Genomic DNA, 461,373 nt, shown 5'->3' on the forward strand with positions numbered 1-461,373 from the left:
AGGCGGGCATGACCACCGCCGTCGACCTCGGCGACATCACACGCGGCGAGGCGGGCTCCCTGGTCCTCACACCCACCGACGACTCCGTGCCGGTCGTCGCCGCGCTGCGCGTCGTACGGGGCAAGGGCGACAAGCAGGAGACGGCGTTCATCCCGGCCACGAGCCCGGTGGGCACGCGCGCGACGTCCGCCGACAACAGCGGAAAGGGCTCCACGCTGTCCCTCGTGGCACCCACCCGCACCGCGAAGGTGAAGGTCACCGCGTCCGCGGGCAGCGAGGGCGGCACGGCGGTGTCCAAGACGTACACGATCAAGGCCGGCACCACCCAGGACATCGACACCCCGGTCCCGGCCGGTCTGAAGGGCACGTACGCGCTGACGGTCGAGCCCCTGTCCGGCGGCCCGGTCTACGCGGCGCGCACCCTGTCGGCCACGGAGGACGGCGTCCCGGGCTTCACGGTCCAGACGCTGCCGGACGACCGGGGGACGGTGGCGGTACCGAAGGCGGACGAGGACCTGTCGGTCCTGCAGAAGTAACCGCCGCTGCGGTCTCGGCCCGTCCGGCGTTCGAGGACGAGGCCGTTCAGGCCGACAGCGGGGGTCTGGGGGCGGCAGCTCCCGCTCGCGCCCACGGCAGCGCCGGTTGCCCGGCGAACGTCGGAGTCAGTCCTCGCCGTACCGCGGATCCACCGTCTCCGGGGTCAGCCCCAGCAACTCGGCGACCTGCTCGACGACGACCTCGTGCACCAGGGCCGCCCGCTCGTCGCGCCCCTTCGTGCGGATCTCGACCGGCCGTCGATAGATGATCACCCGTCCCGGCCGCCCCTCCAGGGAGGGAATCGTGCCGCCCAGCGGAACCGACTCGTCGTTCCAGGTCTGCCCGGGGCTGTCCAGACGCGGCACCTCGAGGACGAGGAAATCGATGTCGGCGAGCTGCGGCCACCGCCGTTCCAGCCGCTCCACGGAGTCCTGCACCAGATCCGCGAACCCCTCGGATCGGCTCGCGGCGAGCGGCACCTGCGGCGGCGCGATCGGGCCGCGCATGCCCCGGCCGTGGCGATCACGACGGCGGGGCCCGGGGGCGGCGGCACGGGGCGGTACGGGGTTGTCCATCACTGGTGAAGCGTAGTCCCCGCCGGGACCGCACGCCGTGCCCCACGCGGCCCGGCGGACGTCCTCGGACCACCCTGGACGGCATGTCGCAGGATGACCATTCCGGCCAAGGTTGGGCTCGTTTCCGTATCTCTCCGAGACCGGCGATCTCGAGGCAATTGACGGTGTTTGTACGGAGTGTTGATCGGATGCGGGATCGCCCGACGCCCTGTGAACGCGCGTCCGTGCAGGTCAGCGTGGTGTGCCGGGAGAGGCGTGTGGGGCGTTTCACAGCACGACACGGTGGAGTGACCTGGGGGAGAGTCATCGCGGCCCGCTCAAGAGTGCGGTACCGTCCAACGTCGTGAGCCCTGTACGTCGCTGTTCGCGCACCGCTTGCGGCCGTCCCGCCGTCGCGACGCTGACGTACGTCTACGCCGACTCGACCGCGGTCCTCGGCCCGCTCGCCACCTACGCCGAACCCCACTGCTACGACCTGTGCGCCGAGCACTCCGAGCGCCTCACCGCCCCCCGCGGCTGGGAGGTCGTCCGGCTCCTCGACGGCTCCGCTCCGGCCCGCCCGAGCGGCGACGACCTGGAAGCGCTTGCCAACGCGGTGCGCGAGGCGGCCCGTCCCCAGGAGCGGGCGGCCGGCGGCGGTGCGCGCACGGCGGACCCGATGGAGGTCGCGCGGCGCGGCCACCTGCGGGTGCTGCGCTCGCCCGACAACTGACGGGAAACCAGCCCGCGTTCGTGTGCTTTCCGTGCACATTCCGTTCAGTGACGCGCGCCCATTGACGTGTCCTTGTCGCGGACACGACCATTCCGTAGACCGAAACGAGAAATCGCTTTCCGCATGACGGAATGACCGCCGGGACAACTGGATCGGATCGGCACCGGGGAGGCGCCCGTGTACGTCCAGGAACTGGAACCCGTCGCCGACTCGCTCGGCCTGTCCGCCCTTGTCGCAGCCCTGCCGCTGCTGATCGTCCTGATCCTGCTCGGCGGGGTGCGCATGAAGGCGTACCTCGCGGGCCTTGCCGGGCTTCTGGCGGCCGTTCTGGTCGCCTGGCTCGTCTACGGCATGCCGCTCGACCAGACGCTCTCCAGCGCCGCTCAGGGAGCGGTCTTCGGCGTCTTCCCCATCCTGTGGATCGTCGTCAACGCCCTGTGGGTGTACCGGATGACCGTCCGTACCCGGCACTTCGACATCCTGCGTCGCTCCTTCGGGCGGCTGTCCGACGACCCGCGCATCCAGGCGCTCGTGGTCGCGTTCTGCTTCGGCGCGCTCCTGGAAGCCCTTGCCGGATTCGGTGCGCCGGTCGCGATCTGCTCGGTCATGCTCGTCGCCCTCGGGTTCGACCCCGTGCGCGCCGCGGTCGTCGCGCTCGTCGCCAACACCGCACCGGTCGCCTTCGGGGCGATGGGCACTCCGGTTGTGACGCTCGCGCAGGTGACGGGGCTGCCGCTGGACTCCGTGGCCTCCGTGGTGGGGCGTCAAACTCCGTTGCTGGCACTGGTGGTGCCGCTCGTCCTGGTCTGGCTGGTGGACGGACGGCGCGGCCTGCGCGAGACCTGGGTGCCCGCCCTGGTGTGCGGAGTCGCCTTCGCCGTCGCCCAGTTCGCCGCCTCCAACTACGTCTCCGCACAACTCGCCGACATCGGCGCCTCCTTGGCGGGCGCGGGCGCCCTGGTCGCCGTACCGCACGCGCGTGTGCCCGCCACCGAGTCCGTACGCGCGTCCGTGCTGACCGGCGCGCGCAGCGAGGAGTTGGACGAGGAGGACCCGCGGCGCGAAGTCCTGCGCGCCTACGTCCCGTACGCACTGATCGTCGCGGTCTTCTCCGTGGGGCAGATCCCGGCGGTCAAGGACTGGCTGGCCGGGGCGACCCGGACGTACGACTGGCCGTTCCTGGACGTCGCGGGGCCGGACGGGAAGCCGGTCGGCGGCAATGTCTTCACCTGGCCGGTCGTGTCGACGGGCGGCACGCTCGTACTGCTCGCCGGGGTGTGCACGGCGGTGGTACTCGGCGTGCACGCGCGCGTGGCGGTCAAGGAGTGGATCGCGACCGTGCACGAGTTGAGGTTCGCGATCCTGACCGTGACATCCGTGCTGGCGCTCGCCTATGTCATGAACCTCTCTGGACAGGCGGGCACGATCGGCTACTTCGTGGCCGCGGCCGGCGCGGGCCTCGCGTTCCTGTCACCCGTCCTGGGCTGGTTCGGGGTGGCGGTCTCCGGCTCGGACACCTCGGCCAACGCCCTGTTCGGGGCCCTGCAGGTGACCGCTGCCCGCGAGTCCGGCCTGTCTCCCGAACTCCTGGCCGCCGCCAACAGTTCGGGCGGCGTCCTCGGCAAGATGATCTCGCCGCAGAACCTCACCATCGCGTGCGCGGCCGTGGGCCTCGCGGGCCGCGAGGGGGATCTGCTGCGCAAGGTGCTGCCGTGGAGCGTGGGCCTGCTGCTGGTGATGTGCCTGATCGTGGTGGGCCAGAGTTCGCCGGTGCTGGACTGGATGCTGCCCTGACTCTTCCCGGTCCCTCACCTCGCTCTGACCTGAGAGGTTACGGCTGGGAGTCCACTCGGCGTCCGCACAGCCGACGGCCATCCGGTACGGGTAGTTTGGGGCGACCGATAGGACTTCAGGAAGGTTGGCCGTGGCTGTTGATCTGTCGCAGCTCGTGAAGGCGTACGACGTACGCGGGGTGGTCCCGGACCAGTGGGACGAGCCGCTGGCCGAACTCTTCGGGGCGGCCTTCGTCCAGGTGACCGGGGCGGACGCGATCGTGACCGGCCACGACATGCGACCGTCGTCGCCCGGCCTGTCGCGTGCCTTCGCGCGCGGGGCGGCCGCGCAGGGCGTCGACGTGACCGAGATCGGCCTGTGCTCGACGGACCAGCTGTACTACGCGTCCGGCGCTTTCGGCCTCCCGGGCGCGATGTTCACGGCCTCGCACAACCCGGCGCAGTACAACGGCATCAAGATGTGCCGCGCGGGCGCGGCGCCGGTGGGCCAGGACACGGGCCTGGCGCAGATCCGCGAACTGGCCGAGCAGTGGACGGAGTCGGGCGCTCCGCAGCCGGCCGCCGAGGCGGGAACGATCACGCAGCGCGACACGTTGTCGGACTACGCGGCCCACCTCCGTTCCCTCGTAGACCTCACCTCCATCCGCCCCCTGAAGGTCGTGGTCGACGCGGGCAACGGCATGGGCGGACACACGGTCCCCACGGTCTTCGCGGGGCTGCCCCTGACCGTCGTCCCCATGTACTTCGAACTCGACGGCACGTTCCCGAACCACGAGGCCAACCCCCTCGACCCGGCGAACATCGTCGACCTGCAGCAGCGTGTCCGTGAGGAGGGTGCCGACCTCGGTATCGCCTTCGACGGCGACGCGGACCGCTGCTTCGTGGTCGACGAGCACGGCGACCCGGTCTCGCCGTCCGCGATCACGGCCCTGGTGGCAGCGCGCGAGCTGGCCAGGAACGGCGGCAAGGGCGTGATCATCCACAACCTGATCACGTCGTGGTCGGTACCGGAGGTGGTGCGGGAGCACGGCGGCACCCCGGCCCGTACCCGCGTCGGCCACTCCTTCATCAAGGCCGAGATGGCGAAGTCCGGCGCGATCTTCGGCGGTGAGCACTCGGCCCACTACTACTTCAAGGACTTCTGGAACGCCGACACGGGCATGCTGGCCGCCCTGCACGTCCTCGCGGCCCTCGGCGGCCAGGACGGCTCCCTCTCCACCCTCACCGCCGAGTACGACCGCTACGTCGGCTCCGGCGAGATCAACTCCACGGTCGCCGACCAGACCGACCGCCTGGCGGCCATCAAGTCGGCTTACGGCGCCCGCGAGGACGTAACCCTCGACGACCTCGACGGCCTCACCGTCTCCTCCACCGACTGGTGGTTCAACGTCCGCCCCTCCAACACGGAACCGCTGCTGCGGCTCAACGCGGAGGCGAGGGACGAGGCCACGATGACGAAGGTGCGGGACGAGGTCCTGGGGATCATCAGGGCCTGACGTAGGTACCTGGGGCGGAGCCCTGGGCGGGTGCAGGCGGAGCCCCTGGCGGGGTCGAAGGGGCAGCGCCGGCGGGGACGGGAAGGGCAGGGGCAGCGGGGGCGAAATACCTCCCACGGCCAACCCGGCCCAACCCCGGCACCCCGCCCCCCACGGCGGTACGCTGACCAGGCACATCCGCACAAGCACACGTCCAAGCAAAGCGCACGCGCACCCGCCCCGAAGGGACACACCCATGCCGCTCGAAGCCGGCCTCCTGGAGATCCTCGCCTGCCCGGCCTGCCACGCCCCGCTCAAGGAGCAGGAAGCCGAGCTGATCTGCACGGGCCAGGACTGCGGCCTGGCATACCCCGTCCGCGACGGCATCCCCGTGCTGCTCGTCGACGAGGCCCGCCGCCCCGCGTAACGCCGAGCCCCGCCACCCGCGCACGAAGCCCCGCGTGCGTACGAACCGGGGCGCGCACCCAAAGAACCCCGGCGATCGGAGGCTGCCGCCCATGCTCGACGAATCGCTGCTCGACACCCCCGAGGCTCTCTCGGAGGCCGACCGCCGCGGCCTGCTCCGCGGCGCCGCCGAGGCAGGCGCCCGCGTCCGCACGGCCGCGCGGCACGCCGCCGAGGCAGGTGTCAACGACCTCAAGCCCGACGGCCGCCCACGCGCCGTCCTCATCGCGGGCCCCGGCGCCGCCGCCACCTGCGCCGCCGACCTCCTCGGCACGCTCGCCGGCCCCGGCAGCCCCGTCATCCGACTCGCGCCCACCGGCGTCGCCCCCGCCGCGGGCGCCCTGCGCTGGGAGCTCCCGGGCTGGGCCGGCTCGGTCGATCTGCTCCTGATCACCACCCCCGACGGCACCGAACCGGGCCTGTCCCTGCTCGCCGACGCGGCGTACCGCCGAGGCTGCACGGTCGTCGCCGTCGCCCCCGCCCACACCCCGCTCACCGAGGCGGTGGAAGGCGCTCACGGTCTCTTCGTGCCGCTGGCGACAGCCCCGTACGAGCAGGACGACCAGGACGAGCAGCAACTCACCCCTTCCGCCCCCGGCGTTCTGTGGGCGCTACTCACGCCCCTTCTCGCCCTCCTCGACCGCACAGGCCTGCTCTCCGCCCCGCCGGAGGCCATCGAGAAGGTCGCCGACCGCCTCGACCACATCGCGGAACGCTGCGGGCCCGCCATCGCCACCTACAGCAACCCGGCCAAGACGCTCGCCGCCGAACTCGCCGACGCGCTGCCTGTCGTATGGACCGAGGGCGTCTCGGCAGGCCCCGCGGGCCGCCGTTTCGCGGCCTCCCTCGCCGAACTCGCCGGCCGCCCGGCGGTCGTGGCCGAACTCCCCGAGGCGCTCGCCGCACACAGCGCCCTGCTGGCCGGCCCGCTCGCCGCCAGCGCCGACCCGGACGACTTCTTCCGCGACCGCGTAGAGGAAGCGCCCGCCCTGCACGCGCGCGTGGTGTTGCTCCGCGACCGTCCGATCAGCGGCCTCACCGCTGCTCCCTCCGCCCGTGACCTGGCCCTCAGCCACGACACGCCGATCAGCGAACTGGAGCCGGAAGCCGGCGGCGAACTGGAGACCCTCGCCGAACTGATCGCCATCACGGATTTCGCCGCCGTTTACCTGGCGCTCGCCTCGGGGGCCTGACGTTGACCCGCGCACCCCGCGCCCACTGACCAGCGCCCGCCGAGCGGCGTACGTACGGAGACGAAGACACAGCATGGACCGCCTCGACAACACCATCCGCCCCTACGCCTGGGGTTCGACCACCGCGATCCCGCACCTGCTCGGCGTCGAACCGACCGGTGAACCGCAGGCGGAGATGTGGATGGGCGCCCATCCCGGCGCCCCGTCCCGCACGGAACGCGGCACGCTCGTCGAGGTCGTCGAGGCCGCTCCGGAGCGGGAGTTGGGCGCCGAGGCCGTCGCCAAGTTCGGCCCCCGGCTCCCCTTCCTCCTCAAGATTCTCGCCGCCGGCGCCCCCCTCTCCCTCCAGGTACACCCCAACCTCGCCCAGGCGAAGGAGGGTTACGAGGACGAGGAGCGCCGCGGCATCCCGGTCGACGCCCCGCACCGCAATTACAAGGACGCCAACCACAAGCCCGAACTGATCTGCGCGCTCACCGAGTTCGACGGCCTGTGCGGCTTCCGCGACCCGCTGCAGGCCGCCGACCTGCTCGACGGCCTGGGCATCGACTCCCTCAAGCCGTACGTCGACCTGCTGCACGCCCACCCCGAGGACGCCGCCCTGCGCGAGGTCCTCACGGCGATCCTCACCGCCGACCCCGACGAGATGCACCACACGGTCGCCGCGGCAGCGGCCGCCTGCATCCGCCTGGGCGGCGCGTACGCGCCCTACGCGGACATCGCCCACCACTACCCGGGCGACCCCGGCGTCATCGCCGCCATGCTCCTCAACTACGTCCGCCTCCAGCCCGGCGAGGCCCTCTTCCTCGGCGCCGGCATCCCGCACGCGTACCTGAACGGCCTCGGCGTCGAGATCATGGCCAACTCCGACAACGTCCTGCGCTGCGGCCTGACCCCCAAGCACGTCGACGTCCCCGAACTCCTGCGCATCGTCCACTTCGAGGCCGGCGACCCCGGCGTACTGCGCCCCGAGGCGTCCCCGGACGACGAGGAGGTCTACGAGACCCCGATCGACGAGTTCCGGCTGTCGCGGTACGTCCTGTCCGAGGGCGGCCTCGCCCACGACCTCACCCGCGCCACCCCGCAGATCCTGCTCTGCACGGCCGGTACCGTGCGGGCGGACGAACACGAACTGCGCCCCGGCCAGTCGGTCTTCGTCCCGGCGGGCGAGAAGGCCGAAGTCTCCGGGGCGGGCACGATCTTCCGGGCCACTGTGATCGTATGACCGGGGTTGTGGATACCTGACGCGTCGTTGCCGGGCGGGGCTGCAAGAATGGCCCACCGGCAAAGGACGGGCAAAGCCGCGACGAGGCCAGGGCCCCGGCGGCGTACGTATGAAGGCGAAGGGACAACGCGAACACATGAGCGCGTCAGGCGGCACCAAGGCGATCGTGGCGGCACTCGGCGCCAACCTCGCGATCGCGGCAGCGAAGTTCGTGGCGTTCGCGTTCAGCGGTTCGTCGTCGATGCTCGCCGAGGGCGTGCACTCACTGGCCGACTCCGGCAACCAGGCGCTGCTCCTGATCGGCGGCAAGAAGGCCCAGCGCGAGGCCACCCCGCAACACCCCTTCGGCTACGGCCGCGAGCGGTACATCTACGCCTTCCTCGTCTCGATCGTCCTCTTCTCGGTCGGCGGCATGTTCGCCATCTATGAGGGCTACGAGAAGATCCGTCACCCGCACGAGATCGAGCATTGGTACTGGCCGGTGGGCGTCCTCGTCTTCGCGATCATCGCCGAGAGCTTCTCCTTCCGCACGGCCATCAAGGAGTCGAACGAACTGCGCGGCAAGCTGTCCTGGTCGCAGTTCATCCGCCACGCCAAGGCACCCGAGCTGCCCGTCGTCCTCCTGGAGGACTTCGGCGCGCTGATCGGTCTCGTGCTCGCGCTCGGCGGTGTCGGCGTGGCGCTGCTCACCGGTGACGGCGTGTGGGACGGCATCGGCACGGTCTGCATCGGCGTCCTGCTCGTCCTGATCGCGCTCGTGCTCGCCGCCGAGACCAAGTCCCTGCTGCTCGGCGAGGCCGCCGGCGTCGACGACGTCAAGAAGATCGAGGCCGCCGTCGTCGACGGCGACACGGTCACCGGCATCATCCACATGCGCACGCTCCACCTCGGCCCGGAGGAACTGCTGGTCGCCGCCAAGATCGCCGTCCAGCACGACGACACGGCCGCCGAGGTCGCCTCCGCCATCAACGCCGCCGAGGCCCGCATCCGCGCCGCCGTCCCCATCGCCCGCGTCATCTACCTCGAGCCGGACATCTACAGCGAGACCGAGGCCGCCAAGGGCCCCGACCGCGAGGCCACACCCGGAGGCCCGACACCGCACCCCGCCGAGCACTGATCCTCTTCCTCCGTACGACGACGGGGCCCGCCGAACGTTCGGCGGGCCCCGTCGGCCGTCATCAGACCTGCACGGCCCACGGCGGCGGTACGACGGGCTGCTTCCGCCGCCGAACCGCCAGCGCGGCGATCCCCAGACCAAGACCGGTGAGCGCCGACAGAACCCCGACCAACGCGGCCACCCCGAGCAGCAACGGCACTGTGTGGTCGCCGCTCACCCGCCCCCGAACCGCGTCCACGGGCACCGTCCCGCCGTGGTCGTCGGCGAAGAACCGCGAGTCCCGCGAGTCCAGCCGGTGATCACCGAGCAGGAAAAGCCTGCCCTTGGGCACCTTCACGTCGTACGGCCGATGCATTCCGTCGGCGACGCCGTCCGACAGGTACGGCTCGGCAAGCGGCTTGCCGTTGACGATGAGCCGCTCGTGCTCACCTGCCCCCGTGCAGCACACGACGTGATCGCCTCCCACGCCGATGACACGCTGCATGACGGGGGCGTCGAACTGATACCGCTCAGGTGCCGTGTAGAGCACCACATCGCCCCGCCGCACCTCGGTGCCGTCGACCCGCTCGTACACCAGCTGCTGCCCGCGCCGATACGTCGGCGACATGCCGTCGCTCGACACCGTGCTCCCGTGATACCCCGTCCACAGGCTCACCACGGACACGATCGCCAACACCAGCCCCAGCGGCCCCAACACCCCTGCCCAGACCCCAAGTTTCCGAGCACTGCTCATCGCCACTCCCTCCCCACGCGGACCATCCGCCGGCGCAGAGGGTAACTGCCGTCTGTGAACCGTCTGTGCGGGCCCGCGCCCCGGTGCGAGGACGCGGGCCCTGAGTGGCTACGGCTGCCCGACCTCCCGCATCACTCCGAGGACCGCCGCCTCGTCCGGCGCCGCCAACAGCCGCTCCCGGAACCCGGCGTCCATCAACTTCCGCGACAGCAGCGCCAGAATCCGCAGGTGCTCATCGCCCGCGGCTGCCTCCGGTACGGCGATCATGAACACCAGTCGCGCCTTCGTACCGTCCATCGAGCCCCACTCGACGCCTTCGTCGGACCGGGCGAACCCGACGACCGGCGCGGTCACCGCGTCCGTCTTGGCATGCGGAATCGCGATCTCCTCACCGAGCCCGGTAGTGCCCTGCTCCTCGCGCCGCAGCGACGTCCGCACGAGTTCGTCCACGTCCGCCACCTTGCCGCTCCGCGCAAGCAGGCCCACCATCTCCCGGATGGCGGCCTCCTTCTCCTGCACGTCGAGCCGGACCCGGACGGTCTGCTCGGTGAGGTAGCCGGAGAGGACGTCCGTACCGGCGTCGCCGGGATCGGCCGGGGCGGCTTCAGGAACGGAGCCCGCACCACCCGAGCCCGAAGCAGGCGGCGTGGATCCACGCCCGGCCTGCGGCGGTACGGCAGCGGGCGCGCCCGAGCCCGACGACACACCCACACCCACCGAGACCAGCGCGGGCTCGGCACCGGCCACAGTCGCGCCGACCACCGGAGCACCGCGTCGCTTGCGCTCACTGATGTCGACCAGAGTCACCGTCGTCAGCGCGGTGACCGCCATGCCGATCGCCACCGCCACGAAGAACATCGGTACGCCGTCGACCGCACCCAGCACGGCCACGATCGGCCCACCGTGCGGCACCGCATCCTTCACTCCCGCGATCCCGGCGACCGCACCGGCCACCGCGCCGCCGAGCATGTTGGCCGGTATGACCTGCGCGGGCCGCGCAGCCGCGAACGGGATCGCGCCCTCCGAGATGCCGAAGCACCCCATGAACAGGGCCGCGAGACCGGTCTCCCGCTCCTGCTCGGTGTAGAGCCCCTTCCGTATCAGCGTGGCGAGGCCCTGCCCCAGCGGCATGACCGGGATCGCGGCGGCGCACATGCCCATGACCGCCTGGTTGCCGGTCGCGATGAGCCCCGCGCCGAACAGGAACGCCGTCTTGTTGACCGGCCCGCCCATGTCGAACGCGATCATGAGCCCCAGAATCGCGCCGAGCAGGATCGCACTCGTGCCCGTCATTCCGCTGAGCCAGCTGGTCAGATGCTCGAACACCCACGAGATCGGCTTCCCGATGACGTAGATGAAGAACATCCCGAGCACCGTCGTCGCCACGATCGGGATCACGATGATCGGCATGATCGGCTGCACGAACTTCGGGACCTTGACCTTCTTGATCCACAGCACCAGATACCCGGCGAGGAACCCGGTCACGATCGCCCCGATGAAGCCGGCGCCCGCCTTGGAGTCGTACAGCGACCCGGTGTTGGCGATCCAGCCACCGATCATGCCCGGCACGAGCGCGGGCCGGTCGCCGATGGCGTACGCGATGTACCCGGACAGAATCGGCACCATCAGCGTGAAGCCGATGACGCCGATGTTGTTCACGTCCATCCAGAAGGAGTCCTTCGGGATGACCAGACCACCGGAGGGGTCCGTGTGCCCGCCGAGCGAGAGCGACATCGCGATCAGCAGCCCGCCGACCACCACGAAGGGGATCATGTAACTGACCCCGTTCATCAGCGCCTTGTACGCCACGCTCCGCTCTCTGCCACCGCCCGCCGACGAGGCCGCCGCGGCGCTGCCGGGCTCATGCACGGGCGCCGACCGCACCTGCTCGATCAGCCGCTCGGGATGGCGAATGCCCTCGGCGACCCCGACCTTGAGAACCCGCTTGCCCGCGAAACGGCTCAGGTCCACGTCCTTGTCCGCGGCGACGATGATGCCGTCCGCGGAACTGACATCGTTGTCATCGAGGACGTTTTCGGCCCCGATGGATCCCTGTGTCTCCACCTTCATGTCGATGCCGCGGCTCTCGGCAGCCTGCGCGAGCTTCTCCGCAGCCATGTACGTGTGTGCAATGCCGGTCGGGCATGCGGTCACCGCGAGCAGCTTCACGCGCCTGCGCTCGCCATCGCCGCCGCCCGTGGGGGGAGGGCCGGCCGGACTGGTCACATCGATCTCCTAACGCCTTTGTCGCGCGAAGCGCCGTCCCGGACGCCCCGCGAGATCGATCAGAAGTTCCCGATCTCCTGGCATCCTGCAACACCGGGCGCTCGTCTCAAAGGTGCAAAAGTCCCTGTTCGTACCGGTCTGTTGACTCCTGTTCTCCCGTTTGTGCGTGTCCTGTTATCGCTCTCCCCGGCCTCGGGGCCTCTACCCGTCGCATGCCGTGATCGGCGCGATGTGTTCGGAGGTGGACTGGGGGTGGTCGCGTCGCCCGGTGTAGCTTGGAACCGAGCCAGACGTCGCTGCTGATGGCGGTCGGGCGGTCCCACCGCGGACCGACCGAGGGAGAGAGGGCCTCCGACGGACTGCGCTGCGCGTACGCGGGCATGCCTGTGTCCTCTTCGGGCACCCCTGTGTCCGCCGCCGCGCAGACCAGCCGTACCCACCTCGCCCCAACCCCGAGGAGCAGCCCGTTATGACGACTGTCGACAACGGACAGGACTTCAAGGTCGCCGACCTCTCCCTGGCCGCCTTCGGCCGCAAGGAGATCACCCTCGCCGAGCACGAGATGCCCGGCCTGATGTCGATCCGCCGCGAGTTCGCCGCCAGCCAGCCGCTGGCCGGCGCCCGCATCATGGGCTCGCTGCACATGACCGTGCAGACCGCCGTCCTGATCGAGACCCTGGTCGCCCTGGGCGCCGAGGTCCGCTGGGTGTCCTGCAACATCTTCTCCACCCAGGACCACGCGGCCGCCGCCATCGCCGTTGGCCCGAACGGCACGCCCGAGAACCCCAAGGGCATCCCGGTCTTCGCCTGGAAGGGCGAGACCCTGGAGGAGTACTGGTGGTGCACGGAGCAGGCGCTGACCTGGCCGAACACGCCCACCGGCGGCCCGAACATGATCCTGGACGACGGCGGCGACGCCACCATGCTCGTCCACAAGGGCGTCGAGTACGAGAAGGCCGGCAAGGTCCCCTCCCTCGACACCGCCGAGTCAGACGAGCACCGCGTCGTCCTCGAGGTCCTCACCCGCACCATTACCGATGGCTCGCAGAAGTGGACCCAGCTCGCCTCGGAGATCCGCGGCGTGACCGAGGAGACCACGACGGGCGTGCACCGTCTGTACGAGATGCACCGCGACGGCACCCTCCTGTTCCCGGCGATCAACGTGAACGACGCCGTCACCAAGTCGAAGTTCGACAACAAGTACGGCTGCCGCCACTCCCTGATCGACGGCATCAATCGCGCCACCGACGTCCTCATCGGCGGCAAGACCGCGGTCGTCTGCGGCTACGGCGACGTGGGCAAGGGCTGCGCGGAGTCCCTGCGCGGCCAGGGCGCCCGCGTGATCATCACCGAGATCGACCCGATCTGCGCGCTCCAGGCGGCGATGGACGGCTACCAGGTCACGACCCTCGACGAGGTCATCGACAAGGCCGACATCTTCGTCACCACGACCGGCAACAAGGACATCATCATGGCCGCGGACATGGCCAAGATGAAGCACCAGGCGATCGTCGGCAACATCGGCCACTTCGACAACGAGATCGACATGGCCGGCCTCGCGAAGATCCCGGGCATCGTCAAGGACGAGGTCAAGCCGCAGGTCCACACCTGGAAGTTCCCCGACGGCAAGGTGCTCATCGTGCTGTCGGAGGGCCGCCTGCTGAACCTGGGCAACGCCACCGGCCACCCGTCGTTCGTGATGTCCAACTCGTTCGCGGACCAGACCCTGGCCCAGATCGAGCTGTTCACCAAGCCTGACGAGTACCCGACCGACGTCTACGTGCTGCCCAAGCACCTCGACGAGAAGGTCGCCCGTCTCCACCTCGACTCCCTCGGCGTGAAGCTGACCACGCTCCGCCCCGAGCAGGCCGCGTACATCGGCGTCCAGGTCGAGGGCCCGTACAAGTCGGACCACTACCGCTACTGAGCGGCTCGGCACAGCCCATGGCGAGCGCGTCGGTGCGCTGACACGCTCACCAGGAGCAGTACCTCCGAGGCAGGCCCCCGCACCCCCGTGCCGGGGGCCTGCCCCTTTGGCCGCAGCGGCCGGACCAGCCCGTCAAGACCCAGGACACCCATGCCCCGCGGCCGTTATTCGCTCCACGATCCGCACGATCACACCCCCCTCGCAGAAGAGCACTTCCACTGCGCCCCCGGCCCCTCCGGCTGGCGCTACGTCTCCCAACTGACCACCCCCTCGGGCGACCAGCACGGCTCCGTCGACCTAGCCCTCGACGAACTCGGCCGCCCCATCCGCCTCGAACTGCACGCCGCGGGCTGGCAGATCCGCGGCGCCGCCCTCGACGGCGTCACCTGGGTCCGTACGGACCCGACCGGGGCTCATGCCACCGAAGGCAACGTCCGCGCCCACGCCTTCACCGGCACATCCCCCGCGTTCCTCATCGCCACCACCCGTCTCCTGCGCCTCACCCCTTCCGCCACAGCAACCCGCGTACGCCTCGTCGCCTTCACCGACCCCGTCCTTGCCCCGCGCACCGTGGACCAGTCCTGGGCTCTGGTGAACAGAGAAACACAAGCCACTGACAACGCCCCCCTGATCGTGGACGAGTACCAGGTCACAGCCCTGGACACGGGCGAACAGCACCTCGTGCACATCGCCGGCGACGTGGTGCTCGCGGCGCCCGGCATCGAGCTGGAAGACCTCGAATCGCCACCGTCCCCATCCGCCTGAGCGAGATATGCGTCGAAGCGGCGCCAGGGAAGCCACGGCTGCTGAAGGGGGCTACGCCGGCGGTACGAACCCGGTGGGCTCGGTGGTTCCGCTCGCCCCGGTGGCGGGACGGTCGGCCGACTGTGCATCCTGCGGCTCGGTCGGCGGGGCCCCGTACGCCGGAACTTCGTGCGTCGGCGCCTCGGCTTGACGCCCGACCGCAGGCGCCTGCTCGACATGAGCGGCCGGAGGCGGAGTAACCACAGGGGGAAACCCCGCCGGAGGAACGTAGGAGCCCGGCACGCCGGCCGGACGCGCGGCACCGACCGGCTGCCCGCCCACAGCCGGGCCCCCAGCTGCCGAACCGTTCGCGAAGGCCCGTCGCACCTCCCGAGCCTGCCGCTCCTGCACCACAGACGCGAGATACGCCGCCGACGGAACACCCTGCGGAACCGGCGTGCCCGTACGAGCCGCGAGGTCCGAGGCGAGCCGCTCCGCCATGGCCCAGCCGACCTGCGGGTCCAGCTGTTGCATCCGCGTCAGATACTGACGGATGGCGAGCCACAATCCGTCGGGAACCGCAGACAGATCAAGCTCCGAGAACCTCCCCGCCAGCCAGGGCGGTGGGGGAGGCAGGAAACCCGTCCGCGCAACAGGCACCCTTTCCCGTACGACGAGAGTCCCGGCGAACACGTCGCCGAGCCGCCGACCTCGAGCCGACACGAAGGACGCGATGCAGGCGACGACCCCGAACGTCATCAGGATCTCGACTACTCCGATCCCACCCCGAACCAGCGCATGCCGGAACCGGATCGGCCCCCCGTCGTCCCGCACCACCCGCAGTCCGCACGCCAACTTTCCGAGGGACCGCCCATGGCTGAGCGTCTCGACCGCGATCGGCCCGCCCACCAGCACCAGAACAAAGCTCGCGATCGACACCGCGACCTGCGCCGCCTCGTCCAGCGAAGCGGTGGAAGCGACCAGAATGATGGTCAGAACGATGTAGACGACCACGGCCACGGTCAGGTCGAGCAACACCGCAAGCGCCCTGCTGGGCAGCCTCGCAGGGCGCAACTCCAGCACCACCGCCTCGCCCGTCACCAGCTCACTCACGCCTGTCGTCCTTCCCCTGGCCTGCCCCTTGAAGGGCCAGTCTGCCAAGCTGAGGGCGCATCGCGCCGCAGTACGACAAGCTGACACCCCGACGAGCCGCCGACGAGCAGCCGAGGAGCAGGCAAACCGATGGACCTCGACGTCTTCGTCACCGCTCACCGAGCGGAATGGGACCGCCTCGACGCCCTCCTCAAACGCCAACGCCGCCTCAACGGAGCTGAGGCCGACGAACTCGTCGTGCTCTACCAGCGCACGGCCACTCATCTCTCTCTGATCCAGTCCAGTGCGCCCGACCCCCAGCTGACCGGACGCCTCAGCCAACTGGTGGCACGGGCGCGTGGTGCCGTGACAGGCAATCGACGCGCCTCCTGGCGAGACGTGACGCGCTTCCTGGCGCATGGGTTCCCTGCTGCGGTCTACAGATCGCGCCGCTGGTGGGTTCCCACCGCGCTCCTTTCCACTGCCGTCGCCATCCTCCTGGGATGGTGGATAGGTACTCATCCCGAGGTGCAGGCCACCATCGCGGCCCCCAGCGAGCTGCGCGAGCTCACCCGTCCCGGGGGCCAGTACGAGACGTACTACTCGAGCCACCCCGCGGCGTCCTTCGCCGCCCAGGTGTGGACGAACAATGCCTGGGCCGCCGCCCAGTGCCTGATCCTGGGCGTCTTCCTCGGTTTGCCCGTCCTCTGGATCCTCTTCCAGAACATGCTCAACCTCGGGGTCGGCTTCGGCCTGATGTCCTCGGCCGGCCGGCTTGACACCTTTCTAGGCCTGGTCCTCCCTCACGGCCTGCTCGAACTGACCGCTGTCTTCGTGGCCGCCGGCACCGGACTGCGCCTCGGCTGGACCCTCATAGACCCGGGCCCGCGTTCGCGACGCACAGCTCTCGCCGAAGAGGGCCGCGCCGCGGTGGGCATGGCGATCGGCCTCGCGCTCGTCCTCTTCATATCCGGCGCCATCGAAGGCTTCGTCACCCCGTCGGGCCTGCCGACCTGGGCCCGCATCGGCATCGGGGTCGCAGTAGAGCTCGCCTTCCTCGCATACGTCTTCGTCCTGGGCGGCAGAGCCGTCCGTGCCGGAGAGACGGGTGACGTTGAGGCGGCGGAGCGCAGCGCCACGGTGCCGACGGCCGCCTGATGTGCGTGCACGCCTGCTGAGCTGTTAGTCTCTCCTTCGCCCTACAGGAGCCGTTGACACGGACCAGTTAGGGAGGTAGATTCGAACAGTTGCCTGGAACTGGATCTAGTCCGGTCGGCAGCGGTGAGCATCTGTCTGCTTCTCGGAAACATCGATTTCGAAGAAGCCACTCGCGATGAATCGGAAATGAGCGGCCGGTCAGTCCGGCTCGAAACTTCTGATAAAGTCGGAGCCGCCGGAAAGGGAAACGCGAAAGCGGGAACCTGGAAAGCGCCGAGGAAATCGGATCGGGAAACGGTCTGATAGAGTCGGAAACGCAAGATCGAAGGGAAGCGCCCGGAGGAAAGCCCGAGAGGGTGAGTACAAAGGAAGCGTCCGTTCCTTGAGAACTCAACAGCGTGCCAAAAATCAACGCCAGATATGTTGATACCCCGTCTCCTGCCGGATATCCGGTGGGGGCGAGGTTCCTTTGAAACAAAACACAGCGAGGACGCTGTGAACGACCGCCTTATTCCGGTGGTTGTTCCGCTCTCGTGGTGTCGACCCGATTACGGGTAAACATTCACGGAGAGTTTGATCCTGGCTCAGGACGAACGCTGGCGGCGTGCTTAACACATGCAAGTCGAACGATGAACCACTTCGGTGGGGATTAGTGGCGAACGGGTGAGTAACACGTGGGCAATCTGCCCTTCACTCTGGGACAAGCCCTGGAAACGGGGTCTAATACCGGATAGCACTCCTGCTCGCATGGGTAGGGGTTGAAAGCTCCGGCGGTGAAGGATGAGCCCGCGGCCTATCAGCTTGTTGGTGAGGTAATGGCTCACCAAGGCGACGACGGGTAGCCGGCCTGAGAGGGCGACCGGCCACACTGGGACTGAGACACGGCCCAGACTCCTACGGGAGGCAGCAGTGGGGAATATTGCACAATGGGCGCAAGCCTGATGCAGCGACGCCGCGTGAGGGATGACGGCCTTCGGGTTGTAAACCTCTTTCAGCAGGGAAGAAGCGCAAGTGACGGTACCTGCAGAAGAAGCGCCGGCTAACTACGTGCCAGCAGCCGCGGTAATACGTAGGGCGCAAGCGTTGTCCGGAATTATTGGGCGTAAAGAGCTCGTAGGCGGCTTGTCACGTCGGGTGTGAAAGCCCGGGGCTTAACCCCGGGTCTGCATTCGATACGGGCTAGCTAGAGTGTGGTAGGGGAGATCGGAATTCCTGGTGTAGCGGTGAAATGCGCAGATATCAGGAGGAACACCGGTGGCGAAGGCGGATCTCTGGGCCATTACTGACGCTGAGGAGCGAAAGCGTGGGGAGCGAACAGGATTAGATACCCTGGTAGTCCACGCCGTAAACGGTGGGAACTAGGTGTTGGCGACATTCCACGTCGTCGGTGCCGCAGCTAACGCATTAAGTTCCCCGCCTGGGGAGTACGGCCGCAAGGCTAAAACTCAAAGGAATTGACGGGGGCCCGCACAAGCAGCGGAGCATGTGGCTTAATTCGACGCAACGCGAAGAACCTTACCAAGGCTTGACATACACCGGAAAGCATTAGAGATAGTGCCCCCCTTGTGGTCGGTGTACAGGTGGTGCATGGCTGTCGTCAGCTCGTGTCGTGAGATGTTGGGTTAAGTCCCGCAACGAGCGCAACCCTTGTTCTGTGTTGCCAGCATGCCCTTCGGGGTGATGGGGACTCACAGGAGACCGCCGGGGTCAACTCGGAGGAAGGTGGGGACGACGTCAAGTCATCATGCCCCTTATGTCTTGGGCTGCACACGTGCTACAATGGCCGGTACAATGAGCTGCGATACCGTGAGGTGGAGCGAATCTCAAAAAGCCGGTCTCAGTTCGGATTGGGGTCTGCAACTCGACCCCATGAAGTCGGAGTTGCTAGTAATCGCAGATCAGCATTGCTGCGGTGAATACGTTCCCGGGCCTTGTACACACCGCCCGTCACGTCACGAAAGTCGGTAACACCCGAAGCCGGTGGCCCAACCCCCTTGTGGGGAGGGAGCTGTCGAAGGTGGGACTGGCGATTGGGACGAAGTCGTAACAAGGTAGCCGTACCGGAAGGTGCGGCTGGATCACCTCCTTTCTAAGGAGCACTTCTTACCGATCCCCACGGGGTGAGGTCAGAGGCCAGTACATCGGCGTACGTCCGATGCTGGTTGCTCATGGGTGGAACGTTGATTATTCGGCCTGGGTCTCGGGTCGGAGGCTTGCAAGTACTGCTCTTCGGAGCGTGGAACGCATGATCTCCGGGCGGACACGGGCCGGGCACGCTGTTGGGTGTCTGAGGGTTCGGCCGGTTTTCGGCTGCCTTCAGTGCCGGCCCCAGTGAACTCGCCCGTGAGGGTGGGGTGATGGGTGGCTGGTCGTTGTTTGAGAACTGCACAGTGGACGCGAGCATCTGTGGCCAAGTTTTTAAGGGCGCACGGTGGATGCCTTGGCACCAGGAACCGATGAAGGACGTGGGAGGCCACGATAGGCCCCGGGGAGTCGTCAACCAGGCTTTGATCCGGGGGTGTCCGAATGGGGAAACCCGGCAGTCGTCATGGGCTGTCACCCTTGCCTGAACACATAGGGCAAGTGGAGGGAACGCGGGGAAGTGAAACATCTCAGTACCCGCAGGAAGAGAAAACAACCGTGATTCCGGGAGTAGTGGCGAGCGAAACCGGATGAGGCCAAACCGTATACGTGTGAGACCCGGCAGGGGTTGCGTGTGCGGGGTTGTGGGATCTCTCTTTTACGGTCTGCCGGCCGTGAGACGAGTCAGAAACCGTTGATGTAGGCGAAGGACATGCGAAAGGTCCGGCGTAGAGGGTAAGACCCCCGTAGTCGAAACGTCAACGGCTCGTTTGAGAGACACCCAAGTAGCACGGGGCCCGAGAAATCCCGTGTGAATCTGGCGGGACCACCCGCTAAGCCTAAATATTCCCTGGTGACCGATAGCGGATAGTACCGTGAGGGAATGGTGAAAAGTACCGCGGGAGCGGAGTGAAATAGTACCTGAAACCGTGTGCCTACAAGCCGTGGGAGCGTCGGGCAAGCATTTGTGCTTGCCTCGTGACTGCGTGCCTTTTGAAGAATGAGCCTGCGAGTTTGCGGTGTGTTGCGAGGTTAACCCGGGTGGGGTAGCCGTAGCGAAAGCGAGTCCGAATAGGGCGTTTTAGTAGCACGCTCAAGACCCGAAGCGGAGTGATCTAGCCATGGGCAGGTTGAAGCGGAGGTAAGACTTCGTGGAGGACCGAACCCACCAGGGTTGAAAACCTGGGGGATGACCTGTGGTTAGGGGTGAAAGGCCAATCAAACTCCGTGATAGCTGGTTCTCCCCGAAATGCATTTAGGTGCAGCGTCGTGTGTTTCTTGCCGGAGGTAGAGCACTGGATAGGCGATGGGCCCTACCGGGTTACTGACCTTAGCCAAACTCCGAATGCCGGTAAGTGAGAGCGCGGCAGTGAGACTGTGGGGGATAAGCTCCATGGTCGAGAGGGAAACAGCCCAGAGCATCGACTAAGGCCCCTAAGCGTACGCTAAGTGGGAAAGGATGTGGAGTCGCAGAGACAACCAGGAGGTTGGCTTAGAAGCAGCCACCCTTGAAAGAGTGCGTAATAGCTCACTGGTCTAGTGATTCCGCGCCGACAATGTAGCGGGGCTCAAGCGTACCGCCGAAGTCGTGTCATTCATACAATAGGGCCAACGCCTGTATGGATGGGTAGGGGAGCGTCGTGTGCCGGGTGAAGCCGCGCCGGAAGGCAGTGGTGGACGGTTCACGAGTGAGAATGCAGGCATGAGTAGCGATTCACACGTGAGAAACGTGTGCGCCGATTGACTAAGGGTTCCTGGGTCAAGCTGATCTGCCCAGGGTAAGTCGGGACCTAAGGCGAGGCCGACAGGCGTAGTCGATGGATAACCGGTTGATATTCCGGTACCCGCTGTGAAGCGTCAAACACCGAACCTATTGATGCTAAGGCCGTGAAGCCGTTCCGGACCCTTCGGGGAAAGGAAAGTGGTGGAGCCGCCGGACCAAGGTGGTAGTAGGTGAGTGATGGGGTGACGCAGGAAGGTAGTCCAGCCCGGGCGGTGGTTGTCCCGGGGTAAGGGTGTAGCCCGAGTGGTAGGCAAATCCGCCACTCATCAAGGGTGAGACCTGATGCCGAGCCGATTGTGGTGAAGTGGATGATCCTATGCTGTCGAGAAAAGCCTCTAGCGAGTTTTATGGCGGCCCGTACCCTAAACCGACTCAGGTGGTCAGGTAGAGAATACCGAGGCGTTCGGGTGAACTATGGTTAAGGAACTCGGCAAAATGCCCCCGTAACTTCGGGAGAAGGGGGGCCATCACCGGTGATTGGATTTTCTCCATGAGCTGGGGGTGGCCGCAGAGACCAGCGAGAAGCGACTGTTTACTAAAAACACAGGTCCGTGCGAAGCCGTAAGGCGATGTATACGGACTGACGCCTGCCCGGTGCTGGAACGTTAAGGGGACCGGTTAGTGCGCTTTCGGGCGTGCGAAGCTGAGAACTTAAGCGCCAGTAAACGGCGGTGGTAACTATAACCATCCTAAGGTAGCGAAATTCCTTGTCGGGTAAGTTCCGACCTGCACGAATGGCGTAACGACTTCTCGACTGTCTCAACCATAGGCCCGGTGAAATTGCACTACGAGTAAAGATGCTCGTTTCGCGCAGCAGGACGGAAAGACCCCGGGACCTTTACTACAGTTTGATATTGGTGTTCGGTTCGGCTTGTGTAGGATAGCTGGGAGACTTTGAACTCCGGACGCCAGTTCGGGGGGAGTCGTCGTTGAAATACCAGTCTGGTCGTGCTGGATGTCTAACCTGGGTCCGTGATCCGGATCAGGGACAGTGTCTGATGGGTAGTTTAACTGGGGCGGTTGCCTCCTAAAGAGTAACGGAGGCGCCCAAAGGTTCCCTCAGCCTGGTTGGCAATCAGGTGTTGAGTGTAAGTGCACAAGGGAGCTTGACTGTGAGACCGACGGGTCGAGCAGGGACGAAAGTCGGGACTAGTGATCCGGCGGTGGCTTGTGGAAGCGCCGTCGCTCAACGGATAAAAGGTACCCCGGGGATAACAGGCTGATCTTCCCCAAGAGTCCATATCGACGGGATGGTTTGGCACCTCGATGTCGGCTCGTCGCATCCTGGGGCTGGAGTCGGTCCCAAGGGTTGGGCTGTTCGCCCATTAAAGCGGTACGCGAGCTGGGTTTAGAACGTCGTGAGACAGTTCGGTCCCTATCCGCTGCGCGCGCAGGAATATTGAGAAGGGCTGTCCCTAGTACGAGAGGACCGGGACGGACGAACCTCTGGTGTGCCAGTTGTTCTGCCAAGGGCATGGCTGGTTGGCTACGTTCGGGAGGGATAACCGCTGAAAGCATCTAAGCGGGAAGCCTGCTTCGAGATGAGTATTCCCACCCACTTGATGGGGTAAGGCTCCCAGTAGACGACTGGGTTGATAGGCCAGATCTGGAAGGCGGGTAACCGCTGGAGGTGACTGGTACTAATAGGCCGAGGGCTTGTCCTCAGTTGCTCGCGTCCACTGTGTTGGTTCTGAAACCACGAACAGCCCCACGTTTCACAGAGCGTGGCGTGGCTGGACAGTTTCATAGTGTTTCGGTGGTTATAGCGTGAGGGAAACGCCCGGTTACATTCCGAACCCGGAAGCTAAGCCTTACAGCGCCGATGGTACTGCAGGGGGGACCCTGTGGGAGAGTAGGACGCCGCCGAACAATCATTGCAAAAACCCCCGGCCGGGGATACCGGTGCGGGGGTTTTCTGCGTTTCAGAGCCTTTGTTTAAGGGGCGCTTCAGAAAGCCGCCTCCCCATTTTTTTTACAGGCGCCCTGTTGTTTTCAGGGCCAGATACGCATCCGCCAGTGCCGGCGCCAGTTCGTCCGGAGTCTCGTCGACGACAGTGACCCCATGGCGGCGGAGTTGCTCCGCTGTGCGGTGGCGTTCGCTTTGGGCCTGGGCGGCTGCTGCAGCCTCGTAGACGGCCTCGGTGTTTCCACGAGCCGTCGCCATGCGGGCGATGTATGGGTCCGCTACCGATGCCACAAGAACCGTGTGGCGCTGTGTGAGTTGAGCGAGGACGGGAAGCAGGCCTTCTTCCACGGGGGCCGTGTCCAGGCTTGTGAGCAGCACGATGAGGGAACGGCGAGGGGCTGTGCGGAGTGCGGTCGCCGTCAGGCCTCGGGCGTCCAGTTCGACGAGTTCAGGTTCGAGTGTGGCCATCGCGTTGACCAGAGACGGGAGGACGTCGCGGGCCGTGCGGCCCTGAGCGAGGGCGCGTACCCGGCGGTCGTATGCGAGCAGGTCCACCCGGTCGCCGGCGCGTGAAGCGAGTGCTGCAAGGAGCAGGGCCGCGTCCATGGAGGCGTCGAGGCGCGGGGCGTCGCCCACGCGGCCTGCGGAGGTGCGGCCGGTGTCCAGGACAAGCAGGATGTGGCGGTCGCGTTCGGGACGCCACGTGCGTACGGCGACCGTGGACTGGCGGGCCGTTGCGCGCCAGTCGATGGAGCGGGTGTCGTCGCCGGGGACGTACTCGCGCAGGCTGTCGAACTCTGTCCCTTCGCCGCGGGTGAGCACACTTGTGCGGCCGTCCAGCTCGCGTAGGCGGGCGAGCTTCGAGGGGAGGTGCTTGCGGCTGGTGAAGGGGGGCAGGACGCGTACCGTCCAGGGGACCTTGTGGCTGCCTTGGCGGAAGAACAGACCGAGGGGGCCGTACGAGCGGATCGTGACGCGGTCCGACTGGCGGTCGCCGCGGCGGGTGGGGCGTAGGCGGGTGGTGGCGCGGCGACGTTCGCCGGCCGGCACGGTCAGTCGGTGACGGGATGCTGCTACGTCGGTTCCGGGCTGCCAGCTGCTGGGGGGCCAGGCATCGCGCAGGCGGGCCCGGAGGAGACGGCGGGACGGGTTCGTGACGGTGAGGGTCACGTCCGCGGCCTCGCCCAGGCGTACGGACGTGTCGCCGGAGCGGGTCAGGCCGAGACGTCGTACAGGCGCTGCGAGGGCGAAGTCGCAGGCGCAGGCAACGGCCAGGGGGGCGTTCACGGCGAGGATGCCCGTCCAGCTGGGGTCCCAGATGCCGACAGGGAGGGAGCCGAGGGCCGCGAGAAGCGCGGCGCGTCCGGTGAATGCCATCAGCGGGGGACGGGGACGTGGGCGAGGATCGCGTTGATGACGGAGTCGGCCGTGACGCCTTCCATCTCTGCCTCGGGGCGGAGTTGTACGCGGTGGCGGAGGGCGGGGAGGGCCAGGGCTTTGACGTCGTCGGGGATGACGTAGTCGCGGCCCGTGAGCCACGCCCACGCGCGTGAGGTGGCCAGGAGGGCCGTGGCGCCGCGTGGAGAGACGCCCAGGGTCAGGGACGGGGACTCGCGGGTGGCTCGGCAGATGTCCACCACGTAGGCGGTGATTTCCGCGGAGATCACCGTCTTGGCGACGGCTGCGCGGGCGGCCTCCAGGTCGGCCGGGCCGGCTACGGGGCGTACGCCGGCGGCGCGCAGGTCGCGCGGGTTGAAGCCCTCGGCGTGGCGGGTGAGGACGTCGATCTCGTCCTGGCGGGAGGGCAGAGGGATCGTCAGTTTGAGGAGGAAACGGTCCAGTTGGGCCTCGGGGAGGGGATACGTGCCCTCGTACTCGACCGGGTTCTGGGTCGCGGCGACCAGGAAGGGGTCGGGGAGTGGGCGCGGGGTGCCGTCGACCGTGACCTGGCGTTCCTCCATGGCTTCCAGGAGCGACGACTGGGTCTTCGGGGGCGTGCGGTTGATCTCGTCGGCGAGGAGCAGGTTGGTGAAGACCGGGCCGGGCTGGAAGGAGAACTCGGCGGTGCGAGCGTCGTAGACCAGGGAGCCGGTGATGTCGCTCGGCATCAGGTCGGGGGTGAACTGCACGCGCTTCGTGTCGAGTTCGAGTGCGGAGGCGAGGGCGCGGACGAGCAACGTTTTGGCGACCCCAGGGACTCCTTCTAGTAGGACGTGTCCGCGGCAGAGAAGGGCGACGACGAGGCCGGTCACGGCGGGGTCCTGGCCGACCACGGCTTTGGCGATCTCGGCGCGCAGGGCTTCCAGAGAGGCTCGGGCCTTGCCCGGGTCTCCGGTGTACCCGGCGTTGTCAGTGGTCGGGTCCATCATGGACGGCGTACCTCTCTTTCGAGGGCGTCGAGTTGGTCGGCGAGTGCGATGAGGGCCGCGTCGTCACTGGGCGGCGGACCGAAGAGGAGCGAGTGCAGGGTCTGTCCGGCGCTGTGGAGATAGGCGGACAGAGCGGGGAGCAGTGCCTCGGGCGTGTGCGCCTGGGCGACGGGGACGCCTACGAGGGGGGCGAGGCGGGTGCGGGTGGTGGAGCGAAGAGCGGCGGCCGCGCGGTCGCGGGCGTTCGCCTTGCGGTAGAGGCGGGCGCGGCCTTCGACGGTTTCGGAGGCGCGGATCGCCACGGGGAGTCTTTCCGGCACGAGGGGGCCGAGTCGGCGTGCCCGCCAGAGGGCGGCGAGGGCTGCCGCGATGAAGAGCTGCAGTGTGCCCCACAGCCAGCCGGAGGGGAGCAGGTCGAAGAGGCCCTTTTCTTTGCCTGTGTCGGCGACGGAGCTGTCGGAGAGCGAGGGGAGGTACCAGACCAGATGAGGGCGGGAGCCGAGGAGTTGGAGGGCGAGCGAGGCGTTGCCCTGCTTGTCGAGACGGTCGTTGAAGAGCATGTCAGGGGCGCCGAGGACGACGATGTCGCCGTCCCCGGAGGTTTCCGGAATGCGCAGGAGGGTGGCGAGGCGATTGCTGGGGTAGCACTTGTCGGCGCCGAGGTGTGTGGTGGTGTAGCGGATGCCGCCCGTGTCCGCGGTGCCCGCGCGGTGGGCGGCGGGCAGTCGGCAGTCGGGGGAGAGCGTCGAGTCGCCGCTGGTGGCGGGGTCCGCGGTGACGCCGGGTGCGAGCTTTTCGACGGACCAGCTGCCGGGGGCGACGAGGACGGTGCGCCCGCCCGAGCCGGCGATCGAGGAGTGCAACCGGGTCTGTTGACGGTGCGTCAACAGGTCGGGGACGGCGACCAGGAGAGTGGTGTCCGGGGCGGCCGCGGCGCGTGCCTCGTCCAGCGTGGTGACCACGCGCGTGGACACGCCACGGTCGGCGAGGAGTTCGGCGACCGCGCGGCTGCCGTAGGGGTCGACGGAGCGGGGGTCGAGTTCGCCGTGCCGGGTGTCGGAGCGGATCACGGCGATCGCGACGCCCGCTGCCAGGAGGAGCACGACGGCGAGCGCGATGCCTCGCGAGCGGGTCCACACCTGGCGTGCGGTGGGCGAGGCCGAGGTGATGGGGAGCGTGGCCTCGGTGGTCATCCGGCGGCTCCCTGGCGGGCGTTGTGGGCCGTGCTGGGGCTGCTGCTGCTCGCGAGCTGGGGCTTGGTGCGCTCGAGGTCGAGGTCGAGGTCGGCGATGCGGTGGGACGACTGCTCGCTCGCCCTTCGGCCGCCGTATGTCACGTCGTCGAAGTCCCGGGCGGCGGCGCGCAGCCGGTCCGTGTGGGAGGGCAGTGCGCGGCCCGCTTCTGCGGCTGCCTCGTCCGCGGTGCGGCCGGGGCGGGCATCGAGAAGTGCGCGCTCCTCGAGGGAGCGGACGATGGCGCGCATGCGTTCCTGGACGGCCTGGTTCCAGTGGCCCTGGGCGGCGTGTGCCTCGGCAGCAGCGCGATGTTCGGCGGCGCTGCGGGGACGGTCGTCGAACAGGGCGGCGGACGAGGTGGGTTCGCGGCGCGGCGTGCCCAGGCGCCACCACAGTGCGCCGAGCACCGCGAGGACAGCCACGATGACGACGACCAGGCCCAGCGTGCCCCCGGGTGTCGCGGCCGCGGCCGAGCCGAACAGCTTGTCGACCCAGTCCCAGAAGGCGTTCAGAGCGCGCTGGAACAGGCTGGGGTCGTTCTCGTGGTACATGCGCTTGGACAGTTCGCGACGGGCCGCCTCCCGCGCGGGATCCCGCGGAATTGTCACCGGTGGTTCGTCGCCGGAGCGCGCCAGCGACAACGTGGATGCGTCGCCGGCCCGCAGCAGCGTCCGTACGGCCGAATCGACGCCGCGCGACAGGACTGTCGGCACCGCTGTGAGAACTCCCCCCGCCGAGCTCACCGCATCAGCCCCCCGAGCCGGCGTCGGTGCCGTAGCCCTGGAGGCCTGCGGCGCGGGCCAGTTCGAGGTCGAGGGCTTCGCGGCGGATGCGCTGGTCGATGTAAAGGAGCACGGAGACGCCGGCATTGATCGGGAACGTGATCATGGAACCGATCACCGAGCCGACCCCGCTGATGATGAGGAAGGTCCAGCCGAGGTCGCCGCCCCCGCTGTTGAAGAAGCCGGTGATGCCGTCGCCGCTGAACGCTGCGGCGAGGAAGGTGAAGGGGATGACGACGATTGCCGAGACGATGTTCGCGATGATCCCGGCGAGCAGCTGGATGCCGAAGACCCGCCACCAGGAGCCGCGGACGAGCTTCACGGATCGGCTCATCGACTTCACGACGCCCTGCTTTTCCAGCATCAGCGCGGGCGAGGCCAGGGAGAAGCGGATCATCAGCCACAAGGCGACGACGCCGGCGCCGATACCGCCCAGGACGGCGAGCGCGACACCCGCGTCGGTGTTCCCGAAGGCGGCCACGAGGATGCCGGGCAGCACGCCCACGAGGATGATTCCGGCGGCGATGAGGGGCAGCAGGATGATCAGGCCGAACAGCTTCACGACCTGGGGGCGGGCGTCGCGCCAGGCCTCGCCGGTGGTCACGGGCCGACCGAGGACCGCACGGCTGGTCACGGTGGTGAGCAGGGCGGTTGCGGCGACCGTGGCGATCAGGGAGATCAGGAAGACGGCGCCGGAGCTGAGCATGACCTCGCCCAGGGCGTGGGTCAGTTCACTCGTAGTGGCGCTCGGGTCGTCGAGGGCCGCGGTGCTGGTGTCGTTCAGTACGAGGCCCTGAAGCAGGATGACGAGGATCTCCGTAACCACCGCGACGGTGAGGGAGATGCCCAGGACCGTGCGCCAGTAGGTGCGCATGGTGGAGACCGCACCGTCGAGGATCTCGCCCACGCCGAGCGGGCGGAGCGGGATGACGCCCGGCTTGGCGGCGGGCGGGGGGCCGCCCCAGCCGCCTCCCCATGCGGGGTATCCAGGAGTGCCGTGGGCTCCGTAGCCGCCGGGTCCCGGAGCGCCGTAGCCGCTGGGGCCGGGAGGAGGCTGGGTGCCCCAGCCGGGCCCGGGTGGCGGTGGTGGCGGAGCCGCCTGGCCGGGGCCTGCAGAGCCGGTGGGCGCGGACCAGTGGGCGGGTGGAGGCTGCTCCTGGGACCACTGCGAGCCGGAGCCTTGTGCGTCAGGGCTGCCCTGCGGGTCGGGACCGGGCTGGTCCGCAGGCTCCGTGGGACCGGACGCGCCGGGCTCCTGCCCGTCGGAGGGGGCAGATCCGGGCGAGGCCCAGCCCGGAGTGTCTTTCATCGTCGCTCCTTCACGGTGCCCGTCCGCGGTCGCGGCGGCAGGTTGGCAGCCATCGTGCCATGGGGTGGTCGCCGAGGTACCGGCCGCGGTATGGGCCGGACACCTTCAATTGTCTGCCGGACAAGGGGCAGACTGACGGCATGGCTGATCAGTACGCGCAATCCGGCGAAGACAGCAGGCCGACCGAGATACCGGCGATCCGCTGGGAGGAGCCACCCGAAGGCCCGGTACTGGTTCTTCTCGACCAGACGAGGCTGCCGGCCGAGGAGGTCGAGCTGGTCTGCACGGACGCGCCCGCGCTCGTGGAGGCGATCCGTTCGCTCGCCGTGCGCGGGGCACCGCTGCTCGGTATCGCGGGAGCGTACGGTGTCGCGCTCGCTGCCGCGCGCGGGTTCGACGTGGACGACGCCGCGGCCGCGCTGGCAGGAGCCCGGCCCACCGCCGTGAATCTCGCTGTCGGTGTGGGCAGGGCCCGGTCCGCGCACCGGGCCGAGTTCGCCAAGAGCGGTGATGCCGGGGAGGCCGCGGCGGCGGCGCTTGCCGCAGCGCGTCGGCTGCACCAGGAGGACGCCGAGGCCAGCGCCCGTATGGCCGAGCGTGGGCTGGCGCTGCTGGACGAGCTGATGCCCGGCGGCGGGAACCGGATCCTCACCCACTGCAACACCGGGGCGCTGGTGTCGGGCGGGGAGGGGACGGCGTTCGCGGTGGCGCTCGCGGCCCACCGGGTGGGGAGGCTGCGGCGGCTGTGGGTGGATGAAACGCGGCCGTTGCTGCAAGGTGCTCGGCTGACGGCTTACGAGGCGGCGCGAAACGGTATGGCGTACACCTTGCTCACGGACAACGCGGCGGGCTCGCTCTTCGCGGCCGGTGAGGTCGACGCGGTGCTGATCGGGGCGGACCGCATCGCGGCCGACGGGTCGGTCGCGAACAAGGTCGGAAGCTATCCGCTCGCCGTGCTCGCTCGGTACCACCATGTGCCGTTCATCGTGGTGGCACCGGTGACGACGGTGGACCTCGAGACCCCAGACGGAGCGTCCATCGAGGTCGAGCAGCGCCCGGGCCATGAGGTGACCGAAGTCACAGCACCCCAGGTGCCGGTGGCAGGAGCGGAAGCAGGGGGTGGGATTCCGGTGGCACCGCTGGGGACTCAGGCGTACAACCCGGCGTTCGACGTGACGCCGCCCGAGCTCGTGACCGCGATCGTCACGGAAGAGGGCGTCGTTTCGCCCGTGACGGCTGAGGCTCTTGCGGAGCTGTGTGCCAGGTCGCGCCGGGTAACGATCAGCTGAAGGGGAGGACGGCCCGATCGACTTGATCGACGACAACGCCTTCGCGCCGGCGGACTCCTTCGACCTCGACTGTGATCGGCGGAGTCGTTGAGCGAGGAACTGCTCTTCACGGCAGGTGCGTCTGAGGATCGTGACGACTTCTCGGACCTTGCTGCGGACTGCGGACCTCGACGACCTGGAGCAGATCACTGACCTGCACACTCAGGCGCGCACCGCGTACTACCAGGCCGGTGGACTGGCGGAGGAGGAGCTCACCTCCCCTGACGCACGCCTTCGCCGGCGGGAGATGTGGATGCGTGCCGTCCAGAACGACACCAAGACGGTGATGTGCGCTGTGCGAGAAGGCGAGGTGGTGGGCATCCTGGCGATGGGTCCGCCGCTGGAGGCCGACGTGGACGCCGGGACCGTCGGCCAGCTCTACCAGATCCATGTCCGACCTGGGCTTTGGGGCGAGGGAATCGGCAGCCGGATACACGCGGAATTCGTGCGGAACCTTCGCGATGCGTCCCTGACGGCCGGGGTGCTCGAAGCCTGGGAGAGCAACGGCCGGGCCCAGGCCTTTTACGCCCGGCACGGCTGGAAGCCCGACGGGCACCAGCGGCCCGGCCCAGGCGATGCGAACTACGTGCGGTTGCGCCTCGACCTGGGGTCCCTCGGCCCGTACACCCAACAGTCCGAGTAGTACCGAACCCTCCTGGGGCGGGCCGCCTGCCCCACGACCAGCGGCGTCGTCGGTGCGGTGTTGGCGCAGTCCGGCCAAGGCAGCTGGGCCGACCATGTGGTCAGGGTGCGCCTACGCTGGGTAGCTGACATCCGTTACTGACATCGACGTCGACGGACGAGGGCAGACAGTGACGGCCGAGTACGACTATCGTCACGGGCCAGTGACCCTGCTCACCAGCAGCTCTGCCACTGTTATGAGAATGGGATGATGTCGTTTATGAAGGGACGAGTCCTTGTCGTCGACGACGACACGGCACTTGCCGAGATGCTCGGCATCGTGCTGCGTGGTGAAGGTTTTGAACCGTCTTTCGTAGCCGACGGCGACAAGGCGCTGGCCGCATTCCGTGAGAGCAAACCCGACCTGGTGCTGCTCGACCTGATGCTGCCGGGGCGCGACGGTATCGAGGTGTGCCGCCTGATCAGGGCGGAGTCGGGCGTGCCGATCGTGATGCTCACGGCCAAGAGCGACACCGTCGACGTGGTGGTCGGGCTGGAGTCGGGTGCCGACGACTACATCGTGAAGCCGTTCAAGCCGAAGGAGCTGGTCGCCCGGATCCGGGCGCGGCTGCGGAGGTCGGAGGAGCCGGCGCCGGAACAGCTGGCCATAGGTGACCTCGTCATCGACGTGGCCGGTCACTCCGTGAAGCGGGACGGGCAGTCGATCGCGCTGACGCCGCTGGAGTTCGATCTGCTGGTCGCGCTGGCGCGCAAGCCGTGGCAGGTGTTCACGCGTGAGGTGCTGCTCGAGCAGGTGTGGGGTTACCGCCACGCCGCGGACACCCGTCTTGTGAACGTGCATGTGCAGCGGCTGCGCTCGAAGGTCGAGAAGGATCCGGAGCGTCCGGAGATCGTGGTGACCGTCCGCGGCGTCGGTTACAAGGCGGGGCCGAGCTGACATGTCCGGTGACAGTGCCGCTTCGGCGCCCGGGCCGGGCGGGGCCCGCGCTCAGCGGCCTGTCGGCCGGAAGACGGCGGGCTCCCGCTGGGGCCGCCTGCTGGAGGGTGGGCTGCTGCAGGGCGGAGTCCAGGGCAGCCCGGTCCTGCGCCTGTTCATGCGCTGGGTGCGTCGGCCGCTGCTGCCCGTCATGCGGCTGTGGCGGCGCAACATCCAGCTCAAGGTCGTCGTCACGACGCTGCTGATGTCGCTCGGTGTTGTGCTGCTGCTGGGCTTCGTGGTGATCGGGCAGGTGCGCAACGGCCTGCTGGACGCCAAGGTGAAGGCCTCGCAGAGTCAGGCCACCGGCGGGTTCGCGGTGGCCAAGCAGAAGGCCGACGAGGCGGCGGCCGGGACCGTTGACGACGGCACGGCGGCGGACGGACGGCAGTCGCAGAACCTCACCTCGTGGATGAGCGACCTCGTGGAGTCCCTGTCCAGCGGTGGCCAGGGCGCCTTCGACGTCGTGACGCTGCCTGCGGGCGACGACAACAGCGGCGGCGGGCGCGGGCCACGTGCCTCCGGCTACGTCGATCCGTCGGCCAGCGTGCCCGAGGACCTGCGCGCGCGGATCAACGACGACACGACGGCCGCCCAGAGCTACACCCGCATCATCTACAGCAACGACAACGAGTCCCAGCCCGCGCTGGTCATCGGCAAGCAGGTCAACGACCCCAACGGTGACCCCTACCAGCTGTACTACCTCTTCCCGCTCACGCAGGAGGAGAAGTCGCTGAGCCTGGTCAAGGGCACGCTGGCGACCGCGGGGCTCTTCGTCGTCGTACTCCTCGGGGCCATCGCCTGGCTGGTGGTGCGGCAGGTCGTGACGCCCGTGCGGATGGCGGCCGGGATCGCCGAGCGGCTGTCCGCCGGGCGGCTGCAGGAACGTATGAAGGTCACCGGTGAGGACGACATCGCGCGGCTCGGTGAGGCCTTCAACAAGATGGCGCAGAACCTGCAGTTGAAGATCCAGCAGTTGGAGGACCTGTCGCGGATGCAGCGGCGGTTCGTGTCGGACGTGTCGCACGAGCTGCGGACGCCGCTGACGACCGTACGGATGGCCGCGGACGTCATCCACGAGGCGCGCGAGGACTTCGATCCGGTGACGGCGCGGTCGGCGGAGCTGCTGGCCGATCAGCTGGACCGGTTCGAGTCGCTGCTCGCGGACCTGCTGGAGATCAGCCGGTTCGACGCGGGCGCGGCGGCGCTGGAGGCGGAGCCGATAGACCTCCGGGAGGTCGTGCGGCGGGTCGTCAGCGGGGCCGAGCCGCTCGCCGATCGCAAGGGCACGCACATACGCGTGGTGGGCGATCAGCAGCCCGTCGTCGCGGAGGCGGATGCCCGGCGCGTGGAGCGGGTGCTGCGCAACCTCGTCGTCAACGCCGTGGAGCACGGCGAGGGCCAGGACGTGGTCGTCAAACTCGCAGCGGCGGGCGGGGCGGTCGCCGTCGCGGTACGTGACTACGGCGTCGGGCTCAAGCCCGGCGAGGCCACCCGGGTGTTCAGCCGCTTCTGGCGGGCCGACCCGGCACGCGCGCGTACCACCGGTGGTACGGGCCTCGGACTGTCCATCGCCCTGGAGGACGCGCGGCTGCACGGCGGCTGGCTGCAGGCGTGGGGCGAGCCGGGCGGCGGCTCGCAGTTCCGGCTGACGCTGCCGCGGACCGCGGACGAGCCGCTGCGGGGCTCGCCGATACCGCTGGAACCCAAGGACTCGCGCCGCAACCGTGGACTCAATGACGCCGGGCTGCCGAGCGGGGGCGGGGACAAGACCGCCACCGTGCCCGTGCAGCCCGCCGGGGACCAGATACCGCAGATAGCTCCGAGGACGGCCGGTGCGGCCCCCACCGCCGACCCGACGGCGCTGCCCGGGAACGGCGCGCGTGTGGTGCCCCGGCCCACCTCGGGAGCGCGACGGCAGGACGAGAAGTCCGGCGAGGACGGGGCGCTGAGGGAGACCTCGAGCCAGCCGGACGCCGGGTCGGGGGACTCGAAGAAGCATGGGGAGGCATTCCGTGGGCGCTGACCGCGAGGGGAGCGCCGGGCGCGGACCGATGCGCGCGCTGGCGTACGCCGCCTGCGGCGTCGTACTGCTGGCGGGGTGCGCCTCGATGCCCGACAGCGGGGACCTGCGCGGAGTCGACTCCACGGCGCGGCAGGACACGCAGGTCCGGGTCTTCGCCATGCCACCCCAGGACAACGCCCAGCCCGCCGACATAGTCTCGGGTTTCCTCGAGGCGCTGACCAGCGACGATCCGAACTATTCGACGGCGCGCCAATACCTGACCAAGCAGGCGTCGCAGACGTGGAAGCCGGGGCTGTCCAGCACGGTCCTCGCGGACGGACCGGGCATCGACACCAACCACCTGGGCGGCCGGGAGGAGACCGACGACCTCTCGTACACGCTGACGGGCACGAGGGTCGCCAGGGTGGACGAGCAGCAGGCGTACTCGCCCGCAAGCGGGAGCTACGCCGCGCCGGTGCATCTCACACGTGACAAGAAGACCAAGCAGTGGCGCATCGACAGGCTGCCGCAGGGCGTCGTCATGGGTAAGTCGGACTTCCAGCGCAACTACATGTCCGTCAACAAGTACTACTTCGCCTCGAACGCCACTGCTGGGACGGCGTCGCAGCCCGCGGCCGTCGCGGACCCCGTGTATGTGCGCCGGCGCGTGGACCCCATGACGCAGATGGTCAACTCGCTGCTCAACGGGCCCACGAACTGGCTCGACCGTGTGGTGCGGACGAGTTTCCCCACCGGTACGGCGTTGGCGAAGGGCGTCACCACGCTGACGCCCGACGACCAGAACAACCTGACCGTCCCGCTGAACAAGAGCGCGGCCCGGGTCGGCGCGAACCAGTGCAGTGAGATGGCGGCCCAGCTCCTGTTCACGCTGCAGAACCTCACGCCGGCGGTGGACCAGGTCGAGCTGCGGTCCGGCAACGCGCGGCTGTGCACGCTCGCCGAGGGCCGGGTCGACAACGTCGCCGCGCGCGGCTCGGCGGAGCAGCCCACCTACCTGTACTTCATCGACAACAAGAGCCGGGTCGTACGGATGGCGACCGGCCTCGACAGCAGCAAGGCCGCTCCGGTGCCCGGGGCGCTGGGTGAGGGTGCCAAGGCGCTGCGGTCGGTGGCCGTGTCGCGCGACGAGGACTCCGCGGCCGCCGTCTCCGGGGACGGCAAGAACCTGTACGTCGGGTCGCTGGTGTCCGGCAGTTCGCTCGGGGACCCCGTACTGACCAGCAAGGGCAAGACGGAGCAGGATCGGCTGACGGCGCCCAGCTGGGACGCGTACGGCGATGTCTGGGTGGCCGACCGCGCTCCCGGCGACCCCCGGCTGCTCGTGCTGGAGCAGGGCAAGGGCGAGCCGATCGTGGTGAAGACCCCGGAGCTGGACGGCCGCATCCAGGAGGTCCGGGTGGCCGCCGACGGCGTGCGGATAGCGCTCGTGGTGGCGAAGGGCGACAAGTCGTCCCTGCTCATCGGGCGGATCGAGCGGCGGCAGGAGACCGCGGAGGACCGGCCGGCGCTCTCGGTGGCCGAACTGCGCTCCGCGACCCCGGAGTTGGAGGACGTCACGACCATGTCGTGGGCCGGGGACAGCCGGCTCGTGGTGGTCGGGCGCGAACAGGGCGGACTGCAGACCATGCGCTACGCCCAGGTCGACGGCTCCACGCCGGAGGGGCCGGCGCCCGCGGCCCTCAGCGGGATCAAGGAGATCACCGCCACCGAGTTCGACGGACTGCCCTTGGTGGCGTACTCGGAGGACGGGATCGTACGGCTGCCGTCCGGGGAGCAGTGGCAGAAGGTCACGGACGGAGAGGCACCGGTCTATCCCGGGTGAGGGGCGCGGTTTGCGCCCGGCACGAGTTGTCCACAAGGGAGTTTTCCACAGGGGTGGCCGGGCGGCTCGGGCGTTGGCACAGTGGTGGGCATGCGGGGGTGGTGGCAGGACTTCACCGACCTGGTGCTGCCGGCCGAGTGCGGAGGCTGCGGGAGGCTTCGCACGGTGCTCTGCCCGGAGTGCCGTGCCGCCCTGAGCGGGGCCGTACCGAGCCGGGTGCGACCGGTGCCGGAACCGCCCGGGCTGCCCGTGGTGCACGCGGCCGCCCGGTACGCCGACGAGGTTCGAGCCGTGCTGCTGGCCCACAAGGAACGCGGCGCGCTGGCCCTCATGGCACCGCTGGGCACGGCTCTGGCAGGAGCTGTGCGGGCGGGACTCGAAACGTCCGGCACCGCGGCCATGGGCGGCGACCGGCCCGTGCTGCTCGTGCCCGTTCCGTCCGCGCGTGCGGCGGTGCGTGCGCGGGGACACGATCCGGCGCGGCGGATCGCGCTTGCCGCGGCGGGTGAGCTGCGGCGGGCCGGGACCGCGGCCCGGGTGCTCGCCGTGCTGCGGCAGCGGCGTGCCGTGGCCGACCAGTCGGGGCTCAACTCCCGGCAGCGGCAGGACAATCTGGCGGGCGCGCTGGCACTGGCGCCCGGCGGTGACCGACTGCTTCGCGGCGGTTCGGTCGTGCTCGTCGACGACCTGATGACGACGGGCGCGTCCCTGACGGAGGCGGCGCGTGCCGTGCGGGCGGCGACGGCGAGGGAACAACGGACGCGCGCGTACGGGGGAATGGCAGAAGCGGCGATCGCGCACCGACGCAATCCGGGGCTGATTTCGTACGGCGGAGCAACTCCGGCCGTGTACGCGGCAACTGGTCGGGAAGGCAGGGAGGAACGGATCGCCGGATCCGCGGACGAAGGGACCGACAGTAGGCACGCGGTGCCAGGAATAGCGGGTGCGGGCGGCGCGGGTGACGTGATCTGCGCAGCCGTGGTCGCAGCGCCGCCAGATTCGTTCGAAATAAACCGGAACTGACTGCGAACTTGCATCGTTGCAGGTAATGAGAGGGTCAATTCACCTGAACGGAGGTACGCCGCGGTAGAGGGTGACGACATCCGTCCGGGCGAGATATGTTCGGTTGTGAGAGAAAGGCGCAGGCCATCCCTCTCATACGCGAATGCCGGGCTGCGGGTTTTTCACAATCATCCGCAGCGGTGGAGTGGAGATCTTGTCCGCGGGGGAGGAGGTGGAAGTCACCGAGTCCGAGGTTCCGGAGCTCGCCGGAGCCTGGTGCAAAAGGGAGATGCTCCGCCGCTGGAGCGGAGCGATCCGGGAACGGAGTTCTGCGTGGACATCGTCGTCAAGGGCCGCAAGACCGAGGTGCCCGAGCGGTTCCGCAAGCACGTGGCCGAGAAGCTGAAGCTGGAGAAGATCCAGAAGCTCGATGGCAAGGTGATCAGCCTCGACGTCGAGGTGTCCAAGGAGCCGAACCCCCGACAGGCCGACCGTTGTGACCGAGTGGAGATCACGCTCCGCTCCCGCGGTCCGGTGATCCGGGCGGAGGCAGCGGCCAGTGACCCGTACGCGGCACTCGACCTGGCGGCGGAGAAGCTGGACGCCCGGCTCCGCAAGCAGCACGACAAGCGGTTCTCTCGCCGTGGCGCGCGCAGGATCTCGGCCGCCGAGGTCCCCGACCACGTCCCCGGCGCGGCGACGCTCAACGGCAACGGCCACCCCGTCCACGAGGAAGAGCAGGACGGAGTGCCCACCAAGAAGATCGGCTCGCTGGAGGTCAAGGGCGAAGGTCCCCTGATCGTCCGCGAGAAGACCCACGTCGCCTCCCCGATGACGCTCGACCAGGCCCTCTACGAGATGGAACTGGTCGGACACGACTTCTACCTCTTCGTCGACTCCGAGACGAAGGAACCGAGTGTCGTCTACCGGCGGCACGCCTACGACTACGGCGTCATCCACCTCAGCACCGACCCGATGGTCACCCAGGCGCAGTCGCCCGCGCCGGGTGGCACGCTGGGTGGCTGACCCGCGCGGCTGACGGCTGAGCCGGTGCCCCTGGAGAGCGCCTGTGCGCCCCCAGGGGCACCGGTGTGCAACCCCTTTACACCCCGCTCTGTCACCGTGTTGTCGTCCGGGCATGGAATCATGGCGGCAATGGCCCAACCAGTGGGCCGTTGCCTTGGGTTGGCGATGGCACAGAACCACAGGCCACAGCCTTCAGGGGGAGGAACGATGGCGGACAGCTTCGGACCGATGCGTGACGAGGATGCCGACGGCGGCGTCGTCGGCATGGGCCCGGACGCAGGCACTCCACGCAAGGAACCGATCAGAGTCCTTGTCGTGGACGACCATGCCCTCTTCCGCCGTGGCCTGGAGATCGTGCTCGCGGCCGAGGAGGACATCCAGGTCGTCGGGGAGGCCGGGGACGGCGCGGAGGCCGTCGACAAGGCGGCCGACCTGCTGCCGGACATCGTCCTGATGGACGTGCGGATGCCCAAGCGGGGCGGGATCGAGGCCTGCACCTCCATCAAGGAGGTCGCTCCCAGCGCCAAGATCATCATGCTGACGATCAGCGACGAGGAGGCCGACCTCTACGACGCGATCAAGGCGGGTGCGACCGGTTATCTCCTCAAGGAGATCTCCACGGACGAGGTGGCCACCGCCATTCGCGCGGTGGCCGACGGGCAGTCGCAGATCAGCCCTTCCATGGCGTCGAAGCTGCTCACCGAGTTCAAGTCGATGATCCAGCGGACCGACGAGCGCCGGCTCGTCCCCGCGCCGCGGCTGACGGACCGCGAGCTGGAGGTCCTCAAACTCGTCGCCACGGGGATGAACAACCGGGACATCGCCAAGGAGTTGTTCATCTCCGAGAACACCGTGAAGAACCACGTGCGCAACATCCTGGAGAAGCTGCAACTGCACTCCAGGATGGAGGCCGTGGTGTACGCGATGCGGGAGAAGATCCTCGAGATCCGGTGAGGCTCAGCCGAGGGCGCGAGTGAGCTCCTTGGCCAGGGGCTCGCGCAGCTCGGGTGCGTCCACCCGCTCCACGCGTACGTCCGTGCAGTCCACCCAGCTCGCCGCCTCCGTCAGGGCCTGCGCCACCGCAGGGACCGCCTTGGGGCCGTCCAGAGTGACCTGCCTGGCCACCAGCGTGCGGCCCTCGCGGGCCGGGTCGACGCGGCCGACGAGGCGGCCGCCCGCGAGGACCGGCATCGCGAAGTAGCCGTACACCCGCTTCGGCTTGGGGACGTAGGCCTCCAGGCGGTGGGTGAAGCCGAAGATCCGCTCCGTGCGTGCCCTTTCCCAGATCAGGGAGTCGAAGGGGGACAGCAGTGTGGTGCGGTGGCGGCCGCGCGGCGGTGTCCCGAGAGCCGCCGGGTCGGCCCAGGCCGGCTTGCCCCAGCCCTCGACCGTGACCGGGACCAGGCCCGAGTCGGCGATCACCGCGTCGACCTGCTCGGCCTTGAGACGGTGGTAGTCGGCGATGTCCGCGCGCGTGCCGACGCCCAGGGACTGGCCCGCGAGGCGGACCAGACGGCGCAGGCACTCCGTGTCATCCAATTCGTCGTGCAGCAGGGTGTCCGGGATCGCGCGCTCGGCGAGGTCGTAGACGCGCTTCCAGCCGCGGCGCTCCACGCACACCACCTCGCCGTACATCAGCGCGCGCTCGACGGCGACCTTGGTGCCGGACCAGTCCCACCACTCGCTGGTGCGCTTCGCGCCGCCCAACTCCGTGGCCGTGAGGGGGCCTTCGGTGCGGAGTTGCTTGATGACCTGGTCGTAGGTGCCGTCCGGGAGGGCGTGGTTCCAGTGCGGGCGGCTTCGGTAGGCGCGACGGCGGAAGGCGAAGTGGGGCCATTCCTCGACGGGGAGGATGCACGCGGCGTGCGACCAGTACTCGAAGGCGTGCGGGACGGCGGACGCGTCCTTCCAGTAGGCGCTCTCCACAGTGTTGCGGCCGACCGCGCCGAGGCGGGCGTACGGGATGAGCTCGTGGGAGCGTGCCAGGACCGAGATCGTGTCCAGCTGGACCGCGCCGAGATGTCGGAGGACGCCGCGCACGCCGGCCCTGCGGTCGGGCGTGCCGACAAAGCCCTGGGCGCGCAGGGCGATACGGCGGGCGTCGTCTGCCGAGAGGTCGGTCGTGGGGCGCGGGGTCGTCATGGTCCGCACGATAGAGGGCGGGACTGACAATGCTCGGTGACCTGCGGATTCGTCACTGGGCGCCCGGAGTTGAGGCCGGTGCCGGCAGATACGGCGCCGTCGACGGCAGGCCCAGGTCCGACGGCAGCAGCGAACCCACCCAGCAGTCCCGGCGGACGCCCTGGTGGATGATCGCGGAGCGCAGGACTCCCTCGACGACGAAGCCGGCGCGTTCTGCCACCGCGCGGGAGGGTCTGTTGCCGACTTCCGCACGCCATTCCACGCGGTCGACCGACAGGTGGGTGAAGGCCCAGCGGGAGGCGGTGACGGCGGCCTCGGTGACATAGCCGTTGCCGCGGTGCTCCTTGGCGCCCCAGAAGCCGATCTCGGTCACACTCAGGGAGTGCATGGTGAGGCCGAGCATGCCCACCAACTCCTCCCCTTCGGGGAGGAAGAGACCGAAGGTGAGCATCGAGCCGCTCGCCCAGCCCTCGGGGACCAATTGCTGCGTGAAGCTCCGTGCGTGCTCGGGGAGATAGGGCGAGGGGATCGTGGTCCAGCGCTGGATGTCGGGGTCCTGGGCGGCCGTGTACACGGCGTCGGTGTGCTCGGGGCCCACCGTGTGCAGAAGAAGACGGGCGGTCGTGAGCGTCACGGGTTCCATCGGCCGATTCTCCTTGGACGGCTCGTGAGGACGCCATGTTTTTGGCCCTGTGTGAGCGGGTGATCACAATTCGCGCAATTCGTCGGCGGTGTGCGGCACCATCCGCGGGGCCCGGCCGTTGTCCCTTTTGAAGAAGATTTGAAGCGGTGCGAGAAGCCGCCTGCCGTCGTCGTCCCGGCAGGCTCCCGGCTGGGCGGGGTCCTCGCATACGATGGCCGTTGCTCAGTAAGTCAAGTGGAAACCGACCGTCCCAGGCCCGACCGGCAAGGAGACCAACCCCCGTGTCCGTCCTCTCGAAGATCATGCGTGCAGGCGAAGGCAAAATCCTGCGCAAGCTGCACCGCATCGCGGACCAGGTCAAGTCCATCGAAGAGGATTTTGTCGACCTCTCCGACGCCGAGCTGCGCGCCCTCACCGATGAGTACAAGCAGCGGTACGCCGAGGGCGAGAGCCTGGACGATCTGCTCCCCGAGGCGTTCGCCACCGTGCGCGAGGCCGCCAAGCGCGTCCTCGGACAGCGTCATTACGACGTGCAGATGATGGGTGGCGCAGCGCTTCACCTCGGCTATGTCGCCGAGATGAAGACCGGCGAGGGCAAGACCCTGGTGGGCACGCTGCCCGCGTATCTGAACGCCCTCTCCGGAGAAGGCGTTCACCTGATCACGGTCAACGACTACCTGGCCGAGCGCGACTCCGAGATGATGGGCCGCGTCCACAAGTTCCTTGGCCTGAGCGTCGGCTGCATCCTCGCCAACATGACGCCCGCCGAGCGCCGCCAGCAGTACGAGTGCGACATCACGTACGGCACGAACAACGAGTTCGGCTTCGACTACCTGCGCGACAACATGGCGTGGTCGAAGGACGAACTGGTGCAGCGCGGCCACAACTTCGCCATCGTCGACGAGGTCGACTCCATCCTCGTGGACGAGGCCCGTACGCCGCTGATCATCTCCGGTCCGGCCGACCAGGCCACCAAGTGGTACGGCGACTTCGCCAAGCTGGTCACGCGCCTGAAGAAGGGCGAGGCGGGCAACCCGCTCAAGGGCGAGGAGGAGACCGGCGACTACGACGTCGACGAGAAGAAGCGCACGGTCGCCATCCACGAGCCCGGTGTCGCCAAGGTCGAGGACTGGCTGGGCATCGACAACCTCTACGAGTCGGTCAACACGCCTCTGGTGGGCTACCTGAACAACGCCATCAAGGCGAAGGAGCTCTTCAAGAAGGACAAGGACTACGTCGTCATCGACGGCGAGGTCATGATCGTCGACGAGCACACCGGCCGTATCCTCGCGGGCCGCCGCTACAACGAGGGCATGCACCAGGCGATCGAGGCGAAGGAAGGGGTGGACATCAAGGACGAGAACCAGACGCTCGCCACGATCACCCTGCAGAACTTCTTCCGCCTCTACAGCAAGCTCTCCGGCATGACCGGTACGGCGATGACCGAGGCCGCCGAGTTCCACCAGATCTACAAGCTCGGCGTCGTCCCGATCCCGACCAACAGGCCCATGGTCCGCAAGGACCAGTCGGACCTGATCTACCGCACCGAGGTCGCCAAGTTCGACGCGGTGGTCGACGACATCGCGGAGAAGCACGAGAAGGGCCAGCCGATCCTCGTCGGTACGACGTCGGTCGAGAAGTCCGAGTACCTCTCGCAGCAGCTCTCCAAGCGCGGCATCCAGCACGAGGTGCTGAACGCGAAGCAGCACGACCGTGAGGCGCCGATCATCGCCCAGGCCGGCCGCAAAGGCGCCGTCACGGTCGCCACGAACATGGCCGGCCGTGGTACGGACATCAAGCTCGGCGGCAACCCCGACGACCTCGCCGAGGCGGAGCTGCGCCAGCGTGGCCTCGACCCCGAGGAGCACATCGAGGAGTGGGCCCAGTTCCTGCCCGCAGCCCTGGAGCGTGCCGAGCAGGCTGTGAAGGCCGAGTTCGAGGAGGTCAAGGACCTCGGCGGGCTCTACGTCCTGGGCACCGAGCGGCACGAGTCGCGGCGTATCGACAACCAGCTGCGCGGTCGTTCCGGCCGTCAGGGTGACCCCGGCGAGTCCCGCTTCTACCTCTCGCTCGGCGACGACCTGATGCGGCTCTTCAAGGCCCAGATGGTCGAGCGCGTGATGTCGATGGCGAACGTCCCGGACGACGTGCCGATCGAGAACAAGATGGTCACGCGCGCGATCGCGTCCGCCCAGTCGCAGGTCGAGCAGCAGAACTTCGAGACCCGTAAGAACGTCCTGAAGTACGACGAGGTCCTCAACCGCCAGCGCGAGGTCATCTACGGCGAGCGGCGCCGCGTCCTGGAGGGCGAGGACCTGCAGGAGCAGGTCGTGCACTTCATGGACGACACGATCGACGCGTATATCGCCGCGGAGACCGCCGAGGGCTTCGCGGAGGACTGGGACCTCGACCGGCTGTGGGGCGCCTTCAAGCAGCTCTACCCGGTGAAGGTCACCGTCGACGAGCTGGAGGAAGCGGCCGGCGACCGGGCCGGTCTGACGGCCGAGTTCATCTCCGAGTCCATCAAGGACGACATCCACGAGCAGTACGAGTCGCGCGAGACGCAGCTCGGCTCCGAGATCATGCGTGAGCTGGAGCGCCGGGTCGTGCTGTCGGTCCTCGACCGCAAGTGGCGCGAGCACCTCTACGAGATGGACTACCTCCAGGAGGGCATCGGCCTGCGCGCGATGGCGCAGAAGGACCCGCTGGTCGAGTACCAGCGCGAGGGCTTCGACATGTTCACCGCCATGATGGAGGGCATCAAGGAGGAGTCCGTCGGCTACCTGTTCAACCTGGAGGTCCAGGTCGAGCAGCAGGTCGAGGAGGTCCCGGTCGAGGCTGCCGAGCCGGTCGACATGGAGAAGCAGGACGTGGTGCCGGCGCAGGCGGGCGGCCGTCCGGAGATCCGCGCCAAGGGCCTGGACGCCCCGCAGCGCCGCAACCTCCACTTCTCCGCCCCGACCGTGGACGGCGAGGGCGGCACCATCGAGGGCGACTTCGTCGGCGACGAGGAGCCGGTGCGCTCCGAGGCCGACGGCCTCACGCGCGCGGAGCGGCGCAAGCAGTCCCGTGGGCGCCGCCGCAAGAAGTAGGCAGCGGGCGCCTGTGGCGCCGTAGCGGCTTGAAGGGCCGGGACACCTCGGGGTTGTCCCGGCCCTTCCGCGTACGGCGGTGCAGCGGCGGGCCGGGCTGTGTCAGGGGCCTTCTAGTCGTCGCCGGTGGGGCGCGGCGGGCGCGGGCCGCCGAGTTCCACCGCCGTGCAGCGCCAGCGGAGGTCCCGGCCCCGTTCCAGACGGAAGGCCATGGCCCGCAGCTGTTCGCCGGCGCCGATGCGGGCGAAGGCCTCGACGGCACCGGGACGGGCTTCGTAGTAGCCGATGTCGCGGACGACCGGGCGAGTGCCGCGGGTGCGCAGGGGGCTGCGTTCGGCGAGCCAGGCCAGTTCGTCGTAGGCCCGGCCCGCGGTGTGCCGCAGCATCGAGTGGACGGGGCGCTGGCCGCTCAGCACCGCGACCAGGAGGTCGGCGAAGACGTCGGTGGGGCGGGGCTGGGGAACCGGCAGGGTGTGGACCCCGGGGCAGGCAGGGATCCCGGCCGGGGCGGTTTCCCCTGGGGCGGGAACCGTGTTCGGCGGGGCGTGGGTGGTGGTGCGGGCGTGCGCCATGGTGGCGACACCCGCGCCGGGAGCCGTGGTGGTCATGCTGCCCGGGGCGCCTGTGCTGGTGAGGGCGCCGGTCGTGCTCCTGATCGGCGTGGCAGGAGTTGTCGGCGGGCGGCTGTCGGTGGGCCTGGTGCTGGAGGACAGGCCGCCGGCCCGCGAGCCGGGCGGGCGGCCGCCGCCCGGTGCCGTGCGGGTCGGGGTTCCGCCCGGGGTGCGGGGCGGGGCGCCGCCGGGGCGGCGGGAGTCGCGGCGGCCGGGAGGACGGGTGCCCGGCTGGTGCTGTGCCCTGGTCATGATCTTGTGCATGCGCGTCCCCGTTCGGTGGGCCCGGTTGATACCGGCCGGTAACTTGCTGTTGGGGATCTTGTACGCGGCGGGGGACGGCAGCAGCAAGGACCTGGGGGCCCGGGTCGGAGCAGCCGGATTCTTCACCTATCAGGGTGACGAAGGGGGTGCGGAAGCCCGGGATCACGGGGGTGGGCCGGGTGACTTCCGAGGCTGCGTGTGGACGCCTCCGGGCGTGTGGGCGGGGACTCGAAAGGGGACGCCCACACGTATCCTGAAGGCCGTCCGGGAGGCGCCTGAGCGCGCCCAGCCACCGACCACGAAAGCGGCCAGCCATGCGCGTCTACGTCCCCCTGACCCTCTCCGGTCTCGCCGAGGCGTTCAAGACGGGAGAGCTGGGGGCAGGGCCGCTCGCCGCGTACGCCGTCACGCCCGCCCTGCGCGAGTGGTACCTCTCCGACGACATCGAGGAGCTGGAGTACGCGGCCCTGAACCGCGCCGCAGTGGCCTCGCTGCGGCTGCTGGCCGCGGACCCCGGGGCGGTACGGCGCCGGGTCGTGGTCGCCGTCGACGTGCCCGACGGCACGGCGTCGTCCGACCCCGACCGGGGCCTCGACCCGGCCGCGCTCGGCGAGGTGCGGGTGACCGGGACCGTGGCGCTGGCCAAGGCGGCCGCCGTGCACGTCGACCTCGACGACGCGGAGGCGGACGTGGCCGCCGCGGCCGAGGCGCTCGAGGCGGCGGACCGCGGGGACGACGACGCGCAGTTCGTGGTGGACGGGGCCGAGGACCACGAGCTGCTGTGGTACGCCACGCAAGAGATCCCCAACCTGGTGGGGCGCGGCGACTGAGCCCTCCCCACGCCTGCCCGGTGCCTGCCTGACCTGCGGGGCTCTTGACTGTCAGTGGCGGCGGGTACCTTTTTTGGCATGGGGAAGAAGACAGGGGCGCACATCGTCTGGGACTGGAACGGGACGCTGTTCCACGACAACGACGCGATCATCGGCGCGACGAACGCGGCGTTCGCCGAGCTGGGCCTCGAGCCGATCACGATGGAGCAGTACCGGGCGCTGTACTGCGTGCCGGTGCCGAAGTTCTACGAGCGGCTCATGGGCCGGCTGCCGACGGACGCCGAGTGGGAGGTCATGGACGAGACCTTCCACCGGTACTACGCCGAGCACCGGGTCGGCTGCGGGCTGACCGAGGGGGCGCCGGAGCTGCTCTCCGACTGGCGCTCGGCGGGTCGCAGTCAGTCGATCCTGAGCATGTACGTGCACGATGAACTCGTCCCGCTGGTGCGGGGGTTCGGGATAGAGGCGCACTTCATACGCGTCGACGGGCGGACCGGGCCCTCGGGCGGCAGCAAGGCGGAGCACATGGTGCGCCACCTCGCGTCGCTGGCCGGTGTGGACCCGTCTCGTACGGTCGTGATCGGCGATGCCGCCGACGATGCGGTGGCCGCGCGGCACGTGGGGGCGGGGGCGGTGCTGTACACGGGCGGGTCGCACGGCCGGGCCAGCCTCGAAGAGGTAGGCGTGCCGGTGGTGGACTCGTTGGCGGAGGCCGTCGCGGAGGCGGAGCGGCTGGCGGCGTGAGCCTGCGGGGGCGCGGCGCTGGTGAAAACACCGTGCCCGGTTGGGCGTTCGCGCTTTCGTGACGTCAGGTCACCGGAGCCTTCGCGCGCAGCACCGTGAGGAACTCCCGCATCCACGCGGAGTGGTCCGGCCAGGCGCGGGACGAGACCAGGGTGCCGTCGACCACTGCCTCGGCGTCCTGGAAGTCGGCGCCGGCGGCCTGCATGTCCGGTTCCAGCGCTGGATAGGCGGTGACGCGGCGGCCGCGGAGGCTGTCGATCGCGGCGGTGAGCAGGGGGCCGTGGCAGATCTGGGCGACCGGCTTGTCCGCGTCGAAGAAGGACTTGAGGATCTTGCGGAGTTCGGGGTCGTTGCGGAGGTACTCGGGGGCGCGCCCGCCCGGGATGACGAGCGCGGCGTACTGACCGGGGTCGACCTCGGCGAACGCGAGGTCGGCGGGCCAGGTGTAGCCGGGCTTTTCGGTGTAGGTGTCGAAGCCGGGTTCGAAGTCGTGGACGACGAACTGCAGCTTCTTGCGGGCGGGGGCCGCGATGTGGACGTCGTAGCCCTCCTCGCGGAGGCGCTGGTAGGGGTACAGGACCTCGAGTGACTCTGCTGCGTCGCCGGTGACGATGAGGATTTTCGCGGTCATGTCGGGCGGCTCCCCTCGGGCGGGCATGCGCTGTCATGGGCAACCTGCCTCCTGGGGGTGGCCTTGCCAAGAGGTCCGGTCGTTTTCGAGCAAGGGGGATCAGATGAGGGACTCGTATCGCCGACCCGCACGACAGTGGGGTGTGTGCCCCTGTGCAGAGTGTCAAAGTTCGACCCCCGGTTTTGTACACATACGGCTCATGACGGGGCCCCCGTACTGAGCGATAGCCTTGTGGCGTGATCAGCGCGATAGCTCGCGGGGGCACTGTTGCCCCTGCCCCGCGCCCGGTGAGCACGGACTACCTCCGTGACCGGGCGGCGGTCGCTGGTCTTCGCGGGCGGGACGGGGTCGCACGGGCCCCCAGGACGCCGTACGCACCCCCGAAGCAGGCGCCGCAGAGAGCAGCGTCACATCCCCGGGGCGTGTCGAGAATGGCTGATAACCCCCCACTCATCTCACCTTGCGGCATAGCGTCGAAGCAGACCGGACACCCCGCGTCGCGGCGTTACGTCGGAAGGGAAGAGACCGAACTTCCTTCTACGTCACGCAACGGCGCGCGACAGGAGCCAGAGGACAATGCAGACCAAGCTGGACGAAGCCAAGGCCGAGCTGCTCGAGAGGGCCGCCCGGGTAGCTGAGAACAGCCCGGTCGGGGGGCACCTACCGACTGGGACGACGGATGAGAGCACTCCCGACCGGGACACCGTGCTCGCGTTCCTCCAGCGTTACTACCTGCACACCGCCCCGGAGGACCTGGGCGACCGCGATCCGGTCGACATCTTCGGAGCCGCACTCTCGCACTACCGGCTGGCCGAGAACCGCCCGCAGGGCACGGCCAACGTGCGGGTGCACACGCCCACCGTGGAGGAGAACGGGTGGACGTGCAGCCACTCCGTCGTCGAGGTCGTCACCGACGACATGCCCTTCCTCGTCGATTCCGTCACCAATGAGCTGACGCGGCAGGGGCGTGGCATCCACGTCGTCATCCACCCGCAGATCGTCGTCCGCAGGGACGTCACCGGCAAGCTCATCGAGGTGCTCAGCGCGCCGTCGGGCGGCGACCTGCCGCACGACGCGCACATCGAGTCCTGGATCCACGTCGAGATCGATCGTGAGACCGACCGCGGCGACCTCAAGCAGATCACCACCGACCTGCTGCGCGTCCTGTCCGACGTGCGTGAGACCGTCGAGGACTGGGACAAGATGCGGGACGCGGCGCTGCGCATGGCCGACGAACTGCCCAAGGAGCCCGTCGCAACCGACCTGCGCGCGCAGGACATCGAGGAGGCCCGCGAGCTGCTGCGCTGGCTGTCCGCCGATCACTTCACCTTCCTCGGCTACCGCGAGTACCGGCTGCGGGACGACGACTCGCTGGCCGCCGTGCCCGGCACCGGCCTCGGCATCCTGCGCTCCGACCCGCAGCACGCCGGGGAGGACAGCCACCCTGTGAGCCCCTCCTTCGAGCGACTGCCCGCCGACGCCCGCGCCAAGGCCCGCGAACACAAGCTTCTGGTCCTCACCAAGGCCAACAGCCGCGCCACCGTGCACCGGCCGTCGTACCTGGACTACATCGGCGTCAAGAAGTTCGACGCGGACGGCAACGTGGTCGGTGAGCGCCGTTTCCTCGGACTGTTCTCCTCCGCCGCGTACACCGAATCGGTGCGCCGGGTTCCGGTCATCCGCCGCAAGGTCGAGGAGGTCCTGGAGCGCGCCGGGTTCTCGCCCAACAGCCACGACGGGCGCGACCTGCTGCAGATCCTGGAGACCTACCCGCGCGACGAGCTCTTCCAGACCCCGGCGGACGAGCTCGAGTCCATCGCCACCTCCGTCCTGTATCTGCAGGAGCGCAGGCGGCTCAGGCTCTACCTCCGCCAGGACGAGTACGGGCGCTACTACTCCGCCCTCGTCTACCTCCCGCGCGACCGCTACACCACCGGTGTCCGCTTGCGGATCATCGACATCCTGAAGGAGGAACTCGACGGCATCAGCGTCGACTTCACCGCCTGGAACACCGAGTCGATCCTCTCCAGGCTGCACTTCGTGGTCCGCGTCCCGCAGGGCACCGAGCTGCCGCAGCTGTCCGACGCCGACAAGGAGCGCATCGAGGCGCGGCTGGTGGAGGCCGCCCGCTCCTGGGCCGACGGTTTCGCCGAGGCGCTGAACGCCGAGTGCGGCGAGGAGAAGGCCGCCGAGCTGCTGCGCAAGTACGCCGGCGCCTTCGCCGAGGGCTACAAGGCCGACCACACCCCGCGTGCCGCGGTCGCCGACCTCGTCCACCTCGAACAGCTCGACGCGGCACAGGCCGAGAGCGGCAAGGACTTCTCCCTCAGCCTGTACGAGCCCGTGGGCGCCGCTCCCGAGGAGCGCCGGTTCAAGATCTACCGCAAGGGCGAGGCCGTCTCCCTGTCCGCCGTGCTGCCGGCCCTCAGCCGGCTCGGCGTCGAGGTGACGGACGAGCGGCCGTACGAGCTGCGCTGCTCGGACCGCACCACCGCGTGGATCTACGACTTCGGCCTGCGCATGCCCAAGTCGCAGAACGGCGGCGGCGATTACCTCGGCGACGACGGACGCGAGCGCGTCCAGGATGCCTTCGCCGCCACCTGGACCGGCAAGGCCGAGAACGACGGCTTCAACGCGCTGGTGCTGAGCGCCGGGCTGAACTGGCGGCAGGCGACGGTGCTGCGCGCGTACGCCAAGTACCTGCGCCAGGCCGGTTCCACCTTCAGCCAGGACTACATGGAGGACACCCTCCGCAACAACGTCCACACCACCCGGCTGCTGGTCTCGCTGTTCGAGGCGCGGATGTCGCCGGACCGCCAGCGCGCGGGCCACGAGATCGTCGACGCCCTCCTCGAAGAGGTCGACGCGGCCCTCGACCAGGTGGCCTCCCTCGACGAGGACCGGATCCTGCGGTCCTTCCTGACCGTCATCAAGGCGACCCTCCGGACGAACTTCTTCCAGGAGGCGGCGGGCGGCAAGCCGCACGCGTACGTGTCCATGAAGTTCGACCCGCAGGCGATCCCCGACCTGCCGGCGCCGCGCCCGGCGTACGAGATCTGGGTGTACTCGCCGCAGGTGGAGGGCGTGCACCTGCGCTTCGGCAAGGTCGCGCGCGGCGGCCTTCGCTGGTCCGACCGCAAGGAGGACTTCCGGACCGAGATCCTCGGCCTGGTGAAGGCGCAGATGGTGAAGAACACCGTCATCGTGCCGGTCGGCGCCAAGGGCGGCTTCGTCGCCAAGCAGCTGCCGGACCCGAGCGTGGACCGCGACGCGTGGCTGGCCGAGGGCATCGCCAGCTACAAGACGTTCATCTCGGCGCTGCTCGACATCACCGACAACATGGTGGCCGGCGAGGTCGTGCCCCCGGCCGACGTCGTACGGCACGACGGGGACGACACCTACCTCGTCGTCGCGGCCGACAAGGGCACCGCGACCTTCTCCGACATCGCCAACGGCGTTGCGGAGACGTACAACTTCTGGCTCGGTGACGCCTTCGCCTCCGGCGGTTCCGCGGGCTACGACCACAAGGGCATGGGCATCACCGCCCGCGGCGCCTGGGAGTCCGTCAAGCGGCACTTCCGGGAGCTGGGCGTCGACACGCAGTCCGAGGACTTCACCTGCGTCGGCATCGGCGACATGTCCGGTGACGTGTTCGGCAACGGCATGCTGCTGTCCGAGCACATCCGCCTGGTGGCCGCCTTCGACCACCGGCACATCGTCATCGACCCGAACCCGGACGCGGAGACCTCGTACGCCGAGCGCCGCCGCATCTTCGAGCTGCCGCGCTCCAGCTGGGCCGACTACGACACCGACCTGCTCTCCGCGGGCGGCGGCGTCTTCCCCCGTACCGCCAAGGCCATCCCGGTCAACGCGCACATCCGTGAGGCCCTCGGCATCGAGGGCAAGGTCGCCAAGATGACCCCGGCCGACCTGATGAAGGCCATCCTGCAGGCGCCGGTGGACCTGCTGTGGAACGGCGGCATCGGTACGTATGTGAAGGCGTCCACCGAGACGCACGCGGACGTCGGCGACAAGGCCAACGACCCGATCCGCGTCGACGGCGCCGACCTGCGCGTCAAGGTCGTCGGCGAGGGCGGCAACCTGGGCCTGACCCAGCTCGGCCGGATCGAGTTCGCGCTGCACGGCGGCAAGATCAACACGGACGCGATCGACAACAGCGCGGGCGTGGACACCTCCGACCACGAGGTGAACATCAAGATCCTGCTCAACGGCCTGGTCACCGACGGCGACATGACCGTGAAGCAGCGCAACAAGCTGCTCGCCGCGATGACCGACGAGGTCGGCAGCCTGGTCCTGCGCAACAACTACGCGCAGAACACGGCGATCGCCAACGCGCTGGCCCAGTCCAAGGACATGCTCCACGCCCAGCAGCGCTACATGCGCCACCTGGTGCGTGAGGGCCACCTGGACCGGGCGCTGGAGTTCCTGCCCACCGACCGCCAGATCCGCGAGCGGCTGGCCCAGGGACAGGGTCTCACCAGCCCGGAGACGGCCGTCCTGCTGGCGTACACGAAGATCACGGTCGCCGACGAGCTGCTGCACACCTCGCTGCCGGACGACCCGTACCTGCGCGGTCTGCTGCACGCGTACTTCCCCGCGCAGCTGCGCGAGCAGTTCGCCGACCGCATCGACGGCCACCCGCTGCACCGCGAGATCACCACGACCGTCCTGGTCAACGACACGGTGAACACGGGCGGTACGACGTATCTGCACCGGCTGCGCGAGGAGACCGGTGCCTCGCTGGAGGAGATCGTGAGGGCGCAGACCGCGGCCCGCGCGATCTTCCGCTCGGCGCCGGTGTGGGACGGGGTGGAGGAGCTCGACAACCGTGTCGAGGCCGCCGTCCAGACCCGTATCCGCCTGCACTCGCGCCGCCTGGTCGAGCGCGGCACGCGCTGGCTGCTCAACAACCGGCCGCAGCCGCTGCAACTCGCCGAGACGGTCGACTTCTTCGGCGAGCGCGTCGAGCAGGTCTGGTCGCAGCTGACCAAGCTGCTGCGCGGCGCGGACCTCGAGTGGTGGCAGCAGATCTACGACGAGCTGACCGGCGGCGGCGTCCCGGACGAACTCGCCACGCGCGTGGCCGGGTTCTCCTCCGCCTTCCCGGCGCTCGACATCGTCTCGGTGGCCGACCGCATGGGCAAGGAGCCGATGGACGTCGCCGAGGTCTACTACGACCTCGCCGACCGACTGCACATCACCCAGCTCATGGACCGCATCATCGAGCTGCCGCGCGCGGACCGCTGGCAGTCCATGGCCCGCGCCTCCATCCGTGAGGACCTGTACGCGGCCCACTCGGCCGTGACCGCGGACGTCCTGGCGGTCGGCAACGGCACCTCGACTCCCGAGCAGCGCTTCAAGGCGTGGGAGGAGAAGAACGCGGCGATCCTGGGCCGGGCGCGCACGACGTTGGAGGAGATCCAGGGTTCGGAGACGTTCGACCTGGCCAACCTGTCGGTGGCGATGCGGACGATGCGGACGCTGCTGCGGACGCACTCGTAGGACAGAGCGAAGGGGTGCCCCCGAGCCAGTACGGCTCGGGGGCACCCCTTCGCGTTGCGCCGAGCCGGTCAGCTGGGCTGCGGCACCTTCGGGGCGGCGGCCTTCGCCTTGGGCTTGTCGCTCTTGTCGCCCGTGAAGTCCTCGTACTCCTTCAGGACGTCCTCCGTCGGCCCGTCCATGCGCAGGACGCCGCGCTCCAGCCACAGCACCCGGTCGCAGGTGTCGCGAATCGACTTGTTGTTGTGGCTGACCAGGAACACCGTGCCCGCGTGCTTGCGCAGCTCGCGGATGCGCTCCTCGGAACGCTTCTGGAAGGAGCGGTCGCCGGTGGCGAGGGCCTCGTCGATGAGCAGGACGTCGTGGTCCTTGGCGGCGGCGATGGAGAAGCGCAGCCGGGCGCCCATGCCGGAGGAGTACGTGCGCATGGGCAGCGTGATGAAGTCGCCCTTCTCGTTGATGCCGGAGAAGTCGACGATGTCCTGGTAGCGCTCCTTGATCTGCTCGCGGGACATGCCCATCGCGAGTCCGCCGAGGTAGACGTTGCGCTCGCCGGTCAGGTCACCCATCAGGGCCGCGTTGACGCCGAGGAGGGAGGGCTGGCCGTGGGTGAAGATACGGCCGTTCTCCACCGGCAGCAGGCCCGCGACCGCCTTGAGCAGGGTCGACTTGCCGGAACCGTTGGTGCCGATCAGGCCGACCGCCTCGCCCTTGTAGGCGACGAAGGAGACGTTCCTGACGGCGTGCACCGTGCGGACACCCGCCGCCTTCTCGGCCTTCTGACGGCGCAGCATGCGGTTGAGAGCGGCGGTCGCGGAGCCGCGTCCGGCGCCGGTGCCGTTGACCCGGTAGACGATGTCGACGCCGTCGACGACGACGGTGGGGATCGTGGAGTCGGGAGTCCGGTCGACGGTCTCGAGGGACTCGAGGGACTCGAGGGACTCGAGGGATTCGAAGGGCTCGGAAGTCCCGATGGTGTCGATGGTGTTCTCAGCCACGGCCATACGTCTCCTCAGCCTTCCAGAAGTAGATGAAGCCGCCGACGCCGGCGAGCAGCGCCCAGCCGGTGGCCGCCGCCCACACGTGCGGGGGCAGCTGGCTGGAGTGGAAGCTGTCGATCAGGGCGTAGCGCATGAGGTCGATGTAGACGGCGGCCGGATTGGTCTCCAGCGCGATGGTCACCGCGTGCGGCAGGTGGTCGCCCTTGGTCAGCTTGTCGATGCTCCACATCACGCCCGAGACGTACATCCAGGTGCGCAGCACGAACGGCATCAGCTGGGCGATGTCGGGGGTCTTGGCACCCATCCGCGCCATGATCATCGAGACGCCGACGTTGAACATGAACTGCAGCACCAGGGCCGGGATCGCCAGCACCCAGGAGACGGCGATGGGGACGCCGAAGCAGAGCAGGATGACGACCAGGGCGGCCATCGAGAACAGCAGTTGCTGCAACTGCTGGAGGGCGAACGAGATCGGCAGCGCGGCCCGCGGGAAGTGCAGCGCCCGGACCAGGCCGAGGTTGCCGGAGATCGCGCGGGTGCCCGCCATGATCGAGCTCTGCGTGAACGTCCAGATGAACACGCCCGTGACCAGGAACGGGATGTAGTCCGGCACGTGCTTCTTGGTGCCCAGCAGCACGCCGAAGATGAAGTAGTACACCGCCGCGTTCAGCAGCGGGGTCATGACCTGCCACACCTGGCCGAGCTTCGCCTGGCTGTACTGCGCGGTGAGCTTGGCCGTCGCGAACGCGGTGATGAAGTGACGCCGGGCCCACAGCTGGCGGACGTACTCCGGCAGGCTGGGGCGGGCACCGCTGACCGAGAGGCCGTGGCGGGCGGCGAGCGCCGCGAGATCGTCGTCGGCCGGGGCCGGCGTCGGGGGCGGTGTGTGGAGGACCTGGCTCACATCCGCTGCTTTCGCTCGGGGGGAGGGGGTGCTTGCGTCCGGCCGGTCGGTTGCCCGCCGTTTCCTTACGCTTCTCTTCACGTTCTCTTACGTCGGGACGGGACCGTATCGTTGCAACGTGAGCGTAGGCCGACTTGGCGTCGGAACGCAACCGTTTCGTCGTGACGTATTCCTCGGTGGCGGCGAGAGGACGACACCGTTTCGTCGCAACGCCTCCCGCGTCAGGACGCAACCGTTTCGTCGTAACGCCCTATGCTGGACGCATGACGACGAACGCCGACGAGCCCCAGACGCGTCCGCGCCGCCGAGCCCCCGCCGGGGCGGCCGTACTCCGGGAGGATGTGACGGAAGCCATCCGCGCTGCCGTCTTCGAAGAGCTCGCCGCCGTCGGCTACGCGCGGATGTCCATCGAGGGGATCGCGCGCCGCGCGGGCGTCGGCAAGACCGCGGTCTACCGCCGCTGGCGCTCCAAGCTGCACCTGGTCCTCGACGTGGTCTCGGCGCTCGCGGTGCAGGGGCTGCCGGCGCCCGACACGGGTTCCCTGGAAGGCGATCTGCGCCTGCTGTACGAGGTGACCTCCCGCGCCCTGCGGCACCCCGTGGCCTCGCAGATCATCCCGGACCTCCAGGCCGAGGCGGCCCGCAACCCCGAGATCGCCGACGCCATGCAGAAGGCCCTGCGGGAGGGGCAGGAGGGTGTGGCCAGCAAGATCATTACGGCGGCGGAGCAGCGCGGCGAGGTCCGCGCGGGGCTCGACGACGAGCTGGCCCTCGACCTCATCTCGGGCCCCCTGTACTGGCGTTCGGTGGTGATCCGCAGCCCGAAGCTGCCGAAGGGTTACCTGGCGGCGCTGGCGCGGGCCACCGCTCAGGCCCTCAAGGCGCTGTGAGTAAGCTGCGCTTCCCGGCCGCCGGTGGCCGACATGGAATCGCCGCGCGTGCGGTGACCGGAGTCGAGGCGGAACTGCCGTGAGAGTCGTGATCGCCGAGGACAACGCCCTGCTGCGCGAAGGGCTCGTCCTCCTGCTGACGTCCGCCGGACACGAGGTCGTGGCCGTCGCCGGCACCGGCCCCGAGGTCCTGCCGGCACTGCTGGAACACCGCCCGGACGCGGCCGTACTCGATGTGCGCATGCCGCCCGGCTTCCGCGACGAGGGCCTGCGCGCGGCGATCGAGGCGCGCGAGCGGATCCCCGGGCTTCCGGTGCTGGTGCTCTCGCAGTACGTCGAGGAGTCGTACGCCGCCGAACTGCTGGCCGGGGGTGCGAGCGGCCTCGGTTACCTGCTCAAGGACCGGGTCGGCCGGGTCGACGAGTTCCTCGACGCGCTGGAGCGGGTCGCCTCCGGAGGCACGGCTCTCGACCCCGAGGTCGTCACCGAACTCCTCACCCGCCGCAAGGACTCGCCCCTCGACTCGCTCACCCCGCGTGAGAGCGAGGTGCTGAAGCTGATGGCCGAGGGACACGACAACGCCACGATCGCCAGGACGCTGGTCGTCACGGAGCGCGCGGTGCACAAGCACATCGGCAACGTCTTCCTCAAACTGGGCCTGCCGCCGAGCGACAGCGGGCACCGCCGGGTGCTGGCCGTGCTGACGTATCTGAACAACCAGTAGCCGCAGGGCGCCCGTAGCCGTCATGCCATCAGCAGCCGCAGGTCAGCGGCTGTCCGGTGCGGCGCGCAGGGCGAGGAGTTCCGGTGCGAGCACCTTGATGCGGCCGCCCTCGGCGGGGCCGATCAGGCCGTCGCGGCGGAGTCGGGACAGGGCCCGGTTGACCGTGACGCGGGTGACGCCGAGGAGGTCGGCCAGTTCGCGCTGTCCGCCGCCCAGCGTCACGTGTCCGTCGGCGGCCGGCGCGTCCAGCAGCCAGGCCGCGAGCCGGGCCTCGCACGGCAGCGTCACCGCGTCCGTCAGCCGGTGCTGCTGCGCACGGGCCTGGGCGGCCAGGAGGCGCAGCACGTGCGCGCGTACGGCCGCCGAGTCGTCGAGCAGCGCCATGAAACGCGCCCGCGGTATCGCCCGTACCGTGCACGGGGCGAGTGCGGTGAACGTCGCCGTGTGGCCCGCGCGGTCGAGCAGCGCCACCTTGTCCAGCGCGCACGGCCCGTTCCACGCGCCGAAGCGGACCACGCGGCCGCCCGGCGTCGTGGCCGACGCCGCCGTACGGCCGTCCAGGAGGACGAGCAGGTGGTCGGCGGGGGCGCCCTGGGTGCGCAGCAGTTCCCCGGTGTCGTAGCGGCGCGGGACGGAGGCCTGCCAGAGGTGCCGCAGGTCGGTGTCCGGCAGCGTCGCGAAGAGCGGTACGTCGCGCAGCCGCCGCCAGTCCTCTCCGCTCTCCATGCCGCTGGCTCCTCCCCGGTCGCGGCCCGTCTGTATCGGCCGATACAGCGTTGGGCGGCGCTCCGAGCCTAGTCTCGCGGCGTCGTCCCACCCGGAGCCGTAGAAGGGACCCCTGTGCTCGTCGTCGAACTCGCCTTCACCCCCACCCCCGAACGCCTCGCCGCCCGCTCCGCCCACCGCGAGACCCTCGCCCGCCTGCACGCCGAGGGCGAGCTCGTCGCCGCGGGCCCCTGGGCCGACGACGCCGGCGCCCTCCTGGTGTTCGCGGTGGACCGCGGGCGGCTGGAGGAGATCCTGGACGCCGATCCGTACTACCGCGGTACGCCCGGGGTCGAGGTACGTGAGGTGCGCACGTGGACGCCGGTCGTGGGTGGGCTTCAGCCGTCCTGACCGTGCAACTTCCGGGCGAGTCCGGCCAGTTCGGAAGTGCGCAGCACCCGTCCGTCGAACCCGGGCAGCGGCACGTGCAGCGGGCCGGTCCACCGCTCGGGGATCGCGTCGACGCCGTACACGCCTCCCGCCAGCCCGCCGGTCACGGCCGCCACGGTGTCCGTGTCTCCGCCCAGGTTGATGGCGGCGCGTACGGCGGCTTCGTACGAGGACGTGGTGCGCAGGGCCCAGACGGCGGAGGCGAGGCAGGGCCAGACGGCCCCGTTGAACTCGGTGGCCCGGTCGGGATGCCAGTCCGGGGCGAGGACGGTGGCGTAGCGCTCGCGGTGGCCGGGATGGACCGTCGCGAGCGTGTCCGGGACGGCGGCGATCGGATCATCCCCGGTCAGTGCGACGCGCACCAGCTCGTGGAACACGGCGGTGCCTTCCCAGGCGGCGCGGTCCCCGTGGGTCAGGGCGGCGATGCGGCGGGCGGCCTCCATGGTGGCCTCCCGGCCGGCGCCCGCGAAGTACACGGCGGACGTCGCCGCCCGCATCAACGCCCCGTTCCCCGCTGCTCGTTGACTGATCTGGAAATGCAGGGACGCGGCCAGGTTCCATGGGTCGCCGCTGGTCAGTACCGCTTCCGTCTGGAGGCCGATGTCCTTCGGGTCGGCAGCCGCCCAGCGCTGGAATCGCGTGAAGACATCGGGGAGTTCGAGCCCGCCGTGCTCGACCAGCGACTCGCCGACCAGGACCGCCATCTGCGTGTCGTCCGTCGCCTCGCCGGGGTCCCAGCCGCCGCCCCCGCACATCTCGCCGCCCGCTCCCGGCTCGGGGAAGCGGGCGGAGAAGGCTCCTTCGGGGCCGAACTCGAAGGGGGCGCCCAGGGCGTCGCCCACGGCCGAGCCGATGACGGTGCCCAGGGCGCGGTCGGTGGCGCTGTGCATGCGCGCAGGCTAGTCGCGGGCCGCTTCCGGGTGGAGGCGGATCCAGCCCTCCCAGGCCGACGTGATCATGTCCTGGACGTCGTACTTGGCCTTCCAGTCCAGTTCGGCGGCCGCGCGGTCGGCGGAGGCGACGACGCGGGCCGGGTCGCCGGGGCGGCGCGGGGTGACCGTCGGGGGGCGGTCGTAACCGGTGATCGCGTTGATGAGGTCGATCATCTCGCGGACGGAGACGCCCTCCCCGCGGCCGATGTTGAGGGTGAGGTCGCGGCCGGGGGAGGACCGGAGCGCGCGGGCGGCGGCGACGTGCGCCTCGGCCAGATCCACCACGTGGATGTAGTCCCGCACGCAGGTGCCGTCGGGGGTCGCGTAGTCGTCGCCGAAGATGCGCGGAGGCGCGTTCTCGGTGAGCTTCTCGAAGACCATGGGGATCAGGTTGAAGACACCGGTGTCCGCGAGCCCGGGGGAGGCCGCGCCCGCCACGTTGAAGTAGCGGAGAGAGGCCGTGGAGAGACCGGTCGCCCGGCCCGTCGCCCGCACCAGCCATTCGCCCGCCAGCTTCGTCTCGCCGTACGGCGACATGGGCAGGCAGGGCGTCTCCTCCGTCACCAGGGTCTCGTCCGGCATGCCGTACACCGCGGCCGACGACGAGAACACGAAGGACGGGACGCCCGCCGCCGTCACGGCCTCCAGGAGCACGCGCAGGCCCTCGACGTTCTCCCGGTAGTAGTGCAGGGGCAGGTCCACCGACTCGCCCACCTGCTTCTTGGCCGCCAGGTGCACGACTCCGGTGACGTCGTGTTCCGCCAGGGCGCGCTCGACCCGTTCGCCGTCCAGAGTCGACCCCACCACCAGCGGCACCCCGTCCGGGACCCGCTCGGCGATGCCCGTCGAGAGGTCGTCGTACACCACGGTCCTCTCGCCGGCCTCGGTCATCGCCCGAACGACGTGTGCCCCGATGTAACCGGCGCCGCCGGTGATCAGCCAGGTCATGTGCGGCCGTCCCCTCGTCAGTTGGCCTGTGGTGTGCGGTGTGCGCGGAGGTCGGTATCAGTGAAGCAGGCGGGGGAGTCACACGGGGACGGCTGGTGTGGCTCCTCGTGCATCGGGGGACACGCGCGGCGCCTGTGGTCCCGTCCGGGGCGGGGCGGCGGTGGAGCGCCACAGGCGGGTGAGGGACAGTACGGCGGCCGCGGCGAGCAGCCCGTTGCGGGCGAGCATCAGACCGCAACCCGTCCAGGTGCAGGCCTTGACCTCGGCGTACAGCACCGGATAGGCGACGGAGCTGAGCACGGTCGCGGCCAGGATCAGCGCGGCCACCGGGCGTTGCACGGTGTGCCGGGAGGTCAGGCACGCGGCGGCCATGCCCAGCAGCCAGATCATGTACTGCGGGCTGATCACCCGGCTGGTGACGGTGAACAGCAGCACCGCGCTCAGCGCGGCGTCGTACGGCGTCGCGGGCGTCCAGCGCCGGGCCCGCAGCCGCCACAGGAGCAGCAGCCCGAAGGCGACCGCGGTGAGCGCGAGGGACGCGTGGGCGACGGTCCGGACGTGCGGTCCGGTGAACTCGAGCGCGCCGTACTGGTAGCGGACCGCCCCCGGCCACCCGGCGTGCGTCGCGAGGGCGAGCGCCGTGCCGCCGAGCGACTCGATCTGCACACCGCGCCCGCCCTGTTGGCGCAGGAAGGCGAAGGGGTTGGCGAACACCGCCGCGAGCAGCGTGAGCGACAGGGCGCCCGTGACCGCGGCCCAGACCCACGAGGAGCGAGTCGTACGGCCCCTGGGCGTGCCCAGCAGTACCAGCGCCGGCCACACCTTCACCAGGGCGCCGAGCGCAGCGAACGCCCCGTACGCGCGCGTGGAGCGCGACAACGTCAACAGGGAGATGACGGCGAGGGCCGTGACCTGCACGTCGTAGCGGGCGAGCGGGAGGTGCAGGAGGAGCGGGAGTCCGCCCACCCACACCGCGGCACCGAGGAGAGCGCGGCCGGGGCGGGTGCCCGCGTGCGCCAGCGCCAGCGTGATCGCCGCGTCGGAAGCGAGGGTGAGGGCCACGAACGCCTGAAAGTACGTCAGGCCCGGCAGCAGCGAGGGCGACAGCAGTACCGGGCCGGCGCCCGGCGGGTACTGCCACAGCGGGTCGTGCGCCGGGAAGGCGCCGTGCGCGAGGACGCCGTACCAGTGGTGGTAGAGGCGCCACACCTCCCGCGCGACCCCTCCCCGGCCGAGCAGGGGTACCGCGTTGTGGGCGAGCAGCCACAGCATCAGGGCTCGGCTTGCGAGCCAGGCGGCGGCGAGGGCGAGGAGGCGGTGTTTACCGGGGGCGGTCTTTACGGCGTTCGTCGCGGCGTTCATCCCGACGGATCGTAAGCCGGGCGAATGGTGTGTCAGCGCTGTAACACCGTCAATCATCGGTAAGAGCTTGCAAACCATACAAAATCAGCCGTGTGGAGTGCGAGGACGCAGAGCAGGCGAACCGTCGTTGGGTGCGTGCGGAGATCGTGGCTGTGGCGGTTCCCGTCGCCGTCATGCTCGCGATCGGGCTGTGGGGTCTCGACCGCGGCGGCATGTGGGGCGACGAGAGTGTCACGTTCCTGGTCGGGCGGCGGACGGTGCCCCAGATCTGGCAGCTGCTGCACGGGATGGACGCGGTGCACGGCCTGTACTACCTGTTCATGCACGCCGTCCTCGCCGTCCACCCCGGCGAGGTCGTGCTGCGCCTCCCCTCCGTGTGCGGTGCCGCGGCCGCGGCGGGCCTGGTCGCGGCTCTCGGCGTACGGCTGGCCCGGCCGCGGGTCGGGCTGTGGGCCGGCCTGCTCTACGCGGTCACGCCACTGACCGGCCACTACGCGCAGGAGGGGCGGTCGTACGCCATCGTCGCGGCGGGCGTGGCGGGGGCGACGCTGCTGTTGGTGCGGGCGGTGGAGGGGCGGCCGCGGCCGGGGTGGTGGTGGCGGTACGGGGGCGTGCTCGCCGTGACCTGTCTGCTGCACGAGCTCGTCGTCCTGGTGCTGTGCGCACATGCCGTGACCCTGCTGCTGGCGCGGGTGCCGAGGAGGGTGTGGCTCGACTGGGGGCGTGCCGCAGGACTGGTGGGGGTCGTTGTGCTGCCGCTGGTGTGGGTGTCGCAGCGGCAGTCGGGGCAGGTGGCGTGGCTGGTGGTGCCGGGGTGGGACAAGGCGGATCTGCTGGTGCGGGACTTCGCCGTCGGCCCGGAGGGGACGGTGTTCTGGGTGTCCGTCGCGCTGATGGTGGTGGGGCTCGCGGCGAAGCGGTTGGCGGCGGTCGCGCTCCCGCTGCTCGTGCTGCCGCCGGCGATCCTGATGGCCGTCTCGCAGTTCCGGCCGCTGTATCACGAGCGGTATGTGCTGTACGCATTGGCGGGGGCGCCGCTGCTGGTGGCCGCCGGATTCGACCGGGTGGCGGCGGCCCTGGTGCACCTGCGGCCGAGGGGCCGCCATCTACGCCACGGCCGCCTCGTGACGCTCACCGGCGTCCTGACCGTCGCCCTCGTCTTCGTCCAGTGCCTCCCGCTGTACCGGCAGGACCGCTCCCCGGCGCACCGTCCCGAGAACCTCGCCGCCGTCGCCGCCGTCGCCGCCCGCGACATCCGTCCCGGCGACCCGGTGCTGTACCTGCCGTCGACCTGGCGGCTCGCGGCGCTGACGTATCCGAAGGGGTTCCGGGAGGCCCGGGACGTCGCACTCAGCGAGTCGGGGCCCCGGTCGGGGACGCTGAGCGGCCTCGAGACCGCGCCGGGGGAGCTGCGGCACAAGCTGGCGGGCGTGGACCGCGTCTGGGTCGTCGCCGATTCGAAGGTGATGCGCTCGGGTCTGGCGCCGGGCGATCCGACCGACCGCCTCAAACTCGCGGTCGTGGAGGAGCAGTTCACCGGCCGGCAGAAGTACGTCAGCGGCCGCGTGACCCTCCGCCTCTACGTCCGCCGTTCGGTGCAGGCGGCGGTTCCGCCGCCCGCCGCGCGGCTCGGAGCGCCCCGCCCTACGCAGGCCGGCCCGGCGTCTCCGACACGGCAGCCGCATCCAGTGCCTCGGTGAGCTCGTCGAGCCGGGCCCGCAGGTCCCGGATCTCGTCCACGTCGAAGCCCGTCGCCGCGACGATCCGGCGCGGCACCTGAACCGCCCGCTCGCGCAGGGCGGCGCCCTCCTCGGTCAGCCGCACCTCCACCGAGCGCTCGTCGCGGGCGCTGCGCTCACGCCGTACCAGACCGGCCGTCTCCAGCCGCTTGAGCAGCGGGGACAGGGTGCCGGAGTCGAGCCGCAGGTGTTCGCCCAGCTTCTTGACCGGCAGGTCGCCGTGCTCCCACAGCAGCAGCATCACCAGGTACTGCGGATAGGTGAGCCCGAGGTCCTTGAGGACCACGCGGTAGACGCCGCCGAAGGCGCGTGAGGCGGCGTTCAGGGAGAAGCAGATCTGCTGGTCGAGCCGGAGCCAGTCCGTCGGGGGCGTGGTGGTCATGCCCCCAGGATACCTCTTGCGAGCCATTCAGTTGTGCACAACTGAATTGTGTGCTCTACTTGTGGTCGTGAGGCGGCCACGGAAGCCGCCGGAACGTGACTCGAGAGGGATGGTTTTCCATGGACGCGCTCTACACCGCTGTCGCCACCGCCACCCACGGCCGCGACGGTCGCGCCGTCTCCAACGACGGCAAGATCGACCTGCAGCTGGCCGCACCGGTGGAGCTGGGCGGCAACGGCCAGGGCACGAACCCGGAGCAGCTGTTCGCCGCCGGTTACGCCGCCTGTTTCGGCAGCGCCCTCGGCCTCGTCGGCCGTCAGGCGAAGGTCGACGTCACCGACGCCGCGGTGACCGCCGAGGTCGGCATAGGCAAGCAGGGCGAGGGCTTCGGGCTCAAGGTCACCCTCCGCGTCGAGCTGCCGGACACCGTGGACGAGGCGACCGGCCGCAAGCTGGTCGAGACCGCCCACCAGGTGTGCCCCTACTCCAACGCGACCCGCGGCAACATCGAGGTCGACCTCGTCATCGAGTAGTCCCCCCGGTCAATTCCCCCTGATCCATGGGGAAAAGCGAGGCGCGGACGCCGGTCACCCGGCGTCCGCGCCTCGCTTTTCTTGCCTCGGGGGAGCGCCCAAACGGCGGCGCGTCACTTCATCGAGTGAGCCCGTTCCGTGGCCGGAGCGGGCAGGACCGGGGGCGCCGCGGGCTCCGGCGTCTTCTCGCCCAGCATCACCGTCCGTACGACCCGCTCGGCGGCCCGCCCGTCGTCGAACTCGCCGAACCGCTCCCGGAAGGCGGCCCTGAGACCCGCCGACTCCTCGTCCTGCCAGGTCCCCGAGGTCAGCAGCCACGCCAACTCCCGGTAGGAGCGCGACACATGGCCCGGCGCCTCGGCCGTGATGTCGAAGTAGGCGCCCCGGCTCGCCGCGTACGCGCCCCAGTCGTCGGCGTGGATTACGATCGGCCGGTCCAGGTTGGCGTAGTCGAACATCAGGGCCGAGTAGTCGGTGACCAGCACGTCGGAGGCGAGCATCAGGTCCTCGACGTGCTGCTCGTCCGTGGCGTCCACCAGCACGCCGCGCGCGTGCAGGTCCGCGAGACCGAGCCCGCGCACCGTGCCGGTGGCCAGGGACGGGTGCAGGCGTACGACGAGGGTGTGGCCGGCGCCGAGATCGGCGGCGAACCGGGCCAGATCGATCCGGTCGACGTGCCCGCCCCGGCGGTACTCGCGACGGGTGGGCGCGTACAGCACCACGGTGTGGTCGGCGGGGATGCCGAGCCGGGCGCGGACGGCCGCCGCGTGCTCCGCCGAGGGGTCGACCAGCACGTCGTTGCGCGGACTGCCCGTCCGCAGCGAGGTGAAGTGACAGGGGTACGCCCGGTCCCACACCAGCTCCGAGTGCCGGTTGGCGACCAGGCTCAGGTCCCAGCGGTCGGCGCGGTGCAGCATCTTCGGCACGCTGAACCCGTGCCGGGCGCCGGGCTTGTCCAGCAGGTCGGTACCCATGTACTTGAGCGGGGTGCCCTGGTGGGTGTGGAGGTGGACGCTGCCGGGGCGTTTGACCAGGGAGCCGGGCCAGTTGACGTTGTTCACCCAGTACGTGGCCCGCGCCATGACCGCGTGGTAACGCGGCGAGCCCGGCGTCACATGGTCGATGCCGGGCGGCAGCGAGTCCACCGCGTCCTCGCGGACCACCCACACTCCACGGATGTGCGGCGCGAGTTCACGGGCCTTGGCGTGGATCGCGGCCGGGTCGCCGTGCACGCCCGCGTGGTGGGTCGCCGAGTAGACGGCGAGATGAGGATCGAGCGGCAGCCTCAACTGGGCGTAGTACCAGGTGCGTTGGGCCGCCTTCGACGCCCTGCCCACCGTGCGCCGCTTGCCCGCCCCGGCGATCCTGCGCAGACCGCGCGCTGCGCGCAGTGCCGCGTACGACGCGTAGGACGACGACGCCAGCAGCCGCATCTCGGTGCCGCGCTCGCCGTCCGGCGGGACGAAGCCCTCGGGGAGGTGGCGCTCGTGGAAGGCGCGCATCTCGCGGTAGAAGTCGGCGCGGTCCGCCGGGGTCACGCGGTCCTCGCGGGCGATGACGAACAGCATGTGGTCCAGGGCCCGTTCGAACAGCAGCGGGCGCGCCCAGGCGAGGTCGTCGCGCTCCTCCAGGAACGCGAACAGGCCCTCGTACTGCGGAAAGATCTCGAAGTGCCGGCGCCCCGGCGTCTTGGTGATCGCGCCCTGCCGGCGCTGCCGGTACTCGACGCCGATCCGGTTCAGACAGGCGACGCGGTCGGCCAGCACCATCGAGCGGTAGGTGACCGGCGCGTCCTCGTACAGACCGGGCGCGTACTGGAAACCGTGCTCCTGGAAGAAGTCCCTGCGGTACGCCTTGTTCCAGGCGACCAGGAACAGGTGGATGTACTCGGGGTGTTCGCGCAGGTCGAAGGTGTCAAGCCCGGCCCGGGCCAGCAGTTCGGACGCGTCGCTGCGGCCGCCCCGGCCCCACCAGTGGGTGCGTACGTGGTCGAAGACCAGGATGTCCGGGCCCTCGGCCGTCTTCAGCCGGTCGGCCACGGCGGCCAGCAGACCCGGCGTGTAGAAGTCGTCGCTGTCGAGGAAGAGGACGTAGTCGCCGCGCGCCTGTTCCAGGCCGGCGTTGCGGGCCCGGCCGAGGCCGACGTTCTCGGGCAGGTGCAGCACCCGCACCCGCTCGTCGCGCTCCGCGTACTCGTCGAGGATCGCACCGCAGCCGTCGGGCGAGCGGTCGTCGACGGCGATCACCTCGAAGTCGGGGTAGGACTGTCCGAGCACCGAGTCGATGCACTCGTGCAGGTAACCCTGCACCTTGAAGACGGGGACGATGATGCTGAAGCGGGGCACTGCTGACGTCAGCTCCTTACGAGGGTGGAGGCGGCGGGGGCCGGGACGCGCTCCGCGAGCGGGATCACGGGCGGGATCGACTCGGGCGGCTCACCCAGCAGCACCCGGCGTACGACGCGCTCGGCGGCGTGTCCGTCGTCGAACTGGCAGAAGCGCTCACGGAAGACGGCCCTGGCCGCGGTCGACTCCTCTCCCGCGTAGGAGCCGTCGCGGAAGACGCGGGCCAGTTCCCCGGCGGTCCGAGCCACCGGCCCCGGCGGGGTCTCCATCAGGTCGAAGTAGACGCCCCGGGTCTCCCGGTAGACGTCCCAGTCGTCCGCGTACACGACGACGGGCCGGTCCAGGTTGGCGTAGTCGAACATGATCGACGAGTAGTCGGTGATCAGCGCGTCGGCGGCCAGGCACACGTCCTCGGAGGAGCGGTGCGCGGTCACGTCGATGATCCGGCCGGTGCCGCGCGCGCGGCCCTGGTCGTAGAAGTAGTGGGCGCGCAGCAGCACCACCACGTCCTCGCCGGCCTCCTCGCAGAAGGCCTCCAGGTCCAGGCCCGTGTCGAAGCCGGTCCGGTAGTCGCGGTGGGTGGGCGCGTAGAGGACGGCCGTCTTGCCCTCGGGGATCCCCAACTCGCCCCGGACACGGGCCACATCGTCCGCGGTGGCCGTGTAGTACACGTCGTTGCGCGGATAGCCGTACTCGAGGGTCTCGTGCGCGGCGGGGAAGGCCCGCTCCCACATCTGGCTCGAGTGGCTGTTGGAGGTGAGGTTGTAGTCCCAGCGGTCGACGCGGGCCAGCAGCTTGGCGAAGCTGCCGGTCGCGGCCGCCACCACGGGGTACGTCGCCTGGTCGACGCCCATCTTCTTCAGCGGGGTGCCGTGCTGCGTCGACAGGTGGACGCTGCCGGGGCGCTTGACGACGGCGTCCGCGAAGTTGGCGTTGTTGACGAGGTACTTGGCGCGGGCCAGCACGTCCCAGTACTTCGCGCTGCCGATGACCGCGTATTCGATGTCCTCCGGCACGGTGTGCGCCTGGTCCGGCTCGACCAGGAACACCGAGCGCAGGTGCGGTGCCAGTTCGCGGGCCGTGGCGTGGATCGCGGCCGGGTTGCAGGCGTAGCCGCGGCCCCAATAGGCGCTGTACACCACGAGGTTGGGGTCCAGCGGGCGGCGCAGAGCGCGCGCGTACCGCAGACGCGTGCGCACCATGCGCGGGCGCGGCAGGCGTTCGGCCGCCTTCGCCGCCGACTGGTTGGCGCCGCGCAGGGCACTGAAGGCCGCGTACGCCCCGGTCGCCAGCAGCCGGTGCTGTACGCCGAGGCTGCCGCCCGGAGTCCGGTAACCGGCCGGGCGGTGACGGCGGTACAGCCTGCTCGCCAGCCGGAAGTAGGTGCGGCGCTTGGCGGGCAGCCGCCTGGGGTGGGCGGCGGTCTTCAGCACGGCCGCGAAGAGCTGCTCGAACAGGAGGCCCAACCGCTCGTCGGACAGGCCCTGTTCGGCGGCGCGGGTGAGCACCAGGTCGGTCTGGGCGAGGAGTTCGAGGTGGTGTTCCCCGGGGAGGCCGAGACGGCTGCCCTGCCTGCGCACCAGATGCCGTACGACGACCCGGTGCACTACCGCCACCTTCTCGGCCCGCAACGTGACCAGGCCGCCGAAGCCGACATCGGTGAAGTGGCCGTCGGGGAAGGTGAGTTGCTGCTCGACGAGGAAGGTCCTGCGGTAGGCCGCGCTCCACGCCGGGAGCTGCACACCCGTCAGCCGGGGCACCTCGGCGGGGGAGAAGGTGCCCGCCGGAGTCTTCGCCAGGAGCAGCGCCGCCGGATTGCTCGGTTCGCCCTCCCACCAGGGCACGCGCTCGTGCTCGACGTACAGGACGTCGACGTCGCCCGTCTCGGTGAGGCGTGCGTCCAGCGCCGCCAGCGCGCCGGGGACGAGGACGTCGTCGCAGTCGAGGAACAGCAGATACGCGCCGGTCGCCGCCCGCATCCCGCTGTTGCGCGCCCCGGACAGACCGCCCGACGGGGGTGAGTGCACCTGGGCCACCCGGGAGTCCCGCTCGGCGTACCCGGCGACGACGTCCGCCGCGGACGCGTCGGGGGCATCGCAGACGGGGATCAGCTCGAAGTCGCCGAAGGACTGGGCGAGCACGGAGTCCAGCGCCTGGGACAGCCGGCCTGTCACCCCATGGGACGGGACGATGATGCTGAAGCGGGGCATTCTGCTCTTTCTGTCGATGTTCTTGAGCGGGGCCAGGTGCGTCTCAGCCGGTGCGGCGGCGTCCCGGCCGCCCGGTGGGACGCCAGGTGGACGGCCGGCTCGGTGTGGGCCGCGACGGGCTGGAGGGCATGCGAACTCCCCGGAGTGAGAACGGCGTTCAGAGGATGTCGGTGACGGTCAGGGGGCCGGCGGGTTGGGGCACGGTGGCTTGCGGGGAGCGCGCGAGGGTCGCGGCCGCGGACGGCACGGGGTGGCGTTCGGCGAGGGGGATGACCGGCGGGAGGGTCGCCTCGCTCTCGCCGAGCACGACATGGCGTACGACCCTTTCGGCGGCGCGTCCGTCGTCGTACGGGCAGAAGCGCTCGCGGAAGGCGGTCCGCAGCTGGATGGAGCGGGAGCCGCGCCAGTGGCCGGTGGCGAAGATGTCGATCAGCTCGTCCTCGTTGCGGGCGACCGCGCCCGGCGGGAAGGAGCGCAGGTCGAAGTAGGTGCCGCGGGACGCCTCGAACGCGGCCCAGTCGTCGGTGTGGACGACGATCGGGCGGTCCAGGTTGGCGTAGTCGAACATCAGCGACGAGTAGTCCGTGACCAGGGCGTCCGAGGCGAGGCACAGGGACTCGACGCTCGGGTGGTCGCTGACGTCGATGACCCGGTTCGATCCGGCCGCCAGGGGGCCGCCGTAGGCGTGGTGGGCGCGGGCCAGGACGACATAGCGGGGGCCGAGGCGGCGCAGGACGCGTTCCAGGTCGAGGGCGGAGCGCTGGGTGCGGCGGTAGTCGCGGTGGGTGGGCGCGTACAGGATGGCGACGGTGTCGGCGGGGATGCCGAGGGACTCGCGCAGCCGGGCCACGTCCGCCGAAGTCGCCTTCTGGAAGACGTCGTTGCGGGGCTGGCCGTATTCGAGGGTCGTGTAGCCGCCCGGGTAGACGCGCTCCCAGGTCAGGGTGGTGTGGCGGTTGGCGGACAGGACGTAGTCCCACTGGTCGACGCCGTCGAGCAGCTCGTCGAAGTCCAGGTTCCGGGCGGCCGCGGGGCGTTCCTGGAGGTCGAGGCCCATGTGCTTGAGCGGGGTGCCGTGCTGCGTCTGGACGAGGACCTGACCGGGGCGCCTGACCAGACGGCGGTCGAAGTCGGTGTTGTGGACGAGGTACTTGGAGCGGGCGAGAGCCGTCCAGTACGCGGCCGTGTCGGGGCTCAGGCGGCGGGTGGACGCCGGGACCGTGTGGTGGTGCTCGGGGCGGGCGATCCACGCCGTGCGGATGTGCGGCGCGAGCGTGCGGAACGCCTCCTCCAGGGCGCCCGGGTTGCAGCCGTGGCCGCGACCGTCGTGCGCGGCGAAGACCGCGCGGTCGGCGCGCAGGGGCAGCCGGAGCTGGACGCGGTAGTGCAGGCGCAGGGCCGTCGCCCTGAGCGTGCGCAGGAGTTTGACGGTGAGCTTGACCGACCTGCGGTGAACGGCCGCCCCCGACTGCAGTGCGCGGTACGTGCGGTGCAGGCCCCAGCGGATCAGGGTGTGCCGCAGGCGTGAGCTCAGCGGGACCTGGACGCCGGGGACGCGGTAACGGCGGTAGTGGGCACGGGCCTTGCGCAGGAACTCGGCGCGGGAGCCGCGGGGAAGGCGGTCGCGGCGGGCGAAGACCTTCGTCAGGTGGTCGACCATGCGGCGGAACAACACCGGCCGCCAGCGGACGAGTTCGGGATGTGCGTCGACGAACGCGAAGACACGGTCGTACTGTTCGAAGACGTCGAAGTGCTTGCGGCTGGTGGTGCCGAGGATGTTGCCCTGGCGGCGCTGCCGGTAGTGGACGCACACCCGGTCGAGGGTCGAGATGGACTCCGCGGCCATCAGGACCGGGAACGTCCACGGGGTGTCCTCGTAGTAGCCGGGCGGGAAGGCGAAGCCCTCGCGCTCGACGAACTCCCGCCGGTACGCCTTGTTCCAGGCCACCATCAGCACGTGCAGCAGGCCCGGGCGGTCCTCCAGACGGAAGGGCGCCGGGCCCTGCTCGGTGAGCTGGACGGAGACCACGTTGCGGACGCTCTCGCCCGACCAGTACGTGCGCGCGTAGTCGTAGACGATGACGTCCGGCTCGCCCGTCTCCTTCAGCCGGTCCGCGATCGAGCGCAGGGCGTGCGGGGTGAGGGTGTCGTCACCGTCCAGGAAGACCACGTAGTCGCCGCTCGCCCGCTCCAGGCCGGCGTTGCGGGCGCCCCCCAGGCCCTGGTTCTCGGCCAGGTGCAGGGGGCGGACGCGGGGGTCGCGGGCGGCGAACTCGTCGATGACGGCGCCGCTTCCGTCCGGCGAACAGTCGTCGACCGCGATCAGTTCGAGATCGGGATACGACTGCGACAGCACCGATTCCAGGCATTCATGCAGGTACGCCTGAACCTTGTACGCGGGGACGATGACACTGAACCTGGGCAAAGGACATCCATGGGTCGGCGCGGACGAAGGGGCCTTGCCCGGGAACGGCCGATGGAGTGACTTGGTTACGTTGCCTACGGCATACGGGGGACCTCGGGTGAACGGAAGGGGGCGGGACCGTGACGTCCCGCCCCCTCAAACCGGTTGTTCCAAGGACTACTTGACCGCGCCCGCCATCACGCCGGACACGAACTGCCGCTGGAACGCGAAGAACACGGCCAGCGGGATCACCATCGAGATGAACGCGCCGGGTGCCAGCACGTCGATGTTGTTGCCGAACTGCCGTACCTGCTGCTGCAGAGCGACGGTCAGCGGCTGCGACTGGGCGTCCGAGAACACCAGCGCCACCAGCATGTCGTTCCACACCCACAGGAACTGGAAGATGCCGAGCGACGCGATCGCCGGCGCGCCCAGCGGCATGACGACGGTGAGGAACAGCCGGGTCTCACCGGCGCCGTCGAGCCGTGCCGCCTCCAGCAGTTCGCGGGGGATCTCGGCGAAGAAGTTCCGCAACAGGAAGATGGCGAACGGCAGTCCGAAGCCGACGTGGAAGAGGATCACGCCGATGATGTCGCCGAAGATGCCGATCTTGCCGAAGAGATCGGCGAGCGGAATCAGGGCGACCTGGACCGGTACGACGAGCAGCGCGACCACGACCAGGAACCACCAGTCGCGGCCCTTGAAGTCCATCCACGCGAAGGCGTATCCGGCCATCGCGCCGAGGAACACCACGAGCAGCGTGGCCGGGACCGTGATCCAGACCGTGTTGAACAGCGCGTGGGTGATCGCGTCCTGCTTCAGCAGCGACTCGTAGCTCTTGGCGGTCAGTTCGCTCGGCGCAGTGAACACCTTCCACCAGCCGGAGGTGGCGATGTCGGTCGGGTCGCGGAACGACGAGACCAGCAGGCCGAAGGTGGGCACCAGCCAGAACAGCGCGACGAGGATCAGGAAGACCCGCATCACCCCGCCGCCCGCACCGCTCGCGACGCGGGCGGCGAAGGAGCGCTTGGCGCGCACGGTCGTGTCGAGGGTGGTCACCGCTGACGCTCCTTCCTCAGCCGGCGGATGTTCACGAACATCACCGGCAGCACGAGCAGCAGCAGGAGGACGCCGATCGCGCTGCCGATGCCCTCGTTGCCGCCGCCGCCGAAGGACGACAGGAACAGTTGCAGGGCAAGGACGTTGGCGTCGTCCTGACTTGGCTGTGGGGCGATGATGTACACCAGGTCGAAGACCTTCATCACGTTGATCATCAGCGTGATGAGGACCACCATCAGGACCGGCGAGAGCAGCGGCACGGTGACCCTTCTGAACACCTGCCACTCGTTGGCGCCGTCGACCCGCGCCGCCTCCAGGAGGTTGCGGTCCACCCCCGCGAGGCCCGCCGCGATCAGCACCATCGCGAAGCCCGCCCACATCCACACGTACGAGCCGATGATCGCCGGCGTGACCAGCGTCGGGCCGAGCCAGTCGATGCCGTTGTACGGCGCGGAGAAGTTCGAGGCGGGGAGCCGCAGTTGGGCCCCGTCGGCCTTCTCCGGGAGGCTGAAGGTGCCGTCGGCGCCGCTCTTGGCGGAGGCGACCACCTTGCCGTCCTTCACCGCCTCCACCTTCACGCCCTTCAGCGCCTTCTCACCCGGGTCGACCTTGCCCTTCGTGCCTCCGCCGCCCAGCTTGAAGTCCAGCCAGACGGTGCCGGTGATGCCGGAACCGCTCGCCGTCTTCGCGTTCTCGGGGCTGCCGGGGAGCTTGTTGGGCGCGATGCCGACGAGGGGGAGCAGGGCAGGAATGCCCGCCTTCACGGTGCCGGTCGTGGTGAACGAGCCGCCGCCGGAGGGCTTGAGGTCGCTCGCCGTCGCGTTCGGGCGGGCATTGGGATAGACCGACGACGACACGAAGGTGTCGTGGATGGACTTGGCGACCGCGTTGGCGGCGCCCAACTCCGGATCCTGCTCGTACACCAGGCGGAAGATGATGCCCGCCGCGAGCATCGAGATCGCCATCGGCATGAAGACGATCAGCTTGAACGCCGTTCCCCAGCGCACCCGTTCGGTCAGGACCGCGAAGATCAGACCGAGCACGGTGACCACGGCGGGCGCCACCGCGACCCAGATCGCGGTGTTGCGTACGGCGGTCAGCGTGGCCTCGTTGCTGAAGATGTCGCCGTAGTTGTCCAGTCCGACGAAGCCCGAGCCGTCGGCGTCGTACAGGCTCCGCCAGATCGAGTACCCGATCGGGTAGACCACGAGCGCTCCCAGGAGCACGAACGCGGGCAGCAGGAACAGCACCGCCACCCACAGCCGTGTCCCCATGACGCTCTTGCGCGGTGAGACGGGGGGTGTCGGCAGTGCGCCGGCGCCCCCCGTCGCGTTCGCCACGGACGTCATGGCCGCCGTCAGCCGGCCGCGTAGGCCTTGGCCGCGTCGGCTTCCAGCTTCTGCTGGGTGCCGGCGACGTCCTTCGGGTTGCGCAGGAAGTCCTGCAGGTCCTTCCACTCACCGACGCCCGCCGTACCGCCGAAGGCGGCCGGTGCCTGGTCGGACATGTCGAACCGGAAGTTGTCACCGGCGTCGATCAGCGCCTTGGCGATCTGGCGGGTGATGGCGTCCTTGTACGCGGACTGGTCCATCTCCTTGTTGGGGGAGAGGATGCCGCCCTGCGCCGCCCAGATGTCGGCCGCGTCCGTCGAGGCCAGGAAGGTCAGCAGCGCCTGCGCGCCCTTGCCGTCCTTCAGCGCCACGGCCACGTCACCGCCGCTGACCACGGGCGACTCGCTGCCGACCGCCGGGAAGGGGAAGACCTTCGCGTCCGTGCCCATCTTCGCCTTGGTGTCGGCGTTGATGTTCGCGGCCACGAAGTCGCCCTCGAAGACCATCGCGGCAGGAGTGGCGCCGGAGAAGGTCTGGGTGACCGACTTCGGGAACTCCGTGTTCAGCGCGCCCTTGGTGCCGCCCGCGATCAGGTCGTTCTTGCCCCACAGCTGGGCCAGCGTGGTCAGGGCCTCCTTGACCGACGGGTCCGTCCACTTGATCTTGTGCGCGGCCAACTGGTCGTACTTCTCGGGGCCTGCCTGCGAGAGGTAGACGTTCTCGAACCAGTCGGTGAGTGTCCAGCCGTCCGCGCCGCCGATCGAGACGGCGGGCGAGCCGGCGTCCGACAGCGTCTGCGCGGTGGTGAGGAAGTCCTTCCACGTCTTGGGCGTCTGGGTGATGCCCGCCGCGTCGAAGGCCTTGGTGTTGTACCAGACCAGGGACTTGTTGGCGGCCTTGGCGTAGATGCCGTACTGCTTGCCCTTCCAGGCCCCGAGGTCGACCCAGCCCTTGCTGAAGTTCTTGTCCAACTGGGCCTTGGCGTCCGCGCCGAGGGGCTTGAGCCAGCCCTTGTCCGCGAACTGGTGCAGCACACCGACCTGGGGCAGGAACGCGACGTCCGGCGGCTTGCCGCCCTGGATCTTGGTACCGAGGAAGGTGGAGGTGTTGTTGCCCGTCGGCACGAAGTTGACCTTGGCGCCGGTGCGCTTCTTGAACTCGTCGAGGACCTTCAGGAAGTTCTCCTGCTCGGGTCCGGTCCAGACGGCGGCGACCTCGAGGGTCTGGCCGTTGAGCTTGGGGAGCGTGACGGTGCTGCCGCTCTCGCTCGCGTCCGAGCCGCCGCCGTTGTTGCTCTTGTTGTCGTCGCCGCCGCATCCCGAGAGTGCCAGCGCGAGCGCTGCCGCGAGGAGGGCGGCTGCGGGTTTGGCGGCCCTGCGTGTCCGGTTCTTGGTGCTCGTGCTGCGCATCACTGCCCCGTTCTTCGATCTTCGTCGAACGTCGAGCGCTGTCCCGTGCGATCTGGTCTACGCCCGTCGGAATGGGTCGGCAAGTGTGCGTCCTGTGTCAACCGGGGGATCGTGACCGCCTCGTGACCAGGCACCCGTCGTGGGTGTGACCGTCCCTGGGGGCTGTGCCCCCAGACCCCCCTTCGGCCTGAACGGCCTCGTCCTCAAACGCCGGACGGGCTGGGTTGAGGACAAAGGAGTGAGGGCAAAGGGGTGAGGGCTAAAGAAGGGACGGGACCTCCGTTGCCGAGACCTCCCGTGTCGCCCTTTCCAGCGCGCTGGCCAGCAGTGCCAAGTCCGTTGGGCCGTTGCCCAGTTCGCGTACGGGGCGGCGGGTCGGTGGGTCGCCCATGCGTTGCCAGTCCAGGGGGACGACCGTGGGGCGCTGGGTCGCCGTGCGGGGGATGCGGCCCGTGACGCGGCCGCCCTGGAAGGCGGTTGCCCGGCCGTCGGACCAGGTCATGCGGCCGCGGCCGGGTGCCGGTTCGTCAGGGCCCGCCGCCGGGGCGTCGAGTGTCACCCGCAGGGTGGCCCGCCGTGCGGGTTCCGTGTCCGCCGTACGGCCCCCGGGGGCGGTCGCGGCCACCAGGTGGACGCCGAGTCGCTCGCCCTCGCGGGCCACGGCCTCCAGTGCGCGCATGACGGATCCCGCGGCCGGGCGGCCCGGTGAGCCGAGTGCGGGGGAGACCAGCGCGTCCAGGTCGTCCACGACCACGACCAGCCGGGGCAACGGCGGCGCGGCCTCCGTCTGTCGGCGTGCCGCCCCGGGGCGCAGCCGCATCGTCGAGCTGGGCGGGGTGTCCAGGTCGCCGGTCGCGGTCGTTCCGGTCGCCCGCTGGGAGACGATGCGGCCCGACAGCTCCCGGCCCGTGTGCCACTCGGCGAACTGGCAGCGGCCCAGCAGCTCGGCCCGCCGCTTCAGCTCCGCGCTGAGGGACTGGGCGAACTCCCGCATGCGGACAGGGTCGTTGGCGGTGAGGTGGGTCGTCACGTGCGGGACGTCCGTACAGACCCGCAGGCCGTCGCCGTGTCCGCCGCCCGTGCCCGCGCCCACGCTGTCCCGGCCGTCCATCAGGACGATGCCGAGGCGGTCGGGGCGCTCGGCCGCGGCCAGCGAGGCGACCACGGCCCGCAGCAGTTCCGTACGTCCGCTGCCCGCCGGGCCCTCGATCAGCAGGTGCGGGCCGTCGGCGGCGAGGTCCGCGCAGACCGGGCCGCGCGGACCGGCGCCGAGCACGGCCCAGGCCCGCCCGCCGAGCGCCCGGGCGCTGTCCGCCGCGTCCGCCCAACGGGCCATCAGCGACGCAGGGGTGGCCCTCGCGAGCCCCAACTCGTCCAGCAGCCGCGCCGCTTGGGGCAGGGGCACGGAGACGCGTGCGTGCCGTTCGGTGCCTGAACCGTCCGTCCTGAGCGGCGCCAGTGCCCGCGCGAACCGCTCGGCCCAGGGGAGCGAGACGGCGTCCACGGCGGCCACGGTGCCGGGGCCTATGGGGCCCGCGTGCGGGGGCGGTGCGGTCGAGGTGGTCGTGGCGGTCGGTGGGGCGGTGGCCGGGGTTATGGGCGAGGGCAGGCGCATCGTGTGCGTCTCGGTCGGTGCGGCGGGTTCCCTGGGCCCGGTCGGTTCCGCCGTGTCCGGCGCTCGGCCCGCGGTCCCGCTCCCGGGTGTACCGGCGCGGGCGACCCGCATCAGCCGCAGCGCCGTCGCCACGTCGCCGCTCAGCAGCGCGACCGCGCCGCAGTCCCGGAACACCGGTGCCACCGCGCACGCCGCCTCGTACGTCTCCGTCACCGGTGAAGCCGGCGAGGCGGACACCGTCTCGGCGAGGCAGACGACATGGATTCCGGCCCGGGGGCCCTCCAGCGCCAGCCGCGCCACCGCACCGCGCACCGCGGCGCCTCCGGGGTCGCCGTCCACGACGACCACGGTGTACGGCCCGGCGAAGCCGTCCGCCTCCTCCGCGCGGTCGTCCTCACGGGCCCAGGAGGGCCGGTGGACGGCACCGCGGGACACGGCACCGCGGGACCGGGGCTCGCCGCCGTTCCGGATTTCCGCCTCCTGGTCCTCCAGGCGTCGGAGCAGTTCGTCGGTGCGGGCCGTGGCCTGCTCGCGGTCGTAGGCGAGGAGGAGACGGCAGTCCTGGCCGTGGCCCGGGCGCAGATGGGGGAGCCAGCCGAGCCAGGACCAGTCGGCGGTGCGCTCCTGAAGGGAGCGGGAGCGGTCCGCCGTGATCAGGACGATCTCCAGGGCCTCGGGCGAGTGCAGCGCGGCGAGCTGGGCCACCACCGCCCTCGCCAGCCCGGACAGACGGGCGCGGGGGCCGGCCAGTCCCAGTGCCCCGGCCTCGCGCAGATCCGCGGTCACCGGCACCGCGGGCAGCAGCCCGGAGCCGTCGGGTGCCGCCCGGTCCGCTGTGCCGAGCCGCACCGTGAGCGCCTCCGGGTGCCCCGGTCCGCGCTCCCACAGCCGCGGGCCCGGGCCGAGCGCCGTCAGCAGCAGTGCCGCCGGGTCGGGCCAGGCCTCCGGAAGCTGGGGGCCGGTGAGCGGCGCGGGCCCCGCCGTCGTATCGGCGGTGTCGTCCTCGTCGTACGCGTCGTGCTCCGGAGTGACCTGGTTGCCGCGGCCGCCGGCCAGTCGCCGTGCCCAGGCCGACAGGCCCCCGCGCCTGCGCAGGCCCGGCGGTACGTCCGTGCCCCGGAGGGGTGTTCCTTTGCGCCGGCCGGTTCCGGAGGCCTCCGCGCCCTCGTCGCCACGCGTGCGTGCGTGGGAGGGGTCGCTGTCGCTCGCCGTGCCATGAGCGGCAGGGGCCGTAGCGGCGGATGTGTCCCACGCGACCGCGCCGAAGTGCCCGGCGTGGGTTTCCCCGCTCCCTCCGAGCCGGTCCGTCCCCTCTGTGTTCCTGTCTGTCTGCCCGTCTGTCTTCCCTGTGTTCCTGTCCGTCTTCGTGCTTTCGATCCGCGGTGCCCGGCCCTGGAGCGGTACGACGGTCGGTTCGACGGAGCCGTGTCCCTGGGCGGCGGGGACGCCGCGGGAGGGTGTGGCCGTGTCGCCGTCGGCCACGCGCGCGTGCGGCGCTTGCGCCGCTGTCTCCCCGCCGGCGGGGGCCGGCGGGGCCGCGCCCCGCTGCCCACCGGCGACCTCGGTTCCGCGCTCGCTCCCGGAGGGAACCCGCACATGCCCTTCGCCGTCCGGAGTAGTCGGCACCCGGGCACCCGGCCCTCCGGCCGGAGCGACCCGCAGCGCCGACTCCCCGATGCGCAGCAGCCCGCCCGGCGCGAAGCGCACCCGGCGGGCGCTCACGCGGGTGCCGTCCAGCGTCGTGCCGTTCGTGGAGTCGAGGTCGGCGACCGAGACGTGGCCGTCGGCCGCGACCGTGACCGCGCAGTGGAGGCGGGAGACGTCCGGGTCGTCGAGCGGGACGTCGGCGTCGGCGGAGCGGCCGATGCGGATCTCGCCGCCGTGCAGGAGGTGGACGCCGCCCGCGTCGGGGCCCGCGATCACATGCAGCTGGGTCGGGGCGTCGTCCAGCTCCGGGTGGGGCTCGGGCTCGGCCGGGGCGCCCAGGGAGAGCACCGCGCCGTCGATCAGCGGGGGCTCGCCGAGGGTGCAGCGCCGGTCGTCCAGGCGCTCCGCGCCCGCGAACAGCACCACCGGGCCGCCGGACTCGCGGGTCCGCTCGGGCTGGCCGGCGCTCCCGTCGCCCGCGACCGCCGAGGCCAGTGCCGATGCCACCGCGGACAGGGCCGTGCCGGCGGGCGCCGTGACCAGCACGTCGCAGCTCGCGGTGCGGCCCCGCGCCCGGTCGGGCGGGCCCAGCGGGTCTACGACGGTCAGCCGGATCTGCATCGCCGTCAGCGGTCCCTTCTGCGCGGGCGCGGACATCCCCACCCCCACCACGAGCACATCGGCCAGTACTGCACGCATCCTCGCACCTGCCACTGACAACGTGCCCGCCGCTCCGGGGCAAGTGATCTTGATTGGTCGGCTCTGCCCGTAAAAGTGCCTGACAGATGACGTACCGGAGACCGCTTGAGATCGGTCACGTCTGCTTCGGGCAACCGGCCGACCGAGTCGAGCGTCTTTCCTTCGAACATGCACGGGGAGGCGTACGTAAGACGCTGGGACGGCGACAGGTGGGTGCCGCGCGCGGCGGCACTACAGTGGGTCGGAACGGTAAGCAAGCAGCAGGGAGCACATGACGTGCGGCCGGTAGGCAGCAAGTATCTGCTCGAGGAGCCGCTCGGACGCGGCGCCACGGGCACCGTCTGGCGGGCCCGCCAGCGAGAGACCGCGGGGGCCGAGGCCGCCGTGCCCGGTCAGCCCGGCGAGACCGTCGCGATCAAGGTTCTCAAGGAAGAGCTCGCGAGCGACGCCGACATCGTGATGCGGTTCCTCCGAGAGCGCTCGGTCCTGCTGCGCCTGACCCACCCGAACATCGTCCGGGTCCGCGACCTGGTGGTCGAGGGTGATCTGCTGGCGCTGGTCATGGACCTCGTCGAAGGCCCCGACCTGCACCGCTACCTGCGCGAGAACGGCCCCTTCAGCCCCGTCGGCGCCGCCCTGCTCACCGCCCAGATCGCCGACGCGCTCGCCGCCAGCCACGCCGACGGCGTCGTCCACCGCGACCTGAAGCCCGCCAACGTCCTGCTCAGGCAGAACGGCGGGCAGATGCACCCGATGCTCACCGACTTCGGCATCGCCCGCCTCGCCGACTCCCCGGGCCTCACACGGACGCACGAGTTCGTCGGCACGCCCGCGTACGTCGCGCCGGAGGGCGCCGAGGGTCGCCCGCAGACCTCCGCCGTCGACATCTACGGCGCCGGCATCCTGATGTACGAGCTGGTCACCGGCCGTCCCCCCTTCGGCGGCGGATCGGCCCTGGAAGTCCTGCACCAGCACCTGAGCGCCGAGCCCCGCCGCCCCTCGACCGTCCCCGACCCGCTGTGGACGGTCATCGAGCGCTGTCTGCGCAAGAACCCGGACGAGCGGCCCAGCGCCGAGAACCTCGCGCGCGGGCTGCGCGTCGTCGCCGAGGGCATCGGCGTGCACGCGAACCCCGCGCAGATCGCCGCCGCCGAGGCCGTCGGGGCGCTGCTGGTCCCCGACCCGGCACCCGCGGCAGTCCCCGGCTCGGCCGACCCCACGCAGGTGCTGCCCCAGGGCGCGGCTTCGTACGACCCGAACGCCGCGACCAGCTATCTGCCGCACACCGGCGGACCGGGCCCGGTGGGCGCCGCCGACCCCACCGCCGTACTCCCGAACACCGGGGCCGCCGACCCGACCGCCGTCATGCCGCCGGTGCCGCAGGGTCAGCCGGGGCAGCAGCCCGAGCAGCCGCACCCCTGGCAGAACCAGCTGCGCGCCGCCCGCGACCGCAACGAGCAGACACAGGTCCAGCAGTACCTCGACCCCAACCAGGACCCGCTGCGCCGCCGCCCCCAGCGGCAGGTCGCCCGCCCGCAGCAGCGGCCCCAGCAGCCCCAGCAGCAGAGGCCGCAGCAGCGCCCGCCGCAGGGTTACGGCTATCCGCAGCAGCAGCCGCAGCAGTACGCCCCGCCGCAGCACCAGCAGCCTCAGCGGTACGCGCCTCCGCAGCAGCCGCAGCAGCCCGCGCGTGAGCCCCGGCAGCCGCGGCAGCGCAGCGCGAACCGGATGAAGATCCCCGGTCTCGGCTGCCTGAAGGGCTGTCTGTTCACGATCGTCATCCTGTTCGTCGCGGGCTGGCTGGTCTGGGAGTTGAGCCCGCTCCAGGAGTGGATCGGCACGACCAAGAGCTACTGGCAGCAGCTGACCGCCATGTTCGACACCGTGACCGGCTGGATCGGGAAACTGAGCGACCTGGGCGGCGGCAGCGGCGGCAACTGAGCAGCGAGCTTGGTGATTTGTCGACACCTGGCGGGTGATTTCCGTCTCCGCAGTGAAGGTTGGCTCTTCTGGCGCGTAGTTTTGTCGGCTGGGGGTCCGGGGGTTGTCCCCCTGGATGGCGCAGCAGCGATCGACACGCCTCGGTAGGAGCAGTCTTGGCACGGAAGATCGGCAGCCGGTACACCGCGAACCAGATCCTGGGGCGGGGCAGCGCCGGCACGGTGTGGCTGGGTGAGGGACCCGAGGGTCCCGTCGCCGTCAAGCTGCTGCGCGAGGATCTCGCGTCCGACCAGGAACTCGTCGGACGCTTCGTGCAGGAGCGCACGGCGCTGCTCGGCCTGGACCATCCGCACGTCGTCTCTGTCCGCGACCTGGTGGTGGACGGCAACGACCTCGCGCTGGTCATGGACCTCGTCCGCGGCACCGATCTGCGCACCCGCCTCGACCGCGAGCGGCGACTCGCGCCCGCGGCGGCGGTGGCGATCGTGGCCGACGTCGCGGACGGCCTCGCGGCCGCGCACGCGGCGGGGGTCGTGCACCGGGACGTCAAGCCGGAGAACGTACTGCTGGACATGCAGGGGCCGCTCGGCCCGGGCGGTTCGCACCCGGCGCTGCTGACCGACTTCGGCGTCGCGAAGCTGATCGACTCCCCGCGCCGCACCCGTGCCACGAAGATCATCGGTACGCCGGACTACCTCGCCCCGGAGATCGTGGAGGGCCTGCCCCCGCGGGCGGCGGTGGACATCTACGCGCTCGCGACCGTCCTCTACGAACTGCTGGCGGGCTTCACGCCCTTCGGCGGCGGTCACCCCGGTGCCGTGCTGCGCCGGCACGTCACGGAGACCGTCGTCCCGCTGCCGGGGATTCCGGACGAACTGTGGCAGCTGCTCGTGCAGTGCCTGGCCAAGGCACCGGCCTCGCGCCTGCGGGCGTCGGAGCTGGGCGCCCGGCTGCGGGAACTGCTGCCGCTGGTCGCGGGGATGCCTCCGCTCGACGTGGACGAACCGGACACGGAGCCGGAGGAGGAATCGGAGGCGGCGCCCGGAGAGGCCGCGGCCCCGGCGCGCGAGCGGGTACGGCGGGGCGCGGTGCCGCTGGTACCGGGCGCGAAGCCGGCCGACTCCAACCGGGACACGCATACGTCGATGAGGGTGCCGGCGCCCGACGAGCTGGCCGGGGGTGCGCGCGGGACGGCCCGGGCGCCGCGGGCGGCGGGAGCGCCGCGGCCCGGGTCCGCCCGGCACCGGGCGGTGACGCGAAGACGGCGGTTGGTGCTGGGGGTGGCCGCGGCCCTGCTGGTGGCCGCGGCCGGCGTGGGCACGTGGCTGGCCACCTCGGGCGACGACGCCGGGGCGACCCCCCAGGACACGAAGAACTCGGCACCGGCTTCGCCGTGACGGGCCCCTTCGAGCGCCGGGTCGGCACTCTCGGCCCGTCCGGCGTTTGAGGACGAGGCCGTTCAGGCCGAAGCACCCGTCCCGAAGAAGCAGCCCCCAGGTCACGCCCACTGCGGCGCCGGGTGCCTCGCCGCCTTCCTCGGCGGCGGCAGCCACCCGGCGCTCCCCGCTTGGCGGAGCCGTTACGCTGGAGGCGTGGCAGTCGTCGATGTTTCCGAAGAGCTCAAGTCCCTCTCCTCGACCATGGAGTCGATCGAGGCCGTTCTGGACCTCGACAGGCTGAGGGCAGACATCGCCGTGCTCGAGGAGCAGGCGGCCGCGCCGTCCCTGTGGGACAACCCGGACGAGGCGCAGAAGATCACCAGCAAGCTGAGCCATCTGCAGGCCGAGGTCAGGAAGGCCGAGGCGCTGCGCGGCCGGATCGACGATCTCGCGGTGCTCTTCGAGATGGCCGAGGAGGAGGACGACCCGGACACCCGTGCCGAGGCCGAGTCCGAGCTCGCCGCCGTCAGGAAGGCGCTGGACGAGATGGAGGTCCGGACCCTGCTCAGCGGCGAGTACGACTCCCGCGAGGCGCTCGTCAACATCCGCGCCGAGGCGGGCGGCGTCGACGCCGCCGACTTCGCCGAGAAGCTGCAGCGGATGTACCTGCGCTGGGCGGAGCAGAAGGGCTACAAGACCGAGATCTACGAGACGTCGTACGCCGAAGAGGCCGGCATCAAGTCGACCACCTTCGCCGTGCAGGTGCCGTACGCCTACGGCACGCTCTCGGTCGAGCAGGGCACCCACCGGCTCGTGCGCATCTCGCCCTTCGACAACCAGGGGCGTCGCCAGACCTCCTTCGCGGGCGTCGAGGTGCTGCCCGTGGTCGAGCAGACCGACCACATCGAGATCGACGAGTCCGAGCTGCGCGTGGACGTGTACCGGTCGTCCGGGCCCGGCGGCCAGGGCGTCAACACCACCGACTCCGCGGTGCGCCTCACCCACCTCCCCACCGGCATCGTCGTCTCCTGCCAGAACGAGCGCTCGCAGATCCAGAACAAGGCGAGCGCGATGAACGTGCTCCAGGCCAAGCTGCTCGAACGGCGTCGCCAGGAGGAGCAGGCCGCGATGGACGCCCTCAAGGGCGACGGCGGCAACTCCTGGGGCAACCAGATGCGGTCGTACGTGCTGCACCCGTACCAGATGGTCAAGGACCTGCGCACCGAGTTCGAGGTCGGCAACCCGGAGGCCGTGTTCAACGGCGAGATCGACGGGTTCCTCGAGGCCGGAATTCGCTGGCGCAAGCAGCGGGAGAAGTAAGTTTGTCGACAAGGCAACTGTCGTCCTCCGGGCGGCAGTTGCCTTTTGTGTGCCCGCTTCCGCTTGCGATGTCTGGGTTTTACATCACACTCACACGCTTCAATGCCCGGCATTGAGCCCGTAGTTGGACATTGCGCTCGCAATGGGCTTGACGTTGCTTTGAAAAATGGGAAGGGTGAAGCGTGGCATGCGTATCTCTGGGGCGCATGTGAACCGGGGGGCTTTCACGTAGCTGTCCCCGTCGATCACGGCCTGCCCCTGAGCGCCGCCTCAATGACGATGAGCTACTGGGGGTAGCAACCACATGACGAAGAAGACGCGGATCCGGATCGCGCGGGTGGCCGCCTGTGCCGTGATCGCCGCGGGCGCCTCCCTGACCGCCGCCGGCGCCGCTTCCGCGCTGGACATCGGCGTGAGCGTGGACGACAGCGGTGTGGGCGTCAGCGTCAACACCGGCCTCGACGACCCCACGGACCCGCCCACCGGGCTGCCGACGGAGCCGACCGGGCTGCCGACGGACCCGCCGACCACCGAGGACCCCACCGACGAGCCGACCGAGCCCACGGAGGAGCCCACCGAGCCCACCGAGGAGCCGACGCAGCCGACCGAGGAGCCCACGACCGCGGCCCCGACCGACGGCAGCGGCAATGGCAGCACCGGCGGCAACAACAACACCGACCCCGACGGCGGTTCCGACAACTCCGCGCAGGAGGAGGGCTCTTCGGCCCTCACCGACACCGGCTCGTCCGACACCTCGGCCCAGGGCAGCGGTGCGCAGCTCGCCGAGACCGGCGCCGGGCAGACCACCTTCCTGCTGGTCGGTGCCGCCACGATGATCGCCGGCGGCATCGGCTTCCGCATGCTGCCGCGTCTGGTGAACGGCCGCGGCGGTGCGGCTGCCTGACGGTAGCCGTCCGTACACGGAACGTGTACGACGACGTACGACGAGGGGCCCGGAGCGTGCAACGCTCCGGGCCCCTCGGGCGTCTGTGTGCCCCTGTGCCGCGCGCTATGCGGTCTGGTGCGCCAGCAGCGCCACCGCTGCGATCAGCACCGCCAGCAGCGCGATCAGCGCCATGGGGTTGAGCCCCGCCAAGAAGTTCTCCTGTTGCAGCCGCTCGCGGTTCGCGCGGCACACGGGGCACCGGCCCTCGCTCACGGGCGCCGCGCAGTTCGCGCACACCAGCCGGTCGTACGTCATGCGCTCGCCCTCCTTGCGCCGGTTCCACGTAGACAACGTCCTCGGGGGCGAGAACGTTCCCCTACCTACTGTGCCAGGTTCCTCCGGAGGGTGCGCGGGGTCGCCCGCAGAGGGTGGGTGAGGCTCGTCTCTCGGTGCGGCCGCACCCCGATACGGCCCCGCGCCCCCTACGCCCGCCGACCTTCCCGGTACAAAAGGCGCAAGACCCACTCAACCTCTACCGTCGCCTGCGGTTGCACACCCGACTCGCGTATGGTCACGCACATCTACCCCCGGCGACCCGTGGTGCATCCGTGATCCGATTCGACAACGTCTCCAAGGTCTACCCCAAGCAGACCCGTCCTGCACTCAGGGATGTCTCCCTGGAAGTGGAGAAGGGCGAGTTCGTGTTCCTCGTGGGGTCCTCCGGCTCCGGAAAGTCCACCTTCCTGCGGCTGGTCCTCCGCGAGGAGCGGGCCAGTCACGGTCAGGTGCACGTCCTGGGCAAGGACCTCGCGCGCCTCTCCAACTGGAAGGTGCCGCACATGCGGCGCCAGTTGGGAACGGTGTTCCAGGACTTCCGGCTGCTGCCGAACAAGACGGTGGCGGAGAACGTCGCCTTCGCGCAGGAGGTCATCGGCAAGTCGAAGGGCGAGATCCGCAAGTCCGTGCCGCAGGTGCTCGACCTCGTCGGACTCGGCGGCAAGGAGGAGCGGATGCCGGGCGAGCTGTCCGGTGGTGAGCAGCAGCGTGTGGCCATCGCGCGCGCGTTCGTCAACCGGCCCAAGCTGCTCATCGCCGACGAGCCCACCGGCAACCTCGACCCGCAGACGTCCGTCGGCATCATGAAGCTGCTCGACCGGATCAACCGGACCGGAACGACCGTCGTGATGGCCACGCACGACCAGAACATCGTGGACCAGATGCGCAAGCGCGTCATCGAGCTGGAGAAGGGCCGCCTCGTCCGCGACCAGGCACGCGGCGTCTACGGCTACCAGCACTGACCGCGACCGTCCACGGAAAGGCCTGAAGAAGACGCCATGCGCGCCCAGTTCGTACTCTCCGAGATCGGTGTCGGTCTCCGCCGCAACCTGACCATGACCTTCGCGGTCATCGTGTCCGTCGCCCTGTCGCTCGCCCTGTTCGGTGGGTCGCTCCTCATGAGCGACCAGGTCAGCACCATGAAGGGCTACTGGTACGACAAGGTCAACGTCTCGATCTTCCTCTGCAACAAGAGCGACGCCGAGTCCGACCCCAACTGCGCCAAGGGCGCGGTGACCGACGACCAGAAGAAGGACATCCTCGCCGACCTGGACAAGATGACCTCGGTCGTCCAGAAGGTGAGCTACGAGTCGCAGGACGCGGCCTACAAGCACTACAAGCAGCAGTTCGGCGACTCCCCGCTGGCCAGCTCCCTCACGCCGGACCAGATGCAGGAGTCGTACCGGATCAAGCTCAAGGACCCGGAGAAGTACCAGGTCATCGCCACCGCCTTCGACGGGCGCGACGGGGTGCAGTCCGTGCAGGACCAGAAGGGGATCCTCGACAACCTCTTCGGGCTGCTGAACGGCATGAACTGGGCCGCCCGGGCCGTCATGGCGCTGATGCTCGTCGTGGCGCTGATGCTGATCGTCAACACCGTGCGGGTGTCCGCGTTCAGCCGGCGCCGGGAGACCGGGATCATGCGGCTGGTCGGCGCCTCCGGGTTCTACATCCAGGCGCCGTTCATCATGGAGGCGGCGGTCGCCGGGCTCATCGGCGGGACGGTCGCCTGCGGGTTCCTGGTGGTCGCCCGGTACTTCATCATCGACCACGGCCTGGACCTGTCCCACAAGCTGAATCTGATCAACTTCATCGGCTGGGACGCCGTTCTGACCAAGCTGCCGCTCATCCTCGCCACGAGTCTGCTGATGCCCGCGCTGGCCGGGTTCTTCGCGTTGCGCAAGTACCTGAAGGTGTGACGCATGCCAAGGGGGCCGTACGGTCAACCGGCCGTACGGCCCTTCGCGTTGTCCTAGACTCACCGGCATGTCAGGTCGTGACCTGTTCTGCCAGCCCCGCCGCATCCGCCGCGGGGCCGCCCTGACATTGGTCTTCGCGAGCGTGCTCGTGGCCGGCGCGGCGACCGGCTCCTTTCCCGAGGCCGACCGGAAGTCCGCGTCCGGCGCGGCCCGTTCGGCCGTTCCCGCCGGGCATCACGAGGAAGTGGCCAAGGCGGCCGAGGAGGCCATGGCCGACGGCAAGTCCCCCATGGAGGCCGCCGAGCGCGCCGTCAGCCGCAGCGGGGACCGCTGGGGCGCCGTCTACTCCCAGGGCGAGTACGAGGAGTTCGAGGAAGCCCTCGACGGTCAGTACACCGGGGTCGGCCTGTGGGCGCGACGCGAGCAGGACGGCCGTATCGAGGTGACCAAGGTGGCCTCCGGATCGCCCGCGGCCGCCGCCGGGATCCACCGGGGCGACCGGCTGCGCAGCATCGACGGCGAGAAGGTCGACGGGCAGCCCGTCACCGAGGTCGTCTCCCTGCTGCGCGGCGACGCCACCGACGCGCCCGCCGGTACGGCGGTGAAGCTCGGCCTCCAGCGAGGCACGCGCGCGTGGACCGAGACCCTGCGCCGGGCCCTGCTGTCCACGGACTCGGTCACCGTTCGAAAGCTCGCCGGCGGGGTCACCGTCATCAAGATCGCCGCGTTCACCAAGGGCACGGGCGACATCGTCCGCACCGCCGTACGGCAGGCACCCGTCGGCTCCGGGATCATCCTCGACCTGCGCGGCAACTCCGGCGGCCTGGTCACCGAGGCCGTGACCACCGCCTCCGCCTTCCTCGACGGCGGCCTCGTCGCCACGTACGACGTCAACGGCGAGCAGCAGGCGCTGCACGCCGATCCCGGCGGCGACACCACCAGACCCCTGGTCGCGCTCGTCGACGGCGGCACGATGAGCGCGGCCGAGCTGCTCACCGGCGCCCTGCAGGACCGCGGCCGCGCGGTCGTCGTGGGCTCCCGCACCTTCGGCAAGGGCTCGGTGCAGATGCCGAGCGAGCTGCCCGGTGGTTCCGTCGCCGAACTCACCGTCGGGCACTACCGCACCCCCTCCGGCCGCAGCGTCGACGGCCGGGGCATCACCCCCGACCTGGACGTCACCGCGCCGGGCCAGGCCGCCGTGGAGCGTGCCGAGACCGTGCTCGGCGGACTGGGCGACGCCGATTAAAGGCTGGCCCGGACACCCCTGCGTAGTGCGAAAATGGACAGCACTATGAGTAAGGGAATGTACGTACCGAAGGAAAACCAGCCCAAACAGGGCGGTGCGACGGTCGGCAAGGCCAGGGACGGCGAGAAGGGCGGCAAGCGCAAGATCGTCGCCCAGAACAAGAAGGCCCGGCACGACTACGCGATCATCGACACCTACGAGGCCGGGATCGTGCTCACCGGCACCGAGGTCAAGTCGCTGCGTGAGGGGCGGACCTCGCTGACCGACGGCTTCGTCCAGATCGACCAGGGCGAGGCGTGGCTGCACAACGCCCACATCCCGGAGTACCACCAGGGCACCTGGACCAACCACTCCGTGCGCCGCAAGCGCAAGCTGCTCCTGCACCGCGAGGAGATCGACAAGCTGGAGTCCAAGTCCCAGGAGACGGGTCACACGATCGTGCCCCTCGCCCTGTACTTCAGCAACGGCCGCGCGAAGGCCGAGATCGCCCTCGCCCGAGGCAAGAAGGAGTACGACAAGCGCCAGACGCTGCGGGAGAAGCAGGACCGGCGGGAGTCGGACCGGGCGATCGCGTCGGCGAAGCGGAAGCAGCGGGGCGCATAGCGGGCGCGTACCGAGCGGGAATACGGTGGCACGCGTGCGCGTTGGTCACGTACGATGGCACTGCACCTCACAGCGGGTGCGCAACCCTCTCCGGAGGGCCTCCTCGGAGGATTGAAAAAACAACATGGGGATGATCGGTTTCGACAGCGGCTGTTGAAACAGGGGAAGCGTGTCGAGGAAGCGGCAATGATCTCGTTAACCATATGTCGCAACCAATAATCGCCAATTCCAAGAGCGATTCCCGCGCCTTCGCCCTCGCTGCCTAATAAGCAGTGAGTGAAGGCCCTAACGGGTGTCAGCCCGGGAGTGTTCCCGACCCGGACCCTGGCATAATCTAGGGGACTAAACCATCGAGCCCGGTCACGGGGTTCGATGGGAAATCAAACAGTGACTGGGCCCGTCGGCGACTTGTTCGCGTGATCACCGGGGCCGAGAAAATCTCAGCGAACTGCACACGGAGAAGCCCTGATTCTGCACCGTTGGACGCGGGTTCGATTCCCGCCATCTCCACAATCTCCATGTTTGTCATGACGAGGGCCCGGTGGTCACAGACCACCGGGCCCTCGTTGTGTTTATGGGGTCCGGCGACATATCGGCGGCTGGTTCACGCTTCTACGGTCCCTCCCCATGACACAGACCAGAGCCGTACGTCACGTCACCGTCCTCGCGACTCTTCTGGTCGCGCTGATCGCTGCCTTCCTCACCCCGGGCAGAGCCGCTGCCGCCTCCCTTCAGGAGGTCACCGGGTTCGGGTCGAATCCCGGTGCGCTGCGGATGTTCCGGTACGTCCCCGACGGGCTGCCGTCCGGGCGGCCCGTCGTCGTCGCGCTGCACGGGTGCACACAGGACGCCGCCGGTTACGGGGCCGGGAGCGGGTGGATCCAGCTCGCCGACCGGTGGGGGTTCTCCGTGGTGCTGCCCCAGCAGTCGAGCGGCAACAACGCGTCGAACTGCTTCAACTGGTTCCAGAGCGGGGACATGGAGCGGGGCCAGGGCGAGGCCGCGAGCATCGCGCAGATGCTGGACCGGCAGCTCGCCGACGTCGGCGGGGACGCCTCGCGCGTGTACGTCACCGGGCTGTCCGCGGGCGGTGGCATGACCGCCGTGATGATGGCCGACTATCCGGAGAAATTCGCCGCGGGCGGCGTCGTCGCCGGGCTGCCGTACGGGTGTGCGCAGGCAGCCGGGTCGCCATGGGTGTGCATGTACGTCGGCGCCACGCAGACGGCGCAGCAGTGGGGCGACCGGGTGCGGGCGGCCCGGCCCGGGTACACCGGACCCTGGCCCACACTCACCGTCTTCCAGGGCACGGCCGACTACACCGTCAAGCCCGTCAACATGACCGACCTGATGAAGCAGTGGACCGATGTGCAGGGGGCCGACCAGACGGCGGACGTGAGTGACACCGTCGCCGGGTATCCGCACCAGGTCTTCCGGAACGCGAGCGGAAACGCCGTCGTCGAGACGTACAGCATCACGGGGATGGGGCACGGGCAGCCCGTCGACCCCGGCAGCGGCAGCGAACAGTGCGGGACCGCCGGGTCTTACATCCTCGACGTGAACCTGTGTGCCGCGTATCGGATGGGGCGCGCTTGGGGGCTGGGCTGACGGGCGCTCGGGCCGGCTGCCCCGGTGTCACAGGACGCCGGGGCAGGCGTGGTCGGCCCGGAGCTGGTTCCAGCTTGCTGTCGCCCGGGTCAAGTGGTCCGCGCAGTCGGCCAGTTGGGGGCGGTGGAAGCTGAGCGGCGTGGCGTCGCGGAGGGTGGCGCACAGGGCCGTCAGGTGGGTGAGGGCCGTGCCGAGCTGCGCGGCGGACGCGTCCAGCCAGTCCGCCAGTTGCTCGGGGTCCGCCGGTGGAGCCTCGCGGGTGAGACGGAGCAGTGCCGCGGTCGCGGTCTCGGCCTGTGTGGCTGCGGCTTCCATGACGGTCTCCCTGCGTCGCTCGGGAAGAAGGCCGCCCCGGATCCGTACGGGGGAATTTCCGGATCCGGGGCGGTGCTGGGGAGTCGGGCCTCCTGCTCGAAGGCGCCGGACCTACTTGAAGGCGTGGACGTTGCGCTGCGCCCACCTCGCGAAGGGGCCGGCCGGGCGGCCGAGGACCTTCTCGATGTCGGCGCTGACCCGCTGCTCGGCGGGGAGCGGCTCACCGAGGATGTCCAGCGTGCCGTCGATCACCGGCTCGGGCATGAACTGCGCCATGTGCTCGCGCGCCTGATCGCGGGTCAGCTCCACGAAGCCCACCTGCTCGCCGAGCGCCGCGGAGAGCGCCTCGGCCTGCTCGCGCGGGGTGACCGCGGCCGGGCCGGTCAGCTCGTACGTCTGTCCGAAGTGGCCCGCGTCGCGCAGCACCACGGCGGCGACCTCGGAGATGTCCGCCGGGTCCACGACCGGCAGCGCCACGTCGGCGAACGGGGCGATCACCGTGCGCTGTGTGCGGACGGACTCCATCCAGGCGTAGGCGTTGGAGGCGAAGCCGCCCGGGCGCAGGATCGTCCAGTCCAGGCCGGAGAAGCGGACGGCCTCCTCGAACTCCCGCAGCCGGCCGTGCGAAAGGGCGTTAGGGCGGGTGCCGTTGATCTGCGAGGAGAGCAGCACCACGCGCCGCACGCCGGCCTCCTTGGCCGCCGCCACTACGTCGACGGCGGGTGCGCCGCCGCCGAGCAGTTCGCCGGCCAGCAGGATGAACAGGGCGTCCGCGCCGTCCAGGGCCGGACCCAGGGTGGCGGGATCGGCGAGATCGGCGCGGACATGCCGAGCTCCCTCCGGGAGGTCGTGGGAGAGGGGATTGCGGGACACGGCCGTCACCTTCTCGCCCGCGGCGGCGAGCGCCTCGACGAGCGGGCGGCCGACATTTCCGGAGGCACCGGTAACAACGATCATGAGAACTCCCAAAGTCGTGAATAAAGGGTGGAGTTGGGCGATGTCCGAGACGTTAGCATCCTCGGTATAGTAGGTACCTAGAGGAAAGTGACTATGCTGCTGCGGCATCGCGCAGGGGCTCGTAGCGCGCCGTGAGGGTGCGGCCGAGGCGGGCCAGGTGCTCGCGCGCCAGGGGTGGACCCACCACCTCGACCCGGGCCCCCAGGCCCGCCAGCTGCGCGGCCAGTACCTCCACCGACGGTCCGGCGGCCTCGATCTCCCGCCGGCCGTCCGCCAGCAGCCGGCCGATGCTCAACCGCCCGCCGAACAGCCGCTGGAGCAACGGCAGGGCGTCCTGCTCCGCCCGCGCCGTCACCGTCGTGGCGAGCAGCCGGTCCTCGAGCCGGGTGACCAAAGTGCGCCAGGCGGCCGCCAGATCGAAGTCGGCGGGCCGCCGAACCGGCTCGTCGGTCGGCTCCGCCGAGATCACCCGGTCCAGCCGGAAGGAGCGCAGCCCGTCCGGGGTGCCGGCCACCAGGTACCAGTGGCCCGCCTTGAGGACCAGACCGAGCGGGTCCACGGTGCGTTCGCGGGGTACGCCGCCGGGGCGGGCGTAGCCGAGCCGGACCCGCACGCCGTCCAGCACCGCCCGCTCCAGGGCCGTATGGTGCACGCCGTCCGCCATCACGGCCGTACGCGACCAGTCCAGGTCGTCGACGATCCGTGCCCGGGCAGCCGCCTCGGCGTGCGGGCGCAGCGGTTCCGGTACGGCGCGCAGTAACTTCCGTAATGCGGACCGCAGTTCGGGGGAGGCCGCCGATGCGCCCGCCGCCAGGAACAGCGCCTGGACCTCCGGTGCGGAGAGTCCGGTCAGGTCCGTCCGTGCACCGCCGACCAGACGCCAGCCGCCGCCCCGGCCGCGCTGCGCGTACACCGGGACGCCGGAGGCGGTCAGGGCCTCCAGGTCGCGTCGGGCGGTGCGTTCGGAGACCTCCAGCTCGGCGGCGAGTTCCGCGGCGGTCACCCGGCCGCGCGCCTGGAGGAAGAGCAGGGCCGCCACCAGTCGGTCAGCTCGCATCAGTGATCAGCCTTTCGTGGAAAGTGGCCGGAGGGTGTCCTGTTTGGCCCGGAGACTCGAGGACATGACGAACCCCACGAACGCTCCGAACACCTCTGCCGCGCCGCCCCTCGCCGATCCCCGCAACGGACTGCTGAAGGCCGTCGGTCTGGCCGGTGACGTGCTCGCCGCGGTGCGGCCCGAGCACTACGACGGCACCACGCCGTGTCCGGACTACTCGGTGCGTCAACTGTCCAATCACCTTGTCTCCGTGGTCCGCAGGGTTGCCGTGATCGGCGCCGGCGGACAGTTCTTCAGCGTTCCGCACTTCGCCGAGGACGTCGCCGACGGCGCCTGGGCCGAGGCCTGGGCGGCCGGGGCCGACAAGCTCAGGTCCGTCTGGTCGGACCCGGCGATCCTGGGCCGGGAGATCGGCCTGCCCTGGGGGCCCGTCCCCGGCGCCGTCGCCGCGATCATCTACACCAACGAGTTCGTGCTGCACACCTGGGACCTGGCCAGCGCCACCGGCCAGAACCCCGAGTGGGACGAGGCCGTCCTGGCCGCTCCGCTGGCCGCCATGCACCGTGCCGTGCCCCGCGAACCGCGCGGCGGCCAGGTGCCGTTCGGCCCCGTGGTGGACGTCCCGGAGGACGCCCCCGCCATCGACCGCCTGGTCGGCTGGTACGGCCGTAAGCCCTGATCCCGTACGGCAGTTGACCCGCCAGGCCGCCGGACCCCGTTGTCCGGCGGCCTCGCGGGCTGTCAGGGGGTGCCTATGGACTGCGGGAAGCGGAAGAAGCGGTACGGGTCGTACTTGGACTTGATCCGGGTCAGCCGCGCGTAGTTCTCCGCGTAGTACGACTCCTTCCAGTCCTTCAGCGAGGGGTCCATCCAGTTCTGGTAGGTCTCGCCGTTCGACAGCGGGTCGACCGTCGCGAAGCCGTTGTCGGCCCAGGAGTTCGCCACCGACCTGGCCTCGTCGGTCACCTGGGCAGGGTCGTTGATCAGGACCCGGTAGTTCACCGAGAACAGCGCGTCACGGTGCACGTACGCGGTGGCGGTGCGCGACACGTCGTTCGCGGCGCCCCCGAAGAAGTGGAGGTCCAGGTAACGGGCCTGCCCCGCCCTGCGGTTGGCGTCGAACGCCGTCATCACGTCCGCCCAGCCGCTCGCCGCATACGGCTCACTGCCCATACGCGTGCGCTCCAGGCCGTAGGCCGGGCGGGACAGCGTGCCCTCGGGGGTCTTCTCGGAGCGCTGGCACTGGGCCTCGGTGAGAGTGGCGCAGCCGAAGATCATCATCATGAGCTGCTGGTACGTCATGACGCCGTCCTGGCGCTGCAGGGGAGCACCGGTCAGGGCGATCAACCGGGCGGCCTCACCGGCCAGTTCGGTGGGTGTGCCGCGGGAGGCGAGGAAGACGTTGGCCTGCGGCACCGAGCCGGGAGCGGCGTCGGGCTGCACCAGGTAGGCGCCGCCGCCGATGGTGTGCGGGGCGTCCACCAGCCACCGGGCGACGCCGTCGAGGACGTCGGCCATGCGGTCGTAGGGGAAGATCAGGTTGCTCATGGCCATCTGGTCGCCGCTGTGCGGGGTGACCGTGAAGCGGGTGACGATGCCGAAGTTGCCGCCACCGCCGCCGCGGATCGCCCAGAACAGGTCCGGGTACTGCTGCGCCGACGTGGTCACCACGCGGCCGTCGGCGAGCACCACCTCGGCGGAGGTCACCGCGTCGCAGGCCATGCCCGTCGGCCGGGTCAGGAAGCCGAAGCCGCCGCCCTGGAGGAAACCGCCGGCGCACACGGTCGGGCAGCCGCCCTCGCTGACCACCAGGTGGTGCGGGGCGAGCGCGTTGAGGATGTTGACGTTCTGCGCGCCCGGGCCGATGTCCACCGCCGAAGTGCTCTTCACCGCAACGGCGTTGAGCCGGGACACGTCGATGATCATGCCCGGGGTGGTGGACCAGCCGCCGTAGTTGTGGCCGCCGCTGCGGACCGCCGTACGGACGCCTTGGTCCTGGGCGAAGCGCACGCAGACCGAGACGTCCGCCGCGCTCGCGCAGTACGCGACCGCCTGCGGGTCGACGGCGTCGAACTGGCCCAGCTCCACCTGGCGGGCGACGGTGTAGTAGGGGTCGGTGGGCAGCACGAGCCGGCCCGAGAGCCTGGCCGCGAGCCGGCTCCACGGCGTCGTCGAGCCTTCGGCGGCGACCGGGGCCGCGGGCAGCAGGGAGAGTCCGGCGGCGGCCGAGCCGGCGCCGAGCAGGGTTCTACGACTGATCACACGGTGTCCCAGAGTCGATGCGGGTGGGGTGGAGAGAGGTCGGTGAGTGGGCCCGCACGGGGCCGGCGCGTGGGGGTGCACCGCGCCCCGTGCGGGCCGGTCGGAGTGGTCCGGCGGCGGTCAGGAGACCTTGCGGCCGCGTACGGCGGACTTGGCGACGCCCTTGAGCATCGAGCGGCCGAGGTCCCGCATCTCCTTGGGGCCGTTGGTGCTCGCCCACCACATGAACTTGACCATCGTGGGAGTGGTGGCCCGGTAGAAGCGGTGGTCCTCGCCGTCCTTCCAGCCGAAGGGCGTGTTGACCGACTCGCAGTCGTTGATGGCCTGGAAGACGAGGTCCGCCGCCTTGTCGCCGTCGATCTCGCCCTCCTCGTAGCGCACACAGGTCTCGTGGGTGACGTCGAGGAGGTGTTTGAAGGCGTGGCTGTCGGGCCACCACAGGCCCGGGTAGGGGGAGTTCTCCATCTCCCGGAAGTGGCGGTCGTCGCCGTCCAGGGTGAACTCCTGGCGGGCCTGGATCTGCCGCATGGTGGCGGGCGTGGTGAAGCAGGCCCACACCCGGAACACCGCGTTCCAGAGCCGGAAGTGGGAGAACGCGATGTACGAGCTGTCGACGATCATGTCGTTGTACTTGAGCAGCCCCTGCTCCAGGCGCTCGACGTACTCGAACCGCTTGGCGGAGAAGTCGTCGTCGCGCAGCGCCTCCAGGACGCGGTAGCACAGCGCGTCCACCACCTCGAAGGTGTTGGACAGACCGCGGGAGTACAGCGGGTCGACGAAGCCGGCCGCGTGCGACATCAGGCACCAGCGGTCACCGACCGTCTGCCGGGACGAGTACTGGATCCGGTCCGGCGTCGAGATCCACTCCCGCACCCGCTGCGCGCCCTCGAACTGGCGCTTCACGGCCGGGTACATGTCGAGGTAGTGGTTGAACTCCTCGTCCGGGGTCTTGTCCTTGGGCTGCGGATACAGCCGCTCGTCGAAGGTCAGGCCGACGCTGCACATCGGGTTCCTGGAGTCCTTGTGGTTGTCGAACGGGATGATCCAGAACCAGCCGCGCTCGATCAGATGGTGCAGGGTGCCGCCGTGGAACGGGGACTCGGCCGGGGGCCGCAGCGCCTCGGGGTAGTTGCACACGTCGTCGTACGGCTTGATGCCGACGTAGTGCGTGAACAGGGAGCGCGCGTGGTGCTTGATCCGCGAGGGCTTGTCACGGAGGTCGAACTTCTGGGCCAGCGGCGAGCGGAAGCCGCTGGCGTCGATGAGGTACTTGGCGCGGAAGACCTCGCCGCTGTGGCCGGTGACGGTCACGCCGTCGTCGTCGAAGTCCAGGTCGGTGGCGCGCCAGTTCTGCCGCAGGGTGCAGCCGTACTTGGCGGCGACGTTGAAGTAGTAGGTGTCGGTGTCCTGGCGGAACATGTGCGACGCCTCGGTCAGCATCTTCGGGATGACGAACATCGTCGCCTCGCGCGGATCCGGCTCCCGGTCGGGGACGTGCCGCACGAAACCGAAGCTCTGCTTCCTGCCGTGGTGGGCGCCGATGTGCTCGGTGACCGCCTTGATGTCGAGCAGGTGCTTGATCTCGGGGACGCCGTAGCGCACGGCGAGGATGTGCAGCCACTCCACGAGCTGCGGGTTCTGGGACTCACCGACGGCGAACCGCGGGTGCTGGCCGGCGTCGACGAGCACCACCTTGGCGCCCTGCCGGGCCAGGATCGCGCCGGTGATCGAGCCGCCGATCCCGGCGCCCAGAATGATGACGTCGCACTCGGTGTGCTCGCCGGCCTTCGGGGCCTGCTTCTGTGTGGCCTTCTCTGTGCCGGCCTTGGTGGGCATCTCTGTCTCGGCCTTCCCGGTCAACTCGGAACTCCTCTTCTGACGGTCCGTCGGCGCAGGTCGTCGGCGCCGGCCGGGTGTGCGGTCAGCTGTCTGCGGATACGCCGAACCAGCGCTGAAGGGCCGTGGTGAGACCGTCGGTCGAGCCGTCGGTGCCGATCCAGGCGATGTAGCCGTCGGGGCGCACCAGCAGGTCGGCGGCGGGGGCCGCGGGGTCGGGCCGGGAGGCGGCGACGACGTCGACGCGGTCGGCCCAGCCGGCGGCGGCCTCGGTGAGGGCGTCGCCCCCGCGCAGGTTCAGCAGGAGCGGGCGGCCGCGGTTGAGCAGTTCGTACGTGCTGGTCTTCTCGTCGCCGACCAGCAGCTCCTGGTCGGGCAACCGGCGGCCGAGCAGCGGGTGTTCGCCCTCGCCCATGTCGTAGGCGATGTCCAGGCCGGTGACGAGGCCGACGAGGTGGCGGCGGACCTCCTCGATGCCGACCAGCTCGCCGAAGAGCTCGCGCAGCGGCTGCATCTCGGGGCCGCCGAGATAGAGGGATCGCTGTACGAGGGTGTTGGCGACGATGCGCGCGCCGACGGGGTGGCGCTCGGACATGTAGGTGTCCAGGAGGCCCTCGGGCGCGTACCCCTTGAGCGAGGCGGCCAGTTTCCAGCCGAGGTTCACCACGTCGCCGACGCCGGCGCTGATGCCCTGGGCGCCGATGGGCAGATGGATGTGGGCGGCGTCGCCCGCGAGGAAGACCCGGCCCCGGCGGTACTCGGCGGCCTGGCGGCTGCCGTCCGTGAAGTAGCTGGTCCACAGCGGCTGGTGGCCGGTGATGTCCTCGCCGGTGACGCGCTGGAAGGCGGCGGCGACCTCGGGAAACGTGGGCGCTTCCTGGGTCGGGCGGACGCCGGCGCCGCGTTCGAAGACGACGACGCGGGTGGCCCGCGGGCCGAGCGGGAGCACCACGACCATGCCGGACTCGCCGACCTCGCCGGTCGGGCGGATGCGCAGCTGGTTGGTGGCGACGTCGGCCATGAGCATCTCGATGGTGGCGTTGGTGCCGGGGAAGTCGATGCCGGCCAGGCGGCGCACGGTGGAGCGGGCACCGTCACAGCCGACCAGGTAGGCGGCGCGCAGCGTTTCGACGCCGTCGGCGGCGGCGACCTCCACCGCGAGGCCCGAGTCGTCCTGGGTCATGCCGACGACCTCGTGCCCGCGGCGGATCTCGGCACCGAGACCGGTCGCCCACGCATGCAGAATGGCCTCGGTCCGCGACTGCGGAACACCGCGGACGCCGAAATTGCCGCCGTCGACGATGCGATAGTCAATGGGCAGTCCACCGAAATGCCCGAAGGGTATCGTCTCGAGTTGGCCGAATTCATCGAGAAGTCCGCGCTGGCCGAACTCCTCGATGGTACGGGCGGAAAAGCCGAGCGCCCGGGACTGCTGCATGGGCTCGGCCAGGCGGTCGAGTACGACCACCGACAGCCCAGCCAGGCGGAGTTCACCGGCGAGCATGAGTCCGGAGGGGCCGGCCCCGGCGACAATCACGTCGGCATGAAAGTTATCCATGTTTCCTCTCCCAGTGGATTTTCTCCAGTATTCCGGGGGAGTCCGGGAAGCTGAACGGCGGAAAGTACAGGTCTCTGACAAGTTTCGTCAGAGGTTCTGCAGCTGCGTCAGACAGCGGAAATACGCGAGGGTGCCGGAAGTCGACTTCCGGCACCCTCGGTCGGCCTCAGAGCAGGCCCAGCACCCGGTCGACCTCGATCTCGATCACGACCAGGCCCGGCGGCTCCGGCGGCGGCGTCCAGTACCGCTTGGCGTACTGGCGCACCCCCTCCTGGATCCGTAAGGGGTCGTCGCTGACGGTGGCGGTGCCCTCGAGGGTGATCCAGTGCGGCCCCACCGTCTGGCAGAGGGAGGCCCGGCTGCCGGGCGCGGCCAGCAGGTTCCTGGCCTTGCGCCGTGTCACCGCGGTCATGACCCGCGCCAGGCCCGCCGCACCGTCCCAGGTGAAGCGCACGGGCGTCACATGGGGAGAGCCGTCGGGGCGGAGCGTGGTGAAGGTGCACAGATGGTTCTCGGCGAGGAAGTCCTCGGCCGCGGGGGACAACCGGGGTGACGTCGGCATGGCGTGGTTCCGATCTGTGGCGGGGTTCCGATCTCAGGCGTGGGCGGGAGCGGCGGCCGGCTGGTCCGACGCCCTGGTGAAGGGCAGCAGGATCAGCGTGAGGAGCAGGCCGGCCGCGGCGAAGCAGGCGCCCGCGAGGAACGCGTCGTGGAAGACCTCGGTGCGCGCCTCGGTGACCCGCGCCGGCACCCCGTCCGCCCACTTGGTCAGCTGCTCGACCTGGCGGAAGGCGTAGGTGGCGGCCACGGCGAGGCCCAGGGCGCCGCCGACCTCCTGCGCGGTGTTGATGAGACCGGCGGACAGACCGGACTCGTCCTCCTGGGTGCCGGTGAACGCGGCGACCTGCACCGGGACGAACGAGAGACCGAGACCCAGACCGGAGAGCAGGAACGCGGGCAGCAGATCCACGGCGTAGGAGGCGTCGGACGGGGCCCGCCACAGCAGGAACATGCCGACGCTGGTCAGCGTCAGGCCGGTCATCAGCACCGGCTTCGCGGCGACCTTGGTCACCAGCTGGGAGGCGACGCCCGCGCCGACCGCGACGATCACCGCGAGCGGGACGTAGGCCAGACCGGTCTTCAGGGCCGACCAGCCGAGGACCTGCTGCATGAACAGGCTGGCGAAGAAGAACAGCGTGACGCAGGTGCCCAGGAGCAGGACGGCGACGACGTTGGAGGCCCGCAGCGACTTGCGCTTGAAGACGCCGAGCGGGATCAGCGGGGCCTCGGTGCGCCGCTCGATCAGCACGAACGCGACGAGGAGGACCGCCGAGAGGGCGAAGCCGCCGTAGACACGGCCCATCGGGACGTCCGAGTCGTCGACGGTCTGGCCGAGGGTGAAGATCAGCAGGACGAGACCGGCGGTCAGCGTCACGGCACCGGCTACGTCGAAGGAGCGGCTGCGCTCCGCCGCGCGGCTCTCGCCGACGATCTTCGGCGCGATCACCGCGCAGACCAGGCCGATCGGCACATTGACGAAGAAGATCCAGCGCCAGCCCGGACCGTCGGTGAGCACGCCGCCCAGGGTGACGCCGGCGACGGCGGCGATACCGCTGAGCGCGCCCCAGGCACCCAGCGCCTTGTTGCGCTCGGCGCCCTCCTCGAAGTTGTTGGCGAGCAGGGACAGCGCGGCGGTCGCGATGAACGCGGCGCCGAGGCCCTGGGCGCCGCGCGCCACGATCAGCATGGCCGCGCTCTGCCCGAGCCCGGCGAACAGCGAGGCGAGGGCGAAGAGGATCAGGCCGGTCTGCAGCATCCGGCGGCGCCCGAAGGCGTCGGCGAGCCGGCCGGCCAGCAGCAGGAAGCCGCCGAGCAGCATGCCGTACGTGGTGACGATGTACTGCAGGGACGTCTGGGAGATGTGCAGTTCGTCCTCGATGGTCGGCAGGGCCACGTTGACGATCGACACATCGAGGAAGGTCATGAAGCCGGCCAGGCAGAGGAACGCCAGGATGAGTCCGGGGCGGCGCGGCGGGGCCGAATCGTCGGTGACGGGGGGAAGGCGCAACGACTCATGGGTCGACATGTCGCTCCTTGTGGAGATGACGGACGGGTTCCATAGGGACGGGAGAGCCGGCGGAGAAAGCCGGACGGGACGGACATGGCGCGGAGCCGGGAGCGGTGGTCCGCTCACCGTCTTTCGGGAAGCTAGCATCCTGGGTAAAGTAGGTACCTAGAGGAAAGTGACTTCCCGGGAGGGACCGAATGGGCAGCACCGGAGCCATGGGCAGCACGGCCGCGCGAGGCGGGAAGGTCGATTCGGAACTGGCGTGCCCGGTCTCCCCGGTGGTCGACATCGTCTTCAGCCGCTGGACGACACCGATCCTGTGGACGCTGCACGCGCTCGGCCGGCAGCGCTTCGTCCAACTCCAGCGCAACATCCGCACCATCACGCCGAAGGTGCTCACCCAGCGGCTGCGTCAGATGGAGCGTGACGGGCTGGTCGTGCGCACGTACCACCCCGAGGTGCCGCCCCGGGTCGAGTACGAGATCAGCGAACTCGGCCGCAGTCTGGCGCCGATCTTCGCCCACCTCGCCGAGTGGTCCACGGAGAACCTCAAGAAGGTCGAGCGGGCCAGGCAGGAGTTCGACGAGGCGGACCCCCCGGCCTCCGTGCAGTGATGACGTGCGGCGCCCGCTAACCGCGGGCGGGCGCGGGGGCATCGGTGTCGAGGACGCGCATGGCGCCCTGGTAGAAGACCAGGGGGTCGGCCTTTGCGGTGGAGGTGCCCAGGCCGGTGACCTCGCCGAGCAGGATGGCGTGGTCGCCGCCGTCGTACTCGTCGGTGAGACGGCACTCCAGGAACGCCAACGCCTCGGTGAGGACCGGCAGTCCGCTCGCGGAGCGGTGGTGCGGGACCTCCGCCAGGCGTGCCGACTCACGGCCCGCGAACTTCCATGCGAGCCCTGCCTGACTGCGCGTCAGGAAGTTCACCACGAAGCCCCCGGACTTCTGGAGGGCGGGGCGCAGCCGGGACTGCCGGTGCAGACAGAACAGCACCAGCGGCGGGTCGAGCGAGACGGACGTGAAGGAGTTCACCGTGGTGGCGGCGCCGTCCTCGGGGCCGCCGGTGGTGATGACGGTGACGCCGGTGGCGAAGTTGCCGCACACCCTGCGCAGCGCATGGCCGTCGACCGGCGGCTGCTGCAGGTGTCGGCCGTGCTGTGACAACGGCTGGACGGGTATCACGTGAGCCCTCTCGTCAGGTGTGCGGCGCGGTCGCGTCCGCGACGGGTGGAGGAACCTTCCGGGTCGCGCCGGCCGTGAGGTGCTCGCGCCGGGACAGCAGCGGGGCCGCCATCGCCGTCGTCACGAGGGCCATGATCACCAGGATGGTGAACATCCGTCCGTCGAGCACGCCGAGGCTCACGGCGGCGTTGAGGATGATGAGTTCGGTCAGGCCACGGGTGTTCATCAGCACGCCCAGGTCCTTGGACTCGCGCCAGGACAGGCCGGACAGCCGCGCCGGGACGATCGCGCCCAGCAGCTTGCCCGCGCAGGCCACGCCGATGACCAGGGCAAGCCCCAGGCAGTCGGCCGCGGTCAGGGCGCCGAGGTCGACACCGAGACCGGTGACGATGAAGAACACCGGCAGCAGGATGAGGCTGACGTCGTCCAGCGGCCGGCGCAGGTGCGCCGCGAGCACCCGCCTGGGTTCGCGCGGCATGACGAAGCCGAACAGGAACGCGCCGAAGATCTGGTGGATGCCGATCCACGAGGTCAGCCACGACGACGCGAACACCCCCGCGCACAGCACCGCGAGCAGCAGGCTCCAGCGCTCCATGGCCGCCCACCGCCACACCAGCCGGGCCACCAGCGGCCGCACCACCAGGAACATCAGCGCGACATAGACCGCGCTGAGCGCCCCGATCCGGGCCAGGCCCGCGTAGTCGCCGTCCGAGCTGACCAGCGCCGAGACATACGCCAGCAGACACCAGGCCAGGACGTCGTCGATCGCGGCGCTGGCCAGCGACAGGGTGCCGACCCGGGTGTCCATCAGCCGGTTCTCCGTCAGGATCCTCGCCAGCACGGGGAACGCCGTCACGGACATCGCGGTGCCCATGAAGGTGGCGAACGCGGTGAACGAGATGTGGTGGCCGGCCACCGTGTCGTGGTGCGGATACAGGACGACCGCCGCGCCGACGCCCAGTCCGAAGGCGATCGCGATGGACGACAGCGAGACCCCCGCCGCCAGTCGCGCGTACGGCCGTATCAGGCGCCGCTCGAACTCCCAGCCGACCACGAACATGAAGAGGACCAGGCCGACTTGCGAGACGGCCGAGAGCAACGGACGTACGTCGACCGGAAACAGACGATCCGTCAGGTCACCGGGGAACAGGCCGAGGAAGCTCGGGCCGAGCGCGATGCCGGCCGTGATCTCGCCGATCACCTTGGGCTGGCCCAGCCTGCGGGCGAGCGACCCGAGCGCGGCACCGGCCAGCAGGATCACGCCGATGCCGAGCAGCATGGTCGCGATCTGCCGGTCCTGAACCCCGGCCGCCAGGGCTGTCATCGGGAGTCCCGCGGCCCGGGCGGGGTGCCCGTCGACCAGACCGGCCGGAACGACAGCTCCGTCAGACGCCAGCCGTGCTCGGTGTGCCGGGCCTCGCCGCGGACGAGGGTGCCGGAGACGAACAGCGGGTCGCCGGGCGCGTCCGGGTGGTGCACGTGGGTGGAGACGAGGTTGGCACGCAGCACCGCCCGCTGCTCGCCGGTGAGGTCCACCACCGCAGGGGAGTTGAGGTGCTGGGTGCGGGCGAAGGCGTCGAGTGCCTGCCGGTGCCAGGCGGCGAGTCCCTCGACGCCCGCGTGCCGGCTCATCGGGAACTCGACGCGGGCGTCCTCGTCGAACAGCGCGCGCGCCCAGGCGTCGTCGAGTTTGTCTTCGTCCAGGCCGATCAGATATCGGTCCAGCAAGGTGCTGATTTCGGCTGCAGCCGTGCCTGAATTCATTACCCGAGTATCCCGTGCGCGCCAATGGGCACCCAAGAGCACTTGTCGAAGACCTGACGTAGCTACCGAAGACCTGACGCTGGTGGAAAAGACCTGACAATCCGCGCGGAGTCCTGAACGCAGCGGCCTTCAGGGGACCTTGATGGCTTGTCATGCTGGTCGGGAAGCGCTGACCCAGTAATTCGAGTTCTGCTTCTTTCATCAACCGATCGACCGGAAGAGAAGAGATAATGCCGAAGATCGCAGCCGATGGTAAGAACCTGACCGTGCTCAACCTGTTCTCGACCGACTCCGCCGAGAAGCAGGACAGCCTGCTCGCCGCGATGCGCGAGATCGTCGACGCCGCGGCCTACGACGGCTGGATCTCCAGCACCGTGCACAGCGGGCAGACCAAGTTCGGCACCGCCAACTTCATCCAGTGGCGCTCCACCGAGGACCTCGAAGCCCGGTACGCCGGCGAGGAGTTCAAGCACCGCACGCTGCCGCTGTTCGGTGAGATCACCACCGCGATACGGCTGCTCCAGAACGAGGCGGTCTTCACCCAGCAGAAGCCGGGCGCCGGGCCGACCGAGATCGGGCCGGAGCGCGAGGACTACACGGTCATCGACCTGTACGGCGTCGCCGAGAAGCACCAGGACGACCTGGTCGAGGAGCTCGGTGCCTCCCAGGACTGGCTCCAGAAAGTCGCGGGGTACCGCAGCCACACGGTCCTGCGCGGTCTGCGCGGGCGTGGCATCGAGGGCAAGTGGGCCGTCGTCTACTCGCAGTGGGACAGCAAGGAGGCGTACGACGCGTTCCGCGAACTGCCGGGTGGACAGCGGTCGGCGGAGCGGCGCAGGACCGACGCCCGGGTGGACGCGCTGGCCATCTGGCGCGACTCCAACACCTACCGCGTGGTGCACACCCGGTCGGCGGGCGAGTGACCGTCCGGGCCGCGGGCCCCGGGCGCGTGGCGCCGCCGGGGCACGGCCCGGTGTGGGGTGCACATGCGCGTACTTGTGATCGATCCGGATGACGGAACCGCCGAGCCGCTGGTCTGCCGCCTGGTGCGCAACGGCCATCAGGTCCGGCGGGTCCGTACCGGGCGGGCGGCGCTCGAGGCGTGGGAGCAGGCCGAAGTCGTCCTGCTCGACCTGGAGTTGCCCGATCTCGACGGTCTTCAGGTGTGCGCCGAGATCCGGGCCCGGGGCGGCACGCCGCTGATCACCTTCACCAGCCGGGACACCGAACTGGACCGGGTGCTCAGCCTGCGGTCGGGAGCGGACGACTGCCTCGTGAAGCCGTACGGATTCCGGGAGTTGATCGCCCGGATGAACGCGGTGACGCGGCGCGTCGCCACGGGTGGCGGTCCGGCCGGCGTGTCCTGCGGGGCGCTGCGGCTGGACCCCGGAGCGCGGGAGGCCTGGGTCGGCGAACAGCCGCTGGACCTGACCCGCAAGGAGTTCGACATCCTGCTCCTGCTGGCCTCGGCACCGGAGACGGTGATCTCACGCCGGGACCTGATCGCCAGGGTCTGGGCGGACGAGTGGGCCATCTCCACCCGCACGGTGGACACACACGTCAGCGCCCTGCGCGCCAAGCTGGGCGAGGGGTGGATCACCACGGTCCGAGGCGTCGGCTACCGCCTGGAGGACGCCTCCGGGACCACCCCACCACTGGACCGTACGGGGCCCGGCGGGACGGCGGGCTGATCGTTCGGGGAGCGCGGCTTCGGTCGCTCCGGTGCGGGGAGTCGGCGTCGCCGGAGTGGTCCGGGCGGCAGGAGACCGGGATGCCGGTTTGCCGCTGCCGTGCGGGACCGGCCGGTCAGGCGGCGCTGCCATGCCCTTCCGGGGCAGCGCTCCTGTTCCCCTCCTCGGCGGTGACGCCGTCCCCCTCCAGGGCGGTGACGCCTTGCCTCTCCGGGACGGCGCCGCCTTCCGGGGCGGCGCCGGCCTCCCAGGTCGGGTCGGCCTCCGAAGCGACGTCCGCCTGCGAAGCGGTGTCGATCTCCGGGGCGGCGGGATCGGTCTCCGAGGCGGGGTCGGTCTCCGCCGCCGCCTCGTCCTCCTCGTCGATGGACGCGTCCTCCGCCTCCAGTGCCGCGTCGCGTGACGCGAGGAGGCGTTCGGCCCGGTCGGGGGCCAGGTCCAGCGTCGGGAGTATCTGCGGCATCGCGATGCTCGGGAGGAGGTGGCGGAACAAGACGATCACCCGGCGGGTCAAGTCCTTGCGCTCGCACAGTATTTGGGACGTCCACTGGATGCCGGTGAAGGACCCCGCGAGCAGCTCCGCCGTCTCCGCCGGGTCCACGTGCGGCAGCAACTCCCCACGCTCGCGCGCCTCGACGAGCAGTTCGGTCAGCCGGTCCGTCCAGGACTGGAACGGCCGCCCGTGGAACGGGTTGCCGCCCTCCGCCTTCTCGCCCCACTGGTCCATCGCCAGACCGACACTGGCCCGGGTCAGCGGATCGTGGTGCAGCTGGTGCGCGAACAGCAGGCCCTGGTCGGCGAGTTCCTGGAGCTTCGTGCGCTGCGCGGGCAGCGGGCCAAGCTCCAGCTGGGCCGCGATCACCCCGAGAGCCAGCTCCTCCTTCGAGGAGAAGTGGAAGTAGAGCGCCCCCTTGGTGACACCGGCCCGCGCGATGATCTCCGTGATGGTGGCCGTGCCGAAACCCCGCTCGTCGAACACCGCGGCGGCCGCCAGCAGGATCGACTTGCGGGTCTGGATTGCTCGTGCTTGACGTGCCATGGCGTCCGTGCCTGTTTCTATGTCAGAGCTTGGTCAGGTCCCCGCACAAAGAGAACCGGACTGTCAGTCTTTTGTCGAGGGGGGAGCGATCCCTCCATGTATCGACTCAGGGGGCAAACCATGGCTGATGGCGTGATATCCGTAGTCGACCGGTTCCTTGACTCTCCTACGGGTCTGGAGCCAGCACGGGAACGATCCGACTCCACCGCCGAAGCCGGTTCACCCCCCTTGAACTCCCCCCCATCAACGCAGGTGGAAGCCGTAACGCAGGCGCCCGTCGCGGCTTCGGGGGCCACCGTGGAAGGCCCGGACGGACAAGGCGGTTTGCTTCCCGGTCAGGCCGAGCGGGTCCACCACGAAAGCCCCACTGCACGGCCCGCATACCGGACCGACGCCCCGGTTTTGATCCCGGACGGCCGGGCCACCCCCGAGCTCTGCCACCGCCCGTATGCCGAGGACCGGTTCCCCGTCGACTGGCTGCGCCTCGCCGAGGGGTGCTTCCTCGTCACGGTGAACTGGCCCGCCGCACACCGCTTCTTCGCTCCGCTGCCCGACGGCCGTCAGGACCCGCTGCTCGTCGCCGAGACCACCCGGCAGGTGACGATGATGCTGGCCCACGCCGAGTTCGGGGTCCCGGTCGGCGACCAGTTCGTGATGAAGGAGCTCGGACACCGGGTCGAGACACCGGACTTCACCGTGGCGGGCGCCTCGGGCGCGATCGAGGTCGTGGTCGAGTGCTCCGACGTCCAGCTGCGCGCCGGGCGCCTCATCGGCATGCGGGTCGACCTGCGCTTCCAGCGCCTGGGCCGGCTGCTCGCCACCAGCATGGGCATCCTCGGCTGCGTCTCGGCCCGCGTCTACCGCAGGCTGCGGAGCGAGCGGATGGCCGCCATCGGACGTCCGCTGCCGCTGCTGCCCGCCGTCGCGCTGTACGAGACCGGCCGCGACGACCGCAGGGATGTCGTCCTCGCGCAGGCCAAGCACCGTCCCGGCTGGCGGCTCCGTCTGGACACCGGGAACCTCACGCTCTTCGCCCGCCCCAACGACCACGTCCCCGGCATGGTGCTCCTCGAAGCCGCACGGCAGGCCGCCACCGCGCTCACGCCCGGGCACGTCTTCCACCCCGCGTCGATGCGGATCCTCTTCCACAAGTACTGCGAACTGGCCGAACCCTGCTGGATCCTGGCCCGGCACGACGTGTGCGCGGAGCAGGGGGCCGTCGTCCGCGTGCAGGGGTTGCAGGGGCAGCGGGAGGAACCCGTCTTCACCGCGACGCTGGGCGGCGCCGCACGGACGAGCAGGTGAGCCGGCACATCCTGGTGACGGGCTCGGGCGGTTTCGTCGGCGGACATGTGGTCGCCGCGGCCGGCGTCGCGGGGGACGTCCGGCTGCGGCTGCTGGTCCGGGCACTCCCGTCGGCGACCCGCCCGCCGTCCAGCGGACCACCGCTCCCGGCAGGGGCGCCGGTCGCGTATGTACGGGGCGACCTCACCGATCCCGCCTCACTGCGCGGTGTCTGCGACGGCGTCGACGCGGTCGTCCACTGCGCCGCCAGGATCGGCGGCAACGCCCGACTGCTGCGGCGGGTCAACGACTTGGGCACGCTCGCCCTGGTCGAGGAGGCCCGGCGCGCCGGGGTCGAGCGGTTCGTGCACCTGAGCACGGCGGCGGTGCACGGCCGGGGCCCGTTTCGCGGAGTACGGCCCGGGCAGGCGCCGATCGCGCCGGTGTCGGACACCAGCCGCACGAGGGCGGCGGCCGAGCGCCATGTCCTCACAGCCGGCGGCACGGTTCTGCGCCCTCATCTGGTTTACGGGGCGGGGGACCGCTGGGTGGTTCCCGGCGTCCTGACGCTGCTGCGCGCGCTCGGGGCACGGCCGGCGGGGCGGCTCGGACGGCAGTCGATGATCGACGCCGGGACACTGGGGCACGTGCTGCTCTCGGCCGCGCTGGTACCGGCGGTCCGCGAGGGGCGTGTCCACTTCGTGAACCACCCGGATCCCGTACCGGGTGAGGACCTGCTCGCGGCGGTCGCCGAAACGTACGGTCTCCTTCCGGAGGCCGCTCCCGGCATCCCGGCCGAGGCCGCGCGCGCCCGGCTCCACGACCACCCGCTCGCCCGGCACCACCTCGAACTGCTCGCCGCGGACCACTGGTTCACCGACGACCGGGTCTGGACCGACCTCGGCTGCGACCCCGGTGCCGTGTTCGCCGAGCGCTTCCCCCGGTACGCCGACGCGTACCGGAACCCGCCGCCGGACCCGGAACCGGACCTGGATCCGGCACGGGGCCGGATCACGTCACCCCCGTCACCGCCGCCTCGGCGGTGACCTTCTCCTGCGGGACGTAGGGCAGATAACGGGAGGCGGCCACCGCGTACTCGACGAGGTCGCCGGTTCCGCCGGGGCTCAGACCGCAGAGCAGCTCAGGTGCGGCGAGCCCTGGCAGGAAGCCCTGCCAGAACCCCGTGAAGGCCAGCCGGGTCCGGTCTCCGTCGCCCCCCTTGATCAGTACGCCTATCCCGGTCGTGGCCGCGACGATCGCGCAGGTCAGCGCCTGCAGTTGGACCTGCGCCGCGAGTCGGCCCTCCTGCCGGGCGTGGTCCAGCAGGCGCTGGGCGCAGGCGTGCCACGTCTGGATGAACTGTTGCGGACCCCGGCGGGAGCGGTCGTTGTCCAGCCGCAGTCCGGCCCGCGACACCACGTCCCAGGACAGCAACTGACTCAGGGTGTGCGAGATGTCGACCAGGGCCTGCAGCGGCTCGGAGTTCCTCTCGTACGCGAGGCGCGCGGCGCGCCACAGGATGTCGCGTGCCTCGCTGACGACCTCCTGGGCCAGGTCCTCCTTGTTCGCGAAGTGGAAGTGCAGCGCGCCCGTGCTCATGTTGGCCCGCGCGCTGATGTCGGACAGTCTGGCCGAGGCGTAGTCCTCGCGGTCGAAGACCTCGGCCGCCGACTTCAGCATCAGCCGGCGGGTACGGATCGCCCTGTCCTGTTGTAGTCCCACTTGCCTGAATCCTTTCATCCCTCGGTCCAGGAAACGGACTTGACGGTTTGTTTGTGAGGTCCAGGCACCCGCCCGGCTGGAGTGTCGGTCCGGCTGGCGGCCCTCGTTTCTCTCGACACTCCGTCAGTACTGCCCAGAAGATCACATTTTCCCACGTCATGGCCAGGGGGAAGGTGAAACGGAAGCAGGGAATCAGCCAGCTGAAAACATCCCGGACGGTTTACCACTGCTACCGAGGATGTGCAACGCATCGGGGCGAGACCGTCCGGAGTCTCGATCTTGCAGGCCTGTATGTCCAGTTGTTGACGCCCAGAACAAACCGCGGTCGCCGTCAGGGGCCGTTCAGGCTTGATTCAGGGGCGAATTTCACCCATCCGTAAGATCCAAGATCAAGATCTTGATTACGCTTCGAGGCGGAATTGATCCTTCATCTCCGCTTAACTCTGGCAAAAGCCGCATCAGTTGTCGCAGAGAGTAAGTTTACTCAGGTTTTTTTTGACAAACCGAGAGGTAGGTTTTTAGGCTCGACGAGCCAAGGCGCTCGAGCGGGAACTACATGTTCAGGGGGAGAGCAGTGAGCCAACGCGCAACGAGCAGCACTCTGGAGTTCCGAAAGTCTGTCCCGTCGCAGATCCGCAAGCCTTCGACCAACTGGCGGGTCCTGGTCGTCGAGAACAACACCGGTGACATGGAGGATCTGGCCGCCGGACTGCGCCGGCGCGGCCACCAGGTCGAGGGGGTGGGCACGGGGAGTGCGGCCCTGCAGGCCTACCAGGTGTCGGACATCGTCCTGCTGGATCTCGAACTGCCCGACCTGGACGGCCTGGAGGTGTGCCGCTCCATCCGTACGCAGAGCGACGTGCCCCTCATCGCCGTCACCGCGTGGGGGACGGAACTGGACCGCGTCCTGGGTCTCCAGGCCGGCGCGGACGACTATCTCGTCAAGCCCTACGGTTTCCGGGAACTGATGGCCCGTATGGACGCCGTCATGCGTCGTGCGCGTCCGCAGGCGCAGACCGCGCAGGTGGTCTCGCGCGGGCCGCTGCGCATCGACGCCGCCTCGCGGGAGGTCAGTCTGCACGGCCGGGCCGTGGAGGTCACCCGCAAGGAGTTCGATCTGCTCTACCTGCTCGCCTCCCATCCGGGGACGGTGGTCTCGCGCAAGCGCATCATGCAGCAGGTCTGGGGAGGTTCCTGGTCCCGGCGCACGGTGGACACCCATGTCAGCAGTCTGCGGGGGAAGTTGGGTGGCAGCGACTGGATCGTCACCGTGCGCGGAGTGGGGTTCCGCTTCGGAAATGGCTGATATCTCACCCGGCGGGAGGTGACCGCTCCCGCCGGTCTCGGACAGGGCGGGCTCCGGACGACGGAGCCCGCCCTTTCGTATGCCCTCGGTCTGTCGTGTGAGAGCGCTTTTCGCGGCGGTCAACTGCTTTCCGTGCGGGGACGGTTCGACGCCGCTTCTGACAATTCTCTGACACTTGCCTGGCGTTGCGTCAACAAAGCCGTAGCCCAGCTGAGGATCTGGTCCGAAGGCTTAATGGGTGGCTGTTGAAGGTGCCGAGGTCCCGCACCGACTATGGACAGGTATTCGGGTGCCGGGCTGGAATTCCCCGGACCGTGCCTGATCATCCGGGAATTCCCCGCCGATTGAGGAGAGGGCCAGTCGTGCGCAAGGTGCTCATCGCCAACCGTGGCGAAATCGCTGTCCGTGTGGCCCGGGCCTGCCGGGACGCGGGGATCGCGAGCGTGGCCGTCTACGCGGAACCGGACCGGGACGCTCTGCATGTCCGCGCCGCGGAGGAGGCGTTCGCCCTGGGCGGTACCGCATCACTCCGGGGGGCGACCCCCGGACCCCCGCCAGAAAAGCAGGTCGGCACGGGTGCCCGGAGCGGACAGGGCGAGGCGGACTCGAGTGACACCCCGGCGAGCAGTTACCTGGACATCGGGAAGGTCCTCAACGCGGCGCGTGAGTCGGGGGCGGACGCGATCCATCCCGGCTACGGCTTCCTGTCCGAGAACGCCGAGTTCGCCCAGGCGGTCCTGGACGCGGGTCTGATCTGGATCGGCCCGCCGCCGCAGGCCATCCGCGACCTCGGCGACAAGGTCGCCGCCCGCCACATCGCCCAGCGCGCCGGCGCCCCCCTCGTCGCGGGCACCCCCGACCCGGTCTCCGGCGCCGAGGAGGTCATCGCCTTCGCCGAGCAGCACGGCCTGCCCATCGCCATCAAGGCCGCCTTCGGTGGTGGCGGCCGCGGCCTCAAGGTCGCCCGCACCCTCGAAGAAGTGCCGGAACTGTACGAGTCGGCGGTGCGCGAGGCGGTCGCCGCGTTCGGCCGCGGCGAGTGCTTCGTCGAGCGCTACCTCGACAAGCCCCGCCACGTGGAGACCCAGTGCCTGGCCGACACCCATGGCAACGTGGTCGTCGTCTCCACCCGTGACTGCTCCCTGCAGCGCCGCCACCAAAAGCTCGTCGAGGAGGCCCCCGCCCCGTTCCTGTCCGAGGCGCAGGTCGCGGAGCTGTACTCCTCGTCGAAGGCGATCCTGCGCGAGGCGGGCTATGTCGGCGCCGGCACGGTGGAGTTCCTGGTCGGCACGGACGGCACGATCTCCTTCCTGGAGGTCAACACCCGCCTCCAGGTCGAGCACCCGGTCACCGAGGAAGTCGCCGGCATCGACCTGGTCCGCGAGATGTTCCGCATCGCCGACGGCGAGCACCTCGGCTACGGCGATCCCGAACTGCGCGGCCACTCCCTCGAGTTCCGCATCAACGGCGAAGACCCCGGCCGAGGCTTCCTCCCGGCCCCCGGCACGGTGACCGTCTTCAACCCGCCGTCGGGCCCGGGCGTCCGCCTGGACGCCGGCGTCGAGTCCGGCTCCGTGATCGGCCCGGCGTGGGACTCGCTGCTGGCCAAGCTGATCGTCACCGGCGCCACCCGCGCCCAGGCGTTGCAGCGGGCCGCCCGCGCCCTGGCCGAGTTCCAGGTCGAGGGCATGGCCACCGCCATCCCCTTCCACCGCAAGGTGGTCACCGACCCGGCCTTCGCCCCCGAACTGGCCGGCTCCGCCGAGGCGTTCACGGTCCACACCCGGTGGATCGAGACCGAGTTCGTCAACGACATCAAGCCCTTCGCCGCCCCCACGGATGCGGAGACGGACGAGGAAGAGGGCCGCGAGACGGTCGTCGTCGAGGTCGGCGGCAAACGCCTGGAGGTCTCCCTGCCCTCCTCGCTGGGCATGTCCCTGGCCCGCACCGGCCTGGCCGCCGGCGCCCGCCCCAAACGACGCGCCACCAAGAAGTCCGGCCCGGCCGCCTCCGGCGACACCCTGGCCTCGCCGATGCAGGGCACCATCGTCAAGGTCGCCGTCGAGGAGGGCCAGGAGGTCAAGGAAGGCGACCTCATCGTCGTCCTCGAGGCGATGAAGATGGAGCAGCCGCTGAACGCGCACCGCTCCGGCACCATCAAGGGCCTGTCCGCCGAAGTCGGCGCCTCCCTCACCTCCGGCGCAGCCATCTGCGAAATCAAGGACTGACGACGTCCCCAGGGAGGTGTGACCGAGATGTACTCCGACCCACGAGACGGCCGCCCCGTCGTGACGCATGACAGCGGGCCCGACGCGCCCCTGCCGCCCGCCTGGCGGCTGGCGGGCGAGGACGACGAGAACGACAGCGACCACCCGCACATCTGCCGGGGCGTCGACTGACGCATCGGCGTCACCGACGTAACCCCCGGGCTTTTCGGGGGCCTTACCCGGGGCGTCCCCGGGTCCTGCCGGGACCGTCCCGGCAACAGCCGGATTTCTCCGGGGAATTCGACTTTCCTGCCTTTACTTCCTTCCTGCTGCTCCTGACGTCCACGCACCTTTCCAAGGAGAGAGCTCATGCACAGCACCTTGATCGTGGCCCGTATGGAACCGGGCTCGGCAGTCGATGTCGCCAAGTTGTTCGGCGCATTCGACGAGTCCGAGATGCCGCATCTGATGGGCACCCGACGCCGTCAGCTCTTCCACTACCGAGGCCTCTATTTCCATCTGCAGGACTTCGACGCGGACAACGGTGGCGAGTTGATCGAGAAGGCCAAGGCCGACGAGCGCTTCGTCCGCATCAGCGAGGACCTGAAGCCCTGCATACAGGCGTACGACCCGGCCACCTGGCGGTCTCCCGCCGACGCGATGGCCACGCGCTTCTACGACTGGGAGGCGTCCCGATGAGCGGCCGTCGCGTCGTCATCACGGGGATCGAGGTCCTCGCGCCGGGAGGCGTCGGCAAGGACCACTTCTGGGACCTGCTGAGCGACGGCCGCACCGCGACGCGTGGGATCACCTTCTTCGACCCGAGCCCCTTTCGTTCGCAGGTCGCCGCGGAGATGGACTTCGACCCGGAGCAGCACGGCCTGGCCCCGCAGGAGGTCCGCCGGATGGACCGGGCCGCCCAGTTCGCGGTGGTCGCGGCGCGCGGCGCGGTGGCCGACAGCGGGATCGACCTCGCCGCCCACGACCCGCACCGGGTGGGCGTCACCATCGGCAGCGCGGTCGGCGCCACGACGGGACTGGACGAGGAGTACCGGATCGTCAGTGACGGTGGCCGGCTGCACCTGGTGGACCACGAGTACGCCGTACCGCATCTGTACAACTACTTCGTCCCCAGTTCCTTCTCGGCCGAGGTCGCCTGGACGGTCGGGGCGGAGGGCCCCAACACCGTGGTGTCCACGGGCTGCACCTCCGGCATCGACTCGGTCGGTTACGCGGTCGAGTTGATCCGGGAGGGCTCGGCCGACGTGATGATCGCCGGCTCGTCCGACGCGCCGATCTCACCGATCACCATGGCCTGCTTCGACGCCATCAAGGCGACGACCCCGCGCCGGGAGGACCCCGAACAGGCCTCGCGGCCCTTCGACGGCACCCGCAACGGGTTCGTACTCGGCGAGGGCTGCGCGGTGTTCGTCCTGGAGGAACTGGAGAGCGCCCGGCAGCGCGGGGCGCACATCTACGCCGAGATCGCCGGCTACGCCACCCGCAGCAACGCGTACCACATGACCGGTCTGCGGCCGGACGGCGCCGAGATGGCCGAGGCCATCACGGTGGCGCTGGACGAGGCCCGGATGAACGCGGACCGGATCGACTACATCAACGCCCACGGCTCGGGCACCAAGCAGAACGACCGGCATGAGACGGCCGCCTTCAAGAAGAGCCTGGGCGAGCACGCCTACCGCACTCCCGTGAGCTCCATCAAGTCCATGGTGGGGCACTCGCTCGGCGCGATCGGCTCGATCGAGATCGCCGCGTCCGCGCTGGCCATGGAGCACCACGTGGTGCCGCCCACGGCGAACCTGCACACCCCCGACCCGGAGTGCGACCTCGACTACGTGCCGGTCACCGCCCGCGAGCAGCTGACCGACGCGGTGCTGACGGTGGGCAGCGGGTTCGGCGGCTTCCAGAGCGCGATGGTGCTCGCCCGTCCCGAGAGGAGCGTGGCATGAACGCGGTGGTGGTGACGGGTCTGGGCGTCACGGCCCCCAACGGCCTCGGTGTCCAGGACTACTGGGAGGCGACGCTCGCCGGCAAGAGCGGCATCGGGCGGATCACCCGCTTCGACCCGTCGCGGTACCCGGCCCGGCTGGCCGGTGAGATCCCCGGCTTCGCGGCCGAGGATCACCTGCCGAGCCGGCTGCTGCCGCAGACCGACCGGATGACCCGGCTGGCACTGGTCGCCGCCGACTGGGCGCTCGCGGACGCCGGGATACGACCGCAGGACCTGCCCGGGTTCGACATGGGCGTGGTGACGGCGAGTTCGTCCGGCGGCTTCGAGTTCGGCCAGGGCGAGCTCCAGGCCCTGTGGAGCAGGGGCAGCCAGTACGTCAGCGCGTACCAGTCGTTCGCCTGGTTCTACGCGGTCAACAGCGGCCAGATCTCCATCCGGTACGGGATGAAGGGCCCGAGCAGCGTGGTCGTCAGCGACCAGGCCGGCGGTCTGGACGCGGTGGCCCAGGCGCGCCGCCAGATCCGCAAGGGGACCCCGATGGTGGTCTCCGGGGCCGTGGACGCCTCGATCTGCCCGTGGGGCTGGGTCGCCCAGCTCGCCGTGCAGCGGCTGACCACACGCGACGAGCCCAGCCGGGCGTATCTGCCCTTCGACTCGGCGGCCGACGGCTATGTGCCGGGCGAGGGCGGCGCACTGCTCGTCATGGAGTCCGAGGACTCGGCGCGCTCGCGCGACGCGCGGATCTACGGCGAGGTCGCCGGGTACGCGGCGACGTTCGACCCCGCGCCGGGCAGCGAGCGGCCGCCGGCGCTGCGCCGGGCGATCGAACTCGCCCTGGACGACGCCAGGACGGGCGCCGACGAGGTGGACGTGGTGTTCGCCGACGCGGCGGCCGACCCCGAGCTCGACCGCATCGAGGCGGAGGCGATCACGGCGGTGTTCGGCCCCGGGGCCGTCCCGGTCACCGCGCCGAAGACGATGACGGGCCGCCTCTACTCGGGCGCGGCGCCCCTGGACCTGGCCGCCGCGTTCCTGGCGATCCGGGACGGAGTGATCCCGCCGACGGTGCATGTGACCCCGTCCCCGGACCACGCCCTCGACCTGGTGGTCGACCGGCCTCGCGAGGCCCGGCTCCGGTCGGCCCTGGTCCTGGCCCGCGGCCACGGCGGCTTCAACTCGGCGGCGGTCGTACGAGCGATTGCCTGACCCTCAAGGACCGACGGCCGATCACCGACGGCCGATCACCGACGGCCGACCGCCGGTCGTCGACCACTTACCACCCACCACGAACACCGACCGACCCGAAGGGAACACCACGTGGAAACACAGCAGTTCACCCTCGAAGCTCTCAAGCGGATCCTGATCGAGGGCGCCGGCGCCGAGGAGTCCGTCGACCTCGACGGCGACATCCTCGACGAGGACTTCGAGCACCTCGGCTACGAGTCGCTGGCGCTGCTGGAGACCGGCGGTCGCATCGAGCGCGAGTACGGCATCGTCCTGGACGACGACGTCCTGTCGGAGAGCAACACGCCGCGCGCCCTCATCGACGCCGTCAACTCCCAGCTGGGGGACGGGTCCCAGGCCGCCGCCTGACGCCTCGTCATACCCGACATTTCAGGATCCCGTACGCCTGTGATGCCGTGACCGGTCATTCCGTGACCCCCACCGAGCGTCCGCCGCCGGACACCCCTGACCGGCGGCGGGCACCCCCACCCTCCAAGTAGTCCTCCATTCAAGGGAGTTGAAAGAGCATGTCGCAGCAGACGCCGCGGGTCGCCCTGATCACCGGGGCCACCAGTGGAATCGGACTGGCGGCTGCCCGGCAGCTGGGCTCCGCCGGGCACCGGGTGTTCATCGGGGCGCGCGACGCCGACAACGTGGCCGCGACGGTCAAGCAGCTCCAGGAGGAGGGCATCGAGGCGGACGGCGCCGCACTGGACGTCCGTTCGCCGCAGGTCGTCCATGCCTTCGTGCAGGCCGCGGTCGACCGCTTCGGCGCCGTCGACGTCCTCGTCAACAACGCCGGCCGCAGCGGCGGCGGAGTGACCGCCGACCTCGCGGACGAGCTGTGGGACGACGTCATCGACACCAACCTCAACAGCGTCTTCCGGATGACCCGTGAGGTACTCAACACCGGTGGCATGCGCGGCCGCAGCTGGGGCCGGATCATCAACATCGCCTCCACCGCGGGCAAGCAGGGCGTGGTCCTCGGCGCCCCCTACTCGGCCTCCAAGCACGGCGTCGTCGGCTTCACCAAGGCACTCGGCAACGAACTCGCCCCGACCGGCATCACCGTCAACGCCGTCTGCCCCGGCTACGTCGAGACGCCGATGGCCCAGCGGGTCCGCCAGGGCTACGCCGCCGCCTACGAGACCAGCGAGGAGCAGATCCTCGAGAAGTTCCAGGCCAAGATCCCGCTCGGCCGCTACTCCACGCCCGAGGAGGTCGCCGGGATGGTCGGCTACCTGGCCTCCGACCCCGCCGCCTCCGTCACCGCGCAGGCGATCAACGTCTGCGGTGGGCTCGGCAACTTCTGACCCCGCCCGACCCCCGCCCGATCCCGCCAGGCCCGACCGGACCGCCAAGAGGAAGAAGAGGACGAGGACGTGACCACGACGGAAGCAACGACCCGCCAGGTAGCGCACGAGATCACCGTCTCGGCTCCCGCCGACGCCGTCTACCGGCTGATCGCGGAGGTGGAGAACTGGCCGCAGATCTTCCCCCCGACCATCTACGTGGACCACCTGGAGAAGGGCGAGCGCGAGGAGCGCATCCGCATCTGGGCCACCGCCAACGGCGAGCCCAAGAGCTGGACCTCGCGCCGCACCCTGGAGCCCGAGAACCGCCGCATCACCTTCCGCCAGGAGGTCTCCGCACCCCCGGTCGCCGCGATGGGCGGCGCCTGGGTGATCGAGGAACTGCCGGGCGGCGAGTCGCTCGTACGGCTGCTGCACGACTACCGCGCCGTCGACGACGACCCCGAGAGCCTCGCCTGGATCGACGAGGCCGTCGACCGCAACTCCCGCTCGGAGCTGGCCGCTCTGAAGGAGAACGTCGAACGGGCCCACGCGGCACGCGAGTTGACCTTCTCCTTCGAGGACACCGTGCTGATCGAGGGCTCGGCCAAGGACGTCCACGACTTCATCAACGAGGCCCAGCTGTGGGTGGACCGGCTGCCGCACGTGGCCCGCGTCCGGTTCGAGGAGCCCGCGCCCGGCCTTCAGGTGCTGGAGATGGACACCAGGGCCAAGGACGGCTCGACGCACACCACCAAGTCGTACCGGGTGACCTTCCCGCACCGCGCGATCGCCTACAAGCAGGTGACCCTGCCGGCCCTGATGACGCTGCACACCGGCCTGTGGACGTTCGAGGAGTACCCGCGCGGGGTCGCCGCCACCTCGCAGCACACGGTCGTGCTCAACCCGGACAACATCCGGCGGATCCTCGGCCCCGACGCGACCGTCGAGGACGCCCGCGAGTACGTCCAGGGCGCGCTGAGCACCAACAGCCGCGCCACGCTGGGGCACGCCAAGGACCACGCGGAGAAGAGCCGCTGACCATGGCCACCGACACCTTCCGGACCACCCGGGTCGTCGTGGTGGGGGCGGGCCCCGTCGGCCTGTTCCTCGCCGGCGAACTCCGGCTGGGCGGCGCCGACGTGGTCGTACTCGAACGGCTGCGGACCCCCACCACGGAGTCCCGCGCCTCCACGCTGCACGCGCGCACCGCGGAACTGTTCGACTGCCGTGGGCTGTTGGACGCGCTCGGCGACCCGCCGCGGGAGCCGCGCGGCCACTTCGGCGGCCTACCGATGGACCTGAGCATGCCCGGCCCGTACTCGGGTCAGTGGAAGGTGCCCCAGACCCGGACCGAGGAACTGCTCCAGGACTGGGCCGGGGCCCTCGGCGCCGACGTACGGCGCGGCTGGGAGGTGCGCGAACTCGGCCGGCGGGACGGGTACGTGGAGGTCACGGCCGACACGCCGGAAGGACCGCGGCGGCTGCGGGCGGCGTACCTCGTCGCCTGCGACGGCGAGGACAGCACCGTGCGGCGGCTGACCGGGGCGGCCTTCCCCGGCAGTCCCGCGGGGAGGGAACTGCTGCGGGCGGACATCGCCGGCGTCGACATCCCGAACCGGCGTTTCGAGCGCCGGGAACACGGGCTGGCCATCGCGGCCCGGATGCCCGGCGGGGTCACCCGGGTCATGGTGCACGAGTTCGGCCGCCCGGCCCGGCGGCGGACGGGGCCGCCCGGCTTCGCCGAGGTCGTCGAGGTGTGGCGACGGGTCACCGGCGAGGACCTGGGCGGCGGACGCCCGGTGTGGCTCAACGCCTTCGGCGACGCCAACCAACAGCTGGAGCGGTATCGCCACGGGCGGGTGCTGTTCGCCGGGGACGCCGCCCACCGCCAGATGCCGAGCGGCGGCCAGGCGCTCAACCTCGGCCTCCAGGACGCGGCCAACCTCGGCTGGAAGCTGGCCGCGGTGGCCTGCGGCCGGGCTTCGCGGGGGCTGCTCGACACCTACCACGACGAGCGGCACGCGGTCGGGCGCCGGGTGCTCGCCAACATCAGGGCCCAGGCGCTGCTGCTGCTCGGCGGGCGGGAGGTGGAACCGGCGCGCGCCCTGCTCGGCGAGCTCATCGCCGCGGGGCCCACCCGGGACCACCTCGCGGCGATGATCACCGGACTCGACATCCGCTACCCCGTGGGCGGCGGCACCCACCCCCTGCTCGGCGCCCGGCTCCCGCTCGGCACGCTGCCGACGCCGGACGGCCCGGTCGGCGTCGCCGAGTTGCTGCGTGACGGACGCGGACTGCTGCTGGTCGCGGACACCGCCCGCGCCGAACTGCGCTGGCTCGCCAAGGTCTGGTCCGACCGGGTCACACCGGTGGCTGTGCGACCGGACACCACCGACCCGCACTACGACGCCGATCCGCTGCACGGTGCTGATCCGCTGCACGGTGCCGAGGGGTTGTTGGTCCGCCCGGACGGCCACGTCGTCTGGGCGGGAGCGGATCCGTGGGCGGCGACGGCGGCGATCCGCCACTGGTTCGGGCGGCCCGACCCCGGGCTGTGACCCCGGGCTGTGACCGGGGCGCGGCACCGGGCGCGGTGGCAGCCCGGTTCGCCGTGACTCACCACAACTCATCTCAAATATGGCTTGGTTCAGCTCGATTCTGATCAGTTCGGCGAGGTACGAGAGAGGGAAGCGCTGTGGACACGGATGTGATCGTTGTCGGCGCGGGGCCGACGGGCCTCATGCTGGCCGGGGAACTGCGGCTGGGCGGGGCCCGGGTCGTCGTCGTGGAGAAGCTGGCACGGCCCACCGGGCAGTCCCGGGGGCTGGGGTTCACGGCCCGCGCGATGGAGGTGTTCGACCAGCGGGGGCTGCTGCCGCGCTTCGGCACGCTGGAGAAGAGCCCGATGGGCCACTTCGGTGGCGTGCAGTTCGACTACACCGTCCTGGAGGACGCCCACTTCGGCGCCCGCGGCGTCCCGCAGTCGCAGACGGAGGCCGTCCTGGAGGACTGGGCCACCGAGCTGGGCGCGGACGTACGGCGGGGCTGGGAGCTCGCCAAGCTGGCCGAGGACGGCGACGGCGTCGAGATCGTGGCGGCCACGCCGGAGGGCGAACAGCGGCTGCGCGGCGCGTACTTGGTGGGTTGTGACGGCGGGCAGAGCGTCGTGCGCCAGGCGGCCGGGTTCGACTTCCCGGGGCTCCCTGCCACCCGCCGGATGTACCTGGCCGACGTCACCGGCTGCGACATCCGCCCCCGCTTCCTGGGGGAGCGGCTGGAGAACGGCATGGTGATGGCCGCGCCGCTGGCGCCGGGCGTGGACCGGATCATCGTGTGCGAGCACGGCACACCGGCCGGGGACCGGCCGCAGGCAGTGGAGTTCGACGAGGTCGCGGACGCCTGGGAGCGCATCACCGGCGAGTCGCTGGCCGGCGGCGGCGCCGACTGGGTCAGCTCCTTCACCGACGCCACCCGTCAGGTCTCCGCCTACCGCAAGGGCCGCGTGCTGCTCGCCGGGGACGCCGCGCACGTCCATCTCCCGGCCGGGGGACAGGGGTTGAGCACGGGGGTGCAGGACGCGGCCAACCTCGGCTGGAAGCTGGCCGCCGTGGTCCGCGGGGCGGCGCCGGACGACCTCCTCGACAGCTACCACGACGAGCGGCACCCCGTCGGCGCCCGGCTGCTGATGAACACCCGCGCGCAGGGCATGGTCTTCCTCGGCGGCGCCGAGACCGACCCCGTACGCCAGGTGTTCGGCGAGCTGATGGAGCTGACGGAGGTCCGCCGCCGGCTGGCCGGTGTCGTCAGCCACCTCGACATCACCTACGACCTCGGTCCCGGCACCCACGCGCTGCTCGGCCGGCGCCTGCCGCCGCGCCCGCTCCACCTGGCGGACGGCACCCGGACCACCACGTCGGCACTGCTGCACCAGGCCCGCGGCGTCCTGCTCGACCTGACCGACGACACCACACTCCGCGCGGCCGCGGCCCCCTGGTCGGACCGGGTCACCACCGTCACGGCCACTCCCGACCACTACGGCGTCTTCGCCGGCGCGACGGCCCTACTGGTACGCCCCGACGGCCATGTGGCCTGGGCGGCCGTGGGCGAGAACACGCAACACCGACCGACGGCTGAGGGTCCCGCCTCCGGCGTCTCGGCCGCCGATGGTCCCGTCTCCGGCCCTGCAGTCGTGGTCGGCCCCACCGCCACCGGCGTGAACACGCAAGGCCCGGTCCCCGGTGTGGCGGCAGGCGGTGCCCGAGGCAGTGATGCCGGGGCGGACGCGGGCGGTGACGGCTGGGCGTTCGCCGACGGTCCGGCCGGTACCGAGGCTCTGGTCGAGGCTCTGCACCGTTGGTTCGGTACCCCGGAGGTGGCGTAGCGCCATGGGTACCGCTTCCCTGGCCGTCGGCCCGCGCGTGCGGCGGATCACGCTGGATGCCGCCGGGCACACCCTGTCGGCCCTGCTGAGCGCACCGGAGGACACGCCGCCGCGTGCCACCGTGGTCGCGCTGCACGGGGCCGGGATGAGTGCGGGGTACTTCGACGGCGGGGCCCAACCGGACGCCTCCCTCTGCGCGTTGGGGGCGCATCTGGGGTTCGCGGTCCTCGCCGTCGACCGGCCCGGCTACGGCGACTCCGCCGCCGGGCTCCCCGAAGGCCTGGACCTCCCCGGGCAGGCCCGCGTCCTGCGGGCCGCGCTCGACCACTTCGACGCCGAGTACGACATCGGCACCGGAACATTCCTGCTCGCGCACTCCTTCGGCGGCAAACTCGCCCTGACCGTGGCCGCCCACGCCCCGCCGCCCGATCTCCTCGGCCTGGACATCTCCGGCTGCGGCCACCGCTACGCCGCACGCTCCGCGGAACTGCTCGCCGGACCCGACCGGGCCCGCTGGAGGTACAACTGGGGCCGGCTCGGCCTCTACCCGCCCGCCACCTTCCAGCGCAGCGCCGCCCTCGTGAAGCCCATCCCGGAAGAGGAGCTGCGGGCCGCCTCGGACTGGCCGGAGGTGTTCGACGCGCTCGCCCCGCGGGTCCGCGTCCCCGTACGCCTGACGTTCGCCGAGCACGAACTGTGGTGGCGACACGACGCCGCCGCCCTCGACGACCTGCGGGCGAGGCTGAGCGCCGCGCCGCGGGTGGTCGTCGACCGGCAGCCGGACGCCGGGCACAACATCAGCCTGGGCCGCACGGCCCGCGCCTACCACCTGCGCGCGCTCGCCTTCTTCGAGGAGTGCCTGCCGGAGCGGGACGGTCCATGACCGAGGCCGAGCCCCGAGGACCGTCGCGCCGACTGCTGGCCACCGGTCTGCGCTCGCTGACCGTGCGCAACTTCCGGCTCTTCGCGGCCGGTCAGATCGCGTCCGCGACCGGCACCTGGATGATGGTCGTCGCCCAGGACTGGCTCGTCCTCGACCTGACCGGCGACTCCGGCACGGCGCTCGCGACGGTCACCGCGCTCCAGTTCACGCCGATGCTGCTGCTGACGCTGTACGGCGGCCGCCTCGCCGACCGCCACGACAAGCGCGCTCTGCTGACCGGTGCCAACGTCGTCTCCGGTGTGCCGGCGCTGCTGCTCGGCCTGCTGGTCACCGGTGACGCGGCCCGGCTGTGGCACGTCTACGTGTTCGCCCTGGCCCTGGGGGTCGTGAACGCCGTGGAGGTCCCGGCCCGGCTCTCCTTCATCGCCGAACTCGTCGGACCCGACCTGGTGCCCAACGCCTCCGCGCTCAGCGGCGCCTACTTCAACATCGCGCGGGTGATCGGCCCGTCACTGGCCGGTCTGCTGATCGAGGCGGCCGGCACCGGCACCGTGATGCTCCTCAACGCGGTGAGCTACGCGGCGACCGTGGCCGGACTGCGTGCCATACGGCCCGGGCAACTGCACCGCCCACCCCGCCCGGCCGCGGGCAAGGCCCGGGTCACCGAGGGCCTGGCCCAGCTGCGCTCCCGGCCCGATCTGGTCGCGACGCTGGCCCTGTTCGCGGCGGTGGCGCTGTTCGGACTCAACCTCCAGCTGACGCTGCCGCTCATGGCCCGCACCGTCTTCCACACCGACGCCGCCGCCTTCGGCCTGCTCACCGCCGCGCTCGCCGCCGGTTCGCTGCTGGCCGCCTTCACCGGCACCCTGCGCCGGGGCCGCCCCTCGGCCCGGCTGGTCATCGGCTGGGCCTGCGCGTTCGGAGCCCTGACGGCGGCCACCGGATGGGCACCCGATCTGCCGACGGCGCTGGCCCTGCTCGTACCGACCGGCTTCGCGTCCCTGTACTTCGTGCAGGCCGCCAACCACCGCGTCCAACTGGGCAGCGACCCCGCCCACCGGGGCCGTGTCATGGCCCTCTACACCCTGATCCTGCAAGGCACCACTCCGCTCGGCGCCCTGTTCGTCGGCGCCGTCACGCAGTACCTGGGCACCCGTTCCGCACTGTGGGCGGGCGGCCTGATCTCGCTGGCGGCGGCCCTCGTCGCGGCGGCCGCCGACCGCGGTGACGCGCGAGCGGGCCACACCCCGGCCGGGCAAAACCCGGCCCCCACCACCACAACCGGGAGCCGGCCGTGAACCTCCCCCGCGTACCGAACATTCCGCGCGGCACCCGGGAGTTGGGCCCGTCGGACCTGCACCTCTGGCTGTTGCCGCCCCCCGCCGCACCGCGCGACGTACCGGTCGGCGAACTCGACGCCCACGAGCGGCAGCGCGCCGCCGCCTATCGCCGGACGGACGACCGGAAGACGTATGTCGCCGCCCATGTGGGCCTGCGCCGCGTGCTGTCGGTCTACACCGGCGTCGCGCCACAGCGGCTGGCCATCGGCCGGGAGTGGTGCGAGGAGTGCGGCGAACGGCACGGCCGGCCGGTCCTGGTCGGCCTGCCGGGCGCCCCCGAGTTCTCGCTCTCGCACAGCCACGGCCTGGCCATGGTCGCGGTCGCGCGCACCCGGGTCGGCGTCGACGTCCAGGCGCTGCCGTCGCGGGAGACCGTCGACGCCTGCCTGCCCCTGCTGCACCCGGCCGAACGCCAGGAGATCACCCGGATCCCCGCCGAACAGCGGCAGACGGCCTTCGCGCGCCTGTGGTCCCGCAAGGAGGCGTATCTGAAAGGCCTCGGCACCGGGCTCGCCCGCGCGGCGGACATCGACTACCTCGGCGAGGCCGCCGAGTCCTGGCGCCCGACCGGCTGGACGGTGCGCAACATGCCGCTGTGCGCCAGCCATGTCGGCGCCGCGGCGCTGGCCGGCGACAAGGACTGGCGGGCCGGTATCCACCCGGTGCCCGCCGACTGGCTCTACGCCAGGGACGCCGTGGAGCGGATCTCCGCCGTCGAACCGGGACTGCGCACGGTGCTGCGCGCCCACGACCCGTCGTCCGTCCGGACGCACGCCCTCATCGACACCAGGAACAGGAAGGAAAGGACCCAGGCATCATGACCGTCACCGAACCCGAAACTCCCGTGCTCGAGACCACCTCGGACGCCCCCGAGGCGGACCGGCTCACCGAACTCCTGGCCCTAAAGGAACTCGCCCGCACGGGCCCCGACCCCAAGGCCACCGAACGCCAGCACGCCAAGGGCAAGCTGACCGCCCGCGAGCGCATCGAACTCCTCCTCGACCCCGGCTCGTTCACCGAGGTCGAGACCCTGCGCCGGCACCGGGCCACGGGCTTCGGCCTGGAGGCCAAGAGGCCCTACACCGACGGCGTCATCACCGGCTGGGGCACCGCCGAGGGCCGTACCGTCTTCGTCTACGCCCATGACTTCCGCATCTTCGGCGGCGCCCTCGGCGAGGCCCACGCCCAGAAGATCCACAAGCTGATGGACATGGCCATCGCGGCCGGCGCACCCCTGGTGTCGCTCAACGACGGCGCGGGCGCCCGCATCCAGGAGGGCGTCTCGGCCCTCGCCGGCTACGGCGGCATCTTCCAGCGCAACACCAAGGCGTCCGGCGTCATCCCGCAGATCAGCGTCATGCTCGGCCCGTGCGCGGGCGGCGCCGCGTACTCGCCCGCGCTCACCGACTTCGTCTTCGCCGTCCGCGACATCTCCCAGATGTTCATCACCGGTCCGGACGTGGTGAAGGCGGTCACCGGCGAGGAGATCAGCCACAACGGCCTCGGCGGCGCCGACGTGCACGCCGGCACCTCCGGAGTCGCCCACTTCGTCTACGACGACGAGCGCACCTGCCTCGAAGAGGTCCGCTACCTGCTGTCCCTGCTCCCCGCCAACAACCGCGAACTGCCGCCCGCCCAGCCCGGCGGCGACCCCGCCGACCGCCCCGGCGACGCACTGCTCGACCTGGTCCCCGAGGACGGCAACCGCTCCTACGACATCCGCAAGGTGATCGAGGAGATCGTCGACGACGGCGACCACCTGGAGGTCCACGCCGCCTTCGCCACCAACATCGTCTGCACGCTGGCCCGCCTCGACGGGCACGTCGTGGGCATCGTCGCCAACCAGCCCGCCTCCATGGCCGGTGTGCTCGACATCAGGGCGAGCGAGAAGGGCGCGCGCTTCGTGCAGTTCTGCGACGCGTTCAACATCCCGCTGATCACCCTGGTGGACGTGCCCGGCTTCCTGCCCGGCGTCGACCAGGAGCACGAGGGCATCATCCGGCGCGGGGCGAAACTGCTGTACGCCTACTGCAACGCCACCGTGCCGCGCGTCTCGGTCGTCCTGCGCAAGGCCTACGGCGGCGCCTACATCGTCATGGACTCCCGCTCCATCGGCGCCGACGTCGCCCTCGCCTGGCCCACCAACGAGATCGCCGTGATGGGCGCCGAGGGCGCCGCCAACGTCGTCTTCCGCCGGGAGATCGCGGCCGCCGACGATCCCGAGGCGATGCGCCGGCAGAAGATCAAGGAGTACAGGAGCGAACTCGTCCACCCCTACTACGCCGCCGAGCGCGGACTCGTCGACGACGTGATCGACCCCCGCGAGACCCGGCAGATCCTCAGCCGCGCCGTGGCGATGCTCTCGGCCAAGTCCGCCGACCTGCCCACCCGCAAGCACGGCAATCCGCCCCAGTAGGAGGCCCGCATGACCGCGACACCCACCGCCGCCGAACTGCTCACCGCCACGTCCTTCCGGGTCCTGCGGGGCGAGCCGAGCGCCGAGGAACTCGCGGCGTTCAGCGCCGTCCTCACCCTGCGCCTGGCCACGGCGGACGAACCCGCCCCGCAACGCCCCGCCACGGCCCGCTGGTCCCGTCCGGAACGCCTGCGTGCCTACTCCTGCCCGCGCGCCTGGCACTCCTGACGCGTCAACCGGGCCACGGACCAGGCCTGTTCACGCGAGCGCCCGCGGCGCCGTACTTCCGCGTTCCGTCATCCTCGGCGGCAGCAGCGTGGCCTCGGGCACGGCGCTGCCGCCCAGCTTCCTCATCAGCAGCTCCACCGCCCGCTCGCCCACCTCGGCGGACGGCAGGGCGACGGAGGTGACGGGCACGCGGACGGACTCGGCGAGCTCGTCGGGGCAGATGGCGGTGACGGACAGGTCGCCCGGCACGCGCAGGCCGAGCTGCTCGAAGGCGTCGATCAACGGCTCGACGACCGGCTCGTTGTGGACGACGACCCCGGTCAACGCGGGCTGTTCGCGCAGCAGTTGCTCGGCGACCAGGCGGGCGGCGCCGGGCGAGGCCTCGCAGGGGTGCACGGAGGAGGACATTCCGCAGCGGTCGGCGGCGGCGGTGAAGCCCTGGACCACCCGCTGGGCGAACGCGGTCTGCCGTACGTACACCTCCGGCGGCGACCCGACCAGCGCCACCACCCGGTGCCCGAGCCGCGCCAGATGCTCCACGCACGCCTCGCCGGCCGCCCTGAAGTCGAGGTCGATGCAGGTCAGGCCCTCGGAGTCGGCCGGGAATCCGATCATCACCGACGGCCGCTCCAGCGAGCGGAGCAACGGCAGCCGGGGCTCGCAGAGTTGGACGTCCATCACGATCAGCGCGTCCACCAGCGCGGTGTCCGCGACCCGTCTGAGCCCCTCGTCGCCCTCCTCCTGCGTCAGCAGCAGTACATCGTGGTCGTGCTTGCGGGCCGTCGTCACCACCGACACCGCGAACTGCATCGCCACCGGGACGTGAATGCCCGCCCGTAAGGGGATCACCAGGGCCAGCACGTTCGACCTGCTGCTGGCCAGGGCCCGGGCGCCCGCGTGCGGCCGGTAGCCCAGCTCGCGCGCGGCCGCCTCGACCCGCCGCCGGGTCTCCTCGGAGATCGGGCGCTTGCCGCTGAGCGCGTAGGAGACGGTGCTGGGGGAGACCCCGGCGTGCCGTGCCACATCGGTGATCTTCACCATCAGCCCAGCTCCAGTGAGAGAAAGCCCGTCCCCGCCTCGGCTCGCGCGCTCCGCTCCCCGGCCGCCAGACCCCACGGCGCCGACGGATCACCGCACGAGGCCCGCAGCGTGTCCCCTTCGCGTACGACGGTGAAGGTCACGTCCCCGACCGGCACCGTCACCTGCTCGCCCCGCTCCAGGCCGTGGGCCCGCAGCGTCACCCCGTCCGCGAGGTCGTAGTCGGGCCGGTCGTCCACCGCGCCCACCGGGATCACCGCACCCGGCCGGACCAGCAGCGGAACGCTTCTGAAGCCGTGCCGTTCGCGCACCCAGCGCGGCCCGGTCACGGTCTGCCCGCTGAGGAAGTGCGTCCAGGTGCCCTCGGGCACGTAGTAGGACACGTCCCCCTCGTCGTCGAAGACCGGCGCCACCAGCAGATCCGGCCCGAGCATGTACTGCCGCTCCAGATGCGCGCACCCGGGATCGTCCGGGAACTCCAGCACCATCGCCCGCATCATCGGCACCCCCTCGACATGGGCGATGCGCGCGGCCTCGTAGAGATACGGCATGAGCCGCAGCTTCAGCCGGGTGAACAGCCGCAGCACGTCCACGGACTCCTCGTCGAAGAGCCACGGCACCCGGTAGGAGGAGCTGCCGTGCAGCCGGCTGTGCGAGGACAGCAGGCCGAAGGCGATCCACCGCTTGAACAGGGCCGCCGTCGGGGTGCCCTCGAAGCCGCCGATGTCGTGGCTCCAGTAGCCGAAGCCGGACAGGCCGAGCGACAGCCCGCCGCGCAGCGACTCGGCCATCGACTCGTAGGTGGCCTCGCAGTCGCCGCCCCAGTGCACGGGGAACTTCTGGCTCCCGCTCGTCGCCGACCGCGCGAACAGGACGGCCTCGCCCTCACCCCGGTGCTTGCGCAGCACGTCGAAGACGGTGCGGTTGTAGAGGTACGTGTAGTAGTTGTGCATCCGCTCCGGGTCGGAGCCGTCGGACCACGCCACGTCGACCGGCACCCGCTCGCCGAAGTCGGTCTTGAAGCAGTCGACGCCCTGGGCGAGCAGCGCCTCCAGCTTGGCCGCGTACCAGTCGCGGGCCGCCGGGCTGGTGAAGTCGACCAGCGCCATGCCCGGTTGCCACATGTCCCACTGCCAGATGCTGCCGTCCGGCCGCTTCAGCAGATGCCCGAGCGCCTTGCCCTCCGCGAACAGGGGCGAGCGCTGGGCGATGTACGGGTTGATCCACACGCAGATGTGCAGATCCCGCTCCTTCAGCCGCGCCAGCATGCCCTCCGGGTCCGGGAAGACCCGCGGGTCCCACTGGAAGTCGCACCAGTTGAACTCCCGCATCCAGAAGCAGTCGAAGTGGAAGACGGAGAGCGGGAGTTCGCGCTCGCGCATGCCGTCGATGAAGGACGTCACCGTCTCCTCGTCGTACGAGGTCGTGAACGACGTCGACAGCCACAGGCCGAACGACCAGGCGGGCGGCAGCGCAGGCCGTCCGGTGAGGGCCGTGTACTTGCGGAGGATCTCCTTCGGGCTCGGGCCGTAGATGACGTAGTACGTCAACTCCTGTGTCTCCGCGCTGAACTGGACCCGCGACACCGCCTCCGAGCCGACCTCGAAGGAGACCTTGCCGGGGTGGTCGACGAAGACGCCGTAGCCCGCGTCCGTCAGATAGAACGGGACGTTCTTGTAGGCCTGTTCGGTCGCCGTGCCGCCGTCGGCGTTCCAGATGTCGACGACCTGGCCGTTCTTGACCAGCGGGCCGAAGCGTTCGCCGAGACCGTAGACGGAGGTGCCGACCTGGAGGTTGAGCTGTTCGCGCAGATAGTGCGCCCCGTCCGGGTCCCGCATGATGCCCATGTTCTTGGGGCCGCTGGAGGTGAGGGCGCGGCCGTGGGCGAGGAAGTCCACCTGCCAGGGACCGGTGCGGGCCACCCGCACCGACAGCGCGCCGGAGGTCAGGGTCGCGTGCTCCTCGTCGTACTCCGTATGAGCCGCCACCTCCCCTCCCTGCACCTCGAATTCGGGCCCGCGCGGCTGCTCGCCCTCGAAGTGGGTGAAGGTCACGCCGATGACGTCCGCCATCGGGGCGTGCGCGCTGATCGTCACGACCGGTCCCTTCAGCAGGTCGCCGCGGCGGCGGATCGGATGCGTCGGCGCGTGGATCTCCAGCGAGCCGTCCGTGGCGGTGACGTCGAGCACCTCGACCGGATGGGCCGCCGTGACGCCCTCGCGCAGCAGCCAGTAACCATCGGTGAACTTCACGTGGGGGGTCCTTACTTCACAGCACCCACGGCGATGCCGCGGGTGAGGGTCCGTTGGAAGACGAGGAAGAACACGATCGCGGGGAGCACGCCGAGCAGGGCGGCGGCGTTGGTCATCGTCGCGTCCATCAGGCGCTGGCCCTGCAGGACCCCGAGGGCCACCGACACCGTCTGGTTGTCGTTGGAGATCAGCATGACCAGGGGGAGCAGGAACTCGTTCCAGGTCCAGATGAAGAAGAAGACCAGGAGCACGCCGATCGTGGGACGGCTGACGGGGACGACGATCCGCCACAGCACCTGCCACTTGTTGGCGCCGTCGATCCGGGCGGCCTCGATGATCTCGCGCGGGAACCGGCCCAGGACCGAGGAGAGCAGATACGTGCCGAACGCCGCCTGGATCACCGTGAAGACGATGATCACGCTCAACCTCGTGTCGTACAGGCCGGCCTGCTTGCTCAGGTAGTAGATCGGGTAGACCAGCGCCTCCTGCGGCAGCATGTTGGCGAGGACGAAGAAGGCCAGTACCCAGGTGCGGCCCCTGATCCGCCCTATCCCGATCGCGTACGCGTTGAGCACCGACAGGATGGCCGCGAGGACCGCCACCGAGCCGCTGATCAGCACGGAGTTGAACAGCTTCCGGCCGTAGTCGACGCGCTCCCAGAAGTCCTTCAGCCCGTCCAGGTAGAGGCCCTTGGGCAGGCTGAGCGGCCCGTTCGAGGAGTACTCGGCCGGTGACTTGACGGCGTTGACCGCGACGATCGCGAACGGCACCACCATGAACAGGGCCGCGATGCACAGTGCGATCAGCACCGGGTAACGGCGCAGTGCGGTGGTCATGTCCGTACCCCTTCCTCGGCGTCCTCCGCGCGGGTCTGGAGTTTCAGGCCGATCAGGGACAGGGCCAGGATGATCACCGTGAGGATCGTGGAGATCGCGGCGCCGTAGCCGACCTGCGTCTTCTCGAAGAAGGTGGAGAAGGAGAAGTAGGAGGGGACGTCGGTCGCGCCGCCCGGGCCGCCCTTGGTCAGCACGTACACCGCGCCGAACACCTTGAGCGCGGCGATCGAGCACCAGGTCAGGACGACGTAGACCTCCGGCCGGATCTGCGGCAGCGTGATGTGCCAGAAGCGCCGCCACCAGCCGGCGCCGTCCAGCTCGGCCGCCTCGTACAGCTGGGGGTCGACGCGTTGCAGCCCCGCCATGAAGACGACCAGCGGGAAACCGATCTGCACCCAGACCATCACGCCCATCACGCTGTACAGCGCGATGTCGGGGTCACCGAGCCAGTCCTGCTGCCAGGAGCCCAACCCCACTGCTTTCAGCAGCTCGTTGAGGGAGCCGTTGTCCGGGGCGAGGATCCAGCTCCACACGATGCCGGCGACCGCGACCGGCAGCACCTGCGGAAGGTAGAAACAGGCCCGCAGCACCGAGGCCCACCTCGACCCGAAGTGCTTGCCGACGTAGTCGAACAGCGCGGCGGCCAGGACGAGACCGATCACCGTCGGTACGGCCGCCATGGCGACGACCATGAACAGGCTGTGCCGGAAGGACGCCCAGAACTCCGAATCGTCCATCAGCTCGCGGTAGTTGGCGAGCCCGGTCCACCTGGGGCTGCCGATGCCCTGCCACTCGGTGAAGCTCACGCCCGTGTTCATCAGGAACGGGACGACGATGATCGCCAGGAAGGCGAGGATCCCGGGGAGCAGGAACAGGGCGTACGACTCGCGGGTACGGGGGCGGCGCGGGCCTGCGTGCGGTTGCCTGCCGACGGCCCGCGCGCCCCGTTCGACGGTGACCGTCATTGCTTCGGCGCGCCCTTGTCGTAGGCCTGCTGGAGGGCGCTGAGGTAGTCGTCCGGTTTCTCGCTGCCCGTCATGAGCTTCTGTGTCTCGGAGACCAGGACGTCGTAGAAGCCGGTGACCGGCCAGTCCGGGTAGAAGGCCAGGCCGTCCCGCTCGCTGAGCGTGTTGAAGTGGGAGATGAGCTCCTTGGACTTCGGGTCCGTGATGGCGCTCGTGTCGGCGGCGACCGGGACGCCGCCGTTGTTGCCCAGCAGGTTCTGGATCTTCTTCGACATGGTGATGTCGATGAAGTCGTAGGCGAGGTCCTTGTTCTTGGCGTTCTTGGGGACCACCCACAGGTTGCCGCCGGAGCCGAGGGTCAGGTCCGAGCCGGGCCACAGGGCGGAGTCCCAGTCGAACTTGGCCTCCGTCTGGAAGCGGCCGTACCACCAGCTGCCGGAGAACAGGATCGGCGCCTTGCCCTGGATGAAGGAGACGCCCGCGTCCTCGGCCTTGGCGCTGGTGGTCTTCTTGCTGATGTAGCCCTTCTTCACCCAGTCGGCGAAGGTGTCGGCCGCATACGTCCAGGCCGCGTCGTGGAAGTCGGTCTTCCCCTTGTACAGCTCGTACTTGTCGACCCAGGAGCGGTCGGCCTTGGAGAGGGCGAGCTGGTACAGGTACTGCTGGGCCGGGTACTCGGCGCCGGCGCTGGCGAGCGGGGTGACGCCCTTCTTGACGAAGGCGTTCATGGCACCGGTCAGCTCGTCGAACGTCTTCGGCTCGGCGATCCCGTACTTCTTGAAGAGGTCCTTGTTGTAGTACGCCATCGTGTACTCGGCGTAGTTGGGCACGCCGTACCACTTGCCGGAGCCCATGACCCCGTCGGTGTCGTACCTGCTGGTCGTGGCCACGCCCGCGCTGAGCTTCTTGTCCCAGCCGCGCCGGGTGACCTCGGCGCTCAAGTCGGTCAGCAGGCCCTGCTTGGAGAGCAGGCCCGCGGTCGCGTTGCCCTTGTTGTACTCCATGAGGTCGGGCGCGTCCGAGGAGTTGAGGACCATCGGCGCCGTCTTCTGGATCTGCTCGAAGCCCTTCTGCTCCAGCTTCACCTTGACGCCCGGATGTGAAGCCTCGAACTCCTTGATCGCCTCCTTCCAGGCCACGCCCATCGCGCTGTCCGGGCCCTCGTAGTGCCAGAGCCTGAGCGTCTTGGCGTCGGAGGACGACCCACCGCCCGAGCCGCCGCAGGAGGTCAGGAGCAGCGATCCGCCGAGGATCGCGGCTGTGACCGTCATCACACGCCTTCGTGCCGTCAACATCCCTGCCTCCAGGAGAGCGGATGGGTATGGAGGCGTCACGCGGCGAGTGATCCTTTCGTCGAATCGATTCGATGCGTGACGTCGAAGCGCTTCGACGGGCGAAGCTAGGTGCGGTTTGCGAGCGCGTCAATGCATCGGGCGGGAATTGCTGTGCGGATCTGTCGGTATCCGGTGGATGAGGGAGATCGTCAGCGCCATGGCCGCCGCCGTCGCCGGCACCCCGAATCCGGCCGTGGGTGACAGGTGGTCGACCAGCGAGCCGCCGGTCGCGGAGCCGCAGGCGATCCCGCCGAGCAGGCCGGTCACCGCGAGAGTCATGCCCTCGTTCAGGCGGCCCTCGGGGGTGCGCTGCTGCACCAGCGTCATGGTGGTGACCATGGTCGGGGCGGTCGCCATACCGGCAATCAGCAACGCGCCCGCCAGGAGCGGGAGCGAGCCGGTGAGGGCGGCGGCGAGGAGGGGGAGGGGCAGTAGGGCCGCCATCGCGGCGAGGCACCACGGCAGCCGGGCCGAGGCGGGACCGGTCGGCCGCAGCGCCCCGTACAGCAGGCCGGCCGCGCACGATCCCGCTGCCTGCAGCGCGAGCACGACGCCCGCCGCCGAACGGTGCCCCTGTGCGTCCGCGAATGCGATCGTGACGACCTCCATGGAGCCGAACACCGCGCCCATCACCAGGCAGATGGTGAGGAGTTGGGGCATTCCGGCCGTACGGAGCGGGGACTTCGCGCGAGCGTGCCGCCGCACCGGCGGCTCGGTCGAACGCTGGGCGGCGAACAGCAACATGCCGGACAGCAGCAGCACCGCCCCGACCAGCGTGCCCGCCTCCGGGAAGAACGTCCCGCACAGGAAGGCCGCGAGCACCGGGCCCAGCATGAAGCACAGCTCGTCGGCGGCCTGCTCGAAGGAGTTCGCGGTGTGCAGCGCGCTCTCGTCGCCCTTCAGCAGGTGGGCCCAGCGGGCGCGCGACATGCCACCGGTGTTCGGGGTCGTCGCGGTGGCGGCGTACGCGGCGAAGAGGGTCCAGGCGGGGGCGTCGAAGCGCACGCACAGGAGCAGGGCGAGGGAGCCGAGCGCGGCGAAAGCCGTTGCGGGTACGGCGATCCGGGCCTGGCCGTACCGGTCGACGAGCCGCGCCGTCCACGGAGCCACCGCCGCGGTGGCCGCGAGCCCGGTCGCGGTGACGGCACCGGCGAGACCGTACGAGCCACGCACACCGGCAATCATCACGACCGCACTCACGCTGAACATGCCCATGGGGAGGCGGGCAAGGAGGTTCCCGACGGTGAAGGCGCGAGCGCCGGGGACGGCGAAGAGACGGCGGTAGGGGCCGGGTGGGTGGGGGTGGAGGCGGGGGATGGCGTTGGCGGGGGCCGGGGGGTTGCTGGGGCCAGGGGGCTGGGGTGGTTGGGGCTTGTGGGGTGTGTGAGGTGTCTTCGGCGGGGGCGGTGAGGCCGGCGTCGGCGTCTTCCGTGGAGTCGGCAAGGGCGGTTGTGGCATGGGCTTCACCGTCGCCCGGGCCCGATCACGTGGTCCAACACCTTCTGCGTGGCGATTCACTCACCTCGGTTGTGAAACCGGTGGTGAAATCCGTGAGCCGGTCGGCGCGTCTGCGCTGTAGGTTCGCCGGATGCCCGCGCCCAGCCATCTCGACCCCCGCCTGCTGCGGGCCTTCCTCGCCGTCGCCGAGGAACTGCACTTCACGCGTGCCGCCGCCAGGCTCTACGTCGCCCAGCAGGCGCTCAGTCGGGACGTGCGGCGGCTGGAGCGGGAGCTCGGTGCCGAGCTGTTCGTGCGGTCGACCCGGCAGGTGACGCTGACCGCCGACGGTGAGCGGCTGCTGCCGTACGCGCGCCGCGTGCTGGAGGCGCAGGACGCGCTGCTCGCCGCCTTCGGGCAGGCCAGGCCCCTGCTGGTCGACCTCAACTTCCCGGACCAGGTCACCGCGCGCCGCGTCCTGCTCCGGGCCCGTGAACTCGCCCCCGAGCACGAGCTGATGGCCCGCTACGAGAGCGGCCTCACGGGCGCCGCCGGCGAGCTGCTCGCGGGGCGGCTGGACGCGTCGTTCGGGCGGTTCGCGGGGCTGGATCCGGTGCTGCGGGCCCGGCTGGAGCACCAGGTCGTGCGGTACGAGCCGATGGCGGTCGTGCTGCCCGAGGACCACCGGCTGGCGGCCCTGGAGGAGGTTCCGCTTGCCGCGCTGGCGGGGGAGACGGTGTACGCGGGGGCCGGGAATCCGCGCACGTCGGAGTGGACGGACCTGGCGCGCCGCCTGTTCGACGGGCGTGACATCGAGATCGCGCCACCCGTTCCGCTGGCCGTCGGGGACGAGGAGTTCCAGCGGATCATGGCGAAGATGGGAAATCCGATCCTCGCCGTGGTGGATTTTCCGGCCATGCCCGGGACGGTTCTGCGGCGATTGATCGACCCTGTGCCTTTGTCGCCGGTGTCACTTGTGTGGCGGAAGGGCCTGGTGCACCCCGGATTCGACGCGCTTCGACGGGCTGCGGTCGAACTGTCGGTCGAGGAGCGCTGGCTCAGGGTGCCCGCCGAAGGATGGTTTCCGGCCATCGATGCGGACATTCTCGGGACTCATAAATGACACGTGGCCAACACAGAACTTCCCCGTGCGCTACATTCGTGCCCTGAGCACGGTGTGGTAAGGGGGGCGCTCGAACCCGGTGGGGGCTGGGTTCGGCCGACGTGTGCTCGAGTCGACCGCGCACCCGGAACTGTCCCGTGGGGGGATGTGCGTGCGCGTGAAAAACTGGCGAGAAGACGCCCAACCGGAATGGCCCGAAGTGGCATCAGAGGCCCAGGTCATTCCGTCAACGGGGGAGGTCAGAGGGAGGGACACCACCCAGTCGTTTCCGGACACCGGAAGAATCGGAGCTCCTCGTGGGAGCTTCGCCGACAACGACGGGACCGAAGTACTGCACGGGGGCTCCGGAGACCTCCCGGAGCACGGCCGCGCTGCCGCCGGCGGCGCCGGCCTCCGCGATCCGTGGGAGACGGCGGGCGAGACCGCCCAGACCCACGATCCGCACGAGGTGACCGTCCAGCTCGACGCCGTGGGTCTGCAACAGGACATGCGGCTGCGCAAGGCCGCGGGCGAACGGGGCGGCGACTCCGAAGGCTCCGACGGACCGGTCTTCGTCGACGAGTCGGGCCGCCGCAGTCGTAACTTCCGCCGCCTGGGCATCACCATCGGCATCGCCTGCGCGGTCTACGCCGTCGTCATCGTCGTCACTCTGCTGTCCGGCAGCTCGGCCGCTCCCTGGCTGCCCGTTCCCGGTCAGAACGACGACAAGCCGGCCGGTCAGGTCGAGCCGACCTCACGGCCCGCGGACTCGGCGCAGCCCACCGGCACCGGCGGCCTGCCGTCCGGTGCGACGCCGACGGCCGCCGACGGTACGACGCCGTCGCCGGGGGCGAGCGGCACAGTGCCCGGCGCGTCCACCGACCCTTCCGGTACGGGCGCGTCCACCGGCGCCGACCCGACGCCGACCAGGTCCACGTCGAAGCCGGGGCCCGTCGTGGGTGACCCGACCCCGTCGACCTCGACGAACCCGTCGACGCCCACGTCGCCGGACCCGAGCCCCAGTGAGAGCACGGTCGCGCCCACCGAGACCGCGGTCCCGGGCACCGGCAGCGACCCGGTCGCCGACGGCCCCAGCAGCCCATCGCCCATCGCCGAGGCCAAGGGCACGCCCGCCGCCTCGTCCGACCCGTCCCCGGAGACCACCCTCTGATGGCATCCCGCACCCGCCGTCACGGGCCCGCGACCAAAGCCCGTGACGGCTCCTCGCGTCGCCGCCTGCCCATGCGCCTGTTGCTGCCCATGCTCCTTCTGGTCGCCCTGGTGGCGATGCTCATGCTGCGCGGCTACGTACACAGCGAGATCCTCGCCGACCACCGCATCCAGCCCGAGGCCGCCACCGACAAGGTGCCGGAGAAGATCCTGGACGGCGGCCCGGTCATCGACACCCGCAGCGGCCGCGTCACCAGCCTGAAGGTGCCGAACCACCATCTGGTCCTCACCTTCGACGACGGCCCGGACCCGACCTGGACGCCCAAGGTCCTGGACGTGCTCAAGAAGCACCACGCCCATGCGGTCTTCTTCGTCACGGGCACGATGGCCTCGCGCTATCCGGACCTGGTCAAGCGCATGGTCGACGAGGGCAACGAGGTCGGCGTCCACACCTTCAACCACCCCGACCTCTCGTACAAGTCGCACAAGCGCATCGACTGGGAGCTGTCGCAGACCCAGCTGGCGATCACGGGCGCCGCCGGCATCCGTACGTCCCTGTTCCGCCCGCCGTACTCCTCCTTCGCCGACGCGATGGACGACAAGTCCTGGCCGGTCACCGAGTACATCGGCAGCCGCGGCTACATCACCGTCGTCAACAACACGGACAGCGAGGACTGGCAGAAGCCGGGCGTCGACAAGATCATCAGCAATGCCACCCCGCACGGCGGCAAGGGCGCCATCGTCCTGATGCACGACTCGGGCGGCGACCGTCACCAGACGGTCGAGGCGCTCGACACGTTCCTGCCCACACTGCAGAAGCAGGGCTACGAGTTCGACAACCTTACCGAGGCCCTGGGCGCGCCCAGCGCGCTCACGAAGGTGGAGGGGGTCAACCTCTGGAAGGGCAAGGCGTGGATCTTCCTGGTCCGGGCCTCGGACGACATCACCGGCGTGATGGTCGTCTCCCTCGCGGTCATCGGCGCCCTGGTCATCGCCCGCTTCGGACTGATGCTCCTGCTGTCGGGGGCCCATGCGCGCAGGGTGCGGCGCCGAGGCTTCAGCTGGGGACCGCGGATCACCGAACCGGTGTCGGTGCTGGTACCGGCGTACAACGAGGCCAAGTGCATCGAGAACACGGTCCGTTCACTGATGGCGAGTGAGCATCCCGTCGAGGTGATCGTCATCGACGACGGCTCGAGCGACGGCACGGCACGCATCGTCGAGGCGATGGGCCTGCCGAACGTGCGGGTGGTCCGGCAGATGAACGCCGGGAAGCCCGCGGCTCTGAACCGCGGTCTGGCGAACGCCCGTTACGACATCATCGTGATGATGGACGGCGACACCGTCTTCGAACCGGCGACGGTACGGGAGCTGGTGCAGCCCTTCGGCGACCCGAAGGTGGGCGCCGTCGCCGGCAACGCGAAGGTCGGCAACCGCGATTCGCTCATCGGCGCCTGGCAGCACATCGAGTACGTGATGGGCTTCAACCTCGACCGCCGTATGTACGACATCCTGCGCTGCATGCCCACGATCCCGGGCGCGGTCGGAGCCTTCCGCCGCTCGGCGCTGGAGCGGGTCGGCGGCATGAGCGACGACACGCTCGCCGAGGACACGGACATCACGATGGCCATGCACCGCGACGGCTGGAGTGTCGTCTACGCCGAGAAGGCGCGGGCCTGGACGGAGGCGCCGGAGACGGTCCAGCAGCTGTGGTCGCAGCGCTACCGCTGGTCGTACGGCACCATGCAGGCGATCTGGAAGCACCGCCGAGCGATCGTGGAGAAGGGCCCGTCGGGCCGCTTCGGCCGGGTGGGACTGCCGCTGGTGTCCCTGTTCATGGTCGTGGCCCCGCTGCTGGCGCCGCTGATCGACATCTTCCTGATCTACGGAGTCGTCTTCGGCCCGACGCAGAAGACGATCGTGGCGTGGCTCGGCGTCCTGGCGATCCAGGCGGTGTGCGCCGCCTACGCCTTCCGCCTGGACCGCGAACGCATGACCCACCTCATCTCGCTGCCGCTGCAGCAGATCCTCTACCGCCAACTCATGTACGTCGTGCTGCTCCAGTCCTGGATCACGGCACTCACCGGCGGCCGCCTGCGCTGGCAGAAGCTGCGGCGCACGGGTGTCGTGGGGGCGCCGGGCGGCCCGGTGCCGCGCCAGCGCACCCGGGAGAGCAGCAGCGATCGGAGGCCCGTGGCATGACCCACGGATACACGACCGGGACACCCGGCACCCCGGAGTCGACACCGGCGTACGGCTTCCCGCACCAGCGGGGGACCCGGCCCGAGCCCTCGGGCCCGGCGCCCGCGCCCGGACCCGCACCCGCGTCCGCACTGCCTTCTGCGCCCGCGCCGAAGAAGCCGGGCCGCGACCGTTACCTCGACCTCCTGCGCTCGATCGCGCTCGTCCGTGTGGTCGTCTACCACCTGGTCGGCTGGGCCTGGCTGTCGGTGGTGTTCCCCTCCATGGGCGTGATGTTCGCGCTGGCGGGCTCGCTGATGGCGCGGTCGCTGAACCGCCCGGCGGTGAGTGTGATCCGCGGCCGGGTCCGTCGTCTGCTGCCTCCGCTGTGGGCGTTCAGCGCGGTCGTGCTGGTCATGATGTTCGCGGACGGCTGGAACCCGGCGAAGGACCCGGACAACGGCGGCACCTGGGGCATCGTCGAACTGATCAACTACATCATCCCGATCGGGGCCCCGCCCTACCCGTGGCACCTGGGCTCCGACGGAGGCCTGCTGGACGCCACCTGGGCGAGCCAGGCGGCCGGACCGCTGTGGTACCTGCGGGCGTATCTGTGGTTCGTCGTCGCGTCCCCCCTGCTCCTGTGGGCGTTCCGCCGCATGCCGTGGGCGACGCTGCTCGCTCCGCTGGGCCTGACGGCGATCGTCGGCACGGGGCTGGTGACGATCCCCGGTGAGACGGGCAACGCGGTCACCGACTTCGCCGTGTTCGGCAGCTGCTGGATCCTGGGCTTCGCCCACCACGAGGGCGTACTGAAGCAGGTGCCGCGCTATGTCGCCGTCTCCTGCTCGGCGTTGGTGATGGCGTTCGGCCTGTGGTGGGCCTCGGGCCACCTCGGCCCCGACGGCTGGGACCTGAACGACATCCCGCTGGCGCAGGCGACCTGGTCCTTCGGCTTCGTGGTGATCCTGCTGCAGTACTCACCGTCGTGGCAGGAACTGCCGGGCCGCCTGGCCAAGTGGGACAAGCTGGTGACCCTCGCCAACAACAGGGCCGTCACGATCTACCTCTGGCACAACCTGCTGATCATGGCGACGGTCCCGATCATCGACCAGGCGTACAACCTTCCGTTCATGGAGAGCGACCGGGCGTCCTCGGCACTGGATTCGACGTACATGCTGTGGATGTTCTGCCTCGTCTGGCCGTTGATCGGCCTGGCGATCCTCGCCTTCGGCTGGATCGAGGACATCGCGGCGAAGCGCAGCCCCCGCTTGTGGCCGAACGGTGTGAAGCGTGGGGGGTCTCGGCGGAAGGGCTGATCACAGGGCCTGGTGGGATGTTTGAGTCGGTCACGCGCCGCACGCGAGGAAACGCCTGCGACGCGTGACCCAAGGAGTGACAACAGCAGATGACGCAGCCCCCGGGCTGGCCGCCACAGGGCGGTTACGGACCCCAGCAGCCACCGCAGCAGCCGCCGTACCCGGGGCCGTACTCACCGCCACCGGCCGCGCAGCCGCCGGGGCAGATACCCAACCCGTACGCGACGCAACAGCCGTACGGATACGGGGGCTACCCGCCGGCGCCTGAGCAGGGGAGCGGCGGGAGCAACAAGGGCAAGGTGGCCGCCCTCGTCGTCGGCGCCGTCGCCGCGGTGGTGTTCATCGGCGGCGGCATCTACCTCGCCACGAACGGCGGCGGGGACGACGGCGGAAAGCCGGTGGCCGACCGGAGCGTGTCGGCGTCGCCGAGCGCCTCGTCGTCGGCGCAGGACACGGACGACTCCACGACGGAGCCCTCGGACCCCGCCACCGACGACGGCTCCGACTACGGCGACACCGGCGACGACACCAACGGCACGGCGCCCGCGACGGGCTTCCAGGGCCAGTGGCAGGACGACGACAACAAGACGCTGACCATCGGCGCGAAGTACAGGACCGGCGACTACACGGGCAAGTACCCGATGTCCTACATCGACCCCGGCGGCGACGGCATCCTGATGGGCATGGGCATGGACCGCAGCGACGGCTCCTTCCGCATGGCCCTCTCACCGATGAGCACCACGAGCACGAGCGGGGACGACTACAAGGCGGCGACCCTGACGCGCTCGGGCGACAGCGTGGTCATCACGTGGGACGACGGCGGGAGCGACACATTGGCCTATGCAGGGGAGTAGGGCGGGCGGATCGCGTACGACAGGTCGGGAACGCGAACGCGACGGTCAAGCCCCGGTCAAGCCCCCCACCCCGCGATCCGCCACCCCCACAACCCCGTGACACACTGCCCCAGTTGCGGAAGTGAACAGTGGTGTGTCCACGGGGGAGCAGGTGCGATGAGCAAGCGGCAGATTCAGAAGATGCTGCAGTTGATGGCAGGTGGCGAGCCCGTCGAGCTCACCAGTCCGATGGCATCCGTGAAGAAGCTGTCCCGACTCGCCTTCGTCGCCCAGCAGTTCGGGTACGAGTACGTGGACGCCCGGCACACCGGTTCGCGCAACAACGCGCTGAAGATGATGATCGTGCCCGACCCCAGCCCGCAGGCCCGGTCGCGGGCCGCGCAGAACTGGGCGCAGTACCCGAACGCCAGTGACGGTGTCTCGCTTCCGCCCCTCGTCCCCGACGCGCTCGAACTCCTCAAGGCCCGCATCCAGTTCGACCTCACGGGCAAGAACGCCGAGAAGCGGATGGGCTACGGGGCGCTGGGTATCACCGCCGCCTGCCTGGTCGCCGGGTATCGGGCCGGCGGCGAGGCCGTCGACTACATCGTGGCGTTCATCGCCTGGCTGATCTTCATGGCGATCTTCGGCATCGGTCTCCTCGTGACCCGCAAGCGCAACGCCAAGTTCGCGCGTCGGCTGCAGGCCGCCGGTTTCGTGCCGATGACGGACGAGACCGGCCGACTGCGGTACCTGCCGCCGGGACTGCAGATCCCGGGCCAGGCGAACCCCTTCGCGAACGGGCCGTACGGCGCGGGCCGGCCCCCCGCGGGACCGTACGCCGCCCAGCCCCAGCCCCAGCCTCAACAGCAGCCCTACGGCTATCCCCAGCAGCAGCCGCCGCAGCCCTACGCCCAGCCCCAGCAGGCCCCCGGCTCCTACGCCCAGCCCCAGCAGGCCCCGGCCCCCGGCCCCTACGCCCCCCAGCAGCAGCCGCAGCAGCCGTACCCCCAACAGCAGCCGCAGCAGCCGTACGCCCCGCAGCAGCCCTACCCGCAGCAGAACCCCAACTGGCAGTCCCCGCAACGCTGAAGCACCCCAACGCCCTTGGCGCGCTTGGCCGATGCACAGTCCCGTGACACGTCCAGCACAGCCCGGATGGCTACGTTCCGGCGTTCATGACGGGAACCGAGCACACCATCGAACCGGCGGGCGGGCAGCACACCGTGCCCTCCCGCCCGAGCCGGCGCAGACTGCTTCTGTACGGCGGTGGCGGCGCCGTCGCCCTCCTGGGCGGCGCGTTCGCGGCCCTTCCCTCCGCCTCCGCCGAGCCGCAGGCGCGGAAGAGCGTCAGCCCCGCCGCCTTCACCGCCGCCGGACAGACCCTCGTCCAGATCCCGGCCAACCCCTCCTTCACCTTCACCGCCGACCTGAGCAACAACGCCGGCGCCGGTGAGTCCTCGCCGATCTCCGCCGCGTACCAGCTGGGCGCCTACCAGGTCAGCAACGCGCAGTGGAAGGAGTTCCTCGACGACAGCGGCGGGGACCCGCCCGGCTACTGGAGCGACGGGACGTATCCGGACGGGAAGGGCGAACACCCCGTGCTGTCCGTGTCGTTGGAGCAGGCCGGCGACTTCTGCGACTGGCTCACCGGGAGCGCCGAGGACGTCACCTTCCGGCTGCCCACCGAGGCCGAGTGGGAGAACGCGGCGCGCGGTCCGTCGTCGTACACCTATCCCTGGGGCAACGACGCCGGTACGTCCTACAGCGACGGAACCCTCACCAGCCGCTACAACTACAACGCGGTCTGCGCCGCCCACTACCTCGCCGACCACGACGACGAGGAGGCGACCTACAACGACCAGAACTCCAGCCGGTACGGCGAGAGCGATCCCGTCTCCGAGATCCTCGCCGTCTCCGCCACCGGCGGGGTGACCGGCTGGATCGACCACTCCACCTACACCGGCTTCGTCTACACCGACCTCTTCGACGAGCTGATGGAGACCGGCGGCTACGCGTCGGCGGTCGGCAGCTACACCGACGGCATCAGCACCTACGGCGCCTACGACCTGGCCGGCAACGCCTTCGAGTGGACGTCGTCCCTGATCACCGCCACCAACGGGGCCGAGGCGGGCCTGGAGGTCAACGCCGTGCGGGGCGGGTCCTGGTACTCGACCGGGCGCAGCTGCACGACCGGTTACCGGGGGGAGGGCCGCGACGGCAGCGGCGGATACGTCACCGTCGGCTTCCGCGTCGCGGCAGACGCCTCATGAGCCGTACCGAAGGAGTGAAGCAGCCCATGAAACGCCGGCTCACAGCCACCGTCCTCGCCCTGACCCTCGGTGCGAGCGCCACCGTCGGAGTCGTCACCCCCGCCTTCGCCGCGCCCCTCGGCGCCTCCACCGCGACCGCCACCTCCTGCACCACGCCCACCTTCACCCAGTCCGCCACCGCCACCGCCGGCACCAACCCCCGGCACGTCCTGACCGCCGACCTCGACGGCGACGGAGACGCGGACGTCGTGGCCGCCAACCTGGACGGGAACTCGGTCACCGTCCTCCTCGGCAACGGCGACGGCACCTTCGCCACCGGCACCACCTACACCGTCGGCACGCACCCGTACCAGACCGTCGCCGCCGACTTCGACGGCGACGGCAGCCTCGACCTCGCCACCGCCGACTTCGGCGGCGCCACGGTCAGCGTGCTGATCAACAACGGGGACGGCACCTTCGAGGACGCCACCACGCTCGACGTCGACGAGGCGCCCCGCGCGCTCGCCACCGGCGACCTCGACGGCGACGGCACCGCCGACCTCGTGGTGGCCCAGCAGGGCACCAGCTCCGTACGCGTCCTGCTCGGCAACGGCGACGGCACCTTCGACGACCAGGGCGACACCGCGACCGGGACCCAGCCGCACGGCATCGTCCTCGGCGACTTCGACGGCGACGGCAACCCGGACGTGGCGACCGCGAGCGTCGGCAGCGCGGGCGTGAGCGTGCACCTGGGCGACGGGGCGGGCGGGCTCGGCGCCGCGGTCGGCCACGCCACCACCTCCCGGCTCTACTCCCTCACCAGCGGGGACGTGAACGGCGACGGCCATCTCGACCTCGCCGCCGTCAGCAACGGCTCCAACGCCCTCGACGTGCTCCTCGGCAACGGCGACGGCACCTTCCAGACGGCGACCACCTACACCACCGGCTCCCTTCCGGTCGCCGTCGGCTCCGGGGACGTCAACGGGGACGGGCTGACGGACCTGCTCGTCTCCTCCCTCAACGGGGACTCCGTCGCCGTCTACACCGGCGGGAGCGAGGAGCTGTCGCTGCTGACCACCCTCACGGTCGACGGCGCCTACGATGCATCTGTCGCCGACCTCGACGGCGACGGCACCGCGGACCTTGCGGTCGCGGCGAGCGGGGCCGGGCAGGTCGTCACCTTCACAGGGACCTGCTCGTAGCAGGGGAGCTGTTCGTAACGTACCGACGCAGTACCTCTCATCCCGCGTTCGCGCGGGGTGAGAGCAAAGTTCCCTTCCGGTCACCCAGTGCCACAGTCCGGAAACGCCGCCTCCCTACCTTCGGGACTCATACCGCTCAGCACCCCCGAGTACAACCGAGCCCCGGAGCACCGTGGAGGCGTCATGACAGCCCCTAGTACAGCCCCCGCATCGAGCAGGGGAGGCCGCTGGATCGAGCAGTGGGATCCCGAGGACGAGACCTTCTGGAACGAGACCGGAGAGAAGGTCGCCAAGCGGAACCTCCTCTTCTCCGTCCTCTCCGAGCACATCGGGTTCTCGATCTGGACCCTGTGGTCCGTGCTGGTGCTCTTCATGGGCCCGGAGTACGGCCTCACCCCGGCCGACAAGTTCATGCTGACCTCGATGGTCACCCTGGTCGGCGCCGTCGTCCGCGTCCCCTACACCTTCGCCGTCGCCATCTTCGGCGGGCGGAACTGGACGATCATCTCGGCCAGCCTCCTCCTCGTCCCGACGGTCGCCGCGTTCGCGGTGATGAAGCCGGGGACGTCCTTCGACACCTTCCTGTGGATCGGCCTGCTGGCCGGCATCGGCGGCGGCAACTTCGCCTCCTCGATGACCAACATCAACGCCTTCTTCCCGCTGAAGAAGAAGGGGTGGGCGCTCGGGCTCAACGCGGGCGGCGGCAACATCGGCGTCCCGGTCATCCAGCTGATCGCGCTCGCCGTGATCGGCGCGAGCGGCGGCCCGCGCGTGCTGCTCGGGATCTACATCCCGCTGATCCTCATCGCCGCCACGCTCGCCGCGCTCTACATGGACAACCTCGCGTCCGTGAAGAACGACACCGGCGCCGCCAAGGACGCCGCGAAGGACGCGCACACCTGGATCATGTCCTTCCTCTACATCGGGACGTTCGGGTCGTTCATCGGATACGCCTTCGCCTTCGGCCAGGTGCTGCAGGTCCAGTTCGGTCGTACGCCGCTGCAGGCCGCGTACCTCACCTTCATCGGCCCGCTGCTCGGCTCGCTGATCCGCCCGGTGGGCGGCTGGCTCGCCGACAAGTACGGCGGCGCGAAGATCACCCTCTACAACTACATCGGTATGGCCGCCGCCACCGCGATCCTGATCGTCGCCTCCATGCAGAAGTCGCTGCCGCTGTTCGTCTCCGTCTTCGTGGTGCTGTTCGTCCTCAGCGGGCTCGGCAACGGGTCGACGTACAAGATGATCCCCGGCATCTTCCAGACCAAGGCCCTCGCCAAGGGGCTCGAGGGTGACGAAGCGGCTGCGTACGGTCGCCGTCTCTCCGGTGCCTCCATGGGGCTCATCGGCGCGGTGGGCGCGCTCGGCGGTGTCGGCATCAACATGGCCTTCCGCCAGTCCTTCCTCAGCAACGGCTCCGGCACCGGCGCCTTCGTCGTCTTCCTCGCCTTCTACGCCCTCTGCTTCGCGGTGACCTGGGCCGTATACCTTCGCCGCCCGGCCGCCAAGGGCGAGACCGCAGCCGCTGCAGAGGCGAAGCCGCAGCTCAGCTACGCCGAGGTGTGACGTAACACCAGCGACATCTAGCCGAACCGAGCCTGTCACGCACCGTTGACAGGCTCGATCGGCATGTAGGTAGTACCGCCGTACTGCATGTACGACGACTCGAGTTCGGGACGAGAGCCATGTACGACGAACAGCAGCGACCAGACCCCGGGCGACACGGCCCACTCGCCGGCTTCACCGTCGGCGTGACGGCCGCACGCCGGGCCGACGAACTGGGCGCACTGCTGCAGCGACGGGGAGCCGCCGTCCTGCATGCACCCGCCCTGCGCATCGTGCCGCTCTCCGACGACAGCGAACTGCTGGCGGCGACGAAGAACCTGATCGACCAGGCGCCGGACGTCGTGGTGGCGACGACGGCCATCGGATTCCGGGGGTGGGTCGAGGCCGCCGACGGGTGGGGGCTCGGAGAGCCGCTCCTCGAACGGCTGCGAACCGTGGAACTGCTCGCCCGCGGGCCCAAGGTCAAGGGTTCGATACGGGCCGCCGGGCTGACGGAGCACTGGTCGCCGTCGAGCGAGTCCATGGCCGAGGTGCTGGACCGGCTGCTGGAGGAGGGCGTCGAAGGGCGCCGTATCGCCATCCAGCTGCACGGCGAACCGCTGCCCGGGTTCGTGGAGTCGCTGCGGGCCGCGGGAGCGGAGGTCGTCGGGGTTCCCGTGTACCGGTGGATGCCGCCGGAGGACATCGGGCCGGTGGACCGGCTGCTGGACGCCGCCGTCTCGCGGGGCCTGGACGCGGTCACCTTCACCAGCGCGCCCGCCGCCGCGTCCCTGCTGAACCGGGCCGAGGAGCGCGGGCTGCTGCCCGAGCTGCTCGCCGCCCTCCACCACGACGTGCTGCCGGCCTGCGTCGGCCCGGTCACCGCGCTGCCGCTGCAGGCCCACGGCGTCGACACCGTCCAGCCCGAACGCTTCCGGCTCGGGCCCCTCGTCCAGCTGCTCTGCCAGGAACTGCCGAGCCGGGCACGCACCCTGCCCATCGCCGGGCACCGGGTGGAGATCCGCGGTCACGCGGTCCTGGTCGACGGCGACCTCAAGCCCGTACCGCCCGCCGGGATGTCGCTGCTGCGGGCGCTGTCGCGGCGGCCGGGGTGGGTGGTGGCCCGGGCCGAGCTGCTACGTGCCCTGCCGGGCGCCGGCCGCGATGAGCATGCGGTGGAGACCGCGATGGCTCGGCTGCGGACTGCTCTCGGGGCGCCGAAGTTGATTCAGACGGTGGTGAAGCGGGGGTATCGGCTGGCGTTGGATCCGGCGGCCGACACCAAGTACGCCGACGTGTGAGGGGGCACCCGGCTTCGGCCTGAACGGCCTCCTCCTCAGACTCCCCCAGAGGGGGTACCCCCAGACGGGCCGACAGTTCCTGACCGGCGTTGAGACGCGCCGGTCGTGACCCTGCCGTAGAGAACGAGCGCTCGCGCCAAGCACCCCAGCGCCACCGTCGACAGCACCGCCCGCACCACGTTCCACGCCACCCACGGGGTCTCGAAGTGGTCCCTGGCCGCCGTGGGGTCGGTCATGTTCTGCAGGTCGTTGTTCAGCGGGATGTTGAAGGCGACCGTGGTCAGGAAGCCGAGTGCGTATGCCGCCAGGGCCGCCCACACCCACCAGCGGTACGGCTGCCCGCGCAGCTGCCACGACGACACCGCCGTCAGCAGCAGCGCTCCGGCGAAGCCGAGGAAGAACACCGGGTTCTGGATCACGTCGTCGATGTCCCGCATGACCTCGACGTAGACCCGGTCGTCGCTGCGGGCCAGGGCCGGCATCACACAGCAGGCGAAAATGTAGTAGACCCCCGCGATCAGGCCCATCGCGACCGTGGCCGCACCCAGTACGAATCCCGTGCTCCTGTTGTTCCGCGTCATGCCCTCCAGTCAACGGACGGCGGCGTGGCCGGAACATCGCCGAGACGCGCACCCGCATAAGCGCCCGTCCACCGGCCACCTCCTCTTCCGCCGCCGGTACGAGGGGTTCCGGCCGCGCGAGCGGGCAGGCACTGTAAGAGGGAACGGTTCCCCAGCCCCCTCTCTCGCATTTCACCGGCCCCTCATACCGGGGCAACCCCTAGGCGGTGACAGGCACATGGCACTGGGTACGGCCACGGCCCCGTACGAGCTGCGGTTCGACGCCGGGCGGATCTGCCTGGATCTCCTCGCGACCACCCATCCCGAGGAACGGTTCGACTCCCTCGAGGTGCTGCGCGCCTGGATCACCGGAGCGGGCCTCGCCCCGCCGGGCACCCCGCTGGCCCACGCCGACTCGTCGTGGCTGGTCGGCTTCCGCGAACTGCGAGGTCAGGTCGGCCAGTTGATACGCGGCGGGCTCGCCGCCGAACGCCGTCCGTCGTACGACATCGCGCTCACCCGAGTGAACGAGATCGCCCGTGTCTCGCCACCCGCCCCACGGGCCGTGCGGGGCGAAGACGGATCGCTCCTGCGGGAGTTGGACGGTCCGCCGGAGTGCGCGGCGCTGCTCGGCGCGATCGCCCGGGACGCCATAGAGCTGCTCACCGACCCGGTCGCGCGGGCCGGTCTGCGGCAGTGCGAGGGGGACAACTGCCCGATCGTTTATGTGGATTCGTCCCGGGGGCGCAGGAGGCGCTGGTGTTCCAGTGAGGTCTGTGGGAACCGCGAAAGAGTGGCCCGCCATCGACGGCGGGCGGCTCTCACTCAAGCTTGACGTCCGGTATGCGGCTTCTGTGAACCGACTGTCGAAGTGATTTCGATTACACGCCGTTTACCTCAGCCGTGACACGGGCAGCCGTTGCGATCTTGCCAGTGTGGCGGAAATGTAAAGATCGGACGGGGGGAATGTGCTCCCATGTCCCCCTCGTCACGTCATGCAGAAGAAAACTGTCGTCTCACTTTGAACATGACACAGCCCACATCCGTACCCGTGGACGAGCGACCGACTGGGGGAACCCCCGGACATCGGAGGTGGGCGTGCGCAAGGATTCCGTCGTGGCCAATGAACGTGGATCGAGGGCCCGACATCGCATGTCCCAGCCCTCGGAACCAGATGAGGAGCTGATGCGTGCGCTCTATCGCGAGCACGCCGGACCTCTCCTTGCGTATGTGCTCCGGCTGGTCGCCGGAGATCGACAGCGTGCCGAGGACGTGGTCCAGGAGACGCTTATACGTGCCTGGAAGAACGCCGGTCAGCTCAATCGAGCGACCGGATCGGTACGCCCCTGGCTGGTGACGGTTGCGCGCCGCATCGTCATCGACGGCCACCGCAGCCGGCAGGCCCGGCCGCAGGAGGTCGATCCGTCGCCGCTGGAGGTCATCCCCGCGGAGGACGAGATCGACAAGGCGCTGTGGTTGATGACGCTGTCGGACGCGCTGGACGACCTGACCCCGGCCCACCGGGAGGTGCTCGTCGAGACGTATTTCAAGGGGCGTACCGTCAACGAGGCCGCCGAGACCCTGGGCATTCCCAGTGGCACGGTGCGGTCCCGGGTGTTCTATGCCCTGCGGTCGATGAAGCTGGCACTGGAGGAGCGGGGGGTGACGGCGTGATGAGTGTTTACGGGGGAAACCAGGGATTCGGTACAGGTGGTTCGGGTATGTCTGGCTCCATGATGGGATCTCCGGGCCCGAGCGAGCACGAGACCGTCGGTGCCTACGCCCTCGGGATCCTCGACGACGCCGAGGCAACCGCTTTCGAAGCACACCTCGCGACCTGCGAGTGGTGCGCCCAGCAGCTCGACGAGCTGGCCGGGATGGAGCCGATGCTGGCCGCGCTCGCGGACCTGCCGGGAACCGGTTCGCCCGCGATCGGCGAGTCCCTGTCCGCACGGCCCAGCCCACGGCTCGCGGAGAGACTGGTCGACGAGGTCGCCGAGCGCCGGGCGACGAAGCGGCGCAAGGGCTTCTACCTGGTGGCGGCCGCGGCCGCGCTGATCATCGGCGGCCCCCTCACGGTCATGGCCGTGAACGGCGGCAGCGACTCGGGCGGCACCCAGGCCACACCGCTGGCGGCCGGCGCCAAGGCGGCCTTCGGCACCATCACCGACAAGGTCTCGGCCACGGACTCGAGCACCAAGGTCAAGGCGACCGTGGCGATGGAGAAGAAGGACTGGGGCACCTGGGGCGTCGTCGAGCTCAGCAACGTCAAGGGCCCGCTGAAGTGCTCGCTCATCGCCGTCGGCAAGAACGGCGAGCGCGAGACGATGTCCTCCTGGTCGGTCCCGAAGTGGGGTTACGGCCTCCCGAACGCCAAGGTGGAGGAGGCGAAGCAGCCCCTCTACGCCCAGGGTGGCGCGGCCCTCCAGCCCAACGAGATCGACCATTTCGAGGTCATGACCTTCGACGGCAAGAAGCTCGTGGAGGTCGAGGCGTGATGTTCGTGGAGATCGACGCGTAGCGTACGTAGCTTTGCCGGGTCCCTTTCGCGTACGGTTGACGGCTGCCCAGCACGTCAGAAGGGGGCCCGGTGGCCGCTCAGGCTCAGCAGGAAACCGCGGTCGGCTCGGATCACGACTCAGTACGCGACCGAGAGATCAGCGTCGAACAGGAACACCTGGATCGGGTGTACCGGCGGCTCGAGGAGAAAATTCACGAGGCCGAGTTCCTGATGAACGACGCGGCCAAGCGAGGCCAGGTCGGCACGCCCGGCGCGCTCGCCGAGCGGGACGCGCAGGTCTTCCGCGCAGGGGTCCATCTCAATCGGCTCAACAACGAGTTCGAGGACTTCCTGTTCGGGCGGATCGACCTGCTGCTCGGCAAGGACGGCAAGAAAGGGCCCGACGGCGCCTACACCGCCGTGGAGCCCGCAGAAGGCGCGGTGCGCGACGACAACACCGCCGAGATCGCCGAGACCCTGCACATCGGCCGGATCGGCGTACTGGACTCCGAGTACGCGCCGCTCGTCATCGACTGGCGGGCACCCGCCGCCGCCCCCTTCTACCGCTCCACCCCCGTCGACCCCGGCCGGGTCGTGCGCCGCCGCGTCATCCGCTCCAAGGGCCGCCGGGTCCTCGGCGTCGAGGACGACCTGATGCGCCCCGAGCTCAAGGCCTTCCTCGACGGCCACGAGCTGGCCGTCATCGGCGACGGCGCCCTGATGGCCGCCCTCGGCCAGGCCCGCAGCCACACCATGCGGGACATCGTCGCCTCCATCCAGGCCGAGCAGGACCTGGTCATCCGCGCCCCCGCCGCCTCGGTCACCTATGTCGAGGGCGGCCCGGGCACGGGCAAGACGGCCGTCGCCCTGCACCGCGCGGCCTACCTCCTCTACCAGGACCGGCGCCGCTACTCGGGCGGCATCCTCATCGTCTCCCCGACCCCGCTGCTGGTCGCCTACACCGAGGGCGTCCTGCCCTCCCTCGGCGAGGAGGGCCAGGTCGCCATCCGCGCGATCGGCTCGCTCGTCGACGGCGCCGAGGCCGGCCTCTACGACTCCCCGGCCACCGCCCGCGCCAAGGGCTCGTACCGCATGCTCAAGGTCCTGCGGAAGGCGGCGCGGGGAGCACTGGAGCTGGGCACGGGCGGCAGCACGCGCGCGCGTGCCTCCGTCGGGCAACTGGCCTTCGGTGACGACGACTCCGACGAGCAGCCGCAGGGTCGGGCCGGTACGCCCACCCGCCTGCGCGTCGTCGCCTTCGGCCGCCGCCTGGAGCTGGAGGCGGCGGACCTGAACCGCATCCGCCACATCGCCCTCGGCGGCACCGCACCCGTCAACCTCCTGCGCCCCCGCGCCCGCAAGCTCCTCCTCGACGCGCTGTGGGACCGGTCCGGCGCGGCCGGCCGGCACACGGACCCGGAGCTCGCGGCGGAACTGCGCTCCTCCTTCGACGAGGACATCACCTCCGAGGACAGCTTCCTCACGTTCCTCGACGCATGGTGGCCCGAGCTGACCCCGAACGCCGTCCTCACGGCCATGGCCGACGAGCGGCGCCTCGGCCGCTGGGCGCGCCGGATCCTCAACCCCGGCGAGGTCCGCCGGGTCGCCCGCTCCCTGCGCCGTGACGGCCACTCCGTGCACGACATCGCCATGCTCGACGAGCTCCAGTCGATCCTCGGCACCCCGGCCCGCCCCAAGAAGCGCCGCGAACTGGATCCGCTCGACCAGCTGACCGGCCTCGAGGAGCTGATGCCGACCCGCGAGGAGACCCAGCGCGAGCGTGCCGAGCGCCTCGCGCAGGAGCGCACCGAGTACGCCCACGTCATCGTCGACGAGGCCCAGGACCTCACGCCCATGCAGTGGCGCATGGTCGGCCGCCGCGGCCGGCACGCCACCTGGACGGTCGTCGGCGACCCGGCCCAGTCCTCCTGGTCCGACGTCGACGAGGCGGCCGAGGCCCGCGACGAGGCGCTCGGCACCCGCCCGCGCCGCCGCTTCCAGCTGACGGTGAACTACCGCAACCCGGCCGAGATCGCCGAACTGGCCGCCAAGGTGCTCGCCCTCGCCATGCCCGGCTCCGAGGCCCCCTCGGCCGTCCGCTCCACCGGAGTCGAACCGCGCTTCTCCGTCGTACGGGACTCCTTGGCGAAGACCGTCCGCGAGGAAGCCGCCCGGCTCCTCGACCAGGTCGACGGCACGGTCGGCGTCGTCGTCGCCATGCAGCGCCGCGAGGAGGCCGCCCGCTGGCTCGCCGGGCTCGGCGACCGGGTGGTGGCCCTCGGCAGCCTGGAGGCGAAGGGGTTGGAGTACGACGCGACGGTCGTCGTGTCGCCCGCGGAGATCGCGGACGAGTCCCCGGCGGGCCTGCGTGTCCTGTATGTCGCCCTCACCCGGGCGACCCAGCAGCTGACGCTCGTCTCGGCGGACCGCGACGAGCCGGACGCGAACGGAGTGCCTGACCTGCTCCGGGATTAGAAGCGCATGAACTCTCGGTACGGGAATGGCCTTACGGGATCTGTTTGTTAGCCTGGGTGTTGGCACCGGCTCGATCCAAGCCCCCGGGCCCAACCTTCGTCGCTACGAGCGACCACTTGCCGCGAGGCGAGCATGGCGGGTCGGTGCCACTGAACAAGCGGGAGGCCCGCGTCACGACGTGACGCGGGCCTCTTTCGCTGTGAACAAAACGTTCGCAATCCAGGGTGGCTAACGCCTACCCGGCAGTAGGTGCGACCATCGGACGGCATACCCAGCGTCACAGGTGAAAGCAGAGGAAGTCGGCCATGGCAACGGCGCCCAGCGTCTCCTACTCGATTACGGTCCGGTTGGAGGTGCCCGCGGGTGGTACCGCGGTCTCCCAGATCACCACGGCCGTAGAGTCCCACGGAGGCTCGGTGACCGGCCTCGACGTGACCGCATCAGGCCACGAGAAGCTCCGGATGGACGTCACCATCGCGGCGAGCTCCACGGCGCACGCCGATGAGATCGTCCAGCAGCTGCGCGGCATCGAGGGCGTCACACTCGGCAAGGTCTCCGACCGTACGTTCCTCATGCACCTCGGCGGCAAGATCGAGATGCAGTCCAAGCACCCCATCCGCAACCGTGACGATCTCTCGATGATCTACACGCCGGGTGTGGCCCGCGTCTGCATGGCGATCGCCGAGAACCCCGAGGACGCCCGCCGCCTCACCATCAAGCGCAACTCCGTTGCGGTTGTGACGGACGGTTCGGCCGTGCTGGGCCTGGGCAACATCGGTCCGAAGGCCGCCCTCCCGGTCATGGAGGGCAAGGCGGCCCTCTTCAAGCGGTTCGCCGGCATCGACGCCTGGCCGCTGTGCCTCGACACCCAGGACACCGACGCGATCGTCGAGATCGTGAAGGCGATCGCCCCGGGCTTCGCCGGCATCAACCTCGAGGACATCTCCGCGCCCCGCTGCTTCGAGATCGAGGCCCGGCTGCGCGAGGCCCTCGACATCCCCGTCTTCCACGACGACCAGCACGGCACCGCGATCGTCGTCCTCGCCGCCCTGACGAACGCACTTCGCGTCACCGACAAGGCAATTGAGAACATCCGGGTCGTCATGTCCGGTGCCGGCGCGGCCGGTACGGCCATCCTCAAGCTGCTGCTCGCCGCGGGCGTCAAGAACGCCGTCGTCGCCGACATCCACGGCGTCGTGCACGCGGGCCGCGAGGACCTGCGCGAGGCCGCCGCGGACTCGCCGCTGCGCTGGATCGCCGACAACACCAACGCCGAGGGCCTGACGGGCACGCTGAAGGAGGCCGTGCGCGGCGCGGACGTCTTCATCGGCGTCTCCGCCCCGAACGTTCTCGACGGCGATGACGTGGCCGCCATGGCCGACGGCGCCATCGTGTTCGCGCTCGCGAACCCCGACCCCGAGGTGGACCCGGCAATCGCCCGCCAGACGGCGGCGGTTGTGGCCACCGGCCGCTCCGACTTCCCGAACCAGATCAACAACGTGCTGGTCTTCCCGGGTGTCTTCCGCGGTTTGCTGGACGCGCAGTCCCGCACGGTCAACACCGAGATGATGCTGGCCGCCGCGACCGCCCTCGCGGACGTGGTGACCGGGGACGAGCTGAACCCGAACTACATCATCCCGAGCGTCTTCAACGACAAGGTCGCGGGCGCCGTGGCCGGAGCGGTGCGGGAAGCCGCGAAGGCGGCGGCCGCGTCGTAGGGCCATGTGCGTAGGCTGTGAGGATCGCCACGGCAAGGCCTTGCACCGGCGCGTCGTGGAACCTGGCTCTCCTGGTCGGCGTTTATCGTGTCGGCCAGGCTCAGCCCCTCTTTTCGTGTGACTCCCAAGGGTGTTCTCACGACTCCTACGGGTGCCGGATTGGCTTTCGCGCCGCAGGTAGGGGCAGGATGCGTCCCTGGGCGCGAGGGTCTGACGACGGACCCGGGTCCGGGGCCTCTCCGGGAGCCCTGGCAGCATCGGCTTCGATCGCACGCCTCAACGGCAAGAAGAACACGGGAGTAACAACATGAACCGCAGTGAGCTGGTGGCCGCGCTGGCCGACCGCGCCGAGGTGACCCGCAAGGACGCCGACGCCGTGCTGGCGGCGTTCGCCGAGACCGTCGGCGAGATCGTGGCCAAGGGCGACGAGAAGGTCACCATCCCCGGCTTCCTGACCTTCGAGCGCACCCACCGTGCCGCTCGCACCGCGCGCAACCCGCAGACCGGCGACCCGATCCAGATCCCCGCCGGCTACAGCGTCAAGGTCTCCGCGGGCAGCAAGCTCAAGGAAGCCGCCAAGGGCAAGTAAGCCTGACGGTGCGTCGCGAGACGACGTACGAGACTCAGCAGTAACGCGAATGGGGCGGCCACCCGGACCGGGTGGCCGCCCCATCGTCGTACGGACGACTGAGTGACTGTCAGCCGAGCGCCTTGCCCGGCAGCTCGACCTTCGCTCCCAGCTCCACGAGCTTCTCCATGCTGTGTGTATCCGGGGGATGACCCCCGGACCCCCAGCCGGGAGCGGCGTTGCCCTGGGCCGGAGCCAGGAAGCGGAGGTCAGCCGAGTGCTTTGCCCGGCAGCTCGACCTTCGCTCCCAGCTCCACGAGCTTCTCCATGAAGTTCTCGTAGCCGCGGTTGATGAGGTCGATGCCGTGGACGCGGGACGTGCCCTGGGCCGCCAGGGCGGCGATGAGGTACGAGAAGCCGCCGCGGAGGTCGGGGATGACCAGGTCGGCGCCCTGGAGCTTGGTGGGGCCCGAGACTACGGCCGAGTGGAGGAAGTTGCGCTGGCCGAAGCGGCAGTCCGAGCCGCCCAGGCACTCGCGGTACAGCTGGATGTGAGCACCCATCTGGTTGAGCGCGGAGGTGAAGCCGAGGCGGGACTCGTAGACCGTCTCGTGGATGATCGACAGGCCCGTCGCCTGCGTGAGGGCGACCACCAGGGGCTGCTGCCAGTCCGTCTGGAAGCCCGGGTGCACGTCCGTTTCGAGCGCGATGGACTTCAAGTGGCCGCCGGGGTGCCAGAAACGGATGCCCTCGTCGTCGATCTGGAAGGCGCCGCCCACCTTCCGGTAGGTGTTCAGGAACGTCATCATCGAGCGCTGCAGGGCGCCGCGGACATAGATGTTGCCTTCGGTCGCCAGCGCCGCGGACGCCCACGAGGCGGCCTCCAGGCGGTCCGGCAGGGCGCGGTGGTTGTAGCCGCCGAGGCTGTCCACACCGGTGATGAGGATGGTGCGGTCGGTGTCCATCGCGATGATGGCGCCCATCTTCTGCAGGACGCAGATGAGGTCCTCGATCTCCGGCTCGACGGCCGCGTTCGAGAGCTCGGTGACGCCTTCCGCCAACACCGCGGTCAGCAGCACCTGCTCGGTCGCGCCGACGGACGGGTACGGCAGCCGGATCTTCGTGCCGCGCAGCCGCTGCGGTGCCTCCAGGTACTGGCCGTCCGCCCGCTTCTCGATGCGCGCGCCGAACTGCCGCAGCACCTCGAAGTGGAAGTCGATCGGCCGGCCGCCGATGTCGCAGCCGCCGAGACCCGGGATGAACGCGTGTCCGAGACGGTGCAGAAGGGGACCGCAGAAGAGGATCGGGATACGGCTCGAACCCGCGTGGGCATCGATGTCGGCGACGTTCGCGCTCTCGACGTGCGACGGGTCCATCACCAGCTCGCCCGGCTCCTCACCCGGACGGACCGTCACCCCGTGCAGCTGCAGCAGGCCGCGTACGACACGAACGTCACGGATGTCCGGAACGTTGCGCAGTCGACTCGGTTCACTGCCCAGTAGGGCGGCGACCATGGCCTTCGGTACGAGGTTCTTCGCACCGCGGACACGGATCTCGCCCTCCAGCGGGGTTCCGCCGTGGACAAGCAGTACGTCGTCATTGCCGTTGACGGTCATGTATCTCGCGTTCCGATGAGTCGGGCAGGGGCCAGAAGGGAAAGGGTAATCGCCGCCCACCCCCCTTCAGTAAGCCCAAGGACCGCCCAGGTACGTCATAGCTGTGTCACAACACGAACCGTTCACCATCGGGCACATGGGGTCACCACCGTCGTCGTGCGCCTGGGGTGCTTCATTCAGCCCTGAGCTGCAATCACCTCTGAACCCCCATTGCCTCCCCGGATGAAGGGAAGATGCGGGATCATGTCTGGCATGACCGAGGTGTCCTCGCTCACAGGGCGGTTGCTCGTGGCAACGCCCGCCCTGGCGGACCCGAACTTCGAGCGTGCGGTGGTGCTCCTTCTCGACCACGACGAGGAGGGCTCCCTCGGTGTCGTCCTCAACCGCCCGACTCCGGTGGACGTCGGGGACATCCTGGAGGGCTGGGCGGACCTCGCGGGAGATCCCGGTGTCGTCTTCCAGGGCGGCCCGGTGTCACTGGACTCGGCCCTGGGGGTCGCCGTCATTCCCGGCGGCGCGACCGTCGACGGGTCACCGCTGGGCTGGCGCAGAGTGCACGGCGCGATCGGTCTGGTCGATCTGGAGGCACCGCCGGAGCTGCTCGCCTCGGCCCTCGGCTCGCTGAGAATCTTCGCCGGATACGCCGGCTGGGGCCCCGGTCAGCTGGAGGACGAGCTGGTCGAGGGCGCCTGGTACGTCGTCGAGTCGGAGCCCGGAGACGTCTCCTCCCCGTCCCCGGAGAGACTCTGGCGCGAGGTCCTGCGCCGCCAGCGCAACGAGCTCGCGATGGTCGCCACGTACCCGGACGACCCTTCGCTCAACTGATGCGTGTGAGCTTCAGTACCCTTGGAATTTATGAGCACTCTTGAGCCTGAGCCCCAGCCGCAGCGAGGTACTGGGACGGGGACCCTCGTAGAGCCGACGCCGCAGGTGTCCCACGGCGACGGCGACCACGAGCGCTTCGCCCACTACGTCCAGAAGGACAAGATCATGGCGAGCGCCCTCGACGGGACCCCCGTCGTGGCGCTGTGCGGCAAGGTGTGGGTGCCGGGCCGCGACCCGAAGAAGTACCCCGTGTGTCCCATGTGCAAGGAGATCTACGAGTCCATGGGCGCCGGCGGTGGCGATGGCGACAAGGGCAAGGGCGGCGACAAGTAGGCCCGATGTCCCTGCCCCGACCCTGACCTGACCTGTGCGAGGCCCCCAGTGGTGCGTTTTGGCGCGCCTCGGGGGCCTTTGTGCTGTCTGTCGTTGCACGGGGTGCGTCCGCCGGTCACAGAGTGGTTGAGACCTCTTGTGGACATGTTCATGTAGTCCCTAGCCTCCGTTGTGTTGTGCAGAGCGAAACCGTCATTGCATATGTTGCAACGCACTCGGAGGACCGCTCCCATGAAGCTCGCCCCCAGAATCGCCGTACTCCTCACGGCCTTGGCCGTCACCGCCTGTGCCCCCCAGACCTCGACCAACTCCTCCTCCGAGAAGGACGACAAGAGCGGCACCCTGCGGGTGTGGCTCTTCCAGGAGGTCGGCAACAAGCCGAAGGAGAAGGTCGTCGACTCGGTCGTCGCCGCCTTCGAGAAGGCGCACAAGGGCACCAAGGTGCACGTCGAGTACATCCCGATCGACACCCGCGCCCAGCGCGTCAAGGCCGCCTTCAACGACCCGAAGTCCGCTCCCGACCTCATGGAGTTCGGCAACACCGACACCGCCGGCTATGTGAAGGACGGCGGACTCCTCGACGTCACCAAGGAGTTCGGCGACTGGAGCGAGAGCAAGGACACCGACCCCACCGCCAAGCAGTCCGTCACCGTCGACGGCAAGTTGTACGGCGCCCCCTTCTACGTCGGTGTGCGCGCCCTGTACTACCGCACGGACGTCTTCAAGGACCTCGGCCTCCAGCCCCCGAAGACCATGGCCGAGTTGGCGACCACGGCCCGCAAGATCCGCGCCGCCAAGCCCGACCTGTACGGCCTGGTCGTCGGCGGCGCCTACACATACGGCGCGATGCCCTTCGTTTGGGCCAACGGCGGCGAACTGGCCAACGGCAAGGGCGGCTCGTACGCCTCCGCCATCGACAGCGCGGCCGCCCAGAAGGGCATCAAGGCGTACACCTCGCTGTTCACGGACGACAACTGTCCCGCCGCCAAGTGTGCCGGGATGGGCGGCAACGACACCATCAGCGCGTTCGCGGCCGGCAAGGCGGGCATGGCGATCGGCGGCGACTTCAGCCACACGGCGGTCGAGGCCGGGAAGGTGAAGGGCGAGTACGCGGTCGTGCCGCTGCCGGGCGTGAAGTCCGGCTCGATCGCCCCCGCGTTCGCGGGCGGCAACAACATCGGCGTCCTGAAGAGCACCTCCCACCGCACGCTCGCCGTCGACCTGATGGAACAGCTCACCTCGAAGAAGACGCAGACCTCGATGTTCGACGCGATGGGCTTCCTGCCCACGTTCGCGGACGTCCGCTCGCAGGTCGCCGCGCAGGAGCCGTACGTCAAGCCGTTCGCGCAGACGCTGTCCGCGGGCACCAAGTTCGTGCCGGCCTCGCCCGCGTGGTCCGAGATCGACTCGTCGCTGGTTCTGCCGAACATGCTTCAGTCGATCATCAGCGGCAAGAAGGATGTGGGTGCGGCTTCCAAGGATGCGGCCGCGAAGATGAACGATGCGTTTGGCTCCGCCGGGTGATGCCTGTGTCGCCCAGTAGCTCGGTGCTTCCGGATCGTCGGCGGCTGCGGGGCATCGGTGGTTTCTCGCGCAGTTCCCCGCGCCCCTTGGGGCGTGGGGGTGTCCCTTGGCTGTATCTCGCCCCCGCCCTTGTCGTGCTCGGTGGGCTGCTCGTCTATCCGATCTATCAGCTCGGGCTGATCTCGTTCTTCCAGTACACGCAGGCGCAGGTCAGTGGTGGTGAGCCGACCACCTTCAAGGGGTTCGGGAACTACACGGAGCTGTTCTCCGACCCCGAGTTCTGGCAGGTTCTGCTGGCCACCGTGCTGTTCGCGGCGGCCTGTGTGGTGTCGACGCTCGCTGTCGGGTGTGCGCTTGCCGTGTTGCTGACCCGGGTGCGGGCGGTGCCGCGGCTCGTGCTGATGCTGGCCGCGTTGGGGGCGTGGGCGACGCCGGCGGTGACGGGGTCGACGGTGTGGCTGTTTCTCTTCGACCCCGACTTCGGGCCGGTCAACCGGATCTTCGGCCTCGGCGACCACTCGTGGACGTACGGGCGCTACAGCGCCTTCTTCCTCGTACTGCTCGAAGTGGTCTGGTGCTCCTTCCCGTTCGTGATGGTCACGGTGTACGCGGGGATCCGCGCCGTACCGGGGGAGGTGCTGGAGGCCGCCGCCCTGGACGGCGCCTCGCAGTGGCGCATCTGGCGCTCGGTGCTGGCGCCGATGCTGCGGCCGATCCTGACGGTCGTCACCATCCAGTCGGTCATCTGGGACTTCAAGGTCTTCACGCAGATCTACGTCATGACGAACGGCGGCGGCATCGCGGGCCAGAACCTGGTCCTGAACGTCTACGCCTACCAGCAGGCGTTCGCGTCCTCGCAGTACAGCCTCGGCTCGGCGATCGGCATCGTGATGCTGCTGATCCTGCTCGCCGTGACGCTCGTGTATCTGCGGCTGCTGCACAGGCAGGGGGAGGAGCTGTGAATCTTCTTCTACGCGCGCGCGTGCAGCGACCGTGGCGGCTGGCGGCGGAGGCCTCGGCGCTGCTGATCGCGGTCGTCGTCGCCTTTCCCCTGTACTGGATGGTGCTGAGCGCCTTCAAACCGGCCGGTGAGATCGAGTCGAGCGAGCCGCGGCCGTGGACCGGGTCGCCCTCCCTGGATTCCTTCCGGCGCGTGTTCGGGCAGCAGGATTTCGGTCGGTATTTCGTCAACAGCCTTGTGGTGGCGGGCAGTGTCGTCCTTGTCTCGGCACTGATCGCGTTTCTCGCGGCGACGGCAGTGACGCGATTCCGCTTCCGCTTCCGGACCACGCTGTTGATCATGTTCCTGGTGGCCCAGATGGTGCCGGTGGAGGCGCTCACCATCCCCTTGTTCTTCCAGATGCGGGACTTCGGTCTGCTGAACACCCTGGGTTCGCTGATCCTGCCGCACATCGCCTTCTCGCTGCCGTTCGCGATCTGGATGCTGCGGGGCTTTGTGAAGGCGGTCCCGGAGGCATTGGAGGAGGCCGCGTACATCGACGGGGCGAGCCGCGGGCGATTCCTCTGGCAGATCCTTTTCCCCCTCGTGTTCCCGGGCCTCGTGGCCACGAGTGTCTTCTCCTTCATCTCGGCCTGGAACGACTTCCTCTTCGCCAAGTCCTTCATCATCAGCGACACTTCGCAGTCGACTCTGCCGATGGCCCTGCTGGTGTTCTACAAGCCGGACGATCCGGACTGGGGCGGGGTCATGGCCGCCTCCACGGTCATGACGATTCCGGTGCTGGTGTTCTTCGTACTCGTACAGCGACGACTGGTCTCCGGGCTGGGCGGAGCGGTTAAGGACTGACGTGACTTCAGAGATCGAACTGATTCCGGCGCCGCGGCACTTCACCCAGGGCGCGTCGGGCCGCGACGCCCTCGACGAGGCGACGCTGCTGGAGACGGGGCCCGGCACCGAGGGCGTTGCGCGCTGGCTGCGCTCGACGGTCGGCGCGGCCACCGGCCTGCCCCTGCGGGAGGGCCGCGACCACGACAACCGCATCGTGCTGAGCATCGAGGCGGACCTGCCCCCGGAGGGCTACCGCATCGTCATCGACGGTTCCGCGCGCCGCATTCAGGGCGGCAGCGCGGCCGGCGTCTTCTGGGGTGCGCAGACCTTCCGGCAGCTGCTCGGCCCCGACGCCTTCCGGCGCGCTCCCGTACGGGCGGGTCAGGAGTGGGCCGTGCCCATGGGCACCATCGAGGACGCGCCCCGTTTCCGCTGGCGCGGCTTCATGCTCGACGTGGCGCGGCACTTCATGCCCAAGGAAGGCGTCCTGCGCCACCTCGACCTGATGGCCGCGCACAAACTCAACGTCTTCCACTTCCACTTGACGGACGACCAGGGCTGGCGCGTCGAGATCAAGCGGTACCCGAAGCTGACCGAGGCCGGCTCCTGGCGGGCGCGCACCAAATTCGGCCACCGGGCCTCACCGCTGTGGGAGGAGAAGCCGCACGGAGGCTTCTACACCCAGGACGACATCCGCGAGATCGTCGCCTACGCCGCCGAGCGGCATATCACCGTCGTCCCCGAAATCGACGTACCCGGCCACTCGCAGGCGGCCATCACCGCGTACCCGGAACTCGGCAACACCGACGTCATCGACACGACCTCGCTCTCCGTCTGGGACACCTGGGGGATCTCCGCCAACGTACTCGCCCCCACTGACACCACCCTTCGCTTCTACGAGGGGGTGTTCGAAGAACTGCTGGAGCTGTTCCCGTCCGACTTCATTCACGTCGGCGGTGACGAATGCCTCAAGGACCAGTGGCGGCAGTCACCGACCGCGCAGGCCCGCATCAAGGAACTCGGGCTCGCGGACGAGGACGAGTTGCAGGCGTGGTTCATCGGACACTTCGACAAGTGGCTGACCGCGCGCGGGCGCAGGCTCATCGGCTGGGACGAGATCCTGGAGGGCGGGCTCGCGGACGGCGCGGCCGTGTCCTCGTGGCGCGGGTACGCGGGCGGGGTCGCCGCCGCGCGAGCCGGTCACGACGTCGTCATGTGCCCCGAGCAGTACGTGTACCTGGACCACCGTCAGGCCGCGGGCGAGGACGAGCCGGTGCCGATCGGTTACGTGCGCACCCTGGAGGACGTCTACCGGTTCGAGCCCGTGCCACCGGAGTTGACCCCCGACGAGGCCCGGCACGTGCTCGGCACGCAGGCCAACGTGTGGACCGAGGTGATGGAGGACCCCGCACGCGTGGACTACCAGACGTTCCCGCGGCTCTCGGCCTTCGCCGAGGTGGCCTGGAGCTCGCTGCCCGCCCCGGCGGACCGGGACTACGCCGACTTCGAGCGGCGGATGGCCGTCCACTACCGGCGACTTGACGCCCTGGGAGTGGGCTACCGGCCGCCGGCCGGGCCGTTGCCCTGGCAGCAGCGTCCCGGTGTGCTCGGGCGGCCGATCGAGGGGGCGCCCCCGAACAGGTAGAGAGACGAACAGGCAGGTGGGTTCCCGAACAGGTAAGGCAAAAACGTCGTAAGCATCACCGAAGAGTGTCAATCGACGCGCACCGGTGATGCCGTGCGAAAACGGACCATCTCCCTGGTGAGGTGGGCGAATGCCTCCTAGCGGACCCCCGTCTTCGTGCCCTGCGAAGATGTGCCAGAGTTGCCACGTCCGCCCTGTCAGCACGTACCGTACGGCAGCAACAGGTGGGACCAGGTGGGGCAGCGGGAAGGGGCAGCCGGTTTGACCACGCACGCACCGCAGGCGGGGCAGGCCGTCACGCTGCCCACGACGCTGGACGAGGCCGTGGCGGCGCTCACCGCCGTGCCCGCCGCCGTGCCGGTGGCCGGCGGCACCGACCTCATGGCCGCCGTCAACTCCGGGCAGCTCAGGCCCGCCGCACTGGTCGGTCTCGGCAAGATCAGCGAGATCCGCGGCTGGCAGTACCAGGACGGGCACGCCCTGCTCGGCGCCGGACTCACCCATGCGCGCATGGGCCGCCCGGACTTCGCCGCCCTGATCCCGGCGCTCGCCGCCGCCGCGCGCGCGGCGGGCCCGCCGCAGATCCGCAACGCGGGCACCCTGGGCGGCAACATCGCCTCGGCCGCCCCCACCGGGGACGCACTGCCGGTGCTGGCCGCCCTGGAGGCGACACTGATCATCGCGGGCCCGGGCGGAGCCCGCCGGGAGATCCCGGTGTCGCACCTGCTGGCCGCGGTGGACATGCTGCGCGCCGGCGAACTCATCGGGTTCGTGCGCGTGCCGCTGCTGCACGCGCCGCAGGTCTTCCTGAAGGCGACCGGCCGGACCGGCCCCGGGCGCGCGGTCGCGTCCGTCGCGCTCGTCCTCGACCCCGCCCGGCGTGGAGTCCGGTGTGCCGTCGGTGCCATAGCGCCGATGCCGCTGCGGCCCCTGGACGCCGAGCAGTGGGTCGCCCGGCTCATCGACTGGGACAACGGCCGGACGATCGTCCCGGAGGCGCTGACCGCCTTCGGCGAGTACGTCGCCGCGGCCTGCATCCCCGACCCCGTCCCCGAGGGGGACGGCACCGTTCCACAGCTTCCGCCCGCCGTACTGCACCTGCGGCGCACCGTCGCCGCACTGGCCCGACGAGCACTGGGGAGGGCGCTGTCGTGACCGACGACCAGCACGGAGAGGGAACGCCCCAGAGCGGCGGCCGCTGGGACCCGCTGCCCCAGGGCGACTACGACGACGGCGCCACCGCCTTCGTGAAACTCCCCGAAGGGGGCATCGAGGCCCTCCTGGCCTCCGCCGAACCGCTCGCCGCGCCCGGCCACGGCTATGTGCCGCCGCCGATAACGGTCACGCCCGAGACCGCCGGTACCGACCCGGCGGCGACCGGTAATTGGGCGGTGCCCGCCGACGGCGCCCAGTGGCCCGACCCGAACGCCGTGCCGCAGGATCCCGCGGACGACCGGTTCACGTACAACCCCGCGACCACGCAGCAGTGGAACTTCGGGGAGACCGCCGGTACCGAGGCCGGCGCCGCCCCCGGTCACGACGTGACAGGGCAGTGGTCGATCCCGGTGGCCGGAGGTGATCTTCCGGACGAATCGGGCGAGTTCACCACGTCGTCGCTGGTCCAGCAGTGGGGCGGCACCCCGCCGGCCACGCTCCCGGGCGGCGCCCCCGCCCCCTGGGCGACGGAGGGGGCGGGACAGTCCTGGGACCGGCCGCAGACCGAGGAGCCGACGGCGCCCGGGGACGATTCCGGGCAGGCGCGCGAACACGCCGCCGAGTCGCCGGCGGGCGCGGGGCACACGTACGAGCAGCCCCCGGCGCACACCGGTGGTCGGCCCGACGAGCACACGCCGCCTCGGCCCGGGTCCGCCGCCCACGCGCACGTGGAGCCGGAAGCGGCCGCGCACGAATCCGCGAGCGCGCGGCCGCACACCGCCGACCCCTACGCCGAGACGCCCGCGCAATCCTCCGTAGCCGCCTCACAGCCCGCGCACGGGCCCGGTGAGGCCGCAGAGGCGGCGGAGGGCGCCCAGGGGGCCGTAGAGGCGCACGAGAGGCCTGTGGAGCCGCTCGTGGAGCCCGCCGCGGACACCGCGTCCGGGCCCGCCGCCGCCAACGCGACCGATTCCCCCGACACTTCGGTCGGCCCGGACTCCACCGAGGACCCGGACGCCGCCGCAACCGACGGCGCCCCGTCGGCTTCCGGTGAGGAACACCCGCTCGCCTCCTACGTGCTGCGCGTCAACGGTGTGGAACGCCCGGTCTCCGACGCCTGGATCGGAGAGTCGCTGCTCTACGTGCTGCGCGAGCGGCTCGGCCTCGCGGGCGCCAAGGACGGCTGCTCGCAGGGCGAGTGCGGGGCCTGCAACGTGCAGGTCGACGGACGGCTCGTGGCCTCCTGCCTGGTGCCGGCCGTGACCGCCGCCGGCAGCGAGGTCCGTACGGTCGAGGGGCTGGCGGTCGACGGGCAGCCCTCGGACGTGCAGCGCGCGCTCGCCCGGTGCGGCGCGGTGCAGTGCGGTTTCTGCGTGCCCGGCATGGCGATGACGGTGCACGACCTGCTGGAGGGCAACCCGGCGCCGACCGAGCTGGAGACCCGCCAGGCCCTGTGCGGCAACCTGTGCCGCTGCTCCGGCTACCGGGGTGTCGTGGACGCCGTCCAGGAGGTCGTCGCCGAACGCGAGGCGCACTCCGCGGGCGATGCCTCCGAACACGACGGCGACGAGGCACGTATCCCTCACCAGGCGGGTCCGGGAGCCGGCGGTGTCAACCCGTCGGCTTTCGAGTCACCCGGGTCCCCGGCGACACCGGGACCGCATGACCAGCCGTACGGACAGGACGGAGGCCAGGCGTGAGCAACGAAGCCGCCACCGCGACCACACCCGTGGAGGCAGCACCCGCTCCCGAGCAGCTGCCGCACGGCCTCGGCGCCTCCCTGCCGGCCGCCGACGCCCGCGCCAAGACCGAGGGCACGTTCCCGTACGCGGCCGACCTGTGGGCCGAGGGCCTGCTGTGGGCCGCCGTGCTGCGCTCCCCGCACCCGCACGCGCGCATTGTGTCCATCGACACCTCCCACGCGCGTGAGATGCCCGGCGTACGGGCCGTCGTCACGCACGAGGACGTGCCGGGCGCCGCCCGCTACGGCCGCGGCAGCATCGACCGGCCCGTGTTCGCCTCCGAGGTCGTGCGCCACCACGGCGAGCCCATCGCCGCCGTCGCCGCCGACCACCCCGACACCGCGCGCATGGCCGCCGCGGCCGTCATCGTCGAGTACGAAGTACTCGACCCGGTGACCGACCCCGAGCAGTCGTTCGAGGCCGAGCCGCTGCACCCCGACGGCAACCTGATCCGGCACATCCCGCTGAGCCACGGCGACCCGGACGCGGTCGGCGAGATCGTCGTCGAGGGCCAGTACCGCATCGGCCGCCAGGACCCGGCCCCCATCGGCGCCGAGGCCGGCCTCGCCGTGCCCCGCCCCGACGGCGGCGTCGAGCTCTACCTGGCCTCCACCGACCCGCACAAGGACCGCGACACGGCCGCCGCCTGCTACGGCCTCGACCCCGAGCGCGTCAAGATCGTCGTCACCGGCGTCCCCGGCGCGACGGCCGACCGCGAGGACCAGGGCTTCCAAGTCCCGCTGGGCCTGCTGGCGTTGAAGACGGGCTGCCCGGTGAAACTCACCGCGACGCGCGAAGAGTCCTTCCTCGGCCACACCCACCGGCACCCGACCCTGCTGCGCTACCGCCACCACGCCGACGCCGAGGGCAGGCTGGTGAAGGTCGAGGCACAGATCCTGCTCGACGCGGGTGCGTACGCCGACACGTCCGCCGAGGCCCTGGCCGCCGCCGTGGGCTTCGCCTGCGGCCCCTACGTCGTCCCGAACGCCTTCATCGAGGGCTGGGCCGTACGCACCAACAACCCGCCCTCCGGCCATGTGCGCGGCGAGGGCGCGATGCAGGTCTGCGCCGCCTACGAGGCCCAGATGGACAAGCTCGCGAAGAAGCTGGGCGCCGACCCGGCCGAACTGCGCCTGCGCAACGCCATGGCCACCGGGGACGTACTCCCGACCGGCCAGACCGTGACCTGCCCGGCGCCGGTCGCCGAACTCCTGCAGGCGGTACGGGACTTCCCGCTCCCCGCCCTGCCCAAGGACACCCCCGAGGACGAGTGGCTGCTGCCCGGCGGCCCCGAGGGCGCGGGTGAACCGGGCGCGGTGCGTCGGGGCGTGGGCTACGGCCTGGGCATGGTGCACATGCTCGGCACGGAAGGCGCCGACGAGGTCTCCACGGCGACCGTGAAGGTCCAGGACGGCGTGGCGACGGTGCTGTGCGCGGCCGTCGAGACGGGCCAGGGCTTCACGACGCTGGCCCGCCAGATCGTCCAGGAGACGCTGGGCATCGACGAGGTGCATGTCGCCCCCGTCGACACCGACCAGCCGCCGGCCGGGGCGGGCTGCCGCAGCCGCCACACCTGGGTGTCGGGCGGCGCGGTGGAGCGCGCGGCGAAGATGGTCCGCACGCAGCTGTTGCAGCCGCTGGCGCACAAGTTCGGCATGTCGACCGAACTCCTCCAGATCACCGACGGCAAGATCACGTCGTACGACGGCGTCCTGTCGACCACCGTCACCGAGGCGATGGACGGCAAGGAGCTGTGGGCGACGGCCCAGTGCCGCCCCCACCCCACGGAGCCACTGAACGACGTCGGCCAGGGTGACGCCTTCGTCGGCATGGCCTTCTGCGCCATTCGCGCGGTCGTCGACGTCGACATCGAGCTCGGTTCGGTACGGGTCGTGGAGATGGCGCTCGCCCAGGACGTCGGCCGGGTGCTGAACCCGGCCCAGCTGGCCGCCCGTATCGAGGCGGGCGTCACCCAGGGCGTGGGCATCGCGCTGACGGAAAACCTGCGCACCGCGCGCGGGTTGATCCGCCACCCGGACCTGACGGGTTACGCCTTGCCGACGTCCCTGGACGCGCCCGAGATCCGGATCGTCAAGCTCGTGGAGGAGCGAGACGTGGTCGCCCCCTTCGGCGCGAAGGCGGTCAGCGCGGTGCCGGTGGTCACGTCCCCGGCGGCCGTTGCCTCCGCCGTACGGGCCGCAACGGGCCGCCCGGTGAACCGGCTGCCGATAAGGCCGCAGGCCGCGGTGGTGACCGACTGGTGACCGCGCCGGAGCCCGAGCTCGACGAGCCGCGGTACGAACAGCCGCCCGGCATCGGCAAGTTGCTGGTGTGGATGCTGGCCTTCATGGGGGCGGCGCTGGCGGTTGTGCTCGGCGGCGTGTACTTCACGTGACGCGCGGCACGTGATGCGTGGCGTGGTGCTGATCACCGGCGTGATGGCGGCCGGGAAGTCGACGGTCGCGCAGGCGCTGGCGGAGAGGCTGCCGAGGGCGGCGCACGTCCGCGGGGACGTCTTCCGGCGGATGATCGTGTCCGGACGCGAGGAGTACGTCCCCGGGGCCGACGGCGAGAGCGACGGCGCGTGCGAGGGCACGGCCCAACTCCGGTTGCGGTACCGGCTGTCGGCGGCGACGGCGGACGCGTATGCGGAGGCCGGGTTCACGGCCGTGGTCCAGGACGTGGTGCTGGGGGAGGACCTGCCGGTGTACGTCGGCCTGGTCCGCACCCGGCCCCTCCACGTCGTCGTACTGGCTCCGAGCCCCGAGGCCGTCGCGGCGCGAGAGGCGGGGCGGGCGAAGACCGGCTACGGGGCGTGGACGGTCGAGGACCTGGACGGGGCCTTGCGCACGGACACTCCCCGGCTCGGGTTGTGGCTGGACAGCTCGGAGCTGACGGTGGGGGAGACGGTCGAGGCGATTCTCGCGGGGCGGGAACGGGCGAGGGTGCGCTGAGCGTCCTGTGGTGCGGGACGGCTCTGGGCGATCCGGGGGGCGTTGTCAGTGGCGGGGCGTACTGTTCTGAGCAGTGGGGGACGCGCTGAGATGCGCGCGCTGAAGTACATGCGTTGAAGCACATGCGTTGAAGCACACGCGGGGGAAGCCATGAGCACGACCGATGTCGCCGCGGCGACGATCACCTTCACCGAGGACCAACTCGATCCGTACGTCACGCACGCGCCGACGCGCCACTGGCTGACGGGGCCCGGACTCCCGTCCGTCGGCGCCCTGTTGACGTTCGCCGCCTTGCGCGAGGACGGCCTGCGCACGCTGGCGGAGTCCGCGGACGGCGGCCCGGATCTCGCGCAGGAGCTGCGGGACCGGCTGGTGATAGGGGAACTGCTCGCCCCGGCGGGCATGGAGGCGGAGTCGATCCTCCTCGACGGCGGCACGGGCGCGATCACCACTTCGTATCTGCTGGAGCTGATGGACGACCGTCCCCTGGCGCCCTCCCTGGAGGCGCTGGTGCGGTTCGCCGCGGTCACCGAGGAACTGGCGGACCTGCGAGGGCAGTTCGCGTCCTTCGCCGGCCGTCACGGCACCGAGGCGGCGGCCGACGCGTCACGGCGGCTCCTGGCGCTGTTCGAGGAGGGCACGGACGGGCAGGTCCCGCCGTACTGGAAGGCGGCGGCCCTGATCCGACCGCTGGCCCTGGCGACCGGCCCCGGCACGGAGCGGGGCCTCACCCTGGACGTCCCCGGGCGTCTCCTGGACCAGGAGTTCGGGCACGCGCGCGTGGCCCGCTTCGAGGACGTCGACTTCCCGGCCACACTCACTCACGAGCCGACCCGCCGCTTCCTGCGCGAGACGGGCCTGCCGGAGGACACGATCCTCTTCCAGCTCGACACGGACGTACCGCTCCAGACGCTGACGGAGTATGCCGCGGACGACCGTTCCGGCACCGCCTCCCCCTTCGAACTCCCCGCCAGGGCCGACCACTTGATACGCCTCGGTCACCTGGTCGAGGACAACAGCCTGGTGGTGGACGGCGCCACGGGCGAGGTCCTGAACTGGAGCGAGCCCGAGGCGAGGCTGTTCCCCCTCAACACGGACGTCTCCACCCTCGCCTTCACCCTCTGGCTGCACCACCGTGAGCGGGCGATCGACAAGTACCTGTCCCACGAACTCACGACCCAGGCATACGACCAGTTGGCCGCGACCATGCTGCACGTCCTCGCCGCCGTGGACCAGACGGCCACCACGACCGACGCGGACTGGCACTACTGGACCCGGGCGTTCCAGGACGAGGCGGGCGGGGCACTCTGACCGACGTGCCCGTGCCGGAGAGCATCACCGTCCGCCCGGCCGAACCGGCCGACCTGCCGGCGGTGGCCGAACTCCGCCGGCGCTGGGTCGCGGAAAACGACGACGCCCGAGGCACGGGACGCCGGCCTGGGCGGCCTGCTCATTGAGGCCACCCTGTCCGCGGCGCGAGACCTCGGCCTCGAACGGGTCACCGTGCACTCCACCCCCCGAGCGATCCCGGCGTACGCCCGCCACGGCTTCGAGCCCTCCGCCCGCCTGCTGCACAGCCATGTGGCGAGGACTACGCCGTACCCGTGAGAACCGGACACGCACACGTGGCCGACCACACGACGGTGGTCGGCCACGGAGCACTTCTTGAGGCCGTGGCGGGAATTGAACCCACGTGCCTCGCTTTGCAGGCGAGTCCCTAAGCCACTCGGGCACACGGCCTTGTCGGGGTGGAGCGCTGGGCTCCGTGCCGAACTCGGTGAGATGACCGTAGAGCGCCGTGGGGGAGGGGCTCAAGGGGAGCGCGGGGGCTGCAACGGGACTGCCATACGCCGTTCATGAATGGCGGACGGCATGGGCGTACGACGACTGTCCTTGCGCCGCGCGCCCCCGCAGCCGCAGACCAAGTCGTAAGTCGCAGACCAAGTCGTAAGTCGCAGACCAAGTCGCAGGTCGCTTCGGTGAGGGCGGGGTGGGGCGGTTCTGTCGGGCGCTCAAGGGGGTGTCGCGGCGCGGGAGTTGGACGCGGACTTCCCGCGTGGACGAGGCCGAACGGTTCGTGCTCGGCGTCTGCCAGGGTGTCCTGGACGTGTCCAAGAGCGCGGCCCGATGTGCCGCGCCTCGCGCGCTGAGGTGGCTGCGTCGGCTGTGACGTGGGTCCCACCCGGGGGCGACCCGGCCTTGTCCGCGCGTTGGCACCGCCGGGCCGCCGGTAGGGTGGCCCGGTTGTCATACACAGCCAGCCTGCCGCCCGACCACCCCACGGAGACCGTGACTACCACCGCCGCCTCCTCCCACCATCTCTCTCCCGCCTTTCCCGGCCGCGCCCCCTGGGGTACCGCCGGCAAGCTGCGTGCCTGGCAGCAAGGGGCGATGGAGAAGTACGTCCAGGAGCAGCCGCGTGACTTCCTTGCCGTCGCCACCCCTGGCGCCGGCAAGACCACCTTCGCGCTGACGCTCGCCTCCTGGCTGCTGCATCACCACGTCGTGCAGCAGGTGACAGTGGTCGCGCCGACCGAGCATCTGAAGAAGCAGTGGGCCGAGGCGGCCGCCCGGATCGGGATCAAGCTGGACCCCGAGTACAGCGCGGGTCCGCTCGGCCGCGACTACCAGGGCGTCGCGGTGACGTACGCCGGTGTCGGCGTGCGGCCCATGCTGCACCGCAACCGCGTCGAGCAGCGCAAGACCCTGGTCATCCTCGACGAGATCCATCACGCCGGTGACAGCAAGTCGTGGGGCGAGGCCTGCCTCGAGGCCTTCGAGCCGGCCACCCGGCGGCTCGCGCTCACCGGTACGCCGTTCCGTTCCGACACCAACCCCATCCCCTTCGTGACGTACGAGGAGGGAAACGACGGGATTCGGCGGTCCGCCGCCGACTACACGTACGGCTACGGGTCCGCGCTGTCGGACGGGGTCGTCCGGCCCGTCATATTCCTCTCCTACAGCGGCAACATGCGCTGGCGCACCAAGGCCGGTGACGAGATCGCCGCGCGGCTCGGCGAGCCGATGACCAAGGACGCGATCAGTCAGGCCTGGCGTACGGCTCTCGACGCGCGCGGCGAGTGGATGCCCAGCGTGCTGCGCGCCGCCGACCAGCGGCTGACCGAGGTCCGTAAGGCCATCCCGGACGCCGGTGCCCTCGTCATCGCCTCCGATCAGGACTCGGCGCGCGCGTACGCCAAGCTCATCCGCGAGATCACCGGTTCGAAGGCCACGGTCGTGCTGTCCGACGACACCGGTGCGTCCAAGCGGATCGACGAGTTCAGCGGCAGCAACGACCGGTGGATGGTCGCCGTACGGATGGTGTCGGAAGGCGTCGACGTGCCGCGGCTCGCCGTCGGGGTCTATGCGACGACCATCTCCACGCCCCTCTTCTTCGCCCAGGCCGTCGGCCGCTTCGTGCGGTCCCGGCGGCGCGGCGAGACCGCCTCCGTCTTCCTCCCCACCGTCCCCGACCTCCTCACCTTCGCAGGCGAGATGGAGGTCGAGCGCGACCACGCCCTCGACAAGCCGAAGAAGGAGGGCGAGGAGGACCCGTACGCCGAATCCGAGAAGGAGATGGAGGAGGCGAACAAGGAGCAGGACGAGGACACCGGCGAGCAGGAGCAGTTCTCCTTCGAGGCGCTGGAGTCCGAGGCCGTCTTCGACCGGGTGCTCTACGACGGCGCCGAGTTCGGCATGCAGGCCCACCCGGGGAGCGAGGAGGAGCAGGACTACCTCGGCATCCCGGGGCTGCTCGAACCCGACCAGGTGCAGATGCTGCTCCAGAAGCGGCAGGCCCGGCAGATCGCGCACAGCCGCAAGAAGCCGGACAGCGAGGCCGACCTGCTGGAGCTGCCCGCCGAGCGGCGGCCCGTCGTCTCCCACAAGGAGATGATGGAGCTCAGGAAGCAGCTCAACACGATGGTCAGCGCGTACACCCATCAGAGCGGCAAGCCGCACGGTGTCATCCACACCGAGCTGCGGCGCGTGTGCGGCGGCCCGCCGAGCGCCGAGGCCACGGCCGGGCAGCTGCGGCAGCGCATCGCCAAGGTGCAGGAGTGGGCCACGCGCATGAAGTGACGCCCGCACCCGTGTCCGGGAGTACCGATATCCGGGTCGGGGCGTGTGCGCTGAGTGCAGGTGTGGTGCACGGTGCGTACCGTGCGCCGTACGTATCCGGACAAACAGAGGCAGTCTCTCCCGTGAAGTGCCCGGATTCTGGACGGAGACTTCCGCTGAGCGAACCCGCTTCGCTACTGTCCCGCTACGCACACGCCCCGTGGCAGCGCCGCCGCGGAGCGCAGCCGTGAAGCGACGCGGCTCGGCACAGGCCGGGCCGCCGGCCGATCGGCGGCCTCTGTTGCGCGTCACCGACGGGACTCGGTGGCGCACCGTTGCGCGGGGGACGCCGACCTCACCACTTGGAGGAGTGGGCGTCGTGACCGCGGAGACCTCTCAGACGCTCGACCGAGGACTGCGTGTCCTCAAGCTGCTGGCCGATACGGACCACGGGCTGACCGTCACCGAGCTATCCAATCGACTGGGCGTGAACCGGACCGTTGTGTACCGGTTGCTCGCCACGCTGGAACAACATGCGCTCGTACGCCGGGACTTGGGCGGTCGCGCCCGGGTCGGGCTCGGAGTGCTGCGACTGGGCCGCCAGGTGCATCCGCTGGTGCGGGAGGCCGCCTTGCCGGCGCTCCGGTCGCTGGCCGAGGACATCGGAGCGACCGCGCATCTCACCTTGGTGGACGGGGCCGACGCGCTGGCCGTTGCCGTCGTCGAGCCCACGTGGACGGACTATCACGTGGCGTACCGGGCCGGGTTCAGGCATCCGTTGGACCGGGGGGCCGCGGGCAGGGCGATTCTTGCCGCGCGGGCCAAGCCGGTGACGGAGCCCGGATACACCTTGACCCATGGGGAGTTGGAGGCGGGGGCGAGTGGGGCCGCGGCTCCTCTGCTGGGGGTCACCGGTGTTGAGGGCAGTGTCGGTGTCGTGATGCTGGCCGATGCGGTGCCTGAGCGGGTGGGGCCTCGTTGTGTTGATGCGGCTCGGGAGGTTGCTGAAGCCTTGCGTTAGCGCCGTGAGTGGTTGCGTTTTTTGGCGGCTGCGGATTGCTCGTGGCTGGTCGCGCCCACGCGGCGGAGCCGCATGTCGAGACAGCCCCGCGCACCTGTCGGTGCGCTGCAGCGCACCCAGGTTTCACTCGCCGATGCCGCTTTGGCCGGGCCGCCAAAACCCTCCCCCAATCTCTGACCGATCCGCCCACCGCCACCCTCCCGCCCCTCCGCATCATCAGGGCCAAGCAGTACAACCGCGGAGGGAGCGGCAGGGTGGACGCAGTCGAGACTCGGTCCGAGAGTGGGCAACGGACAGGCCCCGTAGGCAAGTGGACGCGGCGGCAGGGGGTGGGCGCGGCCGTCGACGCCGCCGCCGGCAGTCCGCTCAAGCGCACCATGGGCGTCGCCCAGCTCACCCTGCTCAGCGTGGGGGCCACCCTGGGCACCGGCATCTTCGTCGTGCTCGGGGAGGCCGTGCCGGAGGCCGGGCCCGCGATCGTCGTGTCGTTCGTGCTGGCCGGTGTGACCGCGCTGTTCTCCGCGCTGTCGTACGCCGAGCTGGCCGGCATGATCCCCGGCTCGGGGTCGTCGTACAGCTACGCCTACGCCACCCTCGGGGAGCTCGTCGCCTGGGTCTGCGGCTGGTGTCTGATCCTGGAGTACGGGGTCTCCGTCGCCGCCGTGGCCGTCGGCTGGGGGCAGTACGTCAACGAGCTGCTCGACCTCACCCTCGGTGTGACCCTCCCCGAGTCGCTGAGCGCCCCGCCCGGCCTCGGCGGCACCCTCAACATTCCGGCCGCCCTCATCGTCGTCCTCGCGATGGTCGTCCTGCTGCGCGGCGCCCGCGAGAGCGCCGTCGCCAACGCCATCATGGTCGGCGTGAAGATCGCCGCGCTGGTGATGTTCTGCGCGGTCGCCCTCACCGCCTTCCACGCCGGGAACTTCCAGCCCCTCTTCCCGCTCGGCGCCGCCGGGATGAGTGCGGGCGCGGCCTCGCTCTTCTTCTCCTACATCGGGTTCGACGCCGCCTCCACGGCCGGCGAGGAGGCCCGCAACCCGCAGCGCGACCTGCCCCGCGCGATCATCATCTCCCTCGTCCTCGTCACCGCCCTCTACGTCGCCGTCGCCGTCGCCGCGCTCGGCGCCATGCCGTGGCGGAAGTTCGAGGGCACCGAGGCCACGCTGAGCCAGGTGCTCGTGCAGAGCGTGGGCGGCGGGAGTCTGTGGCCGATCCTGCTCTCCATCGGTGCCGTCGTCGCCACCACCAGCGTGGTGCTCACCGTCCAGTACGGGCAGATCCGCATCCTGTTCGCGATGGCACGGGACGGGCTCGTGCCGCCGCTGTTCGCCAAGGTGCACCCGCGCACGGGCGTCCCGCGCGCCAACACGGTCATCGTCTCGTCCTTCATCGCCGTCCTCGCCGCCCTGATCCCGCTGGGCAGCCTCGCCGACGCCACCAGCATCGGCACCCTCTTCGCCTTCATGCTGGTCAACCTGGCGGTCGTGCTGCTGCGCCGGCGCAGTCCCGAGGCGCCCCGCTCCTTCCGCGTCCCGTTCTCTCCCGTCACGCCGATCCTGGGCGTCGGCTTCTGCGCCTACATGCTGTTCAGCCTCGGCGCCGACACCTGGATCGCGTTCGGCAGCTGGATGGCGGTGGGGCTGTTGATCTACGGGTGTTACGGCGTCCGGCACTCCAAGCTCAACCGGAGCAAGGAGACGGCCGCGTGAGTGCCCCGGACCCGGACCGCGGCCGAGTCCCGGACCTCGACCTCAGCTCCGACGTCGTCGCCCTCACCCGCGCCCTCGTCGACATCCCGTCCGAGAGCGGCGACGAACGCCCGCTCGCGGACGCCGTGGAGGCCGCCCTGCGCGCCCTTCCCCACCTCACCGTCGAGCGGATCGGCAACTCGGTCGTCGCCCGCACCGACCTCGGCCGCCCTCAACGGGCCGTCCTCGCCGGGCACTTGGACACGGTCCCGGCCGCCGGGAACCTGCCTTCCGTACTCCGCGACGACCGCGTGCACGGCCTCGGCGCCTGCGACATGAAGGGCGGCGTCGCCGTCGCCCTCCGCCTCGCGGTCACTGTCCCGGCCCCCACCCGCGACCTCACCTACGTCTTCTACGAGTGCGAGGAGGTCGAGGGCGACCGCAACGGGCTGCACCGGATCGCCGCCGAGCGCCCCGAACTGATCGAGGACGCCGACCTCGCCGTCCTCATGGAACCCTCCGACGCCGGCATCGAGGCCGGCTGCCAGGGGGTGCTCAGCGCCGACATCGTCGTACGCGGCGAACGGGCCCACACCGCCCGCGCCTGGATGGGCACCAACGCCGCGCACCTCGCCGCCCCCGTCCTCCAACGCCTCGCCGACCACACGTCCGAGCGCGTCGTGATCGACGGGCTGGAGTACCGGGAGGGGCTGAGTGCCGTCGCCGTGCGGGCCGGGGTCGCGGGCAACGTCGTACCCGACGAGTGCGTGATCACCGTCAACTCCCGCTTCGCGCCCAGCCGTTCGCCCGAGGAGGCGGAGGCGTACGTGCGCAAGCTCTTCCCCGAGTACGAGGTCCGCGTCACCGAGGCCGTGCCGGGCGCCCTTCCGGGGCTCGACCGGATCACCGACCTCGTCGCCGCGCTCGGCGCCACGCCACGCCCCAAGCTCGGCTGGACGGACGTGGCCCGGTTCTCGTCGCTCGGGGTACCCGCCCTCAACTACGGCCCCGGAGACCCGACGCTCGCGCACACGGCGGGGGAGTACGTGCCGGTGGCCCATCTCAGGGAGTGCGAGGAACGCCTGCGGCGATGGCTCCGCTGAGCCCCGCCAGCGTCCTCAACTGCAGCCACAGCACCAGCCGTTCGTCGGGATCGTCGAGGTCGATCCCGACGTGCTGCTGTGCCTGCTTCAGACGGTAGCGGCAGGTGTTCGGGTGCACGGCGAGCAGCTTCGCCGCCCCCGCCATGTCGCAGCCCGCGTCGAACCAACTGACCAGCGTGCGCGCGTAGTCGGTGCCGTGCGTCTCGTCGTACGCCAGCACGCGCCGCCACGGCCCCGCGCTCAACTCCCGCCGCTCGCCCAGCACTTCGGCCAGTCGCAGCAGCGTCACGCGCGGGCGCACCTCGTCCACCGTCGCCACCGGCAGGTCGGGGCCGAGCACCCGCAGCACCAACTCGGCGTCCTCCCGCGACCTCACGGCCTGCGCCGGCCCCGCCACCACCTCGCCCAGCGCCGCCCGCACGGGCACCCGCAACGCCTGCCCCGCCCGCGCCACGATGTCCTGGGCCAACCGCTTGTGGCTGTGTTCATCTGTTCGCCTCCGGGGCGCTTCAGCCGGTGTCGAGCGACCGACCGTGCTCAGCCCTTCGGGCCTCCGCGCGCTCGATCGCTCGACACCGGCGCGCCCCTGCGGCTGGGCCCCGGGCGCCGGAAGGACCGCGTACACCACCCCGTCGACGAGCACGCAGGCGTGCCGCCCGTAACGCGCCTCGCACTGCAGGCGTACGACGTCCAGCAGGCGCAGCGCGGTCTGCTCGGCGTCCGGCAGGCTCGCGGCGTCCAGCACGAACGCGGCCACCCGCAGCCCCCCGTCAAGTCCCAGGCGCTGGGCGGCCGTCGACGCGTCGGCCGTGCCGTCGAGCAGGCGGCGCAGCAGGTCGCTGTTCTGGTGGCGGGCCAGCTCCTGCGCCGCCCGGGCCCGCAGCAGGAGCAGCGCCGCCGTGGACGCGCCCTGCGCGAGGGTCTCCTCGGCGTCGGGCGCGAGCGTGCCGTCGTCGACCACCCAGACCGAGCCGAGCGTCTCGCCGCCGGCCCGCACGGCGACCGCGAGGCGGGGCAGGTCGCTCTCGCGCAGCGCGGGCAGCCGTACCGGACCCGCGGCCGCGAACAGCACGCGGTACTGCTCGGAGTTGGCCGGACTGACCGGCACCTGGAGGCCGAGGATGCCCTGCCGCCGGTCCTCGTCGACCGGCTGCCCGGGGACGGTGGAGTAGGCGAGGATCCGCTGCCGCGGGTCCTCCACGGCCGTCGCCCCGCCGGTCGCCGCCGCGACGGCGTCCGCGAGCGCGAACAGGTCCCCGAGGCCGCCGGCCGAGGGCCCGGGCCGGGCGCCGATCGCCGAGGACAGCAGCAGGTGCACGTGGTGCCAGGCGGCGTCCTCGTCGACCGACAGCAGCGCGACGCCGTGCGCCTCGGCCTCGCCCACCGGTCCGTCCGGGCCGCGTACGACGAGCCCGGTCATCCCGGCCTCCGCGACCACCCGCACCAGCGGCCCGGCCGCCGCCGCCCGCACCCCGACCGCCAGCAGCAGCGCACCCGGCGCCTGCGGCAGCGGGGCGTGCGCGTCGTACAGCACCGCCTCGGTGACCGGGGCGGTGAGCCCGGCGGGGGCGGTGTGCAGGCGTACGGAGGGGCCGCCGATGACGTCCAGGAGGTCGCCGAGGGTGCAGGCGTCCATGGGGGCTCCTCGATTGCGGGGACGGGGATGCGGGATGCGCGGATGCGGGCGACCGGCAGCCCGGCTCCTGATTGGCCGATCTCGAAACGAACGTACGCAATGGTTGTACGAGCGCACAACCCGGGAAGGCGTGGCGCCTCCGAGACTCGAACCATGACGACCGGAGTGAGCATCCGCACCGTCCACGACGTCGCCGGCCTCGCCGCCGTCACCGACTACTTCAGCGACGTGTGGCAGACCCCGCGCAGCGCCCCGCCCTACCCGGCCGAGGTGCTGCACAGCCTGGTCCACGCGGGCGGCGCGGTGCACGCCGCGTACGACGGGGCGCGGCTGGCCGGGGCGTCCGTCGCCGTGCTCGGTCCGCCCGGGGACACGTACTCGCTGGTGGCCGCGGCCGACCAGGGGCTCGGGTACGCCGTGAAGCAGGCCCAGCGCGCCTGGGCCCTGGAGCGCGGCGCCCGCACCATGCGCTGGACCTTTGACCCGCTGGTCGGCCGCAACGCCCGCTTCAACCTGGCCAAGCTGGGCGCCGCCGGCACCGAGTACCTCGTCGACTTCTACGGCCCCATGGCGGACGGCGTGAACGACGGCGACGAGAGCGACCGGCTGACGGTGACGTGGGACCTCACGGCGCCGGCTCCGTCGTACGAGACCGGTGACCGCGAGGCCGCGCCCGCCACGCACAAGGCGCCCGACGGAGATCCCCTCGCCCGCCGCGACCTCGCCGACCGGCACGTCTGGTGCCGCGTCCCGGACGACGTCGTCAAGCTGCGCGGCGCCGATCCCGTCCTCGCCCTGCGCTGGCGGTACGCCGTGCGCGAGGTGTTCGCGGAGGCCTTCGCGCAGGGCTTCACGGCCACGGGGATGTCCCGCGACGGCTGGTACACGCTCACCCTCCCCCACGCTCGGTTGCGCTCGAGCGGGGGGACCCCCATCCCGGAGGCAGCCGTATGAAGCTCGAACGCGTCGAGATCGTCCACGTCGCGATCCCTCTCGTCACCCCCTTCCGCACCTCCTTCGGCACGATGACGACGAAGGACACCTTCCTGCTGCACGTCGTCACGGACGCCGCCGAGGGCTGGTCGGAGTTCGCCGCCGACCCCGAGCCGCTGTACTGCTCGGAGTTCGTGGCCGGCGCGGAGATCGTGCTGCGCGACTTCCTGCTGCCGCGCGTGGCGGCCCTGCCCGAGCTCACCACGGCCGGCGTGGCCCCCGCCGTCGCGAAGATCAAGGGCCACGAGCTGGCGAAGGCGGCCCTGGAGACGGCGGTCCTGGACGCGGAGCTGCGCTCGTACGGGATGTCCTTGGCGACCTACCTGGGCGCGGTGCGCGACCGCGTCCCGGCGGGGGTGTCGGTCGGCATCAAGGAATCCGTCCGCGACCTGCTGGACGACGTCGAGCACTACCTCGCCGAGGGCTACGTCCGCATCAAGCTGAAGATCGAGCCGGGCTGGGACGTCGAGCCGGTACGGGCGGTACGTGAACGCTTCTCAGACGCCCTCCCCCTCCAGGTCGACGCCAACACGGCGTACACGCTCGCGGACGCCGAGCACCTGCGGCGCCTGGACGACTTCGGGCTGCTGCTGATCGAGGAGCCGCTGGAGGAGAACAACCTGCACGGCCACGCCCGGTTGCAGAGCCGGCTGTCGACGTCCGTCTGCCTGGACGAGTCCCTCCACAGCGCCCGTGACACCGCCTCCGCGATCGCCATGGACGCGTGCCGGGTCGTCAACGTGAAGCCCGCGCGCGTGGGCGGCTACCTGGAGGCCCGCCGCATCCACGACGTGGCGCACGCGCACGGGGTGCCGGTGTGGTGCGGCGGCATGCTGGAGACGGGAATCGGCCGCGCCCCGAACCTCGCCCTGGCCGCCCTCCCGGGCTTCACCCTCCCCGGCGACACCTCGGCCTCCGCCCGCTACTTCGCCGAGGACATCACCGAGCCCTTCGTCCTGCAGGACGGTCACCTGGCCGTCCCGACCACCCCCGGCATCGGCACGGAACCACTGCCGGACGCACTTCGTCGCTTCACGAGGGAACGGCGAGACTTGTACGTGAGCTGACCGGCGCCTGGCCGGAAGTCACCCTCGCGTTAGATTGATCCCGTGCTCTCACGCCTCACACGCCCCCAGACCCTCGCCGTCTGCGCCCTGCCCGTCGTGGCGTTGATCGCCACCGCGGTCTTCGCGCCACTGCCGTTCTCGCTCGCGCAGCCCGGTATGACGGCGAACGTGCTCGGGGACAACCAGGGCACCCCGGTGATCACGATCTCGGGTGCCAGGACCCGGGACACGAGCGGGCAGCTGCGGATGACGACGATCGAGGCGACCAACCCGGACACGCATGTCTCCCTCGGCGATGTGATCAGTGCCTGGTTCGACACCGACCGGGCCGTCATGCCGCACGACTCGGTCTATCCGAGCGGCCAGTCCACCAAGGAGATCGAGCGGCACAACACCGCGCAGATGAAGGAGTCCCAGGACGCGGCGACCCAGGCCGCGCTGGACTATCTGCACCTCAGCGACGACAAGGTCAAGGTCTCGCTGAAGCTCGCCGACGTCGGCGGTCCGAGCGCCGGGCTCCTGTTCACCCTCGGCATCATCGACAAGCTGGACGGGAACGGCAGCGGCGGCGACCTCACGGGCGGCCGCAAGATCGCCGGTACGGGGACCATCGACGACGACGGGACGGTGGGCGCCGTCGGCGGCGTCGCGCTGAAGACGCAGGCCGCGCGCCGGGACGGGGCGACCGTCTTCCTGGTGCCGAAGGCCGAGTGCTCGGATGCCAAGTCCGAGCTGCCGAAGGGGCTGCGGCTGGTTCCGGTGACCACACTCAAGGGCGCGGTGAACGCCCTCAACTCCCTGGAGAGCGGCAAGGGTTCCGTGCCCAGCTGCTGAACTCCGGGCGGTTCAGTCCTTCTTCACGAAGCCCTCCGCCTTCATCCAGTCCAGCGCGACCTGGTGCGGGTCCTCCCCGTCCACGTCGACCCGCGCGTTGAGCGTCTGCGCCACGTTGTTGTTCAGCTTCCTGGTGACCGGGTCGAGGACCTTCGCGATCGCCGGCCACTTCTTCAGCGCCTTGGTGTTGATCTCCGGCGCCACGTTGTAGTTGGGGAAGAACTTCTTGTCGTCCTCCATCACCACCAGGTTCATCGACTTGATGCGCCCGTCGGTGGTGAACACCTCGCCGTAGGTGCAACTCCCCTTCTTCACCTGGGTGTAGATGATCCCGGTGTCCATCTGCGTGACGTTCTTCGCCGGCACGCTCATCCCGTACGCCTTCGCCATGCCCGGCAGCCCGTCCGCCCGGTTGGCGAACTCGCTCTCCACGCACAAGGTCACCGCGCCCGGGTCCTTCCTGGCCAGCGCGGCCACGTCCGACAGCGTCCTGGTGCGGTACTTCTCGAAGTTGGCCTGGTTCATGGCCAGCGCGTACGTGTTGTTGAGCGACGACGGCGCCAGCCACGTGATCCCGTTCTTCAGGTCCGCGTCCCGCACCGCCTGCCACTGCTCGTCCGGGTCGGGGATCGGCTTGCTGTTGCCCTGATAGGTGATCCAGGCGGTGCCCGTGTACTCGTACATACCGTCCGCGTCACCGGACTTGACCGCCTCGCGGGCGCCGATCGAGCCCTGGATGCCGGTGCGGTCGAGGACGTCCGCGCCGGCCGCCTGGAAGGCGATGCCCATGATGGCGCCGAGGATGAGCTGCTCGGTGAACTCCTTGGAGGTGACCGTCAGATGGGCGCCCTCCAGGGGATCGCCCTGGCCGATCGAGCCGGGCTTCACGGCGTCGACCATGGGCGAACCGCTCTGCAGACCGCACCCGGACGCGGCCACCATGACCGAGGCCAGCAGCACACACGGACGCCGCCTCATGTCGCCACCTGCAGTCCCCGTGGCCGCAGCAGGAGTTCGGTCAGTGAGGCCAGCCAGTCCACCAGGAGCGCCAGGACGACCGTGAGGATCGAGCCCAGCATCAGCACCGGCATCCGCTGGGTGGTGATGCCGGTCGTGATCAGTACGCCCAGGCCGCCGCCCCCGCCGAAGGTGGCCAGGGTCGCCGTGCCGACGTTCAGGACCAGCGCCGTACGCACGCCCGCGAGGATCAGCGGGACGGCCAGCGGGAGTTCGACCTTTCCCAGCACCCCCAGCGAGGACATGCCGATGCCACGGGCCGCCTCCAGCAGGGTCGGGTCGTTGGCCTTCAGGCCGGCGATGGTGTTCGACAGCACCGGCAGGACGGCGTAGACGGTGATGCCGATCAGGGCGGCCCTCATTCCGGTGCCGAGCCAGATCACCAGCAGCGCCAGCAGGCCGATCGCCGGGGTCGCCTGGCCCATGTTGGCGAACGCCATCGCCACCGGGGTCGCCTTCCGGAACGCCTTGCGGGTGAGCAGGATGCCCAGCGGGATCGCGATGATCAGCACGAAGAAGGTGGAGATCACGACCAGTTCGATCTGTTGCCACAAGGCCTTGGAGACCTGGCCGTTCGACAGGGCGTTCTCGGAGATCGGGTCCAGGTCGGCCTGCCGGAACCACAGCCAGGTCGCGAGCAGCACGGCGATGAGCACGGCGGGCAGGAAGGTCAGCTTCTGCCAGGTGACCCGGCGCCCGGGCTGCCGCGGGGCCGGGGGCGGCGGCGCCTCCTGCTCGGCCTCGCCCTCGTCCCGGAAGGCGAGCCCCTTGACCTCGTGCTCGCCCTCGGGCCGTTGCCGCTCCGGAGTGGTCGTCACGCCTTCTGGCCCCCTCCCGCGCCCTCCTGCTCGGCGTGCGTCTGGGCGGCCCGCAGCTCCTGCAGCTCGTGCTGGTGCTCCATCGCCTCGAACCGGTCGGCCTCAAGGAGCTCGTGCACGGAGTTCATGAGCGTCTCCATGTCGACGACGCCCTCGTACTCGCCGCGCCGCCCGGTGACCGCGACCCGCCCCGAGTTGTCGGTCAGTACGGCCTCCAGCGCGTCCCGCAGGGTCGCGTCCCGGGTCACCGTGTCGTGCACCAGCGTGCCCGCGCGGGCGAGCGAGCCGCGGGCGCGCATGAGGTCGCCGCGCCTGAGCCACTTGTAGGGCCGCCTGCGCCTGTCGAGCAGCAGGATCTCGTTGGTCCCGCTGCTCCGGAGCCGGTTGAAGATGTCCTGGAGCGGGTCGTCGAGGGTGACGGTCGGGTAGTCGGTGATCTCGACGTCCCGTACGCGGGTGAGGTTCAGCCGCTTCAGGGCGGCCCCCGCGCCCACGAACCCGGACACGAAGTCGTCCGCCGGATTGGTGAGGATGGCCTCCGGGGTGTCGAACTGCGCGATGTGCGAGCGTTCGCGCAGGACGGCGATGCGGTCGCCGAGCTTGATCGCCTCGTCGAAGTCGTGCGTGACGAACACGATCGTCTTGTGCAGCTCGTGCTGGAGCCGGATCAGCTCGTCCTGGAGATGGTCGCGGGTGATCGGGTCGACCGCGCCGAACGGCTCGTCCATCAGCAGTACGGGCGGATCGGCGGCCAACGCCCGTGCCACACCCACGCGTTGCTGCTGGCCGCCGGAGAGCTGGCGCGGATAGCGGTCGTGGAACTCGCCCGGGTCGAGGCCGACGAGGTCGAGCAGTTCCTCGACCCGTGCCTTGATGCGGGCCTTCGGCCAGCCGACCATCTTCGGTACGAGGGCGATGTTCTGGGCGACCGTCATGTGCGGGAAGAGACCGGCGGACTGGATGGCGTACCCGACCCTGCGGCGCAGCTTCACCGGGTCCATGTCGGTGACGTCCTCGCCGCCGATGCGGATGCGGCCGCCGGTCGGTTCGATCAGCCGGTTGATCATCTTGAGCGTCGTGGACTTTCCGCAGCCGGAGGGGCCGACGAAGATGACGAGCTCGCCCGCCTTGATCTCCATGTTGACGTTGTCGACGGCGGGGGTGGGGTTGCCCGGGTAGAGCTTGGTGAGGTTGTCCAGCTCGATGGTCGCCCCGGTGGTGGAAGCCTCATCAGGCACGGATCCCCCTCGAAATGGTCAGCCGTCCGATCAGGACGTACGCGGCGTCGAACAGCAGCGCCAGCACGATGATCCCCAGCGTGCCCGCGAGGACCTGGTTGAGGGCGTTCTTGCTGCCCAGCGAGCCGATGCCGCGGAAGATCTCGTTGCCGAGGCCGGGCCCGGAGGCGTACGCGGCGATCGCGGCGATGCCCATCAGCATCTGCGTCGAGACGCGGATCCCGGTCAGGATCGGCGGCCAGGCCAGCGGCAGCTCGACCCGCAGCAGCCGCATGAACCGGGACATCCCGATGCCCCGTGCCGCGTCCACCAGCGCGGGGTCGACGCCGCGCAGCCCGACGATCGCGTTGCGCACGACCGGCAGTAGCCCGTACAGCGTCAGCGCGATCACCGTGGGCGGCACGCCCAGGCCCACCATCGGGATGAGCAGACCGATCATGGCGAGCGAGGGAATGGTCAGGATGGTCGAGGTGGTCGTCGTCGCGAGGTTCCCGCCCCACTCGCTCCGGTAGGCGGCGATCCCGACCAGGACGCCGATCGCGGTCGCCACGACCATGCACTGGAAGACGACGCTCGCGTGCTGATAGGCGTCCGTGAGCAGCTGTTGGTGCCGGGTTCTCACGTACTCCCAGAAGTTCACGCGCGGTCACCCCCAGGCGTCGGTCAGGTCCTCTCCGGGTCTTCCGCCGCCTGTTCCACCAGCGGGATGATCCGCAGCGGAACGGGGTTCTCCATCACGATCGCGGTGGCGGCCCGGACAATGCCATCAAAACCGACAACCCGGTCGATCACCCGCTGGAGATCCGCGTTGGAGCGGGCCACCAGCCGGCACAGCATGTCCCCGCTGCCGGTGGTCGTGTGCAGCTCCAGCACCTCGGGCACGGTCGCCAAGTGCGCCCGGACGTCGGGCCCTTGGCCCTGCCGGATCTGCAAGGTGGCGAAGGCGGTGACCGGGTAGCCGAGGGCCGCGGGGTCGACCTGCGGACCGAACCCGCGGATGACTCCGTTCGACTGAAGCCGGTCGAGCCGCGCCTGCACCGTCCCGCGCGCGACCCCCAGTCGCCGCGACATCTCCAGCACCCCGATGCGCGGCTCCCGGGCCAGCAGCACGATGATCCGGCCGTCCAGCTGGTCGATCGCCACAGCAGCCTCCCGGTGGGGTGGTCATCCTGTACAGAAAGCCCGTGAATACGGGCCTACAACTGAACAGATTGCCCACCCAAAACGCAAACTATTGCGCACCTTGCCGGTGGGGACGAGGCTGCCGCCATGACGCAGACCACACACCACACTCCCGACACCGCCCGGCAGGCCGACCCCTTCCCGGTCAAGGGAATGGACGCGGTCGTCTTCGCCGTGGGCAACGCCAAGCAGGCGGCGCACTACTACTCCACCGCCTTCGGCATGCGGCTCGTGGCCTACTCCGGACCGGAGAACGGCAGCCGCGAGACCGCGTCGTACGTCCTGGAGAACGGCTCCGCCCGCTTCGTCCTGACCTCCGTCATCAAGCCCTCCACCACCTGGGGCCACTTCCTCGCCCGGCACGTGGCGGAGCACGGCGACGGCGTCGTCGACCTCGCCATCGAGGTCCCGGACGCCCGCCGCGCGTACGCCTACGCCATCGAGCACGGCGCCCGCTCGGTCGCCGAGCCGTACGAGCTGAAGGACGAGCACGGCACCGTCGTCCTCGCCGCGATCGCCACCTACGGCGAGACCCGCCACACCCTGGTCGACCGCTCCGGCTACGACGGCCCCTACCTCCCCGGCTTCGTCGCCACCGCCCCCATGGTCGAACCGCCCGCCCACCGCACCTTCCAGGCCGTCGACCACTGTGTCGGCAACGTAGAGCTCGGCCGGATGAACGAATGGGTCGGCTTCTACAACAAGGTCATGGGCTTCACGAACATGAAGGAGTTCGTGGGCGACGACATCGCCACCGAGTACAGCGCGCTGATGTCGAAGGTCGTGGCCGACGGCACGCTCAAGGTCAAGTTCCCGATCAACGAGCCCGCCGTAGCCAAGAAGAAGTCCCAGATCGACGAGTACCTGGAGTTCTACGGCGGCGCCGGCGTCCAGCACATCGCGCTCAACACGAACGACATCGTGCAGACGGTACGGACGATGCGCGCGGCCGGCGTGGAGTTCCTCAACACCCCGGACTCGTACTACGACACCCTCGGCGAGTGGGTCGGCGACACCCGCGTCCCCGTCGACACCCTGCGCGAACTGAAGATCCTCGCCGACCGCGACGAGGACGGCTACCTGCTGCAGATCTTCACCAAGCCGGTCCAGGACCGCCCGACCGTCTTCTTCGAGATCATCGAGCGGCACGGCTCCATGGGCTTCGGCAAGGGCAACTTCAAGGCCCTGTTCGAGGCGATCGAGCGGGAGCAGGAGAAGCGCGGAAACCTGTGAGTTCCACAAATTCACAGAATTGTTGATCGATGAACTTGCAACCGATGAACGCAGGTTGACACTCTCAAGTCCTGCGGGTGCCGAAGGGGTGCCCACAGGACTCGGGGGAGAGAGTGACCACCCACATCAACCTCACCGCTCCGTCGGACCGGTGGCTGTGGCAGAAGAGCACGCTGCGGGAGCCGACGGTCCTGCAGTCGTTCGCCTTCGACGAGCCGAACAAGCATCTGTACGTCCTGCAGGTCACCGCCACCGGTCACGCGGACGGCGACCTGTGCCTCAACAAGCTCGACTACACGGGCAAGTCGCTGGGCCACATGTACCTGAAGGGCTTCGGCCACGGCGTCAGCATGGGCATACAGCACGACGCCAAGGACGGCAGCACCTGGATCTGGACCGAGGCCGACGCCGAGAACGGCTACGGGCAGGGTGTGGCCCGGTTCCACTTCGCGAACGGGGCCACGCGCACCGGCGCGGACGTCAAGATACGCAAGCCCATAGCGGACTCCACGAACAACCAGCCGTCGGTCTGCATGGCCTCCAAGCGCATCGCCGTCCGCTACCGCGACAAGGCCAACAAGCCCCGCTACCGCGTCTGGGACCTGGACGCCTTCACGGCCCGCGACTACGACAACCCGATCGCGGACGTCGCCCAGGTGGGCGCCCACCCCGACGCGAAGGTCCCCTTCCAGGGATACGCCCTGCGCGGCGACGTCATCTACCAGCTCGCGGGCACGGCCTACAACACGACGACCAACCCGTTCGCCAAGCGCGGCAACGCCTACGCGTCCAGCCTCGACATCACCACCGGCAAGCTGCTCCAGCAGGAGCGCACCGAGGCCGGCTACTCGCTGACCTACCGCGAGCCGGAGGGCGTCGCCGTGCGCGGCGGTTCGGATCCGAAGGTGTACCTCGGCTTCGCCTCGGGGGAGCTGAGCGCACGCCGCTTCTCGATCTTCGTCAAGGACGACGGGAAGGCGTAGCGGGAGTCGTACGCTGGCCGCATGGCCAGGATCAACGACGTGGGCGGCACGGAGGGCTTCGGCGCCATCGACACCACCGAGGACGCCGAGCCCTTCCACGCGGACTGGGAGGCGCGGGTCCTCGGGCTCTTCAACGCCCTGCGCGCGCAAGGGATCTTCAACACGAACGAGTTCCGGGACGCGATCGAGTCGATGCCGCCGACGGAGTACCTGTCGACGTCGTACTACGAGCGCTGGTTCCGGGCGATCTGTGTCCTGCTGGAACGCAAGGGCGTGATCGAGCCGGGTGAGCTCGATGACTGACCGCGGCTCGACGGCCGACCGCTTCCCGCCCGGCACGACCGTGCGCACCTTCCGCCACGACCCGCCGCACCACACCCGCCTGCCGCGGTACGCACGCGGCAAGCGGGGCGTCGTGGTCGAGCCGGAGGGGCGGGCGGAACTGGCCGACGTCAGTGCGCAGGGCCGCCCGGACGCGCCGGTCGAGCAGATCTACGCGGTCCGGTTCGCGGCCCGTGACCTGTGGGGCGAGGGCGACCACCATGTCGTACTGGACCTGTGGGAAAGCTACTTGGAAGAGTCCGAAGAGGATGCAGGAGGTGCGGCCTCTCATGAGCGGTGACCACTCCGACGCGACGATCGCACAGCGGGTACGACGCCTCGAAACCCTGCTGGAGGAGAAGGGCGTGGTCTCGGGCGCCCGGCTGGACGAGATCATCGACGCGTCCCTCACCGGTGCCTCGCCCGCGAACGGCGCGCGGGTCGTCGCCCGTGCCTGGACCGACGCGGAGTTCAGGGCGCGGCTGCTGGCGGACGGTACCGCGGCCGTACGCGAACTGGGCTGCATGGAGGGCTCGTACCAGCGTCTGAGGGTCGTCGAGAACACGGCCGCCACGCACAACGTCATCGTCTGCACCCTCTGCTCCTGCTATCCCCTGCGCCTCCTCGGCCCGTCCCCGAGCTGGTACAAGTCCGAGGCCTACCGCTCCCGCGTGGTCCGCGAACCCCGGGCCGTACTCGCGGAGTTCGGGCTGGAGTTGCCGTCTACGACGGAGATCACGGTGTGGGACTCCAGCGCCGAGACGCGGTACATGGTGCTGCCGCGCCGCCCGGAGGGCACGGACGGCCTGGGGGAGGAGCAGTTGTCGGCCCTCGTCACCCGCAACGCGCTGATCGGAACCGCCGCGGTGTGACTCAACGCGTGTGCTGGTGAGCCTTGTTGTCGGCTTCGTCCTCGGTACCCGGGGTACCCGTGGGCAGCGGCTCGTCCGGCACTTCACCCAGCGCGGCCAGCGCCTGCTTCGCCAACGGCACCGCGAGCGGCGAGAAGTACGGATTGATCCGCAACGCCTCCTGCAGATGCCGCCGCGCGGGCCCGCTCAGGCCCGACTCCTGCTCGATCATGCCCCGGTGGTACGCGTACAGCGCACTGCGGACGCCGCCCCCGTGCGCCTGGTCCGTCGCCACCGCGGCGAACTTCAGCGCCTCCTTGTCCTGCCCCGCCCGGTGCAGCGCCCAGCCCAGCGCGTCGGCCACCGGGATCCCCGGCTGCCGCTGCCACTCGGCGCGCAGCCGGCGCACGGCCGACGCCGGATCCCCGTGATCCGCCTCGAAGACACCGAGCACCAGATCGCCGTCCACCCCGCCCGCCGCCTCGTCCCACACCCGGGTCCGCAGCAGGTCGTACTCCACCCGGGCCGCCTGCCCAAGACCCAGCGACTCGTACAACTCGCCCAGTTCGAGGGCGTATTGAGGGCGCGGCTGCTTGTCGAGCGCCACCCGGTACGCGTTCAGCGCCTCCGTCGTGCGCCCCATGGCCGCCAGCGTCCGCCCCTGCCCGGCCTGCGCGGCCCGCTGGTCGGGGTCGAGACGCACCGCCTCCTGGAAACGCCTCAGCGCCTCGTCCAGGTCCCCGCGCTCCCAGGCCAGCTGCCCGGCCCGCTCCAGCCACGCGGCCCGCTCGGCCGGCGCGCTCTCCGCTGCCGCCGCCGCGTCGGACAGGGCGGCCGCCGCGTCCTCGCGCCAGCCCCGGTCGCGGTAGACGGCTGCGGCCCGCGCCTTCACGGCCGGCCCGTGGCGCAGCTCCAGCAGCCGGTCCAGCGTCCGCTTGGTCGCCTTGTAGTCGCCGAGCCCGGTGTAGGCGTCGAGCAGCAGCGGATACGTCGTCCACCGCTTCGGTTCGAGCTTCAGCGCCGCCTCGCCCCAGGTCCGTGCCGCCCGGAAGTCCCGGCGGGCGTTCGCCAGCGCGGCCATGCCGTCCAGCGCGGCGGCGTTCTTCTTGGCCCGCACGTTCAGCGAGGTCCGCAGCGCCTTCTCGGCCCGCGGATAGTTCGTCGCGTCCGCCGTGCGCCGCCCCTGCTCCACATAGGCCGCCCCGAGCACCGCCCACGACTGCGCGTCCTTGGGGTGCGCCTTCAGCAGGGCCTCCCGCTCACCGATCAGCGTCGCCAGGTCGGGCAGCGCGGCCGGCACCCCCGCGGTGACCGCCGTGAGCGCCTGCGCTCCCGGTGCCGGCGTGACCGGCCGGGGCGCGCTCGGCCGCTCCCAGGGCCACAGGGCCAGGGCCCCGCCGAGCACCGCACACCCCGCGACGGCGGCGATCAGCACCCGCCGGCTCCTGGTGAACCCGCGTGCCCGCCCGCCAGCCTCCGCTTGCTTCTCCATGGCGATCACTGTGCGTCAATACGACGAGCTCATCGCGACATACGTCCGGTGCCGTAGACGGGGTTCACACCGATGGCCCCGGGTGCGACGCTGTGATCATGAGCCGTATCGAAGCGCGTCGTGATGAGGACACAGCAGTGAACGGCAACCTCGTCGACCGTCTGCTGGGCGGTCTGCCCGCCGAGGCCGTCCTGACCGACCCGGACGTCACGGCCTCCTACGCCAACGACATGGCGAGCTTCTGTCCGGCCGGTGCCCCGGCGGTGGTCGTGCTGCCGCGCACGGTCGAGCAGGTCCAGCACGTCATGCGCATCGCCACCGAGCTACGCGTCCCGGTCGTCCCGCAGGGCGCCCGCACGGGCCTGTCGGGCGGCGCCAACGCCTCCGACGGCTGCATCGTGCTGTCCCTGACGAAGATGGACCGGATCCTCGAGATCAATCCCGTCGACCGCATCGCCGTGGTCGAGCCGGGCGTCATCAACGCGGCCCTGTCCCGCGCGGTCGGCGAACACGGTCTGTACTACCCGCCGGACCCGTCCAGCTGGGAGATGTGCACGATCGGAGGCAACATCGGGACGGCCTCGGGCGGCCTGTGCTGTGTGAAGTACGGGGTCACGGCCGAGTACGTGCTCGGCCTCGAAGTGGTGCTCGCCGACGGTCGGCTCATGTCCACCGGCCGCCGTACGGCCAAGGGCGTCGCAGGTTACGACCTCACCCGCCTCTTGGTCGGCTCCGAGGGCTCGCTCGGCATCGTCGTACGGGCGATCCTGGCGCTCAGGCCGCAGCCGCCGCAGCAGCTCGTGCTGGCGGCAGAGTTCGCGTCCGGCGCCGCCGCCTGCGACGCGGTGTGCCGGATCATGGCGGGCGGCCACGTCCCGTCGCTGCTCGAACTCATGGACCGTACGACGGTCAAGGCGGTCAACGACCTGGCCCACATGGACCTCCCGGAGACCACGGAGGCCCTGCTCCTGGCGGCCTTCGACACCCCCGACCCGGCCGCCGACCTCGCCGCCGTCGGCGCGCTGTGCGAGGCGGCGGGCGCCACCCAGGTCGTCCCCGCCGACGACTTCGCCGAGTCCGAACTCCTGCTCCAGGCCCGGCGGTTGTCGCTCACCGCACTCGAAGCCGTGCGCGGCACCACCATGATCGACGACGTGTGCGTGCCGAGGTCCAGGCTCGGCGAGATGCTCGAAGGGACCGAGCGGATCGCCGAGAAGTACCGGCTCACCATCGGCGTTGTCGCGCACGCGGGCGACGGCAACACCCATCCGACGGTCTGCTTCGACGCGGCCGACCCCGACGAGTCCCGGCGCGCCCGCGAGTCCTTCGACGAGATCATGGCCCTCGGCCTGGAACTCGGCGGCACGATCACCGGCGAGCACGGCGTCGGGGTCCTGAAGAAGGAGTGGCTGGCGCGCGAGATCGGCCCGGTGGGGGTGGAGATGCAGCGGGCGGTCAAGCAGGTCTTCGACCCGCTGGGCATCCTGAATCCCGGCAAGCTCTTCTGATCCGGTCCTGCCGGGATCCGGTCCGGTCCTGATGGGGTCGCCGGGCCCGATGGGGCCACCGGGTCCGATGCGGTCACTGGGCGAGCAGCTGGTCCAGCGCGTCGTCGATCCCCAGCTGCTCGCCCTCAGTCCCCGGGGGCACCACCCGCAGCGTCCGCTCCAGCCAGGCGGACACCTGGGCGGCCGGTGCCTCAAGGAGCGCGTCACCGTCGGGTGAACTCAGCGCCATCAGGACGACGCTGCGGCCCGACGACTTGCTCGGCCACACCCGCACGTCCCCGTGCCCGCACGGCCGGAACACCCCCTCCACCAGGAGGTCGCGGGAGAACGTCCAGTACACGGGGTTCTCGGAGTTGATGTGGAAGGTGACGTGGACGGCGTACGGGTCGTCGGTGTGATAGCTCAGCCTGGCCGGGACCGGGACACTGCGCTCCGGCGACAGGATCAGCTTGAGCTCCAGTTCGCGTTCCACCACGGTGTAGTGCATGTCGTGCGGTTCCTCTCTCGGGCAGGTGTGCGGGGCCCGGCGTTGGGCCCGTACACGTGGAGAGGGCAGGGGAGCGCGACCATTACGCGGGTTCGGAGATTTTTTTTCTGAACATGTGAAGTAGGTGCACGGCGTTGCCCGGAAAGGGGCGGGACTGTCGGGACTGTCGGTGGGGGTTGCGCCGGTCTGATAGATGTGGAGGCCCCCATATTCACCCCCGAGCAGATACGGGACGACGGACATGAGCGCCCCAACCCCGGCCCCCGGTGAGAACACGCCCCGCGACGGGTACTACCCGGACCCGTCCATTCCTGGATATGTCCGGTACTGGAACGGTGCGGCCTGGGTTCCGGGCACCAGCCGTCCGGCGCCGACGGCCGGCGAGCCGCTCGCCCCGCCGTCCGGCTCGAGCCCTGCTCCAGTCGAGGAAACGGGACCGCACTTCTTCGACGAGGATCCCCAGCCGCAGGTGTCCCCGGCCGAGGCCCAGCACGGCAGCCGTCCCGAACCCGCGTCCGCCTGGAGCGCCGACCGCTCGCACCAGTCCGGCTTCGGCGGCGACCAGGACCGCCGTGTGTCGTGGGGCTCCCCGCAGACCGCGGACCCGCGCGTCCCCGCAGACCCCCCGTCCCAGCCGGACGGCCACGCCTCCCGCACGGACGGTACGGCGACGATCCCGCCGGCGGACGCGGGCTCGGACGACGTGGTCTCCGGCGGCACGTTCGTCTTCCGCAGGCCGACGAAGCCCGGGGGGACGGGCACCCCGGGAGCGGCGGCCGGCAACGCCCCCTCCGGTCCGGGCCCGGCCACTCCCGGCATCCCCGGTCCCGGCGGCCCCATCGCCGACGAGGGCACCATGACGTTCCGCGCGCTCTCCCCGCGCGCGGGTCAGCAGGGCGGGGCGCAGGGCGGGGCAACGGGGGCGCCCGGCTTCGGCGCGGGCAAAGCGGCCGCCGACCGTGCCGCGGCGCAGCCGGGCGGCGCCACTCCGCCCGCCCCGGCCGCGCTCTCCGGCCCCCAGCAGGCCTCCCCGACGGTCCCTCCGCAGTCCGGCGGCGCCCACCCCGCCGTAGCCGGCCGGCCCGGTGTCGGGCAGCCCCCCGTCCCGTCTCCCACCCCCGTGACCAGCGGTCCCGGCGGTGGTCAGCCGTCCTGGGCGCAGCAGGTGCACCGGCTCGCGGGCGCCGACGAGGAGCAGCCCGTCGTCCCGTGGAAGCCGCCCGTCGAGGACGTCTTCCAGGCCGCCGCCCGGCGTCAGTCCGAGGCACGCCCCGCGGGCCTGGGCAAGCGGCTGGCCGCCCGGCTGCTGGACACCGTCGTCCTCGCGGGCGTCACCGCCGTGGCCGCCGTACCGCTGGGCACCAAGGCGCTCGACCACGTCAACGAGAAGATCGACGCGGCCAAGCTCTCCGGCGAGACCGTGACCGTCTGGTTGCTGGACGGCACGACGGCGGTGTACCTGGGGATCATCCTGGCCGTCCTGCTCGTCTTCGGAGTCCTCTACGAGGCGCTGCCCACCGCCAAGTGGGGCCGCACCCTGGGCAAGAAGCTGTTCGGTCTCGAGGTGCGGGACATCGAGGGGGGCGCGCCGCCGTCCTTCGGCGGAGCACTGCGCCGCTGGCTCGTGTACAGCGTGCCCGGTCTGCTCGTCGTCGGTGTCGTGGGTGTCGCGTGGTGCCTGTTCGACCGCCCGTGGCATCAGTGCTGGCACGACAAGGCCGCGCGTACGTTCGTCGCGGGCTGAGCGCCTACGGCATCTGCACCAGTCGAATCGGTACTCCGGACGGCCGTCTGCCGGATGCGGAGCCGAGGGGTTCGCGGTCCACTCGGGCCATGAGCACTGAACCGCCCCACGGCTCCGGCCAACCGCCGGAAGAGGACCCGTTCAGGAAGCAGCCCCCGCCCGGCCAGGGGTCGGGCTCACCGTACGACGCGCCCGGAGGCGGCCAGCAACCCCCGCCCTACGGCGGCGGTGACCCCTACGGTGGCGGCGGCTCGTACCCCACCGACCCCCTCGCCGGCATGCCGCCGCTTGCGGCCAGCGGCAAGCGCACGCTGGCCCGGATCATCGACCTGATCCTGGTGGGCATCGTCGTCTGGCTGGTCACCTGGCCGATCGGCGTGCACGAGTACTCCGTCGACAACAACAACGTCGAGTTCGGCAAGGGCTTCGCGCAGTCCCTCGTCGCCGCCGTGCTCTACATCGGCTACGACACCGTCATGATGAGCAAGTCGGGTCAGACGCTCGGCAAGAAGTGGCTGAACCTGCGCGTGGCCAACCTCGACAACGGCTCCACGCCCTCCGTGCAGACCATGCTGGCCCGCTCGGCGGTGCTGTGGATCCCGTTCGCGTTCTGCTGCGCCTGCATCTGGACGGCGATCGCGGGCGGCTGGAGCTACTTCGACAAGCCCTACAAGCAGGGCCTGCACGACAAGGCCGCCAAGACGGTGGTGGTCAGCAGCAGTTGAGGTAGGTCAGGAAGCTGCTCGCTCATGCACCGGCTCGGACGCCACCGCGGCGACCGTGGCCGGTACGGGCGTTTCCTGCGTCTCGGGCTGCTGCACCGCGACGACCCTCGGCCCGGGGAGCGGGACGGTCATGGCGACCAGGAGCCCGAGGGCGAGTGCCGCGACGGCGATGACCGCGATCCCCACGCCCGAACTCGTCTGTGACAGCAGCAGCATGGCGAGCGTCGAGAAGATCACGGTGCACGAACCGTAGACGAGCTGGGCGGGCGTCGGACGAGGCATGGCAATCGTGTCCTCGGAAGTGGGGTCCACGGGGGTGTCGGCCTGGCTTTCCACCGGGTTCCGGGCAGTCCGCCAATCGACTCTAATCGCGTGCATGCCCGAGTGGAACGAACGGTAAGCGTGACCTAACCAACAGTGCCGGTGCACAGGGGGCGCACGGAGTCATGCCGTCCAACACGTGGACGCGTGAACGCGCCGGTCGGGGTGTTCGTAAACCGGACGGGGCTTCCGCATAGTGCACTTGTCCTGCACAAGTCAAGGTCTGTTTTTTCTTACCATCCTCTAGTCAAATTGCGTCACTTGACTTGCCACCTTGACCAAGAGGAACTCAAGTGACCCATAGACCCTGGACGTTCAGAGCGACCGCGGTCGGTGTCGCGCTCGCGGCGGCCACCGCCACGTTCTCGACGTTCGCCGTGGCCCAGGCCGACCCGGCCAAGTCCGCCACCATTGACCGCCACGACCCGGCTGCGGTCAACATGGAGGAGCACGACCTCGACGGTCCGCTCTCCAAGACCCAGGAGGCCCAGCGCCAGGAGGCCCTGAACCAGGTCATATCCGGCAAGGCCCAGGTGAAGGACCGCAACGGTTCGCAGGTCGTCCAGCTCAAGAGCAAGAAGGGCGACAGCAAGTACGTAGAACTGGGCCGGGAGAAGACCGACAAGATCTTCACGATCCTGGTCGAGTTCGGCGACAAGATAGACAGCACCTACGGCGGCACGGCCGGCCCGGCGCACAACCAGATAGCCCAGCCCGACCGCACCAAGGACAACTCGACGGCCTGGCAGGCGGACTACAACCAGGCGCACTACAAGGACCTCTACTTCGGCACCGGCAAGAACACCGAGTCGATGAAGAAGTTCTACGAGAAGCAGTCCTCGGGCCGCTACTCGGTGGACGGCGAGGTCGCCGACTGGGTCAAGGTCCCCTACAACGAGGCCCGTTACGGCAACAACGCCTGCGGCTCCACCAACTGCCCGAGCGTGTGGAACGTCGTCAGTGACGGCGTGACGGCGTGGGTCGCCCAGCAGAAGGCGGCCGGCAGGTCGGACGCCGACATCAAGACGGACCTGGCGAAGTTCGACCAGTGGGACCGCTACGACTACGACGGCGACGGCAACTTCAACGAGCCCGACGGCTACATCGACCACTTCCAGATCGTGCACGCCGGCGAGGACGAGTCCGCGGGCGGCGGCGTCCAGGGCACGGACGCCATCTGGGCGCACCGCTGGTACGCGTTCGGCACCGACGCGGGCGCCACCGGCCCCACGGGCAACAAGCTGGGCGGCGCGCAGATCGGCGACAGCGGCATCTGGGTCGGCGACTACACCATCCAGCCGGAGAACGGCGGACTCGGCGTCTTCGCCCACGAGTACGGTCACGACCTCGGTCTGCCGGACCACTACGACACCACCGGCGCCGGCGAGAACTCCACCGGCTTCTGGACGTTGATGTCCTCCGGTTCCTGGCTCGGCCGCGGCAAGGACGCCATCGGCGACCTGCCGGGCGACTTCAACGCCTGGGACAAGCTGCAGCTGGGCTGGCTGAACTACGACACGGCGAAGGCCGGGAAGAAGTCGAAGCACAAGCTGGGCGTCGCCGAGTACAACACCAAGGACAAGCAGGCGCTGGTGGTTTCGCTGCCCGACAAGGCGGTCACCACCGAGGTCGTCGCTCCGGCGCAGGGTGCGACCCAGTGGTGGAGCGGCAGCGGCAACGACCTGAAGAACACGCTGACCCGCTCGGTGGACCTCACCGGCAAGTCCTCGGCCGCCCTCACCCTCGACGGCTTCTACGACATCGAGGCGGGCTACGACTACCTCTACACCGAGGTGTCGACCGACGGCGGCGCCAACTGGACCGCGCTCGACGGCACGGTGGACGGCCAGGCCATCCCGCGCGACGGCAGCGACAAGCCGGCGCTGACGGGCACGGCCGACGGCTACAAGAAGCTGTCGTACTCGCTGGACGCCTACGCGGGCAAGAAGATCGACCTGCGCTTCCGCTACCAGACCGACAGCGGTGTGGCCCAGAAGGGCTTCGCGGCCGACGAGATCACGGTGACCGCGGACGGCACGGCGGTCTTCGCCGACAACGTCGAGAGCGCCGACCCGAGTTGGACGGCCACCGGCTTCTCCCGGATCGGCGCGTCCTTCACCAAGGACTACGCGCAGTACTACCTCGCCGAGAACCGCCAGTACGTGTCGTACGACAAGACCCTCAAGGTCGGCCCGTACAACTTCGGCTTCTCGACGACCCGTCCGGACTGGGTGGAGCACTTCCCGTACCAGAACGGCCTGTTGATCTGGAAGTGGGACACCTCGCAGCAGGACAACAACACCAGCCAGCACCCCGGTGCCGGCCTGGTCCTGCCGGTCGACTCGCACCCGACCGCGCTGAAGTGGTCCGACGGCACGCTGATGCGCAGCCGTATCCAGGCCTACGACTCGCCGTTCAGCCTGTACCGCACGGACGGCATCACGCTGCACAACGCGGACGTCGCGACGAGGATCCCGTCGTCGAAGGGCGTGCCGGTCTTCAACGACCACACGAGCACGTACTACGACAGCGCGACCCCGTTCGCCGGTGTGAAGATCACTGACACCAACACCAAGATCAAGATCGTCCAGGAGGCCAAGAACGGCTCGACGATCAAGGTCGAAGTGGGCCCCGCGGCGAAGTAGTCGGCATTCCTGCAGGTCAGAAGCGTATCGGCGGTGACCCCCTGGCGGGTCGCCGCCGATCGTGTTTAGGTGCGTCCTGTGCTTTTCTTATTGACACCGACTCGCACGGGGGTGTGACTGCATGGCCGCAGGAGGTTTCTGCAAGCTGCCGACCGGCAGTGTGGTGGTGGCGCTGAACCTGCCCAGACCCACCACCGCCTACGGCACGGACTGTGTCCGTGTCCTCGTCCACGCCCGCAACCGGGCGCGCGCCCTGACCAGGCTGCGCAACCTGGGCATGCGGGCGGTGTATCTGCGCGGCAACGCGGCCCCGCCGACCCCGGACGAGATCACCGCGGTCCTGCACCACCCCGACGGCCTGATATGGCGAACGGCACCTGACAACGGTGTCGTGTCCGGCCCGGAGCTCCCCCAGGAGCTGTGGCACCCCATCAGGGCCCTGCTGCGACGCCCCACGGCGCCCGCGTAACCCGGGCCGCCATGGCGCCGCCCTAGGCGACCACGGGCTTCCCGGAGAGCTCCACGCCCGCCTCCCGCAGCTCCTCGAGCGCCCGCTCGGTGGTGCCCTCGGCGACCCCGGCGGTGAGGTCGAGCAGGACCTGGGTGCGGAAGCCCTCCCGGGCGGCGTCCAGGGCGGTGGCGCGCACGCAGTGATCGGTGGCGATCCCGACGACGTCCACCTCGCTCACCTCCCGTGCGCGCAGCCAGTCGGCCAGCTTCACGCCGTTCTCGTCGGCGCCCTCGAAGCCGCTGTAGGCCGCCGCGTACGCCCCCTTGTCAAAGACGGCGTCGATCGCGCCGGAGGCGACGGCGGGCGCGAAGTTCGGGTGGAAGCCGACGCCCTCCGTGCCCGCGACGCAGTGGGCGGGCCAGGAGTGGGCGAAGTCGGGGTTGTCGGCGAAGTGGCCGCCGGGTGCGATGTGGTGGTCGCGGGTGGCCACCACGTGCTGGTAGCCGGAGCCGGCCGCCTGCCCGATCAGCTCGGTCACGGCGGCGGCCACGTCGGCACCGCCGGCCACCGCGAGGCTGCCCCCCTCGCAGAAGTCGTTCTGTACGTCAACGACGATCAAGGCGCGGCGCATGGTGGGTGTCCTTCGACTATGGGTGAACTTACGAGCCTAGAGACTTCGGCGGCGCTGCGGGAGGGCGCACCCGCCTTGAGAGCCTGCGTCACAGCCTCTAGCTACCCGGGCGCACATGGACGTACTCCGTCGGAATGACCGGTTCCCCGCGCGACAACTGGGTGGCGGACAGCGGCAGATCGGCGAGCACGGACACATGCCGGTCGCGTACGACGTCCAGCGGCTCGCGGGCGACCACGTCGCCGCCCTTGACCAGCTGGACCAGCAGCTGCCGGTCGGTGAGCTCGGCCGGAACCGGCCCGGTGCCGACGACCTCGGCCTCCGCGACCCCGTCCGCGTCCGGCCGCCGCGCGGCCCACTTGCGGCCCCCGATCGACGTCTTGCCGCCGCTGGACTTCTTCGCCACCGGCACCAGCGGCGCCTTCGGATCGGCGGACTCGGCACGGGCGACCAGCTTGTACACCATCGAGCAGGTCGGATGCCCGGACCCGGTCACCAGCTGCGTACCGACGCCGTACGCGTCCACGGGCGCCGCCGCCAGCGAGGCGATCGCGTACTCGTCCAGGTCCGAGGTCACGACGATCTTCGTGTCGGTCGCCCCCAGCTCGTCCAGCTGCTGCCGCACCCGGTGCGCGACCAGCAGCAGGTCGCCGGAGTCGATGCGCACGGCGCCCAGCTCGGGCCCGGCGACCTCGACGGCCGTCCGCACGGCCTCGGCGACGTCGTACGTGTCGACGAGCAGCGTGGTGTTGCGGCCCAGCGAGTTCACCTGGGCCTGGAAGGCGTCCCGTTCGTGGTCGTGCAGCAGGGTGAAGGCGTGGGCGGAGGTGCCGACGGTCGGGATGTTGTAGCGGAAGCCGGCCGCCAGGTCGGAGGTGGAGGCGAAACCGCCGACGTACGCGGCGCGGGAGGCGGCGACGGCGGCGAGCTCGTGCGTACGCCGGGCGCCCATCTCGATCAGCGGGCGGTCCCCGGCGGCGGCGGACATGCGGGAGGCGGCCGCGGCGATCGCGGAGTCGTGGTTGAGGATGGAGAGGATCACCGTCTCCAGCAGCACGCACTCGGCGAAGGAACCCTCGACCCGCATGATCGGCGAGCCCGGGAAGTACACCTCGCCCTCGGGGTAGCCCCAGACGTCACCGCTGAAGCGGTAGGAGGCGAGCCATTTCAGGGTCTCCTCGTCGACGATGCCGCGCTCGCGCAGGAAGCCGAGGACGTCCGCGTCGAACCGGAAGTTCTCCACGGCGTCCAGGACACGCCCGGTGCCCGCCACGACGCCGTAGCGCCGCCCGTCGGGCAGCCGTCGGGTGAAGACCTCGAAGACGCTCCGCCGCTCGGCGGTACCGCCCTTGAGGGCGGCCTGCAGCATCGTGAGCTCGTACTGGTCCGTGAAGAGCGCCGTAGAGGGGACGTCCACCGGCAGCCCAAGGTCCGCTACATCCACGAAAGCTCTCCTAGCTACGACGTGCCGGGTGCCCCCAGGTCGGCCGGGGGTCCGGGGGTTGTCCCCCGGTGTGTGCAGCATGGCAACGATGCTAACACCCCTTCGCGTCAGTGTGACGATTTGTGGGGACCGTGGCAGCATGGGGCCTGTGACGTCACCCGCTCCCCTAGAGATCGAACGCACCGAGTCGGCGGAGGAGGTCTTCGCCGTACCCGAGCCGGACGTCCCCTGGGTCACGATCGTGCACAACGACCCGGTCAACCTCATGAGCTACGTGACGTACGTCTTCCAGACGTACTTCGGCTACACCAAGGACAAGGCCACCAAGCTCATGCTCGATGTCCACCACAAGGGCCGGGCGGTCGTCTCCAGCGGCTCTCGCGAGGAGATGGAACGCGATGTGCAGGCCATGCACGGTTACGGCCTGTGGGCCACCCTCCAGCAGGACCGGAAGTAGCGATAGCACCTGATGCCCGGACACTTCGAACCGCTCCCCGGCGGCGGCGCGGCCGTCGCCCTCGACGACGTCGAGATCTCCATCATCCGGTCGCTGGCCGTCCAGCTCCTGGAGCTCGTCGGACCCGGCCCCGCCGGGGACGCCCCCGACGACCCGCTGGCCGAGCTCTTCGCCGAGGGGCCCAGTGAGCCCCCCAAGGACCCGGTGCTCAGGCGGCTCTTCCCGGACGCCTACAGCGACCCGGAGGGTACGCCCGGGCCGAAGGAGGCCGAGGAACAGCAGGCGTACTCCGCCGAGTTCCGCCGTTTCACCGAGAACGACCTGCGCGCCGGCAAGCGTGAGAGCGCGCTCGCGGTGGTCCGCTCGCTGGACGCGCTGACGCCGGGCGGCGACGGCGGGGCGATCCTCAAGCTCTCGCCAGACGAGTCCCGGCAGTGGCTGGGCGCCCTCAACGACCTGCGCCTGGCGATCGGTTCCCGCCTGGACATCACCGACGAGGACGACACCGACCTCCTCTACCGGCTCCCCGACGAGGACCCGCGCAAGCCGATGGTGATGGCGTATCTGTGGCTCGGCGGGCTGCAGGAGACGCTCGTCTCGACCCTCCTGCCCTGACGGCGGAGCGGGCCCCGTCGCCGCGATGAACGCGACGGGGCCCGCCCCATGCTTGCTGCCGGTCAGCTGACCAGCGCCGTGATGCAGGAGGTCGCCCCCGCGCCGACGGCCTGCTTGGCGACCTTGCTCGCCAGGTCCTTGTTGACCCGGCCGACGATGAGCGAGATTGCGGCCGCAACGGAAGCGTTGACGAGGCAGTTCTTCGTCTTCTTGCTCATCTTGAGGCCCTTGACGAGCAGTTCGCAGGACTCCTTGTCGCCGTAGTAGCACTTGCCGGCGGCGATGTCCTGCCAGGTGTCGATCTTCGGGGTGACGACCGACTTCGACGTCCGGTTCCCCGTCGGCTGCGTCTGCGCGACCGCCGGAACAGCGCCCAGCGCGAGCGATCCGAGAACGGCGACGGAAACGAGCTTGATCCGCATTGGTTTTCCCCTTGGGTTGCGTGCACTTCACGAAAGCCGGGGCGGTTGGTCAGCCGCCGTGTTCCGGCCTTCTCGGGCTGCACGCTATGGATCTTGGCGAGCCCGGGGCAATGGAATTGATCTAGATCTGAGCCTGTGCGCATTTGCTCAGGGGAAGCTCAGATCCGAATAACGATCACATCAACGAAGTGGCCGGATTCCGCGAGAAGCGCGGCTTTTGTTCTCATCTGGCGGTGGCGTGCGTCACGTGTGGCGCCGCTGCCCGGTGTTGCGGGCGTGATAAATCTTCACGACCGCCCGACAGGACACCACCCACGTCCCGTCGGGTGCGCCACCGAGCCGGCGGACCGCCGGCCAGGCACACGCTCCATCAGTCCGGGGGGATCGGGATCCGATCCGAGGCCGCACAGCCGGCTCGGATCGGTATGGAGGAAGGCGCACCAACATGACCTCGTCGCAGGTCGAAGAGCAGTACCACGACGGCAGTGAGGCCCTGGACGGCGACGCCCCCGCAGAGGGGTACCAACGCGGACTCAACGGCCGCCAGGTCCAGATGATCGCCATCGGCGGAGCCATCGGCACCGGCCTCTTCTACGGCTCCAGCACCAGCATCGCGAACATCGGGCCCAGTCTGATCGCCTGCTACGCGATCGCCGGCGTCGTCATCTTCTTCATCATGCGGGCCCTGGGCGAGCTGCTCACCTACCGCCCCACCTCCGGCAGCTTCGCCGACTACGCCCGTGAGTTCTTCGGTCCCTTCACCGGCTTCGTCACCGGCTGGTCGTACTGGGCCCTGTGGGTCACCGCCTGCATGTCCGAGGTGACGGCGGCCGGCCACTACATCAACTACTGGTGGCCCTCGGTGCCCGTCTGGTCGACCGCCGCCGTGGCCCTGGTCGTGCTCTTCGTCGCGAACCTGGTCTCGGTCAAGATCTTCGGTGAGCTGGAGTTCTGGTTCTCCACCATCAAGGTCACCGCGATCGTCGCGATGATCGTCATCGGCGTCGGCATCCTCACCTTCGGCTTCTCCTCCGTCGGCGATTCCGCCTCGGTCACCCATCTGTGGGCGGACGGCGGCTTCGCGCCCAGCGGCGCCTGGCAGGCCATGCTCGCCATGCAGGGCGTCATCTTCGCCTACCTCGGAGTCGAGCTCGTCGGCATCACCGCGGGCGAGGCCGAGAACCCCAAGAAGACCCTCCGCAAGGCGATCAACACGCTCCCGGTCCGCATCGGCATCTTCTACGTCGGCTCGCTGATCGTCATCCTGTCCGTGTACAGCTGGACCAAGTACACCCCGGGCGTGAGCCCCTTCGTGCAGGTCTTCGCCGCCGTCGGCATCCCCGGCGCCGCCGGGATCATGAACTTCGTGGTCCTCACCGCCGCGCTGTCCTCCTGCAACTCGGGCATCTACTCCACCGGCCGGATGCTGCGCGGCCTGGCCGTCAACGGCGAGGCGCCCAAGGCGGCCGCCCGGCTCAGCGGCCGTCAGCTTCCGCTGCCCGCGCTGGTCGGTTCCTCGCTCTTCATGGGCATCGGCGTGATCGTCAACATCGTCTCGCCGGACAAGGCGTTCCTCTACATCACCTCGGTCGCCACCTGCGCCGGGCTGTGGACCTGGACCGTGATCCTCGCGGCCCACCTGCGCTACCGCTCCAGGGTCCGGGCCGGACTCCTCCCGGCCGCCGACTTCCGGATGCCCGGCGCCCCGATCACCAACTGGATCGCCATCGCCGCGCTCGGCTCCGTCGTCGCCCTGATGGCCAGCGACAGCGACACCCGGCTCGGGCTGTACGTGTTCGCCGTCTGGTTCCTGGTCCTGGTGGTCGGCTACCGGATCGCCCGGCGCAAGGCGCCGGTCGGCGCCGACCTGGGGCTCCAGCGCGGCTAGGGCGCTGCTCGCTCCGAGCGGACGTCCGCGATGTGGGCCGTCCCGTACCAGCACTCGGTACGGGACGGCCCCTCTGCTTATCCTGACCAGCATGCTGACCATCACCCAGGCCCTCGTCGACCAGATCGTCGCCCACGCGCGCAAGGACCACCCCGACGAGGCGTGCGGCGTCGTCGCGGGCCCGGCGGGTTCGGACCGCCCCGAGCGGTTCATCCCGATGCTGAACGCGGCGATGTCGCCCACGTTCTACGAGTTCGACTCGGGCGACCTCCTGAAGCTCTACCGCGAGATGGACGACCGCGACGAGGAGCCGGTGGTCATCTACCACTCCCACACGGCGACGGAGGCCTACCCGTCCCGCACCGACATCTCGTACGCGAACGAGCCCGGCGCGCACTACGTCCTCGTCTCGACCGCGGACACCGACGAGTCCGGCCCCTTCCAGTTCCGCTCGTTCCGGATCGTCGAGGGCGAGGTCACGGAGGAGGAGGTCACGGTGGTGGAGTCGTACTGATCTCGAAGGCCGGATGAAATCCGTCCGAAATGTGAGATCACACTCTGGGCTCCCCACCGGGAATCGATACGATGACCCCATGGTTTTCCACGACGTGAGCGACAAGACGCCGGGCATGCTGCTCGTGGCGCGGCTGCACGTCGACCTGTGCAGGCTGCAGAGCGCCATCTGTACGCGCTGATCCTGCCGCCGTACGGCCGTGAGCCGCGGCGCCTCACCGCATCATCCCGCTGTTCTGCGCTGCCGCGCGCCCACCGACTGACCACTCCCGACAGGAGCCCTGAGCCATGGCCATCGAGGTCCGCATCCCCACCATCCTCCGCACCTACACCGACGGCCAGAAGGCGGTGGAGGGCAACGGGGACACACTCGCCGCGCTCTTCGCCGACCTCGAGTCCCGGCACACGGGCATCCAGGCCCGCATCGTGGACGGCGGCGAGCTGCGCCGCTTCGTCAACGTGTACCTGAACGACGAGGACGTCCGCTTCCTCGACGGCATCAACACCAAGGTCGCCGACGGCGACAACGTCACGATCCTGCCGGCCGTGGCCGGCGGCATGGCCTGATCGTCGATGCGGTACGACTCCCCGCTGGCCGCGGTGGGCAACACCCCTCTGGTGCGCCTGCCACGGCTCTCGCCGTCCGCCGACGTCCGGATCTGGGCCAAGCTCGAGGACCGCAACCCGACCGGCTCGGTCAAGGACCGGCCGGCCCTGCACATGATCGAACAGGCGGAGAAGGACGGCCGTCTGACCCCGGGCTGCACGATCCTGGAGCCCACCTCGGGCAACACCGGCATCTCCCTGGCCATGGCGGCGAAGCTCAAGGGCTACCGCATGGTGTGCGTGATGCCGGAGAACACCTCGCAGGAACGCCGTGACCTGCTCGGCATGTGGGGTGCGGAGATCATCTCGTCCCCGGCGGCGGGCGGCTCCAACACGGCGGTACGGGTGGCCAAGGAGCTGTCGGCCGAGCACCCGGACTGGGTGATGCTCTACCAGTACGGCAACCCGGACAACGCGGGCGCCCACTACGCGACGACGGGCCCGGAGATCCTCGCCGACCTCCCGTCCATCACCCACTTCGTGGCGGGCCTGGGCACGACGGGCACGCTGATGGGCGTCGGCCGCTTCCTGCGCGAGAACAAGCCGGACGTCAGGATCGTCGCCGCGGAGCCCCGCTACGACGACCTGGTGTACGGGCTCAGGAACCTCGACGAGGGCTTCGTACCGGAGCTGTACGACGCATCCGTCCTGACGACCCGTTTCTCGGTCGGCTCGGCGGACGCGGTCACCCGCACCCGCGAACTCCTCCAGCAGGAGGGCATCTTCGCGGGCGTCTCCACCGGCGCGGCCCTGCACGCGGCGATCGGCATGGGCCACAAGGCGGTCAAGGCGGGCGAGAGCGCGGACATCGTGTTCATCGTGGCCGACGGCGGCTGGAAGTACCTCTCGACCGGCGTCTACACGGCGGCCACCACGGAAGAGGCCATCGAGACGCTGCGGGGTCAGCTCTGGGCGTAGGACACACGCACCGCATCGCGACACGGGCCGAGGCACCGCGCTTCGGCCCGTTCGCCGTCTCCGGACTCGGGCCTCCTGCCGGGTCACCTCACGCGAGCGACCGGCACCGCCCTACCTCGCCAGATACCGCACCTGATCCCACAGCAGCGGATCCACCACGCCCACCCGCCGCCGGAAGTCCCCGACCGAGACCTCCCGCAGCTCGTCCGTCTCCAGGAAGCTCGCCCGCCCCTGCGCGTCCCCGACCGAGCCCGGCGGCAGCGGGATCACCCCGGACCGCTCGTCGTGGTACTTGCTGGTGATCTTCGCGACCGTCGCCCGGTTGCCGCGCACCGCGAGCACCAGACAGGGCCGGTCCTTGTTCCCCGGTCTGTCCTCGTACGGGACGTTCGCCCACCAGATCTCCGCCGGCCTGGGCTGCCCGCCCCCGCCCCGCCCGCTCGGCCGCCCCGGCGGCCGTGTCCGCCGACCCGCGGGTCGACGCCCGCGCCCCCAGCCGTCCACGAGCGTGGCGACCAGCGCGAGCAGTATCACCGCGGCGAGCGCCAGCCACCATGACGTGTCCATACGGACGACGTTACCGGCGCGCGATCGGCATCGCGCGCCCCTCGTTCGAACCCGTGCTCGCCTTCTCGCGTCTGACTCGCCCCGCGTCCAGCCGAACCGGTGACAGCACAGGTGAGTTCGCCCACAACAGCCCTTGCTGGAGGAGCGACCCGAGGTTTTGCGCCTTACGCTCGACGGACCGCACGACCCCCGTCTCCTTCCCAGAAAAGTCCCGCCAGCGGAGGTTTCTGCTTTATGAAGCTCACCGTCGTCGGCTGCTCGGGGTCGTTCCCGTCCGCGGAATCGGCCTGCTCGAGCTACCTCGTAGAGGCCGACGGCTTCCGGCTGCTCCTCGACATGGGCAACGGTGCCCTTGGCGAGCTGCAGCGCCACTGCGGTCTCTACGACCTCGACGCGATCTTCCTCAGCCATCTGCACGCCGACCACTGCATCGACATGTGCGCCTACTTCGTGGCGCGCTACTACCGGCACGACGGCGGCCGCTGCGACCCGCTCCCGGTCTACGGACCCGAGGGCACGGAGCACCGGCTCACCACCGCCTACGCCGACACCCCCACCGCCTCCTCCATGAGCGAGGTCTTCGACTTCCACACGGTCAAGCCGTCCACGTTCGAGATCGGCCCGTTCACGGTGCACACGGAACGCGTGGCCCATCCCGTGGAGGCCTACGGCATCCGCGTCGAGCACGGCGGGACGTCCCTGACGTACTCCGGCGACACGGGCATCAGCCCCGCGCTGGACGAACTCGCCCGCGACAGCGACCTGTTCCTGTGCGAGGCCGCGTTCACGCACGGCAAGGAGAACATCCCCGACCTGCACCTCAACGGCCGCGAGGCGGGCGAGACGGCGGCCAGGGCGGGAGCCCGCCGCCTGGTCCTCACCCACATCCCCCCGTGGACCGACCCCCAGGTCAACCTGGCCGACGCCCGCGCGGTGTTCGACGGGCCGGTGGAACTGGCGGCGCCGAGGGTGTCGTACGAGATCTAGACAGTACGTACACGAAGGCCCCGGCACCTCTTCGGTGCCGGGGCCTTCGTCACGTCGTGGGACTCACGCCTTGGTGAGGTCCTCGACCTCCTCCTCGGGCTCGCGGCCCGGGGTGGGGAGGTTGAACTTGGTGATGGCGAAGCGGAAGACGAAGTAGTAGATCGCGCCGAAGACGAGACCGATCGGGATGATCAGCCAGGGCTTGGTGGCCAGGCTCCAGTTCAGGCCGTAGTCGATCGCGCCCGCCGAGAAGGTGAAGCCGGCGTGGACGCCGAGCGCCCAGGTGATCGCCATGGACAGGGCGGTCAGCACCGCGTGGATCCCGTACAGGATCGGGGCGATGAACATGAACGAGAACTCGATGGGCTCGGTCACGCCGGTCACGAAGGAGGTCAGCGCGAGCGAGATCATCATGCCCATCACGGCCTTGCGGCGCTCGGGGCGGGCGGAGTGGGCGATGGCGATCGCGGCGGCCGGCAGACCGAACATCATGATCGGGAAGAAGCCGGACATGAACTGACCGGCGGTCGGGTCACCGGCGAAGAAGCGGGTCAGGTCGCCGTGGACGACGGTGCCGGAGGCGTTCTTGAAGTCGCCGATCTGGAACCAGGCGACGGAGTTCACGAACTGGTGCATGCCGACCGGGATCAGCGCGCGGTTGATCAGACCGAACAGACCCGCACCGAAGGCTCCGAGGCCGGTGATCCACTCGCCGAAGTTGGAGATGCCCTCACCGATCGGCTCCCAGACCAGGCCGAAGAAGACGCCCATGAGCGTGCCGACGAAGGCCATGATGATCGGCACCAGGCGGCGGCCGTTGAAGAAGCCGAGCCAGTCCACGAGCTTGGTGCGGTGGAACTTCTGCCACAGCACGGCGGAGAGCAGACCCATGATGATGCCGCCGAGGACACCGGGGTTGTTGTAGGTCGCGGCTATGTCCGCGCCCTTCAGGATCTTCGCCTCGGTGACGGGGAAGGCCTTGAGCACGTTGCTGTAGACCAGGAAGCCGACCAGGGCCGCGAGGGCGGTGGAGCCGTCGGACTTCTTCGCGAAGCCGATCGCCACGCCTATGCAGAACAGCAGCGGCAGGTTGTCGAAGATCGCGCCACCCGCAGTGGCGAACACCGCCGTGACCTTGTCGGGCAGGTGCAGCTTGTCGTGGATGTCTGCCTGACCGAAGCGCAGCAGGATGCCGGCCGCCGGAAGCACGGCGATCGGGAGCTGCAGGCTGCGGCCTACCTTCTGCAGGCCCTGGATCAGACCTGATCCCCACTTCTTCGCGGGGGCCGCCGTTGGCGCGGTGGCGGTGCTCATAGACTTCCTCCATCGGGTGGTGGTCTACACCACTCAGTGGTGTAGACCTGTTGTAGCAGATGAAGTCCGCATAAAGGAACCCGTAAAACCTGCAACCGGAGCGCTACGCGCCGTACAACTCCAGCGATCTTGAGCGCGTCCCCGCAGGCACGACAAAGGACCCCCGGACCGGTGGTCCGAGGGTCCAACTCCCTTGTGGTGTAAGGCCGCTTCAGGCCTTCGTGACGTCCTCGTGCTCCTCCTCCGGCTCCCGTCCCGGAGTCTTCAGGTCGAACTTCGTGATCGCGAAACGGAAGATCACGTAGTACACCGCGGCGAAGCACAGCCCGATCGGGATCATCGCCCACGGTCTCGTCGCCAGGTTCCAGTTGATGATGTAGTCGATGAGCCCGGCGGAGAAACTGAACCCGTCGTGCACGCCGAGCCCCCACGTCACCGCCATCGACACACCCGTCAGCAACGCGTGGATCGCGTACAGCACCGGCGCGACGAACAGGAACGAGTACTCGATCGGCTCGGTGATGCCCGTGACGAACGACGTCAGCGCCACCGACAGCATCAGACCGCCGATCTCCTTGCGACGGCTCGGCTTCGCACAGTGCGTCATCGCCAGCGCCGCGGCCGGCAGCGCGAACATCATGATCGGGAAGAACCCCGAGGTGAACTGGCCCGCGTTCGGATCGCCCGCCAGGAACATGTTGATGTCACCGTGCACCACCGTGCCGTCCGGCTTGGTGTAACTGCCGAACTGGAACCAGATGGGCACGTTCAGGAACTGGTGCAGGCCGATCACCAGCAGCGCCCGGTTCGCGACGCCGAAGATGCCCGCACCCCACGAGCTCAGATCGCTCAGCCAGTCACTGAAACTCTCCAGGCCGTCACCGATCGGCGGCCAGATCCACAGGCACAGCGCGGCGAACGCGATCGCCACGAACGCCATGATGATCGGGACGAGACGCCGGCCGTTGAAGAAGCCGAGCCAGTCCACCAGCTTGGTGCGGTGGTAGCGCTGCCACAGGTAGGCCGTCAGCAGGCCCATCACGATGCCGCCGAAGACGCCCGGGTTCAGATAGGTGAACGTCACCACCGTCTGGTCGACCGTCCCCTGGCAGCCGATGCCGACGACGGTCTTCGTGCCCGAGGGGCAGTCCTCCGGGAACTGACGCAGCACGTTGTAGTAGACGAGGAAACCCGCGACCGCCGCCAGCGCCGTCGAGCCGTCCGACTTCTTCGCCATGCCGATCGCGACGCCGACGCAGAACAGGAGGGGGAGTCCGAGGGAGCCGTCGAGCAGGGCGCCGCCCGCGCCGGCCATCACCTTCGAGACGTCCGTCCACCCGAGCCCGTCGTCCCCGAACACGTCCGGCTGGCCGAGGCGGTTCAGGATGCCCGCCGCCGGCAGCACCGCGATGGGGAGCTGGAGGCTGCGGCCCATCTTCTGCAGGCCCTGGAACGCGATGTTCCACCGCTGCCGGGCCGGGGAGATCTCGGTGTCGGCGCTCATGGGTTGGCGACCGCCTGTCAAGTGGTGTAGACCAGTTACGGGCGATATGGCTGCTGTGACGTCATCCTTCGGTACGCACGACGCAATCGCTCGCGAAGTTGAGCCAACCGTGCGTGAGGAGACTGAAATGGCCACCAAGGCTGAGAAGATCGTTGCCGGGCTCGGCGGTATCGACAACATCGAAGAGGTCGAGGGCTGCATCACCCGCCTGCGCACCGAGGTTGTCGACCCGAGCAAGGTCGACGAAGCCGCCCTGAAGGCCGCCGGCGCCCACGGCGTCGTCAAGATGGGCACCGCGATCCAGGTCGTCATCGGCACCGACGCCGACCCCATCGCAGCGGAGATCGAAGACCTCATGTGAGCCGCCCGCTCACTCCTGCCCGACGTGAGCCCGCCCGCTCACTCACAGGGGCCCTTTCCCACCGGGGAGGGGCCCTTTCCGCTTGTACGGATAGGCTCGTGGCCATGTCTCGAATCGACGGTCGCACCCCCGAACAACTCCGCCCGATCACCATCGAACGCGGCTGGAGCAAGCACGCCGAAGGCTCCGTCCTGGTCTCCTTCGGCGACACCAAGGTCTTCTGCACCGCCTCCGTCACCGAGGGCGTCCCCCGCTGGCGCAAGGGCAGCGGCGAGGGCTGGGTCACCGCCGAGTACTCCATGCTTCCCCGCGCCACCAACACCCGCGGCGACCGCGAGTCCGTACGCGGCAAGATCGGCGGCCGCACCCACGAGATCAGCCGCCTCATCGGCCGCTCCCTGCGCGCGGTCATCGACTACAAGGCGCTCGGCGAGAACACGATCGTCCTCGACTGCGACGTCCTCCAGGCCGACGGCGGCACCCGCACGGCGGCGATCACCGGGGCGTACGTGGCGCTCGCCGACGCCGTCGCCTGGGCCCAGGGCAAGAAGCTGATCAAGGCCGGCCGCCGGCCGCTGACCGGAACGGTGTCCGCGGTCTCGGTCGGCATCGTCGGCGGAGTGCCCCTGCTCGACCTCTGCTACGAGGAGGACGTCCGCGCCGAGACCGACATGAACGTCGTCTGCACCGGCGACGGCCGCTTCGTCGAGGTCCAGGGCACCGCGGAGGCCGAGCCGTTCGCCCGCGAGGAGCTCAACTCCCTTCTGGACCTGGCGGTTTCGGGCTGCGAAGAACTCGCTGTCCTTCAGCGCAAGGCACTTGATACGGTCCTCGAAAAGTAAAGGGCGCCCCAAGAGGAACGGCCGCCGGGGGCAACCCCGCCGCCCGCCCTCGCGTCCCTACGAGTACGGGCGCACGGCACACCACCGTGCGCTCGACCAGTTCACGGGGGCCTGTGAGGCCTGCACAAAGGAGGAACACAGTCATGGTCATCAGCCGCCGTCGGAGCAGCCGTATCGCCCAAGTCGCCGCGGCAGTCATGGCGGTCGGGCTGACGGCAGGCCTCACCACGGGCTGCGACGCAGTGAACAAGGCCCTGGACTGCGTCCAGACCGCCGACGCCATCGCCGACAGCGTCACCGATCTCCAGCAGGCCGTCGAGAACGCCACCAACGACCCGACGCAGCTGGACGAGTCCCTCACCTCCATAGACAAGAACCTCGACAAGATCGGCGACAAGACCGACAACGCCGACGTCAACAAGGCGGTCGACAACCTGGACAAGGCCGTCGGCAACGTCCGCACATCCATCAAGAACGGCGACAACACCCCGGACGTCAGCCCGGTGACGGACGCGGCAGGCGAGCTGACGAAGGTGTGCACCTCATAGGCACCGGCCTTCGGACCCCCAATACTGTGGGCCCATGACGCGCTTGATCCTCGCCACCCGCAACGCCGGAAAGATCACCGAACTGAGGGCGATCCTCGCCGACGCAGACCTGCCCCACGACCTGGTCGGCGCGGACGCCTACCCCGACGTACCCGACGTCAAGGAAACAGGCGTCACCTTCGCCGAGAACGCCCTGCTCAAGGCCCACGCCCTGGCCCGGGCCACCGGCCTGCCCGCCGTCGCCGACGACTCCGGCCTCTGCGTCGACGTCCTGAACGGCGCCCCCGGCATCTTCTCCGCCCGCTGGGCAGGCAAGCACGGCGACGACCGGGCCAACCTGGAGCTGCTGCTCGCCCAACTCGGCGACATCGCCGACGAACACCGCGGCGCCCACTTCGCCTGCGCGGCAGCACTCGCCCTGCCGGACGGCACGGAACGGGTGGTCGAGGGCCAACTGCGGGGCCTGCTCCGGCACACCCCGGTCGGCACGAACGGCTTCGGCTACGACCCGATCCTGCAGCCCGAGGGGGAGTCGCGGACGTGCGCGGAACTGAGCCCCGGGGAGAAGAACGCGATCAGCCATCGGGGCAAGGCGTTCCGGGCGCTTGTGCCGGTGGTGCGGGAGTTGTTGGGCTGAGCCGACGAAAATGCCCCGCGCCTTCAAGATGAAGGTGCGGGGCGGTGCGGCCGGTGGGATTCGAACCCACACGGGTTTTCACCCAAGGGCTCCTAAGGCCCTCGCGTATGCCATTTCGCCACGGCCGCGCAGCCGCCATGCTACCGGTCCGCCAGAGCTCGGTTATGAGGGCCTCCGGCTTCCTCCTCGGCACCAGGTGTCGGTCGGACAGTCACGACCGAAACGTGAAGCGGCCCGCGCCGGGGTACCCAGGCGCGGGCCGCTCGAGCAGCAGAAGCGGGTTCTCAGATCCCCAGATCCTTGATGATCTTCGCCACGTGGCCCGTCGCGCGGACGTTGTACAGGGCCCGTTCGACCTTGCCCTCCTCGTCCACGACGATCGTGGAGCGGATGACGCCCATGTACGTCTTGCCGTAGTTCTTCTTCTCGCCGTAGGCGCCGTAGGTCTCGGTGACCGTCTTTTCGGGGTCGGCCAGGAGTGTGACCTTCAGGGACTCCTTCTCGCGGAACTTCGCCAGCTTCTCCGGCTTGTCGGGGGAGATGCCGATGACGTCGTAGCCGGCGCCGGTCAGGAGTTCCAGGTTGTCCGTGAAGTCGCAGGCCTGCTTGGTGCAGCCGGGCGTGAGGGCCGCCGGGTAGAAGTAGACGATGACCTTGCGGCCCTTGTGGGCAGACAGGGACACGTCCTTGCCGTCGGCGTCGGGGAGGGTGAAGTCGGGGGCCACGTCCCCGGGCTGGAGTCGCTCGCTCATCGGGCAAGCGTAACCGGGGGTCCTGACAGTGCAGGCGCGGACGGAACTGACAGACTGTCCAGAACAGCAACAATCAGTGACAGGCATCGGCTGACTTCGGAGGCCTCACCGTGGCGGACACGTCGGACACCAGAACCCCGGCGCAGATCGAGGCGGACATCAAGCGTCGCCGCGACGTACTGGCGGAGACGCTCGACGAGATCGGGGTGCGGGTGCATCCGAAGACGATCGTCGGGGACGCCAGGGCCAAGGTCGTCTCCAACATCGATCACACGCTGGGGCGGGCCTACGTCGGGGTCAACAAGGCCGTGAGCGACGTCAAGGCACGGTTCGTCGACGAGGAGGGCGCGCCCCGGCTGGAGCGCATCGTGCCCGTCGCGGTCGTCGCCGTGGGACTGGTGGGGCTTCTCGTCCTGGGCAGCCGTCGCCGCAAGGGCTGACCCGGCGGCGTACGCGGGCTTCAAAGGCAGGTAGGTTCTGAGCTGTGAGCGCCAACAGAAACGAGCACAGCACCCAGCACGACAAGCTGCCCATCCGGATGCTGCACGACCGGGTCCTCGTCCGGCAGGACACCAGTGAGGGCGAGCGGCGTTCCGGTGGCGGGATCCTGATCCCCGCCACGGCGGCCGTCGGGCGTCGGCTGGCCTGGGCCGAGGTCGTCGCGGTGGGGCAGAACGTGCGGACCGTGGAGCCGGGCGACCGGGTTCTGTACGACCCGGAGGACCGTGCCGAGGTGGAGGTGCGCGGGGTCGCGTACGTGCTGATGCGCGAGCGTGATCTGCACGCCGTGGCCGCCGACCGGTTCGAGGGGTCCGAGGACACGATGGGGCTGTACCTGTAGAGACCCGGGAAGGGCTGGTGACCGTTGTCACCAGCCCTTTTTGTCGTTTCTGGTCGCCGTGGTCGGGCCGAAGGCCGACCTCTCGGGCCCTAGGCCCGAGTCCTCACTGTTTTCGGCTGGTCGACTGCGGGCCCGCTGTGCCCGCCGTCGTACCCCCGGTGTCGGTTCCCGTGGTGCCGCCGCTGCTCGTGTCTCCGGTGGTCGAGCCCGTCGTTCCGCCGGTCGTGGTGTCGCCGGTGGTTCCGCCGTCGGTTGTCGTGCCGCCGTCGGTCGTGGTTCCGCCGGTCGTAGTGTCGCCGGTGGTTCCGCCGTCGGTCGTCGTGCCGCCCGTGGTGGTCGTGCCGCCGTCGGTCGTCGTGCCGCCGTTGTCCTGACCCTGCGTCTGGCCCTGGTTCTCCTCGCCGCCCGTGGTGGTCGTGCCGCCGGTGCCCGGCTGCTGCGGGGGCTGGGTGACGGCGGGGGGCTGGGTCTCCTCGGCGCCCGCCTGCAGTTCGAGGTCGAAGTCGGTCGCCGTCTTCCCCTTCAGGGCGGCCTTGGTGTACTGCGCCCAGATCTCGGCGGGCGGGCCGCCGCCGTTGACGCGGTCCAGGCCCATGGCGCCGTAGAGCGACTTGTGGGCGGCGGTCACGGGGTCCTGGCCCATGACGGAGACGACGGTCGCGAGGTCGGGTGTGTAGCCGGCGAACCAGGCGGCCGTGTCCTCCTCCGCGGTGCCGGTCTTGCCGGCGGCGGGGCGGTCGGCGCCCTGGGCTGCGGTGGCGGTGCCGTTCTCGACGACGCTCTGCAGGATCGACGTGGTGGTGTCGGCGGCTTCACGGCTGACGGCCTGGCTGGTCTGCTGCTTGGGCAGATCGACCACGTCCTTGCCGTTCTTGGTGATCGAGTCGATCATCGTGTACGTGCCGCGCTTGCCGTGGTTGGCGATGGTCGCGTACGCCTCCGCCATGTCGAGGACGCTGGCGGTGTTCACGCCGAGCGCGATGGAGGGCGTCCCGGTCAGGTCGGGGGTGCCGGACGGGATGCCGAGGTCGATCGCGGTCTGCTTGACCTTGTCGGGGCCGACGTCCACGGCCATCTGTGCGTACACCGAGTTGATGGACTTGTCGGTGGCGGTGCGCACGGTGACCTCGCCGTAGGAGCCCTGGTCCTCGTTCTCGGGCGCGTAGCTGCCGCCGCTCCAGCCCTGTACGGGGCGCTTGTTGGTGCCGTCGTAGTAGGTGTTGGGCGTGATGATCTGGCCGTCCTGCGTCTCGGAGTGGTTCTGGACGGCCGAGGCGAAGACGAAGGGCTTGAAGGTGGAGCCGACCTGGAAGTCGCCGCGGGTCGCGCCGTTCGTGTACTGCTTGACGTAGTCGATGCCGCCGTACATCGCGACGACCTTGCCGGTCTTCGGGTCGACGGAGGCGCCGCCCGCGCGGACGTAGTTGTCGACCTTGTTGTTCTTCTTGTCGAGCTTCGAGATCACCTTGTCGTTCACGGCCTTCACGAAGGCGTCCTGCTTGCTCTTCTGCAGGGTGGTGGTGATGCGGTAGCCACCGGCCTCGAGCTCGTCCGCGGTGACGATCTTGTTCTTGGTGAGGTAGTCCTTGATCGCGTTGACGATGTAGCCGCGCTGCCCCGACATGCCGGTGGAGACGGTCTGCTCCTTCGGCATGGGGAACTTGAGGCCGGTCCGCTTGGACTCGGCCAGCCAGCCCTTCTTGACCATGCCGTCCAGGACGTAGTTCCAGCGGGCGACGGCGGCCGGCTTGTTCTCGGGGTGGGCGACGACGTCGTACTCGCTGGGCGCGTTGACCAGCGCCGCGAGGTAGGCGGCGTGGGCCGGGTCGAGGTCGGTGGCGTCCATGCCGTAGTAGGCCTGGGCGGCGGCCTGGATGCCGTACGCGTTGCGGCCGAAGTAGCTGGTGTTGAGGTAGCCCTCCAGGATCTGGTCCTTGGACTTCTCGCGGTCCAGCTTGATCGAGATGAAGAACTCCTTGGCCTTGCGGGTGACCGTCTGCTCCTGGGCCAGGTAGTAGTTCTTCACGTACTGCTGGGTGATCGTCGAGCCGGACTGCTTGCCCTTGCCGGTGGCGGTGTTCCAGCCGGCGCGCAGCATCGCCTTGGGGTCGACGGCGGACTCGGTGTAGAAGTCGCGGTCCTCGGCGGCCAGGACGGCGTGCTGCGCGTCCTTGGAGACCTGCGCGAGCGAGACGTTCTCCCGGTTGACCTCGCCGTCGCGGGCGAGCTGGGAGCCGTCCGCGTACAGATAGACGTTGGACTGCTTCATGGCCAGGGCGTTGGCCGGGGGGATGTTGACCATCGAATAGCCGAGGTAGAACAGGCCGATCAGCAGCAGTATCCCGATGACGAAGGTGCCGAGCACCATGCGCCAGGTCGGGATCATCCGGCGCCAGCCGGTCCTCCTGGGACGCTTCGGTTTCCGTCCGTCCCCCTGACCGACCACCGGATCGGCCGCCTGCGGCTCTCTCGGTGCCCAGCCCTGGTCCGGCTGCTGCGGCTGCGGCTCGTCGCTCATGTTGTGCTCGGACTCCTGTTTCGCGTCGTACGTTCCCGTACGCCCTCGTACGCCATCTGCGTCCCCTCTTGAAGACTCTCGCACCATGCGTTCCGTTCCCGGATCACGGCACGCGTCCGGCCCCGAAAATGCGTGGCGTGCGTCACTACCAGCGGACTAGGCTCCTGCGCTTCGGTGTCGGGCGGTCCGGGAGGTTGACTGACGTGGGCTCGGGACGGTTGTACGCGGCCGTCGCAGCGGGCGGTTTCAGACGGTACGCGACGTATCGGGCGGCCACTGCGGCAGGGGTGTTCACCAACACCGTCTTCGGGTTGATCCTCGTGTACACGTATCTCGCGCTGTGGGACGAGAAGCCGCACCTCGGCGGGTACGACCAGGCGCAGGCCGTCACGTATGTGTGGCTGGGGCAGGCGCTGTTCGCGGCTCTGGCGATCGGGGGCAGCGGTGTCGAGGGCGAGTTGATGGAGCGGATCCGGACCGGGGACGTGGCGATCGACCTGTACCGGCCCGCGGATCTTCAACTGTGGTGGCTGGCGGCCGACGTGGGGCGTGCGCTGTTCCAGGTGCTGGGGCGCGGGGTGATCCCCTTCGTGTTCGGTGCGCTGGTCTTTCCGGTGGCGCTGCCGGGGGATCTGGCGACCTGGGCCGCGTTCCTGGTGACCGTGGTGCTGGGGATGGTGGTGGGTTTCGGCATCCGGTACCTGATCGCGCTGTCGACGTTCTGGCTGATGGACGGCACGGGCATGACGCACATGACGATGCTCGCCGGGTTCTTCTGCTCGGGGATGATGCTGCCGCTCAACGTGTTCCCGGGCGCGCTCGGCGAGGTCGTACGGGAGCTGCCGTGGTCGGCGCTGCTGCAGAAGCCGGCGGACGTGCTGCTGGGGGAGGCCGATCCGTGGGGGACGTTCGCCTTCCAGGGGGCGTGGGCGGTGGCGCTGCTCGCGGCCGGGCGTCTGGTGCAGTCGGTGGCGACGCGGAGGGTGGTCGTTCAGGGTGGCTGAGGTGGGCCGGGTGGCGGAGGGGCTGCGGGCCTACCGTCTGATCGGCGGGATGTGGATCCGCTCCACGATGGCGTACCGCGCGTCCTTCGCGATGACCACGTTCGCGAACTTCGCGGTGACCGCGCTGGACTTCGTCGGCATCCTGCTGATGTTCTCGCGGGTCGACGCGCTGGGCGGCTGGCCGCTGCCCGAAGTCGCCTTCCTCTACGGCCTGTCGAGTGTCGCGTTCGGTTTCGCGGACCTGGCGATCGGCTCGATGGAGCGGCTGGGGCAGCGGGTGCGCGACGGCACGCTGGACACGCTGCTGGTGCGGCCGGCGCCGGTGCTGGCGCAGGTCGCGGCCGACCGCTTCGCGCTGCGCCGGCTGGGGCGGATCACGCAGGGCGCGCTGGTGCTCGGGTACGCGCTGGCCGCCGTCGACATCGACTGGACCCCGCTGAAGGTGCTGTTGATGCCGGTGATCGTGGTGAGCGGTGCGGGGATCTTCTGCGCGGTGTTCGTGGCGGGCGCCGCCTTCCAGTTCGTGGCGCAGGACGCGTCCGAGGTGCAGAACGCGTTCACGTACGGCGGTGCGACGCTGTTGCAGTACCCGCCGACGGTGTTCGGCAAGGAGCTGGTGCGCGGGGTGACGTTCCTGCTGCCGCTGGCCTTCGTCACGTGGGTGCCGGCGGCCTATGTGCTGGGGCGGCCGATCCCGCTCGGGCTGCCGCAGTGGGTGGCCTTCGCGCCGCCGTTGGTGGCGGTGGCGTGCTGTGCGCTGGCAGGGCTGGCGTGGCGAACGGGGCTCAGGTCGTATCGGAGTACGGGGAGTTGAGGACTGTGGGCGAGGCTGTGGACGAAGCCGTGGACGATCACTTCATCGAACTCGACCGGGTCGAGAAGGTCTTCGACGTGCGCAAGAAGACGGGGTTCTTGAGGAGCGAGCGGCGGCAGGTGCGGGCCGTCGACTCCATCTCCTTCACCGTGGCGCGCGGCGAGATGGTCGGCTACATCGGGCCGAACGGCGCGGGCAAGTCGACGACGATCAAGATGCTCACCGGCATCCTGACCCCGTCCGGCGGCCGGTTGCGGGTCGCGGGCATCGACCCGTCGCGCGAGCGCACACGGCTCGCGCACCGCATCGGGGTGGTGTTCGGGCAGCGTACGACGCTGTGGTGGGACCTGCCGCTGATCGACTCGTACAAGCTGATGCACCGCATGTACCGGATCCCGGACGCCCGTTACCGCGAGAACCTCGACCGCTGTGTCGAACTCCTGGAACTGGCCGATCTGTTGGACACCCCGGTGCGGCAGCTGTCGCTCGGGCAGCGGATGCGCGGGGACATCGCGGCGGCGCTGCTGCACGACCCGGAGGTGCTCTACCTCGACGAGCCGACGATCGGCCTGGACGTGATCTCCAAGGCCAAGGTGCGGGGATTCCTGCGGGAGTTGAACTCCGAGCGCGGCACGACGGTGCTGCTGACCACCCATGACCTGCAGGACATCGAGCAGTTGTGCTCACGGGTGATGGTCATCGACCACGGGCGCCTGATGTACGACGGTCCGCTCGCGGGGCTGCACGAGGTGGGGGAGAGCGAGCGGACCCTCGTGGTGGACCTGGAACGGGAGATGGCGCCGATCGAGGCGGCGCCCGCGCGGGTGGTGAAGGTGGAGGGGCCGCGGCAGTGGCTGGCGTTCCCGGCGGCCGAGTCGGCGGCGGCGCTGGTGGCGAGGATCGCGGCCGAGTATCCGCTGGCGGACCTCTCGGTGCGGGAGCCGGACATCGAGGCTGTGATCGCCAAGATGTATGTGGAGCAGTCGGAGAAGGCGGAGCAGTCGGAGAAGGCGGAGAAAGCGGTCTCGTAGCCGAGGGCCGGGGGAACTCGTAGGCTGTTTGGTATGACGGACGACGCAGTCCCGGAGCTTCGCGCTTCCGACGCCGATCGTGAACGAGTCGCCGAGGTCCTGCGGGACGCCCTCGCGGAGGGCCGTCTCGACATGGAGGAGTTCGAGGAGCGGCTGGAGGCCACCTACAAGGCGCGGACGTACGGCGAATTGACGCCGATCACCCGCGACCTGCCGGGCGACGGGGTCGCCGCTCCTCCCGTCTCGCTGGTCAAGGAGCCCGTGCAGAGCGGGAGTCGGGCCGGGCGGATCGTCGGCGGCGAGGGATCCTCGTCGTGGGCGGTCGCCGTGATGTCGGGGTTCCAGCGCAAGGGGCGCTGGACCGTGCCGAAGGTGTTCAACTGCTTCGCCTTCTGGGGCGGCGGGGAGATCGACCTGCGCGAGGCGAACTTCGCGGACCGCGAGGTCGAGATCAACTGCGTCGCGATCATGGGCGGGGTGAACGTCATCGTGCCGCCGGGTGTCGAGGTCGTCGTGCGCGGCATCGGGATCATGGGCGGGTTCGACCACCGCGAGGAGGGCGTGCCCGGTGAGCCCGGGGGGCCGCGCGTGATCGTGAAGGGCTTCGCCTTCTGGGGCGGCGTCGGCATCGAGCGCAAGGTGACCCGGGAGGAGCGGCGCCGCCTGAAGGAGGAGCGCCGCCAGGAGAAGCTGGACCGCAGGGCCGGGCACGCGCTGGGCGAGGGGTTCTCCGATCACCACCGGATGCTCGAGGAGCACCGCGAGTGGCGGCGCGATCTGCACGACGAGCGGCGGCAGCGGCACGACGAACGGCGCGAGCGGCACCGGGAACGGCGCGAGGAGCGGGACAGGCGCCGCTACCGCGACTACTGAACCGCCCCTGCCGCGCCTACAGTTCGGCCGGCGCCGAGCCCTTCAGGGTCTTCAGGTCGAAGACCTGCGCCATCTGCGCGTAGCCCTTGTCGCTCGGGTGGAGATGGTCGCCCGAGTCGTAGTCGGAGCGCAGCCTGCGCGGGTTGTACGGGTCCCGCAGTGCCTTGTCGAAGTCGACGACGGCGTCGTAGACCCGGCCCGAGCGGATCTCCGCGTTGACCTGCTGCCGTACCGCCTCGCGGGCCGGGGTGTAACCGCGGTGGCCCTGGAAGGGCATAAGGGTCGCGCCGATGACCTTGATGCCGCGGGCGTGTGCCTGGCGGACCAGTGTGCGCAGTCCGTCGAGGATCTTGTTCGGGTCGGCGAGGCGGGGGTTGCGCAGGATGTCGTTGACGCCGAGGTCGATGATGACGACCTTGACGTCCGTGCGCGCGAGGGCGTCGCGGGAGAAGCGCCCGAGGCCGCTCTGGTTGTCGGCGGGCCGGCCCAGGCCGTTGGCGAGGATCTGGTTGCCGCTGATGCCCTGGTTGACGACGCTGTAGCGCGGCACGTCCTGGCCGGACTCGATCGCCGTGCGCAGCCGCTCCGAAAGGGCGTCCGTCCAGCGGTGGTTGGCGCCCTGGGTGGACGTTATGCCGTCGGTGAGGGAGTCGCCGAAGGCGACGACGGTGCCGTCCGAATCGTTGCTCAGCATGTCCAGCGCGGTGAGGTAACGCCAGAACGGCGTCTGCTCGGTGTACCCGGTGCCGGTCACGTCCTCGGTGAGGTCGCCCTCGGCGACGTAGGAGAGCTGGCGTGCGTGCGGGTGGTAGGTGACCGGGCCGGAACGGGTGGGGGAGTACGTGGTGACCAGCACGTCGCTGTCCTGCGGGATGACGATGCGGACGGCGTCGCTGAGGACCTGCTGGCCGGCCGGGATGACGACCGCGGTGCTGCCGCCGAAGGTCAGCCGCCGCATGGTGTCCGTGGACGCGGCCGCGGTGTCGGAGGCGACGGCCACGGCGATCGAGGCGTGCGTGATGGTCAGCGCCGACTGGCCGTAGAGGTTGGAGAGGGTGATGCGGGCGCTCGTACCGCCCACGCTCGCGTGCACGACGTTGCGGACCGAGAGGCCCGCCATGCCGTTCGTCTCGGTGCCGGGCTCGGCGCCGACCGGGGAGGCGGACCAGGAGCCGACCCAGATGCCGGTGGAGGCGGGGGCGGCGGAGTTGTGCGGGGCGCCCCCCTTACCGAGGGCGTTCGTGCTGGTGCTGCCCTCGTCGGCCGCGGCTCCGACGTATATGGCGGCGGAAAGGCCCACGACCACGGCGATGATCGCGGAAAGCAGGGCATAACCGTGACGCTTGGTCATGCGGTGCGGTCTCCTCGGGCGAATGGGAGCCCGAGGCTCCGATGTGATCACCCCATGATGCGTCATGGGATGAGGGGTAGTTGAACAGGACCCCCCTTTGGGCCGCCGGAGTTCAGGATGAGCTTCCCCATCCCGACAGACGCCGGGAACTCTTGTTCCGTTCCAGGAGTCGGTCAGGAAGGGACAATGTGTGCAGGGGATCACGAACGGGTGGAGTGAATGGAACGCACTAATCCGGATGAAACGGGTGCGAGTGACGTAGTTCAGCATTCCCGCCCGGACCGGGCGGGTAACCGTCCGGACTCGGCGGGTGAGCGAACCGTCCCCGCCTCGGCCGCGCGCGCGATGACGACCTTCAGTGCCGCCGACGAGGAGAAGCAGCGCGGGGTGCGCCGCATGAAGCTCACCGCGGCCGGGCTGCTGCTGTTCGTCGCGGTGGTCTACGTCCTCGCGAAGTGGGCGGAGAACTCAGGGGCCGGCCCCTGGACGGGCTATGTCGCCGCGGCCGCCGAGGCCGGCATGGTCGGCGCGCTCGCCGACTGGTTCGCGGTCACGGCCCTGTTCCGGCACCCGCTGGGTCTGCCCATCCCGCACACCGCGATCATCCCGAACAAGAAGGACCAGCTGGGAGTGTCGCTGGGCGAGTTCGTCGGCGAGAACTTCCTCTCGGAGGACGTCGTACGGCAGCGGCTGCGCGCCGTCGGCATCGGCAGCCGGCTGGGCGCGTGGCTCGGGGTGCCGGACCACGCGGACCGGGTGACGGCGGAGCTGTCGGCGGCCCTGCGCGGCGCGCTGACCGTGCTCCGCGACTCGGACGTCCAGGCGGTGGTGGGCGAGGCGATCACCCGGCGCGCGGACGCCCAGGAGATCGCGCCCGGCATCGGGAAGATGCTGGAGAGGGTCGTCGCCGACGGCGGTCACCGGAGGGTCGTCGACCTGATCGTCACGCGCGCGCACGACTGGCTCGTGTGGCACGACGCGGAGATCATGGACGCCGTGCAGGGCGGCGCCCCCGGCTGGACCCCCCGCTTCGTCGACAAGAGAGTCGGCGAGCGCGTCTACAAGGAACTGCTGCGCTTCGTCACCGAGATGCGCGACATGCCCTCCCACCCGGCCCGCGGCGCCCTCGACCGCTTCCTCACCGACTTCGCCTCCGACCTGCAGTCCGACACGGACACACGCGCGCGTGTGGAGCGCCTCAAGGGCGAGGTGCTGGGCCGCGGCGAGGTCCAGGACCTGATCGCCTCCGCCTGGACCGCCGTACGCTCCATGATCGTCTCGGCGGCGGAGGACGAGCGCAGCGAACTGCGGCTGCGCGTGCGGGCCTCGCTGCTGTCGCTCGGGGCGCGGATGGCGGTCGAACCGAAGCTGCAGGCGAAGGTCGACGGCTGGGTGGAGGGCGCGGCGGTGTACGTGGTCACCACCTACCGCAAGGAGATCACCTCCCTGATCACGGACACGGTGGCCGGCTGGGACGCCGAGCACACGACCCGCAAGATCGAGGCCCACATCGGCCGCGACCTGCAGTTCATCCGGATCAACGGCACGGTGGTCGGCTCGCTGGCGGGACTCCTGATCTATACGGTGTCGCGGGCGCTGGGGGCGTAACGCCCCGGGGAGCAGGGCCGCCGGCCCGGGACACCCGGCACGGGTTCGCTTCGCTCGACGAGGAGGGAGCCCATGCCCAGCGCCGAAGCCGCGACCGGCGACACCGGCCGTACCATCACCACCCGACTCCCCGCCCGCCTCGGTTCCTACTGAGCGCCGTCGTGTCGAACCTGGTCGCGGCGCCGCATGAAGAGCAGGCCGCCCGCGACTGCGGTGACCCCCGCGGCGGCCGTCCAGCCGATGACGTCGCCGGAGCCGGTCGCGGCGAGGTCGCCGCCGGTGGTGGGGGACGCGGAAGCGGAGACCGCCGCCGTCGCCTCCGTCTGCGGACGAGGACCGGAGTCGGCGCCCGAGGCCGAGGCTGATGCCGAGCCCGCCGGGGCCGGCCTCGCCGTGGCCTTCGTCATCATCTTGTCCCGCGTATACGCCAACGTCCCGAACCCGAGCTGGTCGTACCCCCCACTGTTGGGCCCGTAGTCCCCACCGCCACCCTCGGGCGCTGCCTTGGCGGCGATCCGAGTGAGGTAAGTGGCGGACAGGCCACGGCGCTTGGTGTAGTGGTTGGCGATCATCGCCCAGATCGGCCGCTGCATGTTCGGATCCACACCGGCGGCGGCTGTGGCGGTCTCGGTACCGGACCAGCCGCCCACCGCCCCCTTCCGGCGGGTGTTGGCGGTGTACGACACGTCCCCGCCCATGCTCCACTTGGCCACGTACTGCGCGCCCTTGAGGAAGCGGTTGTCGTCGTAGCCGTACAGGTCGATCCCCTGGTTCCAGGCCATCTCGCAGAAGGTGCCCATCAGTCCGACCCCGAGCAACGAGTGTCCCTGGTCCCGCCCGGCCTCCAGCCACTCGCCGAGCCCGTCGTCGTGCACGACGGGAATGGCGTGCTTGATCGACCCGAGCCCGGCACCGTTCTTGAAGTAGTCGACGGCGCGGGCGACTTGGGCCTTGTCGTCGCAGAAGATGCCGGTGGCCAGGACGCACGCCATGGCGCACAGGTCCCAGTTGGTCCAGTAGTTGGTGACGACGGCGTTGTTGTGGTGAACCAGGAAGTCGTCGCTGATCGGGGCGAAGACCTTGCTGAGCATCTCCTGGAACCGGCCGAGCTCGAAGTCGCCGTGGTCCCGGACGAGTTCGGCGGCGTTGGCGGCCTGGTAGCCGTACAGCCCGGCGGCGAGGAACCGGTCCGCGCTCCCGGCGAGAGACGTCAGCTTCGCCGACCAGGCGTTGAGGATCGCGACGGCGGTGTCGGCGTGGGCGCTGTCGCCGCCGACGTGGTAGCGCAGGGCGTTCTGGTAGGCGGCGTGGATGTCGTTGTAGAGGGCCGCGTAGTTCTGCGGGGAGCCCGCGCCGCGGTACACGGTGGCCTGGGGGTTGGCCGTCCAGCCGCTCTGCGCATGCCTGTTGGCGGTCAGCTTGGCGTACCCGGCGGTGTGGGGCGCGGCGCCCGCCTTCACCTTCGCGGCCATACGGGCCAGGTCGGCGCCGGTGTGCAGGAGACCGGGGTGCGCGTAGGACGTACCGGCGGCCACTGCGGGGGCCGCGCCGGCGGCCGTGGCGATTCCGACGGCTCCGGCGGCGGCGCCGGTGGCCTTGAGCATGGTGCGGCGGCTGATCTGTCGTGTCACATGCATGCCACGGAGACGGCCGGGGGCGGGGCCGATAACGAAAACTGGACGGCCACCGTGCGCGACACACGCACCAGACACGCACCAGGGGCACCGGGCGTAACATCCCGGCGCCCCTCCCCGCGAGCTCCTGCGCGTCAGGCCTCGGTATCAGGCTTCCCTGCCAGGTCTGGACGCCAGGCCCTCCGCGTCAGGCCCTGCGGTCGGCGACCACCCAGGAGGCGAGCGCCACGGCACCGGCCATCCCGAACACGGCGGGCCAGGCGCCGACCTTCTTGGCCAGCGGATGGGACGCCCCGAAAGCGGCGACATACGCGGCCGTCAGCGCGCCGGCGGCCTTCCCGCCGGCCTGCTGCCGCCACTGCGTCGCGGCCGTGGCCCCCGCGACGGCCAGCACGGCCCCGCCCAGCTGCCGCTTCCTGGTCCAGCGGGCCACGCCGTACCCGCCGACGAGCCCGCCCGCGGCGACCACCGCACTGGGAACCTTGGCCATGCCTGCCTCCTACCGCTTTGACTGATGTGCCCGAGGCTAACTCCCAGGGCGAAAGGCGGGACGAACTTGAGTCGAGTGTTGTCAACTCCTCCTTTCTCTCCTCTCCTCTCCTCTCCTCTTCCTGCCAACCGGAGCGCCTGTACGAGGTGATCGCGGCGTACCTCGAGCCGGCTGCCCCGGACGGGCGTCGGTGAAGGGGTCGAGGAGGTCGCTTCGAGTCACCGTTTGAGCCGGTTGCCGTTTGCGTATGCTCTCGGGCGATGTGGCCGCACAGGAGCGGCACAGGAACGGGGGAAGGCGATGAGTGGCGCGGGCGGAGGCCCTTGGGGACCGTACGGCGGACAACCACCGGGTCCACCGGGAGGTCCGCCCCCGGCTCCGGGGTGGCCCCCGGCGCAGGGGTGGCCGCCGCCTCCGCCGGGAGGTCCGGCTCCGGTGCCGGGGTGGCCGCCTGGGCTGCTGGTTCCGCAACGCCGTCCCTCATGGGTGCGCCGGATGTGGCGCTTGCTCAACCCGATCGCGGTCGGCCGCGCGGTGTTCACGCCCTCACGGCCCGACCGGGTGGAGGACCCGGCCGTGAAGAAGGTCCAGGTCTGGCGTTCGGTGATCGGCTTCGGCGCGGTGGTCCTGATCGCGATGGTGTACCGGCTCGCGGTGGACACCAAGGACCTGGTGGACCAGCGCGGGGATCAGATCGAAGCCTCCGTGAACATGACGGCGATCACGTTCCCGATCGTCCTGGCGGTGTTCATCGCCGCGACCCGCCCGCCCAACCGGCAGGTCTTCCTGCGGCGCGCGCTGAAACCGCTGGGAGCACTGGCCGCACTGATCGGCTCGATCGGCTCGATCCTGCTGATCGCCGACACCCCGCTCGTACACCTCTCCAAGAACGCGAAGCCGTCCCCGGAGGCCTACGCCCAGCTCGCTTTCCTGCTCTTCGTCCTGCTGTGGATCGTGCCGTTCGTGTTCTACGGCATCGCCATGGCCCTGGTCCACGTGTTCCGCACCGCTGACGTCCACGAGGCGCTGCCGCCGGTGCTGGCGACGTTGCTGGTGTGGGAACTCGCCATCTCCGACCTGGTCACGGGTGCCTACGAAGGCGCGCCCTTCGGGGTGAGGATGGCCCTCACCTTCGGCGGACCGCTGTCCATCACCGCGGTGAGCCTCTGGGAACTCAGGCGGCTCCAGACACGTCATGGCCTCACTCTGCGGCGGGCACTGCTTCGCTGACGGGGCTGCTGGTGGGCTGGTGGGCTGGCGGGCTGATCGGGCGAGTCATCAACGGTGAGAGACCCGGGGGGAGTTGACCCCGGGTCCCTCATTCCGCTTCCGCTTCCGCTTCCGCTTCGGCTTCCGCGCTCAGCGGCTCACGAAGAGAGCCATTCGGTCGCGTTGAGTGCGAGGGCGGCGTTGGTGGCGCCGGTGTCGTTCCAGCCGTCGTAGAGCGTGTTGCCGGACTGGCCGGTGCCGTCGTCGATCGGTGAACTGTCGCCCCAGAAGGCGATCTTGCCGCTGCCGTAGGTGCTGGTCAGGAAGAAGGCGCCGGTGTTGCCGGAGTAACCGCTGCGATAGAGCAGGCCCTTGACGTTCGCGTTGTCGGAGGGCGTGAGGGTGGCGGTCGTACCGTTGGCGATCAGGCTCTTGGTGACCGTACCGAAAGAGCCGTGCAGCACCGGGTCGCTGCTGTCGCTGATCGCCTTCGGGTAGCCGGAGCTGATGTTCAGCGAGTCGATGGAGAACCCGAACGGGTCGTCGCTGTCCACGCTGTTGTCGGTCATCAGGTCGTTGAGGATGTCGACCGCGTCGGCGCCGTCGTTGTTGCGGTCGGAGCCGGTGTGGTCGGAGATCATGAACAGGCCGCCGCCGTTCTTGACGAAGTTCATGATCGCCGTCTTCTCGGCCGTCGTGAACTCCGTGTTCGGCTCGGGCAGGACCAGTGTGTCGAACTTCGACAGGTCGGTCGCCGACGAGCCGCCGTAGCTGAGGCTGGAGCCCGACGGCAGCGTCTTCAGGCTGTAGTCGCCGGTCTTCTGCAGGGCCACGCCCCAGGAGGACAGGGCGCCCGTCCAGTCGGTCTCGGAGGACGGGGAGGAGTCCTGGGAGAGCGGGTCGGGCTGGCTGGTCGAGACGATCCAGTCGGCGTTGCCGGCCGTCTCGGCATGGGCGTTGTCGAACAGGACGCGGTGCGTGGTGGCCGCGGCGGCGGGGGTGGCGGTGGACGCCTGGACGGCGGCGCCCGTGGTCAGCAGGCCGAACACGGTGAGAGCGGTGGTGAATCCGCGGCGGGACGTGCCAAGGGACGTGCCAAGGCCGAACATCCGGTGGACCTCCATGGGGGGCTCCATGAGTGGGGGGTGGGGGGATGGAGAGGCGGTGCGGGTGTCGAATCTTCGCGCGTAGAACGGCAGTTGAAGAGGCAACCGCCGCTCGACACAAGGCTGGACGGTACACACGGCACCGGCGTCGCGGGCAGGGCGCGTACGGATTCTTGGCCGCTGCTTGATCTTCTCTTTGACGTGAGCACGCAATGTGGCCAAGGGTGGTGGCCCGGCCCGTATTAATTCGGCCATTCGTGCGAGCTTTGGAGTTACGGCTGAGGTCGGAGAGAAATGGAGCGCCACGTGCAACCCGACCCGGTCGCATTTCCCAATTTCGCTTGTGGAGGGGGAAGTTCGGGAGGATGCTTTCCAGCACTGCGGACTATGTCCGCTTCGGGGGAAGGATCCGGCATGGCCAAAAGTGAGGTCATTGATGTCCGGGTGAGCCGACGAGTTCTCTGGGTCGGGGCCGAGGCGTATCCACTGCACAACATCGCCCGCGCGACGACGATCAGGATCGAACCTGATCGAATGGCGGCCGTGGGGCGTTTCCTCAAGTCCCTTCTGATTCTGGCAATCCTGACGGTGGCCGCCGTGGCCGTGATCGGCAGAGTCGACTGGCCCAGTGGCAGCGGACAGGACGCCCTGCGCGGTGTGGTGGTCTTCGCGGTGGTCATGGTCGCCGTCTTCGCCGCCCAGCTCCTGAAGGTCCTGATGACGCGGACGTACTACGCGCTGGTCATCGAGACCTCGGGTACTCCCCGCGCGGTGTTGGTCAGTACGGACGCACGCGAGGTGGGCGGGCTCGTCCTCGGGATCATGGACGCGATATCCAACCCGCACGCCGAATTCCGCACCCAGATCATTAACTACAACAGCACCCACATCGGCGACAAGATCAATCAGATCGGCGGCATCGGCAACGTCGGAAAGAGGGTAGGAAGTTGAACGACGGCGGCAACTTTCACATCGGTGACGCGGTCACCCAGATCGGCGGCTCCGGAAATACCGGAATTTACAAGAACCAGGCGTCCGCTGCGGATCCGCAGGCGGCCTTCAGGGACATGATCCAGGCAATTCAGGTAATGCGCGGCCAGGTCTCGGCCGAGGACCGCCAGGTCATCGACGATTCCCTCCAGACCATCGGCAACGGCGCCAACGCCGATCCCGGAACCATGCGTCGGGCCCTGACGGCCATCGCAGGCGTCGCGACGATGGTCGGCCAGGTCGGAGTCCCGGTGGTCGAGGCGGTACGCCGGGTCATGGCGCTGTTCGGGGGGTGAGGCAGGGCGAGGCTGGGCGAGGGGAGGCGACGAGCGCCTCAACCGGCGCCGCTGGACCGGGAGTTCGCGGCAAGTTGGAGGCAAGTTCCCGGGCGGGCTCGTGGCAGGATCGGCCGACATGGAATTCTCCGAGGTGGTCCGTCGTCGCCGCATGATCCGGCACTACTCCGACAAGCCGCTGTCCCCGGAGGTGATCGAGCGCATCCTCGCCTCCGCACTCCGGGCGCCCTCGGCCGGCTTCTCGCAGGGCTGGGCGTTCCTCGCTCTGACCGATCCGGCCGACCGCGCCCGCTTCTGGCCGTTCGTCCCCACCCGGGTCGAACAGACGCCGACCATGCAGGACGCCCCGCTGGTCGTGGTCCCCCTGGCCCACAAGGCCGCCTATCTCGCGCGCTACGCCGAACCGGACAAGGGCTGGGAGGACCGCGCCGAGGCCCGCTGGCCCGCCCCGTACTGGCACATCGACACGGGAATGGCAGCCCTCCTCATGCTCCTGACCGCCGTGGACGAAGGTCTCGGCGCCTGCTTCTTCGGCATCATGCCGGAGCAACTGCAGCCGTTCCGGGCGGAGTTCGGGATCCCGGAGGAGTACGCCCCCATCGGTGGGATCACGGTCGGCCACCGCGCCGACGACGTGCCCGCGCAGGGTGCCCGTATCGCGGCACGCCGACGGGGCGCGGAGGACGTCATCCACCGCGGGCAGTGGGGGCGGAATGCATGAGGAGACCGGCGGTGGCGGTCTCCTCCTTTTCGACGTCGGCCCGCTTCAGCCGCCCAGCACAGGCAGGGAGAGGCCGCAGCGGACGGGCTGCTTGCGGGCGGGATCGAGGGCGTTGCCCACGAGTTGGAGAGCGTTGCCCACGATTGGGAGAGCGTTGCCCACGAGTTGGAGAGCGTTGCCCGACCGCCGGGCAGACACCCCCGCTGGTGCCTTCTGAACAGGAAGAGGGCCCCGACGCCAGTGGCGCCGGGGCCCGATGTACCCACGTCAGGTGGTCAGCCCGTGTGGCACGACGTGTCTTCCGGGATGCAGGTGCCGACGTCATCGCCGGGCAGGTGAATCAGGTCGTCCCGGACCCAGCCGGTGACGCCCTTGGCGTTGCCGGTCGTCATCTTGACCTTGTACCAGCTGTGGCCACCGGCGTAGGTCGAAGTCTTCTCGGTGCACTTGTTGTTCTTGTAGGCCACGCCCAGGCTCGTGGAGCTGGTGGACGCCTTGGAGCGGAGGTTCGCCGAGCTCGCCTTGATGTAGCAGCCCGAGGCCGCCTGGGCCGGAGCGGCAGCGAGGACCAGCCCCGGAACAGCGAGTGAGGCGGTCAAGGAAAGAGCCGTCATGGCCTGACGTATGCGCATGGATTCCCCGTTTGCGTGAGCATCATGTGATGCCTTTACGAATTGACGTCCAGAGTCAAGATCATCAAGACTCGATGCGTCAACTGGCATTACGGAACTGAGACGTTGACGGCGTCCCCGGGCCACGACACTCGACGCCCCCTACACCTGCCCGCTGTGGTTCAGGGCAGCGAGATCTCCTGCACTCCCGAACTCCCCGGGCGATAGTCGCTGTGGCGCCCCCAGTCCGGCCGCACCCGCACGTAGACGATGTCCGGCCACACCGCCCGCTCCCGCCCGGTTGGAATCTGGTCGCAGTACACGTTCACATCCGGGTCGTCCGGCGAGATCTCCCCTGCGACACCTTCGAGTTGGACAGTCTGCTCGTCCCCCCAGTCGAACCCGACGACCAGGGCCACACGCGGCTGCCTACAGAGGTTGGCGAACTTACGGGACCCCCGCGTCGTATCGAAGACGAGGTCGCCGGCATCGGTCGCCGCGACCCCGATCACTGCGGCTTGCGGGTGCCCGTCGGCCGAGGTGGTGGCGAGTACGGCGAGCCGGCGGGCGCGGACGAATTGGATGAGTGCATTTCGGTCCATTTGTGCAACGTAACGGCATCGGGGCGAGCGGGAACGCCATCGGCCGCGCTTATGCGTTGCTCCAGAAGGCAGGGCTTCGTCGAGGGACCAGGCCACCCAGAACCGCATGGAAGTCAGCGGCCCCAGCGTCCAGCCCAAGCCGGGCGACATCTGGTGGACCGTCGACCCCAACGACGACGGCACCAAGCCCTCGTGCGACGAGTACCCGTATGAACCGCCACGAGGCTCCGCGCGAGGAGCCTGGCAGCGTCGTGGTCGAGAAAGTCTGACCGGCAAGGCAGTCGAACTCCGTTCTGTACCCGTCTTTACGGGGGAACGAGGGAGGGCACATTGAACGCCGACGAGGAACGCGAGTTCCGCGAGTTCGTGGCGGCGCGGTCGAGATCGCTGCTGCACACGGCCTACCTGCTGACCGGGGACTGGGAGCAGGGCCGCGACCTGCTCCAGACCGCGCTTGCCTCCACCGCTCGGCGTTGGTCGAAGCTGCGCGACCGGCAGCAGCCGGAGATCTATGTGCGCCGGGCGATCTACCACGCCCAGGTGGACCGCTTCCGACTGCTCAGCTGGGGACGGGAGATGGTCACCGACACCCTGCCGGACCAGCCGTCCGCGCAGGGCGCCGACTGGGCCGACACCGTGGTCCAGCGGCAGGACATCATGGCCGCGCTGCGGCGGCTGCCCAAGCGCCAGCGCGCGGTGATCGTGCTGCGCTACTTCGAGGACCGGCCGGACACCGAGATCGCCGCGATTCTGGGTGTCGCCCAGGGGACGGTCCGCAGCCAGACCCACAAGGCCCTCGCCTCCCTCCGCACCGCCTTGGCCGAGGCAGGTCCGTCGGCCGCCGCCTCCTCCACTGCCTCCGGAAGGGGCGTCATCGCATGAACGACTCGACCGAACACCCGCTGCACGAAACGTTGCTGCACGATGCCTTGCACGCCCATGTCCGGGAGAGCGGCGGTCATGCCGCCGGTCCCTGTCTGGTCGGCCTGGCCGACGGCGCATTGCAGGTCGCCCGGCGGCGGCAGCGGCTGGCCCGCGCCGGGGTCGGCATCGCCGCCGCCGTGGTGGTCGCCACCGCCTGGGTGGCCGTCGCGGACGGCGCGACCCAGCAAGCGCACGTAGTTCAGCCCGCCGCAGGGGGCACCGGGAACACCGAGAAGGTGGCCCTGATCTCCATCCTGCCGGTCACCTCCTCCACGGAGCACGCCTGCACCCGTGGCAGCGGCGGCTACACCGTGCACGCGAGCGCGAGCCACCCGGCGTTCTGCATCCACGCCGACCGGGCCAGGGGCATGACCGACGTCCGTGTCGCCTCCGCGAAGGCTGAGAAAAGCACCATGGACGGCACCTGGCGGGTCGAGGTGACCCTCAGCCCCGCCGACCGGACCCGGTACGCCGCCCTCACCGGCTCCATCGCCGCGGCCCCGGCCCCGCGCAACGGATTCGCCATCGTCATCGACGGCAAGCTCTGGGGCAACCCCTTCGTGACCTCCTCGATCACCGGCGGCCGTCTCGAAATCGTCGGGGCCTTCGTCGGGGACCTCACCAGCGCCACCGCCCACGACCTCGCCCTCCGGCTGGATACCGGCAGGTGACCCGCATACCCTGTGACCTGCACTGACAGCCGGCGCAAGTCACACATCCCCGGACTCCCCCATGTCGCAGGGCAAACCCGACTTCTGGGAGACCGACTCCACCCGCGGCGAGTAGCGGCGCCGGGCGAGCTTCCCAGCGCCTAAAGCCAACTCCTGCTACGGCGTTGGAACCGGTGACCAAGGTGGACGATTCCCGCCCCTGCACTCGATCGGCGAGGCGTTCAACCACCACCGCATGCCTTTGAACCAGGTCGAACCGCCGGCTGTGGCCATGCCGACGACGGGAAGCCAACTCCTCTCTCACACGATCCACATCCTCGACGCCACCCACGACCCGCAGGCCAGCCCGCTGACCGAGCAGTTCCTCAACCACCCCGACTCGGACGTGCGCGAGGAAAACAGGAGTCGCAGCAGCCCAGATCACCGGATCCACCCCGGGAGCCCGAAACCACAACTCTTGACGGTTGCTCATCAGATCGACCGTTGGAGGTCGCGTGCCATCCAACGGATCCTGCTCAGAGGCACGGCAGCTCGATCCGACCGGTCATCAGGACGTCATGGTTCGCGAAGAGTGCGTCGAGGGCGAAGCGCCGGCGAATGTACGCCGTCCAGGTCGCGTCCGGTAGGTCTGTGTACGCCTTGACCATCCGAGCACGACTTGCCTGGGTGAGGATCCAACGGGCCTGATCCCCACCGGTGTTGCGGCCGCCGAGGTCGCGGGCCAGGTGCCACAGCTCGTCGCCGTCGCTCTGTTCGTCGATGACGGTGACGAGCCCGATGTCCCCCAGCGTGCGCTCGTCGCTGGACTGGGTGGTGTAGGCGATGGTGAGGCTTTCGAGGGGGAAGACGGTCACGCGGCTGGTCGCGGTCAACTCGGTCAGGGGCACGGGGACGTATCCGTTCTGGGGCAGGGGAGTGGCGGGCGGGTTGGCCCAAGGAGGGCCAACCCGCCCTAGTGGGTCAGTGGTTGGGGGCCACTGCTCAGCAGCAGGGACCGTCGCCGCAGCAGGCAGGCGGATTGCAGTCCGCAGCCGTACCCCACAGCCGCTCGTCGACCTCGAAGCCTGCAGCGCGGATCTTCCCGACGACATCCGTCATCAGGCCGCGTGTGCGGGTCTTGCTGTTGGGCTGGTGATGGAGGAAGTAACCGAACTGCTCCTGGCACCAGTTGGCGTACCAGTCGGTGTGGAGGATGAGCGTGTGCCAGCCCGGGTCGACCTGCTGGGAGGGGGCCATGGTGGCGCCTTCGCCTGTCGAGCCCATCACGTGGACCAGGGCGAGCGCCTGGTCCATGACGCGGTCGGCGACTCCGCGTTCGAGGCCGTACTCGTCGGCGCAGAAGGCGGCGAGCATGTCGAAGTCGGGGTCGGTGACGAGGGAGCGGCCGGTGCGCGATTCGGTGGCTACGGCGGTGGTCATCGGATCGCCCCCTTCGTGATCGTTCCCGGACCTGACGGGGTTGTGTAGAGCACTGATTCACCTCACAGTTGGAGGACCTTCGGGTAGCCCTCTCCCTGAGTGCCGATATGCCTGTCGTGCTCGGGGGGAGGGATTCTTGTGCTCGCCGTGGAACCAGAGCGGTGTGCCAGGCCCGTTCGACGTAGGGGCGGAAGCCAGTCGAGACTGAAGTCGGCCAGTCGCGTGCTTCTCCGACTTCCTCCAGGACATCCACGCGACGAATCGTGGCTGTCCTGGAGGTCAGACCTTGCGAAGAATTCGTTCTCGGGATGAGGTGTCAGCCAGTTCGGCAAGTTGCAGCCGGCCGGCTTTGATCAGAGCGGTAATCGCCCGCGGCGCACACAAGTCGCCTTCGTAGCGAGGAGGAACCACCCAATAGGTTCCGGGAGGCTGCTGCCGGTCGATTCGTGGCACTCCCAAGTACGTGCCGAGACCAAGACAGGTCGCGACGTTGTCGTATGCCCAGACGAGACCGGCATGGCCCTGAATCAGGGCGTAGTACGTCCCGCCCGCGACTCGGCGATCGAAGATGACCGAGCCTCCCAGTAACTCGCCAAGTGCCACGGCCACTTCGCGGCGACTATCCGACTCAACAGCGGCGTGGACCACGTCGGACGGCATGCGCACAGCGGCGAAGCGCTCCCCGAGCGGCAGCAGGGCGACGCCCTGGGTTGTCCACTCGGCCCGAGCCTGTTCCGGCGCCGGGTGTGCCCGAACCAACCACTCGGCAATCGCTCTGTCCAACGCTTCCTGGGTGTACAAGGCCTGCCCCCTGTCATCCTGCGGTTCAGGTAAGGCACACAGCGTCCAGCACCAGCAATGCCACTTCTAGGACTTTCAAAGGCCTCCAAGAGGACTTCTACAGGGCCTTGTTGGCACCGTAGGGGTGGTGGAGGACACCACAGCGGACTTACTGTGAGACGGTTCGAGTAGTCGCCGTATCAGGAGGTGTCCGTGCCTCGGCCCGCAGGCAACATCCGGCTCAAGGCCGCCCGTGTAGCTGCCGGTTTCAACTCGCAGCAGGACCTTGCGGATGCCCTGACCAAGAACGCACAGCGGATGGGTATTCGCGGCCTGTCGGTCGGGGTACGGCAGGTCCGGCGCTGGGAGTCGGACAATCCTCCCTGGCCGCAACCTGACTGCCAGCGAGTGCTCGTACACCTGCTGGGCCAGACCATGGAGTCACTCGGCTTCACTCCTCCATGGGGTGCCGACAGTCCCAAGCCCGATCACACCCGACGCACACTCGTCGCGGGTGGCACCGCCGCCATCGGGCCGGCGACGGTACCCGGCCGAGCTGTTGCCAAGCCACAACCATCCACGGCAGGCACGGACTTCGAAGCCGTGACCCGTTCCCATCGTCGGCTCTACTGGTCCGTGGCTCCGACCAAGCTGCATCCAGCTGTCATCGCACACGCGACGCTGGGCTGTGCCCTGCTTCCGGAGACAACGGACTCCACCCGTCGTACGATCGCGGCCGCGCTGGGGGAGTCGTATCTCCTCGCAGGCCGGATCGAGTTCTTCGACCTCCGGGAGCCGAGCACGGCCGGCGACACCCTTCTCCTGGCTCTGCAGGCCGCGGGCGAAGCCGACAACTCACTGCTCGGCTCGGCGATCATCGCGCACATGGCGTTCCTGCCTGGCTGGGTCGGCGATCGTGACGCGGCACTGGAACGAATGATTGCGGCCCGCACCTATGCACGCCGCGCCCCTGCATCCGCCGAGTTCCTCGCGTGGTTGGACGCAGTGGAAGCCGAGTGCGAAACCCGCTGTGGCAACACCCGAACCGCACTGCATTTGATCGGGCACGCGGAGGACATCCTCACAGCCGGTAACGAACACCCCTCACCCGAGTGGATGGACTGGTTCTCACCGGCCCGTCTGGCGGCATTCAAGGGAAACACACAGATGATCGCTGGCCACTTCCCGCAGGCCCGCGAGACTCTGCTTGGTGTCTTGGGCGGGATGTCGCCCGGCGAGGACAAACAACGCAGTGTCGTTTACGGCGACTTGGCAGCCGTCGAGGCAGCGGCCGGAAACCCGGAGCAGGCCTGCAAGTACGCAGGCCAAGCCCTCGATCAACTCGCCATCACGTGGTACGCCACCGGCATGGACCGCGTACGAGAGGTCCGCCGCGCGCTTACTCCTCATCAGCACGAGCGTTGCGTCCGCGACCTAGACGACCGCCTCTACGACTGGTCGACGACCGTTAGTGTGCTGAGCCGTTGAACTCGCGGATTGACTTGGGAAGTTCGAGAAGGCTGTCCACTCGGAACGTCGGCATTTCCTTGGCATCAGGGCTGTTCCACTGGATGGTGGCCCAAGGTCCGCGACGCACGAGCGCGGTCAGCATGCCGGCCTCTCGGGCCGGTCGGATGTCGTTGTCGCACCGATCGCCGACGTAGAGGATCTCGCCGGCCTTGAAGGGGACGGCAGCGGCGACCCGCTTGAAGAACTCGGGATCAGGCTTGCTGGCATCCCAGTCGTCCGACGTACCGATCAGGTCGACGTCGTCGGAGAAGAGTGCCCGCAGGATCCCGCCCGCCCGTACGGTCTGGTTGCCCGCGATCCCCAGCCACAACTCGTCGGCCCGGAGCTCGGCAAGAGCCGGACGGACATCCGCGTACAGGTCTTCTTCGCCGAACGTCTCGGGCTGCCCGGCGGCGGCCCGCTTCTCACGTTCCTTGTAGAGGTCGAACCCTGGCCGGAACTCCTGGAAGGTCTCCCGATAGTCACGCCCCTGGGCGATGACGGCCCCGAACATCGCGTGGAAGGTGTGCCGGGGCACACCCAGCCAGTCGGCCCAGGTTCCGTACTCACGGGTTTCGTTCACTAGGCATTCGCCGACGTCGAACACGACTGCGCGCATCATGGCGGCAGGCTATCGGGGTAGGAACAGTGCTGGGCCGCCCCACCTGGGTTTGCCGCCGCCGGATGAGGCAAATCCACTAATTTTCCTCATGGGGCCCGCTTGGCCCCACCCCGGAGCTGCAATGAGGCGCGGGCGCCCCGGTGGCGACAGGAGCGATCCTGTTGACCGCTGTCCAACAGAGGCAGTGACGATCGACGCCATCACGGACCTCCTTCACTGGCTTCGGGCTCAGGGGCTCGATGCAGACGAAGCCGTGGACAGGGCTCAGATGCACTTCGCGGCTGAGGTAGCGATCCCGCCACGATGGCCGCCTGCCGACGGTTGCCGAGACCTCAACATCCCGCCGCGGACGGCTGGATGGCCCCTCCGCTCTTGACGGAACCGGAGCGGGACGTTGAATTATGGCCACCTGTGGATCGTTCCTGTGGATCAGTGACAGCAGCAAACCTGTGGCCTATACACTCCACGGCATGACTGACTTGGACGAATACGTCGACGAGTCCGGCGAGGACGAGCAGGACCTGTCCACTTGGGACGATGACGAGGCCGCAACGACGACGGTCGACTGGACAGTCGAGACTGTCGTGAGTCAGATGCGCAAGGGCCGCATCGACCTCAACCCGAGCTTCCAGCGGCGTGACGCGTGGACCAAGGTTGCCAAGTCCAGGTACATAGAGTCGTTGGTTCAGCGCTACCCGGTTCCGCAAATTGTTCTAGCAGAAGACCAGAATACGCCCGGCCGATATATGGTTATCGACGGTAAGCAGCGTCTTCTCGCCATTCGGCAATTCTGTGCGGATCCGGCTGACCCGAGAGACGTCGAGTGGCTACCTGAGCGGCTGAAGCTCACTGGCCTGATGGAAACCAAGAAGCTAAACGGCATAACTTATGACGAGATGCAGGATGGCTACCCAGTCGAGGCTGTCAGGTTTGAGAATGCCACAATCAGGGCCGTATTGCTGCGAAAGTGGCACAGTCAGGACTTCCTGTACACTGTCTTTTATCGCCTCAATTCTGGAAGTCTAAAACTTTCGCCGCAAGAGTTGCGGCAGGCGCTCTTCCCGGGCAAATTCATGTACTTTGTGGACGAGCGCTCTGGTGCCAGTCTCGCGTTGAGGTCGCTCTTGAACAAGAGTAAGCCTGATCGGCGCATGGTGGACGCGGAACTACTCCTCAGGTTCATGGCGTTTCATTTTGGTGTTCAACCTTACGAGGGGAACCTGAAGAATTTCCTAGATGGGACGGCAAGGATCCTCACGGCGTCTTGGGATGCTGATTCAGGCGGGAAGGTTCGCAAGGCGGCCGACGCGCTGGATGCTGCCATTGACGCGGCCAGGGAGATTTTTGGCGACGACGTGTGCAGGAAATACACGCGTGGTCGATTTGAGCGCTCCTTCAATAGGGCGATCTTTGATGTTCAGATTCACTTCTTGGTCAATGCGGAGCTTAGGCAGTGGCAGTTGAGTCATGCTGACGAAGTGAAGGCCGAGTTCCAGCTCCTCTGTGAAGAGGATCGCGATTTTGTTGATGCCGTCAGCAGCACAACGAAGACGCCGCTCGCCGTGAAGACTCGATTTAACGCCTGGGGGCAACGCCTCCAGGTCATGTCTGGAATCCAAGCAGATCTGCCGGGTAGCGTTATCGCGCTGTCTGAGGTGTCCTAGGTGGCTGAGTGGAATGCGGTTTCCTCGCTTGAATCAAACGTCAATGCCGTCGCTCGGGAACTGCGCATGCTCACCAGGGATGGTGGAATTGCGCCTGACCCAGTCGATATGACGGATGAGTACTTTGATGATGTCCGTGTTCGAGTCAGGGCCTTCCTTATTCTCTGTAGCTCCGAACTAGAGGAGTTCGTAGAGACCCAATGTCTGGAATACCTGGCCCGTTGGGCGCAGGATGATGACAAGGCGATGCAGCATCACTGCCTCCACGCCCTCACTATTCATTTTCGGAGAAACATTGGGAATATGCTTGAGGGGCAAGGGTACTTCGTCGACTTCTACGCCACTCCGGCTCAGGTGAGGAAGATGAAGCCGGAGGGTGGGAAGGCGAAGAGATTCGACGTCGACGACGTTCCCATCCTGAACAGGAAGACCCTGATCGGGCGTGTTAGTAACTGGTATCGAGACGATATCGTTGGCGCTAGCCATGGGATATCTGACAAGGACCTGTATCGTCTGCTTGAGCCTCTAGGCTTCAGTAAGGGATTGGTGCGGGAAGAGTGCTCAAGCCTGATTGCGGCACTTCGAAGCTTGGCCGCAGGGCGAGGTGAAGCGGCGCACCGATCGACGACTGCTGGAAAATATCCTTACCAGAGCCTCCCCAGCCCGATCTATCAGCAGATGTCTGTTGGCGACGCGTGGGATAGGTGGATCGCCGCGAGGGATTCCCTTTCAGAATTGCGAGACCTTCTGGATCGATCTCTGACGATGGCGCTTGATTAGCTCGCAGTGATGGCCGAGTACGACCACACATCTGCTGGCAGCTCACGATGCAGTTGCCAGGTGATGGCCATGGGTTTGCTGTGCCGGACATAGGTCGCAGGGCCGAGCGGCATCCAAGGTTGAGCCTTGCCGATGTCGGTGTCCTTGTAGCGCCGCATGAACAGCAGCACATGGCTGCCGCGTTGGGCGTGCTGTTGATAGCGCAGACCGGTGGGCGCGGTATCTGCGGTCGTGCTCTGTGACTCCCAGTGGAAGAGAGAAGGGCTCAACGCGTAGTCCTTGTACCGGACGGTGGGGGAGAAGTCCTTCTCGTTCTTCTCCAGAGTGATCAGCAGTGCGTCCGTCTGGTTCGGCTCGTCTCACAGGACGCCCTGCGCGAAGGAGCCAGGCATCTGCCCGCCGAGGCGAGCGACGCCAAGCACGGCCAGGATCTCTGAGCGTTGTTGTACGCGCTATGAATCTTCAGGGGAGGTGCGCGTGCGGGCCATCCAGAGGAATGGGGAAGTGGTCGGCTTGGCCCATCACGTGGTCGAGTACCTGCTGCAGTTCGCAACGGAAGGCTCGTTGCTCGCGGAGTGATTCAAGTCCTTGCGAGTAGGAGCCAAAACCGCCGGCCTTGTCCCAGAGGTTGAAGAAGGGCATGCGCGCGTACGTTCTGTCTCTCGGGTTCAGAGCCTCGTACGCCGGCGCGCCATCGCTCAGCAGACGGGCATACGCCCCAGCGCGCTCGAGGTCGTCAACATGCAGGAACGCTTGCACGCGCTTCAACAGGTCTTCCTCGCCTGCCTGTTCAGGCAGGTCGGCCAGGCCGGAGCGGCGCAGGACGGACGTCCACGAGTTGCTCGACTTGTACAACTCCTTGATTTCGCGGTGGCTCTCCATGAGGTAGTCGGCGAGGGTCGGCGTATTGAAGACCCTGACTTCCTTGGCCAGGGACTGGACGGTTGCCTTGATCTGTGTGCGGATGTTGTCCAGCACGAGGTCCTTGGACTTGCCTTCAAGGATGATCTGGCAGCCGGACGGCAACTGGGGAAAGTCTCGCTCGATGCTGTTGACCAGGCGGTTTCGGGAGAGGTTGGTCAGAGCCCGGAACTGCTCCTCGAAACGGAACTCCGCCCGGTGTTGGCCGATGAAGTCGAGCACCGTCAGCACCAGTTTGTTCGGCGTGCGGCGCAGCCCGCGCCCCAACTGTTGGAGGATGAGTTGCTCGTAGACGCCTTCGACCGGCTGTGCCAGCTCCCCCGATTCCGCCACGACTGCTCCTTCGATCCCTCTTAGTTCTCGGGCGCGATCCTTCGTGCCGATATGGATCTGTTTTAACAGCAGTCGCTGACAATCGAAGCTCACCTGTTGAAAGGTGATCGTTTTCAGACAGGCAGCCTCGAGTGGAAGCTGGCCTGAGCTGCGTGGGAGAGCCGAATAGCACCGTGTGTCGCGCGGTTGCCGTAGGGGCCGGGGCAGTTGGGAAGGACGTCGGCTGAGTTGTCGGCCGGGGTTGGGGGCGCGCACCAGCGGTTCGACGCACGCGGGGTCGGTTCAGCGGCTTTCGCTGGATGGGGGTGATTCGGCAAGGCCCCTTACGCCCCGTGGCACCCCTCATAACCCCGCCCCGACCCACACCAACAAACAACCCCCCGCTGCGGCGGCCACTCCACCGCCCGCCCCCGAGCCGCCAACGTGGTCGCATACTGCGGCAACAGCTCTGCCTCGCCCGGCGAAGCCCCCTCCGACGCCGCGAACGCCTCGTACGACGGCACCGTCCCCGTCACGATCCCCAGGTTCGCCGTTCCGCTCGCCGCCAGTTCCCGGAGCGACCCCTCTATCGTCGTGAGGTGCTCCTCGTGCGAGGGGTACTCGGCCGCCAGTGAGGGATATGCGGCCATCAGTTCCGCCAGTTCGCCCGCCGGCCAGTGCAGGACCGCTACCGGGAAGGGGCGGGACAACGCCTCGCGGAACGTGCCCAGTTCCGCTCGTAGGCGGGAGATCTCCGCCGCCAGTTCCGCCGGGTTGTCCGAGCCGAGGGACCACACCCGCTTCGGGTCGTGGAGCTCGTCCAGGGAGACGGGGGACGAGTGCAGCAGGTCTGCCACCGTGTCCCACTCGTCGTGGGCGACGCCCAGCATGCGCCTCACCCTGTGGCGGCCGAAGAGCAGCGGGTGCGTCGAGTACGGGGGCTCGTCCACGTCCGTCAGAAGGACACGCGCTCCTTCCGTGAACGTCTCCTGGGCCGCCTCCAGCTCGTCGTGGGATTCCAGTGCCTCCGCCACGATCACCCAGGGGGCCGGGTCTCGCGGGGATGCTGCCCGGACGCCGTCGATGATCGCGCGGGCCTCGGCCTCGTGGCCGTACTCCCAGAGGTTCGAGGCCTTCAGGGCTCGTACCAGATAGGGGTTCTCCAGGCCGTCCGCGGAGGAGAGCAGGCGGTCGTAGAGCGTGGACGCGGCGGCGCGGTCGCCGGCCAGTTCCAGGTGGGCCGCGGCTTGGAGGAGCAGGGCCTCGGCATCCTCGGGGTACAGGCCGGCGGTCCGCTCGAGGCGGGCCGCTTCGGCGGTGTGGTCGACGTTCTCGGCAGGCGTGTCGGGGCGCATGAGGGAAACCGTACTGCCCATCCGTGACGAAGAAGAGGTATGTGCTGGTCAAAGGGTGGGATCGGGGGAGGGGCCGGTCGCGGGCGTGTACTGCGGGGTGTTGTGGGGCATTACGGGATTTTTCTGGATGATCCGTGCGCCGCGAGCAGCATCGTCGCCAGCCCGGCCAGGACGATGCCGGCCCCGACGTACAGCGGGGCCGTGTACCCGAGGCCCGCGCTGATGGCCAGGCCGCCCAGCCAGGCTCCCAGTGCGTTGCCGACGTTCGACGCCGATACGTTGGCGCCGGCGGCCAGCGGGACTCCGTGGGCGTGGTCGGTGACCCGGGTGATCAGACCGGGGACCGGGGCGAAGCCGAACAGGCCGGTGAGGAAGACCAGGATCACGGATGCCGTGGGGCTGCTCGCCAGCAGGCCGAACGCGGCTAGTGTGGCGGCCAGGGCAGCCAGGGAGACGATCAGGGTGAGGTCCCGGTTGCGGTCCGCGCCTCGGCCCCCGGCGATGTTGCCGAGGACCAGGCCGCAGCCGTAGACCACGAGCAGCCAGGCCACGTCCGTGTCGGAGAATCCGGTGACCTCGGTGAAGGTGTAGGCGAGGTAGCTGAACGCGCCGAACATCCCGCCGTAGCTGAGAGCGGTCGCGGCGAGGGTCAGCCACACCTGGCGGGAACGCATGGCGCGTATTTGGGCAGGCAACCCGCCGGCCGTCCCGCCGGCCGTCCCGCCGGCCACCCCGCCTGTCATCCCAACTGCCACCGCACCTTCCGCCCCGTCCCCCGCTCCGGCCTTCCCCGCTCCGCCCTCGACCGCCCCCGCCCACCCCGGCACCAGCACCGCAATCGCGACCACGGCGACGATGCCGATCCCGGTGATCGCCCAGAACGTGGCGCGCCAGCCCCAGCGTTCGCCGACGAGGGCGCCGAACGGCACGCCCAGCACGTTCGCGACCGTCAGTCCGGCGAACATCACCGCCACCGCCCTGGACGCCCGCTCCGGGGCGACCATGCGGCGGGCGACCAGGGAGCCGATGCCGAAGAACGAGCCGTGGCACAGGGCGGCGACGACGCGTCCGAGCATCATCACCGGGTAGTTCGGCGCGAGGGCGGACAGGAGGTTGCCGAGGACGAACAGCACCACCAGCGCGGTGAGGACCGGTTTGCGGGGCAGGCCGGCCGTCGCGGCGGTCACCGCGATCGCGCCGACCGCGACGGTCAGGGCGTACCCGGAGATCAGCCACCCCGCCGCGGCCTCGGACACGGCGAGGTCCCGGCCCACCTGCGGAAGCAGCCCGGCGATCACGAACTCGGTCAGGCCGATCCCGAAACCGCCGAGCGCGAGCGCGACCAGCCCGGCCGGCATCCGCCCGGCGGGCGCGGGCGGGGTCGGCGGGGTGGGCGAGCCGGTCGCATCTCGGACCTGCCGGACCTGCCGGACCTGCGGGACCTGCGGATTCTGCGGGTCCTCCGGGACCTGCGAAACGTGCAGGACCGGCGGGTCCTGCGAAACGTGCGGGACCTGCCGCTCGATGCCGGATTGCTCCGGTGTCAGATCGTCACCCCATCGATCTGCAACGTCTGCACCGCCTTCCCCGCGACCGACACCGCCACCGACTTCCCGCTCAGGTACGTGTCCGAGTACGCCTTGTACAGGTCACCGCCGGTCGTCACCGTGTTCCAGCGCGGGACCAGGCCACCCGAACCACCCGTCACCGTCGTGAAGTTGGAGAGATTGAAGGTGAAGGTCTGGGCGGACGTGGAGGTGTTCAGCGCCACGATCACCAGACGCTTCGCCGACGAGTCGTAGGCCGCCACCGCGTTGCTCACGCCCGTGTTGAGGATCTTCATGCCCGGGCGGATGTGGCGGCTGAACTGCGCCATCACGTAGTACTTCTTCTGGACCGCGCCCGCCGCGAGGGTGTCCGCGTCGTACGCGATCATCGCCCAGTTCGAGGACGGGTCCATGACCTGCCAGTAGACCCAGGCGGTGGGGTGGAGCCACATGAAGTCGTAGAGGAGGTTGAAGGCCAGGGTGTAGCCCGTGCCGTCGTTGTCGCCGGTCTCGGAGTTCCACAGGGCCTTGCCGGCCGTCGTCACCACGTCCGTGTAGAGGAGGTCGCGGCGGCCGCCCGAGCCCTGGTAGCCGTGGACGTTCACGCGGTTCACATAGCCCTTGGTCGTCGACGAGAAGGAGTTCCACGTCGTACGGGCCAGGTCGTAGCTCGTCTCGTCGGACGCGGAGATCTTGGTGCTCGTCAGGCCCCGCTTGTCCAACTCGCTGCGGACGTAGGGGAGTACGGCCGTCTGGACGGTGGCGTCCATGTGGCAGCCCTCCTGGGTGCCGGTCGCCGTCCACCAGCTGGAGCTGGGCTCGTTGAAGGCCTCCACCGTCGAGAAATTCACGCCCCAGTTGTTCTTGGCGTACAGGGCCACGGCGGCGAGGTGGGAGGCGTGCTGGCGGTAGTTCCAGGTCTGGAGGTTGTTGCCGCCGCCGGAGGCACCGGAGGGGTTGTGGTTGGAACACATCCACCACATGGGGGAGTTGGCGAAGAGCTCGGTGGTGGCGCCGCGGTTCACGGCCTTCACCAGCATCGCGCGCTGGGTCGCGTCCGCCGTCCAGTCCCAGGCCGAGGAGGTCGGGTCCTCGTTGTTCCAGTCCTGCCAGTAGCCCTCGATCTGCTTGAAGGCGGGGATGTTGGCGGAGGCGACCATGCTCTCGCCGTCCACGCTGTTCGAGCTGCACGCGCCCACGTTGTAGCGGGCGATGTTCAGGCCGAGGCCGGGGAGTGAAGTGCCGTTGTACGTCGTCGACTTGGTGGTGAAGAAGATGTCGGCGAAGTCGTCCCGCGCGCCGAACACGTTGGCCCACCAGGCCAGGGAGGTGCCCCAGCCCTCCCAAGTGCCGTACGAGGTCCCCGGGTTGACGGCGATCGTGGCGTCGGCGCGTGCGGTGCCGGTCGCCAGGGCGCCGCCGAGGAGGGTGCCGCCGGCCGCGGTCAGGAGGGTTCTGCGTCGGATCATGGCTGCTTCTCCGCTTCACTCGACGACCGGACGCCGGTCCCTGAAACCGGCGTCGAACTCGGCGTGGTGGCCTGGTCCCGTTCATGCCACGTCGAAGCATCGGGTGTGGCGTGTGGGGTTGTCGAGGGTTGCGACAGCCCTTTCTAAAACCTATGTACGAAGTCCCGAACAGGGCCGTGTGACCGGCCGCGACGTGCACGGGCCTGGTGACTTGAAGGCCCGCCCCTTATCGTGCGGGCGGCTCGGTGCCGGTCGAGGAGGCGTACGGATGCGGGTTCCCGTCGTGCAGCACAGCACCCGGCGGCGGTCGGCCCGGCGTCGGCGCGCGCTGTGGAGCGGGGGCGAACTCCTCGTCACCGTAGGGGTCGTACTGCTGCTCCTCGTCGTCCACCAACTGTGGTGGACCAACCGGGAGGCCCGGCGCGGGGCCGAGCGCAAGGTCGAGGCCCTGGAGCGGCAGTGGGGCAACGGAGGAACCGCCGGCGACAACGCCGACTCCGGCGACACGTCCACCCCGTCAGCGACCCAGCACCCGTCCACCAACACCAACACCGGCAGCGGCACCCGCCAACAGACCACCACCGCCCGCCAGTCACGCCCCAACTGGTCCCGGGCGTACGCCGTCCTCACCATCCCGCGCCTCGGCCTCCGCGTCCCCGTCGCCGAGGGCGTCAGCAAGCAGAACGTCCTCAACAAGGGCTACGTCGGCCACTACCGCGGCACCCAACAGCCGGGCCAGGCAGGCAACTTCGCCCTGGCCGGCCACCGCAACACACACGGCGAGCCCTTCCGGTACATCAACCGGCTGCGGGCGAAGGACGTGGTACAGGTGGAGACGAAGAACGCGACGTACACGTACTCCGTCGACAAGACCCTGCCGCAGACCTCGGCCCGCGACTCGGGAGTGATACGGCCGGTCCCGCGCTCCACCGTCAAACCGGGCTACGGATACAGCGAGCCCGGGTACTACATCACGCTGACGACCTGCACCCCGGAGTACACGTCCCGGTATCGGTTGGTGGTGTGGGGCAAGCTCGTGTCGATGCGCCCCCGATGAGCGTGCCTCCTCGATGAGCATTCGGGCCGGATGATCGTGCGCATCAGGTCGGGCATGCGTATCGGATGATCGTGCGCCTCAAGTCGGGCATGCGTGCCGGATGACCGTGCGGCTCAAGACGAGCATGCGTCCTCGATGGGCCTATGCCCTGTCGAGTCACGCCCGCGCCCGCTCCCGCAACCCCAACACCGCCCCCGCCGCCACCACGGCCAGCCCGGCCGAAACCGCCAGTGCGATGTTCGCCCCGTGCCCCAGGCCGCCACTCGACGACGTGACGATCGCGATCGTCAGGGCCACGCCGGCGCACGAGCCGATGTAGCGGAAGGTCTGCTGGGCGCCCGAGCCCATGGCCGCGCGGGCCGCCGGTACCGATTCCACCGAGAGGAGGGGCAGGGCCGCGTTCAGGAGGCCGCTGCCGATGCCGCCCAGGATCAGGCCGGGCAGGAGGCGGTGCCAGGAGCCGGAGTCGATCGCGCCGAGCATCGTCAGGACGCCGGCGGCGTGGAGGGCGAAGCCCACGGCCAGTTGGTGGCGGGGCGGGACGCGGCCCGCCAGGCGCTTGGCCTGCAGGGCGACCGTGAAGGACAGGCCCGACCAGAGGAGGAAGAGCCAGGCCGTGTCCATCGGGGAGAGGCCGAGCACCTGCTGGAACAGGACGGGCAGGAAGCTGAAGAGGCCGATCACCGCGAGGCCCGTGAACAGGCCGCCGGCGGAGGAGGCCAGGAAGCCGGGTCGGCGCAGCAGGCTCAGGTCGATCATCGGGGTCCGCGTCCGGTGTTCCACCAGCACGAACACGGCCACCAGCACCACGGCCGCCAGGAACAGCAGGCCCACCTCGGCGCGCAGCCAGCCGTCACGGCCCAGGGTCAGGGCGGCGACCAGCGAGACCAGCGCCAGGCCGAAGGTCAGGGCGCCCAGGATGTCGGGGCGGCCGCCTCTCGGGGAGCGGGACTCCGTCAACGTCCGCGTCGACAGGGCCGCCACGAGCAGCGCGGCCGCGCCCAGGACGCCGTATCCGGTCCGCCAGTCGGACATCGCGCCCGCCACCAGCGGGCCCAGCGCGATGCCGCCGCTCACGAACGCGCCCCACACGCCGGTCGCGTGCAGCCGGCCGCGTGGGGTCGGGAACGCGTGGACGATCAGGCCCAGGCTGCTCGCCAGGATCGCCGCGCTCGCCGCGCCCTGTGCGACACGGGCCAGCGTGAAGAGAAGGGTGGAGGAGGCCAGCGCACCCAGGACCGTGGTGATGCCCAGAGCGAGGGTGCCGATCAGGAAGATCCGGCGGCGGCCGAAGTCGTCGGCCAGGCTGCCGGCGACCAGGAGGACGGCGGCCAGGCCGAGCGGAGTGCCGTTGATGAGCCACGCCTGCGCGGAGACGGAGGTGTGCAGCGCGGCGGCGGTGTCGCGGAGGGTGACCACCGGGGCGGTGTAGGTCATCAGCGTCACGGCCGTCGCCGCGCTGGTCAGGGCGAGGGTGGCCCGGGGATGCGGGGGCGCCTCCGCGTGGGGTGCCTGCTTGCTGGGCGACGCGGAAGGAGCGTCGACCCGGGTAAGAGTTCGGTCATTGAACCTAGTCATGCCCCGTACCGTAACACCTGTAGGTTCGGTCATTGAACCAAGGCCGCGAAAAATGGTTACAGTGGACGGCATGGCACTGGGCAAGGACTACGCGACACAGGAGTGCTCCATGGCTCGCGCCCTGGAGATCGTCGGCGAGCGGTGGACGCTGCTCGTCGTGCGCGACGCGCTCTACGGCGTCCGCCGCTACAACGACTTCCTCGTCCACCTCGGCATCCCGCGCGCGGTCCTCGCCGCCCGCCTCCAGATGCTGACGGCGGAGGGAATCCTCGAGAAGCGGCGGTACCAGGAGTCGCCGCCGCGGGACGAGTACGTCATCACCGAGCGCGGCATCGCCCTGTGGCCGACCCTTCGCTCCCTCGGCCTCTGGGGCCGCGAGCACTTCCACGAGACCCAGCTGCGCTACTTCCGGCACGCCGACTGCGGCACCGAACTCGGGCCGTACGGCGAATGCCCCGCCTGCGGAACCGTCGTACCCGTCGAGGACGTTCTCATGGAGCCGGGGCCCGGGCTCAGCCCCGACCCGGCGGATCCGGTGAGCCGGGCACTGCTCAAGCCCAGGAGGCTGTTGCAGCCCGTCGAGACGGATCCTGTACAACTGACAGCAACGGCACGCGAGTCGGCCGAGTCAGTCGAGTAGGGCAAGTCGGCCGAGTAGGGCGAGTAAGGGGGGTGGGGGCATGATCCGCAGTCGTGCATCCCTGCGGCCCGCCGCCGTGCTTCTCCTCCTGCTCCTCCAGATCGCGCTGCTCGACACCGGCAGCATCACGGCCACCGTCGCCCTCGCCGCCACCGCCGCGGCCGGCTCCGCGCTCGCCGCGTGCGCGCTGGTCGCCGCGCGCTGCGCGCCCGCCGTGCCGCCCACCCGGGTGCGTACAGCCATCCGCGACCGCGCCCGCCGTACGGCCTTCCTGCCGCAACGCGACCCCGACGCCAAGGGGCGCACCCGGCCCCGAGCGCCCGGATCCGTCCTTCCGGCGACCGTCGCGTAGGGCACACCCTCACACGTACGTGACCCCGCGCGGGTCGTCATGCCGCATGTCCCGGTACCGGCACGACGAGACCCCCGGAGGGCTCACCCATGTCCGTTTTCTCCGTGTTCGCCAATTTGGTGGAGCACTTCGCCGACCTGCTCCATCCGCTGTTCGGCGCCTCGGCGGCGGCTGCCGCGATCGTCCTGTTCACCGCTCTCGTACGACTGCTCGTGCATCCCCTGTCCCGGGCCGCCGCGAAGGGGCAGAAGGCCCGCACCGCGCTGCAGCCGAAGATCGCCGAGCTGCGGAAGACGCACAAGAAGGACCCCGAGAAGCTCAAGGAGGCGGTGCTGGAGCTGCACGCCGAGGAGAAGGTGTCGCCGGTGTCGGGATGCCTGCCGTCGCTGTTCCAGATGCCGGCGTTCTTCCTGCTCTACCACCTGTTCTCGAACACGAGCGTCGGCGGGCAGGCGAACGAACTGCTCACCCATCAGCTGTTCGCCGCACCGCTGGGCGGGCGATGGGCGGACGCGCTCGGTGGCGGCGGGATGTTCGGGGGCGCCGGGCTCGTGTACCTCGGACTGTTCGCCGTCGTCGCGGTCGTCGCCGCCTTCAACTATCGCCGTACGAAGCGGATGATGGCCACCAACAATCCGGTTCCGGTGGCCGACGGGGAGCAGGTGCCGGGGCTCGGGGCGGTCAGCAAGGTCATGCCGTTCATGTCCTTCTTCACGCTCTTCACGGTGGCGGTGGTGCCCCTGGCGGCCGCGCTGTACGTCGTGACCAGTACGACGTGGAGTGCCGTCGAACGGGCGGCGCTCTACTCCTGAGCCGGTCCTGCTCCGCTCCTGAGCCGGCCGTGCTCCGCTCCTGAGCCGCGGGCCCCGGCGGTGGCCCCGGCCGGTGGTTACGGTCCAGTCCGTGAACCGGGTATTGCGGACTGGACGTCGAACTTGGAGGATCGACCAGTCATCCGATGGCTGCACCCGTCGGTCGACAGCCCGCGATCGAGGGAGATTGTGATCATGAAGCTGCTGCGAGTCGGTACGACGGGAGCGGAGACGCCCGCGCTGCTCGACGCCGACGGGGTTCTGCGGGACCTCTCCGGTGTCGTCCCGGACATCGACGGAGCGCTGCTCGCCGACGATGCGGCGCTGGAGCGGATCCGCACGGCCGCGGACGCCCGGGAGCTGCCCGAACTGGACGCGACCGGGTTGCGCGTCGGACCGCCCCTCGCGCGGATCGGCAAGGTCGTGTGCATCGGGCTGAACTACCACGACCACGCCCGCGAGACCGGGGCCGAGCCGCCCGCCGAGCCGGTGATCTTCTTCAAGGCCGCGGACACCGTCATCGGGCCGAACGACACCGTGCTGGTGCCCCGCAAGTCGGAGAAGACCGACTGGGAGGTCGAGCTGGCAGTCGTCATCGGGCGTACGGCCCGGTACGTGGAGTCCGCTGAGGAGGCGCTCGCGCATGTCGCCGGCTATGCGGTGGCGCACGACGTGTCCGAGCGGGAGTTCCAGATCGAGCGGGGCGGCACCTGGGACAAGGGGAAGAACTGCGAGACGTTCAACCCGCTCGGGCCGTGGCTGGTGACGGCGGACGAGGTCGCCGATCCGCAGAATCTGTCCCTGAAGCTGTGGGTCAACGGCGAGCTGAAGCAGGACGGGACGACCGCCGAGCAGATCTTCCCCGTGGCCGAAGTCGTGCGGTACGTCAGCCAGTTCATGACGCTGTATCCCGGTGATGTCATCAACACCGGGACGCCTGCGGGGGTTGCGCTGGGGCAGCCCGAGCCGAAGCCGTTCCTTCGGGCCGGGGATGTTGTGGAGCTCGAGATCGAGGGGCTCGGCCGCCAACGGCAGGAATTCAAGGACGCGTAGACGCTCCGCTGGGAAAGCCGGGGAACTGCGCGGTTCGTCGTCTGCGAACCGTCTGTGGCTGGTCGCGCAGTTCCCCGCGCCCCTGCGGGGCCGCTCCTGTGGGGCGCTTACCTCAACGCTTGAGGAACTCCTCCAGCGCCTCCACGACGAACCTGTGGTCCTGGAGTTGGGGCAGTCCGCTCACCGTCACCGTGCCGATCACGCCCACGCCCTCAACGTTGATCGGGAACGAGCCGCCGTGGGCCGCGTAGGTGTCGGGGTCCAGGCGGGAGGACTCCTCGAACGTCGTGCCCTTGGCGCGGAAGCGGGTGCCCACCAGGTAGGAGGAGGCGCCGTAGCGCTCGACGACCCGGCGCTTGCGGGCGATCCAGGCGTCGTTGTCGGGCGTCGAACCCGGCAGCGCGGCGTGGAAGAGCTGCTGGCCCGCGCGGTGGATGTCGATGGCCAGCGGGGCCCCGCGTTCCCGGGCCAGTTCGACCAGGAGGGAGCCCAGGGCCCAGGCGTCCTCGTAGGTGAACTGGCGGAAGACCAAGTGGCGTTCCTGGGCCTCCAGTTCCTCCAGCGGCGGAGTGATCTCCGGGTGGAACTTGGGAGTGATCTCGGTGTTGTGCGTCACAGCGTCACCGCCACTGAGTCGCGGGCCGAACGGCGGGCCGCCTCGAGCACGTCGAGGGCGGCGGCCGCTTCGAGGGCGGTCACCGGGTTGGGACCGTCGTCGTTGAGAGCCCTGGTCACGGCCGCATAGTAGGCCGGATAGTCGCCGGGGAGGGTGGGTTCGGGGCGGCCGCCGCCGGTCGGAGGGGCCTCGCCGGCGCCCACCCGGCCCCACAGCGACTCGGGCTCCAGCCCCCAGTCGGGCCCGGGGCGCTCGCCCTCGCGCAGGGCCGCCTCCTGGGGGTCGAGGCCGTACTTGACGTACCCCGCCCGCGAGCCCAGCACCCGGAAGCGCGGGCCGAGTTGGGCCGTCGTGGCGGAGACGTAGAGGTGGGAGCGGACGCCGTTCGCGTGCGTGATCGCGAAGAACGTGTCGTCGTCCGCCTCCGCGCCCGGACGGCGGACGTCCGACTCGGCGTAGACGGTGACGGCCGGGCCGAAGAGCACCAGCGCCTGGTCGACGACGTGGCTTCCGAGGTCGTAGAGGAGACCTCCGATCTCTTCCGGGGCGCCGGACTCCCGCCAGCCGCCCTTGAGTTGGGGACGCCAGCGTTCGAAGCGCGACTCGAAGCGCCATACGTCGCCCAACTCGCCCTCGGCCAGCAGCTTTCGGAGGGTCAGGAAGTCGTTGTCCCAGCGGCGGTTCTGGAAGACGGAGAGGAGGAGACCGCGCTCCTCGGCCAGCGCCGCGAGCTCGCGCGCCTCGGCCGCGGTGCCCGCCACGGGCTTGTCGACGACGACCGGGAGGCCGGCCTTGAGGGCGGCCGTCGCGAGCGGGACGTGCGTCTTGTTCGGGGACGCGATCACGATCAGGTCCAGCTCGGCGGCGCGGTCGAACAGCTCGTCGGGGCTCGCCGCGACCCGCACGTCCGGGAACTCGGCGCGGGCCTGCTCCTGCCGCTCCGGGTTCGAGGTGACCACCGTGTCGAGGACGAGGCCCTCGGTGGCGGCGATCAGCGGGGCGTGGAAGACGGAGCCCGCGAGGCCGTAGCCGACGAGGCCCACACGGAGAGGAGTACGAGTCATGTCCTCCACTTTCGCAACGCTGTTGCCAAAGTGCAAGCGCGGGGGAGAATGGCGGCGTGGACAGGACGAACGAAGCGGCAGTGGCAGCGGCGGGAACGGGAACCGGGCGGGCGAGGGTGCCCGGACCGCCCGCCGGCGCGAACCTGCCCGCTCTGCGCAGCCACAACATGGCGCTCGTCCTCGACCTCCTGCGCACGGCTGCCGCCGAAGGCATCAGCCGGCTCGAACTCGCCGAGCGGACCGGGCTGACCCCGCAGGCCGTCAGCAAGATCACCGCACGGCTGCGGGCCGACGGACTCGCGACGGAGGCCGGCCGCCGCGCCTCGACCGGCGGGAAACCGCGCACGGTGCTGCGGCTCGTGCCCGAGGCGGCACACGCGGTCGGCGTCCACCTGGACCGGGACGAACTGCGCGCGGTCGTGGTCGACCTGACGGGTGCCGTGGTGGGGGAGCTGCGCACCTCGCTGGACCTGGGGTCGGGCGCGGACGCCGTGGTGGGGGCGGTCGCGCGGGAGGTGGAGGGGTTGGTGGGGCGGGCGCTGCGGGGGGCGGGTTCGGCGGCCGACGCACCCCAGCTCCTGAACGCCCCTGCCGGCACCGGCTCCCTCCTCGATACCGGCACCGGCTCCTCCCGCGGCCCCGGCACCGGCACCGCCTCCCTCCTAGGCGTCGGTGTCGCGCTCCCCGGTCCCCTCGACCACACCCGGGGTGTCCTGCACCGCGTCACCGGGTTTCCCGAGTGGGACGGCTTCCCGCTGCGGGACGCGCTCGCGCGGCGGCTCGGGGTGCCGGTCGTCGTCGACAAGGACACCAACGCGGCCGCGCTCGGGCTGGCCGTAGCGGGCGAGGGCGGGTCCTTCGCCTACCTGTATCTCGGTACGGGGCTCGGCGCCGGACTCGTCATCGGCGGGACCGTGCACCGGGGTGTACGGACCGGCGCGGGCGAGTTCGGGCACCAGGTCATCCTGCTGGACGGGCCGCCCTGCGGCTGCGGGAACCGCGGCTGCGTCGAGGCGCTGTGCCTGGGGGCGGTGGCACGGGGCGACGTCGCCGAGGCGGCGCGGGTGCTCGGTGCCGGCGCCGCGAACCTGGCCGGGCTGCTCGACATCGACCTGGTACTGCTCGGCGGCCGCACCGTGGCCACCGCCCCCGAGGCCTTCGTACAGGGCGTGGCAGCCGTCCTCGACGAACGTGCCCGGCGCGTGGGCGAGGACCCGGTACCGGTACGGGTCGCCCCCGGCGGCGGACGGGAGGTCGCACAAGGCGCGGCGCAACTACTGCTGGCACCGCTCTTCGGACGGGCCGACGGATGACTGCACGCGCGCATGCAGCAGAGACGCAGGAGAGATGTAGGAGAGGTGCACGAAAACAGAAGGCATGCAGAAGGCACGCAGGAGACACCATGAAGTACGCGCGCGTGCGCTGATCGAGCGGACTTGAGAGGCCGTACGGAGCGGCACCGCCCCGCGCCCGCCCGCACCCGGCAGGGTCACGTGTCCATGCGACTGTGCACGCCTTTGTCCTTCTGCCTTGCAGCAGCCGCCCTTCTCCCCGCGCCTCCCGCGCACGCGGCGCCCAGACCCGCCTGCGCCGCACCGGACGACCGCCGCTTCCCCCTCACCACCCGCATCCACGACGGCCCCGAGGCCTACGAACCCGGCGGCGGATACGGCACCTGGTATCTGGACCTCACCAACACCACCACCCGGACCTGTGGAAGCATCCACCCGGTCGTGGTGCTCTTCGACGGCAAGAGGGCGCTGAAGCCCTCGCAGCCCCGCCTGGATTTCTACGACGGGGCCCACCCGCTCCCCGTCCGCTTCACGACCACCGACGAGGACGAGCTCGTCGGCGCCTTCGACGACGGCTTTCCCGGCTTCACCGTCGGCCCCAAGAAGACGGTCACCGTGAAGGTCCGCCTGGCGTTCACCTCGGACGCCGTACCCAACGAGGTCACCGCCAACGCCGCCGTCGTCCAGCGCCACAAGGACGACGGCGACTGGGTCGGGCAGTCGAACGACTACTCCTTCCGCGTCACGGACGACCCGGCCTCCGAGCCCGAGACCGGTGCGAGCACGGGTACCAGTCCCGGTCCCACCCCACCCGGCCGCGACCAGGGCCTCCCCTTCGCCGACGAGCTCGCCAGCACCGGCCTCGGCACCCCCGGTGGAGCCCTCGCGGCGCTCGCCGCCCTCCTCGTCACCGCGGGCGCGCTGCTGCTGGCCCGGAGGTCGCGGTCACGGAGGCGCGGCTGAACCGGCGCCGATCAGGATCTCGGCCATTCCCCCAAGATCCGGGCAGTGTTTAGGCTGGGCCCACGCAGCATCGCGTACATGCGTACGGCAGGAGATCCCGCACATGGCAGAACGCAGGCCCATCGAGTCGTGGCTCACCGACATGGACGGTGTGCTCATCCACGAGGGCGTGCCGATCCCCGGCGCCGACGCCTTCCTCAAGAAGTTGCGCGAGTCCGGCCGGCCTTTCCTGGTCCTCACCAACAACTCGATCTACACCCCGCGCGACCTGCACGCCCGGCTGCGGCGCATGGGGCTCGACGTGCCGGTCGAGGCCATCTGGACCTCGGCGCTCGCCACCGCCCAGTTCCTGGACGACCAGCGGCCCGGCGGCTCGGCGTACGTCATCGGCGAGGCGGGGCTGACCACCGCGCTGCACGACATCGGGTACATCCTCACGGACCACGAGCCGGACTACGTCGTGCTCGGCGAGACGCGGACGTACTCCTTCGAGGCCATGACCAAGGCCGTACGGCTCATCCAGGGCGGCGCCCGCTTCATCGCCACCAACCCCGACGAGACCGGGCCCTCCACCGAGGGCCCGCTGCCCGCGACCGGAGCCGTCGCCGCGCTGATCACCAAGGCGACCGGCAAGAAGCCGTACTTCGCGGGCAAGCCGAACCCGCTGATGATGCGGACCGGGCTCAACGCCATCGGGGCGCACTCCGAGACCAGCGCGATGATCGGCGACCGCATGGACACCGACGTGCTGGCCGGCATGGAGGCCGGGATGCAGACGTTCCTGGTGCTCACGGGGCTGACCCGGCCCGAGCAGGTCGAGGACTTCCCGTACCGGCCGTCCAAGGTCGTCGACTCGATCGCGGACCTCGTCGACCGGATCTGAAACCGTTCGTGACCCATATGGAGCAGTGAGGCCTCGCTGCGGATGCGGGGCCCCTGCCCGAGGGGGAGCCTCCAGGTATCTGGAGGTTTTCACGATGGGCTCACTACGTCTCACTCTCTGCACAGGGCTCCTGGCCGCCTGCGCCCTCACCCCGGCGGCGCACGCGGCGGACGGGAGCGGAGGCGGTGTCTCGGTGACCCCGTCGTCCCCCGCCCCGGGCGCCGACATCGCGCTCCGGGTGACCGGGTGCTCCGCGAGGACGGCCACCGCCGCGTCCACCGCGTTCGTCGCGGACGTACAGCTCGCGGGCGCCGACGGCACCCTCGCCGGGGACAGCCGGGTCCGCGCCTCGGCCCAGCCCGGCTCCTACGAGGTGAAGATCAGCTGCGCCGAGTTCGTGATCCAGAGCAAGATCACCGTCGTATCGCAGTCCGAGCAGTCGCAGCAGTCGGAGTCCCGGCCGCAGTCGGAGTCCCACCAGCCGTCTCAGTCGCAGTCGCACTCGCAGACCTCTGCCCTATCCGACACCCCGGCGTCCCCCGTCGCCCCCGTCCACGCGGGCGGTGGTGGTACCGCGCACTTCGCCTCCGTGGACGTCCGTGGGGCCGGGCCCGGTACGGGGCAGGCGGTCACCGGGCTCGTTCTCGCGGGTGTCGCCGCGGCCGCTGTGGCGCTGCTGAGCGCGCGCCGGGGCCGCGGACGGGACTGACCCGATGTCCGACCACGAGCGTTCCTCCGGCTCCGGACGCCTCCTGATGGGCCTGGCCTGGGTGGTGTTGCTGCTCGGGCTGTGGCTGTGGGGGCGGCAGGTGACGGACGTACGGCAGGGCGTAGCGGCACCCACCACCGGCGACATGGCGGCGGCCGGACGGCCGCCGGACGCGGAACTGCCGCCCGCGGCACGCCCGTTGGGGCCCGCGCTGCCGCTGCGCATCGACATTCCCGAGCTGGGCGTCCAGGCGCCCGTGGTGGCCCGCGGTCTCGACGGGCAGGGGGCGGTCGATCCGCCGCCCTTCGACCAGGCGGGCGTCGTCGGCTGGTACGCGGCCGGCGTCAGGCCCGGGGCCGCGGGGGCCGCGCTGATGGTGGGGCATGTCGACACCGAGACCCGGCCCGCCGTCTTCTACAAGCTGAGCGTGCTGCGGCCCGGCGAGACGATCCGTGTGATCCGCGACGACGGCAGGGTCGCCGAGTTCACCGTCGACGACGTCCAGGTCCAGGGCCGCGACCGCTTCGACGCCCGGCAGGCCTACGGACAGCACCGGGCGGGCCGCGCGGAGCTGCGGCTGATCACCTGCGGGGGCACCTTCGACCGCGCCAGCCACACCTACACGGCGAACGTGATCGTCTCGGCATACCTCACCGGAAGCGGTCTCTGAACCCACCCCCACCGGGCCCCATCCGCACCTGGCCCGGTCGACGGCCTGCTCCCCCCGGAGCCGCCGACCGGGCTGGTCCTCAACCGCGGGCGCACGAGCTGCGGGAGTAACCCGGCGACCGGCGCGGGAGGTTCAGGGGTCCACAGTGGTATGACGGGCCGGGGGCTGGGGCCGTCTGAGTAGACTCTAGTTCGGATGAGCGTTGGAGCCTAGGGGCTGAATGACGCCAGGTTCCGTTACGGTGGCTCTCCGTCATACGCGCTGGTGAATTCGGGTTCTACGATGGCCTTCCGGACGGGCCCGGTGCCTCCCGGCGCAGCTCGGCGTCGTCCGCCACCCGCTCGATCACCGTCTGCGCGACCCGGTCCAGCGGCAGTTGGCGCCGCCGCGCGTACTGCCTCAGCGCCACGAACGCCTGGTCGGCCCCGACGCCCCAGCGCTCGGCGAGCATGCCCTTGGCCTGCTCGATGCTGACCCGGCTGGAGAGCGCTTCCTGCAACTGCCGTGCCAGAGTGCGGTATTGCGTGTACGAGCGGTGGTTCTGCAGCCCGACGGCCGTGGCGTCGGCGAGGGCCTGGGCCACCAGTACGTCGGACCCGTAGCCGTGCGGGGAGCCGTTCGGCAGGGTCGGCACGAACACGTTGAGGGCGCCGAGCAGCGTCTCGCGGCGGCGCAGCGGGACCGCGAAGGTCCCCGCGATGTCGTGTCCGAGGGCCCGCTCGGTGAAGTCCGGCCAGCGGGCGTCCGCGTGGGCCACCCGGATCGAGACGGGCGGGACCGGCTTGCCGGAACCGTAGCTCTCGAGGCAGGGGCCGCCGCCGTGCTGGGCCGCGAGCAGGTCGAGCGCCACCTCCTCCTGCCGGCTGCTGCCCGCCATCGACACCGTCCGGCCGTCGTCGATGAGCATGATCCCGACCGCCCGCGCGGCCAGCAGCTCCACGCAGTGATCGGCCACGCGCCGGAGGTGGGCCGTGGCGTCGAAGCCCTCGGCGAGGGTGTCGGCCGCTGCCACCAGTGCCGTTGCCAGCCGGAGTTCCCGGGTGCTGTGGTGCATGACCGCGCACTCCCCTTCCCCCTGCCGCACGCCTTTGCCCAGATGTGCGCCTGCCCCAACCATCGTGCTGTAACAGCTCACCGACAAGGCTCGGGCGATCTCGTGGGCGCCGCGGGGCGTATGTCAGGATTGGCACTTGGACCGGTGCACCCAAGGGGGAGTTGGATGTACGGCATGAGGGGGGCCGGAGTGAGGGTTTCCGTGGCGGTGCTGGGGGCGGCGCTGCTCGTCGCGGGGTGTTCCTCCGGAGGTGACGGCGACAAGGACAAGAACGCCGGCGCGAAGATCACCCAACAGCCCAAGGAGAGCGACCCGTTCTGGGTCAACCCGGACGGCAACGCGGCACGGCAGGTGGAGGCCTACGCGAAGTCCGGCAAGGACGACGACGCCGAGCAGATCCGCAAGATCGCCGAGCAGCCGACCGGCGAGTGGATCGGGCCGGAGAATCCCGAGCAGGAGGCGCAGGGCTTCACCGAGGCCGCCGACAAGGCCGGCCGCACCGCGCTCCTGGTGCTCTACAACATCCCGCACCGCGACTGCGGCCAGTACTCGCAGGGCGGCGCGGCCGACGGCAACGCCTACCGCGCCTGGATCGACGGCGTGGCGGCGGGCATCGGGGACCGCGCGACCACGGTGATCCTCGAACCGGACGCCATCCTGCACCTGGTGGACGGCTGCACACCGGAGGAGTTCCACGAGGAGCGCTACGACCTCCTCAAGGGCGCCGTCACCAAGCTCAAGTCCCTGAAGAACACCAAGGTCTACCTGGACGCGGGCAACGCCGGCTGGGGCCACCCCGACCAGATCTACGAGCCCCTCCAGTGGGCGGGCATCGCCCAGGCCGACGGCTTCGCGGTCAACACCTCCAACTTCTACTCGACCCAGGACTCCATCGCGTACGGCAAGCAGCTGTCCGCGAAGGTGGGCAAGAAGCACTTCGTCATCGACACGAGCCGCAACGGCAAGGGCCCGTACAAGGGCGGCGACGCGGACGAACGCTGGTGCAACCCCCCGGGCCGATCCCTGGGGGAGTCCCCGACGACGAAGACGTCGGACCCCCTGGTGGACGCCTACCTGTGGGTCAAGCGCCCGGGGGAGTCGGACGGCACCTGCAAGGGAGGCCCGAAGGCGGGCCAGTGGTGGGCGAGTTATGCACTCGCCCTTGCCAAGGGCACCAATTAGCTACGGCACCTTGACCCACTGCGCCTTACTGGGCGTCCCCTGATCGTCGTCCACGAACACCATGTACCAGCCGGACTGCACGAGGTTCTTGTTCTTCGGCACGGTCACCGTGATCTTGTTCCCGGAGGTCTTGAAGTCCAGCGCGATCGACCGCTGATCCACATCCGTGACGTGGGTCGACGCGCTGGGCCTGATCAGCCGCACCTTCTTGATGGCGGAGGCCTGCGGTGAGGTGAACGTCCCCGTGCCGCCCCGGGCGATGGTCTGCGGCCCGCCCGAGAGCGAGGGCCGCGAATCCCGGTACAGATACGGCGGCGTGTACATCTCGATCCGCTGCTCGAACTTCCCCGGCTTCGTGTCCGCCTTGTCGGCGTACAGCGAGTCGGACCCGAAGAACATCACGCGGCCGTCCGGCAGAAGGATCGACCCCGAGTGGTAGTTGCGCCCCACCAGCGGATCGGCGACCTTCTCGAACGAGTTCGTGTCCGGGTGATACAGCCGCGCCTGCAGGATGTTGGAGTCACCGCGCCCGCGATAGTCCTCCGAGCCGCCCGACACCAGCACCGAGTCGTCCGGCAGGATCGAGGACTGCGGATACCGCGTGCCCTTCTCCAGCGTCGGCCCGTCCGTGAACCTCGGGTTCTTGTCCTTCAGGTCGATCAGCCGCGTCTTGTTGCTGGACGCCTTGGACTCACCGACCCCGCCGCCACCGATCACCATGAACTTCTCGTCCTGCGCCGGAGGCAGCAGCACCGTGCCGGACGTCTCCATCTCGTTGGCGTCGCTCAGCCCGGGCAGCTTGGTGAACTTGTTCGTGGGGACATCCCAAATACCCGGAACACGGCCGACGTTGTCCGGCCCGTACCCCGCGTTCGACCCCGAGTAGAAGATCTTGCTGTTCTGCATCAGGAACAGCGCCGGGTACGTCGGGAACTGGCGGATCGTCGACGTGTACGTCCACTTCTTGGTCTTCGGGTCGAAGATCTCGTTCTTGCCGGGCACCAACTGCCCGATGTCGTCGAGGCCGGAGACGCTGAGGATCTTGCCGTCGCTCAGGGTGGTGAGCGTCGGATACCAGCGGGCCTCGTTCATCGGGTCGACCTTGATGTACTTCTCGGCGATCGGATCGAACTCGAAGGCGTCCCGGATCCCCTGGAAGTCCTTCTTGTCGAGGGCGAGCTTCTGCGCGATGCCGTACGTGTTGCGCGCGTCGGTGCCGGTCAGCCCCTGGATGCGGTAGTTGTCCTGGGTACCCGTCTCGTACTTGGTGCCGCTCTTCTTCGCCTCGACGTAAATACGGCCCAGACCGGGGTCGTTGCGCAGGAACTTCCCTGTCTTCTTGTCGAAGACCTTCTTCGCGCGCGGGACGAGAACGGGGTCCTTCGACACGAAGGTCTGGCCGTTCTCCTTGCCCGTGAACTTGGTGCCCGCGGGCAGCGTGATCGGCTCGTCCGGGTTCTCGTTGTGGACCACCATCAGGCCACCGGCCTTGGTGACGTCGCCCTTCAGCTTCTCGTACCGCTTGGTGCCGCCCGCGATCAGCAGATTGCCGTTGGCGAGCTGCGTGTGGCCGGTGCAGAAGAGGTCCTTCGGCGTCGGGATCTTCTTGATCGTGCCCTTGACCGGGTCCCAGATCCGGGTGTCGAACTTCTTCGCGTCGAAGTTGTCCTGGTTGTTGCCCGAGCCGGCGATCAGCAGCACCTTGCCGGTGCGCAGAAGTGCCGCGTGGATGGTGTCCTGGCGGTACTCCTTCGGGAACTCGATGATGTCCCAGTGCCCGTTGTCCGCTTTGTACTCGGGTCTGTTGATCTGGTACTGGTGGTATTTCTCGGTCCCGAAGCGGTAGAGCCACGGCCCGTTCATCCCGGCCAGCGCGAGCACCACCGCCGTGCCGATCGCGAGTCGACGGGCGCGGCGGCGGCCTGCACGGTCGTTCATTCCTTACGTCCCCCAAATCCACCAAGAGCGATCTGCATCGTCTGGTCATTGCCCCCGCCCGGGCCCCCACTCGAGGCGGCCCAGCTGGGCTTCTGCCCCGAGCCGTGCGGCGCGTGCTGCGCCGGCAGCGGCTGGGGCTGGTACGCCGTCGCGGGCACCGCGGAGTCCTGCGGCTCCGGCTGGACCGGCGTGGGCGGCTGCTTCTTCGCCTTCCGCAGCGAGTACCGCCAGGCGAAGATCGGCGACGCGGTGATCAGCAGGGCGAACGTGGCCCAGGTGATCATCGCCGGGTGCGAGTGCCCGAGTGTGAAGCCGGCGGCGATCGAGCCGGCGAAGACCAGGATGAAGAACAGGTGGATCCGGAAGGTCCCGAACAGCGTGTCCGGGCTGGCCGAGTCGCCCTTGGGCGTCACCACGAACTTGCTCTTGCGGCGCAGCACGGTGTCCATGAGCGAGCGGGCGTAGATCGGCGCCGAGAGGGCCGACATCACCATGCCCGCCACGCCGCCGGAGCCCTCGGGCTCGTGCGGGGAGACGTTGTGCCGACGGTTCCAGATGTAGAGGCCGATCTGCAGCGCGGACGCGTTGCCGTACAGCATCAGCCAGACCGTGGGGTCGATGTTCACACCCGAGGCGCCCAGGCCCAGGAACAGCGCACAACTCAGCGCCGCCAGGATCCAGTTGAGAGCCGACATCGGGTAGAAGATGATCATCATGGTGTAGTTGAAGAGCTTGCCCGGAGGCAGGGAGTACCAGCCCTTCCAGTACTGCTTCAGGATCGTCTCGTACGTGCCCCGCGACCAGCGCAGCTGCTGCGTGAAGAAGTCCGTCCAGGCACCCGGGCCCTCACCGACGGCGAGCACGTCCGGCGTGTAGACCGAGCGCCACTTCCTGCCCGTGGCCGGATTCCTGTGCCGGTGGATCTCGAAGCCGGTGGCCATGTCCTCGGTGATCGAGTCGTACAGGCCGCCGATCTGCTTGAGTGTCTTGATCCGTACGGCATTCGACGTACCCACGAACATGGGGGAGCCGTACTTGTTTCCGGCGCGCTGGATGAGCGCGTGGAAGAGGAACTGCTGCGACTCCGCGGCCTTGGTGATGGGGTTGTCGTAGTTGCCGTACACCTGCGGGCCGATGACGAAGCCGACGTCCGGGTCGCGGAAGAAACCGAGCATCCGCTCCAGGTAGTTGGGCAGCGGCACGTGGTCGGTGTCGACGGAGGCGAAGAAGTCGTAGGCGTCGCCGTGCTGCTCGAGCCAGGCGTTGTAGTTGCCGTGCTTGGTCTTGGCGCGGTGCGGGCCCTTGGGGCGGTTCCACTTCTCGACTCCCTTGCGGGAGAAGTGGTGCACGCCCAGGCGCGCGCAGACCGCCTTCACCTCGGCGTCGTCGCCCTCGTCCAGGAGCCAGATGTGCAGAAGCCCCCGGTGGCGCAGCCTGACGGCCGCCTCCAGGGTCTTCGTCACCATCTCCAGGGGTTCCTTGCCGGGCACGTACGTCGTGATGAACGCGACTCTCGTGCCGGTCTCGGGCACCACCGGGATCGGGTCGCGGGCGACCAGGGTGGCGTGCGCGTTGGACAGCACGTTCATGCAGCGGAAGAACTCGATCAGACCGATCGAGACGAGCATCACGATGTCCAGCGCCGGCAGGAAGTCGAAGGCGGGATAGTCGCGTTCGGTCCAGTGCTCCGGCTGCATCAGCCAGCCGAGCAGGATCAGCGAGAGCAGCGGAGCGGCGCCCAGCATGAGCGCGGCGCGCAGACGGTGCTGCTCCTGCGAGAGCAGCGAGCGGTACTGCACCTTGTACGGCTTGTTCGGGTCGGGCTGCGTGAGGGGGCCGGCCAGCCGGCTGTAGTGCTCGTAGTCGTATCTCGGCAGGTTCTTCTTGATCCGGCGGAACGTACCTGTCTGGCTGTTGCGGTGCGCAGGCACCCTGAGCTGGGTGGTTTCTGACGGGTCGAAGTTCTGCCGGGCGCCCGTCGGCGTCGACGTCATGAGTCATCCCCCCACACACGGGGTCACCCGCGTGTTGTGTCGGTTCCTTCCGCCCGTGTCGAGTCCCCCTCGACTCTTCACAGACGTATCAGTGGTGGGCCGCAGTCACCACACTTCGCACACGTAAGACATGGAACCGCGACCTTCCGGTTGCATGATGCCCCCCTCGGCATCGACTCGTGAACGGGGCCCCCTATCCCCGCAGACCCGGCAACCGCTTACTAGACCCCCAACTGCCGCGTATCCGCAGCATCTTGAAAAACAGGGTTCTACGGCGTTCATCATGATCGCAAGATGCGAAACGCGGTGTTTACCGGTCATACGCGTTCATTGTGGCGCGTGTGGGGGTCCTGTGGATGCGTTGTGGACAGCCGGGCGCGGATGTTTCCGAAGTGCTCCCTTATGGCCTCCTCCGCTCTGATCGAGTCGCCGGACCGCACCGCGTCGAGGATGTCCCGGTGCTGCCGGCAGGTGACCCTGGGGTCCTGCGGCACGCCTCCCAGATCCGTCTGTACACGGTGGAAGGCGTCCCAGAACGCCTCCAGGACCTCGCCGAGCAGCACGTTGTCCAGCCCTCGGTACAGGGTGGCGTGAAAGGCACGGTCGGTGTCCGCGAGACCGGCGCCTCCTTGCGCGGCCTGGTGTTCCATACGGTTCACCAGTGCATCGAGTTCAACGAGGTCCGCTTCCGGGATCCGCCCCGCGAGCCGGGAGACGAGCCCCGTCTCCACCGCCTCGCGCAGTTCGAGCAACTGGAGGAGGGAGTCCTCTCCCCTGTAGTGCCCGGCGACCGTGCGGAAGGCGAGGCCCTCGATCATCGGGGCCAGCGACATCGGGCCGACATACGTCCCGAAGCCGTGCCGGATCTCCACGATGCCCATCGCCTGCAGCGCCTTCAGCGCCTCGCGCACCGAGTTCCGGCTCGCCCCCAGGAACAACATCAGTTCCGGCTCGGTCGGCAGCGGGGCCCCGGAGGGCAGCCTGCGGTCGATGATGAGCTTCTTGATCCGCTCTTGAAGGTCACGCGCTGCCATGGCGAGAGGGTATCCGGCCAAACGAGGGGTGCCCCCAGTTCCGGACAGTCTGTTTTCCGGCCACGCGAAAGGCCCCCCGCTTCCGCGGAGGGCCTCCAGCGGTATCGGCTGAGGGGTGCCGCTCACGCCCGCGGCCACCGGGTGCCGGGCCGAGGGGGTGTGGGTGGCGAAGCCCCCGCCGCCCGCGGCTGTGCCGTGCAGAACATGACGATGGCGAGGTGCGTTCGCGCTTTCTGCGAACGAGCCTCGCCATCGTCATCGGTGCGCCGCCAGGGACTCGAACCCCGGACCCGCTGATTAAGAGTCAGCTGCTCTAACCAACTGAGCTAGCGGCGCCTGCTGACGCGGCAACTCTACCGGACGTCCGGGGGTGCTTCCGACCACTGGTGACCTGTGCGCGGCCCCGGTCCCGGACGGGCCTTGTACATCATTCGGACCGTCAACATGCGCGTCGGGAAGACGGTTGGGAAACTGATCAACGTGCACAGGAGCGGTGATATCCATCTGGAGTGTGAGGGGAATCGCATGGCGACTCCGGTATTCGAGGAATTCGATCCGGCGGGCGACTGCGACTGCCCCGGGTGCGCGCACTGGCGCCGAGTCCTTCCGTATTCACGGGCGGGGCGGCACCCGGCCGCCCGCCGGGCCGTGATCGTGGCGGCGGCCGCGTCCGCGGCCCTCGGCGCGGGGCATGTGGCACCGGCGCTCGCGGCCCCGTACGCACCGCCCGGCCCGGGCGTCCCCGCAGGTGACGAGCCCAGTACCCCGCAGGGCACCAAGGCCCCGCTGCACGGCCGGGGCGGGCAGCCGGTCAAGCCCAAGGGTGCGCTCAGGGTGCCCGCGACGACCCGCGCGGAGATCATCAACCGGGCCAGGAAATGGGTCGACGCACGGGTGCCGTACAGCATGAGCGAGTACTGGACCGACGGTTACCGGCAGGACTGCTCGGGCTTCGTCTCGATGGCCTGGGGACTGACCGGAAACGAATGGACGGGCAGCCTCGGCCAGTACGGGACGCAGATTGCCAAGGAGGAACTGGAGCCCGGCGACATTCTGCTGTTCCACAATCCGGCGGACCCGCAGAAAGGCTCGCACGTCGTCATTTTCGGCGGCTGGACGGACTACACGCACACCTACTACATCGCCTACGAGCAGACGCCCCCGCACGCCCGCCGGCAGGCCACCCCGTACGCCTACTGGAACAACTCCGACCGCTACGTCCCCTACCGGTACAAGGGACTCGCGGCGGACGCGGCGGAGGCGCAGCCGACTGCGCCCGGGGGTGCGAACCCGAGTGTGCCGGCCGATCCGAAGCCCGCGACGCCGTATCCGGGAGCGGCGTATTTCGGCCCCGGCGCGAACAACAAGTACGTCACCCAGCTCGGGCAGATGCTCGTCGCGCGCGGCGCCCGGCCCTTCTACACGTCGGGCCCCGGCCCGCGCTGGTCCGACGCGGACCGCCGGGCCACCCAGGCCTTCCAGCAGGCCCAGGGCTGGAAGGACGGGGACGCGGACGGGCTGCCGGGGGCGCACACCTGGGAGCTGCTGGTCTCCGGGAAAGGCAAGTCCATCGCGGCGGCGGGGGCGTCGGGCCCGCCCGCGTCCCATGGGGTGGACGGCTATCCGGGGCGGGCCCTGTTCCGGCCCGGTGCGAACAACGAGTTCGTCACCCGGCTGGGAGAGCGGCTGGTGAAGAAGGGGTTCGGCAAGTACTACACGGCCGGGCCGGGGCCGCGTTGGGGCGAGGCGGACCGGCGCAACGTCGAGGCCTTCCAGCGCTCCCAGGGGTGGCGGGGCGGCGCGGCGGACGGCTGTCCGGGACCGGAGACCTGGAGGCGCCTCTTCTCCTGAGCGTGAGCGGTTCTGTTCGACCCATCTGTTGTGACGCATCTGGCGCGGAGGCTGGAGGCACGCATGAGTACGACGACCACGTCACAGACACCCGAGTCCGAGGGGCCGGGCAGACCCGGTCGCCTCATCCAGAACGAGGCGACCACCGAGATCCCCGTACACCTGCTGTTCCGCGACGACCCGGACCCGGTGTCCGTGCCGCTCAGGCCGACGGTCGTCGGCCGGCGGCAGGGAACGGGCGAACAGCCGCGGTTCCGGCGCCCGGCGCCGGCGAAGCCACGGACCGCGCCGCAGGTCGACCCCGAGCTGGGCGAGCGGCCCGCCCGGGTGCTGCCCGGAACGGTGGGCGTGCTGGCCGGCGCCTGCGGGGCGGCCGGATGCGCTGCCACCTCGTGGTGGGCCGGCGTCCTGCCGCCGCTCGTGGTGGCGGCACTGCGGCTGCCGGCGTACGCGGGGGCCGGGCTCGGTCCCGTGCAGTGGGCGGCCTATGCGGGCGCCGGGGCACTGGGGGTGTTCGGGTTCGGCGGACTGGCCCGCGGCCGGACCGGACGGGCCTGGGTGCTCGGGCTGTTCGGCCGCTACCGGGGGACCGTCCGGCGCACCGGCCTGATGTGGGTCAACCCCCTGCTGCTGCGCCGCCGGGTCGACGTACGGCTGCGGCACTGGCGCAGCGAGCCGATGCCCGCGGCCGACGGCAACGGGGTGGCGCTGCGGGTGGTCGTGCTGGTGGTCTGGAGGGTGCGCGACACCGCACGGGCGGTACTGGGCATCGAGGATCACGAGACCTATCTGCGCGAGTGCGTGGAGGCGGCCCTCGCCCGCGTGCCCGTGGAGACGCCCGGCGGGGCTGGGGGATCGGTCGACATGGCCGGGGACGCGCTGACCCGGCTAACCGCGGCGGACGCGGCACCGGTCGGGCTCGAGGTGTTCTCGGTGCAGCCGGTCCGGGTCGAGTACGCGCCCGAGGTCGCCGCCGCGATGCACCGTCGCCGTATCGCCGCGCTGGACGCTCAGCACCGGGCGAGTGTGGTCACGTCGGTCGTGGACTCGGTGGAGGACACGGTGACGCGGCTGACCATGCGCGGGCTCGTAGAGCTGGACGACTACGAACGCAAGGCGCTGGTCAAGGACTTGACGGTCGCCTTCTGCGCCGGGCGCGGGGAACAGGGGCCGTGATTGGTATGGACATGGTCAAAGAACCGCAATAATCTGAAGCTTGGTCTAGACCTGCACGCCTCACGGAACTTCCCCCACGTTCTCCAGGAGCGGCAGCATGCGCAAAAAGACCAAGTGGTACGCCGCCGTGGTGGGGCTCGCCACCGCCGGAGCCTTCGTGCTCTCCTCCGGCGGCGCGAGCAGCCACGGCTACACCGACCTCCCCGTCAGCCGGCAGAAGGTCTGCCAGAACGGCACCGTGACCAACTGCGGCGACATCCAGTGGGAGCCGCAGAGCGTCGAGGGCCTCAAGGGCTTCCCGGCCGCAGGACCGGCCGACGGCGCCCTGTGCTCCGGCGGCAACTCGCGCTTCTCCCAGCTCGACAGCGCGAAGACACCGTCGGGCGGCGCCTGGCCCACCACCAGGGTGACGGGCGGTCAGAGCTACACGTTCCGGTGGCAGTTCACCGCCATGCACGCCACCACCGACTTCAAGTACTACGTCACCAAGCAGGGCTGGAACCAGAACCACAACCTGGCCCGCTCCGACCTCAACACCACACCGTTCCTGACGGTCCCGTACAACGGGCAGCGTCCCCCGGCCACCCTCTCCCACAGCGGCACCCTGCCGTCCGGGCTGAGCGGCCACCACGTGATCCTCGCGGTGTGGACGATCGCGGACACGGGCAACGCGTTCTACGCCTGCTCGGACGTCACCTTCTGACCCGGCCTTCTCGACCGGCCCGGGCAGGGCCCGCGTGCGCCGGGAGGCTCGGTCCCGGCGCACGTGAGTCCGGAACGCCCGGATGGATCTCTGAGCCTTTCTTGAGCGAATCCGGCCCCGGCCGCGGGTACTTTCCTGACACGCCCTACCGATGGGTAGTGCGTATCTGAGACCGGGGGACCCCATGGACGCGTTCTTCTACCTCTTCCCCAGCCTGATCATGGCGGGCGTCCTCTTCGCGGCGTACCGCGTGGTGCGCCGCTGGCTGCAGGTGCGCGGCGCCTGGAACAGCGGGCTCACCGCCCAGGGCCGCTGTCTGCGGATGTTTACGACGACCCATGGCGGAGGCAACGACACCTCCGTGCGCACGACCCTCCACCACGTCTACGAGTTCACCACCCGCGACGGCCGTGCGATCCGCTTCGAGGAGGAGGACGGCCCGGCGACCCACCTGGAGGGCGACCTCGTCACCGTCTACTACAAGGACGGCCAGAACGTGGTGGCCACGGCTCACGAGCCGCGCCGCGCCAAGCAGGCGGCGCAGATGTTCGGGATCCTGGCGTTCTTCGGGGTGATCGTTGTGTTCTGCATCGGTTTCATGGTCACGTACCACACGATGTCCTCCGGGTCGGACGTCCCAGGGTTCTCCATGATGCCGTAGCAATCTGACGATACGTCAACTACCGTGCGCCCCCATGGAGTCCACCAGGCGCACGGTCGCGGAACTGGTAGCCGAGCGGTGGGGTGACCGTCGCCCCGGCCTGTGGTGCGAGGAGCGCGTGCTCACCCATCACGAGGTGGCCGCCGGCGCCGCGGCCAGGGCGGCCCTGCTGGCCGATCTGCTGCCGCCCGGCGCCGAGCCGCACGTGGGTGTGCTGCTCGACAACACCCCTGAATACCCCATGTGGTTGGGCGCGGCGGCGCTGGCGGGAGCCGCGGTCGCCGGGATCAACCCCACCCGCCGGGGTCCGGAGCTGGCCCGCGACATCCTGCACACCGAGTGCCGGACCGTCATCACCGAGCGCGCCCACCTCTCCCTTCTCACCGGCCTCGAACTCCCCGGCGTACGCCTTCTGTTGACCGACACCGAGGAGTACGACGACCTCCTCGCGTCGTATACGGGCGCCGAGCCGGACGCCTCCCGGGCCACCCCCGACGACCGCCTCCTGCTGTACTTCACCTCCGGCTCGACCGGCGCCCCCAAGGCCGCGATCTGCACCCAGGGCCGACTGGCCGCCGCCGGCCGCTCCCTGGTCGGCCAGTTCGGGGTGAGCCGCGACGACGTGCACTACGTCTGCATGCCGATGTTCCACGGCAACGCGGTGATCGCCGACTGGGCGCCCGCGCTGGCGGCCGGAGCGGGCGTGGCGCTGCGGCGGCGCTTCTCGGCCTCGGGGTTCCTGGCGGACGTACGGACGTACGGGGCGACGTACTTCACGTATGTGGGGCGGGCCGTGCAGTACGTCCTGGCCACCGAGGAGCGCGCCGACGACCGGGACAATCCCCTGCGGCTCGGCTTCGGCACCGAGGCGGGGGCGGTGGACGCGGCGGCCTTCGAGCGGCGGTTCGGGGTGCGGCTGGTGGAGGGGTACGGGTCGTCGGAGGGCGGCGCGGCCGTGCAGTGGTCGCCGGGGACACCGTGCGGTGCGGTCGGGCGGGCGGCGCCCGGGCTCGCCGTACTCGATCCGGAGACGCGCGAGGAGTGTCCGCCCGCGGTGTTCGACGCGGCCGGGCGGCTGCTCAACGGGGCCGAGTCCATAGGGGAGTTGGTGAACCGGGGGCCCAACCCCTTCGAGGGGTACTGGCGCAACCCCGGGGCGGAGGCCGAGCGACGGCACGACGGCTGGTACTGGACCGGCGACCTCTTCTACCGGGACGCCGACGACTACCTCTACTTCGCCGGCCGCACCGACGACCGCCTCCGCGTCGACGGCGAGAACCTGGCCGCTGCGATGATCGAGAACATCCTCGCCCGGTACGAGGGTGCGGCCGCCGTCGCCGTCTACGCGGTGCCGGACCCGGTCACCGGTGACCAGGTGATGGCGACGGTCGCGGGGAGCTTCGATCCGGTGGGCTTCGCCGACTTCCTGGCCGCCCAGCCCGATCTCGGGACGAAGATGGCGCCCCGGTTCGTGCGGGTCGTGGAGCGGATGCCGGTCACGGCGACGAACAAGATCCACCGCGCGGGGCTGAGGAAAGAGGGGTTCCGGTGTGCCGATCCGGTGTGGTGGCGGCCGCCGGGGGAGGGCTCGTACCGGAGGCTGACCCGGGAGGACGCCGAAGGGCCCCTCGTTTCCACGAGAGGCCCAGCATGAGGGGGTGTGGGTGGCGGAGCCCGCACTATGCGCGGCGAAGCCGCGCAGACACGACGAAGGCGGCTTGGGTTCGCGCTTTCTGCGAACCCAAGCCGCCATCGTCATTGTGCGCCGCCAGGGACTCGAACCCCGGACCCGCTGATTAAGAGTCAGCTGCTCTAACCAACTGAGCTAGCGGCGCATGACTCTCGCCGTCCGCTTGATCTGTGTCTCGCGGGCGGCGACGAAGAAAATAGTACCCGGTCCGGAAGGGTGCTCGGAACCACTGGTCGGGGCTGCCGACCAGGGCTGTCGACCCGTGCCGTCTAGTGCCCCAACAGGCAACGTTCGCCCGGTCGCGACGCCGGGCACGCTCCCCCACTGCCTTAAGGGCGTGGGAGGTGCCCCCACTCGCCGCACCGGCCGAAAGCCCAAGTACGTCCAGTACGAGGGCTTCCAGCCGGCACGCCGAGAGCACGCACCGGACGCCGCTCCTTTCGGGCAAACGTTGCCTGCCGGGGCACTAGATCGCCAGGGACAGCAGCACCGGCGCCGCGTTCCGGTTCAGGGCGTCCGCGGCCTGGCGCAGGCGGTGGGCGTCCTCGACCGGGAGGGAGAGGGCCAGGCAGCCGACCGAGGAGCCCGCGCTGATCGGGACGGCCGCGCAGACCGTGCCGACCGCGTACTCCTGGAGGTCGAGGTGGGGCACGGTGGGCGGCTGGGTATCCAGGCGGGAGAGCAGGAGCTTGTCGCTGGTGATGGTGCGCGAGGTGAGGCGGGCCATCTTGTGGCGGGAGAGGTGGTCGCGTCGGCTGTTGTGGTCGAGCTGGCCGAGCAGACTCTTGCCGATCGCGGTGGCGTGCGCCGAGTAGCGGAAGTCGACCCACTCGTTGACCACCGGGGTCGTGGGCCCGTCGGCGTACTGGGCGATCTTGACCTCGCCGTCCACGTACCGGCTCAGGTACACGGCGGCGCCCACCGAGTCGCGCAGCCGGTCCAGGGTGCGCTGGAGCTTTTCGCGCAGGGCCTCTTCCCGGCCCTGCGCGGAGCCGAGTCGGGTGAGGGCGTCCCCGGTGACGTACGCCCCGTCGGTGATCTGCTCCACGTAGCCCTCGCGACGCAGCATCCGCAGGAGCGTGGTCAGTCGCTCCGGGGTGAGGCCGGTGAGCCGGGCGAGCTCGGTGTCGGTGATTCCGGTGGTGTGCCGTGCCACGGTCTCCAGGACGCGCAGGGCGTCCTGGGCCGAGTGGTACGGCGCGGTCGGCTCGTGCTTCAGCGCCACGGTGGATCCCCCTGCGCTCGCTCTACAGCTGGGCCGTAATCCGGACAGCGAATCTCTTCCACGATAACGGCCAAGAGGCCTGTTGTGAGCGGTTGTTGACGAGATTACGACCCCTTCGCACCGCTCTCAACAGGGACTCAGGCACGCTGGCATATGCCAGTGCCACGACCCGACGCCCGGACCTCGAAGGTTGAACCGCGTTCAACCCTCGACGTCAGAGCACCGCGCTGAGAAATTCCCGCGTCCGGTCGTTCTCGGGGTCGCTGAAGATCTTCTCCGGCGAGCCGGACTCGATGACCCGGCCGGAGTCGAACATCAGGACCTGGTCCGAGATGTCCCGGGCGAAGTTCATCTCGTGGGTGACGCAGAGCATCGTGATGTCCGTGGTGCGGGCGATGTCCCGGAGGACGTCGAGGACTCCCGCGACCAGCTCCGGGTCGAGCGCCGAGGTCACCTCGTCCAGGAGCAGCACCTGCGGCCGCATCGCCAGCGCCCGGGCGATCGCCACCCGCTGCTGCTGGCCGCCGGAGAGCTGGGTCGGGCGGGCGCCCGCCTTGTCGGCGAGGCCCACCAGGTCGAGCAGCCCGCGCGCCCGCTCCTCCGCCTCGTCCTTGGACAGGCCGAGGACGGTGACCGGGGCCTCGGTGATGTTCCGCAGCACCGTCATGTTCGGGAACAGGTTGAACTGCTGGAACACCATCCCGATGTTCTTGCGGACCTCGCGGACCTGCTTCTCCGGGGCCGGGAAGAGCTGGTCCCCGGCGACCGTGATCGTGCCCTCGTCCGGCTTGATGAGGGTCATCAGCAGCCGCAGGATCGTCGTCTTGCCGGAGCCGGACGGGCCGATCAGCGTGACGTGCTTGCCGGACTCGACGGAGAAGTCGAGCCGGTCGAGCACCGTGTTGGACCCGAAGCGCTTGGTGACGTGGTCGAAGCGGATCAGTTCGCTGCCGTCCACCGCCGGATTCGCGTTGGCGTCGGGTTCTTTCATCAGGGGGGTGTCAGCGGACAAGGCGTCGCTCCAGGGCTCGTACGAGAAGGGAGGCCGGATAGGCGATGACGATGAAGGCCACACCGATCACCGTCAGGGGCTCGGTGAACTGGAAGTTCTCCTGGGAGAAGAGCCGTGCCCGGCCGAGCATCTCCATGACCGTGATCGTCATCAGGATCGGTGTGTCCTTGAGCATCGCGATCACGTAGTTGCCGAGGGCCGGCACGACCCGGCGGATCGCCTGCGGCAGGATCACCGCGGTCCAGGTGTGCCGCACCGGCAGGTTCAGCGCGGTCGCCGCCTCCCACTGGCCGACGGGGACCGCCTCGATGCCGGCCCGGTAGACCTGCATCGTGTACGTCGAGTAGTGCAGGCCGATCGCGCAGATACCCGTGGTCAGCGCCGAGAACGTGACGCCCCACTCGGGCAGCACGTAGAAGAAGAAGAACAGCTGCACCAGCAGCGGGGTGTTGCGGATGAACTCCGTGACCACCCCGACCGGCCAGCGCACCCAGCGCGTCGGCGTCCGCATCAGCAGCGCCCACGCCAGGCCCAGCGCGAACGAGATCAGCGAGCCGAGGGCGAGGATCTGCAGGGTGACCAGCAGTCCTTCCCAAAAACGCGGCATGAAGTCGGCGACAGTGCCCCAGTCCCATTTCATCCGAGAGCACCTCCCGCGCCCACACCGGTCGTCTCGGGACGGTGCAGTTCCTGGTCGGGCGTGCGCCCGACCTGCTTGCCCAGCCCGGCCTTGAGTTTGCGTTCCAGTCCGCGCATGCCCCGCGTCAGCAGGAAGGCGATGACGAAGTAGATCAGCAGGACGTACGTGTAGATCTCCGCGCTCTCCTGCAGCGCGAGCCGCACCAGGTTGGCGCTGAAGGCCAGGTCGCCCATGCCCATGACGGACACCAGCGCGGTGCCCTTGAGCAGCTCGATCAGCAGGTTGGAGAACGGCGGGATCATCTCCGGCACCGCCTGCGGCAGGAGGATCAGCCGCATCCGCTGCCATGGCGTGAAGCTGAGCGCGATACCGCCCTCGCGCTGCGCCGGGTCGACGGCGTTCAGCGCGCCGCGCACGATCTCGGCGCCGTACGCCCCGTAGGTCAGTCCGAGTGCGAGGGTGCCGGCCCACAGCGGGACCAGCTGCCAGCCGAACGCGACCGGCAGCACGAAGAACACCCAGAAGATCATGATCAGGGCGGAGGTCCCGCGGAACACCTCCGTGTAGAAGCCCGCGAGGAAGGGGACGATCCACAGCCGGTGGGTGCGGGCCACACCGACCACGAAGGCGACCGCCGCGGCCAACAGCGCGCTGAGGACCAGCAGTTGGACCGTGGTCCAGATCCCCTTGAGTACGAGTTCCCAGAGTCCCGAGGTCATCCGCCGCAGAGCTCCTTCGCGGTCAGATCGGTCATCTCGGCCTTGGTGAAGCCGAACGGCCGCAGAATGCGGAACAGTTCGCCGCTCTGCTTCAGCTGGTGCAGCTCGACGTTGAAGGCGTCGCGCAGCTTTGTCTCGGTCGGCCGGAAGGCGAAGGCGCCGCCGTCGACATGGGGCTTGCCCTTGACGAGGGGCGCGAAGGCCTTGGTCGACTCGGCCTTGCTCGACTTCCTGACCACCTCGCGGGTGGTGAGCGCCGTACCGGCGAAGGCGTCCACCCGCCCGGCCTCGACCGCGTTCAGCCCGGCGACCTGGTCCGGGACGATCAGGATGTCGCTCTCCTTGTACCCCGCCTCGACGGCGTACTGGATCTCCGCATACCCGGTCCCGGTCGCGAACTTGGCCTTCTTCGCGACGATGTCCTTGTAGTCGTGCAGCCCCTTCGGATTGCCCTTGCGGACGATGAAGGCGTCGAGCATCTGGTAGTCGGGGTCGGCGAAGATGACCTGCTCGCACCGCTCGGGATTGACGTACATCCCGGCCGCCACGACGTCGAACTGCTGCGAGTTCAGCCCCGGAATCAGCGAGCCGAACTCCGTCGGCACGGGCTGCACCCTGTCCACCCCGAGCCGTTTGAAGATGACCTTGGCCAATTCCGGGGCCTCGCCGGTCAGTTCGCCGTTCTTGTCTATGTACCCGAAGGGGATCTCACCCGCTATTCCCAGGCGTACGACGCCTGCCGCCTTGAGCCGGTCGAGCAGATCACCGCCTTGTGTCGTCGATGCGGTGGCCACGCGACTGCAGCCGGCGGCGCCCAGCGCACCGAGCGCCGCGACCCCCGCGAGCAGCGATCGGCGCCTGGGCCCGGGTGACCCGGGTGTGTGTCTGTAGTTCCCATTAGGTGGAGCCATGGCGGCGCGGCTACCCGAGAGCATGCGATGTATGCACCATGGAAGGCATGGCTGACCGCTACATCGAAGTCTCGCTGGTCAAGCGTGGAATCACCTGCACGGCAAAACTGCTGGACGACCGCGCGCCTCTCACCTGCGCGGCCGTGTGGGACGCTCTTCCACTGGGCAGCGACGTCTATCACGCGAAATACGCCCGAAACGAGATCTATGCCCTTTTCCCGCCCTTCGCGGCATCAGAACCACCGCTGGAAAATCCGACAGTCACCCCGATTCCCGGAGATCTCTGCTATTTCGCCTTCGCGGGAACGGAACTCGGCACGAAGGCGTACGGCTATGACCGCGAGGTCCGCGCGGGCACGACGGTCGTCGACCTCGCCCTCTTCTACGAGCGCAACAACCTCCTCCTGAACGCCGACGTGGGCTGGGTGCCCGGCATCGTCTGGGGCCAGATCGTCGAGGGCCTCGCGGAGATGGCGGAAGGGTGCAACGACCTGTGGCGGTCGGGAGCGGCGGGGGAGACGCTCAGCTTCCGCCGGGCCTGAACCCGGAGGTGATCCCCGCCTCGTACAGCGCGTGAGCCGAGCGCAGCACCAGATCGTCCCGGTGCCGGGCCGCCACGAGCTGCAGGCCGATCGGCAGACCGTCCCCGTCGATTCCGACGGGGACGGTCGCCGCCGGCTGCTGGGTCATGTTGAACGGGTACGTGAACGGGGTCCACCCCGTCCAGCGCCGGTGCCCCGAGCCCTTCGGCACCTCGGCGCCCGCCTCGAACGCGGTGATCGGCAGCGTCGGCGTGACGAGGAGGTCGTAGGACTCGTGGAAGCGGCCCATGCGGCGGCCGAGTTCCATGCGGACGTCGACCGCGGCGAGGTAGTCGAGCGCGGACAGGCGCGCGCCCGCCCCGCAGATCTCCCGCAGCCCGGGATCGAGCAACTTCCGCTGGTGGGCGCCGAGTCGCTGGGTCACCCGGGCCGCCCCCGAGAACCACAGGGCGTGGAAGGCGTCCACCGGGTCGGTGAAGTCCGGATCGGTCTCCTCGACGTACGCGCCGAGCCCGGCCAGCCGCTCCACCGCCCGCCGCACCGCTGCGGCGACCGCGGGGCGCACCGCCACCTGCCCGCCGAGGGACGGCGAGTACGCGACCCGCAGGCCCTTCACCCCGCCGGACAGTCCGGCGACGAAGGACGCGGGCGCGGCGGGCAGCGCCGACCAGTCGCGGTTGTCCGGCGCCCCGATGACGTCGAGCAGCAGCGCCGCGTCCGCCGCGTCCCGGGTCATCGGGCCCACGTGCGCCAGGGTGCCGAACGCGCTCGCCGGGTACAGCGGCACGCGGCCGTACGTCGGCTTCAGCGCGAAGATCCCGCAGAAGGCGGCCGGGATACGGACGCTGCCGCCGCCGTCCGTGCCGAGCGCGAGAGGGCCCGCGCCGAGCGCCACGGCCGCCGCCGCGCCGCCGCTGGAGCCGCCCGCCGTGCGCGTGGGGTCGTACGGATTGCGGGTCGTCCCGGACTGCGGCGAGTCCGTGACGCCCTTCCAGCCGAACTCGGGGGTCGTGGTCTTGCCGAGGAACACGGCGCCGTGCTCGCGCAGGCGGGCGACGGAGGGGGCGTCCTCGTCCCAACGCCCGTTCTCCGCAATCGTCTTGGAGCCCTTCAGGGTGGGCGCGCCGCGCAGCAGGATGATGTCCTTGACGGTGGTGGGGACCCCGTCCACCAGCCCCTTCGGCTCACCGCGCCGCCAGCGCTCCGTCGACTCCCGGGCCTGCGCGAGGGCCTCGTCGGCCAGCAGGCGCACGAACGCGTTCACCTCCGGCTGGATCCGCTCGGCCCGCTCCAGCGCGGCCCGCGTCGCCTCCTCCGGACTGAACTCCCCCTTGCGATACCCCTCGACGAGTCGTACGGCGGTCAGCTCGGTGAGGTCGAGGTCCGTCATCTGCCCTCCATCGCTAGGACCTGTCCGGCGGATCAGCGTCCTGGTACGTACCCGCGCTTCTTGTCGACCACGTTCAGCAGAGGTCTGCCCGCCTCCCAGCGCTCGTACAACTCCAGGAACTGACTGCCCAGTTGATCGCGCCAGCCGATCGTGTCGCCACTCATGTGCGGGGACACGATCAGACCGGGGGCCTCCCACAACGGGCTGTCGGGGGTGAGGGGTTCGTGCTCGAAGACGTCCAGGGCGGCACCAGCGATCCACCGCTTGGCCAGGGCCTCGCCGAGTGCGTCCTCGACGACCAGACCGCCGCGCCCGATGTTGATGAAACGGGCGGCGGGCTGCATCACGCCGAAGCGGCGGGCGTCGAACATGCCGTACGTCTGCTCGGTGAGCGGCGCGGCCGCGATCACCCAGTCGGCGCGGGCGATCAGCCGGTCCAGGTCGTCCGGACCGTGGATGCCGGTGCGCGGTTCGCGGCCGACGAGCGCCGTGGTGACGTCGAGCGCCTTGAGCGTGCGGGCGATCGTACGGCCGATGGGCCCGGAACCTACGACGCACGCGCGCGTGCCCGCGACCCGCTGCGTCTCGCGGTGCCGCCAGGTCCGCTCCCGCTGCAGCTCCCAGGTTTTCGGCAGGTCCTTGGCCATGGTCAGGACGAGCGCGGCGACGTACTCGGCGATGGGCTGGTCGAAGACACCGCGCGCGTTGGTCACCACGGTGTCGGACGAGGCGAGTTCCGGACACATCAGGTGGTCCACGCCCGCGCTCGCCGTGTGCACCCAGCGCGGCCGCGGGCCCTCGCCCGGCCAGGCGGCCCGCACCGCACGCGAGGCGAAGTCCCACACCAGCAGCACGTCGGCGCGTGGCAGCCGCTCGGCGAGGGTCGACTCGTCGGCGTGCTCGATCCGGACGCGGCCGGTGAGCCGGCCGAGGCGTGGAGGCGGCTCGGCGTCGAGGACGAGGAGCGTGGGGACGGGCGGCGGGGAGGAGGTCATTCGGGAGCCGTTTCTCAGCGGCGACAGCCGTCTGACGTGGGCGGTTTTGTGACGGTTACCAGAAATTGACCCGGCGGCGACTTGGGCGGATTGACCACGCTCGCACCCCAACCTACCTTCGTCAACACGGGCATGCATACGGTCCGTTGTCCCCCCGCTCCGCATGGTGAGGCCGGTGCTGCCATGGACATCTCTTTTCTCGGTGGACCGCGCCCTCAGCGCGGTGTCGGTGTCGTCGCCCCCTTCGACTTCGCGCTCGATCGTGAGCTGTGGCGTTGGGTCCCCGACGACGTGTCCCTCCATCTGACACGGACGCCGTACGTGCCGGTCGAGGTGAGTCTCGACCTCGCCCGTCTGGTGAGCGAGCACGAGACACTGGACGACGCGGTCCGCACACTGAACGCGGTCACACCCGAGGTCGTGGCCTACGCCTGCACCTCCGGCAGCTTCGTCGGTGGGACGGCCGGGGAGCGGGCGATGTGCGAGGCGATGACACGGGCGGGCGCGGTCCCCTCGGTCACCACCTCGGGCGCGCTCCTCGAGGCGCTGGTGGCGCTCGACGTCCGGCGGGTGGCGCTGGTGACGCCGTACACGGTGTCGGTCACGCGGGCACTGGAGGAGTACGTCGCCGAGGCCGGCGTCACGGTCACCGGGTGCGCGTTCATGGGCCTGACGCGGCACATCTGGAAGGTGCCGTACCGCGATGTGGTCGACATGGCCCACCAGGCCGTACGAGGCGCCGCGGACGCCCTGTTCATCAGCTGTACGAACCTCCCGACCTACGACGTCATCCCGCAGCTGGAGGCCGAACTGCGCATCCCGGTGATCTCGGCCAACCAGGTGACGATGTGGGCTGCACTGGCCCGGCTGGGTACCCGGGCGGTGGGGCCGTATCAGGCGCTGATCGATCCGGCGGCGCGTTCGGGCCCCGTACTGCCGGAACTCCCGGACGGTGAGCAGCAGGAAGGCAGGTCATGACGGCACTCGGATTCCTCTACCCGGGCCACTCCGCGGAGGACGAATACCCACGCATCGAGCAGCTGCTCGGCAGCGACATCCGCCTCGACGTCGTCCACACCGACATCGGCGAGGACGCGCACCGGGTGGACGCGCTGCTGGAGATGGGCTCGACCGAGCGGCTCGCGGCAGGCGTCGAGCAGCTGCGCATGGCGGGCGCGGAGTCGGTGGTGTGGGCATGCACCAGCGGAAGCTTCGTCTACGGCTGGGAGGGCGCCCACGAGCAGGTGCGCGCCCTCGCCCGTACCGCAGGCATGCCGGCGTCGTCGACCTCCTTCGCCTTCGTGCACGCGCTGCAGGAGCTGGGGGTGCGGCGGGTGGCGGTCGGCGCGACCTACCCCGAGGACGTGGCCGGTCTGTTCGCGGAATTCCTGCGGGCGGGCGGCTCGGAGGTGACCTCTGTCCGCGGTGCCGGGATCATCACGGCGGCGGAGGTCGGGACGTGGGGCGAGGCGGAGGTGTTCCTGCTGGCGAGGGACGCCGACCGCCCCGACGCGGACGCCCTCCTCCTGCCGGACACGGCCCTGCACACGGCGGCACACATCCCCACCCTGGAAAAGGAACTCGGCAAGCCGGTACTCACCGCCAACCAGGTCACGGTCTGGGAGGCCCTGCGCCTCGCGGACCGCAGGGTGAACGCACCGGCGCTGGGGTCCTTGTTCACGCGGGAGCCGATCGTGCAGGTGCGACCCCCGGGGTGACCGCGGGGGAATAAAGCGGAGACTGCCTCCTGTTAACGCCGGACGGACAGCGCACGGCCGAAAACAGGAGGCACTCACCGTGGCGGCAGAAGAGAACGTGGCGGCGGACGAGATCAGGGGCACCACACACGGCACCGCCCCCGTACCCCTCTCCGTACTGGACCTGGTGACCGTCGGCGCGGGCCGCACCGCCACCGACGCCCTCCGCACCAGCGTCGCCATCGCCAAGCTGACGGAGTCCCGCAGCTTCAACCGCTACTGGGTCGCCGAGCACCACTCCATGCCGGGCGTCGCCTCCTCGTCCCCCGCCGTGATCCTCGCCCACCTCGCCGCCCACACCGACCGCATCCGGCTCGGCTCCGGCGGCGTCATGCTGCCCAACCACGCGCCTCTCGTCATCGCCGAGCAGTTCGGCACCCTGGAGGCCATGGCGCCCGGCCGTATCGACCTCGGCCTCGGCCGCGCCCCCGGCACGGACGGCGCCACCGCCGCCGCCCTCCGCCGCACCGAACGGCTCCACGAGGGCGCCGACGACTTCCCGGAGCAGCTCGCCGAGCTCACCCGCTTCCTGGACGACGACTTCCCCGACGGGCATCGCTACCGGCGCATCCACGCCGTACCCGGCCCGATCCAGGCGACGTCCCCCGGTGGCGTCCAGTCCCCGCACCGCCCGCCCGTCTGGCTGCTCGGCTCCTCCGGCTTCAGCGCCCGCCTCGCCGGCGTCCTCGGACTGCCCTTCGCCTTCGCGCACCACTTCTCGGCGCAGAACACCGTCCCGGCCCTGGACCTGTACCGCGAGTCGTTCCGGCCGAGCGAGGCGCTGGACGCCCCCTACGCCCTCATCGGTGTCTCCGCCCTCGCCACGGACGACGAGCGCGAGGCCCGCCGCCAGGTCCTGGCCGCCGCCCTCAACATGGTCCGCCTGCGCACCGGACGCCCCGGACTCGTCCCCACCCCGGAAGAGGCCGAGGCCTACGAATTCAGCCCGATGGAGGAGGAGTTCATCGCCTCCTGGAACTCCAACGTCATCCACGGGACCCCGGACGAGGTCCGTTCCGGCCTCGACGACCTCCAAAAGCGCACCGGTGCCGACGAGTTGATGATCACGGGCAACGCCCACAGCGGAGACGTACGGCTGCGCTCGTACGAACTCATCGCGGACGCCTACGGGTTGCCGACCACCTGATCCCCGGCGCGCGGGCGGAGCTCGATCAGCTCGGAGATACGATCCGGCGACACCGGCCGTGAGTACAGCCACCCCTGGCCGGTGTCGCAGCCGATGCGGCGCAGACGGGTCGCCTGGGCGGACGTCTCCACGCATTCAGCGGTGACCGTCAGGCCCAGCCGGTGGGCGAGTTGGATCATCGCCTCGACCACGACCTCGTCGGCCGGGTTCGGCGGGACGGCGCCTTCCTTGTCGCTCTCGTACTGGAAACCGCGTACGAAGGAGCCGTCCAGCTTCAGGACCGACACCGGCAGACGGCTGAGGTACGCCAGGTTCGAGTAGCCCGTGCCGAAGTCGTCGATCGCGATGCCGACGCCCATGTCGCTGAGAGCCTGCAGGGCTTGCAGCGGGCGGCCCGCCGAACCCATCACCGCCGACTCCGTGAGTTCCAGCTGGAGCAGGTGGGGCGCGAGACCCGTCTCGGCGAGCGTCTCGGCCACGTCCGCGACCAGATCCGAGTCCCAGACCTGACGCACCGCCACATTGACGCTCACGAACAGCGGCGGCTCGTCCGGGTGGTCCAACTGCCAGCGGCGCGCCTGCCGGCAGGCCGTCCCGAGGACCCAGCGGCCCAGCTGCACGATCGAGCCGTCCTCCTCCGCCAATCCGATGAACCGATTCGGCGTCAGCACACCGAACTGCGGATGGTTCCAGCGGACCAGCGCCTCGACACCGTGCAGCCTGCCGTCCTCCATGCCCACCAACGGCTGGTATTCCAGAACGAATTCACCGCGCTCGATGGCGGGACGGAGCGTGGAGGCGAGGGCCTGGCGGGTCATGCGGTGGGCGTTGCGCTCCGGGTCGAAGAGCGTCCAGCGGGCCTTCCCGTCGGCCTTCGCCCAGTACAGGGTGGTGTCGGCCGCCTGCATGAGGGCGGTGGGTGTGGTGCCCGCCGCGTGGCGTTCCACCACACCGATCGACGCCGACACCGACACCCGCTGACCGGCGAGGTCGAACGGCGCCTGCACCGCCTCCAGCACCGACTCGGCCAGATCGGCCAGTTGGTCCGTGCCCATCGAGTCCTCGACGAGGAGCGCGAACTCGTCGCCGCCCAGTCTCGCCACCAGCGGCGCGCTCGTCCTGGCGTAACCCGCCTCGTCGGCGCAGCGGGTGAGGCGTTCGGCCACGGCGGCCAGCAGCCGGTCGCCGATGCGGTGGCCGAGCGTGTCGTTGACGGCCTTGAAGCCGTCCAGGTCGAGGTAGCACAGCCCGATCCGGCCGGTGCCGCTCTCCTCGTACGACTCCGCCTCCAGCACGGCCGTCAGGCGCTCGAAGAAGAGGGTGCGGTTGGGCAGCCGGGTCACCGGGTCGTGCATCTGCAAGTGCCGCAGCCGGCCCTGGAGTTCACGATGCGCGCTGATGTCCGTGATGGACATCAGGACGCCCTCGTCGTGAGCCGGCAGGGGGGAGACGGTGACCTCGACCCAGACCGACTGGCCGTCGGGGTGCTTCAGCCGGCGCGTGCAGCGCAGCTTGGCCTCGCGGCCGCGCAGCACCTCGCGATACGCGTGCCAGGTACGGGCGTCGGACGCCAGGTCCACCAGGTCGGCGGCGAGACGGCCCGCCAGATCGCCGGGGGCGCTGCCGAACAGGGCACCGAATCCGTCGTTGACGCCGACCACCAGGCCTTCGCGGTCGACGACCGCCATGGCGAGGGGGGCAGCAGTGAAGACCGAGTGGTACGCCGGCGGCTCCGTACGAGTCGTCAGCGGCTCGGTACGAGGAGACGCGCAGGCGTCACTCTCTGTTACGGCGCCCCGGTCGAGGTCTGCCGCGGGCGCCGGCCCTTCGGACGTTCCGCTCACCGCTCGCTCCCGCAGTGCACTCGATCTCTGTCCGTGCAGGAAAGTGTGCCGATCATAGAGGCAGACCCAGGTGCCTTCCAGCCACTGTCCAGTGTCCCGGATCCAGCGGCACTTCTGACAGATCGTTTCTGCCCGCAGCTGGACGGGTTCTTCGGGCCCCCGATCGCTTGTGACGTTCCGTGAGCGTTTCGGGGGTGTCGACTCTGACGGTCTTTCGGCTGCCTCACTCGTCTGGGGCAGGCAAACAGGACGTAGTACTACTAATACACACAGGCTGGGTGCGGTGTCCCGTGTACCGCTCCCGGAGGTCCCTGTGCAGCGTCCGTTTCCCCTCAAGGATTTCAGGGGTCCCCGACTGCGCAGCACCGCCGCCGTGTTCACCACCCTCTCGGCGCTCGCCGCGACCTCGCTGGTGACCGGGCCGTCGATCGCCGAACCGTTCTCGGCGGTGCCGTGCGCGCTGCAGCGCACCGACGCCCATCACTCGGAGGGCCTCGACACCTGGAACGCCGCGTATCCGCGGCCGCGCCGCGCGCTGGACGCGGTGATGGTCTTCCTGTCCTTCCCGGACTCGGCCCCGCAGACCACGCCCGCCCAGCTGGCGGCCGACCACTTCCCGGCCACCAGCCAGTTCTTCGAACGCGCCTCCTACGGCAAGTTCACCCTGCGCCCGCATCCGCTGCGGCACTGGATCCGGATGCCGCACGCCTCGACGTCGTACGCCATACAGCGGGACTGGAGCGCCGGCCACCGTGCCGCGTACCTGCGCGACGCGCTCGCCGTCGCCGACCCGCAGGTCGACTTCTCCCGCTACGACGTCGTGTACTTCGTCGCCGACCCGGACGCGCCCGGTGTGGACTCGGACGCGACGAAGGTCGTCAACCTGGACACCCCGTTGCGGGCCGACGGCACGGACATCCGCCGGGTCGTCACGGTCTTCGAGAAACACCCGCCCGACCGCCTCGTGCTGGCCCACGAGACCGGACACGTCTTCGATCTCCCCGACCTGTACCACCGGCCCGACGACGGCAAGGGCGACTGGGACACGTACGTCGGGGACTGGGATCTGATGGGTAGTCAGTTCGGGCTGTCCCCGGACCTGTTCGGCTGGCACAAGTGGAAGCTGGGGTGGCTGGGACCGCGGCAGGTGGTGTGCGTGCGGGAGAGGGGCGTCACGCGGCTGACGCTGGAGCCGCTGGGTGCCGCGCCGGGGGCTGCGGCGACGGGAGTGGCGGGGGCGCCGGCCTTCGGGCTGGGGCGCGGCGCGAAGCTCGCGGTGGTGCGGACCGGCGCCGACAGCGTGCTCGCCTTCGAGGCGCGCGGGCCGGTCGGCAACGACACGTCGGCCTGCCGTTCGGGGATTCTCGTCTACCGGGTGCACGGCGGCGCCACGTCCGGCGGCGGCCCGATCGAGGTGATCGACGCCCACCCGCACACGGAGGCCTGCTGGGAGAACTCCGTCTACCCACCCCTCGCGGACGCCCCGATCGCCCTCGGCGAGACCTTCACGGTGCCGGGCGAGGGGATCCGCGTACAGGCGACGGGCCGAACGGCCTCGGGAGCGTGGACGGTGAAGATCACAGCAACCGGATGACTTCTTCGTCCCTGCGGCCACGGCGGCTTTGCAGCCACTTCGGCCTTGCGGCCACGGCGGCCGCCGGTGGCAAGGGGGGTGTGGGTGGCAAGGGGGGTGTGGGTGGCGAAGCCCCCACACCGCGCGGCGAAGCCGCGCAGAAACGACGATGGCGAGACCGCTTCGCGCTTTCCGCGAACAGATCTCGCCATCGACAACGTGCGCCGCCAGGGACTCGAACCCCGGACCCGCTGATTAAGAGTCAGCTGCTCTAACCAACTGAGCTAGCGGCGCCTGCTGACGTCGTAGACCTTAGCATCCTGATCGGCGGGAGGAAAAATCGATATCCGCACGGCAGCGCGGGCGGCCCGCACGGCTGCCCAGACCAGGATTTCCGGGCCCGGCAGCCAGGGGTGGCGGGTGTCGGGGGCGACGAGCCAGCGGGAGTCGCAAGAGGCCGGCGGGTCGGTCGCGAGCAGGGCCGGAACGGTCACCGCGTCGCCGTTGCCGTGGCACAGCAGGGGCGGGATCGCCGCCGTGCGGCCGAACTCCTCCCAGCGCAGCAGCGAGGGCAGCCGCTGGGCCGTACCGGGCGCGGCGAACAGCAGCATCCGGCCGCGGAAGGTCGCCACCGGGCCGGAACCCGGCCCTTCGTCCCACAGTCGGTCGACCATCCGCCGGCCGAAGACCGCGGGCGCGCTGACGACGTCGAAGGCGCTGCCGCAGGGGAGCACGACCGGGGCGCCGGGGCGCTCCCTCCAGAGGGTGAGCGTGCTGCGCGGGTACGGTCCTGCCGAGGCGAGCCAGGCGGCTCCGTCCGCGGTGACTCCACAGACGTCGAAGCGGTCGGCGAACGGCTCGTTCCGTGTGCTGCTCATGGCAACTACATCTACCGGCTGTGAACGTTCTGTTCCTGAGAGTTGCCAGAAGTCGGGACAGGGGGAGACGGGGAGGGGTATCTTGCCCGCCTGGCATATGCCAGTCCGAAGCGGGTCGTGTTCACACCGGGTCGGCGTTGCCCCGCGTCTCGGCCCCGCTCAGCAGGTCCCGCCCGAACTCCACCATCTTCTTGGCATAGTCCTCGGTCCACCCGGCGCGTTCCGCGATGTCCGCCGGCGTCAGCCGGTCGAACCGCCGGGGGTCCGCGAGCTGCGCGGCCGCCATCGCCTGGAACTCCACCGCACGGTCGGCCGCGGCGCGGAACGCGTGTGTCAGTTCCGTCGCGCGGGCCAACAGCGCTCGCGGATCGTCGATCGACTCCAGATCGAAGAAGTGCTCCGGGTCGGAGGCCGCCTCCGCGGGCTCGAAGAGCAGGGGCGCGGGGCGTAGCCGCGGTTCGTGCCGACGCGGCGTGGGCTCCGCCATGTCTTCTCCTCCTCGTACGTCAGGGTCGACCCGTCCAAAAGCGGGCCACCGTCCATTGTCTCGCGGCCACGCAAGAGGGGCAGAGACCCCCGGTTTCTCAAGGTCCGAACGCCACCCGGTGTTCCCCGAGGCGTGCCAGTACCGCGTGGTTCGCCTCCCAGCCGTCCGGGAACTTCACGAGTGTCCCCAGCTGTACCGGCTCCGTCGACGGGTAGTCGTCCAGCAGCTCGCTCACGCCCGCCCGGCAGACCACGATGCACGCGTGCCGGTGGCGGGAGGCGAGGACGCACAGGCGGCCTGTTTCCAGGTGGAAGGCGGTGGCGTCGGGGCGGCCGGAGAGCGGGTGCAGGACCACCGTCACGTCGTACTCACGGCCCTGCAGGCGGTTCGCCGTGTCGACCGTGACGTCTGTGACGCCCAGCTCCACGAGCGCCGCGCGGACGGCCGCCGCCTGGTCGCGGTGGGCCGTGCCGACCGCGATCCGGTCGGGGGTCAGCGGCAGGGGCTCCTCGGGTGCGCGCTCCGATGTGGCCGCGCCGCCCCGGTCCAGCAGCCGTCGTACGACGGTCGCCACCGCACGTACCGCCTCGGGGTCGGTGCGCGGGGTGTGCCGGGCGGGCAGCTCCAGCAGGCCCCAGCCGGACTCGGCCGCCTCGTCGATCACCTTGTCGGGGCCGGAGCCGTCCGAAGGAACGGCGAAGGTGAGGCCGCGGTCGCCGTGGTCCGTGCCGCTGCGGAAGGGCGTGTACGGGTAGAAGGCGTCCGAGACCAGGGGGGCAGCGGAGGCCGGGAGGCGCCAGGACACCGGGAGGCGGTGCTGCGGCAGCTCGGGGTTGTGGGCCAGAAGGGTGGTGACCGCGGAGGCCGAGGGGTCGTACGACAGACCCGCCCACTGCTCGCTGCCCACGATGGCGAAGGGATCGAGCTGGCCCGGGTCGCCCACGAACAGCGCCCGCTCGAACAGCCCCGCAACGGCCAGCAGCGCGTCCGAGCGCATCTGGTACGCCTCGTCCACGATCGCGTGCCGCCACGGCTCGTCGACCTTCACATGCGCCCACTTCGCGGCCGTGGAGATGACGACCGAGAGGCCCGTCAGGTCCGACGCCTTCGCCGACTTGCGGACGTTCGGCAGGTCGTCGAGGGCCTTGTCGTACGGGTCGGCGTCGCTGCTGTGCAGGCGGCCGACCGGCAGCTCGGGGTTCTTCTCCGCGAGGCGCAGGACGAGGTCGTCCACCTGTGCGTTCGTCTGGGCCACCACCATCAACGGGCGTCCCGCGTCGGCGAGTTCGAGTGCTGCCCGCACCACGAGCGTCGACTTCCCGGCGCCCGGCGGGGAGTCCACGACCACGCCGCGATGGGTGCCGTGCAGGGTGTCGCGGAGGATGGCGTCGGTGGCCTCGGCGGCCAGGGCGCCGGGGTCGAAAACGGCGGTCACAGGACGTCCTCGGTGGTCGTGGGATCGGCGGCCTCCTGCACGGCCTCACCCGGCGGGCCGCCGTGCGTCCACGGCGTCTCCTCCGGGTCGGGCAGCTTCGGGCCGCCCCGCTGCTCGTGCTCGAACGTCGTGAAGCAGAGCAGGTCGCCCTTCTCGGGCACCGAGCCGGCCTCGGGCTCCTTGCCGCGGCCCATCTTGTCGACGATGCGCAGGACGAACAGGTCGTCCGCCTCCCGCCCGACGAACTCCGCCGACTGCGGCTTTCCGCCCAGCGAGCGGTACACCTTGGCCCGCTCGCCCAGGTGTGGGCGGTCCTCCGTCCGTACGGTGACCAGCGGGCGCGGGCTGGGCCGCTTGCTCTCGCTGTACGCCATCACGACGTCCGTCACCTCTCCGGCGAACGCTTCCCCGGACAGCCGCCGCCCCGCCATCACCAGCGGGTCGTCGAGGGCCTCCTGGGCCTCCAGGCGGGCCTGTTCGCGCTCACGCGCGGCCAGCTTGTTGGCGGCGGTGACCGCGTCGTCGCGGCGCGGCTGCGGGGGCTCACCCGCGACGACGCGGTCCCGGTGGCCGGTGAACGACCAGCGGTCGCGCGTCCACCGCTCCTCGACGTGCGCCCCGTCGGGCAGCGCCCGCAGCAGGTCCAGGCCCTGCCAGACCTTCTCCCAGGTGGGCAGGGTGCGGCTCAGCACCAGGTCGCGGATCTCCCGCTCGGCGGTGGTGAGTTCACCGAGCCGGTCGTCCGCCTCCAGGCCGTCCTCGGCGGCGGCGAGTGCGGTACGCGCGCGGTCGTAGCGCTCGATGGCGGGGGCGAGCAGCTTGTTGTCGAACGCCGGGTCGGTGGCCGGGCCGGCGGGCGGGCACAGGAGCTGGCCCTTGGGGTCGCGGGCGAGCTCGGCGTGCAGGGCGGCCTCGGCGCCCGTCGAGCCCTCCGGTGGGTCGATCCAGGCGAGCAGCGCGCCCAGGTGCTGGTCCTCCAGCGTGGACTGCCCGGTCGCCCAGTGCCGGGACAGGACGTCCGTCGTGGCGAGCAGCAGCGAGGAGCCGGGCACGCGGGCCCGCTCCGCGAAGTGCGTCAGCCAGCGACCGAGCAACGGCACGCGCGGGGGTGCGGGATACGGCGTCTCCGGATCCTGCTCCGCCGTACGCCTAAAACGCATGGAGCGGCCGAGCAGCCGTACGAAATCGACGCCCGCGCGGCTCGGCACGATCAACTGCGGGGCGTCCGCGCACAGTTCGACCTCGACCTTGACCCGCTTGCCGGTCTCCGGGTCCGTCTCGTTGCGCTCGGCGGCCTCCACGGCCTCGGCGTACTCGTCGAGGTACGGCAGGACGACGTCCGCCAGCTCGGCCAGGAACGCGAACCGGAGGTCGCGGTCGCGCGGCTGCGGTACGACCAGGAGGCGCGGCGCGTCCCGGTCCGTGCCCACCAGCGCGCCGAGCGGGGCGCCGGCCTCGCCCGCGGTGGTGAGCGGCACGAGGACGAGGGGCCGCTCGGACAGATGCCGGTGCCGGACGGTCGCGGCGGGCTGGGCGCGCCCGGTGCGCACGGCTTCCAGCCGGCCCAGGGTGGAGATCAGCGACATGGAGTGACCTCCTGACCGAGGGCTTCCGCACGGAGCCGGGCCGCTCTGCGCAGCGCGGCCACCGCCGGGTCGTCCGGGTCGCCGCTCTCGCCGCGGGCCGCGGACAGGACGTCCCCGACCGTCGTCAGGCCGCCCAGTTCGGCACGGACCGAGCGGCCCAGGGAGGTCACCGCGCCGGCCGCGCGGGAACGGTCGCGGCAGTGGAAAGCCAGCTCGCACGCGGACAGGCACTCGGGCGCGTACGTCGCCGGGACCGACTCGACGGCGGACGTCAGCTCGGCGGCGGGCAGCTCCGGGGAGAAGCACGTGCCCTCGGGGAGCGTGTCGGCGATGTCCTCGATGCGGGTGAGGCGGGCCAGCTGGCGGCCGGTGACCGCGCGCTGCTTGCGCACGTCGACGGCCGAGGCGGTGGGCAGGTTGGAGAAGTCCTTGGGACAGACGAGCAGGATCCGGTGCCGCACCTCGGGCGCCGGGTCCAGGCGGGCGGCCACCTCCTCCAGGGCCAGCACGTAGACCGCGGCCTGCCGCGCCGCCGCGCCCACCTTCGCCGGGTCCGCGGAACCGTCCAGCATCGGGAAGGACTTGATCTCGACGACCGTCCAGCTGCCGTCGGGGTGCACGACCACGGCGTCCGGCTCCAGGAACGCGGGGGAGCCCGCCACCTCGAGCGCGAGCATCGGGTGGTCGAGCAGGGTCCAGGTGCCGGGAGCCGCGACGGCCTCGCGCAGCGCCAGCGCCGTACGGGCCGCGCGGCCCTCGGGGCCGGTCGCGGCGAGGTCGGGCACCCGCGCCTCGGCGGGCGGCTCCGCGCGCCGGTCCAGCTTCTCGTGCACCAGCCTGAGCAGCTCCGCGCCGCCGTCCGCCTTGACCTTCGCCTCGAACGCGTTGCCCCGCGTGAACGCGAACTGCGACTGCCCGAAGGCCGACGGGGAACCCAGCGAACTCGCCAGCGCCGCCTTGTTCACCCCGGCGCCGTCCAGGATCGCGCGCCTCTTGCAGCCCGGGTTGGCGGCGAGCGCCGCGAGGGCGCGCGCGTCCAGCGCCTTGGCCGGTACGTCGGGACCGCGCAGCTCAGCGAGCCGCTGCCGGAGCGCCTTCCCCCGCGTCCGTGGGAGAGGCACCCGGTTCGGCTCCGGATCCGATCCGGGACTCGCGCTGCCGTGGAATTCGCTCACCCGCGGAAGTCTGGCATCCGGCACTGACAATTGAGGAACCTGCGACCTGAGAGCGCCCTGCGGCGAGCGGGAGCTGCTCCCTGATCCGGTCCGCGCCCCGCATGACGTACGGCGTGAGGAACAGCCCGACCCCCATCACGGCCGCACCCGCGACCGCGTCGAGAAAGTAGTGGTTCGCGGTGCCCATGACCACGATCGTGGTCAGCAGCGGGTAGGCGACGGCGGCGACCTTCGTCGCGGGAGTCCTGCCGTACCGCCACAGCATGACCCCGCACCACAGCGCCCAGCCCACGTGCAGGCTCGGCATGGCCGCGTACTGGTTCGTCATGCCCCCAAGACCCCTCGGCGCGCTGGCCTCGCCGCCCCACCAGCCGTACGAGCTGTACTGGGCCATCGTGTCGACGAAGCCGTGGCCCGCGGAGAGCAGGCGCGGCGGGCAGGTCGGCAGCAGCGTGAAGCCGATCAGGCCCATGAACGTGGACGTCATCAGCCAGGTGCGGGCCGCGCGGTAGTGCGCCGCGCGTGATCTGAACAGCCAGACGAGGATCGCGGGAGTGACCAGGTAGTGCAGCGACGCGTACCAGAAGTCCGCCGGCACGCCGAGCCACGCCTCGTGCGTGAAGAGCCGGTTGAGCGGGTGCTCGGCGTTGATGTGCAGGAACTTCTCGATACGCAGGATCGACAGACCGTGGTCGACGGCGCCGGAGGTGTCACCGCGGACGAGGAGCCGGCCGGCCGAGTAGCAGACGTACACCAGAAGGATCAGCGGCACCTCGGTCCACCAGCGCAGGCGGGTCCGCGGGGTTGCTGCCTCGATGCCCGGTGTCGTCTCGGTCTTCGGCATCCGATCGCCTCCCCCTTCACATTCGCGCGGCGCCCGGTGCTCGGGTCGTGCCACTTTACGGCGTACGTGCGCTCCTTCTTCGGGCGCCCCCGGCCCTCAAAGACGCAGAGATCGGCCACCGGGTTGCCCCCGCACAGGGTGCGCGATGATGGAGGGGTTCCGCCTGTGATTTCTCCGGAAAGGCCTCTCGGCTCATGGCACCGCGCATCCTGCTGGCCCGGCACGGACAGACCGAGTGGTCACTGTCCGGCAAGCACACCGGCAGGACCGACGTGCCCCTCCTGGAGGAGGGCCGGCGCGGCGCCAAGCTGCTCGGCGAGCGGCTGCACCGGGCGCCGTTCGAGGGCCTGCCCGGGGTCGAGGTGCGCACCAGCCCGCTGGCACGCGCGCGTGAGACGTGCGAGCTGGCCGGGTTCGGCGAGCGGGCGGCCGTCTGGGACACGCTGATGGAGTGGGACTACGGCGCGTACGAGGGCATGACGCCGGACGACATCCAGGCGGTCCGGCCCGGGTGGCTGATCTGGCGGGACGGCGTCCCGGAGGGCGAGTCGCTCACCGAGGTGACCTCCCGGGCCGACGAGGTGGTGGCGTGGGCGCGCGCGGAGGACCGGGACGTGCTGGTGTTCGCGCACGGGCACATCCTGCGGTCGATCGGTGCGCGGTGGTTGGGGCTGCCGATCGATTTCGCGGCACGGATCAGACTGAATCCGACGTCCCTGTCAGTGCTCGGGTGGGGTTATGGGGAGCCGGCGCTCGAGAGCTGGAACGACTCGGGGCACCTCGCCGGGTAACCGGCCCCGGCGAAGCCCGGTGCCTTCAGGCCGACCTCGGTGTCGAGGCATGCCTCTCCAGAAACGCCGACACCCCCGAAGCCCGCCGGTGCGGCAGGAGCACCCGTGCCGTCCCCGCCAGCATCGTCTGGACCCGTGACGACTGGACCTGGTCCAGCAGATCCAGCACCCGCATTCCCGCCGTCGCCGCCTCGTCGGGGCGGCCGCCCCGCGCCAGGTCGTCGGCCAGTTCGGCCGTGTACAGGGCGATGTTGCGGGTGAAGTGCGGGTTCTGGAGCTGGGCCGCGCGGTGTGCGTGGCGGGCGGCGCGCGGCCAGTCGCCCAGCGTCGACCAGCACTGCGCCTCCAGGCCCTCCAGCTCGGCCTCGCCGTAGAAGCTCATCCACTCGGGGTCGGCGTCCGAGGAGCCCCGCTCGTAGAGGGTCTGGGCGCGCACGAGTGCCTGTTCGCAGCCGGTGCGGTCGGCGAGCCCGGCCCAGCCGCCCGCCTCGCGCAGCGCGAGCAGCGACATCAGGCGAGGGGAGCCGAGGGGGCGCGCGACGCGTTGCGCGGCCTGCGCGGCCCGCACCGCCTCGCGCGGGCGCCCGGCGTCGCGCGCGAGGAACGCCGTGTTGCAGAAGGCGTGCGCCTCCAGGGCGTCGTCGCCGGTCATCCGGGCGGTCGCGAGCGCCTCCGCGTAGTGCGAGCGCGCGTCGTCGAACCGCCCCGAGTCGTGCGCCAACCAGCCGACGGAGATGGCGAGTTCACCGGCGCCCGAGTGGAGGCGGTCGGCCGTCGCCTGACGGGTGGCGCCGGCGTCCAGCAGCGCGTAGGCGGCGCGCAACGGGGCCGACGCGCGCCGGTAGAGCCCGTCCGCGCCGTGCCGGTCGTCGAGCAGCCGGATTCTGCGTACGGCCTCTTCGAGCGCGTACGCGTCGTTCGTCCCGGGGCGGCGGACGGGACGGCCCGCCGCCGCGGCGTCGAAGGCGAGCCCGATCGGGCTCAGCGAGGCGGCGGCCACCGTGGCGCCCCCGCCGGTCATGAATGCGCGACGCAGCACGTCGCTCTCCTCGTAGTTCTCGTGAAGCGCATGGCTCTCGTGATGTTCCTGCGGGTCGTACGGGTCCTGCGTGTTGTGCGTGTCCTGCGTGTCATACGGCTCGTGCCGATCCTGCGTCTCACCGGGAGTGGGCGCCCGGCGGCCGCGTACGGACGCGCGGGAGGCGAAGCCCAGGTCGGTGAGCGTGCGGCCGGGGAACATGTGCAGGAACACCCGTTCGTATGCGTAGTTGGGGCAGCGGATCTCGCCCGCCTCGACCCGGCCGACATAGCGCGCGTCGCAGCTGACCCGCTCCCCGATCTCGCGCGCGGCCCGTCGTACCGCCGCGGCGAACTCGGCCGGCGAGCGCTGTCCGCGCACCTGCCGGAAGACGAGGTTCGGCCGCGGTGGCCGGGTGGGCGTGGGCTGGGACGAGGTCACCTTTGACGACGCCATGGCCGGGTCCTCTCGTGCGAACCGTCGAACCATGCCGGATTCAGGGTGAGTTGTCCGTGTAGCGCCCTGCTTCCGGCGGGCAAGAACGTACCTGCTGTGTCGGACCCGCCACGCAGGGTTTGGCTACAAACCGGATATCTCATACGGGATCTGCCATGAACTGCCATCCTTTGTGGCTGACTTCCGCCGTAGCCGTTGACGCGGCGCCGCGTTGAACCCTGCGGACCGGGAGCCGCCCGAACTCCCGACCCGCTTCGTTCAAGGAGGGGTTCCGTGGTGGAGGCCGGGATGCAGACCAGTCAGAGCGTCGTTCCTCGAACGCCATTGACGACGGTGGGGCACGCCCCGACCCCGGAGTGCAGTGAGCCGCCCCTCGCCGACGGTGCCTGCGATCTGGTCACCGTGCCCACGCGGCAGGGCCTGGAGGCGGTCGACATCCTGCGGCGCGGGGCGGGCGAGGCGGTCGGTGCCGTCCTGCACGACGACGGCTGCAAGACGCTGGGCTTCGTGGTGCCGCCCGGTACGGCCGCCGCCTGGGACGTCCCGGGCAGCTCCTGTACGGAGACCAACGGGCGGGGCCTGAGCCTGAACCCCGAACCGCCCGTGGAGGGCTCGGACTGGCTGCTCCCGCCCGGCGAGGCCGACCTCGCGACCGACCCGGCCGTCCTGCGTGCAGCCCTGGGCGAGGCGGCACGGATCATCGAGGCCGCGGACAGCTGCCGCTGACGTCCCCCTGCGCAGGCGTGGCCGCCCCGGGCTGCGGATAATGGCGCAATGGGAAAGTCCAGGAACCCCCGGCGCGGTGGCGGAGGCGGCGGCGCGGAAGCCGTCGTCGAGGCCGTCGACGGTGGGCTCGCCGAGCTCCTGCCCGACCGGGACCGGGCGCGGGCCTGGACGCTGCTGATCGACGGGGCGCCGCAGTCGCACGTCGACCTCGACGATCCCTCTCACCTCTCCTTCGAGTACCAGCGCCGGCTCGGGCACGTCATCGATCTCGTCGCGCCGGCCGGCAGGCCCGTGCACGCCGTGCACCTCGGCGGCGGAGCACTCACCCTCGCCCGCTATGTCGCCGCCACCCGCCCCCGCTCCACCCAGCAGGTCGTCGAGCGGGACGCTGCGCTCGTCCAACTGGTGCGCCGGGAGCTGCCGTTGGACCCGAACGCCCGGATCCGGGTGCGTTCCGTCGACGCCCGCGAAGGGCTCGCCAAGGTGCTCGACGGCTGGGCCGACCTCGTCATCGCCGATGTGTTCAGCGGCGCCCGTACGCCCGCCCATCTGACCTCGGGCGAGTTCCTCGACGACGTCCGCCGGGTGCTGAAGCCGACCGGTGTCTACGCCGCCAACGTCGCCGACGGCCCGCCGCTCGCCCATCTCCGCGGCCAGATCGCCACCGCGGCCGCCCGTTTCCAGGAACTCGCGCTGGTGGCCGACCCGACCGTCCTGCGCGGCAAGCGGTTCGGCAACGCGGTCCTCGTCGCCTCCGACGCCCCGCTGCCGATTCCGGAACTGACCCGCCGCGCCGCCTCCGACCCGCACCCCGGCCGGGTCGAACACGGCCGCGCACTACTGGACTTCACCGGCGGGGCCACCCCGGTCACGGACGCGGCGGCGGTCGCCTCCCCGGCCCCGCCGCCCTCGGTGTTCCGCTAGGGCCCTTCTGATGGATGTCCGCGGCGTCGCGACGCCCGGCACGCACGCTCACCGCACGGCGCGAAGGGCCAGGTGGCTCCGCCACATGACCCTCCACGCCGCACGCCGATCGCACGCACCGAACGCCGCTCCTTCTTCCACGGAGATCCATCAGAAGGGCCCTAGCCGCCCCTGGCCGTCCGCCTTCCGCGAACTAGTAGGTCCCCACGTCCACATGCGGCGGCCCGTCGTGCCAGGTGCACATCACCGACACCCGGTCCGCGCCCGAGCTGAACTCCACCCGGATCCAGGTCTCCGTCTTCCACACCTGCATCGACCAGCCCGCTCCCGGGGTCGCCGACACGAGCGTCGCGGACGCCTCGCCGAGGTCGAAGACTGCCCGCCCGCCGTCGGTGTCGTAGGCCTTGACCTGGCCGGACGTGGAGGTCGAGGGGGAAGGGGTGGGGGTGGTCGCGGGGGTCTTCGAGGGGGTCGGCGTGAGGGTCGGGGACGGCTTGCCCGACGCGCTCTTCGACGGCGACGGGGACGGCCGCTTCGTCGACGACGCCAGCGGCTTCGCCTCCTGCGTGGTCGCGTCGGCCGCCGTGATCGGCAGGGCGCGCGGCGGGTCGTACGCCGTGCCCGCCATCACCGTGTGGACACCCCACCACGACAGCGTGACCGCCGCGCCCGTGGCGAGCGTCCAAGCCAGTACGTGTACGAGTCCTCTGCGCATCGCGGCCATACTGCCTCACGCGCCCCACCGGTGTCCCACTGCTTGTCCACAGGCTGGAGTTGTCCACAGGCCCGGACCGGGCTCGCCCGCATGGCGTACGGTGCCGCGCATGGCAAGTGTGCTCGTGGTCGAGGACGACCAGTTCGTGCGCTCGGCGCTGATCCGGCACCTGACCGATGCCGCGCACACCGTGCGCAGTGTCGGGACGGCGCTGGAGGCGCTGCGCGAGGTCGCCCATTTCCGTTTCGACGTGGTCATCCTCGATCTCGGACTGCCCGATCTGGACGGGTCCGAGGCCCTGAAGATGCTGCGCGGTATCACCGACGTGCCGGTGATCATCGCCACCGCGCGGGACGACGAGACGGAGATCGTCCGGCTGCTGAACGCGGGCGCGGACGACTACCTGACCAAGCCGTTCTCCGTCGACCACCTTTCCGCACGGATGGCGGCGGTCCTACGACGGTCCCGGTCCGCCCCCACGGACGCCCCGCCGTCCACCGTCATCCGGGTCGGCGGCCTCACCGTCGACCCTCTGCGCCGCCAGGCCGAACTGGACGGCGTCCGGCTCGACCTCACCCGCCGCGAGTTCGACCTGCTCGCCTTCCTGGCCGGGCGGCCCGGCGTCGTCGTACCGCGCAAGGAACTCCTCGCCGAGGTGTGGCAGCAGTCGTACGGTGACGACCAGACCATCGACGTCCATCTGTCGTGGCTGCGGCGGAAGTTGGGCGAGACGGCCGCGCGGCCGCGCTATCTGCACACCCTGCGGGGTGTCGGAGTGAAGCTGGAGCCGCCCGCCGCCGAGGGAGCGGAGCCGCCGCGATGAGATGGGCACTGGTCAAGGTCTGCCTGGCGGTCACCGCCATGGTCGTGGTCGCCTTCGCGGTGCCGCTCGGGCTCGTCATCAAGGAGATGGCCCGGGACCGCGCGTTCTCCAACGCCGAGCGGGAGGCGGCCGCGGTCGCCCCGGCGCTGTCCATCACCACCGAGCGAGACCAGCTGGAGCGCGTCGTCGCCTCCGCGGGCTCGGACTCCGGCATGGCGGTGCACATACCCGCGTCCGCCGGACAGTCGGCCGTCGACATCGGCCGGCAGCGCGCCGCCGACAAGGACATCGCGACCGTGCGCAAGCTGGGCCGCGCCTCCACCACCGAGGTCTCCGGCGGCTCCACGCTGCTCCAGCCGGTCGCGCTGAGCTCCGGCGCGATCGCCGTCGTCGAGGTGTACGTCCCCGAGTCCGAGGTCAGTAACGGCGTGGGCATGGCCTGGGCGGTGCTCGCGGGTGTCGGTATCGCGCTGATCGTCGGCTCGGTCGCGGTCGCCGACCGGCTGGGCGTACGGATGGTGCAGCCCGCGCAGAAACTGGTCGAGGGGGCGCACGAACTGGGGGAGGGCAAGCTGGGGGTGAGGGTGCCGGAGGAAGGGCCGACCGAACTGCGGCTGGCCGCCGTCGCGTTCAACTCCATGGCCGACCAGGTCGTACAACTCCTGGCGAACGAGCGGGAGTTGGCGGCGGATCTGTCCCACCGGCTGCGCACCCCGCTGACCGTGCTGCGGCTGAACGCGGCCTCGCTCGGCGACGGGCCCGCCGCCGACCAGACCCGGGCCGCCGTCGCCCAGCTGGAGCGCGAGGTCGACACCATCATCCGGACGGCGCGGGACGCCAAGCCGCAGACCGCGGCGGCCGGACCCGGCGCCGGGTGCGACGCGGCCGCGGTCGTCCGCGAGCGGATGGGGTTCTGGTCCGCGCTGGCCGAGGACGAGGGCCGCAAGTGGCGGGTGGCCGGCGCCGACCGGCCGGTGCGCATTCCCGTGGCCCGGGCGGACCTCGCGGCCGCGCTGGACGCCCTGCTCGGCAACGTGTTCCGGCACACCGCCGAGGGCACGGCCTTCGCGGTCGACCTGCACAACGGCGAGGACGCGGTGATCGTCCTCGTCTCGGACGCCGGCCCGGGCATCTCCGACCCGGAGGCGGCGATGGCGCGCGGCCGGGGCTCCGGCAGCGACGGCTCGACCGGTCTCGGGCTGGACATCGTGCGCCGGCTCGCGGAGTCGACCGGCGGGGACGTGCGGATCGGGTCGTCGGTCCTCGGCGGGACCGAGGTGCGGATCTGGATCCAGCTGGACGGGCGGGAGCGGACGCCCGGCGGGCGGGGCCACCGGTCCGTACGGCGCCGCCGGCAGGGCAGATTGGTCTCTACCTTTAACCGCCCCCGATCCCTTCCTTAAGCGCACCCTAAGTTCCTCAACCCCCGTCCGGATCAGGCACTTTGCCCGATTCCGGATCGCTAGCGTGCTGCCGCACCCCCACCCCGGAAATCCCCGGACGTCCCCGGAAGTCCCTGGGAACCCCCGTGAACAGCGAAGGCAGGCACGCGCATGAGCACGCACCGGCGCAAGGTCAGTGGCAGGAACAAGGCGATCGGCGGAGCTGTCGCCGCGGCCGTGATCGGTGGCGGCGCGATCCTGCTCACCGGCACCGCGCAGGCGGCCGGCATCGGCGCCGCGTACACCAAGACCAGTGACTGGTCGACGGGCTACACCGCGCAGTACGTCGTCACCAACAACAGCGGCCAGACCGAGAAGGCCTGGAAGCTCGAGTTCGACCTGCCCTCCGGCTCCAGACTCAGCTCGCTGTGGAACGCAGAGTCCAGTGTGAGCGGACAGCACGTCACCGTGACGCCGGCCAAGTGGGACACCGACGGCCTCGCGCCCGGCAAGTCCGTCACCGTCGGCTTCGTCGTCAACGGGAGTGCCGACCCGAAGAGTTGTCTCATCGACGACGCCAAGTGCTCCGCCGACGACGGCGCGACGCCCGAGCCCAGCGGCCGCCCGACCCAGTCCGCGACGCCCACCTCGACACCGACCTCCACCCCCACGGCCACGCCGACCAGGACCGCGACGCCCACCCCCACCCCGTCCCAGAGCTCCGGCTCCGGCACCACGGCGAGCGCGGGCTTCGCCCCGTACGTCGACACGTCCCTCTACCCCGCCTTCGACCTGCTCGCGAGCGCCGACGCGACCGGCGTGAAGAACTACAACCTCGCCTTCGTCACCGACGGCGGCGGCTGCACGCCCAAGTGGGGCGGCGTGAGCGATCTCGGCAGCGACGCCGTGGCCTCGCAGATCGGCGCGCTGCGCGCCAAGGGCGGTGACGTCCGCGTCTCCTTCGGCGGCGCGTCCGGTTCGGAACTGGCCACGACCTGCTCCTCGGCGGACGCGCTGGCGGCGGCGTACGGCAAGGTCGTGGACGCGTACAAGCTGACCAAGGTCGACTTCGACGTGGAGGGCGGCGCGCTGCCCAACACCACGGCGAACACCAACCGCGCGAAGGCGATAGCCGAGCTGCAGGCCCAACACCCGGATCTGGACGTCTCGTTCACGCTGCCGGTCATGCCCGAGGGCCTCACCCAGGACGGCGTGAACCTGCTGTCCAACGCCAAGTCCAACGGCGTGAAGATCGCGGCCGTCAACATCATGGCGATGGACTACGGCGCCTCGTACAGCGGCGACATGGGCACCTACGCCGAGCAGGCCGCCACCGCCACGCAGGCCCAGGTCAAGAGCGTGCTCGGGCTGTCGGACAGCGCGGCCTGGAAGGCGGTCGCCGTCACCCCGATGATCGGCGTCAACGACGTCGCGTCGGAGATCTTCAAGGTCGACGACGCCACCCAGCTGGTGAACTTCGCCAAGTCCAAGGGCCTCGGCTGGCTCTCGATGTGGTCGGCGACCCGCGACAAGGCATGCGCGGGCGGCCCGAAGCCCTCGGCGGACGCCACGTGCAGCTCCATCGACCAGGACAAGAACGCCTTCTCGAAGGCGTTCGGCACCTTCAACTGACCACTGCGGAACGGGGGCTGATGCGTCCCGGCCGGTCTTCCCCCCCATCCGGCCGGGGCGCACTCACGTCAGAACGGCCCGGGCCCGCCGAAGTCACCCGCCCCGAAACCACCGGGTCCCGGCCCGTGCGGATGGTGGAACCCGTCGAAGATCGCGTCGGCCAGCAGCATCCCGCCGACCCCCGCCGCACCGGCCACCAGCGCGGTCTTCCACCACGGCGCGCTGTACCAGCCGCCGGGTACCGTACGCCCGCCGACCACACCGCCGGGGTAGTAGTACGGATTCGCCGCCCCCGGCCGGCCGGAGGCGGTGTACGTCTGCCCGCCGACCGTGATCCGACCGCCGCCCAGCCCCGAGGTCGGCACCGCGGGACCCGGGTCGAGGCCCAGGGCGGTGCGGGCGACGCGGAGATGGTGCAGGCCCTCGACGGCGGTCTGCGCGACCAGCGCGTACTGGGCGGGGGAGTAGGCGGTGGCGAGCCGGCCCCGGGCCGCCCGGTGCCTCTCCGTGGCGTCCGCCAGGGCCTGTTGGGCGGCCTTGTTCCCGCCCGCGTCCAGCGTGGACAGGCTGCCGCCGAGCAACTCCACCCAGCGGTGCGCCTCGGCGCCGGCGTCGGCGCTCGCGTCGTACGACTGCTGCACCTGACCGGGTGCCGGCTCGCCCGCCCGCCGCCGGGTGGCGAACGCCACCGCCCCGCCGATGAGCAGCAGCGGCAGCAGGAGCGCGATGAATCCCATGACGTCCTCCGTGGTCCCGCAGGGTCGACTCACCCTGCGGAACCGATCGAACTCCGTCGCGCTGAGAGACCGCTGCGTGCTGTCTGAGCGGTCCCTGTGAAGCCGGGGCGCGGCGCCCCCTCGGCGCCGCGCCCCGCCCCCCGCTAGTAGGCCTCCACCGGAGGCAGCGTCCCCGTCCGCGCCGCCTGCCCGTACCAGAGGGCACTCGACTTGGGCGTACGGGCCAGGGTCGCGTAGTCGACGTACACCGCGCCGAAGCGCTTGCTGTAGCCGTACGCCCACTCGAAGTTGTCCAGCAGGGACCACAGGAAGTAGCCGCGGACGTCCGCGCCGTCGGTGATCGCCCGGCGTACCGCCGAGAGGTGGCCCTGCAGATAGGCGATGCGCTCGGGGTCGTGGACGCGGCCATCGGGGTCGGGCTTGTCGTCGTAGGCCGCGCCGTTCTCCGTGATGTAGAGGGGCAGGCCCGGTGCCTCCCGCGAGTACCGCATGATCAGCTCGTGCAGGCCCGTCGGGTCGATCGACCAGCCCATCTCCGTGCGCTCACCCGGAGTGACGTGGAAGACGACGTCGTCCGCGCCCGGCCAGGGGGAGTGGTCGCTGACGCCGTGGCCGTCGGTGCGCGGGCCGGCCACCGGGGCGTCCGCCGCCGAAACCAGCGTCGGCGTGTAGTAGTTGAGGCCGAGCGCGTCCAGCGGCTGGTTGATCGCGCTCAGGTCGCCGTCGAGGACGTACGACCAGTCCGTGATCAGCTCGGTCGCCGCGAACAGCGAATCCGGGTACGCCCCGTGCAGGATCGGGCCGTGGAAGACGCCGTTGGCCAGGTCGTCGATCTTCCGTGCCGCCGCCACGTCCGCGGGGTCCTGTGAAAACGGCCTGACCGGGCACGAGTTGAGGCTGATCGCGACCGAGTTGCGGGCCGGCATCACCGACCGCAGGGCCGAAGTGCCCAGCCCGTGCGCCAGGTTGAGATGGTGCGCGGCTTTGAGCGAGGCCTCCGGCTCGGTACGGCCCGGCGCGTGCACCCCGGAGCCGTAGCCCAGGAAGGCGCTGCACCACGGCTCGTTGAGCGTGATCCACTGCTCCACCCGGTCGCCCAGCGCCTCCCCGACGATCTGCGCGTAGTCGGCGAACCGCAGCGCCGTGTCCCGCTCCGGCCAGCCGCCCGCGTCCTCCAACTCCTGCGGCAGATCCCAGTGATAGAGGGTGACGGCCGGCTTGATGCCGTGCGCGAGCAGCTCGTCCACGAGCCGTCGGTAGAAGTCCAGGCCCACCTGTACGGCCGGCCCCCGCCCCGTCGGCTGCACCCGCGACCAGGAAATGGAGAAGCGGTACGCGGAAAGGCCCAGCTCGGCCATGAGCGCCACGTCGTCGCGGTACCGGTGGTAGTGGTCGACAGCGATGTCACCGTGCTCGCCGCCGGCCGTCCGGCCCGGCGTGTGGCTGAAGGTGTCCCAGATGGAGGGCGTGCGGCCGCCCTCCCGCACCGCCCCCTCGATCTGGTAGGAGGAGGTCGCGGCGCCCCAGAGGAAGGCGGGGGGAAAGGTCACCGGTGTCGTCGCCGGTTGTGCGGACTCAAGCATGGAAGCGCTCCCATAAGTGGTCGTTCAGACCGAAGAGTTGGAGGGGGAGTGGGGGAGTGGGGGAGAGGGAGGAGAGGGGCCGAGGCTGCGGTGACCCGGCCCCGGAGGGCGTACGGCGAGAACGGGGTGGGCGGGCGTCAGCCCTTGATCGCGCCCTGCATGATGCCGCCCACGATCTGCTTGCCGAACAGGATGAAGGCGATCAGCAGCGGCAGCGTGCCCAGCAGCGCGCCCGCCATGATCACGGCCTGGTCGGGGACGTAACCGGTGCCGAGCGAGTTGAGGGCGACCTGCACGGTCGGGTTCTGCTGGTTGAGGGCGATGATCGGCCACAGGAAGTCGTTCCAGGCGAACACGAAGGTCAGCAGGCCCAGTACGGCCATCGCGGGCCGCGCCGCCGGGAACACCACGTGCCACACCACCCGCAGACTGCTCGCACCGTCCACCCGGGCCGCCTCGATCAGCTCGGTCGGCAGCGCCTGCACCAGGTACTGCCGCATGAAGAACGTGCCGAACGCCGTCACGAGCGTGGGCAGGATGACCGTCTGCAGCTGGTTCGACCAGCCCAGGTCGCTCATCCACAGATACAGCGGTACGACGGCCAGCTGCGGCGGGATCATCATCGTGCCGATGGTCAGCAGCAGCAGAACGCTGGAGAACCGGAACTGCAGCTTGGCGAAGGCGAATCCGGCGAGGGTGGAGAACAGCACCGTGGCGACGGTGATGGTGCCCGCGACCACCGTGCTGTTGAACATCGCGGTGCCCATGCCGGCCTGGTCCCAGGCGGCTTCCAGGTTCTTGAACAGGTTCCCGCCGAACCACAGCGGCGGCGGCGTCTCGGCCAGCCTCCGGTCGGTGCGCGAGGCCGCGATCGCCGTCCACACCAGGGGCGCCAGCGAGAGCAGCGCGAAGACGGTCAGCACGAGGTAGGTCACCGGACCCGCGTGCAGCTGCTTGCCCGCGCCCATCACACGACGGCTGCGGCCCTTCTTGCGCTGCACCTGATGAGGCAACGCCAGGTCACTGGTGGTCATTGGGACTTCCTCATACGTCGGGTGAACAGCAGATTGATCACGGCGACGATCAGCAGGATCAGGAACATCGACCAGGCGATCGCGGACGCCTTGCCGAGGTTGCCGATGATCCAGCCCTGGTCGTACATGTACAGGCCGAGCGTCTGGTACTGGTGCTCGGAGCCGCCCTTCGAGCCGCTGACCCCGCCGAACAGCAGGGGCTCGCCGAAGAGCTGGGTCGCGCCGATCGTGGAGACGACCACCGTGAACAGGATCGTGGGCCGCAGCTGCGGGACCGTCACATGCCGGAACTGCTGCCAGCGGTTGGCGCCGTCGAGCGAGGCCGACTCGTACAGGTCGACCGGGATCGCCTGCATCGCCGCCAGATAGATCAGCGCGTTGTAACCGGTCCACCGCCAGATCACGATCGAGGACACGGCGAACTGCGAACCCCAGTCGGATTCACGCCAGTTGATCGGGTCGATCCCCACGAAGTGCAGGAACCAGTTGATCATGCCGCCGTCCCAGGAGTACAGCAGCGTGAAGACCAGGGTCGCGGCGGCCACTGAGGTGGCGTACGGGGTGAGCATCACGACCCGCCACACGGTCGAGCCGCGCAGCCGGTAGTTGAGCAGGTGCGCCAGACCGAGGGCGGCCATCAGCTGCGGGACGGTCGAGATCACACCGATGGTGAAGGTGTTCTTGAGGGCGTTCCAGAAGAAGTCCGAGGTGAGCAGGTTCTTGTAGTTGTCCAGACCCGCCCAGGTCTGCTGGTCCAGCGAGGACAGCTGCACGTCGTGCAGCGAGTACCAGGCCGTATACAGCAGCGGGACCAGCGAGAACGCCCCGAAGATGATGAAGAAGGGGGCGATGAACGCGTACGGCGACGCCTTCATGTCCCAGCGGTACAGCCGGCTGCGCCACGAGTCGGGGCCCGGGGGCGGCGTACCGTGACCGTGAGCGCCCCGGGCCGCGCCCGGCTGTTCGCCGGACGCGGCCTCGGCGCTCGACGCGGGATGCGCGAGAGCCTGCTTGGAGCCTGTCACTGGCCGAGCACGTCCTTGATCTCGTTCTTGGCGGCGTCCCAGCCCTGTGTCGGGCTCTTGCCCTTCTGCTCGACCTGGAGGATGCCGACGTCGGTGATCGCGGTGTTGATCGGCTGGTCCTTGATACCGAAGTACTGGACCGGGATGGTCTTCGCCGAGTCCCCGAAGATCTGGGTGATCGGTGCGTCCGAGAAGTACGCCGTGGTGTCCGCGGCCGGCTTCAGGGTCGAGTACACCGACGGGGTGGACGGGAAGCTGGCCTGCTTGGCGAAGACCTTCGCCTGCTGCGCGGGCGCGGTCAGCCATTTGGCCAGGGCGATGGCCTCCTTCTGGTGCTTGCCCGCCGTCGGCACGCCGAGGAAGGAGCCGCCCCAGTTGGACGCGGTCGGGGCCGCCGCCACGTCCCAGTTGCCCTTGCCGGAGTCACCGGACTTCTGCTCGATGTAGCCGATCATCCAGGCCGGGCAGGCCACCGTGGCGAAGGTGGCGTTGGCGAAGCCCTGGTCCCACGGCTTGTCGAACTGCTTCAGCTTCGCCGACATGCCGCTGGTCGCCACCGTCATCGCGACGTCCCAAGAGGACTTCACGCCCTGGGACTTGTCCCAGTCGACCTTGCCGCTGTCGTTGTCGTAGTAGCGCTGGCTCGCGCCGCCGAGCGCCGCGTTGTACACCGAGGACGCCGAGTCCACGAACTTGGTGCCCTTCGGCGCCTTCTTCATGTACTCCTTGCCCACGTCGACGTACTTCGCCCAGTCGCCCTTCCACTGCGCGGCGAGCTTGGTGCGGTCCGTCTCCAGGCCGGCCTTCTTGAAGAGGTCCTTGCGGTAACAGATCGCCATCGGGCCGGTGTCCGTGCCGAGCCCGATCAGCTTGCCGTCCTTGGTGGTGGCCTGGGCGTTCTTCCAGCTCAGCCACTGGGACTTGTCGACGTCCTTGCCGAGGTCGACGAACTTGTTGCCCTGCGTCTGCACGGCCTCGGTGATGTTGCCGACCTCGATCGCCTGGATGTCGTCGGTGCCGGAACCCGCCTGCAGCCGGGTGAGAACCTTCGGCCAGTACACGTCGGTACGGGTGGTGACGTTCTCCTTGATGCTGATGTCCGGGTGCAGCTTCATGTACTCGTCGTAGAGACCGGCCTGCTTGTAGCCGAACACACCGAAGGTACCGACGGTCAACGTGGTCTTGCCCTTGGCATTGCCGCCGCCGCCGTTGTCCGAGCCCGACGAGTCGTCGTCACTGGCGCAGCCGGCCAGCAGTCCCGTGGCCAGCGCGGCGACGGCCGCGAGGGCCACCACCCGGTGGGACCGGCGGGTACTCGTGCGCATTGCGTCCTCCTGTTGCCTGACGTGCCGACCCCCCGGCCAACTGCATTGGTTGGGCCCGTTGTTGCTCGCTGCGGCTCGGGCGGGGAACGTGCGGGATGTGTATGTGTCAGGTACTGTGGGAGCGCTCCCACAGGTGATGAGTTGAAGGTTCGTCGGTTCGAGCGGGGGTGTCAAGGGAGCGGACACGGAGTCATGTGTTCAGTTATCGGGATGTTAAGTGGAATCACATGGTCCGGTATTCGGGTCTCCCCGGGGGCTCCCCGGGCCGGGACGGTCCCGCCCCGGCGGCCGTCGTCGCAGCTGACAAGGCTGTTAGATTCCAGGCCAACGTAGGTCCACGGGAGGGCAGAGCCAATGGCAACAGGCCACGGAGCGCGGAGTCGGAGTGGGGGCCGGCCCACGCTCGAAGAGGTCGCTGCCCGCGCCGGCGTGGGCCGCGGCACCGTCTCCCGGGTGATCAACGGCTCGCCCCGGGTCAGCGACGCGACCCGCGCCGCGGTCGAGGCGGCCGTAGCCGAGCTCGGCTACGTTCCCAACACGGCCGCCCGCGCCCTTGCCGCGAACCGGACGGACGCGATCGCCCTCGTCGTCCCCGAACCGGAGACCCGCTTCTTCGCGGAGCCGTACTTCTCGGACATGCTGAAGGGCGTCGGCGCCGAGCTGTCCGACACGGAGATGCAGCTCCTGCTGATCTTCGCGGGCGGCGACCGCGAACGTCGCCGCCTGGCCCAGTACCTGGCCGCCCACCGCGTCGACGGCGTCCTGCTGGTCTCGGTGCACGCGGACGACCCGCTCCCCGACCTGCTGTCCCAGCTGGAGATCCCGGCGGTGATCAGCGGCCCCCGGTCGGCGGCGGAGACGCTGACCTCGGTGGACTCGGACAACTACGGCGGCGGCCGCTCGGCGGTCGAGCACCTCATCGACCGGGGCCGCCACAAGATCGCGCACATCACCGGTCGCCTCGACGTCTACGGCGCCCAACGCCGCGTCGACGGCTACCGGGACGCCCTGCGCGGGGCGGGCCACGAGGTCGACGAGCACCTGATCGAGCCGGGCGACTTCACCGAGGAGGGCGGCCGCCGGGCGATGACGAGACTCCTCGACCGCTGCCCCGACCTGGACGCGGTCTTCGCGGGCTCCGACGTGATGGCGGCCGGGGCCCGCCAGGTCCTGCGTGAGAAGGGCCGCGGCATCCCCGACGACGTGGCGCTCGTCGGCTACGACGACTCGGCCATCGCCCGCCACATGGACCCACCGCTCACCAGCGTCCGCCAGCCCATCGAGGAGATGGGCCGCCGCATGATCGACCTCCTCCTCGGCGAGATCGCCGACCGCCGCCCGGCGGTGTCGCGCGACCTGGAACGCCACCAGGTGGTCCTGGCGACGGAACTGGTGACGCGCACGTCTTCCTGATCCCCGAGCGGGCCGTACGCCGAACCCCTGCCCCCGCTCGCCCCACCCCGGCACGCATGCTGATGCCCATGACTGCCCATCCCCTGCTGGACGTTGACGGGATTCCCGCCGTCGAGCCGTACCTCCGCTCGGTGGGCGAGGTGTTCCGGGCCTTCCGCGAACAGGACTCGGGCTGTGTGTCGTACGGAGTCCAACTCCCGGACGGCGCCCGCTGGTTCGTCAAGGAGGCGACGACCGACCGCGCCCGGCGTTCCCTGGACCGTGCGTGGTCCTTCCACCGGGCGGTACGCCACCCGGTGATCGTCCCGCAGCTCCACCGCATCGCCGTACGGGACGGCGGCCGTACGGCGGTGGTGATGCCCTGGCACCCGGGCGATCTCCTGTACGGCGCCGAAGCGCGCTCCCGCTTCCGCACCCTCCCCGTCCCCCGCATCCTCCGCGCCCTGGACCGCATCCTCGACGCCCACCTGGCCGTGGAGGCCGCGAGCCACGTGGCCGTGGACCTCTACGACGGAGCGTTCCTCTACGACTTCGACGCCGACGCCGTCCACCTCATCGACCTGGACGAGTACCGCCCGGGCCCCTTCGTCCTGACGGAGGACCGCCTCCCGGGCTCGCGCCGCTACATGGCCCCGGAGGAGTGGCGGCGCGGTTCGGTGATCGACATCCGCACGACCGTCCACGCCCTCTCCCGCACGGCCCGCCTCCTCCTGGACGCCGGTGACGACGAGCGCGCGTGGCGGGGTACGGCGGGGCAGCTGGCGGTGGTGGAGCGGGGGACGCGGGCGGATCCGGGCGAACGGTTCGCGGGCGTACGGGAGTTGGCGGCCGCGTGGCGGGCGGCGAGCTCAGTGGGGTAGGGCCAGCCGCCAGCGCAGCTCGCCGTCCTGCTCCTCGTCCGTCGGTGCCAGCCCGGCAGCCCGGGCCACCGCCGCCGAGGCGGCGTGCTCGGGATGGATGTGGGCGACGACCGTACGCACGGACTGCCGCTCCAGCCAGGCGACGAGCCCACACACCGCCTCGGAGGCGAAGCCGCGCCCCTGCCAGGGAGTGCCGACGACCCAGGCGATCTCCGTGAACGCCCCCGTCACCGTCGCCTGCACGGTCCCCACCAGCCGGGACTCCTCCTTCTCCCGCAGCACCCAGTTGCACCAGGAGACGGAGGGGTCGGGGGAGCCGGCGACGAGGCGTTCGTAGCGCAGACGCAGGTCGTCGGGGGAGCTGGGGCTACCGCCGATGAAGGTGTGCAGGGCCGGGTCGGAGAGAACGACGGTCATCTCGGCGGCGTGCGAGACATGGAGGGGGAGGACGTCGAGGCGCGGGGTGCGGATGGTGTCGGCGTACATGAGTCGCCTCTCGGGAAACGAATCAGCCGGTGACCCTGTTTTCCAGGGTCACCGGCTGATTACTCAGGGTGAGTGACGGGACTCGAACCCGCGGCATCCTGGACCACAACCAGGTGCTCTACCAGCTGAGCTACACCCACCACGTCCGGCGGATCACTTCGTGGCTCTCCGACCGGCCGAGAAAAAGTGTACAGGGTCCGAAGGGGTGCTCGCGCACGCCTTTTACTGTGCGGGCAGGACGTGCTTCGCGGCGATCGACCTGGCGGTCTCGGAGTCGGGGCCGGGCTGAGGGACGAAGATCGCCTCGCGGTAGTAGCGCAGTTCCGCGATGGACTCGCGGATGTCGGCCAGGGCGCGGTGGTTGCCGTTCTTCTCCGGGCTGTTGAAGTAGGCCCGCGGGTACCAGCGCCGGGCGAGCTCCTTGACGCTCGACACGTCGACGATCCGGTAGTGGAGGTAGTCCTCGAGCGTCGGCATGTCCCGGAGCAGGAAGCCGCGGTCGGTGCCGACCGAGTTGCCGCACAGCGGGGCCTTGCCGGGTTCCTTGACGTGTTCGCGGACGTAGGAGAGGACCTGCTCCTCCGCGTCCGTCAGGGTCGTGCCGCCGGAGAGTTCCTCCAGCAGCCCGGACGCAGTGTGCATCTGACGCACCACCTCCGGCATCGTCTCCAGTGCCCGGTCCGGCGGACGGACGACGATGTCCACACCGTCGCCGAGGATGTTCAGCTCGGAGTCGGTGACGAGGGCGGCCACCTCGATGAGCGCGTCGTCGGACAGCGAGAGGCCGGTCATCTCGCAGTCGATCCACACCATGCGATCGTTCATGCGACCACCCTAAAGCTGACGACCGCTTTTGTGATGCCCGGTGGTGCAGTGGACCTGCACCGGGGGCCGCCGCCCCCGGACCCCGCTTCGGCCTGAACGGCCTCGTCCTCGAACGCCGGACGGGCTGGAAGTGCCCGTCCGGCGTTCGAGATGCACCGTTTCCGGCTCATGTGCCGCTGCCCTCTCCGGCTCACGTACCGCTGCGTTGCCCCGGCACGCTTGCTCGGCCCGCGTAGGCCTCACGTCCGTTTTCCGCGGCGGCGGCGGATGCCAGTGACGGTCCCGAACCCACCGTGCTGGCCGCCGCCCGGCGGCTCTGCAGCGGAACCGGGCCCTCCGGATGCAGCGAGGGGCCGGGCGTCGCAGGCCCGGTCGTCCCCTCCACTTCCGCCGGCTTGTCGCCCTGCGGACGGCGGGCGCGGTACGCGGCGCGGTAGGCCGCCGGAGACGACCCCAGCTGACGGCGGAAGTGGCCGCGCAGGGCCACCGGCGAGCGGAAGCCGCAGCGGCCCGCGACCTCGTCCACCGAGTAGTCCGACGTCTCAAGGAGCCGCTGCGCCTGCAGCACCCGCTGGGTGATCAGCCACTGCAGCGGCGCGCTGCCGGTCAGGGACCGGAAGCGGCGGTCGAACGTACGACGGCTCATGTAGGCGCGCGCGGCGAGGGTCTCCACGTCGAACTGCTCGTGGAGGTGCTCCAGCGCCCAGGCGACGACCTCGGCGAGCGGGTCGGCGCCGATCTCCTCTGGTAGAGATCGATCGAGGTAGCGCTCCTGACCGCCCGAGCGGCGCGGCGGGACCACCAGACGACGGGCCAGCGCACCGGCCGCCTCGTTGCCGTGGTCCGTCCGCACGATGTGGAGACAGAGATCGATTCCGGCCGCCGTCCCGGCGGACGTCAGCACGTCGCCGTCGTCGACGAAGAGTTCTCTCGGATCGACGTGCACCGACGGGTAACGCTTGGCCAGCGTCGGCGCGTACATCCAGTGGGTGGTCGCGGGGCGGCCGTCCAGCAGGCCCGCAGCCGCGAGCACGAAGGCGCCGGTGCACAGCCCGACTATGCGGGCGCCTTCCTCGTGCGCCCGGCGCAGTGCGTCGAGCGCATCCTCCGGCGGCGGAGACGTGATCGAGCGCCAGGCCGGTACGACGACCGTGCCGGCGCGCGAGATCGCCTCCAGGCCATGCGGCGCGGTGAGTTCCAGCCCTCCGGTGGTCCGCAGCGGGCCTTCTTCGCCCCCGCACACCAGCAGTCGATAGCGCGGCACGCCGGCGTCCTGGCGGTCGATTCCGAACACCGACAGCGGTATGGAACTCTCGAAGATGGGGCCGCCGCTGAACAGCAGCACCGCGACGATCTCCTTGCGGCGTCGCCCGGAAAGCTTCCGGGCCGCGGCTTCCGGCGCGGCAGTGGAGTCGTGGCTCATACTGCTAAGCCCCCCTCGGTGGTCGCGGCTCCTCGGTTGTGTCGCTCCTGCACGTTTCCCCTCGGTCCTGCACGAGTCCCCCGCCGTAAGACGTCAAGATCGAATCTACTGTGTCCCGTGGTGCCGGGGTGACCCAGTTAGGCAACCGGCACATTGTCGACATGGCAACTTGGCGTGAAGCATTCGATCACGAAGCGTTGCACTCGTGGGCCGTGCAGGGAAGTGCGCCTTGTCGCAGTGGCCAATCCCCGTAGGGTACGCGGGCCCCCCGAGCCCCTTTCCGTGCAGGTGGAACGGGGGTTGGGGGGTGGTTCGGGCAAGGGATGCGCGGTGGCCGGAAGTTGGCTGAAAAGCGTCGGGCGCGTGCGCGGAAACCGGTCAACCGACCGGTGTATTTCCCCCAGTGTGACGCCCGCCTCTGTGAGCACCCGTGCCGCTCCTGTGATGGCGGCCCCGACGGGACGTGTACCCCTCGGCCGGAGGGTGGGCCGCGCCGCGTTCGGACTGGCGCAGCAGGAGGCGGCAGACGGCGGTGACGGCGGCGAGACCGAAGGCCGTGCCCGTGGCGCCGGCGAGGGAGCTGCCGTACCAGAGGAGGACCACGGGGACGAGGACGCAGCTGAAGGCCGCCCAGCGGACGACGTCGGTCGCGGTGTCCTGGGGCGGGGTGGTCGTGCCGGGAGTCTCGGGGGTGGGCTGCGGTCCGGACATGCGTGCTCCCTGGGGCCTGGGTCACGGTGTTCAACGCGTGTTCGACCGGTCGGTCACTGTACGCCCCCGCCGCAGCGGCCGTCGGGCAAGTGAATCCTGTGCAAACCGCCTGTACAGCGCAGCAAGCATTGCGTTACGGGCGCCCCCTCGTGCATGCTCCCTGGAACCCCCACGCACCGTGGGCGGGATCTGGGCTTAGGAGGCGTGCCGCCGTACCCTTGGGGGTATGGGGTTGGGAAGATGATTCCCGGACACAGCTCCGCCGCACACTGTCGTCCCTCCCATAAAGGATCAAAACCCCGAGACAGCCATGGCCGGTCACGAATTCTTCGAACCCGCGGACCGCAAGCGGCCCGTCGCCGATCCCACGGCGGCCGAGCCCCAGGCGGCGGAAGAGTCACGTCATTCCTGCGATCCAGCGTTCAAGCACGGCGTCGTCGTCGGCTTCGACGGCTCCACGTCCAGTGAGCGCGCCCTCGCCTACGCGATCGGCATGGCCCACCGTTCCGGATCGGGCCTGATCATCGTCCACGTCGCCAACCGGCTGCCCACCACGGTGTGGGCCGGCTGCGAGCCACCGGTCTTCGTCGACGTGCCGGACCACCGCACCGAGGTCCTCGGGCTCGAGCTCGCCTGTGCGGAATATCTGGCCGAGGTGCCCTGGATCCTGGTCGAGCGCGGCGGCGACATCTGCCACGAACTCGAAGAGGTGGGGCGGGAGTACGAGGCGGACGCGATCGTCGTGGGCTCCACGCACGGCATCGTCGGACGCCTCTTCGGGTCCGTCGCCGGGCGGCTCGCCAAGCGGGCGAAGCGGCCGGTCATCGTGATCCCGTAGTCGGGCTCCGCGCTTCCGTCGTTGTGATTCCGTAACTCCCCGTTGTCCCAGGTGAGATGAGCCGTGGGAAGCATCGGCCTTCTTTGCGTGCCCTGCGAACCTACTCGTGCGTAGAGGTGTTTGTGCCTTTGTGAAGGGCATATATCGGTCACCGCACAACTGCACATGCACGAAGGGAGCCCCGCCGTGGACAACGACGTCTCCGCGGGAAGCGGAACCACTACCGTGGTCGGCCGACTCGCCCTGGGTATCACCCTGTTGGCCTTCGGACTCGGACACACCGACGCGATCAATGGTGTATCGGCCGCTGACGCCGTATCACTGGCCCACTACGTAGGCGGCGTTGCGCTCTTCGTCGCCGGTCTGTTCGCCTTCCGCGACCGTGACGTGCCGACAGGTACGGCCTACGCGGCGCTCGGCGCCCTGTGGTTCACCTGGGCCCTCGCGGCCGGTGACACCGTGTCCGCCAACGCGGCGGGACTCTTCCTGCTGCTGTTCGCCCTCGTGACCCTCACCCTGACCCTCGCGGGCGGGGACCAACTCACCCAGGGCACCTACGGGTTGCTCTTCGTCTCCCTCGTGTTCCTCGCGATCGCACAGTTCGCGGACAACGGCAGTCTCGCGAAGGTCGGCGGCTGGTTCGCCGTGGCGGCGGGGGCGGTGGCCTGGTACGCGGCGACGGCCGCGCTGGCCCACTGGCCGACGGTTCTTCCCCGGCGCGCTGCCGGCCGGGGGGTGACGGCCACCGGCTGACGCAGCGGCGGGCCGGGGTATTGGGCGGCTCCGGTCCCTGAAGGAACGACCCCCTGTGCAGGTGGCGCACAGGGGGTCGTTCATGTTCGGAGAAAGGGAACGGCGGTCGCTACTCGACCGTCACCGACTTGGCGAGGTTCCTCGGCTTGTCGATGTCCCGTCCGAGGGCCAAAGCCGTGTGGTACGCCAGGAGTTGGAGCGGGATCCCCATGAGGATCGGGTCCAGCTCGTCCTCGTTCTTCGGGATGACGATCGTCTGGTCGGCCTTCTCCTGGTCCTGGTGGGCCACCGCGAGGATGCGGCCGCTGCGGGCCTTGATCTCCTCCATGGCCGCACGGTTCTTCTCCAGCAGGTCGTCGTCGGGGACGATCGCGACCGTGGGGAGCGCCGGCTCGATCAGGGCCAGCGGGCCGTGCTTGAGCTCGGAGGCCGGGTAGGCCTCGGCGTGGATGTACGAGACCTCCTTCAGCTTCAGGGAGGCCTCGCGGGCCACCGGGTAGCCCCGGACGCGGCCGATGAAGAGCATCGAGCGGGCGTCGGCGTACTGCTCGGCCAGCTTCTTGATCTCCTCCTCCTGCTGAAGGATCTCGGTGATCTGCTCCGGCAGCCTGCGCAGGCCCTCGATGATCCGCTTGCCGTCGCGGACCGAGAGGTCGCGGGTGCGGCCCAGGTGGAGGGCCAGCAAGGCGAAGGCGACCGTGGTGTTGGTGAAGCACTTGGTCGAGACGACGCAGACCTCGGGGCCCGCGTGGACGTAGATCCCCGCGTCCGCCTCGCGTGCGATCGCCGAGCCCACGACATTGACCACGCCGAAGACCCGCGCGCCCTTGCGCTTCAGCTCCTGGACGGCCGCGAGGACGTCGTAGGTCTCGCCGGACTGGGAGACGGCCACGTACAGGGTGTCGGGGTCCACGACCGCGTTGCGGTACCGGAACTCGGAGGCCGGCTCGGCGTCCGCGGGGATGCGGGCCAGCTCCTCGATCATCTGGGCGCCGATCATGCCCGCGTGGTACGAGGTGCCGCAGCCGAGGATCTTCACGCGGCGGATCTGGCGGGCCTCGCGGGCGTCCAGGTTCAGGCCGCCGAGGTGCACGGTGGAGAAGCGGTCGTCGATGCGGCCGCGCAGCACGCGGTCCACGGCGTCGGCCTGCTCGTGGATCTCCTTGTGCATGTAGGTGTCGTGGCCGCCCATGTCGTACGACGCGGCCTCCCACTCCACGGTGGTCGGCTCGGACGTGGTCCGGGTGCCCTCGGTGGTGTAGGTACGGAAGTCGTCGGCCTTGAGGGTGGCCATCTCGCCGTCGTCGAGAGTCACTATCTGCCGCGTGTGGGCGACCAGCGCGGCGATGTCCGAGGCGACGAACATCTCCTTCTCGCCGATGCCGAGGACCACCGGGGAGCCGTTTCGAGCCACCACGATGCGGTCGGCGAAGTCGGCGTGCATGACGGCGATGCCGTACGTGCCCTCGATGACCCGCAGGGTCTCGCGGACCCTGTCCTCCAGCGTCTCGCCCTGGGCGCGGGCGATCAGGTGGACCAGGACCTCGGTGTCGGTCTCGGAGAGGAACTCGACGCCGTCCGCCTCCAGCTTGCGGCGCAGGTCGGAGGCGTTGTCGATGATGCCGTTGTGGACGACGGCGACCTTGCCCTCGGCGTCCATGTGCGGGTGTGCGTTCACGTCGGAGGGGGCGCCGTGGGTGGCCCAGCGGGTGTGGGCGATGCCGGTCGTGCCCTTGAAGCGGGCCGGGACCTTGGCCTCCAGGTCGCGCACGCGGCCCTTGGCCTTGACCATCTTCAGGCCCGCCGTCTTCGGGGAGGTGACGACGATGCCCGCCGAGTCGTAGCCGCGGTACTCCAGCCGCTGCAGGCCCTCGAGCAGCAGCGGGGCCACATCACGCTTCCCGATGTATCCGACAATTCCGCACATACAGATTGTGTCCCTCGGTCGTGGGCGAACCAGTCGTATCCGATTCAGCCGTAGACGATGCGGCGCAGCTGCCTGAGCGTAAGCTCCGGCGGTGCGACCGCCCGGTATTTCAGGTCCGCCTCGATCCGTTCGAAGATCGTCGCGTTCACCAGGCCCTGGGCCTGCAGCTCGCGGTGGCGGCGACGGACGTATTCCTCGGTCGTCTCGTCGAAGTAGGCGAGAACCTCCTGGATCACCCGCAGTGCCTCACCCCTGTTGAGGGGTGTGGACCGCGTCAAGTGATCAACAAGTTCGTCGTGCACCCGGTAGATCCTGAGCCACCGCCGACGGTTTCGCAAGAATCCTGCCCGATATCGGGCAGAACCCTGTTGATGCTCTTATGAACCTCTGTTCGTAAGCTGTCCACCCTGTGTCTTGCGCCGCGTTGCTGAAGTCGACGAGTTTCAGACGCCATGGACATTCCTCGTATGGGTGTACCGGAGCAGCTGGCCGAGCGCATGAGCATGGCCGAGCAGCACGAGTACCTGCGCGCGAGATTCTCGCGGCGCAACATGATCAGAGGCGGCGCCGTGACGATCGGCGCCGTCGCGGGTGGCGCGTTCGTGCCGGGTGCCACCGCCCAGGCCGCGGTGCCGACGACGCGCACGGCTCCCGCCACGGAGACGGTGGACGGCTCGCTCGTCGCCCCCTTCGGCCGCCACCTCGCCTACGGCAACGACGCACGCACCGAGATGACCGTCTCGTGGCAGGTCCCGGTCGCGGTGAAGAAGCCCTTCATCCGCATCGGCGCCCACCCCTTCGACCTCTCGCGCAAGATCGAGGCCGAGGTCCGCACGCTCTACACGCCGGCCGGCGTCGGCGCGAGCGCCGACCACACGCAGTACTACGTCCACGCCAAGCTCAGCCACCTGCGCCCCGGCAGGACGTACTACTACGGCGTCGGCCACCAGGGCTTCGACCCCGCCGAGCCGCACCTGCTGGGCACCCTGGGCACCTTCACCACCGCGCCCTCGCACAAGGAGCCGTTCACCTTCACGGCCTTCGGCGACCAGGGCGTCAGCTACCACGGCCTGGCCAACGACAGCCTGATCCTCGGCCAGAACCCGAGCTTCCACCTGCACGCCGGCGACATCGCCTACGCCGACCCGTCCGGATCCGGCCAGTCCTCCGACACCGGCTTCGACTCGCGGGTGTGGGACCAGTTCCTCGCCCAGACCGAGTCGGTCGCCAAGTCCGTGCCGTGGATGGTGAGTTACGGCAACCACGACATGGAGGCCTGGTACTCGCCGAACGGCTACGGCGGCGAGGAGGCCCGCTTCTCCCTGCCCGACAACGGGCCGGACAAGAAGAACCTGCCGGGCGTCTACTCCTTCGTCCACGGCAACACGGCGATCATCTCGCTGGACCCGAACGACGTCTCCTTCGAGATCCCGGCCAACCTCGGCATCTCGGGCGGCACGCAGACCAAGTGGTTCGAGGCGCAGCTGAAGAAGTACCGCGCCGCGCACGACATCGACTTCATCGTCGTGTTCTTCCACCACTGCGCGTACTGCACCTCCACGGCGCACGCCTCGGAGGGGGGCGTGCGACAGGAGTGGGTGCCGCTGTTCGAGAAGTACACGGTGGACCTGGTCATCAACGGCCACAACCACCAGTACGAGCGCACCGACGTCATCAAGGGCAACAAGGTCGCCAAGAAGCTGCCGATCGGCGAGACCGCGTACCCCGAGACCGAGGGTGTCGTCTACGTGACGGCGGGCGCCGCGGGCCGCAGCTTGTATGCGTTCACCGCGCCGGACTCCTACGAGGGTCACGAGAACGAGGTCGAGTCCGTCGCCTCCTTCATCAACCTCAAGGGCGGCAAGCAGAACGAGACCGTCGCCTGGTCCCGGGTCCGCTACCTCAACTACTCCTTCCTGCGCGTGGACGTCGAGCCCGCCGCGAGGGGGCACTACGCCAGGCTGAAGGTGTCGGGCATCGCCGAGACCGGTGACCGGATCGACCACTTCACGGTGGCGCGCAAGGCCAAGTAAGGCCCTGCACAGGGCTGTTCGTGCGCCCGGAAGGCGGGGCGCACACGGGGCGGGCGGTCCTCACATGCGCTTGAGGATCGCCTGCTTGGCCAGCTGGAACTCCTCGTCCGTGAGGACACCCGTGCGGTGCAGCTCGCCGAGCTCCCGCAGCCGCCGCAGCAGCGCGTCGTGGCCGTGCTCGCGCCGGTCGGCGGGTGCGAGCTGCTGGGGGGCGGGCGCTTCGAGAGGCGGTACGTCCGTCACGGCCGCCGCCGGGTGCGGAAGCCGCGCCTGCACGGCCGCCGCGACCAGTGCCATCAGCGGGTCCTTCTTGAAGCCCCACAGCTCCACGGAGTTGGGGTCGTACTTGGGCGGCGCCTTGGTGGGTGCGTTGCGTACGGTGAAGCGCAGACAGCCGTTCTCCAGGCCGGCCGCGGGGTGCCACTCCACGGCCGTGAGGTCCGCGACCGCCAGTGTGCGGGTGCCGGCGGCGGCCTTGGCGTCCTCCGTCTTCCAGTTCCACTCCAGGCGGATGTGCTCGCCGTCGAAGCTCGCGGCGCCGTCCCCGGCGGCCACGGACAGCGGGACGGGCGGGCCCGGCAGCAGGTACTCGGTCACCGGGTCCGAGGGCACCTCGTCCAGCAGCAGGGCGTTGCGCACCTCGTCCACGAAGTACTCGGCGACGCCGTAGCGGTCGGACTCGACGAGGAGCTGGTAGGGGTCGTTGGGCTCGGTGAGCCGGCCGCCGGACGCGTGCAGCAGCGGGTCGGCGCCGTCCCGCAGCCGCATCCTGAGCCGCCCCGACTTCCTGCCCTGCTCGAACGAGACCCCCGCCAACGCCCCCAGCGGGACGACGAGTTCACCCAGGGTCCGGCGGAGCAGGCTGACGTTTCTGTCCCGCCCCGGCGTCAGGCGAAGGGCGTCGCCGTCGAAGGCCCACGTGCCGTCCTTCTGGATGATTTCCGCCATGGGGTGATTGTTCCATCGGTTCTGCGGCAGAGTGGTCTCTACCAATTCTGGTCAGTGTTGATCACTGCCGAAGGGAGTGCTTGTGAGACGGCACCACAGAACGACTCCCCGTGTGGCCCGGGTCCTCGGGTCCCTGCTGCTCGTCGCGGCGGCGGGCGCCTTCACCGCCGGTGCGGCACCGGCGCCGGAGACGAAGTCGTCCCCGCTCGGCCGGGTGGTTCCGGCACCCGCGTCGGTCGACCCGCAGGGAGCGTCGTACCGCATCACCCGTGACACGCACATCCGCGTGGACGACTCGCATGCGGCCCGCCGGGTCGGCGAGTACCTCGCGGACATCCTGCGGCCCTCCACCGGCTACCGCCTGCCCCTCACCACGCACGGCGGGGGCGGCATCCAACTCCGGCTGGCCAAGGGCCCGTTCGGCGCCGAGGGCTACCGGCTCGACAGCGGCGGCAAGGGCGTCACCATCACCGCCGCCGAGCCCGCCGGCCTCTTCCACGGCGTCCAGACGCTGCGCCAGCTGCTCCCGGCGGCCGTCGAGAAGAACTCCGTACAGCCGGGACCGTGGCTGGTCGCGGGCGGCACGATCAAGGACAACCCGCGCTACGCCTACCGCGGCGCGATGCTCGACGTCTCCCGCCACTTCTTCACCGTCACCCAGGTCAAGCGCTACATCGACGAGTTGGCCCTCTACAAGGTCAACAAGCTGCATCTGCACCTCAGCGACGACCAGGGCTGGCGCATCGCGATCGACTCCTGGCCGCGGCTGACGACCTACGGCGGCTCGACCCAGGTGGGCGGCGGCCAGGGCGGCTACTACACCAAGGCCGACTACAAGGAGATCGTCCGGTACGCGGCCTCCCGCTATCTCGAGGTCGTCCCCGAGATCGACATGCCCGGCCACACCAACGCGGCCCTCGCCTCGTACGCCGACCTGAACTGCGACGGCGTGGCGCCCCCGCTCTACACGGGCACCGACGTCGGGTTCAGCTCGCTGTGCGTCGACAAGGACCTCACGTACGACTTCGTGGACGACGTCATCCGCGAGCTGGCCGCGATCACGCCGGGCCGCTACCTCCACATCGGCGGCGACGAGGCGCACTCCACCAGCCATGAGGACTACGTGAAGTTCATGGACCGGGTGCAGCCGATCGTCGCCAAGTACGGCAAGACGGTGATGGGTTGGCACCAGCTGACCGGCGCGCACCCGGCCAAGGGGGCGCTCGCGCAGTACTGGGGTCTGGACGACACCGACGCGGCGGAGAAGGCGCAGGTCGTCAAGGCCGCGCAGAACGGGACAGGGCTCGTCCTCTCGCCCGCCGACCGGATCTACCTCGACATGAAGTACACCGAGGACACCCCGCTCGGCCAGGACTGGGCCGGCCTGGTGGACGTGAAGCGGTCGTACGACTGGGATCCTGGCAACTACCTTGCCGGAGCGCCGAGTTCGTCGATCAAGGGGGTCGAGGCGCCCCTGTGGAGCGAGACGATCGTGACGGACGCGGACATCGACTACATGGTCTTCCCGCGTCTGGCCGGTGCCGCCGAACTCGGCTGGTCGCCTGCCTCCACCCACGACTGGGACACCTACAAGGTGCGGCTCGCGGCGCAGGGGCCGCGGTGGGACGCACTGGGGATCGGCTACTACCGGTCGCCGCAGGTGACCTGGCCCGCTCGGTAGGGTGCACATGCGGAACGGGCACCCCGGAGGACCGTACTCCGGGGTGCCCGTTCGCTTGATCAGAACCCCGCGACGGGATTTTTCAGGGTTCCGATCAGCTGGAGGGCGCCCGACGGGTCCGCCAGGTCGACCATCTGCTCGTTGTTGCGCAGCTGGAGCCGGTTGAGGCAGGACAGCGAGAACTCGGGCGCGAACATGTCGTACTGCTTGAACTTGTCGGCGAGTTCGGGCAGCGACTTCTGGTACTCGCGGGTGACGTCCGCGACCGTCCGCCAGAAGTCCTCCTCCTCCAGGATCCCCTCGGTGGCGAGGTTCGCGGCGAGGAAGCGGAAGAAGCAGTCGAAGACGTCGGTGAAGATCGACAGCAGCTTCTTGTCCTCCGGGACCTCCACGCGCAGCCGCTCGACCGTCGGCGGCAGCACCGCGTCCGGGTCCATGACGGCGATCTCCTCGGCGATGTCCTTGTAGATCGCGCGCTGCACCACGCCGTCCTTCAGGACCAGGATCACGTTCTCGCCGTGCGGCATGTAGACCAGGTCGTAGGCGTAGAAGCTGTGCAGGAGGGGCGTGAAGTACGCCCGCAGGTAGTGGCGCAGCCACTGAGCCGGCGCGAGGCCCGACTGCTCGATCAGCGCGCCCGCGAAGGACGCGCCCTCGTGGTCGACATGGACGAGGGAGGCCATGGTGGCCAGGGACTCGCCGTCCTGGAGGCCGGGCACGGGGCTCTCGCGCCACAGCGCCGCGAGCATCTTGCGGTACGGCGAGTAGCGGTCCGTCGCCTTCTCGTACTCCAGGTGCCGGTAGCCGACGGCGGCCCGCTCGCGGATGATCGACAAGCCCGTGTCCTTCAACACCGGGTCGCCCTCGATGAGTTGGGCCAGCCAGTCGTTGATGGCGGGGGTGGCCTCCATGTAGGCGGCCGACAGTCCGCGCATGAAGCCCATGTTGATGACGGACAGGGCCGTCTTCACATAGTGCTTCTCGGGGTGGGACCGGTTGAAGAAGGTCCGGATGGACTGCTGGGCCAGGTACTCGTCGTCGCCCTCGCCCAGGCAGACGAGGTGGCCACGGGCGACCTCGGCGGCGAAGGTGACGGTGAGCTTGTTCCACCACTGCCAGGGATGGACGGGGATGAGCAGGTAGTCGGCGGGGTCGAGGCCCTTCTCGCGCAGGACGCCGTCGAAGCGCTCGACCGTCTGCTCGCCCAACTCGTCGCGTACGAAGGTCTCGTACTCGATCCCGACGCCCGCGGTGAACGCGGCCCGCGAGCGGTGCGCGGCCAGCCACACCAGGCGGACCGGGCTCGCGGTCTCGGGGGCGTACGACAGGTACTCGTGGATGCCGAAGCCGAGCCGCCCGTTGTTGGCGACGAAGCAGGGGTGGCCCTCGGTCATTCCGGTCTCGATGTCCTGGAAGCCGCTCCTGGCGAGCTCGGCGACCGGGACCTGCGGCTTGGTGAGCTTGTAGCAGGTGCCGGAGAGGGTGGAGGAGATCTCCTCCAGATAGACGGGCAGGATCGCGTCGCTCAGGCCCAGCGCCTTCCTCAGCTCGAGGAAGAAGTCCAGTGCGGCGAGCGGGAGTTCGGCGCCGTCACGGTGGCGGGTGATGGACTCGGCGTCCACCTGCCAGTGGTCGAGGGCGCGGCGGGTGGCGGCGAAGCGGTAGCGGGTCAGGCCGTCGTCGCTGCGGACGACGTACTGGTCCTCACCGGTGGCCTCGGGAGTGATCAGCCGCTCGTGCGCGAACTCGGCGAGGGCCTTGCGGATCAGGAGGCGGTTGGCCTTCTCCCAGCGTTCGGGGGAGAGGTGGGCGACGGCGTCGGCGAGGCTCATGCGGACACCCCCGTGGCGACCAGGCCGTGCCTGTTCAGGAAGTGCTCCCGGGTGCAGAAGCTCAACAACGCCTTCTTCTCCGGCTTCTGGATCTCGCGCTCGGCGACGAATCCGACGGCTTCGTTCAGGGCGTGGACGGCCTTGTTGGTGATGTCCGGCTCGACGACGACGCGCTGCGCCGCCGGGTCCTCGAAGAGGTGCGCCATCACGGCGGTGATGACGGAAAGGGTGAAGCCGTGGACGGGCGTGTCGGTGGCCGGGGTCAGGAAGTGCATGCCGACGTCGCCGGGCAACGGCTCGTACAGACCGACCAGTTCGCGGTGCGCGGGGTCGTACTTCTCCATCAGGAAGGCGGGCACGCCGTCCTCGTCGAGCCCCAGCAGCGCGTGGTGGTGCTCGTCGGCCGCTATCTCCATGTAGGCGCGCTCGACGTCCTCCAGTTTCGCGTCCTGCATCATCCAGAAGGCCGCCTTGGGGTGCGTCACCCAGGTGTGCAGCAGTTCGGCGTCGTTGAGGGGGTCGAGGGGGCGGAAGGCGAAGGTCATACAGCGAACTCCTGGAAAGCGATGGTCTTTTCGACCGGGTAGTACTCGGTGCCGAGCAGCTCACGGATGAGGTAGCTGTTGCGGTACGCACCCATGCCCAGGTCGGGGCTGGTGATGCTGTGGGTGTGCACGCCGGCGTTCTGCAGGAAGACGCCTCGGCCCGTGCTGTCGATGGAGTAGTTGCGGGCGACGTCGAAGTTGCCCTGGGAGTCGTAGCGCAGCCGGTCCCGTACCGGCTTGAGGAACTCCGGCTCGGCGTACCTGTAGCCGGTGGCCAGGATCAGGCCCTGCGAGTCGAGCTCGTAGTCCTTCTCCTGCTCCTCCTGGCGGAAGGAGAGGGTGTACGTGCCGTTCTCGTGACGCGCGCTGTTCAGCGAGGAGTTGGTGAGCAGGCGGGTGGGGACGGGGCCGCCGAGGTTCTTCTGGTAGAGCAGGTCGAAGATCTCGTTGATCAGGTCGCCGTCGATGCCCTTGAACAGGCCCTTCTGCTCAGCTGTCAGCCGGTAGCGGGTGGCCTCCGGCAGCTCCCGGTAGTAGTCGATGTACTCCGGGGACGTCATCTCCAGCGTCAGCTTGGTGTACTCGAGCGGGAAGAAGCGCGGGGAGCGCGTCACCCAGTTCAGCCGGTAGCCGTGGACGTCGATCTCGCTGAGCAGGTCGTAGTAGATCTCGGCGGCGGACTGGCCACTGCCGACCAGAGTGATCGACTCCTTCTTCTGCAGCTCCTGCTTGTGCTGCACATAGCGGGAGTTGTGGATGAAGTCGCCGCCCAGGCCCTGGCACGCCTCGGGGACGTAGGCCGGGGTGCCCGTGCCGAGGACGAGGTGACGGGCGCGGTACACGTCACCGGCCCCGGTGCGGACGAGGTAGTGCCCGTCCTCGTACGTCACCTCCGTGACCGTCGTGCTGAAGCGGACGCTGCTGAGCCGGTTCGCGGCCCAGCGGCAGTAGTCGTCGTACTCGACCCGCAGCGGATAGAAGTTCTCGCGGATGTAGAACGAGTACAGCCGGCCCTGGTCCTTGAGGTAGTTCAGGAAGGAGTACGGGGACGTCGGGTCGGCGAGGGTGACCAGGTCCGACATGAACGGGGTCTGGAGGTGGGCACCGTCCAGGAACATGCCCGCGTGCCACTCGAAGTCCGGCTTCGACTCCAGGAAGACGCCGTCGAGTTCGTCGATCGGCTCGGTCAGACAGGCCAGGCCGAGGTTGAAGGGGCCGAGCCCGATGCCCACGAAGTCGTAGGTCTTCGGGGCGGAACCAGTGGGCTCAGGAAGCGTGGTCAAGGGACTCTCCCAGGTACTGCTCGGCGTGGCCGGCGATCAGGTCGAGGACGGCGGCGATGTCTTCGGTCGTCGTCTCGGGGTTGAGCAGGGTGAACTTCAGGTAGTGACGGCCGCTCACCTTGGTGCCCGCGACCACCGCGTCGCCGGAGGCGAACAGGGCCTTGCGGGCGTACAGGTTGGCGCGGTCGATCTCGGCCGGGTCGGTGACGGCGGCCGGTATGTAGCGGAAGACGAGGGTGGAGAGACTGGGCTGCACCACGACGTCGAAGCGGGGGTCGGCGGCCAGGACCTTCCAGCCTTCGGCCGCCAACTCGCAGACCTGGTCGAAGAGTTCGCCGATGCCGTCGGCGCCCATCACTCGCAGCGTCATCCACAGCTTGAGGGCGTCGAAGCGGCGGGTGGTCTGCAGGGACTTGTCGACCTGGTTGGGGATGCGCTCCTGGACCATACGGCGCGGGTTGAGGTACTCCGCGTGGTAGGTCGCGTGCCGCAGGGTGGCGGCGTCCCGCACCAGTACGGCGGACGAACTCACCGGCTGGAAGAAGGACTTGTGGTAGTCGACGGTGACCGAGTCGGCGCGCTCGATGCCCTCGATACGGTCCCGGTACCTGAGCGAGGCGAGCAGCCCGCAGCCGTAGGCCGCGTCCACGTGCAGCCAGGTGTTGTACTGGCCGCACAGCTCGGCGATCTCGGGCAGCGGGTCGATGGAGCCGAAGTCGGTGGTGCCGGCGGTGGCGACGACGGCCATCGGGACGAGGCCGTCCTTGCGGCAGCGCTCCAGCTCGCGGGCGAGGGCGACGGTCTGCATCCGCTTGTCGTGGTCGACCGGGATCGACACGACGGAGTCCTGGCCGAGGCCCAGCAGTTTCGCGGACTTCTTCACGCTGAAGTGGCTGACCTCGGAGGCGAAGATGCGCAGTTTGGCGAGCGTGTCCGTCTTGGCTTCCTCGCGGGCCAGCAGCAGGGCCTGCAGGTTGGACTGGGTGCCGCCGGAGGTGAACACACCGTCGGCGGCCGGGCCCAGACCGATGCGGGCGGTCGTCCAGTCGATGAGCTTGCGCTCGATCAGGGTGCCGCCGGCCGACTGGTCCCAGGTGTCCAGGGAGGAGTTGACGGCGGACAGGACGGCCTCGCCGAGCACCGCCGGGATGACCACCGGGCAGTTGAGGTGGGCGAGATAGCGGGGGTGGTGGAAGTAGATCGCGTCGCGGAGGTAGACGTCCTCCAGCTCGTCGAGCACGGCCGCGGTGTCGAGCAGCGGGGCGTCGAGATCGATCTGCTCGATACGGGGAGCGAGGGCGTCGACCGTGACGCCGGTGAACGGGCGCTTGGTGGCGGCGAGTTTGGCCGCCACCCGCTCGACGCCTTCGGTCACGGAGCGGCGGTACTGCTCCGCGGTCGTGTCATTGAGCAGGTGCGAGCGCATGGTGCGGGTCCTCCGGTGGGACGGTCCGTGCGGGACGGGAGAGGGCGGAACCTCGGCTTTGCCGTGCATTTACTTAGGTGAGCCTAACCTAAGTGACTGGATGAGGGTAGCCCCTGCCGTGACCGTGGTCACGTCTGCCTCGTCCGTGTCGACTGCCTCAACTACCGCTATTCGGCGGCGCGCAGCTGTTCCTCGGTCATCCCCTGGCGCCAGTAGCCGACGAAGGTGACACGCCGTCGGTCGATGCCGCGCTCGCGCACGAAGTGCCGACGCAGCGCCTTGACGCACCCGGACTCGCCGGCGATCCAGACGTACGGCCGCTCGGCGGAGGGGAGTTGGGCGTCGCGGAGGGCGTCGAGGGCCATGGGGGACCCCTCGACGCGGTCCTCGTCCTCGATCAGCCAGGTGATCTCGGCGTCGGCCTCGGTCGCCAGATCCTGGATGTCCCCGGCGTCGTGCACCTCCAGCCACACCCGGACGCGGGCGTCGGCCGGCAACGACTCGAGGATCGCCGAAACGGCCGGCAGAGCGGTCTCGTCGCCCCAGATCACCGTCAGATCGGTGTCCTCGGGCGGCCGGAACCGGATCGCCCTGTTGTCCGCGACCGCCGGCCCGAGCAACACGACGCGGTCACCGGCACAGGCCCGGGCGGCCCACCGCGAGGCGGGTCCGGCCGGAGTGTGCAGGACGAAGTCGATGTCGATCTCGTCGGGATCGCGGCGCAGCGAGCGCAGGGTGTACGAGCGCATCACCGCCCGTACGCCGTCGGGGAGTTCACGCCAGGCCTGCCACCAGCCGTCACCGAGCTCGTACGGAACGGCGGGCTCGCGCTGGTCGGGGTGCGGCAGGAACAGCGACAGCGACTGGTCGTGTCCGTCGGAGAAGAAGTGCTGCAGATCCTCCCCGGTGAAGGTCACGCGCACCAGAGACGGTCCGAGCCGCCGCGTCCGCGCGACTCGAAGGGAGAAGAAACGAAACGGTGCGGCTACGGCCGTGGTCATGAGGGCTCCCTGAAAACATGGGGGAGGGCGGCGCTTTCAGGGGCGCGGAGCTGCGTCGACCTGCGGCTGGGCCGCGCGGGCGCGACCAGCCACGACGGAGCGCAGTTCACCCACGCCCCCGGCCACCCTGATTCAGCTGACCTTCTTCGCGTTCTCCAACGCCTCGGCGAGGTTGGTGAGAAGCGGCGTGCACTTTTCGTACGACAGAATCGGCTCGGGCGAGCGCGGGATGACCTGCCCCGCCTTGACCGCGGGCAGCTTCTTCCAGGTGGCCTTGGTGATGTCGGCCGGCTGGATCGTCGAGGACCGGTCGTCCATCATGATGATGTCCGCCGCGTACTTGTCGACGTTCTCCCAGCTCAGCGACTCGTACCAGCCGCCGCCCTTGGCCTTCGCCTTCTCCGGGGGCTCGACGAAGTTCACGCCGAGCGCCTTGAAGTACTCCAGGTCGATGGAGAGGTTCGTGCCGGAGACGTAGAAGAGCGCGTCGCTCGCGGAACCGGCCATCACCTTGATGTCGGGCTTGGCCTTCGCGGCCTTGCGCAGGCGGGCGGCGGCCTCCTCGAACTTCTTCTTGGCGTCCGTGACCTTGGCCGCCTTCATGTCCGCGCCGAGCGACTGGGCGAGCGCCCACATGCGCTGCAGCGGCTCGGTCAACTGGCGGTCGTAGACGGAGATGCCGACGCTGGGGGCCAGCTTGGCGATCTTGTCCTTGGAGGCCTCGGGGACGTACCAGAGCGTGCCGGCGTTGTCGAACATCGTGGTGATGAGCACGTCGGGCGCGAGGGCCGCGTACTTCTCGACGTTGAACTGGTCCCAGACGTTGCCGAGGATCGTGACCTTGGTGATGTCCATGTCGCCGGCCTGGACGTCGGCCTTGCCGTCCGTGGTCCTGGTCGGGCCGAAGACGCCCTTGACGCTGATGCCGTAGTCGTAGAGCGCGGCGCCGACACCGGTGAACGCGACGATGTTCGCGGGCACCTTGTCGAGCTTCACGGTCGTACCGCGGTCGTCCTTGAACGACCACGGACCGGACTTGGCGGCAGCCGTCTCGTCGCTCGAGCCCCCGCTTTTCGCGTCGTCGTCCCCGCAGGCCGCGAGCGCGGCCCCGAGGCCGAGGGCGCCGCCGGCGGCGAGGATGCCGCGGCGGGTGAAGTGGCTGGCACGGGCATTGGACATGGATATGGCTGCTTTCGAACGGGGCGGAACGCCCGCCGGACAAGTTCGAACGTAGGTTAGCCTAACCTCAGTCGATGTCCAGGGGTGGGGGCGTTCCGGGCCCGAACTCGCAGCCGTCCTGTGAGCTGCGTCTCTGCGACTGCCTCTCTGCGGGCGGCGTCAGCCCACCAACCCCAACTCCCGTGCGATCAGCATCCGTTGGACCTCGCTGGTGCCCTCGCCGATCTCCAGGATCTTGGAGTCGCGCCACATGCGGGCCACCGGGTACTCGTTCATGAAGCCGTAGCCGCCGTGGACCTGGGTGGCGTCGCGGGCGTTGTCCACCGCGACCGTCGACGAGTACAGCTTCGCCAGCGCCGCCTCTTTCTTGAAGGGGGCGCCCGACACCAGCCGGGCCGCAGCGTCCCGCCAGGTCAGCCGGGCCGTGTGGGCCTTCATCTCCATGTCGGCGATCTTGAACTGGATGGCCTGGTTGGCGCCGATCGGGCGCCCGAAGGCGTGCCGCTCCTTCGCGTACTTCACGGACTCGTCGACGCAGCCCTGCGCCAGGCCCGTCGCCAGCGCCGCGATGGCGATACGGCCCTCGTCGAGGATGCGCAGGAACTGGGCGTAACCGCGGCCCTGTTCGCCCAGGAGGTTCGCCGCCGGGACGCGGACGTCGGCGAAGGACAGCTCGCGGGTGTCCGAGGCGTTCCAGCCGACCTTCGAGTACGGGGCCGCCACCGTGAAGCCCGGTGTGCCCGACGGGACGATGATCGAGGAGATCAGCGGCTTGCCGTCCGGCTTGCGGCCGGTGACCGCCGTGACCGTCACCAACCCCGTGATGTCCGTGCCCGAGTTGGTGATGAAGCACTTGGTGCCGTTGATCACCCACTCGTCCGTCGACTCGTCGAGGCGGGCCGTCGTACGCGTCGCGCCCGCGTCCGAGCCGCCGTCGGGCTCGGTCAGCCCGAAGGCGCCCAGGATCTCGCCGGAGCAGAGGCGGGGGAGCCACTCCTGCTTCTGCGCGTCCGTGCCGAAGAGGTGGATCGGCATGGCACCCAGCGAGACGCCGGCTTCGAGGGTGATGGCCACCGACGAGTCGACGCGGGCCAGTTCCTCCAGGGCCACGCCCAGTGCCAGGTAGTCGCCGCCCATGCCGCCGTACTCCTCGGGGAACGGCAGCCCGAACAGGCCCATGCGGCCCATCTCGCGGACGATCTCGTAGGGGAACTCGTGGTGCTCGTAGAACTCGCCGATCTTGGGCGCCACGACGTCGTGCGCGAACGCCTCGACGGTACGGCGCAGTTCTTCGAGTTCGGGGGAGAGACGGAAGTCCATGACGGTCACTGCTCCTCAGTGGCCTCGGCGGCCTCGGTGTCCTTGTGGGACAGGGCTCGGACGGTGCGGGACGGGCTGGGTCGGCCCAGACGGTCGGCCATCCACGCGCTGGTGGCGACGAGGCGGCCGAGGTCGACTCCGGTGTCGATGCCGAGCCCCTGAAGCATCCACACGAGGTCTTCGGTGGCGAGATTGCCGGTGGCGGACTTGGCGTACGGGCAGCCGCCGAGGCCGCCCGCGGAGGCGTCGATGGTGGTGACGCCGTGTTCCAGGGCGGCGTACGTGTTGGCGAGCGCCTGGCCGTACGTGTCGTGGAAGTGGACGCCGATGACATTGGTCGGCACGCCCTCCTCGTTGAGGAGAGCGAGCAGTTCGAGCACGTGTCCCGGGGTCGCGACGCCGATGGTGTCGCCGAGGCTCAGCTCGTCGCAGCCCATGTCCCTCAGTGCCGTGCAGACGCGCGCGACCTGGTGGAGCGCGACGGCGCCCTCCCAGGGGTCGCCGAAGCACATCGAGACGTAGCCGCGCACATGGGCGCCCGCGTCCTTGGCGTGCTTGACGACGGGGTCGAACACGGCCAGCGACTCGTCCACCGTGCGGTTGAGGTTGGCTTTGGCGAAGGACTCGGTGGCGCTGGCGAAGACCGCGACACGGCCGGCGCCGAGCGCGAGGGCCCGGTCGAGGCCCCGCTGGTTGGGGACGAGAACGGGCAGGTGCACGCCCTTGATGTCCCGCACCAGCGGGAACAGCTGCTCCGCGTCGGCCAGTTGGGGCACCCACTTGGGGTGGACGAAGCTGGTCGCCTCGATGGTGGTGAGGCCCGCGTCGGCCAGACGGTGGATGAACTCCGCCTTGACCTCCGTCGGGACCGTGCCCTTCTCGTTCTGCAAACCGTCGCGTGCGCCGACCTCGTGGATCCTGACCCGCGCGGGCAGGTCCTGGGCCGGGACGGACATGGGGAGACCGGGGGGATCCTCTACGGTCATGTCGCTACCTCCTCGTGCTCGTGCGGTGCGACGACCGCCAGTACCTGGTCCATGGCGACCGTCGTGCCCGGTGTGACGTCCAGCTCGGCGACCGTGCCGGCGTGCGGGGCGGAGATGACGTGCTCCATCTTCATCGCCTCGACGACCAACAGGCTCTGACCGGCGCTCACTTCGTCCCCGACGGCGACCTTCACGACCGTGACCATCCCGGGCATCGGCGCGGTCAGCGAGTCGGCGCCCGCGTGCGCCGCGCCCGTGAGGGACGCGGCGACCGGGTCGTGGTCGCGCACGTGCCAGGCGTCGCCGTCCCGGCCGAGCCAGTCGGCGGCGCGGTGGAAGGTGTGGCGGACGCCGTCGAGAGTGACGGACACGGTGTCCTCGGTGACGGTGTGGGTGCCGTTCATGGCATGAGTGACGGGTTCGAGTCCCGGCACTCGGAGGGGGAAGGCGACGGACCTGGGCGTGCCGCCGAGCCGCCAGCCGCTCGGCACGGAGAAGGGGTTCGTCCATCCCTCGGCGCGGGGCTTCAGCGCCTCCAGACGTACGGCCGCAGCCGCCTCGTAGACCGCCTGCGGTACGTCGGCCGGCACGAGCGAGTCCACCTCCCGCTCGACCAGTCCCGTGTCCAACTCGCCCGCGACGACCGCCGGATGGGCCAGCAGCCGCCGCAGGAACCCGGCATTGGTCTGCACGCCCAGCGTCACCGTCCGGGCGAGGGCCGCCCGGAGCTTCCGCAGCGCCGTCTCACGGTCCGGCCCGTACGCGATCACCTTGGACAGCATCGGGTCGTAGAGCGAGCCGACCTCCGTGCCCTCGCTGAGCCCCGAGTCGGTGCGGATGCCGTCGCCCTGGGGTTCGTGCAGCCTGAGCACCGTGCCGCCCGACGGCAGGAATCCGCGCGCAGGGTCCTCCGCGCAGACGCGGGCCTCCACCGCATGCCCGGTGAGCGTGATGTCGCCCTGCTTGTACGGCAGTTGCTCGCCCGCCGCCACCCGCAGCTGCCACTCCACCAGGTCGAGCCCCGTGATCAGCTCGGTGACCGGGTGCTCCACCTGGAGGCGGGTGTTCATCTCCATGAAGAAGTACGAGGACGGGTCGCTGCCGGGGACGATGAACTCCACCGTGCCCGCGCCCCGGTACCCGCACGAGCGGGCCGCCTGCACGGCCGCCTCGCCCATCGCCGCGCGCGTGGCCTCGTCGAGGAGCACGCTGGGCGCCTCCTCGATGATCTTCTGGTGCCGGCGCTGCAGGGAACACTCGCGCTCGCCCAGGTGCACCACGTTTCCGTGGCCGTCCGCCAGGACCTGGATCTCGATGTGCCGGGGCCGGTCGACCCACCGCTCGACGAGGAGCGTGTCGTCGCCGAAGGAGGCGCGGGCCTCGCGACGGGCGGCGGCGATCTCGTCCGCCAGTACCGCAGCGTCCCGGACCAGCCGCATGCCCTTGCCGCCACCGCCGGCCGACGGCTTCAGCAGGACCGGCATCCCGATCTCCCGGGCGGCATCGGCGAGTTGGGTGTCGGAAAGCCCGCTGCCGCTCGACCCGGGGACGACCGGCACCCCGGCCGCCTTCACCGTCTCCTTGGCGCGGATCTTGTCGCCCATCAGGGAGATCGCGTCGGCCGGCGGTCCGATGAAGACCAGCCCGGCGTCGGCGCACGCGCGCGCGAACGACGCGTTCTCCGCGAGGAAGCCGTATCCGGGGTGCACGGCCTGCGCGCCCGTGCGCGCCGCCGCCTCCAGGATGCGCTCCACGGACAGATAGCTCTCGGACGCCGAAGCCGGACCGATCCGTACCGCGGTGTCGGCCTCCCGGACGTGGCGTGCGTCGGCGTCCGCATCGGAGAAGACGGCCACCGAGCGCACGCCCAGCGAACGGAGCGTACGGATCACGCGGACGGCGATCTCGCCCCGGTTGGCCACGAGCACTGTGTCGAACATGGGTCCCCTCCTCACATCCGGAAGACGCCGAACTGGGGCTCACCCAGCGGCGCGTTGGCACAGGCGGTCAGCGCGAGGCCCAGCACCTGGCGGGTCTCCAGCGGGTCGATCACGCCGTCGTCCCAGAGGCGGGCGGTGGCGTAGTAGGCGTTGCCCTGCTGCTCGTACTGCCGGCGGATCGGCGCCTTGAAGGCCTCTTCCTCGTCCGCCGGCCAGGACTCGCCGCGCGCCTCCAACTGGTCGCGCTTGACGGTCGCGAGGACCGAGGAGGCCTGCTCGCCGCCCATGACGGAGATCTTGGCGCCGGGCCACATCCACAGGAAGCGGGGGGAGTAGGCCCGGCCGCACATCGAGTAGTTGCCCGCGCCGTACGACCCGCCGACCACGACCGTCAGCTTCGGCACGCGGGTGCAGGCCACGGCCGTGACCATCTTGGCGCCGTGCTTGGCGATGCCGCCGGCCTCGTAGTCCTTGCCGACCATGAACCCCGAGATGTTCTGCAGGAACACCAGTGGGATGCCGCGCTGGTCGCACAGCTCGATGAAGTGGGCGCCCTTCTGGGCGGACTCGGAGAACAGGATGCCGTTGTTGGCGACGATCCCGACCGGGTGCCCGTGGATCCGGGCGAAGCCGGTGACCAGGGTCTGCCCGAACTCGGCCTTGAACTCCGCGAAACGGGAACCGTCGACCACGCGCGCGATGACCTCGCGGACGTCGTAGGGGGTGCGGGGGTCGACGGGCACGGCGCCGTAGAGACCGTATGGATCGACCTTGGGTTCCGCCGTGGGCGTGACCTCCCAGGGCAGTGCCCCGCGCGCGGGGAGCGTGGCGGCGATGTTCCGCACGATCCGGAGCGCGTGCGCGTCGTCCTCCGCCAGGTGGTCCGTGACGCCGGAGACGCGCGCGTGCACCTCGCCGCCGCCGAGCTCCTCGGCGGTCACCACTTCACCGGTGGCCGCCTTCACCAGCGGAGGCCCACCCAGGAAGATGGTCCCCTGATTGCGGACGATCACGGCCTCGTCGCTCATCGCGGGCACATACGCCCCGCCCGCCGTGCACGACCCGAGGACGGCGGCGATCTGCGGAATGCCGGCGCCGGACATCCGCGCCTGGTTGTAGAAGATCCGCCCGAAGTGCTCACGGTCCGGGAAGACCTCGTCCTGCATGGGCAGGAAGGCGCCCCCGGAGTCGACGAGGTAGACACAGGGGAGGCGGTTCTCCAGGGCCACCTCCTGGGCGCGCAGGTGCTTCTTCACCGTCATCGGGTAGTACGTCCCGCCCTTGACGGTGGCGTCGTTCGCCACGACCACGCACTCGCGCCCGCTGACCCGCCCGATCCCGGCGATGACGCCGGCGGCCGGGGCCGCCCCGTCGTACATCCCGTCCGCGGCGAGCGGGGCCAACTCGAGGAAGGGAGAGCCGGGGTCGAGCAGCGCGTCCACCCGGTCCCTCGGCAGCAGCTTCCCGCGCGCGGTGTGCCTGGCCCGCGCCTTCTCGCCACCGCCGAGCCGGGCCGCGGCCAGCTTGCCGCGCAGCTCGTCGACGAGCGCCCGGTGCGCCGCCTCGTTGGCCCGCCAGGCCTCCGACGCGGGATCTGCCGCGCTCGTCAGCTCCGGTGCCTCGTGCATCCTGCGGTCCCCTCACCCAGTGATCGACTGTTAATGAGCGTTAACCATTTCCTTCAGGTTAACGACCGCTAACCTCCGTGTCTAGAATTGCTTCCATGGCCACCAGAACCGACGCCCCCACCCGCCGCGAGCAGATCCTCAAGGAGGCCGCGCGGCTGTTCGCCGAGCGCGGTTTCCACGGGGTCGGAGTCGACGAGATAGGTGCCGCGGTCGGCATCAGCGGCCCGGGTCTGTACCGCCACTTCGCGGGCAAGGACGCGATGCTCGCCGAGCTGCTGGTGGGGATCAGCGGCCAGCTGCTGACGGGTGCGAAGCGGCGCCTGCAGGAGGCCGACGGGACTGCCCCCGAGGCGGTCCTCGACTCGCTCATCGAAGGGCACATCGACTTCGCGCTCGACGACCGTCCCCTGATCACCCTGCACGACCGTGAGCTGGACCGCCTCCGGGACAGCGACCGCAAGCTGGTGCGGCAGCTGCAGCGGCAGTACGTCGAGCTGTGGGTGGAGACCCTGCGCGCGTTCTACCCGGATCTGGCCGAGCCCGCCGCCCGCTCCGCGGTCCACTCCGTCTTCGGTCTGCTGAACTCCACCCCGCACCTGGGCCGCCCCGGCCCGCTGCCCGGCCGGGGTGCGACGGCGGAGCTGCTGCACCGGATGGCCAGGGGCGCCTTCGCGGCCGCGGCGGCGTGACGAGCGTTACGGGATCTCCTCTGGACGCCTCTCCCTACCCGCCGGTACCTTGATGTTCTGAGCAAGCGCTTAGACATGGACCCTTGATTCAGGTGGAGGTGGCGGCGGTGCGCCGTACGGTGTTCAACGAGGACCACGAGGCGTTCCGGGAGACCCTGCGCGCCTTCATCGAGGCCGAGGTCGTCCCGGTCTACGACGAGTGGTTCGCGGCCGGCCAGGCGCCGCGCGACTTCTACTACAAGCTCGCCGAGCTCGGCATCTTCGGCATCCGCGTGGACGAGGAGTTCGGCGGCGCCGGCATCGACTCGTACAAGTTCGAAGCCGTGATGTACGAGGAGACCGCCCGCGCGGGCGTCCAGTTCGGCGGCTCCGGTGTGCACGTGCTGCTCGGCCTGCCCTACATCAAGATGCTCGCCACCGACGAGCAGAAGAAGCGCTTCCTGCCGAAGTTCGTCTCCGGCGAGGAGATGTGGGCCCTCGCGATGACCGAGCCGGGCACCGGCTCCGACCTCGCGGGCATGAAGACCACCGCCAAGCTCTCCGAGGACGGCACGCACTACGTCCTCAACGGCTCCAAGACCTTCATCACCGGCGGCGTCCACGCCGACAAGGTGATCGTCTGCGCCCGCACCTCCGCGCCGACCGCCGAGGACCGCCGCCACGGCATCTCCCTCTTCGCCGTCGACACCAAGTCCGAGGGCTACTCGATCGGCCGCAAGCTCGACAAGCTCGGCCTGAAGACCTCCGACACCGCCGAGCTGGCGTTCGTCGACGTGAAGGTCCCCGTCGAGGACCTCCTCGGCGAGGAGAACAAGGGCTTCTACTACCTCGGCCACAACCTCGCGTCCGAGCGCTGGGGCATCGCCTTCGGTGCCTACGCGCAGGCCAAGGCCGCGGTCCGGTTCGCCAAGGAGTACGTCCAGGAGCGCGCCGTCTTCGGCAAGCCCGTCGCCTCCTTCCAGAACACCAAGTTCGAGCTGGCCGCCTGCCAGGCCGAGGTGGACGCGGCCGAGGCCGTCGTCGACCGCGCCCTCGAGGCCCTCGACGCGAACGAGCTGACCCCCGCCGAGGCCGCCAGCGCCAAGCTGTTCTGCACCGAGGTCGCCCACCGCGTCATCGACCGCTGCCTCCAGCTGCACGGCGGCTACGGCTTCATGAACGAGTACCCGATCGCCCGCCTGTACGCGGACAACCGCGTCAACCGCATCTACGGTGGCACCAGCGAGATCATGAAGACGATCATCGCCAAGGACATGGGCCTGTAAGGTCCGCGAAACCCCAAGAAATTACTGGCGGGTACAACTGTCTCCCATGAGCCAGGCACTCCAGAGTCTCCTCGATCTGCTCGACCTCGAGCAGATCGAGGAGAACATCTTCCGCGGCCAGTCCCGGTCCGCCGTCGTCCCGCGCGTCTTCGGCGGACAGGTCGCGGCCCAGGCGCTCGTCGCCGCCGGGCGTACGGTCCCCGCGGACCGGTACGCCCACTCCCTGCACGCGTACTTCCTGCGCCCCGGCGACCCCGGCGCGCCCATCGTCTACAACGTCGACCGCATCCGCGACGGCCGCTCCTTCACCACCCGCCGGGTGGTCGCCGTCCAGCACGGCAAGCCGATCTTCCACCTCTCGGCCTCCTTCCAGACCGACGAGGACGGACTCGACCACCAGACCCCGATGCCGGCCGCGCCCGACCCGGCCACGCTGCCCACCTCCGAGGAGCGGCTGCGCGGCTACGACCACATCGATCCGGTGATCGTCGAGAAGTTCCTGGAGGCGCGCGAGGCCGTCGACCTGCGGTACGCCGAGGAGCCGCCGTACGGGAAGTTCGGCGAGCTGCGTGAGCCGCACTCGCAGGTGTGGTTCCGCACCAACGGCAAGCTCGGCGGTGCTGTTGACGAACCGCTCCTGCACGTCGTCCTCGCCACGTACGTCTCCGACATGACCCTGCTCGACTCGGTCCTGCTCGCGCACGGCCGGGGCGGCTGGGCCGTCGGTGACGTGGTCGGAGCCTCCCTCGACCACGCCATGTGGTTCCACCGGCCCTTCCGCGCCGACGAATGGCTGCTGTACGACCAGGAGTCGCCCTCGGCCCACGGCGGCCGCGGGCTCGGCCAGGCCCGTATCTACACGCAGGACGGACAGCTGGCCATCTCGGTGATCCAGGAAGGACTGGTGCGCGTCCCACGCTGACGGGCCACGCCCACGATCACCGGCGGGCGCGCTCCGCGTCGAGAGGGCCAATGATGCCGGCCTCCCTCAGCAGTCGATCTCTGTCCGCAGTCGATGTGCCGTCACGACGACAGGCCCGCCGCCTCCAGCAGATACGCCGTCATCGGGTCGTAGTGGCGCGGGCTGCGCACGTGGTCGTCGAGGGGGACCGTCACCTGTACGGTTCCCTCGGCCTCGGCGAGGAAGAGCGCCGGGTCGTTGGAGTCGGCGTACCCGACCGAGTCGACGCCGTGCTGTCCCGCGTAGCCCGCCCAGCCGTGGTCCGCGACGACCAGGTCGGGCAGCGGGCGGCCCTCGCTCTCAAGTGCCGTGAGGATGGCCTTCATTCCCTCGCCGGAGTGCGTGTGCCACAGGGTGGCGCCGTGCTCCAGGACCGCCACGTCGGCGAGCTGCCAGACGTACCCCTCGTCGGTCTGCAGCCCCTCCGGGATCACGACGATCTCGCAGCCGGCCGTCCGCAGCGCGGCGGCCGTGGCGCGGTGCACGTCGAGCAGGCCGCCCGGGTGCCCGGTCGCGAACAGCACCCGCTGCTGCCCCTCGGCCGCCTTGCGCAGCCGCGCCGCCATCCGCTCCAGACCGTCGACGGTCAGCTCGGGGTCGATGGTGTCCTGGCCGTACCGGTACTCGGGATCGTCGTTCACGCCGACCCGCTCCGCCATCACCGCGAGCACGTCCTGCTCGTCGCTCCAGCGGTCGCCGAGCTCCAGCCCGAACCAGTAGTGGCGGTCACTGTTCGCCAGCTTGCGGTAGTGGCTGAGATTGTTCTCGCGGGGCGTCGCGACATCGCCCGCGATACGGGTCCGTACAAGGTGGTCGACGAGCTCGGCGCGGCTGGGTGTCCCGGGTATCGGCATGGTTCCCATTGTGAGGCAGTCGACTGTCCGAGTCCCTGGCGTCCCGCACGCTGGGACGTGGGTCACGTACTCATTGTCATGGGTCGAACTACCTATTGCCCCGCCCCCTTCCCTACCGGTCGCCGTGCCTATTGCCGGCGCAGCGCGAACCACAGCTCCATGCGTACGTCCGGGTCGTCCAGGTCCGTGTCGAGGAGCGCGGCGCAGCGGGCGACGCGCTGGCGGACGGTGTTGCGGTGGACGGACAGGGCGACGGCCGTACGGTCCCAACTGCCGTGCAGGGACAGCCAGGTGCGCAGTGTCTCGGTCAGCGCGGGGGTGTCCGCGACCGGGGCGAGGAGCGTGCGGGCGTGCGCCTCGGCCTCCTGCGACGGCACCAGGTCGGCGAGGCCGGCCCGGTCGCCGTGGCGGACCAGGTCCGTGCGGGTGGCGCGGGCACGGGCCAGCGCGCGGGCGGCCTGTGTGTCGGCCGCCGGCCACGCGGACGGGGTCGCGGCGGCGCTGACCCCCAGCGTCCAGCCGGGCTGCGCGGCCGGTTCGCGGTCGGCCGGCACCAGGACCCGTACGACGTCCTGCGCCAGGTCGACCAGGGGCGATCCGAGGGCCGTGCCCAGCGCGGAGGCGGCCACCGGGTCGAGGGTCTGCGCGTCCGGCCGGGCATGCACCACGAGCCACTGTCCGGGTCCGAGGAGGGAGGCCACGTCGGTGGGCGGCGCCCCCAGCAGCAGCCGTACCAGCGCGGACGACCGCGCGGCGCCCGTGCCGCTCTGGTGCTCGCCGGTGAGCAGGGACAGCAGTACGGCGGCGACGGAGGCGATGGTGTGGTCGCCGGGGTCCCGCTGCGGTGTGGCGACCCCGAGCACGAAGCCCTGCCCGGCACCCAGGGCGTAGGCGGCGAGATGGGTGCCCGCGGCGGAGTCGGTGGCGGAGGTGGGGGTCCCCGGGCCGGAGGGGCGTACGACCTCCGCGAGATCGGCCAGTGCTCCGCGCGCCTGGTCGGCCGGCACCCGCCCCGCCGACGCGAGCTCCGCCCCCTCCGGCCCGTACAGCACCGCCCGGCCGCCCACCCGCTGGGCCAGCTGCCGCAGCACCGACGGCACCGGGTCCGGGCGGGACGCCGCGGCGGCGAGGGACTGCTGTGCCTCCGTGACGCGGCGGAGTTCGGCCAGGCGGGCCTGGGCCATCAACTGCCAGACGGCGCGCGCCACCCCCGAGAACGTGGTCTGCGGGGGGACCTCCAGAAGCGGCAGCCGGTGGGCGTCGCAGGCCGCCACCAGGGCGCGCGGCACCGTGTCGTGCACGGGTGCGAGTCCGAAGCCGAGGGCGGCCCCGCCCGCCGCGACGATCCTCGACACGTAGTCGTCGAAGTAGGTGCCCGAGCCGGCGGCCTCCGGGATGTGCACGCCGGCCGTCAGCAGCAGCTCCCCGCCCAGCAGATACGGGTACGGATCGGCCATCTCCGAGGTGTGCGCCCAGTGGATCACGATGTCCGGATCGTCCGGTCCCGCGATCTGCCGCAGGGCCAGATCCTCACGGGCCAGGAGTGAGCTGAGGGGCACGGGTGGAGTAGGGGGAACAGCGGGATCCGGCATGGTGTGCGTTCCCTCCATCCAATGCGGCTCGAATGGATGAAACGTACACTTCGCAGTCGCTTTCCGGCCACCTAATGTCAGTGCTCATCACCCGCCGGCGAGACCGAGCGAAGGAGGGCCCTGTGGCCGTCGACTACACAGTCATCGTCATTTACCTGGCCGGCATGCTGGCCATGGGCTGGTGGGGCATGCGCCGCGCCAAGTCGAAGAGCGAGTTCCTGGTCGCGGGGCGCCGCCTCGGACCCGCCATGTACTCCGGCACCATGGCCGCGATCGTCCTGGGCGGCGCGTCCACCATCGGTGGAGTCGGGCTCGGCTACAAGTACGGCCTGTCGGGCGCCTGGATGGTCTTCACCATCGGCCTCGGGCTGCTCGCCCTGTCCGTCTTCTTCTCCGCCCGCATCGCCCGCCTCAAGGTCTACACCGTCTCCGAGATGCTGGACCTGCGCTACGGCGGCCGCGCGGGCGTCATCTCCGGCGTGGTCATGTGGGCGTACACCCTGATGCTCGCGGTCACCTCGACCATCGCGTACGCCACGATCTTCGACGTCCTCTTCGACATGAACCGGACCGTCGCGATCATCCTCGGCGGCTCGATCGTCGTCGCGTACTCGACGCTCGGCGGCATGTGGTCGATCACGCTCACCGACATGGTGCAGTTCGTGGTGAAGACGATCGGTGTGCTGCTGCTCCTGCTGCCGATCGCGGTCGTCAAGGCGGGCGGCTTCAGCGAGATGAAGGCCAAGCTGCCCACCGAGTACTTCGACCCGCTGGGCATCGGCGGCGAGACGATCTTCACGTACGTCCTGATCTACACGTTCGGCATGCTCATCGGGCAGGACATCTGGCAGCGCGTCTTCACCGCCGGCAGCGACAGGACCGCCAAGTGGGGCGGCACCGTCGCGGGCACCTACTGTCTCGTCTACGCCCTCGCGGGCGCCGTCATCGGCACGGCCGCCAAGGTGCTCTACCCCAAGCTCAGCAGCCCGGACGACGCCTTCGCGACCATCGTCAAGGACGAACTCCCGGTCGGCGTACGGGGGTTGGTACTTGCCGCCGCCCTGGCCGCCGTGATGTCGACGTCGTCCGGCGCGCTGATCGCCTGCGCGACCGTCGCCAACAACGACATCTGGTCCCGGCTGCGGGGAGCGGTGCGCCCCACGGAGGACGCGCACGACGAGGTCAGGGGCAACCGCGTCTTCATCCTGATCATGGGCCTCGCGGTGATCGGCACGGCGATCGCGCTCAACAACGTCGTCGAAGCGCTGACGGTCGCCTACAACCTCCTCGTCGGCGGACTCCTCGTCCCCATCCTCGGCGGGCTGCTGTGGAAGCGCGGCACCGCACAGGGCGCCCTCGCCTCGATCGTCGTCGGCGGCGTCGCGGTCGTCGGCCTGATGGCCGGCTACGGCATCCTCGCCAACGAGCCCGTGTACTACGGCCTGCTGTCGTCCCTGGTCGTGTACGTGGCCGTCTCCCTCGCCACCCCCGCGACCGACGCGGCCGTGCTCGCCGCCTGGCGGGAGCGCCTTGCCGGACGGGCCCCCGAGCGCACCCCCGAACCCGTTCCGGCGCCCCAGTAGAGTCGTAGAGAAGTAGTACAAAAACCTCCATGCGCGATGAAGCGCAGGAAAGAAGGCATTACCCCATGAGCAGCAACGAGACGCCCCGCGGCCCCGTCGACTCCTCCCGCATCCCGCGGTACGCCGGACCCGCGACCTTCGCCCGGCTGCCCCGCCTCGACGAGGTCGGCCGCGCCGACGTCGCGGTCGTGGGCGTGCCGTTCGACTCGGGCGTCTCGTACCGGCCGGGCGCCCGCTTCGGCGGCAACGCGATCCGCGAGGCGTCCCGGCTGCTGCGGCCGTACAACCCGGCGCAGGACGCGTCGCCGTTCGCGCTGGCGCAGGTGGCGGACGCCGGTGACATCGCGGCGAACCCGTTCAACATCAACGAGGCCGTCGACACCATCGAGGCGGCCGCGGACGAGCTGCTCGGCACGGGCGCCCGCCTGATGACCCTGGGTGGCGACCACACGATCGCCCTTCCGCTGTTGCGCTCGGTCGCGAAGAAGCACGGCCCGGTGGCCCTGCTCCACTTCGACGCCCATCTCGACACCTGGGACACGTACTTCGGCGCCGAGTACACGCACGGGACGCCGTTCCGCCGCGCGGTGGAGGAGGGCATCCTCGACACCGAGGCGCTCTCCCACGTCGGCACCCGCGGTCCGCTCTACGGCAAGCAGGACCTCACCGACGACGAGAAGATGGGCTTCGGCATCGTCACGTCGGCGGACATCTACCGCCGGGGCGCCGACGAGGTGGCCGACCAGCTGCGGCAGCGCATCGGCGACCGCCCGCTGTACATCTCCATCGACATCGACTGCCTCGACCCGGCGCACGCGCCCGGCACGGGAACCCCGGAGGCGGGCGGCATGACCTCCCGCGAACTGCTGGAGATCCTGCGCGGACTGGCGTCCTGCCACCTCGTCTCGGCGGATGTCGTCGAGGTGGCGCCCGCGTACGATCACGCGGAGATCACGTCGGTGGCCGCGTCCCACACGGCGTACGAACTGACGACGATCATGTCCCGGCAGATTGCCGCGACACGCAACCAGTAACTCGTAACTCGCAGGGAGACAGAGACCAAGTGACGCACGACCACGACCTGGAACTCCGCCCGACGGCCGCCCAGACGGAGGCCGCGCTGAATCCTCCTCCGGGCCGCAACGGCGGGGACCTGGTCGTGGAGACGTTGTCCGGGCTCGGTGCGACGACGGTGTTCGGCCTGCCCGGCCAGCATGCGCTCGGCATGTTCGACGCGCTGCGCCGCTCCGACCTGCGCTACATCGGCCTGCGGGTGGAGAACAACGCGGGGTTCGCGGCGGACGCGTACGGCCGGATCACGGGCGAGGCGGCACCGCTGCTCCTGTCGACGGGCCCGGGCGCGCTGACGTCACTGGCGGCGCTGCAGGAGGCGCGCGCCGCCTCCGCCCCCGTGCTGGCGATCAGCAGCCAGATCCCCACCCCCGGTCTGGGCGGCGGCAGGCACGGCTATCTGCACGAACTCCCGGACCAGGCGGCCTCGTTCCGGGGCGTGGTGAAGTCGGTCCACACGGTCCGCACCCAGTCCCAGATCCCGTCCGCCGTCGCAGCGGCCTGGAAGTCGGCCCTTACGGCGCCCCACGGCCCGGTGTGGGTGGAGATCCCGCAGGACGTGCTGCTGGCCGAGACGCAGCTGCCGGTGGTGACGGCGGTGGACGCGACCCCCGACGAGCTGCCTCCGCGCCCCGAACTGACCGCCGTGGCCGCCGACTTGCTGTCGAAGGCCGCGCGCCCGGCGATCATCGCGGGCGGCGGAGTGGTACGGGCGGACGCCTCGGGCAAGCTGAGGCGGCTGGCGGAGGTGTTGCGGGCCCCGGTGGTCACCACCCCCGGCGGCAAGGGCGCGTTCCCCTGGAAGCACGAGCTGTCCCTGCAGTCCTGGATCGAGGACCGCCACACCACGGGCTTCCTGGAGGAGGCGGACGTCCTCCTGGTGGTGGGCTCGGGCCTGGGCGAACTCTCCTCGAATTACCACACGTTCAAGCCGCGCGGCCGAGTCATCCAGATCGAGGCCGACCTCGGCAAGCTGGAGTCGAACCACCCGGCGCTGGGCATCCACGCGGACGCCCGCCTGGCGTTGCAGGCGCTGCTGGAGACGGTGCCGGAGCGCACGGACGCCTCGGCGCCCGAGCGGGTCCGTGCGGTCCTGAAGAAGGTCGCCGACCGCATCGCCGCCCAGGAACTCACCCTGGAACAGGACGTGTTGGCCTCGGTCCGCAAGGCGCTTCCGGCCGGCTCCCCGTCCTTTTGGGATATGACGATCTTGGCCTACTGGGCCTGGTCGGCGTTCGACGCCAAGGGCCCCAACCGCCTGCACTCGGCCCAGGGCGCCGGCGGCCTCGGCTACGGCTTCCCGGCGGCCCTCGGCGCGGCCGCGGCGGACCCGACGACCCCGGTGCTCGCGGTGTCGGGCGACGGCGGAGCGCTGTACTCCGTCGCGGAGTTGGCGACGGCCCGCCAGTACGACCTGAACGTCACCTGGCTCATCGTCGACGACGGCGGCTACGGCATCCTGCGCGAGTACATGACGGACGCCTTCGGCCAGGCCACGGCGACGGAACTGACCCGCCCGGACTATGTGGCCCTCGCCGAGTCCTTCGGCGTCCCGGGGGTTCTCACATCCCCCGGGACGCTGGAGACCGACCTGGCGAAGGCGCTGTCGCAGCCGGGGCCCTCAGTGGTCGTACTCCCGGCGGTGCTGCGGATGTTCGCGCCGACGCATCTGGACGGCTGACCGGTCCGACGGCCGACCGTCTACCAGATCGCTTCGACCCACTCCGGGTGGTCGATGAACGGGTTGCGGTTGTGCTGGTACGTGTCGTAGATGACCTGGTTGCGGTTCTCCTCGAAGGCGCTCGGCGGGTCCTCGTCGCTCCACTGCTTGAGGACGGAGAGCTTCCCGATGTAGGGGTTGCTGCCGTTGTTGACGCTCTCGTTGGGCTCCAGGTCGGCGAAGCCGTCGTCGCCCTCGTAGCGCACCGCCATGTAGAGGATCATGCGCGCCACGTCGCCCTTGTCCGCGTCGCGCGGCTCGAAGGAGTCGGAGTCGGTGAGGCTGCCGCCTCCGTTGCTGACGGTGCTGCCGCCGTTGTCGAAGTCCTTGTTGCCACGGATGCTGTTGACCTGGACGTCCGCCGGGCGCAGGTGGTGCAGGTCCGTGCCGGGGCCGGTCACCTCGCCGAAGTCGCCGTGGGACTTCGCCCAGGTGTGCTCGCGGTTCCAGTCGCCCGTGTCACCGCCGTTGAGGGACTTGGCGCGGGAGACACCGCTGTACAGCAGGATCACGTTGTTGCTGTTGTTCGGATCCTGGTCAGTGGCCTTCAGCGCGTTCCAGACCGCGGAGTACGAGATCTTGGTCTGGCTGCTGATGATCGTGTGCAGGGACGACTTCAGGCTCGAGCCCGTCTTGCCGATCGCGTTCTTGTAGTACGTCGAGTCGTAGTCGGTCGTCGTGGCTGCGGCCGAGGTCGCGGTCAGGGTGGGGGCCGTGAGGCCGACCAGGACGGTGGCGGTGGCCAGCGCCACCGACTTCCAGCGGGTGCGTGTCGCCAGCATAAAGGTTGTCCCATCTACGCGGGTTGAATGGAGGCGGCAAACGGGAGCGTGGCATGGACATGCAGTCATGACAATGGACCGCGCGTGTCCATTGGGTGACGGGGACCGGCAAATCGCCCCTTGTCTACGCGAGTTGACGTACGGGAACGGCCCCCGACCGGGTGGTCGGGGGCCGTTGGGTGTCTACCTGTGGATGCGTCAGCCGACGTCCGACGGGTCCAGGCGGTAGATCGTCGAGGTGTTCGACTGGTTCGACGACCCCGACGAGTCGGCCGAGGACGAGGACTTCGAGGAGCCGGAGGTCTTCGAGGAGCCGGAGGTCTTCGAGGACTCCGATGTCGCGTTCTTGTTGTACGCGCTCTCCTTCACCGCCGTGCCGTGCTTCTCCACCCACGTGGTGATCTGCTGGTTGAGGCTGTTGTTGCCGCCCATGCCACCGCCCATGCCGCCGCCGAGCTGGATGTAGTGCAGCTCGCCCTTCTTCACCAGCTCCTTGAGCTTGGCGAGCGTCATCGCGTTGTCGGAGCTGGTGAAGCCCCACATGGAGATGACGGGCTTGCCGCTGCTGAGGATCAGCTGCCCCGCGCTCTGCGAGTTGGACACGGCGAGCAGCCACTTGGCGCCGTCCTGGTGCTTCTCCAGGTACGAGATGAGCTGGCTGTCGGCACCACCCATGCCGCCACCGCCGCCCATACCGCCGCCACCCATGCCGCCAGGACCGCTCGAGCTGCCGCTGCCGCCGGGAGCCGTACCGCCGCCCGGAGCCGTGCCGTTCTCGCCGCCGCCCTGAGCGGTGCCGCCGCCGGGGAACTCCCCGTTCGCGCCGCCCTGTTGGCCACCCTGGCCGTTGGGCGCGCCGCTGGGGGCGCCGCCGCCCTGTGGGAGTTCGCCGTTGCCGCCGCCGGGAGTTGTCTGGCCCTGGCCGCCGCCGGGCATCTCCCCGCCCGCCTGGCCGCCCTGCTGGGTGCCGCCGGGCATCTGGCCGCCGGGACCGCCGTTGCCGCCGCCGCGACCGCCGCCTCCGCCGCCTCCGCCGGGACCGCCCATGCCACCACCGGTGGAGGGGCCCGCGGTCGGGTTGGTGCCGCCCATCATGCCGCTGGAGGAACCGACGGCCGGCGAGGCCGCGTACGCCGTCGGGCCCGCGAGGGCCGCCACGATCGCCGCGACGACGGACGCGCCGAGCAGCCGGACCCTGGTGCCGGAGCCGACCGAGCGGAAGACGAACAGGCCCACGATGGCGAGGACCATGACGACACCGACGGCCGGCCACAGCCAGGTGTTCCAGCCGGAGGCCCGGCGCAGCAGCACGATCGCCCAGATGCCGGTGACCGTGAGCCCGGCGGGCAGCACCCACGACCAGCGCGCGTCACCGCTGCGGAAGGCGCGCCACAGCATGACGCCGCCCGCGCCGGTCAGCGCCGCGATGCCCGGGGCGAGCGCGGTCGTGTAGTACGGGTGCATCGTGCCCTCGGCCATCGCGAAGGTCAGGTAGTGCAGCACGAGCCAGCCGCCCCACAGCACCAGCGCGGCGCGCGTCAGGTCGGTGCGCGGCGCGCGGCCGCACAGCACCAGGCCGCCGACGAGCGCGATACCCGCGAAAGGGATCAGCCAGGAGATCTGGCCGCCGAGGATCTCGTTGAACATACGGCCGATGCCCGCGGTCCCGGCGAAGGTGCCGCCGCCTCCACCGCCGCCGCCTCCGCCGTTGCCCTCGCCGCCGAGGACCCGGCCCAGGCCGTTGTAGCCCATGATCAGGTTCCAGGCGGAGCCGTCCGTGGAGCCGCCGATGTAGGGGCGGTCGTCGGCCGGGACGAGGGACACGGCCGTCGCCCACCAGAAGCTGGCGACCGCCAACGCCACGGCCGCAAGGGCCAGGTTGACGACCTTCTTCTTCCAGCCGAGCTTCGACGCGTACACGTACACGGCGAAGACGGCCGGCAGGGCGATGTAGCCCTGGAGCATCTTCGTGTTGAAGGCGAGCCCGAAGCACACCGCGGAGCCGATGAGCGGCAGCAGCCGGTCGTTGTGCACGGCGCGCAGGGCGAGGGCCGCGCCCCCGACCATCAGCAGGACGAGGATGGTGTCCGGGTTGTTGTCGCGGTTGATGGCGACCGTGATCGGCGTCAGCGCGAGGACCAGCGCCGCGATGATGGCCGCCACGTGCCCGAAGACCCGCTTCACGGAGGAGTGCAGGATCCAGATGGTGCCCAGCGCGGCCCCGATCTCGGGCGCCATCATCTGCCAGGTGCCGTAGCCGAGGATCCGGCAGGACAGGCCCATGATCATGAGCGCGAACGGCGGCTTGTCGACGGTGATGAAGTTGCCCGCGTCGAGCGAGCCGAAGAACCACGCCTCCCAGCTCTTCGTGCCGCTGTAGATGGCCGCGCTGTAGAAGCTGTTGAGGCTGTTGCCGGACAGGTTCCAGGCATACAGGACCGTCGCCAGGACCAGGACCGCGATCAGGGCGGGCAGCGACCAGTGTGGTGCCTTGTCCGGTGGTGCCGCGGGTGGAGCCGGCGGCGGCCAGTCGGCGGACACGGGTTCGGTGTGGGGGAGTGGATCGGTGGCAGATGTCACCCGGGCATCGTGCAAACGGGGAGTGGGTGCGCGCTGTGGCGAACCTGGCTCCCCGCTGTGAAAACGCAAAGGAAGGGGTAACGCCTTGTGCGGGCTTTTCCCAACGGACCTGGTGGCGCGTACAACCTTTCAGCCGAACCTGTGAGTCAACAGGAGCATGACTCACGGCACTTCAAGATCCGCGACATCAAGACGCGCGAGAGCGCTCGCCGTCGGACTCGGCGTCCTCATACCCGCTGTGGCCGCCGCCGCGCCCGCCGCCGCGGCGACACCGACGGTCAGCTGTACGTCCTCGAAGGCCGCTCTGGCCACCAAGCTCCAGAAGGACATCACCGCCGCCCTCGCGAACCGCAAGGGCACCGTCGCGGTCGGCCTCTACGACCGCACCACCAAGACCACCTGCTCGCTCCGCTCCACCAGCGCCTACGACTCGGCCAGCGTCGTCAAGGTCACCGTCCTCGCCACGCTGCTGTGGGACGCGAAGAAGCACAACCGCTATCTGACCAGCACCGAGGCCTCGCTCACCAAGGCCATGATCACCAAGTCCGACAACGACGCGACCAGCAAGCTCTGGAAGCAGCTCGGCATGACGAAGATCAAGGGCTTCCTCGCCGCCGCCGGAATGACGAAGACCGTCCCGGGTGCCAACGGCTACTGGGGCCTGACCCAGATCAACGTCACCGACGAGCAGAAGCTGCTCAAGCTGATCACCGCGCCGAACACGGTCCTGAGCGACAACTCCCGCGCGTACATCCTGAAGTTGATGGGCCAGGTCATCTCCTCGCAGCGCTGGGGCACGCCGTACGGCACTCCCTCCGGCGTCTCCTGGCACGTCAAGAACGGCTGGCTGCAGCGCTCCACGCACGGCTGGCGGGTACACAGCGTCGGCACCTTCAACGGCGGCGGCCACGACTACATGATCACCGTGCTCACGTGGGGCAACAGCACCATGAACTACGGTATTTCGACCATTCAGGGCGTCGCGAAGGTCATTCACAAGGATCTTGCCGCGAGTTGACCTCTGCCGGTCTCCCGCCCGTCACCATCCCGCCCTACGGTGACGCCCATGCGCCTGAGAACCATCATCGCGACCGTCACCGCGGCCCTGGCGGCGGCCACCACGCTGACCGCCGCCGGGCCCGCCACGGCCGGCCCGCAGTCGACCCACGCCTGCTCGCCCTCCGTCTCCATCGACCGCTTCTCCGACGCGCTCGACAAGACGACGTACCAGGGCACCTTCGTCGGCAACTTCTCCGCGCTCGCCGTGGACCGCGACGGTTCGCTCGCCGCGCTGGAGGACCGCTCCTCCCTCTTCAGCCTCGACGCGAAGACGCTCCAGCCGAAGGGCGTCGTCCAGCTCGCCGACGAGAAGGGGGCCGCGCTCGACAGCGAGGGCCTCGTCATCGACCGCGACGGCACCCGCCTGATCACCTCGGAGACCGAGCCGTCGATCCGCCGCTACTCCCGCGACGGCAGGATCCTCGACCGCCTCCCGGTGCCGTCCTCGCTCCTGGTCGCCCCCGCCGGACGCGCCACGTCCAACCTGACCTTCGAGGGCCTGACCCTCCTGCCCGGCGGCCACACCCTGGTGGCGTCGATGGAGAACGCGCTCTCCGGCGACAGCGCCTCGATCGTGCGCTTCCAGACCTGGCAGCGGACGAAGGGCGGGCACTTCAAGCTCTCCGCCCAGTACGCCTACCCCATCGACTCCGGCCTCGGCGTCCCCGAGGTCCAGGCCACCCCCGACGGCCGCCTGCTCGTCCTGGAGCGCGGCTTCACCTCCGGCGTCGGCAACACGGTCCGCCTCTACCTGGCCGACCCCCGCCACGCGACGGACACCAGCGGCATCGAGAACCTCACGGGCCAGCCCGGCGTACGCCTGATCAAGAAGACCCTCCTCACCGACATCGTGACCTGCCCGTCACTGGGAGCGACGGCCAAGCAGCCGCAGCCCAACCCCCTCCTCGACAACATCGAGGGCATGACGATCACGGGCCGCGACGCGCGGGGCCGTCTGAAGGTGCTCCTGGTCAGCGACGACAACCAGAACGCGGTGCAGACGACGCGGTTCTACTACTTGCGGGTACGCGTCTGAGCCCTGCCTCCGTTTTGTTGCGGAGGGATGAAATCCGGTTCCGTTTGCGTTGGTGCCTTCCGGTAGATCAGATCTGAAGGAAGGCACCCGCGTGGCAGCGCAACAGGGGGAGACGCGAGGCTGGGCGCGCAGGCTGGCGGCGTACGCATGGCGCCACCCCAAGGACGTCGTCCTCGCCCTCGGCTCCTCTCTCGGCGGCATGGCCGTGATGGCGGTGGTCCCGCTCGTCACCAAGGTGATCATCGACGACGTCATCGGCGACCACAGCCGCGACATGGCCCCCTGGGCCGGTGCCCTGCTCGGCGCCGCCGTGGTCGTCTACGTCTTCACCTTCATACGTCGCTACTACGGCGGCCGCCTCGCCCTCGACGTCCAGCACGACTTGCGGACCGAGATGTTCGAGACGATCACCCGCCTCGACGGCCGCCGTCAGGACGAGCTGTCCACCGGCCAGGTCGTCGGCCGAGCCACCAGCGACCTCCAGCTGATCCAGGGCCTGCTGTTCATGCTCCCGATGACCATCGGGAACGTCCTCCTCTTCGTGATCTCCCTCGCGATCATGGCCTGGCTGTCCCTGCCGCTCACCATGGTCGCTCTCGCCGTGGCCCCGGCGCTGTGGTGGATCGCGAGGCGCTCCCGCTCCAAGCTCCACCCCGCCACCTGGTACGCCCAGGCCCAGGCCGCCGCCGTCGCGGGCGTGGTCGACGGCGCCGTCAGCGGCGTACGCGTGGTGAAGGGCTTCGGGCAGGAGGAGCAGGAGACCGGGAAGCTCAGGGAGGTCGGGCGGCGGCTCTTCGCGGGGCGCCTGCGCACCATCCGTCTGAACTCCACCTACACCCCGGCCCTCCAGGCCGTCCCCGCCCTCGGCCAGGTGGCCATGCTCGCGCTCGGCGGCTGGCTGGCGGTCGGCGGGCACATCACCCTCGGCACCTTCGTCGCCTTCTCCACCTACCTCGCCCAGCTGGTCGGCCCGGTCCGCATGCTCGCCATGGTCCTCACGGTCGGGCAGCAGGCGCGGGCGGGCACCGAGCGCGTCCTCGAACTGATCGACACCGAGCCGTCGATGACGGACGGCACCAAGACCCTCCCCGCCGACGCGCCCGCGACCGTCGAGTTCGACGACGTCTCCTTCGGCTACGACGACACGCGCCCCGTCCTCGACGGGCTCAGCTTCGAGATCCGCCCCGGCGAGACCCTCGCCGTCGTCGGCTCCTCCGGCTCCGGCAAGTCCACCGTCTCCCTCCTCCTGCCGCGCTTCTACGACGTCACCCACGGCGCCGTCCTCGTGGGCGGCCACGACGTCCGCGAGCTCACCCTCGACTCGCTGCGAGCCGCGATCGGACTGGTCCCCGAGGACTCCTTCCTCTTCTCGGACACGATCCGCAACAACATCGCGTACGGCCGCCCCGACGCGACCGACGAGCAGATCGAGGCGGCCGCCCGCGCCGCCCAGGCGGACCGCTTCATCGTCGAGCTCCCCGAGGGCTACGGGACCACGGTCGGCGAGCACGGTCTGACCCTCTCCGGCGGCCAGCGCCAGCGTGTGGCCCTCGCCCGCGCGATCCTCACCGACCCGCGGCTCCTCGTCCTCGACGACGCCACCTCCGCCGTCGACGCCCGTGTCGAGCACGAGATCCACGAGGCCCTGAAGGAGGTCATGCGGGGCCGCACGACCCTCCTCATCGCGCACCGCCGCTCCACCCTCAACCTCGCCGACCGCATAGCCGTCCTCGACGGCGGCCGCCTCGCCGACATCGGCACCCACGAGGAACTGCAGGAGCGATCCGCCCTCTACCGCCGTCTGCTCACCGACCCCGACGAGCTCGGCGGTGTCTCACCCGGTCACACCCCGCCCGCCGCGCCCTGCGAGGACACCTCCGTACGGGACGAGCTGGACGCGGAGTTCGACGCCGAGCGCGGGGTGACGCCCCGCCTGTGGACCGGCGACCGCGAACCCAAGGACACCGCGATGGCCGGAATGCCGGCCACCCCCGAACTCCTCTCCGAGGTCGACGCGCTGCCCCCGGCGACCGACGTCCCGGACATCGACGAGGCGCGTGCGGTGCGGCCGGAGGAGTCGTACGGCCTCAAGCGCCTGCTGCATGGCTTCGGGCTGCCGCTGCTGGTCAGCCTGGCCCTCGTCGCCGTGGACGCGGGCATGAGCCTGCTGCTCCCGATCATGATCCGGCACGGCATCGACCAGGGCGTCAGCAAGCTCGCCCTCGGCGCGGTCTGGTCGGCCTCGCTGCTGGCCCTGCTCGCCGTAGTGGTGCAGTGGGTGGCGCAGCGGGGCGAGACCCGGATGACCGGGCGGACCGGCGAGCGGGTCCTGTACTCCCTGCGCCTGAAGATCTTCGCCCAGCTCCAGCGGCTCGGACTCGACTACTACGAGCGGGAGTTGACCGGCCGGATCATGACGAGGATGACGACGGACGTCGACGCCCTCTCCACCTTCCTGCAGACCGGCCTGGTCACCGCCTTCGTCTCCGTCGTCACCTTTTTCGGCATCATGGGTGCCCTGCTGGTGATCGACATCCAGCTCGCGCTCGTCGTCTTCGCCACCCTGCCGCCACTGATCGTCGCCACGTTCTTCTTCCGCCGGGCGAGCGTGAAGGCGTACGAACTCGCCCGTGAGCGGGTGGCGTTGGTCAACGCCGACCTCCAGGAGTCGGTGTCCGGGCTGCGGATCGTGCAGGCCTTCCGGCGCGAGAGCGACGGCGGCCGGCGGTTCGCGGAGCGCAGCGCCAGCTACCGCCGGGCCCGGATCCGGGGCCAGTGGCTGATATCCGTCTACTTCCCCTTCGTGCAGCTCCTGTCGTCCGTCGCCGCCGCCGCCGTACTGATCTCGGGCGCGGGACGGATCGACGCGGCCACGCTCACGACCGGTGCGCTGGTCGCGTACCTCCTCTACATCGACCTGTTCTTCGCGCCGGTCCAGCAGCTCTCCCAGGTCTTCGACGGCTACCAGCAGGCCACCGTCTCCCTGGGCCGCATCCAGGAACTGCTCCAGGAGCCGACCTCCACCAAGGCCGCCGACGAACCGCTCGAGGTGCTCTCCCTGCGTGGCGAGGTCGCCTTCGAGGGCGTGCACTTCGCGTACGGCTCCGCCGATGAGGCACAGGGGGAAGAGGCGCTCGGCGGCGTCGAGTTGAGGATCCCGGCCGGACAGACCGTCGCGTTCGTCGGCGAGACCGGCGCGGGCAAGTCCACCATCGTCAAGCTCGTGGCGCGCTTCTACGACCCGACGGGCGGCCGGGTCACGGTCGACGGCCAGGACCTGCGCACCCTCGACATCACCTCCTACCGGCACCGTCTCGGCGTCGTCCCGCAGGAGGCGTACCTCTTCCAGGGCACCGTCCGCGACGCCATCGCCTACGGCCGCCCGGACGCCACCGACGCGGAGGTCGAGGCGGCGGCCCGCGCGGTCGGCGCGCACGAGATGATCGCCACGCTCGACGGCGGCTACCTCCACGAGGTCGCCGAACGCGGCCGCAACCTCTCGGCGGGCCAGCGCCAGCTGATCGCCCTGGCCCGCGCGGAACTGGTCGACCCCGACGTCCTCCTCCTCGACGAGGCGACCGCCGCCCTGGACCTGGCCACGGAGGCCCAGGTCAACCAGGCGACGGACCGTCTGGCAGGCCGCCGTACGACGCTCGTGGTGGCCCACCGCCTGACCACGGCCGCCCGCGCGGACCGGGTGGTCGTCATGGATCACGGCCGGGTCGTCGAGGACGGCACGCACGAGGTACTGCTCGCGCGCGGCGGCCGGTACGCCGACCTGTGGCGGACGTTCATCGGGCAGGCCGAGCCGGAGGAGCCGGTGGGCGTGACGCGCTGACGGTCGTGCAACCATCCGACATACGTCGTGCGTCCGTACACCAGTACGCTCATCGCCGGGGTACGGGAGGACCGACAGTGGACAGTGGAGCGATACGGCGGCGGCTCGCGGGGGTCCTGGCCGTGCTGACCGCTTCCGGGCTGCTCGCCGTCGCGGCGCCGGGGCAGGCGCAGGCCGCCCCGTCGTCCTGCTCGGGCCGCAAGGTCAGGACGTTCCCCTTCTCCACCGGCTCCGTGAAGCTCTACAAGAGCGGCAACTACCTCTGCGCCGTCACCGTCCCCAGGAGCACCGGCCCCCGGCGCACGATGATGGTCAGCCTGCGGGTGCGCGGCTTCGAGCCCATAGAGGACAAGGGGCTGTACACACACCATGCCGGACCGGTGCGTTCGTACGTCGGACACCGCAAGGTGTGGATCAAGGGTTCGGTGGGCGGGGGGTCGTACGACTCCCACGGCTGGAAGCGGTACTGAACCCGGCAATAGCCACGGGCTTTGCATCTCCCCTGGTGCGTACCGGAGTTACTCCGATAGCTTCCGCACGCACATCTGTCTCACAGGGGAGGGTGCATGCGCAAGGCGCTCAGATGGCTGCTGGCTCTCACGGTGCTCATAGGCACGGTGAGCACGGCGGGGGCGGCCACCGCCGTCGAGCCGGAGGCCACCGGCACCAGAGCCACCACCGACATCAAGGATCAGCTCCTCGCCATACCGGGGATGAGCCTGATCGAGGAGAAGCCGTACACCGGCTACCGCTTCTTCGTCCTCAACTACACCCAGCCGATCGACCACCGGCATCCGTCCAAGGGCACGTTCCAGCAGCGGATCACCGTGCTGCACAAGGACGTCGGCCGCCCGACGGTCTTCTACACCGGCGGCTACAACGTCTCCACGACGCCCAGCCGCCGCGAGCCGACCCAGATCGTGGACGGCAACCAGGTCTCCATGGAGTACCGCTTCTTCACCCCGTCCCGGCCCGACCCGGCCGACTGGAGCAAGCTGGACATCTGGCAGGCGGCCAGCGACCAGCACCGTATCTTCAAGGCGTTGAAGTCCATCTACACCAAGAAGTGGATTTCCACGGGCGGTTCGAAGGGCGGCATGACCGCCACCTACTACGAGCGCTTCTACCCGCGCGACATGGACGGCGTCGTCGCGTACGTCGCTCCGAACGACGTCGTCAACGACGAGGACTCCGCCTACGACCACTTCTTCACCCAGGTCGGCACCAAGGAGTGCCGCGACCGGCTGAACGCCGTACAGCGCGAGGCGCTGGTGCGCCGCGAGCCGCTGGAGAAGAAGTACGAGGCGTACGCGGCCGAGAACGGCTACACGTTCCACACGATCGGCAGCCTGGACCGGGCGTACGAGGCCGTCGTGCTCGACTACGTCTGGGGCTTCTGGCAGTACAGCCTGCTGTCCGACTGCGCCACGATCCCGGCGGACGCGAAGACCGCGACCGACGACGCGATCTGGAACTCCGTCGACACGATCTCGGGCTTCTCCTTCTACACGGACCAGGGCCTTGAGCCGTACACGCCGTACTACTACCAGGCGGGCACGCAGCTGGGCGCGCCGACGATCCACTTCCCGTACATCGAGAAGAAGTACATCCGCTACGGGTACCAGCCGCCGCGGAACTTCGTGCCGCGCGACATCCCGATGAAGTTCCAGCCGTACGCGATGCGGGACGTCGACTCCTGGGTGCGGCACGACGCGCGCCACATGCTCTTCGTCTACGGCCAGAACGACCCGTGGGGCGCGGAGCGGTTCCGCGTCGACAAGGGCGCGAAGGACTCGTACGTGTTCACCGCGCCAGGACTGAACCACGGCGCCAACGTGGCCGGCCTGGTCGCGGACCAGAAGGCGCTGGCCACCGCCCGCATCCTCGAGTGGGCGGGTGTCCCCGCCTCCTCCACGGCGCAGGCGAAGCCGCTGGCCAAGTTCGACAAGAAACTGGACGTGCGGGACGTGGAGCGCGAACCGGCTCTGCGACCGTAACTCCCTTGCTGCGCCCGGCCGTTGCTCATACCGGCCGGGCGCAGCCCACCGGCTCCTTGCCCTCCAGCTGCACATACAGCGCCGTCCCCGCAGGGCACTGGGCGCGTCGGGCGACCGCCTTGACCACCTCGTACTGCGGCTTCTTCCTGCCGCTGCCGTCGCACGCCGTCTCGCGGACCTGTCCGCCCCCGGAGCCGTAGACGCAGTCCCCGGCGATGGTGCGGGGGCCGCCTCCGCCGCCCGGGTCGCCGGGGTGCGGTCGCTGCAGATTGCGCATGCAGGCGTAGCCCCGCGGCACCGCGCCGTCGCCGTCCTCGTCGGACGCCGAGCTCTGCTCGCTGATGTGCAGCACGAAGTCCGTGGTCGCCGGGCACAGCGGACCCTTGCCCACCGTGCCGTCGTGGCGCGCCACGACCCGCGCGGCCGCCCGCTCACTGGTGCACGGCACCTCGGTGAAGCTCGTCGTACCGAACGAACTGCACTCGTCGACGGCGAGGAACACCGCGCCATACCCCGACGGTCGCGTCGTGGTCGCCCCGCCGCTCGTCTCGGGCGACTTGCTCGGCCGGTCCCCGCCCGCACCGGACGACGACAGGACCTGGCAACCGGTCAGCAGCGCTGCGAGCAGTACCAGCAGTGCGCAGACCACCCCCACAGAACTTCTCTCACGCATCGCAATCCCCCCGGTACCCCCGCCCAGCGTGACCCGCCGCAGCGGGCGCACGCCAGACGCGCGGGAGGCTTTGGGCCCTTTTGGGGGCGCACGCCTGGTGTGTGACGTACGTGCCCTACGCCCCGCGCAGGGGTTTGTGCACGCGCTGAGTTCTAGTACGACAGCCCGTACCCGATGGGATACAGCACCGCCGCCGGATCGTCCGCCCGCTGCACCGGCACCGGCAGCCTCCCGCGCGGTGCCACCTTCCCGGCGATGACCCGCGCGGCCGCCCGCAGCTCCACGTCGGTCCACGAGTACGACGCCAAGTGGGCGGGTACGGAGGGGAGTTGGGCCACGTCGTACGGATTGCGGATGGCGATCGCCACCACCGGCCGCCCGGTCGCCACCAGCTGCTCGACCAGTGTCTTCTGCGAGCTGGCGGCGGTGACGTTGTAGGTCCCCACGACCACCGCGTCCGCTTCCCGTGCCGCCGCGACCGCCGTGGCGATCGTGGCCGCGGAGGGGGCCGTGCCCGTGGACAGGGCGGTGGCGGTGAAGCCCAGTTCGGTGAGGGCGGTGGCGAGTACGCCGGTGGGCGGCCCCGTCGTCCCGGACGGGGAGGCCGGGTCGGCGCCGACGACGAGGACCTTCCGGTGGGTGCGCCGGGACAGCGGCAGCAGGCGGCCCTTGTTGACCAGCAGTGTCGTCGTACGTTCGGCGATGCGGTCGGCCGCCGCCAGGTGCGAGGCCGTGCCGACCGTGCGGTCGACGCCGCCGTGGCTGACGTAGGGCTCGTCGAACAGCCGCAGCCCGGCCTTGAGTTTCAGGATGCGCAGGATCGACTCGTCGAGCCGCGCCTCGGTCAGCTCCCCGTCCCGCACGGCCTTGAGGACGGCGTTCCAGGCGACCGCGAGGTCCGGCGGGTTGAGGAGCTGGTCGACGCCGGCCTTGAGCGCCAGCACGGGCACGCGGTCGTCGCCGTACTTGGTGCGTACGCCCTCCATGCCCAGCGAGTCCGTCACCACCACGCCGTCGTAACCGAGTTCCCCGCGCAGGATGCCGGTGAGGATCGGGTGGGAGAGGGTGGCCGGGTCGCCGGAGTCGTCGAGGGCCGGAACCATGATGTGCGCGGTCATGATCGAGTCGATGCGCGCGTCGACGGCCGCCCGGAAGGGGACGGCGTCCAGCTTCTCCCACAGCTCCCGGCTGTGCGTGATGACCGGGAAGCCGTAGTGGCTGTCGACGGCCGTGTCGCCGTGTCCCGGAAAGTGCTTGGCGGTCGCGGCGACCGAGGAGCGCCGGTATCCGGCGACCTCGGCGGCGACCAGGCCGGCCACCGCGTCCGGGTCGGCGCCGAAGGAGCGCACGCCGATGACCGGGTTGGCCGGGTTGACGTTCACGTCGGCGTCGGGGGAGTAGTCCTGGTTGATGCCGATCGCGCGCAGCTCGGCGCCGGAGACACGGCCGAGGGTGTGGGCGTCCTTGCGTGAGCCGCCGGCGCCGATGGCCATCGCACCGGGGAACAGGGTCGCCGGTGCGCCGACGCGGCAGACGATGCCGTGCTCCTGGTCGGTGGCGACGAGCACGGGGAGGCCGCGGGGCTGGGTGAGGGAGGCGCGCTGGATCCCGTTGGACAGATCGGCGATCTGATGGGGATCCCGGGTGTTGTGCGCCCAGGTGAAGTAAATGATGCCGCCCACGCGGTACTTGGCGATCAGCTCGGCGGCCGTGCGGACGCCGATCTCCTTGAGGTTGGCGTCGATGTCGGTCTGGTCGGGAGCGGTGGCGGAGTGGCCGTAGACGCGCATGACGAAGAGCTGGCCGACCTTCTCCTCAAGCGTCATGCGGGAGATGAGGGCGCGGAGCTTCTTGTCGTCGGGGGTGCCGGCGTAGGCGGTGGTGGTGCCGGTGGCCAGAGCCGCGGTGACGCCTGCGGTGGCGGCGAGAACGGTACGTCTGGAGGGCACGTGCGCTCCTTCCGGAGTGATCCGCTGGAGATCGGCTGAAGGAAACTTCCGAGAAGTCACCAATATCCGGGAAGTTTCTGCCAGTCAAGGGAGTGCACAGTAACCAGAAAGGGGCCGCCATCGGCGCTGTTGGAGGGGGGCGCGCCGATGGCGGCTGTGCTGCCGGCCGCAGTACGGCGGAGAGGGTAAGTCAGCGATCGCAGCCAGCAGCGAGGGCCGACACCGCACAGCGAGACTCATCCGGCAGCTTGCGGGTTGGACGCACCGTAATCGGCCCGGGTTCCCCCGTTCTGGGCGATTCCCCGAAGTTGGTGGCGGTGGGGTCAACGGGACGGATGAGCCGCAATCTTCGGCCATTGCTCCTGCAGAGTACGTACGGTTTCTGCGATCGCCGGACGACGAGCGGCACCTTTGCGCCACAGGGCGTACAACCGCCTTACGGGGGCCGGGTCGAGATGCACCTCGACGACCCCGGCCGGCAGCGGGCCACGGCCGAGGCGCGGGACCAGACAGACGCCGAGACCGGCGGCGACCAGGGCGACCAGGGTGGGGTTCTCGTCAGCCTGGTGCGCGATGTCCGGCTCGTGCCCGGCGGTGCGCAGGGTCCGTACCAGCCAGTCGTGGCAAACGCGCCCCGGCGGCTGGCACACCCACCGCTCCCCGCCCAGCTCCTCCCGCCTGACCGATTCCCGTCCGGCGAAGTGATGCCCTTCGGGCACGAGCAGCGTGCTGCGGTCGTCGCCGATCACGGCCTGCTCGACACCCGGCGGCACGGGAAGCGGCGCGATGTCCCAGTCGTGCACGACGGCCAGGTCGACCGCGCCCTTGGCGACCAGGTCGACGGAGAGGTGCGGGTCGATCTCGGTGAGCCGGGCGTCGAGGGCGGGGTGCCGTACGGCGAGGTCGGCGAGCACGGCGGGTATCAGCCCGCGCGCGGCCGACGCGAACGCGGCAATGGTCAGCCGCCCGGCAGGCACCCCGCGCCGCTCCTCCAGCTCGGTCTCGGCCCGCTCGACGATGGCAAGCAACTCCTGTGCGGTACCGACGAGTTGATGGGCCTCGGCGGTGAGCCGCACGCCCCGCCCCTCCCGCTCCAGGAGTACGGTCCTGGTCTCCCGCTCCAGCTTCGCGATCTGCTGGGACACGGCGGAGGGCGTGTACCCGAGCGCAACCGCAGCCGCTCCCACGGTCCCGTGGACGGAGACGGCGTGCAGGGCGCGCAGGCGTTGGAGATCGAGCACGGGAACTCCCAAACCATTAGCAGTGCTTCATCCGACCATGCAGCAATCATCGCTGGTGCTTCACGGTCGTGGGAAGTGATGCTCGACGCATGAAACCCGCACACCTTGCCCTGGCTGTCGTGGTGGCAGCCGTCTGGGGCGTGAACTTCACGGTTATCGAGATCGGCCTCGACCACTTCCCGCCGCTGTTGTTCTCGGCGCTCCGCTTCTTCGTGGCAGCGCTGCCGGCCGTGTTCTTCGTGGGCCGCCCGAAGGTGGCGTGGAAGTGGATCCTGGCCGTGGGGCTGGTGCTCGGGGTGGCGAAGTTCGGCCTGCTGTTCGTGGGGATGGACGCCGGAATGCCGGCGGGGCTGTCCTCGCTCGTCCTGCAGATCCAGGCGGTGTTCACAGCGGGCGTGGCCTTCTTGGTGCTGGGCGAACGTCCTTCCCCCATACGGGTGTCGGGCATGCTGGTGGCGCTGGCGGGCATCGGCGTCGCGGCCGTCGACGAGGGTACGTCCGGCCCGCTCGGCGCCTTCGCTCTCGTGATCGCGGCGGCTGCCTGCTGGGGCGTCTCCAATGTCCTGACCCGCAAGGCGGCCCCGCCGGACGCGCTGAACTTCATGGTCTGGGTCAGCATGGTCCCGGTCCTGCCGCTCCTCGCCCTGTCCCTGCTCCTGGAGGGCCCGAGCCGCGACTACGACGCCCTGCACGCCCTGGACTGGCAGGGCGCCGGCACGGTCGTCTACGTCGCCTGGGTCACGACGGTCTTCGGCTTCGGGGCCTGGGGCTGGCTGCTGCGCCGGCACCCGGCGTCGACGGTCGCGCCCTTCTCCCTCCTGGTCCCGGTCTTCGGGATGTCGTCGGCGGCGCTGTTCCTGGGCGAGTCGGTGAGCGGTCTGCGCTGGTGCGCGGCAGCGCTGCTGGTGGGCGGCGTGGGGCTGGCGTCGGTGACGCGCGGGCGACGGGAAGTAGTCCATCCCGTGGACGTGGCAGCACCCGAGGTGATGGTCGGCCGATCATGACGGCATGCCCGTAGTCGACATCCCCGGTTCCAAGTCCGTCACCGCCCGCGCGCTCTTCCTGGCGGCGGCTGCCGACGGCGTCACCACCCTCGTACGCCCCCTCCGCTCGGACGACACGGAGGGCTTCGCCGAGGGCCTGGTACGGCTCGGGTACCGCGTCGGCCGGACCCGGGGCAGCTGGCAGGTGGACGGCCGCCCGCAGGGCCCTTCGGTGACCGAGGCCGACGTGTACTGCCGCGACGGCGCGACGACGGCCCGCTTCCTGCCCACGCTGGCGGCGGCGGGACGCGGTACTTACCGCTTCGACGCCTCACCCCAGATGCGCCGCCGCCCCCTCCTCCCCCTGGCCCGGGCCCTGCGCGACCTGGGCGTGGACCTGCGACACGAGCAGGCGGAGGGGCACCACCCGCTGACGGTGCGGGCGTCGGGAATCGAGGGCGGCGAGGTGACCCTGGACGCGGGCCAGTCCTCGCAGTACCTGACGGCGTTGCTGCTGCTGGGCCCGCTGACGCGCACGGGGCTGCGGATCCGGGTGACAGACCTGGTCTCGGCGCCGTACGTCGACATCACCGTCGCGATGATGCGGGCGTTCGGGGTGGTGGTGGAGCGGGACGACGACGTGTTCGCGGTCCCGGCGGGCGGCTACCGGGCCACGACCTACGCGATCGAGCCGGACGCGTCGACTGCGAGCTACTTCTTCGCGGCGGCCGCGGTGACGCCGGGCGCCGAGGTGACGGTGCCGGGGCTGGGGCAGGGCGCCCTGCAGGGAGACCTGGGCTTCGTCGACGTATTGCGGCGGATGGGCGCGGAGGTGTCGGTCGGCGCATCAGGGACGACGGTGCGCGGCACGGGCGAACTGCGTGGCCTCACGGTCAACATGCGGGACATCTCGGACACCATGCCGACGCTGGCGGCGATCGCCCCGTTTGCCTCCGGCCCGGTCCGCATCGAGGACGTGGCGAACACGCGGGTGAAGGAGTGTGACCGGCTGGAGGCGTGCGCGGAGAATTTGCGGCGGCTGGGGGTGGAGGTCGCCACCGGTCCGGACTGGATCGAGATCCGGCCGGGTGTCCCCGACGGGGGCGAGGGCACGGAGATCAAGTCGCACGGCGACCACCGCATCGTGATGTCCTTCGCGGTGACCGGCCTCCGCGTGCCGGGAATTTCGTTCGACGAACCGGAGTGCGTACGGAAGACTTTCCCGGGCTTCCATGAGGCGTTCGGGGAGCTGAGGGCCGGGCTGTTCTGACTGTTCCGAAGGGTTGTCTGTCACGTGGGGTACAGCTTGCAAGGGCCGTTGCTGGAGGGCGCGTTGGTGCGCCTGGAGCCGTTGGAACGGCGGCATGCGGCCGACCTGGCGGTGGCCGCGGAGGAGGAGCGCGGCACGTACACCTTCACCTGGGTGCCCAGGGCCGACGAGGTCGGCGCCTACGTCGACGCCCAGCTCGCCCGCGCGGCGACGGGCCGGCTCGCACCGTACGCACAGGTGTCGGTCGCGACCGGGCGTGCGGTCGGCGCCACGTCGTACTGGGAGCCGCGGTGCTGGCGGATGGACGACCAACTCGACGCGGTGGAGGTCGGTTTCACCTGGCTCGGCGCCTCCGCGCAGGGCACGGGCGTGAACGCCGAGGCCAAGCTGCTGTTGTTCCGGCACGCCTTCGAGGTATGGGGCGTCTCGCGGGTCGACCTCAAGACCGATGCCCGGAACAGCCGTTCAAGGGCGGCGATCCAGAGCGTGGGCGCCCGCTTCGAGGGCGTGCTGAGGAACTGGTCGCGGTCCTGGGCGCCGGGGGAGGACGGCCGGTTGCGTGACTCGGCGATCTTTTCGGTCACGGCGGAGGAGTGGCCGGAGTGCCGGGGTCCGTTGGAGAAGCGGGTGGCGGGGTTTGCTCGGCGGCCCCGACGCTCACGCCTGGAGGCTGCCGAGGAAGGCTGACCACGTGGTGGGGGACACGGTGAGATGAGGGTCTTCGGGGGTCTTGGAGTCGCGTATGTGGATGGCGGAGGTGCGGGCGACCTCGACGCAATCGCCGCCGCCACTGTCGCTGTAGCTGCTCTTGAACCACGTCAGTTCAGTCATAGCTCACCTGCCAACTGCTTGATCAGGGCGGCAGATTCCTCCGGGCGGAGGGCCTGGCTTCTGATCATCGCATAGCGGCGGGAGAGCAGGCCGCTCTCGGCCGGGTCCGAGATGAGGAGGCTTTTTCCCAGGGCTTCCGTGTAAACGAGGCTTTCCTGCTCCGGAGTCTCGATCAGTTTCATCGCACCGCGCAGTCCTGCATGTTCCCCACAGGCGCTCGGCATGACCTGGACGGCCGCTTGGCCTGCTCGACGAGGTGCGCGTACTGGGCACGCATCACCTCGACGCCGCCGATCTGCCGCCGCAATGCTGCCTCTTCGAGGATGACGCTGATCACGCACACGGGCTTGCGGTCGAACAGTGCCCTGCGTTCCATCCGGGCCAGCGTGAGCTCCTCCATCTCCTCCTCGTCCAGGGGCGGAAAGTCGCACCTCAACAACGCTCGCGTGTAAGCCTCGGTTTGCAGCAGCCCCTCGATCAGTTGCGTGCTGTACGACGACACGCTCAGCGCAGCCTGCTCCAACTGCACGAACCCCTGGAAGTACTCCGGATACCGCTCCAGTCGCAGGTATTTCTTGGCGGCCGCAACCAGCCCACCGGCGCCCAGCGCCTTCTCCGCCGCGTCGATGAACTCGTCCGTCGCGGGCTTGGCGCAGGTCTCCACCGCGCTCACTGCGGCGCCGGAGTACGCCATCAGTTCACCCAGTTCGTTCTGCGAGAGCTCCCTACCCGTACGCAGGATGTGCAGTACCTCCGAGAAGTACAGCGCGGCGGGTGATGACGACTTCTTCTTCGGCTGGCCCATCGCAACGCCCCCTCAACGCGGCTCAACGCCAATCAACGTGCACACAACCCCAGTTGCTGTACGCGACCGTCGACGCACGATCACTACCGAAGGTAGCGATCAGGACCGACAGTCGTAACGTGAACACGGAAAGTCACCCCCACACCTGGCGCCGCTCCTTCATGCCGGTCGTCGAGAACATTCCCGAGGCCCGCCACGGCGCCCAACTGGTCCTCGTCTCCTGGGCGGTGCCGGACGACGTGTCCGGGACGGTCGCCCTGATCCTCACCGAACTCGCCACGAACGCCGTCCGGCACGCCCGTCGCCCCGGCCGTACCTTCGACGTCGCCCTGGCCTACGACGGCGAGAAGACCATCGAGATCGAGGTCTTCGACGCCTCACCGCACCACCCGGTCGTGAACTCCTTCGACCCGGCCGCCACTTCGGGCAGAGGCCTCCTTCTCGTGGAGGCTCTCTGCGACGACTGGGGGGTCCGGGACCGCGAGTTCGGCAAGTCGGTCTGGGCCCGGGTCGTCGGCTGAGCAGTTCTCTCCCCGCGGCGAGCAGCCGGTTCCGGATCCTGGCGCGGGCCGACCCTTGTCAGGGCGCGATTTCATCCTCGTAGTCCTGCTGGCTGATCTTTTCGACCGTGTTCGTGTCGCCGGTGCTGGAGACGGTGGGGTCGTTGTCGGCACCCGCTCCGCCGACCCAGTGCACCGTGGAGTAGGTGGCGCCGGCCATCTGGATGGTGCCGACGGTCTTCACATACGCCTCGTTGGTCTGGCCCGTGACCTGGAGGGTGTCGACGGCCTCCACAGCGATGGTGTTGTACCCGCCGGCGAGGGTGATTTTTCCGCAGTTTCCCTTGAACACGATGCTGTTCGAGTTGCCCTCGATGACGACGTCGCGCCCCGAGCAGTCCGCGGTCTGGGTGCCGTAGTTCCCGCTGATCTTGAGCGAGTTCGCGGCTCCGGCGGAGGAAGAGGCGGTGGGCTGGTTCCCAGAGCTGGGTGAGCCGACGGCCGCGGGGGAGGAGGCGCCGCTGCCGGAACCGGGTGTCTGTGGAGTCGGTGACTGAGCCTGCCCGCTCTTGGCGGGCCCTGCCACGTCAACGGCGCAGCCGACCGTGGTCGAGAGTGCCAGGGCTATGAGGGTGGTGGGCAGCAGCCGCGAGATGCGCATAGCAGTACTTCCGTCTCTGGGGGGAAGGAGGAATGGCTTCGGGGTTTCTGCGAACCCCTGTGATCCAGAAGCCTAGAAACGCGCTGTCGCACCGAGGTGGCACCGGTGTGCCAGATCTGCGACATGCCGTACCGGTGTGGGTACAGGCCGAGTTGTCAGACCAGCGGCAGGCGTATCCGCACCACGGTGCCGGAACCGGGGCGGCTGCGGATCTCGCACTCTCCGCCGTGCCGGGAGACCACGGCCTGCACCAACGCCAGGCCCACACCGCTGCCCGGGATGTCCCGCACCTCGCTGCCGCGCACCAACTCATCCCAGACATGGGGAAGTTCGTCGGCGGGGATTCCCTGGCCGGTGTCGGCCACCTCCACCACGACGTGCGCGCTCTCCTCGAAGGCCCGCAGGGCGATGGAACACCCGGGCCCGCTGTACTTGACCGCGTTGGCGACCAGATTGTGCAGCGCCAGCTCCAGCAGATCCGCGTCACCGGGTGGCTGCGACAACGGCCAGGGCACGTCCGGCACGGTTACGGTGATCTTCCGCTCATCGCCGTCCGGCAGTTCGCCCGCCGCCTCCCCGACCGCCTCCAGCAGTCCCGCCAGCGGCACGGGGAAACGTTCCATTGGCTGGTCCTCGATGGCCGCCAGTTTCCGCAGATCCCTGGTGATCCGCACCAGCCGCAGGACCTGGTCGTCCACTCGCGCGGCAGTGCCGCGCGCCGCCTCGTCCAGGTCGGCCGCAGAGAGGTTGGCGACCCCGAGCCGGATCGCGGTCAGCGGATTCTTCAGCTCGTGATCCAGCCGCCGTAGAAAGCGGCGGTGCTCCTCCCTGGCTTCCTTTGCCGCTGTGTCCAGCAGCTGCGCGCGCAGCCGTTCCGTATGCGTCCGCACCAGGACGACGGCCACCGCCACCGCCGCGACACCCGCGGCGAGCACCGCGACACCCAGCGCCGGGGCGAACCGCACGTTCACCATCACTTCGCCCAGCACCAGTGCGGTGACCGCGCTCGCCGCCCCGCCGGCCGACAGCACCGCCACGGCGGGCAGCCACGGGCGTATGGCCCCCCTCACGGTCCCGCCTCGACCGGCGCGATGAAGCGGTACCCCTGGCCGGTGACGGTGTCGATCCAACGGGGCCTGACCGGATCGTCCCCGAGTACCCGTCGCAGCTCGGCGATCCGGTTGTCCACGGCGCGCGTGGTGCTGGCGGTCTCCCAGCCCCACAGAACCTCCAACAGCCGTTCCCTGGAAAGCAGTTCATCCGGGTGGGTGACCAGATAGTCCAGCAGCGCACCGGCTTTCGGGGTGAGCACCAGCTCCTGGTTCTTCAGCCACGCGCGGCGGGCGGTACGGTCCACCCGCAACTCTCCGGCCCGCACGGCCTTCGCGGCGCTCAGCGGAGGTTGTCCGCGGCCGGCCCGACGCAGCACCGCCCGCAGCCGGGCGGTCAGTTCATAGGGATCGAAGGGTTTGTTGAGGTAGTCGTCGGCGCCTTCTTCCAGCGCCATCGCGCGCTCGGCCGACTCACCCACCTGAGTCAGCAGGATGACCGGCAGCCAACTGCCGGACCGGCGGACGCGCCGCAGCACCTCACGGCCGTCCAGCACCGGCATCTGCACATCGAGAACGACGAGGTCCGGTCCCGGCACCGCCGTGGCGCCACGCAGAGCCGCTCCGCCGTCATGGACCACCTCCACCATGAAGCCGGAGCGTTCCAGCAAAGGGCCCAGTTGAGTGGTGATCGCCTCGTCGTCATCGGCAAGCAACACGCGTGGCCGATCGTCCCCGCCCGTCACGCTCACTTCGCTCCAACACCCGTCATCAGTCTCTTGTCCGTCCTGCCAAGCCCATGCGAATGGGGTGATCCGCCCAAAGGAACCCAATGAAGGGCTGGTACCCGCACGGTCATTATCGGCTGGTCACGGTCCGGGCGGGAGATCGCGCCGGACCAGCGCGAGAAGCGCTCCAAGCGTTCTCCCTCCGTTCACCTCGACCTCGAGGCCGGCTACGGCTCCTGGCCCGCCGTACTGGAATGGTTCCTGGGCGGGTCGGCGAAGATTACGGCTCGGCCGGTGTGACGCCCGCGCCGGCCCGCAGTTCCGGAGTGCTCGCGCCCACGGACACCACCGCCAGCAGACACAGCACACCCCCGGTGACCAGGGCCGTCGCGCCCGATGTCCAGCCGGCGAGCAGGCCGCCGCGCAGATTGCCGATGTCGGGCCCCGCCCGGCCGACGATCTGCTCGGCCGCCGTCACCCGGCCCAGCAGCGAGTCCGGGGTGCGGGTCTGCACGATGGTGCCGCGCGCGACCACCGACGCGTTGTCTGCGGCACCGGCCACGACCAGACAGGCCAGCCCGGCCCACGCACTGGTCATCAGGCCGAACGCGGCCAGTGCCACCCCCCATGTTCCGGCGCCGCACAGCATCACCAGGCCGGGGCGGCCGAGACGGGTGACCGTGCCGGAGAAGACGGAGGACATGATTCCGCCGACCGAGAGCGCGGAGAGGAACAGGCCGAGCGTGCGCGGGTTGCCGCCGAAGCGCTCCGCGTTCACCAGCGGGAAAAGGCTGACCGGCATCGCCAGGACGGTGGCCGCCAGGTCGGTGATCAGGGCACCGCGCACCACTCGGTGCCCGGCCAGGAAGCGCAGCCCGTCCAGGACGCCGTGCAGTCCGGCCCGCGACGGCTCGCCCTCCGGCGGCAGCGCGGGCAGCCCGAAGGCGCCGTAGAAGGCGAGCGTGAAGCTCAGGGCGTCCACCAGGTAACAGACGCCGATGCCCGCCCAGCCGATCAGCAGGCCGCCCAGGGCGGGGCCGACGAGCATCATCGTCGTGAACGACATCATGTTGAGTGCCAGACCGGCCGCCACCTGGTCCTTCGGCAGCAGCCGCGGTACGAACACGCCCGCCGCCGGACCGCCCACCGCGCCGAAGCCCGACTGCGCGGCGACCAGCACCAGCACGACGGCCACCGGCGTATGGCCGGTGAAGCCCTGGACCGCGAGGAGCAGTGAACAGACCGCCTGGGCAACGGTGTTGAAGAGGAAGATGCGGCGCCGGTCGCCGCGGTCCACCCACGCGCCGGCCAACAGCCCGACGAGGACCAGCGGCAGCGCTCCCGCCAGACCCACCGCGCCCGTCCAGACCGCGCTGTGCGTCATGTCCCAGACCTGGTACATGACGGTCACCATGGTCATGAAGCCGCCCAGCGTGGACACCGTCCGCCCGATCAGCAGCCGCCGGAAGACGGGGGAGGTGCGCACCGGCCGGACGTCGACGAACGTACGGCTGAGGCTCATGAGGGCATGGCGGTGTGCGGCGTGGGCTGCGGAGGCATGGCGGGGACGCTATCCGGCCGTACCGGCGCCCGGCGACCGAATTACCGGGAGGCGGGCCCGGTCAGGCGCACTCGTTGAGCAGCCGCCCCAGGTGCTCCCGTCCCGCCGCCAGCAGCTCCGGCAGGGGCGCGGCGTCCTCGTACCACCGCTTCTCGTACTCCCAGCACAGCCAGCCGTCCCAGCCGTGCCGGGAGAGGACCTCCACGCAGTCGGTGAGCGGCAGCACGCCGGCGCCGAGCGCGAGCGGGGTCGTGTCCTCGGCGGAGGCGATGTCCTTGACCTGGACGTATCCGAGATACGGCGAGAGGGCCGCGTACGACTCCGAGGGCTGCTCGCCGCCCAGCCAGGTGTGCATGACGTCCCAGAGGGCGCCGACCTGGCGGTGGCCGACCTTGCCGAGGATGCGGATCGCGTCGGCGGCCCTGCGGTGCGAGTCGTGGGTCTCCAGCAGGATGCGTACGCCGAGGTCGGCGGCGTACTCCGCGGCCGTGCCGAGCCGCCGGGCGGCCGTCGCGTCGGCGCGCTCGGGGGTCTGCTCGGTGCCGGCGCCCGGGAAGACCCGGATGTAGGGGGCGCCGAGGTCGCGGGCGAGGTCGAGGAGGGTGCGGATCTCCTCGATGACCGGGCCGTCGTCGCCGGGCGCAGCCACGCGCGAGTACCCGGCGAGGCCCAGGATCTCGATGCCCCCCGCCTTGAACTCGGAGGCCACGTCGGCCCGTTCGGCGAGGTCGATGCCGGGATGGACCGGCTCCTCCGGGTGCGCACGCAGCTCCACGCCGTGGTAGCCGTGAGTGGCCGCGAGCCGGATCACTTCCGGGATCGGCAGGCCGGGGACGCCGAGGGTGGAGAACGCCAGTCTCATGGTCTCTACTGTCACCCGGGTGTGCCGTGCAGGTCCAGTCGCCAGTCCTGGCCGGTCAGGTCCTTTCCGAAGGAACGGTGCGGCTTCTCGGCGACCAGGACGAAACCGTGGCGCTGATAGACACGGCGGGCGGCGGCCAGGATGTCGTTGGTCCACAGCACGAGGTCGCGGTAGCCGACCCCGCGGGCGAAGTCGACGACGGCCCCGACGAGCCGGTCGCCGATGCCGAGCCCGCGCGCGTCGGGCTCGACGAGCAGCAGACGCAGCCGTGCGGTGGCGGGCGCGTCGTCCCGCACGCACATCACGCACCCCACCGGCCGCCCGTCGAGCTCGGCGATCCACACCCGCTCCAGATGCGGGTCGTGGTCCTCGGCGAAGTCGGCGACGATACGGGCCACCAGCCCCTCGTAGTCGGCGTTGAAGCCGTGCTCGGCGGCGTACAGCGCGGCGTTGCGCTGCACGATCCAGCCCAGGTCGCCGGGTCCGGGCTCGCGCAGGACGACGTCCTCGCGGCGGGGCGGACGGCCGTCGGAGAGGATCTCGCGGACGGCTCGCAGCGCCTCCGCCAGACGCGGCCGGTCGGCGGACGGCACGGTGGACAGGAGTGCGCCGACGGATTCGTTCGCCCGCTCGGCGAGCAGGCCGGCGGTCTCGCGGCCGCGGGGCGTCAGCGTGACCCGGCGGCGCCGGGGATCACGCGCGGACGGGGTGCGCTCGATCAGCCCGTCCTCCTCGAACTTGTTCAGGATCCGGCTCAAGTACCCGGCGTCCAGGAAGAGTTCGGTCCGCAGATCGACCGCGTCCGTACGCGGGGAGTGCGCGAGTTCGTAGAGCACGCGGGACTCGGTCAGGGTGTACGGGGCGTACAGCTGGCGGCTGTAGTCGAGGGCGCCGATGACATTCGTGTAGAAGCGGTTGAAGGTGCGGATGTCCTGGACCGTCATGAGGATCGACCCCCGGATGGTTGACTCAGTCAGAGATACCGTCGGGTCGAGCCTAGGACACCCGAACCCCTGGGGCTACCCCTCGTCGACCACCGGACGCCGGTTCGTACCCCGGCTGAAGCCTTGAGCGAACGGCGCCTCGCGGTGACGGGGCGGTTCCTACGATCACGGTCATGGAGACGACGGGGAGCGCGACAGAGAGCACGACAGGGAGCACGGCAGAGGGCACGACAGGGGGTACGCCGGGGGGTATGCCCGGGAGCAGGACGGCGGTGTACGACGAACACGCCGACTGGTACAACGACCACATGTCGGCCGACGGCGTCGGCCACTACGTCCAGCGGGTCCACGAGACGCTCGGCGACCTGCTCGGCCACGGCAGCGGAACATGCCTCGACGTCTGCTGCGGTACCGGCGCCCACGCGTCCCGGCTGGGCGAACTGGGCTGGACCCCACTGGGCGTGGACCTCTCCCGGGGCCAACTGCGCCATGCGGTACGGCGGTTGCCGGTCGCGGTCGCCGACGCGACGGCGCTCCCGCTGGCGGACGGCTCGGTACCGGCCGCCGTCTGCGTGCTGGCGAGCACGGACGTGCCGGACTACGCGGCCGTGCTGCGCGAGATCGCGCGGGTACTGGCGCCCGGCGGCCGGTTCGTGCACCTGGGGGTGCACCCGTGCTTCGTCGGTGCCTTCGCGGACCGGAGCGACCCGCCGAGGGTGGTCGTGGACCCCGGCTACACCGACCGCTCCCGCCGCTTCGACGGCGGGAACCCCGCAGGCGTACGTGTCAGGGTCGGCGCCTGGCACCTACCGATGGCCGACCTCCTGAACGCCGCGACGACCACAGGCCTACGCCTCACCCGCACCGCGGAGAACGGCCCGGACGGTATTCCGGAGCTGTTCGGATTCCTGACGGTGAAGGAGGAGGCCGACGACACCTCTCCACACCGGTCCCTGCAACTCGGCCCGTCCGGCGTTTGAGGACGAGGCCGTTCAGGCCGAAGCGGGGGTCTGGGGGCGGCAGCCCCCAGAGACGGTCACACCGACGTCGTCTTCCGCGGAACGCCGGAAGACCCCCGCACCATCAGCTCTCCCCCCACCGTGGCGATCCCCCCGGGCGGCGGCTCCTCCCGCCCCATCGCGATCCGCCCCGCCCGCGCGCCCGCCTCCGCCAACGGCAACCGCACCGTCGTCAGAGCAGGCACCGCATCCACACTGAACGGCAGATCGTCGAACCCGGCGACGGACACGTCGTCAGGAATCCGCAGCCCCGACTCGCGCAGCGCCGCACACGCCCCCAGCGCGACGGAGTCGTTCGCCGCGACCACCGCCGTAAGAGAGGGGTCCCGACGCAACAGCTCCAGCGTCGCCTCGTATCCCGACGTCCGGTCGTACCGCCCCCACACCGTCCACCGGGGATCCTCCTCGATCCCCGCCGCGGCCAGCGCCGCCCGGTGGCCCTCCAGCCGGTGCCGCGTCGTCGTCCGCTCCTCCGGCCCCGCGATGTAGCCGAGCCGCCGATGACCGAGGCCGATCAGATGCTCGGTCAGCCGCTGCCCGCCCCCGCGGTTGTCGAAGGCGAGCGCGATCGCCCCCGTGTCCGGCGCCGGCGGCCGCCCGCACAGCACCACGCGCGTCCCCGCGTCCGTCAGCCTGCGCAGCTTCGCCGCAACCGCCGCCGCGTGCGGCGCGTTCTCCATGGCGCCGCCGGTCAGCACGACCGCCGCCGCACGCTGCCGCTGCAGGAGGGTCAGATACGTCAACTCCCGCTCCGGCGAACCCCCCGTGTTGCAGACGACCGCCAGCCGCTCGCCCCCGGCGCGCCCGCCGGGCCCCCCGATCTCCGACTGGATCGCGCTCGCCATGATCCCGAAGAAGGGGTCGGCGATGTCGTTGACCAGAATGCCGACCAGGTCGGAGGTGGCGGCCGCCAGTGCGCTGGCCGGCCCGTTGAGCACGTAGTCCAGCTCGTCGACCGCCTTCAGCACCCGCTCCCGGGTGGAGGCGGCCACGGGGTAGTTCCCGTTCAGCACGCGCGACACCGTCGCGGGCGAGACCTGCGCGCGGGCCGCCACGTCCGCCAGGGTCACCGTCATCTCGTCGTCCTCCGGTCACGCATCTCGTCGTATCTCGTCATACGCCCTCGTAGACAGGCCGCACCGGGCCCACGGTTCCGAGCAACGTCGAGCAGACCTTACGGCCACAACCCCCGACTGTTCGTCCCCTCGAACAACTCGAAGCGGTCACGGTCTTGTCTATACCGCTGCTGAGAGGCTAGCTTCTCATTGGATAGAAAGCGCTTGCTGTGACGCTCATCAGTAGGGCCGACGCGGCGCGCACATTCGCGTACGACGCTGAGTACGACGCCTGCGAAGGGAATGACGTGACACGCAAGACGGTGCGTATCGCCATGAACGGCGTGACCGGGCGCATGGGCTACCGCCAGCACCTGGTCCGTTCCATCCTGGCCATCCGCGAACAGGGCGGCCTCGACCTCGGCGACGGCACCGTGCTGTGGCCGGAACCGATCCTGGTCGGCCGCCGTGAGCACGCGCTGCGCGCGCTCGCCGAACAGCACGGTCTGGATCCGGAGAACATCTCGACCGACGTCGACGCGGTCCTCGCCGACCCGACCGTCGAGATCTACTTCGACGCCCAGGTGACCTCGGCCCGCGAGGAGGCGATCAAGAAGGCGATCGCGGCGGGCAAGCACATCTACACGGAGAAGCCGACGGCCACCGGTCTGGAAGGCGCCCTGGAGCTGGCCCGGCTGGCCGCCGACGCCGGCATCAAGCACGGCGTCGTCCAGGACAAGCTGTTCCTCCCCGGCCTGCTCAAGCTGAAGCGCCTCATCGACGGCGGCTTCTTCGGCCGGATCCTGTCCATCCGGGGCGAGTTCGGCTACTGGGTCTTCGAGGGCGACTGGCAGACCGCCCAGCGCCCGTCCTGGAACTACCGCGCCGAGGACGGCGGCGGCATCGTCGTCGACATGTTCCCGCACTGGGAGTACGTCCTGCACGAGCTGTTCGGCCGCGTGAAGTCCGTCCAGGCCCTCACCGCCACCCACATCCCGCAGCGCTGGGACGAGAACGACAAGCCCTACGACGCCACCGCCGACGACGCCGCCTACGGCATCTTCGAGCTCGACGGCGGCGCGATCGCCCAGATCAACTCCTCGTGGGCGGTCCGCGTCAACCGCGACGAACTCGTCGAGTTCCAGGTCGACGGCACCGAGGGCTCCGCTGTCGCGGGCCTGCGCAACTGCCGTGTCCAGCACCGCAGTACGACCCCCAAGCCGGTCTGGAACCCCGACATCCCGGCCACCTACTCCTTCCGCGACCAGTGGCAGGAGATCCCGGACAACGACGAGTTCGACAACGGCTTCAAGGCCCAGTGGGAGCTGTTCTTCCGGCACGTGTACGCCGACGCCCCCTACCACTGGGACCTGCTCGCCGGCGCCCGCGGCGTCCAGCTCGCCGAGCTGGGCCTGAAGTCCTCGGCGGAGGGTCTGCGCATCGACGTACCGGAGATCCAGCTGTGACCATCCGACTCCCGGACTTCAAGGGCGGGTTGAGGGCGTACGAGCCCCGCCCGGAACCCCTCGCCGTCACCACCGGTTCACCCCTCACCTCTCGTACGGTCTTCTCGGCGGCCCACGTGGTGGCCGACCCGTACGCGGACGCGTCGCCCGACTCGCCCGCCGCCGTCGACTGGGACGCCACCCTCGCCTTCCGCCGCCACCTGTGGGCCCACGGGCTCGGTGTCGCCGAGGCCATGGACACCGCCCAGCGCGGCATGGGCCTGGACTGGGCGGGCGCGGCCGAACTGATCCGCCGCAGCGCCGCCGAGGCCAAGTCGGTCGGCGGCCGTATCGCCTGCGGTGTCGGCACGGACCAGATCGGCGCCGGGTCTCTCGTGGAGGTCCGGGCGGCCTACGAGGAGCAGCTCGCCCTCGTCGAGGAGTCGGGCGCCCAGGCCATCCTGATGGCCTCCCGCGCGCTGGCCGCCGCGGCTTCCGGCCCCGAGGACTACCTCGAGGTCTACGGCCACCTGCTGCGCCAGGCCACCGAGCCGGTGGTCCTGCACTGGCTCGGCCCGATGTTCGACCCGGCACTGGAGGGCTACTGGGGCTCGTCCGACCTGGACGCGGCAACCGACACCTTCCTGGAGGTCATCGCCGCCCACCCGGACAAGGTGGACGGCATCAAGGTGTCCCTGCTCGAGGCCGGGCGCGAGATCGACATCCGCCGCCGGCTCCCGGACGGGGTTCGCTGCTACACGGGCGACGACTTCAACTACCCCGAGCTGATCGCGGGCGACGAGAAGGGCTTCAGCCACGCGCTGCTCGGCATCTTCGACCCGCTGGGCCCGCTGGCGGCCGAGGCGGTGCGGGTCCTCGACACGGGAAACGTTGTCGGCTTCCGTGAACTCCTCGACCCCACGGTCGAGTTGTCCCGCCACCTGTTCCAGACGCCCACCCGCTTCTACAAGACGGGCGTGGTCTTCCTGGCCTGGCTGGCCGGCCACCAGTCGCACTTCACCATGGTCGGCGGCCTCCAGTCGGCCCGCTCCCTGCCGCACTTCGCCCGCGCCTACGAACTCGCCGACGGCCTGGGCCTGTTCCCGGACCCGAAGCTCGCGGAGGAGCGGATGAAGAACCTGCTTTCGTTGTACGGGGTGAACCAGTGAGCGCTCTCGGGGAGCTGTCCCGCTTCTCCATCAACCAGATGACGGTGAAGCAGCTGTCGATGCCGGAACTGGTGGACGCCTGCCTGGAGTTGGGCGTACCGGGCGTCGGCCTGTGGCGTGAACCGGTCCAGTCGTACGGTGTCGACGCGACGGCGAAACTGATCCGCGACGCGGGCCTGACCGTCACCACCCTGTGCCGCGGCGGCTTCTTCACGGCGATCGACCCGGCCGAGCGTGCGGCCGCCCTGGAGGACAACCGGCGCGCGATCGACGAGGCGGCGACGCTGGGCACCGACACGCTCGTCCTGGTCTCCGGCGGCCTGCCGGCCGGCTCCAAGGACCTGCACGGGGCGCGGGAGCGGATCGCGGACGCGCTGGGGGAGCTGGGCCCGTACGCGGAGCAGCACGGTGTACGGCTGGCCATCGAGCCGCTCCACCCGATGTACGCCTCCGACCGCTGCGTGGTCTCGACGCTCACCCAGGCGCTCGACCTCGCGGAACGCTTCCCGGCGCACCAGGTCGGCGTCACGGTGGACACGTACCACATCTGGTGGGACGACCAGGCACCGGCGCAGATCGCCCGGGCGGGCGCGGGGGGTCGTATCCACACCTTCCAGCTGGCCGACTGGACCACCCCGCTGCCGGAGGGCGTGCTCAACGGCCGTGGGCAGATCGGGGACGGCTCGATCGACATGCGGGAGTGGAAGGGGTACGTCGAGGCGGCCGGGTACACGGGCGCCATCGAGGTCGAGCTGTTCAACGACGCGCTGTGGGCGAGGGGCGGGCGCGAGGTGCTGGCGGAGACGGCGGCGCGGTTCGTCGAGCACGTCATCAGGTAACCGGCGGTAGCACGGCCGGCCGCACCATCTGCCCCGCATCGGCGAATTTGTCCGGGCGGGGCAGTCTCATGTTCTGATGAGAGTTGCCTCTCCGCCGCTCTCGTCGCCGGCCGCCGGTCTGAAGGACGGCAGTGTCGTCACGCTCCAGGTGAAGCACGGCACCAAGTGGGTGTCCCTGGCCGCGACCACGAAGGTCCACAAGGCCGCCTACAAGTTCTCCAGCAAGCTGCAGGAGAAGGGCAAGGAGGTCCTGCGCGTCAAGGACGGCAAGACGCCCCGCGTGGGGAACACGCGATCCACTGGACATGTGAAGCGCCGACCGACCTGCACGGCCGCCTTCGGACGCTCCCCCAACTGCGCGCTCAAGTAGCGCTCTGACCTGGGCGAACCCCTCCGCCGACCCATCCCGGGAAAAAATCTGAAAATGCCGTGCAACCCTTCCGGCACCCGGCGGGTCGTACTTGGCATCAGGACTTCTCGGAGGGGGATCTGGGGGGATCGCGGGGGTTCTGATGTTGGAGGGGAAAAGCCGAGGGGGCCCGGTCGACGGATCGGGCCCCCTCGAATTTGTGTGACGCGTCCTAGAAGAACACCCCGCAGTGCAGCAGCACGTTCGCGTACGGTCGGGCTTCTCCCGTTCGTACGACCAAGCGCGCGCCCGCCGACAGCTCCTTCAGCCGCTCGTGCGAGACCAGTTCCAGCTTGGGAAACTCCCGTTCCAGCAGCGCCGAGGCCGCCGGATTGGCTTCCCGCAGCTCCGTCGCCGCCGTGGCGCCCTCCACCACCAGCTCGGCCAGCAGACCGTCCAGCACCTCCGCGAAGGACGGCACCCCGGCGCGGAACGCCAGGTCCACGACCCGAGGGCCGTCCGGTATCGGCATGCCCGCGTCGCAGACCAGCACCCCGTCCCCGTGGCCCAGCTCGGCCAGCGCCCCGGAGAGGTGACGGTTCAGGATTCCCGTCTTCTTCACAGTGCGTCGACCTCCTCCGCCGTCGGGAAGGACACCTGCGCGCCCTCCTTGGTGACGGCGGCCGCGCCGACGCGCGCCGCGTACACCGCGGCCTGCGCGAGCGACGCCCCCGCACCCAGCCGGAACGCCAGCGCCGCCGTGAACGCGTCGCCCGCACCCGTCGTGTCCACCGCGTCCACCTTCACCGAAGGCACCCGCGTCACGCCCTCCGAGGAGGCCACCAGCGCGCCCTCCGCGCCCAGGGTGACCACGACCGAGCGCGGGCCCTTGGCGAGCAGCAGCCGGGCCCAGTCCTCCGGGCGCTCGGAGACGCACGCGTCGCCGAGGACCACCTTGGCCTCGTGCTCGTTGACGATCAGCGGGTCGCAGGCCGCGAGTACCTCGGGCGGCAAGGGCCGTGGCGGGGACGGGTTCAGGACGAAACGGCTGTCCGGGGTCAGACTGCGTACGACCTCCACGACCGTCTCGAGCGGGATCTCCAGCTGCGCGGAGACCACGCGCGAGGCCTGGAAGAGGCACGCGGCGGCCCGGACGTCCCCCGGAGCGAGCTTCCCGTTCGCCCCCGGCGACACCACGATGCTGTTGTCCCCGGAGGGGTCGACGGTGATCAGCGCGACCCCCGTCGGCGCCCCGCCCACCAGCACGCCCACCGTGTCGACGCCGGCCGCCCGCTGCGAGTCGAGGAGCAGCCGGCCGTACGCGTCGTCGCCGACCCGGGCCAGCAGGGCCGTACGGGCCCCGAGGCGGGCGGCCGCGACCGCCTGGTTCGCGCCCTTGCCCCCCGGGTGCACGGCCAGGTCGGAGCCGAGCACCGTCTCGCCGGCAGCCGGCCGCCGCTCGACGCCGATCACAAGGTCGGCGTTGGCCGACCCTACGACCAGGAGGTCGTAGTCGTACATGAAGTTGCTCCCCTAGTGAGTGACGCAAGGCGGGCGGTTCCCGTGAACCGCCCGCCTCCTCGCCTGTGTCAGCCGCTGAAGCCGGCCACGTTCTCCTTCGTGACCACCTTCACCGGCACCTTCACCGTCTCCTGGACCTTCTTGCCCTGCAGGGCCTTCAGCGCGTTGTCCACGGCGATCCTGCCCAACTGGGTCGGCTGCTGCGCCACGGATGCGTACAGGGTGCCCTTCTTGACCGCCGTGAGGCCGTCGGGCGTGCCGTCGAATCCGATGACCTGGACCGACTTGCCGGCCTTGGAACCCAGCGCCTTGATCGCGCCGAGCGCCATCTCGTCGTTGGCGGCGATGACGCCCTGGACGTCCGGGTGGGCCTGGAGCAGGTTCGACATCACGTCGAGACCCTTGGTGCGGTCGAAGTCGGCGGGCTGCTGGGCGACGACCTTGATACCCGGGTAGGCCTTGAGGCCCTTGGCGAAGCCCTCGGCGCGCTCGCGGGCGGCGGAGGTGCCCGCCTGGCCCTGCAGGATCACGATCTTGCCCTTGCCGCCGAGCTTCTCGCCGATCGTCCTGGCGGACAGTTCACCGCCCGCGACGTTGTCGGAGGCCACCAGGGTGTCCACCGTGGCCTTGTTGACGCCCCGGTCGACGGCGATGACCGGGATCTTCGCCTTGTCCGCGGCCTTCACGGAGTTGCTCGCCGCGTCCGAGTCCACCGGGTTGACGATGATCGCGCCGAGGTTCGAACTGGTGAAGTTCTGCAGCTGGTTGGCCTGCTGGGAGGCGTCGTTCTGGGCGTCCGTGACGGTCAGGTCCACGCCCAGCTTCTTCGCCTCGGCCTGGGCGCCCGCCCGGATCTGCACGAAGAAGGGGTTGTTGAGGGTGGACAGGGACAGCCCCATCTTCGGGTTGGCCGTGGACGAGGAACCGTTGTGCAGGAAGGAGGTCGCGCCCACGATCGCCACGGTGACGACCGCCGCCAGTGCGTACGTCCCCGCCTGCCTGCCCTTGTTGCCACCCGTGCCGGCGGCCACCGGCGTCGCACCGGCCTTGCGGCGCAGGGTGTCCAGGAGCACCGCCAGCGCGATGACGACACCGATGACGACCTGCTGCCAGAAGGCGGACACGTTCAGGAGGTTGAGGCCGTTGCGCAGCACCGCCAGGATCAGCGCGCCGATCAGGGTGCCGGAGGCCTTGCCCGTACCGCCGGCCAGGGACGCTCCGCCGATGACGACCGCGGCGATCGCGTCCAGCTCGTAGCCGTCGGCGGCCTGCGGCTGCGCGGAGGAGAGGCGGGCGGCGAGGACGATGCCGGCGACCGCGGCGAACAGACCGGAGAAGGCGTAGATCGCGAGCTTCTGCTTCTTCACGCGCAGACCGGAGAGGCGGGCGGCCTCCTCGTTGCCGCCGATCGCGTACATGGAGCGGCCGATGTACGTCCGGCCGAGCACGAACGCGGCGATCAGACCCATCACGATCATGACCAGCACCGGTACGGGCAGCCAGCCGCCCAGCGTGTCGCCGAGGTGCGAGACCGAGTCCGGGAAGGGGATCGGGGAGCCCTCGGAGACGACCAGCGACAGACCGCGGGCCACCGACAGCATGGCGAGCGTCGCGATGAACGGCGGCAGCTTCCCGTACGCGATCAGGAAGCCGTTGACCAGACCGGCCACGATGCCGGTGGCGACGGCCAGGACGACCGCTATGACGACCGGTACGCCGTGCGAAGTCGCGCTCCAGGCAAGGACGGTGGCCGACAGCGCCGCCACCGAACCCACCGACAGGTCGATGCCCGCCGAGACGATCACGAAGGTGACGCCGAAGGCGAGGACGGCGGTCACGGCCGCCTGCACGCCCACGTTCAGGAGGTTGTCCGTGGTCAGGAAGTCCCCGGAGAGCGCCGACAGGGCGATGACGAGGACGATCAGCGCGGTGAGCGCACCGTTGTCGAGGAGGAGGCGGCGCAGGCCGCCTGTGGCGCCACCGGCGCCCGTTGTGCTCTTGAGCGTGTCAGTGGCCACGGCTGGCCTCCGTTTCCGTCTTCTCGTTCACGGGGTTGCTTACGGCGAGCGCCATCACGGCGTCCTGAGTGGCCTCGTCGGCCGCGAGTTCGCCCGCGATCCGGCCCTGGGCCATCACCAGCACCCGGTCGCTCATGCCGAGGACTTCCGGGAGATCGCTGGAGATCATCAGGACGGCGGCTCCGGCGGCCGTCAGCTCGTTGATCAGCTGGTAGATCTCGACCTTGGCGCCGACGTCGATGCCGCGCGTGGGCTCGTCGAGAATCAGCACCTTGGTGTCCGCGAGGAGCCACTTGCCGATGACGACCTTCTGCTGGTTGCCGCCGGACAACGTCCGTACGTGCTGGCCGAGTCCGGCCATCCGCACACCGAGCTGCTCGGCGATCCGGGCGGCCGACCCGTGCTGGGCCTTGAGGTCGACGAGCCCCGCGCGCGTGGCGGCCCGCATGGTCACCAGGCCGAGGTTCTCCTCGACGGACGCGTCGAGCACCAGCCCCTGTCCCTTGCGGTCCTCGGGCACGAGCCCGATACCGGCCGTCATGGCGGCGTTGACGTCTCCCCGCCGCACCTCGGATCCGGAGACCTTCACGGCCCCCTTGTCGTACGGATCCGCGCCGAACACGGCCCGTACGACCTCCGTACGGCCCGCTCCGACCAGCCCCGCGATGCCGACGACCTCACCGGCGTGCACCTCGAAGCTGACGTCGTGGAAGACGCCGGCGCGGGTCAGCCCCTCGACGGTGAGCAACGCGGCGCCCGTCTCGGGCTGTTCACGCGGGTACTGCTGCTCGATGGAACGGCCCACCATGAGGCGTACGAGCTCGTCCTCGGGCGTGGCGGCGGGGACCTGCCCGACGGACTTGCCGTCGCGGATGACGGTCACCCGGTCCCCGAGGGCGGCGATCTCCTCCAGGTGGTGGGTGATGAACACGACCCCGACGCCGTCCTCGCGCAGATTGCGCACGATCGCGAAGAGCTTCTCGACCTCCTCGGAGGTGAGCACGGCGGTCGGCTCGTCCATGATCAGCACGCGCGCGTTCAGGCTGAGCGCCTTCGCGATCTCGACCATCTGCAGGCGCGCGATGCCGAGTTCACGCACGCGCGCGCGGGGCGACACGGTCACGCCGACCCGCTCCAGCAGGACGGCGGCGTCGGCCTCCATCGTCTTCCGGTCGATCATCCCGAAGCGGCGCGGCTGTCGCCCCAGGAAGATGTTCTCGGCGACCGTGAGGTCGGGTACGAGGTTGAACTCCTGGTAGATCGTGGCGATCCCGAGGCGCTCGGAGTCCTGCGCACCATGGATGCGCACCTCCTCGCCGCCGACCAGGATCCGCCCGGCGTCGGGCGTGTAGGCGCCGGAGAGCATCTTGATGAGGGTGCTCTTGCCCGCGCCGTTCTCACCGAGCAGCACGTGCACCTCGCCCCGGCGCAGGTCGAAGTCGACGCTGTCGAGCGCGACCACCCCGGGGAAGGTCTTCCGTATGCCTTCGATGCGCAGCAACTCGTCCGCGTTGCTCACGACTGGCTCCTGTTCGTTACGGGGGACTCGCCGCACGAGCGGCGTACGACGAGATGGGCGGAGAGGGCGGCGGACTGCGGGGGCCGCCCCTCGATGCGGTCGACCAGCGCGCGCACGGCGGCGCGCCCCAGCTCGCCCGTGGGCTGGGCGATCGCGGTGATCGGCGGATCGGTGTGCACGAACCACGGGATGTCGTCGAAGGCGGCCAGCGCGATGTCGTCGGGAACGCGCATTCCACGCGCGCGTACGGCGTCCAGTGCGCCGAGTGCCATCAGGTTGTCGGCGGCGAAGACGACCTCGGGCGGCTCGGGCAGGTCGAGGAAGCCGTCGGTGACCCGCCGCCCGCTCTCGGCCTGGAAGTCGCCCTGGCCGATGTAGGCGTCGGGGAGGGGGATCCCGTACTCGGCCATGGCCTCCCGGAAGGCCTCGACGCGCTCACTGCCGGTCGTGGTCGCCGCCGGGCCCGCGATGATCGCGAGCCTGCGGTGCCCCAGCCCGTGCAGATGCGCGACGAGGTCCCGTATGGCGGCCCGCCCGTCGGCACGCACCACGGGTACGTCGACGCCCGGGATCCACCGGTCCACGAAGACCATCGGCGTCCCCGCGCGCGCGGCGTCCAGCATGAGGGGTGAGCCGCCGTCGGTGGGGGAGACCAGGAGCCCGTCGATACGGCGGTCCAGCAGGTTCCGTACGTGGTGGTCCTGGAGGTCGGGCCGCTCGTCGGCGTTGCCGATGATGACGCTGTAGCCGAGCGCGCGGGCCTCCTCCTCGACGGAGCGGGCCAGCTCGGTGAAGTAGGGGTTCATCACGTCGCTGATGACCAGCCCGAGGGTGTGGGTCTGGTCGGTGCGCAGGGAACGGGCGACGGCGTTCGGGCGGTAGCCCAGCACATCGACGGCGGCCAGCACGCGCGTGCGTGCGTCCGCGCTGACCGACGGATGGTCGTTCAGAACACGCGACACCGTGGCGACGGAAACGCCCGCCTCGGCAGCGACGTCCTTGATGCTCGCCATCGCCGCTCCACCTCCTCGTGGAATCGATTACATCGACGTGTACGAAGGATTGGAATCGATTACATGGCGGAGAAGCAAGGGGTGGGGACTGGCCGAAACCCAATCGTGACCGGGACGGCACCCCGCCCAGGGGCGGGGGGATCGGTCTACCGGCCGGTCAGAGCCACTTGACGACCGCGAGGGCGATCAGCGCGGCGAGAGCGCCGAGCCCGCCGAGGATCCCGACGCCGATGGCGATCTTCACGCTCGCGGGCTTGGCCTCCCGCCAGCCCAGCTCCCCGGCCGCGCCCCGGATCAGACGGTGCCCCTCGGCGGAGGAGAAGGTGTACTGCTCGGACTGCCCGGAGTCGCCGAAGGTCCGCTGCGAGGTGACGGACATGCTCCGGCCGACGGACACCGTCTTCCCCAGGCGCACGCCGCCCGGGCCCGCTTCGTACTCGACGGTGCGCACGACATCCGTCATCGTGAAGATCTTGTCCGCCGGGCGCAGCGCGATGCGGTAGGTGTGCACCTGGCTGACCCGGCGACGGGTCAACAGCTCCTGCCACTGCGGGACGTCGACGTCCACGGTCAGGTCGAACCCGGGTTCCGTACGGCGCATCCGGTACGGCGTGCCCGCGACCGCTGCCTCGATGCGGGCGTACAACTCTTGGGCAGAACCTGCGCTGTTGGCGTCCATCACGGCCACGGAGCGTAACAGCGCGGTAGGGGCGCACCAACGGGTGGCCCCCGAACCCCCTGCCGTTGTCACACCTCACCGGTACCGTCGGATCATGGCTGAACAGGCGGGGAATCCCACGGGCGAACGGCGGCAGGCCGTGCTCGAGGGCGTCCTGGAGCGGATCACGTACGCCAACGAGGACAACGGCTACACGGTCGCCCGCGTCGACACCGGCAGAGGAGCCGGCGACCTCCTCACGGTCGTCGGCGCGCTGCTCGGTGCCCAGGTCGGCGAGTCCCTGCGCATGGAGGGGCGTTGGGGCTCCCACCCGCAGTACGGCAAGCAGTTCACCGTCGAGAACTACACGACCCTGCTCCCCGCCACGGTCCAGGGCATCCGCCGCTATCTCGGATCCGGTCTGGTCAAGGGCATCGGCCCCATCTTCGCCGACCGCATCACCCAGCACTTCGGCCTGGACACCCTGAAGATCATCGAGAAGGAGCCCAAGCGCCTCATCGAGGTCCCCGGGCTCGGCCCCAAGCGCACGAAGAAGATCGCCGAAGCCTGGGAGGAGCAGAAGGCGATCAAGGAGGTCATGCTCTTCCTCCAGACCGTCGAGGTGTCCACCTCCATCGCCGTGCGCATCTACAAGAAGTACGGCGACGCGTCGATCTCCGTGGTCAAGAACCAGCCCTACCGCCTCGCGTCCGACGTCTGGGGCATCGGCTTCCTCACCGCCGACAAGATCGCCCAGTCCGTCGGCATCCCGCACGACAGCCCGGAGCGCGTGAAGGCCGGCCTGCAGTACGCGCTGTCGCAGGCCACCGACCAGGGCAACTGCTATCTGCCCGAGGAGCAGTTGATCGCCGACGCGGTGAAGCTGCTGCAGGTCGACACCGGCCTGGTCATCGAATGCCTCGCCGAACTGGCGCAGCCGCCCGAGGAAGGCGAGGACCCCGGTGTCGTACGGGAGAAGGTGCCGGGCCCGGACGGCGGGGACCCGGTGACCGCCGTCTACCTCGTCCCCTTCCACCGTGCCGAACTCTCCCTCGCCGCCCAGCTGTTGCGCCTCCTGCGCACCGACGAGGACCGGATGCCCGGCTTCCACGACGTGGACTGGGACAAGGCGCAGGCCTGGCTGAAGGGCCGTACGGGCGCGGACCTCGCCCCGGAGCAGGAGGCCGCCGTCAAGCTCGCGTTGACCAAGAAGGTCGCCGTGCTGACCGGCGGGCCGGGCTGCGGCAAGTCCTTCACGGTCCGCTCGATCGTGGAGCTGGCCCGCGCCAAGAAGGCCAGGGTGGTCCTGGCCGCCCCCACCGGCCGCGCCGCCAAGCGCCTGGCCGAGCTCACCGGCGCCGAGGCCTCCACCGTCCACCGCCTGCTGGAGCTGAAGCCCGGCGGCGACGCGGCGTACGACAAGGACCGCCCGCTGGACGCCGACCTGGTGGTCGTCGACGAGGCCTCCATGCTGGACCTGCTGCTCGCCAACAAGCTGGTGAAAGCGGTCGCGCCGGGCGCCCACCTCCTCTTCGTCGGGGACGTCGACCAGCTGCCCAGCGTCGGCGCCGGCGAGGTCCTGCGCGACCTGCTCGCCGACGGCAGCCCGATCCCCGCCGTGCGCCTCACGCGCGTGTTCCGCCAGGCCCAGCAGTCCGGCGTGGTCACCAACGCGCACCGGATCAACTCCGGGCAGCACCCGGTCACCGACGGCATGAAGGACTTCTTCCTCTTCGTCGAGGACGAGACGGAGGAGGCGGGGCGGCTCACCGTGGACGTGGCCTCCCGTCGAATTCCGGCCAAGTTCGGGCTCGACCCGCGCCGCGACGTCCAGGTCCTCGCGCCCATGCACCGCGGCCCCGCCGGCGCCGGCACGCTCAACGGCCTGCTCCAGCAGGCCATCACCCCCGGCCGCCCCGACCTGCCCGAGAAGCGGTTCGGCGGGCGGGTCTTCCGTGTCGGCGACAAGGTCACCCAGATTCGCAACAATTACGAGAAGGGCAAGAACGGTGTCTTCAACGGCACCGTCGGCGTGGTCACCTCGCTCGACCCGGTCGACCAGCGCCTGACGGTGCTGACCGACGAGGACGAGGAGGTTCCGTACGAATTCGACGAACTCGACGAGCTGGCCCACGCGTACGCGGTGACCATCCACCGCTCGCAGGGGAGTGAATATCCGGCCGTGGTGATCCCGGTGACCACCAGCGCCTGGATGATGCTTCAACGCAACCTCCTCTACACGGCGGTCACGCGGGCCAAGAAGCTGGTCGTCCTCGTCGGTTCCCGCAAGGCGATCGGCCAGGCGGTGCGCACGGTGTCGGCGGGACGGCGCTGCACGACGCTCGACTTCCGGCTCTCACCGAGACCGCTGTGAGGGCTCTCGCGATACCTTCGACCCCCTGTGGGGCCCCTTTGGGACAGGCATCACAAAAAATGATCGATCAAATGAGTCGCGAAGGTCACAGAGCACTTCCGGATGGGGAATCAAGGGGGCAGGATGAGCAAGTTGGCGGCACTCAGTGCCGCCGATAGACCCGATGGTCGGCCCCGAGTGCACTCTCCTGAGCCAATTGGGGGATGGTAGAGACAGTCAGGGCAACCTCGAAGATGAGGCACTACGTCGGTGAGGGAAGACGTGAGCGACAACTCTGTAGTACTGCGGTACGGCGACGGCGAGTACACCTACCCGGTGATCAACAGCACCGTCGGTGACAAGGGCTTCGACATCGGGAAGCTCCGCGCCCAGACCGGTCTGGTGACACTGGACAGCGGTTACGGGAACACTGCCGCCTATAAATCCGCCGTCACTTACCTCGACGGCGAGGCGGGCATCCTCCGGTACCGCGGCTATCCGATCGAGCAGCTGGCGGAGCGCTCGACCTTCCTGGAGGTCGCCTACCTGCTGATCAACGGTGAGCTCCCGACCGTCGACGAGCTCTCCTCGTTCAAGAACGAGATCACGCAGCACACCCTGCTGCACGAGGACGTCAAGAACTTCTACAAGGGCTTCCCGCGCGACGCCCACCCGATGGCCATGCTGTCGTCGGTCGTCTCGGCGCTGTCCACGTTCTACCAGGACAGCCACAACCCCTTCGACGAGAAGCAGCGCAACCTCTCGACGATCCGCCTGCTCGCCAAGCTCCCGACGATCGCGGCGTACGCGTACAAGAAGTCGATCGGCCACCCGTTCGTCTACCCGCGCAACGACCTCGGTTACGTCGAGAACTTCCTGCGCATGACCTTCTCGGTCCCCGCCCAGGAGTACGACCTCGACCCGGTCGTCGTCTCCGCGCTCGACAAGCTGCTGATCCTGCACGCGGACCACGAGCAGAACTGTTCGACGTCCACGGTCCGCCTGGTCGGCTCGTCGCAGGCGAACATGTTCGCGTCGATCTCGGCCGGCATCAACGCCCTGTGGGGCCCGCTGCACGGCGGTGCCAACCAGTCCGTGCTGGAGATGCTCGAGGGCATCCAGGCCAACGGCGGCGACGTCGACTCCTTCATCCGCAAGGTGAAGAACAAGGAGGACGGCGTCCGCCTGATGGGCTTCGGCCACCGGGTGTACAAGTCCTTCGACCCGCGCGCGAAGATCATCAAGGCCGCCGCGCACGACGTCCTCTCGGCCCTCGGCAAGTCCGACGAGCTGCTGGACATCGCGCTCAAGCTGGAGGAGCACGCGCTCTCCGACGACTACTTCGTCTCGCGCAACCTCTACCCGAACGTCGACTTCTACACCGGCCTGATCTACCGCGCCATGGGCTTCCCGACCGAGATGTTCACGGTCCTGTTCGCCCTCGGCCGCCTCCCGGGCTGGATCGCCCAGTGGCACGAGATGATCAAGGAGCCGGGCTCCCGCATCGGCCGCCCGCGCCAGATCTACACGGGCGTCGTCGAGCGCGACTTCGTTCCGGTCGAGGAGCGCTGACACCTGCCGGTTGGGGGGTGCCGCTTTGCCGGTGCCCCCACCGATGGGGCCAGTCGTCATGGGCGTACTGGCACAGACGTAAAAGTGAAGACGTGAAAGAAGAAGGCGCCCTGGCGGCGGTCCCCCCACGGGCCGACGTCCAGGGCGCCTTCCCATGTCCCGGTGCGGATTCCCCCCACGGGATCCGGCCGGGCGTCTGCGAGGACAGCGCCTGAATCGCTGTTGAGTGTGACGAGTGTTGAGCAGAATGAGCGAAACTCGTCGTACTCATGGGTGTGCGGTCTGCCGGGACAACGCACGCTCGGGAGGGCCGCTCAAAGCTCCCCGGTGTACGTGCCCCGGCAACGCAACTCTGAGGAAGTCCCCCAAGACATCCTCAGACGCCAGGAAACGCCCCCCAAGACGCTGCCTGACATCGTCAACTTAGACCTTCGAACCCCTTCGATGGTTACGTTCACATCACTGTGATCTGCGTCTCTTGCATATGTCCGTTAGATACGCAAGAGCCCCGATATGCCGATCGGGGCCCAAGCGTAAGGAAGATGCGCGAGCCTTGTGAAGAGCTTATGTGAGGCGGGCGCCGGACTCCAGAGGTGCTCTCACCTCGACTTCGACTAACCGCCGGTAACCTCGCTGCAGTTCAGCGGAACGTCCTGAGCCGAAGGCTGTTCGTCACCACGAACACCGACGAGAAGGCCATCGCGGCCCCGGCGATCATCGGATTCAGCAGCCCGGCGGCGGCCAGTGGCAGCGCGGCGACGTTGTATCCGAAGGCCCACACGAGGTTGCCCTTGATGGTCGACAGCGTCTTCCGGGACAGCCGGATCGCGTCCGCGGCCACCCGCAGATCCCCGCGCACCAGCGTCAGATCGCCGGCCTCGATCGCCGCGTCCGTCCCCGTGCCCATCGCGAGCCCCAGATCGGCGGTGGCCAGCGCCGCCGCGTCGTTGACCCCGTCGCCGACCATGGCGACCGTCCGCCCCTCGCCCTGCAGCCGCCGCACAGCCTCGACCTTGTCCTCGGGCAGGACCTCCGCGATCACCTGCTCGATGCCGACGGCGTGCGCCACCGCCTCGGCCACCACCCGGTTGTCCCCGGTCAGCAGTACCGGCGTGAGCCCCAGTGCGCGCAGCTCGCGCACCGCCTCCGCGCTGGTCTCCTTGATCGCGTCGGCGACGGCGACGACACCGCGTGCCACTCCGTCCCAGCCGACCACGACGGCCGTACGTCCGTCCCTCTCGGCCTGGTCCTTGGCGTGGGCCAGCTCCTCGGGCAGGTCGGCGAACAGCCGCCCCACGGCCACGTCACGGCCCTCCACGCGGCCACGTGCGCCCCGCCCGGGTACGTTCTCGAACCCCTCGACCGCCGGGAGCCGCCCGACCCGCTCCTCGGCGCCCGCGGCGACAGCCCGGGCGACGGGATGCTCGGAGGCGTGCTCGACGGCGCCCGCGAGCCGCAGCACCTCCGTCTCGTCGGCTTCGGCGGCGACGTACACCTCGTGGAGGGTCATGCGACCGGTGGTGACCGTTCCGGTCTTGTCGAGCACCACGGTGTCGACGCGGCGCGTGGACTCCAGGACCTCGGGACCCTTGATGAGGATGCCGAGTTGGGCCCCGCGCCCCGTGCCGACCATCAGCGCGGTCGGCGTGGCCAGGCCCAGCGCGCACGGGCAGGCGATGATCAGGACCGCGACGGCGGCGGTGAACGCGGCGACGGTGTCGCCCGTGACGCCGAGCCACACCCCGAACGTACCGACCGCGATCAGGATGACGACCGGCACGAAGACCGCCGAGATCCGGTCGGCGAGCCGCTGCACCTCGGCCTTGCCGTTCTGCGCGTCCTCCACCAGCTTCGCCATCCGCGCGAGCTGCGTGTCGGCGCCCACGCGCGTGGCCTCGACGACGAGCCGGCCGCCGGCGTTGACCGTGGCCCCGGTGACGGCGTCGCCCACGCCCACGTCCACCGGCACCGACTCGCCGGTCAGCATCGAGGCGTCCACGGCGGACGCGCCCTCGACGACGGTGCCGTCGGTCGCGATCTTCTCCCCGGGCCGTACGACGAAGTGGTCCCCAACGGCCAGTCGGGACACGGGGATACGGGTCTCACGGCCATCGCGCAGTACGGACACGTCCTTGGCGCCGAGCTCCATCAGCGCCCTGAGCGCCGCTCCCGCACGCCGCTTGGACCGGGCCTCCAGATAGCGGCCGAGCAGGATGAAGGCGACGACGCCGGCGGCGACCTCCAGATAGATCGTGGAGGCGCCGTCCATGCGGGAGACGGTGAACCGGAACTCGTCGCGCATGCCCGGCATGCCCGCGTCGCCGAGGAACAGCGCCCACAGCGACCAGCCGAACGCGGCCAGGGTGCCGACCGAGACCAACGTGTCCATGGTGGCCGCGCCGTGCCGGGCGTTCGTCCAGGCCGCCCGGTGGAAGGGCAGCCCGCCCCAGACGACCACGGGTGCGGCGAGGGTGAGCGCCAGCCACTGCCAGTTGTCGAACTGCAGGGCCGGGATCATCGACAGCAGCACGACGGGGAGTGCGAGCAGGGCGGAGACGGTGAAACGCCGCCGGTAGGACGCCAGTTCGGGGTCCTCGGCGGTCTCGTGCTCGGCGGGCTCCGGCAGTGGCGGGGGCGGCTCCTCGGCGGTGTACCCCGTCTTGACCACGGTGGCGACCAGGTCGGCGACCTGGACGCCCGCGGGGTAGGTGACCTTCGCCTTCTCCGTCGCGAAGTTCACCGTGGCGGTGACGCCGTCCATGCGGTTGAGCTTCTTCTCGACGCGGGCCGCGCAGGAGGCGCAGGTCATCCCGCCGATGAGCAGCTCGACCTCGGAGGCGTCCGCTGCCGTGCGTATCGGTGCCGGTGACTCGGTGGTGATGCTGGTCATCTCGGGTACCCGCGCTCCGGTCAGGCCTGGCCGACGAGTTCGAAACCCGCCTCGTCGACCGCCGCGCGCACCGCGGCCTCGTCGAGCGGGGCCGCGGAGACCACGGTGACCTCACCGGACGCGGCGACGGCCTGCACCGAGCTGACGCCGGGGAGCTCGGAGATCTCACCGGAGACGGAACCCTCGCAGTGTCCGCAGCTCATCCCGCTCACCTTGTAGACGGCGGTGACGGTACCCGGGGTGTCGGTCTGGGCGGTCATGTCGTTCTCCTCGTCGAGGCATGTGGGGCTGAGGGGGCCCACGGGGGCCCTCCACGCTCAACACTATACCCCTAGGGGGTACCTATCCAAGAGGACGCGACGGACGACGCGGTGGCGGTGGAGTGGTTGGTCAGACGGTTCGGGTCGCCGCGGAATCCGCCTTGCCGAGCCGGTCGCCGACCAGGGGTTCGAGATAGCGGACCAGTACGTTCTTGATCTCGTCCGTGTACGCCTCGCGCTCGGCGCCCTCGTGGGCGAGGAGCAGCTCCAGGCCCGCCTTGTACACCCCGAGGCAGACGTGTGCGGTACGGGTGAGGTCGGCCGGGGGTGCGTCCGGCAGCAGCGAGAGCAGCAGACCTTCGATGCGGGAGACCAGGGTCGCGTGCAGGGCGTCGTGCTCCTCGGCGATCCGGCCGGGGATGTCGGGGCCGTGCATCAGCGCGAAGAACACGGGGTGGTCGCAGCTGAAGGCGATGAACCGGTCGACGGCGGAGCCGACCGCCTCCTCCAGCGGGGTCGCCGGGTCGACCGGCGCGAGTGCCTCGCCGTACGCCTCCCGCATCTCGTGCATCAGCCGGTCGCCCAGCTCGATCGCGATCGCTTCCTTGTTCGGGAAGAACTGGTAGAGCGTGCCCGGTGATACGCCGGCCTCGCGGGCGATGGCGTTGGTGCTGGCGGCCGTGTACCCGGTCGTGCAGAAAACGTTGGCGGCGGCCTCGAGGAGCTGGGCGATACGGCGCTCGCCGCGGGCCTGGCGGCGGCGCGGCTGTTCCTTCTGAGAGTTGTCGGGCACGCGTTATCCCCAGATCTCCGAACGCCATTGACAAACGCGAGTGGTCGCTCGCATTCTGGAGAAACGCGAGCGATCTCTCGTGTTTTCCAGTTTACGGTTTCCACGGTGAAGGGGACACCGCACGATGACCGAAGTCAACAAGCCACCTCGCCCTGGGGGCTGGACCCGCTTCGTGACCGCCCGTCCGCGGTTGTCGCTGCTCGTCGCCCTGGTGATCACCGCGCTCGCCGTGCTGGCCGGCAGCGGGGTCGCCGACCGTCTCGGCAGCGGCGGCTGGGAGGACCCGGACGCCCAGTCGACGTACGCGACCAAGGCGCTGGAGCGCGAGTTCCCGGACTCCCAGCCCAACCTGCTGCTCCTGGTCGACTCGGGCCGCTCCTCGGTGGACGATCCCGCGGTCGCCGCCGAGGCCCGGCGCCTCACCGCGCGACTGGCCAAGGAGAAGGGCGTCATAGGCGTCGGCTCCTACTGGCAGGCCGCTCCCTCGGCGGCACCCGCCCTGCGCGCCAAGGACGGCCACGAGGCGCTGATCGCCGCGCACATCACGGGCGACGAGAAGGCGATGGGCGAGACCCTGGACCGCATCGCGCCCTCCTACCGGGGTGCGCACGGGCCGGTGAAGGTCAAGGTCGGCGGCCTCGTCGCCGTGCGGCACGAGATGCAGACGATCATCAAGGAGGACCTGACCCGTGCCGAGATGATCGCCCTGCCGGTGACGCTCGTGCTGCTGGTGATGGTCTTCGGCAGCGCGATCGCCGCCCTGCTGCCGCTGGGCGTCGGCATCGTCGCGATCCTGGGCACGAACGCGGTGCTGCGCGGGCTGACGGAGTTCACGGACGTGTCGGTCTTCGCGATGAACCTCACCACCGCCCTCGGCCTCGGACTGGCCATCGACTACGCGCTGTTCATCGTCCGCCGCTTCCGCGAGGAACTGTCCACCGGCGCCGAGCCGTTGACAGCCGTGGGCACCACCCTGCGCACGGCCGGCCGCACCGTCCTCTTCTCGGCGCTCACGGTCGCGGTCTCGCTCGCCGCGATGCTCGTCTTCCCGCAGTACTTCCTGCGGTCCTTCGCCTACGCCGGCATAGCGGTGGTCCTGCTCGCCGCCGGGGCCGCGCTGATCCTGCTCCCGGCGGCCCTGGTCCTGCTCGGCCATCGGGTCAACTCCCTGGATCTTCGCCGCCTGTTCCGGCGCGGGCGACCGGCGCGGACCTCCGGCGAGGAGGGCACCGCCTGGGCGCGGGCGGCGACCCTGGTCATGCGCCGGGCTCCGCTCTTCGCCGTCGCGACCACCGTCGTCCTGATCGTCCTCGGACTGCCCTTCCTGGGCGTGAAGTTCGGCACCGCGGACGACCGCCAGCTGCCCTCGGGCGCCGAGTCGCACGTCGTGCAGCAGCACCTCCGCGACGGCTTCCCGGGCAGCCCCGGCGGCGGTCTCGAGGTGCTCGCCGAGGGGAAGGCGACACCTGCCCAGTACACGGCGTACAAGGAGCGCATGGCCGCCCTGCCCGGTGTGCTGCGGGTCGACGGCCCGCTGGTGAAGGGGCAGTCGGCGTACTTCACCGTGCTGCCGAAGGGAGAGGCCGTCGACGCCGCGGCCCAGCGCCTGGTGGGCGAGCTGCGCACCACGGACGCCCCCTTCGACACCAAGGTGACCGGCACGGCAGCCGTTCTGGTCGACTCCAAGCACGCGATAGGCGAGCGCCTGCCCTGGGCGGCTGCCTTCATCGCGATCGTCACCCTGCTCCTGGTCTTCCTCCTGACCGGAAGCGTGCTGATACCGATCCAGGCGGTGGTGCTCAACGCGCTCAGTCTGACCGCCATGTTCGGCGCGGTGGTCTGGGTCTTCCAGGACGGCCACCTCTCCGGCCTGCTCGGCTTCACCAGCCCCGGCTCCATCGAGACGACCCTGCCGGTCCTGATGTTCTGCGTGGCCTTCGGCCTTTCCATGGACTACGGCGTCTTCCTGCTCTCCCGCATCAAGGAGGAGTACGACAGGACGGGCGACCACAACGAAGCGGTCCGGCACGGCCTGCAGCGCACGGGCGGGCTGATCACGGCGGCGGCGGTGATCCTGGCGGTGGTGATGGTCGCCATCGGGACGTCCCGGGTGACCAACACCAAGATGCTCGGGCTGGGCATCGCCCTGGCGGTCCTGATGGACGCGATGATCGTCCGCAGCCTGCTGGTTCCGGCGGTGATGCGGTTGACGGGGCGGGCGACGTGGTGGGCACCGGGCCCGCTGCGGAGGTTCCACGCGCGGTTCGGTTTGAGCGAGGGGGAGGACGAGCGCCCTGACAGGGGCGCGGTGAACGGCGCGACCAGCCACGATGTACCCGCAGACGCAGACGCAGACGCAGGCGCAGACGCAGATACGGACGCGGACGCGGATACAGACGGCGATGGGAGTGCACATGCGGGCAGTGGTGTTCGAGCGGTACGGGGAGCCGGCTGAGGTACGCGACGTGCCGGATCCGGAGCCCACCGAACACGGCGTCATCGTGAAGGTGGAAGCCACCGGCCTCTGCCGAAGCGACTGGCACGGCTGGCAGGGCCACGACCCGGACATCACGCTGCCGCATGTGCCGGGGCACGAACTCGCCGGTGTCGTCGAGGCGGTGGGCGCCCGGGTGACCGGGTGGCGCGCCGGCGACCGCGTCACCGTTCCCTTCGTGTGCGCCTGCGGAAGCTGCGCGGCGTGCGCGGCGGGGGACCAGCAGGTGTGCGAGCGGCAGACCCAGCCCGGGTTCACCCACTGGGGCTCGTTCGCGCAGTACGTGACGCTGGACCACGCCGACGTCAACCTGGTGACGGTCCCGGACGACATGGCCTACGCCACCGCCGCCTCCCTCGGCTGCCGGTTTGCCACGGCGTACCGCGCGGTGGTCCAGCAGGGCCGGGTCGCGGCGGGGGAGTGGGTCGCGGTGCACGGCTGCGGCGGTGTGGGCCTGTCCGCGGTGATGATCGCGGCGGCCTCGGGAGCGCGGGTGATCGCGGTGGACGTATCAGCTCAAGCCCTCGACCTGGCACGGAAGTTCGGCGCGGCGGAGTGCGTGGACGGGTCGACGGTGCCGGACACGGCCGCGGCGGTCCGCGAGCTGACCGGCGGTGGCGCCCATCTGTCCCTCGACGCCCTGGGCTCGCCCGTCACGTGCGCCGCCTCCGTGAACGGCCTGCGCCGTCGTGGCCGCCATGTCCAGGTGGGCCTGCTCCCGTCGTCCACCGGCACCACCCCCGTCCCGATGGCCCGCGCGATCGCCCTGGAGCTCGAACTCCTGGGCAGCCACGGCATGGCGGCGCACACCTACCCGCCGATGCTGGAGCTGGTGCGGGCGGGCGTGCTGCGCCCCGACCTCCTGGTGACCTCGGCCATCACCCTGGACGCGGCGCCCGCAGCGCTGGCGGCGATGGGGACGGCGCCGGGCGCGGGCGTGACGGTCATCGAGCCGTGGAGCTGAGGGCGGCCCACTCGCGGTCGAGGATGCCCATGAGCACCTCGTCGACCCACTCGCCGTCGCGCGACTGGGCCTCCCGCCGCACACCCTCGACCACGAATCCGACCTTCTCGTAGACGCGCCGGGCGCGGATGTTGTCGCCGTAGACGTCCAATCCGATGCGGTGGAGGCCGAGTTGCTCGAAGCCGTACCCGACGATGAGTCGGGTGGCCTCCGTGCCGACGCCGCGGTCACGGCCGCGAGGGCCGATGAGCGTACGGAAGTTGCAGCTGCGGGCGGTGGGGTCCCAGGCATTCAGGACGACCTCGCCGAGGAGTTCGCCGGTGACCGGGTCGGTGACGGCGAGGTCGAGCCGGTCGGGGGAGGTGGCCCGGGCGCCGTACAAGGACCGCAGGCGTTGCAAGGTCAGCTCCGTGGACGGCTCGAAGGTGAAGCGGACGACCTCGGGATCCTGGATGATCTCCCAGATCACGTCCGCGTCTGCCGCGGTGAAGGGCCGCAGCACGGTCTTCTCGCCGGTCAGGACCGGTTTGACGGAGAAGTTGCTCATGGGACGACTGTGCCCCACGCACAGGGTGGGGCACAGGTTCTTTTTCGGGAGGCGGAGGCCAGGAGGCCGAAAGTTGGGGGAGTTGGGGAGGTCAGTCGTCTCTGCGGCCGCGGTTTCCGGGTCTGGAGGCGACCCACGCCCGGACCGTGTCCGCGTACCAGAAGGGCTTGCCGCCCTCGACGTGGTCGGGCGGCGGCAGCAGCCCGTGCTTGCGGTAGGAACGCACGGTGTCCGGCTGCACCTTGATGTGCGCCGCGATCTCCTTGTACGACCAGAGCCTTCGGTCGGTCATGGGTAGCACCTCCGTGCGCGCACCGCGGGGGCGGCCGGAGGCGGCCGTCGGGGGAGCCGGGCGCTGCGCTGGCGATCACAAAGCCTGTGTCCCGTGAACGACGGCGAGCGAAGGCAGGGCAGGGCCTGTGAGCCGGATGTGACGCAAGACCCGCGTACACGCGACATGCGTGACACGGAGGGGGCGTTTGTGACACGAGTGCTGCAAAGGCGTACGCGGGCTCAAAGGCGTGGCGCGTTGACAGCGGTCGGCAGCACGTGAGTTGGGCGAAGTGGGCCGGACCCGCTGCGCAGGGCCCGGCCCACCAGCTCCCCCCGGTTCCCCGTGGCGGTGCCGTCGGAGACCTCCCCCCGGGGATCACCGGCCGGACGATCAGCGTGCATTCAGCGGACCCTGCGGGTCTTGGAAAAAACCGCACTTCGCGCGGATGTGAGCAAGAGACTCGTCGCCTCGCCGGTCAGCCGGTCGGCGGCCGGTACCCCGGGCTGCGCCACCGGCGGAATCACCCGCGCCATCGTGAACTCCCGCGGGGTGCACCCCGTCATCGCCCTGAACTCCCCGCTCAGATGGGCCTGGTCGTAGAAGCCGCAGATCGCCGCGGTCTCCGCCTGTCCGTGTCCCTGGGCCAGCAGCCGCCGCGCCCGCTGCAACCGCAGCACCCGCGCCGCGACCTTCGGCCCGAGCCCGATCTGCTCCCGGAACCGGTTCTCCAGGTGCCGTACGCTCCAGCCCACCTCGTCGGCCAGCCGCCGCACCGGCACCGCGCCCCAGGTCCGCACCAGTTCCGACCACGCCCGCACGACCCCCGCGGAACTCGGCGTCCCGGCCTGCGACCAGCGTGTGAACACGTCGTCCAGCAGCCCGAAGCGGTCCTCCCAGGACGGCAACGCGGCCAGTGCGGCGGACAGTTCACCGACGCTGTGCCACCGGCCGGTGTCCCGGCGGGTGCCGAGGCCGTGCGGCAGGTCGTCGGGGTCGACGGTGCGGTCGGTGAGCTCGTACTGCGGTGTGCCGAAGAGGGTGAACGCCGCCCACGGCATGAGCAGCACCTCGATGCCGGACAGGCGGCCGCCGTGCTCGCCGACGGCCGGTGTGGTCGTCGGCCCCGAGAACACGGAGACGAGCGTGGCCGAGGGCCGTCCCGCCCGCGTGATGCGCACCGGCTGCTCGAATCCGAGCAACAGCGTCGCCGCCCCGATCGGAGTCTCCAGCCGCCGCCGCGGCCGGTCCAGCGCAAGCCGGATCCCCCGATAACTGATCACCCCGGGCCGCAACCGGGGGTGCGGCCGTGCAAGGACGGTCTCCCACGCCCCCCAGGGCCCCTGCCCCGACCGGCTGCGCACCTCAGTCGCCGCCATCCGCCCTCCCGCACCGAGCCGAAGGGCACCCATGCTCCTACGTCAAGGGAAGGCAAGGAAGGGATCGTCTCCGACGAGGGCCTCCGGCAACGCCCTGAAGGGGCGCGCGGAACTGCGCGACCAGCCACATACGACCGGCACTCGCGCGGCTACGGATCCTGGCACATCGGTAGGCGCTGCTACGCCCCGCACGATCGAAGAAACGCCCGCGTCCGCTGCGCAATCGGCAGCGGAGTGTCCGGCTCACACGGGTACATGTCCTGCTCGACGATCGCGAACAGATCGACATCCAGCTTCTGCGCGGCCTCCAGGACGGGCGCAAGCGCCGGCACACCGGCCGGCGGCTCACACATCACACCGCGCGCGACGGCCGGCCCGAACGGCACCTGGTTCGCCCGCACGTCCGCCAGGATCTCCGGGTCCACCTGCTTGAGGTGCAGATACCCGATCCGCTCCCCGTACGTCTCGATCAGCTTGACGCTGTCGCCACCGCAGTACGCGTAGTGCCCGGTGTCCAGGCACAGCGACACCAGGTCGGAGTCGGTGCCGTCCAGGAACCGGACGACGTTCTCCTCGCTGTCGATGTGGGTGTCGGCGTGCGGGTGGACGACGATCTGCAACCCGTACCGCTCCCGCACCTCCCGCCCCAGTCGCTCGGTCAGCGAGGTCAGGTTGCGCCACTGCTCGGGCGTCAGCGTGTCCGGCTCCAGCACCTCACCGGTCTTGTCGTCCCGCCAGAAGGACGGGATGACGACCAGGTGCCGGGCGCCCATCGACTGCGCGAGCACCGCGTTGTCGGCGACGTGCGCCCAGGTCTTCTCCCACACGGCCTCGCCGTGGTGCAGGCCCGTGAAGACCGTCCCGGCCGACACCTTCAGGCCACGCCGCGCCGTCTCCTCGGTGAGCACGGCCGGGTCGGTCGGCAGGTACCCGTACGGACCCAGCTCGATCCACTCGTAGCCGGACTGCGCGACCTCGTCGAGGAAGCGCTGCCAGGGCACCTGCTGGGGATCGTCGGGAAACCACACACCCCAGGAGTCGGGAGCCGACCCGATGCGGATGCGGGAGAGTGAGGACTGAGGCGACAACGACGTCATGACGGTCAGCTTCCGGGCGCACGGTAAGCGCTGTCAAGGTCTCGTCCGAATGTCTGGACAAAACATTGACAGGGCTCCGTGTGCGGGGCTAAAAACCGGGGAGAGCCGTAACGAAGGGAAGCCGATGGCGTACGACCTGATCACCATGGGGCGGATCGGAGTGGATCTGTATCCGCTGCAGACCGGTGTCCCGCTGCCGCAGGTGACGAGCTTCGGCAAGTTCCTGGGCGGCTCCGCGACCAACGTCGCGGTCGCCGCGGCCCGCCTCGGACGCCGCACGGCGGTCATCACGCGCACCGGCGACGACCCCTTCGGCGCGTACCTCCACGAGGCCCTGCAGGGCTTCGGAGTCGACGACCGCTGGGTCACCCCGGTCCCGGGCCTGCCCACCCCGGTCACCTTCTGCGAGGTCTTCCCGCCGGACGACTTCCCGCTGTACTTCTACCGGCGGCCCAAGGCCCCCGACCTGGAGATCGACGCCCACGACCTCGACCTCGACGCCATCCGCGAGACCCGCATCTTCTGGGTCACCGGCACCGGCCTGAGCGAGGAGCCCAGCCGTACGGCGACGCTGGCGGCCCTCGCCCACCGCGCCAAGTCCGGTACGACGGTCTTCGACCTCGACTGGCGCCCCATGTTCTGGGGCTCTGACAAAAGCGGCTCCCGTCGCGGGCCGGACTCCGCCCGCCCCTTCTACCGGGAGGCGCTGCGCCACACCACCGTCGCGGTCGGCAACCTCGACGAGGTGGAGGTGGCGACCGGAGTGCGTGAACCGCAGGCTGCCGCCCAGGCGTTGCTGGACGCCGGCGTCGAACTCGCCGTCGTCAAACAGGGTCCCAAGGGCGTCCTCGCCGTCAACAGCAAGGGTGAGAGCGCCGAGGTTCCGCCGCTGCCGGTCGACGTCCTCAACGGGCTCGGCGCCGGCGACGCCTTCGGCGGCTCCCTCTGCCACGGCCTGCTGGAGGGCTGGGACCTGGAGACGATCATGCGGCACGCCAACGCGGCCGGTGCGATCGTCGCCTCCCGCCTGGAGTGCTCCTCCGCCATGCCGACCACCGACGAGATCGAGGCAGCCATCGAGGCCGGAGCGGTGCTGTGAGGGCGGGCCGGGTCCGCGGGGGCGCGGACGACGAGACGGGCGGCACGGGCTGCCTGGGCATGAGCGTGACGCCGGCGCCCGCGAAGAGCCGAAGCGTGGACGTCGCCGAACTCGTCCGTATCCGCGCCCACCGCCCCGAGGCGATCGCCGAGGCCGCGGCCCGCCGCACCCGCAGGCTGCGGCTGAGCGACTCCGGCCGGCTGATGATTGTCGCCGCCGACCACCCGGCCCGCGGCGCCCTCGGCGTCGGCGACCGCAAGTTCGCCATGGCCAACCGCGCCGACCTGCTCGAACGCCTCTGCCTGGCCCTGTCCCGCCCCGGCGTCGACGGCGTCCTCGCCACTGCCGACATCCTCGACGACCTGCTGCTGCTCGGCGCCCTCGACGGCAAGGTCGTCATGGGCTCGATGAACCGCGGCGGCCTCCAGGGCGCGAGCTTCGAGCTCGACGACCGGTTCACCGGCCACCGCCCCGAGGACATCCAGCGCCTCGGCTTCGACGCCGGCAAGCTGCTCCTGCGCATCGACTACGACGACCCGGGCTCCCTCACCACCCTGGAGTCCACCGCCCGCGCCGTCGACGACATGGCCGCGCGCCGGCTCCCGGTCTTCGTCGAGCCGTTCATCAGCCGCCGCACCGACGAGGGGAAGCTGAAGAACGACCTGTCCGCCGAGGCCGTCACCAAGTCCATCGCCATCGCCTCGGGCCTGGGCGGCACCTCGGCCTACACCTGGCTCAAGCTCCCGGTCACCGAGAACCCCGACGACATGGCCCAGGTCATGGAGACCTCGACGCTCCCCGCCGTGCTGCTCGGCGGCGAGGTCGGCGACGATCAGGACGGCGCGTACGAGAAGTGGCGCGGCGCCCTCCAACTCCCCACCGTGCGGGGTCTGGTGGTCGGCCGTTCGCTGCTGTACCCGGCGGACGGCGACGTGGCCGCCGCCGTGGACACCGCCGTAGGACTGTTGTGAGGGCCGCATGACGAGCAACGGGCTGTACATCGCGCGGGGTGCCACCTCGGACGCGAACTACGTGTTCGACATCGACCCCAAGCGGGCCGGCTGGGCCTTCTGCAGCCTGCGGATCGTCGAGCTGGAGCCGGGCGGCACGCACACCTTCACCACCGGCGACAGCGAGTGGATCGTGCTTCCGCTGCAGGGCGGATGTACGGTGCGGATAGCCGACGACATAACGGACGAAGAGTTCCAACTCCTGGGTAGGGAAAGCGTGTTCGCGTCGGTCTCCGACTTCGCGTACGCACCCCGTGACGCCCGGGTCCAGATCGCCTCCGGCGCGGGAGGCCGCTTCGCCCTGGCAGGAGCGAAGTGCGAGCGACGACTCCCCGCCCGCTACGGCCCCGCGCCGGAGGTCCCCGTCGAAACCCGCGGCAGCGGCACCTGCACCCGCCATGTCCGCAACTTCGCCTCCGCGGACGCCTTCGACTGCGATCAGCTCATCGCCGTCGAGGTGATCACCCCCGGCGGCAACTGGTCCTCGTATCCACCGCACAAGCACGACGAGCACCGGCCCGGCGTGGAAGCCGAGTTGGAGGAGATCTACTACTTCGAGATCGACGGCCCGAACGGTTTCGGCTATCAGCGCGTATCTCCCTCCCGTGAGGGCGGATCCGACGTCCTCGCCGAGGTCCGCTCCGGCGATGCCGTCCTCGTCCCCGACGGATGGCACGGCCCGTCCATCGCCCAGCCCGGCCATGACATGTACTACCTGAACGTGATGGCGGGGCCGGGTGAGACGCGGGAGTGGCGGATCTGCTTCCATCCGGATCACACGGAGGGTTACCGATGACTCCGACCACCTCGACGACGAGGCTGACGGTCGCACAGGCGCTGGTGCGGTTCCTGTCCGTCCAGTACACGGAGCGGGACGGCGTACGACAGCGGCTGATCGGCGCGACCTGGGGCATCTTCGGCCATGGCAACGTGGCGGGCATCGGCCAGGCGCTCATCGAGTACGCGACTGTGCCCAGTGGGGGGACACCCCCCACACCCCCCGTCATGCCGTACCACCAGGGCCGCAACGAACAGGCCATGGTGCACGCGGCAGTCGGTTACGCGAGGCAGTCCAACCGCCTGTCCACCCACGCGGTCACGACCTCCATCGGCCCGGGCGCCACCAACCTCGTCACGGGCGCCGCCCTCGCCACCATCAACCACCTTCCGGTCCTGCTCCTCCCCGGTGACGTCTTCGCCGGCCGCCCCGCCGACCCGGTCCTCCAGCAGCTCGAAGTCCCGTACGCCGGCGATGTGTCGGTCAACGACAGCCTGCGCCCGGTGTCGCGGTACTTCGACCGCGTCACGCGGCCGGAGGCCCTGATCCCGTCGGCCCTGAACGCCATGCGCGTGCTCACCGACCCCGTCGAGACCGGCGCCGTGACGCTCGCTCTCCCGCAGGACGTCCAGGCCGAGGCCTACGACTGGCCGGACGAGTTCTTCGCCGAGCGCACCTGGGTCGTACGACGCCCGGGCGCCGACCCGACCGAACTCGCCGAGGCCGTACGGGTGATCAGGTCCGCGCGACGGCCGCTGATCGTCGCGGGCGGCGGCGTCCACCACAGCCGCGCCGAGGAGGCCCTCGCCGAGTTCGCGGGGACCACCGGCATCCCGGTCGCCTCCACCCAGGCCGGCAAGGGCTCCCTGCGCCACGACCACCCGCAGGACGTCGGCGGCATCGGCCACACCGGCACCGCGACGGCGGACGAACTCGCCCGCACCGCCGACCTGGTGATCGGCGTGGGCACGAGGTACACCGACTTCACCACCGCCTCCGGCACCCTCTTCACCGGCGAGGGCGTGCGCTTCCTCAACCTCAACATCGCGCCCTTCGACGGCCACAAGCTCGCCGGTCTGCCCCTGATCGCGGACGCCCGCAGCGGCCTGCAGGAGCTGACGGCGGCACTGGGCATGCACGCGTACCGGGTCGCGGCCTCCTACGTCACCGAGTACACCGAGGACAAGGAGCGCTGGGAGCAGCGCGTCGACGCCTGCTACGAGGCCGACGAGCCGGACGTACGCCCGACGCAGCCGCAGGTCCTGGGCGCGCTCGACGCCCTGGTGGACGAAACGGACGTGATCATCAACGCGGCCGGTTCGCTCCCCGGCGACCTGCACAAGATGTGGCGGGCGCGCTCGAGGGACCAGTACCACCTGGAGTACGGCTACTCCTGCATGGGCTACGAGATCCCGGCCGCGATCGGCGTGAAGATGGCGGCCCCCGACCGGCCCGTGTGGGCGCTGGTCGGCGACGGCACGTACCTGATGATGCCGACCGAGATCGTGACCGCCGTGCAGGAGGGCATCGCGATCAAGATCCTCCTGGTGCAGAACCACGGGTACGCGTCCATCGGCGGCCTGTCCGAGTCGGTGGGCGGCGAACGGTTCGGTACGGCGTACCGCTTCCAGTCGGACGACGGTACGTACACGGGGGCGCGGCTGCCCGTGGATCTCGCCGCCAACGCCGCCAGCCTGGGCATGCGCGTGCTGCGCGCGAAGACCGTGGCGGACCTGCGGGAGGCGCTCGCCGAGGCGCGCGCCGCCGACACGCCCACATGTGTCTACGTCGAGACCGAAACGGCCGACACTGTGTCGGGCCCGCCGCCGGCGCAGGCCTGGTGGGATGTACCTGTGGCCGAGACCGCGACCCGACCGTCTGCGGTGAAGGCCCGTGAGCTGTACGAACGGCACGTCTCCACCCGACGCCGCCATCTGTGAAGGAGTAACTGGGCATGACGAAGATCGTCAACCACTGGATCGGCGGCAAGACCGCCGAAGGCGCGTCGGGTACGTACGGGCCGGTCACCGACCCGGCCACCGGCGCCGTCACCACGAAGGTCGCCTTCGCGTCGGTCGACGAGGTGGACGCCGCGGTCGCCGCCGCGAAGGACGCATGGGCCACCTGGGGCACCTCGTCCCTGGCCAAGCGCACCACGATCCTCTTCAAGTTCCGCTCGCTGCTGGACGCGCACCGGGACGAGATCGCCGAGCTGATCACCGCCGAGCACGGCAAGGTGCACTCGGACGCGCTCGGTGAGGTCGCGCGCGGCCTGGAGATCGTCGACCTGGCGTGCGGGATCACCGTGCAGCTGAAGGGCGAACTGTCGACCGAGGTGGCCTCGCGGGTCGACGTCTCCTCGATCCGCCAGCCGCTGGGTGTCGTGGCGGGCATCACGCCGTTCAACTTCCCGGCGATGGTCCCGATGTGGATGTTCCCGATCGCCATCGCGACCGGCAACACCTTCGTCCTCAAGCCGTCGGAGAAGGACCCCTCGGCCTCCATCAAGATCGCCGAACTGCTGGCCGAGGCCGGTCTGCCGGACGGCGTGTTCAACGTCGTGCACGGCGACAAGGTGGCCGTCGACCGCCTCCTGGAGCACCCGGACGTCAAGGCCGTCTCCTTCGTCGGCTCGACCCCGATCGCCCGCTACATCCACACCACCGCCGCCGCGAACCACAAGCGCGTGCAGGCGCTGGGCGGTGCCAAGAACCACATGCTGGTCCTGCCGGACGCCGACCTGGACGCGGCCGCCGACGCCGCCGTCTCCGCGGCCTACGGCTCGGCGGGCGAGCGCTGCATGGCCATCTCCGCGGTCGTCGCGGTCGGCGCCATCGGCGACGAGCTGGTGGAGAAGATCCGCGAGCGCGCCGAGAAGATCAAGATCGGTCCGGGCAACGACCCCACCTCCGAGATGGGCCCGCTGATCACGAAGGCGCACCGCGACAAGGTGGCCTCCTACGTGACGGGTGCCTCCGCCGAGGGCGCCGAGGTGGTGCTGGACGGCACCGGGTTCACCGTGGAGGGCTTCGAGGACGGCCACTGGATCGGCATCTCGCTGCTCGACAAGGTGCCCACGTCGGCGGCGGCGTACCAGGACGAGATCTTCGGCCCGGTGCTGACCGTGCTGCGCGTCGACACCTACGACGAGGGCATCGCGCTGATCAACGCCTCGCCCTTCGGCAACGGCACCGCGATCTTCACCCGGGACGGCGGCGCGGCCCGCCGCTTCCAGCTGGAGGTCGAGGCCGGCATGGTCGGCGTGAACGTCCCGATCCCGGTCCCCGTCGGCTACCACAGCTTCGGCGGCTGGAAGGACTCCCTCTTCGGCGACCACCACATCTACGGCAACGACGGCACGCACTTCTACACCCGCGGCAAGGTCGTCACCACCCGCTGGCCCGACCCCGCCGACGGCCCCACAGGCGTCGACCTGGGCTTCCCGCGCAACCACTGAGGCCGCAACCACCAAGGTCGTACGGTGCCCCGCTCTCCCGAGGGATTCTCCGGAGGGCGGGGCACCGCCATGCGCGGGCTCAGCCCTGCTGTTGCTGCTTGGTGGCCTTCTTGATCTCCTCGGTGAGATCGCCGGTCTGGGCGGCCGGCGGAGCCTTCACGGCAGTCGTGGCGCCGAACTTCTCGAAGTCCGTGGTGACCTTCACCTTGCCGATCACCTGCTTCATGCGGACCGGCAGGTCCTTGCCGTTGACCCAGATGTCCATGGTCATCGAACTGGCGCCGCCCGTCGCCGAGTTGAGCAGGTTGTCCTTGTCGCCGTAGGCGTCCTTGAACTTGCCCATCTGCGCCTGGTCGACCACGGCCCGGTAGTGGGTCGTGCTCTGCCCGTCCACGGTCTGCTTGCCGAGGTCCTCGACGTCGTTCGCGTACTTGAGCGCCTTCATGGAGGCCGTCGGGCTGCTGTTGCCCGCGCCGCCGCTGAACGCCTGGGCGCCCTTCTCGCCGAAGATGGCCGAGCTGTCTATCTTCATCCACTCCTTGCCCTTGAGCGGGCCGGAGGGCTGAGGGTCGATGTCGTAGTAGTAGGCGCCGCCGACGAACAGCATGCGGACCGTCGGAGAGGCCGTCAGCTGCTGCATCCGGACGGCCTTGGTGTCCATGTCGACGTCGAACGCGAAGCCGTCGCCCCAGGAGTAGGTGCCGTTCATCGCGATCGGGGCGGCTCCCGTGCCCATGTCCGTCGACATCTTGATCTCGGCGGAGCCGAGCTTCTCGGTCCGATCGGTGGCCCGCGAGAGCGCCGCCATGATCTGGTCCGCGTTGCTCACGGCCTTGGCCGCGGTCTTCGCGCCGTCGGCGCCGCACGCGGACGTCGCGACCATCGCCGCCGCCGTCAACCCCACCCAGGCAGCGGTGTACTTCAGCTTCATGAGTCCCCACCCATTGCTGTGATTCGGTTGTGAGTTCTGTGATCGATGACTTTAGCGGGACACACTGACAGGTCCGGATGCCGGACGTCCTCACGTTTTTTCGACGCCCTCCCTGCGGTTCCCGTACGGCTCAAGGGGACGGAGCAGTCTGGGCCGGACTGCCGAATACGCGATCCGAAGGGATTTTGATCTACGGATTCCGTAGGTAAACGCCTATTGACGCGTCGGTTTTCGTCGGGGTTCCATGCAGCACCGCTTCAGCCGCCGGAGGCATCCGCACGAGTCGATCGGAACCGCTGCATGACCGACACGCTCCGCCCTGTCGACACCGCCGTCCCCGAGGCAACGGACACCGGCCCCACCAAACTCAAGCGCTCCATCGGGGTCGTCGGCGGAACCCTCCTCACGCTCTCGTGCGTGACCCCCGCCTCCACGCTGTTCGTGGTCGTCCCCGACCTGTTCGGCTCGCTCGGCACCGCCACCGCCCTGACGATCGCCATCGGTTCCCTGCTCTGTATCGCCGTGGCGTTCTGCTACTCGGAGCTGGGCACCCTCATCCCCAGCGCGGGCGGCGAGTACGCGATGGTCTCGACGCTGGCCGGACGGCTCGCGGGCTGGCTCGTCTTCGTCCTCTCGCTCCTGGTCGTCATGATCGTGCCGCCGGTGATCGCGATGGGCACCGCGGACTACCTGGCGCCGGTCGTCCACCTGAACCCGTCGGTCGCCGGTGCCGGCGTCATGCTGCTCGCCACCCTGGCCGGCCTGCTCGACCTGCGCGCCAACGCCTGGATCACCGGCATCTTCCTGGTCCTGGAGGTCATCGCCGCGGCCGTCGTGGCGGTCCTGGGCTTCGCGCACAGCGAGCGGGGCGTGGGCAGCCTGGTGTCCATGCAGGTCACCGGCACGAACGGCCACACGGACACGGTGACCGCGATGCTGGTGGTCTCAGGTCTGGCGATCGCCCTCTTCGTCACCCAGGGCTTCTCGACCGCCGTCTATCTCTCCGAGGAGCTGGAGCACCCGCGCCGCAACGTCGCCCGCACGGTCCTGGCCACCCTCGCCATCTCCTCCGTGATCATCCTGGTGCCGGTCGTCGCCATCACCCTGGGCGCGTCCGACCTCTCGGCGCTGACCGGCGGCGACATCAGCGGCATGGTGAGCGCCTGGTCCAACTCCGCCGTCGGCACCTTCGTGAGCCTGTGCGTGGCCCTCGCGATCATCAACGCGGGCATCGTCATGGTCATCCAGAACTCCCGCGTCCTGTTCGCCTCGGCCCGCGACAAGGCCTGGCCCGAGCCGGTCAACAACGTCTTCTCCAAGCTCGGCCGCTTCGGCTCCCCCTGGGTCGCCACACTCGCCGTCGGCGTCCCCGGCGCCCTCCTCTGCTTCGTGAACCTCGACACCCTGTACGGCGTCACAGGCGTCTCGGTGACGGGCATGTACCTCCTCGTCGCGGTGGCCGCCCTCCTCGCCCGCCGCGGCTCCCACAAGCACACACCGGCATGGCGCATGCCCCTGTGGCCCGCGATGCCGGTCCTGCTGATCGCGGTCCTGGCGTACATCCTCAGCCGGCAGGAGGTCGGCTACCTCCTGTGGACGGGCGGCATCACGGCGGCGGCGACCGTGTACTGGGCCGTGTACCTGCGCCCGCGCAAGGACACACGGTGGCTTGTTTCCCTCCCCGAGGACGAGCGTGCTTAGGGGCGCGGAACTGTATGGATGTGCGGCTCCGCCGCGTGGGCGCGACAAGCCCCGACGATCCCGCACCCGGCAACCCGCAGAAGTACCCGAGCCAGTAGCCGTACACCAGCCGCGGTACGTCGACGGCCCCCGGTTCACCCCAAGGTCTGCCCCAACTGTCGGAGACGCCCCGTACCGTTGAGTCATGGATCTTCGACTGCCCCGCTTGCGAGGGCTGCTGCGGAGGCCCCGACGGCTGCTCGCCGCCGGGGCCGCCGTCGTCGTGCTCGCAGGCGCGGGGACGTGGACGGCCGTGGCCTCGGACGAGAAGGCCCCGGTGCACCGAAGCGACCGGGTCATGGCGATGGACGGCGTACGGATCGACACGTCGTACTTCACGTCCGGCCCGTCCGGCCGACGCCCCGCCGTACTCCTGGCCCACGGCTTCGGCGGCAGCAAGGACGACGTCCGGCAGCAGGCGGAGGGCCTGGCCAGAGACGGGTACGCGGTGCTGACCTGGTCCGCGCGCGGCTTCGGCAGGTCCACCGGCAAGATCGGACTGAACGACCCGAAGGACGAGGTCGCCGACGTCTCCAAGCTGATCGACTGGCTGGCGAAGCAGCCCCAGGTCCAGCTCGACAAGAAGGGCGACCCGCGCGTGGGCGTCGCGGGCGCCTCGTACGGCGGCGCGATCTCGATGCTGGCGGCGGGATACGACCACCGGGTGGACGCCATCGCCCCGGCGATCACGTATTGGAACCTGGCGGACGCCCTGTTCCCGGACGACGTCTTCAAGAAGCTGTGGGCCGGCATCTTCATCAACTCCGGCGGCGGCTGCGACAAGTTCCAGGCCGAGCTGTGCCGGATGTACGAGCGGGTCGCGGAGGCGGGCAAGCCGGACGCACAGGCGCGTGAGCTGCTGCAGGCCCGCTCCCCGTCCGCCGTCGCCGACCGCATCAAGGTGCCGACGCTCCTGGTGCAGGGCCAGACGGACTCCCTCTTCCCGCTCGGCCAGGCGGACGCGGCGGCGAAGGCCATCAGTGCCAACGGCGCCCCGGTCGACGTCGACTGGATCGCCGGCGGGCACGACGGCGGCGACATGGAGACCAGCCGCGTCCAGACACGCGTGCGTACGTGGTTCGACCGCTACCTCAAGGACGAGAAGGGCACGGACACGGGCCCGGCCTTCCGCATCACCCGCACCGGAGGCGTCGACTCCACGGACGGCGCGGCCCTGCTGCGGGGTGCGACCGACGCCACGTACCCCGGCCTGGAGAGCGGACGACGCTCCGTGCCCTTGAGGGGCGCGCAACAGAGCTTCGCCAACCCGGCCGGCGCCAGCCCGCCCGCCGTCTCGGCCCTGCCCGGCCTCGGCGGCTCCGGCGGACTCGCCCAGCTGTCCTCGCTCGGCGTCGGGGTGTCGCTCGACTTCCCCGGGCAGTACGCGCAGTTCGAGTCGGCGCCGATGAGCGGCGACCTGCGGATCACGGGAGCGCCGACGGTCACCGTCCACGTGAAGTCGACGAGCGACGACGCCGTGCTCTTCGGGAAGGTGTACGACGTCGGTCCCGGCCGCGGGACGCCCGTGCTGCCCTCACAGCTGGTGGCCCCCGTCCGCGTCGAGGGCGCGAAGGCGGGCAAGGACGTGACGATCACGCTCCCGGCCATCGACCACGAGATCGAGCAGGGCCACCGCCTGCGCCTGGTCCTCGCCTCCACCGACCTGGGCTACGCCTCCCCGGTCTCCCCGGCGACGTACACCGTCTCCCTGAAGGGCGACCTGAAGGTGCCTACGGCACCCGGCGTGACCACCGCGGCCGCCCCGCTGCCGTCCTGGGTGTGGTGGCTCCCGCTGGCCGGAGCGGTCATCGCACTGGCTCTCCTCCTGACGAGCCGCCGCCGCACGACCATGGCGCCGCCCCCGGCGCCCGAGCTGGCCGAAGTCCCGCTCCAGATCACGGACTTGAGCAAGCGGTACGCCAAGTCGGCGGACCGTTTCGCGGTCCGGGACCTGTCCTTCCGCGTGGAGAAGGGCCAGGTCCTGGGTCTTCTCGGGCCGAACGGCGCGGGCAAGACCACGACGCTGCGCATGCTGATGGGCCTGATCAAGCCGGACGCCGGCGAGATCCGCGTCTTCGGGCACGCGATCCGCCCCGGTGCCCCGGTCCTGTCCCGGGTCGGCGCGTTCGTGGAGGGCGCGGGCTTCCTCCCGCACCTGTCGGGCCGCGAGAACCTGGAGCTGTACTGGGCGGCGACGGGGCGCCCGGCCGAGGACGCGCACCTGGACGAGGCCCTGGCGATCGCCGGCCTGGGAGACGCGCTGGCCCGAGCCGTGCGCACCTACTCGCAGGGCATGCGCCAGCGGCTCGCCATCGCCCAGGCCATGCTCGGCCTCCCGGACCTCCTCATCCTCGACGAACCGACCAACGGCCTCGACCCGCCCCAGATCCGCGAGATGCGCGAGGTGCTGATCCGGTACGCGGCGGCCGGCCGCACGGTGATCGTCTCCAGCCACCTCCTGGCGGAGGTCGAGCAGTCCTGCACCCACCTGGTCGTCATGGACCGCGGCCGCCTGGTCCAGGCGGGCCCGGTGGCCGAGATCATCGGCTCCGGCGACACCCTGCTGATCGGCCTGGCAGCGGACATCGCCGACCCACTGGTCGAGAAGGTGGCGACACTGCCCGGCGTGGAGTCGGCTGTACGGACGGACGGCGGCCTGCTCGTGCGGCTGACACCGACGCGCCGCGAGGCGGGGGAGCGGGCGGTTGCGGCGTCGGCAGGCGAGGCGAGCGCCGTGGCGGCGCACGCCGGGGAAGCGGCTCGATCGGCGGCTCTCGCCGGTGAGGTGGATCTGGCGGCTGTGGCAGTGCGGGCGAGTGAGGTGGATCTGTCCTCAGCTCTCGCCAACGAGTCGGATCCGGAAGCCAGGGCGGCGCACGCCAGGGACGCCGACGCATCCGCAGCTCTCGCCGGTGACCCCGATGCGGGTGCCGTCGCGACCGCGACGCGCGCGACAGGCGCCGGTGTGTCCGCCGGTACCGTCGACTCGGCGGGCGAGCGCGGTGCGCAAGCCGCGTCGCGTCCCGCAGCGGACGGCACGGTCACCGCAACCCCCACCGCATCCACATCCGCCGACGAGGCAAACGCAACAGCCCCCGAGGCTTCCCCGGCCGCAACAGCCCCCGGCACACCCCTCGCCTCCGCAGCCGCCGCCCGGCTCCTCGTCGAGCTGGTCCGCCTGGAAGTCCCGGTAGCTTCGCTCGGCCCCCACCGCCGTCTCGAAGACGCCTTCCTCACCCTGATCGGAGGTTCCGCATGAGCACGCTGGCCGAGCACACCGAGCCCCGTCAGGCCGCCTCCGGTTACCGGGCGGGCCGCACTCTGCCCGTCCGGGTCGAGCTGGTCCGGCAGTTGAAGCGGCGCCGGACGCTGATCATGGGCGGGATCCTCGCCGCCCTGCCGTTCGTGCTGCTGATCGCGTTCGCGATCGGCGGCGGCCCGGGCGGCCGCAACAACACGGTGACCTTGATGGACACGGCCACCGCGTCCGGAGCCAACTTCGCCGCCGTCAACCTCTTCGTCTCCGCGGGCTTTCTGCTGGTCATCCCCGTCGCCCTGTTCTGCGGGGACACGGTGGCGTCCGAGGCCGGCTGGTCCTCCCTGCGCTATCTGCTGGCCGCACCCGTGCCGCGGGCCCGCCTGCTGTGGTCCAAGCTGGTCGTCGGACTCGGCCTCAGCCTGGCCGCGATGATCCTGCTGCCGGTGGTGGCGCTCGCCGTGGGCACGGCCGCCTACGGCTGGGGCCCGCTCCAGATCCCCACCGGCGGCGCGCTGGACGCGGGGACGGCGGCCCAACGCCTGCTGGTGGTCGTGGCGTTCATCTTCGTGTCCCAACTGGTCACCGCGGGGCTCGCGTTCTGGCTGTCCACCAAGACCGACGCCCCTCTGGGCGCGGTCGGCGGCGCGGTCGGCCTCACCATCGTCGGCAACGTCCTGGACGCCGTGACGGCCCTCGGCCACTGGCGCGACTTCCTGCCCGCGCACTGGCAGTTCGCCTGGGCGGACGCCGTCCAGCCGCATCCCGAGTGGGCCGGCATGATCCAGGGCACGGCGATTTCCATAACGTACGCGCTTGTGCTGTTCGCCCTGGCCTTCCGCGGTTTCGCCCGCAAGGACGTGGTGTCCTAGGTCAACGGAGGGTCACCCACCGGTCTCGACCGGCCATGATCGTGGCCGTCTTGAGACTCATCCGCAACACCCCGTGCCGCACGTTTCGGTCCGTCGCGCCGTCACAGTCACAGACGTCGACGTCAACGCACCGAGGAGGCACGGAAGATGGAGCGGTACCGAACACCACGACCGGGCACGCCACACCGCCGCACCGGCCACCGCACCCGCCGGCTGCGGGGCGCTCTCCTCGCGCTCACGGCGGCGAGCGGTCTGCTGCTCACGGCCTGCAGCGCGAGCGAGTCCAGCGGCAGCAAGGCCTCGGACGGCTCGCACAGGACCGGCTTCCCCGCACCCGCCCCGCAGAACAGCGCTGCCGCGGGCGAACAGCAGGACGGCCAGGACGACCAGGGAGACACCTCCCGCGACTTCGCCCCGTCCCCCGACTACCTCTCCACCTTCGCTCTCGACGTCGACACCGCCTCCTACGGCTACGCGCGCCGCACCCTCGCCGCGGGACAGCGCCCCGACCCCTCCACCATCCGCCCCGAGGAGTTCGTCAACAGCTTCCGTCAGGACTACGAACGCCCCGACGGCAACGGCTTCACGGTCACCGTCGACGGCGCCCGCACCGACGAGAAGAACTGGTCCCTGGTCCGCGTCGGCCTCGCCACCCGCCCCACCGACCGGACCGGCGAACGCCCGCCCGCCGCCCTCACCTTCGTCATCGACATCTCGGGCTCCATGTCCGAGCCCGGCCGTCTCGACCTCGCCCAGAAGTCCCTCGACACCATGACGGACCGGCTGCGCGACGACGACTCGGTCGCCCTCGTCACCTTCAGCGACAAGGCGGAGACGGTCCTGCCGATGACCCGCCTCGGCAGCCACCGGGGCGAGATCCACGACGCGATCGACAGCCTGGAGCCGACCTTCTCCACCAACCTCGGCGCGGGCGTCGAGACCGGCTACGCCACCGCCGTCGAGGGCCGTCGCGAGCACGCCACCAACCGCGTCGTCCTCGTCTCGGACGCCCTCGCCAACGACGGCGACACCGACCCCGACTCCATCCTCGACCGCATCTCCTCCGCCCGCCGCGAGTACGGCATCACCCTCTTCGGCGTCGGAGTCGGCAGCGACTACGGCGACGCCCTCATGGAACGCCTCGCCGACAAGGGCGACGGCCACACCGTGTACGTGTCGGAGGCGGACGACGCCCGCAAGGTCTTCTGCACCCAACTCCCGCAGAACATCGACCTGACCGCCCGTGACGCCAAGGCCCAGGTCGCCTTCGATCCCGAGACGGTCGCCGAGTTCCGTCTCGTCGGCTACGACGACCGCCAGGTCGCCGACGACGACTTCCGCAACGACCACGTCGACGGTGGTGAGGTCGGCCCCGGCCACACGGTCACCGCCCTCTACGCCGTGCGCACGAAACCGGGCGCCGACGGCCACCTCGCCACCGCGACCGTCCGCTGGCTCGACCCCAACACCCGTGACCCGCACGAGAAGTCCGGCGCACTGGAGACCGGAGCCCTCGACGACTCCCTGTGGGAGGCGAGCCCCCGCTTCCAAGTCACCGCCGTGGCCGCCTACTTCGCCGACGCCCTCCGCCAGGGCGACGAGCGCTGGGCCACCCTCCCCGGCGACCCCGGACTCGGCCGACTCGAGGATCGCGCCGGCCAACTGGCCAAGAAGACCGAGGACAAGGACGTACGACAGCTCGCGGAGGCGATCGACCAGGCCCACCGCGACCTGGGCTAGCACATCAGTCCAGGTGCTGTCGGAACCATTGACCATCCCTTACTTGTGAGTAAGTTGGCCTCGCAGTCAGAGCCGACCGGGAGCCGTCATGGGCGTACGCAAGGACCTGAAACGGGCGAAGCAGCGCACTGACCTGGCGGCCCGCACCAAGGTCGAGGTCACCAGGGACCAGGACGGCGTCGTACGCGAGGCCCGCACTCCGGCCCTCGCCCCGCGCATCACGACCGGCAGCACCGCCGACCTCCCCTACGCCAACGCGGCCGAGGCCCCCGAGGCCGTGGTCCTGCGCCGCAGGCACGACGACACCTGGCAGCCGGTGACCGCGGCGGCCTTCGCCCGCGAAGTCACCGCCGTGGCCAAGGGGTTGATCGCGGCCGGCCTCGAACCGGGCGGCCGCGTCGCCGTCATGTCCCGCACCCGCTACGAGTGGACGGTCCTGGACTTCGCGATCTGGGCGGCGGGCGGCCAGACCGTCCCGATCTACGCCACGTCCTCGGCCGACCAGGTGGAGTGGATCGTCCGCGACTCGGACGCCCGCTTCGTCGTCACGGAGACCGCCGAGAACACCGCCACGGTGACGACGGGCACGGCCCGCCACGAACAGCAGCCGCGCCTGTGGCAGTTGGACGACGAAGACGCCCTGACCGGCCTCACCGCCCTCGGCCGCGACCTCCCCGACGAGGAGGTCACCAAACGCCGTACGGCCCTCACCCCCGGCACGACCGCGACCATCTGCTACACCTCCGGCACCACCGGAAAGCCGAAGGGCTGCGTCCTCACCCACGCCAACCTCCATGCCGAGGCCGCCAACACGGTCGAGCTGCTGCACCCGATCTTCAAGGAGGTCACCCGCCAGACCGCCTCGACCCTCCTCTTCCTCCCCCTCGCCCACATCCTCGGCCGCACCCTGCAGATCGCCTGCCTCATGGCCCGCATCGAGATCGGCCACTGCCCGAGCATCAAACCCGACGAACTCCGCCCGGCCCTCAAGGAGTTCCGCCCGACGTTCCTCGTCGGCGTCCCGTACCTCTTCGAGAAGATCCACGACACCGGGCGTGCGACCGCCGAGAAGATCGGCCGCGGCGCGTCCTTCGACCGCGCGGACCGCATCGGCGTCCGCTTCGGCGAGGCGTACCTGAACAAGTTCCTCGAGACGGGCAAGGGCCCCGGCCCCGCCCTCTACGCCGCCTGGGCCCTGTACGACCTGCTGGTCTACCGCCGCGTCCGCAAGGAACTCGGTGGCCGCATGCGCTACGCCATCAGCGGCGGCTCCCCCCTCGACCGCAACCTCAACCTGTTCTTCTACGCGGCCGGAATCATCGTCTACGAGGGCTACGGCCTGACCGAGACCACCGCCGCCGCCACCATCGTCCCGCCGCTGCGACCCCGCCCCGGCACCGTCGGCCCCCCGGTCCCCGGCACCGCGGTGCGCATCGCCGAGGACGGCGAGGTGCTCATCAAGGGCGGTGTCGTCTTCGGCGCGTACTGGAACAACCCGGCCGCCACGGACGCCGTGCTCCAGGACGAGTGGTTCGCCACCGGCGACCTGGGCTCCCTCGACGAGGACGGCTACCTCACCATCACCGGCCGCAAGAAGGACATCCTCGTCACCTCCGGCGGCAAGAACGTCTCCCCGGCCGTCCTGGAGGACCGCCTGCGCAGCCGCCCGCCGATCGGCCAGTGCATCGTCGTGGGCGACAACCGCCCCTTCGTCGCCGCGCTGATCACCCTCGACCCCGAGGCCGTCGCCCACTGGCTGACGGTCCGTAAGCTGCCCGCCCGGACCCCGATGTCCGAGGTCGTGGGGGACCCGCGGATGCGCGCCGACGTCCAGAAGGCCGTGGACTACGCCAACGAGGCCGTCTCCCGCGCCGAGTCGATCCGTTCCTTCACTCTGGTCGACGGCGAGTTCACGGAGGACAACGGTCTGCTCACCCCGTCGTTGAAGGTGAAGAGGCATGCGGTGACGGCGGTGTACGCGGAGGAGATAGCCGGGCTGTACGGCGGCTGAAGGTCTTTTCCCGGTCACTCTTGCGGGTGAGCCGCGCCCAGCCGTCTGACTCAAGTGGGGCAATTAAGTGATATATGACTATGTGTCACTGTTGACGGAAACTGCGGCGAAGGAGGACGAGTGGCCCCCGATCGCCGCCGGTCCGCCTTCAGGCGACTGGCTCTCCTCACCGCCGCCGTGCTCTCGTCGGCCGCTCTGGCCTGGGGCCCCGTCTTCCCGGGCGACTCGGCACGGCACCCGGACCCGAAGCACCCCCCGCCCGTGGCGCCCGGCGCCCCCGGCCCCACCCCGTTGCCTCCGGCCCCCTTGCCCTCGGACGCCGCGCCGTTCCCCGCGGGAGCGGATCAGCCGCCGGCCGCGTTCGGCGCGTTCCTCGACTCCGAGCCCGAGGGGCTGGAGCTCATCAACAAGTTCAGCGGCTGGCTGGGCGGCGCCGAACTGCGCGTCGGACACACGTATCTGCCGGGAGACGTGTGGAGCAACATCGAGGGCGGGAACGGCTTCCTCGACAGCTGGGCCAAGTGGCGGCAGGCCAAGGCCGACCGGATGTTCGTGCTCAACGTCCCGTTGATGGAACACAACGAGTCGGACATGTCCAACACGGCCGTCAGACGGCTGCTGCGGCGCGCCGCCGCCGGCGCGTACGACGAGCACTTCCGGGTGCTGGCGCAGCGACTGGTCGACCTCGGCGCGACGGACACGATCCTCGTGCTCGGCTGGGAGATGAACGGCACCACGTACACCCACCGCTGCGCCCCCGATCCGGACAACTGGAAGGAGTACTGGAGGCGCATCGTCACCGTCATGCGCTCGGTTCCGGGCCAGAAGTTCAAGTTCGACTTCGCCCCGAGCCGGGGCGCCGACGCGATTCCGTGGCCGGAGTGCTACCCGGGCGACGACGTCGTCGACATCGTCGGCATGGACTCGTACGACCAGCCGCACGGCATCTCGTTCGACGAGCAGGTGTCGGAGCCCTACGGCCTGCAGTTCCAGGTGGACTTCGCGCGGGAGCACGGCAAGCCGATCTCGTATCCCGAGTGGGGACTGTTCCGCAACGGCGACAACCCCACGTACATGCTGCGCATGCTCGACTGGATGGACGAGCACAAGCCGCTCTACAACACGGTCACCGACTACTGCCCGCACGGCGTGTGGCAGTGCGCCACCAACCCCGAGGCCTCCGCCGTGTACCGCGCGGTGATGTCCAGGGTCCCCACGCCGGAGCCGACACCGGGGCCGACGGTCCCCCTTCCGCCCGTCCCGCCCAAGACTCCCGCCCCCGCCGTCCCGGTACCGGTGCCGGCGCCAGTGCCGACACCGGCACCGACCCCGCCGGCCACACCCGCCCGGCCACCCCAGTGCACGCCGGCGCCCGTCGCGAACGGGGCGGCACCCGTGAGTGGCGCCAAGCGCACCGGCTGCGCCCACTGACAGGGTCCCGCTACCCCTGATCCTGGACGGCGGGCTTCCTGCGCAGGACCTTCTTGGCCGAGTGCCGGGCCGCGGAGTGACCGGCGGTGGCCGCCAGCAGCGGCACCGTGGGCACGCCGGCCAGCAGGAAACGCTGGTTGTGGACCGTCTCGGGGCACCAGCGGTACTTGTACGGCTCGTCGCCGCGCAGCATGCTCAGGATCCGGCCCTCGCCGCTGGACGCGAGCTCACTCGACGCGCGCAGCAGCATCGTCGCCACGTCCAACTTGCTCTCCCGCAGCCGCGGATGGAAGCCGTACAGGTACTCGCCCGTCATCGCCCCCGACAGCAGATGCAGATTGACGGCCACCACCGCGCCCTCGAACAGGAACTCCGTCACCGCGGCCTGGCCGGACCGTGCCATCGGGACCACCGACCGGACCAGGTGCTCCAGGAACCGCGGCCGGGTGTGTTCCGGCGTGACCTTCTTGCCCTCCCACTGCAGCCGGTGCAGTTCGAGCAGCCGCCGCACCGCGGGCTCCGTCTCCTCGTGGCTCACGACACGCCACTCGACGCCGAGCCGGCCGAGCCTGTTCACCTTGTTGCGGATCCGCTGGGCGCGCGCCGTCGGCAGCCGCTTGATGAGGTCGGGCATGGGCAGGGCGGGCAGCTCCAGACACGTCGAGTCCCGCAGCCGGCAGCGCGGACCGCGCCAGTGCCGGTAGATCCGCTCCACGGCGCTGCCCGGCCGGACGTCCCGGAAGTCGATCAGAGCGGTGCGGGCCGCGCCGGCGAGGGCGTCCGCCAGTGCCAGGCTGCCCTCCTCGGCCTCACCTTCCGCGAGCAGTACGTCGCAGAAGTCGGAGATGGCGCCGCCGATCGGCATCAGCTTGGGCATCGGGCGCCGCACGCGCATCAGCGGTGCGGCGCCCACCAGTTCATCGCCCCGGCGGACCAGGAAGAGCCTGAGCCCGTCGGGTGTGCCGTACGACAGCCACCAGGAGTGCAGCCAGGCATGGCTCTGGAACGGTGTCGCCGACGGGCAGGACCCGTGCAGCTTTCCCCACTCCTCGGCCAGTGCGGCGAACGTGCGCTCGTCGGTGCACAGTTCCACCGACAGCGCGCGGCCGGACGCGGTCATCCGAGCATCCCGTGGGCGTCCGCGGCGTGGGTCGGACCGGGCACCGTCGCCTGGGCCACGCCCGCGTCCGCCGACCGCCGCGGCCGGACCAGCAGCGCGAGACCGCCCAGCAGACCTCCGGCGCCCGCACCCACGAGCAGGGTCAGCTTCCAGGACGGGGACGACGGTTCGGTGGGCCGCAGGGCACGGGAGAGGCGCTCGAGCCGGATGCCGGTGGTGGTCTTGGTGTGGCCCGCCTGCGTGACCAGCGCGCCGGACACGGCATTGGCGATGTCGGCGGCCTGGCCGGGGCTCGACGAGGTCGCCGACACCGAGACCATCGGCGCGTCCGGCGAGGTCGCGACCTGCACGCTCTCGCGCAGCGTCGCCGCCGGCACACCGGCCGTCACCTGCGCGTCCCCGAGCACCGCGAGCTGCGGGGCCACCCGGCCGTAGGCCTGCGCGAAGCCGAGCGCGTCGGCGCAGTCGACGTCGGACCGGCCGGCCGCGACGGCGACGACGGAGCTCGTCGCCGTGTACTGCGGCGGCTTCGCCACTCCGTACGCGCCGCCGGCCATGGCACCGAGCAGCGCGCCGGCAGGCAGCAGCCACCAGGAGGGCAGCCGCTTCACACCTGGGCGCGTACGGTGCGACAGCCGGGGCGGCTGAGCGGGGTTGTCGGTCATGGAGAACTCACTTCCAGGGTCGAGCCGGACAGAGCGGCCGTGTACACATCCATCAACTGTCGGGCGCTGCACGCGATGTCGTAGCGGTGCACGGCGTCCGGGGCGGTGCGCTCGCCCGGTCCCGCCGCCCGCAGCCGCAGCAGTTCCCGCGCATACGCGCCGGCGCCGCCGGTGACGCGCACAGCGCCGGGTGCCGCGTCCGGGGGCAGGTCCTCGACGGCGGGGCAGCTCGCGTACAGCACGGGAAGCCCGGCCGCCAGCGCCTCCACCACGGCCAGGCCGAAGGCCTCCTCCGCGGACGGCGAGGCGAGCACGTCCATCGCGGACAGCAGGTCGGCCAGGCCGGGCGCCTCGTCGTGGGGGTCCGGCAGATACGGCCGCTCGCCCGTCAGCACCACCCGGTCCGCGATCCCGAGCCGCCGGGCGGTGTGCCGCAGCGCCTGCTCCTCGGGCCCGCCGCCGACCAGCAACAGCCGTACGTCACCGGGCAGTCGGGACAGCGCACGCAGGAGCAGGTCGAAGCGCTTGCCCGGGGCGAGGCGCCCCACACCGCCGACGACGTACGCGTCCTCCGGCAGCCCGTAGAACATCCGGGCCTCCTTGCGGCCCACCTCGTCGAAGCGGAACAGGGGCGCGTCGATGCCGTTCGGGATGACATGGATGCGCGGCCCGGGCACGCCCCACTGACGCAGCCGCTCGGCCACCGCCGGTGAGACGGCGACCGTGGCACGGCCCATGCGCTCACCGGCCAGGTACAGCGCGCGCACGCCCGCGGTCAGCGGCCGGCCCTCCAGCCGGGTGTCGCCGATCGAGTGCTCGGTGGCCACGACGGCCCGAACTCCCGCCAGGCGCGCCGCCATCCGGCCGTAGAGACAGGCCCGGTACAGGTGCGTGTGGACGAGGTCGTAGCCGCCGGCGCGGATCAGCCGGGTCAGGCGGGGCAGTGCGCCGAGGTCGCGGTTGCCGCCCATCCCGAGGTGGGCGACGCGGACACCGTCGGCGGCCAGACCCGCGGCCACCGGGCCGGGGTTGGTCAGGGCCACGACGTCGCACTGCGCGGGAAGGTGACGCAGCAACAGGCGCAGCTGCTGTTCCGCCCCGCCGACGCCCAGGCCGGTGATGACGTGCAGGACCCTCACTCGGCCCCCACCGCGCGGCCGTAGACCCGGGCCAGGCGTCGCTTCAGCTCCAGACGCGCCGAGGTGTCGGTCTGCCCCACGTGGATGCGGGGCAGCGCGAAGTCGCCGCAGCCGTCCGGGCCGGGGGAGATCGAGCAGGCGTAGCGGTAACCGGCCCGGCGCACCGCGGCGGCGACGCGCTCGTCGATGTATCCGTACGGGTAGCAGAAGCCCTCGACATCACTGCCGGTGATCCCGGCGAGCCGGTGACGGCTGTCGTTGACCTCGGCGTGCAGCACCTCGTCCGTGACCTTGGTCAGATCGAGGTGGGTCAGGCCGTGCGAGGCGACCTCCATGCCCCCGGCCAGGACCCGGCGGATGCCGTCCACGTCGAGCAGCGGCTTGCGCGGTCCGAGCGGCTCCCACGCGTTCTCGCCGTCGAGCCGCCCGGGCAGCACGAACACGGTCGCGGTGAACCCCCAGCGGTACAGCACGGGCAGCGCGGTGCTCGCGAAGTCGGCGTACCCGTCGTCGAAGGTGAGCCCCACCAGGCCGCGCTCGGTGCCACGGGCGCGCGCCGCGAGCAGCTCCCGCATGCTCACCCCGCGCAGACCGCGGGCGGACATCCAGGCGAGCTGGCGGTCGAGGCGCGCGGGGGTGACGGTGACGTTGTACGGGTCGTCCGGGCAGTCCGAGACGGAGTGATACATGGCCACCCAGGCCGCGGGGCCCCGCTTGGAGCGCCTGCTCACGGGCGGTCTGGGATCGAATTCGGCCGTACGCGATGCAGCGGATACGTCAGCGACCATGGCCCAGCTTTCGTGTGACGGAGTGACGGAGGAACTGCGCGACAGAAAGCAGGAGGGACCGGGCGTCCGCCGCGTCGAGGAGCCAGGCCAGCAGGAGGAAGACGGCGGTCACGCAGGTGCAGCAGGCGGCGACGGACGCCGCGGGCGAGACGAACAGCCCGGCACAGACCAGGCCCGCTGCGGTGGCGCACACGGCCGCGCACACCGGTCGGGCCAGTTCGGCGACGACGCGGCGGACGCGCACCGGCACGCTGTGCGTCCCCAGGCCGTACAGCAGGAGCAGCGCGGTGAGGGTGATGCCGGTCGCGTTGGCCGCGGCGATGCCGCACGCACCCCACCGTCCGACGGCACAGGCACTGATCGCGACGGTGGCGAGCGCGCCCACGCCCATCGCGCCCAGCGGGAACCAGGTGGTGCGGCCGGCCGCGAAGTACGACCGCACGAGTGCCCCCACCAGCGTCTGCCCGAGCAGCCCGGCCGCGTACACGCGCATCACGGCGGCGGTCGCGGCGGTGTCCTGCGCGGTGAACGCCCCGCGCTGGAAGAGGAGTTGGACGATCTGCGGCGCGCAGGCCACGACCACCGCGGCGCCCAGCAGGACGAGACCGGCCATCAGCAGCACGTCCCGCTCGACCCGGTCCCGGGCCCGCCGGGTGTCGCCCTCGGCGATGGCCTGCGCCACCACCGGGAAGGTGACGACGCACACCATCATGGACAGCGACATCGGCAACTGGGCGACCTTCTGGGCGTAGTTGAGGTGCGAGATGGCGCCGGCGGGCAGCGTGGAGGCGAAGTAGCGCTCGATGAGGACCTGCGACTGCCGGCACAGTGCGAAGAGCAGCACCGCGCAGACGAGGCCGGGCGCGAGCGGCCGGCCGCCGTCCCCGTCGTACGTGAAGGAGGGCCGCCCGGGCCGCCGGGCGATCCGCCGGCCCAGGGACGGTGTCTGTACGGCGACCATGAGGCACCCGCCGAGGGCCACACCGAGAGCGGCGGACCGCACGCCCCAGTGCGCACCGAGGACGAACATCGTGCCGATGATCGCGACGTTGTAAGCGATGTAGATCGCGCCGGGGGCGAGATACGAACGGTGGGCCCGCAGCGCCGCGCTGCAGTACCCGGCCAGCCCGAAGCTCAGCACGCAGGTCGCGGTCAGCCGGGTGCAGGAGACGGCGAGGGACGGGTCGGACAGACCGGGCGCGAGGGAGGAGACCAGCAGCGGGGCCCCGGCCACGACCGCCGCGGCCGTCGCCGCGAAGGCGAGGCACAGCCGCGGCAGCGAGGCGGCGATCAGGGCGTGCACGGGATCGGGGGTGCTGTGACCGCGCGCCCGCAGCGCCAGTGCCGCGCTGAACGCGGGCACCAGCACGAACGCCATGCCGTCCTCGATCAGCAGGGTCGCCGCCAGTTCGGGCACGGTCCAGGCCACCAGGAACGCGTCGGTCTCCGCGCCGGCGCCGAAGAGGTGCGCGAGCGCCTGGTCCCGTCCGAGGCCGAGGACGGCCCCGGCCATGGACAGCGCGGCGGACAGCAGCGTCGCCCTGGCCAGGAAGCGGCGCGAGGGAGTGTCGTGCGCCGGCCGTGCGGCGGCCGGGCCGGCGCTGCCGCCCGCCGGGAGCGGGCCGTCCGTGCCGGGCGCGTGGTCCGGGGCGCCCGCGGTCTTCGCGGGTCCCGGCCTCACCGCGCGCCCGATTCCGCGGCCGGACCCGTCGTGGCTCCGCCGGCCAGCGCCCACCAGGCGACGAGGCCGAAGCAGATCGCCGTCAGTGTGGTGGAGGGGCCGCCGATGTCGGCGTACAGGAAGTTCACGAGCTGCCACAGCAGCAGACCGCAGGCCGCGAGCGCACAGTCCCTGGCGCGGCCCGCCCGCCGCAGCCCGCGCAGCGCGCAGACCAGCAGGGCCAGCCAGCTGCCCGCCACCGTGAGCAGGCCCAGCAGTCCCTGCTCGCTGAGGAGCAGCAGGTACATGTTGTGCGGGGACAGCAGCGGCTGGCGGCGGTAGCCCTGGCCCGCTCCCTCGGTGTCGCTGCCCGACGACAGCGCGAGCGAGGCATGGGCGTCCCGGTAGGCGGGAAAGGCCTTCAGACCCACGCCCGTCACCGGGTGCTCCTGCCACATGTCGGTGGCCGCCGCCCACATCGTGTACCGGTCGATGACCGACTGGTCCGGTGTGTCGGTGACCTGGGTGATGCTGGTCAGCCGCTCCTGCAGCGCCGCGGCGCCCACGCCGAGCCCGCCCACCAGCACGACCGAGGCCGCGACCGCCGCCGCGAACAACTTCACCGCCCGCCGCACCCCGGCCAGCAGCAGCTGCGCCCCGCAGGCCACGGCCGTGGCGATCCAGGCACCCCGGCTGAAGGACAGCGCGAGCGGCACGAGCAGCGCCAGCGCACATCCGGCCGCCACGGCCCGCTGCCGCCGCACCGGCGTCCCGAGGGCGAGCCCGGTCAGGGCCACCACCCCGCACGCGACCACGGTCGACATGCCCATCACGTCGGACGGCCCGAACGTACCCACCGCCCGGATGTCGGCCCCTTGATACGAGGCCCCGGTGCCGGTGAGGTACTGGTGCACCCCGACCGCCCCCTGCCACAGCGCGAGTCCGGCCAGCGACCAGAGCACCAGCCGGGCGTCGCGCCTCTCGCGCACCAGCAGCACCACCGCGAGCGGGACGAGCACGAACACCTGCAGATAGCGGCCGAGGCCCGCGATCCCGTCGCCGGGCGTCACCGCCCCCGTCGCGGCGACCGCGATGCCCACCACGGGCAGCCCGAGCACGACCGCCGCCGTCCGCGTCAGCGGGCGCCGCGCCCGCCGTACGACGTCCACGGCGGCCCAGAGCACGACCAGCCCGGAGGCAAGGTCGGCGGGCGTGGCACCGCTGTCCGGCGTGGTCGGCAGCCCCAGCAGGGCGATCACCGCCACGACGGGCAGCACGGGAGCGGCCCGGTGCAGCGCCGACAGCGACGGCACGAGTGGTACGGAGGCCGCCGAGGGAGTGCTCACCCGTGCTCAGCTCCCCGTCGGCCGTACGAACAGGATCGCGGTGCGCACCAGGATGCAGATGTCCTGCCACAGCGACCAGTTGTCGATGTAGGCGTTGTCGAAGCGGCACCGGTCCTCGATGGAGGTGTCGCCGCGCAGCCCGTGGATCTGGGAGAGCCCGGTGATCCCGGTCGGCATCCGGTGACGCTCCGGGTAGTACGGGTAGGTCTGGCTGAACTTGGCGACGAAATAAGGCCGTTCGGGCCTCGGGCCGACCAGGCTCATGTCGCCGCGGCAGACGTTCCACAGCTGCGGCAGCTCGTCCAGCGAGGTGCGGCGCAGGAACTGGCAGAAGCGGCTCATCTCCTGCTCGTTCGCCACACTCCAGCGGGTCGCCGCCTCGTGCGCGCTGGCGGGCCGGTGGGTGCGGAACTTCAGCAGGGTGAACGGCCGCCCGTGCTTGCCGATCCGCTCCTGCCGGAACACCACGCCGGGTCCGTCCATGACCCGCAGCACGACCGCGCACACCAGCAGCACCGGGCAGACCAGCAACAGCAGCGAGCCCGACAGCACCATGTCCAGCACCCGCTTGCCCACGCCGACGCGCCGCCGTCCGCCGTCCGGACTCAGCAGCCTGCGGGAGAAGCCCGCCAGATGCCCGGCCCCTTCACGCCGCCCGCCGAGGCCGTACGACGGCGAGTCGGCGTCCAGCTCCCACAGCACGCATCCGTACGTGGCGAGATCCCGCAGCAGGGCGGTCCTCTCCACCCGGGTGGCGGTTCCCACGACCAGCACCGTCGCCACACCGTTCTGGATGACCGCCCGATGCGTCTCCTGATCCGTGGTGAGCACCGGCAACTCGGGACCGTCGCCGTCCCCGGTGAGGACGTCCAGGGGGTCGGTGACCAGGCCCACCGGCCGCACTCCGCAGCCCGGTTGACGCAGCAACGCGGCCGCGACCGGCCGGGCCGCCGAGACCGGACCGACCACCAGGGCGGGACTGGGCCGACGCCGCCGCGCCCGACGTCCGTGCACCGCCGCGCGGCCCGCGAAAGCCGCCGTGCAGTGCACGGCGAACGCGCCGACCAGCACGGTCAGCGGCAGCGGCCGCAGTGGGGAGAGCGCCGCCACGGCCGCCCAGCCGACGGCGATCCGGCCACTGACGGCGGGAAGTTCGTCGAGCACGCCACGAACGAGGGAGGTGTCGTACAGGCAGGCACGCCGGTTCAGCCCCATCACGCCGAGGGCCAGCAGGGCGATGACCAAGGGGTACCTGACGGCACCGGGCACGACCAGGCCCCCCAGCAGGGCGGCGCCGCCGTCGACGAGTGGCAGGGGCACCGGGGAGATCCGCCGCGGACGGCGGCCTCTTGGCCCGGCGGGCAGTCGGCGTCCGGCTGCGGGGCCGCGCGGGGCGAGGACGGAGACAGCGCGCTCTGCCGCCCGCGGCTGCCCCGCAGGAGGGGGAACGGTACTTTCCGCAGTCATCTGGTGATGCACTTCCTGCTCTAGTTGGGTACGACGACCGGCGTGACAACGACGCCGAGCAATTCGCGGTACACGTCGATCACGGCGTCCGCCGCGTGCCGTAGATCGTGAGCGGCGAGCACGTGCCGGCGGCCCTGTGCGCCCAGCGCCGCGCGCAGCTGTTCGTCCCGCAACAGCGCCGTCAGCGCACGCGCCAGCGCGTCGGGGTCCTCGGGCGGCACCAGGCAGTACGGCAGATGCTCCGGCGGAAGGCTCTCGCGCGCCCCGTCCACGTCCGTGACGACAACTGGCCGGGCGCACGCCATGGCCTCCAGCGGGGCGAGCGCCATGCCCTCCCAGCGGGACGGCAGGACCATCACGTCGGCGGCCCGGTACCAGGGGGCGGCGTCGGATGCGGCGCCGGCGAACGTCACCGAATCGGGCGCACAGAAGCGCAGCAAGTCCGCGTCCGGACCGTCGCCGACCACCACCAACTGCGCGCCGGGGACCTGCCGTACGACCTCGGGCCAGGCCCGAAGCAGCACGTCCTGCCCCTTCTGGCGGCACAACCGGCCCACGCACACGACGAGCGGACCCGCCCCCGACCCGGCACGGTCCCCCTCCGGTTGGAACCTGAGCGTGTCGACACCGTTGGGGACCACGCGCCACAGGGCACTGATCCCGCACCGCTCGCCGGTACGCCGCTCCGCCTCGCTCACGCACACAATGCGCGTCGCCCACCGCGCCGCTAACCGCTCCCAGCCCAGCGCCAGACGGGCGACGAGCCCGTCCGCGGCCTCGAACGACCAGGCGTGCGGCTGAAAGACGGTCGGCAGGCTGCCGCGGACCGCGAGCCGGGCAGCCAGTCCCGCCTTCGCACTGTGCGCGTGCACGAGATGCGGCCGTACGTCACGCAGGATCCGCGCCAACTGCCGTACCTCGCCCCGGAGTCCAATCCCCGGTGAGCGGGTCGCGTCCCAGCGGAGCACCGAACTGCCCGTCGCACGCAGGGAGTCCGCGAGCACGCCATCCTCGGGACAGGCCACGGTCACCCGCAGCCCCGCGGCGAGTTGAGCCGCCACCAGGTCCGTGACGACCCGCGCGACACCGCCCTCGACGGGCTGGGTGACATGCAGGATGTGCGGCGCGCGTGCGGCGGACGAGGTCGCACGGCATGGGACGGGGCCCGGGGAAATACGCATGAGCGAGGCTGCCCTTCCGAACAAAAGAGTCCGAGCCGGGGCCAGGACGTGCGGCTCGTGTTCTCGATTTAGAATCCCGCACCCGTTCGAGAGCGTGATGTCCGTTGTTCAACCGGCATCGCTGGAATCACGAGGTGAGCCACTCTAGCCGCTCATCCGTAATTACCTGCGGACCGGTCAACTGTGTCGGAATGGTGGCGGTTCCATGGGCTATTTGTCGCGCCGGATCACCCTTTTGGGCCTACGCCAGTTCACGTAGGTACCGGAGTCGGCGAACGGATCCTTTCGTATGAGTTCCTGGAACTGCCGGTAACAGGGTTTCCAGGAAGCCCCCTTCTCGTTAGGCCGGGAGAAGTGGGACCGAGTCTCTCGCGATGTCTGATGACAGCGGCATCTCTGCCGACCGCGGGTTACGGAAGACGAGTTACGAAAGAAAGGCACACGATGAAGACTCTGAAGGCTGCCGCCGTTGTTGCAGGCTCCCTCGCCATCGCCGGCGTCGCCGTGCCCGCCATCGCGGCGGACATGCCTGGGCAGGGCCTCGTGGACAGCGGAAAGATGGTCGCGGGCGGAGTCCCCACGGCAGCCAAGGCGTCGTCGGGCTACGTGGGCAACAACGTCGAGCAGATGACGGCGAGCGTGAAGGACAGCGTCAAGGACAGCGTGAAGCAGTCGGGAGTCGTGAAGACCCCTGTCGTCGGCGGCACCCTGCCGAACCCCAGCCTGGCGAACCCCGTCGACGGTCGGCTGCTCGGTGGGCTTCCGGTCGGCAAGTAGGCACCCCGGCACGTTCGACGATTCGGGTCGGCTCCGCATTCCTCGGAGTCGACCCTTCGGCATATGCGGGGGCGATCATATTCGTGCGCTGGGCCAAACGAACGATTCAGGGTGACCATGAGCGCCACGGTGCCGTTGGTCCCATTGGAACAGCCCGAGTTCGTGTATCGGGTTCTTCCGCTGAGGAGTTGGCCATCTCTCGAGGTGGCGCATCCGTCCGTGTCGGCCGCTGTGCGGCGCGCCGGCAGGAAACGCCGTAGGCGGAAGGGCGCCTTTCCCTCCTTGTTGGCGCGCCCTTCTCGACCGGCGACGTACCTGTCGGTCTTCGTCGGCCACCTCCTGACCGCGGGGCCTGTCTGCATCACCTGCAGACAGGCCCCGCGGGCTTTTTTCCTGGAACTCGGCAGAGCCCGGCCCTTCGCCCCTGGAACGAAGGGCACGGAAAAACCGATGGCGGCCCACCGGAGTTCCGGTGGGCCGCCATCGGGCGGAAGTGCGACTCAGAAGAGCAGGCCACCCGCGTACGGGGAGTTCTGCGACTGGTCGACCTTGTCCGTGTTGCACGCGGCGTAGTGCGAGTTCGGGGCGAGGATGACGCCCAGGACGGCACCGTTGGACCACGGAGCGATGCAGCGACCGTCGACGACCGTGCCGTTGACGACGGCAACACCCTGCTGGGGGGCGTTCACGACGACCGGGGACGACGAGAAGCCGCCACCGCCATTGACGGTGGTGTTGTTGTCGTCGGCCGCGGCGGCGCCGCCGGCCGCGAGGACGATGCCCGCGGCGATGGCGGAAATGGCCGTAACCTTGTTACGCATGGGATGCGCCTTTCGGTGGGGCGGTTGGGATTTCCGTGCTCCGAATTCTCGGAGCAGGTCAGAGGAGCAGGCCGCCCTTGTAAGTGGCGTTCTGCGACTGGTCGATGTCCGCCGTGTTGCATGCGGCGTAGTGCGAGTTCGTGGCGAGCACGCCGCCGAGGACGGCACCGTTGGACCACGGCGCGACGCAACGGAGGTCGGCGACCGTGCCGTTGACGACGGCAACGCCCTGCTGGGGAGCGTTCACGACGACCGGGGACGACGAGAAGCCGTCACCACCCTTGACGGTGGTGCAGTTGTCTGCCGCGGCGGTGCCGGCCGCCGCGAGAACGACGCCCGCGGCGAGGGCGGAAATGGCCGTAACCTTGTTACGCATGAGTTGCGCCTTTCCGGGCTGTAATGGGGTGATGCAACTGCTCCGAATTGCTCGGGGCAGGGGTCAGAAGAGCAGGCCGCCCGCGTACGGGGAGTTCTGCGACTGGTCGATCTTGTCCGTGTTGCACGCGGAGTAGTGCGAGTTCGGGGCGAGGACGCCGGCGAGAACTGCTCCGTTGGACCACGGCGCGATGCAACGGCCGTCAACGACCGTGCCGTTGACGACGAGAACACCTTGCTGGGGGGCGTTCACGACGACCGGGGACGACGAGAAGCCTCCGCCGCCCTTGATTTCGGTGTTGGTGTCGTGGGCCGAAGCAACACCGACGCTGCTGACCACAGCGCCGAGGGTGAGGGCAGTGATGACCGCGAACTTCCTGGGCAACTCAGTTCCTTCCTCAATTCACGGTTGCGCACGCTTGCATACCAGGAAACCTTGATATGCGCGCATAAGTCACGGGAAGAGCGACTAAACGGGAATGATTCCATCGGATGGCTCAATGCCGTACGTCCGGGCAGGCCGAACGGGAATGTAGATGGAATCCTTGTGGCTCATATGAACGACAATCCGAAAGGCCGCGGCCGACCGCAACTCGAAGAAAATGTTCCGTACGCCGGGCGGTACGGAACGAGGGCCGACGTGTGTCCGGCCCACCGGAAGGGAGAGGGCCGGTGGGCCGGAGAGATGGTTCGTGGGGCCCGGCGGTGTTCGGTCCGCCGAGTCCGGGTGTGCTGTCGCGCTTCGGCCGCGGCAGCGAAAGCGTCGTGAAGCACTGAAAGCTTTCGCCGGTACGGCCGACTCCTACGGTTTCCGTCGCGTCACTTGCTGAGCAAGCTACCGAGCCCGACAGCGGTCGGCGCCTGCAGCGGGTGGACCTGAACGTCGCCCTGTCCGGCCGGGTTCTTCACCGGAATCGTGGGCTTCTTGGAAGCGTTGGGGTCCATGCCGTCCAGGTAGACGCCGGAGCCTCCCTCCGGCCGCTTCTTGTCGAACGCACTACCGTTGGCGATCTTGCCGTTGCGGGCCAGGTTCGTCACCACGTCGGTCGCGGGAACGACCGCCGGAGTCACCTGGGTCGGGGAAACGAGACCGAGCAGACCGGCCGCGGGGGCCGGTGCGACGGCAGCGGCCGACGCCGCGGCGGCGGAACCACCCACGAGACCCGCGCCGATGGCCAGCGCAGCAGTGGTGAAAACTGCCTTCTTCATGATTCACCTCGGTTGAAAGTTACCTCTGATCCGACGGCTGGAGAACATAGCAGTCCATCCCCTATGCAAAAGCGACGCGTTACTCCATACGCATGAAAGTCGGTGGAGTGAACAATGCTTTGCCCGGGGTGCCGTCAGAAGGATTCACATGGTCGGCGAATCGATTGATCGTATAGTGCGTCCGGATTCGACCACATGGGTAGTCCGAAAGCGGAATTCCAGTCCTGCGGGTGGCACATTGGCCGGGCCGGACGCCGCACAGCCCTACCCTCGCCGCCATGACCGCCGACAACGCCAAATACACGCCGACCGCGTCCCCTGCCACCGCCACCGGTTCCACCTGGTCGGCCCTCGGTAAGTCGCTCGCCTGGTCGGAGGAGTTCAGCAGCCCGATCGCCTGGGGCTCCAAATGGGTCGGCGACAGGACCAGTGCCTACCGCTACGGCAACCACAACCCGGACGACAACAAGCTCGACTGGCTCGACCCCGGCTGCGTGACCGTCGCCGACGGTGTGGTCACCTTCACCGCCGTCCCGGCCGGTCACACCCTGGAGAACGGCCTGCAGGCCTGGCGCACCGGCCTGCTCACCACCGAGTACTCCGACGAGGGCTTCCGGGTGAGGACCGGCGACTACATCGAGACCCGCGTCGCACTGCCCTCCGGGACGGGCGCCTGGCCGGCGCTGTGGACCTGGAAGGACGGCGAGAACGAGATCGACGTCTTCGAGTACCACTCGGACAACCCGAACCTGCTGGAGCTGTCCAACCACGTCAACTCCGGCTGCACCTACCACACCGACGACGACGCGGTCTTCCCGGACGGGTGGGTCACCATCGGAGGCTGCTGCGGCGAGGACTCCGTCGACTGGTACGTCAACGGCGAGCGCGTCTTCCGTGACGGCACCGGTGTGGGTGCCGACTGGTCGGCGTATCTGATCCTGAACCTGTCGCTGTGCGCCGGTCGGTACCACCCGGCTCCCTCCGGGCGGGGGCCGGTCACGTTCGCCGCCGACTACCTTCGCGTCTACCGCTGACGGACCGTTCGGTTCGTGTTCCCCCTAATGGGTTGACGGCGGCACTCCGGCGGGTGCGAGCGGTTGCAGACGGCCACGGGCGATTTCACGGTGGGCTCAGGATCCGACGCATATCGAAAGGAACACCCATGCGTGGTCTGTCCGCACGGCGTATCGCGTCCACCGCTCTCTGCGCCACCCTTCTGGTCGGCATCGCCGGTCCGGCAGCCGTCGCCGCCGACTCGGCCCCAGAACGCACCCACGCGGTGTCCCGCGCGCCCGTCCCCGGCGCGGACGCGCTGCTGGCCCAGGTCAAGAGCCTCGGTGACCTGGGCGGCGTGCTCGCTCCGGTCGCCGCCCTGCTCAACTCCGTACTCAAGGCCGACAACGGCCAACTGTCCGCAGACGAGGCGCAGAAGCTCGTCACCGCCGTGAAGGACGCCATCGCCAACATCACCGCGGCGGCCCCGGCCGCGTCCGGCACCGTGACCAAGCCGGGTGCGTCCGCGCCGGTTTCGCCGTCCTCGCTGACCAAGCTGCCCGCGTCGGCGAAGCCGGGGGACAGCAGCAAGGCGCCGGCGCCCAAGGACCTCAAGGGTGACGCGCTCGCCGCCCTGCAGAAGGCGGTCGACGCCCTGCTCGCCGCCGTCACTTCCGGTGACGTGGGCCAGGTCGTCCCCGCGGTCACCGGTGTGCTGACCGCCCTGGTCAACTTCCTCGCCGCGACGCTGCTCGGCAGCGGACTGCCCGCCGCCAACCTGCCGGGCCTGCCGACCCTGCCCACGCTGCCGCTGCCGTTGCCGGTCAGGTGAGCCCCTGGTGAGTCTCAGGTGACCTTGGGTTGATCTGATGTGGATCGTGCACTCCGCCGCCTGACCGGTCGTCGTGACCGGTCCGGCGGCGGAGGTTTGTCACGGCCGTGATCCGTCAGGGATCTCATATGTCTTCCGGGCACGGGGTTTCCGCCCCGGTCGGGATTCGTTGAGCGTGGCGTCAGATTTCCCCGAGGTGATGTGAGTCGCCGCGAAAGGAAGCACGATGAAGTCCCTGAACAAAGCCGCGCGGTGACCTCGACCCCGAGTGAGACCCACCCCTTCCGCATGGCCGAGCTCGGCACGCTCGTCCTGCTGCCCTGGAGTGGCGAGGCCTCCGACGGAACCGACATGCCGTATCTGCTGGCGTACTCCCTCGGGGATGCCGAGGGCGGCCCGGAGATGACGTCCGCCGCTGTCGAGGGGCTGCTGGCGAGCAATGGGCTGGAGGTCGGCGGGGAACTCGTCGACGGCACCAGCGAGTCCGGCCCGGCCGTCACCCTGCTCATCGAGGCCGGGCAGGCCGTGGTCAGGATGCCGCAGCTGGGAGCCCAGTGCACCGCTCCGGCGGAGTGGTTCACGGCGGTCGCCGAACGCGGCTACGCCTACCTCGTGTTCACCACCCGCCCCTGGCCCGAGGGCAGGCCGGGCCAACCGATCGAGCCGTCGGCGCTGGCCGCCTTCGTCGGGGCCGAGCAGACCCTGAGAGCCGCCGCACACGTCGTCCTGCCGGCCCAGCGCCCGCGCGGCTGATGCGGCGGGCCGCGGACGGCCCCGCGTTCGCCCTGCTGCTGGTGCTCACGGGCGCGGCCGGGCTGCTGGCCTCCTGGGCCATCACCATCGACGAGTTCAAGCTGCTCAAGGACCCCGCCTTCGTCCCGGGGTGCAGCCTGAACCCGGTGATCTCCTGCGGCAGCGTGATGAAGAGCGACCAGGCCTCGGTCTTCGGATTCCCCAACCCGATGCTGGGTCTGGTGGCCTACGGCATCGTGATCTGCGTCGGGACGAGCCTGCTGGCCGGCGCGACGTTCCCCGGCTGGTACTGGCTGACCTTCGAGGCGGGCTGTCTGTTCGGGATCGGGTTCGTGTCCTGGCTGCAGTTCGAGTCGCTGTACCGGATCGGCGCGCTGTGCCTGTGGTGCTGTCTGGCCTGGCTCGCGACGATCCTGCTGTTCTGGTACGTGACGTCCTTCACCGTGCGAAGCGGCTTCCTGCCCGCGCCGACATTGCTGAAGACCTTCCTCGCGGAGTTCACCTGGGTCCTGCCGCTGCTGCACATCGGCATCGTCGGAATGCTGGTCCTGACGCGCTGGTGGGACTTCTGGACCGGCTGACTCCCTCCGGGTGCGGACATCACCGTATGGCCGTACCGGTGGTGACCGTACGGCCCGCCCGGCGGTTACCGCTGCGGAGATCCAACCCGTACGAGGGAGTGAGCCATGGGCGTCAGAGCTGACGGGGCACCGATGGGCGCGGAGCGGGGGGCCGAGGGCCCGGTGAGAAGCGGGCCGGAGCGGCGGACATGGCGGGTGATAAGGCGGGGTCTGCTCGCTTCAGCCGCCACCCTGGCACTGGCCCCCCTTGTCGCCGCCTCGCGCGCGCCGCGGCACGCGGGCGACCCCGAGGGATCCGGGGACACCAAGGAGTCGGCCTTCGACGAGGTCTACCGCGGCCGCCGCATCAAGGGTGCCCCGCTGCCCGCCGCCGGACACGGCGCCGGCGACTGCGTGTGGCAGGTCACCGTGGACGGTCACCCACTGCACCTGATGCGCCGCGCCGACGGCACCTGGCTGACCATGGTCGACCACTACAGCTCGTACCGCACCTCGCTGGAGGCGACCCGAGCGGCCGTCGACGAACTCGGCCCCGGGCAGCGGCTGCGCGACCTGGCCCCGGGTCCGGTCGGCGAGAGGTATCCGCACATGGGGGAACAGCATGGCGTACGTGCGTAAGGACGCGAGCAAGCTGACGAGCGACGAGCGGCGGCGGTTCGTCAACGCGCTGCTCGAGATCAAATGGCGGGGCGAGTACGACGAGTTCGTGCGGCTGCACATCGCGTACTACACCTCCGACGGCGAGGACGGCCTGCGTTCGGCCCACATGGGGCCCTCCTTCCTGCCCTGGCACCGCCGCTTCCTGCTGGACCTGGAGCGGGCGCTGCAACGGGTCGACCCGTCGGTGACGGTGCCGTACTGGGACTGGACGCGGGACCGTTCGAAGACGGCCGTGCCCTGGACCGACGACCTCCTCGGCGGCAACGGGCGCAGCGGCGACCACCAGGTCGTCGACGGGCCGTTCGCCTATGCGCAGGGCTACTGGCCCATCAGGGAGGGCATCACCGACGGCGCCTTCCTCACCCGGGACCTCGGACGCGCCCGCAACCCCATCTCGCTGCCGTCGAAGAAGGAACTGGAGTCGGCGCTCGCCGAGAAGGTCTACGACACCTGGCCCTGGGACTCCACCTGCACCAAGGGGTTCCGCAACAAGCTGGAGGGGTGGGGGACCGGGAAGGACAACGTCGCCTGGCGCAACCACAACCGGGTCCACCGCTGGGTCGGCGGTGTCATGCTCGGCGGCGCCTCCGTCAACGACCCCGTCTTCTGGCTGCACCACGCCTTCGTCGACATGCAGTGGACCCGCTGGCAGAAACGGCACAAGGGCGCCCGCTATCTGCCGGCCAAGCCGCCCGGCCCCGACGACGAGCAGCGCGGGCGGATCATCGCCCGGGGCGAGCGGATGCCGCCGTGGGATGTGACCCCGGACGAGCTGGAGGACGTGAGCAAGATCTACCGGTACGCCTGACCGGTTGCCCGCAAGGCTCCCCGCACGGCTCCTCAGCCCAGTCGCCGCACCGGCGTTCCGTCCAGGAACGCCCGGATGTCCTCCACCGCCTCCCGGTAGTACGTCTCGTAGTTCGACCGCGACACATAGCCGAGGTGGGGTGTGGCGAGCAGGCGGGGAGCCGTGCGCATCGGGTGGTCGGCGGGGAGGGGCTCGATGTCGAAGACGTCGATGCCGGCGCCGGCGATGCGGCCCTCGTGCAGGGCGGCGAGCAGGGCGTCCTGGTCGACGATCGCGGCGCGGGAGGTGTTGATCAGGTAGGCGGTGGGCTTGAGGAGGGCGAGTTCGGCGGGGCCGAGGAGACCGCGGGTGCGGTCGCCGAGGGCCAGGTGGACGGAGACGTAGTCGCTGCTCGACAGCAACTCCTCCATGGAGGGGGCAAGTTGGACGCCCACCTCGTCGGCGTACTCCTTGGTGAGGTTCTGGCTCCAGGCGCTGACGTGCATGCCGAAGGCGAGGCCCACGTGGGCGACCCGGCTGCCGATCTTGCCGAGGCCGAGCAGTCCGAGCCGGCGGCCGTGCAGGTCGGCGCCCACCGTCTGCTGCCAAGGGCCGCCGGAGCGCAGGGAGTTGGACTCCGGCACGATGCCGCGGGCGAGGCCGAGGAGCAAAGCCCACGTCAGTTCGACGGGTGGCGTCGAGGTGCTCGCCGTGCCGCACACGGTGACGCCGTGCGCCTCGGCACTCGCGTAGTCGATCACGCTGTTGCGCATGCCGGAGGCGACGAGCAGCTTCAGCCGGGGCAGGCGGGCGAGCAGTGAGGCCGGGAAGGGCACCCGCTCGCGCAGGGTGACGACGATGTCGAAGTCGGCGAGGGCGGCGGCGAGTTCGGCCTCGGTGCCGAAGTGTTCGGAGAAGGTGACGGTCTCCACCCGGTCGGCCACGGGCGACCAGTCGGCGAGTTCCGTCGCCACCTGCTGGAAGTCGTCGAGTACAGCGCAGCGCAGCCGCACGGGGGTCCTTTCGTCGGCGCGGTCGGTAGCGGTGGCCATGGTCGCGCATGTGGGCGGTGGCCGCGTCGACGGCGCTCAGGCCCCGGGATCCGAGAGCCAGTTGCCGTGGAAGCCGTGGGGGACCCGGGCGGGCAGGTGGACGGTCGCGACCGGGGCCGCGGTGAGGTCGCCCGCGTCCAGGACGACGAGGTCGCTGCGGTCGCCGGCGGCGTCGTACACATATGTCATGAGCCAGCCGGGTCCGCCGGCCACGTCGTCGGCCGGGGCGAAGACGGCCTCGCCCGGTGTGCGTCCGGGGCCGAAGTCGTGCGCGGAGACGGCGCCGGTGGCCAGTTCGTACCGTACGAGCGAGGTGCCACAAGTCACGTGTCCGTATGCGGAGTTCAGGCCGGTCAGCCGGTCGTCGACGCGGGGGAACTCGCCGGGCCGGTCGTCGCACTGCTCCGCGAGGACCGTCCCCGTCGCCGGGTCGATCGTCCACTTCCAGAGCACGGCGTGCTGCGTCCGGTCGACGGCGTCACCGGTCCGCCGCCACAGCTCGGGATAGCGCATGACGTACAGCACGATGGTGCCGTCCTGCGCGTCGTGGGCGTTGAGTGCGTGGAAGACATAACACGGGTCGATGCCGAACCAGCGCACCTCGCCGTACGGGTCGTCGCGGCGCAGCACCCCCAGCCGGGCGCCGTGGCCGTCGTCCCAGCGGTAGGGCATGGTGCCGCCGGACAGGGCGAGTTCGAGGTCGAGGACGACGGGCAGGTCCATGAAGACGACGTGCTCGGCGGTGAGGTGGAAGTCGTGCATCATCGTCGGCCCGGGCACCTCGACCGCCCTGCTGACGGCGAGTTCGCCCGAGGCGTCGGCCCGGTGGTAGGTGAGATGCGGGGTCTCGACCGTGCCGTAGCCGAAGAAGTGCAGTTCGCCGGTGACCGCGCAGGTCTTGGGGTGTGCGGTCATGGCGGTGTGCAGCCGGCCGCCGAAGTCGTACGAGCCCTTGGTGCCGAGTTCGCGGGTGAGTTCGTACGGCAGCGCCGTCTCGACCAGGGCGAGGGTGCGGCCTGCATGCCGGACCACGTGGGTGTTGGCGGGGCCGGCGGTGAGGTCGCGCCGGCCCTGGTCGTCGTAGGGCCGGGCCCCTTCGGTACGGCGGCGGGTGCGCACCCAGCGGTTGCGGTACGACACCGCCCGCCCGGCCTCCAGTCGGACGCCGTGGACCATGCCGTCGCCGAAGAACCAGTGCCCGGAGGCGGCGTCGGCCGGGTTCGGGCCGTTGCGGACGTACCAGCCGGTCAGCTCGGGCGGGATGGCGCCGGTCACCGGAAGGTCGTGGGCGGTGAGCTCTTCGCCGACGGGGGCGTAGTTCCCCGCGAGGTGGGGGGCGGTCATCAGGCGGCCTGCCCGGCCCTGGCCTGGACGTGGGCGACGTAGCGGACGGTGAAGACCATCGGGACGACGAAGCCTGCGATCTGGATGAGCGTGGCGGGTGTCGAGTGGCCGTTTCCGGCCTGTGCTTCGAAGGCCAGCAGGACGGCGGTCAGGGCGAAGGCCGCGGTCCACACGGCGGTGATGACGACGTTCGTGCGGATGAAGGGCTTGAGGCCCCAGACCTCGCGCGGAGTGGTGCGCTTGGCGATGCCCAGCGTGAACGGCTTCCCTACGGCCAGCGAGAGCCCGGCGATGACCGCCAGGGTGCCCGAGGAGAGGGCCGCAGAGTAGCCGTGCACGCCCGAGTGCGGGTCGGCGAAGGCGATGACGGCCAGGACGGCGAAGAAGACCGCGGAGCCCAACTCGATGATCAGGGCGTCGAGTCCGGTGCCGGTCCGTACCTGCTGGCCGATCACGGCGACCGCGACCACCAGGGCGGCGAGCGCGCCCCACTGCCAGCTGCCCGAGGGCACTGCGGCGAAGACGATCCACGGGAGGAAGGTGCGCAGGTAGGACATGGGGGCTCCGGTTTCGGCGTGGTTCCGGGTTTCTCTTTCGACATGTCGAAAGTAGAAGGTCGCGTGCTGACATGTCAATAGTGGAAGGTTGAGGTTAAGGTGAACGCATGAGCCTTCGACACGCCCTGCTCGGCCTGCTGTCCGAACGTCCCGCCAGCGGGTACGACCTGCTCAAACTCTTCGACACGTCGCTGGCCGCGGTCTGGCCCGCGACGCAGAGCCAGATCTACACCGAGCTGACCAAGCTCGCGGCCTCCGGCCTGATCACGGTCGCGGCGGAGGGGCCGCGCGGCCGCAAGGAGTACGCCATCGCCGACGAGGGGCTGGCCGAGCTGCGGCACTGGCTGAGCGAGACCAGCCCCCAGCGGAACACCCGCAGCGAGATCCTGCTGCGGGTCTTCTTCCTCGGAGTGCTGACGCCCGAGCAGGCGCGGGGCTATCTGACCGAGTTGACGGAGATGTCGGCGGAGGGGTTCGAGAGCCTGCACCAGCTGTCGGAGTCCATCGACTGGAACGACGACAATCTGTCGGTCTACGGCCGGATCGCGCTGGAGTACGGGCTGCGGTTCAACGCCATGCGCCGGGAGTGGGCCGAGTGGGCGGTCGGACAGATCAAGTAACCGGTCAGGGGGCAGGTCGAGTAACCGATCAAGTAGCCGATCAAGTAACGGGTCGAGTGGCCGGTCGGGTGGCGGATCACGTTGGGGTGCCTCGTGCGGGCAGCCGGCCTGAGCCTTCATATATTGCGCAAGTCGAGAACCATTACACTCGCCACCCCATACGGCTCGCGTGAGCACGGTCGGCTCGAGTCGCCGCAGGCTTCATTCATCGGGGGAGAGACATGCCGGAACCTGAGCATCCAGGGATGGGCATCGGCGTCGCGTGGGGGCGGATCGCGCGCCGGAGCGGCGGGTTCGTGTGCGTGCGGGCGATGCTCGTCACCGGTGTGCCGGCCGTGGCCGCGGGCCTGTTCCTGCTCCTCGGTTTCGGTCTGCGCGTTTTCGACGGGCGGCCGTATGTCGGAGAGGGACTGATCACAGCGGGGCTGATCGCAGGGGCTGGGGCTGCCGGGGCGGCGGTCGGTGACCTTGCCTGGTTTCTCGTGGCGGACCGGGATGGGGCCGGGGCGGATGACGGGGCTGCGGGTGGGGGTGAGCCGGTAGGGGGTGGTGAGCTGGCTGGGGGCGGTGAGTCGGTCGGGGGTGGTGATCCGGTCGGGGGTGGTGATCTGGCTGGGGGTGGTGATCTGGCTGGAGGTGGTGATCTGGCCGGAGGTGGCCGTCCGGTCGGAGGCGGTGACCTGGCTGGAGGTGGTGAGCCAACTGGGGGCGGTGATTCGGCTGAGGGTGGTGATCCGGTCGGAGGCAGTGGTCCGGCTGGAGACGGTGAGCCGGCGGAGTCGCTTCGTCCGCCCAGTGGGCCCGGGCAGGCGCGGACCGGCACCTAGACTGAAGCGGCGCGGGTGCGGCGCGAGGACCAAGGGCGGGACGGGAGAAGGACTGTGGCGGCAGACATCGGTGGCTTCGAGGATCCCTCCGCCGAGGTACTCGCGGAGGCGGCCGCCGCCTTCGGGCTGCTGGCGTCCTCGGCCAGGCTGCACCTCATGTGGGCCCTGGCGCAGGGCGAGAGCGACGTCACCCACCTCGCGGACCGGGTCGGCGGGGCGCTGCCCGCGGTCAGCCAGCATCTCGCGAAGCTGAAGCTCGCGGGCCTGGTGCGGTCCCGCCGGGAGGGGCGGCGCCAGATCTACTTCGTGGACGACCCCGACGTCGTGACCGTGGTCCGGGTGATGGTGGGTCAGCTGGCCGCGCGTGCCGACGGGGCGTCCGCCTCCGTGCACGTGCTGCGCGGGGCCGGTGGCTGACACCACCGCGGCCTCGGAACCGGAACCAGGGGGGCTTGTTCCCGAGGAGGGGGCGGGACCGGTCGTCGATCGCCTCGTTTCCGAGGACGGGCCAGGGCCGGGCGCCGATCCGCTTGTTCCCGGGGACGGAGCGGGACCGGGCGCCGACGGGTGTTCGGAGCCCGGGGTGGCGACCGTGTTGCAGACGCTGCGGCACCTGGACAGTGGGCCGCGCGGACTGACGGAGGCGCAGGCCGAGGAGCGGCAGGCCCGCGTCGGGGCCAACAGTCTGCCGACGCGCCGGGAAGCCTCCTGGCCGAGAGCGTTGATGCGCAGTCTGCGGGACCCGTTCACCGCCGTACTGCTGTGCCTCGGGCTGGTGTCGGCGGTCGTCGCCTCCTGGGGCACCGCCTGCGTGATCCTGCTGCTGGTCGCGGTGAGCTGTGCGCTGCGGGCGTCCGGGGAGCACCGGGCCGACCGGTCCATGGCCGCGCTGCGCGGGCTGGTCGCCACCACGGCCACCGTCCTGCGCCGCACCGGGGAGGACCTGCCGCCGGACGCCCGGGAGATTCCCGTGGACGAGCTGGTGCCCGGCGACGTGATCCGCCTCGGCCCGGGCGACCTGGTCCCGGCGGACGTACGACTGCTGCGCGCGCAGGGCCTGACCGTGCACCAGGCCGCGCTCACGGGCGAGTCGGCTCCCGTGGCCAAGGACGCCGCCGACACGGCGGTCGCGATGGGCGGCGACGGGGGTCCCCGCGATCGTACGAAGTCGACCGTGGGGGAGTTCGACCGGCCTCAACTCTGCTTCCAGGGCAGCAGCGTCGCTTCCGGGAGCGCCACCGCGGTCGTCGTGGCGACCGGTGCGCACACGCGGTTCGCCGCGGCTCACGGCCGTACGGACGCTCGGCCGGAGGCCAGTGCCTTCGACCGGTCCGTGCACGGCATCTCCTGGATCCTCATCCGGTTCATGCTGCTGACCCCGCCGCTGGTCCTCATGGCCAACGCCGCTCTGCGCGACCGCGGCCTGGAAACGCTGCCGTTCGCGGTGGCGGTGGCGGTCGGGCTGACGCCGGAGATGCTGCCGGTCATCGTCACCATGTGCCTCGCGCGCGGCGCCGCGCTGCTGGCCCGCGGCCACGGGGTGATCGTCAAGCGCCTGCCCGCGCTGCACGACCTCGGTGCCGTCGACGTGCTGTGCCTCGACAAGACCGGCACGCTCACCCAGGACCGGCCGGTCCTCCACCGCGCCCTCGACCCGGACGGGCACGACGACCCCGGAGTGCTGCGCTGGGCCGCGGTGAACGCCTGGTGGACCCTCCAACTCGCCGACCTGCCCGCCCCCGACGCCCTCGACGACGCGGTCCTGGACGCGGCGGAGGAGGACGACGTCATGGCGTACGACCCAGTGGCGGCCCTTCCCTTCGATCCGCTACGGCGTCTGGCGACCGCCGTCGTCCGCACGCCGGGCCGGCTGGGGACGCACACCCTGGTCGTCAAGGGAGCCGCCGAGGCCGTACTGGAGCGCTGCGACCTGGCGGCGGAGGAACGCGACAAGCTGCTCGCTCTCGCCGCCGCCCACGCCGACGCCGGCCTGCGGGTGCTGGCGGTCGCCACCGCCGAACGTCCCGCTCGGGCACGGGAGTACACCGCGGCCGACGAACGGGGCCTGGACTTCCGGGGGTTCGTCACCCTGCGGGACGCGCTGGCGCCCACCGCGGCCGAAGCGCTGAAGGTCCTCGCCGACCGGGGCGTCAGCGTCAGGATCCTCACCGGCGACCACCCGGGCACCGCCGTCCGAGCCTGCCGCGACCTGGGCATCGCCGTGCCGCCGGACGGTGTCCTCACCGCCGACGCCATCGACTCACTCACCGACGCCGAACTCGCCGCAGCCGCCGTTCGCACCGTCGTCCTCGCGCGCTGCGCCCCCGAGCACAAGGCCCGTGTCGTCGCCGCCCTGCGTGCGAGCGGGCACACCGTCGGCTACCTCGGCGACGGGGTCAACGACCTGTCCGCCCTGCGCGCCGCCGACGTAGGCATCGCACCGCGCGACGCCGTGGCCGTCGCCCGGGAGAGCGCGGACGTGGTCCTCGCCGAGAAGGACCTCACCGCGATCGGCCACAGCATCGCGGCCGGACGGTACTCGGGCGGCAACATCGCCACGTATCTGCGCATCACCCTCTCCTCGAACCTCGGCAACGTCATCGCCATGCTCGGCGCCGGCCTCCTCCTGCCGTTCCTGCCGATGCTCCCGGCTCAAGTACTGGCGCAGAACCTGTGCTTCGACGCCGCCCAACTCGCCTTCGCCCACGACCGGCCGCACCCCTCGGTACTGCGCCGCCCGACGGTGCTGCACCCTCGCGGCCTGCTGCGCTTCATCACCGGCTTCGGCGTCCTCAACGCGGTCGCCGACCTCGCCACCTTCGGTGTGCTGGCGCTCGCCCTGAACGGGCCCGACGGCCTGGACGACGAAGCGGTGTTCCACTCCGGCTGGTTCACCGAGAACCTGATCACTCAGGCCCTGGTGATGGTGCTGTTGCGTGCCGGGCGGCGGGGGGTCGAGGGGCGTGAGGTCGAGGAGAGTGAGGTCGAAGGGCGTGGGCCGGGGCCGGGACGCGGGCGTGCGCGGGGGCCGGGGCCGATCGGTTGGTCGGCGGCCGCACTGGCCGCCGTAGGGCTGCTGCTGCCGCTCTCGCCCTTCGGCGCCCTGCTCGGCTTCACGCCGCTGCCGCTTCTCTATTACCTTCTGCTGGCCGCTGTCCTCGCGCTCTACGCCGCTGGACTGATGGCGGTCGGGGCGCGTGGCGAACGGCGCCTGGAGGCCCGTGCCTCGCAGGGGACCGACCTCACATCCCCGGGGGAACTGACCTCACATCGCCGGGGGGATTGACCTCGCATCCCCAGGGACTGACGTCACCCCATGGTTGTACAGTTGCGCAATGTAGCAACCATGGAGACGACGTCCCGCGCCCCGCGGACAACGACGTCCGGTGAAGAAGAAAAGGGGTGGGCGGGATGCTCCGCAACGGACTGGAACCCTGGCACCTGCTGATCGTGGTGGTCCTGTTCCTCCTGCTGTTCGGGTCGAAGAAACTGCCGGACACCGCCCGGGCGCTGGGCAAGTCCATGCGCATCCTCAAGAGCGAGGCGAAGGCGATGAAGGGGGAAGAGGGCGTGCCGGGTGCGCAGGCTGCTCCGGGTGCGCAGCCCGCTTCGGCTGCGCCGGGTATGTCGGGTGGATCGGCTGCCCCAGGTACCTCGGGTACCGCGGGTGTTTCGGCTGCCTCGGTCGATGCCGCGTCCGCTGGAACGGTCTCCGGGGAGAGCGCCGCGCGCTGAGCTTCTCCGGCCGGGTAAGTCCGGGTAAGAGTGGCGATTTGTTGTTGGGTAAGAGTGCCGCTCTGTCGTTGAGCAAGGGGCGTCGGGGGGTCACCTTGCGGGCGGCGGGGGGAGTCCCGCGAGGCGGGGCCCTCCCGGGATGAGGCGGGGCCTCTCCCGGGACAGGGGGAGTCCCTCTCTTGGGAAGCGTTGGGAAGCGATCGTCGATCGCATCCTGCCTGGCGTGCGGGGGTGTGACGTAGCACACCTCCGCTCTCGATAACGCTTGCTATATTGCGCAATCATCCAATCCGAGGGTGCGCCGTCGCGCCGGCGGTTGGCGTCGGCCACGGTGTAGGGAGTGGGAGTTGAGCGACCCCTGGGGCGGAACCCGCGGCCGTGCCGCCACACGTGATCGCTCAGCCGGTGCCCGCTCGGCCGGCGTTCCCCGGCAGCGGGAGACCGACGACGGACCGTATCGCCCCCCGCACGGAGGCCGGGCGGCCGCCCGCCAGGCAGCGGCGCGTTCTCGGGGACATCGGTCGGGCCGACGGGCCAAGCCCGTTGCCCGGCGTAAACGGATAGCCCGCATAGCCCTGTTCACGGTGGCGGTGCTGATCCTGGTCACCGCCGGAGCGGGCGCGTGGCTGTACGAGCACCTGAACGGCAACATCAAGAGCGTCGCGATCGACGACGGCGCCGGTGGCAAGGAGAAAGCGGACTCCTTCGGCCGGACCCCCATCAACATCCTGGTGATCGGCTCGGACGGCCGGAACAACAAGGCCGACTGCAAACTCGGCGGCGGCTGCGGCTCGGCGAGTTCGACCGTCGGGCACAACGCGGACGTGGAGATGGTGGTGCACGTCTCCGCCGACCGCTCCAACGCCACCGTGATGAGCGTGCCACGCGACACGATGACGCGGGTCCCCTCCTGCAAGGACCCCGACAGCAGCCAGTCGACGTCCGGCTACTACGGGCAGATCAACAGCGCGCTGCAGTACGGCGCGGCCTGCCAGGTCAAGACCGTGCACCAGCTCACCGGCATCACCATCGACCACTTCGTGATGCTCGACTTCTCCGGCGTGGTGAAGATGTCCGACGCCGTGGGCGGGGTGTCGGTGTGCGTCAGTGACAACGTCTACGACACCTACTCGCACCTGAAGCTCGCCAAGGGCACGCACACGCTCAAGGGCAACGCGGCCCTCGAGTTCGTCCGCTCCCGGCACGGCTTCGGCGACGGCAGCGACCTGGGCCGTACCGTCTCCCAGCACCTCTTCCTCAGTGCCATGATCCGCAAGTTCAAGAGCGCGGGCACACTCGCGAACCCGGCCAAGGTCTACTCGCTGGCGGACGCGGCCACCAAGGCGCTGACCGTGGACACCGGCCTGGGCAGCGTGAGCAAACTGGTGGACCTGGCGACCGATCTGAACAAGGTGCCGTCCAAGCGGATGACGTTCACCACGATGCAGACCGCGGCCGACCCGACCAACGCCAACCGTGTCGTCCCCGCGGCCGCGGCGAAGTCGCTGTTCTCCACCATCGCCAACGACCAGTCGCTGACCTCCGGCAGCGGCAAGAAGCAGTCCTCGGCGTCGCCGTCCGCGTCGGCCACGGCCACTGTGGCGCCCTCCGCTGTGGCCGTACAGGTCGAGAACGGCACCACCACCGGCGGACGCGCCTCCGTGATCGCCGAGGCGCTCATCGCCAAGGGCTTCAGCTCGGGCACGACCTCGGGCAACGCGCCGGAGCAGGCGTCGAGGACGACGATCACCTACGGCCCCGGACAGAAGCCGGAGGCCCAGACAGCGGCCTCGGCACTCGGCCTCCCCGCCTCGCACCTCACCCAGGGCAGCACCAGCGGCGTGGTCCTGACCATCGGCAGCGACTGGCTGACGGGCACTGCGTACGGCTCCTCGGGCAGTTCCTCGGCGGCCCCCGCCGACACACACGCCGCCGTCAGCAACGCCCACGCCCAAACCGCCGACAAGGCCAAGACCTGCGCAAAGGTCAGCTCCTACAAGACCGTTGAGCTCAACGGCGTGCCGATGACACCGGCCCAGGCTTATGCGGCGGCGAAGGGGAAGGAAGACTCCGCGCCTTGAGGGGTGTTGCTGCGGAGCATTGGCGCGAGGCGCGAGGCGCGAGGCGCGAGGCGCGAGGCGCAGCGACGGACGGTGTGACGCGGGGCGGTCGCAAGGCATGAGGCGTGGTGTTGCGCGGGGCGTGGCGAGGAGTGCCTTCGGCGGGGCTCATGGGCTGCGCTGGTCGGCTCGAAGCCGCCGGAGACCTCCCCGGGCTGCCCGACGTTGGTTGATCTTCGGCCAAGAAACTTCGACACGTATTCGACTCGGCGACCCGCAAAAACCCGGTGACAGCCGGACAGCCCCGGAGCGCTCTCTTGATCGTCAGGGGAGTGCCCGGGGCTTTGTCGTGCCGAGCGATACCCGCTCTGAACAGCAAAAACGCCCTCCCGGAGGAGGGCGGAGACTGGCGCCCCCGGCAGGACTCGAACCTGCGGCCAAGCGCTTAGAAGGCGCCTGCTCTATCCACTGAGCTACGGGGGCCGGGTGTGTGGCCGCTGTCGTGGGTGCCCGGGTGTGGGCTGATCCGTGACGTTGCCGGGGACAAGGATAGGGCTCCTGCGTCCGTGTCCCTGTTGCTTCGCCTCCGTGGCTCGATGTGGAGGTTCAGTGAAGCGGTCCTGATAATCGCAGGCAGGTACGAATCGTGCATCGCTTTTAGGCTCTCACGCACCGGGTGTTGTGCACTCGTTATGCCTGGACTGTGCCTGCGTCCCAGTCGTCCCTTCCGTCCCTTGTGTCCTGTCGGCGCGCAGACATGCTCATATGCTTCAGAATTCCCCTAAAATTGGGCATTCTTCGCATGTGGTGACCTTGGACGTACGGCCTCAGCTGCTCGACGCACTCTCCGCCCTGCGCGACCGTGTCGCCGCCGCACGCTTCCCGCTGCCCCTGGCGGGGGCTCCACGCGCGCGTGCCAACCGCGACGAACTGCTCGCCCAGCTCGACGACTACTTGGTGCCCCGGTTGAGAGAGCCCGAAGCGCCTTTGCTGGCCGTGGTGGGCGGATCCACCGGTGCCGGCAAGTCGACCCTCGTCAACTCCCTTGTGGGGCGGCGCGTCAGCGAGGCGGGCGTGCTGCGGCCGACCACGCGGACGCCCGTGCTGGTGTGCCATCCGGAGGACCATCACTGGTTCAGCGGGATGAGGGTGCTGCCCGATCTCACGCGCGTGTGGGTGCCCCATCAGGACGCCGGGGACGACCTCTTGCTCCCGGGGGAGGACCCCGCGCGCGTGCTGCGCGTCGAGACCGCCGACACGATGCCGCGCGGTCTCGCCCTCCTCGACGCCCCCGACATCGACTCCCTGGTCGCCGACAACCGTGTCCTGGCCGCCGAGCTCGTCTGCGCGGCCGACATCTGGGTCATGGTCACGACGGCCGCCCGGTACGCCGACGCCGTGCCCTGGCATCTGCTGCGTACCGCGAAGGAGTACAACGCCACCCTGGTGACGGTGCTCGACCGCGTGCCGCACCAGGTCGTCTCCGAGGTGTCCCGGCAGTACGGCGCGCTGCTCACCAAGGCCGGGCTCGGCGACGTGCCGCGCTTCACGGTGCCCGAACTGCCCGAGTCCGCGTGGGGAAGCGGGTTGCTGCCGGCCACCGCCGTGGCCTCGCTGCGGACCTGGCTCGTACACCTGGTGCAGGATCCGGCAGCCCGGCAGCACGCCATGGCCCGTACCGCATACGGGGTGCTCAACTCCCTCAAGGCGCGGCTGCCCGAACTCGCAAGCGCCGCCGCCGCTCAGTATGCGGCTGCTCTCCGGCTCACCTCCGCCGTCGACGCGGCGTACGACAGCGAGCACGCGCGCGTGCGAGGGCGGTTGCAGGCCGGCGCCGTACTCGCCGGGGACGCCCTGAAACGATGGCGTGCGTTTCCGCTCGACTGCTCCGCCGGTGAGCTCCTCGACGCGCTCGTGGAGAGCCTGGCCGCGCTCCTGCTGTGCGCCGTCACCGCCGCCGACGAGCGCGTCGACGAGACCTGGCGGCGCGAACCCGCGGCGCGCGCCCCGGAGCTGACGGCGGACCACGACCCGACCCTGGAGAGCGCCGAGCACCGCATCGGGATGGCCGTACGGCGGTGGCGGCGCGAGCTCGAGGAGTTCGCCGAGGAGGAGGTCCGCGACCTCGACCGCAGCGTCGCACCGGATCCCGAGGTGATCGCCGTTCTCGTCGCCACCGTGCTGCTGGGAGGCCGCCGGGCGCGTTCGGCGGGTGAGGGGCTCGCCGAGCGGATCGGCGCGCACGGGGCGCTGCGGCTGCGCGACCGGGGTGGGCGGCTGCTCACCGAGCACCTCGACCGGGTGCTGCACACCGAACGCGAACGCCGACTCGCGCCGCTCGACGCCCTCGACGTACACCCCGAACCCCAGGCCGAACTCATCGCCGCGCTGTCCGTACTGCAGAAGGAGAGGTGACCGGTGACTGCCGTCACTGATCAGGATCACACCGATCGCGCCGATCACGCGGGGGACGAGAGCGCCCAGGGCGCCCAGGGCGCCCAGGGCGAGCGTTCCGAAGAGCGCGCCTCCGTAGAGGGTGCTTCCGGAGAGGCGACTTCTGAGAAGGGCGCAGAGCGTCTCCCCGTGGAGGATGAGACTGCGGGGGCAGAGCCCGGTCGTGGCGAGCGCTCGGAGAAGGGCGACGTGCGCGAGAACGGCGACCACGCGCGCGTGGAGGGCGGTGACGCCTCCGGCCGTACGGACAGCCGTACGGAGCCCGCGAGCGGCTGGGACGACGGGCTGATCGCTCGGCGCGTGACCGAGGAGAACGCCGGCGCCGAGCGCGTCGCCGTCGTGGAGACCCGGGCGCACAGTGCCCAGACCGTGGGGCCGCTCGCGTACGACGCCCCGCTGCGGTCGCGGCTCGAGGCGCTGCGGGAACTCGTGGGGCTCTCCCGCACCCGGCTCGACAGCCGGACGCTCGCCGACGCCGGGCGGGTGCTCGACGAGGCCGCGGCACGGCGCAGGCTCTCCGGGCAGCACACCGTCGTCGCCATCGCGGGCGCGACGGGCAGTGGCAAGTCGCAGCTGTTCAACGCGCTTGCCGGGGTGCCCATTTCGGAGACCGGCGTGCGGCGGCCCACCACGGCGACGCCCATCGCGTGCAGTTGGAGCGACGGCGCGGCGACTCTCATCGAACGGCTCGGCATCCCGCCCCGGCTGCGGCGGCGACCCTTGCAGAACGCCGAGGCGGAGGCACAGCTGCGCGGGCTCGTCCTGGTCGACCTGCCCGACCACGACTCGGCGGCCGTGCAGCACCGTGAGCAGGTGGACCGGGTCCTGGCACTTGTCGATGCCGTCATCTGGGTCGTCGACCCCGAGAAGTACGCCGACGCTGTCCTCCACGAGCGCTATCTGCGGCCCATGGCGGGGCATGCGGAGGTCATGTTCGTCGTCCTCAACCAGATCGACCGGCTCCCGGGGGAGGCCACCCACCAGGTCCTCGATGATCTACGGCGGCTGCTCGACGAGGACGGGATCGCACTGGGGGAGTACGGCGAACCCGGTGCCACCGTGCTCGCGCTGTCCGCGCTCACCGGAGACGGCCTCGGTGAACTGCGCGAGGCGCTGGGCCAGTTCGTGGCGGAGCGCGGGGCTCCGGCGCGACGGATCTCGGCCGACCTGGACGCCGCCGCGGTGGGGCTGTGGCCCGTCTACGCCACCCGCCTGCGGACCGGCCTGAGCGAGGAGGCGCGCGACGAGTTCGCCGCCCGGCTCGCGCATGCGGTGGGCGCATCCGCCGCGGGTGAGGCGGCCGAGCGCGCGTGGCTGCGCAATGCCAACCGTGCGTGCGGGACGCCCTGGCTGCGGCTGTGGCGGTGGTACCAGGACCGGTACGAACCGGCCACCGGGCGGCTGCAGTTGCGTGCCCAGGCGGACGAGGAGGCCACGGCACGCCAGCGCGTCGAGCACGCGGTGCGGACGCTGGCGGAGCGGGCCGCGACCGGGCTGCCCGCCCCGTGGGCGCAGGCGGTGCGCGAGGCGGCCGTACGCGGCTCCCAGGGGCTGCCCGAGGCGCTCGACGTACTGGCGGCACGGGCGGGTCTGCCGCCGGGCCGGCCGCCGCGGCCGGGCTGGTGGCCGGCGGCAGTCCTCGCCCAGGCCTCCATGACGCTCCTCCAAGTCGTGGGCGGGCTGTGGCTGTTGGCCCAGATCATCGGGTTCATGGCGCCGAACCTGGGGGTCCCGGTGCTGCTGATGCTGGCCGGCATCATCGGCGGCCCGCTCGTCGAGTGGAGCTGCCGGATCGCGGCGCGAGGCCCGGCCCGGCGCTACGGCACCGATGCGGAGCGGCGCTTGCGGGAGGCGGCAGCCGGGTGCGGAAGGGCCCGGGTGCTGGATCCGGTGGCGGCGGAGCTGCTGCGATACCGGGAGGTGCGGGAGCAGTACGGGCGGGTTACGGGGGTGGGAGCCACGGTCACTGCCACGGGCCGATGATCTGGGGCGGGCGGGGCGGTGCTTTGGCGGGGGGACGGTGAGTTCGGAGTGTGACGGCGAGTCCCACGGCGGATGATCACTCGTCAGGGTCGTCCTGGGGCCACTCGTCCGAGTGACGGAGTTTTCCACAGGTGGGGGGCGGTCCACAGGGCTCAGCGGGCTCGGCCCGACGGAGGCAGTCTGGCTGTGCGGCGATCACGACGGACGTGGTCACCGCGGCAGACACAGCAGACGCAGCCGTACGGGACGGGCCCGTAGGCATGTCCGCCCGGCCTCGGCGGCCGGGCCAGGGAGGGGTTCGTGATGAACGAGACGATGATCTGCGCCGTGGGGAACGTGGCGACGCAGCCGGCGCACCGGGATCTGGCGTCGGGGCCTTCGGCGCGGTTCCGGCTGGCGGTGACCGCGCGTTATCTGGACCGGGAGAAGAACGAGTGGACCGACGGCCACACCAACTTCTTCACCGTGTGGGCGAGGCGGCAGCTGGCCACGCATGTGACGGCGTCGCTCAACGTGGGCGATCCCGTCATCGTGCAGGGCAGGCTCAAGGTGCGTACGGATGCGCGCGAGGGGCAGAACTGGGCCTCGGCCGATCTGGAGGCGGTGGCGATCGGCCACGATCTCACGCGGGGGACGTCGGCCTTCCGGCGGGCGAGCAGGCCGGATGCGGGGGCGATTGCCCCGGCACAGCAGCAGCCCGAGCCCAACTGGGAGACCCCGCCCGGAGATTCCGGGACCTCCATGACCCAACGGGAGCCGGAGCCAGCAGCGGTGACGTGATGTCAGGCGGTGCGCCGAGCTGACCGTACTGCGGCTTATCGGCGAATGCGTTCCGAACGGTCCGGTGGATTTGTCGATAAGCCCTGCTCACAGGCCGTCTTGGCGATAACGATTCCGAGTCGGATCGCTTGTCCGACGGTATGACCGGCAAGCGTGGTGCGCCGCGTCCCTAGGATGCCGGGCATAGCTCTCGGGGCTTCTGATTCTGCTGGTGGGACCACACCCCCCACATCAATGGGTCCTGCTCGAAGGGGAATTTGGTGTTTTCTTCTTTCTCTGTGCTGTCCGCGCGCAGGCGAGGGGCGGCCCGTCTGGCCGCCGCGACGTTGGTGTCCGGTCTGGTGGCCGTCGGCGTGCTCGCCGGATCCGGCACGGCCGGCGCAGAGGAGACGACGCAGAGCCAGGGCGGGGCGACCGCCACCATAGGCGGCCTCAAGACGTACGGCGCCGCCGTGATCCACGAGGACAGCGGGGACCAGCAGGTCTCGGCAGGCCTGTTCGAGATGTCCGTGGACGGTGGCGGCACCCTGCAGACGTACTGCATCGACATCCGCAACCCCACCCAGCGGGACGCCAAGTACCAGGAGACCGCGTGGAGCGGCACCTCGCTCGGTGCCAACAAGGACGCCGGCAAGATCCGCTGGATCCTGCAGAACTCCTACCCGCAGGTCAACGACCTCGCGACGCTCGCGGCGAAGGCCGGCGTCCACGGCGGCCTGACCGAGCAGGACGCGGCGGCAGGCACTCAGGTGGCCATCTGGCGCTACTCGGACGGGGCGGACGTCGACGCCGTCGACCCGCAGGCCGAGAAGCTCGCGGACTACCTCGACAAGCGGGCCGTCGACATGGCGGAGCCCCAGGCGTCACTGACTCTCGACCCGCCCGCGGTCTCGGGTCACCCCGGTGAGCTGCTCGGCCCGGTGACCGTGCACACCAACGCGTCCGGCGTGGCCGTGACGCCGCCGGCGGACGCGGCGACCAGCGGGGTGCGGATCGTCGGCAAGGACGGAAAGCCCCTCACGTCCGCGGTGAACGGCAGCCAGCTCTTCTTCGACGTTCCCGAGAAGGCCGCCGACGGCTCCGCCGAGATCGCCGTGCAGGCCTCGACCACCGTGCCCGTGGGGCGCGCCTTCGCCTCGGAGAGCCACAGCCAGACGCAGATCCTGGCCGGCTCCAGCGAGTCGACGGTTTCGGCGCCGGCGAGCGCGAGTTGGGCGAAGAAGGGCGCGATACCAGCACTGTCCGCGGCGAAGAACTGCGCCAAGGGCGCGGTGGACATCACCGCCGCCAACCAGGGCGACGAGGCGTTCACCTTCGAACTGATGGGGACCGAGCACAGCATCCCCGCGGGCCAGTCCCGCACGGTGACGATCCCGCTGCAGGAAGACCAGGCGTACGACTTCACGATCGAGGGACCGGGCGGCCTCGAGAAGCGGTTCACCGGCATCCTCGACTGCAGGACACAGGGCACCGCGGGCGGCGACGCGACCCAGATCCTCAGCGAACCGAGCCCCGCGACCGTGGGCGGTTCGGCGGACGACACCAACCTCGCCGCGACCGGTGGCTCCAACGCGACCCCGCTGATCGCGGGCGTCGCCATCGCGCTGGTCGTGATCGGGGGCGCGGCACTGGTGCTCGTCGGGAAGAAGGAGCCGACGCGGGAGTGAGTCTCCGGGGCTTCGGCGGCTGTGCCTCCGGTGATGACCTCGCGGACGACGACGTCTGACGACACGGATCCTTGGCAACTCAACAGTGAGTGATCGGGGCTTGCTTCATCCGGCGTGGGCGGCTTGTGCCGGCCCACGCCGTCGACCGCGCCCTCGGGGGAGGAGGGGGAGCCCTCGGGGGAGCAGAAGGAGCCGTAGGAATCGGAGGAGTTGGTGTCCCGTGATGACGCCGAAGTGCCCCTGACAGGGGGACGCATCACGGAAGGCGTCGTGCGGGTTGCGGACACCGTGCGTAGGCCCTCGACAACGTCCTCCGCCTTCGTCAGGGCTCTTCTCGTCCACCTCGAGCAGTGCGGATTCGCCGGGGCACCCCGTCACCTCGGCACCGACGAGAAGGGGCGGGACGTTCTCACCTACATCTCCGGATGGGTGCCGTCCACCTTCCGGTGCTGGACGGATTCGCAGATCGCCGCGGCCGCCAGCCTGCTGTGGGAGCTGCACCAGGCCACCCGCAGCAGCGACCTCACCGGCACGGATCCTGTCGTGTGCCACCACGACCCCGGTCCCAACAACGTCGTCTTCCGCGACGACCTGCCCGTCGCGTTCATCGACTTCGACACCGCAGCACCCGGTGACCCGCTCGAAGACCTGGGTTACCTGGCCTGGACATGGTGCGTCTCGTCACGACCCGACCGAGGGCCCGTCACCGTCCAAGCAGCCCAAGTACGGCTGCTCGCCGACTCCTACGGCCTCGCTCCGCACAGGCGCATGGGCCTGATCGACGCGATGTTGGACCGCCAGGCCCGCAACGCCCGCTGGTGGCAGGAACACCTCGACCGGCCCGCACGACCGCACGGCGCGGACGACCACCGGATCGCCGACCGCGTCGCCTGGTCCATGCGCGAGCACGACTACACCGCCGCACACCGCGCCGAGTTCGCCGCAGCCTTGCGCTGATCCGGCACACGCTCATCCGGCACACGAGGTCTGACGCGCGAGGATCCGGCACGCGAGGGTCTGTCTCCCGGGGCCGGGCTCACGAAGTCCCGGCTCATGAGGGGCCCGGCTCCCGAGGTCCCGGCTCACGAGGATCCTTCAAACGCCGGTCCTTCGTGCGAGTCGGCCCACTCGATGGGCAGGATGGCCCTATGACCAAGCCAGCCAAGCCATCTGTATCGCCGACGCGTCACTCCTCCTCGGGCTCCGTGTTGTCCTTGTGGTCGCAGGACTCGGTGCTGTCGATCGGCTCGGTGGGGTCGGTGTTGTCCATCGGCTCCGTCGGCTCGGCCCTGTCCGTCGGGTCGATCGGGAGCGCCCTCTCTGCCGGATCGATCGGTTCGGCGCTTTCGCTGATCTCGGCCGGATCGTGGCTGAGCAAGGGATCGGTGTTGTCCGCGCAGTCGCAGTGGTCGGTGCTGTCCTGGCGTTCCACTCGCGGCTTCCTGTCGGGCGGGGCCGTGGGGGCGGCGGCCCTGACTGTCCTGCTGTTGGCCCAGCGGCACTCGATGGCGGCCGACGGCCACCGACGGACGTAGGGCAGGCCGGGGGCTCCGATACGTGCGGGCCGAGCCGGCCGGTGCAATGAGCGAGCGGTCTGGGCCGTTGGGTTCAGCGTGAGAGCAGTGGGAGGGGCACCGATGGGGATGCAGGAGCGGTGGGATGCCAGGCGGGGGGAGCTTGCCGCGAAAGGGGAGGCTCGGGACGCCGAGAACGCCCAGTGGTGGAACGGGCACGTGGAGCGCGCGGAGAGCGTCATCGTCGAGCAGGCTCGTGGAGCTCACGAGCGGGGTGACGGCTGGTTCGAGGCCGAGATCGAGCAGCGCAGCGCGGGCAGCCTGGATCCCTACGGAGGTGCCGGGCAGGAGGACCGAGGTATGCCGCCACTGGGGAGGACCAGGATCGATCACCCCAGAGCTCCGCACTCCCCGCGGAGTGATCTGCTCTCACGGATCGAAGACGAAGGGTGGAAGCTGCACACCGCGCAGTACGTCTACATCCAGCTCGGAGAGGACTCGCGGAACAAGTGGTTCCATTCGGGGCAGCGGGTGGCGGTCAAGGGGAAGATCGTCGGCATGTATCTGTTCCAGAGGGTGTGATCCGACGGTCAGTGACGGGACGACTACGGGAGCGCCCCCGAAACGTCCAGGTCACGGGCCCTACGCCGAACGGGTTTCCTTCGCAGGGTGGACGTCAGGCAAGATGGGGTGTATCTGCCCACTGCCAGATTTCAAGCTGCCGGACGGTTTCTCTTGGCTGAGTTCATTTACACCATGCGCAAGGCGCGCAAAGCGCACGGCGACAAGGTGATCCTCGACGACGTCACTCTGAACTTCCTCCCCGGAGCGAAGATCGGCGTCGTCGGCCCGAACGGCGCCGGTAAGTCGACCGTTCTGAAGATCATGGCGGGGCTGGAACAGCCGTCGAACGGCGACGCCTACATCTCTCCCGGCTACAGCGTCGGCATCCTGATGCAGGAGCCCACGCTGAACGAGGAGAAGAACGTCCTCGAGAACGTCCAGGAGGGTGTCGCCGAGATCAAGGGCAAGCTCGACCGGTTCAACGAGATCGCCGAGCTCATGGCGACCGACTACTCCGACGCGCTGCTCGACGAGATGGGCAAGCTGCAGGAGGACCTCGACCACTCCAACGCCTGGGACCTCGACGCGCAGCTCGAGCAGGCCATGGACGCCCTCGGCTGCCCGCCCGGGGACTGGCCGGTCACCACCCTCTCCGGCGGTGAGAAGCGCCGCGTCGCGCTCTGCAAGCTGCTGCTCGAGGCGCCCGACCTGCTGCTCCTCGACGAGCCCACCAACCACCTCGACGCCGAGTCCGTGAACTGGCTGGAGCAGCACCTCGCCAAGTACGCGGGCACCGTCGTGGCCATCACCCACGACCGGTACTTCCTCGACAACGTCGCCGAGTGGATCCTCGAGCTCGACCGCGGGCGCGCCTACCCGTACGAGGGCAACTACTCCACGTACCTGGAGACCAAGCAGAGCCGTCTCAAGGTCGAGGGGCAGAAGGACGCCAAGCGGGCGAAGCGGCTCAAGGAAGAGCTGGAGTGGGTGCGGTCCAACGCCAAGGGGCGTCAGGCCAAGTCCAAGGCGCGTCTCGCGCGGTACGAGGAGATGGCCGCCGAGGCCGACAAGATGCGGAAGCTGGACTTCGAGGAGATCCAGATCCCGCCGGGTCCGCGGCTCGGTTCCATCGTCGTCGAGGTCAACAACCTCTCCAAGGCCTTCGGCGAGAAGGTCCTGATCGACGATCTCTCCTTCACGCTGCCGCGTAACGGCATCGTCGGCATCATCGGTCCGAACGGCGCCGGCAAGACCACTCTCTTCAAGATGATCCAGGGTCTGGAGACCCCGGACTCCGGCTCCATCAAGGTCGGCGAGACTGTCAAGATCTCGTACGTCGACCAGAGCCGCGAGAACATCGACCCCAAGAAGTCGCTGTGGGCCGTGGTCAGCGACGAGCTGGACTACATCAACGTGGGGCACGTGGAGATGCCGTCCCGCGCCTACGTCTCCGCCTTCGGCTTCAAGGGGCCCGACCAGCAGAAGCCGGCCGGCATCCTCTCCGGCGGTGAGCGCAACCGTCTGAACCTCGCTCTCACCCTCAAGCAGGGCGGCAACCTGCTGCTCCTCGACGAGCCGACGAACGACCTCGACGTCGAGACCCTGTCGAGCCTGGAGAACGCGCTGCTCGAGTTCCCGGGCGCGGCTGTGGTCGTCTCCCACGACCGGTGGTTCCTGGACCGCGTCGCCACGCACATCCTCGCCTACGAGGGTGAGTCCAAGTGGTTCTGGTTCGAGGGCAACTTCGAGTCGTACGAGAAGAACAAGATCGAGCGGCTCGGGGCGGATGCCGCGCGTCCGCACCGTGCCACCTACAAGAAGCTGACCCGGGGCTGATCTCTTGCGTCACCTCTACCGCTGCCCGCTGCGCTGGTCGGACATGGATGCGTACGGCCATGTCAACAACGTGGTCTTCATGCGCTATCTGGAGGAAGCCCGGATCGACTTCCTCTTCCGGCCGGAGAAGGACTTCAAGCAGGGGTCGGTGGTGGCGCGCCACGAGATCGACTACAAGCGGCAGCTGGTCCACCGGCACCACCCGGTGGACATCGAGCTGTGGGTCACGGAGATCCGGGCGGCGTCCTTCACCATCACCTACGAGGTGAAGGACGGCGACCAGGTCTACGTCCGGGCCTCGACGGTGATCGTGCCGTTCGACTTCGAGTCGCAGCGGCCGCGCCGGATCACCTCGGAGGAGCGGGAGTTCCTGGAGGGGTACCGGGACGACGACGAGGAGGAGGCCGTCGCCGCATGACGGCGCTCCACCTCGCCGACGAGAGGGAGGCGGCGGACCTCGCGGCCTTCCTCTCCCGGCTGATCCACTACGACCGTTCGGCCGCGGTACGTCTCCAGGCCGCCGGGACCGCGCTCGCCGTCTTCGGGCGGCCGCCGTCCTTCGAGGTGCTGGCGATCCGCGCGGTGCGGCTCGCCAAGCCGTACGAGAACGGACTCGACGTCACGCTGGACGTGACCGTGTCCGCCGGTGAACTCCTGGAGTCCGTCGACGAGTCGGCCGCCACGGCCGGCGTGCCGGGTGCGGTGACCGGGCCGCCGTGGGCCGGAGTGCTTCCGCCGCGGGGCGGCTGGCGTTCCGAGCCGGGGCTGCCGGTGCCCGACGCCCTGCGGGCGATGGTCGGTGCGGCGGTCGCCGAATTCCGGTCCCGTACACAGGAGTTGGCGCCGGAGCAGCGTACGCGGGCCGAACTCGACCGTATCGGACGGGACATCTGGTCCCGGACGGTCGGGGACACGCGTCTTCCGGTACGGGCCGCGCATGCGGCACAGTCGCTCGGCTTCCTTCGGTCCACGCACGAAGCGGGGGACCTGGCGTTGTTCTCGTCGGGTGCCTGGCTGCGGCTGCGCACGCCGTTCGGGTCGATCGCCGTACGGCGGACGGGACTTGGGGCCCTGGACGTCAGCGTCCGCTGACGACGGCCGGCATCACTTCGCCTTCACTCCCGCCTCCGCCTCCGCCTCCGCCTCCGCCTCCGCCTCCGCCTCCGCCTTCACTCTCACCTCCGCCTTCACCTCCGCCTTCACCCTCACGTTCACTCTCACGTCCGCCTTCGCCTTCGCCTGAGAGGCGGGCGTTCAGTCCTGCCCGCTGTCGTCCGGCCGTACGGCGATGTGGTCCGGCTCCAGTTCCAGGGCCACGCGGTCGCGCATGCCCAGGGCCTCGGTGTACTCGGCGGGGAGCTGGAGGCGGCCGGCGCGGTCGAGCATGGCGTACTCGCGGGCGACGACCTTCTCGTGGCCGGTGGTCTCGTCGACCTCGCTGCGGCGCAGGACCTCCGTGGAGGTGCGGCCGTCGCGGATGGCGACCGTGCGGCGGACCTCGCCGGCGACGGCCTGGTCGTGGGTGACGATGACGATGGTGGCGCCGAGGCGTTCGTTCGCGGTGCGGAAGGCGGCGAAGACCTGTTCCGCGGTGTGCGAGTCGAGTTCGCCGGTGGGTTCGTCGGCGAGCAGGACGGCGGGGTCGTTGGCGAGGGCCACAGCGATCGCGACGCGTTGCTGCTGGCCGCCGGACATCTGGTGCGGGCGGCGGTCGCGGCAGTCGGCCACCTCCAGCAACTCCAGGAGTTCCAGGGCGCGTTCGGCGTGCGTCCGGCGCTTGCGGGTGCCGGTGAGCTGCATCGGGAGGGCGATGTTCTGGGCCGCGGTGAGGTAGGGGAGGAGGTTGCGGGAGGTCTGCTGCCAGACGAAGCCGACGGTGGTGCGGCGGTAGGCCAGGCGGTCCTTCGCGGTCATCGTGAGCAGGTCGCGGCCGGCCACGCGGGCCGCGCCGGCGGTGGGGGTGTCGAGGCCGGCGAGGATGTTCATGAGGGTGGACTTGCCGCTGCCCGACGCGCCCACGAGGGCCATGAGTTCGCCCTCGCGGACCAGGAGGTCGAGGCCTTGCAGTGCCTGGACCTCGATGCCGTCCGTGGTGAAGATGCGGACGAGGCGGTCGCAGGTGATCAGGGCGTCATGGCCGAAGGTGGGGCGGTTGCGGGCGGACTGGGCGCGGTGGGCCAGGTCGGCGAGGGTCGGGTTCGTCGTCGTCATCGAAGGGTCTCCTCGACAGATGTCCCAGGAATGTCCTGATGTGTCCGCGGAATGTCCGGGCTGGTCGCCGCGTGGCTCATCGTGTGTCCCCCACCCTCAACTCCGGGGCGGTTCCCCGCCGTCCGGTCCACCACGCCTGCACCCCCGCGACGCCCACCGTCACCAGCACCATCGCCACGGCCGGTACGACCAGCGACATCGCGTCCGTGCGCAACACGGCCTCTCCCGTGGGCGCCTGTCGCGTCGCCAGGGCGATCGTCGTCAGGTCGATGCCCGGTGACAGCAGGCGAATCGTCGCCCATCCCGTCAACGCGCCACCGGCCGCGGCCAGTCCCGCCTGCGGCAGTGACTCCAGGATCAGCAGGCGTCGGCCCTGCCCCCGGGTCAGGCCCATCGTGCGCAGACGGGCCAGGAGGGCGGTGCGCTCGGGTGCGGCGCGCAGCAGGGACAGGAGCAGGGTCAGGACCGCGTAGCCCGCGCCCGCCGCCACCGCGGCCGCGTAGACGCGTTCGGCACCGGACTGGAGGGGGGAGTCGACGTAGCGGGCGCGTTCCTCGGAGCGTAGTTGGACCACGGCGGAGCTGCCCGAAGTCCGGCGCAGGGCGGGCCCGTTGAGGTGGGTGCCGGTCAGCAGCAGTGCGGTCGGGCGGGACTCGGACGCGCTCAGGCCGGCGCGGTCCACGATCAGGAAGCCGTCGCCGGTGACGGCGGGAGTCCGGTCTCGGACGACGGTGATGCGGACGGTGACCGTGTCCCCGTCCGCCTGGCGTACGGGGAACGGTCGGGTGCCGTATTTCGACGCGACCGACGGGGAGGCGAGCGCCGGGAGGGCGTCGTCGTCGGCCTTGCTGCCCCTCAACTCGCCGGCGCCGAAGGCCCCCTGTCCCGTTCGGCCCGCCAACTCGGCGTACGCCTGCGGGTCCACGCCCGCCAGCGGTACGGACACCCCGTCGTCGTTCGGCTGGGCCCCGTAGTCGATGCTCACCGCGGTCAGTTCCCGCACCCCCGGTGCTCGGCGGATGCGGTCGGGGAGACCCGACGGCAGCGGTGTCCTCGCCTCGATGCGGGCGTCGGCGCCCACGGTGAGGAGGGCCGCGTGGTCGCGGGCCTCGCGCACCCCCGCCAGGACCGAGCCGCCGAAGGCCGCCGTGGTCAGGGCGGTCAGCAGGGCCAGCAGCGGAAGGACCGCGGAGGCGGAGGTGCGGCCCGCGCGGGCGAGGGACAGATGGGTCACCGTGCCGCGCAGGCGGGCGGTCGGGCGGGCCAGGGCGCGCAGCGGGAGCGGGTAGAGGCGGACCAGCAGCAGGGCCGCGGCCACTCCCACCAACACCGGTGCCAGCGACGTCAGTTGGTTGCCCTGCGTGCCCTGTCGGCGCAGGGTCTCCACCGCGCCCAGGGTCACGGCGACCAGCGTCAGCTCCGCGACCGTACGGCGCCGGGACGGTCGTACGGACGCGACGTCCGTCCGGCCGCCGTGGATCCGTACGACCCGATGCGCGGCCGCCGCGCGCAGCGGCAGGGTCGCGCAGGCGACCACGGTGACGGTCGCCGCTGCCGCGATCGCGTACGGGGCGCGGGCGCCGGGGAGCGCCAGCAGCGCGAGCGCCAGGCCCAGAGCTCCGGCCGGCAGCGCGATCACCGCCGTCTCGGCGAACAGGCGGCCCGCCAGGCCCCGTTGGGACGCGCCGCGGGCGCGCAGCAGGGCGAGTTCGGCGCGGCGGCGGTCGGCGGCGAGGCCGCCCGCCATCAGCAGGACGACGGCGGCGACCGTGCCGGTGCCGAAGGCGGCGACGGCGACGAGCGGGCGGACGCCGCCGCGCAGCCCCGCATACGAGCTGATCACGGTGTCCAGGTCGGTGCTCACGTCCGTGGAGGGGTCGGTGAGCGCGCGCATCTCCTGCATCCGCGGGCCGGACTCCAGGGAGGCCACCGCGGACTTCAGACGGCTCAGGTCGTAGGCATGGAGGCCGGCTGTCGCGGGCGCCAACTGCCAGTAGCGCCAAGGGTCTCCGGGCGTGCCCAGCATCGCCGGGGCCGCCTCGGGGGCGAGCAGCAGGCTGCCGATCCAGAACTTCTCGTTGTCGGTGTTCGGCACCGGAACCAGGCTGGGGGTGCGGAGGAGGGCATGGGTGGACCAGTAGGCGCGGGCCGGGTCGCGCGGGGTGAGGATGCCGGTGACGCGGACGACGAGGGGTGCGCGGTCGGCGCCGGGTATGTGGATCACCGAACCGACCTTGATGTGCAGATTCTCGGCGGTCTCGACGGTGACGGCGGCCTCCACCTCGGGCGTGGCGGCGGTGACCGCGCCCTCGGCGCGGGGCAGGCGACCCGCGTGGACCGTGGAGTGCTGGGCCAGCCCGTGCTGGGCGGCGAGTTCGAACTGCGCCGGCAGACCGCTCGGCCGCGGCAGCCAGGGGTCCGGCGCGTTCTGGGGGTTGGTGGTGCGCACCCCGTACGTCGACTGGCCGCGGTCGGCGACGAGCGGGCGCGGGAGGGCGGTGACGACGTTCGCGTACTGCGCGCCGAGCGGACCCGGGCGCAGCAGGTCCTCCCGCTCCCGCTGCGGCAGCAGCGGGTCGGACAGCGCCGCGTACACGTCCACGCTGGTGCTGTCGGGACGGGCCCGGTCGAGGGCATGGTGCAGCCCCGCGTCCTCGTACCGGTCGACCGCCCGCGGAAACGCCGCCGCCAGGCACGCGGTCAGCGCCACGAGCAGCGCCAACGCGCACGCCGTGCCGGGCGCGGTCCGCAGCCGCGTACGGACCCAGGGGGCGAGGACTCTGCTCACGTCGATGGGCGACGGGGTCACCGTCACGCGCCTCCCTCCCGCAACGACACCACCGGATCCGACCGGCGCAGCGCCAGCCCCGCCGTCACCAGCAGCGGCGCGAGCGCCACGGCCGACAGCAGTACGGCGACGTGGAGCACCGGCAGTTCGACCAGCGCCCCCGGCACCGGGCGTGTGGCCTGCGCGGTCAGCACGATCAGCGGGATCACCGCCCGCGTCAGCACCGTCCCCAGCGCCGCCCCCACCACCAGTGCCAGCGCCACCAGAACGCCCTGCTCGACGGCGATCATGCGGGCCAGCCGGCGGCGCGGGGCGCCCAGGGCCCGCAGCACCGCCAGTTCGGCGCCCCGCTCCCGCAGTGACCCCGCCGCGCTCACCGCGAAACCGACCGCGGCCAGTGCCGCCGCCACCCCGGCCGCCGCCGCGAACGCCGCCTCCGGGCCCGCGCCGAACGGATCGTCCCGCAGCTGCGCGGCCGCCTCGTCCCGCACCACGACCTGCGTCGGATCGAGATCGGGCAGCGCGCGCAGCGCCGCCGCGACCCGGGCCGAATCGCCGGGGTCGATGCGCAGCCACCACTCCGTGGGCGGGACGCTCGTGCCGTACCGCGCCTCCAACACCCGGTTCACGGACCGCAGATCGACCAGCAGAGCGCCACCGTTCTCCCCACCGGTCGTCGGCAACTCCCGTACCGCCCGCACGATCCGCACCGGCACGCTCTGCCCGCCGACCGTCACGTCGACCTGCTGCCCGATGTGGGCGCCCGCCGAGTCGAGGAAACGGTCGGTCGCGACGGCCGTGATCTGGGGCGGCGGGGGCTGTACGACCTGCACCCGTACCGTCAACGACGCGATGGTCCAGGTGTCTTCGGCCGGTTTGTATCCCGTGCCGTACTCGACCGTCGGCGAACCGGACGACGTCACGCGCGGCTTGGTCGGGCGGCTGCTCTCGTTCGGCGACGACACGTCTCCGTCGAGGCGCGAACCCGCCTTCCACGCCCTCGGCAACGGCACTCGCCGTTCCGCCCCGTTGGCGTCGACGGCCGTCAACTCACCGAGGGTGAACCGGTGTTGTTCCGGTGTCTGGACCGGCTGCGCCATGACCAGCTGCAGGCCCGTGAGGGTCAGTGGACCGGGAGAGACACCCATCGTCAGCGCGTGCGGGCGGCCGTCCGCCGGGAGTTCCCCCGCCCGCACGTCGTACGGAGTCCCGTACGCGTCCACCAGCGTCGCCGTGACGTCCGCCGTCGTCCCCGGGCCCGTCGAGCTGTGCAGGGTCGCCGTCAGCCGCAGCCGGGCGGTGTGCGCGGGCACCTTCGCCCCGGCCGTCGGCGCCTTCGGGCCCAGCGGCGCGAGCAGCGCCTTCACCGGCTCCGCCGCCAGGTCCCGGCGCATCAGCACCGTGTCCGCCGCGTGCGCGGTGTCCAGCGCCAGCAGCGCCGCCGTGCGGTCGCCGGACAGCGGCAGTTCCGTACGGACGGCCGGGGCGGCCTCGCGTACGTGCGGAATCGCCGCGTAGGTCTCCGTGCGCCCGAGGTCGTTCTCCCCGGCGGCCAGGACACGCACCGGCGCACCCGCGCCGAAGTCCGCCTGGTCGTCCTGCGAACGGTCCCAGGAGGCGCCCTGCCCGATGGCCAGCATGCCGAGCGCGACGGCGAGGACCAGCAGCAGCACCGGGCCCGCACCGCGCATGGGGCGACGGCTCAGCTGCCAGCCCGCCAGCGCCGCCGTCAGCCCGCGCCCGCCGGCCGCCCGGCGCTCGGCGAGCCGCGCCACCAGAGGCAGCAGCCGCAGGGTCAGCACCGTGCCCGCGAGCAGGGCGAGCGCGGGCGCTGCGACCAGCAGCGGGTCGATGCCGAGGGTGCCGGACCGGTCGTCGGTCACGGCGCCGGAGGTGTGCCGTCCGAGCTGCCAGTACGCGACCCCGGCCACCGCCAGCAGGCCCAGGTCCGCGCCCGCGCGCACCGGAGCGGGCAGGGCACGCGCCCGGATCGGGCCGAACCCCTCCACCGTGAGCGCCGGCAGCGTCACGGCCAGCGCGCACCCCAGGGCCACGCCCGTCGCCACCAGCCACACCCCGGGCCGCCCGTCGGCCGGCACGTCCAGCTTCAGCCCGATCCGGGCCAGCGCCCCCTGCCCGGCCAGCAGCCGGGTGAGCGGCCCGGACAGCAGCGGCGCGCAGACCAGCGCGGGCACCGCCAGGAAGAGCGCCTCCAGGGCGGCGAGCGCCGCGACCCGGGCGCGGGAGGCGCCGCGCGCCCGCAACAGCCGGATCTCACCGGTGCGTTCGGCGCTCAGCAGCCGGGCCACCAGCAGCAGCGCACAGCAGGCCAGCAGTGCCAGCTGCGACGCGACGATCAGCAGCGTCGAGCGGGCGACGAGCAGCGAGCGCTCGACGCGGTCGAGGACGTCGGGGAGGGAGGTGCCCGCGGCCGTCGTGCCGCTGAGCGCGGGCTGCTTGCGCAGGGCCGCGCTGCCCGCGGCGGCCGCCTTGCGCAGCTCGCCGATCCGCCCGGTCGTCAGCGTCGAGAAGTCGGCGGTCGCCAGCCACGCGGACTGCCCGGCGCTCACCTTTGCGCCGGTCAGGATCCCGGGGGCGGCGAGCAGCGGGCCGTACGTCGTGAAGCCGACGGTCCTGATTCCGCGGCCGCCCAGATCGTCCAGCCGCCAGTAGGGCGCGTCCGCCTGGACGGGCCGGTACAGGCCGGTGAGCGTGACGTGCACCTTCGGGCCGCCGAGCCGGTCGGTGAGGGTGAGACGGGCGCCGGGTTTCAGGCCGAGGCGCTGGGCGGCCCTCTGCGGGAGGGCCACCTCGACGGCGGCGCCGGAGGTCTGCCGGGGCGTGCGTCCCGAGACCATCCGCACCTGCGTCGGGTCCAGCGCCGCGACATACGTCAGATCCGGGTCGCCGGACCGCTGGGCCGGCGGCTGCAGCGAGCGCGGCAGTGCGTACGGGCCCGACCGCACCAGGGTCCGCACCGTCACCGGCAGCCCCTCGAACGTCCGCCGCGCACCCTGCCGTACGGCGGTGTCGGCGGCCTTGCGCCGATCCGCCGGCACCTCTGCCTTGACGATCAGTGCGGAGTCGGCGGCGTTCTGCGGGTCCCGCAGGGAGTGGCGCAGGGCCGCGTCGCCGATCGCGCCCGAGTAGGCGGTGAGGGTGGCCAGGACGGCCGTGGTCAGCAGGACGGTGAGCAGGGCGGCGGCGAGCAGGAGGCGGTGCGCGCGAGCACGGAGCAGGACGAACCGTGCCACCGCACCGAACGCCGTCACGCCAACCGCCCCCCGTGGTTGTCCAGACCTCCGGGCGATGTTGTCAGAGGGGGCGGGCCACGGGTAAGCGCTTGTACGACGGCCTTGACCGGATCGTGACCGGAATCCGGCGTTCTACGACCGGAATCCGCACGTCATCTTTCGTACGTCATGTTCCGCACGTCATCTTCGGCACGTCATGCCTCGCGCGTCAGTCGACGACGGTCAGTCCGGGGCGTTCACCATCGAGGCAGCGGCGTACGTCAGGTAGTTCCACAGCTGTTCCTTGTGCTCCTCGGACAGGCCGAGGTCGTCGACGGCGTCCCGCATGTGCCTCAGCCAGGCGTCGTGCGCCTCGCGGTTCACGGTGAAGGGGGCGTGGCGCATGCGCAGACGGGGGTGGCCGCGGTTGTCGCTGTACGTCGTCGGCCCGCCCCAGTACTGGATCAGGAACAGGGTGAGGCGCTCCTCGGCCGGGCCGAGGTCCTCCTCGGGGTACATGGGCCGCAGGACCGGGTCCTCGGCCACACCCTCGTAGAAACGGTGGACGAGGCGGCGGAAGGTCTCCTCCCCGCCGACCTGCTCGTAGAAGGTCTGCTCCTGAAGCGTGCCGCGCCGAATCTCGGTCACTTTGAGCTGCCTCGCATGGGTCGTTCCGGTCCGCCCGAGTCTTTCTGCCGGGGGTCCGGGGGTTGTCCCCCGGAAATTGCAGTACGCCTCCATGCTCTCAGATCGGGCGGAGGAGGACTCAAGGCTTAGGACCACCGCCGTGACGCCCGGATTCCGGATCGTCCGGCTCCGGTACTCGCCTCGCGTCCCGTCCCGCAGCACAGTGGACGTATGGGCGCGCATGCTCTCGACAAGAAGGACCTCGCCGATCTCGCCACCTCGGCGCGGGCGGCGCTGGTACGGGAGATCGACGCGAGCGGAGCCTGGGACGACGACCCGGTGTGGGGGGAGGCGTTCGAGGCGGTCCCGCGCCATCTGTTCGTGCCGTATTACTACGTCGGCGCCACGGGGGGTTACGAGCGGCGCTGGGGCGAGAGTCCTGATCCGCGTACGCGCGAGCGGTGGGTGCGCGGTGCCTACGCGGACGTTCCGCTGGCCACACGGCTGCGCGACGGCGAGCTCCTCTCCTCCAGCAGCCAGCCGTCGCTGATGGCGAGGATGCTGGCCGAGCTGAGGGTCGAGGACGGCCACAGGGTGCTGGAGGTCGGCGCGGGCACCGGCTACAACGCGGCCCTGCTGGCCCACCGGCTCGGCGACGACGACCTGGTCACCACCATCGATCTGGAGCCGGAGATCACCGAGTCGGCGCGACAGCACCTGGCGGCCGCCGGCCACCACCCGGCCGTCTTCACCGGTGACGGCGCACGCGGCGTTCCCGAGCGCGCCCCCTTCGACCGGATCATCGCGACCTGCACCCTGACCTCGGTGCCGCGCGCCTGGCTCGCCCAGTGCAGTCCGGGTGCCCGCATCCTGGCGCCGCTGGCCACCGGTCTGATCGCCCTGACGGTCCGGGACGCCGGGCACGGGGAGGGCCGCTTCCTGCACACGCCGGCCTACTTCGTGCCGCTGCGCGGCGAGAGCCGTCCAGAACCCGAGCCCGCCCACCTCGGCGGGATTCCGCGCCGGGCCAGGGACGACGAACTGTTCCGCTTCCTGCTGGCCCTGACCCGGGGCGGTCTCGATCCGCGGGAGGCGCTCGCGCTGTGGGAGCGCGAGAGCCGGCCACAGCGCGAGCGCTACGGCATCACGGTCAGCGGGGACCGGGAATGGGCATGGCTGGACGAACCGGAGGGGCCGTACGTCTGGCCCCTCCCCGGCTGATCCGGCCGACCGGGCCGATCAGCCTCGGCTCAACCCCGGCGGATGGTGATCGTCGTCCAGGCACCCACGTGCACCCGGTCGCCGTCCTGCAGCGGCACCGGCACGAAGGGCTGGATCGGCTCCTCGGAGCCGTTGACCGTGGTGCCGTTCGTCGAGTTCTGGTCGACGACCGCCCAGCTGCCGTCCGGCTGCTGGACCAGCACCGCGTGCTGGTGCGAGACGCCCGGGTCCTCCGGCGGCACCGCCAGGTCGATGTCGGGGGACTCGCCGGTGGAATGGCGGCGGCGCCCGATGGTGATCTGGTTGCCGCTGAGGGTGCGCTGCTGCTCGGGCGAGTACGCGGGCAGGTTGAGGCCCGCGGCCTCGGGGCCGGAGCGCTGCATCATCGCCATGAAGTACTCGCGGTCCGGACCGATGGTCGCCAGCCAGGTCGCCGGACCGGCGGGCGGCTGCGGGAAACCCTGGCCGGGCGGCGCCTGGGCCGGACCGGGCTGCGGATAGCCGTAGCCACCGCCCTGACCGGGACCGCCGGGACCGGCGGACGACGGCGGGGAGATCACCCAGTCGTCTTCGCCGCCGAAGGGGGACGGACCGCCGGGCTGCGGCGGCCGCCCCGTCTCCTGCGGGAAGGCGGGCGGGGCCGGCGGGCCGGGCTGGTGGAACGCCTGCGGGGCACCACCGGGGCCACCGGGAGCGGTGGTCGGCGTCGGGCCGGGCGGCGGCGGGACCGGGCGGGACGGGTCGGGGCCGAAGCCGGAGGGTCCGCCGGGACGCGGGTCGTTGCCGTACGGGGCGCCGGGTCCGCCGGGGTGCGGGTCGTTGCCGTACGGGGCGCCCGGGCGCGGGTCGTTGCCGAACCCGGCGGGGCCGGACGGATCGCTGCCGAAGGGTGGGATCGGCTCGGCCGGGCGGTTCATCTGGGACGGGCGCGAGCCCTGGTACTCGTACGAGTCACCGGCGCCGTACGACGGTCCCGGCGGCGGCTGCTGCTGGTACTGCACGGCGGGGCCGGGCGCCGGCGGGTGCGGGGCGGCCGGGGTGTACGAGGTCGCCGTGTTCGTCAGGAAGTTCCACCGGCACTCCTCGCAGAACGGCGCACCGCCCTCACGGGGCGTACGGCACTGCGGGCAGAGCTCCGGCTCGGGGTCCGGCACGGCGGACAGGTGCGGCGGGCGGCCGCCGGGCTGGGGGCCCTGGCCGGGCGGCGGGAAGCCGTAGCCACCGCCGGGCGGGGGCGGCGGGGGAGGGGGCGGAGGTACGGCACCGGCCATGCGGTGACCGCAGACCTCGCACCAGTCGTCGGAACCCGACTGGTGTCCGTTCGGGCAGGTCGGCATGTCGGCGCTTCCCCCTCTCCTTTTCCGGTCTTTCGACCGGGTTTCTCCAACCCCAGGGGGCCGGGCTCGCTGCTTGCTATGTCACTTCTTTACACGAACAGTCTTTGTGGACCGTGTCTCGAGCGTCATCTCGTCGGCCTCTTCGACCTTCGCCTTCAGTCGCACAGTACCTGTCGCGGCGTCGACCACGTCCACCACCTTCGCAAGCAGTTTCGCAGTATCCGCGTTTCCGGAGGCGCTGGCGAGCTGAACGGCCCGGCCCAGTTTGGCCGTTGCTCCATCGAAATCGCCCGCTTTGCGAAGATCCAGACCCTGTTGGATGGCCTGTGCCAGTTCGGCCTGGCCGGTGTAGTGGGCGACCTGGGGGTTGATCGACGTCGAGGCGACCATGTCGTCGGTCCACACGGCCCTGACCAGGCCCTGGGCGCCGAGGTTCTGCGCGCTGCCGTCGGGCTGCGGGATGACGAGCGAGACGCGGGCGGCGAGCATCTCCTGGCCGAGACCCGCGACCGGGACCTCGACGCACACGTGGTAGTCACGGGACTCGTCTCCCCAGGAGCCGGTGGGGTAGTCCCCGGCGCGCGGGCCGGCCTCCGTGCGGCGGTCGGTCAGCTCCTCGACGGTGGGCGCGACCTGCTTGACGAACCTGATGGCGGTGCCGACCGGCGTCCACAGCCGGAGCGCGACGTCGGCGACCTCCTTGCCCATGGCCGTCTCCATCATCTGCGTGAAGTCGGCGGCGAGGCCGGCCGGGTCGGCGACGATGTCGGCGGTGCCGAGCAGGGCGGAGGCGATCCCTGTGACTTCTTTCACTTCCCAGTCGGTGCCCACGCCCCGTGCGTCACAGGTGAAGCGTCCGGCACAGGAGTCCAGGGCGGACTTGAGGTCCTCGGGCGACTCGTGCTCGTTGCGGCCGTCGGTGAGCAGGATGCCGTGGCGGATGGCGACGTCCGCGGAGGACAGCAGGCGGTCGGCGAGGCGCAGCCAGGTGCCGATGGCGGTGCCGCCGCCCGCGCTGAGCTTGCGCAGGGCCTGCTTGGCCTGGTCGCGGGTGGTGGCGTCGGCGACCGCGAGGCGCCCGCCGCCCGGGTAGACCTCCTTGGCGACGTGCGTGCCGCCGATCACCGCGAAGTGCACCCCGTCGCGCAGGGTGTCGATCGCGGCGGCCGTCGCGTCCCGGGCGTTGCGCATCTTGGTCGGCGGGTAGTCCATCGAGCCGGAACAGTCGACCATGACCGCCACTGCCGCGGACGGGCTCTGCCCCGGCGCGTAGAGGTGGGGCGCGGCGACCGCGCTGCCGACCGTGCCGCCGCCGGTGGCGGTCACCGTGACGATCGCGTTGACCTCACGGCCCCCGTCGGGCAGGTACTCGTTCTGGTACACGTCCATCGAGAACTGCGGCACGTTGGACTTCGAGAAATTGGCCATGCGTACTCAAATCCCCCTCGAAAACCCCGCGTTCGCGGGGCGACGACTGTATGCGGACCGGTCCCCTCCGGTCCGCTGAGGCATCCCCGTCTGCGGCCTTCAGGCCGATCCTGCCCCCTGAGACACGGCAGGGAACGGCACGACGGCCACTGTTACGTTGTCGTGGCCCCCGCCGTCCAGCGCGTGGCCGACCAGAACGCGGGCGCTGTGCAGCGGACGTACCGCGGCATCCGGCGGGACGACCTCGGCCAAATCCTCGGCAGCCTCCGCGTAGTTCCACAGCCCGTCCGTGCACACCACCACTACACCTGGCCGGTCCGGCTTGAAGGAAGCGGTGTGCGGCTCCAGTTCGTAGGCGTCCGCGCCGAGCCAGCCCGTGATCGCGTGGGCGCGCTCGTCGGCGTACGCCTCGGCCTCGTTCATCAGGCCCGCGGAGACCATCTGCGCGGCCCACGAGTCGTCCTCGGTGAGCCGGGCCGGCGGTGAACTGCGGTCCACCGGGATCCAGTAGGCCCGGCTGTCGCCGACCCAGCCGACGACCAGCAGCCCGGACGTCACGATCGAGCCGACGATCGTGCACGCCGGGGCGTTCTGGTGCGGGCTGTGCTCGCGGGCGGTGGCGGGCTCGCCGGCCAGGGCGTTGACCGCGTGCGAGGCGGCGACGATCGCGTCGTGCATGGCCTGCTGTGGGTGCGTGCCGCGCGGCAGGGCGGCCAGCACCGACTCGTTGGCGGCCCGGGCGGCGGCGAGCGAGGCCTCGTCGGGGCGGGTCGCCGAGGAGACGCCGTCGCAGACGATCGCCACGGAGACGGGCGAGCCGTCGGGCAGTGCGGTGTGGCCGATGCCGAACGCGTCCTCGTTGCGGTGGTGGCGCAGGCCGCGGTCGCTGACCGCG

Annotated in this window: 399 protein-coding genes, 7 tRNA genes, 3 rRNA genes, 1 other RNA gene and 3 pseudogenes (2 of these 413 only partly in view); 228 read left to right on the plus strand and 185 right to left on the minus strand. The window is 70.2% G+C overall.

From position 1 onward, the window contains the following. On the plus strand, positions 1–536 hold the 3' portion of the coding sequence (locus tag OG303_RS29625; RefSeq protein WP_405872140.1) for a DUF5719 family protein. The gene continues 1,006 nt to the left of window position 1, outside the view; 536 of the gene's 1,542 nt are visible here — the last part of the coding sequence; the start codon falls outside the window, past its left edge; it ends in the stop codon at positions 534–536. Between the two features lie 126 nt (positions 537–662). Here OG303_RS29625 and OG303_RS29630 read toward each other — a convergent pair whose 3' ends face one another. Further along, a complete protein-coding gene (locus OG303_RS29630; RefSeq protein ID WP_405877552.1) occupies positions 663–1,112 on the minus strand; it encodes a metallopeptidase family protein in 450 nt (149 codons plus the stop codon). Positions 1,113–1,455: 343 nt separating this feature from the next. Between OG303_RS29630 and OG303_RS29635 the strand changes: the two genes are divergently transcribed. The 7 genes from OG303_RS29635 to OG303_RS29665 all read left to right on the plus strand — a co-directional run bounded on the left by OG303_RS29635 (position 1,456) and on the right by OG303_RS29665 (position 9,092). Next, positions 1,456–1,824, plus strand: coding sequence for a DUF3499 domain-containing protein (locus tag OG303_RS29635; RefSeq protein WP_405872141.1), 369 nt, complete (start codon positions 1,456–1,458; stop codon positions 1,822–1,824). 177 nt (positions 1,825–2,001) lie between these two features. Continuing rightward, positions 2,002–3,618, plus strand: a complete 1,617-nt coding sequence (locus OG303_RS29640; RefSeq protein WP_405872142.1) for an L-lactate permease — start codon at positions 2,002–2,004, stop codon at positions 3,616–3,618. Positions 3,619–3,748: 130 nt separating this feature from the next. Beyond that, on the plus strand, positions 3,749–5,113 hold the full coding sequence (locus OG303_RS29645; protein ID WP_405872143.1) for a phosphomannomutase/phosphoglucomutase: 1,365 nt from the start codon (positions 3,749–3,751) through the stop codon (positions 5,111–5,113). Positions 5,114–5,348: 235 nt separating this feature from the next. After that, a complete protein-coding gene (locus OG303_RS29650) occupies positions 5,349–5,519 on the plus strand; it encodes a Trm112 family protein (protein ID WP_015659983.1) in 171 nt (56 codons plus the stop codon). 91 nt (positions 5,520–5,610) lie between these two features. Then, positions 5,611–6,750, plus strand: a complete 1,140-nt coding sequence (locus OG303_RS29655; RefSeq protein WP_405872144.1) for an SIS domain-containing protein — start codon at positions 5,611–5,613, stop codon at positions 6,748–6,750. A 73-nt stretch (positions 6,751–6,823) separates the two neighbouring features. Next, positions 6,824–7,975, plus strand: coding sequence for a mannose-6-phosphate isomerase, class I (manA, locus tag OG303_RS29660; RefSeq protein WP_405872145.1), 1,152 nt, complete (start codon positions 6,824–6,826; stop codon positions 7,973–7,975). Positions 7,976–8,111: 136 nt separating this feature from the next. Further along, on the plus strand, positions 8,112–9,092 hold the full coding sequence (locus OG303_RS29665) for a cation diffusion facilitator family transporter (protein WP_405872146.1): 981 nt from the start codon (positions 8,112–8,114) through the stop codon (positions 9,090–9,092). 61 nt (positions 9,093–9,153) lie between these two features. Here OG303_RS29665 and lepB read toward each other — a convergent pair whose 3' ends face one another. Both lepB and OG303_RS29675 read right to left on the minus strand, forming a co-directional pair. Then, positions 9,154–9,825, minus strand: coding sequence for a signal peptidase I (lepB, locus tag OG303_RS29670; RefSeq protein WP_405872147.1), 672 nt, complete (start codon positions 9,823–9,825; stop codon positions 9,154–9,156). A gap of 108 nt (positions 9,826–9,933) precedes the next feature. Continuing rightward, positions 9,934–12,051, minus strand: coding sequence for a fructose-specific PTS transporter subunit EIIC (locus OG303_RS29675; protein WP_405872149.1), 2,118 nt, complete (start codon positions 12,049–12,051; stop codon positions 9,934–9,936). Positions 12,052–12,520: 469 nt separating this feature from the next. Here OG303_RS29675 and ahcY point away from each other — a divergent pair, with 469 nt between their 5' ends. After that, positions 12,521–13,978 carry an adenosylhomocysteinase gene (gene ahcY, locus OG303_RS29680; RefSeq protein WP_405872150.1) on the plus strand — a complete coding sequence of 486 codons (1,458 nt, stop codon included), beginning with the start codon at positions 12,521–12,523 and terminating at the stop codon, positions 13,976–13,978. Between the two features lie 150 nt (positions 13,979–14,128). After that, a complete protein-coding gene (locus tag OG303_RS29685) occupies positions 14,129–14,743 on the plus strand; it encodes a hypothetical protein (protein WP_405872151.1) in 615 nt (204 codons plus the stop codon). A gap of 51 nt (positions 14,744–14,794) precedes the next feature. Here OG303_RS29685 and OG303_RS29690 read toward each other — a convergent pair whose 3' ends face one another. After that, positions 14,795–15,835, minus strand: a complete 1,041-nt coding sequence (locus tag OG303_RS29690; protein ID WP_405872153.1) for an RDD family protein — start codon at positions 15,833–15,835, stop codon at positions 14,795–14,797. A gap of 129 nt (positions 15,836–15,964) precedes the next feature. Here OG303_RS29690 and OG303_RS29695 point away from each other — a divergent pair, with 129 nt between their 5' ends. From OG303_RS29695 to rrf, 4 genes are all read left to right on the plus strand, one after another. Further along, positions 15,965–16,972, plus strand: coding sequence for a stage II sporulation protein M (locus OG303_RS29695; RefSeq protein ID WP_405872154.1), 1,008 nt, complete (start codon positions 15,965–15,967; stop codon positions 16,970–16,972). Positions 16,973–17,533: 561 nt separating this feature from the next. Then, positions 17,534–19,061, plus strand: a 16S ribosomal RNA gene (locus OG303_RS29700). A gap of 319 nt (positions 19,062–19,380) precedes the next feature. Next, positions 19,381–22,501: ribosomal RNA gene (locus tag OG303_RS29705) — 23S ribosomal RNA — on the plus strand. 88 nt (positions 22,502–22,589) lie between these two features. Then, positions 22,590–22,706, plus strand: a 5S ribosomal RNA gene (gene rrf, locus OG303_RS29710). The 16S, 23S and 5S rRNA genes sit together here, the layout of an rRNA operon. Positions 22,707–22,809: 103 nt before the next feature. Here rrf and OG303_RS29715 read toward each other — a convergent pair. From OG303_RS29715 to OG303_RS29735, 5 genes are read right to left on the minus strand one after another with little or no spacing between them, the layout of a single operon-like run. Beyond that, on the minus strand, positions 22,810–24,120 hold the full coding sequence (locus OG303_RS29715) for a DUF58 domain-containing protein (RefSeq protein ID WP_405872155.1): 1,311 nt from the start codon (positions 24,118–24,120) through the stop codon (positions 22,810–22,812). After that, positions 24,120–25,109 carry an AAA family ATPase gene (locus tag OG303_RS29720; protein WP_405872157.1) on the minus strand — a complete coding sequence of 330 codons (990 nt, stop codon included), beginning with the start codon at positions 25,107–25,109 and terminating at the stop codon, positions 24,120–24,122. The genes OG303_RS29715 and OG303_RS29720 overlap by 1 nt, the downstream gene beginning before the upstream one ends. After that, positions 25,109–26,305, minus strand: a complete 1,197-nt coding sequence (locus OG303_RS29725) for a DUF4350 domain-containing protein (RefSeq protein ID WP_405872158.1) — start codon at positions 26,303–26,305, stop codon at positions 25,109–25,111. Before OG303_RS29725 ends, OG303_RS29720 begins: the two co-directional genes overlap by 1 nt. Then, positions 26,302–27,090, minus strand: coding sequence for a DUF4129 domain-containing protein (locus OG303_RS29730; RefSeq protein ID WP_405872159.1), 789 nt, complete (start codon positions 27,088–27,090; stop codon positions 26,302–26,304). Before OG303_RS29730 ends, OG303_RS29725 begins: the two co-directional genes overlap by 4 nt. Before the next feature lie 4 nt (positions 27,091–27,094). Continuing rightward, positions 27,095–28,438 carry a hypothetical protein gene (locus OG303_RS29735; RefSeq protein WP_405872160.1) on the minus strand — a complete coding sequence of 448 codons (1,344 nt, stop codon included), beginning with the start codon at positions 28,436–28,438 and terminating at the stop codon, positions 27,095–27,097. A gap of 140 nt (positions 28,439–28,578) precedes the next feature. On the opposite strand from OG303_RS29735, the gene mtnA reads away from it, so the two are divergent. The 8 genes from mtnA to OG303_RS29775 all read left to right on the plus strand — a co-directional run bounded on the left by mtnA (position 28,579) and on the right by OG303_RS29775 (position 38,214). Next, entirely contained in the window at positions 28,579–29,727 is a 1,149-nt protein-coding gene (gene mtnA / locus OG303_RS29740) for an S-methyl-5-thioribose-1-phosphate isomerase (protein WP_405877554.1), read from the plus strand. A 130-nt stretch (positions 29,728–29,857) separates the two neighbouring features. Next, on the plus strand, positions 29,858–30,409 hold the full coding sequence (locus OG303_RS29745; protein WP_405872162.1) for a GNAT family N-acetyltransferase: 552 nt from the start codon (positions 29,858–29,860) through the stop codon (positions 30,407–30,409). A gap of 246 nt (positions 30,410–30,655) precedes the next feature. Further along, positions 30,656–31,345 (plus strand): two-component system response regulator MtrA, encoded by a 690-nt coding sequence (gene mtrA, locus OG303_RS29750; RefSeq protein ID WP_187284748.1) that lies wholly within the window; start codon positions 30,656–30,658, stop codon positions 31,343–31,345. A gap of 1 nt (position 31,346) precedes the next feature. Beyond that, the gene (mtrB, locus tag OG303_RS29755; protein WP_405872165.1) at positions 31,347–33,410 is read left to right on the plus strand and encodes an MtrAB system histidine kinase MtrB; all 2,064 of its coding nucleotides are present in this window, start codon (positions 31,347–31,349) and stop codon (positions 33,408–33,410) included. Continuing rightward, positions 33,400–35,232 (plus strand): LpqB family beta-propeller domain-containing protein, encoded by a 1,833-nt coding sequence (locus OG303_RS29760; RefSeq protein WP_405872167.1) that lies wholly within the window; start codon positions 33,400–33,402, stop codon positions 35,230–35,232. Before mtrB ends, OG303_RS29760 begins: the two co-directional genes overlap by 11 nt. A gap of 90 nt (positions 35,233–35,322) precedes the next feature. Next, on the plus strand, positions 35,323–36,255 hold the full coding sequence (locus tag OG303_RS29765) for a ComF family protein (RefSeq protein WP_405872169.1): 933 nt from the start codon (positions 35,323–35,325) through the stop codon (positions 36,253–36,255). A gap of 312 nt (positions 36,256–36,567) precedes the next feature. Next, positions 36,568–37,260 (plus strand): ribosome hibernation-promoting factor, HPF/YfiA family, encoded by a 693-nt coding sequence (hpf, locus tag OG303_RS29770; protein WP_405872170.1) that lies wholly within the window; start codon positions 36,568–36,570, stop codon positions 37,258–37,260. Positions 37,261–37,467: 207 nt separating this feature from the next. Next, a complete protein-coding gene (locus OG303_RS29775) occupies positions 37,468–38,214 on the plus strand; it encodes a response regulator (protein ID WP_399405583.1) in 747 nt (248 codons plus the stop codon). A 3-nt stretch (positions 38,215–38,217) separates the two neighbouring features. On the opposite strand, the gene OG303_RS29780 is transcribed toward OG303_RS29775, so the two are convergent. Beyond that, a complete protein-coding gene (locus tag OG303_RS29780) occupies positions 38,218–39,402 on the minus strand; it encodes a winged helix-turn-helix domain-containing protein (protein ID WP_405872172.1) in 1,185 nt (394 codons plus the stop codon). Positions 39,403–39,454: 52 nt separating this feature from the next. Further along, positions 39,455–40,045 carry a GNAT family N-acetyltransferase gene (locus OG303_RS29785; RefSeq protein WP_405872173.1) on the minus strand — a complete coding sequence of 197 codons (591 nt, stop codon included), beginning with the start codon at positions 40,043–40,045 and terminating at the stop codon, positions 39,455–39,457. A gap of 281 nt (positions 40,046–40,326) precedes the next feature. On the opposite strand from OG303_RS29785, the gene secA reads away from it, so the two are divergent. Next, entirely contained in the window at positions 40,327–43,137 is a 2,811-nt protein-coding gene (gene secA, locus OG303_RS29790; protein ID WP_405872174.1) for a preprotein translocase subunit SecA, read from the plus strand. 113 nt (positions 43,138–43,250) lie between these two features. On the opposite strand, the gene OG303_RS29795 is transcribed toward secA, so the two are convergent. Beyond that, entirely contained in the window at positions 43,251–44,012 is a 762-nt protein-coding gene (locus OG303_RS29795) for an Rv3235 family protein (RefSeq protein ID WP_405872176.1), read from the minus strand. A gap of 314 nt (positions 44,013–44,326) precedes the next feature. Between OG303_RS29795 and OG303_RS29800 the strand changes: the two genes are divergently transcribed. Both OG303_RS29800 and OG303_RS29805 read left to right on the plus strand, forming a co-directional pair. Further along, a complete protein-coding gene (locus tag OG303_RS29800) occupies positions 44,327–44,842 on the plus strand; it encodes a DUF6912 family protein (protein WP_405872177.1) in 516 nt (171 codons plus the stop codon). Positions 44,843–44,920: 78 nt separating this feature from the next. After that, entirely contained in the window at positions 44,921–45,586 is a 666-nt protein-coding gene (locus tag OG303_RS29805; RefSeq protein WP_405872179.1) for an HAD family hydrolase, read from the plus strand. A 64-nt stretch (positions 45,587–45,650) separates the two neighbouring features. Here OG303_RS29805 and OG303_RS29810 read toward each other — a convergent pair whose 3' ends face one another. Next, a complete protein-coding gene (locus OG303_RS29810) occupies positions 45,651–46,217 on the minus strand; it encodes a DJ-1/PfpI family protein (protein ID WP_405872180.1) in 567 nt (188 codons plus the stop codon). 576 nt (positions 46,218–46,793) lie between these two features. On the opposite strand from OG303_RS29810, the gene OG303_RS29815 reads away from it, so the two are divergent. After that, positions 46,794–51,740 (plus strand): NAD-glutamate dehydrogenase, encoded by a 4,947-nt coding sequence (locus OG303_RS29815; RefSeq protein ID WP_405872182.1) that lies wholly within the window; start codon positions 46,794–46,796, stop codon positions 51,738–51,740. A gap of 68 nt (positions 51,741–51,808) precedes the next feature. On the opposite strand, the gene OG303_RS29820 is transcribed toward OG303_RS29815, so the two are convergent. Continuing rightward, positions 51,809–52,624 (minus strand): ABC transporter ATP-binding protein, encoded by an 816-nt coding sequence (locus OG303_RS29820; protein ID WP_405877556.1) that lies wholly within the window; start codon positions 52,622–52,624, stop codon positions 51,809–51,811. A gap of 103 nt (positions 52,625–52,727) precedes the next feature. Continuing rightward, entirely contained in the window at positions 52,728–53,642 is a 915-nt protein-coding gene (locus OG303_RS29825) for an ABC transporter permease (RefSeq protein WP_405872183.1), read from the minus strand. 263 nt (positions 53,643–53,905) lie between these two features. On the opposite strand from OG303_RS29825, the gene OG303_RS29830 reads away from it, so the two are divergent. Then, positions 53,906–54,532, plus strand: a complete 627-nt coding sequence (locus OG303_RS29830) for a TetR/AcrR family transcriptional regulator (RefSeq protein ID WP_405872184.1) — start codon at positions 53,906–53,908, stop codon at positions 54,530–54,532. Positions 54,533–54,611: 79 nt separating this feature from the next. Continuing rightward, entirely contained in the window at positions 54,612–55,256 is a 645-nt protein-coding gene (locus OG303_RS29835; RefSeq protein WP_405872185.1) for a response regulator, read from the plus strand. 42 nt (positions 55,257–55,298) lie between these two features. Here OG303_RS29835 and OG303_RS29840 read toward each other — a convergent pair whose 3' ends face one another. Continuing rightward, positions 55,299–55,982, minus strand: coding sequence for a Crp/Fnr family transcriptional regulator (locus OG303_RS29840; protein WP_405872186.1), 684 nt, complete (start codon positions 55,980–55,982; stop codon positions 55,299–55,301). Positions 55,983–56,096: 114 nt separating this feature from the next. On the opposite strand from OG303_RS29840, the gene OG303_RS29845 reads away from it, so the two are divergent. After that, a complete protein-coding gene (locus OG303_RS29845; protein WP_405872187.1) occupies positions 56,097–56,372 on the plus strand; it encodes a YciI family protein in 276 nt (91 codons plus the stop codon). On the opposite strand, the gene OG303_RS29850 is transcribed toward OG303_RS29845, so the two are convergent. The 3 genes from OG303_RS29850 to OG303_RS29860 all read right to left on the minus strand — a co-directional run bounded on the left by OG303_RS29850 (position 56,360) and on the right by OG303_RS29860 (position 59,653). After that, positions 56,360–57,301: an ADP-ribosylglycohydrolase family protein gene (locus OG303_RS29850; RefSeq protein WP_405872189.1), complete on the minus strand. Its 942-nt coding sequence runs from the start codon at positions 57,299–57,301 to the stop codon at positions 56,360–56,362. The genes OG303_RS29845 and OG303_RS29850 overlap by 13 nt on opposite strands. 9 nt (positions 57,302–57,310) lie before the next feature. Further along, entirely contained in the window at positions 57,311–58,291 is a 981-nt protein-coding gene (galE, locus tag OG303_RS29855) for a UDP-glucose 4-epimerase GalE (protein ID WP_405872190.1), read from the minus strand. A 78-nt stretch (positions 58,292–58,369) separates the two neighbouring features. Then, complete coding sequence (locus OG303_RS29860; protein ID WP_405872191.1) at positions 58,370–59,653, minus strand: glycosyltransferase 87 family protein; 1,284 nt, start codon at positions 59,651–59,653, stop codon at positions 58,370–58,372. Between the two features lie 173 nt (positions 59,654–59,826). On the opposite strand from OG303_RS29860, the gene OG303_RS29865 reads away from it, so the two are divergent. Continuing rightward, complete coding sequence (locus OG303_RS29865) at positions 59,827–61,353, plus strand: glycosyltransferase family 39 protein (protein WP_405877558.1); 1,527 nt, start codon at positions 59,827–59,829, stop codon at positions 61,351–61,353. Here the strand turns inward: OG303_RS29865 and OG303_RS29870 are convergent. Continuing rightward, positions 61,298–61,774, minus strand: a complete 477-nt coding sequence (locus OG303_RS29870) for a MarR family winged helix-turn-helix transcriptional regulator (RefSeq protein WP_405872193.1) — start codon at positions 61,772–61,774, stop codon at positions 61,298–61,300. The two genes, OG303_RS29865 and OG303_RS29870, sit on opposite strands and share 56 nt — an antisense overlap. Before the next feature lie 119 nt (positions 61,775–61,893). Between OG303_RS29870 and OG303_RS29875 the strand changes: the two genes are divergently transcribed. Further along, positions 61,894–62,307: an organic hydroperoxide resistance protein gene (locus OG303_RS29875; RefSeq protein WP_405872194.1), complete on the plus strand. Its 414-nt coding sequence runs from the start codon at positions 61,894–61,896 to the stop codon at positions 62,305–62,307. Positions 62,308–62,420: 113 nt separating this feature from the next. On the opposite strand, the gene OG303_RS29880 is transcribed toward OG303_RS29875, so the two are convergent. The 7 genes from OG303_RS29880 to OG303_RS29910 all read right to left on the minus strand — a co-directional run bounded on the left by OG303_RS29880 (position 62,421) and on the right by OG303_RS29910 (position 76,948). Then, positions 62,421–64,652, minus strand: a complete 2,232-nt coding sequence (locus tag OG303_RS29880; RefSeq protein WP_405872196.1) for a CDP-glycerol glycerophosphotransferase family protein — start codon at positions 64,650–64,652, stop codon at positions 62,421–62,423. 8 nt (positions 64,653–64,660) lie between these two features. Next, positions 64,661–66,862 carry a CDP-glycerol glycerophosphotransferase family protein gene (locus tag OG303_RS29885; protein ID WP_405872198.1) on the minus strand — a complete coding sequence of 734 codons (2,202 nt, stop codon included), beginning with the start codon at positions 66,860–66,862 and terminating at the stop codon, positions 64,661–64,663. Between the two features lie 157 nt (positions 66,863–67,019). Further along, complete coding sequence (locus OG303_RS29890) at positions 67,020–69,287, minus strand: CDP-glycerol glycerophosphotransferase family protein (RefSeq protein ID WP_405872199.1); 2,268 nt, start codon at positions 69,285–69,287, stop codon at positions 67,020–67,022. Positions 69,288–69,443: 156 nt separating this feature from the next. Then, positions 69,444–70,325 carry a carbohydrate ABC transporter permease gene (locus OG303_RS29895; RefSeq protein WP_405872201.1) on the minus strand — a complete coding sequence of 294 codons (882 nt, stop codon included), beginning with the start codon at positions 70,323–70,325 and terminating at the stop codon, positions 69,444–69,446. Further along, complete coding sequence (locus OG303_RS29900) at positions 70,322–71,674, minus strand: carbohydrate ABC transporter permease (protein ID WP_405872202.1); 1,353 nt, start codon at positions 71,672–71,674, stop codon at positions 70,322–70,324. The genes OG303_RS29895 and OG303_RS29900 overlap by 4 nt, the downstream gene beginning before the upstream one ends. An 8-nt stretch (positions 71,675–71,682) precedes the next feature. Beyond that, entirely contained in the window at positions 71,683–73,065 is a 1,383-nt protein-coding gene (locus tag OG303_RS29905; protein ID WP_405872204.1) for an ABC transporter substrate-binding protein, read from the minus strand. A 259-nt stretch (positions 73,066–73,324) separates the two neighbouring features. Next, positions 73,325–76,948, minus strand: coding sequence for an FHA domain-containing protein (locus OG303_RS29910; protein WP_405877560.1), 3,624 nt, complete (start codon positions 76,946–76,948; stop codon positions 73,325–73,327). 354 nt (positions 76,949–77,302) lie between these two features. On the opposite strand from OG303_RS29910, the gene OG303_RS29915 reads away from it, so the two are divergent. From OG303_RS29915 to OG303_RS29930, 4 genes are all read left to right on the plus strand, one after another. Further along, positions 77,303–78,967: a serine/threonine-protein kinase gene (locus OG303_RS29915; RefSeq protein WP_405872205.1), complete on the plus strand. Its 1,665-nt coding sequence runs from the start codon at positions 77,303–77,305 to the stop codon at positions 78,965–78,967. A gap of 155 nt (positions 78,968–79,122) precedes the next feature. Beyond that, a complete protein-coding gene (locus OG303_RS29920) occupies positions 79,123–80,364 on the plus strand; it encodes a serine/threonine-protein kinase (RefSeq protein WP_405872207.1) in 1,242 nt (413 codons plus the stop codon). 195 nt (positions 80,365–80,559) lie between these two features. Next, positions 80,560–81,666 (plus strand): peptide chain release factor 2, encoded by a 1,107-nt coding sequence (prfB, locus tag OG303_RS29925; RefSeq protein ID WP_405872208.1) that lies wholly within the window; start codon positions 80,560–80,562, stop codon positions 81,664–81,666. 304 nt (positions 81,667–81,970) lie between these two features. After that, on the plus strand, positions 81,971–82,570 hold the full coding sequence (locus tag OG303_RS29930; protein ID WP_405872210.1) for a hypothetical protein: 600 nt from the start codon (positions 81,971–81,973) through the stop codon (positions 82,568–82,570). Positions 82,571–82,675: 105 nt separating this feature from the next. On the opposite strand, the gene OG303_RS29935 is transcribed toward OG303_RS29930, so the two are convergent. Further along, positions 82,676–82,867 carry a hypothetical protein gene (locus OG303_RS29935; protein WP_133931420.1) on the minus strand — a complete coding sequence of 64 codons (192 nt, stop codon included), beginning with the start codon at positions 82,865–82,867 and terminating at the stop codon, positions 82,676–82,678. A gap of 293 nt (positions 82,868–83,160) precedes the next feature. Between OG303_RS29935 and ftsE the strand changes: the two genes are divergently transcribed. The 6 genes from ftsE to OG303_RS29965 all read left to right on the plus strand — a co-directional run bounded on the left by ftsE (position 83,161) and on the right by OG303_RS29965 (position 88,264). Continuing rightward, on the plus strand, positions 83,161–83,850 hold the full coding sequence (gene ftsE, locus OG303_RS29940; RefSeq protein WP_405872212.1) for a cell division ATP-binding protein FtsE: 690 nt from the start codon (positions 83,161–83,163) through the stop codon (positions 83,848–83,850). A gap of 36 nt (positions 83,851–83,886) precedes the next feature. Continuing rightward, a complete protein-coding gene (gene ftsX / locus OG303_RS29945; protein WP_405872214.1) occupies positions 83,887–84,807 on the plus strand; it encodes a permease-like cell division protein FtsX in 921 nt (306 codons plus the stop codon). Between the two features lie 67 nt (positions 84,808–84,874). Next, complete coding sequence (locus OG303_RS29950) at positions 84,875–86,053, plus strand: S41 family peptidase (protein ID WP_405872215.1); 1,179 nt, start codon at positions 84,875–84,877, stop codon at positions 86,051–86,053. Positions 86,054–86,110: 57 nt separating this feature from the next. Continuing rightward, complete coding sequence (gene smpB, locus OG303_RS29955) at positions 86,111–86,656, plus strand: SsrA-binding protein SmpB (RefSeq protein ID WP_405877562.1); 546 nt, start codon at positions 86,111–86,113, stop codon at positions 86,654–86,656. 126 nt (positions 86,657–86,782) lie between these two features. After that, positions 86,783–87,169: a transfer-messenger RNA gene (ssrA, locus tag OG303_RS29960) on the plus strand. A gap of 114 nt (positions 87,170–87,283) precedes the next feature. Then, the gene (locus OG303_RS29965; RefSeq protein WP_405872216.1) at positions 87,284–88,264 is read left to right on the plus strand and encodes an alpha/beta hydrolase family esterase; all 981 of its coding nucleotides are present in this window, start codon (positions 87,284–87,286) and stop codon (positions 88,262–88,264) included. A gap of 27 nt (positions 88,265–88,291) precedes the next feature. Here the strand turns inward: OG303_RS29965 and OG303_RS29970 are convergent, their stop codons facing one another. The 3 genes from OG303_RS29970 to OG303_RS29980 all read right to left on the minus strand — a co-directional run bounded on the left by OG303_RS29970 (position 88,292) and on the right by OG303_RS29980 (position 90,593). Next, positions 88,292–88,579, minus strand: coding sequence for a hypothetical protein (locus tag OG303_RS29970; protein ID WP_405872218.1), 288 nt, complete (start codon positions 88,577–88,579; stop codon positions 88,292–88,294). 111 nt (positions 88,580–88,690) lie between these two features. After that, positions 88,691–89,536: an SDR family oxidoreductase gene (locus OG303_RS29975; protein WP_405872219.1), complete on the minus strand. Its 846-nt coding sequence runs from the start codon at positions 89,534–89,536 to the stop codon at positions 88,691–88,693. Positions 89,537–89,627: 91 nt separating this feature from the next. Beyond that, positions 89,628–90,593: a helix-turn-helix transcriptional regulator gene (locus OG303_RS29980; RefSeq protein WP_405872220.1), complete on the minus strand. Its 966-nt coding sequence runs from the start codon at positions 90,591–90,593 to the stop codon at positions 89,628–89,630. 64 nt (positions 90,594–90,657) lie between these two features. Between OG303_RS29980 and OG303_RS29985 the strand changes: the two genes are divergently transcribed. Further along, complete coding sequence (locus OG303_RS29985) at positions 90,658–91,272, plus strand: TIGR03086 family metal-binding protein (RefSeq protein ID WP_405872221.1); 615 nt, start codon at positions 90,658–90,660, stop codon at positions 91,270–91,272. Between the two features lie 62 nt (positions 91,273–91,334). Here the strand turns inward: OG303_RS29985 and OG303_RS29990 are convergent, their stop codons facing one another. The 5 genes from OG303_RS29990 to OG303_RS30010 form a co-directional block, all read right to left on the minus strand. Beyond that, a complete protein-coding gene (locus OG303_RS29990; protein ID WP_405872222.1) occupies positions 91,335–92,855 on the minus strand; it encodes an FAD-binding oxidoreductase in 1,521 nt (506 codons plus the stop codon). A gap of 120 nt (positions 92,856–92,975) precedes the next feature. Further along, entirely contained in the window at positions 92,976–94,715 is a 1,740-nt protein-coding gene (locus OG303_RS29995; RefSeq protein WP_405872223.1) for an NAD(P)/FAD-dependent oxidoreductase, read from the minus strand. Between the two features lie 61 nt (positions 94,716–94,776). After that, positions 94,777–96,249 carry an FAD-dependent monooxygenase gene (locus OG303_RS30000; RefSeq protein WP_405872224.1) on the minus strand — a complete coding sequence of 491 codons (1,473 nt, stop codon included), beginning with the start codon at positions 96,247–96,249 and terminating at the stop codon, positions 94,777–94,779. A gap of 166 nt (positions 96,250–96,415) precedes the next feature. Continuing rightward, positions 96,416–96,811 carry a pyridoxamine 5'-phosphate oxidase family protein gene (locus OG303_RS30005; RefSeq protein ID WP_405872225.1) on the minus strand — a complete coding sequence of 132 codons (396 nt, stop codon included), beginning with the start codon at positions 96,809–96,811 and terminating at the stop codon, positions 96,416–96,418. A gap of 33 nt (positions 96,812–96,844) precedes the next feature. Next, positions 96,845–98,335: an MFS transporter gene (locus OG303_RS30010; RefSeq protein ID WP_405872227.1), complete on the minus strand. Its 1,491-nt coding sequence runs from the start codon at positions 98,333–98,335 to the stop codon at positions 96,845–96,847. Positions 98,336–98,514: 179 nt separating this feature from the next. On the opposite strand from OG303_RS30010, the gene OG303_RS30015 reads away from it, so the two are divergent. Further along, positions 98,515–98,931, plus strand: a complete 417-nt coding sequence (locus OG303_RS30015; protein ID WP_405872228.1) for a winged helix-turn-helix transcriptional regulator — start codon at positions 98,515–98,517, stop codon at positions 98,929–98,931. Positions 98,932–98,947: 16 nt separating this feature from the next. Here OG303_RS30015 and OG303_RS30020 read toward each other — a convergent pair whose 3' ends face one another. Genes OG303_RS30020 through OG303_RS30030 form a run of 3 tightly spaced genes read right to left on the minus strand, consistent with a single transcriptional unit; the run spans position 98,948 to position 101,263 of the window. Continuing rightward, positions 98,948–99,499: a flavin reductase family protein gene (locus OG303_RS30020; protein WP_405872230.1), complete on the minus strand. Its 552-nt coding sequence runs from the start codon at positions 99,497–99,499 to the stop codon at positions 98,948–98,950. 13 nt (positions 99,500–99,512) lie between these two features. Then, positions 99,513–100,823 (minus strand): cation:proton antiporter, encoded by a 1,311-nt coding sequence (locus tag OG303_RS30025; RefSeq protein ID WP_405872231.1) that lies wholly within the window; start codon positions 100,821–100,823, stop codon positions 99,513–99,515. Further along, a complete protein-coding gene (locus OG303_RS30030; RefSeq protein ID WP_405872232.1) occupies positions 100,820–101,263 on the minus strand; it encodes a nuclear transport factor 2 family protein in 444 nt (147 codons plus the stop codon). The genes OG303_RS30025 and OG303_RS30030 overlap by 4 nt, the downstream gene beginning before the upstream one ends. A 230-nt stretch (positions 101,264–101,493) precedes the next feature. Between OG303_RS30030 and OG303_RS30035 the strand changes: the two genes are divergently transcribed. Further along, a complete protein-coding gene (locus OG303_RS30035) occupies positions 101,494–102,186 on the plus strand; it encodes an antibiotic biosynthesis monooxygenase family protein (protein ID WP_405872234.1) in 693 nt (230 codons plus the stop codon). 63 nt (positions 102,187–102,249) lie between these two features. Next, a complete protein-coding gene (locus OG303_RS30040) occupies positions 102,250–102,954 on the plus strand; it encodes a response regulator transcription factor (RefSeq protein WP_405872235.1) in 705 nt (234 codons plus the stop codon). Between the two features lie 115 nt (positions 102,955–103,069). On the opposite strand, the gene OG303_RS30045 is transcribed toward OG303_RS30040, so the two are convergent. Next, entirely contained in the window at positions 103,070–103,993 is a 924-nt protein-coding gene (locus OG303_RS30045; protein ID WP_405872237.1) for a ScbR family autoregulator-binding transcription factor, read from the minus strand. Positions 103,994–104,395: 402 nt separating this feature from the next. On the opposite strand from OG303_RS30045, the gene OG303_RS30050 reads away from it, so the two are divergent. Both OG303_RS30050 and OG303_RS30055 read left to right on the plus strand, forming a co-directional pair. Then, a complete protein-coding gene (locus OG303_RS30050; protein ID WP_405872238.1) occupies positions 104,396–105,298 on the plus strand; it encodes a ScbA/BarX family gamma-butyrolactone biosynthesis protein in 903 nt (300 codons plus the stop codon). Next, entirely contained in the window at positions 105,295–106,323 is a 1,029-nt protein-coding gene (locus OG303_RS30055) for an NAD-dependent epimerase/dehydratase family protein (RefSeq protein ID WP_405872240.1), read from the plus strand. The genes OG303_RS30050 and OG303_RS30055 overlap by 4 nt, the downstream gene beginning before the upstream one ends. Here the strand turns inward: OG303_RS30055 and OG303_RS30060 are convergent. Further along, positions 106,289–106,999 (minus strand): ScbR family autoregulator-binding transcription factor, encoded by a 711-nt coding sequence (locus OG303_RS30060; RefSeq protein ID WP_405872241.1) that lies wholly within the window; start codon positions 106,997–106,999, stop codon positions 106,289–106,291. The genes OG303_RS30055 and OG303_RS30060 overlap by 35 nt on opposite strands. 556 nt (positions 107,000–107,555) lie before the next feature. On the opposite strand from OG303_RS30060, the gene OG303_RS30065 reads away from it, so the two are divergent. The 16 genes from OG303_RS30065 to OG303_RS30140 all read left to right on the plus strand — a co-directional run bounded on the left by OG303_RS30065 (position 107,556) and on the right by OG303_RS30140 (position 124,248). Further along, complete coding sequence (locus OG303_RS30065; protein ID WP_405872243.1) at positions 107,556–108,305, plus strand: response regulator transcription factor; 750 nt, start codon at positions 107,556–107,558, stop codon at positions 108,303–108,305. 362 nt (positions 108,306–108,667) lie between these two features. Next, positions 108,668–110,533, plus strand: coding sequence for an acetyl/propionyl/methylcrotonyl-CoA carboxylase subunit alpha (locus tag OG303_RS30070; RefSeq protein ID WP_405872245.1), 1,866 nt, complete (start codon positions 108,668–108,670; stop codon positions 110,531–110,533). Positions 110,534–110,551: 18 nt separating this feature from the next. Next, positions 110,552–110,704 (plus strand): hypothetical protein, encoded by a 153-nt coding sequence (locus OG303_RS30075; RefSeq protein WP_405872246.1) that lies wholly within the window; start codon positions 110,552–110,554, stop codon positions 110,702–110,704. A gap of 177 nt (positions 110,705–110,881) precedes the next feature. Beyond that, positions 110,882–111,211: a TcmI family type II polyketide cyclase gene (locus OG303_RS30080; RefSeq protein ID WP_405872248.1), complete on the plus strand. Its 330-nt coding sequence runs from the start codon at positions 110,882–110,884 to the stop codon at positions 111,209–111,211. Further along, entirely contained in the window at positions 111,208–112,479 is a 1,272-nt protein-coding gene (locus tag OG303_RS30085) for a beta-ketoacyl-[acyl-carrier-protein] synthase family protein (RefSeq protein WP_405872249.1), read from the plus strand. Before OG303_RS30080 ends, OG303_RS30085 begins: the two co-directional genes overlap by 4 nt. Continuing rightward, on the plus strand, positions 112,476–113,687 hold the full coding sequence (locus OG303_RS30090; protein WP_405872250.1) for a ketosynthase chain-length factor: 1,212 nt from the start codon (positions 112,476–112,478) through the stop codon (positions 113,685–113,687). The genes OG303_RS30085 and OG303_RS30090 overlap by 4 nt, the downstream gene beginning before the upstream one ends. Positions 113,688–113,798: 111 nt before the next feature. Then, positions 113,799–114,074, plus strand: a complete 276-nt coding sequence (locus OG303_RS30095) for an acyl carrier protein (protein WP_405872251.1) — start codon at positions 113,799–113,801, stop codon at positions 114,072–114,074. Positions 114,075–114,232: 158 nt separating this feature from the next. After that, positions 114,233–115,018 (plus strand): 3-oxoacyl-ACP reductase FabG, encoded by a 786-nt coding sequence (fabG, locus tag OG303_RS30100; RefSeq protein ID WP_405872253.1) that lies wholly within the window; start codon positions 114,233–114,235, stop codon positions 115,016–115,018. A gap of 69 nt (positions 115,019–115,087) precedes the next feature. Beyond that, a complete protein-coding gene (locus OG303_RS30105) occupies positions 115,088–116,038 on the plus strand; it encodes an aromatase/cyclase (RefSeq protein WP_405872255.1) in 951 nt (316 codons plus the stop codon). A gap of 2 nt (positions 116,039–116,040) precedes the next feature. Then, positions 116,041–117,558, plus strand: a complete 1,518-nt coding sequence (locus OG303_RS30110; protein WP_405872256.1) for an FAD-dependent monooxygenase — start codon at positions 116,041–116,043, stop codon at positions 117,556–117,558. A 182-nt stretch (positions 117,559–117,740) separates the two neighbouring features. Continuing rightward, entirely contained in the window at positions 117,741–119,381 is a 1,641-nt protein-coding gene (locus tag OG303_RS30115; protein WP_405877564.1) for an FAD-dependent monooxygenase, read from the plus strand. A 4-nt stretch (positions 119,382–119,385) separates the two neighbouring features. Then, positions 119,386–120,264 (plus strand): alpha/beta hydrolase, encoded by an 879-nt coding sequence (locus OG303_RS30120; protein ID WP_405872257.1) that lies wholly within the window; start codon positions 119,386–119,388, stop codon positions 120,262–120,264. Beyond that, a complete protein-coding gene (locus OG303_RS30125; RefSeq protein WP_405872259.1) occupies positions 120,261–121,562 on the plus strand; it encodes an MFS transporter in 1,302 nt (433 codons plus the stop codon). Before OG303_RS30120 ends, OG303_RS30125 begins: the two co-directional genes overlap by 4 nt. Beyond that, entirely contained in the window at positions 121,559–122,425 is an 867-nt protein-coding gene (locus OG303_RS30130; protein WP_405872260.1) for a 4'-phosphopantetheinyl transferase family protein, read from the plus strand. Before OG303_RS30125 ends, OG303_RS30130 begins: the two co-directional genes overlap by 4 nt. Next, the gene (locus OG303_RS30135; RefSeq protein WP_405872261.1) at positions 122,422–124,020 is read left to right on the plus strand and encodes an acyl-CoA carboxylase subunit beta; all 1,599 of its coding nucleotides are present in this window, start codon (positions 122,422–122,424) and stop codon (positions 124,018–124,020) included. The genes OG303_RS30130 and OG303_RS30135 overlap by 4 nt, the downstream gene beginning before the upstream one ends. 9 nt (positions 124,021–124,029) lie before the next feature. Continuing rightward, entirely contained in the window at positions 124,030–124,248 is a 219-nt protein-coding gene (locus tag OG303_RS30140) for an acyl-CoA carboxylase subunit epsilon (protein ID WP_405872262.1), read from the plus strand. Between the two features lie 30 nt (positions 124,249–124,278). Here OG303_RS30140 and OG303_RS30145 read toward each other — a convergent pair whose 3' ends face one another. The 6 genes from OG303_RS30145 to OG303_RS30170 form a co-directional block, all read right to left on the minus strand. Next, positions 124,279–125,289 (minus strand): LacI family DNA-binding transcriptional regulator, encoded by a 1,011-nt coding sequence (locus OG303_RS30145; protein ID WP_405872263.1) that lies wholly within the window; start codon positions 125,287–125,289, stop codon positions 124,279–124,281. Further along, positions 125,289–127,538, minus strand: a complete 2,250-nt coding sequence (gene yicI, locus OG303_RS30150) for an alpha-xylosidase (RefSeq protein ID WP_405872264.1) — start codon at positions 127,536–127,538, stop codon at positions 125,289–125,291. The genes OG303_RS30145 and yicI overlap by 1 nt, the downstream gene beginning before the upstream one ends. 11 nt (positions 127,539–127,549) lie before the next feature. Further along, positions 127,550–128,374 (minus strand): carbohydrate ABC transporter permease, encoded by an 825-nt coding sequence (locus tag OG303_RS30155; protein ID WP_405872265.1) that lies wholly within the window; start codon positions 128,372–128,374, stop codon positions 127,550–127,552. Beyond that, positions 128,371–129,339: a carbohydrate ABC transporter permease gene (locus OG303_RS30160; RefSeq protein ID WP_405872266.1), complete on the minus strand. Its 969-nt coding sequence runs from the start codon at positions 129,337–129,339 to the stop codon at positions 128,371–128,373. Before OG303_RS30160 ends, OG303_RS30155 begins: the two co-directional genes overlap by 4 nt. Continuing rightward, positions 129,336–130,634 (minus strand): ABC transporter substrate-binding protein, encoded by a 1,299-nt coding sequence (locus OG303_RS30165; protein ID WP_405872267.1) that lies wholly within the window; start codon positions 130,632–130,634, stop codon positions 129,336–129,338. The genes OG303_RS30160 and OG303_RS30165 overlap by 4 nt, the downstream gene beginning before the upstream one ends. A gap of 126 nt (positions 130,635–130,760) precedes the next feature. Next, positions 130,761–132,131 carry an MFS transporter gene (locus OG303_RS30170; protein ID WP_405872268.1) on the minus strand — a complete coding sequence of 457 codons (1,371 nt, stop codon included), beginning with the start codon at positions 132,129–132,131 and terminating at the stop codon, positions 130,761–130,763. 130 nt (positions 132,132–132,261) lie between these two features. Here OG303_RS30170 and OG303_RS30175 point away from each other — a divergent pair, with 130 nt between their 5' ends. The 10 genes from OG303_RS30175 to OG303_RS30220 all read left to right on the plus strand — a co-directional run bounded on the left by OG303_RS30175 (position 132,262) and on the right by OG303_RS30220 (position 145,012). Further along, positions 132,262–133,233 carry a LysR family transcriptional regulator gene (locus OG303_RS30175; protein WP_405872269.1) on the plus strand — a complete coding sequence of 324 codons (972 nt, stop codon included), beginning with the start codon at positions 132,262–132,264 and terminating at the stop codon, positions 133,231–133,233. 448 nt (positions 133,234–133,681) lie between these two features. Then, positions 133,682–134,383 carry a hypothetical protein gene (locus OG303_RS30180; protein WP_405872271.1) on the plus strand — a complete coding sequence of 234 codons (702 nt, stop codon included), beginning with the start codon at positions 133,682–133,684 and terminating at the stop codon, positions 134,381–134,383. Further along, positions 134,383–136,584 carry a glycosyltransferase gene (locus OG303_RS30185; RefSeq protein ID WP_405872273.1) on the plus strand — a complete coding sequence of 734 codons (2,202 nt, stop codon included), beginning with the start codon at positions 134,383–134,385 and terminating at the stop codon, positions 136,582–136,584. The genes OG303_RS30180 and OG303_RS30185 overlap by 1 nt, the downstream gene beginning before the upstream one ends. Further along, on the plus strand, positions 136,581–137,882 hold the full coding sequence (locus OG303_RS30190) for an acyltransferase (protein ID WP_405872274.1): 1,302 nt from the start codon (positions 136,581–136,583) through the stop codon (positions 137,880–137,882). The genes OG303_RS30185 and OG303_RS30190 overlap by 4 nt, the downstream gene beginning before the upstream one ends. 89 nt (positions 137,883–137,971) lie before the next feature. Further along, positions 137,972–138,736 (plus strand): hypothetical protein, encoded by a 765-nt coding sequence (locus OG303_RS30195; RefSeq protein ID WP_405872276.1) that lies wholly within the window; start codon positions 137,972–137,974, stop codon positions 138,734–138,736. 156 nt (positions 138,737–138,892) lie between these two features. After that, positions 138,893–139,807 (plus strand): hypothetical protein, encoded by a 915-nt coding sequence (locus OG303_RS30200; RefSeq protein WP_405872277.1) that lies wholly within the window; start codon positions 138,893–138,895, stop codon positions 139,805–139,807. Positions 139,808–139,893: 86 nt separating this feature from the next. Further along, positions 139,894–140,988, plus strand: coding sequence for a formylglycine-generating enzyme family protein (locus OG303_RS30205; protein ID WP_405872279.1), 1,095 nt, complete (start codon positions 139,894–139,896; stop codon positions 140,986–140,988). Between the two features lie 26 nt (positions 140,989–141,014). Beyond that, on the plus strand, positions 141,015–142,169 hold the full coding sequence (locus tag OG303_RS30210; RefSeq protein ID WP_405872280.1) for an FG-GAP repeat domain-containing protein: 1,155 nt from the start codon (positions 141,015–141,017) through the stop codon (positions 142,167–142,169). A 183-nt stretch (positions 142,170–142,352) separates the two neighbouring features. Continuing rightward, positions 142,353–143,732, plus strand: a complete 1,380-nt coding sequence (locus OG303_RS30215; RefSeq protein WP_405872281.1) for a nitrate/nitrite transporter — start codon at positions 142,353–142,355, stop codon at positions 143,730–143,732. A gap of 119 nt (positions 143,733–143,851) precedes the next feature. Next, positions 143,852–145,012: a uroporphyrinogen-III synthase gene (locus OG303_RS30220; protein ID WP_405872283.1), complete on the plus strand. Its 1,161-nt coding sequence runs from the start codon at positions 143,852–143,854 to the stop codon at positions 145,010–145,012. A gap of 35 nt (positions 145,013–145,047) precedes the next feature. Here the strand turns inward: OG303_RS30220 and OG303_RS30225 are convergent, their stop codons facing one another. After that, complete coding sequence (locus OG303_RS30225) at positions 145,048–145,593, minus strand: DUF1772 domain-containing protein (protein ID WP_405872284.1); 546 nt, start codon at positions 145,591–145,593, stop codon at positions 145,048–145,050. A 217-nt stretch (positions 145,594–145,810) separates the two neighbouring features. Between OG303_RS30225 and OG303_RS30230 the strand changes: the two genes are divergently transcribed. The 6 genes from OG303_RS30230 (at position 145,811) to OG303_RS30255 (ending at position 152,854) form a co-directional block, all read left to right on the plus strand. Further along, positions 145,811–146,407 carry a CGNR zinc finger domain-containing protein gene (locus OG303_RS30230; RefSeq protein ID WP_405872286.1) on the plus strand — a complete coding sequence of 199 codons (597 nt, stop codon included), beginning with the start codon at positions 145,811–145,813 and terminating at the stop codon, positions 146,405–146,407. A gap of 317 nt (positions 146,408–146,724) precedes the next feature. After that, positions 146,725–147,246, plus strand: a complete 522-nt coding sequence (locus OG303_RS30235; RefSeq protein ID WP_010039908.1) for a sigma-70 family RNA polymerase sigma factor — start codon at positions 146,725–146,727, stop codon at positions 147,244–147,246. Between the two features lie 59 nt (positions 147,247–147,305). Continuing rightward, positions 147,306–148,070, plus strand: coding sequence for an anti-sigma factor family protein (locus OG303_RS30240; protein WP_405872287.1), 765 nt, complete (start codon positions 147,306–147,308; stop codon positions 148,068–148,070). Between the two features lie 92 nt (positions 148,071–148,162). Then, positions 148,163–150,547 carry a HelD family protein gene (locus OG303_RS30245; RefSeq protein WP_405872289.1) on the plus strand — a complete coding sequence of 795 codons (2,385 nt, stop codon included), beginning with the start codon at positions 148,163–148,165 and terminating at the stop codon, positions 150,545–150,547. Positions 150,548–150,852: 305 nt separating this feature from the next. Beyond that, on the plus strand, positions 150,853–152,265 hold the full coding sequence (locus OG303_RS30250) for an NAD-dependent malic enzyme (RefSeq protein ID WP_405872291.1): 1,413 nt from the start codon (positions 150,853–150,855) through the stop codon (positions 152,263–152,265). A 307-nt stretch (positions 152,266–152,572) separates the two neighbouring features. Further along, positions 152,573–152,854, plus strand: coding sequence for an HU family DNA-binding protein (locus OG303_RS30255; RefSeq protein WP_007382399.1), 282 nt, complete (start codon positions 152,573–152,575; stop codon positions 152,852–152,854). 248 nt (positions 152,855–153,102) lie between these two features. Here OG303_RS30255 and murA read toward each other — a convergent pair whose 3' ends face one another. Beyond that, the gene (gene murA, locus OG303_RS30260) at positions 153,103–154,449 is read right to left on the minus strand and encodes a UDP-N-acetylglucosamine 1-carboxyvinyltransferase (RefSeq protein ID WP_405872292.1); all 1,347 of its coding nucleotides are present in this window, start codon (positions 154,447–154,449) and stop codon (positions 153,103–153,105) included. A gap of 252 nt (positions 154,450–154,701) precedes the next feature. Here murA and OG303_RS30265 point away from each other — a divergent pair, with 252 nt between their 5' ends. The 13 genes and pseudogenes from OG303_RS30265 to OG303_RS30325 form a co-directional block, all read left to right on the plus strand. Next, on the plus strand, positions 154,702–155,274 hold the full coding sequence (locus tag OG303_RS30265; protein ID WP_405872293.1) for a YqgE/AlgH family protein: 573 nt from the start codon (positions 154,702–154,704) through the stop codon (positions 155,272–155,274). Positions 155,275–155,304: 30 nt separating this feature from the next. Continuing rightward, a complete protein-coding gene (locus OG303_RS30270) occupies positions 155,305–155,607 on the plus strand; it encodes a DUF3039 domain-containing protein (protein ID WP_405872295.1) in 303 nt (100 codons plus the stop codon). Between the two features lie 231 nt (positions 155,608–155,838). Then, the gene (locus OG303_RS30275; RefSeq protein ID WP_405872297.1) at positions 155,839–157,131 is read left to right on the plus strand and encodes an extracellular solute-binding protein; all 1,293 of its coding nucleotides are present in this window, start codon (positions 155,839–155,841) and stop codon (positions 157,129–157,131) included. Further along, entirely contained in the window at positions 157,131–158,093 is a 963-nt protein-coding gene (locus OG303_RS30280) for a carbohydrate ABC transporter permease (RefSeq protein WP_405872298.1), read from the plus strand. The genes OG303_RS30275 and OG303_RS30280 overlap by 1 nt, the downstream gene beginning before the upstream one ends. Further along, positions 158,090–158,938, plus strand: coding sequence for a carbohydrate ABC transporter permease (locus tag OG303_RS30285; RefSeq protein WP_405872299.1), 849 nt, complete (start codon positions 158,090–158,092; stop codon positions 158,936–158,938). The genes OG303_RS30280 and OG303_RS30285 overlap by 4 nt, the downstream gene beginning before the upstream one ends. Position 158,939: 1 nt before the next feature. Then, positions 158,940–160,565 carry a beta-N-acetylhexosaminidase gene (locus OG303_RS30290; RefSeq protein WP_405872300.1) on the plus strand — a complete coding sequence of 542 codons (1,626 nt, stop codon included), beginning with the start codon at positions 158,940–158,942 and terminating at the stop codon, positions 160,563–160,565. A 261-nt stretch (positions 160,566–160,826) separates the two neighbouring features. Then, positions 160,827–161,720 (plus strand): FAD binding domain-containing protein, encoded by an 894-nt coding sequence (locus tag OG303_RS30295; RefSeq protein ID WP_405872302.1) that lies wholly within the window; start codon positions 160,827–160,829, stop codon positions 161,718–161,720. Further along, the gene (locus tag OG303_RS30300; RefSeq protein WP_405872304.1) at positions 161,717–163,420 is read left to right on the plus strand and encodes a 2Fe-2S iron-sulfur cluster-binding protein; all 1,704 of its coding nucleotides are present in this window, start codon (positions 161,717–161,719) and stop codon (positions 163,418–163,420) included. The genes OG303_RS30295 and OG303_RS30300 overlap by 4 nt, the downstream gene beginning before the upstream one ends. Next, positions 163,417–165,726: a xanthine dehydrogenase family protein molybdopterin-binding subunit gene (locus OG303_RS30305; protein WP_405872305.1), complete on the plus strand. Its 2,310-nt coding sequence runs from the start codon at positions 163,417–163,419 to the stop codon at positions 165,724–165,726. The genes OG303_RS30300 and OG303_RS30305 overlap by 4 nt, the downstream gene beginning before the upstream one ends. Next, positions 165,723–165,857: a hypothetical protein gene (locus OG303_RS30310; protein WP_405872306.1), complete on the plus strand. Its 135-nt coding sequence runs from the start codon at positions 165,723–165,725 to the stop codon at positions 165,855–165,857. Before OG303_RS30305 ends, OG303_RS30310 begins: the two co-directional genes overlap by 4 nt. A gap of 13 nt (positions 165,858–165,870) precedes the next feature. Continuing rightward, positions 165,871–166,416: an AAA family ATPase gene (locus OG303_RS30315; protein ID WP_405877566.1), complete on the plus strand. Its 546-nt coding sequence runs from the start codon at positions 165,871–165,873 to the stop codon at positions 166,414–166,416. 150 nt (positions 166,417–166,566) lie between these two features. Then, positions 166,567–167,727 carry an SUKH-4 family immunity protein gene (locus tag OG303_RS30320; protein ID WP_405872307.1) on the plus strand — a complete coding sequence of 387 codons (1,161 nt, stop codon included), beginning with the start codon at positions 166,567–166,569 and terminating at the stop codon, positions 167,725–167,727. Positions 167,728–167,841: 114 nt separating this feature from the next. Then, positions 167,842–168,024 (plus strand): annotated as a pseudogene (locus OG303_RS30325) (GNAT family N-acetyltransferase); the annotation flags it as partial. 60 nt (positions 168,025–168,084) lie between these two features. Here the strand turns inward: OG303_RS30325 and OG303_RS30330 are convergent. Beyond that, positions 168,085–168,156 (minus strand) — tRNA-Cys (locus OG303_RS30330). Between the two features lie 549 nt (positions 168,157–168,705). On the opposite strand from OG303_RS30330, the gene OG303_RS30335 reads away from it, so the two are divergent. The 4 genes from OG303_RS30335 to dapE all read left to right on the plus strand — a co-directional run bounded on the left by OG303_RS30335 (position 168,706) and on the right by dapE (position 174,287). After that, positions 168,706–170,496, plus strand: coding sequence for a DEAD/DEAH box helicase (locus tag OG303_RS30335; protein WP_405872309.1), 1,791 nt, complete (start codon positions 168,706–168,708; stop codon positions 170,494–170,496). Between the two features lie 358 nt (positions 170,497–170,854). After that, positions 170,855–171,496 carry an IclR family transcriptional regulator gene (locus tag OG303_RS30340; RefSeq protein ID WP_405872310.1) on the plus strand — a complete coding sequence of 214 codons (642 nt, stop codon included), beginning with the start codon at positions 170,855–170,857 and terminating at the stop codon, positions 171,494–171,496. 254 nt (positions 171,497–171,750) lie between these two features. Continuing rightward, the gene (locus tag OG303_RS30345) at positions 171,751–173,205 is read left to right on the plus strand and encodes an amino acid permease (protein ID WP_405872312.1); all 1,455 of its coding nucleotides are present in this window, start codon (positions 171,751–171,753) and stop codon (positions 173,203–173,205) included. Further along, positions 173,202–174,287, plus strand: a complete 1,086-nt coding sequence (gene dapE / locus OG303_RS30350) for a succinyl-diaminopimelate desuccinylase (protein ID WP_405872313.1) — start codon at positions 173,202–173,204, stop codon at positions 174,285–174,287. Before OG303_RS30345 ends, dapE begins: the two co-directional genes overlap by 4 nt. Here the strand turns inward: dapE and OG303_RS30355 are convergent. Then, positions 174,247–175,923, minus strand: a complete 1,677-nt coding sequence (locus OG303_RS30355) for a PucR family transcriptional regulator (RefSeq protein WP_405872315.1) — start codon at positions 175,921–175,923, stop codon at positions 174,247–174,249. The two genes, dapE and OG303_RS30355, sit on opposite strands and share 41 nt — an antisense overlap. Positions 175,924–176,076: 153 nt before the next feature. Between OG303_RS30355 and OG303_RS30360 the strand changes: the two genes are divergently transcribed. The 3 genes from OG303_RS30360 to OG303_RS30370 are packed head-to-tail and all read left to right on the plus strand — an operon-like array spanning position 176,077 to position 178,817. Further along, positions 176,077–176,877 (plus strand): chorismate synthase, encoded by an 801-nt coding sequence (locus OG303_RS30360; protein WP_405872317.1) that lies wholly within the window; start codon positions 176,077–176,079, stop codon positions 176,875–176,877. Next, the gene (gene menC, locus OG303_RS30365; RefSeq protein WP_405872319.1) at positions 176,874–177,983 is read left to right on the plus strand and encodes an o-succinylbenzoate synthase; all 1,110 of its coding nucleotides are present in this window, start codon (positions 176,874–176,876) and stop codon (positions 177,981–177,983) included. The genes OG303_RS30360 and menC overlap by 4 nt, the downstream gene beginning before the upstream one ends. Before the next feature lie 42 nt (positions 177,984–178,025). Then, entirely contained in the window at positions 178,026–178,817 is a 792-nt protein-coding gene (locus OG303_RS30370; RefSeq protein WP_405872321.1) for a PDZ domain-containing protein, read from the plus strand. A 12-nt stretch (positions 178,818–178,829) separates the two neighbouring features. Here OG303_RS30370 and OG303_RS30375 read toward each other — a convergent pair whose 3' ends face one another. The 5 genes from OG303_RS30375 to OG303_RS30395 are packed head-to-tail and all read right to left on the minus strand — an operon-like array spanning position 178,830 to position 183,033. Continuing rightward, positions 178,830–179,795 carry a glycine betaine ABC transporter substrate-binding protein gene (locus tag OG303_RS30375; RefSeq protein WP_405872322.1) on the minus strand — a complete coding sequence of 322 codons (966 nt, stop codon included), beginning with the start codon at positions 179,793–179,795 and terminating at the stop codon, positions 178,830–178,832. After that, entirely contained in the window at positions 179,792–180,652 is an 861-nt protein-coding gene (locus OG303_RS30380; protein ID WP_405872324.1) for an ABC transporter permease, read from the minus strand. The genes OG303_RS30375 and OG303_RS30380 overlap by 4 nt, the downstream gene beginning before the upstream one ends. Beyond that, positions 180,649–181,890: a betaine/proline/choline family ABC transporter ATP-binding protein gene (locus OG303_RS30385; RefSeq protein ID WP_405872325.1), complete on the minus strand. Its 1,242-nt coding sequence runs from the start codon at positions 181,888–181,890 to the stop codon at positions 180,649–180,651. Before OG303_RS30385 ends, OG303_RS30380 begins: the two co-directional genes overlap by 4 nt. Then, on the minus strand, positions 181,883–182,530 hold the full coding sequence (locus OG303_RS30390; RefSeq protein ID WP_405872326.1) for an ABC transporter permease: 648 nt from the start codon (positions 182,528–182,530) through the stop codon (positions 181,883–181,885). The genes OG303_RS30385 and OG303_RS30390 overlap by 8 nt, the downstream gene beginning before the upstream one ends. Before the next feature lie 23 nt (positions 182,531–182,553). Next, complete coding sequence (locus OG303_RS30395; protein ID WP_405872327.1) at positions 182,554–183,033, minus strand: Lrp/AsnC family transcriptional regulator; 480 nt, start codon at positions 183,031–183,033, stop codon at positions 182,554–182,556. A 126-nt stretch (positions 183,034–183,159) separates the two neighbouring features. On the opposite strand from OG303_RS30395, the gene hppD reads away from it, so the two are divergent. The 5 genes from hppD to nthA all read left to right on the plus strand — a co-directional run bounded on the left by hppD (position 183,160) and on the right by nthA (position 186,481). Next, positions 183,160–184,305 (plus strand): 4-hydroxyphenylpyruvate dioxygenase, encoded by a 1,146-nt coding sequence (gene hppD, locus OG303_RS30400; RefSeq protein ID WP_405872328.1) that lies wholly within the window; start codon positions 183,160–183,162, stop codon positions 184,303–184,305. Between the two features lie 113 nt (positions 184,306–184,418). Next, positions 184,419–185,288, plus strand: a complete 870-nt coding sequence (locus OG303_RS30405) for a Teichoic acid biosynthesis protein C (Precursor) (RefSeq protein WP_405872329.1) — start codon at positions 184,419–184,421, stop codon at positions 185,286–185,288. A gap of 21 nt (positions 185,289–185,309) precedes the next feature. Continuing rightward, a complete protein-coding gene (locus OG303_RS30410) occupies positions 185,310–185,591 on the plus strand; it encodes a hypothetical protein (RefSeq protein WP_405872330.1) in 282 nt (93 codons plus the stop codon). Then, positions 185,584–185,910 carry an SH3-like domain-containing protein gene (locus tag OG303_RS30415; protein WP_405872332.1) on the plus strand — a complete coding sequence of 109 codons (327 nt, stop codon included), beginning with the start codon at positions 185,584–185,586 and terminating at the stop codon, positions 185,908–185,910. The genes OG303_RS30410 and OG303_RS30415 overlap by 8 nt, the downstream gene beginning before the upstream one ends. Next, positions 185,900–186,481: a nitrile hydratase subunit alpha gene (nthA, locus tag OG303_RS30420; RefSeq protein ID WP_405872333.1), complete on the plus strand. Its 582-nt coding sequence runs from the start codon at positions 185,900–185,902 to the stop codon at positions 186,479–186,481. The genes OG303_RS30415 and nthA overlap by 11 nt, the downstream gene beginning before the upstream one ends. A 1-nt stretch (position 186,482) precedes the next feature. Here the strand turns inward: nthA and OG303_RS30425 are convergent, their stop codons facing one another. Beyond that, positions 186,483–187,952, minus strand: coding sequence for a tetratricopeptide repeat protein (locus OG303_RS30425; protein ID WP_405872334.1), 1,470 nt, complete (start codon positions 187,950–187,952; stop codon positions 186,483–186,485). 92 nt (positions 187,953–188,044) lie between these two features. Here OG303_RS30425 and OG303_RS30430 point away from each other — a divergent pair, with 92 nt between their 5' ends. Next, a complete protein-coding gene (locus tag OG303_RS30430; protein WP_405872335.1) occupies positions 188,045–189,460 on the plus strand; it encodes an FAD-binding oxidoreductase in 1,416 nt (471 codons plus the stop codon). 73 nt (positions 189,461–189,533) lie between these two features. Here the strand turns inward: OG303_RS30430 and OG303_RS30435 are convergent, their stop codons facing one another. Beyond that, positions 189,534–189,947 carry an SsgA family sporulation/cell division regulator gene (locus OG303_RS30435; protein WP_405872336.1) on the minus strand — a complete coding sequence of 138 codons (414 nt, stop codon included), beginning with the start codon at positions 189,945–189,947 and terminating at the stop codon, positions 189,534–189,536. A 241-nt stretch (positions 189,948–190,188) separates the two neighbouring features. On the opposite strand from OG303_RS30435, the gene OG303_RS30440 reads away from it, so the two are divergent. Then, a complete protein-coding gene (locus tag OG303_RS30440) occupies positions 190,189–191,691 on the plus strand; it encodes an RDD family protein (protein WP_405872338.1) in 1,503 nt (500 codons plus the stop codon). An 89-nt stretch (positions 191,692–191,780) separates the two neighbouring features. Continuing rightward, positions 191,781–192,416, plus strand: a complete 636-nt coding sequence (locus OG303_RS30445) for an RDD family protein (protein ID WP_405872339.1) — start codon at positions 191,781–191,783, stop codon at positions 192,414–192,416. 6 nt (positions 192,417–192,422) lie between these two features. On the opposite strand, the gene OG303_RS30450 is transcribed toward OG303_RS30445, so the two are convergent. Then, the gene (locus OG303_RS30450; RefSeq protein ID WP_405872341.1) at positions 192,423–192,698 is read right to left on the minus strand and encodes a hypothetical protein; all 276 of its coding nucleotides are present in this window, start codon (positions 192,696–192,698) and stop codon (positions 192,423–192,425) included. A gap of 332 nt (positions 192,699–193,030) precedes the next feature. Here OG303_RS30450 and OG303_RS30455 point away from each other — a divergent pair, with 332 nt between their 5' ends. Together OG303_RS30455 and OG303_RS30460 are read left to right on the plus strand one after the other, a co-directional pair. Beyond that, positions 193,031–195,382, plus strand: coding sequence for an immune inhibitor A domain-containing protein (locus OG303_RS30455; protein WP_405872342.1), 2,352 nt, complete (start codon positions 193,031–193,033; stop codon positions 195,380–195,382). A 121-nt stretch (positions 195,383–195,503) separates the two neighbouring features. Then, on the plus strand, positions 195,504–195,851 hold the full coding sequence (locus OG303_RS30460) for a hypothetical protein (protein WP_405872343.1): 348 nt from the start codon (positions 195,504–195,506) through the stop codon (positions 195,849–195,851). 22 nt (positions 195,852–195,873) lie between these two features. Here OG303_RS30460 and OG303_RS30465 read toward each other — a convergent pair whose 3' ends face one another. Together OG303_RS30465 and OG303_RS30470 are read right to left on the minus strand one after the other, a co-directional pair. Next, the gene (locus OG303_RS30465; RefSeq protein WP_405872344.1) at positions 195,874–196,464 is read right to left on the minus strand and encodes an isochorismatase family protein; all 591 of its coding nucleotides are present in this window, start codon (positions 196,462–196,464) and stop codon (positions 195,874–195,876) included. A 97-nt stretch (positions 196,465–196,561) separates the two neighbouring features. After that, entirely contained in the window at positions 196,562–197,908 is a 1,347-nt protein-coding gene (locus OG303_RS30470) for a nicotinate phosphoribosyltransferase (RefSeq protein WP_405872345.1), read from the minus strand. Positions 197,909–198,047: 139 nt separating this feature from the next. Here OG303_RS30470 and clpS point away from each other — a divergent pair, with 139 nt between their 5' ends. Both clpS and OG303_RS30480 read left to right on the plus strand, forming a co-directional pair. Further along, the gene (gene clpS / locus OG303_RS30475) at positions 198,048–198,365 is read left to right on the plus strand and encodes an ATP-dependent Clp protease adapter ClpS (protein ID WP_189311766.1); all 318 of its coding nucleotides are present in this window, start codon (positions 198,048–198,050) and stop codon (positions 198,363–198,365) included. A gap of 12 nt (positions 198,366–198,377) precedes the next feature. After that, positions 198,378–198,980 carry a DUF2017 domain-containing protein gene (locus OG303_RS30480; RefSeq protein WP_405872346.1) on the plus strand — a complete coding sequence of 201 codons (603 nt, stop codon included), beginning with the start codon at positions 198,378–198,380 and terminating at the stop codon, positions 198,978–198,980. Positions 198,981–199,042: 62 nt separating this feature from the next. Here OG303_RS30480 and OG303_RS30485 read toward each other — a convergent pair whose 3' ends face one another. Then, entirely contained in the window at positions 199,043–199,402 is a 360-nt protein-coding gene (locus OG303_RS30485) for a hypothetical protein (protein WP_405872348.1), read from the minus strand. Positions 199,403–199,847: 445 nt separating this feature from the next. Here OG303_RS30485 and OG303_RS30490 point away from each other — a divergent pair, with 445 nt between their 5' ends. The 5 genes from OG303_RS30490 to OG303_RS30510 all read left to right on the plus strand — a co-directional run bounded on the left by OG303_RS30490 (position 199,848) and on the right by OG303_RS30510 (position 203,327). Beyond that, the gene (locus OG303_RS30490) at positions 199,848–201,290 is read left to right on the plus strand and encodes an amino acid permease (protein ID WP_405872349.1); all 1,443 of its coding nucleotides are present in this window, start codon (positions 199,848–199,850) and stop codon (positions 201,288–201,290) included. Positions 201,291–201,381: 91 nt separating this feature from the next. Beyond that, on the plus strand, positions 201,382–201,804 hold the full coding sequence (locus OG303_RS30495; RefSeq protein WP_405872350.1) for a Mov34/MPN/PAD-1 family protein: 423 nt from the start codon (positions 201,382–201,384) through the stop codon (positions 201,802–201,804). Between the two features lie 79 nt (positions 201,805–201,883). Further along, a complete protein-coding gene (locus OG303_RS30500; protein ID WP_311736770.1) occupies positions 201,884–201,985 on the plus strand; it encodes a putative leader peptide in 102 nt (33 codons plus the stop codon). Between the two features lie 106 nt (positions 201,986–202,091). Next, positions 202,092–202,370: a MoaD/ThiS family protein gene (locus tag OG303_RS30505; RefSeq protein ID WP_405872351.1), complete on the plus strand. Its 279-nt coding sequence runs from the start codon at positions 202,092–202,094 to the stop codon at positions 202,368–202,370. 6 nt (positions 202,371–202,376) lie between these two features. Beyond that, complete coding sequence (locus OG303_RS30510) at positions 202,377–203,327, plus strand: PLP-dependent cysteine synthase family protein (RefSeq protein ID WP_405872352.1); 951 nt, start codon at positions 202,377–202,379, stop codon at positions 203,325–203,327. Between the two features lie 111 nt (positions 203,328–203,438). Here the strand turns inward: OG303_RS30510 and OG303_RS30515 are convergent, their stop codons facing one another. Continuing rightward, complete coding sequence (locus OG303_RS30515) at positions 203,439–203,894, minus strand: type II toxin-antitoxin system PemK/MazF family toxin (protein WP_405872353.1); 456 nt, start codon at positions 203,892–203,894, stop codon at positions 203,439–203,441. Between the two features lie 234 nt (positions 203,895–204,128). On the opposite strand from OG303_RS30515, the gene OG303_RS30520 reads away from it, so the two are divergent. Next, positions 204,129–204,881, plus strand: coding sequence for an MBL fold metallo-hydrolase (locus tag OG303_RS30520; RefSeq protein WP_405872354.1), 753 nt, complete (start codon positions 204,129–204,131; stop codon positions 204,879–204,881). Between the two features lie 63 nt (positions 204,882–204,944). On the opposite strand, the gene OG303_RS30525 is transcribed toward OG303_RS30520, so the two are convergent. Beyond that, positions 204,945–206,195, minus strand: coding sequence for a PTS transporter subunit EIIC (locus OG303_RS30525; protein WP_405872356.1), 1,251 nt, complete (start codon positions 206,193–206,195; stop codon positions 204,945–204,947). Between the two features lie 211 nt (positions 206,196–206,406). After that, positions 206,407–207,699, minus strand: coding sequence for a PTS transporter subunit EIIC (locus OG303_RS30530; protein WP_405872357.1), 1,293 nt, complete (start codon positions 207,697–207,699; stop codon positions 206,407–206,409). 46 nt (positions 207,700–207,745) lie between these two features. On the opposite strand from OG303_RS30530, the gene OG303_RS30535 reads away from it, so the two are divergent. The 4 genes from OG303_RS30535 to rdgB all read left to right on the plus strand — a co-directional run bounded on the left by OG303_RS30535 (position 207,746) and on the right by rdgB (position 210,087). After that, the gene (locus OG303_RS30535; protein WP_405872358.1) at positions 207,746–208,060 is read left to right on the plus strand and encodes a glucose PTS transporter subunit EIIB; all 315 of its coding nucleotides are present in this window, start codon (positions 207,746–207,748) and stop codon (positions 208,058–208,060) included. A 104-nt stretch (positions 208,061–208,164) separates the two neighbouring features. After that, positions 208,165–208,902, plus strand: coding sequence for a ribonuclease PH (gene rph / locus OG303_RS30540; RefSeq protein WP_405872359.1), 738 nt, complete (start codon positions 208,165–208,167; stop codon positions 208,900–208,902). A 143-nt stretch (positions 208,903–209,045) separates the two neighbouring features. Then, positions 209,046–209,450: a hypothetical protein gene (locus OG303_RS30545; protein WP_405872360.1), complete on the plus strand. Its 405-nt coding sequence runs from the start codon at positions 209,046–209,048 to the stop codon at positions 209,448–209,450. Positions 209,451–209,484: 34 nt separating this feature from the next. Further along, entirely contained in the window at positions 209,485–210,087 is a 603-nt protein-coding gene (gene rdgB, locus OG303_RS30550; RefSeq protein ID WP_405872361.1) for an RdgB/HAM1 family non-canonical purine NTP pyrophosphatase, read from the plus strand. 45 nt (positions 210,088–210,132) lie between these two features. On the opposite strand, the gene OG303_RS30555 is transcribed toward rdgB, so the two are convergent. Both OG303_RS30555 and bcp read right to left on the minus strand, forming a co-directional pair. Next, a tRNA-Leu gene (locus OG303_RS30555) sits at positions 210,133–210,215 on the minus strand. Between the two features lie 156 nt (positions 210,216–210,371). After that, positions 210,372–210,839 (minus strand): thioredoxin-dependent thiol peroxidase, encoded by a 468-nt coding sequence (gene bcp / locus OG303_RS30560; protein ID WP_405872362.1) that lies wholly within the window; start codon positions 210,837–210,839, stop codon positions 210,372–210,374. A 110-nt stretch (positions 210,840–210,949) separates the two neighbouring features. Between bcp and OG303_RS30565 the strand changes: the two genes are divergently transcribed. Next, on the plus strand, positions 210,950–211,279 hold the full coding sequence (locus OG303_RS30565) for a DUF3618 domain-containing protein (RefSeq protein ID WP_405872363.1): 330 nt from the start codon (positions 210,950–210,952) through the stop codon (positions 211,277–211,279). Between the two features lie 44 nt (positions 211,280–211,323). Next, positions 211,324–211,680, plus strand: coding sequence for a GroES family chaperonin (locus OG303_RS30570; RefSeq protein ID WP_405872364.1), 357 nt, complete (start codon positions 211,324–211,326; stop codon positions 211,678–211,680). A 103-nt stretch (positions 211,681–211,783) separates the two neighbouring features. On the opposite strand, the gene OG303_RS30575 is transcribed toward OG303_RS30570, so the two are convergent. Then, on the minus strand, positions 211,784–214,198 hold the full coding sequence (locus OG303_RS30575; protein ID WP_405872365.1) for a transglycosylase domain-containing protein: 2,415 nt from the start codon (positions 214,196–214,198) through the stop codon (positions 211,784–211,786). A gap of 203 nt (positions 214,199–214,401) precedes the next feature. Between OG303_RS30575 and OG303_RS30580 the strand changes: the two genes are divergently transcribed. Genes OG303_RS30580 through OG303_RS30595 form a run of 4 tightly spaced genes read left to right on the plus strand, consistent with a single transcriptional unit; the run spans position 214,402 to position 217,920 of the window. Beyond that, the gene (locus OG303_RS30580; RefSeq protein ID WP_405872366.1) at positions 214,402–215,202 is read left to right on the plus strand and encodes an ABC transporter permease; all 801 of its coding nucleotides are present in this window, start codon (positions 214,402–214,404) and stop codon (positions 215,200–215,202) included. A 49-nt stretch (positions 215,203–215,251) separates the two neighbouring features. Then, positions 215,252–216,016: an ABC transporter permease gene (locus OG303_RS30585; RefSeq protein ID WP_405877568.1), complete on the plus strand. Its 765-nt coding sequence runs from the start codon at positions 215,252–215,254 to the stop codon at positions 216,014–216,016. Between the two features lie 5 nt (positions 216,017–216,021). Then, positions 216,022–217,047 (plus strand): ATP-binding cassette domain-containing protein, encoded by a 1,026-nt coding sequence (locus OG303_RS30590; RefSeq protein WP_405872367.1) that lies wholly within the window; start codon positions 216,022–216,024, stop codon positions 217,045–217,047. A gap of 33 nt (positions 217,048–217,080) precedes the next feature. Beyond that, a complete protein-coding gene (locus OG303_RS30595; RefSeq protein ID WP_405872368.1) occupies positions 217,081–217,920 on the plus strand; it encodes a DUF1707 domain-containing protein in 840 nt (279 codons plus the stop codon). A gap of 16 nt (positions 217,921–217,936) precedes the next feature. On the opposite strand, the gene OG303_RS30600 is transcribed toward OG303_RS30595, so the two are convergent. After that, positions 217,937–219,271, minus strand: a complete 1,335-nt coding sequence (locus OG303_RS30600; protein ID WP_405872370.1) for an SGNH/GDSL hydrolase family protein — start codon at positions 219,269–219,271, stop codon at positions 217,937–217,939. Positions 219,272–219,490: 219 nt separating this feature from the next. Between OG303_RS30600 and OG303_RS30605 the strand changes: the two genes are divergently transcribed. Next, on the plus strand, positions 219,491–220,879 hold the full coding sequence (locus OG303_RS30605) for a DUF445 domain-containing protein (protein ID WP_405872372.1): 1,389 nt from the start codon (positions 219,491–219,493) through the stop codon (positions 220,877–220,879). Between the two features lie 146 nt (positions 220,880–221,025). On the opposite strand, the gene OG303_RS30610 is transcribed toward OG303_RS30605, so the two are convergent. Both OG303_RS30610 and OG303_RS30615 read right to left on the minus strand, forming a co-directional pair. Continuing rightward, on the minus strand, positions 221,026–222,516 hold the full coding sequence (locus OG303_RS30610) for an alginate lyase family protein (protein ID WP_405872373.1): 1,491 nt from the start codon (positions 222,514–222,516) through the stop codon (positions 221,026–221,028). A gap of 184 nt (positions 222,517–222,700) precedes the next feature. Continuing rightward, the gene (locus tag OG303_RS30615; RefSeq protein WP_405872374.1) at positions 222,701–223,003 is read right to left on the minus strand and encodes a hypothetical protein; all 303 of its coding nucleotides are present in this window, start codon (positions 223,001–223,003) and stop codon (positions 222,701–222,703) included. 495 nt (positions 223,004–223,498) lie between these two features. On the opposite strand from OG303_RS30615, the gene OG303_RS30620 reads away from it, so the two are divergent. Next, positions 223,499–224,233 (plus strand): hypothetical protein, encoded by a 735-nt coding sequence (locus tag OG303_RS30620; RefSeq protein WP_405872376.1) that lies wholly within the window; start codon positions 223,499–223,501, stop codon positions 224,231–224,233. A gap of 137 nt (positions 224,234–224,370) precedes the next feature. Here OG303_RS30620 and OG303_RS30625 read toward each other — a convergent pair whose 3' ends face one another. Then, positions 224,371–225,336: a hydrolase gene (locus OG303_RS30625; RefSeq protein ID WP_405872378.1), complete on the minus strand. Its 966-nt coding sequence runs from the start codon at positions 225,334–225,336 to the stop codon at positions 224,371–224,373. 396 nt (positions 225,337–225,732) lie between these two features. On the opposite strand from OG303_RS30625, the gene OG303_RS30630 reads away from it, so the two are divergent. The 3 genes from OG303_RS30630 to OG303_RS30640 all read left to right on the plus strand — a co-directional run bounded on the left by OG303_RS30630 (position 225,733) and on the right by OG303_RS30640 (position 227,325). Then, positions 225,733–226,269 carry a DUF6232 family protein gene (locus OG303_RS30630; RefSeq protein WP_405872379.1) on the plus strand — a complete coding sequence of 179 codons (537 nt, stop codon included), beginning with the start codon at positions 225,733–225,735 and terminating at the stop codon, positions 226,267–226,269. Next, positions 226,266–226,604, plus strand: coding sequence for a hypothetical protein (locus tag OG303_RS30635; RefSeq protein WP_405872380.1), 339 nt, complete (start codon positions 226,266–226,268; stop codon positions 226,602–226,604). The genes OG303_RS30630 and OG303_RS30635 overlap by 4 nt, the downstream gene beginning before the upstream one ends. A 118-nt stretch (positions 226,605–226,722) precedes the next feature. Then, the gene (locus OG303_RS30640) at positions 226,723–227,325 is read left to right on the plus strand and encodes a nitroreductase family protein (RefSeq protein ID WP_405872382.1); all 603 of its coding nucleotides are present in this window, start codon (positions 226,723–226,725) and stop codon (positions 227,323–227,325) included. A 275-nt stretch (positions 227,326–227,600) separates the two neighbouring features. Here OG303_RS30640 and OG303_RS30645 read toward each other — a convergent pair whose 3' ends face one another. After that, a complete protein-coding gene (locus OG303_RS30645; RefSeq protein ID WP_405872384.1) occupies positions 227,601–227,957 on the minus strand; it encodes an SH3 domain-containing protein in 357 nt (118 codons plus the stop codon). 161 nt (positions 227,958–228,118) lie between these two features. Then, positions 228,119–228,538 carry a pyridoxamine 5'-phosphate oxidase family protein gene (locus tag OG303_RS30650; RefSeq protein WP_405872385.1) on the minus strand — a complete coding sequence of 140 codons (420 nt, stop codon included), beginning with the start codon at positions 228,536–228,538 and terminating at the stop codon, positions 228,119–228,121. A 330-nt stretch (positions 228,539–228,868) separates the two neighbouring features. Between OG303_RS30650 and OG303_RS30655 the strand changes: the two genes are divergently transcribed. Together OG303_RS30655 and OG303_RS30660 are read left to right on the plus strand one after the other, a co-directional pair. Then, positions 228,869–229,420, plus strand: a complete 552-nt coding sequence (locus OG303_RS30655) for a SigE family RNA polymerase sigma factor (RefSeq protein WP_405872386.1) — start codon at positions 228,869–228,871, stop codon at positions 229,418–229,420. Beyond that, complete coding sequence (locus OG303_RS30660; protein WP_405872388.1) at positions 229,417–230,133, plus strand: SecDF P1 head subdomain-containing protein; 717 nt, start codon at positions 229,417–229,419, stop codon at positions 230,131–230,133. Before OG303_RS30655 ends, OG303_RS30660 begins: the two co-directional genes overlap by 4 nt. A gap of 515 nt (positions 230,134–230,648) precedes the next feature. Here the strand turns inward: OG303_RS30660 and OG303_RS30665 are convergent. The 3 genes from OG303_RS30665 to OG303_RS30675 all read right to left on the minus strand — a co-directional run bounded on the left by OG303_RS30665 (position 230,649) and on the right by OG303_RS30675 (position 232,353). Then, positions 230,649–231,020, minus strand: a complete 372-nt coding sequence (locus tag OG303_RS30665) for a hypothetical protein (RefSeq protein ID WP_405872389.1) — start codon at positions 231,018–231,020, stop codon at positions 230,649–230,651. A 94-nt stretch (positions 231,021–231,114) separates the two neighbouring features. Continuing rightward, entirely contained in the window at positions 231,115–231,552 is a 438-nt protein-coding gene (locus tag OG303_RS30670; protein ID WP_405872390.1) for a hypothetical protein, read from the minus strand. Between the two features lie 279 nt (positions 231,553–231,831). Next, a complete protein-coding gene (locus tag OG303_RS30675) occupies positions 231,832–232,353 on the minus strand; it encodes a hypothetical protein (RefSeq protein ID WP_405872391.1) in 522 nt (173 codons plus the stop codon). A 192-nt stretch (positions 232,354–232,545) separates the two neighbouring features. On the opposite strand from OG303_RS30675, the gene OG303_RS30680 reads away from it, so the two are divergent. Further along, positions 232,546–233,820, plus strand: coding sequence for a transcriptional regulator (locus OG303_RS30680; protein WP_405872392.1), 1,275 nt, complete (start codon positions 232,546–232,548; stop codon positions 233,818–233,820). On the opposite strand, the gene OG303_RS30685 is transcribed toward OG303_RS30680, so the two are convergent. Beyond that, positions 233,801–234,463, minus strand: coding sequence for an HAD family hydrolase (locus OG303_RS30685; protein ID WP_405872394.1), 663 nt, complete (start codon positions 234,461–234,463; stop codon positions 233,801–233,803). The two genes, OG303_RS30680 and OG303_RS30685, sit on opposite strands and share 20 nt — an antisense overlap. A gap of 470 nt (positions 234,464–234,933) precedes the next feature. On the opposite strand from OG303_RS30685, the gene OG303_RS30690 reads away from it, so the two are divergent. Both OG303_RS30690 and OG303_RS30695 read left to right on the plus strand, forming a co-directional pair. Further along, on the plus strand, positions 234,934–236,127 hold the full coding sequence (locus tag OG303_RS30690; RefSeq protein WP_405872395.1) for a DUF262 domain-containing protein: 1,194 nt from the start codon (positions 234,934–234,936) through the stop codon (positions 236,125–236,127). Continuing rightward, complete coding sequence (locus OG303_RS30695) at positions 236,128–236,907, plus strand: hypothetical protein (protein ID WP_405872397.1); 780 nt, start codon at positions 236,128–236,130, stop codon at positions 236,905–236,907. On the opposite strand, the pseudogene OG303_RS30700 reads toward OG303_RS30695, so the two are convergent. The 4 genes and pseudogenes from OG303_RS30700 to OG303_RS30715 form a co-directional block, all read right to left on the minus strand. Further along, positions 236,904–238,110: pseudogene (locus OG303_RS30700) on the minus strand (DUF3427 domain-containing protein); the annotation flags it as partial. The gene OG303_RS30695 and the pseudogene OG303_RS30700 overlap by 4 nt on opposite strands. A 374-nt stretch (positions 238,111–238,484) precedes the next feature. Continuing rightward, entirely contained in the window at positions 238,485–239,495 is a 1,011-nt protein-coding gene (locus tag OG303_RS30705) for an SEC-C domain-containing protein (protein WP_405872399.1), read from the minus strand. Positions 239,496–239,605: 110 nt separating this feature from the next. After that, positions 239,606–240,853, minus strand: coding sequence for an MFS transporter (locus OG303_RS30710; RefSeq protein WP_405872400.1), 1,248 nt, complete (start codon positions 240,851–240,853; stop codon positions 239,606–239,608). Positions 240,854–241,038: 185 nt separating this feature from the next. Beyond that, complete coding sequence (locus OG303_RS30715) at positions 241,039–242,511, minus strand: beta-1,6-galactanase (RefSeq protein ID WP_405872402.1); 1,473 nt, start codon at positions 242,509–242,511, stop codon at positions 241,039–241,041. Between the two features lie 268 nt (positions 242,512–242,779). Between OG303_RS30715 and OG303_RS30720 the strand changes: the two genes are divergently transcribed. Then, positions 242,780–243,568: a class E sortase gene (locus OG303_RS30720; protein WP_405872404.1), complete on the plus strand. Its 789-nt coding sequence runs from the start codon at positions 242,780–242,782 to the stop codon at positions 243,566–243,568. Between the two features lie 156 nt (positions 243,569–243,724). On the opposite strand, the gene OG303_RS30725 is transcribed toward OG303_RS30720, so the two are convergent. Further along, entirely contained in the window at positions 243,725–245,146 is a 1,422-nt protein-coding gene (locus OG303_RS30725; protein WP_405872406.1) for an MFS transporter, read from the minus strand. Between the two features lie 70 nt (positions 245,147–245,216). Here OG303_RS30725 and OG303_RS30730 point away from each other — a divergent pair, with 70 nt between their 5' ends. From OG303_RS30730 to OG303_RS30745, 4 genes are all read left to right on the plus strand, one after another. Next, complete coding sequence (locus tag OG303_RS30730; RefSeq protein WP_405872407.1) at positions 245,217–245,786, plus strand: winged helix-turn-helix transcriptional regulator; 570 nt, start codon at positions 245,217–245,219, stop codon at positions 245,784–245,786. A gap of 40 nt (positions 245,787–245,826) precedes the next feature. Beyond that, entirely contained in the window at positions 245,827–246,138 is a 312-nt protein-coding gene (locus tag OG303_RS30735) for a DUF6412 domain-containing protein (RefSeq protein ID WP_405872409.1), read from the plus strand. Between the two features lie 89 nt (positions 246,139–246,227). Continuing rightward, complete coding sequence (locus tag OG303_RS30740) at positions 246,228–246,950, plus strand: YidC/Oxa1 family membrane protein insertase (protein WP_405872411.1); 723 nt, start codon at positions 246,228–246,230, stop codon at positions 246,948–246,950. A 195-nt stretch (positions 246,951–247,145) separates the two neighbouring features. After that, positions 247,146–248,003 carry a fumarylacetoacetate hydrolase family protein gene (locus OG303_RS30745; protein ID WP_405872412.1) on the plus strand — a complete coding sequence of 286 codons (858 nt, stop codon included), beginning with the start codon at positions 247,146–247,148 and terminating at the stop codon, positions 248,001–248,003. A gap of 112 nt (positions 248,004–248,115) precedes the next feature. On the opposite strand, the gene OG303_RS30750 is transcribed toward OG303_RS30745, so the two are convergent. Beyond that, a complete protein-coding gene (locus tag OG303_RS30750) occupies positions 248,116–248,619 on the minus strand; it encodes a heme-degrading domain-containing protein (RefSeq protein ID WP_405872414.1) in 504 nt (167 codons plus the stop codon). Then, positions 248,616–249,683: a Gfo/Idh/MocA family oxidoreductase gene (locus OG303_RS30755; RefSeq protein ID WP_405872415.1), complete on the minus strand. Its 1,068-nt coding sequence runs from the start codon at positions 249,681–249,683 to the stop codon at positions 248,616–248,618. Before OG303_RS30755 ends, OG303_RS30750 begins: the two co-directional genes overlap by 4 nt. Before the next feature lie 80 nt (positions 249,684–249,763). Between OG303_RS30755 and OG303_RS30760 the strand changes: the two genes are divergently transcribed. From OG303_RS30760 to OG303_RS30780, 5 genes are all read left to right on the plus strand, one after another. After that, positions 249,764–250,996: an ROK family protein gene (locus OG303_RS30760; RefSeq protein WP_405877570.1), complete on the plus strand. Its 1,233-nt coding sequence runs from the start codon at positions 249,764–249,766 to the stop codon at positions 250,994–250,996. 186 nt (positions 250,997–251,182) lie between these two features. Next, positions 251,183–251,938 (plus strand): hypothetical protein, encoded by a 756-nt coding sequence (locus tag OG303_RS30765; protein ID WP_405877572.1) that lies wholly within the window; start codon positions 251,183–251,185, stop codon positions 251,936–251,938. A gap of 103 nt (positions 251,939–252,041) precedes the next feature. Beyond that, positions 252,042–252,821, plus strand: coding sequence for an HAD-IIA family hydrolase (locus OG303_RS30770; RefSeq protein ID WP_405872416.1), 780 nt, complete (start codon positions 252,042–252,044; stop codon positions 252,819–252,821). Positions 252,822–252,915: 94 nt separating this feature from the next. Beyond that, the gene (locus OG303_RS30775) at positions 252,916–253,530 is read left to right on the plus strand and encodes a hypothetical protein (RefSeq protein ID WP_405872418.1); all 615 of its coding nucleotides are present in this window, start codon (positions 252,916–252,918) and stop codon (positions 253,528–253,530) included. Positions 253,531–253,534: 4 nt separating this feature from the next. Beyond that, positions 253,535–254,200, plus strand: coding sequence for a class F sortase (locus OG303_RS30780; protein ID WP_405872419.1), 666 nt, complete (start codon positions 253,535–253,537; stop codon positions 254,198–254,200). Between the two features lie 277 nt (positions 254,201–254,477). On the opposite strand, the gene OG303_RS30785 is transcribed toward OG303_RS30780, so the two are convergent. Continuing rightward, positions 254,478–255,254: an ANTAR domain-containing protein gene (locus tag OG303_RS30785; protein ID WP_405872420.1), complete on the minus strand. Its 777-nt coding sequence runs from the start codon at positions 255,252–255,254 to the stop codon at positions 254,478–254,480. A gap of 165 nt (positions 255,255–255,419) precedes the next feature. Between OG303_RS30785 and OG303_RS30790 the strand changes: the two genes are divergently transcribed. Beyond that, positions 255,420–256,436 carry a glycoside hydrolase family 6 protein gene (locus OG303_RS30790; RefSeq protein WP_405872421.1) on the plus strand — a complete coding sequence of 339 codons (1,017 nt, stop codon included), beginning with the start codon at positions 255,420–255,422 and terminating at the stop codon, positions 256,434–256,436. On the opposite strand, the gene OG303_RS30795 is transcribed toward OG303_RS30790, so the two are convergent. The 4 genes from OG303_RS30795 to OG303_RS30810 all read right to left on the minus strand — a co-directional run bounded on the left by OG303_RS30795 (position 256,437) and on the right by OG303_RS30810 (position 261,738). Next, a complete protein-coding gene (locus OG303_RS30795) occupies positions 256,437–258,374 on the minus strand; it encodes a galactose oxidase-like domain-containing protein (RefSeq protein WP_405872423.1) in 1,938 nt (645 codons plus the stop codon). Then, positions 258,371–260,368, minus strand: a complete 1,998-nt coding sequence (locus OG303_RS30800) for a glycosyltransferase family 2 protein (RefSeq protein WP_405872425.1) — start codon at positions 260,366–260,368, stop codon at positions 258,371–258,373. Before OG303_RS30800 ends, OG303_RS30795 begins: the two co-directional genes overlap by 4 nt. A gap of 317 nt (positions 260,369–260,685) precedes the next feature. Next, positions 260,686–261,402, minus strand: coding sequence for a FadR/GntR family transcriptional regulator (locus OG303_RS30805; RefSeq protein ID WP_405872427.1), 717 nt, complete (start codon positions 261,400–261,402; stop codon positions 260,686–260,688). Between the two features lie 262 nt (positions 261,403–261,664). Next, a tRNA-Lys gene (locus OG303_RS30810) sits at positions 261,665–261,738 on the minus strand. A gap of 189 nt (positions 261,739–261,927) precedes the next feature. Between OG303_RS30810 and OG303_RS30815 the strand changes: the two genes are divergently transcribed. The 5 genes from OG303_RS30815 to OG303_RS30835 all read left to right on the plus strand — a co-directional run bounded on the left by OG303_RS30815 (position 261,928) and on the right by OG303_RS30835 (position 267,447). Further along, positions 261,928–263,253, plus strand: coding sequence for a peptidoglycan-binding protein (locus tag OG303_RS30815; RefSeq protein WP_405872428.1), 1,326 nt, complete (start codon positions 261,928–261,930; stop codon positions 263,251–263,253). A 63-nt stretch (positions 263,254–263,316) separates the two neighbouring features. Continuing rightward, positions 263,317–264,429, plus strand: a complete 1,113-nt coding sequence (locus OG303_RS30820; protein ID WP_405872430.1) for an SPFH domain-containing protein — start codon at positions 263,317–263,319, stop codon at positions 264,427–264,429. Positions 264,430–264,526: 97 nt separating this feature from the next. Continuing rightward, positions 264,527–265,132 (plus strand): lytic polysaccharide monooxygenase, encoded by a 606-nt coding sequence (locus tag OG303_RS30825; protein ID WP_405872431.1) that lies wholly within the window; start codon positions 264,527–264,529, stop codon positions 265,130–265,132. 184 nt (positions 265,133–265,316) lie between these two features. Next, positions 265,317–265,793: a DUF3592 domain-containing protein gene (locus OG303_RS30830; protein WP_405872432.1), complete on the plus strand. Its 477-nt coding sequence runs from the start codon at positions 265,317–265,319 to the stop codon at positions 265,791–265,793. Positions 265,794–265,827: 34 nt separating this feature from the next. Beyond that, complete coding sequence (locus tag OG303_RS30835) at positions 265,828–267,447, plus strand: AMP-binding protein (protein WP_405872434.1); 1,620 nt, start codon at positions 265,828–265,830, stop codon at positions 267,445–267,447. A gap of 107 nt (positions 267,448–267,554) precedes the next feature. On the opposite strand, the gene OG303_RS30840 is transcribed toward OG303_RS30835, so the two are convergent. From OG303_RS30840 to ehuB, 6 genes are all read right to left on the minus strand, one after another. Continuing rightward, positions 267,555–267,628, minus strand: a tRNA-Lys gene (locus tag OG303_RS30840). A 321-nt stretch (positions 267,629–267,949) separates the two neighbouring features. After that, on the minus strand, positions 267,950–268,708 hold the full coding sequence (locus OG303_RS30845) for an IclR family transcriptional regulator (protein ID WP_405872436.1): 759 nt from the start codon (positions 268,706–268,708) through the stop codon (positions 267,950–267,952). Positions 268,709–268,922: 214 nt separating this feature from the next. After that, complete coding sequence (ehuA, locus tag OG303_RS30850) at positions 268,923–269,699, minus strand: ectoine/hydroxyectoine ABC transporter ATP-binding protein EhuA (RefSeq protein WP_405872437.1); 777 nt, start codon at positions 269,697–269,699, stop codon at positions 268,923–268,925. Between the two features lie 10 nt (positions 269,700–269,709). Beyond that, positions 269,710–270,360 carry an ectoine/hydroxyectoine ABC transporter permease subunit EhuD gene (gene ehuD, locus OG303_RS30855; RefSeq protein ID WP_405872438.1) on the minus strand — a complete coding sequence of 217 codons (651 nt, stop codon included), beginning with the start codon at positions 270,358–270,360 and terminating at the stop codon, positions 269,710–269,712. Beyond that, positions 270,357–271,079 (minus strand): ectoine/hydroxyectoine ABC transporter permease subunit EhuC, encoded by a 723-nt coding sequence (ehuC, locus tag OG303_RS30860; protein ID WP_405872440.1) that lies wholly within the window; start codon positions 271,077–271,079, stop codon positions 270,357–270,359. The genes ehuD and ehuC overlap by 4 nt, the downstream gene beginning before the upstream one ends. After that, on the minus strand, positions 271,076–271,990 hold the full coding sequence (gene ehuB, locus OG303_RS30865) for an ectoine/hydroxyectoine ABC transporter substrate-binding protein EhuB (protein ID WP_405872442.1): 915 nt from the start codon (positions 271,988–271,990) through the stop codon (positions 271,076–271,078). Before ehuB ends, ehuC begins: the two co-directional genes overlap by 4 nt. A 47-nt stretch (positions 271,991–272,037) precedes the next feature. On the opposite strand from ehuB, the gene OG303_RS30870 reads away from it, so the two are divergent. Beyond that, the gene (locus OG303_RS30870) at positions 272,038–272,532 is read left to right on the plus strand and encodes a DUF3830 family protein (protein ID WP_405872443.1); all 495 of its coding nucleotides are present in this window, start codon (positions 272,038–272,040) and stop codon (positions 272,530–272,532) included. On the opposite strand, the gene OG303_RS30875 is transcribed toward OG303_RS30870, so the two are convergent. Continuing rightward, a complete protein-coding gene (locus OG303_RS30875; protein ID WP_405872444.1) occupies positions 272,513–273,922 on the minus strand; it encodes an amidase in 1,410 nt (469 codons plus the stop codon). The two genes, OG303_RS30870 and OG303_RS30875, sit on opposite strands and share 20 nt — an antisense overlap. Positions 273,923–273,954: 32 nt before the next feature. Then, positions 273,955–274,917, minus strand: a complete 963-nt coding sequence (locus OG303_RS30880; protein WP_405872446.1) for a D-2-hydroxyacid dehydrogenase — start codon at positions 274,915–274,917, stop codon at positions 273,955–273,957. Positions 274,918–275,100: 183 nt separating this feature from the next. Between OG303_RS30880 and OG303_RS30885 the strand changes: the two genes are divergently transcribed. The 3 genes from OG303_RS30885 to OG303_RS30895 all read left to right on the plus strand — a co-directional run bounded on the left by OG303_RS30885 (position 275,101) and on the right by OG303_RS30895 (position 277,821). Next, complete coding sequence (locus tag OG303_RS30885; RefSeq protein ID WP_405872447.1) at positions 275,101–275,895, plus strand: decarboxylase; 795 nt, start codon at positions 275,101–275,103, stop codon at positions 275,893–275,895. Beyond that, positions 275,892–276,635 (plus strand): decarboxylase, encoded by a 744-nt coding sequence (locus OG303_RS30890; protein ID WP_405872449.1) that lies wholly within the window; start codon positions 275,892–275,894, stop codon positions 276,633–276,635. Before OG303_RS30885 ends, OG303_RS30890 begins: the two co-directional genes overlap by 4 nt. 97 nt (positions 276,636–276,732) lie before the next feature. Further along, positions 276,733–277,821, plus strand: a complete 1,089-nt coding sequence (locus OG303_RS30895; RefSeq protein WP_405877574.1) for an LLM class flavin-dependent oxidoreductase — start codon at positions 276,733–276,735, stop codon at positions 277,819–277,821. Here OG303_RS30895 and OG303_RS30900 read toward each other — a convergent pair. Then, positions 277,800–279,665: a putative bifunctional diguanylate cyclase/phosphodiesterase gene (locus OG303_RS30900; RefSeq protein ID WP_405872450.1), complete on the minus strand. Its 1,866-nt coding sequence runs from the start codon at positions 279,663–279,665 to the stop codon at positions 277,800–277,802. The genes OG303_RS30895 and OG303_RS30900 overlap by 22 nt on opposite strands. Positions 279,666–279,948: 283 nt before the next feature. Here OG303_RS30900 and OG303_RS30905 point away from each other — a divergent pair, with 283 nt between their 5' ends. Beyond that, positions 279,949–281,259 (plus strand): M6 family metalloprotease domain-containing protein, encoded by a 1,311-nt coding sequence (locus OG303_RS30905; protein ID WP_405872452.1) that lies wholly within the window; start codon positions 279,949–279,951, stop codon positions 281,257–281,259. 199 nt (positions 281,260–281,458) lie between these two features. Here the strand turns inward: OG303_RS30905 and OG303_RS30910 are convergent. The 7 genes from OG303_RS30910 to OG303_RS30940 form a co-directional block, all read right to left on the minus strand. Further along, a tRNA-Lys gene (locus tag OG303_RS30910) sits at positions 281,459–281,532 on the minus strand. Next, positions 281,523–282,116, minus strand: a complete 594-nt coding sequence (locus OG303_RS30915; protein WP_405872454.1) for a bifunctional DNA primase/polymerase — start codon at positions 282,114–282,116, stop codon at positions 281,523–281,525. Before OG303_RS30915 ends, OG303_RS30910 begins: the two co-directional genes overlap by 10 nt. 121 nt (positions 282,117–282,237) lie before the next feature. Then, positions 282,238–282,603, minus strand: coding sequence for a hypothetical protein (locus tag OG303_RS30920; RefSeq protein ID WP_405872456.1), 366 nt, complete (start codon positions 282,601–282,603; stop codon positions 282,238–282,240). 97 nt (positions 282,604–282,700) lie between these two features. Further along, positions 282,701–284,038, minus strand: coding sequence for an AAA family ATPase (locus OG303_RS30925; protein ID WP_405872457.1), 1,338 nt, complete (start codon positions 284,036–284,038; stop codon positions 282,701–282,703). Beyond that, positions 284,035–285,624: a hypothetical protein gene (locus OG303_RS30930; RefSeq protein ID WP_405872459.1), complete on the minus strand. Its 1,590-nt coding sequence runs from the start codon at positions 285,622–285,624 to the stop codon at positions 284,035–284,037. Before OG303_RS30930 ends, OG303_RS30925 begins: the two co-directional genes overlap by 4 nt. Further along, positions 285,615–286,745 (minus strand): hypothetical protein, encoded by a 1,131-nt coding sequence (locus OG303_RS30935; RefSeq protein ID WP_405872461.1) that lies wholly within the window; start codon positions 286,743–286,745, stop codon positions 285,615–285,617. The genes OG303_RS30930 and OG303_RS30935 overlap by 10 nt, the downstream gene beginning before the upstream one ends. Continuing rightward, positions 286,696–287,643, minus strand: coding sequence for a phosphatase PAP2 family protein (locus tag OG303_RS30940; protein WP_405872463.1), 948 nt, complete (start codon positions 287,641–287,643; stop codon positions 286,696–286,698). Before OG303_RS30940 ends, OG303_RS30935 begins: the two co-directional genes overlap by 50 nt. A gap of 194 nt (positions 287,644–287,837) precedes the next feature. Here OG303_RS30940 and OG303_RS30945 point away from each other — a divergent pair, with 194 nt between their 5' ends. Beyond that, positions 287,838–288,434, plus strand: coding sequence for a histidine phosphatase family protein (locus tag OG303_RS30945; RefSeq protein WP_405872464.1), 597 nt, complete (start codon positions 287,838–287,840; stop codon positions 288,432–288,434). Positions 288,435–288,459: 25 nt separating this feature from the next. Here the strand turns inward: OG303_RS30945 and OG303_RS30950 are convergent, their stop codons facing one another. Further along, positions 288,460–289,908, minus strand: a complete 1,449-nt coding sequence (locus OG303_RS30950) for a hypothetical protein (protein WP_405872465.1) — start codon at positions 289,906–289,908, stop codon at positions 288,460–288,462. A gap of 273 nt (positions 289,909–290,181) precedes the next feature. Between OG303_RS30950 and OG303_RS30955 the strand changes: the two genes are divergently transcribed. Together OG303_RS30955 and OG303_RS30960 are read left to right on the plus strand one after the other, a co-directional pair. Next, positions 290,182–290,634: a hypothetical protein gene (locus tag OG303_RS30955; protein ID WP_405872466.1), complete on the plus strand. Its 453-nt coding sequence runs from the start codon at positions 290,182–290,184 to the stop codon at positions 290,632–290,634. Between the two features lie 48 nt (positions 290,635–290,682). Beyond that, on the plus strand, positions 290,683–291,558 hold the full coding sequence (locus OG303_RS30960) for a spermidine synthase (protein ID WP_405872467.1): 876 nt from the start codon (positions 290,683–290,685) through the stop codon (positions 291,556–291,558). A 193-nt stretch (positions 291,559–291,751) separates the two neighbouring features. Here the strand turns inward: OG303_RS30960 and OG303_RS30965 are convergent, their stop codons facing one another. Continuing rightward, a complete protein-coding gene (locus OG303_RS30965; RefSeq protein WP_405872468.1) occupies positions 291,752–292,273 on the minus strand; it encodes a hypothetical protein in 522 nt (173 codons plus the stop codon). Between the two features lie 109 nt (positions 292,274–292,382). On the opposite strand from OG303_RS30965, the gene OG303_RS30970 reads away from it, so the two are divergent. The 3 genes from OG303_RS30970 to OG303_RS30980 all read left to right on the plus strand — a co-directional run bounded on the left by OG303_RS30970 (position 292,383) and on the right by OG303_RS30980 (position 296,110). Then, the gene (locus tag OG303_RS30970) at positions 292,383–293,096 is read left to right on the plus strand and encodes a response regulator transcription factor (protein ID WP_405872470.1); all 714 of its coding nucleotides are present in this window, start codon (positions 292,383–292,385) and stop codon (positions 293,094–293,096) included. Beyond that, on the plus strand, positions 293,093–294,499 hold the full coding sequence (locus OG303_RS30975; protein ID WP_405872472.1) for a sensor histidine kinase: 1,407 nt from the start codon (positions 293,093–293,095) through the stop codon (positions 294,497–294,499). The genes OG303_RS30970 and OG303_RS30975 overlap by 4 nt, the downstream gene beginning before the upstream one ends. Positions 294,500–294,649: 150 nt before the next feature. Beyond that, positions 294,650–296,110 (plus strand): cellulose binding domain-containing protein, encoded by a 1,461-nt coding sequence (locus OG303_RS30980; RefSeq protein ID WP_405872474.1) that lies wholly within the window; start codon positions 294,650–294,652, stop codon positions 296,108–296,110. A gap of 68 nt (positions 296,111–296,178) precedes the next feature. On the opposite strand, the gene OG303_RS30985 is transcribed toward OG303_RS30980, so the two are convergent. The 5 genes from OG303_RS30985 to OG303_RS31005 all read right to left on the minus strand — a co-directional run bounded on the left by OG303_RS30985 (position 296,179) and on the right by OG303_RS31005 (position 301,814). Next, positions 296,179–296,847, minus strand: a complete 669-nt coding sequence (locus OG303_RS30985; RefSeq protein ID WP_405872476.1) for a hypothetical protein — start codon at positions 296,845–296,847, stop codon at positions 296,179–296,181. 143 nt (positions 296,848–296,990) lie between these two features. Further along, positions 296,991–298,430: a GH1 family beta-glucosidase gene (locus OG303_RS30990; RefSeq protein WP_405872478.1), complete on the minus strand. Its 1,440-nt coding sequence runs from the start codon at positions 298,428–298,430 to the stop codon at positions 296,991–296,993. A gap of 137 nt (positions 298,431–298,567) precedes the next feature. Beyond that, the gene (locus OG303_RS30995) at positions 298,568–299,464 is read right to left on the minus strand and encodes a carbohydrate ABC transporter permease (protein WP_405872480.1); all 897 of its coding nucleotides are present in this window, start codon (positions 299,462–299,464) and stop codon (positions 298,568–298,570) included. Continuing rightward, positions 299,461–300,489, minus strand: coding sequence for a carbohydrate ABC transporter permease (locus OG303_RS31000; RefSeq protein WP_405872482.1), 1,029 nt, complete (start codon positions 300,487–300,489; stop codon positions 299,461–299,463). Before OG303_RS31000 ends, OG303_RS30995 begins: the two co-directional genes overlap by 4 nt. Further along, positions 300,486–301,814: an ABC transporter substrate-binding protein gene (locus OG303_RS31005; protein ID WP_405872483.1), complete on the minus strand. Its 1,329-nt coding sequence runs from the start codon at positions 301,812–301,814 to the stop codon at positions 300,486–300,488. The genes OG303_RS31000 and OG303_RS31005 overlap by 4 nt, the downstream gene beginning before the upstream one ends. Positions 301,815–302,168: 354 nt before the next feature. Between OG303_RS31005 and OG303_RS31010 the strand changes: the two genes are divergently transcribed. Then, positions 302,169–303,227: a LacI family DNA-binding transcriptional regulator gene (locus OG303_RS31010; protein WP_405872485.1), complete on the plus strand. Its 1,059-nt coding sequence runs from the start codon at positions 302,169–302,171 to the stop codon at positions 303,225–303,227. 68 nt (positions 303,228–303,295) lie between these two features. Then, on the plus strand, positions 303,296–304,087 hold the full coding sequence (locus tag OG303_RS31015; protein ID WP_405872486.1) for a serine/threonine protein kinase: 792 nt from the start codon (positions 303,296–303,298) through the stop codon (positions 304,085–304,087). Here OG303_RS31015 and OG303_RS31020 read toward each other — a convergent pair. The 5 genes from OG303_RS31020 to OG303_RS31040 form a co-directional block, all read right to left on the minus strand. Further along, positions 304,076–304,573, minus strand: coding sequence for a GNAT family N-acetyltransferase (locus OG303_RS31020; RefSeq protein WP_405872487.1), 498 nt, complete (start codon positions 304,571–304,573; stop codon positions 304,076–304,078). The two genes, OG303_RS31015 and OG303_RS31020, sit on opposite strands and share 12 nt — an antisense overlap. A 67-nt stretch (positions 304,574–304,640) precedes the next feature. After that, positions 304,641–304,713 (minus strand) — tRNA-His (locus tag OG303_RS31025). An 82-nt stretch (positions 304,714–304,795) separates the two neighbouring features. Beyond that, a complete protein-coding gene (gene orn / locus OG303_RS31030) occupies positions 304,796–305,398 on the minus strand; it encodes an oligoribonuclease (RefSeq protein WP_405872488.1) in 603 nt (200 codons plus the stop codon). Between the two features lie 190 nt (positions 305,399–305,588). Continuing rightward, positions 305,589–306,821 carry a helix-turn-helix domain-containing protein gene (locus OG303_RS31035; protein WP_405872490.1) on the minus strand — a complete coding sequence of 411 codons (1,233 nt, stop codon included), beginning with the start codon at positions 306,819–306,821 and terminating at the stop codon, positions 305,589–305,591. A gap of 378 nt (positions 306,822–307,199) precedes the next feature. Further along, positions 307,200–307,532 (minus strand): hypothetical protein, encoded by a 333-nt coding sequence (locus tag OG303_RS31040; RefSeq protein ID WP_405872491.1) that lies wholly within the window; start codon positions 307,530–307,532, stop codon positions 307,200–307,202. 310 nt (positions 307,533–307,842) lie between these two features. Here OG303_RS31040 and OG303_RS31045 point away from each other — a divergent pair, with 310 nt between their 5' ends. Both OG303_RS31045 and OG303_RS31050 read left to right on the plus strand, forming a co-directional pair. Beyond that, the gene (locus tag OG303_RS31045; RefSeq protein WP_405872493.1) at positions 307,843–308,370 is read left to right on the plus strand and encodes a universal stress protein; all 528 of its coding nucleotides are present in this window, start codon (positions 307,843–307,845) and stop codon (positions 308,368–308,370) included. 186 nt (positions 308,371–308,556) lie between these two features. Then, positions 308,557–309,123 carry a GPR1/FUN34/YaaH family transporter gene (locus OG303_RS31050; RefSeq protein ID WP_405872494.1) on the plus strand — a complete coding sequence of 189 codons (567 nt, stop codon included), beginning with the start codon at positions 308,557–308,559 and terminating at the stop codon, positions 309,121–309,123. 109 nt (positions 309,124–309,232) lie between these two features. Here OG303_RS31050 and glmS read toward each other — a convergent pair whose 3' ends face one another. Both glmS and OG303_RS31060 read right to left on the minus strand, forming a co-directional pair. Then, positions 309,233–311,050 carry a glutamine--fructose-6-phosphate transaminase (isomerizing) gene (glmS, locus tag OG303_RS31055; RefSeq protein ID WP_405872496.1) on the minus strand — a complete coding sequence of 606 codons (1,818 nt, stop codon included), beginning with the start codon at positions 311,048–311,050 and terminating at the stop codon, positions 309,233–309,235. 44 nt (positions 311,051–311,094) lie between these two features. Further along, positions 311,095–311,352: a hypothetical protein gene (locus tag OG303_RS31060; protein WP_405872498.1), complete on the minus strand. Its 258-nt coding sequence runs from the start codon at positions 311,350–311,352 to the stop codon at positions 311,095–311,097. A 165-nt stretch (positions 311,353–311,517) separates the two neighbouring features. Between OG303_RS31060 and OG303_RS31065 the strand changes: the two genes are divergently transcribed. Next, a complete protein-coding gene (locus OG303_RS31065; protein ID WP_405872500.1) occupies positions 311,518–313,083 on the plus strand; it encodes a fibronectin type III domain-containing protein in 1,566 nt (521 codons plus the stop codon). A gap of 60 nt (positions 313,084–313,143) precedes the next feature. On the opposite strand, the gene OG303_RS31070 is transcribed toward OG303_RS31065, so the two are convergent. Next, entirely contained in the window at positions 313,144–314,031 is an 888-nt protein-coding gene (locus OG303_RS31070; RefSeq protein WP_405872502.1) for a DUF4429 domain-containing protein, read from the minus strand. 82 nt (positions 314,032–314,113) lie between these two features. On the opposite strand from OG303_RS31070, the gene OG303_RS31075 reads away from it, so the two are divergent. After that, positions 314,114–315,712, plus strand: a complete 1,599-nt coding sequence (locus OG303_RS31075) for a beta-N-acetylhexosaminidase (RefSeq protein WP_405872503.1) — start codon at positions 314,114–314,116, stop codon at positions 315,710–315,712. Between the two features lie 59 nt (positions 315,713–315,771). On the opposite strand, the gene OG303_RS31080 is transcribed toward OG303_RS31075, so the two are convergent. From OG303_RS31080 to OG303_RS31125, 10 genes are all read right to left on the minus strand, one after another. Beyond that, positions 315,772–317,544 carry an IucA/IucC family protein gene (locus OG303_RS31080; protein WP_405872504.1) on the minus strand — a complete coding sequence of 591 codons (1,773 nt, stop codon included), beginning with the start codon at positions 317,542–317,544 and terminating at the stop codon, positions 315,772–315,774. Beyond that, positions 317,541–318,089 carry a GNAT family N-acetyltransferase gene (locus OG303_RS31085; protein ID WP_405872506.1) on the minus strand — a complete coding sequence of 183 codons (549 nt, stop codon included), beginning with the start codon at positions 318,087–318,089 and terminating at the stop codon, positions 317,541–317,543. The genes OG303_RS31080 and OG303_RS31085 overlap by 4 nt, the downstream gene beginning before the upstream one ends. After that, positions 318,086–319,372, minus strand: a complete 1,287-nt coding sequence (locus tag OG303_RS31090; RefSeq protein ID WP_405872507.1) for a lysine N(6)-hydroxylase/L-ornithine N(5)-oxygenase family protein — start codon at positions 319,370–319,372, stop codon at positions 318,086–318,088. Before OG303_RS31090 ends, OG303_RS31085 begins: the two co-directional genes overlap by 4 nt. Beyond that, complete coding sequence (gene desA, locus OG303_RS31095; protein ID WP_405872508.1) at positions 319,356–320,798, minus strand: lysine decarboxylase DesA; 1,443 nt, start codon at positions 320,796–320,798, stop codon at positions 319,356–319,358. Before desA ends, OG303_RS31090 begins: the two co-directional genes overlap by 17 nt. A gap of 167 nt (positions 320,799–320,965) precedes the next feature. After that, on the minus strand, positions 320,966–321,799 hold the full coding sequence (locus OG303_RS31100; RefSeq protein WP_405872509.1) for a siderophore-interacting protein: 834 nt from the start codon (positions 321,797–321,799) through the stop codon (positions 320,966–320,968). 132 nt (positions 321,800–321,931) lie between these two features. Further along, positions 321,932–322,978 (minus strand): ABC transporter substrate-binding protein, encoded by a 1,047-nt coding sequence (locus tag OG303_RS31105; RefSeq protein WP_405872510.1) that lies wholly within the window; start codon positions 322,976–322,978, stop codon positions 321,932–321,934. A 159-nt stretch (positions 322,979–323,137) separates the two neighbouring features. Beyond that, positions 323,138–324,298, minus strand: coding sequence for an acyl-CoA dehydrogenase family protein (locus tag OG303_RS31110; protein ID WP_405872511.1), 1,161 nt, complete (start codon positions 324,296–324,298; stop codon positions 323,138–323,140). A 5-nt stretch (positions 324,299–324,303) separates the two neighbouring features. Then, on the minus strand, positions 324,304–325,284 hold the full coding sequence (locus OG303_RS31115; protein WP_405872512.1) for a hydroxymethylglutaryl-CoA lyase: 981 nt from the start codon (positions 325,282–325,284) through the stop codon (positions 324,304–324,306). Beyond that, complete coding sequence (locus tag OG303_RS31120; RefSeq protein ID WP_405872514.1) at positions 325,281–327,224, minus strand: acetyl/propionyl/methylcrotonyl-CoA carboxylase subunit alpha; 1,944 nt, start codon at positions 327,222–327,224, stop codon at positions 325,281–325,283. The genes OG303_RS31115 and OG303_RS31120 overlap by 4 nt, the downstream gene beginning before the upstream one ends. Before the next feature lie 11 nt (positions 327,225–327,235). Beyond that, positions 327,236–328,852 carry a carboxyl transferase domain-containing protein gene (locus OG303_RS31125; RefSeq protein WP_405872515.1) on the minus strand — a complete coding sequence of 539 codons (1,617 nt, stop codon included), beginning with the start codon at positions 328,850–328,852 and terminating at the stop codon, positions 327,236–327,238. A gap of 95 nt (positions 328,853–328,947) precedes the next feature. On the opposite strand from OG303_RS31125, the gene OG303_RS31130 reads away from it, so the two are divergent. From OG303_RS31130 to OG303_RS31140, 3 genes are all read left to right on the plus strand, one after another. After that, entirely contained in the window at positions 328,948–329,541 is a 594-nt protein-coding gene (locus OG303_RS31130) for a TetR/AcrR family transcriptional regulator (protein ID WP_405872517.1), read from the plus strand. Between the two features lie 107 nt (positions 329,542–329,648). Next, a complete protein-coding gene (locus tag OG303_RS31135; protein ID WP_405877576.1) occupies positions 329,649–330,806 on the plus strand; it encodes an acyl-CoA dehydrogenase family protein in 1,158 nt (385 codons plus the stop codon). A gap of 46 nt (positions 330,807–330,852) precedes the next feature. Further along, entirely contained in the window at positions 330,853–331,728 is an 876-nt protein-coding gene (locus OG303_RS31140) for an acyl-CoA thioesterase (RefSeq protein ID WP_405872519.1), read from the plus strand. 101 nt (positions 331,729–331,829) lie between these two features. On the opposite strand, the gene OG303_RS31145 is transcribed toward OG303_RS31140, so the two are convergent. Both OG303_RS31145 and OG303_RS31150 read right to left on the minus strand, forming a co-directional pair. Further along, a complete protein-coding gene (locus tag OG303_RS31145; protein WP_405872520.1) occupies positions 331,830–332,621 on the minus strand; it encodes a phosphatase in 792 nt (263 codons plus the stop codon). Between the two features lie 128 nt (positions 332,622–332,749). Next, entirely contained in the window at positions 332,750–334,213 is a 1,464-nt protein-coding gene (locus OG303_RS31150; RefSeq protein WP_405872522.1) for a PucR family transcriptional regulator ligand-binding domain-containing protein, read from the minus strand. Between the two features lie 122 nt (positions 334,214–334,335). Between OG303_RS31150 and OG303_RS31155 the strand changes: the two genes are divergently transcribed. The 3 genes from OG303_RS31155 (at position 334,336) to OG303_RS31165 (ending at position 338,548) form a co-directional block, all read left to right on the plus strand. Then, a complete protein-coding gene (locus OG303_RS31155) occupies positions 334,336–335,796 on the plus strand; it encodes a sodium:solute symporter (protein WP_405872524.1) in 1,461 nt (486 codons plus the stop codon). A gap of 65 nt (positions 335,797–335,861) precedes the next feature. After that, complete coding sequence (gene speB / locus OG303_RS31160; RefSeq protein WP_405872525.1) at positions 335,862–336,830, plus strand: agmatinase; 969 nt, start codon at positions 335,862–335,864, stop codon at positions 336,828–336,830. 29 nt (positions 336,831–336,859) lie between these two features. Further along, positions 336,860–338,548, plus strand: a complete 1,689-nt coding sequence (locus tag OG303_RS31165) for a thiamine pyrophosphate-binding protein (protein ID WP_405872527.1) — start codon at positions 336,860–336,862, stop codon at positions 338,546–338,548. A 20-nt stretch (positions 338,549–338,568) separates the two neighbouring features. Here OG303_RS31165 and OG303_RS31170 read toward each other — a convergent pair whose 3' ends face one another. Further along, on the minus strand, positions 338,569–339,369 hold the full coding sequence (locus OG303_RS31170) for an endonuclease I family protein (RefSeq protein WP_405872528.1): 801 nt from the start codon (positions 339,367–339,369) through the stop codon (positions 338,569–338,571). A gap of 198 nt (positions 339,370–339,567) precedes the next feature. Next, the gene (locus tag OG303_RS31175; protein ID WP_405872530.1) at positions 339,568–341,949 is read right to left on the minus strand and encodes a glycosyltransferase family 39 protein; all 2,382 of its coding nucleotides are present in this window, start codon (positions 341,947–341,949) and stop codon (positions 339,568–339,570) included. Between the two features lie 157 nt (positions 341,950–342,106). Here OG303_RS31175 and OG303_RS31180 point away from each other — a divergent pair, with 157 nt between their 5' ends. From OG303_RS31180 to OG303_RS31200, 5 genes are all read left to right on the plus strand, one after another. Beyond that, the gene (locus OG303_RS31180; protein ID WP_405872532.1) at positions 342,107–342,967 is read left to right on the plus strand and encodes a serine hydrolase; all 861 of its coding nucleotides are present in this window, start codon (positions 342,107–342,109) and stop codon (positions 342,965–342,967) included. Positions 342,968–343,015: 48 nt separating this feature from the next. Continuing rightward, positions 343,016–344,044: an esterase-like activity of phytase family protein gene (locus tag OG303_RS31185; RefSeq protein ID WP_405872534.1), complete on the plus strand. Its 1,029-nt coding sequence runs from the start codon at positions 343,016–343,018 to the stop codon at positions 344,042–344,044. Between the two features lie 91 nt (positions 344,045–344,135). After that, the gene (locus OG303_RS31190) at positions 344,136–347,882 is read left to right on the plus strand and encodes an ABC transporter ATP-binding protein (RefSeq protein ID WP_405872536.1); all 3,747 of its coding nucleotides are present in this window, start codon (positions 344,136–344,138) and stop codon (positions 347,880–347,882) included. A 77-nt stretch (positions 347,883–347,959) separates the two neighbouring features. Continuing rightward, positions 347,960–348,352 (plus strand): hypothetical protein, encoded by a 393-nt coding sequence (locus OG303_RS31195; protein ID WP_405872538.1) that lies wholly within the window; start codon positions 347,960–347,962, stop codon positions 348,350–348,352. A gap of 96 nt (positions 348,353–348,448) precedes the next feature. Beyond that, positions 348,449–349,879 (plus strand): S28 family serine protease, encoded by a 1,431-nt coding sequence (locus tag OG303_RS31200; RefSeq protein WP_405872539.1) that lies wholly within the window; start codon positions 348,449–348,451, stop codon positions 349,877–349,879. A gap of 25 nt (positions 349,880–349,904) precedes the next feature. Here OG303_RS31200 and OG303_RS31205 read toward each other — a convergent pair whose 3' ends face one another. The 3 genes from OG303_RS31205 to OG303_RS31215 all read right to left on the minus strand — a co-directional run bounded on the left by OG303_RS31205 (position 349,905) and on the right by OG303_RS31215 (position 353,742). Further along, the gene (locus OG303_RS31205; protein ID WP_405872541.1) at positions 349,905–350,552 is read right to left on the minus strand and encodes a hypothetical protein; all 648 of its coding nucleotides are present in this window, start codon (positions 350,550–350,552) and stop codon (positions 349,905–349,907) included. A 152-nt stretch (positions 350,553–350,704) separates the two neighbouring features. Then, positions 350,705–352,501 carry a glycoside hydrolase family 3 protein gene (locus OG303_RS31210; RefSeq protein ID WP_405872543.1) on the minus strand — a complete coding sequence of 599 codons (1,797 nt, stop codon included), beginning with the start codon at positions 352,499–352,501 and terminating at the stop codon, positions 350,705–350,707. A 323-nt stretch (positions 352,502–352,824) separates the two neighbouring features. Beyond that, positions 352,825–353,742, minus strand: coding sequence for a LysR family transcriptional regulator (locus OG303_RS31215; protein ID WP_405872545.1), 918 nt, complete (start codon positions 353,740–353,742; stop codon positions 352,825–352,827). A gap of 89 nt (positions 353,743–353,831) precedes the next feature. On the opposite strand from OG303_RS31215, the gene OG303_RS31220 reads away from it, so the two are divergent. The 3 genes from OG303_RS31220 to OG303_RS31230 are packed head-to-tail and all read left to right on the plus strand — an operon-like array spanning position 353,832 to position 356,682. Then, positions 353,832–354,746, plus strand: a complete 915-nt coding sequence (locus tag OG303_RS31220) for an EamA family transporter (RefSeq protein ID WP_405872547.1) — start codon at positions 353,832–353,834, stop codon at positions 354,744–354,746. A gap of 4 nt (positions 354,747–354,750) precedes the next feature. Beyond that, complete coding sequence (gene aroA / locus OG303_RS31225) at positions 354,751–355,995, plus strand: 3-phosphoshikimate 1-carboxyvinyltransferase (protein WP_405872548.1); 1,245 nt, start codon at positions 354,751–354,753, stop codon at positions 355,993–355,995. A gap of 24 nt (positions 355,996–356,019) precedes the next feature. After that, positions 356,020–356,682, plus strand: coding sequence for a GNAT family N-acetyltransferase (locus OG303_RS31230; RefSeq protein WP_405872549.1), 663 nt, complete (start codon positions 356,020–356,022; stop codon positions 356,680–356,682). Here the strand turns inward: OG303_RS31230 and OG303_RS31235 are convergent. Next, positions 356,653–356,826: a DUF397 domain-containing protein gene (locus OG303_RS31235; protein WP_405872550.1), complete on the minus strand. Its 174-nt coding sequence runs from the start codon at positions 356,824–356,826 to the stop codon at positions 356,653–356,655. The genes OG303_RS31230 and OG303_RS31235 overlap by 30 nt on opposite strands. After that, positions 356,823–357,631: pseudogene (locus OG303_RS31240) on the minus strand (DUF5753 domain-containing protein). The gene OG303_RS31235 and the pseudogene OG303_RS31240 overlap by 4 nt, the downstream one beginning before the upstream one ends. Positions 357,632–357,750: 119 nt before the next feature. On the opposite strand from OG303_RS31240, the gene OG303_RS31245 reads away from it, so the two are divergent. Further along, positions 357,751–358,152: an ATP-binding protein gene (locus OG303_RS31245; protein ID WP_405872551.1), complete on the plus strand. Its 402-nt coding sequence runs from the start codon at positions 357,751–357,753 to the stop codon at positions 358,150–358,152. 58 nt (positions 358,153–358,210) lie between these two features. Here the strand turns inward: OG303_RS31245 and OG303_RS31250 are convergent, their stop codons facing one another. The 6 genes from OG303_RS31250 to OG303_RS31275 all read right to left on the minus strand — a co-directional run bounded on the left by OG303_RS31250 (position 358,211) and on the right by OG303_RS31275 (position 363,936). After that, positions 358,211–358,792: a DUF3060 domain-containing protein gene (locus OG303_RS31250; protein WP_405872552.1), complete on the minus strand. Its 582-nt coding sequence runs from the start codon at positions 358,790–358,792 to the stop codon at positions 358,211–358,213. A 155-nt stretch (positions 358,793–358,947) separates the two neighbouring features. After that, positions 358,948–359,862 carry a sensor histidine kinase gene (locus tag OG303_RS31255; protein ID WP_405872553.1) on the minus strand — a complete coding sequence of 305 codons (915 nt, stop codon included), beginning with the start codon at positions 359,860–359,862 and terminating at the stop codon, positions 358,948–358,950. Continuing rightward, the gene (locus OG303_RS31260) at positions 359,859–360,593 is read right to left on the minus strand and encodes a response regulator transcription factor (protein ID WP_405872554.1); all 735 of its coding nucleotides are present in this window, start codon (positions 360,591–360,593) and stop codon (positions 359,859–359,861) included. Before OG303_RS31260 ends, OG303_RS31255 begins: the two co-directional genes overlap by 4 nt. Before the next feature lie 256 nt (positions 360,594–360,849). Further along, the gene (locus tag OG303_RS31265) at positions 360,850–362,091 is read right to left on the minus strand and encodes an MFS transporter (RefSeq protein ID WP_405872555.1); all 1,242 of its coding nucleotides are present in this window, start codon (positions 362,089–362,091) and stop codon (positions 360,850–360,852) included. A gap of 100 nt (positions 362,092–362,191) precedes the next feature. Continuing rightward, positions 362,192–362,992 (minus strand): sugar phosphate isomerase/epimerase family protein, encoded by an 801-nt coding sequence (locus OG303_RS31270; RefSeq protein WP_405872556.1) that lies wholly within the window; start codon positions 362,990–362,992, stop codon positions 362,192–362,194. A gap of 11 nt (positions 362,993–363,003) precedes the next feature. Then, positions 363,004–363,936, minus strand: a complete 933-nt coding sequence (locus OG303_RS31275) for a GNAT family N-acetyltransferase (RefSeq protein WP_405872557.1) — start codon at positions 363,934–363,936, stop codon at positions 363,004–363,006. A 251-nt stretch (positions 363,937–364,187) separates the two neighbouring features. On the opposite strand from OG303_RS31275, the gene OG303_RS31280 reads away from it, so the two are divergent. Continuing rightward, the gene (locus tag OG303_RS31280; protein WP_405872558.1) at positions 364,188–364,916 is read left to right on the plus strand and encodes a class I SAM-dependent methyltransferase; all 729 of its coding nucleotides are present in this window, start codon (positions 364,188–364,190) and stop codon (positions 364,914–364,916) included. 56 nt (positions 364,917–364,972) lie between these two features. Here OG303_RS31280 and OG303_RS31285 read toward each other — a convergent pair whose 3' ends face one another. Then, positions 364,973–366,031 (minus strand): LacI family DNA-binding transcriptional regulator, encoded by a 1,059-nt coding sequence (locus OG303_RS31285; RefSeq protein WP_405872559.1) that lies wholly within the window; start codon positions 366,029–366,031, stop codon positions 364,973–364,975. Positions 366,032–366,318: 287 nt separating this feature from the next. On the opposite strand from OG303_RS31285, the gene OG303_RS31290 reads away from it, so the two are divergent. The 4 genes from OG303_RS31290 (at position 366,319) to OG303_RS31305 (ending at position 369,833) form a co-directional block, all read left to right on the plus strand. Next, the gene (locus OG303_RS31290; protein ID WP_405872560.1) at positions 366,319–367,476 is read left to right on the plus strand and encodes a Gfo/Idh/MocA family protein; all 1,158 of its coding nucleotides are present in this window, start codon (positions 366,319–366,321) and stop codon (positions 367,474–367,476) included. Then, a complete protein-coding gene (locus tag OG303_RS31295) occupies positions 367,473–368,624 on the plus strand; it encodes a dihydrodipicolinate synthase family protein (RefSeq protein ID WP_405872561.1) in 1,152 nt (383 codons plus the stop codon). Before OG303_RS31290 ends, OG303_RS31295 begins: the two co-directional genes overlap by 4 nt. Positions 368,625–368,662: 38 nt before the next feature. Beyond that, positions 368,663–369,463, plus strand: a complete 801-nt coding sequence (locus tag OG303_RS31300) for a sugar phosphate isomerase/epimerase family protein (protein ID WP_405877578.1) — start codon at positions 368,663–368,665, stop codon at positions 369,461–369,463. A 76-nt stretch (positions 369,464–369,539) separates the two neighbouring features. Then, positions 369,540–369,833: a hypothetical protein gene (locus tag OG303_RS31305; protein ID WP_405872562.1), complete on the plus strand. Its 294-nt coding sequence runs from the start codon at positions 369,540–369,542 to the stop codon at positions 369,831–369,833. Positions 369,834–370,044: 211 nt separating this feature from the next. Here OG303_RS31305 and rbsD read toward each other — a convergent pair whose 3' ends face one another. From rbsD to OG303_RS31335, 6 genes are all read right to left on the minus strand, one after another. Continuing rightward, positions 370,045–370,434, minus strand: a complete 390-nt coding sequence (gene rbsD / locus OG303_RS31310; RefSeq protein WP_405872564.1) for a D-ribose pyranase — start codon at positions 370,432–370,434, stop codon at positions 370,045–370,047. Then, complete coding sequence (locus tag OG303_RS31315; RefSeq protein WP_405872566.1) at positions 370,431–371,333, minus strand: ribokinase; 903 nt, start codon at positions 371,331–371,333, stop codon at positions 370,431–370,433. Before OG303_RS31315 ends, rbsD begins: the two co-directional genes overlap by 4 nt. Before the next feature lie 68 nt (positions 371,334–371,401). Further along, positions 371,402–373,351, minus strand: coding sequence for a substrate-binding domain-containing protein (locus OG303_RS31320; RefSeq protein ID WP_405872567.1), 1,950 nt, complete (start codon positions 373,349–373,351; stop codon positions 371,402–371,404). Further along, positions 373,341–374,870, minus strand: a complete 1,530-nt coding sequence (locus OG303_RS31325; protein ID WP_405872568.1) for a sugar ABC transporter ATP-binding protein — start codon at positions 374,868–374,870, stop codon at positions 373,341–373,343. Before OG303_RS31325 ends, OG303_RS31320 begins: the two co-directional genes overlap by 11 nt. Beyond that, positions 374,867–375,883, minus strand: coding sequence for a LacI family DNA-binding transcriptional regulator (locus tag OG303_RS31330; protein WP_405872569.1), 1,017 nt, complete (start codon positions 375,881–375,883; stop codon positions 374,867–374,869). Before OG303_RS31330 ends, OG303_RS31325 begins: the two co-directional genes overlap by 4 nt. Positions 375,884–376,040: 157 nt before the next feature. Next, positions 376,041–376,565: a hypothetical protein gene (locus tag OG303_RS31335; RefSeq protein WP_405872571.1), complete on the minus strand. Its 525-nt coding sequence runs from the start codon at positions 376,563–376,565 to the stop codon at positions 376,041–376,043. Positions 376,566–376,656: 91 nt separating this feature from the next. Between OG303_RS31335 and OG303_RS31340 the strand changes: the two genes are divergently transcribed. Both OG303_RS31340 and OG303_RS31345 read left to right on the plus strand, forming a co-directional pair. Next, positions 376,657–378,915, plus strand: coding sequence for an ATP-dependent RecD-like DNA helicase (locus tag OG303_RS31340; RefSeq protein ID WP_405872572.1), 2,259 nt, complete (start codon positions 376,657–376,659; stop codon positions 378,913–378,915). A 261-nt stretch (positions 378,916–379,176) separates the two neighbouring features. After that, positions 379,177–380,466: a citrate synthase gene (locus OG303_RS31345; RefSeq protein ID WP_405872573.1), complete on the plus strand. Its 1,290-nt coding sequence runs from the start codon at positions 379,177–379,179 to the stop codon at positions 380,464–380,466. A 640-nt stretch (positions 380,467–381,106) separates the two neighbouring features. Here the strand turns inward: OG303_RS31345 and OG303_RS31350 are convergent. The 3 genes from OG303_RS31350 to OG303_RS31360 form a co-directional block, all read right to left on the minus strand. Beyond that, positions 381,107–383,356 carry a heavy metal translocating P-type ATPase gene (locus OG303_RS31350; RefSeq protein WP_405872575.1) on the minus strand — a complete coding sequence of 750 codons (2,250 nt, stop codon included), beginning with the start codon at positions 383,354–383,356 and terminating at the stop codon, positions 381,107–381,109. Between the two features lie 20 nt (positions 383,357–383,376). Further along, positions 383,377–383,616 (minus strand): heavy-metal-associated domain-containing protein, encoded by a 240-nt coding sequence (locus tag OG303_RS31355; protein ID WP_405872576.1) that lies wholly within the window; start codon positions 383,614–383,616, stop codon positions 383,377–383,379. A gap of 130 nt (positions 383,617–383,746) precedes the next feature. Next, the gene (locus OG303_RS31360; RefSeq protein ID WP_405872577.1) at positions 383,747–384,409 is read right to left on the minus strand and encodes a TetR/AcrR family transcriptional regulator; all 663 of its coding nucleotides are present in this window, start codon (positions 384,407–384,409) and stop codon (positions 383,747–383,749) included. Between the two features lie 124 nt (positions 384,410–384,533). On the opposite strand from OG303_RS31360, the gene OG303_RS31365 reads away from it, so the two are divergent. Next, positions 384,534–386,864, plus strand: coding sequence for an MMPL family transporter (locus OG303_RS31365; protein ID WP_405872579.1), 2,331 nt, complete (start codon positions 384,534–384,536; stop codon positions 386,862–386,864). Next, entirely contained in the window at positions 386,824–387,867 is a 1,044-nt protein-coding gene (locus OG303_RS31370) for a zinc-dependent alcohol dehydrogenase family protein (RefSeq protein WP_405872580.1), read from the plus strand. Before OG303_RS31365 ends, OG303_RS31370 begins: the two co-directional genes overlap by 41 nt. Here OG303_RS31370 and OG303_RS31375 read toward each other — a convergent pair. The 4 genes from OG303_RS31375 to OG303_RS31390 form a co-directional block, all read right to left on the minus strand. Continuing rightward, the gene (locus tag OG303_RS31375; RefSeq protein ID WP_405872581.1) at positions 387,848–388,414 is read right to left on the minus strand and encodes a GNAT family N-acetyltransferase; all 567 of its coding nucleotides are present in this window, start codon (positions 388,412–388,414) and stop codon (positions 387,848–387,850) included. The two genes, OG303_RS31370 and OG303_RS31375, sit on opposite strands and share 20 nt — an antisense overlap. Positions 388,415–388,505: 91 nt before the next feature. After that, positions 388,506–388,706 carry a MerR family transcriptional regulator gene (locus OG303_RS31380; RefSeq protein WP_356766841.1) on the minus strand — a complete coding sequence of 67 codons (201 nt, stop codon included), beginning with the start codon at positions 388,704–388,706 and terminating at the stop codon, positions 388,506–388,508. Between the two features lie 383 nt (positions 388,707–389,089). Further along, entirely contained in the window at positions 389,090–390,064 is a 975-nt protein-coding gene (locus tag OG303_RS31385) for a helix-turn-helix domain-containing protein (RefSeq protein ID WP_405872584.1), read from the minus strand. Between the two features lie 179 nt (positions 390,065–390,243). Continuing rightward, complete coding sequence (locus OG303_RS31390; RefSeq protein WP_405872585.1) at positions 390,244–391,161, minus strand: sugar phosphate isomerase/epimerase family protein; 918 nt, start codon at positions 391,159–391,161, stop codon at positions 390,244–390,246. 124 nt (positions 391,162–391,285) lie between these two features. Here OG303_RS31390 and iolC point away from each other — a divergent pair, with 124 nt between their 5' ends. The 5 genes from iolC to mmsA are packed head-to-tail and all read left to right on the plus strand — an operon-like array spanning position 391,286 to position 397,505. Continuing rightward, a complete protein-coding gene (gene iolC, locus OG303_RS31395) occupies positions 391,286–392,260 on the plus strand; it encodes a 5-dehydro-2-deoxygluconokinase (RefSeq protein ID WP_405872586.1) in 975 nt (324 codons plus the stop codon). 59 nt (positions 392,261–392,319) lie between these two features. Then, entirely contained in the window at positions 392,320–393,231 is a 912-nt protein-coding gene (locus tag OG303_RS31400; RefSeq protein WP_405877580.1) for a deoxyribose-phosphate aldolase, read from the plus strand. 7 nt (positions 393,232–393,238) lie between these two features. Then, positions 393,239–394,066, plus strand: coding sequence for a 5-deoxy-glucuronate isomerase (gene iolB, locus OG303_RS31405; protein ID WP_405872588.1), 828 nt, complete (start codon positions 393,239–393,241; stop codon positions 394,064–394,066). After that, on the plus strand, positions 394,063–395,988 hold the full coding sequence (gene iolD / locus OG303_RS31410) for a 3D-(3,5/4)-trihydroxycyclohexane-1,2-dione acylhydrolase (decyclizing) (protein ID WP_405872590.1): 1,926 nt from the start codon (positions 394,063–394,065) through the stop codon (positions 395,986–395,988). The genes iolB and iolD overlap by 4 nt, the downstream gene beginning before the upstream one ends. A gap of 14 nt (positions 395,989–396,002) precedes the next feature. Beyond that, positions 396,003–397,505, plus strand: coding sequence for a CoA-acylating methylmalonate-semialdehyde dehydrogenase (gene mmsA, locus OG303_RS31415; RefSeq protein ID WP_405872591.1), 1,503 nt, complete (start codon positions 396,003–396,005; stop codon positions 397,503–397,505). Between the two features lie 79 nt (positions 397,506–397,584). On the opposite strand, the gene OG303_RS31420 is transcribed toward mmsA, so the two are convergent. Next, entirely contained in the window at positions 397,585–398,436 is an 852-nt protein-coding gene (locus OG303_RS31420) for a hypothetical protein (RefSeq protein ID WP_405872592.1), read from the minus strand. Between the two features lie 300 nt (positions 398,437–398,736). On the opposite strand from OG303_RS31420, the gene OG303_RS31425 reads away from it, so the two are divergent. The 6 genes from OG303_RS31425 to OG303_RS31450 all read left to right on the plus strand — a co-directional run bounded on the left by OG303_RS31425 (position 398,737) and on the right by OG303_RS31450 (position 409,486). Continuing rightward, positions 398,737–400,137 carry an APC family permease gene (locus OG303_RS31425; protein ID WP_405872594.1) on the plus strand — a complete coding sequence of 467 codons (1,401 nt, stop codon included), beginning with the start codon at positions 398,737–398,739 and terminating at the stop codon, positions 400,135–400,137. Between the two features lie 184 nt (positions 400,138–400,321). Further along, positions 400,322–403,435 carry an alpha/beta fold hydrolase gene (locus OG303_RS31430; protein ID WP_405872595.1) on the plus strand — a complete coding sequence of 1,038 codons (3,114 nt, stop codon included), beginning with the start codon at positions 400,322–400,324 and terminating at the stop codon, positions 403,433–403,435. Further along, positions 403,432–404,304, plus strand: coding sequence for an ABC transporter permease (locus OG303_RS31435; RefSeq protein WP_405872596.1), 873 nt, complete (start codon positions 403,432–403,434; stop codon positions 404,302–404,304). The genes OG303_RS31430 and OG303_RS31435 overlap by 4 nt, the downstream gene beginning before the upstream one ends. A gap of 147 nt (positions 404,305–404,451) precedes the next feature. Then, positions 404,452–406,044, plus strand: coding sequence for a von Willebrand factor type A domain-containing protein (locus OG303_RS31440; RefSeq protein ID WP_405872598.1), 1,593 nt, complete (start codon positions 404,452–404,454; stop codon positions 406,042–406,044). 88 nt (positions 406,045–406,132) lie between these two features. Next, complete coding sequence (locus OG303_RS31445) at positions 406,133–408,055, plus strand: AMP-dependent synthetase/ligase (RefSeq protein WP_405872599.1); 1,923 nt, start codon at positions 406,133–406,135, stop codon at positions 408,053–408,055. Between the two features lie 120 nt (positions 408,056–408,175). After that, complete coding sequence (locus OG303_RS31450) at positions 408,176–409,486, plus strand: glycoside hydrolase family 26 protein (protein ID WP_405872600.1); 1,311 nt, start codon at positions 408,176–408,178, stop codon at positions 409,484–409,486. Positions 409,487–409,496: 10 nt separating this feature from the next. Here OG303_RS31450 and OG303_RS31455 read toward each other — a convergent pair whose 3' ends face one another. The 8 genes from OG303_RS31455 to OG303_RS31490 are packed head-to-tail and all read right to left on the minus strand — an operon-like array spanning position 409,497 to position 418,852. After that, positions 409,497–410,606 (minus strand): GNAT family N-acetyltransferase, encoded by a 1,110-nt coding sequence (locus OG303_RS31455; protein WP_405872601.1) that lies wholly within the window; start codon positions 410,604–410,606, stop codon positions 409,497–409,499. Next, positions 410,603–411,271 (minus strand): lipopolysaccharide biosynthesis protein, encoded by a 669-nt coding sequence (locus tag OG303_RS31460; RefSeq protein WP_405872602.1) that lies wholly within the window; start codon positions 411,269–411,271, stop codon positions 410,603–410,605. The genes OG303_RS31455 and OG303_RS31460 overlap by 4 nt, the downstream gene beginning before the upstream one ends. Next, on the minus strand, positions 411,268–412,410 hold the full coding sequence (locus tag OG303_RS31465) for a glycosyltransferase (protein ID WP_405872603.1): 1,143 nt from the start codon (positions 412,408–412,410) through the stop codon (positions 411,268–411,270). The genes OG303_RS31460 and OG303_RS31465 overlap by 4 nt, the downstream gene beginning before the upstream one ends. Further along, on the minus strand, positions 412,407–413,198 hold the full coding sequence (locus OG303_RS31470; RefSeq protein ID WP_405872604.1) for a polysaccharide deacetylase family protein: 792 nt from the start codon (positions 413,196–413,198) through the stop codon (positions 412,407–412,409). Before OG303_RS31470 ends, OG303_RS31465 begins: the two co-directional genes overlap by 4 nt. Beyond that, positions 413,188–414,879: a lipid II flippase MurJ gene (locus tag OG303_RS31475; RefSeq protein WP_405872606.1), complete on the minus strand. Its 1,692-nt coding sequence runs from the start codon at positions 414,877–414,879 to the stop codon at positions 413,188–413,190. Before OG303_RS31475 ends, OG303_RS31470 begins: the two co-directional genes overlap by 11 nt. After that, positions 414,876–416,204 (minus strand): O-antigen ligase family protein, encoded by a 1,329-nt coding sequence (locus OG303_RS31480; RefSeq protein ID WP_405872607.1) that lies wholly within the window; start codon positions 416,202–416,204, stop codon positions 414,876–414,878. Before OG303_RS31480 ends, OG303_RS31475 begins: the two co-directional genes overlap by 4 nt. 6 nt (positions 416,205–416,210) lie before the next feature. Next, the gene (locus tag OG303_RS31485) at positions 416,211–417,671 is read right to left on the minus strand and encodes an exopolysaccharide biosynthesis polyprenyl glycosylphosphotransferase (protein ID WP_405872609.1); all 1,461 of its coding nucleotides are present in this window, start codon (positions 417,669–417,671) and stop codon (positions 416,211–416,213) included. A 20-nt stretch (positions 417,672–417,691) separates the two neighbouring features. After that, a complete protein-coding gene (locus OG303_RS31490; protein WP_405872610.1) occupies positions 417,692–418,852 on the minus strand; it encodes a glycosyltransferase in 1,161 nt (386 codons plus the stop codon). Positions 418,853–419,296: 444 nt separating this feature from the next. Here OG303_RS31490 and OG303_RS31495 point away from each other — a divergent pair, with 444 nt between their 5' ends. Continuing rightward, the gene (locus tag OG303_RS31495; RefSeq protein WP_405872612.1) at positions 419,297–419,629 is read left to right on the plus strand and encodes a hypothetical protein; all 333 of its coding nucleotides are present in this window, start codon (positions 419,297–419,299) and stop codon (positions 419,627–419,629) included. Between the two features lie 500 nt (positions 419,630–420,129). On the opposite strand, the gene OG303_RS31500 is transcribed toward OG303_RS31495, so the two are convergent. From OG303_RS31500 to OG303_RS31515, 4 genes are all read right to left on the minus strand, one after another. Continuing rightward, entirely contained in the window at positions 420,130–420,450 is a 321-nt protein-coding gene (locus tag OG303_RS31500) for a hypothetical protein (protein WP_405872613.1), read from the minus strand. Between the two features lie 58 nt (positions 420,451–420,508). Then, positions 420,509–420,826, minus strand: coding sequence for a hypothetical protein (locus OG303_RS31505; RefSeq protein ID WP_405872614.1), 318 nt, complete (start codon positions 420,824–420,826; stop codon positions 420,509–420,511). A 63-nt stretch (positions 420,827–420,889) separates the two neighbouring features. Next, positions 420,890–421,210 (minus strand): hypothetical protein, encoded by a 321-nt coding sequence (locus OG303_RS31510; RefSeq protein WP_405872615.1) that lies wholly within the window; start codon positions 421,208–421,210, stop codon positions 420,890–420,892. Positions 421,211–421,644: 434 nt separating this feature from the next. Further along, on the minus strand, positions 421,645–422,034 hold the full coding sequence (locus tag OG303_RS31515) for a hypothetical protein (RefSeq protein WP_405872616.1): 390 nt from the start codon (positions 422,032–422,034) through the stop codon (positions 421,645–421,647). Positions 422,035–422,312: 278 nt separating this feature from the next. On the opposite strand from OG303_RS31515, the gene OG303_RS31520 reads away from it, so the two are divergent. The 6 genes from OG303_RS31520 to OG303_RS31545 all read left to right on the plus strand — a co-directional run bounded on the left by OG303_RS31520 (position 422,313) and on the right by OG303_RS31545 (position 426,661). After that, positions 422,313–423,068 carry a beta-glucanase gene (locus OG303_RS31520; RefSeq protein ID WP_405872618.1) on the plus strand — a complete coding sequence of 252 codons (756 nt, stop codon included), beginning with the start codon at positions 422,313–422,315 and terminating at the stop codon, positions 423,066–423,068. Positions 423,069–423,196: 128 nt separating this feature from the next. Further along, positions 423,197–423,859, plus strand: a complete 663-nt coding sequence (locus tag OG303_RS31525) for a hypothetical protein (protein ID WP_405872620.1) — start codon at positions 423,197–423,199, stop codon at positions 423,857–423,859. Between the two features lie 252 nt (positions 423,860–424,111). Further along, positions 424,112–424,612 carry a DUF5949 family protein gene (locus OG303_RS31530; protein WP_405872621.1) on the plus strand — a complete coding sequence of 167 codons (501 nt, stop codon included), beginning with the start codon at positions 424,112–424,114 and terminating at the stop codon, positions 424,610–424,612. Then, the gene (locus OG303_RS31535) at positions 424,612–425,193 is read left to right on the plus strand and encodes a vitamin K epoxide reductase family protein (protein ID WP_405872622.1); all 582 of its coding nucleotides are present in this window, start codon (positions 424,612–424,614) and stop codon (positions 425,191–425,193) included. Before OG303_RS31530 ends, OG303_RS31535 begins: the two co-directional genes overlap by 1 nt. Positions 425,194–425,298: 105 nt before the next feature. Beyond that, the gene (locus OG303_RS31540; RefSeq protein WP_405872623.1) at positions 425,299–425,811 is read left to right on the plus strand and encodes a tyrosinase family oxidase copper chaperone; all 513 of its coding nucleotides are present in this window, start codon (positions 425,299–425,301) and stop codon (positions 425,809–425,811) included. Continuing rightward, positions 425,795–426,661 (plus strand): tyrosinase family protein, encoded by an 867-nt coding sequence (locus tag OG303_RS31545; protein ID WP_405872625.1) that lies wholly within the window; start codon positions 425,795–425,797, stop codon positions 426,659–426,661. The genes OG303_RS31540 and OG303_RS31545 overlap by 17 nt, the downstream gene beginning before the upstream one ends. Before the next feature lie 32 nt (positions 426,662–426,693). Here OG303_RS31545 and OG303_RS31550 read toward each other — a convergent pair whose 3' ends face one another. The 3 genes from OG303_RS31550 to OG303_RS31560 all read right to left on the minus strand — a co-directional run bounded on the left by OG303_RS31550 (position 426,694) and on the right by OG303_RS31560 (position 429,593). Then, entirely contained in the window at positions 426,694–427,653 is a 960-nt protein-coding gene (locus OG303_RS31550) for a D-2-hydroxyacid dehydrogenase family protein (protein ID WP_405877582.1), read from the minus strand. A 75-nt stretch (positions 427,654–427,728) separates the two neighbouring features. Next, the gene (locus OG303_RS31555; RefSeq protein ID WP_405872627.1) at positions 427,729–429,036 is read right to left on the minus strand and encodes a carotenoid oxygenase family protein; all 1,308 of its coding nucleotides are present in this window, start codon (positions 429,034–429,036) and stop codon (positions 427,729–427,731) included. After that, a complete protein-coding gene (locus tag OG303_RS31560) occupies positions 429,036–429,593 on the minus strand; it encodes a hypothetical protein (protein ID WP_405872629.1) in 558 nt (185 codons plus the stop codon). Before OG303_RS31560 ends, OG303_RS31555 begins: the two co-directional genes overlap by 1 nt. 107 nt (positions 429,594–429,700) lie before the next feature. Between OG303_RS31560 and OG303_RS31565 the strand changes: the two genes are divergently transcribed. After that, positions 429,701–430,213 carry a PadR family transcriptional regulator gene (locus OG303_RS31565; RefSeq protein ID WP_405872630.1) on the plus strand — a complete coding sequence of 171 codons (513 nt, stop codon included), beginning with the start codon at positions 429,701–429,703 and terminating at the stop codon, positions 430,211–430,213. A 116-nt stretch (positions 430,214–430,329) separates the two neighbouring features. Here the strand turns inward: OG303_RS31565 and OG303_RS31570 are convergent, their stop codons facing one another. Further along, positions 430,330–431,073, minus strand: coding sequence for a hypothetical protein (locus OG303_RS31570; RefSeq protein ID WP_405872632.1), 744 nt, complete (start codon positions 431,071–431,073; stop codon positions 430,330–430,332). 21 nt (positions 431,074–431,094) lie between these two features. On the opposite strand from OG303_RS31570, the gene OG303_RS31575 reads away from it, so the two are divergent. The 4 genes from OG303_RS31575 to OG303_RS31590 all read left to right on the plus strand — a co-directional run bounded on the left by OG303_RS31575 (position 431,095) and on the right by OG303_RS31590 (position 436,856). Next, positions 431,095–431,457: an ArsR/SmtB family transcription factor gene (locus OG303_RS31575; RefSeq protein WP_405872634.1), complete on the plus strand. Its 363-nt coding sequence runs from the start codon at positions 431,095–431,097 to the stop codon at positions 431,455–431,457. Then, a complete protein-coding gene (gene mgtA, locus OG303_RS31580) occupies positions 431,450–434,326 on the plus strand; it encodes a magnesium-translocating P-type ATPase (protein WP_405872635.1) in 2,877 nt (958 codons plus the stop codon). The genes OG303_RS31575 and mgtA overlap by 8 nt, the downstream gene beginning before the upstream one ends. A 125-nt stretch (positions 434,327–434,451) precedes the next feature. Then, positions 434,452–434,775 (plus strand): Sec-independent protein translocase subunit TatA, encoded by a 324-nt coding sequence (gene tatA / locus OG303_RS31585; RefSeq protein ID WP_405872636.1) that lies wholly within the window; start codon positions 434,452–434,454, stop codon positions 434,773–434,775. Positions 434,776–435,122: 347 nt separating this feature from the next. Next, positions 435,123–436,856: an LCP family protein gene (locus OG303_RS31590; protein WP_405872638.1), complete on the plus strand. Its 1,734-nt coding sequence runs from the start codon at positions 435,123–435,125 to the stop codon at positions 436,854–436,856. A 386-nt stretch (positions 436,857–437,242) separates the two neighbouring features. Here OG303_RS31590 and OG303_RS31595 read toward each other — a convergent pair. Further along, positions 437,243–437,318: transfer RNA gene (locus OG303_RS31595), tRNA-Arg, on the minus strand. Positions 437,319–437,639: 321 nt separating this feature from the next. Here OG303_RS31595 and OG303_RS31600 point away from each other — a divergent pair. The 10 genes from OG303_RS31600 (at position 437,640) to OG303_RS31645 (ending at position 448,725) form a co-directional block, all read left to right on the plus strand. Then, positions 437,640–439,250 (plus strand): dynamin family protein, encoded by a 1,611-nt coding sequence (locus tag OG303_RS31600; protein WP_405872639.1) that lies wholly within the window; start codon positions 437,640–437,642, stop codon positions 439,248–439,250. A gap of 3 nt (positions 439,251–439,253) precedes the next feature. Continuing rightward, positions 439,254–441,272 carry a GTPase gene (locus tag OG303_RS31605; RefSeq protein ID WP_405872640.1) on the plus strand — a complete coding sequence of 673 codons (2,019 nt, stop codon included), beginning with the start codon at positions 439,254–439,256 and terminating at the stop codon, positions 441,270–441,272. Between the two features lie 303 nt (positions 441,273–441,575). Continuing rightward, on the plus strand, positions 441,576–442,052 hold the full coding sequence (locus OG303_RS31610; protein WP_405872641.1) for a single-stranded DNA-binding protein: 477 nt from the start codon (positions 441,576–441,578) through the stop codon (positions 442,050–442,052). Between the two features lie 260 nt (positions 442,053–442,312). Continuing rightward, positions 442,313–443,719 carry a TQXA domain-containing protein gene (locus tag OG303_RS31615; protein ID WP_405872642.1) on the plus strand — a complete coding sequence of 469 codons (1,407 nt, stop codon included), beginning with the start codon at positions 442,313–442,315 and terminating at the stop codon, positions 443,717–443,719. A gap of 213 nt (positions 443,720–443,932) precedes the next feature. Then, positions 443,933–444,676: a phosphotransferase gene (locus tag OG303_RS31620; protein ID WP_405872643.1), complete on the plus strand. Its 744-nt coding sequence runs from the start codon at positions 443,933–443,935 to the stop codon at positions 444,674–444,676. Positions 444,677–444,867: 191 nt separating this feature from the next. After that, complete coding sequence (locus tag OG303_RS31625) at positions 444,868–445,254, plus strand: hypothetical protein (protein WP_405872645.1); 387 nt, start codon at positions 444,868–444,870, stop codon at positions 445,252–445,254. Between the two features lie 102 nt (positions 445,255–445,356). Further along, on the plus strand, positions 445,357–445,815 hold the full coding sequence (locus OG303_RS31630; protein ID WP_405872646.1) for a hypothetical protein: 459 nt from the start codon (positions 445,357–445,359) through the stop codon (positions 445,813–445,815). A gap of 153 nt (positions 445,816–445,968) precedes the next feature. Then, positions 445,969–447,633, plus strand: coding sequence for an energy-dependent translational throttle protein EttA (ettA, locus tag OG303_RS31635; protein WP_405872647.1), 1,665 nt, complete (start codon positions 445,969–445,971; stop codon positions 447,631–447,633). Between the two features lie 4 nt (positions 447,634–447,637). Further along, positions 447,638–448,051, plus strand: coding sequence for an acyl-CoA thioesterase (locus tag OG303_RS31640; protein ID WP_405872649.1), 414 nt, complete (start codon positions 447,638–447,640; stop codon positions 448,049–448,051). Next, positions 448,048–448,725 carry a hypothetical protein gene (locus OG303_RS31645; RefSeq protein WP_405872650.1) on the plus strand — a complete coding sequence of 226 codons (678 nt, stop codon included), beginning with the start codon at positions 448,048–448,050 and terminating at the stop codon, positions 448,723–448,725. The genes OG303_RS31640 and OG303_RS31645 overlap by 4 nt, the downstream gene beginning before the upstream one ends. Positions 448,726–448,887: 162 nt before the next feature. Here the strand turns inward: OG303_RS31645 and OG303_RS31650 are convergent, their stop codons facing one another. The 4 genes from OG303_RS31650 to OG303_RS31665 all read right to left on the minus strand — a co-directional run bounded on the left by OG303_RS31650 (position 448,888) and on the right by OG303_RS31665 (position 456,513). Then, entirely contained in the window at positions 448,888–449,844 is a 957-nt protein-coding gene (locus tag OG303_RS31650) for an ATP-binding cassette domain-containing protein (RefSeq protein WP_405872651.1), read from the minus strand. A 76-nt stretch (positions 449,845–449,920) separates the two neighbouring features. Beyond that, on the minus strand, positions 449,921–452,659 hold the full coding sequence (locus OG303_RS31655; RefSeq protein ID WP_405872653.1) for an FtsX-like permease family protein: 2,739 nt from the start codon (positions 452,657–452,659) through the stop codon (positions 449,921–449,923). Continuing rightward, the gene (locus tag OG303_RS31660; RefSeq protein WP_405872654.1) at positions 452,656–455,904 is read right to left on the minus strand and encodes an ABC transporter permease; all 3,249 of its coding nucleotides are present in this window, start codon (positions 455,902–455,904) and stop codon (positions 452,656–452,658) included. Before OG303_RS31660 ends, OG303_RS31655 begins: the two co-directional genes overlap by 4 nt. 204 nt (positions 455,905–456,108) lie before the next feature. Further along, positions 456,109–456,513, minus strand: a complete 405-nt coding sequence (locus OG303_RS31665; RefSeq protein WP_405872655.1) for a globin — start codon at positions 456,511–456,513, stop codon at positions 456,109–456,111. A 210-nt stretch (positions 456,514–456,723) separates the two neighbouring features. On the opposite strand from OG303_RS31665, the gene OG303_RS31670 reads away from it, so the two are divergent. After that, on the plus strand, positions 456,724–457,713 hold the full coding sequence (locus OG303_RS31670; RefSeq protein ID WP_405872656.1) for a methyltransferase domain-containing protein: 990 nt from the start codon (positions 456,724–456,726) through the stop codon (positions 457,711–457,713). Between the two features lie 29 nt (positions 457,714–457,742). Here OG303_RS31670 and OG303_RS31675 read toward each other — a convergent pair whose 3' ends face one another. From OG303_RS31675 to OG303_RS31685, 3 genes are all read right to left on the minus strand, one after another. After that, complete coding sequence (locus tag OG303_RS31675) at positions 457,743–459,050, minus strand: FHA domain-containing protein (RefSeq protein WP_405872657.1); 1,308 nt, start codon at positions 459,048–459,050, stop codon at positions 457,743–457,745. 81 nt (positions 459,051–459,131) lie between these two features. Then, complete coding sequence (locus OG303_RS31680; protein ID WP_405872659.1) at positions 459,132–460,478, minus strand: vWA domain-containing protein; 1,347 nt, start codon at positions 460,476–460,478, stop codon at positions 459,132–459,134. A gap of 99 nt (positions 460,479–460,577) precedes the next feature. Beyond that, positions 460,578–461,373, minus strand: the 3' portion of a protein-coding gene (locus tag OG303_RS31685; RefSeq protein ID WP_405872660.1) for a PP2C family serine/threonine-protein phosphatase. Its footprint extends 545 nt past the window's final position; the window shows 796 of its 1,341 coding nt (coding positions 546–1,341); its start codon lies beyond the right edge, outside the window — the gene reads right to left on this strand; the stop codon is at positions 460,578–460,580.

This window comes from Streptomyces sp. NBC_00005 (assembly GCF_045160215.1).
Lineage (GTDB): Bacteria > Actinomycetota > Actinomycetes > Streptomycetales > Streptomycetaceae > Streptomyces.

Bases quoted from the DNA above. Each gene is read 5' to 3' on its own strand.
- tatA (WP_405872636.1), top strand. From the start codon at position 434,452: ATGCTCCGCAACGGACTGGAACCCTGGCACCTGCTGATCGTGGTGGTC.
- OG303_RS30005 (WP_405872225.1), bottom strand. From the start codon at position 96,811: ATGCCGACGTCACCCCGGTTGTCCCCCGCGGCCGAGGACTTCCTCGCC.
- OG303_RS30755 (WP_405872415.1), bottom strand. From the start codon at position 249,683: ATGACTCGTACTCCTCTCCGTGTGGGCCTCGTCGGCTACGGCCTCGCG.
- OG303_RS30035 (WP_405872234.1), top strand. From the start codon at position 101,494: ATGCCGAAGATCGCAGCCGATGGTAAGAACCTGACCGTGCTCAACCTG.
- OG303_RS31300 (WP_405877578.1), top strand. From the start codon at position 368,663: ATGACGGTGAAGCAGCTGTCGATGCCGGAACTGGTGGACGCCTGCCTG.
- OG303_RS30275 (WP_405872297.1), top strand. From the start codon at position 155,839: ATGAAGCTCGCCCCCAGAATCGCCGTACTCCTCACGGCCTTGGCCGTC.
- OG303_RS30145 (WP_405872263.1), bottom strand. From the start codon at position 125,289: ATGGTGAAGATCACCGATGTGGCACGGCACGCCGGGGTCTCCCCCAGC.
- OG303_RS30250 (WP_405872291.1), top strand. From the start codon at position 150,853: ATGGCAACGGCGCCCAGCGTCTCCTACTCGATTACGGTCCGGTTGGAG.
- OG303_RS30595 (WP_405872368.1), top strand. From the start codon at position 217,081: ATGACGGACGACGCAGTCCCGGAGCTTCGCGCTTCCGACGCCGATCGT.
- OG303_RS29765 (WP_405872169.1), top strand. From the start codon at position 35,323: ATGCGGGGGTGGTGGCAGGACTTCACCGACCTGGTGCTGCCGGCCGAG.
- OG303_RS30970 (WP_405872470.1), top strand. From the start codon at position 292,383: ATGGCAAGTGTGCTCGTGGTCGAGGACGACCAGTTCGTGCGCTCGGCG.
- OG303_RS29715 (WP_405872155.1), bottom strand. From the start codon at position 24,120: ATGGCATTCACCGGACGCGCCGCGCTTCTCGCGGCCCTCGGCTCCCTC.
- OG303_RS31650 (WP_405872651.1), bottom strand. From the start codon at position 449,844: ATGACGACGACGAACCCGACCCTCGCCGACCTGGCCCACCGCGCCCAG.
- OG303_RS30140 (WP_405872262.1), top strand. From the start codon at position 124,030: ATGACCGCGACACCCACCGCCGCCGAACTGCTCACCGCCACGTCCTTC.
- OG303_RS30085 (WP_405872249.1), top strand. From the start codon at position 111,208: ATGAGCGGCCGTCGCGTCGTCATCACGGGGATCGAGGTCCTCGCGCCG.
- OG303_RS30930 (WP_405872459.1), bottom strand. From the start codon at position 285,624: ATGTCGCTGATCTCCACCCTGGGCCGGCTGGAAGCCGTGCGCACCGGG.
- ehuA (WP_405872437.1), bottom strand. From the start codon at position 269,699: ATGAAAGAACCCGACGCCAACGCGAATCCGGCGGTGGACGGCAGCGAA.
- OG303_RS31495 (WP_405872612.1), top strand. From the start codon at position 419,297: ATGAAGACTCTGAAGGCTGCCGCCGTTGTTGCAGGCTCCCTCGCCATC.
- glmS (WP_405872496.1), bottom strand. From the start codon at position 311,050: ATGTGCGGAATTGTCGGATACATCGGGAAGCGTGATGTGGCCCCGCTG.
- speB (WP_405872525.1), top strand. From the start codon at position 335,862: ATGAGCAGCAACGAGACGCCCCGCGGCCCCGTCGACTCCTCCCGCATC.
- OG303_RS30530 (WP_405872357.1), bottom strand. From the start codon at position 207,699: ATGAGCGCCGACACCGAGATCTCCCCGGCCCGGCAGCGGTGGAACATC.
- OG303_RS30415 (WP_405872332.1), top strand. From the start codon at position 185,584: ATGACTGACCGCGGCTCGACGGCCGACCGCTTCCCGCCCGGCACGACC.
- OG303_RS31040 (WP_405872491.1), bottom strand. From the start codon at position 307,532: ATGTCCGGACCGCAGCCCACCCCCGAGACTCCCGGCACGACCACCCCG.
- bcp (WP_405872362.1), bottom strand. From the start codon at position 210,839: ATGAGCGAGCGACTCCAGCCCGGGGACGTGGCCCCCGACTTCACCCTC.
- OG303_RS30575 (WP_405872365.1), bottom strand. From the start codon at position 214,198: ATGAGCGACGAGCCGCAGCCGCAGCAGCCGGACCAGGGCTGGGCACCG.
- OG303_RS30125 (WP_405872259.1), top strand. From the start codon at position 120,261: ATGACCGAGGCCGAGCCCCGAGGACCGTCGCGCCGACTGCTGGCCACC.
- OG303_RS30670 (WP_405872390.1), bottom strand. From the start codon at position 231,552: ATGACCACCGCCGTAGCCACCGAATCGCGCACCGGCCGCTCCCTCGTC.
- nthA (WP_405872333.1), top strand. From the start codon at position 185,900: ATGAGCGGTGACCACTCCGACGCGACGATCGCACAGCGGGTACGACGC.
- OG303_RS29930 (WP_405872210.1), top strand. From the start codon at position 81,971: ATGACGAAGAAGACGCGGATCCGGATCGCGCGGGTGGCCGCCTGTGCC.
- OG303_RS31505 (WP_405872614.1), bottom strand. From the start codon at position 420,826: ATGCGTAACAAGGTTACGGCCATTTCCGCCCTCGCCGCGGGCGTCGTT.
- OG303_RS30410 (WP_405872330.1), top strand. From the start codon at position 185,310: ATGGCCAGGATCAACGACGTGGGCGGCACGGAGGGCTTCGGCGCCATC.
- OG303_RS30205 (WP_405872279.1), top strand. From the start codon at position 139,894: ATGACGGGAACCGAGCACACCATCGAACCGGCGGGCGGGCAGCACACC.
- OG303_RS29805 (WP_405872179.1), top strand. From the start codon at position 44,921: ATGGGGAAGAAGACAGGGGCGCACATCGTCTGGGACTGGAACGGGACG.
- iolB (WP_405872588.1), top strand. From the start codon at position 393,239: ATGACGAGCAACGGGCTGTACATCGCGCGGGGTGCCACCTCGGACGCG.
- OG303_RS30065 (WP_405872243.1), top strand. From the start codon at position 107,556: ATGTTCAGGGGGAGAGCAGTGAGCCAACGCGCAACGAGCAGCACTCTG.
- OG303_RS30030 (WP_405872232.1), bottom strand. From the start codon at position 101,263: ATGAATTCAGGCACGGCTGCAGCCGAAATCAGCACCTTGCTGGACCGA.
- OG303_RS30645 (WP_405872384.1), bottom strand. From the start codon at position 227,957: ATGCGCATACGTCAGGCCATGACGGCTCTTTCCTTGACCGCCTCACTC.
- OG303_RS31500 (WP_405872613.1), bottom strand. From the start codon at position 420,450: ATGCGTAACAAGGTTACGGCCATTTCCGCCATCGCCGCGGGCATCGTC.
- OG303_RS30375 (WP_405872322.1), bottom strand. From the start codon at position 179,795: ATGAGGCGGCGTCCGTGTGTGCTGCTGGCCTCGGTCATGGTGGCCGCG.
- OG303_RS30445 (WP_405872339.1), top strand. From the start codon at position 191,781: ATGAGCACTGAACCGCCCCACGGCTCCGGCCAACCGCCGGAAGAGGAC.
- OG303_RS30110 (WP_405872256.1), top strand. From the start codon at position 116,041: ATGGCCACCGACACCTTCCGGACCACCCGGGTCGTCGTGGTGGGGGCG.
- OG303_RS29630 (WP_405877552.1), bottom strand. From the start codon at position 1,112: ATGGACAACCCCGTACCGCCCCGTGCCGCCGCCCCCGGGCCCCGCCGT.
- OG303_RS31460 (WP_405872602.1), bottom strand. From the start codon at position 411,271: ATGACCGACAACCCCGCTCAGCCGCCCCGGCTGTCGCACCGTACGCGC.
- OG303_RS31440 (WP_405872598.1), top strand. From the start codon at position 404,452: ATGGAGCGGTACCGAACACCACGACCGGGCACGCCACACCGCCGCACC.
- OG303_RS30215 (WP_405872281.1), top strand. From the start codon at position 142,353: ATGACAGCCCCTAGTACAGCCCCCGCATCGAGCAGGGGAGGCCGCTGG.
- OG303_RS31630 (WP_405872646.1), top strand. From the start codon at position 445,357: ATGGGGATGCAGGAGCGGTGGGATGCCAGGCGGGGGGAGCTTGCCGCG.
- OG303_RS30625 (WP_405872378.1), bottom strand. From the start codon at position 225,336: ATGGAGGTCCACCGGATGTTCGGCCTTGGCACGTCCCTTGGCACGTCC.
- OG303_RS30480 (WP_405872346.1), top strand. From the start codon at position 198,378: ATGCCCGGACACTTCGAACCGCTCCCCGGCGGCGGCGCGGCCGTCGCC.
- OG303_RS31375 (WP_405872581.1), bottom strand. From the start codon at position 388,414: ATGAGCAACTTCTCCGTCAAACCGGTCCTGACCGGCGAGAAGACCGTG.
- OG303_RS29980 (WP_405872220.1), bottom strand. From the start codon at position 90,593: ATGCGAGCTGACCGACTGGTGGCGGCCCTGCTCTTCCTCCAGGCGCGC.
- OG303_RS29975 (WP_405872219.1), bottom strand. From the start codon at position 89,536: ATGATCGTTGTTACCGGTGCCTCCGGAAATGTCGGCCGCCCGCTCGTC.
- OG303_RS30610 (WP_405872373.1), bottom strand. From the start codon at position 222,516: ATGCATGTGACACGACAGATCAGCCGCCGCACCATGCTCAAGGCCACC.
- OG303_RS31380 (WP_356766841.1), bottom strand. From the start codon at position 388,706: ATGACCGACCGAAGGCTCTGGTCGTACAAGGAGATCGCGGCGCACATC.
- OG303_RS31200 (WP_405872539.1), top strand. From the start codon at position 348,449: ATGCGCAAGGCGCTCAGATGGCTGCTGGCTCTCACGGTGCTCATAGGC.
- OG303_RS30090 (WP_405872250.1), top strand. From the start codon at position 112,476: ATGAACGCGGTGGTGGTGACGGGTCTGGGCGTCACGGCCCCCAACGGC.
- mmsA (WP_405872591.1), top strand. From the start codon at position 396,003: ATGACGAAGATCGTCAACCACTGGATCGGCGGCAAGACCGCCGAAGGC.
- OG303_RS30745 (WP_405872412.1), top strand. From the start codon at position 247,146: ATGAAGCTGCTGCGAGTCGGTACGACGGGAGCGGAGACGCCCGCGCTG.
- OG303_RS31180 (WP_405872532.1), top strand. From the start codon at position 342,107: ATGACTCACGGCACTTCAAGATCCGCGACATCAAGACGCGCGAGAGCG.
- OG303_RS30520 (WP_405872354.1), top strand. From the start codon at position 204,129: ATGAAGCTCACCGTCGTCGGCTGCTCGGGGTCGTTCCCGTCCGCGGAA.
- OG303_RS30945 (WP_405872464.1), top strand. From the start codon at position 287,838: ATGGCACCGCGCATCCTGCTGGCCCGGCACGGACAGACCGAGTGGTCA.
- OG303_RS30815 (WP_405872428.1), top strand. From the start codon at position 261,928: ATGGCGACTCCGGTATTCGAGGAATTCGATCCGGCGGGCGACTGCGAC.
- OG303_RS30535 (WP_405872358.1), top strand. From the start codon at position 207,746: ATGGCTGCTGTGACGTCATCCTTCGGTACGCACGACGCAATCGCTCGC.
- OG303_RS29905 (WP_405872204.1), bottom strand. From the start codon at position 73,065: ATGCGCAGCACGAGCACCAAGAACCGGACACGCAGGGCCGCCAAACCC.
- OG303_RS30640 (WP_405872382.1), top strand. From the start codon at position 226,723: ATGGAATTCTCCGAGGTGGTCCGTCGTCGCCGCATGATCCGGCACTAC.
- OG303_RS29785 (WP_405872173.1), bottom strand. From the start codon at position 40,045: ATGGAACCCGTGACGCTCACGACCGCCCGTCTTCTTCTGCACACGGTG.
- OG303_RS31110 (WP_405872511.1), bottom strand. From the start codon at position 324,298: ATGGACTTCCGTCTCTCCCCCGAACTCGAAGAACTGCGCCGTACCGTC.
- OG303_RS30135 (WP_405872261.1), top strand. From the start codon at position 122,422: ATGACCGTCACCGAACCCGAAACTCCCGTGCTCGAGACCACCTCGGAC.
- OG303_RS31625 (WP_405872645.1), top strand. From the start codon at position 444,868: ATGACCAAGCCAGCCAAGCCATCTGTATCGCCGACGCGTCACTCCTCC.
- ahcY (WP_405872150.1), top strand. From the start codon at position 12,521: ATGACGACTGTCGACAACGGACAGGACTTCAAGGTCGCCGACCTCTCC.
- OG303_RS29950 (WP_405872215.1), top strand. From the start codon at position 84,875: ATGTCAGGTCGTGACCTGTTCTGCCAGCCCCGCCGCATCCGCCGCGGG.
- mtnA (WP_405877554.1), top strand. From the start codon at position 28,579: ATGGCTGATCAGTACGCGCAATCCGGCGAAGACAGCAGGCCGACCGAG.
- OG303_RS31385 (WP_405872584.1), bottom strand. From the start codon at position 390,064: ATGGCGGCGACTGAGGTGCGCAGCCGGTCGGGGCAGGGGCCCTGGGGG.
- OG303_RS30045 (WP_405872237.1), bottom strand. From the start codon at position 103,993: ATGGCACGTCAAGCACGAGCAATCCAGACCCGCAAGTCGATCCTGCTG.
- OG303_RS31070 (WP_405872502.1), bottom strand. From the start codon at position 314,031: ATGGCGGAAATCATCCAGAAGGACGGCACGTGGGCCTTCGACGGCGAC.
- OG303_RS31470 (WP_405872604.1), bottom strand. From the start codon at position 413,198: ATGGTCGCTGACGTATCCGCTGCATCGCGTACGGCCGAATTCGATCCC.
- OG303_RS30965 (WP_405872468.1), bottom strand. From the start codon at position 292,273: ATGCGCAGAGGACTCGTACACGTACTGGCTTGGACGCTCGCCACGGGC.
- OG303_RS30425 (WP_405872334.1), bottom strand. From the start codon at position 187,952: ATGGAGAAGCAAGCGGAGGCTGGCGGGCGGGCACGCGGGTTCACCAGG.
- OG303_RS30320 (WP_405872307.1), top strand. From the start codon at position 166,567: ATGAGCACGACCGATGTCGCCGCGGCGACGATCACCTTCACCGAGGAC.
- OG303_RS30740 (WP_405872411.1), top strand. From the start codon at position 246,228: ATGTCCGTTTTCTCCGTGTTCGCCAATTTGGTGGAGCACTTCGCCGAC.
- OG303_RS30225 (WP_405872284.1), bottom strand. From the start codon at position 145,593: ATGACGCGGAACAACAGGAGCACGGGATTCGTACTGGGTGCGGCCACG.
- OG303_RS30720 (WP_405872404.1), top strand. From the start codon at position 242,780: ATGCGGGTTCCCGTCGTGCAGCACAGCACCCGGCGGCGGTCGGCCCGG.
- OG303_RS31675 (WP_405872657.1), bottom strand. From the start codon at position 459,050: ATGCCGACCTGCCCGAACGGACACCAGTCGGGTTCCGACGACTGGTGC.
- OG303_RS30265 (WP_405872293.1), top strand. From the start codon at position 154,702: ATGACCGAGGTGTCCTCGCTCACAGGGCGGTTGCTCGTGGCAACGCCC.
- OG303_RS29865 (WP_405877558.1), top strand. From the start codon at position 59,827: ATGCTCGCGATCGGGCTGTGGGGTCTCGACCGCGGCGGCATGTGGGGC.
- OG303_RS31115 (WP_405872512.1), bottom strand. From the start codon at position 325,284: ATGACCGTAGAGGATCCCCCCGGTCTCCCCATGTCCGTCCCGGCCCAG.
- OG303_RS29935 (WP_133931420.1), bottom strand. From the start codon at position 82,867: ATGACGTACGACCGGCTGGTGTGCGCGAACTGCGCGGCGCCCGTGAGC.
- mtrB (WP_405872165.1), top strand. From the start codon at position 31,347: ATGTCCGGTGACAGTGCCGCTTCGGCGCCCGGGCCGGGCGGGGCCCGC.
- OG303_RS29815 (WP_405872182.1), top strand. From the start codon at position 46,794: ATGCAGACCAAGCTGGACGAAGCCAAGGCCGAGCTGCTCGAGAGGGCC.
- OG303_RS30435 (WP_405872336.1), bottom strand. From the start codon at position 189,947: ATGCACTACACCGTGGTGGAACGCGAACTGGAGCTCAAGCTGATCCTG.
- OG303_RS31535 (WP_405872622.1), top strand. From the start codon at position 424,612: ATGCGGCGGGCCGCGGACGGCCCCGCGTTCGCCCTGCTGCTGGTGCTC.
- OG303_RS31185 (WP_405872534.1), top strand. From the start codon at position 343,016: ATGCGCCTGAGAACCATCATCGCGACCGTCACCGCGGCCCTGGCGGCG.
- OG303_RS31140 (WP_405872519.1), top strand. From the start codon at position 330,853: ATGAGCCAGGCACTCCAGAGTCTCCTCGATCTGCTCGACCTCGAGCAG.
- ftsX (WP_405872214.1), top strand. From the start codon at position 83,887: ATGCGCGCCCAGTTCGTACTCTCCGAGATCGGTGTCGGTCTCCGCCGC.
- OG303_RS31275 (WP_405872557.1), bottom strand. From the start codon at position 363,936: ATGACGGTCCAGGACATCCGCACCTTCAACCGCTTCTACACGAATGTC.
- OG303_RS29665 (WP_405872146.1), top strand. From the start codon at position 8,112: ATGAGCGCGTCAGGCGGCACCAAGGCGATCGTGGCGGCACTCGGCGCC.
- OG303_RS30785 (WP_405872420.1), bottom strand. From the start codon at position 255,254: ATGCACCACAGCACCCGGGAACTCCGGCTGGCAACGGCACTGGTGGCA.
- OG303_RS31280 (WP_405872558.1), top strand. From the start codon at position 364,188: ATGCCCGGGAGCAGGACGGCGGTGTACGACGAACACGCCGACTGGTAC.
- OG303_RS31420 (WP_405872592.1), bottom strand. From the start codon at position 398,436: ATGAAGCTGAAGTACACCGCTGCCTGGGTGGGGTTGACGGCGGCGGCG.
- OG303_RS30620 (WP_405872376.1), top strand. From the start codon at position 223,499: ATGTGGCGCTTGCTCAACCCGATCGCGGTCGGCCGCGCGGTGTTCACG.
- OG303_RS30280 (WP_405872298.1), top strand. From the start codon at position 157,131: ATGCCTGTGTCGCCCAGTAGCTCGGTGCTTCCGGATCGTCGGCGGCTG.
- ehuC (WP_405872440.1), bottom strand. From the start codon at position 271,079: ATGACCTCGGGACTCTGGGAACTCGTACTCAAGGGGATCTGGACCACG.
- OG303_RS30650 (WP_405872385.1), bottom strand. From the start codon at position 228,538: ATGGACCGAAATGCACTCATCCAATTCGTCCGCGCCCGCCGGCTCGCC.
- OG303_RS31340 (WP_405872572.1), top strand. From the start codon at position 376,657: ATGGCTGAACAGGCGGGGAATCCCACGGGCGAACGGCGGCAGGCCGTG.
- OG303_RS30685 (WP_405872394.1), bottom strand. From the start codon at position 234,463: ATGATGCGCGCAGTCGTGTTCGACGTCGGCGAATGCCTAGTGAACGAA.
- OG303_RS31250 (WP_405872552.1), bottom strand. From the start codon at position 358,792: ATGCGCATCTCGCGGCTGCTGCCCACCACCCTCATAGCCCTGGCACTC.
- OG303_RS31130 (WP_405872517.1), top strand. From the start codon at position 328,948: ATGGCCACCAGAACCGACGCCCCCACCCGCCGCGAGCAGATCCTCAAG.
- OG303_RS30690 (WP_405872395.1), top strand. From the start codon at position 234,934: ATGACTGACTTGGACGAATACGTCGACGAGTCCGGCGAGGACGAGCAG.
- OG303_RS30115 (WP_405877564.1), top strand. From the start codon at position 117,741: ATGCTGGCCGGGGAACTGCGGCTGGGCGGGGCCCGGGTCGTCGTCGTG.
- OG303_RS29910 (WP_405877560.1), bottom strand. From the start codon at position 76,948: ATGCAGATCCGGCTGACCGTCGTAGACCCGCTGGGCCCGCCCGACCGG.
- OG303_RS31560 (WP_405872629.1), bottom strand. From the start codon at position 429,593: ATGTCCTACCTGCGCACCTTCCTCCCGTGGATCGTCTTCGCCGCAGTG.
- OG303_RS31220 (WP_405872547.1), top strand. From the start codon at position 353,832: ATGAAACCCGCACACCTTGCCCTGGCTGTCGTGGTGGCAGCCGTCTGG.
- lepB (WP_405872147.1), bottom strand. From the start codon at position 9,825: ATGAGCAGTGCTCGGAAACTTGGGGTCTGGGCAGGGGTGTTGGGGCCG.
- OG303_RS29850 (WP_405872189.1), bottom strand. From the start codon at position 57,301: ATGCACAGCGCCACCGACCGCGCCCTGGGCACCGTCATCGGCTCGGCC.
- OG303_RS31430 (WP_405872595.1), top strand. From the start codon at position 400,322: ATGGATCTTCGACTGCCCCGCTTGCGAGGGCTGCTGCGGAGGCCCCGA.
- OG303_RS31390 (WP_405872585.1), bottom strand. From the start codon at position 391,161: ATGACGTCGTTGTCGCCTCAGTCCTCACTCTCCCGCATCCGCATCGGG.
- OG303_RS31365 (WP_405872579.1), top strand. From the start codon at position 384,534: ATGACCGAAGTCAACAAGCCACCTCGCCCTGGGGGCTGGACCCGCTTC.
- OG303_RS31520 (WP_405872618.1), top strand. From the start codon at position 422,313: ATGACCGCCGACAACGCCAAATACACGCCGACCGCGTCCCCTGCCACC.
- OG303_RS29655 (WP_405872144.1), top strand. From the start codon at position 5,611: ATGCTCGACGAATCGCTGCTCGACACCCCCGAGGCTCTCTCGGAGGCC.
- OG303_RS31100 (WP_405872509.1), bottom strand. From the start codon at position 321,799: ATGACCACGGCCGTAGCCGCACCGTTTCGTTTCTTCTCCCTTCGAGTC.
- OG303_RS30605 (WP_405872372.1), top strand. From the start codon at position 219,491: ATGGAACGCACTAATCCGGATGAAACGGGTGCGAGTGACGTAGTTCAG.
- mtrA (WP_187284748.1), top strand. From the start codon at position 30,656: ATGATGTCGTTTATGAAGGGACGAGTCCTTGTCGTCGACGACGACACG.
- OG303_RS30975 (WP_405872472.1), top strand. From the start codon at position 293,093: ATGAGATGGGCACTGGTCAAGGTCTGCCTGGCGGTCACCGCCATGGTC.
- OG303_RS31485 (WP_405872609.1), bottom strand. From the start codon at position 417,671: ATGACTGCGGAAAGTACCGTTCCCCCTCCTGCGGGGCAGCCGCGGGCG.
- OG303_RS30195 (WP_405872276.1), top strand. From the start codon at position 137,972: ATGACGCAGCCCCCGGGCTGGCCGCCACAGGGCGGTTACGGACCCCAG.
- OG303_RS30950 (WP_405872465.1), bottom strand. From the start codon at position 289,908: ATGGCGTCGTCAAAGGTGACCTCGTCCCAGCCCACGCCCACCCGGCCA.
- OG303_RS31205 (WP_405872541.1), bottom strand. From the start codon at position 350,552: ATGCGTGAGAGAAGTTCTGTGGGGGTGGTCTGCGCACTGCTGGTACTG.
- iolC (WP_405872586.1), top strand. From the start codon at position 391,286: ATGGCGTACGACCTGATCACCATGGGGCGGATCGGAGTGGATCTGTAT.
- OG303_RS31565 (WP_405872630.1), top strand. From the start codon at position 429,701: ATGAGCCTTCGACACGCCCTGCTCGGCCTGCTGTCCGAACGTCCCGCC.
- OG303_RS29795 (WP_405872176.1), bottom strand. From the start codon at position 44,012: ATGCACAAGATCATGACCAGGGCACAGCACCAGCCGGGCACCCGTCCT.
- OG303_RS31370 (WP_405872580.1), top strand. From the start codon at position 386,824: ATGCGGGCAGTGGTGTTCGAGCGGTACGGGGAGCCGGCTGAGGTACGC.
- OG303_RS31105 (WP_405872510.1), bottom strand. From the start codon at position 322,978: ATGTCCAATGCCCGTGCCAGCCACTTCACCCGCCGCGGCATCCTCGCC.
- OG303_RS30490 (WP_405872349.1), top strand. From the start codon at position 199,848: ATGACCTCGTCGCAGGTCGAAGAGCAGTACCACGACGGCAGTGAGGCC.
- OG303_RS30830 (WP_405872432.1), top strand. From the start codon at position 265,317: ATGGACGCGTTCTTCTACCTCTTCCCCAGCCTGATCATGGCGGGCGTC.
- OG303_RS30885 (WP_405872447.1), top strand. From the start codon at position 275,101: ATGGACATCTCTTTTCTCGGTGGACCGCGCCCTCAGCGCGGTGTCGGT.
- OG303_RS31020 (WP_405872487.1), bottom strand. From the start codon at position 304,573: ATGTACGCCGACACCATCCGCACCCCGCGCCTCGACGTCCTCCCCCTC.
- OG303_RS30800 (WP_405872425.1), bottom strand. From the start codon at position 260,368: ATGACGTCGACGCCGACGGGCGCCCGGCAGAACTTCGACCCGTCAGAA.
- OG303_RS29840 (WP_405872186.1), bottom strand. From the start codon at position 55,982: ATGGAGAGCGGAGAGGACTGGCGGCGGCTGCGCGACGTACCGCTCTTC.
- OG303_RS29725 (WP_405872158.1), bottom strand. From the start codon at position 26,305: ATGACCACCGAGGCCACGCTCCCCATCACCTCGGCCTCGCCCACCGCA.
- OG303_RS29695 (WP_405872154.1), top strand. From the start codon at position 15,965: ATGGACCTCGACGTCTTCGTCACCGCTCACCGAGCGGAATGGGACCGC.
- OG303_RS29810 (WP_405872180.1), bottom strand. From the start codon at position 46,217: ATGACCGCGAAAATCCTCATCGTCACCGGCGACGCAGCAGAGTCACTC.
- OG303_RS30835 (WP_405872434.1), top strand. From the start codon at position 265,828: ATGGAGTCCACCAGGCGCACGGTCGCGGAACTGGTAGCCGAGCGGTGG.
- OG303_RS30465 (WP_405872344.1), bottom strand. From the start codon at position 196,464: ATGCGCCGCGCCTTGATCGTCGTTGACGTACAGAACGACTTCTGCGAG.
- galE (WP_405872190.1), bottom strand. From the start codon at position 58,291: ATGACCTGGCTGATCACCGGCGGCGCCGGTTACATCGGGGCACACGTC.
- OG303_RS30915 (WP_405872454.1), bottom strand. From the start codon at position 282,116: ATGAGCAGCACACGGAACGAGCCGTTCGCCGACCGCTTCGACGTCTGT.
- OG303_RS31355 (WP_405872576.1), bottom strand. From the start codon at position 383,616: ATGACCGCCCAGACCGACACCCCGGGTACCGTCACCGCCGTCTACAAG.
- OG303_RS30795 (WP_405872423.1), bottom strand. From the start codon at position 258,374: ATGAACGACCGTGCAGGCCGCCGCCGCGCCCGTCGACTCGCGATCGGC.
- OG303_RS30825 (WP_405872431.1), top strand. From the start codon at position 264,527: ATGCGCAAAAAGACCAAGTGGTACGCCGCCGTGGTGGGGCTCGCCACC.
- OG303_RS31085 (WP_405872506.1), bottom strand. From the start codon at position 318,089: ATGACCTTCGCCTTCCGCCCCCTCGACCCCCTCAACGACGCCGAACTG.
- OG303_RS30200 (WP_405872277.1), top strand. From the start codon at position 138,893: ATGAGCAAGCGGCAGATTCAGAAGATGCTGCAGTTGATGGCAGGTGGC.
- OG303_RS30185 (WP_405872273.1), top strand. From the start codon at position 134,383: ATGGCATCCCGCACCCGCCGTCACGGGCCCGCGACCAAAGCCCGTGAC.
- OG303_RS30660 (WP_405872388.1), top strand. From the start codon at position 229,417: ATGAACGACTCGACCGAACACCCGCTGCACGAAACGTTGCTGCACGAT.
- OG303_RS30500 (WP_311736770.1), top strand. From the start codon at position 201,884: ATGGTTTTCCACGACGTGAGCGACAAGACGCCGGGCATGCTGCTCGTG.
- OG303_RS30735 (WP_405872409.1), top strand. From the start codon at position 245,827: ATGATCCGCAGTCGTGCATCCCTGCGGCCCGCCGCCGTGCTTCTCCTC.
- OG303_RS31305 (WP_405872562.1), top strand. From the start codon at position 369,540: ATGAGAGTTGCCTCTCCGCCGCTCTCGTCGCCGGCCGCCGGTCTGAAG.
- OG303_RS31330 (WP_405872569.1), bottom strand. From the start codon at position 375,883: ATGGCGAGCATCAAGGACGTCGCTGCCGAGGCGGGCGTTTCCGTCGCC.
- OG303_RS30495 (WP_405872350.1), top strand. From the start codon at position 201,382: ATGCTGACCATCACCCAGGCCCTCGTCGACCAGATCGTCGCCCACGCG.
- OG303_RS30980 (WP_405872474.1), top strand. From the start codon at position 294,650: ATGAGCACGCACCGGCGCAAGGTCAGTGGCAGGAACAAGGCGATCGGC.
- menC (WP_405872319.1), top strand. From the start codon at position 176,874: ATGAAGCTCGAACGCGTCGAGATCGTCCACGTCGCGATCCCTCTCGTC.
- OG303_RS30440 (WP_405872338.1), top strand. From the start codon at position 190,189: ATGAGCGCCCCAACCCCGGCCCCCGGTGAGAACACGCCCCGCGACGGG.
- OG303_RS31515 (WP_405872616.1), bottom strand. From the start codon at position 422,034: ATGAAGAAGGCAGTTTTCACCACTGCTGCGCTGGCCATCGGCGCGGGT.
- OG303_RS30220 (WP_405872283.1), top strand. From the start codon at position 143,852: ATGTACGACGAACAGCAGCGACCAGACCCCGGGCGACACGGCCCACTC.
- OG303_RS30775 (WP_405872418.1), top strand. From the start codon at position 252,916: ATGGGCTCACTACGTCTCACTCTCTGCACAGGGCTCCTGGCCGCCTGC.
- OG303_RS30875 (WP_405872444.1), bottom strand. From the start codon at position 273,922: ATGACGGACCTCGACCTCACCGAGCTGACCGCCGTACGACTCGTCGAG.
- OG303_RS30230 (WP_405872286.1), top strand. From the start codon at position 145,811: ATGGCACTGGGTACGGCCACGGCCCCGTACGAGCTGCGGTTCGACGCC.
- OG303_RS29970 (WP_405872218.1), bottom strand. From the start codon at position 88,579: ATGGAAGCCGCAGCCACACAGGCCGAGACCGCGACCGCGGCACTGCTC.
- OG303_RS30255 (WP_007382399.1), top strand. From the start codon at position 152,573: ATGAACCGCAGTGAGCTGGTGGCCGCGCTGGCCGACCGCGCCGAGGTG.
- OG303_RS31150 (WP_405872522.1), bottom strand. From the start codon at position 334,213: ATGCCGGATCCCGCTGTTCCCCCTACTCCACCCGTGCCCCTCAGCTCA.
- OG303_RS29685 (WP_405872151.1), top strand. From the start codon at position 14,129: ATGCCCCGCGGCCGTTATTCGCTCCACGATCCGCACGATCACACCCCC.
- OG303_RS30175 (WP_405872269.1), top strand. From the start codon at position 132,262: ATGCCCGCGCCCAGCCATCTCGACCCCCGCCTGCTGCGGGCCTTCCTC.
- OG303_RS30160 (WP_405872266.1), bottom strand. From the start codon at position 129,339: ATGACGGTCACCGTCGAACGGGGCGCGCGGGCCGTCGGCAGGCAACCG.
- OG303_RS31045 (WP_405872493.1), top strand. From the start codon at position 307,843: ATGGCCGGTCACGAATTCTTCGAACCCGCGGACCGCAAGCGGCCCGTC.
- OG303_RS30120 (WP_405872257.1), top strand. From the start codon at position 119,386: ATGGGTACCGCTTCCCTGGCCGTCGGCCCGCGCGTGCGGCGGATCACG.
- OG303_RS29775 (WP_399405583.1), top strand. From the start codon at position 37,468: ATGGCGGACAGCTTCGGACCGATGCGTGACGAGGATGCCGACGGCGGC.
- OG303_RS29900 (WP_405872202.1), bottom strand. From the start codon at position 71,674: ATGACGTCCGTGGCGAACGCGACGGGGGGCGCCGGCGCACTGCCGACA.
- OG303_RS31490 (WP_405872610.1), bottom strand. From the start codon at position 418,852: ATGCGTATTTCCCCGGGCCCCGTCCCATGCCGTGCGACCTCGTCCGCC.
- orn (WP_405872488.1), bottom strand. From the start codon at position 305,398: ATGAACGATCGCATGGTGTGGATCGACTGCGAGATGACCGGCCTCTCG.
- OG303_RS30450 (WP_405872341.1), bottom strand. From the start codon at position 192,698: ATGCCTCGTCCGACGCCCGCCCAGCTCGTCTACGGTTCGTGCACCGTG.
- iolD (WP_405872590.1), top strand. From the start codon at position 394,063: ATGACTCCGACCACCTCGACGACGAGGCTGACGGTCGCACAGGCGCTG.
- OG303_RS30355 (WP_405872315.1), bottom strand. From the start codon at position 175,923: ATGGACGCCTGCACCCTCGGCGACCTCCTGGACGTCATCGGCGGCCCC.
- OG303_RS31120 (WP_405872514.1), bottom strand. From the start codon at position 327,224: ATGTTCGACACAGTGCTCGTGGCCAACCGGGGCGAGATCGCCGTCCGC.
- fabG (WP_405872253.1), top strand. From the start codon at position 114,233: ATGTCGCAGCAGACGCCGCGGGTCGCCCTGATCACCGGGGCCACCAGT.
- OG303_RS31445 (WP_405872599.1), top strand. From the start codon at position 406,133: ATGGGCGTACGCAAGGACCTGAAACGGGCGAAGCAGCGCACTGACCTG.
- OG303_RS30805 (WP_405872427.1), bottom strand. From the start codon at position 261,402: ATGGCAGCGCGTGACCTTCAAGAGCGGATCAAGAAGCTCATCATCGAC.
- OG303_RS31005 (WP_405872483.1), bottom strand. From the start codon at position 301,814: ATGCGCACGAGTACCCGCCGGTCCCACCGGGTGGTGGCCCTCGCGGCC.
- OG303_RS30210 (WP_405872280.1), top strand. From the start codon at position 141,015: ATGAAACGCCGGCTCACAGCCACCGTCCTCGCCCTGACCCTCGGTGCG.
- OG303_RS31545 (WP_405872625.1), top strand. From the start codon at position 425,795: ATGGCGTACGTGCGTAAGGACGCGAGCAAGCTGACGAGCGACGAGCGG.
- OG303_RS29800 (WP_405872177.1), top strand. From the start codon at position 44,327: ATGCGCGTCTACGTCCCCCTGACCCTCTCCGGTCTCGCCGAGGCGTTC.
- OG303_RS29650 (WP_015659983.1), top strand. From the start codon at position 5,349: ATGCCGCTCGAAGCCGGCCTCCTGGAGATCCTCGCCTGCCCGGCCTGC.
- OG303_RS29870 (WP_405872193.1), bottom strand. From the start codon at position 61,774: ATGACCACCACGCCCCCGACGGACTGGCTCCGGCTCGACCAGCAGATC.
- OG303_RS29720 (WP_405872157.1), bottom strand. From the start codon at position 25,109: ATGGACCCGACCACTGACAACGCCGGGTACACCGGAGACCCGGGCAAG.
- OG303_RS30010 (WP_405872227.1), bottom strand. From the start codon at position 98,335: ATGTCGACCCATGAGTCGTTGCGCCTTCCCCCCGTCACCGACGATTCG.
- OG303_RS30080 (WP_405872248.1), top strand. From the start codon at position 110,882: ATGCACAGCACCTTGATCGTGGCCCGTATGGAACCGGGCTCGGCAGTC.
- OG303_RS29735 (WP_405872160.1), bottom strand. From the start codon at position 28,438: ATGAAAGACACTCCGGGCTGGGCCTCGCCCGGATCTGCCCCCTCCGAC.
- OG303_RS30765 (WP_405877572.1), top strand. From the start codon at position 251,183: ATGCGACTGTGCACGCCTTTGTCCTTCTGCCTTGCAGCAGCCGCCCTT.
- OG303_RS31015 (WP_405872486.1), top strand. From the start codon at position 303,296: ATGACTGCCCATCCCCTGCTGGACGTTGACGGGATTCCCGCCGTCGAG.
- OG303_RS30615 (WP_405872374.1), bottom strand. From the start codon at position 223,003: ATGGCCAAGGTTCCCAGTGCGGTGGTCGCCGCGGGCGGGCTCGTCGGC.
- OG303_RS31265 (WP_405872555.1), bottom strand. From the start codon at position 362,091: ATGAGCCTCAGCCGTACGTTCGTCGACGTCCGGCCGGTGCGCACCTCC.
- OG303_RS31315 (WP_405872566.1), bottom strand. From the start codon at position 371,333: ATGTACGACTACGACCTCCTGGTCGTAGGGTCGGCCAACGCCGACCTT.
- OG303_RS29885 (WP_405872198.1), bottom strand. From the start codon at position 66,862: ATGCCCCGCTTCAGCATCATCGTCCCGTCCCATGGGGTGACAGGCCGG.
- OG303_RS30880 (WP_405872446.1), bottom strand. From the start codon at position 274,917: ATGACCTCCTCCCCGCCGCCCGTCCCCACGCTCCTCGTCCTCGACGCC.
- OG303_RS31350 (WP_405872575.1), bottom strand. From the start codon at position 383,356: ATGACCAGCATCACCACCGAGTCACCGGCACCGATACGCACGGCAGCG.
- OG303_RS30025 (WP_405872231.1), bottom strand. From the start codon at position 100,823: ATGACAGCCCTGGCGGCCGGGGTTCAGGACCGGCAGATCGCGACCATG.
- OG303_RS30585 (WP_405877568.1), top strand. From the start codon at position 215,252: ATGTGGATCCGCTCCACGATGGCGTACCGCGCGTCCTTCGCGATGACC.
- OG303_RS30015 (WP_405872228.1), top strand. From the start codon at position 98,515: ATGGGCAGCACCGGAGCCATGGGCAGCACGGCCGCGCGAGGCGGGAAG.
- OG303_RS30525 (WP_405872356.1), bottom strand. From the start codon at position 206,195: ATGAGCACCGCCACCGCGCCAACGGCGGCCCCCGCGAAGAAGTGGGGA.
- OG303_RS30790 (WP_405872421.1), top strand. From the start codon at position 255,420: ATGTACGGCATGAGGGGGGCCGGAGTGAGGGTTTCCGTGGCGGTGCTG.
- clpS (WP_189311766.1), top strand. From the start codon at position 198,048: ATGGGGCCTGTGACGTCACCCGCTCCCCTAGAGATCGAACGCACCGAG.
- ehuD (WP_405872438.1), bottom strand. From the start codon at position 270,360: ATGAAATGGGACTGGGGCACTGTCGCCGACTTCATGCCGCGTTTTTGG.
- OG303_RS29965 (WP_405872216.1), top strand. From the start codon at position 87,284: ATGACACAGACCAGAGCCGTACGTCACGTCACCGTCCTCGCGACTCTT.
- OG303_RS31680 (WP_405872659.1), bottom strand. From the start codon at position 460,478: ATGGCCAATTTCTCGAAGTCCAACGTGCCGCAGTTCTCGATGGACGTG.
- OG303_RS29875 (WP_405872194.1), top strand. From the start codon at position 61,894: ATGGACGCGCTCTACACCGCTGTCGCCACCGCCACCCACGGCCGCGAC.
- OG303_RS30485 (WP_405872348.1), bottom strand. From the start codon at position 199,402: ATGCGGATCAAGCTCGTTTCCGTCGCCGTTCTCGGATCGCTCGCGCTG.
- OG303_RS31285 (WP_405872559.1), bottom strand. From the start codon at position 366,031: ATGACGGTGACCCTGGCGGACGTGGCGGCCCGCGCGCAGGTCTCGCCC.
- OG303_RS31080 (WP_405872504.1), bottom strand. From the start codon at position 317,544: ATGAGCCTCGCCGACGCCGTCGCCCACCTCTCCCCCGAACGCTGGGAG.
- OG303_RS30730 (WP_405872407.1), top strand. From the start codon at position 245,217: ATGGCACTGGGCAAGGACTACGCGACACAGGAGTGCTCCATGGCTCGC.
- OG303_RS30235 (WP_010039908.1), top strand. From the start codon at position 146,725: ATGTCCCAGCCCTCGGAACCAGATGAGGAGCTGATGCGTGCGCTCTAT.
- OG303_RS30170 (WP_405872268.1), bottom strand. From the start codon at position 132,131: ATGCCACAACCGCCCTTGCCGACTCCACGGAAGACGCCGACGCCGGCC.
- OG303_RS30820 (WP_405872430.1), top strand. From the start codon at position 263,317: ATGAGTACGACGACCACGTCACAGACACCCGAGTCCGAGGGGCCGGGC.
- OG303_RS31145 (WP_405872520.1), bottom strand. From the start codon at position 332,621: ATGCCGATACCCGGGACACCCAGCCGCGCCGAGCTCGTCGACCACCTT.
- OG303_RS31540 (WP_405872623.1), top strand. From the start codon at position 425,299: ATGGGCGTCAGAGCTGACGGGGCACCGATGGGCGCGGAGCGGGGGGCC.
- OG303_RS29985 (WP_405872221.1), top strand. From the start codon at position 90,658: ATGACGAACCCCACGAACGCTCCGAACACCTCTGCCGCGCCGCCCCTC.
- murA (WP_405872292.1), bottom strand. From the start codon at position 154,449: ATGACCGTCAACGGCAATGACGACGTACTGCTTGTCCACGGCGGAACC.
- OG303_RS31435 (WP_405872596.1), top strand. From the start codon at position 403,432: ATGAGCACGCTGGCCGAGCACACCGAGCCCCGTCAGGCCGCCTCCGGT.
- OG303_RS31125 (WP_405872515.1), bottom strand. From the start codon at position 328,852: ATGCACGAGGCACCGGAGCTGACGAGCGCGGCAGATCCCGCGTCGGAG.
- OG303_RS31425 (WP_405872594.1), top strand. From the start codon at position 398,737: ATGACCGACACGCTCCGCCCTGTCGACACCGCCGTCCCCGAGGCAACG.
- OG303_RS31525 (WP_405872620.1), top strand. From the start codon at position 423,197: ATGCGTGGTCTGTCCGCACGGCGTATCGCGTCCACCGCTCTCTGCGCC.
- OG303_RS30270 (WP_405872295.1), top strand. From the start codon at position 155,305: ATGAGCACTCTTGAGCCTGAGCCCCAGCCGCAGCGAGGTACTGGGACG.
- OG303_RS31645 (WP_405872650.1), top strand. From the start codon at position 448,048: ATGACGGCGCTCCACCTCGCCGACGAGAGGGAGGCGGCGGACCTCGCG.
- OG303_RS31270 (WP_405872556.1), bottom strand. From the start codon at position 362,992: ATGAGACTGGCGTTCTCCACCCTCGGCGTCCCCGGCCTGCCGATCCCG.
- aroA (WP_405872548.1), top strand. From the start codon at position 354,751: ATGCCCGTAGTCGACATCCCCGGTTCCAAGTCCGTCACCGCCCGCGCG.
- OG303_RS30040 (WP_405872235.1), top strand. From the start codon at position 102,250: ATGCGCGTACTTGTGATCGATCCGGATGACGGAACCGCCGAGCCGCTG.
- OG303_RS31170 (WP_405872528.1), bottom strand. From the start codon at position 339,369: ATGCTGGCGACACGCACCCGCTGGAAGTCGGTGGCGCTGGCCACCGCC.
- OG303_RS30995 (WP_405872480.1), bottom strand. From the start codon at position 299,464: ATGACCACCAGTGACCTGGCGTTGCCTCATCAGGTGCAGCGCAAGAAG.
- manA (WP_405872145.1), top strand. From the start codon at position 6,824: ATGGACCGCCTCGACAACACCATCCGCCCCTACGCCTGGGGTTCGACC.
- OG303_RS30240 (WP_405872287.1), top strand. From the start codon at position 147,306: ATGATGGGATCTCCGGGCCCGAGCGAGCACGAGACCGTCGGTGCCTAC.
- OG303_RS31065 (WP_405872500.1), top strand. From the start codon at position 311,518: ATGGGTGTACCGGAGCAGCTGGCCGAGCGCATGAGCATGGCCGAGCAG.
- OG303_RS30155 (WP_405872265.1), bottom strand. From the start codon at position 128,374: ATGACCACCGCACTGCGCCGTTACCCGGTGCTGATCGCACTGTGCATC.
- OG303_RS31010 (WP_405872485.1), top strand. From the start codon at position 302,169: ATGGCAACAGGCCACGGAGCGCGGAGTCGGAGTGGGGGCCGGCCCACG.
- OG303_RS29860 (WP_405872191.1), bottom strand. From the start codon at position 59,653: ATGAACGCCGCGACGAACGCCGTAAAGACCGCCCCCGGTAAACACCGC.
- OG303_RS30630 (WP_405872379.1), top strand. From the start codon at position 225,733: ATGGCCAAAAGTGAGGTCATTGATGTCCGGGTGAGCCGACGAGTTCTC.
- desA (WP_405872508.1), bottom strand. From the start codon at position 320,798: ATGCGCTCGCACCTGCTCAATGACACGACCGCGGAGCAGTACCGCCGC.
- OG303_RS30920 (WP_405872456.1), bottom strand. From the start codon at position 282,603: ATGGCGGAGCCCACGCCGCGTCGGCACGAACCGCGGCTACGCCCCGCG.
- OG303_RS30460 (WP_405872343.1), top strand. From the start codon at position 195,504: ATGGCCGCAGGAGGTTTCTGCAAGCTGCCGACCGGCAGTGTGGTGGTG.
- OG303_RS30890 (WP_405872449.1), top strand. From the start codon at position 275,892: ATGACGGCACTCGGATTCCTCTACCCGGGCCACTCCGCGGAGGACGAA.
- smpB (WP_405877562.1), top strand. From the start codon at position 86,111: ATGTACGTACCGAAGGAAAACCAGCCCAAACAGGGCGGTGCGACGGTC.
- OG303_RS30600 (WP_405872370.1), bottom strand. From the start codon at position 219,271: ATGACCAAGCGTCACGGTTATGCCCTGCTTTCCGCGATCATCGCCGTG.
- OG303_RS30715 (WP_405872402.1), bottom strand. From the start codon at position 242,511: ATGATCCGACGCAGAACCCTCCTGACCGCGGCCGGCGGCACCCTCCTC.
- OG303_RS30000 (WP_405872224.1), bottom strand. From the start codon at position 96,249: ATGGATAACTTTCATGCCGACGTGATTGTCGCCGGGGCCGGCCCCTCC.
- OG303_RS29780 (WP_405872172.1), bottom strand. From the start codon at position 39,402: ATGACGACCCCGCGCCCCACGACCGACCTCTCGGCAGACGACGCCCGC.
- OG303_RS30315 (WP_405877566.1), top strand. From the start codon at position 165,871: ATGCGTGGCGTGGTGCTGATCACCGGCGTGATGGCGGCCGGGAAGTCG.
- OG303_RS30190 (WP_405872274.1), top strand. From the start codon at position 136,581: ATGACCCACGGATACACGACCGGGACACCCGGCACCCCGGAGTCGACA.
- OG303_RS30780 (WP_405872419.1), top strand. From the start codon at position 253,535: ATGTCCGACCACGAGCGTTCCTCCGGCTCCGGACGCCTCCTGATGGGC.
- OG303_RS31670 (WP_405872656.1), top strand. From the start codon at position 456,724: ATGGGCGCGCATGCTCTCGACAAGAAGGACCTCGCCGATCTCGCCACC.
- OG303_RS30165 (WP_405872267.1), bottom strand. From the start codon at position 130,634: ATGTTGACGGCACGAAGGCGTGTGATGACGGTCACAGCCGCGATCCTC.
- OG303_RS30545 (WP_405872360.1), top strand. From the start codon at position 209,046: ATGGTCATCAGCCGCCGTCGGAGCAGCCGTATCGCCCAAGTCGCCGCG.
- OG303_RS31035 (WP_405872490.1), bottom strand. From the start codon at position 306,821: ATGAGCCACGACTCCACTGCCGCGCCGGAAGCCGCGGCCCGGAAGCTT.
- OG303_RS30360 (WP_405872317.1), top strand. From the start codon at position 176,077: ATGACGACCGGAGTGAGCATCCGCACCGTCCACGACGTCGCCGGCCTC.
- OG303_RS30505 (WP_405872351.1), top strand. From the start codon at position 202,092: ATGGCCATCGAGGTCCGCATCCCCACCATCCTCCGCACCTACACCGAC.
- OG303_RS30515 (WP_405872353.1), bottom strand. From the start codon at position 203,894: ATGGACACGTCATGGTGGCTGGCGCTCGCCGCGGTGATACTGCTCGCG.
- OG303_RS30960 (WP_405872467.1), top strand. From the start codon at position 290,683: ATGGGAAAGTCCAGGAACCCCCGGCGCGGTGGCGGAGGCGGCGGCGCG.
- rph (WP_405872359.1), top strand. From the start codon at position 208,165: ATGTCTCGAATCGACGGTCGCACCCCCGAACAACTCCGCCCGATCACC.
- OG303_RS30510 (WP_405872352.1), top strand. From the start codon at position 202,377: ATGCGGTACGACTCCCCGCTGGCCGCGGTGGGCAACACCCCTCTGGTG.
- OG303_RS31455 (WP_405872601.1), bottom strand. From the start codon at position 410,606: ATGACCGCGTCCGGCCGCGCGCTGTCGGTGGAACTGTGCACCGACGAG.
- OG303_RS31235 (WP_405872550.1), bottom strand. From the start codon at position 356,826: ATGACTGAACTGACGTGGTTCAAGAGCAGCTACAGCGACAGTGGCGGC.
- OG303_RS31555 (WP_405872627.1), bottom strand. From the start codon at position 429,036: ATGACCGCCCCCCACCTCGCGGGGAACTACGCCCCCGTCGGCGAAGAG.
- OG303_RS30940 (WP_405872463.1), bottom strand. From the start codon at position 287,643: ATGCCGAAGACCGAGACGACACCGGGCATCGAGGCAGCAACCCCGCGG.
- OG303_RS30990 (WP_405872478.1), bottom strand. From the start codon at position 298,430: ATGCTTGAGTCCGCACAACCGGCGACGACACCGGTGACCTTTCCCCCC.
- OG303_RS30725 (WP_405872406.1), bottom strand. From the start codon at position 245,146: ATGACTAGGTTCAATGACCGAACTCTTACCCGGGTCGACGCTCCTTCC.
- OG303_RS30770 (WP_405872416.1), top strand. From the start codon at position 252,042: ATGGCAGAACGCAGGCCCATCGAGTCGTGGCTCACCGACATGGACGGT.
- OG303_RS31610 (WP_405872641.1), top strand. From the start codon at position 441,576: ATGAACGAGACGATGATCTGCGCCGTGGGGAACGTGGCGACGCAGCCG.
- OG303_RS31400 (WP_405877580.1), top strand. From the start codon at position 392,320: ATGAGCGTGACGCCGGCGCCCGCGAAGAGCCGAAGCGTGGACGTCGCC.
- rdgB (WP_405872361.1), top strand. From the start codon at position 209,485: ATGACGCGCTTGATCCTCGCCACCCGCAACGCCGGAAAGATCACCGAA.
- OG303_RS30710 (WP_405872400.1), bottom strand. From the start codon at position 240,853: ATGCCGGCCGGGCTGGTCGCGCTCGCGCTCGGCGGTTTCGGGATCGGC.
- ehuB (WP_405872442.1), bottom strand. From the start codon at position 271,990: ATGGCTCCACCTAATGGGAACTACAGACACACACCCGGGTCACCCGGG.
- OG303_RS29830 (WP_405872184.1), top strand. From the start codon at position 53,906: ATGACGACGAACGCCGACGAGCCCCAGACGCGTCCGCGCCGCCGAGCC.
- OG303_RS30870 (WP_405872443.1), top strand. From the start codon at position 272,038: ATGGCTGACCGCTACATCGAAGTCTCGCTGGTCAAGCGTGGAATCACC.
- OG303_RS30985 (WP_405872476.1), bottom strand. From the start codon at position 296,847: ATGGGATTCATCGCGCTCCTGCTGCCGCTGCTGCTCATCGGCGGGGCG.
- OG303_RS30705 (WP_405872399.1), bottom strand. From the start codon at position 239,495: ATGCGCCCCGACACGCCTGCCGAGAACGTCGACCACACCGCCGAAGCG.
- hppD (WP_405872328.1), top strand. From the start codon at position 183,160: ATGACGCAGACCACACACCACACTCCCGACACCGCCCGGCAGGCCGAC.